The 406,846-nt window shown below is 63.9% G+C and carries 411 protein-coding genes, 7 tRNA genes, 2 pseudogenes and 1 riboswitch; of the genes and pseudogenes, 257 read left to right on the forward strand and 163 right to left on the reverse strand.

Features of this window, described 5'->3' with window-relative positions:
• Positions 1–174: 174 nt before the first annotated feature.
• Positions 175–474 (reverse strand): hypothetical protein, encoded by a 300-nt coding sequence (locus tag NCR39_RS04530; RefSeq protein ID WP_250450959.1) that lies wholly within the window; start codon positions 472–474, stop codon positions 175–177.
• A 301-nt stretch (positions 475–775) separates the two neighbouring features.
• On the opposite strand from NCR39_RS04530, the gene NCR39_RS04535 reads away from it, so the two are divergent.
• Positions 776–1,222: a BCAL1086 family glycoprotein gene (locus NCR39_RS04535; RefSeq protein WP_250450960.1), complete on the forward strand. Its 447-nt coding sequence runs from the start codon at positions 776–778 to the stop codon at positions 1,220–1,222.
• Between the two features lie 110 nt (positions 1,223–1,332).
• Entirely contained in the window at positions 1,333–3,969 is a 2,637-nt protein-coding gene (locus tag NCR39_RS04540) for a mechanosensitive ion channel family protein (protein WP_250450961.1), read from the forward strand.
• Between the two features lie 18 nt (positions 3,970–3,987).
• Here the strand turns inward: NCR39_RS04540 and NCR39_RS04545 are convergent, their stop codons facing one another.
• Entirely contained in the window at positions 3,988–4,566 is a 579-nt protein-coding gene (locus tag NCR39_RS04545; protein ID WP_250450962.1) for a cysteine dioxygenase family protein, read from the reverse strand.
• 117 nt (positions 4,567–4,683) lie between these two features.
• Between NCR39_RS04545 and NCR39_RS04550 the strand changes: the two genes are divergently transcribed.
• A complete protein-coding gene (locus tag NCR39_RS04550; RefSeq protein WP_040048825.1) occupies positions 4,684–5,157 on the forward strand; it encodes an Lrp/AsnC family transcriptional regulator in 474 nt (157 codons plus the stop codon).
• 289 nt (positions 5,158–5,446) lie between these two features.
• Entirely contained in the window at positions 5,447–5,680 is a 234-nt protein-coding gene (locus NCR39_RS04555) for a hypothetical protein (RefSeq protein WP_250450963.1), read from the forward strand.
• A 7-nt stretch (positions 5,681–5,687) separates the two neighbouring features.
• On the opposite strand, the gene NCR39_RS04560 is transcribed toward NCR39_RS04555, so the two are convergent.
• Positions 5,688–8,150 carry an FUSC family protein gene (locus NCR39_RS04560; RefSeq protein WP_250450965.1) on the reverse strand — a complete coding sequence of 821 codons (2,463 nt, stop codon included), beginning with the start codon at positions 8,148–8,150 and terminating at the stop codon, positions 5,688–5,690.
• Between the two features lie 202 nt (positions 8,151–8,352).
• Between NCR39_RS04560 and recC the strand changes: the two genes are divergently transcribed.
• The 4 genes from recC to arfB are packed head-to-tail and all read left to right on the forward strand — an operon-like array spanning position 8,353 to position 18,123.
• The gene (recC, locus tag NCR39_RS04565) at positions 8,353–11,778 is read left to right on the forward strand and encodes an exodeoxyribonuclease V subunit gamma (RefSeq protein ID WP_250450967.1); all 3,426 of its coding nucleotides are present in this window, start codon (positions 8,353–8,355) and stop codon (positions 11,776–11,778) included.
• Positions 11,778–15,491, forward strand: coding sequence for an exodeoxyribonuclease V subunit beta (recB, locus tag NCR39_RS04570; RefSeq protein WP_502800157.1), 3,714 nt, complete (start codon positions 11,778–11,780; stop codon positions 15,489–15,491). The genes recC and recB overlap by 1 nt, the downstream gene beginning before the upstream one ends.
• Positions 15,488–17,698 carry an AAA family ATPase gene (locus tag NCR39_RS04575; protein ID WP_250450969.1) on the forward strand — a complete coding sequence of 737 codons (2,211 nt, stop codon included), beginning with the start codon at positions 15,488–15,490 and terminating at the stop codon, positions 17,696–17,698. The genes recB and NCR39_RS04575 overlap by 4 nt, the downstream gene beginning before the upstream one ends.
• Positions 17,699–17,715: 17 nt before the next feature.
• Positions 17,716–18,123 (forward strand): alternative ribosome rescue aminoacyl-tRNA hydrolase ArfB, encoded by a 408-nt coding sequence (gene arfB, locus NCR39_RS04580; protein ID WP_250450970.1) that lies wholly within the window; start codon positions 17,716–17,718, stop codon positions 18,121–18,123.
• Between the two features lie 121 nt (positions 18,124–18,244).
• Here the strand turns inward: arfB and NCR39_RS04585 are convergent, their stop codons facing one another.
• The 6 genes from NCR39_RS04585 to thiC all read right to left on the reverse strand — a co-directional run bounded on the left by NCR39_RS04585 (position 18,245) and on the right by thiC (position 24,549).
• Complete coding sequence (locus tag NCR39_RS04585; protein WP_250450971.1) at positions 18,245–19,174, reverse strand: DMT family transporter; 930 nt, start codon at positions 19,172–19,174, stop codon at positions 18,245–18,247.
• Positions 19,175–19,278: 104 nt separating this feature from the next.
• Positions 19,279–20,880, reverse strand: coding sequence for an L-lactate permease (locus NCR39_RS04590; protein WP_250450972.1), 1,602 nt, complete (start codon positions 20,878–20,880; stop codon positions 19,279–19,281).
• A 155-nt stretch (positions 20,881–21,035) separates the two neighbouring features.
• Positions 21,036–21,164, reverse strand: coding sequence for a hypothetical protein (locus tag NCR39_RS29615; protein WP_280174554.1), 129 nt, complete (start codon positions 21,162–21,164; stop codon positions 21,036–21,038).
• 280 nt (positions 21,165–21,444) lie between these two features.
• Positions 21,445–21,999, reverse strand: a complete 555-nt coding sequence (locus tag NCR39_RS04595; protein ID WP_250450973.1) for a hypothetical protein — start codon at positions 21,997–21,999, stop codon at positions 21,445–21,447.
• A gap of 187 nt (positions 22,000–22,186) precedes the next feature.
• Positions 22,187–22,399: a YMGG-like glycine zipper-containing protein gene (locus NCR39_RS04600; protein WP_250450975.1), complete on the reverse strand. Its 213-nt coding sequence runs from the start codon at positions 22,397–22,399 to the stop codon at positions 22,187–22,189.
• Between the two features lie 218 nt (positions 22,400–22,617).
• Positions 22,618–24,549 carry a phosphomethylpyrimidine synthase ThiC gene (gene thiC, locus NCR39_RS04605; protein ID WP_250450978.1) on the reverse strand — a complete coding sequence of 644 codons (1,932 nt, stop codon included), beginning with the start codon at positions 24,547–24,549 and terminating at the stop codon, positions 22,618–22,620.
• 124 nt (positions 24,550–24,673) lie between these two features.
• A riboswitch (TPP riboswitch) is annotated at positions 24,674–24,815 on the reverse strand.
• Positions 24,816–25,112: 297 nt separating this feature from the next.
• Between thiC and NCR39_RS04610 the strand changes: the two genes are divergently transcribed.
• Both NCR39_RS04610 and NCR39_RS04615 read left to right on the forward strand, forming a co-directional pair.
• On the forward strand, positions 25,113–26,051 hold the full coding sequence (locus NCR39_RS04610) for an EamA family transporter (protein ID WP_250450980.1): 939 nt from the start codon (positions 25,113–25,115) through the stop codon (positions 26,049–26,051).
• A 264-nt stretch (positions 26,052–26,315) separates the two neighbouring features.
• The gene (locus NCR39_RS04615) at positions 26,316–27,095 is read left to right on the forward strand and encodes a DUF4397 domain-containing protein (RefSeq protein WP_250450983.1); all 780 of its coding nucleotides are present in this window, start codon (positions 26,316–26,318) and stop codon (positions 27,093–27,095) included.
• A gap of 175 nt (positions 27,096–27,270) precedes the next feature.
• On the opposite strand, the gene NCR39_RS04620 is transcribed toward NCR39_RS04615, so the two are convergent.
• A complete protein-coding gene (locus NCR39_RS04620) occupies positions 27,271–27,405 on the reverse strand; it encodes an entericidin A/B family lipoprotein (RefSeq protein WP_040048920.1) in 135 nt (44 codons plus the stop codon).
• A 170-nt stretch (positions 27,406–27,575) separates the two neighbouring features.
• Complete coding sequence (locus NCR39_RS04625) at positions 27,576–29,030, reverse strand: sensor histidine kinase (RefSeq protein WP_250450985.1); 1,455 nt, start codon at positions 29,028–29,030, stop codon at positions 27,576–27,578.
• A gap of 162 nt (positions 29,031–29,192) precedes the next feature.
• Between NCR39_RS04625 and NCR39_RS04630 the strand changes: the two genes are divergently transcribed.
• The 5 genes from NCR39_RS04630 (at position 29,193) to NCR39_RS04650 (ending at position 31,610) form a co-directional block, all read left to right on the forward strand.
• Positions 29,193–29,369, forward strand: a complete 177-nt coding sequence (locus NCR39_RS04630; RefSeq protein ID WP_040048815.1) for a DUF1328 domain-containing protein — start codon at positions 29,193–29,195, stop codon at positions 29,367–29,369.
• Positions 29,370–29,480: 111 nt separating this feature from the next.
• Positions 29,481–29,642 carry a DUF1328 domain-containing protein gene (locus NCR39_RS04635; RefSeq protein WP_040048814.1) on the forward strand — a complete coding sequence of 54 codons (162 nt, stop codon included), beginning with the start codon at positions 29,481–29,483 and terminating at the stop codon, positions 29,640–29,642.
• Positions 29,643–29,797: 155 nt separating this feature from the next.
• The gene (locus NCR39_RS04640) at positions 29,798–30,370 is read left to right on the forward strand and encodes a ferritin-like domain-containing protein (protein WP_250450987.1); all 573 of its coding nucleotides are present in this window, start codon (positions 29,798–29,800) and stop codon (positions 30,368–30,370) included.
• 110 nt (positions 30,371–30,480) lie between these two features.
• On the forward strand, positions 30,481–31,113 hold the full coding sequence (locus tag NCR39_RS04645) for a response regulator (protein ID WP_250450988.1): 633 nt from the start codon (positions 30,481–30,483) through the stop codon (positions 31,111–31,113).
• A 56-nt stretch (positions 31,114–31,169) separates the two neighbouring features.
• On the forward strand, positions 31,170–31,610 hold the full coding sequence (locus tag NCR39_RS04650; RefSeq protein ID WP_250450989.1) for a response regulator: 441 nt from the start codon (positions 31,170–31,172) through the stop codon (positions 31,608–31,610).
• Between the two features lie 209 nt (positions 31,611–31,819).
• On the opposite strand, the gene NCR39_RS04655 is transcribed toward NCR39_RS04650, so the two are convergent.
• Entirely contained in the window at positions 31,820–33,058 is a 1,239-nt protein-coding gene (locus NCR39_RS04655; protein ID WP_250450990.1) for an MFS transporter, read from the reverse strand.
• 161 nt (positions 33,059–33,219) lie between these two features.
• On the opposite strand from NCR39_RS04655, the gene NCR39_RS04660 reads away from it, so the two are divergent.
• Positions 33,220–33,304, forward strand: a tRNA-Leu gene (locus NCR39_RS04660).
• Positions 33,305–33,361: 57 nt separating this feature from the next.
• Here NCR39_RS04660 and NCR39_RS04665 read toward each other — a convergent pair.
• Positions 33,362–33,643: a hypothetical protein gene (locus NCR39_RS04665; RefSeq protein ID WP_250450991.1), complete on the reverse strand. Its 282-nt coding sequence runs from the start codon at positions 33,641–33,643 to the stop codon at positions 33,362–33,364.
• 173 nt (positions 33,644–33,816) lie between these two features.
• Between NCR39_RS04665 and NCR39_RS04670 the strand changes: the two genes are divergently transcribed.
• The 3 genes from NCR39_RS04670 (at position 33,817) to NCR39_RS04680 (ending at position 35,326) form a co-directional block, all read left to right on the forward strand.
• On the forward strand, positions 33,817–34,164 hold the full coding sequence (locus NCR39_RS04670; protein WP_250450992.1) for a hypothetical protein: 348 nt from the start codon (positions 33,817–33,819) through the stop codon (positions 34,162–34,164).
• A 111-nt stretch (positions 34,165–34,275) separates the two neighbouring features.
• Positions 34,276–34,860, forward strand: coding sequence for a TMEM175 family protein (locus NCR39_RS04675; protein ID WP_250450993.1), 585 nt, complete (start codon positions 34,276–34,278; stop codon positions 34,858–34,860).
• Between the two features lie 7 nt (positions 34,861–34,867).
• A complete protein-coding gene (locus NCR39_RS04680) occupies positions 34,868–35,326 on the forward strand; it encodes a metallophosphoesterase family protein (RefSeq protein ID WP_250451466.1) in 459 nt (152 codons plus the stop codon).
• A 60-nt stretch (positions 35,327–35,386) separates the two neighbouring features.
• Here the strand turns inward: NCR39_RS04680 and proP are convergent, their stop codons facing one another.
• From proP to argA, 3 genes are all read right to left on the reverse strand, one after another.
• The gene (gene proP / locus NCR39_RS04685; protein WP_250450994.1) at positions 35,387–36,871 is read right to left on the reverse strand and encodes a glycine betaine/L-proline transporter ProP; all 1,485 of its coding nucleotides are present in this window, start codon (positions 36,869–36,871) and stop codon (positions 35,387–35,389) included.
• 663 nt (positions 36,872–37,534) lie between these two features.
• Positions 37,535–37,807 carry an oxidative damage protection protein gene (locus NCR39_RS04690; protein WP_040048806.1) on the reverse strand — a complete coding sequence of 91 codons (273 nt, stop codon included), beginning with the start codon at positions 37,805–37,807 and terminating at the stop codon, positions 37,535–37,537.
• 64 nt (positions 37,808–37,871) lie between these two features.
• Positions 37,872–39,242: an amino-acid N-acetyltransferase gene (gene argA, locus NCR39_RS04695; RefSeq protein ID WP_502800158.1), complete on the reverse strand. Its 1,371-nt coding sequence runs from the start codon at positions 39,240–39,242 to the stop codon at positions 37,872–37,874.
• A 22-nt stretch (positions 39,243–39,264) separates the two neighbouring features.
• On the opposite strand from argA, the gene hrpA reads away from it, so the two are divergent.
• The 6 genes from hrpA to NCR39_RS04725 all read left to right on the forward strand — a co-directional run bounded on the left by hrpA (position 39,265) and on the right by NCR39_RS04725 (position 48,816).
• Positions 39,265–44,034, forward strand: a complete 4,770-nt coding sequence (gene hrpA / locus NCR39_RS04700) for an ATP-dependent RNA helicase HrpA (protein WP_250450996.1) — start codon at positions 39,265–39,267, stop codon at positions 44,032–44,034.
• A 145-nt stretch (positions 44,035–44,179) separates the two neighbouring features.
• Positions 44,180–45,202, forward strand: a complete 1,023-nt coding sequence (locus tag NCR39_RS04705; RefSeq protein WP_250450997.1) for a YVTN family beta-propeller repeat protein — start codon at positions 44,180–44,182, stop codon at positions 45,200–45,202.
• A gap of 128 nt (positions 45,203–45,330) precedes the next feature.
• Positions 45,331–46,347 carry a sterol desaturase family protein gene (locus tag NCR39_RS04710; protein WP_250450998.1) on the forward strand — a complete coding sequence of 339 codons (1,017 nt, stop codon included), beginning with the start codon at positions 45,331–45,333 and terminating at the stop codon, positions 46,345–46,347.
• A gap of 90 nt (positions 46,348–46,437) precedes the next feature.
• Positions 46,438–47,295 carry an EI24 domain-containing protein gene (locus NCR39_RS04715; RefSeq protein ID WP_250450999.1) on the forward strand — a complete coding sequence of 286 codons (858 nt, stop codon included), beginning with the start codon at positions 46,438–46,440 and terminating at the stop codon, positions 47,293–47,295.
• Positions 47,296–47,305: 10 nt separating this feature from the next.
• Entirely contained in the window at positions 47,306–48,124 is an 819-nt protein-coding gene (locus NCR39_RS04720) for a competence/damage-inducible protein A (protein WP_250451000.1), read from the forward strand.
• Positions 48,121–48,816 carry a copper homeostasis protein CutC gene (locus NCR39_RS04725; RefSeq protein WP_250451001.1) on the forward strand — a complete coding sequence of 232 codons (696 nt, stop codon included), beginning with the start codon at positions 48,121–48,123 and terminating at the stop codon, positions 48,814–48,816. Before NCR39_RS04720 ends, NCR39_RS04725 begins: the two co-directional genes overlap by 4 nt.
• Before the next feature lie 15 nt (positions 48,817–48,831).
• Here the strand turns inward: NCR39_RS04725 and NCR39_RS04730 are convergent, their stop codons facing one another.
• Positions 48,832–49,296, reverse strand: coding sequence for a rhodanese-like domain-containing protein (locus NCR39_RS04730; protein WP_250451002.1), 465 nt, complete (start codon positions 49,294–49,296; stop codon positions 48,832–48,834).
• A gap of 370 nt (positions 49,297–49,666) precedes the next feature.
• Between NCR39_RS04730 and glnA the strand changes: the two genes are divergently transcribed.
• The 3 genes from glnA (at position 49,667) to ntrC (ending at position 54,065) form a co-directional block, all read left to right on the forward strand.
• Positions 49,667–51,082 (forward strand): type I glutamate--ammonia ligase, encoded by a 1,416-nt coding sequence (gene glnA, locus NCR39_RS04735; protein WP_035961014.1) that lies wholly within the window; start codon positions 49,667–49,669, stop codon positions 51,080–51,082.
• Positions 51,083–51,307: 225 nt separating this feature from the next.
• Entirely contained in the window at positions 51,308–52,450 is a 1,143-nt protein-coding gene (gene glnL / locus NCR39_RS04740; protein ID WP_250451003.1) for a nitrogen regulation protein NR(II), read from the forward strand.
• A gap of 130 nt (positions 52,451–52,580) precedes the next feature.
• The gene (gene ntrC / locus NCR39_RS04745) at positions 52,581–54,065 is read left to right on the forward strand and encodes a nitrogen regulation protein NR(I) (RefSeq protein WP_250451005.1); all 1,485 of its coding nucleotides are present in this window, start codon (positions 52,581–52,583) and stop codon (positions 54,063–54,065) included.
• Positions 54,066–54,077: 12 nt separating this feature from the next.
• Here the strand turns inward: ntrC and xth are convergent, their stop codons facing one another.
• Entirely contained in the window at positions 54,078–54,857 is a 780-nt protein-coding gene (xth, locus tag NCR39_RS04750; RefSeq protein WP_250451007.1) for an exodeoxyribonuclease III, read from the reverse strand.
• A 491-nt stretch (positions 54,858–55,348) separates the two neighbouring features.
• Between xth and NCR39_RS04755 the strand changes: the two genes are divergently transcribed.
• From NCR39_RS04755 to NCR39_RS04765, 3 genes are all read left to right on the forward strand, one after another.
• On the forward strand, positions 55,349–56,536 hold the full coding sequence (locus tag NCR39_RS04755; RefSeq protein WP_250451009.1) for a polysaccharide deacetylase family protein: 1,188 nt from the start codon (positions 55,349–55,351) through the stop codon (positions 56,534–56,536).
• The gene (locus tag NCR39_RS04760; protein ID WP_250451010.1) at positions 56,484–57,182 is read left to right on the forward strand and encodes a YidX family protein; all 699 of its coding nucleotides are present in this window, start codon (positions 56,484–56,486) and stop codon (positions 57,180–57,182) included. Before NCR39_RS04755 ends, NCR39_RS04760 begins: the two co-directional genes overlap by 53 nt.
• 71 nt (positions 57,183–57,253) lie before the next feature.
• A complete protein-coding gene (locus NCR39_RS04765) occupies positions 57,254–58,528 on the forward strand; it encodes an amidohydrolase family protein (protein WP_250451012.1) in 1,275 nt (424 codons plus the stop codon).
• Positions 58,529–58,570: 42 nt separating this feature from the next.
• Here the strand turns inward: NCR39_RS04765 and NCR39_RS04770 are convergent, their stop codons facing one another.
• From NCR39_RS04770 to fixL, 6 genes are all read right to left on the reverse strand, one after another.
• Complete coding sequence (locus NCR39_RS04770) at positions 58,571–60,688, reverse strand: M3 family metallopeptidase (protein ID WP_250451013.1); 2,118 nt, start codon at positions 60,686–60,688, stop codon at positions 58,571–58,573.
• 140 nt (positions 60,689–60,828) lie between these two features.
• Positions 60,829–61,698 carry a bifunctional methylenetetrahydrofolate dehydrogenase/methenyltetrahydrofolate cyclohydrolase FolD gene (gene folD / locus NCR39_RS04775; protein ID WP_250451014.1) on the reverse strand — a complete coding sequence of 290 codons (870 nt, stop codon included), beginning with the start codon at positions 61,696–61,698 and terminating at the stop codon, positions 60,829–60,831.
• 159 nt (positions 61,699–61,857) lie between these two features.
• Positions 61,858–62,772, reverse strand: coding sequence for a DUF2950 domain-containing protein (locus tag NCR39_RS04780; RefSeq protein WP_250451015.1), 915 nt, complete (start codon positions 62,770–62,772; stop codon positions 61,858–61,860).
• A 45-nt stretch (positions 62,773–62,817) separates the two neighbouring features.
• Positions 62,818–64,047 carry a DUF3300 domain-containing protein gene (locus NCR39_RS04785; RefSeq protein ID WP_250451467.1) on the reverse strand — a complete coding sequence of 410 codons (1,230 nt, stop codon included), beginning with the start codon at positions 64,045–64,047 and terminating at the stop codon, positions 62,818–62,820.
• 462 nt (positions 64,048–64,509) lie between these two features.
• Positions 64,510–65,148 (reverse strand): oxygen response regulator transcription factor FixJ, encoded by a 639-nt coding sequence (gene fixJ / locus NCR39_RS04790; protein ID WP_035961041.1) that lies wholly within the window; start codon positions 65,146–65,148, stop codon positions 64,510–64,512.
• Positions 65,145–67,688 carry an oxygen sensor histidine kinase FixL gene (gene fixL, locus NCR39_RS04795; protein ID WP_250451016.1) on the reverse strand — a complete coding sequence of 848 codons (2,544 nt, stop codon included), beginning with the start codon at positions 67,686–67,688 and terminating at the stop codon, positions 65,145–65,147. The genes fixJ and fixL overlap by 4 nt, the downstream gene beginning before the upstream one ends.
• Between fixL and NCR39_RS04800 the strand changes: the two genes are divergently transcribed.
• The 4 genes from NCR39_RS04800 to lpdA all read left to right on the forward strand — a co-directional run bounded on the left by NCR39_RS04800 (position 67,687) and on the right by lpdA (position 74,557).
• Positions 67,687–67,830 carry a hypothetical protein gene (locus NCR39_RS04800; protein ID WP_250451017.1) on the forward strand — a complete coding sequence of 48 codons (144 nt, stop codon included), beginning with the start codon at positions 67,687–67,689 and terminating at the stop codon, positions 67,828–67,830. The two genes, fixL and NCR39_RS04800, sit on opposite strands and share 2 nt — an antisense overlap.
• A 147-nt stretch (positions 67,831–67,977) precedes the next feature.
• Positions 67,978–70,671, forward strand: coding sequence for a pyruvate dehydrogenase (acetyl-transferring), homodimeric type (aceE, locus tag NCR39_RS04805; protein ID WP_250451018.1), 2,694 nt, complete (start codon positions 67,978–67,980; stop codon positions 70,669–70,671).
• 80 nt (positions 70,672–70,751) lie between these two features.
• The gene (aceF, locus tag NCR39_RS04810) at positions 70,752–72,419 is read left to right on the forward strand and encodes a dihydrolipoyllysine-residue acetyltransferase (RefSeq protein ID WP_250451019.1); all 1,668 of its coding nucleotides are present in this window, start codon (positions 70,752–70,754) and stop codon (positions 72,417–72,419) included.
• Positions 72,420–72,493: 74 nt separating this feature from the next.
• On the forward strand, positions 72,494–74,557 hold the full coding sequence (lpdA, locus tag NCR39_RS04815) for a dihydrolipoyl dehydrogenase (protein ID WP_250451020.1): 2,064 nt from the start codon (positions 72,494–72,496) through the stop codon (positions 74,555–74,557).
• A gap of 180 nt (positions 74,558–74,737) precedes the next feature.
• Here lpdA and NCR39_RS04820 read toward each other — a convergent pair whose 3' ends face one another.
• Entirely contained in the window at positions 74,738–75,325 is a 588-nt protein-coding gene (locus NCR39_RS04820) for a phasin family protein (RefSeq protein ID WP_250451021.1), read from the reverse strand.
• A 688-nt stretch (positions 75,326–76,013) separates the two neighbouring features.
• Here NCR39_RS04820 and pbpG point away from each other — a divergent pair.
• Positions 76,014–77,198: a D-alanyl-D-alanine endopeptidase gene (gene pbpG, locus NCR39_RS04825; RefSeq protein WP_250451024.1), complete on the forward strand. Its 1,185-nt coding sequence runs from the start codon at positions 76,014–76,016 to the stop codon at positions 77,196–77,198.
• An 89-nt stretch (positions 77,199–77,287) separates the two neighbouring features.
• On the opposite strand, the gene NCR39_RS04830 is transcribed toward pbpG, so the two are convergent.
• A complete protein-coding gene (locus tag NCR39_RS04830) occupies positions 77,288–78,106 on the reverse strand; it encodes an IclR family transcriptional regulator (protein ID WP_040048786.1) in 819 nt (272 codons plus the stop codon).
• Between the two features lie 145 nt (positions 78,107–78,251).
• Here NCR39_RS04830 and NCR39_RS04835 point away from each other — a divergent pair, with 145 nt between their 5' ends.
• Together NCR39_RS04835 and NCR39_RS04840 are read left to right on the forward strand one after the other, a co-directional pair.
• Positions 78,252–78,986, forward strand: a complete 735-nt coding sequence (locus tag NCR39_RS04835; RefSeq protein WP_250451026.1) for a (Fe-S)-binding protein — start codon at positions 78,252–78,254, stop codon at positions 78,984–78,986.
• Between the two features lie 21 nt (positions 78,987–79,007).
• A complete protein-coding gene (locus NCR39_RS04840) occupies positions 79,008–80,420 on the forward strand; it encodes a lactate utilization protein B (RefSeq protein ID WP_250451028.1) in 1,413 nt (470 codons plus the stop codon).
• Between the two features lie 76 nt (positions 80,421–80,496).
• Here the strand turns inward: NCR39_RS04840 and NCR39_RS04845 are convergent, their stop codons facing one another.
• Positions 80,497–80,988 carry a hypothetical protein gene (locus NCR39_RS04845; RefSeq protein WP_250451468.1) on the reverse strand — a complete coding sequence of 164 codons (492 nt, stop codon included), beginning with the start codon at positions 80,986–80,988 and terminating at the stop codon, positions 80,497–80,499.
• A 283-nt stretch (positions 80,989–81,271) separates the two neighbouring features.
• Between NCR39_RS04845 and NCR39_RS04850 the strand changes: the two genes are divergently transcribed.
• Positions 81,272–81,493: a hypothetical protein gene (locus NCR39_RS04850; protein WP_040048782.1), complete on the forward strand. Its 222-nt coding sequence runs from the start codon at positions 81,272–81,274 to the stop codon at positions 81,491–81,493.
• Between the two features lie 98 nt (positions 81,494–81,591).
• On the opposite strand, the gene NCR39_RS04855 is transcribed toward NCR39_RS04850, so the two are convergent.
• Positions 81,592–82,791 carry an amino acid aminotransferase gene (locus NCR39_RS04855; protein ID WP_250451029.1) on the reverse strand — a complete coding sequence of 400 codons (1,200 nt, stop codon included), beginning with the start codon at positions 82,789–82,791 and terminating at the stop codon, positions 81,592–81,594.
• A gap of 417 nt (positions 82,792–83,208) precedes the next feature.
• Here NCR39_RS04855 and uvrB point away from each other — a divergent pair, with 417 nt between their 5' ends.
• From uvrB to NCR39_RS04885, 6 genes are all read left to right on the forward strand, one after another.
• Positions 83,209–85,305: an excinuclease ABC subunit UvrB gene (gene uvrB / locus NCR39_RS04860; protein ID WP_250451030.1), complete on the forward strand. Its 2,097-nt coding sequence runs from the start codon at positions 83,209–83,211 to the stop codon at positions 85,303–85,305.
• A gap of 333 nt (positions 85,306–85,638) precedes the next feature.
• Complete coding sequence (locus tag NCR39_RS04865) at positions 85,639–86,184, forward strand: iron transporter (RefSeq protein WP_502800159.1); 546 nt, start codon at positions 85,639–85,641, stop codon at positions 86,182–86,184.
• 74 nt (positions 86,185–86,258) lie between these two features.
• Entirely contained in the window at positions 86,259–86,606 is a 348-nt protein-coding gene (locus NCR39_RS04870; RefSeq protein ID WP_250451032.1) for a cupredoxin domain-containing protein, read from the forward strand.
• Positions 86,607–86,675: 69 nt separating this feature from the next.
• A complete protein-coding gene (locus NCR39_RS04875) occupies positions 86,676–87,527 on the forward strand; it encodes an FTR1 family iron permease (RefSeq protein ID WP_250451033.1) in 852 nt (283 codons plus the stop codon).
• 8 nt (positions 87,528–87,535) lie between these two features.
• A complete protein-coding gene (locus NCR39_RS04880) occupies positions 87,536–88,939 on the forward strand; it encodes a 4Fe-4S binding protein (protein ID WP_502800176.1) in 1,404 nt (467 codons plus the stop codon).
• A 20-nt stretch (positions 88,940–88,959) separates the two neighbouring features.
• Positions 88,960–89,373, forward strand: coding sequence for a GlcG/HbpS family heme-binding protein (locus NCR39_RS04885; RefSeq protein WP_250451035.1), 414 nt, complete (start codon positions 88,960–88,962; stop codon positions 89,371–89,373).
• A gap of 259 nt (positions 89,374–89,632) precedes the next feature.
• On the opposite strand, the gene hemP is transcribed toward NCR39_RS04885, so the two are convergent.
• The 4 genes from hemP to NCR39_RS04905 form a co-directional block, all read right to left on the reverse strand.
• Positions 89,633–89,863 carry a hemin uptake protein HemP gene (gene hemP / locus NCR39_RS04890; protein ID WP_250451037.1) on the reverse strand — a complete coding sequence of 77 codons (231 nt, stop codon included), beginning with the start codon at positions 89,861–89,863 and terminating at the stop codon, positions 89,633–89,635.
• A 117-nt stretch (positions 89,864–89,980) separates the two neighbouring features.
• Entirely contained in the window at positions 89,981–90,469 is a 489-nt protein-coding gene (locus NCR39_RS04895) for an SRPBCC family protein (RefSeq protein ID WP_040048910.1), read from the reverse strand.
• Between the two features lie 43 nt (positions 90,470–90,512).
• Complete coding sequence (locus tag NCR39_RS04900) at positions 90,513–90,911, reverse strand: OsmC family protein (protein ID WP_250451039.1); 399 nt, start codon at positions 90,909–90,911, stop codon at positions 90,513–90,515.
• Between the two features lie 115 nt (positions 90,912–91,026).
• Positions 91,027–91,893 (reverse strand): pirin family protein, encoded by an 867-nt coding sequence (locus tag NCR39_RS04905; RefSeq protein ID WP_250451041.1) that lies wholly within the window; start codon positions 91,891–91,893, stop codon positions 91,027–91,029.
• A gap of 174 nt (positions 91,894–92,067) precedes the next feature.
• Here NCR39_RS04905 and NCR39_RS04910 point away from each other — a divergent pair, with 174 nt between their 5' ends.
• On the forward strand, positions 92,068–93,030 hold the full coding sequence (locus tag NCR39_RS04910) for a LysR family transcriptional regulator (RefSeq protein WP_250451043.1): 963 nt from the start codon (positions 92,068–92,070) through the stop codon (positions 93,028–93,030).
• 345 nt (positions 93,031–93,375) lie between these two features.
• Here the strand turns inward: NCR39_RS04910 and NCR39_RS04915 are convergent, their stop codons facing one another.
• The 9 genes from NCR39_RS04915 to NCR39_RS04955 all read right to left on the reverse strand — a co-directional run bounded on the left by NCR39_RS04915 (position 93,376) and on the right by NCR39_RS04955 (position 100,845).
• On the reverse strand, positions 93,376–93,798 hold the full coding sequence (locus tag NCR39_RS04915) for an ExbD/TolR family protein (RefSeq protein ID WP_250451045.1): 423 nt from the start codon (positions 93,796–93,798) through the stop codon (positions 93,376–93,378).
• 12 nt (positions 93,799–93,810) lie between these two features.
• The gene (locus tag NCR39_RS04920; RefSeq protein ID WP_250451047.1) at positions 93,811–94,557 is read right to left on the reverse strand and encodes a MotA/TolQ/ExbB proton channel family protein; all 747 of its coding nucleotides are present in this window, start codon (positions 94,555–94,557) and stop codon (positions 93,811–93,813) included.
• Between the two features lie 25 nt (positions 94,558–94,582).
• Entirely contained in the window at positions 94,583–95,311 is a 729-nt protein-coding gene (locus tag NCR39_RS04925; protein WP_250451048.1) for an energy transducer TonB, read from the reverse strand.
• Positions 95,312–95,595: 284 nt separating this feature from the next.
• On the reverse strand, positions 95,596–95,838 hold the full coding sequence (locus NCR39_RS04930; RefSeq protein WP_250451050.1) for a (2Fe-2S)-binding protein: 243 nt from the start codon (positions 95,836–95,838) through the stop codon (positions 95,596–95,598).
• A gap of 176 nt (positions 95,839–96,014) precedes the next feature.
• Positions 96,015–96,902, reverse strand: coding sequence for a glutamate racemase (gene murI, locus NCR39_RS04935; protein WP_250451051.1), 888 nt, complete (start codon positions 96,900–96,902; stop codon positions 96,015–96,017).
• Positions 96,903–96,915: 13 nt separating this feature from the next.
• Complete coding sequence (bfr, locus tag NCR39_RS04940; protein ID WP_040048767.1) at positions 96,916–97,389, reverse strand: bacterioferritin; 474 nt, start codon at positions 97,387–97,389, stop codon at positions 96,916–96,918.
• 204 nt (positions 97,390–97,593) lie between these two features.
• On the reverse strand, positions 97,594–99,117 hold the full coding sequence (locus tag NCR39_RS04945; RefSeq protein ID WP_250451052.1) for a fumarate hydratase: 1,524 nt from the start codon (positions 99,115–99,117) through the stop codon (positions 97,594–97,596).
• A 58-nt stretch (positions 99,118–99,175) separates the two neighbouring features.
• Positions 99,176–99,763: a TIGR00645 family protein gene (locus tag NCR39_RS04950; protein ID WP_250451053.1), complete on the reverse strand. Its 588-nt coding sequence runs from the start codon at positions 99,761–99,763 to the stop codon at positions 99,176–99,178.
• 179 nt (positions 99,764–99,942) lie between these two features.
• Positions 99,943–100,845, reverse strand: coding sequence for a DMT family transporter (locus tag NCR39_RS04955; RefSeq protein ID WP_250451054.1), 903 nt, complete (start codon positions 100,843–100,845; stop codon positions 99,943–99,945).
• Positions 100,846–101,225: 380 nt separating this feature from the next.
• Here NCR39_RS04955 and acs point away from each other — a divergent pair, with 380 nt between their 5' ends.
• The 4 genes from acs (at position 101,226) to NCR39_RS04975 (ending at position 105,803) form a co-directional block, all read left to right on the forward strand.
• Entirely contained in the window at positions 101,226–103,208 is a 1,983-nt protein-coding gene (gene acs, locus NCR39_RS04960) for an acetate--CoA ligase (RefSeq protein WP_250451055.1), read from the forward strand.
• 84 nt (positions 103,209–103,292) lie between these two features.
• Complete coding sequence (locus NCR39_RS04965; RefSeq protein WP_250451056.1) at positions 103,293–103,643, forward strand: DUF4212 domain-containing protein; 351 nt, start codon at positions 103,293–103,295, stop codon at positions 103,641–103,643.
• A gap of 2 nt (positions 103,644–103,645) precedes the next feature.
• The gene (locus tag NCR39_RS04970; protein WP_250451057.1) at positions 103,646–105,670 is read left to right on the forward strand and encodes a sodium:solute symporter family protein; all 2,025 of its coding nucleotides are present in this window, start codon (positions 103,646–103,648) and stop codon (positions 105,668–105,670) included.
• Between the two features lie 43 nt (positions 105,671–105,713).
• A tRNA-Ser gene (locus NCR39_RS04975) sits at positions 105,714–105,803 on the forward strand.
• A gap of 52 nt (positions 105,804–105,855) precedes the next feature.
• On the opposite strand, the gene NCR39_RS04980 is transcribed toward NCR39_RS04975, so the two are convergent.
• The 3 genes from NCR39_RS04980 to NCR39_RS29745 all read right to left on the reverse strand — a co-directional run bounded on the left by NCR39_RS04980 (position 105,856) and on the right by NCR39_RS29745 (position 108,643).
• Positions 105,856–107,052: a tyrosine-type recombinase/integrase gene (locus NCR39_RS04980; protein ID WP_250451058.1), complete on the reverse strand. Its 1,197-nt coding sequence runs from the start codon at positions 107,050–107,052 to the stop codon at positions 105,856–105,858.
• Between the two features lie 217 nt (positions 107,053–107,269).
• Complete coding sequence (locus tag NCR39_RS04985; protein WP_250451060.1) at positions 107,270–107,494, reverse strand: DNA-binding protein; 225 nt, start codon at positions 107,492–107,494, stop codon at positions 107,270–107,272.
• Between the two features lie 741 nt (positions 107,495–108,235).
• On the reverse strand, positions 108,236–108,643 hold the full coding sequence (locus NCR39_RS29745; protein WP_350029652.1) for an HNH endonuclease: 408 nt from the start codon (positions 108,641–108,643) through the stop codon (positions 108,236–108,238).
• A gap of 848 nt (positions 108,644–109,491) precedes the next feature.
• Here NCR39_RS29745 and NCR39_RS04990 point away from each other — a divergent pair.
• The gene (locus NCR39_RS04990; RefSeq protein ID WP_250451469.1) at positions 109,492–109,926 is read left to right on the forward strand and encodes a response regulator; all 435 of its coding nucleotides are present in this window, start codon (positions 109,492–109,494) and stop codon (positions 109,924–109,926) included.
• A 785-nt stretch (positions 109,927–110,711) separates the two neighbouring features.
• Here NCR39_RS04990 and NCR39_RS04995 read toward each other — a convergent pair.
• The 5 genes from NCR39_RS04995 to NCR39_RS05015 form a co-directional block, all read right to left on the reverse strand.
• Positions 110,712–111,026, reverse strand: a complete 315-nt coding sequence (locus NCR39_RS04995) for a hypothetical protein (RefSeq protein ID WP_250451061.1) — start codon at positions 111,024–111,026, stop codon at positions 110,712–110,714.
• Complete coding sequence (locus tag NCR39_RS05000; protein WP_250451062.1) at positions 111,023–111,199, reverse strand: hypothetical protein; 177 nt, start codon at positions 111,197–111,199, stop codon at positions 111,023–111,025. Before NCR39_RS05000 ends, NCR39_RS04995 begins: the two co-directional genes overlap by 4 nt.
• A gap of 51 nt (positions 111,200–111,250) precedes the next feature.
• The gene (locus NCR39_RS05005) at positions 111,251–111,703 is read right to left on the reverse strand and encodes a hypothetical protein (RefSeq protein WP_250451063.1); all 453 of its coding nucleotides are present in this window, start codon (positions 111,701–111,703) and stop codon (positions 111,251–111,253) included.
• A gap of 47 nt (positions 111,704–111,750) precedes the next feature.
• Positions 111,751–113,304 carry an HK97 family phage prohead protease gene (locus NCR39_RS05010; protein ID WP_250451064.1) on the reverse strand — a complete coding sequence of 518 codons (1,554 nt, stop codon included), beginning with the start codon at positions 113,302–113,304 and terminating at the stop codon, positions 111,751–111,753.
• A 1,217-nt stretch (positions 113,305–114,521) separates the two neighbouring features.
• On the reverse strand, positions 114,522–114,746 hold the full coding sequence (locus NCR39_RS05015) for a hypothetical protein (RefSeq protein WP_250451065.1): 225 nt from the start codon (positions 114,744–114,746) through the stop codon (positions 114,522–114,524).
• A 476-nt stretch (positions 114,747–115,222) separates the two neighbouring features.
• On the opposite strand from NCR39_RS05015, the gene NCR39_RS05020 reads away from it, so the two are divergent.
• From NCR39_RS05020 to NCR39_RS05030, 3 genes are all read left to right on the forward strand, one after another.
• Entirely contained in the window at positions 115,223–115,726 is a 504-nt protein-coding gene (locus NCR39_RS05020; protein ID WP_250451066.1) for a ribbon-helix-helix protein, CopG family, read from the forward strand.
• Positions 115,716–116,204, forward strand: coding sequence for a hypothetical protein (locus tag NCR39_RS05025; protein WP_250451068.1), 489 nt, complete (start codon positions 115,716–115,718; stop codon positions 116,202–116,204). The genes NCR39_RS05020 and NCR39_RS05025 overlap by 11 nt, the downstream gene beginning before the upstream one ends.
• A 337-nt stretch (positions 116,205–116,541) precedes the next feature.
• On the forward strand, positions 116,542–116,928 hold the full coding sequence (locus tag NCR39_RS05030; protein WP_250451070.1) for a DUF3597 domain-containing protein: 387 nt from the start codon (positions 116,542–116,544) through the stop codon (positions 116,926–116,928).
• Positions 116,929–117,030: 102 nt separating this feature from the next.
• On the opposite strand, the gene NCR39_RS05035 is transcribed toward NCR39_RS05030, so the two are convergent.
• Together NCR39_RS05035 and NCR39_RS05040 are read right to left on the reverse strand one after the other, a co-directional pair.
• Entirely contained in the window at positions 117,031–117,327 is a 297-nt protein-coding gene (locus NCR39_RS05035; protein ID WP_250451072.1) for a hypothetical protein, read from the reverse strand.
• Positions 117,328–117,723: 396 nt separating this feature from the next.
• Positions 117,724–118,008, reverse strand: a complete 285-nt coding sequence (locus NCR39_RS05040; protein WP_250451073.1) for a hypothetical protein — start codon at positions 118,006–118,008, stop codon at positions 117,724–117,726.
• A 74-nt stretch (positions 118,009–118,082) separates the two neighbouring features.
• Between NCR39_RS05040 and NCR39_RS05045 the strand changes: the two genes are divergently transcribed.
• On the forward strand, positions 118,083–118,796 hold the full coding sequence (locus NCR39_RS05045) for a hypothetical protein (RefSeq protein WP_250451074.1): 714 nt from the start codon (positions 118,083–118,085) through the stop codon (positions 118,794–118,796).
• A 262-nt stretch (positions 118,797–119,058) separates the two neighbouring features.
• Positions 119,059–119,796 (forward strand): DUF2968 domain-containing protein, encoded by a 738-nt coding sequence (locus NCR39_RS05050; protein ID WP_250451075.1) that lies wholly within the window; start codon positions 119,059–119,061, stop codon positions 119,794–119,796.
• Positions 119,797–119,826: 30 nt separating this feature from the next.
• Here the strand turns inward: NCR39_RS05050 and NCR39_RS05055 are convergent, their stop codons facing one another.
• Entirely contained in the window at positions 119,827–120,054 is a 228-nt protein-coding gene (locus NCR39_RS05055) for a hypothetical protein (RefSeq protein WP_250451076.1), read from the reverse strand.
• Positions 120,055–120,192: 138 nt separating this feature from the next.
• On the opposite strand from NCR39_RS05055, the gene NCR39_RS05060 reads away from it, so the two are divergent.
• On the forward strand, positions 120,193–120,438 hold the full coding sequence (locus tag NCR39_RS05060; protein WP_040049303.1) for a hypothetical protein: 246 nt from the start codon (positions 120,193–120,195) through the stop codon (positions 120,436–120,438).
• 43 nt (positions 120,439–120,481) lie between these two features.
• Here NCR39_RS05060 and NCR39_RS05065 read toward each other — a convergent pair whose 3' ends face one another.
• On the reverse strand, positions 120,482–120,991 hold the full coding sequence (locus NCR39_RS05065; RefSeq protein ID WP_250451077.1) for a PRC-barrel domain-containing protein: 510 nt from the start codon (positions 120,989–120,991) through the stop codon (positions 120,482–120,484).
• A 188-nt stretch (positions 120,992–121,179) separates the two neighbouring features.
• On the opposite strand from NCR39_RS05065, the gene NCR39_RS05070 reads away from it, so the two are divergent.
• Positions 121,180–121,857 (forward strand): ribonuclease HI family protein, encoded by a 678-nt coding sequence (locus NCR39_RS05070; protein ID WP_250451078.1) that lies wholly within the window; start codon positions 121,180–121,182, stop codon positions 121,855–121,857.
• Positions 121,858–121,860: 3 nt separating this feature from the next.
• On the opposite strand, the gene NCR39_RS05075 is transcribed toward NCR39_RS05070, so the two are convergent.
• The gene (locus NCR39_RS05075; protein ID WP_250451079.1) at positions 121,861–122,604 is read right to left on the reverse strand and encodes an SDR family oxidoreductase; all 744 of its coding nucleotides are present in this window, start codon (positions 122,602–122,604) and stop codon (positions 121,861–121,863) included.
• A 226-nt stretch (positions 122,605–122,830) separates the two neighbouring features.
• On the opposite strand from NCR39_RS05075, the gene NCR39_RS05080 reads away from it, so the two are divergent.
• The 4 genes from NCR39_RS05080 (at position 122,831) to NCR39_RS05095 (ending at position 126,523) form a co-directional block, all read left to right on the forward strand.
• A complete protein-coding gene (locus tag NCR39_RS05080) occupies positions 122,831–123,988 on the forward strand; it encodes a porin (protein WP_502800160.1) in 1,158 nt (385 codons plus the stop codon).
• 16 nt (positions 123,989–124,004) lie between these two features.
• A complete protein-coding gene (locus tag NCR39_RS05085; RefSeq protein WP_250451080.1) occupies positions 124,005–124,631 on the forward strand; it encodes a LysE family translocator in 627 nt (208 codons plus the stop codon).
• Between the two features lie 232 nt (positions 124,632–124,863).
• Complete coding sequence (locus NCR39_RS05090; RefSeq protein ID WP_502800161.1) at positions 124,864–126,390, forward strand: peptide MFS transporter; 1,527 nt, start codon at positions 124,864–124,866, stop codon at positions 126,388–126,390.
• A 56-nt stretch (positions 126,391–126,446) separates the two neighbouring features.
• Positions 126,447–126,523: transfer RNA gene (locus NCR39_RS05095), tRNA-Met, on the forward strand.
• Positions 126,524–126,858: 335 nt separating this feature from the next.
• On the opposite strand, the gene rpsU is transcribed toward NCR39_RS05095, so the two are convergent.
• The 4 genes from rpsU to NCR39_RS05115 all read right to left on the reverse strand — a co-directional run bounded on the left by rpsU (position 126,859) and on the right by NCR39_RS05115 (position 128,733).
• Complete coding sequence (gene rpsU, locus NCR39_RS05100; protein WP_006999077.1) at positions 126,859–127,071, reverse strand: 30S ribosomal protein S21; 213 nt, start codon at positions 127,069–127,071, stop codon at positions 126,859–126,861.
• Between the two features lie 183 nt (positions 127,072–127,254).
• A complete protein-coding gene (locus tag NCR39_RS05105; protein WP_284507122.1) occupies positions 127,255–127,563 on the reverse strand; it encodes a 2Fe-2S iron-sulfur cluster-binding protein in 309 nt (102 codons plus the stop codon).
• 20 nt (positions 127,564–127,583) lie between these two features.
• Positions 127,584–128,177 carry a YigZ family protein gene (locus NCR39_RS05110; RefSeq protein WP_250451082.1) on the reverse strand — a complete coding sequence of 198 codons (594 nt, stop codon included), beginning with the start codon at positions 128,175–128,177 and terminating at the stop codon, positions 127,584–127,586.
• A gap of 28 nt (positions 128,178–128,205) precedes the next feature.
• A complete protein-coding gene (locus NCR39_RS05115; RefSeq protein ID WP_250451084.1) occupies positions 128,206–128,733 on the reverse strand; it encodes a GNAT family N-acetyltransferase in 528 nt (175 codons plus the stop codon).
• A 343-nt stretch (positions 128,734–129,076) separates the two neighbouring features.
• On the opposite strand from NCR39_RS05115, the gene NCR39_RS05120 reads away from it, so the two are divergent.
• The 13 genes from NCR39_RS05120 (at position 129,077) to NCR39_RS05180 (ending at position 143,000) form a co-directional block, all read left to right on the forward strand.
• Complete coding sequence (locus NCR39_RS05120) at positions 129,077–130,663, forward strand: EAL domain-containing protein (RefSeq protein ID WP_250451086.1); 1,587 nt, start codon at positions 129,077–129,079, stop codon at positions 130,661–130,663.
• A gap of 19 nt (positions 130,664–130,682) precedes the next feature.
• Positions 130,683–131,081 (forward strand): hypothetical protein, encoded by a 399-nt coding sequence (locus tag NCR39_RS05125; protein WP_250451088.1) that lies wholly within the window; start codon positions 130,683–130,685, stop codon positions 131,079–131,081.
• A gap of 228 nt (positions 131,082–131,309) precedes the next feature.
• Entirely contained in the window at positions 131,310–131,999 is a 690-nt protein-coding gene (locus NCR39_RS05130; protein ID WP_250451090.1) for an ABC transporter permease, read from the forward strand.
• 13 nt (positions 132,000–132,012) lie between these two features.
• Positions 132,013–132,726, forward strand: coding sequence for an ABC transporter permease (locus NCR39_RS05135; RefSeq protein WP_250451092.1), 714 nt, complete (start codon positions 132,013–132,015; stop codon positions 132,724–132,726).
• A gap of 33 nt (positions 132,727–132,759) precedes the next feature.
• A complete protein-coding gene (locus NCR39_RS05140; RefSeq protein ID WP_250451094.1) occupies positions 132,760–133,575 on the forward strand; it encodes an ABC transporter ATP-binding protein in 816 nt (271 codons plus the stop codon).
• 70 nt (positions 133,576–133,645) lie between these two features.
• A complete protein-coding gene (locus NCR39_RS05145; protein WP_284507124.1) occupies positions 133,646–134,617 on the forward strand; it encodes a GlxA family transcriptional regulator in 972 nt (323 codons plus the stop codon).
• Positions 134,618–134,736: 119 nt separating this feature from the next.
• Complete coding sequence (locus NCR39_RS05150) at positions 134,737–135,966, forward strand: aspartate aminotransferase family protein (RefSeq protein WP_250451097.1); 1,230 nt, start codon at positions 134,737–134,739, stop codon at positions 135,964–135,966.
• Positions 135,967–136,000: 34 nt separating this feature from the next.
• On the forward strand, positions 136,001–137,047 hold the full coding sequence (gene aruF / locus NCR39_RS05155; RefSeq protein ID WP_250451099.1) for an arginine/ornithine succinyltransferase subunit alpha: 1,047 nt from the start codon (positions 136,001–136,003) through the stop codon (positions 137,045–137,047).
• Complete coding sequence (gene astA, locus NCR39_RS05160; protein ID WP_250451101.1) at positions 137,044–138,069, forward strand: arginine N-succinyltransferase; 1,026 nt, start codon at positions 137,044–137,046, stop codon at positions 138,067–138,069. The genes aruF and astA overlap by 4 nt, the downstream gene beginning before the upstream one ends.
• Before the next feature lie 20 nt (positions 138,070–138,089).
• Positions 138,090–139,562: a succinylglutamate-semialdehyde dehydrogenase gene (gene astD, locus NCR39_RS05165; protein ID WP_250451103.1), complete on the forward strand. Its 1,473-nt coding sequence runs from the start codon at positions 138,090–138,092 to the stop codon at positions 139,560–139,562.
• Positions 139,563–139,577: 15 nt separating this feature from the next.
• A complete protein-coding gene (astB, locus tag NCR39_RS05170; RefSeq protein ID WP_250451104.1) occupies positions 139,578–140,918 on the forward strand; it encodes an N-succinylarginine dihydrolase in 1,341 nt (446 codons plus the stop codon).
• Positions 140,902–141,918, forward strand: coding sequence for a succinylglutamate desuccinylase (gene astE / locus NCR39_RS05175; protein ID WP_250451106.1), 1,017 nt, complete (start codon positions 140,902–140,904; stop codon positions 141,916–141,918). The genes astB and astE overlap by 17 nt, the downstream gene beginning before the upstream one ends.
• A gap of 263 nt (positions 141,919–142,181) precedes the next feature.
• Positions 142,182–143,000: an ABC transporter substrate-binding protein gene (locus tag NCR39_RS05180; RefSeq protein WP_250451108.1), complete on the forward strand. Its 819-nt coding sequence runs from the start codon at positions 142,182–142,184 to the stop codon at positions 142,998–143,000.
• Between the two features lie 57 nt (positions 143,001–143,057).
• On the opposite strand, the gene NCR39_RS05185 is transcribed toward NCR39_RS05180, so the two are convergent.
• From NCR39_RS05185 to NCR39_RS05200, 4 genes are read right to left on the reverse strand one after another with little or no spacing between them, the layout of a single operon-like run.
• Complete coding sequence (locus NCR39_RS05185; protein WP_250451109.1) at positions 143,058–143,921, reverse strand: efflux RND transporter periplasmic adaptor subunit; 864 nt, start codon at positions 143,919–143,921, stop codon at positions 143,058–143,060.
• A gap of 39 nt (positions 143,922–143,960) precedes the next feature.
• Complete coding sequence (locus NCR39_RS05190) at positions 143,961–144,161, reverse strand: DUF1656 domain-containing protein (RefSeq protein WP_040049323.1); 201 nt, start codon at positions 144,159–144,161, stop codon at positions 143,961–143,963.
• Positions 144,151–146,340: an FUSC family protein gene (locus NCR39_RS05195; RefSeq protein ID WP_502800162.1), complete on the reverse strand. Its 2,190-nt coding sequence runs from the start codon at positions 146,338–146,340 to the stop codon at positions 144,151–144,153. The genes NCR39_RS05190 and NCR39_RS05195 overlap by 11 nt, the downstream gene beginning before the upstream one ends.
• Entirely contained in the window at positions 146,337–147,863 is a 1,527-nt protein-coding gene (locus tag NCR39_RS05200; protein ID WP_350029653.1) for an efflux transporter outer membrane subunit, read from the reverse strand. The genes NCR39_RS05195 and NCR39_RS05200 overlap by 4 nt, the downstream gene beginning before the upstream one ends.
• A gap of 168 nt (positions 147,864–148,031) precedes the next feature.
• On the opposite strand from NCR39_RS05200, the gene NCR39_RS05205 reads away from it, so the two are divergent.
• Complete coding sequence (locus NCR39_RS05205; protein ID WP_250451112.1) at positions 148,032–148,970, forward strand: LysR family transcriptional regulator; 939 nt, start codon at positions 148,032–148,034, stop codon at positions 148,968–148,970.
• A 133-nt stretch (positions 148,971–149,103) separates the two neighbouring features.
• Positions 149,104–149,271 carry a hypothetical protein gene (locus tag NCR39_RS05210; RefSeq protein ID WP_159459399.1) on the forward strand — a complete coding sequence of 56 codons (168 nt, stop codon included), beginning with the start codon at positions 149,104–149,106 and terminating at the stop codon, positions 149,269–149,271.
• Here NCR39_RS05210 and NCR39_RS05215 read toward each other — a convergent pair.
• From NCR39_RS05215 to wrbA, 5 genes are all read right to left on the reverse strand, one after another.
• Positions 149,259–149,984, reverse strand: a complete 726-nt coding sequence (locus NCR39_RS05215; protein WP_250451113.1) for an SOS response-associated peptidase — start codon at positions 149,982–149,984, stop codon at positions 149,259–149,261. The two genes, NCR39_RS05210 and NCR39_RS05215, sit on opposite strands and share 13 nt — an antisense overlap.
• 57 nt (positions 149,985–150,041) lie before the next feature.
• On the reverse strand, positions 150,042–150,845 hold the full coding sequence (locus NCR39_RS05220) for a metallophosphoesterase (RefSeq protein WP_250451114.1): 804 nt from the start codon (positions 150,843–150,845) through the stop codon (positions 150,042–150,044).
• Complete coding sequence (locus NCR39_RS05225) at positions 150,842–152,299, reverse strand: FAD-binding oxidoreductase (protein WP_250451115.1); 1,458 nt, start codon at positions 152,297–152,299, stop codon at positions 150,842–150,844. Before NCR39_RS05225 ends, NCR39_RS05220 begins: the two co-directional genes overlap by 4 nt.
• A gap of 127 nt (positions 152,300–152,426) precedes the next feature.
• Positions 152,427–152,825 (reverse strand): DUF2069 domain-containing protein, encoded by a 399-nt coding sequence (locus tag NCR39_RS05230; RefSeq protein ID WP_250451116.1) that lies wholly within the window; start codon positions 152,823–152,825, stop codon positions 152,427–152,429.
• Between the two features lie 7 nt (positions 152,826–152,832).
• A complete protein-coding gene (wrbA, locus tag NCR39_RS05235; RefSeq protein WP_250451117.1) occupies positions 152,833–153,447 on the reverse strand; it encodes an NAD(P)H:quinone oxidoreductase in 615 nt (204 codons plus the stop codon).
• A gap of 133 nt (positions 153,448–153,580) precedes the next feature.
• Between wrbA and NCR39_RS05240 the strand changes: the two genes are divergently transcribed.
• Positions 153,581–154,888 carry a YihY family inner membrane protein gene (locus tag NCR39_RS05240; RefSeq protein ID WP_250451118.1) on the forward strand — a complete coding sequence of 436 codons (1,308 nt, stop codon included), beginning with the start codon at positions 153,581–153,583 and terminating at the stop codon, positions 154,886–154,888.
• 12 nt (positions 154,889–154,900) lie between these two features.
• Here NCR39_RS05240 and NCR39_RS05245 read toward each other — a convergent pair whose 3' ends face one another.
• The 3 genes from NCR39_RS05245 to NCR39_RS05255 all read right to left on the reverse strand — a co-directional run bounded on the left by NCR39_RS05245 (position 154,901) and on the right by NCR39_RS05255 (position 157,469).
• A complete protein-coding gene (locus NCR39_RS05245; RefSeq protein WP_250451119.1) occupies positions 154,901–155,221 on the reverse strand; it encodes an Mpo1-like protein in 321 nt (106 codons plus the stop codon).
• 89 nt (positions 155,222–155,310) lie between these two features.
• Positions 155,311–156,141, reverse strand: a complete 831-nt coding sequence (locus NCR39_RS05250) for an alpha/beta fold hydrolase (protein ID WP_250451120.1) — start codon at positions 156,139–156,141, stop codon at positions 155,311–155,313.
• Entirely contained in the window at positions 156,138–157,469 is a 1,332-nt protein-coding gene (locus tag NCR39_RS05255; RefSeq protein ID WP_250451121.1) for an O-acetylhomoserine aminocarboxypropyltransferase, read from the reverse strand. Before NCR39_RS05255 ends, NCR39_RS05250 begins: the two co-directional genes overlap by 4 nt.
• 227 nt (positions 157,470–157,696) lie before the next feature.
• Between NCR39_RS05255 and NCR39_RS05260 the strand changes: the two genes are divergently transcribed.
• From NCR39_RS05260 to aroC, 3 genes are all read left to right on the forward strand, one after another.
• Complete coding sequence (locus NCR39_RS05260) at positions 157,697–158,149, forward strand: CBS domain-containing protein (RefSeq protein ID WP_040049333.1); 453 nt, start codon at positions 157,697–157,699, stop codon at positions 158,147–158,149.
• A 206-nt stretch (positions 158,150–158,355) separates the two neighbouring features.
• Positions 158,356–160,308: an MFS transporter gene (locus NCR39_RS05265; protein ID WP_250451123.1), complete on the forward strand. Its 1,953-nt coding sequence runs from the start codon at positions 158,356–158,358 to the stop codon at positions 160,306–160,308.
• 58 nt (positions 160,309–160,366) lie between these two features.
• Entirely contained in the window at positions 160,367–161,473 is a 1,107-nt protein-coding gene (gene aroC, locus NCR39_RS05270; RefSeq protein ID WP_250451125.1) for a chorismate synthase, read from the forward strand.
• 67 nt (positions 161,474–161,540) lie between these two features.
• On the opposite strand, the gene NCR39_RS05275 is transcribed toward aroC, so the two are convergent.
• Positions 161,541–163,214 carry an electron transfer flavoprotein-ubiquinone oxidoreductase gene (locus NCR39_RS05275; RefSeq protein WP_250451127.1) on the reverse strand — a complete coding sequence of 558 codons (1,674 nt, stop codon included), beginning with the start codon at positions 163,212–163,214 and terminating at the stop codon, positions 161,541–161,543.
• 213 nt (positions 163,215–163,427) lie between these two features.
• On the opposite strand from NCR39_RS05275, the gene NCR39_RS05280 reads away from it, so the two are divergent.
• Together NCR39_RS05280 and NCR39_RS05285 are read left to right on the forward strand one after the other, a co-directional pair.
• Positions 163,428–164,201, forward strand: a complete 774-nt coding sequence (locus NCR39_RS05280) for an SDR family oxidoreductase (protein WP_035967020.1) — start codon at positions 163,428–163,430, stop codon at positions 164,199–164,201.
• An 81-nt stretch (positions 164,202–164,282) separates the two neighbouring features.
• On the forward strand, positions 164,283–164,741 hold the full coding sequence (locus tag NCR39_RS05285) for an acyl-CoA thioesterase (protein WP_250451129.1): 459 nt from the start codon (positions 164,283–164,285) through the stop codon (positions 164,739–164,741).
• Positions 164,742–164,759: 18 nt separating this feature from the next.
• On the opposite strand, the gene NCR39_RS05290 is transcribed toward NCR39_RS05285, so the two are convergent.
• Entirely contained in the window at positions 164,760–165,305 is a 546-nt protein-coding gene (locus tag NCR39_RS05290; protein ID WP_250451130.1) for a LuxR C-terminal-related transcriptional regulator, read from the reverse strand.
• A gap of 187 nt (positions 165,306–165,492) precedes the next feature.
• Here NCR39_RS05290 and NCR39_RS05295 point away from each other — a divergent pair, with 187 nt between their 5' ends.
• The 14 genes from NCR39_RS05295 (at position 165,493) to NCR39_RS05360 (ending at position 179,045) form a co-directional block, all read left to right on the forward strand.
• A complete protein-coding gene (locus tag NCR39_RS05295) occupies positions 165,493–166,197 on the forward strand; it encodes a CoA transferase subunit A (protein WP_250451131.1) in 705 nt (234 codons plus the stop codon).
• A gap of 2 nt (positions 166,198–166,199) precedes the next feature.
• Positions 166,200–166,841: a CoA transferase subunit B gene (locus NCR39_RS05300; RefSeq protein ID WP_250451132.1), complete on the forward strand. Its 642-nt coding sequence runs from the start codon at positions 166,200–166,202 to the stop codon at positions 166,839–166,841.
• A gap of 178 nt (positions 166,842–167,019) precedes the next feature.
• Positions 167,020–167,940, forward strand: a complete 921-nt coding sequence (locus NCR39_RS05305; protein ID WP_250451133.1) for an alpha/beta fold hydrolase — start codon at positions 167,020–167,022, stop codon at positions 167,938–167,940.
• Between the two features lie 62 nt (positions 167,941–168,002).
• Positions 168,003–168,356, forward strand: coding sequence for a RidA family protein (locus NCR39_RS05310; RefSeq protein WP_035967012.1), 354 nt, complete (start codon positions 168,003–168,005; stop codon positions 168,354–168,356).
• Between the two features lie 36 nt (positions 168,357–168,392).
• Positions 168,393–170,615: a RelA/SpoT family protein gene (locus NCR39_RS05315; protein ID WP_250451134.1), complete on the forward strand. Its 2,223-nt coding sequence runs from the start codon at positions 168,393–168,395 to the stop codon at positions 170,613–170,615.
• Between the two features lie 103 nt (positions 170,616–170,718).
• Positions 170,719–170,795, forward strand: a tRNA-Val gene (locus tag NCR39_RS05320).
• Positions 170,796–171,091: 296 nt separating this feature from the next.
• Positions 171,092–172,999 (forward strand): threonine--tRNA ligase, encoded by a 1,908-nt coding sequence (gene thrS / locus NCR39_RS05325; RefSeq protein WP_250451135.1) that lies wholly within the window; start codon positions 171,092–171,094, stop codon positions 172,997–172,999.
• Between the two features lie 47 nt (positions 173,000–173,046).
• Entirely contained in the window at positions 173,047–173,574 is a 528-nt protein-coding gene (gene infC, locus NCR39_RS05330) for a translation initiation factor IF-3 (protein ID WP_084592761.1), read from the forward strand.
• Between the two features lie 234 nt (positions 173,575–173,808).
• Complete coding sequence (gene rpmI / locus NCR39_RS05335; RefSeq protein WP_004191477.1) at positions 173,809–174,006, forward strand: 50S ribosomal protein L35; 198 nt, start codon at positions 173,809–173,811, stop codon at positions 174,004–174,006.
• 28 nt (positions 174,007–174,034) lie between these two features.
• A complete protein-coding gene (rplT, locus tag NCR39_RS05340; RefSeq protein ID WP_008350196.1) occupies positions 174,035–174,394 on the forward strand; it encodes a 50S ribosomal protein L20 in 360 nt (119 codons plus the stop codon).
• A 195-nt stretch (positions 174,395–174,589) separates the two neighbouring features.
• Complete coding sequence (gene pheS, locus NCR39_RS05345) at positions 174,590–175,603, forward strand: phenylalanine--tRNA ligase subunit alpha (protein WP_250451136.1); 1,014 nt, start codon at positions 174,590–174,592, stop codon at positions 175,601–175,603.
• A 75-nt stretch (positions 175,604–175,678) separates the two neighbouring features.
• Positions 175,679–178,111, forward strand: a complete 2,433-nt coding sequence (gene pheT / locus NCR39_RS05350) for a phenylalanine--tRNA ligase subunit beta (RefSeq protein ID WP_250451137.1) — start codon at positions 175,679–175,681, stop codon at positions 178,109–178,111.
• A 63-nt stretch (positions 178,112–178,174) separates the two neighbouring features.
• Positions 178,175–178,582, forward strand: coding sequence for an integration host factor subunit alpha (locus NCR39_RS05355; RefSeq protein ID WP_250451139.1), 408 nt, complete (start codon positions 178,175–178,177; stop codon positions 178,580–178,582).
• 82 nt (positions 178,583–178,664) lie between these two features.
• Positions 178,665–179,045 (forward strand): MerR family transcriptional regulator, encoded by a 381-nt coding sequence (locus NCR39_RS05360; protein ID WP_250451141.1) that lies wholly within the window; start codon positions 178,665–178,667, stop codon positions 179,043–179,045.
• A 52-nt stretch (positions 179,046–179,097) separates the two neighbouring features.
• Here NCR39_RS05360 and NCR39_RS05365 read toward each other — a convergent pair whose 3' ends face one another.
• The 11 genes and pseudogenes from NCR39_RS05365 to NCR39_RS29620 form a co-directional block, all read right to left on the reverse strand.
• Positions 179,098–179,421 (reverse strand): hypothetical protein, encoded by a 324-nt coding sequence (locus tag NCR39_RS05365; RefSeq protein ID WP_250451143.1) that lies wholly within the window; start codon positions 179,419–179,421, stop codon positions 179,098–179,100.
• A 337-nt stretch (positions 179,422–179,758) separates the two neighbouring features.
• Complete coding sequence (locus NCR39_RS05370) at positions 179,759–180,880, reverse strand: tyrosine-type recombinase/integrase (RefSeq protein WP_250451145.1); 1,122 nt, start codon at positions 180,878–180,880, stop codon at positions 179,759–179,761.
• Positions 180,877–181,095, reverse strand: coding sequence for a DUF4224 domain-containing protein (locus tag NCR39_RS05375; RefSeq protein ID WP_244792739.1), 219 nt, complete (start codon positions 181,093–181,095; stop codon positions 180,877–180,879). The genes NCR39_RS05370 and NCR39_RS05375 overlap by 4 nt, the downstream gene beginning before the upstream one ends.
• 54 nt (positions 181,096–181,149) lie before the next feature.
• Positions 181,150–181,365 carry a hypothetical protein gene (locus NCR39_RS05380; protein ID WP_250451147.1) on the reverse strand — a complete coding sequence of 72 codons (216 nt, stop codon included), beginning with the start codon at positions 181,363–181,365 and terminating at the stop codon, positions 181,150–181,152.
• 16 nt (positions 181,366–181,381) lie between these two features.
• Entirely contained in the window at positions 181,382–181,687 is a 306-nt protein-coding gene (locus tag NCR39_RS05385; RefSeq protein WP_250451149.1) for a hypothetical protein, read from the reverse strand.
• Complete coding sequence (locus NCR39_RS05390; protein ID WP_250451150.1) at positions 181,684–182,301, reverse strand: DUF551 domain-containing protein; 618 nt, start codon at positions 182,299–182,301, stop codon at positions 181,684–181,686. Before NCR39_RS05390 ends, NCR39_RS05385 begins: the two co-directional genes overlap by 4 nt.
• Positions 182,298–182,630 (reverse strand): hypothetical protein, encoded by a 333-nt coding sequence (locus NCR39_RS05395; protein ID WP_250451151.1) that lies wholly within the window; start codon positions 182,628–182,630, stop codon positions 182,298–182,300. The genes NCR39_RS05390 and NCR39_RS05395 overlap by 4 nt, the downstream gene beginning before the upstream one ends.
• A 50-nt stretch (positions 182,631–182,680) precedes the next feature.
• Entirely contained in the window at positions 182,681–183,466 is a 786-nt protein-coding gene (locus tag NCR39_RS05400; protein WP_350029654.1) for a DNA cytosine methyltransferase, read from the reverse strand.
• Between the two features lie 668 nt (positions 183,467–184,134).
• Positions 184,135–184,848: pseudogene (locus tag NCR39_RS29875) on the reverse strand (hypothetical protein).
• Positions 184,845–185,246 carry a hypothetical protein gene (locus NCR39_RS05415; RefSeq protein ID WP_250451155.1) on the reverse strand — a complete coding sequence of 134 codons (402 nt, stop codon included), beginning with the start codon at positions 185,244–185,246 and terminating at the stop codon, positions 184,845–184,847. Before NCR39_RS05415 ends, NCR39_RS29875 begins: the two are co-directional and overlap by 4 nt.
• 110 nt (positions 185,247–185,356) lie before the next feature.
• A complete protein-coding gene (locus NCR39_RS29620; RefSeq protein ID WP_284507087.1) occupies positions 185,357–185,485 on the reverse strand; it encodes a hypothetical protein in 129 nt (42 codons plus the stop codon).
• A gap of 75 nt (positions 185,486–185,560) precedes the next feature.
• On the opposite strand from NCR39_RS29620, the gene NCR39_RS05420 reads away from it, so the two are divergent.
• Complete coding sequence (locus NCR39_RS05420; RefSeq protein WP_250451156.1) at positions 185,561–185,875, forward strand: hypothetical protein; 315 nt, start codon at positions 185,561–185,563, stop codon at positions 185,873–185,875.
• 367 nt (positions 185,876–186,242) lie between these two features.
• Here the strand turns inward: NCR39_RS05420 and NCR39_RS05425 are convergent, their stop codons facing one another.
• On the reverse strand, positions 186,243–187,028 hold the full coding sequence (locus tag NCR39_RS05425) for a hypothetical protein (RefSeq protein WP_250451158.1): 786 nt from the start codon (positions 187,026–187,028) through the stop codon (positions 186,243–186,245).
• 439 nt (positions 187,029–187,467) lie between these two features.
• Between NCR39_RS05425 and NCR39_RS05430 the strand changes: the two genes are divergently transcribed.
• A complete protein-coding gene (locus tag NCR39_RS05430) occupies positions 187,468–187,692 on the forward strand; it encodes a hypothetical protein (protein WP_250451159.1) in 225 nt (74 codons plus the stop codon).
• A 266-nt stretch (positions 187,693–187,958) separates the two neighbouring features.
• Here NCR39_RS05430 and NCR39_RS05435 read toward each other — a convergent pair whose 3' ends face one another.
• The 5 genes from NCR39_RS05435 to NCR39_RS05455 all read right to left on the reverse strand — a co-directional run bounded on the left by NCR39_RS05435 (position 187,959) and on the right by NCR39_RS05455 (position 191,346).
• Positions 187,959–188,789, reverse strand: a complete 831-nt coding sequence (locus tag NCR39_RS05435) for a DUF3037 domain-containing protein (protein ID WP_250451160.1) — start codon at positions 188,787–188,789, stop codon at positions 187,959–187,961.
• Positions 188,786–189,547 (reverse strand): HipA family kinase, encoded by a 762-nt coding sequence (locus NCR39_RS05440; RefSeq protein WP_250451161.1) that lies wholly within the window; start codon positions 189,545–189,547, stop codon positions 188,786–188,788. The genes NCR39_RS05435 and NCR39_RS05440 overlap by 4 nt, the downstream gene beginning before the upstream one ends.
• Before the next feature lie 266 nt (positions 189,548–189,813).
• The gene (locus NCR39_RS05445) at positions 189,814–190,026 is read right to left on the reverse strand and encodes a hypothetical protein (protein WP_250451162.1); all 213 of its coding nucleotides are present in this window, start codon (positions 190,024–190,026) and stop codon (positions 189,814–189,816) included.
• A 187-nt stretch (positions 190,027–190,213) separates the two neighbouring features.
• The gene (locus NCR39_RS05450; RefSeq protein ID WP_250451163.1) at positions 190,214–190,633 is read right to left on the reverse strand and encodes a DUF6232 family protein; all 420 of its coding nucleotides are present in this window, start codon (positions 190,631–190,633) and stop codon (positions 190,214–190,216) included.
• Positions 190,630–191,346, reverse strand: coding sequence for a S24 family peptidase (locus NCR39_RS05455; protein ID WP_250451168.1), 717 nt, complete (start codon positions 191,344–191,346; stop codon positions 190,630–190,632). Before NCR39_RS05455 ends, NCR39_RS05450 begins: the two co-directional genes overlap by 4 nt.
• Before the next feature lie 82 nt (positions 191,347–191,428).
• Between NCR39_RS05455 and NCR39_RS05460 the strand changes: the two genes are divergently transcribed.
• The 46 genes from NCR39_RS05460 to NCR39_RS05685 all read left to right on the forward strand — a co-directional run bounded on the left by NCR39_RS05460 (position 191,429) and on the right by NCR39_RS05685 (position 221,330).
• The gene (locus tag NCR39_RS05460; RefSeq protein WP_250451169.1) at positions 191,429–191,662 is read left to right on the forward strand and encodes a transcriptional regulator; all 234 of its coding nucleotides are present in this window, start codon (positions 191,429–191,431) and stop codon (positions 191,660–191,662) included.
• Positions 191,659–191,832, forward strand: a complete 174-nt coding sequence (locus NCR39_RS05465; protein ID WP_250451170.1) for a hypothetical protein — start codon at positions 191,659–191,661, stop codon at positions 191,830–191,832. Before NCR39_RS05460 ends, NCR39_RS05465 begins: the two co-directional genes overlap by 4 nt.
• 198 nt (positions 191,833–192,030) lie before the next feature.
• A complete protein-coding gene (locus NCR39_RS05470; RefSeq protein WP_250451171.1) occupies positions 192,031–192,471 on the forward strand; it encodes a phage regulatory CII family protein in 441 nt (146 codons plus the stop codon).
• Between the two features lie 2 nt (positions 192,472–192,473).
• Positions 192,474–192,668, forward strand: coding sequence for a hypothetical protein (locus NCR39_RS05475; protein WP_250451172.1), 195 nt, complete (start codon positions 192,474–192,476; stop codon positions 192,666–192,668).
• 38 nt (positions 192,669–192,706) lie between these two features.
• The gene (locus NCR39_RS05480; RefSeq protein WP_250451173.1) at positions 192,707–193,387 is read left to right on the forward strand and encodes a phage antirepressor KilAC domain-containing protein; all 681 of its coding nucleotides are present in this window, start codon (positions 192,707–192,709) and stop codon (positions 193,385–193,387) included.
• Positions 193,388–193,394: 7 nt separating this feature from the next.
• A complete protein-coding gene (locus NCR39_RS05485; RefSeq protein ID WP_250451175.1) occupies positions 193,395–194,363 on the forward strand; it encodes a helix-turn-helix domain-containing protein in 969 nt (322 codons plus the stop codon).
• On the forward strand, positions 194,360–194,521 hold the full coding sequence (locus NCR39_RS05490) for a hypothetical protein (RefSeq protein WP_250451177.1): 162 nt from the start codon (positions 194,360–194,362) through the stop codon (positions 194,519–194,521). Before NCR39_RS05485 ends, NCR39_RS05490 begins: the two co-directional genes overlap by 4 nt.
• Complete coding sequence (locus tag NCR39_RS05495) at positions 194,518–195,054, forward strand: DUF1064 domain-containing protein (protein WP_250451179.1); 537 nt, start codon at positions 194,518–194,520, stop codon at positions 195,052–195,054. Before NCR39_RS05490 ends, NCR39_RS05495 begins: the two co-directional genes overlap by 4 nt.
• Before the next feature lie 71 nt (positions 195,055–195,125).
• Entirely contained in the window at positions 195,126–195,464 is a 339-nt protein-coding gene (locus NCR39_RS05500; protein ID WP_250451181.1) for a hypothetical protein, read from the forward strand.
• Positions 195,461–195,829, forward strand: coding sequence for a DUF4406 domain-containing protein (locus NCR39_RS05505; RefSeq protein ID WP_250451182.1), 369 nt, complete (start codon positions 195,461–195,463; stop codon positions 195,827–195,829). The genes NCR39_RS05500 and NCR39_RS05505 overlap by 4 nt, the downstream gene beginning before the upstream one ends.
• Positions 195,826–196,254 carry a nuclease domain-containing protein gene (locus NCR39_RS05510; RefSeq protein ID WP_250451183.1) on the forward strand — a complete coding sequence of 143 codons (429 nt, stop codon included), beginning with the start codon at positions 195,826–195,828 and terminating at the stop codon, positions 196,252–196,254. Before NCR39_RS05505 ends, NCR39_RS05510 begins: the two co-directional genes overlap by 4 nt.
• Positions 196,242–196,583, forward strand: a complete 342-nt coding sequence (locus NCR39_RS05515; protein ID WP_250451184.1) for a hypothetical protein — start codon at positions 196,242–196,244, stop codon at positions 196,581–196,583. The genes NCR39_RS05510 and NCR39_RS05515 overlap by 13 nt, the downstream gene beginning before the upstream one ends.
• 79 nt (positions 196,584–196,662) lie before the next feature.
• Positions 196,663–196,896, forward strand: a complete 234-nt coding sequence (locus NCR39_RS05520) for a hypothetical protein (RefSeq protein WP_250451185.1) — start codon at positions 196,663–196,665, stop codon at positions 196,894–196,896.
• The gene (locus NCR39_RS05525; RefSeq protein WP_250451186.1) at positions 196,893–197,486 is read left to right on the forward strand and encodes a hypothetical protein; all 594 of its coding nucleotides are present in this window, start codon (positions 196,893–196,895) and stop codon (positions 197,484–197,486) included. Before NCR39_RS05520 ends, NCR39_RS05525 begins: the two co-directional genes overlap by 4 nt.
• Positions 197,487–197,566: 80 nt before the next feature.
• Complete coding sequence (locus NCR39_RS05530) at positions 197,567–197,743, forward strand: type II toxin-antitoxin system HicA family toxin (RefSeq protein WP_250451187.1); 177 nt, start codon at positions 197,567–197,569, stop codon at positions 197,741–197,743.
• A 55-nt stretch (positions 197,744–197,798) separates the two neighbouring features.
• Positions 197,799–198,215 carry a type II toxin-antitoxin system HicB family antitoxin gene (locus NCR39_RS05535; protein WP_250451188.1) on the forward strand — a complete coding sequence of 139 codons (417 nt, stop codon included), beginning with the start codon at positions 197,799–197,801 and terminating at the stop codon, positions 198,213–198,215.
• 456 nt (positions 198,216–198,671) lie between these two features.
• On the forward strand, positions 198,672–199,025 hold the full coding sequence (locus NCR39_RS05540) for an HNH endonuclease (RefSeq protein ID WP_250451189.1): 354 nt from the start codon (positions 198,672–198,674) through the stop codon (positions 199,023–199,025).
• 169 nt (positions 199,026–199,194) lie between these two features.
• On the forward strand, positions 199,195–199,674 hold the full coding sequence (locus NCR39_RS05545; RefSeq protein ID WP_250451190.1) for a phage terminase small subunit P27 family: 480 nt from the start codon (positions 199,195–199,197) through the stop codon (positions 199,672–199,674).
• A 6-nt stretch (positions 199,675–199,680) separates the two neighbouring features.
• Positions 199,681–201,396, forward strand: a complete 1,716-nt coding sequence (locus NCR39_RS05550; RefSeq protein ID WP_250451192.1) for a terminase large subunit — start codon at positions 199,681–199,683, stop codon at positions 201,394–201,396.
• The gene (locus NCR39_RS05555; RefSeq protein ID WP_250451194.1) at positions 201,393–202,685 is read left to right on the forward strand and encodes a phage portal protein; all 1,293 of its coding nucleotides are present in this window, start codon (positions 201,393–201,395) and stop codon (positions 202,683–202,685) included. The genes NCR39_RS05550 and NCR39_RS05555 overlap by 4 nt, the downstream gene beginning before the upstream one ends.
• Positions 202,682–203,380, forward strand: a complete 699-nt coding sequence (locus tag NCR39_RS05560) for an HK97 family phage prohead protease (protein WP_250451196.1) — start codon at positions 202,682–202,684, stop codon at positions 203,378–203,380. Before NCR39_RS05555 ends, NCR39_RS05560 begins: the two co-directional genes overlap by 4 nt.
• Before the next feature lie 8 nt (positions 203,381–203,388).
• Positions 203,389–204,624 carry a phage major capsid protein gene (locus NCR39_RS05565; RefSeq protein ID WP_250451198.1) on the forward strand — a complete coding sequence of 412 codons (1,236 nt, stop codon included), beginning with the start codon at positions 203,389–203,391 and terminating at the stop codon, positions 204,622–204,624.
• Positions 204,625–204,680: 56 nt separating this feature from the next.
• Positions 204,681–204,875: a hypothetical protein gene (locus NCR39_RS05570; protein ID WP_250451200.1), complete on the forward strand. Its 195-nt coding sequence runs from the start codon at positions 204,681–204,683 to the stop codon at positions 204,873–204,875.
• Entirely contained in the window at positions 204,876–205,238 is a 363-nt protein-coding gene (locus tag NCR39_RS05575) for a head-tail connector protein (protein ID WP_250451201.1), read from the forward strand.
• Positions 205,235–205,567 (forward strand): phage head closure protein, encoded by a 333-nt coding sequence (locus NCR39_RS05580; RefSeq protein ID WP_250451202.1) that lies wholly within the window; start codon positions 205,235–205,237, stop codon positions 205,565–205,567. Before NCR39_RS05575 ends, NCR39_RS05580 begins: the two co-directional genes overlap by 4 nt.
• Positions 205,560–205,913, forward strand: a complete 354-nt coding sequence (locus tag NCR39_RS05585) for a DUF3168 domain-containing protein (RefSeq protein ID WP_250451203.1) — start codon at positions 205,560–205,562, stop codon at positions 205,911–205,913. The genes NCR39_RS05580 and NCR39_RS05585 overlap by 8 nt, the downstream gene beginning before the upstream one ends.
• 4 nt (positions 205,914–205,917) lie before the next feature.
• On the forward strand, positions 205,918–206,352 hold the full coding sequence (locus NCR39_RS05590; RefSeq protein WP_250451204.1) for a phage tail tube protein: 435 nt from the start codon (positions 205,918–205,920) through the stop codon (positions 206,350–206,352).
• A 3-nt stretch (positions 206,353–206,355) separates the two neighbouring features.
• Positions 206,356–206,742, forward strand: a complete 387-nt coding sequence (locus tag NCR39_RS05595) for a hypothetical protein (RefSeq protein ID WP_250451205.1) — start codon at positions 206,356–206,358, stop codon at positions 206,740–206,742.
• Between the two features lie 2 nt (positions 206,743–206,744).
• Positions 206,745–207,059 carry a phage tail assembly protein T gene (locus NCR39_RS05600; protein ID WP_250451206.1) on the forward strand — a complete coding sequence of 105 codons (315 nt, stop codon included), beginning with the start codon at positions 206,745–206,747 and terminating at the stop codon, positions 207,057–207,059.
• Positions 207,060–207,099: 40 nt separating this feature from the next.
• A complete protein-coding gene (locus tag NCR39_RS05605) occupies positions 207,100–207,477 on the forward strand; it encodes an HK97-gp10 family putative phage morphogenesis protein (RefSeq protein WP_250451207.1) in 378 nt (125 codons plus the stop codon).
• A 157-nt stretch (positions 207,478–207,634) separates the two neighbouring features.
• Entirely contained in the window at positions 207,635–210,412 is a 2,778-nt protein-coding gene (locus NCR39_RS05610; protein ID WP_250451208.1) for a phage tail tape measure protein, read from the forward strand.
• Positions 210,412–210,753 carry a phage tail protein gene (locus tag NCR39_RS05615; protein ID WP_250451209.1) on the forward strand — a complete coding sequence of 114 codons (342 nt, stop codon included), beginning with the start codon at positions 210,412–210,414 and terminating at the stop codon, positions 210,751–210,753. Before NCR39_RS05610 ends, NCR39_RS05615 begins: the two co-directional genes overlap by 1 nt.
• Positions 210,754–210,759: 6 nt before the next feature.
• Entirely contained in the window at positions 210,760–212,049 is a 1,290-nt protein-coding gene (locus NCR39_RS05620) for a tail fiber domain-containing protein (RefSeq protein ID WP_250451210.1), read from the forward strand.
• Complete coding sequence (locus NCR39_RS05625) at positions 212,046–212,726, forward strand: phage minor tail protein L (protein WP_250451211.1); 681 nt, start codon at positions 212,046–212,048, stop codon at positions 212,724–212,726. Before NCR39_RS05620 ends, NCR39_RS05625 begins: the two co-directional genes overlap by 4 nt.
• Complete coding sequence (locus NCR39_RS05630) at positions 212,726–213,472, forward strand: C40 family peptidase (RefSeq protein WP_250451212.1); 747 nt, start codon at positions 212,726–212,728, stop codon at positions 213,470–213,472. Before NCR39_RS05625 ends, NCR39_RS05630 begins: the two co-directional genes overlap by 1 nt.
• The gene (locus NCR39_RS05635) at positions 213,469–214,035 is read left to right on the forward strand and encodes a tail assembly protein (protein WP_250451213.1); all 567 of its coding nucleotides are present in this window, start codon (positions 213,469–213,471) and stop codon (positions 214,033–214,035) included. Before NCR39_RS05630 ends, NCR39_RS05635 begins: the two co-directional genes overlap by 4 nt.
• Before the next feature lies 1 nt (position 214,036).
• A complete protein-coding gene (locus NCR39_RS05640; RefSeq protein ID WP_250451214.1) occupies positions 214,037–217,444 on the forward strand; it encodes a TipJ family phage tail tip protein in 3,408 nt (1,135 codons plus the stop codon).
• A complete protein-coding gene (locus tag NCR39_RS05645; protein ID WP_250451215.1) occupies positions 217,445–217,759 on the forward strand; it encodes a hypothetical protein in 315 nt (104 codons plus the stop codon).
• Entirely contained in the window at positions 217,759–218,517 is a 759-nt protein-coding gene (locus NCR39_RS05650) for a hypothetical protein (RefSeq protein WP_250451216.1), read from the forward strand. Before NCR39_RS05645 ends, NCR39_RS05650 begins: the two co-directional genes overlap by 1 nt.
• 7 nt (positions 218,518–218,524) lie before the next feature.
• Positions 218,525–218,839: a hypothetical protein gene (locus NCR39_RS05655; RefSeq protein WP_250451218.1), complete on the forward strand. Its 315-nt coding sequence runs from the start codon at positions 218,525–218,527 to the stop codon at positions 218,837–218,839.
• Positions 218,840–219,038: 199 nt separating this feature from the next.
• Positions 219,039–219,419 carry a hypothetical protein gene (locus NCR39_RS05660; protein WP_250451220.1) on the forward strand — a complete coding sequence of 127 codons (381 nt, stop codon included), beginning with the start codon at positions 219,039–219,041 and terminating at the stop codon, positions 219,417–219,419.
• A complete protein-coding gene (locus NCR39_RS05665) occupies positions 219,409–219,972 on the forward strand; it encodes a hypothetical protein (protein ID WP_250451222.1) in 564 nt (187 codons plus the stop codon). Before NCR39_RS05660 ends, NCR39_RS05665 begins: the two co-directional genes overlap by 11 nt.
• Positions 219,973–220,035: 63 nt before the next feature.
• Positions 220,036–220,320 (forward strand): DUF7940 domain-containing protein, encoded by a 285-nt coding sequence (locus NCR39_RS05670; RefSeq protein ID WP_250451223.1) that lies wholly within the window; start codon positions 220,036–220,038, stop codon positions 220,318–220,320.
• Positions 220,307–220,795 carry a glycoside hydrolase family 24 protein gene (locus NCR39_RS05675; protein ID WP_250451225.1) on the forward strand — a complete coding sequence of 163 codons (489 nt, stop codon included), beginning with the start codon at positions 220,307–220,309 and terminating at the stop codon, positions 220,793–220,795. The genes NCR39_RS05670 and NCR39_RS05675 overlap by 14 nt, the downstream gene beginning before the upstream one ends.
• Entirely contained in the window at positions 220,792–221,109 is a 318-nt protein-coding gene (locus NCR39_RS05680; RefSeq protein WP_250451226.1) for a hypothetical protein, read from the forward strand. The genes NCR39_RS05675 and NCR39_RS05680 overlap by 4 nt, the downstream gene beginning before the upstream one ends.
• Positions 221,106–221,330 carry a hypothetical protein gene (locus tag NCR39_RS05685; protein WP_250451227.1) on the forward strand — a complete coding sequence of 75 codons (225 nt, stop codon included), beginning with the start codon at positions 221,106–221,108 and terminating at the stop codon, positions 221,328–221,330. The genes NCR39_RS05680 and NCR39_RS05685 overlap by 4 nt, the downstream gene beginning before the upstream one ends.
• 118 nt (positions 221,331–221,448) lie before the next feature.
• Here the strand turns inward: NCR39_RS05685 and NCR39_RS05690 are convergent.
• The 5 genes from NCR39_RS05690 to NCR39_RS05710 all read right to left on the reverse strand — a co-directional run bounded on the left by NCR39_RS05690 (position 221,449) and on the right by NCR39_RS05710 (position 224,843).
• Positions 221,449–221,525 (reverse strand) — tRNA-Pro (locus NCR39_RS05690).
• A 105-nt stretch (positions 221,526–221,630) separates the two neighbouring features.
• A complete protein-coding gene (locus tag NCR39_RS05695) occupies positions 221,631–222,017 on the reverse strand; it encodes a hypothetical protein (RefSeq protein WP_250451228.1) in 387 nt (128 codons plus the stop codon).
• A gap of 100 nt (positions 222,018–222,117) precedes the next feature.
• Entirely contained in the window at positions 222,118–223,008 is an 891-nt protein-coding gene (locus NCR39_RS05700; protein WP_250451229.1) for a LysR family transcriptional regulator, read from the reverse strand.
• A gap of 56 nt (positions 223,009–223,064) precedes the next feature.
• Positions 223,065–223,988, reverse strand: coding sequence for a LysR family transcriptional regulator (locus NCR39_RS05705; RefSeq protein ID WP_040049347.1), 924 nt, complete (start codon positions 223,986–223,988; stop codon positions 223,065–223,067).
• A gap of 33 nt (positions 223,989–224,021) precedes the next feature.
• A complete protein-coding gene (locus NCR39_RS05710; protein WP_250451230.1) occupies positions 224,022–224,843 on the reverse strand; it encodes an IclR family transcriptional regulator in 822 nt (273 codons plus the stop codon).
• 255 nt (positions 224,844–225,098) lie between these two features.
• On the opposite strand from NCR39_RS05710, the gene NCR39_RS05715 reads away from it, so the two are divergent.
• Genes NCR39_RS05715 through pcaC form a run of 6 tightly spaced genes read left to right on the forward strand, consistent with a single transcriptional unit; the run spans position 225,099 to position 230,307 of the window.
• The gene (locus tag NCR39_RS05715; RefSeq protein ID WP_040049349.1) at positions 225,099–225,791 is read left to right on the forward strand and encodes a 3-oxoacid CoA-transferase subunit A; all 693 of its coding nucleotides are present in this window, start codon (positions 225,099–225,101) and stop codon (positions 225,789–225,791) included.
• Positions 225,792–225,807: 16 nt separating this feature from the next.
• Positions 225,808–226,464, forward strand: coding sequence for a 3-oxoacid CoA-transferase subunit B (locus NCR39_RS05720; RefSeq protein WP_250451231.1), 657 nt, complete (start codon positions 225,808–225,810; stop codon positions 226,462–226,464).
• 40 nt (positions 226,465–226,504) lie between these two features.
• Positions 226,505–227,707, forward strand: coding sequence for a 3-oxoadipyl-CoA thiolase (pcaF, locus tag NCR39_RS05725; RefSeq protein ID WP_250451232.1), 1,203 nt, complete (start codon positions 226,505–226,507; stop codon positions 227,705–227,707).
• 4 nt (positions 227,708–227,711) lie between these two features.
• Positions 227,712–229,070: a 3-carboxy-cis,cis-muconate cycloisomerase gene (locus NCR39_RS05730; protein ID WP_250451234.1), complete on the forward strand. Its 1,359-nt coding sequence runs from the start codon at positions 227,712–227,714 to the stop codon at positions 229,068–229,070.
• Positions 229,071–229,123: 53 nt separating this feature from the next.
• On the forward strand, positions 229,124–229,918 hold the full coding sequence (gene pcaD, locus NCR39_RS05735; protein WP_250451235.1) for a 3-oxoadipate enol-lactonase: 795 nt from the start codon (positions 229,124–229,126) through the stop codon (positions 229,916–229,918).
• Positions 229,915–230,307, forward strand: coding sequence for a 4-carboxymuconolactone decarboxylase (gene pcaC, locus NCR39_RS05740; protein WP_040049354.1), 393 nt, complete (start codon positions 229,915–229,917; stop codon positions 230,305–230,307). The genes pcaD and pcaC overlap by 4 nt, the downstream gene beginning before the upstream one ends.
• A gap of 70 nt (positions 230,308–230,377) precedes the next feature.
• Here pcaC and NCR39_RS05745 read toward each other — a convergent pair whose 3' ends face one another.
• The gene (locus NCR39_RS05745; RefSeq protein WP_502800163.1) at positions 230,378–231,400 is read right to left on the reverse strand and encodes a DUF3443 domain-containing protein; all 1,023 of its coding nucleotides are present in this window, start codon (positions 231,398–231,400) and stop codon (positions 230,378–230,380) included.
• Here NCR39_RS05745 and NCR39_RS29880 point away from each other — a divergent pair.
• Positions 231,381–231,635, forward strand: coding sequence for a hypothetical protein (locus NCR39_RS29880; protein WP_502800164.1), 255 nt, complete (start codon positions 231,381–231,383; stop codon positions 231,633–231,635). The genes NCR39_RS05745 and NCR39_RS29880 overlap by 20 nt on opposite strands.
• Before the next feature lie 69 nt (positions 231,636–231,704).
• On the opposite strand, the gene NCR39_RS05750 is transcribed toward NCR39_RS29880, so the two are convergent.
• Positions 231,705–232,166 (reverse strand): DUF2844 domain-containing protein, encoded by a 462-nt coding sequence (locus NCR39_RS05750; RefSeq protein WP_250451237.1) that lies wholly within the window; start codon positions 232,164–232,166, stop codon positions 231,705–231,707.
• Between the two features lie 440 nt (positions 232,167–232,606).
• On the opposite strand from NCR39_RS05750, the gene bamC reads away from it, so the two are divergent.
• Together bamC and NCR39_RS05760 are read left to right on the forward strand one after the other, a co-directional pair.
• Positions 232,607–233,818, forward strand: a complete 1,212-nt coding sequence (gene bamC, locus NCR39_RS05755) for an NlpB/DapX family lipoprotein (protein WP_250451238.1) — start codon at positions 232,607–232,609, stop codon at positions 233,816–233,818.
• A 491-nt stretch (positions 233,819–234,309) separates the two neighbouring features.
• On the forward strand, positions 234,310–234,600 hold the full coding sequence (locus tag NCR39_RS05760) for a putative quinol monooxygenase (RefSeq protein WP_250451239.1): 291 nt from the start codon (positions 234,310–234,312) through the stop codon (positions 234,598–234,600).
• 34 nt (positions 234,601–234,634) lie between these two features.
• Here NCR39_RS05760 and NCR39_RS05765 read toward each other — a convergent pair whose 3' ends face one another.
• The 3 genes from NCR39_RS05765 to NCR39_RS05775 form a co-directional block, all read right to left on the reverse strand.
• On the reverse strand, positions 234,635–234,895 hold the full coding sequence (locus NCR39_RS05765; protein WP_040049529.1) for a hypothetical protein: 261 nt from the start codon (positions 234,893–234,895) through the stop codon (positions 234,635–234,637).
• Between the two features lie 163 nt (positions 234,896–235,058).
• Positions 235,059–236,669, reverse strand: a complete 1,611-nt coding sequence (gene aceB / locus NCR39_RS05770) for a malate synthase A (RefSeq protein ID WP_250451240.1) — start codon at positions 236,667–236,669, stop codon at positions 235,059–235,061.
• A 66-nt stretch (positions 236,670–236,735) separates the two neighbouring features.
• Positions 236,736–237,482 carry a haloacid dehalogenase type II gene (locus NCR39_RS05775; protein WP_250451241.1) on the reverse strand — a complete coding sequence of 249 codons (747 nt, stop codon included), beginning with the start codon at positions 237,480–237,482 and terminating at the stop codon, positions 236,736–236,738.
• 139 nt (positions 237,483–237,621) lie between these two features.
• Here NCR39_RS05775 and NCR39_RS05780 point away from each other — a divergent pair, with 139 nt between their 5' ends.
• The 3 genes from NCR39_RS05780 (at position 237,622) to NCR39_RS05790 (ending at position 239,926) form a co-directional block, all read left to right on the forward strand.
• Positions 237,622–238,527: a LysR family transcriptional regulator gene (locus NCR39_RS05780; protein ID WP_250451243.1), complete on the forward strand. Its 906-nt coding sequence runs from the start codon at positions 237,622–237,624 to the stop codon at positions 238,525–238,527.
• A 191-nt stretch (positions 238,528–238,718) separates the two neighbouring features.
• Entirely contained in the window at positions 238,719–239,450 is a 732-nt protein-coding gene (locus NCR39_RS05785) for a DUF3800 domain-containing protein (RefSeq protein WP_284507088.1), read from the forward strand.
• 41 nt (positions 239,451–239,491) lie between these two features.
• Entirely contained in the window at positions 239,492–239,926 is a 435-nt protein-coding gene (locus NCR39_RS05790) for a universal stress protein (RefSeq protein WP_250451246.1), read from the forward strand.
• Positions 239,927–240,032: 106 nt separating this feature from the next.
• On the opposite strand, the gene aceA is transcribed toward NCR39_RS05790, so the two are convergent.
• The 3 genes from aceA to NCR39_RS05805 all read right to left on the reverse strand — a co-directional run bounded on the left by aceA (position 240,033) and on the right by NCR39_RS05805 (position 244,113).
• Positions 240,033–241,340, reverse strand: coding sequence for an isocitrate lyase (aceA, locus tag NCR39_RS05795; RefSeq protein ID WP_250451247.1), 1,308 nt, complete (start codon positions 241,338–241,340; stop codon positions 240,033–240,035).
• Between the two features lie 408 nt (positions 241,341–241,748).
• Positions 241,749–243,407, reverse strand: a complete 1,659-nt coding sequence (locus tag NCR39_RS05800; protein WP_250451248.1) for a DEAD/DEAH box helicase — start codon at positions 243,405–243,407, stop codon at positions 241,749–241,751.
• Between the two features lie 436 nt (positions 243,408–243,843).
• Positions 243,844–244,113 (reverse strand): acyl-CoA-binding protein, encoded by a 270-nt coding sequence (locus NCR39_RS05805; protein ID WP_250451249.1) that lies wholly within the window; start codon positions 244,111–244,113, stop codon positions 243,844–243,846.
• Between the two features lie 174 nt (positions 244,114–244,287).
• Here NCR39_RS05805 and tsaB point away from each other — a divergent pair, with 174 nt between their 5' ends.
• Genes tsaB through NCR39_RS05825 form a run of 4 tightly spaced genes read left to right on the forward strand, consistent with a single transcriptional unit; the run spans position 244,288 to position 247,562 of the window.
• On the forward strand, positions 244,288–245,121 hold the full coding sequence (tsaB, locus tag NCR39_RS05810; RefSeq protein WP_250451250.1) for a tRNA (adenosine(37)-N6)-threonylcarbamoyltransferase complex dimerization subunit type 1 TsaB: 834 nt from the start codon (positions 244,288–244,290) through the stop codon (positions 245,119–245,121).
• The gene (rimI, locus tag NCR39_RS05815) at positions 245,118–245,609 is read left to right on the forward strand and encodes a ribosomal protein S18-alanine N-acetyltransferase (RefSeq protein ID WP_250451251.1); all 492 of its coding nucleotides are present in this window, start codon (positions 245,118–245,120) and stop codon (positions 245,607–245,609) included. Before tsaB ends, rimI begins: the two co-directional genes overlap by 4 nt.
• The gene (locus NCR39_RS05820) at positions 245,596–246,609 is read left to right on the forward strand and encodes a uracil-DNA glycosylase (RefSeq protein ID WP_250451252.1); all 1,014 of its coding nucleotides are present in this window, start codon (positions 245,596–245,598) and stop codon (positions 246,607–246,609) included. Before rimI ends, NCR39_RS05820 begins: the two co-directional genes overlap by 14 nt.
• Positions 246,606–247,562 (forward strand): DUF1853 family protein, encoded by a 957-nt coding sequence (locus NCR39_RS05825; protein ID WP_250451254.1) that lies wholly within the window; start codon positions 246,606–246,608, stop codon positions 247,560–247,562. Before NCR39_RS05820 ends, NCR39_RS05825 begins: the two co-directional genes overlap by 4 nt.
• 12 nt (positions 247,563–247,574) lie before the next feature.
• Here NCR39_RS05825 and thiD read toward each other — a convergent pair whose 3' ends face one another.
• From thiD to lplT, 4 genes are read right to left on the reverse strand one after another with little or no spacing between them, the layout of a single operon-like run.
• The gene (thiD, locus tag NCR39_RS05830; protein ID WP_250451256.1) at positions 247,575–248,387 is read right to left on the reverse strand and encodes a bifunctional hydroxymethylpyrimidine kinase/phosphomethylpyrimidine kinase; all 813 of its coding nucleotides are present in this window, start codon (positions 248,385–248,387) and stop codon (positions 247,575–247,577) included.
• Positions 248,388–248,395: 8 nt separating this feature from the next.
• On the reverse strand, positions 248,396–249,043 hold the full coding sequence (thiE, locus tag NCR39_RS05835) for a thiamine phosphate synthase (RefSeq protein WP_250451257.1): 648 nt from the start codon (positions 249,041–249,043) through the stop codon (positions 248,396–248,398).
• 1 nt (position 249,044) lies between these two features.
• A complete protein-coding gene (gene thiM / locus NCR39_RS05840; protein WP_250451258.1) occupies positions 249,045–249,860 on the reverse strand; it encodes a hydroxyethylthiazole kinase in 816 nt (271 codons plus the stop codon).
• 38 nt (positions 249,861–249,898) lie between these two features.
• Positions 249,899–251,206 carry a lysophospholipid transporter LplT gene (gene lplT / locus NCR39_RS05845; RefSeq protein WP_040049370.1) on the reverse strand — a complete coding sequence of 436 codons (1,308 nt, stop codon included), beginning with the start codon at positions 251,204–251,206 and terminating at the stop codon, positions 249,899–249,901.
• 305 nt (positions 251,207–251,511) lie between these two features.
• Between lplT and alr the strand changes: the two genes are divergently transcribed.
• The 3 genes from alr to NCR39_RS05860 all read left to right on the forward strand — a co-directional run bounded on the left by alr (position 251,512) and on the right by NCR39_RS05860 (position 254,440).
• Positions 251,512–252,582, forward strand: a complete 1,071-nt coding sequence (gene alr, locus NCR39_RS05850; protein ID WP_250451259.1) for an alanine racemase — start codon at positions 251,512–251,514, stop codon at positions 252,580–252,582.
• A gap of 48 nt (positions 252,583–252,630) precedes the next feature.
• A complete protein-coding gene (radA, locus tag NCR39_RS05855) occupies positions 252,631–254,016 on the forward strand; it encodes a DNA repair protein RadA (protein WP_250451260.1) in 1,386 nt (461 codons plus the stop codon).
• Positions 254,017–254,194: 178 nt separating this feature from the next.
• Positions 254,195–254,440 carry a DUF2866 domain-containing protein gene (locus NCR39_RS05860; RefSeq protein ID WP_250451473.1) on the forward strand — a complete coding sequence of 82 codons (246 nt, stop codon included), beginning with the start codon at positions 254,195–254,197 and terminating at the stop codon, positions 254,438–254,440.
• Here NCR39_RS05860 and NCR39_RS05865 read toward each other — a convergent pair.
• On the reverse strand, positions 254,437–255,474 hold the full coding sequence (locus tag NCR39_RS05865; protein WP_250451261.1) for a CaiB/BaiF CoA transferase family protein: 1,038 nt from the start codon (positions 255,472–255,474) through the stop codon (positions 254,437–254,439). The genes NCR39_RS05860 and NCR39_RS05865 overlap by 4 nt on opposite strands.
• A 21-nt stretch (positions 255,475–255,495) precedes the next feature.
• Positions 255,496–257,442, reverse strand: a complete 1,947-nt coding sequence (locus NCR39_RS05870) for an ATP-binding cassette domain-containing protein (protein WP_250451263.1) — start codon at positions 257,440–257,442, stop codon at positions 255,496–255,498.
• A 144-nt stretch (positions 257,443–257,586) separates the two neighbouring features.
• Here NCR39_RS05870 and NCR39_RS05875 point away from each other — a divergent pair, with 144 nt between their 5' ends.
• On the forward strand, positions 257,587–258,078 hold the full coding sequence (locus tag NCR39_RS05875) for a glutathione peroxidase (protein WP_250451265.1): 492 nt from the start codon (positions 257,587–257,589) through the stop codon (positions 258,076–258,078).
• A gap of 13 nt (positions 258,079–258,091) precedes the next feature.
• Here NCR39_RS05875 and cls read toward each other — a convergent pair whose 3' ends face one another.
• From cls to dapC, 6 genes are all read right to left on the reverse strand, one after another.
• Positions 258,092–259,585 carry a cardiolipin synthase gene (cls, locus tag NCR39_RS05880; RefSeq protein ID WP_250451474.1) on the reverse strand — a complete coding sequence of 498 codons (1,494 nt, stop codon included), beginning with the start codon at positions 259,583–259,585 and terminating at the stop codon, positions 258,092–258,094.
• A gap of 166 nt (positions 259,586–259,751) precedes the next feature.
• Positions 259,752–260,636: a 50S ribosomal protein L3 N(5)-glutamine methyltransferase gene (gene prmB, locus NCR39_RS05885; RefSeq protein WP_250451267.1), complete on the reverse strand. Its 885-nt coding sequence runs from the start codon at positions 260,634–260,636 to the stop codon at positions 259,752–259,754.
• 29 nt (positions 260,637–260,665) lie between these two features.
• Positions 260,666–261,805, reverse strand: a complete 1,140-nt coding sequence (gene dapE, locus NCR39_RS05890) for a succinyl-diaminopimelate desuccinylase (RefSeq protein ID WP_250451269.1) — start codon at positions 261,803–261,805, stop codon at positions 260,666–260,668.
• Between the two features lie 114 nt (positions 261,806–261,919).
• The gene (locus tag NCR39_RS05895) at positions 261,920–262,291 is read right to left on the reverse strand and encodes an ArsC family reductase (protein WP_250451271.1); all 372 of its coding nucleotides are present in this window, start codon (positions 262,289–262,291) and stop codon (positions 261,920–261,922) included.
• Between the two features lies 1 nt (position 262,292).
• A complete protein-coding gene (gene dapD, locus NCR39_RS05900; protein WP_040049381.1) occupies positions 262,293–263,120 on the reverse strand; it encodes a 2,3,4,5-tetrahydropyridine-2,6-dicarboxylate N-succinyltransferase in 828 nt (275 codons plus the stop codon).
• A gap of 39 nt (positions 263,121–263,159) precedes the next feature.
• The gene (dapC, locus tag NCR39_RS05905; RefSeq protein WP_250451272.1) at positions 263,160–264,386 is read right to left on the reverse strand and encodes a succinyldiaminopimelate transaminase; all 1,227 of its coding nucleotides are present in this window, start codon (positions 264,384–264,386) and stop codon (positions 263,160–263,162) included.
• A gap of 232 nt (positions 264,387–264,618) precedes the next feature.
• On the opposite strand from dapC, the gene NCR39_RS05910 reads away from it, so the two are divergent.
• The 5 genes from NCR39_RS05910 (at position 264,619) to def (ending at position 273,469) form a co-directional block, all read left to right on the forward strand.
• Positions 264,619–265,584: a DMT family transporter gene (locus tag NCR39_RS05910; protein WP_250451273.1), complete on the forward strand. Its 966-nt coding sequence runs from the start codon at positions 264,619–264,621 to the stop codon at positions 265,582–265,584.
• A 121-nt stretch (positions 265,585–265,705) separates the two neighbouring features.
• On the forward strand, positions 265,706–269,221 hold the full coding sequence (gene smc / locus NCR39_RS05915) for a chromosome segregation protein SMC (protein ID WP_250451274.1): 3,516 nt from the start codon (positions 265,706–265,708) through the stop codon (positions 269,219–269,221).
• 174 nt (positions 269,222–269,395) lie between these two features.
• The gene (locus NCR39_RS05920) at positions 269,396–270,664 is read left to right on the forward strand and encodes a cell division protein ZipA C-terminal FtsZ-binding domain-containing protein (protein WP_250451275.1); all 1,269 of its coding nucleotides are present in this window, start codon (positions 269,396–269,398) and stop codon (positions 270,662–270,664) included.
• A 196-nt stretch (positions 270,665–270,860) separates the two neighbouring features.
• The gene (gene ligA, locus NCR39_RS05925; RefSeq protein WP_250451276.1) at positions 270,861–272,939 is read left to right on the forward strand and encodes an NAD-dependent DNA ligase LigA; all 2,079 of its coding nucleotides are present in this window, start codon (positions 270,861–270,863) and stop codon (positions 272,937–272,939) included.
• Positions 272,936–273,469, forward strand: coding sequence for a peptide deformylase (gene def, locus NCR39_RS05930; RefSeq protein WP_040049387.1), 534 nt, complete (start codon positions 272,936–272,938; stop codon positions 273,467–273,469). Before ligA ends, def begins: the two co-directional genes overlap by 4 nt.
• Before the next feature lie 63 nt (positions 273,470–273,532).
• On the opposite strand, the gene NCR39_RS05935 is transcribed toward def, so the two are convergent.
• Positions 273,533–273,769 (reverse strand): hypothetical protein, encoded by a 237-nt coding sequence (locus tag NCR39_RS05935; protein WP_250451278.1) that lies wholly within the window; start codon positions 273,767–273,769, stop codon positions 273,533–273,535.
• A 249-nt stretch (positions 273,770–274,018) separates the two neighbouring features.
• The gene (locus NCR39_RS29750; protein ID WP_350029655.1) at positions 274,019–274,768 is read right to left on the reverse strand and encodes a pseudouridine synthase; all 750 of its coding nucleotides are present in this window, start codon (positions 274,766–274,768) and stop codon (positions 274,019–274,021) included.
• Positions 274,769–274,777: 9 nt separating this feature from the next.
• On the opposite strand from NCR39_RS29750, the gene NCR39_RS29755 reads away from it, so the two are divergent.
• Positions 274,778–275,629 carry a hypothetical protein gene (locus tag NCR39_RS29755; RefSeq protein WP_350029656.1) on the forward strand — a complete coding sequence of 284 codons (852 nt, stop codon included), beginning with the start codon at positions 274,778–274,780 and terminating at the stop codon, positions 275,627–275,629.
• A 510-nt stretch (positions 275,630–276,139) separates the two neighbouring features.
• Here the strand turns inward: NCR39_RS29755 and NCR39_RS05945 are convergent.
• Together NCR39_RS05945 and map are read right to left on the reverse strand one after the other, a co-directional pair.
• On the reverse strand, positions 276,140–278,725 hold the full coding sequence (locus NCR39_RS05945; protein ID WP_250451282.1) for a [protein-PII] uridylyltransferase: 2,586 nt from the start codon (positions 278,723–278,725) through the stop codon (positions 276,140–276,142).
• Positions 278,726–278,779: 54 nt separating this feature from the next.
• On the reverse strand, positions 278,780–279,589 hold the full coding sequence (gene map / locus NCR39_RS05950; protein WP_250451284.1) for a type I methionyl aminopeptidase: 810 nt from the start codon (positions 279,587–279,589) through the stop codon (positions 278,780–278,782).
• Positions 279,590–279,985: 396 nt separating this feature from the next.
• Here map and rpsB point away from each other — a divergent pair, with 396 nt between their 5' ends.
• The 16 genes from rpsB to NCR39_RS06030 all read left to right on the forward strand — a co-directional run bounded on the left by rpsB (position 279,986) and on the right by NCR39_RS06030 (position 295,935).
• The gene (gene rpsB / locus NCR39_RS05955) at positions 279,986–280,738 is read left to right on the forward strand and encodes a 30S ribosomal protein S2 (RefSeq protein ID WP_250451286.1); all 753 of its coding nucleotides are present in this window, start codon (positions 279,986–279,988) and stop codon (positions 280,736–280,738) included.
• 134 nt (positions 280,739–280,872) lie between these two features.
• A complete protein-coding gene (tsf, locus tag NCR39_RS05960) occupies positions 280,873–281,754 on the forward strand; it encodes a translation elongation factor Ts (protein WP_250451287.1) in 882 nt (293 codons plus the stop codon).
• A 251-nt stretch (positions 281,755–282,005) separates the two neighbouring features.
• A complete protein-coding gene (gene pyrH, locus NCR39_RS05965; RefSeq protein ID WP_040049393.1) occupies positions 282,006–282,719 on the forward strand; it encodes a UMP kinase in 714 nt (237 codons plus the stop codon).
• A 105-nt stretch (positions 282,720–282,824) separates the two neighbouring features.
• A complete protein-coding gene (frr, locus tag NCR39_RS05970) occupies positions 282,825–283,385 on the forward strand; it encodes a ribosome recycling factor (protein WP_035969503.1) in 561 nt (186 codons plus the stop codon).
• 83 nt (positions 283,386–283,468) lie between these two features.
• Positions 283,469–284,251 carry a polyprenyl diphosphate synthase gene (gene uppS, locus NCR39_RS05975; protein WP_250451288.1) on the forward strand — a complete coding sequence of 261 codons (783 nt, stop codon included), beginning with the start codon at positions 283,469–283,471 and terminating at the stop codon, positions 284,249–284,251.
• Complete coding sequence (locus NCR39_RS05980) at positions 284,245–285,057, forward strand: phosphatidate cytidylyltransferase (RefSeq protein WP_250451289.1); 813 nt, start codon at positions 284,245–284,247, stop codon at positions 285,055–285,057. Before uppS ends, NCR39_RS05980 begins: the two co-directional genes overlap by 7 nt.
• Positions 285,058–285,075: 18 nt before the next feature.
• A complete protein-coding gene (locus tag NCR39_RS05985) occupies positions 285,076–286,293 on the forward strand; it encodes a 1-deoxy-D-xylulose-5-phosphate reductoisomerase (RefSeq protein ID WP_250451290.1) in 1,218 nt (405 codons plus the stop codon).
• A 7-nt stretch (positions 286,294–286,300) separates the two neighbouring features.
• Positions 286,301–287,683 carry an RIP metalloprotease RseP gene (rseP, locus tag NCR39_RS05990; RefSeq protein WP_250451291.1) on the forward strand — a complete coding sequence of 461 codons (1,383 nt, stop codon included), beginning with the start codon at positions 286,301–286,303 and terminating at the stop codon, positions 287,681–287,683.
• 77 nt (positions 287,684–287,760) lie between these two features.
• Positions 287,761–290,073 carry an outer membrane protein assembly factor BamA gene (bamA, locus tag NCR39_RS05995; RefSeq protein WP_250451292.1) on the forward strand — a complete coding sequence of 771 codons (2,313 nt, stop codon included), beginning with the start codon at positions 287,761–287,763 and terminating at the stop codon, positions 290,071–290,073.
• A gap of 84 nt (positions 290,074–290,157) precedes the next feature.
• On the forward strand, positions 290,158–290,682 hold the full coding sequence (locus NCR39_RS06000) for an OmpH/Skp family outer membrane protein (RefSeq protein ID WP_250451293.1): 525 nt from the start codon (positions 290,158–290,160) through the stop codon (positions 290,680–290,682).
• 30 nt (positions 290,683–290,712) lie between these two features.
• Positions 290,713–291,792: a UDP-3-O-(3-hydroxymyristoyl)glucosamine N-acyltransferase gene (lpxD, locus tag NCR39_RS06005; RefSeq protein ID WP_250451475.1), complete on the forward strand. Its 1,080-nt coding sequence runs from the start codon at positions 290,713–290,715 to the stop codon at positions 291,790–291,792.
• Positions 291,793–291,920: 128 nt separating this feature from the next.
• Positions 291,921–292,385, forward strand: coding sequence for a 3-hydroxyacyl-ACP dehydratase FabZ (gene fabZ / locus NCR39_RS06010; RefSeq protein ID WP_250451294.1), 465 nt, complete (start codon positions 291,921–291,923; stop codon positions 292,383–292,385).
• Positions 292,386–292,449: 64 nt separating this feature from the next.
• Entirely contained in the window at positions 292,450–293,238 is a 789-nt protein-coding gene (gene lpxA, locus NCR39_RS06015) for an acyl-ACP--UDP-N-acetylglucosamine O-acyltransferase (RefSeq protein WP_040049400.1), read from the forward strand.
• 13 nt (positions 293,239–293,251) lie between these two features.
• Positions 293,252–294,418, forward strand: a complete 1,167-nt coding sequence (gene lpxB / locus NCR39_RS06020) for a lipid-A-disaccharide synthase (RefSeq protein WP_250451295.1) — start codon at positions 293,252–293,254, stop codon at positions 294,416–294,418.
• Positions 294,418–295,131, forward strand: coding sequence for a ribonuclease HII (gene rnhB / locus NCR39_RS06025; RefSeq protein ID WP_250451296.1), 714 nt, complete (start codon positions 294,418–294,420; stop codon positions 295,129–295,131). Before lpxB ends, rnhB begins: the two co-directional genes overlap by 1 nt.
• Positions 295,132–295,155: 24 nt before the next feature.
• Entirely contained in the window at positions 295,156–295,935 is a 780-nt protein-coding gene (locus tag NCR39_RS06030) for a TrmH family RNA methyltransferase (protein WP_250451297.1), read from the forward strand.
• A 7-nt stretch (positions 295,936–295,942) separates the two neighbouring features.
• On the opposite strand, the gene ppsR is transcribed toward NCR39_RS06030, so the two are convergent.
• The gene (gene ppsR, locus NCR39_RS06035) at positions 295,943–296,761 is read right to left on the reverse strand and encodes a posphoenolpyruvate synthetase regulatory kinase/phosphorylase PpsR (RefSeq protein ID WP_040049404.1); all 819 of its coding nucleotides are present in this window, start codon (positions 296,759–296,761) and stop codon (positions 295,943–295,945) included.
• Between the two features lie 492 nt (positions 296,762–297,253).
• On the opposite strand from ppsR, the gene ppsA reads away from it, so the two are divergent.
• The 3 genes from ppsA to NCR39_RS06050 all read left to right on the forward strand — a co-directional run bounded on the left by ppsA (position 297,254) and on the right by NCR39_RS06050 (position 301,151).
• Positions 297,254–299,671, forward strand: coding sequence for a phosphoenolpyruvate synthase (ppsA, locus tag NCR39_RS06040; RefSeq protein ID WP_250451298.1), 2,418 nt, complete (start codon positions 297,254–297,256; stop codon positions 299,669–299,671).
• 97 nt (positions 299,672–299,768) lie between these two features.
• Positions 299,769–300,200, forward strand: a complete 432-nt coding sequence (locus tag NCR39_RS06045) for an NfeD family protein (RefSeq protein WP_250451476.1) — start codon at positions 299,769–299,771, stop codon at positions 300,198–300,200.
• A gap of 24 nt (positions 300,201–300,224) precedes the next feature.
• Positions 300,225–301,151, forward strand: a complete 927-nt coding sequence (locus NCR39_RS06050) for an SPFH domain-containing protein (RefSeq protein WP_250451477.1) — start codon at positions 300,225–300,227, stop codon at positions 301,149–301,151.
• Between the two features lie 33 nt (positions 301,152–301,184).
• Here the strand turns inward: NCR39_RS06050 and smpB are convergent, their stop codons facing one another.
• Positions 301,185–301,634 (reverse strand): SsrA-binding protein SmpB, encoded by a 450-nt coding sequence (gene smpB / locus NCR39_RS06055; protein ID WP_250451299.1) that lies wholly within the window; start codon positions 301,632–301,634, stop codon positions 301,185–301,187.
• A gap of 119 nt (positions 301,635–301,753) precedes the next feature.
• Between smpB and NCR39_RS06060 the strand changes: the two genes are divergently transcribed.
• On the forward strand, positions 301,754–302,191 hold the full coding sequence (locus NCR39_RS06060) for a type II toxin-antitoxin system RatA family toxin (RefSeq protein ID WP_250451300.1): 438 nt from the start codon (positions 301,754–301,756) through the stop codon (positions 302,189–302,191).
• Complete coding sequence (locus NCR39_RS06065; protein WP_250451302.1) at positions 302,188–302,517, forward strand: RnfH family protein; 330 nt, start codon at positions 302,188–302,190, stop codon at positions 302,515–302,517. The genes NCR39_RS06060 and NCR39_RS06065 overlap by 4 nt, the downstream gene beginning before the upstream one ends.
• A gap of 23 nt (positions 302,518–302,540) precedes the next feature.
• Here the strand turns inward: NCR39_RS06065 and NCR39_RS06070 are convergent, their stop codons facing one another.
• Entirely contained in the window at positions 302,541–303,527 is a 987-nt protein-coding gene (locus NCR39_RS06070) for a DMT family transporter (protein WP_250451304.1), read from the reverse strand.
• Positions 303,528–303,723: 196 nt separating this feature from the next.
• On the opposite strand from NCR39_RS06070, the gene guaB reads away from it, so the two are divergent.
• The 21 genes from guaB (at position 303,724) to ltaE (ending at position 324,407) form a co-directional block, all read left to right on the forward strand.
• Positions 303,724–305,184, forward strand: coding sequence for an IMP dehydrogenase (gene guaB / locus NCR39_RS06075; protein WP_040049411.1), 1,461 nt, complete (start codon positions 303,724–303,726; stop codon positions 305,182–305,184).
• A gap of 41 nt (positions 305,185–305,225) precedes the next feature.
• Positions 305,226–306,056: a hypothetical protein gene (locus NCR39_RS06080; protein ID WP_250451305.1), complete on the forward strand. Its 831-nt coding sequence runs from the start codon at positions 305,226–305,228 to the stop codon at positions 306,054–306,056.
• Positions 306,057–306,209: 153 nt separating this feature from the next.
• Entirely contained in the window at positions 306,210–307,793 is a 1,584-nt protein-coding gene (gene guaA, locus NCR39_RS06085) for a glutamine-hydrolyzing GMP synthase (protein ID WP_250451306.1), read from the forward strand.
• A gap of 35 nt (positions 307,794–307,828) precedes the next feature.
• Complete coding sequence (gene thpR, locus NCR39_RS06090) at positions 307,829–308,389, forward strand: RNA 2',3'-cyclic phosphodiesterase (protein ID WP_250451307.1); 561 nt, start codon at positions 307,829–307,831, stop codon at positions 308,387–308,389.
• A gap of 116 nt (positions 308,390–308,505) precedes the next feature.
• Entirely contained in the window at positions 308,506–309,069 is a 564-nt protein-coding gene (gene ddpX, locus NCR39_RS06095; protein ID WP_250451308.1) for a D-alanyl-D-alanine dipeptidase, read from the forward strand.
• Between the two features lie 24 nt (positions 309,070–309,093).
• Positions 309,094–310,695 carry an ABC transporter substrate-binding protein gene (locus tag NCR39_RS06100; protein ID WP_502800165.1) on the forward strand — a complete coding sequence of 534 codons (1,602 nt, stop codon included), beginning with the start codon at positions 309,094–309,096 and terminating at the stop codon, positions 310,693–310,695.
• A 23-nt stretch (positions 310,696–310,718) separates the two neighbouring features.
• Positions 310,719–311,759 (forward strand): ABC transporter permease, encoded by a 1,041-nt coding sequence (locus NCR39_RS06105; protein ID WP_250451479.1) that lies wholly within the window; start codon positions 310,719–310,721, stop codon positions 311,757–311,759.
• 18 nt (positions 311,760–311,777) lie between these two features.
• On the forward strand, positions 311,778–312,716 hold the full coding sequence (gene nikC, locus NCR39_RS06110) for a nickel transporter permease (RefSeq protein WP_502800166.1): 939 nt from the start codon (positions 311,778–311,780) through the stop codon (positions 312,714–312,716).
• A gap of 1 nt (position 312,717) precedes the next feature.
• The gene (locus NCR39_RS06115; protein WP_250451309.1) at positions 312,718–313,578 is read left to right on the forward strand and encodes an ABC transporter ATP-binding protein; all 861 of its coding nucleotides are present in this window, start codon (positions 312,718–312,720) and stop codon (positions 313,576–313,578) included.
• Positions 313,575–314,312, forward strand: a complete 738-nt coding sequence (locus NCR39_RS06120; RefSeq protein WP_250451310.1) for an ABC transporter ATP-binding protein — start codon at positions 313,575–313,577, stop codon at positions 314,310–314,312. The genes NCR39_RS06115 and NCR39_RS06120 overlap by 4 nt, the downstream gene beginning before the upstream one ends.
• 223 nt (positions 314,313–314,535) lie before the next feature.
• Positions 314,536–314,934: a DnaJ family domain-containing protein gene (locus tag NCR39_RS06125; RefSeq protein ID WP_250451311.1), complete on the forward strand. Its 399-nt coding sequence runs from the start codon at positions 314,536–314,538 to the stop codon at positions 314,932–314,934.
• A complete protein-coding gene (tadA, locus tag NCR39_RS06130; RefSeq protein ID WP_250451312.1) occupies positions 314,931–315,512 on the forward strand; it encodes a tRNA adenosine(34) deaminase TadA in 582 nt (193 codons plus the stop codon). The genes NCR39_RS06125 and tadA overlap by 4 nt, the downstream gene beginning before the upstream one ends.
• A gap of 5 nt (positions 315,513–315,517) precedes the next feature.
• A complete protein-coding gene (gene ldcA / locus NCR39_RS06135; RefSeq protein WP_250451313.1) occupies positions 315,518–316,438 on the forward strand; it encodes a muramoyltetrapeptide carboxypeptidase in 921 nt (306 codons plus the stop codon).
• A 344-nt stretch (positions 316,439–316,782) separates the two neighbouring features.
• Complete coding sequence (locus NCR39_RS06140; RefSeq protein WP_502800177.1) at positions 316,783–317,490, forward strand: GntR family transcriptional regulator; 708 nt, start codon at positions 316,783–316,785, stop codon at positions 317,488–317,490.
• A gap of 319 nt (positions 317,491–317,809) precedes the next feature.
• A complete protein-coding gene (locus NCR39_RS06145) occupies positions 317,810–319,318 on the forward strand; it encodes an NCS1 family nucleobase:cation symporter-1 (protein ID WP_250451315.1) in 1,509 nt (502 codons plus the stop codon).
• A 92-nt stretch (positions 319,319–319,410) separates the two neighbouring features.
• Positions 319,411–320,145 (forward strand): aspartate/glutamate racemase family protein, encoded by a 735-nt coding sequence (locus NCR39_RS06150; protein WP_250451316.1) that lies wholly within the window; start codon positions 319,411–319,413, stop codon positions 320,143–320,145.
• 97 nt (positions 320,146–320,242) lie between these two features.
• The gene (puuE, locus tag NCR39_RS06155; protein WP_250451317.1) at positions 320,243–321,214 is read left to right on the forward strand and encodes an allantoinase PuuE; all 972 of its coding nucleotides are present in this window, start codon (positions 320,243–320,245) and stop codon (positions 321,212–321,214) included.
• Positions 321,211–321,732, forward strand: a complete 522-nt coding sequence (gene uraD, locus NCR39_RS06160) for a 2-oxo-4-hydroxy-4-carboxy-5-ureidoimidazoline decarboxylase (RefSeq protein WP_250451318.1) — start codon at positions 321,211–321,213, stop codon at positions 321,730–321,732. Before puuE ends, uraD begins: the two co-directional genes overlap by 4 nt.
• A gap of 31 nt (positions 321,733–321,763) precedes the next feature.
• Positions 321,764–322,774 carry an allantoicase gene (gene alc / locus NCR39_RS06165; protein ID WP_250451319.1) on the forward strand — a complete coding sequence of 337 codons (1,011 nt, stop codon included), beginning with the start codon at positions 321,764–321,766 and terminating at the stop codon, positions 322,772–322,774.
• Complete coding sequence (locus NCR39_RS06170) at positions 322,774–323,274, forward strand: ureidoglycolate lyase (RefSeq protein ID WP_040049541.1); 501 nt, start codon at positions 322,774–322,776, stop codon at positions 323,272–323,274. The genes alc and NCR39_RS06170 overlap by 1 nt, the downstream gene beginning before the upstream one ends.
• A 125-nt stretch (positions 323,275–323,399) precedes the next feature.
• Positions 323,400–324,407: a low-specificity L-threonine aldolase gene (ltaE, locus tag NCR39_RS06175; RefSeq protein ID WP_250451320.1), complete on the forward strand. Its 1,008-nt coding sequence runs from the start codon at positions 323,400–323,402 to the stop codon at positions 324,405–324,407.
• Positions 324,408–324,465: 58 nt separating this feature from the next.
• On the opposite strand, the gene NCR39_RS06180 is transcribed toward ltaE, so the two are convergent.
• Complete coding sequence (locus NCR39_RS06180; RefSeq protein WP_250451321.1) at positions 324,466–325,659, reverse strand: urate hydroxylase PuuD; 1,194 nt, start codon at positions 325,657–325,659, stop codon at positions 324,466–324,468.
• Positions 325,660–325,727: 68 nt separating this feature from the next.
• Positions 325,728–326,081 (reverse strand): hydroxyisourate hydrolase, encoded by a 354-nt coding sequence (uraH, locus tag NCR39_RS06185; RefSeq protein ID WP_250451322.1) that lies wholly within the window; start codon positions 326,079–326,081, stop codon positions 325,728–325,730.
• 437 nt (positions 326,082–326,518) lie between these two features.
• Between uraH and NCR39_RS06190 the strand changes: the two genes are divergently transcribed.
• Positions 326,519–327,877, forward strand: coding sequence for an 8-oxoguanine deaminase (locus NCR39_RS06190; protein WP_250451323.1), 1,359 nt, complete (start codon positions 326,519–326,521; stop codon positions 327,875–327,877).
• 12 nt (positions 327,878–327,889) lie between these two features.
• Here the strand turns inward: NCR39_RS06190 and NCR39_RS06195 are convergent, their stop codons facing one another.
• Positions 327,890–328,822, reverse strand: a complete 933-nt coding sequence (locus NCR39_RS06195) for a LysR substrate-binding domain-containing protein (protein ID WP_008349998.1) — start codon at positions 328,820–328,822, stop codon at positions 327,890–327,892.
• A 269-nt stretch (positions 328,823–329,091) separates the two neighbouring features.
• Between NCR39_RS06195 and NCR39_RS06200 the strand changes: the two genes are divergently transcribed.
• The 4 genes from NCR39_RS06200 to NCR39_RS06215 all read left to right on the forward strand — a co-directional run bounded on the left by NCR39_RS06200 (position 329,092) and on the right by NCR39_RS06215 (position 334,002).
• Positions 329,092–330,669: an ABC transporter ATP-binding protein gene (locus NCR39_RS06200; RefSeq protein WP_250451324.1), complete on the forward strand. Its 1,578-nt coding sequence runs from the start codon at positions 329,092–329,094 to the stop codon at positions 330,667–330,669.
• Positions 330,666–331,772, forward strand: coding sequence for an ABC transporter permease (locus NCR39_RS06205; RefSeq protein ID WP_250451325.1), 1,107 nt, complete (start codon positions 330,666–330,668; stop codon positions 331,770–331,772). The genes NCR39_RS06200 and NCR39_RS06205 overlap by 4 nt, the downstream gene beginning before the upstream one ends.
• Before the next feature lie 11 nt (positions 331,773–331,783).
• A complete protein-coding gene (locus NCR39_RS06210) occupies positions 331,784–332,713 on the forward strand; it encodes an ABC transporter permease (protein WP_250451327.1) in 930 nt (309 codons plus the stop codon).
• 203 nt (positions 332,714–332,916) lie between these two features.
• Positions 332,917–334,002 (forward strand): BMP family ABC transporter substrate-binding protein, encoded by a 1,086-nt coding sequence (locus NCR39_RS06215; protein ID WP_250451328.1) that lies wholly within the window; start codon positions 332,917–332,919, stop codon positions 334,000–334,002.
• 86 nt (positions 334,003–334,088) lie between these two features.
• Here the strand turns inward: NCR39_RS06215 and NCR39_RS06220 are convergent, their stop codons facing one another.
• The 4 genes from NCR39_RS06220 to NCR39_RS06235 all read right to left on the reverse strand — a co-directional run bounded on the left by NCR39_RS06220 (position 334,089) and on the right by NCR39_RS06235 (position 337,313).
• Positions 334,089–334,298 carry a dodecin gene (locus NCR39_RS06220; RefSeq protein ID WP_040049434.1) on the reverse strand — a complete coding sequence of 70 codons (210 nt, stop codon included), beginning with the start codon at positions 334,296–334,298 and terminating at the stop codon, positions 334,089–334,091.
• A gap of 149 nt (positions 334,299–334,447) precedes the next feature.
• The gene (locus NCR39_RS06225) at positions 334,448–334,939 is read right to left on the reverse strand and encodes a hypothetical protein (protein WP_250451330.1); all 492 of its coding nucleotides are present in this window, start codon (positions 334,937–334,939) and stop codon (positions 334,448–334,450) included.
• 348 nt (positions 334,940–335,287) lie between these two features.
• Positions 335,288–335,731 (reverse strand): large conductance mechanosensitive channel protein MscL, encoded by a 444-nt coding sequence (gene mscL, locus NCR39_RS06230; protein WP_040049543.1) that lies wholly within the window; start codon positions 335,729–335,731, stop codon positions 335,288–335,290.
• A gap of 202 nt (positions 335,732–335,933) precedes the next feature.
• Positions 335,934–337,313: a DUF2252 domain-containing protein gene (locus tag NCR39_RS06235; RefSeq protein ID WP_250451331.1), complete on the reverse strand. Its 1,380-nt coding sequence runs from the start codon at positions 337,311–337,313 to the stop codon at positions 335,934–335,936.
• A 227-nt stretch (positions 337,314–337,540) separates the two neighbouring features.
• On the opposite strand from NCR39_RS06235, the gene glgX reads away from it, so the two are divergent.
• A complete protein-coding gene (gene glgX, locus NCR39_RS06240) occupies positions 337,541–339,751 on the forward strand; it encodes a glycogen debranching protein GlgX (RefSeq protein ID WP_250451332.1) in 2,211 nt (736 codons plus the stop codon).
• A 305-nt stretch (positions 339,752–340,056) separates the two neighbouring features.
• Here the strand turns inward: glgX and NCR39_RS06245 are convergent, their stop codons facing one another.
• The 3 genes and pseudogenes from NCR39_RS06245 to NCR39_RS06255 form a co-directional block, all read right to left on the reverse strand.
• Positions 340,057–341,349 carry a tetratricopeptide repeat protein gene (locus tag NCR39_RS06245; RefSeq protein ID WP_250451333.1) on the reverse strand — a complete coding sequence of 431 codons (1,293 nt, stop codon included), beginning with the start codon at positions 341,347–341,349 and terminating at the stop codon, positions 340,057–340,059.
• Between the two features lie 126 nt (positions 341,350–341,475).
• On the reverse strand, positions 341,476–342,156 hold the full coding sequence (locus NCR39_RS06250; protein WP_250451334.1) for a PspA/IM30 family protein: 681 nt from the start codon (positions 342,154–342,156) through the stop codon (positions 341,476–341,478).
• 425 nt (positions 342,157–342,581) lie between these two features.
• Positions 342,582–342,809 (reverse strand): annotated as a pseudogene (locus NCR39_RS06255) (plasmid mobilization protein); the annotation flags it as partial.
• Positions 342,810–343,333: 524 nt separating this feature from the next.
• Between NCR39_RS06255 and NCR39_RS06260 the strand changes: the two are divergent.
• Positions 343,334–345,904 carry a penicillin-binding protein 1A gene (locus tag NCR39_RS06260; RefSeq protein WP_250451335.1) on the forward strand — a complete coding sequence of 857 codons (2,571 nt, stop codon included), beginning with the start codon at positions 343,334–343,336 and terminating at the stop codon, positions 345,902–345,904.
• A gap of 89 nt (positions 345,905–345,993) precedes the next feature.
• On the opposite strand, the gene NCR39_RS06265 is transcribed toward NCR39_RS06260, so the two are convergent.
• The 3 genes from NCR39_RS06265 to NCR39_RS06275 all read right to left on the reverse strand — a co-directional run bounded on the left by NCR39_RS06265 (position 345,994) and on the right by NCR39_RS06275 (position 347,250).
• Positions 345,994–346,443, reverse strand: coding sequence for a copper chaperone PCu(A)C (locus tag NCR39_RS06265; RefSeq protein WP_250451336.1), 450 nt, complete (start codon positions 346,441–346,443; stop codon positions 345,994–345,996).
• 7 nt (positions 346,444–346,450) lie between these two features.
• Positions 346,451–346,813, reverse strand: coding sequence for a copper resistance CopC family protein (locus tag NCR39_RS06270; protein WP_250451338.1), 363 nt, complete (start codon positions 346,811–346,813; stop codon positions 346,451–346,453).
• 83 nt (positions 346,814–346,896) lie between these two features.
• Complete coding sequence (locus NCR39_RS06275) at positions 346,897–347,250, reverse strand: DUF2946 domain-containing protein (RefSeq protein ID WP_250451339.1); 354 nt, start codon at positions 347,248–347,250, stop codon at positions 346,897–346,899.
• A 214-nt stretch (positions 347,251–347,464) separates the two neighbouring features.
• Between NCR39_RS06275 and NCR39_RS06280 the strand changes: the two genes are divergently transcribed.
• Positions 347,465–347,541: transfer RNA gene (locus NCR39_RS06280), tRNA-Met, on the forward strand.
• Positions 347,542–347,741: 200 nt separating this feature from the next.
• Positions 347,742–348,239 carry a heme-degrading domain-containing protein gene (locus NCR39_RS06285; RefSeq protein WP_250451340.1) on the forward strand — a complete coding sequence of 166 codons (498 nt, stop codon included), beginning with the start codon at positions 347,742–347,744 and terminating at the stop codon, positions 348,237–348,239.
• Between the two features lie 40 nt (positions 348,240–348,279).
• Here NCR39_RS06285 and NCR39_RS06290 read toward each other — a convergent pair whose 3' ends face one another.
• Positions 348,280–348,645, reverse strand: a complete 366-nt coding sequence (locus tag NCR39_RS06290) for a hypothetical protein (protein WP_250451341.1) — start codon at positions 348,643–348,645, stop codon at positions 348,280–348,282.
• Positions 348,646–348,935: 290 nt separating this feature from the next.
• On the opposite strand from NCR39_RS06290, the gene NCR39_RS06295 reads away from it, so the two are divergent.
• The 6 genes from NCR39_RS06295 (at position 348,936) to NCR39_RS06320 (ending at position 352,199) form a co-directional block, all read left to right on the forward strand.
• Complete coding sequence (locus NCR39_RS06295; RefSeq protein WP_250451342.1) at positions 348,936–349,208, forward strand: hypothetical protein; 273 nt, start codon at positions 348,936–348,938, stop codon at positions 349,206–349,208.
• Positions 349,205–349,561 carry a hypothetical protein gene (locus tag NCR39_RS06300; RefSeq protein ID WP_250451343.1) on the forward strand — a complete coding sequence of 119 codons (357 nt, stop codon included), beginning with the start codon at positions 349,205–349,207 and terminating at the stop codon, positions 349,559–349,561. The genes NCR39_RS06295 and NCR39_RS06300 overlap by 4 nt, the downstream gene beginning before the upstream one ends.
• Positions 349,562–349,683: 122 nt before the next feature.
• Positions 349,684–349,971, forward strand: coding sequence for a DUF1488 family protein (locus tag NCR39_RS06305; RefSeq protein WP_250451344.1), 288 nt, complete (start codon positions 349,684–349,686; stop codon positions 349,969–349,971).
• Positions 349,972–350,196: 225 nt separating this feature from the next.
• Positions 350,197–350,385, forward strand: a complete 189-nt coding sequence (locus NCR39_RS06310; RefSeq protein WP_040049448.1) for a hypothetical protein — start codon at positions 350,197–350,199, stop codon at positions 350,383–350,385.
• 70 nt (positions 350,386–350,455) lie between these two features.
• Positions 350,456–351,058 (forward strand): TetR/AcrR family transcriptional regulator, encoded by a 603-nt coding sequence (locus NCR39_RS06315; RefSeq protein ID WP_350029657.1) that lies wholly within the window; start codon positions 350,456–350,458, stop codon positions 351,056–351,058.
• 28 nt (positions 351,059–351,086) lie between these two features.
• Positions 351,087–352,199 (forward strand): enoyl-CoA hydratase/isomerase family protein, encoded by a 1,113-nt coding sequence (locus NCR39_RS06320; RefSeq protein WP_250451345.1) that lies wholly within the window; start codon positions 351,087–351,089, stop codon positions 352,197–352,199.
• 36 nt (positions 352,200–352,235) lie between these two features.
• Here NCR39_RS06320 and NCR39_RS06325 read toward each other — a convergent pair whose 3' ends face one another.
• A complete protein-coding gene (locus NCR39_RS06325; protein WP_250451346.1) occupies positions 352,236–352,661 on the reverse strand; it encodes a hypothetical protein in 426 nt (141 codons plus the stop codon).
• A gap of 95 nt (positions 352,662–352,756) precedes the next feature.
• Entirely contained in the window at positions 352,757–353,020 is a 264-nt protein-coding gene (locus tag NCR39_RS06330) for a hypothetical protein (protein ID WP_250451347.1), read from the reverse strand.
• 162 nt (positions 353,021–353,182) lie between these two features.
• On the opposite strand from NCR39_RS06330, the gene dusA reads away from it, so the two are divergent.
• The 6 genes from dusA to NCR39_RS06360 all read left to right on the forward strand — a co-directional run bounded on the left by dusA (position 353,183) and on the right by NCR39_RS06360 (position 355,999).
• Positions 353,183–354,187, forward strand: a complete 1,005-nt coding sequence (gene dusA / locus NCR39_RS06335) for a tRNA dihydrouridine(20/20a) synthase DusA (protein WP_250451349.1) — start codon at positions 353,183–353,185, stop codon at positions 354,185–354,187.
• Between the two features lie 134 nt (positions 354,188–354,321).
• A tRNA-His gene (locus tag NCR39_RS06340) sits at positions 354,322–354,397 on the forward strand.
• Positions 354,398–354,545: 148 nt separating this feature from the next.
• Positions 354,546–354,848, forward strand: coding sequence for a thioredoxin domain-containing protein (locus tag NCR39_RS06345; RefSeq protein ID WP_250451351.1), 303 nt, complete (start codon positions 354,546–354,548; stop codon positions 354,846–354,848).
• 35 nt (positions 354,849–354,883) lie between these two features.
• Positions 354,884–355,273 carry a DUF5594 family protein gene (locus tag NCR39_RS06350; RefSeq protein ID WP_250451353.1) on the forward strand — a complete coding sequence of 130 codons (390 nt, stop codon included), beginning with the start codon at positions 354,884–354,886 and terminating at the stop codon, positions 355,271–355,273.
• Between the two features lie 51 nt (positions 355,274–355,324).
• The gene (locus tag NCR39_RS06355) at positions 355,325–355,528 is read left to right on the forward strand and encodes a hypothetical protein (protein WP_040049546.1); all 204 of its coding nucleotides are present in this window, start codon (positions 355,325–355,327) and stop codon (positions 355,526–355,528) included.
• A gap of 87 nt (positions 355,529–355,615) precedes the next feature.
• Positions 355,616–355,999: a hypothetical protein gene (locus NCR39_RS06360; protein WP_250451355.1), complete on the forward strand. Its 384-nt coding sequence runs from the start codon at positions 355,616–355,618 to the stop codon at positions 355,997–355,999.
• 4 nt (positions 356,000–356,003) lie between these two features.
• Here NCR39_RS06360 and NCR39_RS06365 read toward each other — a convergent pair whose 3' ends face one another.
• Together NCR39_RS06365 and NCR39_RS06370 are read right to left on the reverse strand one after the other, a co-directional pair.
• Positions 356,004–356,195 carry a hypothetical protein gene (locus tag NCR39_RS06365; RefSeq protein WP_250451357.1) on the reverse strand — a complete coding sequence of 64 codons (192 nt, stop codon included), beginning with the start codon at positions 356,193–356,195 and terminating at the stop codon, positions 356,004–356,006.
• Positions 356,196–356,232: 37 nt separating this feature from the next.
• Positions 356,233–357,681 carry an MFS transporter gene (locus NCR39_RS06370; RefSeq protein ID WP_250451358.1) on the reverse strand — a complete coding sequence of 483 codons (1,449 nt, stop codon included), beginning with the start codon at positions 357,679–357,681 and terminating at the stop codon, positions 356,233–356,235.
• A 219-nt stretch (positions 357,682–357,900) separates the two neighbouring features.
• On the opposite strand from NCR39_RS06370, the gene NCR39_RS06375 reads away from it, so the two are divergent.
• The 3 genes from NCR39_RS06375 (at position 357,901) to gnd (ending at position 362,336) form a co-directional block, all read left to right on the forward strand.
• Positions 357,901–358,953, forward strand: coding sequence for an NADP(H)-dependent aldo-keto reductase (locus NCR39_RS06375; protein WP_250451359.1), 1,053 nt, complete (start codon positions 357,901–357,903; stop codon positions 358,951–358,953).
• A gap of 301 nt (positions 358,954–359,254) precedes the next feature.
• Entirely contained in the window at positions 359,255–361,348 is a 2,094-nt protein-coding gene (gene tkt, locus NCR39_RS06380) for a transketolase (protein ID WP_250451360.1), read from the forward strand.
• Positions 361,349–361,355: 7 nt separating this feature from the next.
• Positions 361,356–362,336: a phosphogluconate dehydrogenase (NAD(+)-dependent, decarboxylating) gene (gnd, locus tag NCR39_RS06385; protein ID WP_250451361.1), complete on the forward strand. Its 981-nt coding sequence runs from the start codon at positions 361,356–361,358 to the stop codon at positions 362,334–362,336.
• 47 nt (positions 362,337–362,383) lie between these two features.
• Here gnd and NCR39_RS06390 read toward each other — a convergent pair whose 3' ends face one another.
• A complete protein-coding gene (locus NCR39_RS06390; protein WP_284507089.1) occupies positions 362,384–363,229 on the reverse strand; it encodes an ABC transporter permease in 846 nt (281 codons plus the stop codon).
• A gap of 6 nt (positions 363,230–363,235) precedes the next feature.
• Positions 363,236–364,174, reverse strand: a complete 939-nt coding sequence (nodI, locus tag NCR39_RS06395) for a nodulation factor ABC transporter ATP-binding protein NodI (RefSeq protein WP_250451362.1) — start codon at positions 364,172–364,174, stop codon at positions 363,236–363,238.
• Between the two features lie 294 nt (positions 364,175–364,468).
• Here nodI and NCR39_RS06400 point away from each other — a divergent pair, with 294 nt between their 5' ends.
• Positions 364,469–364,978, forward strand: coding sequence for a universal stress protein (locus NCR39_RS06400; RefSeq protein WP_250451363.1), 510 nt, complete (start codon positions 364,469–364,471; stop codon positions 364,976–364,978).
• Positions 364,979–364,994: 16 nt separating this feature from the next.
• Here the strand turns inward: NCR39_RS06400 and NCR39_RS06405 are convergent, their stop codons facing one another.
• The 3 genes from NCR39_RS06405 to lexA form a co-directional block, all read right to left on the reverse strand.
• Positions 364,995–365,591: a DUF2939 domain-containing protein gene (locus tag NCR39_RS06405; protein WP_250451364.1), complete on the reverse strand. Its 597-nt coding sequence runs from the start codon at positions 365,589–365,591 to the stop codon at positions 364,995–364,997.
• Positions 365,592–365,683: 92 nt separating this feature from the next.
• Entirely contained in the window at positions 365,684–366,022 is a 339-nt protein-coding gene (locus NCR39_RS06410) for a hypothetical protein (protein WP_250451365.1), read from the reverse strand.
• Positions 366,023–366,132: 110 nt separating this feature from the next.
• Positions 366,133–366,801, reverse strand: coding sequence for a transcriptional repressor LexA (lexA, locus tag NCR39_RS06415; RefSeq protein WP_250451367.1), 669 nt, complete (start codon positions 366,799–366,801; stop codon positions 366,133–366,135).
• 235 nt (positions 366,802–367,036) lie between these two features.
• Here lexA and NCR39_RS06420 point away from each other — a divergent pair, with 235 nt between their 5' ends.
• The 6 genes from NCR39_RS06420 (at position 367,037) to NCR39_RS06445 (ending at position 373,123) form a co-directional block, all read left to right on the forward strand.
• On the forward strand, positions 367,037–368,083 hold the full coding sequence (locus tag NCR39_RS06420) for a sulfate ABC transporter substrate-binding protein (protein WP_250451369.1): 1,047 nt from the start codon (positions 367,037–367,039) through the stop codon (positions 368,081–368,083).
• Between the two features lie 174 nt (positions 368,084–368,257).
• Entirely contained in the window at positions 368,258–369,142 is an 885-nt protein-coding gene (gene cysT / locus NCR39_RS06425) for a sulfate ABC transporter permease subunit CysT (RefSeq protein WP_040049466.1), read from the forward strand.
• 26 nt (positions 369,143–369,168) lie between these two features.
• Positions 369,169–370,041 carry a sulfate ABC transporter permease subunit CysW gene (gene cysW / locus NCR39_RS06430; protein WP_250451482.1) on the forward strand — a complete coding sequence of 291 codons (873 nt, stop codon included), beginning with the start codon at positions 369,169–369,171 and terminating at the stop codon, positions 370,039–370,041.
• 13 nt (positions 370,042–370,054) lie between these two features.
• On the forward strand, positions 370,055–371,125 hold the full coding sequence (locus tag NCR39_RS06435) for a sulfate/molybdate ABC transporter ATP-binding protein (RefSeq protein ID WP_250451371.1): 1,071 nt from the start codon (positions 370,055–370,057) through the stop codon (positions 371,123–371,125).
• A gap of 40 nt (positions 371,126–371,165) precedes the next feature.
• Entirely contained in the window at positions 371,166–372,092 is a 927-nt protein-coding gene (locus tag NCR39_RS06440; RefSeq protein ID WP_250451372.1) for a CysB family HTH-type transcriptional regulator, read from the forward strand.
• A gap of 29 nt (positions 372,093–372,121) precedes the next feature.
• On the forward strand, positions 372,122–373,123 hold the full coding sequence (locus NCR39_RS06445) for an asparaginase (protein ID WP_250451375.1): 1,002 nt from the start codon (positions 372,122–372,124) through the stop codon (positions 373,121–373,123).
• Between the two features lie 92 nt (positions 373,124–373,215).
• Here NCR39_RS06445 and lysM read toward each other — a convergent pair whose 3' ends face one another.
• From lysM to gcl, 4 genes are all read right to left on the reverse strand, one after another.
• Positions 373,216–373,710, reverse strand: a complete 495-nt coding sequence (gene lysM, locus NCR39_RS06450; protein ID WP_250451377.1) for a peptidoglycan-binding protein LysM — start codon at positions 373,708–373,710, stop codon at positions 373,216–373,218.
• Between the two features lie 304 nt (positions 373,711–374,014).
• The gene (locus NCR39_RS06455; RefSeq protein WP_250451378.1) at positions 374,015–374,920 is read right to left on the reverse strand and encodes a 2-hydroxy-3-oxopropionate reductase; all 906 of its coding nucleotides are present in this window, start codon (positions 374,918–374,920) and stop codon (positions 374,015–374,017) included.
• Between the two features lie 27 nt (positions 374,921–374,947).
• Complete coding sequence (hyi, locus tag NCR39_RS06460) at positions 374,948–375,748, reverse strand: hydroxypyruvate isomerase (protein WP_250451379.1); 801 nt, start codon at positions 375,746–375,748, stop codon at positions 374,948–374,950.
• A gap of 38 nt (positions 375,749–375,786) precedes the next feature.
• The gene (gene gcl, locus NCR39_RS06465; RefSeq protein ID WP_250451380.1) at positions 375,787–377,562 is read right to left on the reverse strand and encodes a glyoxylate carboligase; all 1,776 of its coding nucleotides are present in this window, start codon (positions 377,560–377,562) and stop codon (positions 375,787–375,789) included.
• A 169-nt stretch (positions 377,563–377,731) separates the two neighbouring features.
• On the opposite strand from gcl, the gene NCR39_RS06470 reads away from it, so the two are divergent.
• The 8 genes from NCR39_RS06470 (at position 377,732) to NCR39_RS06505 (ending at position 383,672) form a co-directional block, all read left to right on the forward strand.
• Complete coding sequence (locus tag NCR39_RS06470) at positions 377,732–378,694, forward strand: LysR family transcriptional regulator (RefSeq protein ID WP_250451381.1); 963 nt, start codon at positions 377,732–377,734, stop codon at positions 378,692–378,694.
• A 131-nt stretch (positions 378,695–378,825) separates the two neighbouring features.
• On the forward strand, positions 378,826–379,197 hold the full coding sequence (rpsF, locus tag NCR39_RS06475; RefSeq protein ID WP_040049475.1) for a 30S ribosomal protein S6: 372 nt from the start codon (positions 378,826–378,828) through the stop codon (positions 379,195–379,197).
• Positions 379,198–379,231: 34 nt separating this feature from the next.
• On the forward strand, positions 379,232–379,531 hold the full coding sequence (priB, locus tag NCR39_RS06480; RefSeq protein WP_014191232.1) for a primosomal replication protein N: 300 nt from the start codon (positions 379,232–379,234) through the stop codon (positions 379,529–379,531).
• 2 nt (positions 379,532–379,533) lie between these two features.
• Positions 379,534–379,809 (forward strand): 30S ribosomal protein S18, encoded by a 276-nt coding sequence (gene rpsR, locus NCR39_RS06485; protein WP_007000150.1) that lies wholly within the window; start codon positions 379,534–379,536, stop codon positions 379,807–379,809.
• Between the two features lie 30 nt (positions 379,810–379,839).
• On the forward strand, positions 379,840–380,295 hold the full coding sequence (gene rplI / locus NCR39_RS06490) for a 50S ribosomal protein L9 (protein WP_040049476.1): 456 nt from the start codon (positions 379,840–379,842) through the stop codon (positions 380,293–380,295).
• Between the two features lie 110 nt (positions 380,296–380,405).
• The gene (locus NCR39_RS06495) at positions 380,406–381,794 is read left to right on the forward strand and encodes a replicative DNA helicase (RefSeq protein WP_040049477.1); all 1,389 of its coding nucleotides are present in this window, start codon (positions 380,406–380,408) and stop codon (positions 381,792–381,794) included.
• A gap of 135 nt (positions 381,795–381,929) precedes the next feature.
• On the forward strand, positions 381,930–382,556 hold the full coding sequence (locus NCR39_RS06500; protein WP_250451382.1) for a DUF47 domain-containing protein: 627 nt from the start codon (positions 381,930–381,932) through the stop codon (positions 382,554–382,556).
• A 105-nt stretch (positions 382,557–382,661) separates the two neighbouring features.
• Positions 382,662–383,672 carry an inorganic phosphate transporter gene (locus NCR39_RS06505; RefSeq protein WP_250451383.1) on the forward strand — a complete coding sequence of 337 codons (1,011 nt, stop codon included), beginning with the start codon at positions 382,662–382,664 and terminating at the stop codon, positions 383,670–383,672.
• A gap of 46 nt (positions 383,673–383,718) precedes the next feature.
• Here the strand turns inward: NCR39_RS06505 and NCR39_RS06510 are convergent, their stop codons facing one another.
• From NCR39_RS06510 to NCR39_RS06565, 12 genes are all read right to left on the reverse strand, one after another.
• Positions 383,719–384,525 carry an SDR family oxidoreductase gene (locus tag NCR39_RS06510; RefSeq protein WP_250451384.1) on the reverse strand — a complete coding sequence of 269 codons (807 nt, stop codon included), beginning with the start codon at positions 384,523–384,525 and terminating at the stop codon, positions 383,719–383,721.
• 79 nt (positions 384,526–384,604) lie between these two features.
• Positions 384,605–385,687: an NlpC/P60 family protein gene (locus NCR39_RS06515; RefSeq protein WP_250451385.1), complete on the reverse strand. Its 1,083-nt coding sequence runs from the start codon at positions 385,685–385,687 to the stop codon at positions 384,605–384,607.
• Positions 385,688–385,882: 195 nt separating this feature from the next.
• The gene (locus NCR39_RS06520) at positions 385,883–387,793 is read right to left on the reverse strand and encodes a PhoH family protein (protein WP_250451386.1); all 1,911 of its coding nucleotides are present in this window, start codon (positions 387,791–387,793) and stop codon (positions 385,883–385,885) included.
• A 402-nt stretch (positions 387,794–388,195) separates the two neighbouring features.
• Positions 388,196–388,657, reverse strand: a complete 462-nt coding sequence (locus NCR39_RS06525; RefSeq protein WP_250451388.1) for a peroxiredoxin — start codon at positions 388,655–388,657, stop codon at positions 388,196–388,198.
• A 68-nt stretch (positions 388,658–388,725) separates the two neighbouring features.
• Complete coding sequence (locus NCR39_RS06530) at positions 388,726–389,622, reverse strand: polysaccharide deacetylase family protein (RefSeq protein WP_250451390.1); 897 nt, start codon at positions 389,620–389,622, stop codon at positions 388,726–388,728.
• Between the two features lie 10 nt (positions 389,623–389,632).
• Entirely contained in the window at positions 389,633–390,688 is a 1,056-nt protein-coding gene (locus NCR39_RS06535) for a bifunctional UDP-4-keto-pentose/UDP-xylose synthase (protein ID WP_052449766.1), read from the reverse strand.
• On the reverse strand, positions 390,685–391,671 hold the full coding sequence (locus tag NCR39_RS06540; protein WP_250451392.1) for a formyltransferase: 987 nt from the start codon (positions 391,669–391,671) through the stop codon (positions 390,685–390,687). Before NCR39_RS06540 ends, NCR39_RS06535 begins: the two co-directional genes overlap by 4 nt.
• Positions 391,668–392,717, reverse strand: a complete 1,050-nt coding sequence (locus NCR39_RS06545; protein WP_250451394.1) for a glycosyltransferase — start codon at positions 392,715–392,717, stop codon at positions 391,668–391,670. The genes NCR39_RS06540 and NCR39_RS06545 overlap by 4 nt, the downstream gene beginning before the upstream one ends.
• Before the next feature lie 27 nt (positions 392,718–392,744).
• Complete coding sequence (locus NCR39_RS06550; protein WP_250451396.1) at positions 392,745–393,902, reverse strand: DegT/DnrJ/EryC1/StrS family aminotransferase; 1,158 nt, start codon at positions 393,900–393,902, stop codon at positions 392,745–392,747.
• A gap of 35 nt (positions 393,903–393,937) precedes the next feature.
• Positions 393,938–394,309 (reverse strand): SMR family transporter, encoded by a 372-nt coding sequence (locus tag NCR39_RS06555; protein ID WP_250451397.1) that lies wholly within the window; start codon positions 394,307–394,309, stop codon positions 393,938–393,940.
• Positions 394,310–394,378: 69 nt separating this feature from the next.
• On the reverse strand, positions 394,379–396,052 hold the full coding sequence (locus NCR39_RS06560) for a glycosyltransferase family 39 protein (RefSeq protein ID WP_250451398.1): 1,674 nt from the start codon (positions 396,050–396,052) through the stop codon (positions 394,379–394,381).
• 403 nt (positions 396,053–396,455) lie between these two features.
• Positions 396,456–396,830 carry an Mth938-like domain-containing protein gene (locus NCR39_RS06565; RefSeq protein WP_250451399.1) on the reverse strand — a complete coding sequence of 125 codons (375 nt, stop codon included), beginning with the start codon at positions 396,828–396,830 and terminating at the stop codon, positions 396,456–396,458.
• A gap of 418 nt (positions 396,831–397,248) precedes the next feature.
• On the opposite strand from NCR39_RS06565, the gene NCR39_RS06570 reads away from it, so the two are divergent.
• From NCR39_RS06570 to NCR39_RS06585, 4 genes are all read left to right on the forward strand, one after another.
• Positions 397,249–398,487, forward strand: coding sequence for a pyridoxal phosphate-dependent aminotransferase (locus NCR39_RS06570; RefSeq protein WP_250451400.1), 1,239 nt, complete (start codon positions 397,249–397,251; stop codon positions 398,485–398,487).
• Between the two features lie 24 nt (positions 398,488–398,511).
• Complete coding sequence (locus NCR39_RS06575; RefSeq protein ID WP_250451401.1) at positions 398,512–399,828, forward strand: homoserine dehydrogenase; 1,317 nt, start codon at positions 398,512–398,514, stop codon at positions 399,826–399,828.
• 13 nt (positions 399,829–399,841) lie between these two features.
• The gene (gene thrC, locus NCR39_RS06580) at positions 399,842–401,287 is read left to right on the forward strand and encodes a threonine synthase (RefSeq protein WP_250451402.1); all 1,446 of its coding nucleotides are present in this window, start codon (positions 399,842–399,844) and stop codon (positions 401,285–401,287) included.
• A 182-nt stretch (positions 401,288–401,469) separates the two neighbouring features.
• Positions 401,470–403,062: an ABC-F family ATPase gene (locus NCR39_RS06585; protein WP_250451403.1), complete on the forward strand. Its 1,593-nt coding sequence runs from the start codon at positions 401,470–401,472 to the stop codon at positions 403,060–403,062.
• A 149-nt stretch (positions 403,063–403,211) separates the two neighbouring features.
• On the opposite strand, the gene NCR39_RS06590 is transcribed toward NCR39_RS06585, so the two are convergent.
• From NCR39_RS06590 to NCR39_RS06600, 3 genes are all read right to left on the reverse strand, one after another.
• Complete coding sequence (locus NCR39_RS06590) at positions 403,212–403,415, reverse strand: DUF1289 domain-containing protein (protein ID WP_250451404.1); 204 nt, start codon at positions 403,413–403,415, stop codon at positions 403,212–403,214.
• Positions 403,416–403,442: 27 nt separating this feature from the next.
• Positions 403,443–404,696, reverse strand: coding sequence for a phospholipase A (locus NCR39_RS06595; RefSeq protein ID WP_250451406.1), 1,254 nt, complete (start codon positions 404,694–404,696; stop codon positions 403,443–403,445).
• A gap of 115 nt (positions 404,697–404,811) precedes the next feature.
• On the reverse strand, positions 404,812–406,146 hold the full coding sequence (locus NCR39_RS06600) for an Nramp family divalent metal transporter (protein WP_250451408.1): 1,335 nt from the start codon (positions 406,144–406,146) through the stop codon (positions 404,812–404,814).
• A gap of 89 nt (positions 406,147–406,235) precedes the next feature.
• Here NCR39_RS06600 and NCR39_RS06605 point away from each other — a divergent pair, with 89 nt between their 5' ends.
• Positions 406,236–406,478 (forward strand): hypothetical protein, encoded by a 243-nt coding sequence (locus NCR39_RS06605; protein ID WP_250451410.1) that lies wholly within the window; start codon positions 406,236–406,238, stop codon positions 406,476–406,478.
• Positions 406,479–406,846: the final 368 nt, after the last annotated feature.

A 406,846-nucleotide genomic window follows, 5' to 3' on the forward strand; every position in this document is an offset into this window, starting at 1 on the left:
TCGGCCCCGGGCGTGGCCCTGAATATACGCTGAAAGCGCGCAAAGCGCTTAAATGAGAAGCGCTGGAAGGAGGGGCTGCGGCGGCGAGTCAGGCGGCGACGGGTGCGGCGCAAGCGCGCGATGCGTGGCCGCGTGCCGGGCACGACGCCCGGCCGGACCTGGCGAAACTTCGATTCAGTGGAGCGCGTTGAACACGCGACGCTGCTTGAGCAGCAGCTTTCCGCGCACGAGCCAGTACACGCTCGCCGCGAGCAGCGCGATTGCAATGGCTAACGGGAGAAGCGGATTGATCCGTTCGGGCGCGGGCTGACTGGTTGCCACCAGCAATGCCGCGAAAAAAGCGCCGGCGGCCTGGCAATAGGACCGCTTGGCGAGGATTCGCCGCATGCGAGGCGTGGTGAAGCGGGAGACGGGCGCGCGCGTAAACGGTTCGAACAGCATCAGCCCTGCGACGAGGGCGACGGCGATATTCATGTAAAGCATGGCAGGACTTCGGTAGGAGGGCGGAAACTGCCGGCGAATATATGCCGAGGCGGGATCGCTCAAAACCAGAAGTCTCCTAAATATAGAGGAAAGACTCTATTGCGCCGCGCTTTCACTGGCGCTTTTTGCCTAAGCGCACTTCGCTTTCGATGCAAACTTCGCGGGTCGCACCAAATGGGGTCGCGTATGATGAGCGCGCATTTCGCGCTGGACGGCGCGTACCTCATGCCTATCCTCACCCGCCGCGCATCCGTGCGCCGAATCGCGCACGTTTCAACGTAGGAGCAAGACCATGCAGATGACTCCTTTTACTCGCATCGCGGTGGCGCTGGCGGCGCTCGGCCTCCTCGCCGCTTGCGAAAAACACGACGCCACCGCCGGACAGGCCGCGAGCGCGCTCAACAACTTGGCGAGCCAGACGAACCAGAAGTTCGATCAGGCGGCGAGCTACGTCGGCCAGAAAGTGGATGCCGCGAAGCAGTCGGCACAGCAGAATCTCGACAAGACCGGTTCCATGCCGGATCTGTCCGCGAGCGACGTCGCGGCTTCCGCGCGGGCGAACCTGCAGGGCGCGGCGAGCGCGACGAACGCCGCCATCGCCGATGCCGCCAGCGCGACCGGCGCGGGCCTCCAGTCGGCGGGGCGCAAGCTGCAGCAGTGGTCGGCGAACGACGGCGCCGCGTCCAGCACCAGTCCCGCCGCCGATGCGTCCGGCGCGCGCACGGACATGGACAAGTAGCGCGTCTTCATCGACTTCGGGCGCCGCGCTTAACATTCGGTTACCTCACCGATGCGCGGCGCGTCGAAGTCAGCCGGTAAACTGGCGGGCTTTCGGATATCGAGACCGTTATGAAGCTACGCAAGCTCGCGCATCGCGTCGCGCTGGCGTTCGTCGCGAGATCCCGGATGCCGGTTTTCGCCGCCACGCGCGCGCGGCCGACGCTGACGCTCGCGACACTCCTCTTCGCCGCGCTTTCCTTCCTCGCGATCTCCGCCGCAGAAGCCGCTCCCGCGCTCGATCTGCCTTCGTTCCAGGAACTCATCGCGCCGCCCGCGCCGGCATCGTCGGCGGACGGGCAGGGCGCTGCGTCCGCGCCCACGGTGTCGGATGCCGACGTGTTGCGTTCGCTCGACACCGTCATCGCGACGCTCGACAACGATCGCCAGCGCACGGCGCTCGTCGCGCAACTCAAGCGTCTGCGCGAGGCGAAGCACGCGGCGGCGTCGGCCGCGAGCGCGTCGTCCGGTTCGTCGGGTTCGACCGCTCCATCCGCTTCTTCCGATAAAACGCCGCCCACCGCCGATGCCGCCGCCTCTGCCGCCAGCGCACCCGCGAGCGCGCCGGTGGTGCCGTCGGTGGTGGCGAGCATCGCGCAGAACGCGGGCTTGCTCGGCGCGATCGCCTCGGCGGTCACGAGCCTCGAAGCCGACGTGAAGCGCGGCAAGACGCCGCTCGCGTATTGGGGCGGGCGCTTCAACGCGGCGGGCAACGAGCTTTTCACCATCGTCACGAGCCAGAGCCGCGAGCCGTTCGGCCGCACGTTGCTCAACTATTTCGGGATGCTTGCCGGCTGGGGCGCGTGCGCGTTCGCGCTCGTGTATCTGCAACGGCGCGTGCTGAACCGCTATGGCATCGACAGGTCGCTGCATTCGAATCCGACGACGCGCGAACTGCTGCTTTTCGCGATGCGCCGCGTCGCGCCGTATCTCGTCGCGTTCCTCGCGGCGCTGACGTTCGCGCGCCTGATGCCGCAATCGCTCGGCCGCACGCTCGCGATGGTCACCGCGTACGCCATCGTCGCGGGCGCGGTGTTCTCGGCCATCTGCCTCATCATGTTCTCGCTGTTCGGCTCGGCGCACCGGCGCGTGGCGGTGAACGTGCTGATCATCCACGCGCGGCGTTTGCTGTTCCTGATCGGCACGCTCGGCGCGCTCGGCGATGCCGCCGCCAACTACGACGTCGCGCAGCAGCTCGGCACCAACCTGTCCGCGCTCATTTCGACCTTCGCGAACATGGCGGCCGCCGGGCTCACCGCCTATTTCGCGCTCGCGTTCCAGCGGCCGGTCGCGCATCTGATTCGCAGCCGCACATACGAGCAGCGCTTCACGCGCAAGGCCGCGACCGAAACGTTCGATGTCGTCGCGTCGCTCTGGCAATTGCCGTTGCTGCTGCTCGCGTCGGCGTCGGTGGTGGCGACGCTCGCGGGCATCGGCACATCGGAAAACGTGCTGCAAATGGCGATCGCGACGGCAGGCTTGCTCGTCGTCGCGTTCTTCCTGTCGGCCATCGTGATTCGCATCACGCGGCCCAAGTCGCGCCGGCCGCGCCGCCAATCGGCGTATGTGCGGCGGCTCGTGAAGTTCGTCGGCACGATGATCGTGGTCGGCGTGTGGCTCGCGTTTCTCGAAGTGTCGTCGCGCTTCTGGGGCTTCTCGCTCGCGGACATGGCCGAGCGCAGCGTCGCGGCGCGCGGCATCGCGCACGCGGTCAGCATGATCGTGCTGACGTTCTTCGTCGTATGGCTCGTGTGGATTCTGATCGACACGGGCATTCAGGAAACGCTCAAGCCCGACTCCGCGCGGCGCGGCGGGCGCGGCCCGAGCATGCGCGCGCGCACGATGCTGCCGCTTCTGCGCAACGTCGTGTTCGTCGTGCTGTTGCTGATCGCGGCGATCGTCACGGCGGCGAATCTCGGACTCAACGTGACGCCGCTGCTCGCGGGCGCGGGCGTGATCGGCCTCGCGGTCGGCTTCGGCGCGCAGTCGCTCGTGGCGGATCTGATCACGGGGCTTTTCATCATCATCGAGGACACGATTTCGGTCGGCGATTCGATCGAGGTCGAAGGCGGCCACGCGGGCATCGTCGAAAGCCTGACGATCCGCACCGTGCGCCTGCGCGACGGCCAGGGCGCCATTCACGCCATTCCGTTCTCGCAGATCAAGACGGTGAAGAACCTGTCGCGCGATTTCGCTTACGCGGTGTTCGAAGTGCGTCTGCCGTTTTCCGCCGATGTCGACCAGGCGACCGAAATGATCCGCGAAGTCGGCGCCGAACTGATGGACGATCTGCGCTACCGGCGCGAGATGCTGGGGCCGGTGGAAGTGTGGGGACTGGACCGCTTCGATCCGAACTGGATGGTCGTGAAAGGGCAGATCAAGACGCGGCCGCTACAGCAATGGAGCGTCGCGCGGGCGTTCAATCTGCGCATCAAGCGGAAGATGGACGAAGCCGGCATGGAGATTCCGGTGCCGCAAATGCAGGTGCAGATGTCGCGCGATGCGGGCCATCACGGCGATTCCGGCGATCGCGCGGCGAAGTCGAGGCGCATCTGGATCGACGAGGAAGACGCCGCCGATGCCGCCGAAGCGCCGCGCGCCGTCGCGGTCGATGTATCGCACGAACCGCGGCCCGCGCCGCCCCCGACGGATCATTCGGTGCAGATTCCGCCGCAGATTCCGACGGCGCCGGAGCCCGGCAAGGGCTGATCGTCACGCGTCAGGGCGTCAGCCCGCGAGCAGGTCGTTGACGTGCGTCGCGATGTGCTCGCCCGCGACGCCGTAAATGTGAATCGACACGGCGCGCGTGGCGGCGTCGGCGGGATTGCCGAGTTGATGGATCGCGCCGCGCCCGGCATCGACATACGACACGGCGCCCGCTTCGCGCGGATGACGCCGCGTTTCGACCGCGCGATGCGTGTCCGCGTCCCAGCGATAGAGCGTCTCCGCCAGCGCGCCCTCGATGACCGCGTACCCGCACCACGTCTGATGCGCATGCACGGGGCTCGCTTGCCCCGGCTCCCACACGAGCGCCGCGACGGCGTAACGGTCGAGCGGATCGGCGGCGAGCAGATGTCGGCGATAACCCAGCGGACTGCCGATGCGCTGATCGGGGCCGAGGAGCGCGGGATCGGCGATCGCACGCGTGAGCGCCGCGCGCACGCCCGGCCCGAACGACGCCGGCGGACCGTGCAGCGCTGCATCGATTTCGCTGCAGAGACGGCGCACGGCCGGATTCGCGTTCGCCAAGGCGTTGAAGGCGTCGGCGTGGTGCCGCACCGGGCGGACGATGGATTCGAGATTCATGATGACGTTGCGGTTCGAGTCGGAACGTCATTTATAGCCGCTTGCATCTGGAATTTGTTTTCATATAATTCCGCGGATACTTCGAAAAATAGAAAATTTTCCTATCGGGGATGCAGTATGGGAATGGACCTCATCGACCGCAAGCTGCTCGAACTGTTGCAAAGCGACTCGTCAATGCCTATCGCCGAGCTTGCGCAGCGCGTCAATCTTTCGCAGACGCCGTGCTGGAAGCGCGTGCAGCGGCTCAAGGAGACGGGCGTGATCCGCGCGCAGGTCGCGCTGTGCGATCCGAAGAAGCTCGGCGTCGGCACGACGGTGTTCGTCGCCGTGCGCACCAACCAGCACACGCAGAGCTGGGCCGACGAATTCACGCGCGCCGTGCGCGATATACCGGAAGTGGTCGAGGTGTACCGGATGAGCGGCGAGACGGACTATCTGCTGCGCGTGGTGGTATCGGACATCGACGATTACGACCGCGTCTACAAGCAGCTCATCCGAGCGGTGCCGCTTTACGACGTGAGTTCCAGCTTCGCGATGGAGCAGATCAAGTATTCGACGGCGCTGCCCGTGCGCCCCGCAGCCGACGCCTGACCGCACGGCGAAGGACGGCCGCGAAAAAGAAAGCCGCCCGGGGAGGGCGGCCGAACACGTCCGGTCACAAGGTATCCCGGCCAGCCCCTTTCAACCCTGGCCGGAATCGGACGCGCATGGAACCCGCTGGAGTATGGTCAACGGGGCGGGCATCGTTCAAGCGGCACGGTGCAGCAGAGAATTTCGGCGATGCCGTTCACTTGGCGAAACGCCGGGCGCAATCCAACTGAAAACGAAGCCGGGTACGATGTCGGCTTATCTCGAAAACTCCGACAAGCCGCCGCACCCCATGACCGACGATCCCCGCAACAACCGCCCTAACGACCGCCGCGACGCCCCGCAGAAAAAGAAGAATCCGACGCTCGGGATCAGCGTGTTCATTGTCGTCGTGGTGTTGCTCGTGATCTTCACGCTGCTTTTCAACGCGATTCGCGAGAAGCGCGATTTCGAGGAGCAGAACGCACCGCCCGCCGCCACGAGCGATGCGCGTCCCGCGTTGCCGGCGACGGGCGCATCGCAATAAAACGTTCTCACGACGGCAGATGAATCTGCGCGGCGTCCTTGCGTATCAGCGTGGACGCCGTGAGCATCTGCTTGCACTGATGCGCGAGCAGCTTGAGATCCTGGATCGCATCGGCGGGGAGCGTCTGCGCGCGCTCGGCGGTGGCGACCATCGTGTCGAGATCGCGGCGTAACTTCTTGATCGCATCGTCGCTGGAAACGAGGCTTCCCGCGTCGGAAAGATTGTCCCGGACGATGCCCAGCGTGCGCTGCAGCGGCTCGAACGGCTGCGCGTCGGCCTCGTTGATGGCTTGCAGAAGCGGCGCGGCCGCCGTGATCTGCGACGCGAGCACGTGACTCTGCACGAGCAGGTCGTTCAGTTCGGCGACGTACTTCTGCTGCGGCTTCGGCTCCAGCATCATGCGCTGGAACGCCTGCGCGAGATTCGCGAACGCGACGTGCACGTTCTTGCGCGCGAGCCGATAGCGGAAGTCGCGATCGAGCGCGGTGGCGGCGACCGTCGCGGCAGCGGATGCGCCCTTGCTCGTCGTCGCCGCCGTGCTCTCGCCGATATTCACTGCGGACAGCCGCTCCGCCGTCGCGCTCGCCGCCTTGATGACGGGCGCGTCCTCGGGCTTGATCGCGGCTTTGATTTCAGCGTCGGACTCGACCTCGGCATCCGCTGCCGACACGATTGCGGCACTTGCATTGGCATCGGCGAAAGCGGCGCTCGGCACCGACGCGGGCGCGGGCGCGCGCGAAGCCGCCGTTGCGGCCTTCGCCTTCCACGACCAGCTCGCTTCGAGATAACTTCGCGTCGCGCCGAGCAGATCCTTCACGAGCTTGCCCATCAGCCGGTATTCCCAGTACGGGAAGAGATGGCTCGCGGCGATGGCGATGGTGCAGCCGACGACCGTGTCGATGGCGCGCTCGCCGATCAGCCGCAAGCTGCCCGGCGCGAGCAGATGGAACATGAGCAGCACGTAAGACGACGTGAACACCACGCTGCCCGCGTAGTTGAAGAGCAGCAGGCTGTAGCTCATGACCATCGACGCGAACATCGCGACGAGCAGCACATGCGGGTCTTTCACCACGAGAATCAGCGCGATGGTCACCGCGCAGCCGATCGCCGTGCCGATGATCCGCTGCGTATTGCGCTGCTTGGTGAGCGAATAGCCCGGCTTCAGGATGATGACCGTGGTCATCACGATCCAGTACGCGTTGGTGAGCGGCAAGAGCCGTCCGAGCCAGAAGCCGACGCCGACCGCGATCGTCACGCGCAGCGCATGGCGGAAGCTCGGCGAGGACATCGTGAGATTCGAGAAAATCTGCCTGAACGGCACGCGCCGGCTCGATATGAAACGCGACAGCGCGTGGTCGATCTGCAACTCGGTTTCGTTCAGGCTCGCGTCGTCGTGCGTGCGGCGGCGCATCTTGTCGATGAGACGCGTCGCGCTCCAGAGTCGCCGGAACACGGCCGCCGCCGCCGCGTAGGCTTCGGGATTCTTCTCGGGCAGCGCCTGCTTGCGCATGAGTTCGAGTTCGTATTCGATCGCGCGCAACTCGGCCTTCATGCTGATCTGCTTCGGCGCGGGCCGGTTCTGCAGCACCGCGAGCCCGATTTCGTCGAGATCCTCGCTCGCCTTGCGCATCAGGTCGCGATAGAACACGAGCACGTCGGAGCCGGCGAACGTCTTGCGCACGAGCGGATAGTCCGTGTGCGCGCCGACGAAGAATTCGTGCAAATCCACGATGTTGATGAAGAGATTGAAGAGCCGCGCGCGCCGGGCGTCGAGCTTGCCGCTTTTCACTTTAGGCAGATTGCGCAACACGATTTCGCGCGCGCCTTCCTGCTGCTCGACCGCCGCGATCTGCTTTTCGATCAGCTTTCGATAACACTCGTCGAGGTCGGCGTCGTTGTCGTAGAAATCGGCGCGCGCCTGAAGATACTCCGCGCAACTGAAGATGCTCTGCGCCAGCGCCTGCCGCTCGATGCGGTACACGAGCAGATGCGAGACGAGCGTCGCCCAATACGTGTACCAGAGGCCGCCGAGCAGAATCCACGACGCGTTGATGAGCGCCTGCATCGGCGTGAAATGCTCTTCGAGCGTCACGATCATCATGAAGAGCGTGGCGAAGCTGATCTGCGGCCAGCGGTTGCCGTACACGACGATCAGCGAGAGCACGAACGTGAGCGGCACGACGGTGAGCCAGAGCGTCAGCGGGTTCGCCGTCGCGATGCCGGTGGCGAGCGCCGAGAAGAAGCCGATCACCGTGCACGCGAGCATCTCGTTGTGCTTGTGCTTGAGCGGACCGGGCATGTCGACGACGCATGCGCCGAGCGCGCCCGTGGCGATGGTGAAACCGAGCTCGCGATTGTGGAACACCGTGAGCATCAGCACGGCCGGAAGCGAGATGCCGAGCGCGCTGCGCAAGCCGCCGAAGAAGTACTGGCTGTAAATGAACTTTCTGATTTCGAACGAGTAACGCATCGACTTCCTGACTGGACGATCGAGGGGCGGGCCAAGGGCAAGAGCGAGGTCGAGTCTAACGCACTCGACCCGCCTTCGGACCTCGGCCGAACGGCCAGGTTCTCGCCGCCAGGCCCCTTTGTTATGCTGGCGCTTGATTTGACAAAGCTTTGCATCTGACGCCTTGCCAGGTCGTCCGGCAGCGCACCCAATCCCGCTCTTCATGCTCGAACTCTTTTATTCGAACCGCCACGAAACGCTTGCCGCCGCGCTTTTCGAGGACCTCGACGCATTCGCGATGCGCGAGGGCGATCCTTTCGCGAGCGAATCGGTCATCGTGCCGAGCGCAGCCGTGCGACGCCGGCTCGAACTCGACATGGCCGAGCGCTTCGGCATTTGCGCGAACGTCGAGTTCTGCTATCTCGCGCAGTGGCTGTGGGCGCAGATCGGCCGCGTGCTGCCGGTGCCCGCGCGGTCGCCGTTTTCGCCGGACCGGCTCGCGTGGCGTTGTTATCGCCTGTTCGACGAACCGTCGTTCAGGGAGGCGCCGCGCCTGTCGACTTATCTCGATGCCGCCGACGATTCCATGCGCTACGAACTCGCGCGCCGCATCGCGACGGTCTTCGATCACTACCTGACGTATCGCCCGGAATGGCTCACGCACTGGCAGGCGGGCGGCTCGATTCTCGCGGGCGGTGCGCAGACGGACGCAAGCAGCGACGCACGCGGGCCGCGTCTCGCGGGCGCGAGCGATATCCAGCGCCAGGACGAGCGCTGGCAGTCGGCGCTGTGGCGCGCGTTGCTCGACGATTTGAATATCGATCCCGAAGCCGATACCCGAGCGCCCGCCGCCGATCAGGATCCGACGCCGCCCGCGTATCGCTTTCTCGCCGAAGCGCCGCGTTTCGATCTCGATACCGCGATGCGCGCCGAATGGCCGAGCCGCATCAGCGTGTTCGCGCTGCCGACCATGCCGCCGCTGCATATCGCGTTGCTGCGCGAGCTGTCGCGCTGGATCGACGTGCGCATCTACGCGCTCAATCCGTGCCGCGAATTCTGGTTCGACATCGTGAGCGAGGCGCGCGTCGAACAATTGCAACTGAAGGGCGAGGCCGACTTTCAGGAAGTCGGTCATCCGCTGCTCGCGGAGTGGGGCCGGCAGACGCAGGCGCAGCTTCACATGCTGCACGAACTGACGGAAAGCGCGGCATCGAGCGAGCGCGAATTGTTCGAAGAGAACGCCGGGCCGACGTGGCTCGCGCGCGTGCAGAACGGCATCCTGACGCTCGACGAAGAGTACGCCGGGCCGCAGCCGGACGAGATCGTCGATGCCGGCGTGGAAGTGCATGTCTGCCATAGCCTGTCGCGCCAGCTCGAAGTGCTGCACGACCGCCTGCTCGACTGGTTCGACGAGATCGAAGGGCTGGAGCCGTCCGATGTGCTCGTCGCGTTTCCGGATCTCGCGGTGGCCGGGCCGCTCATCGACGGCATATTCGGCACGGCGCCGGCGGGCGCGAGCAACGAGCGTAGGCGCATTCCGTATCGCATCACCGGCTTGCCGCCGTCGCAGGCGAACCCCGTTGCGCGCGCGATGCTCGACTGGCTCGCGCTCGCCGAACGCGGCGTCGGCGCGCCGGAGCTGATCGAATGGCTGCGCGTCGATGCCATCGCGACGCGCTACGCGATCGATGCCGCATCGCTCGAAACGGCGCAGGAATGGCTCGCGGCGGCGGGAGCGCGTCGCGGATTGCGTCCGACCGAAGCCACCGGCGAGCACGTGCCCGCCGCGCGCCACACCTTCGCCGATGCGCTCACGCGCCTCTATCTCGGCTACGCGCTGCCGGGCGGCGGCGCGCCGGTCGCGGAATGGCTGCCGGTGGAAGGCGCGCAAGGCTCGGAGGCCGAGTTGCTCGGACGCCTGACGCGTTTCATCGACGATATCGACGCCTTCGCCGCGCAGATCGAAACGCCGCGCACGGCGCGCGCCTGGGGCGACTTGCTGCAGAGCACGCTCGCGCGTTTCTTCGATGCGGGCGTCGCGTTCAACGACACCATCGGCGACGTGCGTCACGCCATCGACGCGCTGATCGTCGCGATGGACGAGGGCGCGCGAGACACGGAAGTATCGGCCGCCGTCATCCGCACCGCGCTCACCGACACGCTCGACGATCCCGCGCGCGGCGGCGTGCCGTGGGGCGGCGTGACGTTCTCGTCACTGACGAGCTTGCGCGGGCTGCCGTATCGCGTGGTGTGTCTGCTCGGCATGGACGACGGCATGTTGCCGAGTCTCGCGCGCGCCGACGAATTCGACCTGATGGCGAGCTTCGGCAAACTGGGCGACCGCCAGCGCCGCGACGACGAGCGCAATCTCTTTCTCGACCTGATGCTCGCGGCGCGCGACCGGCTGATGATCGCGTACACCGGGCGCAGCATTCGCGACAACGCCGTGCTGCCGCCCGCCGCGCTCATCGACGAATTGCTCGATCATCTGGCCGAAGCCGTCGCGGGCAAGCACGCCGCGCCGGACGAACTGGCGAAGGCGCGGGCGTTGTTCGTCCACGAGCATCCGCTGCAGCCTTTCGCGCCCGAGTATTTCGCGCCGAACGGCCGGCTCTTCACTTACGAGCCGGAACGCGCGGAACTCGCGCGGGCGCTGGCGGCGGGCCGGGCGCAGCCGAGTGCGCCGTTCTTCGCGTCGCCGTTGCCGGCGGAAGAAGACGCGGGCATCGTCGCGTTCGACGATTTCGTGCGCTTCTGGCGGCATCCGGCGCGCGCGCTGCTGCGCGACAGGCTGGGCATTGCGCTGGTCGATGCCGAAGCCGAACTCGACATCACCGAGCCGTTCGAACTGGGCTTCGCGGGCCGCGATGCGCTCGCCGCGCGCGTGCTGCCGTCGCTGCTCGACGCGGAAGACGAAGCCACGCATCGCGCCCGCGAACGCGCTCGGCATGTGGCGCGCACGAGTCCCGAGATGCCGGGCGGCGCGACGGGCGCCGTGTGGCAGGCGCGCGAGATGCACGCGCTCGCGAATCTCGCGGATCGCATTCGCGTCTCGGTGGCCGAGGGCGCGACGCGCCTGCCGTTCTCGCTCGACATTACGCCGCGCTGGCCGGACACCGGCGGCGTCGCGCTTTTCGGCCCGCATGACGACGCGCTCATCGACGAGCGGCCGCTCACGCTGTCCGGCACGCTCAATCGCCTGACGCCGCAAGGCCAGGTGATTTATCGCTACGACCAGCCGCGCGCCCGCGATTATCTGTCCGCGTGGCTCGCGCATCTTGCCTATTGCGCGGCGCTGCCCGACGGCCCGCGCCGCACGGTCTGGCACGGACGCGGCGCGCAGTCGGCGGATTTCGAGCTGACGCCCGTCGCGAATCCGCACGCGCATCTCGCCGCGCTCGCGGCGTTGTATCGCGCGGGCCGCCGTATGCCGCTGCGTTTCTTTCCGAAGAGCGCGTGGCTCAAGATGACCGAAGGCGATTCGAAGGCGCATGCCGCGTGGGAATCCGACCGCACGCGCGCCGAATCGGACGATCCCGTTTATCGCATCGCGTTTCGCGGCGAATCGCTCGCGCTCGACGACCGCTTCGCCGCGCTCGCGCGCATCGTATTCGAGCCGCTTTCGCAACATCTGCAAAGCGACGCATGATGACGACCGCCATCCAAGCCATGAATCCCGACGCCGTGCAGGAACTCGACGTCTTTTCCTGTCCGCTCGACGGCGTCAACCAGATCGAAGCGTCCGCAGGCACCGGCAAGACCTGGAACATCTGCGCGCTCTACGTGCGGCTGCTGCTGGAAAAGCAGTTGAGCGTCGAACGCATTCTCGTCGTCACGTTCACGAAGGCCGCGACCGCCGAATTGCACGAGCGCATCCGCACGCGTCTCGCGGGCGTCGCGCATGCGATCGAAAACGGCGATCCAGCGGGCGATCCGTTCATCGAACGGCTCTTCGAAACGACGCTCGCGGACATCGATCCTGAAGCGGCGCTGCAACGCATCCGCATCGCGCTGCATACGTTCGATCAGGCCGCGATCCACACGATCCACGCGTTCTGCCAGCGCGCGCTGCAGGAAGCGCCGTTCGCCGCCGCGATGCCGTTCGCGTTCGACATGGAAGCCGACGACAGCGCGTTGCGCTTCGAACTCGCCGCCGATTTCTGGCGCGAGCGCGTGGAGCCGGCGGCGGCGCGCACGCCGTCGTTCGCGTCGTGGCTCGTCGCGAAGGGCGCGGGGCCGGCATCGCTCGATGCGCAACTGGCGCGCCGTCTCAAGAAGCCGCTTGCGACGCTGCGCTGGGGCAAGAGCGAAGCGGAACTCGCCGCCGAAGCTGTCGATGCGCAAGCCTTGTTCGACGAAGCGTGCGCGGTGTGGACCGCCGAGCGCGGCGCGATCGCGAAGCTGCTCTTCGACGCGGAAGCCATGCTGAAGCAGACCTCGCACAAGCGCTCGATGATCGAAGCGGCCCTCGACGCGTGGGCGCGCTATTTCGCCGACGCCGACTGCCACGCCGAACCGCCGAAGGAAGCGCTGAAGATCACGGCGTCCGCGCTCGCGAAGGGCACGAAGGTCAAGCACACGCCGCCCGCGCATGCGTTCTTCGAGCACGCCGAGGCGATCGCCGCGTCCGCCGCCGCAGCGGAGGCCGCGCAGCGCGCGATGTGGCTCGACATCGTGCGCGAATGGCTCGACTACGCGCCCGCGGAACTGTCGGCGAGAAAGCGCGCGCGGCGCGTCGTGTCGTTCGACGACTTGCTCTCGAACCTGCATCACGCGCTCGTCCAACACGCGTGGCTCGCACAGACGTTGCGCGAGCGTTATCCGGCCGCGCTCATCGACGAATTTCAGGACACGGATCCGCTGCAATACGCGATCTTCAACCGCGTGTTCGCGCCGCACGGTCCGCTCTTTCTCGTCGGCGATCCGAAGCAGGCCATCTACAGCTTCCGCGCCGCCGATTTGCACACGTATCTCGCCGCGCGCGAAGGTGCCAGCGCGCGCTACACGCTCGCGGTGAACCAGCGCTCGACGCCGCGCATCATCGAGGCGTGCAACCGCGTGTTCGGCGCGAATTCGTCGGCGTTCATTCTCGACGGGCTCGACTATCAGCCGGTGCGCGCGGGCACGCGTGCGCGCGGTCCGTTCGTCGATGCGACGCCCGCCGCCGCCTATTCCGATATCGCCGATTTCTGCGTCTGGATGCTGCCGCACGGCGACGCCGCGCTGTCCAAGGGCAACGCGCAGCGCGAGGCCGCGCAAGCGTGCGCCGCCGAGATCGCGCGCCTGTTGCGCGGTGCGCAGCGCGGCGAAGTGCGCATCGGCGACAAGGCGCTTTCCGCGGGCGATATCGCCGTGCTCGTGCAGACGCATCGGCAGGGCAGCCTCGTGAAGCGCGTGCTCGCGGCGTGGGGCATCGGCAGCGTGGAACTGGCGCAAGCGTCGGTGTTCGGCTCGCTCGACGCCGAGCAGATCGAGCGCGTGCTCGCCGCCATCGACACGCCCGGCGACCTGCGCCGACTGCGCGCCGCGCTCGCGACCGACTGGTTCGGGTTGGACGCCGCGGCGCTGTGGCGGCTGGAACACGCGGCATCGACGGATGAAAGCGGCGCGAACGACTCGACGAGCTGGGTCGAGCGCTTCTCGCGGTATCGCACGATCTGGCACGAGCGCGGCTTCGCGGTGATGTGGCGCACGCTCGCGCGGGAACTGTCGATTGCCGCGCGCCTCGTTTCGCGCGCCGACGGCGAACGCAGGCTCACCAACGTGAACCATCTGGCGGAATTGCTGCAGGCGCGCTCGGCGGAACAGCCGGGCATCGCGCCGACCTTGCGCTGGCTCGCCGCGCAGCGCGCGCAGCAGGGCGGCGGCGAAGACGCGCAACTGCGCCTGGAATCCGACCGCAATCTCGTGCAGATCGTGACCGTCCACAAGTCGAAGGGGCTGGAGTACGCGGTCGTGTTCTGCCCGTTCCTCAACGACGGCGCGGCGCGGGATGCATCGAAATCCGGCTTGCCCGACGCGAAGGAGTATCACGACGACGCGGGCGAGGCGGTGCTGCACTATGGAATCGACGACGAGGAATCGAAAGAGGTGAGCGCGGCCATCGCGCGCGAACAGGCGGCCGAGCGCGCGCGTCTCGTCTACGTGGCGCTGACGCGGGCGGTGTATCGCTGCTACGTGGTCGCGGGCGTCTACATCTCGAACATGTCGAACAAGTCGACGAAGGAATCGCGCAGAAGCGTGCTGAACTGGCTCGCCGCCGGAGCGGGACGGGACTTCGACGCGTTCTGCGACGAGCCGCCCGACGAAGCCGGCATCGTCGCGGCGTGGCGCGCGCTGGAGGCCGAGGCCGATGGCGCGATCGGCGTGACGCCGCTGCCGGTCATCGATGCGCGCGAGCCGCTTCCCGCCGAGACTTCCGGCACGCACGAGATCGCCGCGCGCACGAACCGGCGTCTGTTGCGCGACCGCTGGCGCATGGCGAGCTTCAGTTCGCTGGTGGCGGCGGGCGCGCGCGACGAGGCGAATCAGCCGCAGCCCGCCGAAGCGCGCCCCGATCACGACGAACTCGCCGATTCGACGCTGCCGCCCGAAGCGCCGTCGCGAGCGGAAACGGCGCTCGCCGACGACGACATTCTCGCGTTCCCGCGCGGCGCGGCGGCGGGCGAGTGCCTGCATCGCATGTACGAGCTGGCGGATTTCACGCAGCCGTCCACGTGGCCCGAGGCCGTCGAGCGCGCGTTGCGCGAGCATCCGATTCCCGCGCCGGAGCCGCTCGCGCAGCGTCTTCGCCCGATGATGCTGCGCCTGCTCGCCGATACGCTCGACAGCGAGATCGCGCCGGGCATGCGGCTGTCGGGCATCGCGATGAAGCGGCGCATGAACGAGCTGGAGTTTCTGTTCCCCGCGCCGTCGCTGGATTTCGCGGCGCTGCGCCGCATTCTGTCGATGCACGGCTATCCGGATGTCGCGCTCGAATCGGGCGCGTTGCGGGGCTTCGTCAAGGGATTCATCGACATGATCGTGCTGCACGGCGGGCGTTACTGGATCATCGACTGGAAATCGAATCATCTGGGCGATGCCGCCGCCGATTACAGCGCCGCGCCGGTCGCCGAAGCGATGGCGCATCACGCGTATCACCTGCAGGCGCTGGTTTATGTGGTGGCGTTGCATCGATACCTGCGCGCGCGGCTCGCCGGTTACGACTACGAAACGCATGTCGGCGGATATCTCTATCTCTTCGTGCGCGGCGTGCGTCCGGATTGGCGCGACGGGGAAAACGCGAGCGGCGTGCATCGCGGACGGCCTTCGCTGGAACTGGTGGAGGCGCTCGACCGGGTGATGGGCGGAGAAGCGGTATGAGCACAGTGGAGAACATCAACGCGGCGGATTCGGCCGCATCCGCCTTCGCCGATGAAAGCGCCGCGCTCGCCGAAGGGTTCGCGCGGCGCATCGGTGAGCTGTCGCGATGGTCGGGCGCGGACGCGCGCGCTATCGCGTGGGCGGAACGCGCGGCGCGCGCCATCAGCCGGGCGACGGCGCTCGGACACGTCTGCATGCCGCTCGCCGCGCTCGCGCGCCGTCACGGAGAAAGCGTGCGCGAAGCCCGCGATGCGCTGCTCGCAAGCGGCGTCGCGACGCTCGCCCGCACAGCGGCGCGCATCGACGCTGCCGATCTGCGGCCGCTCGTCATCGACGAGGACGGTCGGCTCTATCTCGCGCGCTATTTCGATTACGAACGGCGGCTCGCGGTCGCGCTGGTCGAACGGGCGCGGGGCGCGCGGATCGACGTTTCGCCGCGCGAACTCGCGCAAGAGGCGCAGCGTATCGCGCGCTATTTCGGGGAAGTCTCACGCGATGCCGACGACATCGACTGGCAGCGCGTCGCCGCACTGGTCGCGCTGGCGGGGAGGCTCACGATCGTGAGCGGCGGTCCGGGCACCGGCAAGACGACGACCGTCGTCGGCGTGCTCGCGTGCCTGCTCGACGCCGATCCGGGCTTGCGCATCGCGCTCGCCGCGCCGACCGGCAAGGCCGCGCAGCGCATGCAGGAGGCGTTGATCGAGCGCGCGGACAAGCTGCCGCCCGAGCTTGCCGGGCGTCTGCCGCGCACGTCGTTCACGCTGCAGCGGTTGCTGGGCGTGCTGCCGGACGGCGGCTTCCGGCATCATCGCGACAATCCGTTGCCTTACGACGTGATCGTCGTCGACGAGGCTTCCATGATCGACGTCGCGCTCGCGGCGCATTTGCTGGAAGCGGTCGCGCCGTCGAGCCGGCTCGTGATGCTCGGCGACAAGGATCAGTTGTCGGCGGTCGAGGCGGGCGCGGTGTTCGCGGAACTGAGCGCGCAGCCGGCGTTCAGCGAGGGCGGGGCGCGGCGCATCGCGGGGGCGTTGGGCGTGGACTTGGCGCGGTTGCGGGCGGCGTTGCCGTCGGTCAACGCGACGCACACGCGTGCCGGTGATGCACGCGAGCCGGCGCCCGACGCATTCGACGACCTGTTCGCAAGCGAAGACGATCCGGCCGGCCGAGCGGACCCTGCACATCGCCGTAGCGAAGCGCACGACGAAGGCTACGCCGATCTTTTCGCGGACCACGACGCTTACACGAGCGACGAGGCATCGAACGCGGACGACGAAGGCTACGCGGACCTTTTCGCGACCATCGGCGACACGTCGCGCGACGCAGACGACGAACCAAACGACAAGGCCCCGCTCACCGATTGCGTCGTCTGGCTCGCGCGCAACTATCGCTTCGGGCTGGATTCCGCGATCGGGCGCTTGTCGATCGCGATCCGCAACGGCGATGCGAAAGCCGCGCTCAATACGCTCGACGCAACGCCGTCCACGGCATCGGAAGCGCCCGGCGCCGTCCTCTTCGACGACGGCCACGCGACGCTCTCGGACCGCACGCTCGCGCACTTGGCGAAGGGATTCGCACCGTACGCCGACGCGCTCGCGTCGCTGCTGCGAAACGAGCGCGCGCCAGCCGACGAAGCCGCGCTCTTCGACGCGCTCAACCGCTTCCGTGTGCTGTGCGCGACCCGCAAAGGCCCGCGCGGCGTCGATGAAGTGAACGCGCGCATTGCGTCCAAGGTTCGTGAGCAGGCGGGCATTGCGCTTGCCCTCGGAGCACAATGGTTTGCCGGACGCCCAGTGATCGTCACGCGCAACGACTATGCGCTCGGACTTTTCAACGGCGACATCGGCATTGCGCTGCCGGGCGCGAACGGCGCGCTGCGCGTCGCGTTTCGAATGGCGGACGGCTCGCTTCGCTATGTGTCGCCCGCCGCGCTGCCGCCGCACGACACGGCGTTCGCGCTGACCGTCCACAAATCGCAGGGCTCGGAATTCGAACAGGCCGCGCTCGTGTTGCCGGGCAGCTTCGTGCGCGTGCTGTCGCGCGAGCTGGTCTATACGGCGATCACGCGGGCGAAGCGTCGCATCGAAGTCATCGGTTCTGCGGCGATTTTCGCGCAGGCCGTCGATACGCCGACGCGTCGCGATTCCGGTCTCGCCGCGCGAATGGCGCGCCTGGCGCGATTGACCCGCTCGCAGCGGCGGTCCTGAATGGAGGAGTCTGAACCATGTCCGATAGCCTCATGGTGCCGCCCGGCGAAATCGAGCTGACGGCCGTGCGCGCGCAAGGCGCGGGCGGCCAGAACGTCAACAAGGTATCGAGCGCGATTCATTTGCGGTTCGATATCCGAGCCTCGTCGCTGCCGGAGCACATCAAGGCGCGGCTGCTCGCGCTTTCCGATAGCCGCGTCACGCGCGAAGGCGTGATCGTCATCAAGGCGCAGGAGCATCGCACGCAGGACATGAACCGCGCGGCGGCGCTCGCGCGGCTCGACGAGCTGATCCGCAGCGTGAGCGTCACGCGGCGCAAGCGGATCGCGACGAAGCCGACGCGGGCGTCGCAGGTGCGTCGGGTCGAAGGGAAGATCAAGCGGGGAGCGGTCAAGGCGGGGCGCGGGGCGGTGCGGGGGGAATAGCTTGCCGGGCGCTGGGCTGAATGCGCGCGGCGCGGTTTCCGACAACGCGGCCGCGCATGTACACGGCCGCGAGCGGCATCAGCGACAACACGCCTCGCCGCGACGACGAGCCGCCATCACGTCACCGCACCATTCCCCGTCGCGCGAGAAACGGCACCTGCTTCACGATTCCGGTCGCGAGCGCCGTCCCCACGAGCACGACCGCGCATCCTTCCAGCATCGCGACCGACACGTGTTCGCGCAAAAACACCGCGCCCCAAAGGATCCCGAAAAGCGGAATCACGAACGTGACCGTCATCGCGCGCGCCGGTCCCGCAGCGGCCACCAGCCGGAAATACAGGAAATACGCGATGCCCGTGCAGCACACGCCCAGCGCGATCACCGCCGACCACGCGTGCACGGACACCGGCGTCGCTGGCCACGTCAGCAGGGCGATCGGCGCGAGCGTGATCGTCGCGCCGATCATGCTGCCGGCGGCGTTCGTCGCCGCGTCGACGTCCATCAGATACTTCTTCGCGAAATTGCCCGCCACACCGTACAGCGCCGATGCCGCGAGCGCCGCAGCCGCCGCCAGCATGCCCTGAACGGGCAGCCCGCCCGATGCCGGCCCGCCCGTCGCGATCTGGTTCCACACGAGCAGCAGCACGCCCGCGAAACCGATCGCCATGCCGATGGTGCGCATCGTCGTCAGCCGGTCCTTCAGCCACACGTAGGCGACGAGCGCGCCCCAGAGCGGCGTCGTCGCGTTGATGACGGACGTCGCGCCCGCCGATAGCGTCAACTCCGCGAACGCGAAGAGGCAGAACGGCGCGGCCGAATTCAGAATGCCGACGACGAAGAGCGCCAGCGCGCGCTTGCGCATCGTCGCGAGCGAGGCGGCGACGTTGCGGCGTGCGAGCAGCATCGCGACGAGAAACAGCGCGCCGATGCCGACGCGCACCGCCATGAGCGGCGCGACGCCGAACTCCACGACGCCGACACGGATGAACAGGAACGATGCGCCCCACAGCGCGGCGAGGACGATCAATTGCAACAAATTGGCGATGGACATGACGATGCGGACTTCAAGACTGCTGATGAAAAAAGTCCGCGCATGTTAGCACCGCATCGCGCGTGAAAGAACGCGCGTGGAACGAGACCGCAAGAAGCGGGAATTCAGTGCGGCGGAATCATCCACGTCAGCACGTTCTGCTGCAGCCAGACGAGCACGCCGAGAATCACCGTCAGCAGTATCGAATGCTTGAACGTGCGCGCGAAGACGAGACCTTCCTTGCCCTTGAGTTCGGTTGTCGCGACGCCGGTTGAAATATTTTGTGGCGAGATCATCTTGCCCATCACGCCGCCCGACGAATTCGTCGCCGCCATCAGCACCGGATTCAGATTGAGCTGATGCGCCGCGACCACCTGCAGATTGCCGAAGAGCGCGTTGCCCGACGTATCGCTGCCGGACAGGAACACCGCCACCCAGCCGAGGAACGCCGACACGAGCGGGAAGAACGGCCCGACCGACGCCACGCCGAGGCCCAGCGTGTAGTTCATGCCCGAGTAGTTCATCAGGTAGGCGAGTCCGACGATGGTCGCAACCGTGAGAATGGCGATGCGCGTCTGCACCCACGTATCGACGATCGCCGCGCCGTACTCGCGCGCGGGCAGCCGCACGAGCGCCGCCGTGATGATCGACGCAACCAGAATCGCGGTGCCCGTCGCGAGCGGCTGGAAGTCCCAGATCGCGCCGTAGGGCTGGTTGTACAGCGTGATGTAGACGGCCTTGTCGAGACCCGGCCACGCAATCTTCACGTCGCCGATCAGGAAGATCTTCGCGACCGTCCACACGATCACCACCACCGACACCACGATCCACGGCAGCCAGCCCTGGCCGCCCGAAATCGTTCCGCGCGTCTGTCCGAGCCGGTCGACGTTCACGGCGAAACGTTCGTCGGTAACGGGCTTCCAGACGCGCAGGAACGCGATCGTCAAAATGAGCGAGACGAGCGACGACAGCACGTCGGTGAGCGCATAGCTGATGTAGTTCGACGTCACGTACTGCGTGAGCGCGAACGCCCCGCCCGAGACGAGCAGCACCGGCCACACGCGCATCATGTTGCGGAAACCGGCGTAGATGCCGATCACGTAGAACGGCAGGAAGAATGCGAAGAACGGCAACTGGCGGCCGACCATCTTGGCGAGCGCGTCGGTCGGAAGATGCGTCACCGCGCCGAGCACGGTGATCGGCACGCCGAGCGCGCCGAACGCGACCGGCGCGGTATTGAAGATCAGCGTGAACGTGAGCGCTTCGAGCGTCGGAAAGCCGAGCAGGATCAGCAGCGAACTGGTGATGGCGATAGGCGTGCCGAAACCGGAAATGCCTTCCAGCAGCGCGCCGAACGAAAAGCCGATGACGACGAGCACGATACGCCTGTCGTTCGGCAGGTTCTCGACCATCCATACGCGGAACGCCTCGAAGCGGCCGGAGCGTTGCGCGACGTTGTACAGCAGGATGGCGGCGAACACGATCCACATGACCGGCCACAGCGCGAACACGGCGCCGGCCGCGACGGAATCGAGCGCGAGCCCGATCGGAAAATGCCAGGCGGCCACCGCGATGACTAGCGCGACGACCAGCCCGGCGAGCGATGCCTGCCACGCGGGACGCCGCGCCCAACCGAGCAGCGCGAGCACGACGGCGATCGGCAGCGCAGCGACGATGAACGACAGCGCGAGCGAATTCGCGACGGGGGTGAGCAGCTGATGGAACATCGGAGGTCTCCTGTCGACAGGCGTCGCATTCTTATACGCAGGCGGCGTCGAGCCGCGATGCGCGTCGCGAGCCGATGCTTCCGCGGCCTTAAGCGGTTGCCTAACGCGCAGACTAAGAATAGGTGACCGATGGCCTCCGTCAAGCGGAAAAGCGCTCAGCCCTCGACGGCTGCTCCGGGCGCGGGGGCGTCGTTGCCCGATTGCGGCGTTTGCCGGAACACCCAGACGGTCAGGAGCGCGAGGGAAGCGAGCATCCAGAGCAGGAAAAACACAAAGGCCATCATGTCCGATCCCCGAGAACGAAGGTTCGCGACAGCGGGCGTGCCGTCGCGTCGTGCGAATTGCGACGGTGATTAGCCAGAACCGTGCCAATTGTCTGGCGAAATCGGGCGAAGCCTTGTCGGAAAAGGGAGGAGCTTTGTCGTGCGGACGGGAAAGCCGGACGCGAACCGGATCGTTCGACGGATCGCGTCGGAAAATGTTGCAGAAGTGTTACGTCAGATGAATAGGCGGCCGTTTAGCGGGGTTTTGTTTGTATCGCCTGCGAAACATGGTTTACGCGAGTCAGTGACGGCCGCCGTGGCCACCACCGTATCCGCCGCCATATCCGCCGTAGCCGCCGTGCCCGCCCTGCCATGAAGTGCCGCCGCCGTGCCATCCGCCGCCGCCATGCCATCCGCCGCCGTGCCAGCCGTGTCCCCAGCAGCAACCGCCGCCGCCCCAGTATCCGAAGCCAATGGAGATTGCCGGATAGCCCCAGCCGTAATACGGCGGATACGCGGGATAAGCGGCGTAGGCCGGATAAGGCGCGTAGTACGGATAAGCGGGCACGGCGTAATAGTCCGCACTCGGCGATGCGGCCACGTACTGGTATTCGACCTGCGCGGTCGAATACGTGGCGCCCGGCGCGGCAGACGCCGCGGCGCCTGAAGCACCCTGCGGCGGCACGGCAAACTCGCGCTGCGTGTAGGCAGCAGGCACGGTCGGATAGTAATAGGCCGGGTAGTCGGGATAAGCGGGGTAGTAGCATCCGCCGACGATGACGCCCGTGGCGAGCGCCGCGACGATCGCCCGGGTTCCGGAAGCGAGAGAGGTGATGGTGAAGCGGGCGGGGATCATGGTGCTGCTCCTTGCGTGATGCTTGCCGGACTCTTGGCTCGCACCGGTCCGTTCAAGAGGAGCTTACTCGAACGCACTGCGCCGCGCTTCCGAGCTTCTGTGAAAAAGTATTGCGATGCGGCGTCTTGTAACAGTCCTGAAACAGCGGCGCAGGCGATGAACGCCGCGCCGCCTGTGCGTGGTCTCGTTACTTGCCTACCTGATTCCCGATGACTCCCCCGACCGCCGCGCCGCCGAGCGTCGAAAGCGCGCTGCCGCCGATCACCGCGCCGCCCGCTGCGCCGACGCCCGCGCCGATCGCGGTATCGCGTTGACGGGTGTTCATGCTGTCGCAGCCGGTGAGGCCTGCAAAGAGTGCAACGACCATTGCAGCGGCGCCGATTTGTTTGATGCTTTTCATGTCGACTCTCCAATACGATGTTGAGGTGAATCGGCTGCGGCTCGCGTGGAACGGCGCCGCAAAGTCTCGCCGGTTCATGCGACTTACAGCAGGAAAGGTGCCCGATTCCCCGGAACCGCCAGCCAAGCCCGAATGAAAACGGCCCGCCGCACGCACAGTGCGACAGGCCGCCGTCAACATCGAATCAACGCGAAATCAACGCAAAAGCAGCATCAGCGTCAAGTCGGCTGATAAATCTCCGCGCCCTTCTTCACGAACTCGATCGCCTTCGTCTCCATGCCCTTGGCGAGCGCCTCGTTTTCGCTCACGCCTTGCTTCGCCGCGAAATCGCGCACGTCCTGCGTGATTTTCATCGAGCAGAAATGCGGGCCGCACATCGAGCAGAAATGCGCGACCTTGGCGGAATCCTTCGGCAGCGTTTCGTCGTGGAATTCGCGCGCCTTGTCCGGATCGAGGCCGAGGTTGAACTGGTCTTCCCAGCGGAATTCGAAGCGCGCCTTCGACAAGGCGTTGTCCCGCACCTGCGCGCCCGGATGACCCTTCGCCAGATCCGCCGCGTGCGCCGCGAGCTTGTACGTGATGATGCCTTCCTTCACGTCGTCCTTGTTCGGCAGGCCGAGGTGCTCCTTCGGCGTGACGTAGCAGAGCATCGCGGTGCCGAACCAGCCGATCATCGCGGCGCCGATGCCCGACGTGATGTGGTCGTAGCCCGGCGCGATGTCGGTGGTCAGCGGCCCGAGCGTGTAGAAGGGCGCTTCGTCGCACCATTCCAGTTGCAGGTCCATGTTTTCCTTGATGAGCTGCATCGGCACATGGCCGGGGCCTTCGATCATCACCTGCACGTCGTGCTTCCACGCGATCTGCGTCAACTCGCCGAGCGTCTTCAGTTCGCCGAGCTGCGCTTCGTCGTTGGCGTCGTAGATGGAGCCGGGGCGCAGGCCGTCGCCGAGCGAGAACGAGACATCGTATTGCTTCATGATTTCGCAGATGTCTTCGAAGTGCTCGTAAATGAAGCTTTCCTTGTGATGCGCGAGGCACCACTTCGCCATGATCGAGCCGCCGCGCGACACGATGCCGGTCATGCGATTCGCCGTCAGCGGCACGTATTGCAGACGCACGCCCGCGTGGATCGTGAAGTAATCGACGCCTTGCTCCGCCTGCTCGATGAGCGTGTCGCGGAAAATCTCCCACGTCAGGTCTTCGGCCTTGCCGTTGACCTTTTCGAGCGCCTGATAAATCGGCACCGTGCCGATCGGCACCGGCGAATTGCGGATGATCCACTCGCGCGTTTCGTGAATATGCTTGCCCGTCGAGAGATCCATGACCGTGTCGCCGCCCCAGCGGATCGCCCACGTCATCTTGTCGACTTCCTCGCCGATCGACGACGTCACCGCCGAATTGCCGATGTTCGCGTTGATCTTCACGAGGAAGTTGCGTCCGATGATCATCGGCTCGCTTTCCGGGTGATTGATGTTCGCCGGGATGATCGCGCGGCCGCGCGCCACTTCCTCGCGCACGAACTCGGGCGTGATTTCCTTGAGCGCATCCTTGCCGAATGCCGCCGCGCCGAAGGCCTGGCCGGCGTGCTGGCGGCCCATCATCTTCGCGAGCTTTTCGCCGTTCGGGCCGCTCGTGCGCAGGCTTTCGAGGTATTCGGCGCGGCGCTGGTTTTCGCGGATCGCGATGTACTCCATCTCCGGCGTGATGATGCCCTGCCGCGCGTAGTGCATCTGCGAGACGTTCTTGCCATCCAGCGCCCGGCGCGGATGCCGATGCAGTCCGGGAAAGCGCAGCTCGGCGGTCTTCGGATCGGCGGCGCGTTCGCGGCCGAATTCGCTCGACAGGCCGCTCAGTTCCTCGGTGTCTCCGCGCTTGGCGATCCACTCGCCGCGCAAAGCGGGCAGACCGCTGCGAATATCGATGGAAGCGTCCGGATCGGTGTACGGACCCGACGTGTCGTACACGTACACGGGCGGATTCTTCTCGCCGCCGAAGCCGTCGGGCGTGTCGGACTGCGTGATTTCGCGCATCGGCACGCGGATGTCCGGCGTCGATCCGCTCACGTAGACCTTGCGCGAGTTCGGCAGCGGCGCGATGGCGGCTGCATCGACAACGGCGTTTTCGGACAGAAACTTCGGGTTGGCATTCATGTGCTGTATGTCTCCTGCAGGGACGAAATTCCAGCGCGCGCGTAACGCACGGCTGACTCAGGAGCTAAACAGGGAGGAACGAGACGGAAAGGTGCGGGTTCGGAAGAAGTGGTCTGAGGCGAAACCGTCGAACCCGAACGCTTCCCTGCGCTGGCATTATCCAGATCAGGTTCAAAGGGTATTTCTCACCCACGATACACGGGCGATTCAACCGGTCATGCCGGACTCGAATCGCGATGTGCAGCGCAGGACCCCCGCGTTAGCAGCCGCCACCATACACCGCACCGTGGCGTGTTGGCAACCATCGACGATTTGCCCGCTTCACGTTTCGCCGTTCCTGCATAATGGCGAGCGCCGCGTTTTAGGTACTTACCCCAGAGGGACTTACCCCAAAGCGCGGTTTCGCGACTGCCGCCGCCGCACGTTGCCTCTCGATCGCCTTCCATCGCTTCATCATGCCGTCGTGTTTTCTTCGTCCTGCCGCGCTTTGCAGGCGTCGCACCGCCAGCCGTCCGATGTGTCCCGTTCGTGCCGCATGCGGCGCGGCTTTCGCGGAGTGATGCATGTCCGCCTCGCCGCCGCGTCTGCCGTTCTCGCTTCCCGACCGCTTTCCGTTTCGCGCGCCGCGCTCCCGTAAGGGACAGGTCGCGTTCGCGCTCGCCGTCGTGTATGTCGTCTGGGGCTCGACGTATCTCGCCGTGCACCTTTCGCTCGAATCGTTTCCGCCGCTCTTGCTGTCCGGCATGCGCAATCTGTTCGCGGGCATCGGACTCTTCGCGCTCGCCGCGCGCCGCCAGCCCGTCTGGCCGACGATGGCCGAAGTGCGCAACGCCGCGATCGTCGGCACGCTGCTCGTCGGCTTGTCGAGCGGGATGCTCGCGTACGGCATGCGCACGGTCGAAACCGGCACCGCCGCCGTGATGGTCGCGACCGTGCCGCTCTTCGCGACGATCATCGCCGCGCTCACCGGCCGGCGCATCGCGAAAGGGGAGTGGGTGGCGGTCGGCCTTGGGCTCGCCGGCATCGTGCTGCTCAATCACGGCAATCAGGGCTCGGGCGCGACCGCCGGCAGCGTGGCGATTCTCTGCGGCGCAATCTTCTGGTCGGGCGGCGCGCATCTCGCAAGCCGCCTGAAACTGCCGTCGGATCTTTTCGTGTCGACTGCGCTGCAGATCGGCCTGGGCGGTTCCATTTCCACCGGCGTCGCGCTCCTGTCGGGCGAGCGGCTGACGAGCCTCGGCTGGGTGCCGGCGTTCTCGTTCGTCTATCTGATGCTGATCGGCACGATGGCCGCCTACGTCGCGTATGGCTTTCTCATTCGCCACACGAGCCCGATCATCGCGAGCAGCTGCATGTATGTGAATCCGGTCGTCGCGGTGCTGCTCGGCGCGCTGCTGCTCGGCGAGGCGATCACGCGCTGGACGGTCATCGCGACTGTCGTGATTCTGGCGAGCGTCGGGTTGTCGTTCTGGTTCGAGCGCCGCCGGCGCGGGCTCGCCTGATTTTCCTTCCCTTCTTGTAATAAACGAGCCGCCGCGTGGGCGGCTCGCGCTTTTGGCATCGCCGAAAATCGTCCCGAGCGATTCCTCTAATGAATGGCGGAGCCTTGCCCGGCAACGCTTTTCCGCTCATTCGACGCGTTCGCGCACCGTGCCGGGGCATAGGTGTTGCTCATGTCCGGCACCCGCGATTCGCGCATCTTCCGTGCAGTTCGATGCGTCGCCGCGGCCATCCAAAGGTCAACAATCAAAAAAGGAAGGTGGCACATGAAGCTCATCCGTACCGCCACGGCGCTCGCCGCTGTCGCTTCGATCCTGTCCGCTTGCGGCGGATCCGATGATGTCGGCAAGGAACTCGGTCTCACGCAGGCTCAGGTGCATTTCGTCCACGCGCTTCCGAGCGGGCCGAACGTCGACTTCTACGATAACGGCAAGGTGCTGCAACCGAATCTGGCGTACAAGGCCGTGACGAACTTCGCGAATATCGATATCGGCCAGCACAACTTCTCCTACGCCGCCGTCAACACGACCACCCAGCTCGCCACGGACACGACCATCAACAATGCGGCGAAGGGCCACGAATACACCGTGATCGCGCTGCCGGAAGCGGGGCTCGTGCCGTCCATCGCGGTCATCGACGATCCGTTCGACAAGGGCCTGCTTTCGAACAGCGCGCGCGTGCGGGCCTTCAACGCGTCGACGAATGCGCCGAATCTCGACCTCTACCTCGTCGCGCCGGGCGCGGACATCACGGCGGTCAGCCCGACGATGGCGGGCGTCGCGTACAAGAACGCAGTGCCTGCTTCGACGCAGGATTCGCTCTACGTGTCGGGCAGCACGTATCAACTCATCGCGACGCTGCCGGGAACGAAGACGCCGGTGTACAAGTCGGCGTCGTTCAATCTCGGCAACAACTCGGACTGGCTCGTGACGACGCTGCCGGCGGGCGACGCGGCATCGCAGATCGTGCCGGAGAAGATTCGCGTTCTGGTGGCGCAAGGCGGCAATACGCAGCAGCCGGCGATCGATTTGCCGGACACGCAATAAGCGATCGCTGCGCGTTATCCGAGCGATAAAAAACCGCCCGAGTAATCGGGCGGTTTTTTTCCGCAGCGCCGATGCAAAACGCCATTACAAAAGCGCGCGCACAAAAAAATCCCGCCGCGCAAGGCGGCGGGAAAGACAGGGAACTACGCTTAAATCGAGTCGAAGACCGGCTGGCTTACTTGTGCTCTTCCGCCGAGTTCGAGATGGCCTGGCCGCCCTTCGAGAGATCCTGGCCTGCGCCCGAAATGGTGTTGCAGCCCGCGAGCGCGGCCGTGCCGGCGATCAGCAGCAAAGCGATGATTCGAGTCATGTTCATTCCCCTTGAAGTGAATGGCGTGGTTGATCGTGTCTGGATTGGCCGCTGATCGTTCGACGGGCCTCACCGGTGTGAACAATCATAAAAAAAGCGGACAGGGCTCGGCTGTAGGCACGCCTGTGTTTTTTTTGTCGGCCTGATCCGTACTTGGCGTCGGCATCGTCCTACGCGGCGGAGCGCGCCGGCGCGTGATCCGCATCGCCATGAACGCGCTCGCGCGGCATCGACACGCTGATGCTCGTGCCATGCGGTTTCGCGCGCTCGATCTCGAAGCGTCCGCCGCGCGCCGACACGCGCTGCCGCATGCCGACGAGCCCATGCGTCTGCGTGCGCTTCAGATCCTGCGGACGGATGCCGACGCCGTCATCGGCGATATGCAGCGACACGACGGCCGCATCCATCGTCAGCGCGACGCGGATGCGGCTCGCGCGCGCGTACTTCGCCGCGTTCGTGAGCGTTTCCTGCGCGACGCGAAAGAGCGCGATCTCGATCGCCTCGCCGAGCTTCACGTCCTCGCCCGGCAGATCGAATTCGACGGTCCAGTTGTTGCGTTGCGCGGCTTCGTCGACGAGCGAGCGCAGCGCCGTCACCAGGCCGAAGTTGGCGAGCACGGTAGGCCGCATGTCCTCGATGATGCGGCGCTTCAGCGCAATGCCCTGATCCAGATTGACGATGGCGCGCGAGAGTTTCTCGGCCATCGCCGGTTCGCTTTCGCGCAGTTTGCCGCGCACCCACGCGACATCCATCTTGCTCGCGGTGAGGATGGAGCCGAGTTCGTCGTGCAGTTCGCGGGCGAGCTGCGTCTTCTCGTCTTCGCTCACGGACTGCAAGTGCCACGCGAGCGCTTCGAGCTGCCGCGTGCGCTCGAAGACGAGCTGATCGAGTTCTTCCTGCTGCGTGATGAGTTCCTTTTGCACGCGATCCTGCTTGTCCAACTGGATGCCGAGATTCCGGAACAGCAGCAGAAACAGCACGATGTTTAGCGCGCACAACGCGCCGACGCACAGCGTCGAAATGCGCTGATCGGCGCGGCTCGTATCGAGCGCGTGCTGCGCGCGCTGCTCTTCGTTCAGGCGCAGGAGGGAGAGGGCGGCGTCGAGCGTCGAGTTGTCGGAAGCGGAAGGTTCGACTGCATCCGACGATGATCCCGCGAGCCGCGCCGCGCCGCTTTCGATCTCCTCGTTCGCCGCCGCGCTGACCTGCGCGAAGCTGGCGAGCGCGGTGTCGTCGCCGATGCGGCGGTAGTACGCATCGAGCGTCGCGAGCGCGCGGCGCACGTGCGCGGCGGTCGAATCGAACTGCGACTTGTAGGCCGGGTCCGGCTGCAACACGAACGCGCGCCGTTGCGCGGAGAGCGTCGCGATGTCGGCGGCGAGTGCGGAAAGGTCGGCGGTGGCGCTTTTTGCATCGAGCGCGGTCTCGTATTCAGCCGCGATGCGCATGCGCCCCGATTCCAGAATCACGAGCCCGCCGACCGTGATGACGATGGCGACGGTCATCGCCACCAGCCAGCTATAGCGGCGCATCCATTCGTTGATGCGGGCAAGCCCGGCGCGCGGCGGCGCGGGCGGCGGGTCGTGCGCAACGGGCGACAGGATCGCGCGAGGTACGTGGCTCATGGCGTGGTCTCAGGCGTCGCGCGGCGAACGACGGTTCGCTCGCGGAGCCGATTGAAAGCTGATGTCGGTGGATTCTCACAGCAAAAAAGGAGCCAGCCCGAATGCGCATCGGTAAGTGCATCGCTAGGATGGGCTCACCATCCATTCATACGGGGAAAGATCATGCTGAAGTGGGCACTGTTCTTTGCAATCGTGGCCGTGATCGCCGGTCTGCTCGGCTTCACCGGGATCGCGGCGGGCGCGGCGTCGATCGCCAAGTTCCTGTTCATCCTGTTCCTGATTCTTTGCGTCGTGTTTCTCGTGCTCGGGTTCGTCATTACCAAAAAAGCGGTCGATTAGCGGGGTTTTTATCGCATCCTTAATCGACACTGGAACGTGAGAGCGGCGGCATTTCCGAGCAAGGCGCCGCCCGAACGGACTCTGACAAGAACGATCAACGAGGAGGGTTCCATGCTTCACTACGCCGCCGTTTTCTTCGTGATCGCGATCATCGCCGCCGTGTTCGGTTTTACCGGCATCGCGGCGGGCGCTGCGGAAATCGCGAAGATCCTGTTTTATATTTTTCTCGTGGTGTTCGTCGTCACGCTGTTGCTCGGCGTGTTCAGGACATGACGGCCACGCCCTTTTGACGCGCGGTCCCGGCGCGCCGTCCCGAGCGGGCACGGCGCGTGCATCGAAGACGATGATCGGATAGCAGGGCGCTATGAAGTGCACGCGCGGACCTGCATCAACGACCGCCAATCACCCCATCCACAGGAGCCAATCACATGTCCAAATCGTCTGCTGTAAATGCGCCGGGCCAATCCTCGGACGCTTTCGTCCTCGACGTTGAGAAGATCCGGAACGACGCGCGTCAGCACATGGACGAAGGCCCGGTCACGTCGACGTACAGCGCGGACCGCGAGACCGTGTTGAAGCTGCTCAACGACGCGCTCGCGACCGAATGGGTCTGCACGCTGCGTTACAAGCGCCACTATTTCATGGCGAAGGGCATTCATTCGGAAGCCGTCGCAAAGGAATTCGCCGAGCACGCGACCGAAGAGCAGGAGCACGCCGACATGCTCGCGGAGCGCATCGTCCAGTTGGGCGGCGAGCCGAATTTCGCGCCGGACAGCCTCAAGTCGCGCTCGCATTCCGAGTACAAGGAAGGCACGGATCTCATCGACATGATTCGCGAGAACCTGATCGCCGAGCGCATCGCGATCGATACGTACCGCGAGATCGTCCGCTATCTGGGCGACAAGGATGTCACGACGCGCCGCCTCTTCGAAGAGATTCTGGCTGTCGAAGAAGAGCACGCGGACGACATGGCCGACCTGCTCGAAGGCCGCAACGGCTGATTCCGGCGAGCCGTGGGTGCGATGCGCGGGCGAGCGGAACCGCGCATCGCGCATGAACGAAGCATGCGTAAAATGACCGCTCACCTATTTAAGCAGCGCGGACGGCGCGAATGATTCGAGTCTTGATAGCCGACGATCACGCGATCGTGCGCAGCGGGTTCAGGCAGTTCGTCGCCGACGAACCCGACATGGAAGTGGCGGCGGAAGCATCGACCGGCGACGAAACCATCGCGCTCGTGCGCGAGCAGGCATTCGACGTGGTGCTGCTCGACATCGCGATGCCCGACAAGAACGGCGTGGACACCTTACGCGTCATCAAGCAGATCCGGCCGCAGCAGGGCGTGCTCATGTTGTCCGGCTTTCCCGAGAGCCAGTACGCGATCAACCTGCTCAAGGCCGGCGCGAACGGTTATCTGAACAAGGACGCCGCGCCCGACGAGATCGTGCGCGCGATCCGCACGGTGGCGCGCGGGCATCGCTATTTGTCGGAGTTCATCGCCGATGCGCTCGCCGACAAACTCGACAAGCCCGCAGCCGAGCGGCCGCACGAGACGCTTTCCGAGCGCGAGTTCCAGATTTTCTGCAAGCTCGCGGGCGGCCGGATTCCGACGGAGATCGCGCAGGAACTGCATCTGTCGGTGAAGACGGTGAGCACGTATCGCGCGCGCGTGCTGGAGAAGATGCGGCTCGCGAACAACGCCGATCTCACGTATTACGCGATCAAGAACGGGTTGATCGAATAGCACATCACCGAGCGCTTGCCGCCGACGAGGACGCAGTAAAGCGGAGGATGCCCGCCGTGGGCCACATCACCATCGACGATTCGGCAGAACAGCACAGACCGCGCGGCGCGCCGCTCGCGGTGCTGCTGATCGAGGATTCGCCGCTGATCCGCCGCAGTCTCACCGAAGCCATCGACGCGCTCGGACCGTGGCGCGTGACCGCTTTCGCCGATGCACCCGACGAAGCCATCGCGCTGTTGTCGTCGCAGCCGTTCGATGCGGTGATCGTCGATCTGCAACTGAAGCGCGGATCGGGCATCGACGTGCTCGCGTGGCTCAAGAGCGGGCAGGCGCGGGGCGTGGCGAAGGGCGCGTTCGTCGTCGTGCTGACGAATCACGCGCTGCCGGCGTATCGCGAGCGGTGCCTGCAATATGGCGTGCGCCATTTCTTCGACAAGTCGCTGGAGTTCGATCGCGTGCTCGATGCGATGGAGGAGTTCGCGCGGGAGCGGGTTTGAGGGGCGACACGGAACGGTGTTCGCACACTGCGCGTTCGATGTCGGGCGTGAGCGCTTACGGGGTCGCAGGCCCGGTACACGTTTCGCGTTAAGCCGGCAAACTCGACTCCGAGCCGCCCCGCGTGCATCGCACGATGATGTTCGCCCGCCGCACGCTTCTATCCCGCTGTCAGCGCTTCTCGCGGCTCCATCCTCCCGCTATTTCCCACTCACGCGCCGCTTTCCCGCACCGCGCGCGTCTGGCGTCCGCGCCAGTGACTGAAGCCCGCGAGCGCCGTCGCGGCGAGCCCGACGATGCACACGCCCGTCCAGCCCATCGCGTGCCACGCGAGTGACGCGAGCGCCGATCCCGCTGCCCCGCCGACGAAATACGCCACCATGTAGACCGTGTTGACGCGGCTGCGCGCCTCGGGCTTGAGCGCGTAGATGCGCGACTGGTTCGAGATCTGCGCGGCCTGCACGCCGACATCGAGCACGATCACGCCGATGACGAGTCCCGCGATGCTTTTCGCCGACAGCGCGAACACGACGAACGACACCGCCACGAGCACGATCGACAGCGTGATGACCGCGCGCGGCCCGCGCTTGTCCGCGGACTTGCCGGCGAGCGGGGCGGCGAGCGCACCCGCCGCGCCGACGATGCCGAAAAGCCCCGCCGCCTGCGGTCCCATGTGGAACGGCTCGCCCGCGAGCAGAAGCGTCAGGAGCGACCAGAACGCGCTGAAGCCGGCGAAGAGCGCGCCGCCCGTGAGCGCGGCCTCGCGCAGCGCGGGGCTTTCGACGGTCAGATGCCACATCGACGCGAGCAGCTTGCCGTAGGAAAGCGTGGACGTCGGGCGGCTTTTCGGCAGCCGCAGGATCACGACGACGGCGAGCGCGATCGTCGCCGCGACGGACGCCGCGAACACCGCGCGCCAGCCGAAATATTGCGCGACGAAGCCGGACACCGTGCGCGCGAGCAGGATGCCGAGCAGCAGGCCGCTCATCACGGTGCCGACGGCGTGACCGCGCTCGGCGGCGGGCGCGAGTTCGGCGGAGAAGGGCACGGCTTGCTGCGCAATCGTCGATACGACGCCGATCGCGAGGCTCGCCCCGATGAGCACCGCGAGCGTCGGCGCGGTGCTGGCCACGACGAGCGCGACGCCGAGCGCCGCGAGTTGCAGAAGGATCAGCATGCGCCGGTCGAAGCGATCGCCGAGCGGCGCGAGCACGAGCATGCCGAATGCGTAGCCGAGCTGCGTGGCGGCGGGCACGGCGCCGATCAGATAGGCGCTTTCGGGAAACGACGCGCGGAAATCGCCGAGCAGCGGCTGATTGAAATAGATGTTGGCGACGGAGACGCCCGCGATGGTCGCGAGCAGCCAGAGCGTCGCGCGCGAATAGTGCGGATGGCGCTCGGGTGATTGATCGTGAGAAGCGTGCGGCGACTGATGCGATGACGCGGACATGGTTCGTTCCGTCGGACGGGCAGGAGGGCGGCGTGAGGCAAGCCGCCGATCATACTGGAGACGAACAAGGTCTGCTGGTTGGGCGGACGATATGAAGGGACTTCGCGCGCCGTCACGCGGTCCTGACACGGCGCACACGATGGTAGAATCGCGTCCGCCCTGCCGGGGTGATGAAATTGGTAAACATAGCGGACTTAAAATCCGCCGCCTAACGGCTTGCCGGTTCAAGTCCGGTCCCCGGCACCAGGGCGCGAATCACTGCATGGCCGACGAACGGCATCCCTACGCCGAAACCGTCGCGTTTCAAACCGCGTGCCCCAGCACGCGCGCCACGTAATGCCGTCCCCACGCTTCGCCATGCGCGAGCGCCTCTGCGACCGTCTCGAACGGACCGTGATCGCCCATCATTTCGCCCGAGTCGTCGGCGAGCGTCGATCCGTGCACCGGGCGCCGGTCCGCGCGCGTCACACGCACGCGAATCGCGTAGCCTTCGACGGGCGTTTCATCTTTGCCATCGCCCTGCAACGGCCTCGGCACCGCGCTGATAGCCAGCATGTAATCGCCTACTTCGATGTCCTTCTGCATGGCGGCCTCCGCATCGTCGGGCGGGAAACGAATCATCAAACGAGACTTGCGCCGATTGTGCTACCGCGCCCGAGCGTCGAACAAGTGCTTCGCGCGTGTTATAAAGCTTCGCCGCCAACTCACATTTCGCTCCGATGCGCCCGCGCCGCGTCGGGCATCGACCGATTCCTTCGATGAACATCCGCTCCCGCCTGCTTCCGCTTCTCACGATTCCGCTCGCGCTCATGGCCGGCTGCACATCCTATTACCGCAACATCGACGCGTGCAAGGAACGGATGCGCGCCGAATATCCGGATGCCGCGAGCGCGCCGCTGAAAGTCACCGGTTCGGGCGCGGCCATTCACGGCTCGCGCGTCGTCGTGCACGGCACGATCAAAACGCCGGCGACGCCGCCCGCGACCAAGACGACCGACACGCCCGCCGCCGCCGAATGCACCTTCGCCGACAACACGCTGACGGCCTTCCAGTGGCTCGCGCCCGCGAAGCTCGTGCCGAAGCCGCAGGCGGACGACGAACAGTAGGCATCGCCAGACGCGCGTGATTGAAAGCCATTCGACAACCTCGCGCACCTCACGCATAATCGGCGACTGACTTGCCACGGCTCGGTCGAAGCCAACTCGCGAGGACATCCAATGGGCAAGACCCGGCTCGAAGCGTTCAGCGATGGCGTCATCGCGATCATCATCACGATCATGGTGCTGGAACTCAAAGTTCCGCACGGCGACGACTTCGCCGCGCTCGCGCCGCTCGTTCCCGTGCTCGCCGCCTACGTGCTCAGCTTCATCTACGTCGGCATCTACTGGAGCAATCATCACCATCTGCTGCACGCCATCAAGCGCGTGAACGGCTCCGTGCTGTGGGCCAACCTGCATCTGCTCTTCTGGCTCTCGCTCTTTCCCTTCACGACGAACTGGATGGGCGAGAACCATCTCACCGCCGTGCCGACCGCGTGCTACGGCTTCGTGCTCTTCATGACGGCCGTCGCGTATTACATCCTCACGCGCGCGCTCATCTCGATGCATGGCGAAAACTCGCCGCTCGAACGCGCGCTGGGCGCGGATCGCAAGGGCAAGATCTCCGTGCTGCTGTATCTCGCGGCGATCGCGGCGTCGTTCTGGCAGCCGTGGATCGCCGCCGCGATCTATGCGATCGTCGCGGCCGTATGGCTCGTGCCGGACCGGCGCATCGAACGCATGCTGGTGAGCGAGGAGCAATGACGCGGTGATTCGCATCGGCCTCATCTCCGACACGCACAATCTCGTGCGCCCCGAAGCGCTCGACGCATTGCGCGACTGCGCTCACATCATCCACGCGGGCGATATCTGCAGGCGCGAAGTCCTCGACGCGCTGGCGTCGCTCGCACCGCTCACCGTCGTGCGCGGCAACAACGATATCGGCGAGGGCGTCGCGTCGCTGCCGGAACATGCGCGCATCGAACTGGGCGGCGCGACGATCCACGTCGTGCACGATATCGCCGATGTCCCCGCGCCACTCGACGGCGTCGATGTCGTCGTGACCGGGCATTCGCACAAGCCGGTCGTCGCGCGGCGCGACGGCGTGCTGTTCGTGAATCCGGGCAGCGCGGGGCCGCGGCGCTTCAAGTTGCCGATCACGGTCGCATTGCTCGACATCGATGCCGATGGCGAAAAAGTCGATGCGCGCATCGTGACGCTCATCGAATAGCGATAAAAAAAGGGCCGGCGCATGACGCGCCGGCCCTTCTTTCACATCGACCGCATTTGCTTATGCGCGGGCGGCGTTGTCGAACATGGAATCGTCCATTTCCGCAGCCTCGCGATGGCCGCGCAGGATCGCGTGCGCTTCCGAGTGCGACGCCACCGCGGGCGGCGAGCCCTTCAGCGGCTTCTTCGCAGTCTCGTGCAGCGCGAGCACCGACACGATGCCGATCACCGACGCGCCCATCAGATAGTACGCGGGCATCATCAGCATGCCGGTCTTGTCGACGAGCCATGCAGTGACGAGCGGCGTCGTGCCGCCGAACAGCGATACCGACACGTTGAAGCCGATCGCGAGCGCGCCATAGCGGATCTTCGTCGGGAAGAGCGCCGGCAGCGAGGAGGGCATCACGCCCGTGAACGTCGAAAGCAGCGCGCCGAGAATCATCATGCCCGCGAAAACCGACGGCATCGTGCCGACGCGAATCAGCGTGAGCGCGGGAATCGACAGCACCAGCAAGCCGACGCAGCCCGCGAGCATCACCGGCTTGCGGCCGATCGCATCCGACAGACGGCCCGCGAGCAGCGTGAGCGGCACCATCAGCACCATCACCACGAGCACGATGAAGAGGCCATGCGTCTCATTGAACTTGAGCGTCGCGGACAGATAACTCGGCAGATACGACAGCGCCATGTAGTCGGTCACGTTGAAGATCAGCACGAGGCCGACGCATTGCAGAAGCGGCTTCCACTGCTGCACGAGCGTTTCGCGGAACTGCGTCTTCGTGGTTTCGTTCGCGGCCGCTTCCATCTTGTCGGCTTCGCGCTGGAACGCGGGCGTCTCTTCGAGCTTCATGCGGATATACAAGCCGATCAGACCGAGCGGACCCGCCACCAGGAACGGAATGCGCCAGCCCCAGCCGAGCAGCGCATCATGCGACAGCACGCCGGTCAGCACCGCGACCACGCCCGCGCCGAGCACGTAGCCGACGAGCGTGCCGCATTCCAGAAAGCTCGACATGAAGCCGCGCTTCTTGTCCGGCGAGAATTCGGCGATGAACGTCGCCGCGCCGCCGTACTCGCCGCCCGTCGAAAAGCCCTGCACGAGCCGCGCGACGAGCAGCAGCACGGGCGCCATCACGCCGATGCTGTCGTAGCTCGGAATCAGGCCGATACAGAACGTGCCGATGGCCATCATGATCATCGTCATCGCGAGCACGCGCTTGCGGCCGATGCGGTCGCCGAGCGGGCCGAACACCATGCCGCCGAGCGGACGCACGAGGAACGCGGCGGCAAACGTGCCGAAGGTCGCGAGCAGCTGCGCGGTCGGGCTGCTCGACGGGAAGAACACCTTGCCGAGCGTCACGGCGATGTAGCTGTACACGCCGAAGTCGAACCATTCCATCGCGTTGCCGATGGCCATGGCGCCGACGGCGCGCTTGAGAAGTGATTGATCGACGATGGTGATGTCGTCGAGCGTGAGACTGGTCGATGCATTCGATGCCTGGGACGCAGTGCGCTTGCGCCAGAGGCCGTCGTGTAGAGCGGTCATAGGTTGAAGAACTCCGTGTTCAAGTGCCCAGCGCTCGTGCGAAAACGGCCGCGAAAAGCGTCGGGCGCGCCGGCGAGCGGCGCGTATTGCCGGATAGTGCAGTTTCGTGACGGCGCCGCAGCGCATTCGGATCGTCGATGCGAAAGACGATGGCTTCCCGCGCGCCGGACGAGGAGGCCCGACGCGGAAGATCGAATGACAAAGCACGGTGCCGGTGCCTCGCGGCGGAAGTCGCGAAATTGCACTCGGGATGAAACAAACGAATTTGACGGGCGGACGGCGAACTCGGGGAGCTGCCGCGGGTGGAACCGCTACGTCGGCGAAACTACAAGGCTTGGAACGAAAAAGGCCGGCGTGCGCGAAAAACGCTAAATACCGACAAGCCTCTTTGTATGAAAACTGTCACTACCACGCAGTGTTTGATGCAACCGTCTGCGCGTGAATGATGGTGAATTGCTGTTGATAACGAGCGAGATGATAACACGATGACAGACGATGTGCAAACCGGCCCGTCCGCCGGGCACCGCGCGCATCGCTGAATGCCTTATGTGGCCTAGGATTCGGCCTAGTCGTGTCTTAACTTTTTAGTACCTAATTCGGACGCAACGGTCAACAAAAAACCGACCACGGCGGGTCGGTTTTTCGTCGAAGCAAAAGGCCGGATCAGCTTTGCGGCGGCACGTAGCCGGAAGCGGTATCGGCGCCTTCGCCGAAGAAGTACTTCTCGGTCTGCTTGATCAGATACTGGCGCGCGCGCGGATCGGCCATGTTCAGGCGATTCTCGTTGATGAGCATCGTCTGTTGCTTGAGCCAGCCTTGCCACGCTTCCTTCGAGACCGTCTCGTAGATGCGCTTGCCGAGTTCGCCCGGCAGCGGCGGAAAGTCCAGTCCCTCGGCTTCCTTGCCGAGTTTTGCGCATTGAATCATTCGGGCCATCGTGTGTTTCTCCTGTATCGGGTGCGGGACGCGTTTTATGAGTGCGCGCGTCCGGAAATCGTGTTCAAAGCTGTTTCATCAGCACGAGCGACTTGCGCTGCCAGTTGTAGAGGCGGCGGCGGTCTTCGGGCAGATCGTCCACCGTGACTTTCACGAAGCCGCGTTTGAGGAACCAGTGCTCGGTGCGCGTCGTGAGCACGAAGATGCGCGTGAGGCCGCGCGCGCGGGCGCGCTGCTCGATGCGCTTCAGGAGCCGCTCGCCGTCGCCCGAGCCTTGCGCTTCCGGCGCGACCGTCAGGCACGCCATCTCGCCGATGCGCTCCTGCGTGTACGGATAAAGCGCCGCGCAGCCGAAGAGCACGCCGTCGTGCTCGATGACCGAAAAGTGGTCGATATCCCGCTCGATCTGGTGACGCCCGCGCCGCACGAGCGTGCCGTCGGATTCGAGCGGCTCGATCAGCGTGAGAATGCCGCCGACGTCGTCGGGCGTGGCTTCGCGCAGGCTTTCGAGGTTCTCGTACGAAATCATCGTGCCGACGCCGTCGTGCAGGAAGAGTTCGAGCAAGACACTGCCGTCGAGCGCGTACGGAATGATGTGCGCGCGCGCGACGCCGCCTCGGCAGGCGCGGATCGCGTGTTTCAGATAGAACGCGGTGTCGCCCTGAAGCTCGCCGGATTCGTGCAGACGATAGGCGTCGTCGAGCGACATTTCGCGCACGAGTTCGCCTTCCTGATCGACGAGGCCGGGGATTTCGGTGACGAAGATGATCTTGTCGGCGCGCAGCGCGATGGCCGCGGCGGACGCGACGTCTTCCATCGACAGGTTGAACGCCTCGCCCGTCGGCGAAAAGCCGAGCGACGACAGCAGCACGAGCTTGTTGCTCGCGAGCGACTGGCGGATGGAATCGCCGTCGATCTTGCGCACGACGCCCGTGTGCTGGAAATCCACGCCGTCCAGAATGCCGACCGGCCGCGCCGTCACGAAGTTGCCCGACACGACGCTGATGTGCGCGTGAGCCATCGGCGTGTTCGGCAAGCCCTGGCTGATCGCGGCCTCGATGTCGAGGCGCACTTCGCCGGCGGCTTCCTTCGCGGATTCGAGCGCGCGGGCATCCGTTATGCGAAGCCCATGCGAAAACGACGATTCGACCCCGTGCAGGCTCAACTGTTCGTCGAGCTGCGGGCGCGAGCCGTGCACGAGCACGACGTGGATGCCCATGGCGTGCAGCAGGCCGACGTCCTGCACCAGCGCGTTGAGCCGTCCTTCCTGCACCAGTTCTCCGCCGAACGCGACGACGAATGTCTTGTTCCGGAACGCGTGAATATACGGGGCGACGGAGCGCATCCAGTCGACGAACTGGGCGAGGGGATTGGGCGCGTCGGCTTCCATTGCGGCCGGCTGCGACGCGAGGGTGAGGTCGGTTTGGGAATTCATGCCGGGATTATAATGCGACGCTATGCCGAATGTTTTCAAACGCCCCGCGCAGCCGGGCAAGCCGCAATCCGCCGATAAAGCCCTCGATACCCAGGAGCAGTTGAAGAAGCTGCGTGAGAATCTCTTGCGCGAGGCGAAGTCCGGCGCGGAAGAAGAGGGACTCAGCAAGAAGGAACTGGCGGCGCGCCGGTTCGCCGGGGCGGGGGGCGCGCAGAAGGCGCCAACGCAGGGCGCGCGCGGTGCGGAAGTGCCGCAAAAGCAGCCGCGTTCCGGCGACGTGGCCGCACGCGCCGTGAGTCCCGGGACGTCATCATTACGCGATGCGGGCGGCAGCAAATCGTCGATGCGTCCGCAGGGTGCGGTCGGGTCGAAGGCGGATGTGGTTCCCGGCAAGACCGGCGGACGCGCGCAGTCGCGCGAGAATCGCGATTCGCGCACCGATCGCCATGCGCCGCACACGAAAGATTCGACGCAGCGAAGCGCCGAATTATCGAACCGCGATACGCATAACCAGCAGACGCAAGCGAGCGTCGATCGTAAACAGGAAGCGGCGCAACGACGCGACCGCAGTCAACGCCCCGACGACTCCGCGCAGCAGACCGCCCGCGCGCCCAACCGCGATAAGCAATCGTCCGACACGCGACGCACCGAGGCGAGCGTCGATCGCAACGCTAAGGCTGACCGAAGCCCGCGCGCCCCGCGCCCCGACGCCGCCGCGCAGCACACCGCCCGCGCGCCGAATCGCGATACGCGCAGCGCTCAGGCGCATTCGTCCGAAGCGAAACGCCCGAAACCCGACACTGACCGCAGCGAGCGCGCGGAACGCGTCGCAGTTCAGAGCGCGCGCCGTCAGCCACGCCCCGACGACTCCGCGCCGGAAGCCGCCCGCGCATCGAACCGCGATGCGCCCGCCCGCCGCCCCCGCGAGCCGCGCGTCGTCACACCGAATCCGATCCCGCCGATCACGTTCCCCGAAGCGCTGCCCGTCTCGGGCCGACGCGAGGAAATCGCGCGCGCGATCGAAGCGAATCAGGTCGTGATCGTCAGCGGCGAAACCGGCTCGGGCAAAACCACGCAGCTTCCGAAAATCTGCCTCGCGCTCGGACGCGGTCTCGGCGCGGGCGGCCGCGGCCTCATCGGTCACACGCAGCCGCGCCGTATCGCGGCATCGGCGACGGGGCGGCGCATCGCGGAGGAACTCGGCACGCCGTTCGGCGAAGTCGTCGGCTACAAGGTGCGTTTCACGGACAACCTCGCGCCGGGCGCGTCCGTCAAGCTGATGACGGACGGCATCCTGCTCGCGGAAACGCAGACCGATCCGCTGCTGAACGCCTACGACACGATCATCATCGACGAGGCGCACGAGCGCAGCCTCAACATCGACTTTCTGCTCGGCTATCTGAAAGAAATCCTGCCGAAGCGCCCCGACCTGAAGCTGATCGTGACGTCCGCGACTATCGACGCCGAGCGTTTCGCGCGTCATTTCGGCAGCGATGAAAAGCCCGCGCCCGTGATCGAAGTGAGCGGGCGGCTGTATCCGGTTGAAGTGCGTTATCGGCCGATCGAAGAGGAAAGCGAGGCCGTCAAGAACGCGCAAGGCACGGCGCAGAAACGCAACGACCGCAAGACGGATCGCGATCTGATGGAAGGCATCGTCGATGCCGTCGATGAACTCTGCCGCGTCGGCCCCGGCGATGTCCTCGTGTTCCTGCCCGGCGAGCGCGAAATCCGCGACGCGGCGGAAGCGCTGCGCAAGCACCATCCGCCGCACACGGAAATTTTGCCGCTCTTCGCGCGCCTTTCCGCGCAGGAGCAGGAGCGCGTGTTCAGGCCGTCGAACGCGCGGCGGATCGTGCTCGCCACGAACGTCGCGGAAACGTCGCTGACGGTGCCGGGCATTCGCTACGTCGTCGATACGGGCAGCGCGCGCGTGAAGCGCTATTCGTACCGCAACAAGGTCGAGCAGTTGCAGATCGAGCCGGTTTCGCAGGCGGCGGCGAATCAGCGCGCGGGGCGCTGCGGGCGCGTGGCGGACGGCGTGTGCATCCGTCTTTACGACGAAGCCGATTTCCAGGCGCGGCCGCGCTTCACCGATCCGGAAATCCTGCGCTCGTCGCTCGCGGCGGTCATTCTGCGCATGAAGTCGCTGCATCTGACGGCGATCGAAACGTTTCCGTTCATCGAGCCGCCGCCGGGCCGCGCGATCGCGGACGGCTATCAGTTGCTGAACGAACTCGGCGCCGTCGATGACGACAACGCGCTGACCAGTCTTGGCCGCGAACTCGCGCGCCTGCCGCTCGATCCGCGCGTCGGCCGCATGATTCTCGCCGCGCGCGAGCATCACGCGCTGACCGAAGTGCTCGTGATCGCATCGGCGCTGTCGGTGCAGGATCCGCGCGACCGGCCGATCGAGGCGCAGGAGCAGGCGGACCAGGCGCATCGGCAATTCGTCGACGAGCGCTCCGAATTCCTGCAATGGACTCGCATCTGGAAGTGGTTCGAGGAAGCCGTCGCGCACAAGAAGTCGAACAAGCAACTCGCCGATGCCTGCCGCGCGAACTTCCTGTCGCATCTGCGTCTGCGCGAATGGCGCGACGTGCATTCGCAATTGCTGACGGTCGTGCGCGAGCAGGGCTGGCGCCTGAACGAATCGGATGCGACCTTCGAGCAGATTCATCTCTCGCTCCTGACGGGGCTGCTCGGCAATATCGGCCTCAAAGCCGACGACGAACCGCATTACCTCGGCGCGCGCGGCATCAAGTTCCATCTGTGGCCCGGCTCCGCGCTGCTGAAGAAAGCGGGGCGCTGGGTGATGGCGGGCGAACTCGTCGAGACGAGCCGTCTGTATGCGCGGACGATCGCGAAAATCGAGCCGGAATGGTTGGAAACCGTCGGCGGGCATTTGCTGCGCAAGTCGCTGTCGGACGCGCATTGGGAGAAAAAAGCGGCGCAGGTCGTCGCGTTCGAGCGCGCGACGCTCTACGGCCTCACCGTCTACGCGCGGCGGCGCGTGAGCTTCGGCAAGCAGGACGCGAAATACGCGCGCGAGCTGTTCATTCGTGGCGCGCTCGTCGAAGGCGAATTCGACACGCGCCTGCCGTTCTTCGCGCACAACCGCAAGCTGGTCGCGGATATCGAGCAACTGGAGCACAAGTCGCGCCGCCAGGACGTGCTCGTCGACGACGAACTCATCTACGGCTTCTACGATTCGCTGATTCCCGAAGGCATGTGGACGGGCGCGGCGTTCGAACGCTGGTATCGCGACGAGCAGAAGAAAGAGGGCAACGAGAAGCTCCTCTTCCTTTCGCGCGACGACCTGATGCGCCACGAAGCCGCCGGCGTCACGACCGATCTCTTCCCGAAGCGCATGACGATGTCCGGCATCGAAATGACGCTCTCGTATCACTTCGAGCCGGGCGCGCCGCGCGATGGCGTGACGCTCACGGTGCCGCTGTACGGGCTGAATCAGATCGATGCGCGCCGCGTCGAATGGCTCGTGCCCGGCATGATCAAGGAAAAGACGCAGTTGCTGCTGAAGTCGCTGCCGCAAAAGCTGCGCCGCCACGTGGTGCCGTTGCCGGAATATGCGGCGGGTTTCGCGGAACGTCATTCGGGGCCGAAATTCGGCGCGGGCGGACTGGTCGATGCGCTCATCGCCGATATTCGCGAGCAAACGCAAGTCGCCGTGAAAAGCGCGGATTTCAAGCTCGAAACGCTGTCCGCGCATCTTTTCATGAATTTCAAGGTGATCGACGAGCACGGCCGTCAGCTCGCGATGGGCCGCAATCTCGCGCAATTGCGCGCGGAACTCGGCGGACAGGCGCAGCAGCAGTTCCAGAAGCTGACCGCGACGGCCGCGCTCGACGCGCTTTCGAACGAAACGAACGCGCCGCAGACGCAAACGCAGACGCAATCGCCGCAGACCGGCGAAAGCACCGCGCTCTACGAAAACCTGACGACGTGGAATTTCGGCAAGCTGCCGGAGTTGCTCGAGATTCGCCGTCGCGGGCAGACGCTTTTCGGCTATCCGGCGCTCGTGGATCGCGTCACGCATTGCGACGTCGAAGTGTTCGATTCGCCCGAGGAAGCGGCGCGGATTCATCGCGCGGGGCTGCGGCGGCTTTTCGCGCTGCAACTGCGCGAGCCGATCCGCTATCTGGAGCGCAATCTGCCTGGCTTGCGCGAAATGTCGATGCAATACATGGCGCTCGGCACCGCCGATGAATTGCGCGATCAGATCGTCGAGACGGCGCTGGATCGCGCGTGCCTGCAAGACCCGCTGCCCGACGACGACGCCAGCTTCCACGCGCGCCGCGACGCGGCCAAGGGCCGGCTCACGCTGCTCGCGCAGGAAATCGCGCGGCTCGTCGGGACGATCCTCGCGGAATACGCGGCATTGGCGAAGAAGCTCGCGCAGGCGAAGCCGTTCCCCGCCGCGTACGCCGACATGCAGGCGCAGTTGAACGCGCTCATCGGCAAGCGTTTCGTGATCGACACGCCGTACGCGCAGCTCGCGCATTTCCCGCGCTATTTGAAGGGCATCGGCCTGCGTATCGACAAGCTGAAGGCCGATCCGTCCCGCGATGCGCGTCTCTCGGCCGACTTTCTGCCGCTCGCTCAGAATTATCAGCGGGCGATGTCGCAGCGCGGCGGCGTCGCGGATGCGCGGCTCGCCGAATATCGATGGCTGCTCGAAGAACTGCGCGTATCGCTTTTCGCGCAGGAATTGCGCACGCCGATGCCGGTTTCGGTCAAGCGGCTTCACAAGGTCTGGGAATCGTTGCAGCGCTAGCCCGCGCGCCGGATGCGCGAAAGCGCCGCGAAAAGCGGCATTTCTTGCGCCGGCGCATCCCATTGCGCAAAAAGAGCCGCAGAGTCAACGTGTTGCAGCATGCAAACGTTCTACAATGACGCCTGCTTTCCGACGTGAACAATTCATGCGCTCCAATTTCTTCTCCGGCCGCCTGCGCGCGGCCGCCGCACGCGCCACGCGTCTCGTGGTTCCCGTTACCGCAGCGCTTGCCGCCACGGCGGCTTTCGCCAACAACGTCATCGTGCTCAATTCGGCGGAAGCCACGCTGAGCCTCATCGACGAAAACACGCATCAGGTCGTCGGCACCGTGCCGACGGGCAAGGAGCCGCACCATCTGATGCCGACGCCCGATAACTCGTCGCTGATCGTGGCGAATTCGGTGTCGAATAATCTGATGTTCGTCGATCCTAAAACCGGCGGTCTGCAGCGCTGGGTGCAGGACATTGAAGACCCGTATCAGATCGGCTTTTCGCCCGACCGCAAGTGGTTCGTCTCGACCGGGCTGCGGCTCGATCGCCTGGACATTTACCACTTCGACGGCAAGGCGCTGACGCTTGCCAAGCGCCTGCCGCTCGCGACCATGCCGAGCCACATCGCGTTCACGAACGACAGCAAGACGGCGTTCATTTCGCTGCAGGTGTCGGGCGAAATCGCGGCAATCGATCTGCCGACGCAGACGGTGAAATGGAAAATGAAAGTCGGTCCGGTGCCGGCCGGCGTCTGGCTCACGCCGGGCGACAAGAATCTGCTCGTCGGCATGACGGGCGCGGATTACGTCGCGGTGGTGGATCTCGCCACGCAAAAGGTCATCAAGACCATCCCGACCGGCAAGGGCGCGCACAACTTCCGTTCGCTCGTGGATGGCCGGCACGTGCTGATTTCGAATCGCGTGGCGAACACCATCAGCATCATCGATGAAGAGACGCTCACGAACGTCGGCAACATCACCGGTCTCTTGCCCGGACCGGACGACATGGAACTTTCCGCCGACAAGAAGTATCTCTGGGTGACGTTCCGCTTCGCGAAGCATGTCGGCGTGATCGACCTTGCAAATCGCAAGCTGATCGAGACCATCAAGGTCGGACGCTCGCCGCACGGCATTTATTTCTACAATCGCGCGCCGGTGACCTCGCCGAACGGCGCCTGACGCGTCGCGGCGAACGCCACGGCGAATGGGTAGGGCACAGGGCGCTCGCGGGCGCCCTGTACTACGATTGAGCCAAGGGCCGCAGTTTCGACGTTTCACCCGGCCCCGTTTCTGTTCCACGGAGCACCATGTTTCAGTTCATTCTTTCGTCTCTCGACAGTTTCGTCTCCGCGCTGCAGACCACGCTTTACGTGGATGTGGTGCAGCCGCTGCTGTTCAAGCTCGGCATGATGGACTACGACGAGGACACCTACGACGCGCTGTACTGGGTGATCGTCGGCGTGCTGGAAGTAATGGCGATGTACGCCGTCCTGCGTCCGCTCGAAGCGCTGCGGCCCGCCGAAACGTGGACGGATCGCAAGGGCGTGCGCGTGGACGTGCTGTACACGTGGATCGTCAAGCTCGGCATCCTGAACCTGTTTTTCTTCTTCACGTTCCAGCCGCTTTTCGATTCGCTGCAAAGCTGGCTGCGCATTCACAACGTGCCGACGCTGGAAATCGATAATCTCTGGCCCGGCGTCACCACGCAGCCGCTCGTCACGTTCATCATCTACCTCGTGCTGCTGGATCTGGCGGGATACTGGTATCACCGGCTGGAGCATCGCTTCGGCATCTGGTGGGAACTGCACGCGGTGCATCACAGCCAGCAGAAGATGTCGCTCTGGTCCGACGACCGCAACCATCTGCTCGACGACATTCTGCAAGCGGGCTTTTTCGCGACGGTCGCGCTCGTGATCGGCGTGGAGCCGTCGCAGTTCGTCGTGCTCGTGGCGATCACCAATCTCATGCAAAGCGTGCAGCACGCGAACATTCGCCTGCACTTCGGATGGCTCGGCGACCGGCTGATCGTGAGTCCTGCGTTTCATCGCCGGCATCACGCCATCGGCTACGGCCACGAAGGCACCGCGTACGGCTGCAACTTCGGCGTGCTGTTTTCGTTCTGGGACATCCTGTTTCGCTCGGCGTCGTTCGACCGCACTGTCGAGCCGACCGGCATTCGCGACCAAATCGGCGCACCGGGCGTCGCGCCGGTCCACTACGGCGACGGTTTCGTCGAGCAACACTGGCTGGCGTTCAAGCGCATCGGCGCGCGGCTCGCGGCGCGTCGCGCTGCCGCTTCCGGCAAGCGTTCCGCCGCGCTCTGACGTCCGCATCTTCCGCACTTCCGCACTCGCCAGCGCGCATCCCGCGCGCTGGTTTATCCTGTCGTTTCCTCTTTTCTCGACGAATCACGCATGAATGATTTGCTGCGTTCGTTCGTGCGCGCGCTTGCGAACGTGTTTCATCCGCGCATGCTCTGGCTCACGCTGATGCCGTTCGGCGTCGCCACCCTCGTGTGGGGCGCCATCCTCTGGTATTTCTGGCAGACGCTCACCGGCACGGCCAACGGCCTGCTCGACGGCTGGGCGCTTACATCCGCGATGTATCGCCTGTTCGATGCCGTCGGGTTCTCGTCGCTGCACGCGGTCATTGCGCCGTTTCTCGTCGTCATCGTGACGATTCCGCTGATCGTCGTGACCGTGCTGCTGCTGATCGCCACGCTCTCCATGCCCGGCGTCATCAAGCTGCTCACGCGCCGTCCGAAGGGCCATTACGCCACGCTCGAAGCGCGGCACGGCGGCTCCTGGTACGGCAGCCTCGGGCATTCGGTGGTGACGACGATCGTCTGCCTCGTCGCGCTCGTCGTGACGCTGCCGCTTTGGCTCATTCCGCCGTTTTTCGCGCTGATTCCGCCGCTTTTGTGGGGCTGGCTCACATATCGCGTGATGACTTACGACGCGCTTGCGCTGCACGCGAGCGCGGACGAACGGCGCGCGATCGTGCGGAATTTGCGGTGGCCGCTGCTCGCCATCGGCATCGTGAGCGGCCTGCTCAGTTCCGTTCCGACGATGCTCTGGGCGTGGTCGGTCTGGCTGTTGCCGCTATTTCCCGTCGTCGCCGCCGTGACGATCTGGGCGTACGCGTTCATCCTGGTCTTTTCCGCGCTGTGGTTCGCGCATTACTGCCTGCACGCGCTCGAACGGCTGCGCGCGAACGAGGCGCGTTATGACGCGATCACGGTCGAGACCCGCGACGTAACACTGAAGCAATAAAGGGGCATTCATGGGCATTGGCGTCATCATCATCGGCGACGAAATCCTGTCCGGGCGGCGCATGGACAAGCATCTGCCGAAAATCATCGAACTGCTGGGCGCGCGCGGCTTGTCGCTCGACTGGGCGGAATACGTCGGCGACGATCCCGCGCGCATCACCGCGACGCTCGCGCGCACGTTCGCATCGGGCGACATCGTGTTCTCGACCGGCGGCATCGGCGCGACGCCCGACGACCACACGCGCCAGTGCGCGGCGAAAGCGCTCGGCGTGCCGCTCGAACTGCATCCGGAGGCGGCGGAACTGATCCGCGCGCGCATCCGCGACACGGCCGAGCAGGCCGGCAAGCCCGTTGAGCTGGATTCGCCCGAGAATCTGCATCGGCTGAACATGGGCACGTTCCCGAAGGGCGCCGAGATCATTCCGAACAGCTACAACAAGATTCCGGGCTTTTCCGTCGGCGATCATCACTTCGTGCCGGGCTTTCCGGTGATGGCGTGGCCGATGATCGAATGGGTGCTCGACACGAAATACGCGCATCTGCATCACGCGACGCCGTATGTCGAACGCTCGCTGCTGGTGTTTGGGCTGCCGGAATCGCGCATCACGCCGCTGATGGTCGCGATCGAGCGCGATTTCGAAGGCGTGCGCGCGTTCAGCCTGCCGAGCGTCGGCGATGCGGCTCGCGGCGCGCTCTATGCCCGCGCGCATATCGACCTCGGCGTGAAGGGCGATCCGGTGCACGCGAACGCCGCGTTCGACGTTCTGCGCGATGGCGTGATCGCGCTGGGCGGCGAAGTCGTCGAAGTGCCGGCGGAGGACGCGCAGTGATCCTGCTGGAAGTCATCGCATTGACGGCGGCCGACGCGCGCGCCGCCGAGCGCGGCGGGGCGAACCGCATCGAACTCGTCACGGCGATGGGCGAGGGCGGGCTGACGCCGAGCATCGGGCTGATCGAATCCGTCGCGCAAGCGGTGCGGATTCCGGTAAACGTGATCGTGCGGCCTCACAGCCGCTCGTTCGTCTACGACGCCGACGACTATGCGGTCATGCTGCCCGACGTCCGCGCGATCGCCAGGACGGGCGCGAACGCGATCGTCGTGGGCATGCTGACGCCGAACGGCGACATCGATACCGACGGGCTGTCGCGCGTCATCGAAGCCGCCGATGGCTTGCAGGTCACGTTTCACCGCGCATTCGACGAGGCGCGCGACCTCCACGCCGCGTTCGACACGCTGCTCAAGTTCGACGCCGTGACGAACGTGTTGACGTCGGGCGGCAAACCCTCGGTGCTCGAAGCGGCGGATACGATTCGAACGCTCGTCGCACGCTCGGCGGACACGCGTTGCACCGTGCTCGCAGGCGCGGGCTTCACGGTCGATGCCGTCGCGCCGTTCGTCGCTTCGACAGGCGTGCGCGCAGTGCACTTCGGATCGGGCGTGCGCGTGGATGGCAAGTCGCTCGCACCGGTCGATGAAGAGCGCGTTCGCCGCGTGCGCCGCCTTCTGAACGAGGCCGGCTGAGGCGTTAGCGCGGACTCACGCGCCCATCCACGGCAAGCCCCGGAAGCACCATCCCGAAACGGTCTTTCGGTGGCCTTGTCCATCCTTGTCGCCTTCGAAACCTTCCAGCAGATCGTAGGCGTTCTTGAAACCTTCCTTCTGTGCCGCGACAGCCGCGAGCTTGGACCGTGCGGCGCTTCGGCACAGGAAGAGAATGGGCGTATCCGGGGTGGCGATTTGTCGTAATTGTTCGATAAACTCAGCATTCGGCACGGAGCCGGGGTAGCGGATCCATTCGACGTGCGCGTATTGTTCGCCGTTGATGGCCGGGCGGCCGACCCAGTCGAGTTCGGCGCGCGTGCGGACGTCCACGAGGCGCGCGTTCGGTTCGAGTTGCAGCAGTTCGAAGGCTTCGGCGGGCAGCAGCGCGCCAGCGTAAGAGAGGCTGTTTTCGGCGGCCCGGCGGCTTGCCTTGTCGTACAGTTGTTCGAGCGTGCTCATGGTCGATGTCTCCGCGAGGCAGAAATAATTCATTCTAGCTTGGCGGAAGACGGCGCAAACCTATGCCGAATGGCTAACGTGGAGGCACCAAGTTGGTGCTAGGTGTGTCGAGCGCACTAAAATGGCGCGTCCAAAGGAGCGACATGGCGGAGACGCACTATACCGGTGCGAGCGACGCGAGCAGTATGTCACGCACGCAGTTCGAACCGCGCAGGATGCAGCAGAAAAACGCACGCTGCTTCAAGCGCTTAGCGCAAAGTTGGTGCGCTTGGCACGGAAGCTGCTTTTTCATCCTCGATTGAAACGGAAGTGCAGAATTGGTCGAGGCGGCGGAGCGATTCGCCGACTTTTGTTAATCAGGAGATAGGTAATGAGTAAATCCGTGGCCGACGTCATGCAACTCGTCAAGGACGAGGACGTCAAGTTTGTCGATTTCCGCTTCACCGACACGCGCGGCAAAGAACAACACGTTTCCGTGCCGGTATCGGCATTCGACGATGACAAATTTGAAAGCGGCCACGCTTTCGACGGCTCGTCCATCGCCGGCTGGAAGGGCATCGAAGCGTCGGACATGCTGCTCGTCCCGGACGCGGACACCGCCTTCATCGACCCGTTCTACGAAGAATCGACCCTCGTGCTGACCTGCGACGTGGTCGAGCCGGCCGACGGCAAGGGCTACGAGCGCGATCCGCGTTCGCTCGCGAAGCGCGCGGAAGCCTATCTCAAGAGTTCGGGCCTCGGCGACACCGCGTTCTTCGGTCCGGAACCCGAATTCTTCATTTTCGACTCGGTGCAGTGGAACACGGACCAGTCGGGCACGTTCGTGAAGATCGGCTCGGAAGAAGCGCCGTGGTCGTCGGCGAAGGAATTCGAAGGCGGCAACACGGGTCACCGTCCGGGCACGAAGGGCGGCTATTTTCCGGTCGCGCCGGTCGACACGTTCCAGGACATCCGCTCGGAAATGTGCCTGCTGCTCGAACAGATCGGCATTCCGGTCGAAGTGCACCACCACGAAGTGGCGGGCCAGGGCCAGAACGAAATCGGCACCAAGTTCTCGACGCTCGTTCAGCGCGCGGACTGGCTGCAGCAGATGAAGTACATCATCCACAACGTTGCGCACACGTACGGCAAGACGGCGACGTTCATGCCGAAGCCGATCGTCGGCGATAACGGCTCGGGCATGCACGTTCACCAGTCGATCTGGAAGGACGGTCAGAACCTGTTCGCGGGCAACGGCTACGCCGGCCTGTCGGAATTCGCGCTGTTCTACATCGGCGGGATCATCAAGCATGCTCGCGCGCTGAACGCGATCACGAACCCGGGTACGAATTCGTACAAGCGTCTCGTGCCGCACTTCGAAGCGCCCGTGAAACTGGCTTACTCGGCTCGCAACCGTTCGGCATCGATCCGTATTCCGCACGTCTCCAATCCGAAGGGCCGCCGTATCGAAACGCGCTTCCCGGATCCGCTGGCGAACCCGTACCTTTGCTTCTCCGCGCTGATGATGGCGGGTCTCGACGGCGTGCAGAACAAGATTCATCCGGGCGAAGCCGCGGACAAGAATCTGTACGACCTGCCGCCGGAAGAAGACAAGAAGATCCCGACCGTGTGTGCCGGCCTCGACCAGGCGCTGGACGCACTCGACGCGGATCGCGAGTTCCTGACGCGCGGCGGCGTGTTCACGGATTCGATGCTCGACGCTTACATCGAACTGAAGACGAACGAGCTGCAGCGTTATCGTCAGGCGGTGCATCCGATCGAGTTCGAGATGTACTACTCGCTGTAAAGCATGACGGCAGCGCTTCATTCATGGCTGTTCGATGAAGCGCGCGCCGCGATGTGATGCGACAACGAAAAGGGACGGCGCGCCGTCCCTTTTTTAATCGGCGTCGCTTGACTGACGTGTTTCGCTGATTTGCGTCACTCATCTGCGGCACTCATTTGCGTCACGTAAGTAGAACAAGATCGAGTTTCAAGAAGCGACCTCGCTGGCCAACCCTTTTCCTGTTCGATGGTGCTAAAGAATCTGATCAAGGCCCGCAAGGGTCACGCCGATGCGCTCTCCGACGACGCCCAGCTCGCCGCGACCGGTCTCCTGCCCGGGCTCGAAGCGCTGCCGACCGTCGTGCTCGTGCTCGACAAGCGCACGCTCAGGATCGCGTATGCGAACCCGTCGGCGGAATCGATGCTCGAGATGTCGCGCAAGCAATTGACGCAGACGCACTGGCCCGATCTCTTCGCCAACGCCGACGAACTCGCGACGACCATCGCGTCGATCGCGGAGAACCGCTTCAACGCGACGCGGCTCGACGCCGTGCTCGATCGCGCCGGACGCGAATCGGTTCATGTTCACGCGATCGTCGCCTATCTCGAAGCCGCGACCGATTACGTGCTGCTCGAACTCTTCGAGAACGAGCGGCATCTGCGCACCGACCGCGAAGAGCGCATCCACGATCTCACGGCGGTCAACAAGCAACTGATCCGCAACCTCGCGCACGAGATCAAGAATCCGCTCGGCGGCATTCGCGGGGCGGCGCAACTGCTCGAATTCGAACTCGGCGCGCTCGAACGCGACGAGCTGCGCGAATACACGCAGGTCATCATCAAGGAGTCCGACCGGTTGCAGACGCTCGTCGACAGGCTGCTGGAGCCGCACCGGCATCCGCATATCGTCGGCGACGTGAACATCCACGAAGTCTGCGAACGCGTGCGCGCCGTGATTCTCGCGGAGTTTCCGCGCGGCCTCACGATCGAGCGCGATTACGACGTCAGCGTGCCCGACCTGCGCGGCGACAAGGAACAGTTGATCCAGGCGGTACTCAACATCGTGCGCAATGCGGCGGAAGCGCTCAAGGAGCGCATCTCGCAAGGCGACGCGAAGATCGAACTGCGCACGCGCATCGCGCGCAAGGTGACCATCGGCAAGCGGTTGCACAAACTGGCATTGGACTTGCATATCACCGACAACGGTCCCGGCATTCCCAGCGAGATTCGTGACCGCATCTTCTTTCCGCTCGTGTCCGGGCGCGAAGACGGCAGCGGTCTCGGTCTCACGCTCACGCAATCGTTCGTGCAGCAGCACGACGGGCTGATCGAAGTGGAAAGCAGGCCGGGCTGTACCGAGTTCACCATTCTGTTGCCCTTCGGGAACTGAGGGCACTCGCCGACATCGACCGATACCGACCGACAAGGACCATCGACCGCTCACCGCCGCCGCGCAACCAGAAGCCTGACCGTTCCGACGGGCACACACCGAACCACACGAAGACTTCTCGCCGAACGATATGAAGCCGATCTGGATAGTAGACGACGACCAATCCATCCGCTGGGTGCTGGAAAAAGCCCTCGCACGAGAGAACTTCACGACGCGCAGTTTCTCCGGCGTCCGCGACGCGCTCGCCGCGCTCGAAACCGACAGCCCGCAAGTGCTCGTCTCCGATATCCGCATGCCGGGCGGCTCGGGGCTCGAACTGCTGCAAACCGTGCGCGACCGGTTGCCGGGGCTGCCGGTCATCATCATGACGGCGTTCTCCGATCTCGATAGCGCCGTCGCCGCGTTTCAGGGCGGCGCGTTCGAATATCTCGCCAAGCCGTTCGACGTGGACAAGGCGGTCGAGCTGATCCGCCGCGCCGTCGACGAAAGCATGCGCGGCGAAGCCGCTTATGACGAGCGCGTCACCGAGACGCCCGAGATGCTCGGGCAAGCGCCCGCGATGCAGGACATGTTTCGCGCGATCGGCCGTCTGTCGCATTCGGCGGCGACCGTGCTCATCACGGGCGAATCAGGCACCGGAAAGGAGCTTGTCGCGCGCGCGTTGCACCGACATAGCCCACGCGCGAACGGACCGTTCATCGCGCTGAACACGGCGGCGATTCCGAAGGATCTGCTGGAGTCCGAACTGTTCGGCCACGAGCGCGGCGCGTTCACGGGCGCGCAGGCGATGCGTCAGGGCCGCTTCGAGCAGGCGGAGAACGGCACGCTCTTTCTCGATGAAATCGGCGACATGCCGTTCGATCTGCAAACGCGGCTGTTGCGCGTGCTGTCGGACGGGCAGTTTTATCGCGTGGGCGGGCACAATCCGCTGCGCGCGAACGTGCGCGTGATCGCGGCAACGCATCAGAATCTCGAATCGCGCGTGAGACAGGGATTGTTTCGCGAGGACTTGTATCACCGCCTGAACGTGATTCGCCTGCGTCTGCCCGCGCTGCGCGAGCGAAGCGAAGACATTCCGCTGCTCACGCGTCATTTCCTGCAAAAGAGCGCGCGCGATCTGGGCGTCGAGCCGAAGCGCGTATCGGACGATGCGCTCGCGTATCTCGCGTCACTGCCGTTTCCCGGCAACGTGCGGCAGCTTGAGAATCTCTGCAACTGGCTGACGGTGATGGCGCCCGCGCAGGTGATCGAGCAGAAGGACTTGCCGCCGGATCTGACGGCGCGTCAGGAGCATGCGCCGGAGGCGATCGCGGTATCGACCGATGGCGCCGTCGCGGTCAACGGGTCATCGACGTCCGGCGCGACGCCGACGGTAGCCGCGCCCGCGGGCGTGCCGGTGAGCGTGTGGGAAAGCGGACTGCGCACGGAAGTCGCGCGCCTGTTGCGCGAGAATTCCGCCGATGTCATGGATGAACTCGCGCGCCGCTTCGAAGCGGCGGTGATTCGCGAGGCGCTCGACTTCACGCGCGGGCGCAAGGTCGAGGCGGCGGAGCGGCTGGGAATCGGCCGCAATACGATCACGCGCAAGATTCAGGAATTGCATCTCGACGCGTGAACCTGAATGGGATCAGCAGCCGATGTCCGCGATCACCGGCGCGTGGTCGGACGGCTGGTCCCATTTGCGCGGCACTTTGTCGACTTCGCATGACGCGCACAGTTCGGCCAGATCCGCCGACAGCAGGATGTGATCGATGCGCAGCCCCGCGTTGCGCCGGAACGCCATCATCCGGTAATCCCACCACGTGAAGAGCTTCTCGGGCTGCTCGAACTTGCGGAAGGCATCGGTCAGGCCGAGCCCGACGAGTTGCAGAAAATGCGCGCGTTCTTCGGGCGACACGAGATTCTGGCCTTCCCATGCCTTGGGATCGTGCACGTCGCGGTCGTCGGGCGCGATGTTGTAGTCGCCGAGCAGGGCGAGCTTCGGGTACTGCCTCATTTCTTCGCGCAGCCATTCGCGCAGCGCATCCAGCCAGCGCATCTTGTAGGCGAACTTCTCGCTGCCGGGCGCCTGCCCGTTCGGGAAGTAGGCGGACACGATGCGCACGTCGTTCACCGTCGCGGCGATCACGCGCTGCTGCAAATCTTCGAAGCCGGGGATATTGCGCACGACGGTGGCATCGTGCACGTCGATGCCGTCGCGCACCAGAATGCCGACGCCGTTATACGTCTTCTGTCCCGCGAACCAGCTCTTGTAGCCGGCCGCTTCGAGTTCGGCGCGCGGGAATTTCTCGTCGGGCAGCTTCAGTTCCTGAAGACAGAGGACATCGACTTGCGAAACCTGCAGCCAGTCGATGACATGCTGAAGACGGACCTTGAGGGAATTGACGTTCCAAGTTGCGATTTTCATTGGACGGCGGGTGCGTGGTTCGTGAATGCGTGACTTCGCGCGAAGCACGAATGATAACGCCATGAGGCGTTCGGGCTTGCTGTATCGGTCGATATGAAAAATTTTGGCTTGGGCAGAGTGGGCGCAGTAGGGGCGGTGTAAAGTCTCGCGGCGTTCTACGGCGGCCTTGCTCGTCCAGCGTGGAGTGGTTTTTCGGTATCGATCCCGGCTGTGATACATCGGAATCCTAATGGTATCTGGAGCGGGTCGAGCGGTTAATCAAAGCAATAACGAGGTTTAACAACAATGTTTCGTCCCATGATCAAACCGTTCGTGCTTCGGGCGCTTGTATGAGGACGCAGGCCAGTTCGGCGATGCGCTGATCCAATACCGCGCGGCCAAAGCCGCCAAAGCCAACGCCGCATACGATGCCGCCATTGCGCGTGTCAGCGCTCGTCATTAACCATTCGCAGCCTCGGTTCCCGGCCGCGCGCCGGGAACCGTCATTTGCCATGTTCAAGAAAGCCCTCATCACGACGCTACTCGCCGCGGGCGCAGCCTGTTCGCATGCGGCGGGGCCGTCCGCCGTCGCAATTGGCGACCGTGCGACGTGGCCCACGCCGTTAGCTTCCGCCGATGACTTCGATCTTGCCTCACGCGCCGAATTGCTCGCGTTCGGCAAGGCGCTCGCGGACACCGAACGCCTCAGCGACAGCCAATTGCAGGCGCGTCTGAAGGTGAAGTCGTTCGATCACGCGTCGGTGGATCGCATTCGCGCGCGGTATTGGCAGCGACTGACGACGAACTACGTGGCGGCATCGGCGCATTGCGGCAATGGTGCGGCGTTTTGCGAGACGGTGCGCAATCAGGCGGATTTCGTGCGCGCGGCGCGCTCATTCGGCACACCGGCAAACAGCGCCTATCAAGCGTGGTTCTCGCAGGCCTCCACGTTTCATGCGACGTACGTGAACGAATTGCTGCGATTGGCGGCGCTCTTTCCTCGTATCAGCAGCGAGATCGACACCTACTCTTCGCGCGAAATCGACGGCAGCCGCTTGCCCGATCGCACGTTCCTTCTCACGTTCGACGATGGTCCTTCCGCTCGCGACGGTTCCACCGACAAGCTGTCGCAAACGCTGCGTGCATCGCGTTTGAATGGCGTGTTCTTCACGCTCGGCACGCAATTGCAGGCGCGCTTGCAGCAGTCGGGCGCACCGGCGACGAAGGATGCTTATCGCGGGATGTGCGTGGGCTCGCACGGATGGGAACATCGCTCGCATAGCGCGTGGCCTGCATGGCAGGAGTCGGTTGCGCGCAGCATCGGGCTCGTGCGCGCGAATCTGCCGGACAGCTTCGTGCCGCTTTTCCGTCCGCCGTATGGACAGCGCAAGGCCGACAGCGGTGACTTCTTCGCATCGCAGGGCTTGTACGTCGCGCTCTGGAACATCGATTCGCAAGACTGGAACGAGAAGGTCAGCGCCGATGAAGTCAAACAGCGCGTGATGACGCTGATGCTGCTTTGGCGGCACGGAATCATCCTTTTCCATGACATTCACCCGAAGGCGCAAGTGGCGGTGCCGTGGCTGCAAGCGCAGCTTGGCGGCGCGGGCGTTCAGTGGATGGACTGCAAGCGTTTTGTCGCGGCCAATGCCAACAATCCGTATGGAGCAATGCTTAGCGCCGTCCCCTACCATCACTAGAATATCGATGAAAAGAAGAAACTTCCTTCTGGCCGCAGCGGCGGCGCCTTTACTCCTGTCGGGCTGCATAACCGAATCCTTGCGCGATGAAATTCGCGAAGGCGATTACCGGACTTACACGGAATCCATCGACAGCGTGCTGATCTCGGCAGACGGCGCGAAGCTCGTGTTCCTCGGCGCAAAGTATCACTACATTTTCGATGCGCCTGCCCACTTCGCTGAATTGCTCGATTCACCGCTGGATGCGAAGGTGAAGGTGGACATCAGACGATTCAATGCCGATGAGCACGGCAGTGTAAGCGGGACCATCGAAATGGAACTGAACGACGCGACCGCCGACGAGATGGCGCTGGCAGCGCAACTCGGTTTCAGGTCAGACGGTCGATCGTCTGCGTATAGGTCGATCTACCTGACCGGAACGCGATACAGCGCGAAAGGCTTCGATGCGTCGAAGGTCGACAGAAAGCTGCTGCGCAAGACATATGCGGTCGAGATCAACGAACCGAATCCGTTGAACGGAAGAAAGGTGCTGTACTTGCTGACGCCGGTCACGGTAGCGGCCGATGGAGCGTTGTTGCTCCTTGGCTCGCCGCTCATCCTCGTGGTGCTCATCGCCTTCTCGAACTCTCACGTCTGCTGCTTCTAGCGCGCGAAAGACCTCGCGGCTTTTCTGTCTCGCTACAATCACCGAACAGCCACCGTCGGAGGGTTTCGCAGATGGATCTCATCATTCGCCGCGCGGCGCTCGTCCGTTCGGGCGCACTCGTCGATATCGGCATGGAGGCGGGGCGCATCGCCGCAATCGAGCCGCATCTGAACGCGACCGCACGCGAGGAAATCGATGCCGGCGGCTCGCTCGTCACCGCGCCCTTCGTCGACGCGCATTTCCACATGGACGCCACGCTCTCGTACGGCTTGCCGCGCGTGAACGCATCGGGGACGCTGCTGGAAGGCATCGCGCTGTGGGGCGAACTGAAACCGGAGTTGACGCAGGAAGCCATCGTCGAGCGCGCGCTGCAATATTGCGACTGGGCCGTCGCGCGCGGTCTGCTCGCGATCCGCTCTCACGTCGATGTCTGCGATCCGCGTCTGCTCGCGGTCGAAGCGCTCGTCGAAGTGAAGCGGCGCGTGAAGCCGTATCTCGATCTGCAACTGGTCGCGTTCCCGCAGGACGGCGTGCTGCGCAGCGCCGGCGCGTTCGACAACCTGAAGCGGGCGATCGAACTGGGCGTCGATGTCGTCGGCGGCATTCCGCACTTCGAACGCACGATGGCCGACGGCGCGGCATCGGTGAAGCTGCTGTGCGAATTCGCGGCGGAAAAGGGCTTGCGCGTGGACATGCACTGCGACGAATCGGACGATCCGATGTCGCGTCACATCGAAACACTCGCGGCCGAGACGCATCGGCTCGGGCTGCATGGACGCGTGACCGGCTCGCATCTCACGTCCATGCATTCGATGGACAACTACTACGTCAGCAAGCTGATCCCGCTGATGCGCGAAGCGGGCGTCGCGGCGATCGCGAATCCGCTCATCAACATCACGCTGCAAGGGCGTTCGGACACGTACCCGAAGCGGCGCGGCATGACGCGCGTGCCGGAACTGATGGCGGCGGGCATCGACGTCGCGTTCGGCCACGACTGCGCGATGGACCCGTGGTACAGCTTAGGCTCCGGCGACATGCTCGAAGTCGCGCACATGGGGCTGCACGTCGCGCAGATGACCGGCGTCGACGCCATGCGCGCCTGTTTCGACGCGGTGACGATCAATCCCGCGAAGATCCTCGGTCTGGAAGGCTATGGCATCGAAGTGGGATGCAATGCTGATTGCGTGATGCTCGACGCACGCGATCCGATCGAAGCAATCCGCCTGCGCGCGGCGCGCACGGCCGTGATTCGAAGAGGGAAGGTGGTGAGCCGAAGTCCGGCCGTGCGCGCGACGCTCGCGCTCGAAGGCCGGCCTTCGGACGTGGACTTCAGAATCAAACGCTGAACGAAAAACCCCGGCGCGTGGCCGGGGTCGAAACATCGAAGGTCAGTGCAGCGTCTGCCCGGCCATGCCGTTATGACGCAAGAGCGCGTCGATGTTCGGCTCGCGTCCGCGGAACGCCTTGAACGAATCCATCGCGGGACGGCTGCCGCCGACTTCGAGAATTTCCCGGCGATAACGCGTGCCCGTTTCGGCATTCAGCACCGAGCCGCTCGCGGCCTTCGCGGCTTCTTCGAACGCGGCGTAGGCATCGGCGGACAACACTTCGGCCCACTTGTAGCTGTAATAACCCGCCGCATAGCCGCCCGCGAAGATATGGCTGAACGTGTTCGGCCAGCGCGAGAACGGCGTCTGCGGAATGACGTGGAACTTCTCGTTGATCGCGCGCGCGAGGTCGTTCACGTTCTGCGTGGCGTCCGCCGGATCGTAGGACGTGTGCAGCACCATGTCGAACATCGAAAAGACGATCTGGCGCAGCGTGCCGAGACCGCTCTGGAAGTTCTTCGCGGCGAGCATCTTGTCAAAGAGTTCGCGCGGCAGCGGCGCGCCGGTATCGACGTGCGCGGACATGTCGGTCAGCACGTCCCACTCCCAGCAGAAGTTCTCCATGAACTGCGACGGCAATTCGACCGCATCCCACTCGACGCCGTTGATGCCCGACACGCCCAGCTCGTCGACGCGTGTCAGCATGTGATGCAGCCCGTGCCCGAACTCGTGGAACAGCGTGATGACTTCGTCGTGCGTGAAGCATGCGGGCTTGCCGCCGACGGGCGCGGAAAAATTGCACGTGAGATACGCGACCGGCGTCTGCACGCCGCCTTCGCTGCGCTTGTGGCGCGCGCGGGCGTCGTCCATCCATGCGCCGCCGCGCTTGCCTTCGCGCGCGTACAGGTCCAGATAGAACTGCGCGACGAGCGAGCCGTCCTTGTTCTCGACGCGGAAGAAGCGCACATCGGGATTCCACACGGCGGCTTCATCGCGACGGATCGACACGTTGAAAAGCGTTTCGGTGACCTTGAACAAGCCCTTCAGCACGGCCTCCTGCGGGAAGTACTGCTTCACTTCGTTCTCGGAGAACGAATAGCGCTTCTGACGCAGACGTTCGGCCGCGAACGCGACATCCCACGGCTGAAGTTCGGGCATGCCGAGTTCAGTGGCGGCGAACGCGCGCAGTTCCATCCAGTCGTTTTCGGCGTAAGGACGCGCGCGCACGGCGAGGTCTTCCAGGAACGCGATGACCTGCGCCGGCGACTCCGCCATCTTCGGCGCGAGCGACACTTCCGCGAAGTTCTGATGGCCGAGCGTGCGCGCTTCTTCGAGACGCAGCTTCAGATGCTCGACGATGTTCTCCGTGTTGTCCCACTCGGCCTTGCCGTGACCGTACGTTTCGCCGAGTTCCGACGCACGCGTGACGTACGCGCGATACATCGCCTCGCGCATCGGCCGATGCTCCGCGTATTGGAGCACCGGAAAATACGACGGAAAGTGCAGCGTGAACTTCCAGCCTTCCTTGCCGTCACGTTGAGCGGCTTCGCGCGCCGCTTCGATCACGTCGTCGGGCAGGCCGGCGAGGTCGCTTTGCTGCGTGACGATGTACGCATACGCATTGGTCGAATCCAGCACGTGGTCCGAAAACGCCTTCGACAACGCGGCTTGTTCTTCCTGCAATTGCGCGAAACGCGGCTTGCGGTCTTCAGGCAACTCCGCGCCCGACAGACGGAAATCGCGCAGCGAGTTCTCGAGAATCTTCTTGCGTTCCGGCGAGAGACCGGCGAACTCGTCGCTCGCGGCGATGGCTTTGTACTTCTCGTAAAGCGCCAGATTCTGGCCGACGCTCGCGGAGAATTCGGTGACGCGCGGCAGGTTTTCGGCGTGGGCGGCGCGCAGTTCGGGCGTATCGGCAACCGCGTTCAGATGTCCGATGACGCCCCATGCACGCGAGAGCTTTTCCGATTCGCGCTCGACCGTCTCGACGACATCCGTCCATGTGGCGGGCGTCGCGGGCGCGCTCGCGCGATCGACGGCGTCCTTGGCCGCGGCGAGCAGCACGTCGAGCGCCGGGGTGACATGCTCGGGCTTGATGTCGCCGAAGCGCGGCAAGTCGGAAAAATCGAGCAGCGGATTGGATGCTGCGGTCGGCGTGGCTGCGGTGGTATCGCTCATGGCTCTCCCAGTTTCGTGTTCAGTGAAGCGCGGGACGGGCCAGCAATGCCGAGGCCCGCGCCGCTTCGTGTCCCAGTGCCTGTCAGGACATTATTGGGGCGGCGGGGCCAAAATCCAATCGATTGTTTTTAAGGAGATGATTAAGCGGTCGCGCTTAAGGCCGATGCGGCGCGCTCGGCGGCTTCGATCGTGTTGACGAGCAGCATCGTGATGGTCATCGGGCCGACGCCGCCCGGCACCGGCGTGATATAGCCGGCCACTTCCTTCACGCCCGCGAAATCCACGTCGCCGCACAGCTTGCCCGCGTCGTCGCGATTCATGCCGACGTCGATGACCGTCGCGCCCGGCTTCACCATGTCGGCGGTCAGGATGTCGCGGCGGCCGACCGCAGCCACGACGACATCCGCGTCGCGCGTGTGCTTCGCGAGATCGCGCGTCTTGCTGTGACAGATGGTGACGGTCGCGCCGGCTTCGAGCAGCAGGAGCGCCATCGGCTTACCGACGATATTCGAGCGGCCAATGACCACCGCGTTCGCGCCAACTAGATCGATCTTGTGCGCCTCGAACATTTTCATCACGCCATACGGCGTGCACGGCCGAAAGAGCGGCTTGCCGGTCATCAGCGCGCCCGCGTTGGCGACGTGAAAGCCGTCGACGTCCTTCTCCGGCGCGATCGCTTCGATGACCTTGTGGCTGTCGATATGCGCCGGCAGCGGCAGTTGCACGAGAATGCCGTGGATCGCGGGATCGGCGTTGAGCTTGTCGATGTGCGCGAGCAGTTCGCCTTCGGACAGCGACGCGGGAAAGCGGTCCATCACCGAGTGCAGGCCGTTGTCCTGACACGCCTTCACCTTGTTGCGCACATAGACTTCGCTCGCCGGATTGTCGCCGACGAGCACGACCGCGAGGCCCGGCTTGTGTCCGCGAGCGGCGAGGGCGGCGGCGCGCGCGGCGACATCGGTGCGCAGAGTCTTGGAAAGGGCGTTGCCGTCGATGAGTTGGGCAGTCATGGCGAATCAGTGAGGATGGCCGGGTGGCGTGAATTGGCGAGGCCGCGGGCGCAGGGGGCTGCGGGCGGTCATCGTGGGCGCACGGTTGCGCCCTTGGGGAAGGGCGAGATTATACCGCCGGGCGCTTTCCAGTGTCCGGCGGTCGGGAAGTGGCCTGCTTCAGGGCGAAACGGGCTGCCAGGAGGCGTCCGGATCGAACGATTTGATCGATGCCGCGATCCGCGACGTCGCCGCGCCGAGGTTTTTCTCGTAGACCTGACCGTCCTGATTGACGATGAAGCTCATCACGCCGGTTTCGCCCACCTTCGCCGGCCACGCGATCATGCCGAAGCCCTGCGTGAGCGCGCCGCCTTCCACATAGTTCTTCGCGCCGCCCTTCGCCTTCGGGCCCTGCGCGGTGAGGATGCGGTAGTGATAGCCGTAGTAGGCGTCGCCCGGATGCGTTTTGTTTCGCATCGTCGCTGCGAGCGGACCGAGCGGACTTTCCGGTTCGCCCTGCGCGGTGTCCCAGTAGAGGCCGTCGCGCTTGCCGGGCGTACTCACGAAGTGTTCGGCGTAGCGGTTCATCAGCTTGCGATAGTCGTTCTGCGCATCGACGTAGGCGAGCGCGACGTGCATCACCGATCGCTCGTTGCGGCCGATTCGACGCGTCAGCAATTCGTCGCGCGCGGCGGGCATGTCGAAGCGCCAGCCCTTTCCGGTATCGACGAGCGGAATCGGCAGCGTCCAGCCGCTGTCGCCGGTTTCGATGCGCGCGCTTTTACGCCCGTCGATCGGCTTCGCATCCTCGACGATGCGATGTCCCTTGGCCCACGAGCCGAGGTACTGGTAAATGTCGTCCTCGCCGATGTTGCCGGTCGGCACGTAACGCGCGTGGTCCTTGCCGAGCACTGTGGAGAGCGCGGTTTCGTCGTTGGATGCGATGGCGTCGGTCAACGCCTGCGCGGCGGCTTCGGGCGTCGGATAAAGGGCCTGCGCCGGCGTGAGCGAGGCAGTCAGGGAAAGCGCTGCAGCGGCGAGCACCGCGCGCAGCAAAGGCTTCCTGGATGAGGCGAGCGTTCTGTTTTGATTCATCTCGTGCTCCTGAGTCGGGCGTGTTCTGGGAAAGAGGTGAAGGGATCAGCGGCGACGAAATCCGCCGCCACCGCCACCGCCATGAAAGCCGCCTCCCGCACCGCCGCCCTGGAAGCCTCCGCCGCCGTGCTGCACGCCGCCGCCTCCGGCGCCCAGGCCGCCGCCCGCGTTCGGATGCGCGCTTGCGAGCGACTGCCGGCTCGCCTGTCCACGCTGCATGTCCTGCCGCGCGACATTGCCGTCGCCCGCGCCGCGCAGCGCGTTGTCGCGATTGACGTTCTGCGCGCGCTGATGCAGGTCGTTGTTGCCGCCCACGCGGTCGGCGCCGCCCTGGCGCATGTTCTGCACGCGCTGGTTCGCCGATTGATTCATGTTCTGCCCCGTGCGCTGCTGCAGAGTCTGCGCGGCCTGCGCGCGCCCCTGATCGCGCCCGCGGAACTGATCGCGATTCACCCCGCCGAGATTCTGGTTGTTCACGCGGTTCTGCCGGTTCACGGTGTTCCGGTTGAACTGCGGATCGTTGCGGTTCCAGCGCACGTTGTTGTTGTTCGTCGTGATGCGGTTATTGACGTTGATGTTGTTGTAGCGATTCACGTTCACGTTGACGTCGCGATGATTCCAGTCACAGCCGCCCCACAGCGAGTTGGCGACGGCGATGCCCGCGCCGAACGCGAGGCCGGTGGCGAAGCCGGTCGCGATCGCATAGCCGGGCGGCGGCGGCACGTAGACCGGCGGATACGCCGGATAAGGCCACGCGCCGTACACGACGGTCGGGTTATATGTCGGCACGTACACGACTTGCGGATTGGCCGGCACGATCTGAATCGTGCTCTGCTCGACGACGACCTTCTGCTGCTCGGTCGTCTTGAGATTGCCCGCCGTCTGGGCCGCGCGGCGCAGGCGTTGCACGGAATCCATCACGTCGCCCGATTGCGCGATGAACGCGTTGCCGAGCTGCGTCGTCCAGTCGAGCTTGGAGGCCATCGTCGCCAAGGCCTGCGGGAACGCAACGAGCGATTGCACGCTCGGGTCCCACGGCTCGGACTGCACGGCTTTCACGGCGTCGTCGCCCTTGACGTTGGCATTCGCCTTCGACCATTGCGCGGCGGCTTCGATGTCCTGCGGATAAGTCGCAGCCATCAGCACTTGCGCGAGCAGCGCGTCCGGATAGAGCGCGATGGGCGCGACGAGCGCATCGATCTGCTGGTTCGTCAGGCGCTGGCCGGTCGCGGCGTTGTTCGGCGTCTGGGCGGCGGCGGTGGGCGCGTGAAGCATCGCGAGCGGCGCGGCGGCGAGCGTCGCGGCTATCGCAAGCACGCGCGCCGCGCGCAGGCGCTTCGCAAGCGGGAGGGTGGATGTGTTGTTCAAGGCAGAGTCTCCTTTACGTGATGCCTGACGCGCGAAAGCGATAACGGAACACGGGCCGCCGGTCAAGACGAGCCCGCGCAGCGCCAACAGATGAGCCATGGAGACGCGAGGCGCGGCAACGAAGCAGAAACGCATGGCCGACGCTCGCGAGGCCGGCAGCGGCGCTTTGCTGGTGAAACGTTTGCGCGCGACCGGCTCCGTTGTTGGGGCACGATCAACTTACGGGGCGTACTTGGAAGGTGTCAACGCGAAAGACGAAATGTCACGTTTCGCACTTGCGTGGTATCGGAGGGCGGGGAAGAAAACGGGGCAAAGACGAACGTGGCCGGTTGCATCAACCCGCCACGTCGGGGGACAGCGCAGAAAGCGTTACTGCTGGGGCTTGTTCGACAGCGCGAGGCGCAGAAGATCGGCGACGGTATTCACCGACAGCTTCTCCATGATGTTCGCGCGATGCGCTTCCACCGTCTTGATGCTGATGCCGAGGTCGTCGGCGATCTGCTTGTTCAGCCGCCCGGCGATGATCCGCTCGAGCACCTGATGCTCGCGTGCCGTCAGCTTGCCGAGCCGCTCGGCGGCCGCGCGCTGCTGCTGCACGCTGGTGCTTTCGCTGCGTGCCTTTTCCAGCATGCGCTCGACGAGCTTGCGCAGTTCGGCTTCGTCGAACGGCTTCTCGATGAAGTCCATCGCGCCTTTCTTCATCGTGGAGACGGCCATCGGGACATCGCCGTGGCCGGTCACGAAGATGATCGGCAACAGCGAATTCTCGGCGATGAGCTTCTCCTGCAGTTCGAGGCCGGTCATGCCGGCCATGCGCACATCGAGGATCAGGCAGGCGATGGCGCCGGAATGAGCGATCGGCAGGTAGACATCGAGGAACGATTCCGCGCTGGAAAAGCATTGCACGCGATAGCCGTTCGCCTCGAGCAGCCAGCGCAAAGAATCACGCACGGCCTCGTCATCGTCGACGACAAAGACGGTTTCCTGAGTGGTGACTGGACTGCTCATAGTTCTCCCGTAACTGTTTGTTGTCTCGTATTGGTGTGGTCTTCATCTGCATCGTCGCCGGAACCCGATCCGCGCGAGCCGTCCACCTCGCCGATCGGCAGGCTGCAATGGAACGTCGCACCCGTCACGTGGCCGTCCGGATCGACATTGTTGACCACCCACAGGCGGCCCCGATGCGATTCGATGATCGAGCGGCAGATGTTCAGGCCCATGCCCATGCCGTCCGACTTCGTGCTGTAGAACGGCTCGAACAGGCGCTCGGCGGTGGCTTCGTCCACGCCCGGACCCTGATCGACGACGCTGATGCACACCGAACCGCCGTCCGTGCGCAGCACGACCACGCGGATGACCGGATCGACGGCGTTCGGTTTTGCATCATGCATCGCTTCTGCCGCGTTTTTCAACAGGTTGACCAACACTTGTTCGATCAAAACGGGATCGACGTAGATCACCGGCATGCGCGAGCGGATCTCGGTGACGATGCGAATCTTGCGTTTGCGCGCCTCGATCTCCGCGAGACCGACCGCATCCGCGACGATATCGGCCACGCGCGTGGCCTGGCGCTTCGGCTCCGAGCGCTTCACGAACTCGCGGATGCGCTTGATGATCATCCCCGCGCGCACCGCCTGCTGCGCGGTCTTTTCGAGCACCGGCAAGAGCGTTTCCTGCGTCATGCGGCCGGACTTCACGAGCGCGACGCAGCCCGAGCAGTAGTTGTTGATCGCGGCGAGCGGCTGATTCAGCTCGTGCGCGAGCGACGACGCCATTTCGCCCATCGTCATCAGGCGGCTCGTGAACTGGAGCTTCTCTTCCTGCTGATGCGCAAGCTCCTGCGCCTGCTTGCGCTGCGTGATGTCGGTCGCGATCTGCATCTGCGCGAGATGGCCGTCCACCCACTGAATGTACTGGCGGCGCACTTCGAACCACTTCTGGATGCCTTCGACATAGACCTCCTGCGCGTCCGCCGAGCTTTCGGTGAGCGCGGCGGCGGGCAGGCCCGCGTAGGTGTCGATCATGTCGATGGTGTCGGACGAACTGTGGCTGCTGCCGTCGAACGCCGCGCCCGCCAGTTGCAGATGGCCGTCCGGACGAATGCCGAACAGATGCCGGTAATAACGGTTGGCGAAGAGCAGCTCGGCTTCGTCGGCGGCGAGCACGGACACGGCCGCGTCGAGGCTTTCGAGCACGGTGGTGAAGCGCTCGTGCGCGGCGGCGAGTTCTTCGCGCGCGCGCTTGGGCTCGGTGATGTCCGTCATCGACGACATCCAGCCCGTCTGACGCCCGGAACTGTCGATCAGCGGCGAAACGTAGAGCCGCGCGTGGAAGAACGAGCCGTCCTTGCGGCGCACGCGCAGTTCGAAGCCGGACGAGGGCGCCTTCCCGCGCAAGGTCATGTCGAGCTGGCGCTGCATTTCGGGATACGCATCGCGCGGCCAGTACGGGAACGGCGCGTTCTTGCCGACGAGATCGCTTTCGTCCCAGCCCGTCATGCGGCAGAACGCCGGGTTCACGTGCGTGATGCGCCCGTGCATGTCGAGCACGCGCATGCCGATCAGCACGGAGTTTTCCATCGCGCGACGGAAAAACGCTTCGGCATAAAGCGCCTGCTGCGCCTCGAAGCGCTGGCGCGTGTGCTTCCACAGGCTCCAGAGACTCCACAGCACGAAGCACGACAATCCCGCGACGAGCCACACCAATGTGTTATTCGTGAAGTTCGTGAGTTGCGGATACGAGTACACGCGCACCGACAGCCCTTGCCCCGGCGGATCGAGCGGCAGGTCGTAGAACATGTCGCGCGGCAGGCGCGGGCGGCTCGACGTGGTGGCGAGCTCGCGGTTGTTCAGATCGGTGATCGAGATCTTGTACTTCGCCGACAGTTCGCCCGGAATGTCATGCTTGAGAATGCCTTCGATCGAGAAGACGGCGGCGATGGATCCGAGGAATTCGCGGTCGCGGAAAACCGGCGTTTGCAGCGTGATGTAGCCGTTGCCGAGGTCGTCGTAGAGAAGCGGGGAATAGACCTGGCGGCGCGTGCTGCGGGCTTCGTCGAACGCGGCCTGGACGGCTTCGTCCATCTGCGTGTCGTTCGGCTTGGCGAGGCGCGATCCGAGCACGGGCAGCGGCGTGTTGGGCCAGCGCGGCTTGTGCTCGCTCGTATACCAGTTCATGTAGAGGATCTCGGGATGCCCCTGCATGATGTCGGTCGATGCGGTCTGGAAATTCTGCGGGTCGCCGTGGCCGCCCGTGATGTCGCGCGACAAGGCCTGGATTTGTTCTTGCGCAGCGGTCATCGAAAGACGAATCTGCTGCTGTGCCCACGCGACGTTGCGATACAGCGTGTCTTCCTGCTGCTGCTGCTCGCGCCGGTTCAGACTCCAGAGAATCAGACTCATCACGACCAGAAAAACGAGGATCGAAATGAGCGGCGTGAGTAAATAGGAATTCGACCACCACGGTCCGTGGTGCCAGCGGGAGGGCGACGAGTCGGTAGGTTTCTTTACGACGCGCGCCGAGCGTTTGATCAGCCGGTCGGTCAACATGGAAGCGATTGTAACGCAGCACCCGATTGTTAATTGGCGTAAAAAAGCGCTATCAATGACGGATTTGCAGGAAAAGGAGGAGAAACATCTGAGCTTAAAACCTATATCGGACGGTGCAATGCAGCAATTTTCCGCATTATGAGATAGCCTCTCATGATTCGAAAAATTCCTTGCTTCAAGCTCTGGACCCTCTTTAGAATTGCCGGCACGCGGCCAGTGCCCGCTTTTGTGCTTTCGCGCGGGCGTGTGTTGGCGGTTTAAGGAGCGTTCCTCACATCAGGAGACGAGCATGTCCGCTGTACCCGACGAAGTTCTCAAATATGTCGCCAACGCAAAAGACGACGATCCGCAGGAAACCGCCGAATGGCTCGAAGCGCTCGACGGCGTGATTTCCGCGGTCGGCCCTGACCGCGCGCACTACCTGATCGAGAAACAAATCGAATTCGCTCGCGTGCATGGCGAGCATCTGCCGTTCTCGGCGAACACGCCGTACATCAATACCATTCCCGTCGCCGCGCAGTCGAAGATTCCGGGCGACCAGGACATCGAACACCGCATTCGCTCGTACACGCGCTGGAACGCCATCGCGATGGTGCTGCGCGCGGGCAAGGACACCAACGTCGGCGGCCACATCGCATCGTTCGCATCGGCGGCGACGCTGTATGACGTCGGCTTCAACCACTTCTGGCACGCACCGTCGAAAGAACACGGCGGCGATCTCGTGTTCGTGCAGGGCCACTCGTCGCCGGGCGTCTACTCGCGCGCGTTCCTGCTCGGCCGCCTGACCGAGAAGCAACTGAACAACTTCCGTCAGGAAGTGGGCGGCGAGGGCATCTCGTCGTATCCGCATCCGTGGCTGATGCCGGACTTCTGGCAATTCCCGACCGTCTCGATGGGCTTGGGCCCGATCATGGCGATCTATCAGGCGCGTTTCATGAAATACATGGAAGCGCGCGGCATCACGAAGACCGAAGGCCGCAAGGTCTGGGCGTTCTTGGGCGACGGCGAAACGGACGAGCCGGAATCGCTCGGCGCGATCGGCATGGCCGGGCGCGAGCGTCTCGACAACCTCGTGTTCGTCATCAACTGCAATCTGCAGCGTCTGGACGGCCCGGTGCGCGGCAACGGCAAGATCATCCAGGAACTCGAAAGCGAATTCCGCGGCGCGGGCTGGAACGTCATCAAGGTCATCTGGGGCAGCCGCTGGGACGCGCTCTTCGCACGCGACAAGACCGGCGCGCTCATGCGCCGCATGATGGAAGTCGTCGACGGCGAATACCAGACGTACAAGTCGGAGTCGGGCGCGTTCGTGCGCGAGCACTTCTTCAACACGCCGGAACTGAAGGCACTCGTCGCCGACTGGTCCGATGACGACATCTGGAATCTGAATCGCGGCGGCCACGATCCGCACAAGATCTACGCCGCATTCGACGCCGCGACCAAGACGAAGGGCGCGCCGACCGTCATCCTCGCCAAGACCATCAAGGGCTATGGCATGGGCGAGCACGGTCAGGCGATGAACATCACGCACCAGCAGAAGAAGCTGCCGATCGACACGCTGAAGAAATTCCGCGACCAGTTCCGTCTGCCGCTCTCCGACGAGCAGATCGCCGACGTGCCGTATCTGACGTTCGAAGAAGGCTCGAAGGAACTCGAGTACATGCGCCAGAAGCGCATGGACCTGGGCGGCTATCTGCCGTCGCGCCGCGAGAAGGCGGAATCGCTGCCGGTGCCGGCGCTCGCCGCGTTCGAACCGCTCCTGAAGGGCACGGGCGAAGGCCGCGAAATCTCCACGACGATGGCGTTCGTGCGGATCCTGAACATCCTGCTGAAGGACAAGGCGCTCGGCAAGCGCATCGTGCCGATCGTGCCGGACGAATCGCGTACGTTCGGCATGGAAGGTCTCTTCCGCCAGATCGGCATCTGGAATCAGGACGGCCAGAAGTACATTCCGGAAGACTCCGACCAGCTGATGTTCTACAAGGAATCGGAGACCGGTCAGATTCTGCAGGAAGGCATCAACGAAGCGGGTGGCATGTGTGACTGGATCGCGGCCGCGACGTCGTACTCGACGCACGGCGAGATCATGATCCCGTTCTACATTTTCTATTCGATGTTCGGCTTCCAGCGCATCGGCGACTTGGCGTGGGCCGCGGGCGACATGCGTTCGCGCGGCTTCCTGCTGGGCGGCACCGCCGGACGCACGACGCTCAACGGCGAAGGCCTGCAGCACGAAGACGGCCACTCGCTGCTGTGGGCGGCGTCCGTCCCGAACTGCGTGAGCTACGACCCGACGTTCGGCTACGAACTCGCGGTCATCATGCAGGACGGCCTGCGCCGCATGGTCGCGGACCAGGAAGACGTGTACTACTACATCACCGTGATGAACGAGAACTACGAGCATCCGGCCATCCCGCAAGGCGATGCCGTTGCCTCGGACATCATCAAGGGCATGTACGCGTTCAGGAAGGCCGACGCAGCGGGCAAGGCGCACGTCCAACTGATGGGCGCGGGCACGATCTTCAACGAAGTCATCGCCGCCGCCGATCTGCTCAAGAACGACTGGGGCGTTTCCGCCGACTTGTGGAGCGTGCCGAGCTTTACGGAACTGGCCCGCGAAGGTCAGGCCGTCGAGCGTTACAACCTGCTGCATCCGACGGAAGAAAAGCGCGTGCCGCACGTGACGAAGCTGCTCGACGGCGCGAAGGGTCCGGTGATCGCATCGACGGACTACATCCGTGCGCTGACCGATCAGATCCGCGCGTTCGTGCCGCAGAAGTTCGTGGTGCTCGGCACCGACGGCTACGGCCGCTCGGACACGCGCGAGGCGCTGCGCCACTTCTTCGAAGTCGACCGCTATTGGGTGACGCTGGCTGCGCTGAACGCGCTGGCCGACGAAGGCACGATCGAGCGCAAGGTCGTCGCCGAGGCGATCAAGAAGTACAACCTCGACCCGTCCAAACCCAACCCGATGACCGTCTAAAGGCATCGCCCCCGAGCGTTGTGACGCGGCCTCTTTCCGAAGCGGAAGGAGGCCCGCGTGCAACCCAGGAGACACTAATAATGAGTCAAGCGATCGAAGTCAAAGTGCCGGACATCGGCGATTTCAAGGACATCCCCGTGATCGAAGTATTGGTCAAGGTGGGTGATACGGTCGAACCCGAGCAGTCGCTCGTCACGCTCGAGTCCGACAAGGCGACGATGGATGTGCCCAGTTCCGCGGCGGGCACCGTGAAGGAAGTGAAGGTCAAGGTCGGCGACAACGTGTCGGAAGGCACGCTGATCGTCGTGCTGGAAGGCGGCGCGAACGGCGCGGCCTCGTCCGCTGCGCCCGCGAAGCAGGAAGCGCCCGCGCAGACCCAGACGCAAACCCAAGCGCAAGCGCAGCCGGCGCCGGCGTCGGGCGGCGGATCGGTCGAAGTGAAGGTGCCGGATATCGGCGACTTCAAGGACATTCCGGTCATCGAGATCGGCGTGAAGGTCGGCGACAAGGTCGAGAAGGAGCAGTCGCTCGTCACGCTCGAATCCGACAAGGCGACGATGGACGTGCCGAGCCCCGCATCGGGCACGGTCAAGGAACTGAAGGTCAAGGTCGGCGATACGGTCTCCGAAGGATCGCTGATTCTCGTGCTGGAAGGCGGCGACGCCGCGCCCGCAGCGGCTGCGGCGCCGAAGCAGGAAGCCGCGAAGCCGGTCGAAGCGCCGTCGGACGCGCCCGCGAAGCCCGCGCCCGCATCCGCCGCGAAGGAAACGCCGTCCGCGCTCGCGCAGGCGCCCGTGATGCCCGCCGGCGACGGCTCGCGCACGTCGAGCCACGCGTCGCCGTCGGTGCGCAAGTTCGCGCGCGAACTGGGCGTCGATGTCACGCGCGTGAAGGGCACCGGTCCGAAGGGCCGCATCACGCAGGGCGACGTCACCGCGTTCGTGAAGGGCGTGATGACGGGTCAGGGCGCGGCGCCCGCCGCGGCGGCTGCACCGGCTGGCGGTGGCGGCGGCGAGTTGGGTCTGCTGCCGTGGCCGAAGATCGACTTCACGAAGTTCGGTCCGGTCGATCCGAAGCCGCTGTCGCGCATCAAGAAAATCTCGGGCGCGAACCTGCATCGCAACTGGGTGATGATCCCGCACGTCACGAACAACGACGAAGCGGACATCACCGAGCTGGAAGCGTTGCGCGTGAAGCTCAACAAGGAAAACGAGAAGGCCGGCGTGAAGATCACGATGCTGGCGTTCGTCATCAAGGCGGTCGTGTCGGCGCTGAAGAAGTTCCCGACCTTCAATGCGAGCCTCGACGGCGACAACCTCGTCTTCAAGCAGTACTACCACGTCGGTTTCGCGGCCGATACGCCGAACGGCCTCGTCGTTCCGGTCATCCGCGATGCGGACAAGAAGGGCTTGATCGATATCGCGAAGGAGATGGCGGATCTGTCGAAGCTCGCGCGCGAAGGCAAGCTGAAGCCGGATCAGATGCAGGGCGGCTGCTTCTCGATTTCGTCGCTGGGCGGCATCGGCGGAACGAACTTCACGCCGATCATCAACGCGCCCGAAGTGGCGATTCTCGGCCTGTCGCGCGGCCAGATGAAGCCCGTGTGGGACGGCAAGCAGTTCGTGCCGCGCCTCACGCTGCCGCTGTCGCTGTCGTATGACCATCGCGTCATCGACGGCGCCGAGGCCGCGCGCTTCAACGCGTATCTGTCGGGGATTCTGGCGGACTTCCGTCGCGTGATTCTTTGATCTTCTGATCTGGCCGACGGCGGAACCTCGGGCTTTGCCATGAGGTTCCATCCGCACATCTCTTAGGGGACAACATGAGTCTCGTCGAACTAAAAGTACCCGATATCGGCGACTTCTCCGATGTCGATGTCATCGAAGTCAATATCAAGCCCGGCGACGTCATCGAAAAGGAACAGGGCGTCATCACGCTCGAAACCGACAAGGCGACGATGGAAGTGCCCGCCGACGTCGCGGGCACCATCAAGGAAGTGAAGGTCAAGCAGGGCGACAAGGTCAGCCAGGGCTCGGTCATCGCGATGATCGAAACCGAAGGCGCCGCAGCCGCTCCTTCGCCTGCACCGGCACCCGCCGCCGCGCCTGCGCCGGCTGCTGCTTCGGGCGGGGCCGCGCAAGACGTGAAGGTGCCGGATATCGGCGACTTCAAGGACATTCCGGTCATCGAAGTGCACGTGAAGCCGGGCGATACCGTCGAGAAGGAGCAATCGCTCGTCACGCTCGAATCCGACAAGGCGACGATGGACGTGCCGTCGCCCGCCGCGGGCACGGTCAAGGAAGTGAAGATCAAGGTCGGCGACAACGTGTCCGAAGGCACGCTGATCCTCACGCTCGAAGCGCAAGGCGGCGGCACGACGCAAACGCCGACGAAACCGGCCGCCGCGCAGCCGCAGCCTGCGGAAAAGGCGAGCGCCGCGCCCGCGCCGCAGGCGGGCAGCTATTCGGGCAGCGCGGATGTCGAATGCGACATGCTCGTGCTCGGCGCGGGCCCCGGCGGCTATTCCGCCGCGTTCCGTTCCGCCGATCTCGGCATGAACACCGTGCTCGTCGAACGTTATTCGACGCTCGGCGGCGTGTGTCTGAACGTCGGCTGCATTCCGTCGAAGGCGCTGCTGCACACCGCGCTCGTGATGGATGAAACGAAGGAACTCGCGGCGCACGGCATCAGCTTCGGCGAGCCGAAGATCGACCTCGACAAGCTGCGCGGCTTCAAGGAAGGCGTCGTCAAGAAGCTGACCGGCGGTCTCGCGGGCATGGCGAAAGCGCGCAAGGTGCAAGTGGTGACGGGCGTCGGCACGTTCGTCGATCCGCATCACATGGAAGTGCAGGGCGAGGGCGGCAAGAAGGTCGTGAAGTTCAAGCAGGCGATCATCGCGGCGGGCTCGCAGGCGGTGAAGCTGCCGTTCTTCCCGAACGATCCGCGCGTCGTCGATTCCACCGGCGCGCTCGAACTGCGTCAGTTGCCCAAGCGCATGCTGGTGGTGGGCGGCGGGATCATCGGGCTGGAAATGGCGACCGTCTATTCGACGCTCGGCGCGGAGATCGATGTCGTCGAAATGCTCGATGGCCTGATGGTCGGCGCGGACCGCGATCTCGTGAAGGTCTGGGAGAAGTTCAACGCCAAGCGCTTCGCGAACGTCATGCTCAAGACGAAGACCACGAAGGCCGAAGCGAAGGACGACGGCATCTACGTCACGTTCGAAGGCGAGAAGGCGCCGGCCGAGCCGCAACGCTACGACCTCGTGTTGCTGGCCGTCGGCCGCAGCCCGAACGGCGGCAAGATCGGCGCGGACAAGGCGGGCGTCGCGGTGACGGATCGCGGCTTCATCAACGTCGACAAGCAGATGCGCACGAACGTGGAGCACATCTTCGCGATCGGCGATCTCGTCGGCCAGCCGATGCTCGCGCACAAGGCCGTGCACGAAGGCCACGTCGCGGCGGAAGCGGCGCACGGCGAGAAGGCGTACTTCGACGCATTGCAGATTCCGTCGGTGGCTTACACCGATCCGGAAGTGGCGTGGGCCGGCAAGACCGAGGAACAGTGCAAGGCCGAAGGCATCAAGTTCGGCAAGGCAGTATTCCCGTGGGCCGCGTCGGGCCGCGCGATCGCCAATGGCCGCGACGAAGGCTTCACCAAGCTGATCTTCGACGAAGAGACGCATCGTGTGATCGGCGGCGGAATCGTCGGCTTGAATGCGGGCGATCTGATCAGCGAAGTGTGCCTCGCGATCGAGATGGGCGCGGATGCGACGGACATCGGCAAGACGATTCACCCGCACCCGACGCTCGGCGAATCGGTCGGCATGGCGGCCGAGCTGTACGAAGGCGTCTGTACGGATCTGCCGCCGCAGCGCAAGAAGTAATCGCGGCGTCCGGATGCGCAAAAGGCGCGTTCCCGAAAGGGGACGCGCCTTTTTTTCGACTTCACTTCTTATCGCTGCAACTTCTCGCGGCGAAATCACGCGCCAAACGAAAAACCCGGCCGGAGCCGGGTTTCCTGCTTCATCTCTCGCATGCAGCGCCCCAAGGACGCCGGCGAAGACTTAGGCGGCGGTGCGCTTGGCCGAGACCGAAGCGGTGCGGGCAGCTTGCTCGGTCGCTTGCGTGGCAGCCTTCGTCGCGGCCGTGGCGGCGGCGTTGAAGTTGCTTTCCGCGATTTCGACGGCTTGCTTCGTTGCCTTGTGAACCGTTTCGTACGTCGTGTTGGCAGCGGTGATGGCCGACTTCATCACGGCGACGGCCGTTTCCGAACCGGCGGGCGCGTTCTTCGCGACGTTGTCGACGAGCGTCTGAACCTTGCGGTTCTGCTCTTCGTATTGCGCTTCCGCGACGCGGGCGAATTCGGCTTGCGTAGCCGATGCGATTTCATACAGGTGACGGCCGTACGACAGCACCTTTTCCGCGACCGGCTGGGACAGGCTGGCTTGCAGCGCGAGCAGTTCCTGTGCGTCCTTGACGGACAGCGCGCGTTGCGTGTTTTCCTGGCTTTCGGCGAGCGTCGACTTCACGACTTGCAGATTCAGTTCGACCAGCTTTTCGATGCCTTCGAACGCCTTGTTCGTCAGACCGAACAGCGTGTCGAAGTTGGCTTTCTGCGCAGCGGCGATTTGCTCGGGGGTCAACAACGTCATCTCAGGCTCCTGATAACCGACCCATCGATGCGGGTCGTGGTTTGGTGGGTGCAGCAGCTTGCTGCCAGATGGTGCAGCTCCGATTGGTGCGTCGCAACATGGAACCCATTTTAGAGATATTCTTATCGATGTCAAGCGGTTTTTGTGCATTGCACAAATAGTGGAAAACCCTTGTCAAACAAGATGTTAAGTAAGCGCTGACGGGGTGAAGGTTCAAGCAGCTGGCGCCGAGTGCACCGGCGTGGACCGCGACCCTGAAACGGCGCGTGGCGACTACAGATAGGAAAATTCGCGTGATCGTCTTACTTTTCGGACGACGCCGTACACCAAATTGTCAAAGAACCGTTAACATTTCGGCTGACGACTCAACGCTTCTCACAGCACGCGAACGGGCAATAGGGTATTAGTCAATCCAGCCAAGCCCGGCAGCGTCGTTCTTAAAGTTACCTCTCAAGTTCGGGAAAGTTTTGCCGATAACGCAAAGGCGACGAAGTCGAAAGCGCGTTTTTCGCAAAACCGCTTGCGCGGGGCCCGATCGTTTTTTCCGATCGATGCGCGCAATGTTTCAGAATCGAGCAATCGGCGCTTACAAATCGGTTTAACGTGCGTCGATAAGTGCTTAATATTGCTTAAATTTCGCAGCTTCACTACACTTGGCGGTACTCTCCAGCCGCCCTATAGAACACTAATGAAAACCGAAATGTTTTCGTCGCTGAAGGTGGTGCATGGCGTGGCATTGCGCTCCGCATTGTCGATCGCCGTTTCGCTCGCCGTCGCGACATCCTTCGCAGTGGCTCCGGCTGAAGCCCTCGCCAAAACCACCAGCAGCAAAACCGTCAAACACGCCGCCAAACCGGCCGCCGAAAGCAAGACCGCGAAGCCCGCCCGCGTCGCGAAAACGGCCAAGGGTGCGCGCGCAGCCAAGGTCGCGGCCGCCAACGAGGACGACGAGGCGCCCAAGGCATCGCGCAAGCATCGCGTGAATTATCGGATGGACCCGCGTGCGCGCCGCGCCGCCGTGCATTCGGTGGCGTATCAGCCGCGCGCGACGTCGGTCGGACAGGCGTTCGGCCTGCATGACACGCCCGACAGCCTCGCGTTGCGTTCGAGCGTCGCGTATGTGGTCGACCAGGGCACGTCCGAGACGCTCTTCGACAAGAACTCGCGCGCCGTGGTGCCGATCGCGTCCATCACCAAGCTGATGACGGCAATGGTCACGCTCGACGCGCACCTGTCGCTCACCGAGGAAATGACGGTGACCGACGAAGACCGCGACTACGAGAAGTACACGGGCTCGCGGCTCGCGGTGGGATCGGTGCTGAATCGCGAGGACATGCTGCACATCGCGCTGATGGCGTCGGAAAACCGCGCGGCGGCGGCGTTGTCGCGTTATTACCCGGGCGGGCGTCCGGCGTTCATCGCCGCGATGAACGCGAAGGCCAAGACGCTCGGCATGACCGACACGCACTTCGAGAATTCCACCGGCCTCACGAGCCTGAACGTGTCGAGCGCGCGCGATCTCGTGAAGATGGTCAACGCCGCGTATCAATATCCGCTGATCCGCAAGTTCTCGACGGATCGCAGCTACGAAGTCTTCACCGGCAAGCGCACGCTCGCGTACAACAGCACGAATGCGCTGGTGCGCAATGCGTCGTGGGATATCGGCTTGCAGAAGACCGGCTTCATCAACGAAGCGGGCGAATGCCTCGTGATGCAGGCGAACGTGCATGGCCGACCGGTCATCATCGTGCTGCTGGATTCCTACGGCAAGTACTCGCGTTTCGCCGATGCAGGCCGCCTGCGTTCGTATCTCGATACGCTCGGCGAGCCGCGCATCATGAGCGCGGACATGGGCGGCGGCGCGAATCCCTGAGCGGATTTCCGCAAAGCCGCATAGCCGAAAAGAAAGCCGGATGCGTCGCGAGACGCATCCGGCTTTTTCGTTCATGCGCGGGCGGCGATCTAGCGCTGAGCTTCGCGTTGCGCTTCTCGCTGTCCTTGCGCGGACAGTTCCGGGTGATAGCCGAGCGATCGCGAGATTTCGAGCGCGGTATGGCTCAATTGCTTGAGCCACGCGTCCTGCAGACGATCCGCCGGCGCGGAAAGCGAAAGCCCCGCGACGAGCCGCCCGGTATCGTCGTAGATGCCTGCCGCGATGCAGCGCACGCCCAACTCCAGTTCCTCGTTGTCCCGCGCGCACGATTGCTGGCGCACGAACGACAGCTCGCGCTCCAGCTTCGCCAGATCCGTGATGCTGTTCTGCGTGTGCCCGGACAAGCCGGTGCGCATCGCGTAGGCGCGCACGCGGGCGGCTTCGTCGGCGGCGAGAAAGAGCTTGCCGACCGATGTGAGATGCAGCGGCGCACGTCCGCCGATCGCGCGCACGACCTGCATGCCGGATCGCTCCGAATACGCGCGTTCGATATACACGATCTCGTCGCCCTGGCGCACCGAGAGGTTCACCGTCTGTCCAGTCTGCCGATGCAGTTCGCGCATCGGCGGCATCGCGGCTTCGCGCACCGAAAGGCGCGCCTTCACCAGATTGCCGAGTTCGAGCAGACGCATGCCGAGCCGGTACGTGCCGGGATCGGAACGGTCGACGAGCCGGCAGAGCACCATGTCGTTCAGGATGCGGTGCGCGGTGGACGGATGCAGGCCAGTGCTATGCGAGAGTTCCTTCAGGCTGACTGGATCGGTGTGATCGGCGAGCGCGTCGAGCAGGCTCATCATGCGTTCGATCACCTGAATGGATGTCTTGGAGTCCGGGTTCGTATCGCTCATCGTGAAAAATCGGTTGATGCGTCAAACAGCGGAAGGTCGATTGTATCTCATAATGTGAAAAGACACGTCGATGGCGTTCGGCGCCGCCGCGCTTTCGCGGATAATCGACGTGCCCTGCAATACACGAACAACAAGGAACGTCCTCATGCGAGTCGGTTTATTCGTCACGTGTCTGATCGACATGATGCGCCCGGAAATCGGCTTTTCGGTCATCAAGCTGATCGAGCGCGCCGGCTTCGAAGTGACCGTGCCGCCCGCGCAGACGTGCTGCGGCCAGCCGGCCTACAACTCGGGCGATCGCCGGCTCGCGCGCGATCTCGCCGAAAAGACGCTGCGTGAATTCGAGCAATTCGATTATGTGGTCGTGCCGTCCGGCTCGTGCGGCGGCATGATCCGCGCGCATTACGGCGATCTCTTTCGCGACGATCCCGAGCTGATGAACCGCTTCGCGCGCCTGCAGCCGCGTGTCTTCGAACTGACCGATTTTCTCGTCAACGTGGCGAAAGCGCGCATGGAGCCGGGCGTTTTCGACGGCATGGTGACGTATCACGATTCGTGTTCCGGCCTCCGCGAACTCGGCGTGAAGACGCAGCCGCGCGAGCTGCTCGCGCAAGCCGGCGTGCCGGTCACGGAGATGGCCGGCTGCGAGCATTGCTGCGGCTTCGGCGGCACGTTCGCGGTGAAGTACGGCGACATCTCGACGGCGATCGTCGATGAGAAATGCGCGAACGTCAAGGCGAGCGGGGCGGAGGCGGTGGTACTCGGCGATCTCGGCTGCATGCTGAATATCGAAGGCCGCTTGCGCCGCACGGGCGATACCGCGACGCGCGTGCTGCATATCGCGCAAGTGCTGGCCGGCGACGCGCAAAGCCGCGCCTGAGCATCGCGAGGAGAGATCGACATGCAAGTCCAGACGATGCACTTCAAGGCGCGCGCCGGCAGCAAGCTCGCCGACGAAAGGCTGCAGCAAAACCTCACCAAGCTCTCGACCAAGTTCGTGAGCGCGCGGGCGACGGCCGTGCGCGACATCGACTTCGAAGCGACGCGCGCCGCGCTCAAGGAACGCCGCAATCGCGCGCTCGACAACCTCGATGTCTGGCTCGAAACCTTCGAGCGCGAAGCGACGCGGCGCGGAGCCATCGTGCTGTACGCCGAATCGACGCAGGACGCGGCGCGGCTCGTCGCGGAGATTGCGCGCGAACACGGCGTGAAGAAGGTCATCAAGACGAAGTCGATGGTCTCGGAGGAAATGCAGCTGAACCGCGTGCTCGGCGAGATGGGCGTGCAGTCCATCGAGACGGATCTCGGCGAGTACATCCTGCAGATCAACGATAACGAGCCGCCGAGCCACATCATCGCGCCTGTCGTTCACAAGGACAAGGAGCAGATCGCCGACCTCTTCGCGAAGACGCACGGCAAACCGCGTCTGACCGACATTCCCGCGATGACGCGCGAGGCGCGCGAAGTGTTGCGCCCGCATTTCATGTCGGCGGACATGGGCGTGACGGGCGGCAACTTTCTGATCGCGGAGACGGGATCGGTGGCCGTCGTCACGAACGAGGGCAACGAAGGCATGTGCACGGTGATGCCGCGTGTCCATGTGGCGGTGACGGGCATCGAAAAAGTGCTGCCGACGCTCGAAGATCTCGCCACGGCCATGCGCCTCTTGCCGCGTTCGGCGACCGGGCAGACCATCTCGAACTACTTCTCGCTGCTCACGGGCCCGCGCGCGCCGGGCGAGAAGGACGGTCCGGAGCACATGTACTTCGTTCTCGTCGATGGCGGGCGCACCGGGCTTATAGGCGGCGAGTTTCAGGAGATGCTGCGCTGCATTCGCTGCGGCGCGTGCATGAATCACTGCCCGGTGTATCAGAAGATCGGCGGACACGCGTACGGCTGGGTGTATCCCGGCCCGATGGGTTCCGTGCTGACGCCGGCTTACGTCGGCATCGACAAGGCGCTCGACCTGCCGCAAGCCGCCACGCTCTGTGGCGAGTGCAATAGCGTGTGTCCCGTGGGCATTCCGCTCTCCGACTTGCTGCGCAAGCTGCGCGAGAAGCAGATGGAGCGTCGTCTGCGTCCGTGGACGGAGCGTGCGGCACTCGCGGCGTGGGGTTATCTGGCGATGCGTCCGACCGCGTATGCGCTCTTCACCAAACTGGCCGTGCGGGTGATGGAGCGCATCGGCGGCAAGCGGAAGGCGATTTCGCGACTGCCGTTCGGCGCGGGATGGACCGCCACGCGCGATATGCCCGCGCCCGTAGGCCGCACGTTCCGCGAGTTATACAAGGCGCAGCAATCGCATATCGGTTGAAAACGCGTCGCCCAAAAGAGAAAGGCCGCGCCGGATCGCGTGATCCGGCGCGGCCATTTTTCATTGCTGCCGACGATCAGCCGCCGGTCCGCCCGAGAAAGCCGCGGTCATTGCCGCCGTGATTGCTGACGCCGCCACCGCCGCCACCGCCATGCGCCGGAGCCTGCTGCGGTTGAGATTGCGGCTGCGCTTGCGGCGGACGCGGTCGCACGCCGCCGACTGCCTGAGGCATCGGCGCGCCGCCGCCTGCTTGCGGGGGCGGGCCGCCGTGCTGCGGCGGGCCGCCCGCCTGACCGCCATGGCCGGGCTCGCCGTGCGGCCGATTGTTCCATCCGCCAGGCGGCGGGCGGCGATATCCGGGGCTGTCGTCCCAATAGCGCCGGGGCCCGGAGTAATACCCGCCATTGATGACGACGCCCGGCTGCACGACCGGCCCGCCGTAATACGCGGGATAGGCCGGGTAGGCGGCATAGCCCGGGTCTTCGTACGTAGCGGGATAACCGCCGCCGTATACCGGGCCGTCGGGATAGGCCGCGCATCCGCCGAGCAGCAGCGCCGAGGAAACCATCACTAAACCAGCGACTTTCATGACCGTTGAAATAAAGGTTGTGCGTATGAGCATTAGGACACCGGCGCAGGGGCATTGTCCCCAACAACTTTGTAAGCCTTTATGACGGCGTGGCGCGGGCTTTCGTCAGGCAGCGAGACAGGCCAAGAATTTGCTTGTTGCCATTAACGCAACGAACCTTCCCTGTTCGACGACTTTTTCAGTAACGGCCGATTGCGTACCATCCGAAACGTCGACAAGTGGGCGAGCACGCCTGCAACGGCACCGAACTGAAGGCAGTCCCATGAAAAAGACAATATCGACTTACTGGCCTCTCGCCATCCTGTTAATCGCCGTGCTGACCTTCTGCATGCATGCGGAAGAGCGCGAATCGGCGGCGCTTCGCCGTCAGCAAGTGGACGTCGGAAGCGTGAGCGCGGAACTGGCGCGCGCGATTTCCTACGGTCTCGTCGATTCCGACGACGCCACCGCACCCGTCGCGCATCCCGCGCCGCGCACGCTCTGACGAAGGCGCGCGCCGGCCCCGAGGCGGCGCGTGCATCGAGCACAAAAAATGGCGTCCTTCATGCGAAGGACGCCATTTCTGTTTGCAGCGAACGATGCTTAGCGGAGGACGCTGGCGACCGCGTTGGCGACGACATCCAGATTGCGCGTGTTCAGCGCGGCCACGCAGATGCGGCCCGTGCTCACGGCGTAGATGCCGAATTCTTCACGCAGACGATCCACTTGCGCGGCGGTCAGGCCGGAGTAGGAGAACATGCCGCGCTGCGCATCGACGAACGAGAAATCGCGATCGACGCCCGCCGCCTTCAGACGTTGCACGAGGCCGTTGCGCATCGCGCGGATACGGTCGCGCATTTCGCCGAGTTCCTGTTCCCACGTCGCGCGCAGTTCGGGCGACGCCAGCACCGCCGCGACGACCGAGCCGCCGTGCGTCGGCGGGTTCGAGTAGTTCGTGCGGATCACGCGCTTCAGTTGCGACAGCACGCGCGCCGATTCTTCCTTCGCGGCCGTGATGATCGACAGCGCGCCGATGCGCTCGCCATACAGCGAGAACGACTTCGAGAACGACGACGACACGAACACGTTCAGCTCGGACGCGGCGAAGAGGCGCACGGCGGCGGCATCGGCGTCGATGCTTTCGCCGAAACCCTGATACGCGATGTCGAGGAACGGCACGAGGTTGCGCGCCTTCACGACTTCGACCACCTGGCGCCATTGCGCCTCCGTCAGGTCGACGCCCGTGGGGTTATGGCAGCACGCGTGCAGCACGACGATCGTGCCCGGCGCGTAGCCGTTCAGCGCGGCGAGCATGCCCTCGAAGTTCACGCCGTGCGTGGCGGCGTCGTAGTACGGATAGTTGACGACTTCGAAGCCCGCGCCTTCGAAGAGCGCGCGATGGTTTTCCCAGCTCGGATCGCTGATCGCGACCTTCGCGTTCGGGTTGACGCGCTTCAGGAAATCCGCGCCGATCTTCAGCGCGCCGGTGCCGCCCAGCGCCTGCGCCGTGACGACGCGGCCCGCGGCGATCAGCGGCGATTCCTTGCCGAGCAGGAGCGTCTGCACGGCGGCGTCGTAAGCGGCGATGCCCTCGATCGGCAGATAACCGCGCGGCAGCGCGGCGTCGACGCGAGCTTTCTCGGCTTCGCGCACGGCGCGCAGCAGCGGAATCTTGCCTTCTTCGTTGGTGTACACGCCGACGCCCAGATTGACCTTGGTCGGGCGCGGATCGGCGTTGAAGGCTTCGTTGAGGCCCAGAATCGGGTCGCGGGGGGCGAGTTCGACGGCAGAGAAAAGAGACATGGTCTATCGGCAGTGAGGAAAGGACATGCGGCAGGAGTGCGGCCGGCGGAGCTTCTCGACCGCGTCGCGCCTCGATGGCCGGAAAGCTGGCTCGGGGCGCGGGCGTCATCGGCATGAAGAGGCGTGACGAACGCGTCATGCCGGTGAGCGCAGTCGATCATTGTAACGAATCCCGCCGATGTTTCGTCGGTACATGACGCGAATTCGCGTGCTTTTTACCGGTATCGTCGCGGAAGATCGACACATGCTGCCGCGCCGCGCTTGAGATATCGCGGGCGAGCCCAATGTGCCCGAAACGACGCGCGGCACGCCGAAAACTTCCGGATGCCGCGCCATTCCGCCCACCGCCCGGGCGCTGCGCCAGTTTCGCGGCCGCCGTTAAAATGGATGTTTGCCCCGGCGAAGACTCTCGTTCCCATGTCCGATACCCTCATCGAAGCGCCCGACGCACTGGACGAGTCGAAGTTCGTCACGTTCGACGGCTCGCCGTTCCAGCTCTATCAGCCTTATCCGCCCGCCGGCGACCAGCCCGGCGCGATCGCCACGCTCGTCGAAGGCGTGGAAGACGGCTTGTCGTTCCAGACGCTGCTCGGCGTCACCGGCTCGGGCAAGACGTTCACCATGGCGAACGTCATCGCGCGGCTCGGCCGTCCGGCTATCGTGTTCGCGCCGAACAAGACGCTCGCCGCGCAGCTGTACGCCGAGTTCCGCGAGTTCTTTCCGCGCAATGCCGTCGAGTATTTCGTCTCGTACTACGACTATTACCAGCCGGAAGCGTACGTGCCGCAGCGCGATCTCTTCATCGAGAAGGATTCGTCGATCAACGAGCACATCGAACAGATGCGGCTTTCGGCCACCAAGAGCCTGCTGGAGCGGCGCGACGTGGTGATCGTGGCGACCGTGTCGGCGATCTACGGTATCGGCAATCCGTCCGAGTATCACAAGATGATTCTCACGCTGCGCACGGGCGACAAGCTCGGCCAGCGCGACGTCATCGCGCGCCTGATCGCGATGCAGTACACGCGCAACGAAGCCGATTTCCAGCGCGGCACCTTCCGCGTGCGCGGCGACACCATCGATATTTTCCCGGCGGAACACGCCGAAATGGCCGTGCGCGTGGAACTGTTCGACGACGAGATCGAGACGATGCAGCTCTTCGATCCGCTCACCGGCCGCGTGCGCAACAAGATTCCGCGCTTCACCGTGTATCCGTCGTCGCATTACGTGACGCCGCGCGACACGGTCATGCGCGCCATCGAGACGATCAAGGACGAACTGCGCGAGCGGCTCGAGTTCTTTCATCGCGACGGCAAGCTCGTCGAAGCGCAGCGGCTCGAGCAGCGCACGCGTTTCGATCTGGAAATGCTGCAGGAACTCGGGTTTTGCAAGGGCATCGAGAATTACTCGCGGCACTTCTCCGGCGCGGCGCCCGGCGAGCCGCCGCCGACGCTCGTCGACTATCTGCCGCCCGACGCGCTCATGCTGCTCGACGAATCGCACGTGCTGATCGGCCAGTTGAACGGCATGTACAACGGCGACCGCGCACGCAAGGAAAATCTCGTCGATTACGGCTTTCGCATGCCGTCCGCGCTCGACAACCGGCCGCTCAAGTTCAACGAGTTCGAGCGCAAGATGCGTCAGGCGGTCTTCGTTTCCGCGACGCCCGCCGATTACGAAAAAGCGAAGGCGGGGCAGGTCGCCGAGCAGCTCGTGCGTCCGACGGGTCTCGTCGATCCGGAAATCGAAGTGCGGCCCGCGCGCTCGCAGGTGGACGACGTGCTCTCGGAGATCAACGAGCGCGTCGCGGCAGGCGAGCGCGTGCTCGTCACCGTGCTCACCAAGCGCATGGCCGAACAGTTGACCGAATTCCTCGCGGATCACGGCGTGAAGGTGCGCTATCTGCACAGCGATATCGACACGGTCGAGCGCGTCGAAATCATTCGCGACTTGCGGCTCGGCACGTTCGACGTGCTCGTCGGCATCAACTTGCTGCGCGAGGGGTTGGATATTCCGGAAGTGTCGCTCGTCGCCATTCTCGACGCCGACAAGGAAGGCTTCCTGCGCGCCGAGCGCTCGCTGATCCAGACCATCGGCCGGGCGGCGCGCAACGTGAACGGCAAGGCCATTCTCTATGCCGACAACATGACCGACTCGATGACCCGCGCCATCGGCGAAACCGAGCGGCGGCGCGCCAAGCAGATCGCGCATAACGAAAAGATGGGCATCACGCCGCGCGGGGTCGAGAAGCGCATCAAGGACATCATCGACGGCGTCTACAGCGCCGACGACGCGCGCGCCGAACTGAAGGAAGCGCAGGCGCGCGCCAAGTTCGAGGACATGACCGAGAAGCAGATCGCGAAGGAAATCAAGCGGCTCGAAAAGCAGATGATGGATCACGCCAAGAATCTGGAATTCGAGAAGGCCGCGCAAACCCGCGACCAATTGGCGCTCCTGCGCCAGCGCGTCTTCGGCGCGAACGTGGGCGATCACGTGAGCGGCATCGGCGGGAAGTAAGACGGCTGCAGGCGGCGGACGGGCTCCGCCGCCTTCCCATCGCGAGGCCGCGCGTCCTTCGGCGCCCGAAAAGCCTTACTGCGTCTAGGTTGTAAGCTCCCTCAAATTGTTGCGCCCATCGAACGATGCTAAACTGGCAAAAATTGAGAATGGTTCGTATTAACGTTCGCGATGACCGTCCGAGTGGACGTCGCGCACCGGTGCGAAGCGTCTCGACGGGAGGGTGTTCCGGCCTCGCGCGGCGAGTGGCGTCGTTCCGGCCGGGCTGTCCTGTAGCGTGGCCGCGCGGCAGCACTGCGCCGCGAGCCGATCCATAAAAACAAGGAGTATTTGATGGGTTCTACGTTGATGCGCGGCCTGGTCGCCGCAGTTGGCCTCACGGCGATGATGGCGGCTTCCGCTGCCGAATATCCGATCGGCAAGCAGCATATCGAAGGCGGCATGGAAACCGGCGCCGTCTATCTGCAGCCGATCACGATGGCGCCGGAAGGCATGATGCGCAAGGCGTCGGATTCGGACATCCATCTGGAAGCGGACATTCACGCGGTCAAGAACAATCCGACCGGTTTCGCCGAAGGCGACTGGATGCCGTACCTGAACGTCACGTACGAACTGAACAAAGTGGGCACGACGCAGTCGATCAAGGGCGACCTGATGCCGATGGTCGCAAGCGACGGCCCGCACTACGGCGACAACGTCAAGCTCTTCGGGCCGGGCAAGTATCACCTGAAGCTGCATATCTCGCCGCCGTCGGAAACGGGCCACATGGCGTTCGGCCGTCACACCGACAAGGAAACGGGCGTCGGTCCGTGGTTCAAGCCGTTCACGATCGAATACGACTTCCCGTTCGCGGGCATCGGCAAGAAGGGCGGGTATTGAGCGTCAAGCGCCCGCGCGCATGATTCGCGCGCCCGGCAGTCGCGTTGCCGGGCGCGTTCATTCAGGAAGTACCCATGAAATCAATAAGGCAGGTGGTTGCGCTCGCGTTGGTCGCCTACGGCGCATGCGTCGCGGGCGTCGGCACTGCGCAGGCCGCCGATCTGCCGACGTTCAAGCTCGAAATGAACGACGGCAAGCTCAATCCGGCGCGCATCGAAGTGCCGGCGGGGCAGCGCATCAAGATCGAAGTGCATAACGTCGGCAAGGGCGCGGCGGAATTCGAAAGCGTGCAGTTGCGCAAGGAAAAGGTGCTGGCGCCCGGCGCGGATTCGTTCGTCGTCATCGCGCCGCTCGATCCGGGCGAGTACAAGTTCTTCGACGATTTTCATCAGACGGCGCAAGGCGTCATCGTCGCGAAGTGATGTGATGTTCCGGCCGCGCGTGACTTTTCCGCGCGGCCGCAGTGAAGCAGAACTGCAGGAGGTTCGGTAATGGGGCAGGTCCTTTTCATCGTTTGGCGGGAAAGCGTCGAGGCGCTGCTGGTCGTCGGCATCCTGCATGCGTGGCTGAAAAACGGCGACCATCAGGCGCGCCGCGGCCTGCCTTACCTGTGGTTCGGCGTCGCCGCCGGGCTGCTCGCGGCCATCGCGCTGGGTGCGGCGCTCATCGGATTCACCGAAGTGCTGTCGGGCAATGCGCAGGATTACTTCCAGACCGCGATGGTGTTGATCGCCTGCGTGCTGATCGTGCAGATGGTGCTGTGGATGAAACGGCACGGCCGCACGCTCAAGCGCGACATGGAAACTTCGCTCCAGAAAAGCACGCAGGACGGGCACTGGTGGGGCATCGCGCTGCTCGTCGCGCTCGCCATCGCGCGTGAGGGCAGCGAAACGGCGGTGTTCCTCTACGGCGTCGGCTTCGGACAGTCGGGACACGTGCCTGCGTCGCAATATGCGGCGATCATCATCGGCTTCGGGCTCGCGCTGCTGACGTTCTACGTGCTGCAGCTCGGCGGCAAGATCTTCTCGTGGCGCTCGTTCTTCCGCGTCACCGAAATCATGCTGCTGTTCCTCGCGGCGGGCCTTTTCGAAACGGGCGTCGACAAGCTGATCGACATGGAAGTGCTGCCGGTCATCGTCAATCAGGTGTGGAACACGTCCGCGCTGCTCGACGATTCCAGCACGTTCGGCTCGCTCGTCGCGACGCTCACCGGCTATCGCGCGCATCCGGCCGGCATGAATCTCGTCGCTTATGCGGTGTACTGGATCGTCATCTATCTGCTGATGCGCCGCTCCAATAACCAGATGGCGCAAAAGCAGAAGGCGGCCAGCCGCCCAGCATGAGTTCCATGATGCAACAAGGTGTGCAAGCCCCGAGCCGGCTTCAGCAAGCCGGCCAATGGATGCAGCGTCACGGCAGCACGATCCGCGCAATTCAGTGGGTCGTGGTTGCCGTGTATGCATTTCTGATCCTCGTTCCCGCCGTGATGCCGCTGCCCGATGGCTCCGCGCATCTCTGGAACAACCTGACGCTCGCCGCGCAGTTCGTGTTCTGGGGCATCTGGTGGCCGTTCGTGCTGCTGTCGATGGTGATGCTCGGCCGCGTCTGGTGCGGCGTGCTGTGTCCCGAAGGCGCGCTGACCGAGTTCGCGAGCCGCTTCGGCCGCGGCCGCGCGATTCCGCACTGGATGCGCTGGGGCGGCTGGCCGTTCGTCGCGTTCGGCCTGACGACGATCTACGGCCAGATGGTCAGCGTCTATCAATATCCGAAGGCCGTGCTGCTCGTGCTCGGCGGATCGACGGTCGCGGCGATGATCATCGGCGCGCTGTATGGCCGCGAGAAGCGCGTGTGGTGCAAGTACCTGTGTCCGGTGAACGGCGTGTTCTCGCTGCTCGCGCGCCTCGCGCCGTTCCACTACAAGGTCAACGAGGACGCCTGGCGCCGCTCGTACACCAAGGGCGAGCACGGGCATCGCGTGATTCCGATCAACTGCGCGCCGCTCGTGCCGTTGCGCAACATGAAGGGCGCGTCCGACTGCCATATGTGCGGACGATGCAGCGGCCACCGCGATGCCATCGCGCTGTCGTGGCGCTCGCCCGCCGAGGAAGTCGTGAATCTCGGCGACAAGGCGGCGAATCCGTGGGACACCGCGCTCATTTTGTACGGCCTGCTCGGCGTCGCGATCGGCGCGTTCCACTGGACCGTGAGCACGTGGTTCGTCGATCTGAAGCAGATTTTCGCGGGCTGGCTGATCGATCACAACATCCTGTGGCCGCTCGACGCCACCGCGCCGTGGTTCCTGTTCACGCATTATCCGGAGCAGAACGACGTCTTCTCGTGGCTCGACGGCACGATGGTGATCGGCTACATCATCGCGACGGGGCTCGTGTACGGCACGGCGCTCCTCGCGCTGCTCGCGGCGGGCGCGCGCATGCTCGGCGCGTGGAACATGAAGCGGCTGCATCATCTGGCGCTCGCGCTGATTCCCATTGCGGGCGTCGGCGTGTTCCTCGGCCTTTCGGCGACGACGGTTTCGCTGCTGCGCGCGGAGCACGTGCCGCTCGGCTGGGTCACGGGTTTGCGCCTGGGGCTGCTGGCCGGCGCGAACGTGTGGAGCGCATGGCTCGCGTGGCGCGTGACCGGCCGCTATGCGACGAATCTTGGCCCTCGCGCGCTCTCGATGCTATGGTTTCTGGCAGCGCTGGCCGTTGCGGACAGCGCGTGGTACCTGATGTTCTGGGGCTTTTCCCGCTAACCGGACCACGAGCGAGCCAAATGAGAACGAAACCCGTATTGACCGACGATGACGTCAAGGCCATGGCCGCCGCCGCCGAGGCGTTCGCGAAGGAGCATCACTGGAACGTGACGATCGCCATCGTCGATGACGGCGCGCATCTGCTGCATCTGCATCGTCTGGAAGGGGCGGGCGCGAGCACCGTCGAGATGGCCATCGGCAAGGCGCGCACCGCCGCGCTCGGCCGGCGCGAAACGAAGGCGTACGAAGACACGATCAAGCAGGGGCGCACCGCGTTCCTGTCCGCGCCGATGACCGCCATGCTCGAAGGCGGCGTGCCCATTCTCGTGGGCGCGGAGATGGTCGGGGCGGTGGGCGTGTCGGGCGTGAAGTCGGACCAGGATGCGCAGGTCGCGCGCGCGGGCATCGCGGCGCTGGGAATCGAGAACGTTTGAAGCGTCTTTTTCCAAAAAAGAACGGCACGCTTTCGCAATGAAGGCGTGCCGTTTTGCTATCGAGATGATCGTGCGCGTAGGCGCGCATCGCATCGCGCGGGAACCAAAAAAAGCGGCTTCGCTGGCTATCGACGACTGGCTGGTGTTTGCACGAAGGGGTCTAAATTCTCGCGTGCAAGTCGTCCTCGCTGGCTAAGGCCAAACACCTCTTGGCGAGGTGGTCCCCACAATACCCGGTACGTACTGCTGTTCTTTCTCGCTACTTCGTCAGGATCAGCTTGCCCAGACGAGTCGCGCGCAACTGATAGGTCTCCCCGTTATGCACGATGGCGATATGGCTGCGGCCTTGCAGCAGCGCATCGCTGCGAAGCGTGCGCTCGCCGTTGGCCTCGGCCGTGGCGGGCGCTGCGGCCTTCGGGCGGGTGATGGCCGCATCGCGGACAGCCGGGCGGCGCAGCCTGAGCGTGGAGGATCGCAGCGTGTCGGTCATGTCGGTCGGAAAGTGTGTTCGTTGAGTCGATGGATCTATAGTAAATGATAACCATTCCTATTTGCAACCAAGACTTTCCGATGAAAGCGCGACTTCCGATAGCCGCGCTTCATGCATTCAGTGCAGCGGACTTTCGCCGGTGCGCCCGTGCGCGTACTGGCGGATGAGGCGCACGGTATCGATATCCGACTCGCGATACGCCGACTTCACGATCTCGTGCGTCTGCCGTTCGTCCTGCGTCGCGTTGTCGTTTTCCGGCAGCGTCGTGCGGTACGTGAAGCGCAGAAAAAGCTGCAGCGCGTCGGGCTGCTCGATCGCCATCGTCAGCGAGCCGCCGACGTGCTCGGCGGTCGGCAGGATGTCGTAGCGGACGCTGTCGTTGGGAAAAAGCGTCACGCGGTCCCGCACGACGGCCTGCCCGTAGTGCAGCTCGCGCTCCATCACGTCGCCGTCGCGCGAAAGGATGGCGCAGCTATCGAGGCCGAGCACGAAAAGTTGCGGCTGTTCGGCGCGCAACACGAGCCCTTCCCACAACTGTTCGCGCGTGAGCGACGCGACGAGCGGGTTGTGCGGATCGTTGATCTGGATCAGGTGTTCAAAATTCAAGACGACGTTTCCTTGGACGTTCGTGGTTCCGATGCGCGCCGCTTCAGGCGTCTGCCAGCCCGGAGTCGATGCGTATCGCGCCGGACAGCACCTTGTGCATCGGACACGCATTGGCAATTTGCAAGAGCCGTTCCCGCTGCTCGCCGTCGAGCGCGCCCGCCAAGGCGATCCGGCGATCGATGATCGTGCCTTCCGCCGTGCTCGTCATCGACAACTCGACGTTCACCGATTCGAGCGCCCAGCCCTTGCGTTTCGCGTACATGCGCAGCGTGATCGACGTGCATGCGCCCAGGCTCGACAGCAGCAGCGCGGCGGGTTCCGGCGCGGAGTCGGCGCCGCCGAGGCTCGTGGGTTCGTCGGCGAACCAGGTGTGCGTGCCGTCGTTGAGACGGGTTCGAAAATCAGCCTCGCCGATGCTGGCGGTCACAACGGGAACGGACATGCGCTTTTTCCGGAAAGAGTGGCGGACGCGCGAAAGCGGCGCGGGACGAACGGCCATTGTGATGCAATGTGCTCGTTCGTGCCGCGCCGTTTTGCGCATTCGAATCAGTGGACGATCAGTGCGTGATCGCGCCCATCCGGCCGGCTTGATAATCGGCGACGGCCTGGCGGATCTCGTCCTCCGTGTTCATCACGAACGGACCGTAGCGCACGACCGGCTCCTTCAGCGGCACGCCGCCGAACAGCAGCACTTCGACCGGCTCGTCGCCGGCGGCGATCGTGATCGTATCGGCATCGTCCTTGAAGATGACCATCTGTTGCGCGCGCACCGGCTGAGCCTGCGGACCGTGCAGCGCGGTGCCCGACAATCCGTAGGCGAACACGCGGAAGTCGCGCGGCACGCGATGCTCGATCTTCGCGCCGGGTTGCAGCGAGAAGTGCTGATAGAGAATCGGCGTGCGCGTATCGATTGCGGCTTTCACGCCGAGCGCCTCGCCCGCGATGACCTTCACGCGCACCTTGCCGTCATCGCTCGTGGCGACGGGAATGCGCGCCGACGGAATCTCCTGATAGTGCGGCGCGATCATCTTGTCGCGCTGCGGCAGGTTCACCCACAACTGCAGGCCGTGGACGCGCCCGCCGCGCCGCGCAAATTCCTCGCCCGGCATCTCGCTATGCACGACGCCCGCGCCGGCCGTCATCCATTGCACGTCGCCCGCGCGCAGCGTGCCCGCGTGTCCGGCGGAATCCTTGTGGCCGAATTCGCCTTCGAGCATGTACGTGACGGTTTCGAAGCCGCGATGCGGATGATCCGGCGCGCCTTTCGCCTCGCCGGGCGCGTAGTCGATCGGACCCATCTCGTCGAGGAGCAGGAACGGGTCGAAGTCCATCAGAAGCCGCGTCGGAAACGGGCGATGCACGACGAATCCGCCGCCTTCGACGGTCCGGATCGCGGGAATGATGCTGGAAATGGTGCGGCTCATGATGTCCTTGCCTCTCGTCGCCATTAGGGGAATAGCGCTAAATTTGAAACGATGAGGCTATTATATGGTCCGTATTTGCCGGTAAAAGACGCCCGGGCGCAATGCATTGTCCCGCTGCGATAAACAAACGGGCAACGAACCATCCCGCCGACGACAGAGAGCGACGCACGAAACATGAAAGCCGATTCGCACGACCTCAATGATCTGATGTATTTTTCGCACGTCGTCGAGCATGGCGGATTCTCCGCCGCCGAACGCGTGCTCGGGATTTCGAAGTCGCGGCTGTCGCGGCGCGTGTCGGAACTGGAGGCGTCGCTCGGCGTGCGGCTGTTGCAGCGCTCCACGCGCAAGCTCGCGCTCACCGAGGCGGGCCAGCTTTTCTACCAACATTGCCAGGCGATGCTCGCCGAGGCGCAAGCGGCCGTGAACGTCGTGCAAAGCCTGCGTGATTCGCCGCGCGGCACCGTGCGCGTGAGCGTGCCGGTGACTATCGCGCAGACGTTTCTCGCGTCCGTGATGCCGGATTTCATGCACCGCTATCCCGAAGTGCGCGTCGTGCTGCGCGTGACGAACCGCGTCGTGGATCTCTTCGAAGACGCAATCGATGTCGCGCTGCGCGTGCGGTCCGAGGCGCCCGCCAGCTCGAACGTCGTCGCCCGGCCGCTGTGGCGCACGCAGCAGATGCTGGTCGCCGCGCCGTCGCTCCTGAAGCCGAACGCGCCGCCGATGGCCGTCGCCGATCTCGCGCAATACGACACGCTCGACATGCCGTCGTCGGACGGGCGGCACGTGTATCGCCTGATCGCGCCCGACGGCACGCGCCACGAATACGAGCACGAGCCGCGTCTTGTGACGGCGGATCTGTCGATGATCCGCGAAGCCGTGATGCGCGGCGTCGGCATCGCGGCGTTGCCCGAGATGATGTACGGCGCGCCGTTGCGAAGTGGCCAGTTGTCGCCGGTCATGCCGGGCTGGACGTTTCCGACGCCGCAACTCTACGCGGTGTTTCTGTCGCGGCAGGGCATGGTGCCGGCCGTCCGTGCGTTCGTCGATTTTCTCGTGGAGTCGATCGAGGACGGCAAGCGCTTTCCCGGAGAATGTCCTGTCATCGAGCGGCCGGAACGCGAAACGGTTTGATCGATCGGGCGCGCTGCATCGTCTGTGACATTCGGGCGCGCGCTTGCGATGGACAGATTCAATCGCCGCAAATCTTGTCCCGCGAAATCGTCGGCGTTATATTGGGGCTCCTTTCGCTAAGGAGCTTCTTATGCGAAAACTGACGGCTACTCTGATAGTTAGCCTGATAGGGCTGATCGCGCTGTCCGTGTCGAACACGGCTGCTGCATGCGGCGATTCAGCGGGTTCGGATTATTCGAGCCCCAAGTAATTGCCTCGCCCGAATGCGCCGAGTGCGCAATAAAAAAGGCCTTCATCTGGCGATGAAGGCCTTTTACTTTTGGGCTTGCGAAGCGACGCGCGGACTTATTTGCCGCTCTTCGGCTCGGTGACGAAACCGATCTTCGTCAGGCCGCCCGCCTGCGCCGCCGACATGAGATCGGCAACGCGCTCGTACGGCACCTTGCGATCCGCACGCAAGTGCAGTTCCGGCTGCGGCGTCTGCTGCGACGCCTGCGCGATGCGCGCGTCGAGCGTCGCGTCGTCGATCTTCTGGTCGTCCCAGAGAATCGAGCCGTCGGCCTGAATCGCGACGTTCACGTGCGCGGGCTTTTCGTCCTGCGGCTGGCTGCTCGCGTGCGGCAGATCGATCTTCACCGCGTGATGCATCGCGGGAATCGTCACCAGGAAAATGATCAGCAGAACCAGCATGACGTCGACGAGCGGCGTCATGTTGATCTCGCTCATCATGCCGTCGTCTTCGTCGCCGGCGAATGGGCTCATGGCCATGCGAACCTCCGCTTAGCTGGCGCGCGTCGCGAGACGCAGGCTGTCGGCTTGCCCGTTCGCGGCGGGCTTTCTCGACGAGAGCTTCGCGCCCGTCACGAAGAACGCGTGCAGGCCGTGCGCGAAACGGTTCAGCTTGGTCACGATGCTCTTGTTCGCGCGGGTCAGCGCGTTGTAGCCGAGCACCGCCGGAATCGCGACGAAGAGGCCGAACGCGGTCATGATGAGCGATTCGCCGACCGGACCCGCGACCTGATCGATCGACGTCTGGCCGGTCGCGCCGATGGTCAAGAGCGCGTGATAGATGCCCCACACCGTGCCGAAGAGGCCGACGAACGGCGACGTGCTGCCGATGGAGGCGAGAACCGCGAGGCCCGCCTGCATGCGGCCGACGCTTTCGTCCATCACGTCTTTCAGGCAGCGCGTGATCCAGTCCGACACGTCCATGCGGTCGTGCAGATGCGGCTGCGTCTGGGTGTGATGCTCGGCCGCTTCCTGACCGGCGAGGGCGAGCGCGAGGAAGGGATTATCGGCAGCACTCGACGACTGGCTGCCGAGCTTCTTGATGCCGTCGTTGAAGTCGTCGGAGTGCCAGAAGGCCTGCTCGGCGTTCTTCGTCAGACGCTTCAGACGCACGACGTTCCACGCCTTCACGACGATCACCGTCCACGAGAGCACCGACATGATGACGAGTGCGAGCGCGATGCCGCGCGTCACGAAATCGCCTTGCGCCCACACGTGCGCAATTCCGTAGTTTTGCATTTCAGTTCCTGTATCTAAAAAGCGGTCAATCGTTCAAGCTGAAAACGAACGGCACCGTCGCGGTGGCGCGAATGGCTTCGCCGTTTTCCTTGTAGGGCGTGCAGGCGCTCGATCGAACGGCTTCGAGCGCCGCGTCGTCGAGGCGCGAGGAGCCGCTGCTCTTCTGCAATTTCACATCTTCGATCTTGCCGGAAAGCCCGACCGTCAGCTTCACCATCGTCGTGCCCGTCTCACCGCGGCGGCGCGACATCGCCGGATAGTCCGGCTGCGCGATGTTGCACGACAGGCGCGCGACGTTCTTCGGCGCGGCGAGATCCATCGTCGGCTTGCCGATGGCCGGCGCGGCCGGCGGCGGCGGCGCGGGCTGCGGCGGGGCAGGCGGCGTGGGATCGGGCGCGGGCGCGGCGACCCGCGACGGCGCTTCGGTCACCGGCATCGGCGTGGGCTTCGGCTCGACCTTGGGCTTGACCTTCGGTTTGGGCTGCGGCTTCGGAACGGGCTTCGGCGGCGTCGGCGTCGGCGGCGATTCGACCGCGACAGGCTGCGGCGCGGGCTGAGGCGTCTCGCTGATCAACTGCGCGGTGATCGTTTTCGTTTCGACGGGACGCGGCGGCGGTTCGTGGCGCATCGTCAGCGCGACGCCGAGCAGCGCGGCATGGATCGCCAGCACGAGCGCGCAAGCCGCCATCACGCGCGGATTCACGTTCGATGCGGGCGCCGGCGGAAATGCGGCAGTGGAAGTCGGGGACTGCATTCTTATTTGCTGCGTGTGTGGCTGCGGATCACACAGTCATGCGAAACGGATAGGGCGCATGCGGCGCGGAACGAACCGGACGACATCATTTTCGAAAAATAACCAGGGAAATAAACAAGGTAGCCACGAAACCAATCAGCAATTCCATCTTTCCCTCCTCGGGGCAAGCGTTGCGTGGCTGGCTGAACGACCCGGGGAAGCCCCAAGGTACCTGGCTCGCGAAAGGCAGACATGCGGCTGAACGGCGCGGTGCGCGTCCAGCCGCTCGATGATGCTCAGGAGCGTCAGGCAGCTTGGCGCTCGTAGAACGTCAGCGGCACCGCTTGCGGACGCTCCCGCTGAACCACGCCGCAGCGCGACGCACAGACGCCGCTTTCGGCCATGACATCGCGAACACTCTCCTCACACTTGCCGCAGCACATGGCGACGCCGAGTTCGAATTGCAGTTCGTCGAAGGAGTCCATGCCATCGGCGATGGCGGCGCGGATCTTCCGGTCGGACACTGACTTGCAGACACACACGATCATGATTGCTCGCGATAGCTTCCGTTAATGCGAATTATTATCATTCAGTGTGCGCACCTTTGCAAGCGAGGGACTGTGTTTTTTGTAACACGTCACAGAATTTAGCGGACTTGTTGTCCGGAGCCTTGCTGGGCGGGCGGAAAGCGCCTCGCGATGACGCGCACGCCGCAAAGAAACCCTCACGCCAGGTGGGTTTCGGCGAGCGCGGATGCGAGACGGGACGGGATGTCGACGTGCTCGACGGCTGCGTCGAGCTGAAGGAGGGATGCAGCGAGTTGCCGCTGGGATTCGCCGTCTGCGGTCGAGCAGAAGCGGGGCATCGGTTCCAGCGATGCGTCGCTATTTTTGAGCGCGTTCGTGTCCAGAAGGCGCGCGAGCTGGCGCGCGACCGCCACGCTCGTATCGACGATCTGCAGGCGCTCGCCCGCAATCTCGCGAATGGCGCGGTCGAGAAACGGATAGTGCGTGCAGCCGAGCACGAGCGTATCGGCGCCGGCGTCGAGCATCGGCTTCAGATAACTTTCGAGCAGCGCCATGAGTTCGGGCGACGACGTATCGCAGCGTTCCACCGCCTGCACGAGGCCGTGCCCCGGCTGGCAGATGAAGCGGCAATCGCCGGCATAGCGGTCGAGCAGCGACTGAAAGCGCGTGCTTCGAAGCGTGACCTGCGTGGCCAGCACGCCGACGACGCGCGACTTCGATACCGCCGCCGCCGGTTTCACGCCCGGCTCGACGCCGACGAGCGGAATCGCGAGCCGCTCGCGCACGAAGGCGATGGACTGCGCCGTCGCCGTGTTGCACGCGACGACGAGCGCCTTCGCCCCTTGCGAGACCAGCCATTCGCCGATGGCCATCGTGCGCGCGGTGATGAACGCGTCGTCGCGTTCGCCGTAGGGCGCGTGGAGCGAATCGGCGACGTAGATCAGCCGTTCGTGCGGCAACACGGCGCGCACGGCGCGCAGGACTGAGAGACCGCCCAGGCCGGAATCGAAAATGCCGACCGGCGCGCGCGCGTCAGGCACGGCGCGCACGTCAGGCGTAGCGGTGGGACCAGCGACAACGGACATTGCGATCTGCGGATTACTCGTCGCCCATCATGCTTTGCTGGTAATTCTGGATGCCGACCTTGTCGATCAGGTCCAGTTGCGTTTCCAGCCAGTCGATGTGCTCTTCGGTGTCGTTCAGAATCTTGTCGAAGATGTCGCGCGAGACGTAATCGCGCACGGATTCGCAATACGCGATCGCTTCCTTGCAGGTGGACTGCGAAATCTGCTCGAGCTTCAGGTCGCACTCGAGAATTTCCTTCGTTTCCTCGCCGATCAGCAGCTTGTGCAGGTCTTGCAGGTTCGGCAGGCCGTCGAGCATGAACACGCGCTGGATGAGCCAGTCGGCGTGCTTCATCTCGCCGATGGATTCGTCGTATTCGTGCTTGTTCAGCTTTTCCAGGCCCCAGTGCTTGTACATCCGGGCGTGCAGGAAGTATTGATTGATCGCGGTCAGCTCGTTCTTCAACTGCGCGTTCAGATATTCGATGACTTTTGCGTCGCCTTGCATGGTTATTCCTTGTTGGGAGCCTGGAGCGTTTTGTGAAAGATAAGCCTTGAGCGTGTCTCTGCCAAGGTTAGGAAGAAATTTTTTGTTCCAGATGAAACTGAGAACGAATATCTTTACCGGCTGCGCGGCCTTCAATGAAAAAGCCGGGCGGATTGCCCGGCTGTTCGTTTCCGGGCGGCCATGCTGCGCCGCCCCTGCGCGCGCTCAGACCGTCGCGACCGGAATCTTGCCGATCTTCGCCTGCCATTCGGCGGGGCCGGTCTTGTGCACGGACGTGCCATTCGAATCGACGGCCACCGTCACCGGCATGTCCTGAACGTCGAACTCGTAGATCGCTTCCATGCCGAGGTCTTCGAACGCGAGCACCTTCGCCTCGCGGATGGCCTTCGACACGAGATACGCCGCGCCGCCGACCGCCATCAGATAAGCCGCATTGTGCTTCTTGATGGCCTCGATCGCGACCGGGCCGCGCTCGGCCTTGCCGATCATCGAGATGAGGCCGGTTTGCGCGAGCATCATCTCCGTGAACTTGTCCATGCGCGTGGCCGTGGTCGGGCCCGCCGGGCCGACGGCTTCGTCGCGCACCGGATCGACCGGGCCGACGTAATAGATCACGCGGTTCGTGAAATCCACCGGCAGCTTTTCGCCCTTGGCCAGCATGTCCGCGATGCGCTTGTGCGCGGCGTCGCGGCCCGTCAGCATCTTGCCGGAGAGCAGGAGCGTCTGGCCCGGCTTCCACGATGCCACTTCTTCCGGCGTCAGCGTGTTCAGGTCGATGCGCTTGCTCGTCTCCGTGTTCGGCGCCCACGTGACCTTCGGCCAGGCGTCGAGCGACGGCGCGTCGAGCTTCGCGACGCCCGAGCCGTCGAGCGTGAAGTGCGCGTGGCGCGTCGCCGCGCAGTTCGGGATGATCGCGATTGGCTTGCTCGCGGCATGCGTCGGCGCGGCCATGATCTTGACGTCGAGCACGGTCGCGAGGCCGCCGAGACCCTGCGCGCCGATGCCGAGCGCGTTCACCTTCTCGTGCAACTCCACGCGCAGTTCCTCGATCCAGTCCTGCGGACCGCGCGCGATGACGTCCTGAATGTCGATCGGGTCCATCAGCGATTCCTTCGCCATGACCATCGCCTTTTCAGCCGTGCCGCCGATGCCGATGCCGAGCATCCCCGGCGGGCACCAGCCGGCGCCCATCGTCGGGACGGTCTTGAGCACCCAGTCGACGATCGAATCGGACGGGTTCAGCATCGCGAATTTCGATTTGTTCTCGGAGCCGCCGCCCTTGGCCGCAACTTGCACGTCGACCTTGTCGCCCGGCACGATCTCGTAGTGGATGACCGCGGGCGTGTTGTCCTTCGTGTTCTTGCGCGCGCCTTCGGGCGGGCTCACGATCGACGCGCGCAGCACGTTGTCCGGGTTCAGATAACCGCGGCGCACGCCTTCGTTGATCATGTCGGTGACGGACATCGTCGCGCCGTCCCAGCGAACATCCATGCCGACCTTCACGAACACCGTCACGATGCCCGTGTCCTGGCAGATAGGCCGCTTGCCTTCCGCGCACATGCGGCTGTTGGTCAGAATCTGCGCGATCGCGTCCTTCGCGGCGGCGCTTTCCTCGAGTTCATAGGCGCGGCCGAGCGCCTGAATGTAGTCGAGCGGATGGTAGTAGCTGATGTATTGCAGAGAATCGGCGATGCTCTGGATCAGGTCTTCTTGCTTGATGACGGTCATGGCTTGGGCTCTGGGGACGAAAGTCGGCTTGCGTTCTCGCGTGTGGGCTCGGAACGCTTCAGTCGAGTGCGCTTCGTGGTGCGACGGTTTCGCTGTGAAAGTGCTTCGGATGGGTATGCGTGGTCAGCCGGTCGACATACGCCATGATCAGCGCGGACACGAGGAAAGCGATGTGGATCACCACTTGCCACATCACCGTATGAAAGCTGTGTTGATCGGGGTTGATGAACGTTTTCAGCAGATGGATGGACGAGATGCTGATGAGCGCCATCGAGAGCTTCACTTTCAGCACGCCCGCGTTCACGTGATCGAGCCATTCCGGTTCGTCCGGATGGCCTTCCACGCCGAGACGCGACACGAAGGTCTCGTATCCGCCGACGATCACCATGATGAGCAGATTCGAGATCATCACCACGTCGATGAGGCCGAGCACGACGAGCATGATGTTGGTTTCGTCGAGCGCCATCGCGTGCGTGACGAGGTGCCAGACTTCCTTCAGGAACAGCACGACGTAGACGCCTTGCGCGACGATGAGCCCGAGATACAAGGGCACCTGCAGCCACCGGCTCATGAAGATGATTCTCGGCAGCGCCTTCATCGTGCCGGGTTGAACGGGCGAATTCGGAGTGTGCTTGGGAGCGGACATGGGGCGGCTAGTCGGGTCGGGCGGTCGGCAAAGAAGGGCGGCTGGAAAAAAACGATGCAAACGAAGCAACCGCAACGCGCGGCGAATTCACTCGAATTCAAAAAGGCCGTGCGGAAAAGCCCGATATTGTAGCGCGTCGGCGAGCGATGCCGCCCGGATGCCCGTTCCGGCGACGCGGTTCAGACGCCGCTTTCGCGGCTTTCGCGCGGCCGGCGCCTGAGGCTCGCGAGCAGGATTCCCGCCATCACGCACGCGAGCGCGACGCCATGCGCGAGCGTCGGCCGTTCGCCGAGAAACGCCATGCCGTACAGCGCCGCCGCGATCGGCAACACGGCGGAGAACACGCCCGCGAGGCTGCCGGCCACATGGCGGATGCCTTTCATCCAGAGCCAGAAGGAGAACACGCTGGCCGACAGCGCATACCATCCGACGAGCGCCCACGTGCCCCAGTCGACGCCGCTCCAGTCGAACGCGAGCGCGGACGGCAAGCCGAGCGGCAGCATCAGCAGGAAGCCGAGGCCGTGCGTGTACGCGCAGATATCGATGGCGGGCAGCGTCTGCGTCAGCCGTCGCGAGAGGATCACGTAGAGCGATTCGCAGCACACCGCGCCGACGACCATCAGATTGCCCGCGAGCGATCCCGCGCCGCCCGCACGAACGCCGCCGCTCTGCGCGACGTTGACGATCACGACGCCCGCCACCGCGAGCGCGATGGAAGCGAACGCGCGTCCGCCCGGTTTCTCCTTGAGGAAGAGCCACGCGAAGAGCGCGACGACGGCCGGCATCGTGCTCGTGATGACGCCCGCCGCGACCGCGCTCGTGCGCGCGACGCCGTTGAGCATCAGAAGCGTGAAGCCGAACGTGCCGAACAACGCCTGCAGAAAGAGGTTGATCCACTCGGCGCGGGCCACGCGCTTCATCTTCGATGGACGAAAGAGCGGCCAGAGCACCGCGAGCGCGATCACGAAGCGCAGCAGCGCGAAGAGCGGCACGGGCACGCTCGCGACGATCGACTTGCCGATGCCGACGTTGCTTCCGACGAGCAGCATCGACGCGATGAGATAGAGGGCGTAGCGATTCACGCGATGAATTTCCGCGACGCGTGCACGACAAGCGCGCGACGAGTTCAGTTAGGATTGTGGGGACGCATTGTAGAAGCCGCGCCGACTCGGTGTATACCCCGTGCCGCCTAAGGCTGGCGCGTAAGAAGCGGGTAAGTTGGGCGGCATATCTTGAAGCCAATGCGGGATGATATCGGAGCGAATGCTTGGGCGTTCGCTCTCATCGACGGCTTTGCACGTGACGCGGGTAAGGCGCTGACGCGCGAGGTCGTGTCGACAATGGAGACAAGGTTGGAGCAAGCGCCAGGCGCTCGCTTCCCGGCCTCATAACATGCGGCGTGTTCCGCTTCGCACGAGGCGCACGCCGGCGGCTTTTGGAATCATCATCAGAGGGGTTGTCGATGTCTGCGATCGAATCGGTTCTTCAGGAAAAACGTGTGTTCCCGCCGTCAGCCAAGGCATCGTCCGGGGCGGCGATATCGGGCATGGACGCGTACAAGGCGCTCGTCGCCGAAGCCGAACGCGATTACGAAGGCTTCTGGGCGCGGCTCGCGCGCGAGACGCTCGTCTGGCACAAGCCCTTCACGAAAGTGCTGGATGAATCGAAAGCGCCGTTCTACACGTGGTTCGAGGACGGCGAGCTGAACGCGTCGTACAACTGTCTCGACCGTCACGTCGAAGCGGGACGCGGCAACGAGAACGCGATCATCTTCGAAGCGGACGACGGCACCGTCACCAACGTCACCTATCAGGATCTGCTGGAGCGCGTGTGCCGCCTCGCCAACGCGCTCAAGAAGCGCGGCGTGAAGAAGGGCGACCGCGTCGTGATCTATCTGCCGATGTCGGTGGAAGGCGTGGTCGCGATGCAGGCGTGCGTGCGCATCGGCGCGACGCATTCGGTCGTGTTCGGCGGCTTCTCGTCGAAGTCGCTCAATGAACGCCTCGTCGATGTCGGCGCGGTCGCGCTCATCACCGCCGACGAACAGATGCGCGGCGGCAAGGCGCTGCCGTTGAAGAGCATCGCCGACGAAGCGCTCGCGGCGGGCGGCTGCGAGAAGGTGAAGGACGTCATCGTGTATCGGCGCACGGGCGGCAAGGTCGCGTGGACCGAAGGCCGCGACGTGTGGCTGCACGAGATCGTCGAGAACGAACCGGCGACGTGCGAGCCGGAGTGGGTGAGCGCGGAGCATCCGCTTTTCATCCTCTACACGTCCGGCTCGACCGGCAAGCCGAAGGGCGTGCAGCACAGCACGGCCGGCATCCTGCTGTGGGCCGCGCAGACGATGAAGTGGACCTTCGACATGAAGCCCGGCGACATCTTCTGGTGTACCGCGGACATCGGCTGGATCACGGGGCATAGCTATATCGCTTATGGGCCGCTCGCGATCGGTGCGACGCAAGTGATGTTCGAAGGCGTGCCCACGTATCCGCACGCGGGCCGCTTCTGGGAGATGATCGCGCGCCACAAGGTCACCATCTTCTACACGGCGCCCACGGCGATCCGCTCGCTCATCAAGGCGTCGGAAGCGGACGCGAAAGTGCATCCGAAGAGCTTCGACCTGTCGACGCTGCGCATTCTCGGCACCGTCGGCGAGCCGATCAATCCGGAAGCGTGGATGTGGTATCACGAGAACGTCGGCAAGGGTCAATGTCCGATCGTCGATACATGGTGGCAGACCGAAACCGGCGGCCACATGATCACGCCGCTGCCGGGCGCGACGCCGCTCGTGCCGGGCTCGTGCACGCTGCCGCTGCCGGGCATCATGGCCGCGATCGTCGATGAAACCGGTCAGGACGTGCCGAACGGGCAGGGCGGCATTCTCGTGGTGAAGCGTCCGTGGCCGTCGATGCTGCGCAACGTGTGGGGCGACCCGAAGCGCTATCAGACGAGCTACTTCCCCGAGGAACTCGGCGGCAAGCTGTACCTCGCCGGCGACGGCGCGGTGCGCGACAAGGAAACCGGCTACTTCACGATCATGGGCCGCATCGACGACGTGCTCAACGTCTCGGGTCACCGGCTCGGCACGATGGAGATCGAGTCGGCGCTCGTCGCGAATCCGATGGTCGCGGAAGCCGCGGTCGTCGGCCGTCCGGACGATACGACGGGCGAGGCGGTCGTCGCGTTCGTCGTGCTGAAGCGCACGCGTCCGGAAGGCGACGAAGCCAAGCAGATCGCCACCGAACTGCGCAACTGGGTCGCGAAGGAAATCGGGCCGATCGCGAAGCCGAAGGACATCCGCTTCGGCGAGAATCTGCCGAAGACGCGTTCCGGCAAGATCATGCGGCGTCTGTTGCGCTCGCTCGCGAAGGGCGAGGAAATCACGCAGGACGTGTCCACGCTCGAAAATCCCGCGATTCTCGATCAACTGGGCGAGGCGCGCTGACGCGCGCTTGAAAACGGCCGCCGCCCGCCACGGGCAGCGGTCGATCCTTATTGCCGACGCCATGCGGTTTTGTTAAAAAACCGCATGTCCGATTCTTCCAACCCGACGCTCGCTCCGCCGCCGCCCGTTCCGGCGGCGATGGCGCGCGCGCATCGCGCGTACTGGCGCTTCAACGTCGCGCTGATCGCGGTGCTGATGACGATCGGCTTCGTCGTTTCGTTCGGCGTGCCGCTTTACGCGCATCGGCTGCAGCACGCCCGCATCGCGGGATTTCCGCTGCCGTTCTACTTCGGCGCGCAGGGCGCGATCATCGTCTACGTGGCGCTGATCGTCGTGTATATCGTGCTGATGCAACTGGCCGACGCGCGTCTCGCGCGCGCCGTCGCACACGCGGGCGTGGCCGATGCGCCGCCGGACGATGCAGCGCGTACGTGACGATGAAGCTCACCAACCGCCTCATCGTCACTTACGCGCTGTACACGCTCGGCTTCCTGCTGTTCATCTTCGTGATGGAGCGTATCGAGCGCGTGGCGGGCGCGGGCATGTGGGTCGGCTATGTGTTCCTCTTCGTGCCGATCGCCGTGTATGCGGTCATCGGGCTGCTCTCGCGCACGTCCGACCTCGTCGAGTACTACGTCGCGGGGCGGCGCGTGCCGTCCGCGTTCAACGGCATGGCGACGGCGGCGGACTGGCTCTCGGCGGCGTCGTTCATCGGGCTGGCGGGATCGATCTACGCGAGCGGCTACGACGGCCTCGCCTACGTGATGGGCTGGACGGGCGGCTACTGCCTCGTCGCGTTCCTGCTCGCGCCGTACGTGCGCAAGCTCGCGCGCTACACCATTCCCGATTTTCTCGGCACGCGCTTTTCCAGCAACCTCGTGCGCGGGCTCGCGGCGATCGCGGCCATTCTCTGCTCGTTCGTGTATCTGGTCGCGCAGATTCAGGGTATCGGGCTGATCGCGTCGCGGTTCATCGGCATCGAATTTTCGATCGGCATTTTCTGCGGACTCGCGGGCATTCTCGTGTGCTCGTTTCTCGGCGGCATGCGCGCGGTGACGTGGACGCAGGTCGCGCAATACATCATTCTGATCAGCGCGATGCTGATTCCCGTGTCGATGATCGGCCATCGCGACGGCCTCGGCTGGTTTCCGCAACTGAGCTATGGCCGCGTGATGGAACGCGTCGAGACGCTCGAACGCAGCCTGGCCGCGTCGCCCGATGAGGCCGCCGTGCGCGCCGAATACGGGCGTCAGGCGGCGCGCATGCAGCAGCGCATCGACGCGCTGCCGCAGTCTTATTTCGATGAACACGCGCGCCTCGTCGATGAAATCGCGGAACTGCGGCGGCGCAACGGGCCGCTGCGCGAGATCAATGCACGCGAGCGCGAGCTGGCGTCGTTTCCGCGCGATCCCGCCGATGCGCAGGCGCGATGGTCCCGCGAACGCGACGCGCTGAGCGAGCGCGTGGCCGCTCCGGTGCCGATGACCGATGCATTCGCGCGCGCATCCGCCGAAGATGAAAGCCCGCGCGCGCATCAGTTGAACTTTTTGTCGCTGATTCTGTGCCTGTCGATCGGCACCGCGAGCCTGCCGCACATCCTCACGCGCTATAACACGACGACGTCCGTGGCGTCGGCGCGGCGCTCCGTCGGCTGGACGCTGTTCTTCGTCGCGCTGTTCTATGTGACGGTGCCGGTGCTGGCGGTACTGATCAAGCACGAGATATTGACGGGGCTCGTCGGCCATCGATTCGCGGATTTGCCGCAGTGGGTGACGCAATGGCGGCGCGTGGAGCCGTATCTGATCCGCATCAGCGATGTGAATGGCGACGGCATCGTGCGATGGGCCGGCATTCAGATGCAGCCGGACATGGTGGTGCTCGCCGCGCCGGAGATCGCGGGCCTGCCGTACGTGATTTCCGGATTGATCGCGGCGGGCGCGCTGGCGGCGGCGCTTTCGACGGCGGATGGCTTGCTGCTGACCATCGCCAATGCGCTTTCGCACGACGTGTATTACTGCATGGTCGATCGCCGCGCGACCAGTCAGCGGCGCGTGACGATCTCGAAGATTCTGCTGCTGGGCGTGGCGTTGCTGGCGTCGTATGTGGCGTCGCTGAACGCGGGGAATATTCTTTTTCTCGTGGGCGCGGCGTTTTCGCTGGCGGCGTCGAGCCTGTTTCCGGCGCTCGTGCTCGGCGTGTTCTGGAAGCGCACGACGCAGCGGGGCGTCGTCGCGGGGATGATCGCGGGGCTGGTGGTGTGCGTGTACTACATCGTGTCGACGTATGCGTTCTTCACGCATCTGACGGGCTTCGACGGTCCGCGCTGGTTCGGCATCGAGCCGATCAGCTCGGGCGTGTTCGGCGTGCCGGCGGGCTTCGCGGTGGCGATCGCGGTCAGCCTGATGGACCGCAAGCCCGATGAATACACGCGCGCACTCGTCGATTACATTCGTCACCCGTAGGGGCTGGCGCGCTTTGCGGAACTTGGTATAATCGCGGTCTTCCGGAGAGATGGATGAGCGGTTTAAGTCGCACGCCTGGAAAGCGTGTATAGGGTAAAACCTATCGGGGGTTCGAATCCCCCTCTCTCCGCCAGCAAGTCCTTGATTTTAAAGCGTTTCGTTTTTAGTTGTGCCGATTATTTTAGTCAGTTTTCGGCTATTTTCGGCTCAGAATCTACGCTTAATCTACGCATCCCAGCCGCGAATTTTTCTACGGCTTTCCCGCCTGCTTCACAGTCCGCATTAGGCATCCAGCGCGCATAGACGCGGATGGTTGTCGTCTGATTCGAATGGCCCATCTGCCGCGCTACCCACATTGGATGTTCGCCCGCTGAGAGCATCATCGAAGCGAAAGTATGTCGCGTCTGATAGGGCTTGCGGTACTTCACCTTAGCCAGCTTAAGGGCGCGCGTCCAAACCACACGGATAGGCAAGTCCCCGGCCCAGCGCTCACGGGTCCTCGGATTCTGGAACACCTCTTTGCCCGCTAAGTACGTGTGCGCCTTTTGCGCCTGCAGTGCGTCGAGGGCCGGGGCGTTGAGCTTCACATCGCGGCGGCTCGATTTTGTCTTAGTGTCCTCTGGCGCGTCCGCCGTTGTCGTCAGGGCGCGGCGGATAGACACTACGCCCTTGAGCCAATCGACATCCGACCAATCCAGAGCCACAAGCTCCGATGTCCGCAGCCCGGTCCAGAATGCGAACTGAATCATATTAGCGGCTTGGTCGGGTAGGGCGGCGATGATGGCTGCTTGCTCGGTCTGGTCGAACGGGTCTACATCGTCTTCTTCCTTCGGGCCTTCCTTTTTCGCGTACGTCCAGCCGTGCAGCGGGTTCTTCTCAATGAGCGGAGGCTCATCCTGGACAGCATCCTCAAATGCTTTCCGGGCCACACTCTGAATATTCTTGAGCCGCTTGTTACTGCAGTCCATCCCCTCTAGCCACGTGCGGAACTCGGTCCGAGTGACTTCCGCGAGCTTCTTCTTGCCGAACTTCGGGATAAGGTGGTAGCAAATGATCTTTCGATAGCCGTCCACGGTACTGGCCTTAAGGAGCTTCTTCTGGCGCTCCAACCACGCTTCCAGGTAATCGGAGACAAGGTGAGACTCCGCCTTGAACTCCGCAAACTTGGCCGCCCTTGGCGAGTCGGGAAAAGCGCGCTCATAGCTGAACGTTCCCCGAGCAATCGCCAGCAGTATCTCCGACCGGATCAGTTCCGCTTGCTTAAGATTAGGCTTGGTCGGAGGAAGCTGGATACGCTCCCGACACTCTACGCCCTTGTACGTGAAGGAGATAACGATAGTGCTGCTCGAACCCGGCCTAACTCCCCGCCCGTCTCTACCCATTTCTCATATCCTTGGATGTCGATAAGTTGTGTTCCGCCTGCTCGTACAAATACCTCACCCTCTAGCCACACAGCCTTACTAATCTTCGAGCGTATGGCGTGTTCCGTGAATCCCGATAACTCCGAGAACTTCCGGATGGTGACGTACCGCAGGGCCAATTAGCTAGCCTGCACCGGAATGCTGATAATTTGCAAAGTCATAGGTTCTCCCTTAGTGATTAATCATTGCGTGACGCCAATAGCCGGTCTATCGCCTCAATGGGAACTGCCCCCAACGCGTTTATACGTATGCCGTTAGCAATAAGGGTCTTGCTGACGGTCTGCCTGCTGCGCCCAAGCATCGCCGCCGCTTGCGTAATGGTTACGTGCGAGGGTCGCGGATGGCGGGCGGCGTAAAGATCAACAGCTTTTACCGCGATGTCTAAGGCTTCCTGCTCTGTCATTTGGCCGAATCGTTGTTAGGGTAGTTCGAATGTATCGAACTAACCCGTATTCTCCAACGTGTTTTCATCGACCTGCCTAATAAGTAGGCAACGAATGAAACTGTAAGCTGTCCGCTGGTCGGAAACCCTTGCCAGAGCTTGCTCGAAAAATAGGCAACGAAGCAAAGCGGCTCGCAGACCCTTGTCCCGTCTAGGTCCCCTATAAGCTCCCGAAGCAGCCTATAGAATATAATCTCTTTGTAATCTTATATAGCTAATAGGGAATATCCTCCGGTTCGCCATCTAATAGCCCGAAGGTCCTATATCGGGCCAAGGTAGATAGATACTCTACGTACGAGATAACAGGCGGAACATGCCTAGCCCTCGCTTCGCGGGCCAGTCGTTGCTTTAGGGTGTTAATAGCTAACGTCTTAATCTTCCCGAACAGAACGGGATTATCTATTTCCAAAACACTAGCGGTATCGCTTTCATATTGGCTAATCCTAGAGGCTAGGTCCGATTCTTCATCTGTAGGCCTGACATTATCTACTTTCGGATACTGCGCATCCCCATTGAGGACTAACGGCTCTCCGGAGTAATAATAGGGTATAGATGGATACTGCTTACATGCTTCGCCTAATGATACGGCGTGGAACTTAGCTTTAGCCCTTAGCTTTTTATCTTGATCTAGGTCATAGCTGCTCAGACCTTGGGCCTTGCTCGCTACCGCTCGTTGGCCCGGTCTTCTTCTACTATACTGCTTCAATTCCAATGATGGTCTTTACCTATCGGCATACCATCTAAGCCAACAGCAGGCTTGGCCTTATAGCCCATATCCTTCCGGGTCTTGGTTAAATGGCAGTCAGTACATAGCAACTGACAGTTACTATCATCCTCAGTACCGCCATCCTTCAAAGGAATAATGTGGTCAACCTCACCACGCCTTAGAGCAACGCTGCAATGCTTGCACTTAAACCCGTCACGCTCTCTAATCCTATCGTTACGCTTAAGGCGTTCTGATCCGCTGAGGCGTACATCCGCACTACCATAGTCCGGCTTAGTACGTCTCTTATTAGGCTTCGTCTTAGCGCTAGCCTCATTAGCACAATGCGGACAACGCCACTCTAAACCCGCAGGTTGCCATTGTGGATGCTTAATGCATTCGCTCATTGATAATCCTATAAAATTTATAGCTTGGCCGTAACTTTATAAAAACACTCGGCCAAAGCATGAGAAGGGTTCTAGGTTGCTCGATAGTTGAGCGGACCAGATAATCGCAGTGATATTCCAGCCGTGCGCTTAGAGCTATCTATGGACGGCTCGGCCCGTTAAGGATACCGGGGGGTTGTGCTGAATTTAGCGGCAAAAATCCGCGAATCCGACAGGTCAGAACAGAACAATCGCTAAGTCCAAATAAACGGACGGGAATCGGTCTTTTCGTATGGAACCTTAGCGAAAGCGGGCCATAGCCAAGGAATACGGATGAACTACCAGTTGCCTAATACCCAGGGGCTAGACGCGCAACCTTTCGGCCCGTTTCTCTATTGCCCGCACTGCCGTACCACCTTCGCGGATCGCATGAGCTACATGTCTCACTACGAGCGGGATACGAATAAATGCATCCCGTACTACATGCTGCTTATGAAACGGTTCTCTGTCGAGTATCGCCGGTTTGACGGCTTACCCGCGCCCGTCCCGGTCTATAAGTGGTTCCGCTAGCACGATAACAACACCCGCCCGCTTGCCTATTCCCGAAAGGAGTAAGCGCTACAGCGCATCGCGCGGGTTCTTCTAAGTCCGGCCCGCAGATACCCCGAGCAAGCGTCTTAACGCCCCCGGCTAACGTGCTGCGGGTTGGACTCCCTCTCACGCGTGCGTAACGCGCGCATACGCGTAGCCCATATATGGATATAGGAGGTTACATGGCGCGCGTTTGCACTGAAATGAAGCAGCTAAGACCGGCCCATCGATTGCTCACTGTCAAGTTCGAAATCGTCATCGTCGCCGGAGTGACTGCAATGCCTTGGCAAAGTGCAAGAGCACGCATATGGACAGGTCGGAAGATCGCTTCTGCGGAGCCATTTCGAATCCTGGTAGTTGACGATAACAAGAACGCCGCAGACGCTTTGACCTTGTTCCTACAACACGACGGCTATCAGGTGCAGGCGGCCTACGGTGGTAAGGAGGCCATCTTGCGGGCCGGGTCTTGGTTGCCGCATTTGATCGTGCTAGACATATCAATGCCCGAGTGCAATGGATTCGAAGCAGCGCTCCGTATCCGAGCAAATCCGCATACATCGGAGATCGCAATCATTGCTTTCACCGCCCTCGATGAGAGCGACGTTCGGCGACAACTGTCGGACCACGAGTTTGACGCCTACTGCCAGAAGGGGGAGCCGCCCACCAAACTTATTGCGCTACTGAATAGATTGACGGAAGACGGCCTAAGCTAGATATTCTCGTTGTGCGCGCGCGTAACGCGCCCGAGGCTGGGACGAGCCGGAACTACTCCCGGCTACTCGTCTATTCCCTCGGTCATGGCGTGGCCTTCTAGGTGCAAACGGAGAGGCATTCCGAAGGCTTTAGTAACCCACAGGCCGCGCCCATTTCGCTGCATCCCGTCGGCGTGCATCTCCTCGGTGGACTTGCAACGCCGTTGAGCCGGTACGTATCCCCCATCCGGTCCGAGCCGCCCGTACTCTCCGGTCCGGTGCGCATCGAACGCCCGAGAGGAGCGAAACCGCTCCCTACAGGCCGGGCAGATATTGTTATCGTTGGACTGGCGCACGGCTAGCCTCATGCTTGGCCTGATACTCCCGAGCAAGGGCGTAGAACTCGCTTGCCGCTTGCATACGGGCCATGCGGTCCGCGTGAGTCATAGTCCGCATACGAAGGCGGCCTCTATCGTCCCGGAGGATTGCTGTATTCCCTCGGGATACCTGCATCTGCTGCTTGCCTGCCCGGATAAGAGCTTGGGCGGCGGCCAGATTGAAACCGTTGCGCATTTCCAGCGTATCCACCATGCGGCCTAGTTCCTGGTCGAACCGGGCCGCGTCCGTGCCTTGCGTGAGGTCTCCCCAATCCTGCCCGAGACACGCATCGTGGATTTGGATGCGTAGCTCGTTGTTCGAAAGCGGGACCCTGCGCTTTCCGTTGCTGCGAGACACCGGGAGGCCAAGCTCCCGTGTCAGGCGGCCAAGGTGTCGCCGTTGCGCGTTGTAGTCCGTGAGATACGAACTCATGCAGCCCCCTTCAGGCCCACGGCTGCGCCGTCCATATCGAACGCACAGACCAACTCGCCGATACAACTGACCGGCACGCCCACACGCTCCGCGAGGCGCACCAGTTTTGTATAGACGTTCGGATTGACGCCCGCCGTCAGGGTACGGGTAAGTTTCTCGCCCGAAAGTGCGAACTTGGGCGTACTGGCGTTGCCGAGGATGTAAGCCTTACGGCGGAATGCTGCGCTCACGTTCAGGCCCATACGCTGGGCCTCGTCATACAGGCGGGTCATGGCGTTGATGCTGACCGGGAAACGAACGTCCCCGTTCATTCGTCACATGCCTCGATCTGGCGTTGAATCAGGCGGTACTTGGCCTGTCCAATCAGAATGTCATTACGGGCAATCTGCGCGCGGAGGTTAGTGTTACCGGCTTCGGCGGCCTTGATATAGCCGTTGAGTGCCTCGTCCGACATGCTCGCATCCAACACAAATTCATATTCCATCTTAGTATTCCTTATCGAAAATTGGGCGGAGGGGCCGCCCTTTGAGTTTGATTAGGCGAGTTCCGCAAGGATGCGGCTAATCTCGTCCTGTGCTGCGTCCGCACTCTGCCGCTTCTGGAGGCTGGCCGAGAGGTCTTGGACCCGCTGGCCTGCCGTGTGCGACTCCTGCGCCGCCGCCAGTACGTCCGGGTACTCGCACGCCCCGCCGTGGAACTTGCGTTGCATCAGCGTCCACTTCTGGCCTGCTTGCTCTCCGTCTTTACGGGCCGCCTCGATTGAGGCGTGCAGGGTAGCCACGGACGGGAGACCTGTGGCGGCGTCAACCTTGGCCCGCAGTGCCGAAAGTTCCCGCTTTACCCGTTGGAGGGCGTCCGCCAGCGGCATACCTGCAATCTCCGCCTGCCGTTGCTGCGAACGTGCAATGTCACTGCCGAATACAAAACGCAATCCCGCGCCGTCCGGCAGGGATGCAGGGGCCTTGGGCTTGAAAATCTTTCCGAGCATGTCTAATCCTTAGAAGGAGGGACACCGGAAGGCGTCCCTATGCGCCATTAGGCGAGGGTAACGAGTTGCGTTTGATGCAGCGGCATGATGTCCGCGTACTTCGTGATACGCATGGCGACCATGTTTTGCTGAAACAGGTACAACGGCGGCGTACTGGAACCGTCCGGGGCCGTGTCTGGAACAATCGTGCTCTCATCCGTGCGGAGGACCGTTTGCGGGCCATCGAACACGGCGGTACGGGTGGCATCCACGAGGAGGAGTTTTCCTTGCGGAATTGCGAGCGACGGGAGCGCGGGCAGGGTCATGAGGAAACCACCACGCGGGCCAACTTGCGTTTCAGTCGGGCTACGCAGACTTGCAAGCGTCGCGGGCGAGCCAATCCAGCAAGCGGTACGCGCATCAGCCGTAAATGCGTCGAGCGCACCTTGCACGGTCGTGGCCGCCGCCGCGTTTGCCGTGAGTTGGGCGTATGCGAACGCGTCCGTTCCGAGGTTGGCGGCATGCTCAAGCTGTGCCGTAACGTAATCAATGACGTTCTCGTCCGTTCCTTGAGCCTCAAGCATGTCCTTCGTAAAGGTCAGAATGACGCCCCACTTCCGGACACTGCTCAGGCTAAACGCGATGCTACCGGCAGCACAGGGGTAACCGCCGCCCTCCGGAATCTCCGACGCCTCGATAAGCTGCGCCTGAGTCAGTGCGCGGCGGTTCGGGGGCGTCTTGAGCGCTCCGAGATTCGCCAGTGCGGAGACAATCGGCGTAGTCGCCGGAGGCAGGACAATACCGGCTTGCTGCACGGGGTAATACAGGGCGCTCGTGTCGCCGCTCGTCGTGGTGCTGGCAGCCACGGCGGACTTCTCCAGGGCGCTACGTACGGCATCGGCTGCTTTGGTATTACCTTGTTCGATCTGGTCCGCGAACAGGGCTACGCGGACTTGCTCGCGCGGGGAGAGGCTCTTAACGGCCTCTTGAATTTCCAATTCTTCGCGGCGGCCTACGGCCTTAATGATTTGGTCTGCGAGGGCGCTACGGGTCGGGGTTACTTGCTTCGTGGTCATGCTGTCGTGTTCCTTCGTGAATTCGGTAAGTGCTGCAATGCGGGCCGGGGTCGGCGTGGGGATTACTGCGGGCGCTGCGAGGGTGTCCAAGGACTTAAAAGCGGAAATGACCGCCTCGGGGTTGGCCGGGATAGCGACGAGCGAAAGCTCATGGATAGCGGCCTTGGTGAATCGCGTACCGCCATTACTGAGCGGCTTGGATTCCTTCGAGCGGAATCCAATGCTTACCCCTTTGATAATCCCGGACTTGACGCTATGCCATGCTTCGTCTGTACGGGACTTGACCGTACCGTCTTCGTCTACCTTGGCGATAGTCGCTTTGAACGGGAGACCCTTGGCCGTAGGTGCGCCGAATTGAACCGTACCCACGGGTTGCGAGTGGTCGTGATTGAGGAGGAGCGGGACCTCCTTTGCGAACGACAGGCCGAGCGGCTCTACGATGTCGTTAACCCGATCGGATGCCGGGGTGCTTGCCATACCAGTAATCTCGCGGCGTTCGTCGTGGACGGCCTTAATAGTGATGGCCGAGAATGCTTTATTTTGCATGCAGTCCTTATTAAAGGTAACGTTACGATCCGGGAAAATATCGGCTTAAGGCCAAGGGATCAGTTGACGGCCTGCCTACAGGTAAGGCGGCTAGGCCGAGGTCGCTGTGGTGTCGGTCGTGGTCGGCGTGCTGGCAGTGTTAGCTGCAATGGTCCCGTTTGCGAATACATAGCGGTTCCCGTAAGGACTCTCCGCATCGGCGGGCGGGGCCTCAATCAAGCGGGTCTCCGCGTAAGCCTGTATATCTTGGCCCGCTGCCGGTAAGCCCTCAATCGGTATGGTCTGCGTCCAAACGGGCCATTTCCCGGCGGCGTATGCGTCTTGGTCAACGAACGAGGAGACCGTAGCCGTAAGCATGTTGGACCCGCTGAAGTCGATGCCAACCTGCGTTACAACGTGGGCCGTAGCTGATGCGCCGCTGTTCGGCGCGGTGTAGTTCATTAAGATCACATTGTTATCCTCTAGTAGCTACCGTAGTAGACGAATCCGCCCACGTACGTATCGTATTGAGTGGAGTTCTTAGCCGCCCAAGTCCACGAAATGGTCCCGGTAGTGGCGTCTAGCGAAAACGTCGGGTGAATCAAGCCCCCGGACCCGTAACCGATATAGCTATCGGGCTGGACCGAGATAAACGCGCCGTTCTTCATGCGGTCGTCTTGGGCTTGGTCGTTGAGTCCGCCCGTAAGCTGCTTCATACCGATAAAGCGCATAACTCGATGGTCCGCCGCTAGAACGATGTTTCCCGAGGCATCCCACAAGGTGAGGCCCGCCGCCACGGTTAGCTTCCGTACTTCTTAGTGACGAGCGTTTCGGCCTGCTCGCGCATGATTTCCGAAACCGTCCGGAATTCATCGGCGGCCATGTACTTAAGCGAGCGGAGAACACTCACCGGCACTCGGACGGTAAATGTCTTAGTCGGCTCATTGAACACATGGGGCCGCCTACCGACTCCCTTCGTATTTTGCAATCCCATAACTTTTCCTCGAATGTACACAAATAAACCGACCAACCTAGCGCGTATTCCCTCGTGAGAAGAAACACGGCGTAGGCAAGTGCGGGCGGAACTAGGACGATGACTCGCCTAGATTGGAAGGGGGACGAGAGGGCTGCACCTACCTGCGAGGACTTCCACCTCTGGCACTGCGGAGGGCTTCTCTTCGTCCTCTCCTTAACTTGAAGTACTTTTCGTATTGTGAATAGTGTTCCGCACAGCGGAATTAATGGAGCAGGGCGCTTTCGATGTCGCGGAGAGCTTGCGGCTCGTCCTCGGAGCGGCCCGTGAAGGCTGCCAACAGGACGGCGAAGGCGGGTGCATCTCCGCACTGGGAGAGGTGGGCATCACGGACCTGGAACTTGTTGCGGTGGACGACGCGGACGACATCGCGGACGCTTTGATTGGGGGCAAGCTTGATGCTCATGTGACGAAGGACGTAGGTGTGCATGTTGGTCTTCCTCGGTTACTTGGTAACGGCGTCTTGTTGGGTACGGACTGCTTAGATCGGTTTAGCAAGGGGCCTCGCTGGAAGCGCCTTGACGAACCGGAGGTTCGTTACTTCTCTCCGGTCCGTGGCGGCAGCCCGACCGGTCTGCATGGGACGCTTTTAGCCGCCCTTGCAGAATCCGCCCTCTCCCCCATAACTGCGAACCTGACGCGCCTTTTACCTGCTGCGCTTCCAAGCCCATTGCCTGGCCTCTAACCAGGAGGGGAGAACGGTTTAGCCTTCAAGAGCGGTTCCCTTTCTCCCGGTCGCCTTGCCGGAGGGTGCAGTTATCAAGTCACACTACCAAACTGCAGACGCAGTGTAATCGTACTGAGACACTACCAACCATTTGATATTCGCTATCGATGGCGTGCGGCTCATAGCGGTATGTGCATAACAAGTTATCGTGTTACACTACCCAGATTCTCGGAGGGAACATGGCAACAGCACGCAAGCGAATCTCCCGGCGCACGGACAACAAAGGTGGCAAGGTATATACACGGGCCGGGGAGGGTCCAGGGGAAAGCCCGTTTGCGGACGTGCCCGAGAGTAAGAAGCAAGCCATGCTTGCAGACCTTCGCAGGCAGCAGGAGGCGTTTCGCAAGGAGCAGGAGGAGCGGAGTAATAGCGCGGATTACCTCAATCCGATAAGGCATGGCGTGAAGTCGGAACGAGATACGCAACCGGTCCAAGTACGGATGCTTAAGGCGCAACTTAAGGTACTCAAACAGGTAGCAGAGCAGGAGAACCGCTCATCGAGCGATGTCATCCGGGACTTGGTGGACGCATATATTGCGCACTGCCTTGAAACCTGGGAAGAGGGCCCACGGCTTGAGATTCTCCGAGCCACGCTGCGGGCGGAGGAGTACCAGCCCAGATATCCGGCTGATTCGGCGCGCGCCGCAAAGAAAGTAGGCAAAGGGGATTCCGATGCATCTTGAGGATTTCCTCTCACTCCGGTGGTGGGTGAGCATCGGGATTGGCTCCCTGCTACTTTCGCTTTGTTCGGATTTGTTCCGGAAGGGCTTCTACAAGGTACTCGGGCATCTAAGCGGGAAGTGGCGGGCGCGCTCGCAGCGTTCGAGGGCGGCTTTCGCAGAGGAGGTAGACACGGCTGTTTCTAGCCCCGAATACATAGCTGCTCTTGAGAAGCATGAGGTACGTAACATGCTGCGTGCCATCTTCTTGATGGCGTTGGCCGTTACTCTGTTTGTAGTTGTCGGCCTCCTGATGCTCTCGAACGTGGTGTTCCCCAGCGCTGATAAGGTTCGCGTTCTCAAACCCATGAGCGAAATCGGCATCGTCTTCGCGTGGTTCGTGTCTATGGTTGGAATGGCGGAGTTCCTGCGGACTGTGCGCGTACGTAGCGTCCTCCGTGCTGCGACGAAGATTAAACGAGCGGCCGCTCTGTCCGAATAGAAATCTGCACTTTATCTACACATGAGGCCGCAAAGCCTTATGCAGCAAGGGCGAGCGGGGGTTCGAATCCCCCTCTCTCCGCCAGAATTCAAGCCCTTGGTCTTCCAAGGGCTTTTTGTTTTTCTGCAACGGCGCTATAACCAAAGTCGCCCTATCACCGCACCCGCAAAAAACGGGACTACTAACCGTCATCCGCGCAAAAATTCGTTGCAATCCCTTTCGAATCGTTCCGAATGGTCAACTGGTCCTCATAGCCCGCGTTAAGCCGCGGCAGGCTCGCGCGACAACGCGCCAAGCCTGCGCCTTCGCAGCATTTCCAATCGAAAAGGACACAGACATGAGTATCTTCGGTGACATCGTGGGCAAGATCTTCCACAAGGCCAAGCCCGCAGAGCCGGCGCCGGCTGTCGAGCCGGATCCGGCGCCTGCGCCCGCCGTCGTGGCAGCCGCTCCCGCGCCGCTCACGGACATCGACGTCGCGGCCGTGATGGATCAGCTCGCCGATGAAAGCAGCCAGACGCTGAACTGGCGCGTGTCGATCGTCGATATGATGAAGCTGCTGCAAGTCGACAGCAGTCTCGATCATCGCAAGCAGCTCGCGACCGAACTCAAGTATGACGGCGACATGAACGACTCTGCGTCGATGAACATCTGGCTGCACAAGCAACTGATGCAGGCGCTCGCGGCGAACGGCGGCAAGCTGCCGGCCGATCTGATCGGCTAAACGCGCCGGCATTCAAACGAAAAGCCCGCTACCGGCGATACGCCCGGTCGCGGGCTTTTGACATGAGGCGCGAAGAGCAGGGCGGCTGCCGCCCGAAGCGACTCAGCGCAGCGCCGACTTCGTTCGGGGACGCGCGAAGGCCGCGATCGGATCGTCCGCGTACGCAGCGATCGGGTCGAGCGTGAACGGTGAACTGTCGGACATGGATTTCGTGCGATGCCGCGTCGACGTATCGGCACGAGACGCCGCCGCGTGCACGCGACTTTGCGCCGCCGCCTGCGCAGGCGCGACGTTCGCGCTGCCCATCCATTCTTCCGCGTACTTCGCGAAGGACGGCCCGGCGATAGTCATCAGGACAACGGAAATCGTCATCAGGCGCATGGCGTATCGTGCTGGCATAAAGGCTCTTGTCGTTCTTTTACGGGGTTGCGTTGCTGCGCGCAGCGCTCGTGAACATCTTCAACGCGCTTGTCTAAAAACGCGTCGATCACCACGGTATTGAACAACGAAGAGAAGGGTCGCGCGTTCGTTGAAACCATGCGCGCCGAACGAGGCGTGCAATTCCTTCATCGTGATCGATTCATCTAACCGAGTGAAGGAACGCATTTAAGCGGTTGTGTCGGCAAAAATCACCGGGACTTTTCCTATTCGTGCAAACAGCAACGATCCTTTACGAATTCCGTTGTTTAGGCAGGTATATTGATCGACTGAGTGCTGGTCGGCTGCAGACAAAGGCGCCAGCGTCGCCTCGACGATGCCCTACGCGAACCAACGCGCAGAGCATCGTGCAGCGGCTTACTGCTTCATCGTGCCGGTCGCCTTTCCGCCCTGAGCCGGCGCAGGCGATGCCTCCGGCGACATGCCTTGCTGACGCTGTTGCATCAACGTTCCGCTGCCGGACGTTCCGGCGGGCACGCCGCCTTGAGATGCGTCGTTGGAACCGGGAGTCGGCGACGCATTCGTCTGTCCTTGCATTTGCTGCGGACGCTGATTCAGTTGATCGCGCGACATTTCCTGCGCGAAAGTGGCTGTGCTGGCGAGCGCGAGAAGCGCGCCTGCCAATGCTGCGGTCGCTTTCATGACTGTCTCCTGGAATAGGGCGCAACGCGCGCCGCTGAAATCGGTTCAGCATCGACCGTGCCTCGCGGCAATCGGTGTTGTCTGATATTAAAGCGACTAGCATGAGAATTGAGCGATGGCGTTCCAATGCAGATTCATTACAATTCGCGATCCAAACGAACTTGAGCCGCCCGGAAATCTATCCAATAGGCGATATTGCGACGGAGTGTTTCATGTCGATCACACTGAACGAATTATTGGCATGGAGCGAACGCTTGCCGGATCAAACTGCCGAGGAAGCGAAAATGCTTCACGCTTTGATCGAGCGGCAAGAAGCTGAACTGAGAATGCGCATTGCGGATCTCATCGCCACGGTGAGCCAGCGCGAAAACTGGAAATTGCAACGTTGCGCGGCGACGGCGCGGCGCGTCGAACAAATGCCACGCGCGAATTTCGAGGCGGTTCATGAATATTTTCTGAATCGCAACGAAGGGCGGTTGGATATCGAAACGCCGGCGATTCTCGCGGATTTGCTCGGTAATCCGCCAGCCGGTTCCGAGCGCGTGAGCGCGCCGGTGTTGGCAAACGCAAGCGCGCCGGACTCCGATGCTTCGATTGCCGCGCCAGTCGTCGAATTTTATGGATGCCTGAAATCGCTCGAAGCGCGTGTCGCGGAAACGCCCGGCATCGGCTGCGGCGTTCAAGGCATTCGGATCATGCGGATGGTCGCGCTGATGTCGAAGGCGCGTTCGGCGCAACTGGCGAATGTGCGTATCAGCGGGACGCAAGCGGTTTATCGGCATTCGTGATTATTTCGTCTTGCCGGCGAGCGAAACAATATGGCGTATCGACATAACGGCGCGTTTTCAGCCGATGCTGCGCGGCTTTTTAAGGCTGTAATTGCATCCATGAATGACTCGCCTATACTGGAATTCATCAGCCAAAAGCACTGACGCGACGTTATGTGCTATCCATAATAATCGGTCACGCCATTGACCAGTTCGCTGTGCATCATTTCGATTCGTGCGCTTCTGGCTGAGATTGCGTTGGAAAGCCAATCCTGGAGTCATTGTGAAAAGCCTGCTAAGCAGACGTGGCACCTTTCTCGATAACGCGCCGTCGTTTCTCGTGCGGCAAAAGGCGAACGGCGCGGTGAGTTTCGCTGCTCCGCTCAAGTCCGATGACGACGCCATTCCCGACGATCTCCACGCGACGCCCGCTGCCCCGTCCACACGCGTGACGCCGCTGCGTCCGGCCGGCGCGCCGACGCAAGCGAGCACGCAGGCGCTGCAGGCGGCGCAAATCGCGGAAGTGGAATGGCTGGCGCAACAATCCGCGCTCGAGACTTTTCGCACGTTCCGGAGCTTCGCGTTTTCGGCGAGCCTGCTGTTTTATCCGCGCGAGTTGGCTTATTACGCCGTGCTTTATCACGATGACGCCGTCTGGCGCGTGCTGAAGGCCGGCGACGTCAACGCGGCCGATCCCGCGTTCCGTCATTTCGTCGAACAGGCGATTCGCCTTGCCGAGGCCGATATGCGGCGCGTGCATCTTGAAGCGCAAAATGAACAATTCACGCGCCTGATCGCCGATTCGGAAGCGCAATTGGAGCGCGCGCGAGTCGATTTGCAGCGCGGCAGCGCGCAGGATCACGAAGTCGCGATCCGGCAACAGGAAACGCGCAAGGAACTCGCGCAACTGGAAGCGCGCCGTGTCGCCGCGCAGGTTCAGTTGAACAAGCTGCAACGGCAAATGCAGCAGCTTTCGGCGACGAGCAACGAAAGCGTCCCGTTTCTGCCGTCGCGCCGCTGAAGCGGAATGCGGAATGCGGGCGTAGGGCGCTCAACGATCGCTTTTATCGGCATAGGGCACGTGCGACTGCGAAATGTAGCTGCTGAGTCCGCGTCCTGCGCGAGCGTGACGCTTCATCGCTTCGACATGCGCGCGTCCGGGCGTTTCGTAGTCGTACAGGTAAGTCGTGCCGTTGGCGAAGCGAACCCGGATGCCGTCGCTCAGAATCTCGAATGCCGAGACGCCGGAGTTGCCAGCCAGATTCCGATAGGGCTGCATAGGGAATTCCTTTTGCGTCGTGCGCCCACAACAGTGGAGCGCATTCGCGAGCGGCAGGATTTGACGAGCCGGGCTAAAGAACATCTAATCCCGGCCGATATTGTTGTTATGTGTCAGCGACGGGGGCCTCAGGCAGTCATGGAAAAAGACCAATTGCCGTTTCTCGATTCCAACGATCCTCACTTTCAGCACGCGCGCGCGCTGAGCTTGTCCGTGGGCGCGATCCGTCGCGCACAAGGCAAATGTAATCCGAACGACTTTCCGGTCGGTTCGATCGAATGGCACTTCGCGGTCGAGGACTTCGCGGGCGATGTGCTGCGCGCGCTGATGGACGACGGCTCCGAAGCCATCGACGTCCCGCTGCGCGAGCGTCCGCTCGACTAGCGTGGCCGCCGCGCCGGGACGACATCGCCCCGGCGCGCGCGCATCAGAGCTTCACGCCGCCCGCTTCGGGCGCGTCGACGCCTCCGGGCGGGACCGCGCCGGTCGCGGTGACGTCGCTCGATCGCACGTCATCCGACCAATACGGTTCGCGGCCGTAGTGCTGATGGACGGTGCTCGCCCAGACGCGATCGGCCATGGACGGCCAGGCGTCCTTGTCGAAGCCCGGCGAGTTGCGCACCTGATCGGCGGTCGCGGCGAGGCGGAAGCACCGGTTGTCGGTATCGAGCGTGAGCGCGCCCCAAGGCACCGCGAGCAGCTTGTCGCCGATGCCGAGAAAGCCGCCGCTCGACAACACCGCATACGCAATGCGGCCGCTTCTCACGTCCAGCATGATTTCCTTGAGCGACCCCACGTCGTGGCCGTCGCTGCTCAGCACCGAATTGCCGTCCAGCGTGCTCGCCGCCATGACGTCCGGACCGGGTCCGGCAGCGGTCGCCGCGCCTTTGCCGACGATCGTCGCGCCTTCGGAAGATGTCCCCATCGGTTCACTCATGATCCGCTCCTTGCAGGTTGCGGGCCGATGCCCGCGTGGTTGCTGATCGACGCGGTTCCTGTCGTTCTTCTGTTCCGGTCCCTTCCGCTGAGCAACGCACGTTCCCGTTTCGTCACGCCGAAGCGCCGGCGCTTGGCCCGTCACATGCGTCTGCTAAGCTGCGCATTCCGTCTTTCAGTTCGCCGCCCATGGTCGATTTCGAGGAATTGCTAGCCGTCGCCTACAAGAAAGAGCGCGTGCAAAGCCGCAGGCTCGCGAAGCATGCGGCGCTGTCGGAACACGCGGCGCTCGTGAAAACGCTGACGAAAGCGGCGGCTACGCAATCCTTGCGCGATCTCGTCGATGCGCGCCTCGCCGCGCAAGCCAAAGCCGCCGATGCGTTGCGCTTGCGCAAGCGCGAGCGGGCAGAGCGCGCGAATCGACGTATCGCCGTCGATTCGTCGCCCGCGCACGACGAAGCGTGGATCGGCTGGTTCGACGGCTCCGCGCTGCCGAATCCGGGGCGCTTGGGCGTCGGCGGCGTGCTGAAGGGGCCGCAGGGGAAAAGCATCGAAATCAGCGCGGCGGCGGGCATCGGCGACAGCAGCGCGGCGGAATATCTGGCGCTGATCGCGTTGCTGGAGTCGGCGCTGCGGGAAGGCGCCGCGCAATTGGTCATTTATGGCGACAGCCGCGTCGTCATCGACGATATCGCCGCGCCCGAAAACGCCGGCATCCGCTCGCTCGCGCACCACGCGGCGCGGGTGCGCGCGCTGATCGCGCAGATCGGCGACGTGCGCCTGCAATGGATACCGCGCGCCCGCAACGCCGACGCCGACCGCCTGTCGCGGCAGGCGCTGGGGCTCGCGGCGCTGCGGGCCGCGTAGCAATCAGCCGATTTCGCGGATATCGGCCGTCGGCACGCTGCCGAATGCATCGCTCAGCAGGTAATCGACCAGCTTTTGCGCCGACTGCTCCGGCGTCGCGAGCTGGCCGTCGCGCTTGAGCGCGTCGAATCGCTCGCGCATCGGAAAGCGTTCCAGCGCGGTGCCGCGAATTTCCGCCTGCATGTCCGTATCGACGACGCCCGGCGCGACGCTGCAGATCCGCAACCCGTGGTTGTCGTCGAGCGCGACGGCGCGCGCGTGATGGTCGAGCGCCGCCTTCGTCGCGCAGTAGATGCTCCAGCCGGGATACGCGTTGCGTCCCGCGCCGCTCGAAATATGGACGATGCGCCGATCCGCCGCGTCCGTGCGAGCGGCGGCGAACGCGGCGGCGAGCATCAGCGGCGCAGCGACGTTCACGCTGACCGCGCGCGCCACCGCGCCCGCGTCCTGATCCGCGAGCGGTCCGACCGGCGCGAGCATCCCCGCGTTGTTGACGAGCACCACGCGATCCGCGCCCGCCATGAACCGGCCGAGCGCGCCGTCCGCGAGCCAGGCGGTGAGCGCGGGCAGGTCGGCGAGATCGAGTTCGACTTCCTGAATCCGGCCGGAATAGCGCGCGGCGAGATCGGCGTTGCGCTTGCGCGAGATCGCGAGGATGTCGGCGTCGCGCGACAGCAGCGTGTCGGCGAGCGCCGCGCCTAAGCCGCGCGTGTGGCCGGTGAGGATCGCGAGAGTCTTGTTGGGCATCGGGTGGTCCGGTTGCGTGAGGGAAGCTGACGCGTCGATTCTATCGATACGGAGCGCGACGCGCCGGCGCGCTCAATAGCGCCGAATCGGCAGGAAGGGAAGGGGGAGGACAGTCGTTCGTTGGTTACAGGTCACAGCGGACCTTTGCGCGGTTTTTTTACCTGACAAGATGCGTCGGGGGAATCGACAATTCTGAAAAAGACACGAACCGCCTTCGGAGCCTCCCATGCCCATCCGTCCAGCCGACCTTCCCGCCGCCGTCGCGACACCGCGCGCTTCCCACCGCGCACGCTCGCGAGCCGTCATGGCGGCGTGCATCGCGTTCGTCGGCGTGCCGGCCGCGGCCTGGGCGCAAAGCTCCGTGCAGCTCTACGGCGAGCTGGACACCGGCCTCGCCTATGTCAACAACGTCGGCGGCCATGCGCAATATCGGCTGACGACCGGCACCATCGACGGCAGCTACTGGGGCTTGCAAGGCTCCGAGGACCTCGGCGGCGGCGCGCGCGCGATTTTCCGGCTGGAGCGCGGCATCGCGGTATCGACGGGACAGGGCCTCAACGACCATCCGATGTACGTCGGACTCGGCACCGAAGAACTCGGCACGCTGACCTTCGGTCACCAATACGATTCGATCCACGACTATTTCGCGCCCTTCACGCTGACGGGCGGCACGGGCGGCACCGCGTTCGCGCATCTGCTCGACAACGACAACGCCAACAACTCGTTCCTCGCCGCGAACTCGCTGAAATACACGAGCGCGACGTACGGCGGCTTCAGCTTCGGCGGCCTCTACGCGTTCTCGAACCAGGCGGGACAGTTCGCGAACAACCGCGCGTACAGCATCGGCGCGAACTACACGGCCGGATCGTTCAGCGCGGGCGCGGCTTATCTGCACAACAACGGGCGCGGCAACACGGCCGACGGCGCGTACGATTCGCTCGCGCTGCCCGGCTCCGCGCCCGGCGCGGTGGTCAATGCCAACGTCCAGCGGCAGAACACGTTCGGCGTGGGAATGAGCTACGGCATCGGCGATTTTCAACTGGCGGGCACGTTCTCGCGCTCGATCAGCAGCGGCGCCGTCGATGCCGATACCGGCGACGCGCTCGCCTCGCTCGCGCTCAACAACTACGAGCTGAACGGCATCTACAAGCTGACGCCCGCCATTCTGCTCGCGGGCATGTACGTGTACACGAACGGCGGCGGCGCGCACTGGCACGAAGGCGCGCTGCAGGTCGATTATCTGTTGGGCAAGCGCACTGATGTGTATATCGAGACCATCTATCAGCGCGCGTCGTCGCAGGCGCCGGCGATCATCAACACCAACGATCCGTCGAGCGGCCGCAATCAGTTGATGTTCACGACGGGCATCCGTCACCGATTCTGAGCTTCGCGGGTGAATCATGTCGCTCCAGACTTTTTCGTTGTTCGTGCCGGCGTGTTTCGCCATCAACATGGCATTCGGGCCGAACAACATGCTGTCCTTGTCGAACGGCGCGCGAGAAGGCGTGCGCGCTTCCGTGCTCGCGTCGTTCGGGCGGCTCGCGGCGTTCGCCATCATGATCGGGATTGCGGGGCTCGGACTCGGCGCGTTGCTCCTTGCATCGCAGACGCTGTTCACAGCGGTCAAGCTGGCCGGCGCGGCTTATCTCGTGTGGATCGGCGTGAAGCTGATTCGCTCCGGCCCGACGCTCGTTCCGAACGACGATGCGCGCACGTCCACGGGCGTCGCGGCGCTGATGCGGCAGGAGTTTCTCGTCGCGGCAGGCAATCCGAAGGCGATTCTCGTGTTCACCGCGTTCTTCCCGCAATTCGTCGATCGCAGCGCGTATGCAACGAGCTTCGCCATTCTCGGCGCGATATTTCTGCTGCTCGAACTCGTGGCCATCGTCATTTATTCCGCGCTCGGCACGCGATTGAGGTCGCTGTCGCGCGGCGCTCGCGGATTCAAATGGTTCAATCGCGCGAGCGGGGCGCTGATGATCGGCTTCGGTTTGATGCTGGCGTTCGTGCGCCGGCCGGCCGTGTGATTTTCTGAACGACGCAAGTCGTTACGATTCTCCGTGCCGTTTCATGCGAGCGGCTTAAGTCTTGATCGGCAACACGCCATTGCGGAGAATGCGCGCGCCGCGCGTGCGCAATAGGCGATAATCCCCGCTTTTGTCGAAGTCATTCCCCGCTTTAGGACCATTTCTATTTTTTCTCTTACGGCGTTTTCTTGAAACGCCCGCATTGCTTATCTGTTGTTGAAGGAATTTCCCGATGATGAATCAATCGCCCGTCATATCGCAGACGCGCTCGTTTTCGACCGTCTTTCTCATCGAAATGTGGGAGCGTTTCGGCTATTACGGCATGGCGGCGCTGCTCGTGCTGTTCATGATCGACAAAATCGGTTTCGCCGATGATTACGCCAATCTCACGTGGGGCGCATTCACTGCGCTGGTATTTTCGGCGCCGTCGATAGGCGGCTGGATCGGCGACAAGGTGCTCGGCGCGCGCCGCACGATGACGCTCGGCGCAATCGTGCTCGCGGCCGGTTATTTCATGCTTGCGCTGCCGTTCGATGCGCTCGGCTTCGTGTATGCGTCGCTCGGCGTGATCGTTGTCGGCAACGGATTGTTCAAGTCGAACGCGGCGAATCTCGTGCGACGCATTTACGAAGGCGACGACGCGCGCATCGACAGCGCTTTCACCATTTATTACATGGCGGTGAATATCGGCTCGACGGTATCGATGCTCGCGACGCCGTGGATCAAGGACCATTGGGGCTGGCATACGGCCTTCGCGGTGTGCTGTGGCGGCATGGTGCTCGGCCTCGTGAATTACGCGCTGATGCGCCGCACGCTGGCGCGCATCGGCTCCGCACCGGACGATCAGCCGATCCGCTGGCGCGCGTTCGTCGCGGTTGTCGCGGGAAGCGTGGCGCTCGCGGCGGCGACGGTGTTCATCCTGCAGCATCAGACGGTCGCGCGATACTGCGTGTGGGCGGCCGGGTTCGGCATCCTCGCGATCTTCGGCTACATGCTCACGCAATCCGATCGCAGCGAACGGGCGGGCCTCGCCGCCGCGCTCATTCTGACGCTGCAGGTCATTCTCTTCTTCGTGTTCTACCAGCAGATGTCGACGTCGCTCACGCTGTTCGCGCTGCGCAACGTCGATCCGGTGTTCTCGGTCGCGGGCGTCGAATTGTTCACGTGGAGCGCGGCGCAGTTTCAGGCGCTCAATCCGATCTGGATCATGATTCTGAGCCCGATCCTCGCGGTGCTCTACGCGCGGCAGGCGCGGCGCGGTCGCGATATTCCGGTCGCGGGCAAATATGCGCTCGGCTTCGTGGTCGTCGCGGTCGGTTTCTTCGTGTTCGGCCTGAGCGGGCGATACGCGGTGGACGGGCGCGTGTCGTCGTGGTTCATGGTGGCGGGCTACGGGCTTTATTCGCTCGGCGAGTTGCTGGTGTCGGGCTTGGGTCTCGCGATGATCGCGCGCTACGTGCCGGCGCGCATGGGCGGCTTCATGATGGGCGCGTATTTCGTGGCGACGGGCGTGTCGCAGTATCTCGGCAGCGTCGTGGCGAATCTGGCGCGCAGGCCGTCCGGCAATCTCGATCCGTTGCAATCGCTGCCGCTCTACACGCATCTGTTCGTCTGGCTGGGCTGGCTCGCGACGGGCGGGGCGGTGGTCGCCATCGTGCTGTTGCCGCTGCTGGGCAAGCTGTCGCGGGCGCATCATCGCGCGTCGCTGGCGGCAAGCAATGAAGCGGGCGAACGCCTGAATCCGGCTTCGGCATCGTGATTGAAAAGACTGTTTGACTTCGCGAGCCGCTCCGGTCTATAATTTCTTTCTCCAGACGCGGGGTGGAGCAGTCTGGCAGCTCGTCGGGCTCATAACCCGAAGGTCGTAGGTTCAAATCCTACCCCCGCAACCAGATGTCAAGCAAAGAGCCCGGTTCAACCGGGCTCTTTGCTTTTGTGCGTCCGCTTCAGGTATGCACAACCTGGCGTGGCGTGGTGGCGCCGCTCGCTGAATGAACAGACACACTCCTGAAAGCACAAAAAGCCTGCATGAGCGATGAACTCATGCAGGCTTTTTGCCATCCCGCCAGCCGGCTTCGAAAGGGCGCACGCTTACACGTGCGACTCGCGAGCTTTCGCCTGTGGCGTGTTCGCCACGGCTTTGACGAAACCGCGACCCGCTGAACGCCGGCTGTGCTGCTGACCAACATCGACAGGCGAGAGCGATGCGCCCGCGCCCATCAGTCGATCAATAGAATTTCTTCGGCAGTTGCGCGCGACGGATCTGCTTGCGCAGACGAGCGACAGCAGCAGCTTTCTTGCGCTTGCGCTCGGTGGTCGGCTTTTCATATGCCATGCGCGACTTGAGCTCTTGAATCAGGCCCGTGCGCTCGACGGTACGGCGAAAACGACGCATGGCGACGTCGAAAGGCTCGTTCTCTTTCAACAGTACTTTAGTCATTGAAATCTCGGTTGATCTGGCCCTGCCAGAAATTGGGGCAAAGCGCAATTGTACACTTTTTGAGAGCCGCTCTGCATCCTCTTTCCGCGACGATGTCCTTCCGTAGGCTCGGGATTCACATCGTAGGTCGTTGAATCGTGACGACAATCCCGAAATACCCGCGTGCCGGGACACCCGCGTGCATCAGAATCCGCGCGAACGAACCGGGCGATGAGCAGGCGCGCTCACGCTCGCCTCCGGCTGATCGATTGTCACGTCGGAGCGCGCGACCGCGACGCACGGAAGAATCCAGCCATCGGCCTTTTCCTCGGCCGTCAGACCCGGCCAGTCGATGCGATAGCCCACTTCGCCCGCCACGAGCCGGCACATGCACGCGCGACACGTCCCGTTGCGGCACGAACGCGGCAGCGAGACGCCCGCGTGCAGCGCCGCCTCCAGCAGGGAGGCGCCATCCTCCATTTCGACGACATGTCCGCCCGGCGCGATCGTCAGCTTGAAAACACGCGCGCCGCTCACGCATGCACCTCGATGATCGCGCGGCCGTTCGTCAGATCGCGCAATTCGGCGGCTGCGGATTCGCGCGCGGCGGCGGGCATGCGCACGACGAGCCGCACGGTCATCGAATAGGCGCTTTCGACGAGTTCCGCGTCGTGCTGCTCGATCCATCGGCGCACGCGCGCTTCATCGGCGTAATCGATGTCGACGTTCAGCAGCCCGCGCTCGATGCGTTCCACGCGCTCGGCCGACTGCATCGCGGTGGCGATGGCGTCGGTGTAGGCGCGCACGAGGCCGCCCGCGCCCAGCTTGATGCCGCCGTAGTAGCGCACGACCGCCGCGAGCACGCCGTCCACTTCGTGATGCCGCAGCACTTCGAGAATCGGCCGGCCCGCGGTGCCGGAGGGTTCGCCGTCGTCGGACATGCCCGACTGGCCGCCCGCGAGCAGCGCCCAGCAAACGTGCGTCGCGCTCGGATGTTCGGTGCGCAGGCGGTCGAGTTCGCGCATGGCGGCATCGCGATCGGGGACGGGAAGCGCCAGCGCGATGAAGCGGCTTTTCCGCACATCGATTTCGGCGCTGACGGGGGAGGCAAGGGTATAGGTCGGCAAGGCTGGCTACTTCACGAATCGAGGAATCTCACGCCGCCGTGCCGAGCGCGCGCTGCATGAGCACGCTGTCGACCCATCCGCCGAGCTTGTAGCCGACGTTGCGCAGCACGCCGACATGTTCGAAGCCGAGCCGCGCATGCAGCGCGATGGATCCGGCGTTGCCGCTGCTGCCGATGACCGCGACCATCTGCCGCCACGGGCCCGCTTCGCATCGCGCGATCAGCGCCGACAACAGCGCGAGCCCGATGCCGCGTCCGCCGAAGCCATCGGCGACATAGACCGAATCTTCGATCGTATGCCGATACGCCGAGCGCGCGCGGTACGCCGATGCATACGCGTAGCCCGTGACTTCGCCGTTCACTTCAGCGACGAGATAGGGCAGTCCCGCCGCGACGATCGCCGCGTGGCGGGCGCGCATTTCGTCGACGGAAGGCGGAGCTTCCTCGAACGTCGCGAGCGCATGGAGCACGTAGTGCGCGTAGATGCGCGCGATGGCGTCGAAGTCGCCGGGCGCGGCATCGCGGATGACGGGCTGGCGCACGCTGGGTGAAGTCATGACGGTTTCGGATGGCAGGACGGATTCTCAGGACGTGAGGGCGCGCGGGCGTCGCACGGACGTACTTGCAAGGCCGAATTCTCTCACGCCGCGCAAAGGCAAATAAATGGACGGCGGGCCGTGCGCCAGCCCACCAAAATGGCGACTTTTTACCGAATTAAAACGTTGAAGCCGGCAACGCACGCCCTCTACACTAAGTCGCCTGCGCAGCACTTCGCATTGCCGCCTTTCGGTCCGAGCCGGCGCGACCAGAACTTCCGGCCGATGCACGCGGCGTTCGCCTGGACGACGCGCGCGCAACAGCGTGAGAGCCGCACGCATCGCGGCGCGACCATAACACGCAATGAACAACTTTCAACGTGGGGCGCTCGCGGCGCTTCTGATCGTCATCGTCGGGATTGCGGCGCTCGCGCCCGCGGGGATCGGCTTCGTCGTCGCGGCGCGCAGCGAGCGGCAGCAGCGCGTCGAGCGCCTGAGCGTGCTCGCCGATGCCGCGCTCTATCGCGCCGAGGACGTCACGCGGCGTCTGTCGGGCGCGCTCGGCGAAATCGGCAAGGTCAACGAAGCACCGTGCTCGACGTCGTATCTGCACGCGCTCCGCCAAATCACCCTCACGCACGAACAGGTGCGCGACGCCGGCTCCTACGACCGCGACGGCCGCTGGCAATGCTCGTCGCTGCTCGGCGCGGTATCGGCGGGAACGTTCGACGGCCTCAGACTGCCGCCGCCCGACTGGCGCTCGCCCGACGGCCTCAGCGCGTGGTACGGCCTCGCGCGCCTGCCGGGCGGCAAGGAATCGCTCGTGATGGGCCGCGACGGTTTCTACATCACCGCCGATCCCGCGCTGTACGTCGACGGCATCGAAACGGGCATTGCGCCCGAGGACCGCGTCGCCGTCATCAACACCGAAGCGCGGCGGCTGATCGCCGGCACGCCCGCCACCGATGCCGCCGCCGTCCTCGCGGTCTACAGCCAGCCGCCGCAATGGTCCGATTGCGCGGCGATCGCCGTGCGCCAGTCGGCGTCGATGCCGATCGCGGTCATCGTGAGCGCGCCGCGCGAGACATGGCGACGGCGCGTGCGCGCGCTGCCGTGGGGCTGGCTGCTCGGCGGCGTGGCGACGGGCCTCGCGTGCGCGGGCTGGCTGGCGTTCGTCGTGGTGCGCCGCGTGTCGCCGCGCGGACAACTGAGCGACGCGGTGCGGCGGCATCAGTTCATCGTCGCGTATCAGCCTATCGTCGATCTCGAAACGCGACGCTGCGTGGGCGCGGAGGCGCTCGTGCGCTGGAAGCATCACGACCGCATCGTGCGGCCGGACCATTTCATCCCGCTCGCGGAGCACGGCGGATTGATCCAGGCGATCACCGATCAGGTGCTCGACACCGTGCTTCTCGAACTCGGCGATTTTCTGCGGCGCTACGCCGACTACTATGTTTCCGTGAATCTCTCGGTGCCCGACCTGACGACGCGGCGCTTTCTCGACGTGCTCGGCCCCGCGATTGCAAAACAGGGCGTGCGGCCCCAGCAGATTCGCATCGAAGCGACCGAGCGCGCGTTTCTCGACGCCGACGCCGCGAAGGACGTGATCGACGCGTTCCGCCGCGCGGGCCACGCCGTCTATCTCGACGATTTCGGCACCGGCTATTCGAGCCTGTCGCATTTGCAGTCGTTTCGCGTGGACGGGCTGAAGATCGACAAGTCGTTCGTCGACACCATCGGGCAGGACGCGGCGTCGAGCAGCGTGGCGTCGCATATCATCGAGATGGCGGCGACGCTCGACGTGCAGGTGATCGCCGAGGGCATCGAGCGCGAGGAGCAGGCCGCGTATCTGCACGCGCGCGGCGCGCAGTCCGGACAGGGCTGGCTCTTCTCGCCGCCGCTCACCGCCGCCGAATTCATCCGCTACGCGGGACGAACGCGCGCAACGTAACCATCAACGGACACGCTTCATGGACGATCACACCGCAGTCTCCTTTCTTCGCGACGTGCGGCATCCGCTGCTCGCGCTGCATCGCGCGGTGCTCGCGCATCTGCGCACGCGCCACGAGGCCGAGTTCGGGCCGGTGTCGCCGGGCGAATTCCTGCAGATCGTGATCAACGGCAGCGCGTATCGCTGGCTTTCGCCGCTGTCGACATTGATCGCCGCCATCGACGACGTCCTCGACGACGACGAAGCCACGCCCGACGCGCGCATCGAGCATGCGAAGGCGGTCGCCGCGATGTTCCGCGCCGAAACCCGCGATGCCGCGTTCGCCGGCCAGTTCCTGCCGCTGCTGCAGGAGAGCCCGGAGATCGCTGTCGCGAACGGGCATGTGGTGCAGGTCGTGCGCGGTGTCGCGCGAAACTAGCCGCGCGCGCTCTATCGAAAAAGCGACGCAAAAGCGCGAATTTCGCCCGCGCCGTTGATCGGGGTTTGCCCGGCTGGCGTGCGCCGATTGCGTTGTGCAGCGGGCAAACACGGCTTTCGCGCTCGCGCGAGGCCGATTGCTGCATCGCAATAACACCGTACCGCGCCGTTTGAACGACGCATTTCGGCTTGCGACGATCGCCGCCAATCCACGAACAAGGAGGCGCTCGTGTCGCTGTACGGCTTCGGCCCGCTGCTCTGGGCGGGCGCAAAAGAAACGCTCGCGCTCGCGATGCTCTCGCTCGCGGTATCGGTGCTGCTCGGACTCGTCGGCGCGTCGGCGAAACTGTCGCGGCATGGCTTCTTGCGCGGCATCGCGACCGCTTATACGACGTTGATCCGCTCCGTGCCCGATCTCGTGCTGATGCTGCTGCTTTTCTACAGCATCCAGATCGCGGTCAATCACATCACCGATGCGTTCGGCTGGGATCAGTTCGACATCGATCCGTTCACGGCCGGCGTGCTCACGCTCGGTTTCATCTACGGCGCGTATTTCACCGAGACGTTTCGCGGCGCGTTTCTCGCGGTGCCGCGCGGCCAGCTCGAAGCGGGCAGTGCCTACGGCATGAGCGGCCTGCGCGTGTTCGGCCGCATTCTCTTCCCGCAGATGATGCGCTTCGCGCTGCCGGGCATCGGCAACAACTGGCAGGTGCTCGTGAAGGCGACGGCGCTCGTGTCGATCATCGGTCTCGCCGATGTCGTCAAGGCCGCGCAGGACGCGGGCAAGAGCACGTTCAACATGTTCTTCTTCGTGCTCGTCGCCGCGCTCATCTATCTCGCGATCACGACGGCATCGAACGTCGTGCTGATGGCGCTCGAGCGCCGCTATTCCACCGGCGTGCGTCACGCCGAGCTATGACGACGGAGCAGCCATGATCCCGATCCTCGCCGAATACTGGCGCCCGTTCCTGTACTCCGACGGCATGCACGCGTCGGGCCTCGTCGTCACGCTGTGGCTGCTGGCGGCGTCGATCACAATCGGCTTTTGCGCGGCCGTGCCGCTCGCCTGCGCGCGCGTGTCGAAGCGCCGCTGGCTCTCCACGCCCGTGCGCCTCTACACCTACGTGTTTCGCGGCACGCCGCTCTACGTGCAATTGCTGCTGCTCTACACGGGCATGTACAGCCTGGAATTCATCCGCAGCCAGTCGCTCCTCGAAGCGTTCTTTCGCAGCGGCTTCAACTGCGCGGTGCTCGCGTTCGCGCTGAACACGTGCGCCTACACGACGGAAATCTTCGCCGGCGCGATCCGCGCGACCCCGCACGGCGAAGTCGAAGCCGCGCGCGCATACGGCATGGGCACGTTCACGATGTATCGACGCGTCATTCTGCCGTCCGCGCTGCGCCGCGCCTTGCCTTTGTACAGCAATGAAGTGATCCTGATGCTGCATGCGACGACCGTCGCGTTCACGGCGACCGTGCCCGACATACTCAAAGTCGCGCGCGATGCGAATTCGGCCACGTACGAATCGTTCGGCTCGTTCGGCGTCGCGGCGCTCCTGTATCTGGCGGTCTCGTTCGCGCTCGTCGCGGCGTTCAGGCGGGCGGAGCGCCGCTGGCTCGCGTATTTGCGGCCGGTCGCGCATTGACGGGCGGTAAAATCCGCAACCGTGCCGAGATCCATGACATCAACCGAGGAGAAAGCGTTGGAGCCCACAGCCAAAGACGCCGCGACGAAGCTCGCCGCGCAGGACATCCACAAGCGCTACGGCGACAACGAAGTGCTCAAGGGCGTTTCGCTGTCGGCGCGCGCGGGCGATGTCATCAGCATCATCGGCGCGAGCGGCTCGGGCAAGAGCACGTTCCTGCGCTGCATCAATTTCCTGGAGAAGCCGAACGCGGGACAGATCGTCGTGGATGGCGAAGCCGTGCGCACGAAACCCGACCGCAACGGCAATCTCGATGTCGCCGATCATAAACAGCTCCAGCGCGTGCGCACGAAACTCGCGATGGTCTTCCAGCACTTCAACCTGTGGTCGCACATGACGGCCATCGAGAACGTGATGGAAGCGCCCATTCACGTGCTCGGCATCACGAAGAAGGAAGCCGAGGAACGCGCGCGCGAGTATCTGGAGAAAGTGGGGCTGCCGCCGCGCGTCGAGAAGCAATATCCGTCGCACTTGTCGGGCGGGCAGCAGCAGCGCGTCGCGATTGCGCGGGCGCTCGCCATGCATCCCGACGTGATGCTCTTCGACGAACCCACGTCCGCGCTCGATCCGGAACTCGTCGGCGAAGTGCTGAAGGTCATGCAGAAGCTCGCGGAAGAAGGCCGCACGATGATCGTCGTGACGCACGAAATGGGCTTCGCGCGCAACGTGTCGAATCACGTGATGTTCCTGCATCAGGGCCGCACGGAGGAAGAGGGCGCGCCGTCTGACGTGCTCACCGCGCCGAAGAGCGAGCGCCTGAAGCAGTTCCTCTCGGGCAGCCTCAAGTAACGTGGCGAGTTCATCGGGCGCGGCGCGCGGGCCGCTGCAAGTGGCGATCGTCGCGCTGCCGCCCGTCTCGATGAGCGGCATCGGTCCGATCGTCGACAGTCTCGCGCTCGCCAATGAAATCGACGGGCATCGTCTCTACGAATGGCGCGTGTGTTCGTGGGACGGCCGCGCCGTGCCGCTCTCCGGCGGCGCGCAGCTTCCCGCCGATTGCGCATTCAACGACGCCCTTCAGTGCGACTGGCTCATCGTCGTCTCGGAGCGCTATCAGCAGTTCGCGGACTATCGGCTCTTTCTCGCGAGCCTCGCGCGCATCGCGCCGCGCACGCCGCTCGTCTCCGGCATTCATCACGGCGTCTGGTGGCTCGCGATGGCCGGGCAACTCGCGCAATATCGCGTCGCGGTGAACTGGGAAACGTATCAGCAGTTCACCGAGCAGTTCGAGCGCACCATCGTCACGCAGCAGATTTTCGAGATCGATCGCGATCGCGCGACGTGCGCGGGCGGTCAGGCGAGCATCGACTTCATGCTGGCGATGATCGCGCGCGATCACGGCCAGGATCTTGCCGAACGCATCGCGGATTCGCTCGGCATCGGCGTGTTGCGCGCGGGCACGGAGCGCCAGCGCATTCCGTTCGTGACCGCGCCGGGCGAGCGGCATCCGCGCCTGAACGATGCGCTGCAACTGATGGAAGCGAACATCGAAGACCCGCTCGCCACCGATGAAATCGCCACGCTCGTCGGCATCTCGCGCCGGCAACTGGAACGGCTCTTTCGGCAATATCTCGGCGCGATGCCGTCGAAGTATTACCTCAATCTTCGCCTCACCAAGGCGCGCACGCAGTTGCAGCGCACGAGCAAATCCGTCGTGCAGATCAGCCTCGCGTGCGGGTTTTCGTCGGCGGCGCATTTCTCGAATGCGTATCGCGACCGCTTCGGCGTGACGCCGCGCGAGGAACGCCGCAACTGGATCGAAAAGCAGCGCGGCGGCGCGCTCGACGAACCGCGCGGCGGCGCGCTGATCGAGCCGCCCGATCCGCGCTGACCGGGCGCGCGCAAAGCCCATGAAAGCATGTCGCGAACGCGCAAGACGGAACGCGTGCGATTGCTTAATATCGAATGCATTGCAGTGCGGATCAGCACGAACCAGAAGAGGAGTGGCTCATGACCGACATGAATGTGAATCGCGGTACGTTCGATGAAGTGATGGTTCCGGTTTTCGCGCCGGCCAGTTTCGTGCCCGACCGGGGCCGCGGCTCGCGCGTGTGGGACACCGAAGGCCGCGATTATGTCGATTTCGCCGGCGGCATCGCGGTGACGGCGCTCGGGCATGGGCACCCGGAATTGCTGAAAGTGCTGCACGAGCAGGGCGACAAGCTCTGGCATATCGGCAACGGCTACACCAACGAACCCGTATTGCGTCTCGCGAAACGCCTGACCGATCTGACTTTCGCCGATCGCGCGTTCTTCGCGAATTCAGGCGCCGAGGCGAACGAAGCGGCGCTGAAGCTCGCGCGCCGCTATGCCATCGACAAGTTCGGGCCCGAGAAGATCGAGATCATCTCGTTCACGCAGTCTTTCCATGGGCGCACGTTCTTCACCGTGAGCGTCGGCGGCCAGCCGAAGTACGCGGAAGGCTTCGGCCCGCAGCCGCAAGGCATCCGTCATCTGCCGTACAACGATCTGGCGCAGGCAGTCGAAGCGATCAGCGACAAGACGTGCGCGGTGATCGTCGAGCCGGTGCAGGGCGAAGGCGGCGTGCTGCCCGCCGATCCCGCGTTCCTCGAAGGCTTGCGCGAAGCCTGCGACAAACACAACGCGCTGCTGATTTTCGACGAAGTGCAAACCGGCGTCGGCCGCACCGGCACCTTCTACGCGTACATGCAATACGGCGTGACGCCCGACATTCTCACGACCGCGAAGGCGCTCGGCAACGGCTTCCCGATCGGCGCGATGCTCACCACCGATGCCATCGCGCAGCACTTCAAGGTCGGCGTGCACGGCACGACTTACGGCGGCAATCCGCTGGGCGCATCGATTGCGGAGAAGGTCGTCGAACTGATTAGCGATCCGAAGCTTCTCGAAGGCGTCGGCGAGCGCAGCCACGCGATCAAGGCGCATCTCGAACGCATCAACGAGCGCTTCGGCCTCTTCAAGGAGATTCGCGGCCGCGGCCTGTTGATCGGCGCGGAACTGGCGGACGCCTACAAGGACCGCGCGAAGGACGTGCTCAACGCGGCGGCGGCGAACGGCGTCATCATGCTGATCGCGGGGCCGAACGTGATTCGCTTCGCGCCGTCGCTCATCATGCCGATGGCCGATCTCGACGAAGGCTTCGCGCGCATCGAGAAGGCGGTCGAGCAGGTCGCGGGCGCGGTTGCCGTCAGCCGCTGATCGCACGTTGATTCATCGCCATAAGGAAACGACGATGCTATTCGTTCGTCCCGCCAGCGCCTCCGATCTCGACGAGCTCGAACGGATGGCGCGCGCCGCGCACCCCGTGCTGCACTCGCTGCCGCGCGATCGCGAGCAACTCGCCACGCGCGTCGCGCTCTCCGAAGATTCGTTTCGCGCCGAAGTCGACTTTCCGGGCGAGGAGTTCTATCTCTTCGTGCTGGAAGACTCGGACACGGGCAAGCTGCTCGGCACGTCGAGCATCGTCGCGTCGGCGGGTTATTCCGAGCCGTTCTACACGTTTCGCAACGACGCGCTCATCCACGCATCGCGCGAACTCAAGGTGAACCGCAAGATTCACGCGCTCACCATGTCGCACGAACTCACGGGCAAGAGCCGCCTCACGGGCTTTTATATCGATCCGTCGCTGCGCACGCCCGAAGGCGAAGCGGCGGCGCATCTGCTGTCGCGCGCGCGCATGATGTACGTCGTCGCGAACCGCAAGCGCTTTTCGAGCGAAGTCTTTTCGCTGATGCTCGGCGTGACGGACGCCGCCGGCGTATCGCCGTTCTGGGAAGCCGTCGGCCGCAAGTTCTTCGGGCGCGACTTCGAGCAGGTGGAACTCGAATCGGGCGGACGCAGCCGCACGTTCATCGCGGAAGTCATGCCGACGTATCCGATCTACGTGCCGCTCTTGCCCGGCGAAGCGCAGCGCGTGCTCGGCGAGCCGAACGAAAGCACGCTGCTCGCGTACGACATCCATCTGGAAGAAGGCTTCGAGCCGGACCGTTTCGTCGATATCTTCGATGCCGGCCCGGTGCTCACGCTTGCCGTCGACAAGAGCGCGTCGGCGGGTTCGGGCGAATGGCGCCCGGTGCGCGATGGCGCGGTTTCGAACGGCGCGCCGTATCTGGTCGCGGTAGGCGGCACGCACGGCTTTCGCTGCATTCTTGCCGATCTGAACGGAACGCGCGCCGATGGCGCCGCATTGACCGCCGCCGCACGCGATGCGCTCGGCGTGCATGAGAAGGACACGGTGCGTTGCGTGCCGCTGCATCAAGCCTCGGGAGAATTGCAATGATCGTCGTGCGCTGCGTGCAGCCGGGAGATGTCGACGCGCTCGTCGCGCTGGCAAAGGAAACGGGCCCGGGGCTCACCACGTTCAAGCCGGATCGCGATGCGCTCGCCGCGCGCGTCGAACGCGCACGCCGCACGCTCGCCGATGCCGCCGCGCCCTTCGAAGCGGGCTACTTCTTCGTGATGGAAGACACCGCGACGGGCGATGTCGCCGGCGTGTGCGGCATCGAAACGGAAGTCGGGCTGGAGCAGCCGTTCTATAACTATCGCGTGGCGACCGTCGTGCATGCGAGCAAGGATCTCGGCGTGTGGACGCGCATGTCGCTGCTCAACATCTCGCACGACCTCACCGGTTATGCCGAAGTGTGCTCGCTGTTCCTGAGCCCGCGGTATCGCACGGCGGGCGTGGGCGGGCTGCTTTCGCGGTCGCGCTTCATGTTCATCGCGCAATTCAAAGAGCGTTTTCCGCAGCGGCTGTGCGCGGAGTTGCGCGGCCATTTCGACGACAACGGCGAATCGCCGTTCTGGAACGCGGTCGGCTCGCATTTTTATCAGATCGATTTCAACGAAGCCGATTACCTCAGCTCGCACGGCAAGAAGTCGTTTCTCGCGGAGCTGATGCCGCGCTATCCGGTGTATCTCGACCTGCTGCCCGAGGACGCGCAGCGCGCGGTCGGCGTCACGCATCGCGATACGGCGCCCGCGCGCAAGATGCTCGAATCGGAAGGGCTGCGTTACGAGAATCACGTCGATATCTTCGATGCCGGCCCGGTGCTCGAATGCCACACGTCGGACTTGCGCACCGTGCGCGAGAGCGTGCTGGCGACGGTTCGCATCGGCGAGCGCGTCGCGAAAGAGGGCGCGCCGAAGAGCCTCGTGTCGAATACATCGCTCGAAGATTTTCGCTGCGGCGCGACGACGGGCGCGGTCGAGGACGGCGCGTTCCTCCTCACCGCCGACGAAGCCGCCGCATTGCGCGTCCGCGCAGGCGATACCGTGCGCGTGCTGACATCGCAGCCGCGCTGAATCACAAGTTGAGAGACGTCATGGATATCCGGAACGAGTTGTATATCGGCGGTGAATGGCAGGGCGGCATGGGCGCGATGTTCGCGTCGCGCAATCCCGCAAGCGATGAAATCGTGTGGCAAGGCAAGAGCGCATCCGCCGATGACGTCGATCGCGCGGTGTCGTCGGCGCGGCGCGCGTTCGCGTCGTGGTCCGCGATGACGTTCGACGAACGCGTGGGCGTCGCGAAGCGCTTCGCCGCGCTGCTGAACGAGAACAAGGAAGCGCTGGCGCATGCGATCGGCCGCGAAACCGGCAAGCCGCTGTGGGAAGCGCGCACGGAAGTGGCGTCGATGGCCGCGAAGGTCGATATTTCCGTGCAGGCGTACCACGAGCGCACCGGCGAGAAGCGCGCACCGATGGCCGATGGCGTCGCGGTGCTGCGGCATCGGCCGCATGGCGTCGTCGCCGTGTTCGGGCCGTACAACTTTCCGGGGCATCTGCCGAACGGACATATCGTGCCGGCGCTGATCGCGGGCAACGCGGTCGTGTTCAAGCCGTCGGAACTGGCGCCGGGCGTCGCGGCGGCGACCGGCGCGCTGTGGATCGAAGCCGGGCTGCCCGCGGGCGTGCTCAATCTCGTGCAGGGCGAGAAGGACACGGGCGTCGCGCTCGCGAATCATCGGCAGATCGACGGGCTTTTCTTCACCGGCAGTTCGGATACCGGCACGCTCTTGCATCGGCAGTTCGGCGGGCGGCCGGAGATCGTGCTCGCGCTGGAGATGGGCGGCAACAATCCGCTCGTCGTCGCGCAGGTGGACGACATCGACGCCGCCGTGCATCACACGATTCAATCCGCGTTTCTCTCGGCGGGCCAGCGCTGTACGTGCGCGCGGCGTCTTTTCGTTCCCGACGACGCCTTCGGCGAGCGCTTCACGCAGCGGCTCGCGGAGGTGAGCGCGAACATCCGCATCGGCGCCTACGATGAAAATCCGCAGCCGTTCATGGGCGCGGTGATCTCGGCGCGGGCGGCGGCACGGCTCGTGCTCGCCCAGCAGCAATTGATCGATGCAGGCGCGAAGCCGTTGCTCGAAATGCAGCAGCGCGCGGCGAATCTCGGCTTCGTGACGCCCGCGATTCTGGACGTGACGGACGCGCGCGACATCCCCGACGAGGAGCATTTCGGCCCGATGGTGCAACTCACGCGCTACCAAACCTTCGACGAAGCGATCGAGCGCGCGAACGACACCGCCTTCGGCCTGTCCGCGGGCCTGCTCGCCGACGACGAAGCCGCGTGGACGCACTTCCAGCGTACGATCCGCGCGGGCATCGTCAACTGGAACCGGCCGACCAACGGGGCGTCGTCGGCGGCGCCGTTCGGCGGCATCGGGCGCTCGGGCAATCAGCGGCCGAGCGCGTACTACGCGGCGGACTACTGCTCGTATCCGATGGCGTCGGTGGAAAGCGCGCAATTGCAGATGCCGGCGAGCGTATCGCCGGGTCTCACGTTCTAAGCATCGGGATTCGACATGCAGGCATTCGAAGCGAACTTTGACGGGCTGGTCGGCCCGACGCACAACTACGCGGGGCTGTCGTTCGGCAACGTCGCGTCGCGCAGCAACGAGAAATCGGTCGCCAATCCGAAGGCCGCCGCGAAGCAGGGCTTGCGCAAGATGAAGCAGCTCGCGGACCTCGGCTTTCATCAGGGCGTGTTGCCGCCGCTGGAGCGTCCTTCGGTGAAGCTGTTGCGCAGCGTCGGCTTCACGGGTGACGACGCCGCCGTGATCGAGCGCGCCGCCCGCGAAGCGCCCGAACTGCTCGCGGCGGCGAGTTCCGCATCCGCGATGTGGACGGCCAACGCCGCGACCGTCAGCCCGTCCGCCGATACCGCCGATGGCCGCGTCCATTTCACGCCCGCGAATCTCGCAGCGAAGCTGCATCGCGCGATCGAGCATGGCGAAACGCGCCGGTCGCTCGCCGCGATCTTCGCCGATGAATCGCGCTTCCAGATTCATCACGCGCTGCCCGGCACGCCCGCGCTCGGCGACGAAGGCGCAGCCAATCACACGCGCTTCGCCCGCGAATACGGCGAGAAGGGCGTCGAGTTCTTCGTCTACGGCCGCAGCGAGTACGGGCAAGGCCCGCAGCCGCAGCGTTTTCCCGCGCGGCAGACGCTGGAGGCGAGCCGCGCGGTGGCGCGCCTGCACGGCCTCGACGATGCGGCGACGGTGTTCGCGCAGCAATCGCCCGATGTGATCGATGCCGGCGTGTTCCACAACGACGTGATCGCGGTCGGCAATCGCACGACGCTCTTTTGTCACGCGCGCGCGTTCGTCGATCAGCAGAAGGTCTACGACGAACTCGGCGCGCGCTTGCACGCGCAGGGCGCTACGTTCACGGCGCTCGAAGTCGCGGAAAGCGATGTGAGCGTGGCGGACGCGGTGTCGTCGTATCTGTTCAACAGCCAGTTGTTGACGCGCGCGGACGGCAGGCAGGTGCTCGTCGTGCCGCAGGAATGCCGCGAGAACGCGCGCGTCGCGGCTTATCTGGATTCGCTCGGCGCGCGCACGACGCCCATCGACGAAGTGCTCGTCTTCGATCTGCGCGAGAGCATGAAGAACGGCGGCGGTCCGGCGTGTTTGCGGCTGCGCGTCGTGCTGAACGAAGCGGAGCGCGCGGCCGTCAATCCGAACGTGTGGATGAACGACGCGCTCTTCGCACGCCTCGACGCGTGGATCGACATGCATTATCGCGATGCGCTCGCCCCCGGCGATCTCGCCGATCCGCGCTTGCTGGCGGAGTCGCGCGCGGCGCTCGACGAACTGACCACCATTCTCGGACTAGGCGCGGTCTATGACTTCCAGCGTTGACGAATCCTTGTTGAGCGATTTCCTCGCGTTCACGCTCGCGGGCGAGCGGCCCGCGGTCGCATCCGGCGTGGCGTCTTCCGGCGTGCGATGGACGTGGCAAGGCGAGGGCGTGCTGTTGCTCGAATCCGCGCGGACGCCGACGCATAGCGTGCTGGCATCGGCGGGCATTCATGGCGATGAAACCGCGCCGATCGAAATGCTGTCGCGGCTCGTCGCCGATATCGCGAACGGCAACGCGCCGCTCGCCGCGCGCATGCTCGTCGTGCTCGGCAATGCTGCCGCGATGCGCGCGGGCGCGCGTTATGTCGACGACGACCTCAATCGCCTTTTCAGCGGACGTCACGCGAATCTGCCCGCGAGCGCCGAAGCGCCGCGCGCGATCGAACTGGAGCGCATGGCGGCGGCGTTCTTCGAGAACGCGACGCATGCGAAGTGGCATATCGACATGCACACGGCGATCCGCGCGTCCGTGTTCGAACAGTTCGCGCTGCTGCCGCACACCGGCGCGCCGCTCGCCCGCGCGATGTTCGACTGGCTGCGCGATGCGCGTCTCGAAGCGGTGCTTTTGCATCGCGAGAAAGGAGCGACGTTCACGCACTACACGGCCGCGCAATGCGGCGCGCTCGCGTGCACGCTGGAACTCGGCAAGGTGCGTCCGTTCGGCGAGAACGATCTCGCGCGCTTCGCAGCATCGGATGCGGCGTTGCGCCGGCTGATCGCGGGCGAAGCGGCCGCTCAGCCAATGCCGCTGCGCGTGTTCACGGTCGTCGCGCAGATCGACAAGCTAAGCGAGCAGTTCGTGCTGAACGTCGCGAGCGATGTGCCGAATTTCACGCCGTTTCCCGCCGGCACCGAACTCGCGCGCGATGGCGACTACACGTATCGCGTCACGCACGAAGAAGAGCGCATCGTGTTTCCGAATCCCAAGGTGAAGCCGGGCTTGCGCGCGGGCCTGATGGTCATCGACACGACCGACGCCACGCTCGCCTCGCTCGACTGATCGCAGCGCGTCCTTGCGCGAGCGCGACATCCGCTTGCCAATTCCTTTGTGTTTCACATCGACGCGACGATGCGCCGCGTCCGCCCGCGCTCAGGCGGAGCGGGCGCGCGCACGCGCTACAATCGCGGCCCTGTCCTTGATGCGGCGCATCAAAGCGCATCGCGTGGTTTGAGCGTTTTTATCGGCGCCGCGATGCTTGGTTCGCCGGCGTTACGCCGCATCGGACACGAGTGACGAAACATACTGGAAGGAGATGGCAGTACATGAAATCGCATTGGATGAATCGGATCAATCGAATCAATCGCAAGCTCGCCGCGGTCGCGGTGTTCGGAACCCTGGCTGCGTCGATGACCGCGCACGCCGCCGACGACGCGAAGACGCTGCGCTTCGGCGTCGAGGCGTCGTATGCGCCGTTCGAATCGAAGACGGCGAGCGGTGAGTTGACGGGCTTCGATATCGACGTCGGCAACGCGGTCTGCGCGAAGCTGAAGATGAAGTGCGTGTGGGTCGAAAATTCGTTCGACGGACTGATTCCCGCGCTGCAGGCGCGCAAGTTCGACGGCATCAACTCGGACATGACGATCACCGACAAGCGCAAGGTCGCGATCGATTTCACCGATCCGATCTATTCGATCCCGAACCAGCTCATCGCGAAGAAGGGCAGCGGCATCCTGCCGACCGTCGCCGGGCTGAAGGGCAAGCGCGTGGGCGTGCTGCAGGGCTCGATCCAGGAGACGTACGCGAAGGCGAAGTGGGCGCCGGCGGGCATCGACGTGGAGTCGTATCAGGCGCAGGACCAGATTTACGCGGATCTGGCGTCGGGCCGTCTGGATGCGGCGTTCCAGGATGCCGAAGCGGCGTCGAAGGGCTTTTTGAAGCAGCCGCAAGGCGCGGGTTTCGCGTTCGCGGGGCCGGCCGTCGCGGATGACAAGCTGCTCGGCTCGGGCGTGGGCTTCGGCGTGCGCAAGAACGACAAGGCGCTCAAGGATGCGCTGAACCGCGCGTTGAAGGAACTGAAGGACGACGGGTCGATCGACCGGCTCGCGGCCAAGTATTTCGACGTGAAGGTGGTGCTGAAGTAACGCGCTTCGGTGCGAGAAAAGCCCGTCCCGGTGAAGTGCCGGGGCGGGCTTTTTTTGTCACATCGACGGCGTGATCACCACCGTACACGTCGTGCCTGCCGACAGCAGCATCCCGTCCGGCACCGCATCGATCTTCAACCGCACCGGCACGCGCTGCGCGAGCCGCACCCAGTTGAACGTCGGGTTCACATCGGCGAGCAGTTCGCGGCTTTGGGGATTGTCGCGATCGTAAATGCCGCGCGAAATGCTCTCGACGTGCGCCTTCAGCTCGCCGCCGCTCATCAAGCGAATCTGCGCCGAATCGCCGACGCGCACATGCGGCAGCTTCGTTTCCTCGAAGTAGCCGTAGACCCAGAACGAATGACTATCGACGATGGCGAGCTTCGCCGTGCCGACCGTCGCGTAGTCGCCGCGATACACGTTGAGATTCGTCACGTAGCCGTCGACGGGCGAGTACACCTTCGTGCGCGCCAGATTGAGCTTCGCGGCATCGAGCGCGGCCTGCGCCTGCTGCAATTGCGCCGCCGCCGTCGATGCCGTCTGCGACGCGTTCTCGCGCGCTTCCCGCGACACGACGAGACTGTCCATGTCCGCACGACGCGCCGCGTCCGCCCGTCGCATGCGCAATTCGGCCGCGCGCGCCGCGACGTTCGCCTCCGCCTGCTCGACCGCGATCTGATAATGCGACGGATCGATCTCCATCAGCAGGTCGCCTTTCTTCACGTACTGGTTGTCGCGCACGGGCAACTGCACGACCGCGCCCGACACATCCGGCGCGATATTGACGACTTCGGCGCGCACGCGTCCATCGCGCGTCCACGGCTCGTCCATGTAATGCACCCACAGCACGCGGCCGATGAGAAGAGCAGCCGCGAAAATGACGATCGTCATGACGAAGCCGATGATTTTTCTAAGAACCATGATGAGTCTTCTAAACCTTTGAAGTCGAATGCCTGCCGCTCAGCGATACACCGCCAGCCCGAGCGCGCCGCACACGCAGACGAGCAGGCTCGCGCGAAAGAGCGCCGGATGCCAGACCACGCGATAGAGACCGGTCATCGCGAGCGCGCGGTCGATCGCCCACGTGATGAGCGCGCCCGCCACGAACAGCACGAGCAGCGTGGGCACATAGGCTTCGAGGATCGCGGTATCACGCGGCATGCGGCGCTCCTTTGACTGAATCCGATGCGAATGTGGCGAGCGGCGACGCCGGGTCGAGCAGCGCCGTCCGGATGAAATGAAGATGACTGACGATGCGTTGCAGCCGATGCCGCTCCTCGCGCGGCGGATTCGCCGTGGCGACGAGCGCCTGCGCATCCGCGATGGCGCGCGCGGTGCAGTCCAGCGCGGCTTCGAAGCGCGCCGCGCTCGGCCGGTCGAAGAGGCGCGCGACGGCATCGAGCGTTGCGTTCGACGTGCGCCGCCACGGCGTCGATGCCGCGTAATGCGGCGCATCGGGCAGGCCGGCGATTTCGCGCCGCAAATCGATGACCGCGCGGCCAGTCTCCAGCACGCCGAAGAGCCACTGCAGCGCCTCGCGTTGCAACTCCGGCTTGCCGGCGGCGAGCGCGTCGATCTGCGAAAGCAGGTCGCGCGTGCGGCTTTCGAAGTGCGTGGCGACGCGCGCGAGGCGGCCGCGTCGCGCGAGCACGACTTCGCGGCGCAAATCCGCGAGCAAGAGACGGCGCAGCCACGGCGCATCGGTCGGCAGGATCACGGCGAAGGCGATCGCGGACACGATCATCGACAGCACGAGCGCGAGCGCGTCGTTCATGTAGGCGGTCGGATCGTAATGAACGAGGTTGTCCGGCCCCGCGAGAAAGCACAGGAAGATGCAATAGCCGATACCCACGCCCGCCACCGCGCGCCGCGTGCTGATGAACGTGCCGAGCAGCAGCGCCGGCACGAGCGCGACGCACATCAGCACGAAGCCGTCCATGTGCGGAAACGCGCCGAACACGACGATCATCCCGACGACGCTCGCGAGCGCGGTGCCGATGGCCATCTGCATCGACATCAGCGCCGGCCTTGGCGACGACGACGCGAGCGCGCACACCGCCGCCGCGTTGAGCACCATCGTGCCGCCGCTCGGCCACGCGGTCGCGATCCAGAACGCGCTCAGCACGAACATCACGATCGCGCCGCGCAAGCCGGAAATCGCGGCGGCGAGCAGATTGGTCTTCGGCACGTAGCGCGCGACCCAGCGCTCGCGTTCGTGCGACGGCGCCGCGAGCGACGCGTAGGTGTCGGCGTAGGCGAGCATGTCGTCGACGAAGCGGTAGAGCAGTTCCGTCGCGGTATCGAATTCGAGCGGCGCGAAGTCGGCTTCCGATTCGATTCCGGCGCGGGCCGTGCGCACGCGCTTCGGCAGCGCGGCCTTGTAATCGCGCAGTTGCGCGGCGGCGTGCGCGGCGTCGGCGGCGTTGCGCACGGGTTCGCCCGCGTGCAGCAACAGCGGCGGCACTTCGTGGATGAACGGCGTGAGCGCGGCGATCGTCGTCGCGGATGCGCTTTCGCGCAGACGATTCATCAACTGATGCAGCGCGTGAAAGCGCGTCGATGCGCTCATGAATTCGCTGTTGAGCCGCGCGAGCCGTCCGCCGCGCCGCCGCGATTCGGGATGCTCGAACACCGCGACACTGCGCGCCGCCTCGAAGCCGACGATATCCGCGACGAAGCCGAGATTCACGCGCTCGATCTGCGCGCGGTCCATCGTGCCGGACATCGCGCGGCACACGTAATCGACGAACTGCGTGAAGCGCCGCCGGACCGTCGTGCGGATCTGCGCGCCCGCGTGCTGCGGAAACACGAGCGCGCTGACCGCGCCCGCGCAGACGATGCCGAGCGTCACTTCGCCCACGCGCGTCAGCGCCGAGAGAAATGCGCCATCCGGATGCTGCGCCGCCGGAATGCCGATCAGCGCGGCGGTGTATCCCGCGAGCACGAAGCCATACGAGCGGAAATTGCGATTGCGCGCCGCGCCCGCCGTGCAGATGCCGACCCAAAGCGCCGTCGCCGACAAAAACAGCACCGGCTGCTGCGCGAACACGCTGATGAGCGCCAGCATCACGATGAGACCGATCATCGTTCCGCAAAAACGGTAGAAGCTCTTCGCGAGCACCATGCCGCTTTGCGGCTGCATCACGACGAAGACGGTGGTCATCGCGGTGCGCGGCTGCTGCATGTCGAGGCGCATGGCGATCCACAGCGCGAGCAGCGCCGCGAGCACCGCCTTGAAGATGTAGACCCACGCGAGGCCGTCGGTGCGCGCCCAGTCCGCGAAGGACGCGCGCAGCGACTGGCCGGATGCCGTGAGGGAAGTGGGCATGTCCGCGCTCATTCCGCGTGGTTCGAACGGTCCGCGCGGCTGAACGGCCCGATATGCTGCGACGGCGCGAGCCGCGCGTCCTTCGGACCGTTCGCGGGATCGTCGATGCCGCCGCCCAGCGCCGCCGTGAGCGTCGCGTACGCGCCGAGCCGCTCTGCCCGCACACGCGCCTGTGCGTCCTGCGCGCGCAGCAGTTGCGACTGCGCGAGCAGCACGTTGACGTAATCGGTGAGGCCGCGCCGGTAGCCTTCGTTCGCGAGATCGTAGTTCTTGCGCGCGGCGGCGACCGAGCGGGCGGACGCATCGAGTTGCGTATCGAGCGATTTCACACGCACCACCTGATCGGCGATGTCCTTCAGCGCGGCAACGAGCGTCGCGTTGTAGTGATCGACGGCCTGATCGTATTGCGCCGATGCCGCGCCGAGCTGCGCGCGCAGGCGTCCGCCTTCGAAAATCGGCAGCGTGATCGCCGGGCCGAACGTATAGCCGGCCGCCTTGCTCGTGAGAAAGCTCAGGAGCGCGCCACCCGCGAACGCCTGCGTGAGCGACGCCGCGAGATTGATGTTCGGATAGAACTCCGCCTTGGCCACGTCGATGCCGCGCGCCTGAGCCGCGACCATCCATCGCGCGGCGACGATATCGGGCCGATGCCCGACCAGTTCTGCCGGCAACGACGACGGCAACGGCAGCGGCGTCGCCAGCGACATGGCCGGGCGCGCGAGCGCTTCGCCTGCGCCGGGGCCATCGCCGGCAAGCGCGGCAAGCTGATGCCGCGCAAGTTCGATCTCTTCCTTGAAGACATCGACCTGACGCTCGTATTCCGGCAGCGGCGCTTCGGCCTGACTTACTTCGAGTTGCGTGCCGAGGCCGCCTTTCAGACGACGGCGGGCGAGTTCCGCGAGCCGGTCCTGCTGTTCGAGCGTTTCCTGCGCGATATCGAGCTGCGCGAACGCCTGCGAAAAGCCGACGTACGCGCGCACGATGTTCGTTTCGAGTTCGAGTTGCGCCGCGCGGGCATCGGCGGCGCGCACGTGGGCGACATCGAGCGCGCGTTCGGCGGCGTTGTCGTCGCGGCCCCAGAGGTCGAGGTTATAGGAGAGCGAGAGGCCGGCGGTGTTGTCCCAGGTGGTCGCGTCGGCGTAAGGGCCCGGGCCGTAGAACGCGTTGTTCGGCCAGTTCTTGCGCTGCACGCTCATGCTGCCGTCGACGTGCGGCAGCAGCGCCGAACGCGCGACGCCCGCCTGTTCCTGCGCTTCGCGCACGCGGGCCGCGGCCATCGCGAGCGTCGGGCTGCCGGCCGTCGCGCGGGCGATCCATCCGTCGAGTTGCGCGTCGCCGTAAGCACGCCACCATTGCGCATCGGGCCATGCGGCGTCGGCGTTCGCGGCCTTGATCGCGCTGCCGACGTCGAGCGCGGCGGCGTCTTTCATCGAATCCTGCGGAGCGATGTTGCCCGTGCTCGCGCAGCCGGCGATTGTTAATATTGCTGTAAGAACCGCGGCGCACGCAGCGTTTCTGGACCCACGGCCTTGCACGTTCCACTCCCCGAATACATAACGGTCAAGCGCCGATTATATTTTTGCAACGATGCGCGAATAACAGGCCGGCTCGCAAAGCATTCTTACGGAACGCGTGATAATCGCCTTTGCAAGGCATGCAACAATGCGTTCGGATTCCGAGAGAAAAGCGAGTCGAAAGACGCTATGGATACGCTTCAAAACATGCGCGTCTTCGTGCGCGTGGTCGAGGCCGGCAGCTTCACCGGCGCGGCTCAACATCTGAATACGACGACGGCTTACGCATCGCGGGCCGTGTCGGACCTGGAAGCGCATTTGCGCACGCGGCTGCTTAATCGCACGACGCGCCGAATCGCGCTGACCGAAGCGGGCGAGCGCTATCTGCAACGCTGCGAGCAGATTCTGGCTTACGTCGATCAGGCCGAAGCCGAAGCCAGCGACGCCCACGCGCGCCCGGCCGGCAAGCTCAAGGTGCATTCGATGACGAGCTTCGGCCAGCATTACATCGTGCCGATGATCTGCCGTTATCAGCAGCGGCATCCGTCGGTGCAGGTCGATTTGACGCTGGCGCAGCGCGTGCCGGATCTGCTCGACGAAGGCTACGACGTGTCGCTCGTGCTCGCGTCCGATCTCGCCGATTCCGGGCTCGTGTCGGCGCGGCTCGGATCGGTTTTCAGCATCGCGTGCGCGTCGCCGGCGTATATCGAAGAGCACGGCGCGCCGCACGTGCTGTCCGATCTCGTGCGCCATACGTGCCTGCATCTGATGACGCCGGTGTTCCCGCCCGACCGCTGGGTCTTCGACGGCCCGAACGGTCAGGAGACGGTGAGCCTCGGCCCGTCGACGTTCACGGTGAACGTGGCCGAAGCGATGGTCGTCGCGATCCGCGAGGGCATGGGCATCGGCGTGCTGCCGACATCGTCCGCGCTGCCGGGCCTGCGCGCGGGAACGCTGGTGCGCGTGCTGCCGCAATACACGATGCAGGAGTTGAACGTCTACGCGCTGTATCCGTCGCGCCAGTATCTCGATGCGAAAATTCGCACGTGGGTGGAATTTCTGCGCGAGGCGCTGCCGGCGACGCTCGCGGCCGATGCCGAATCGCTGAAAGAATTCGTCGCGAGCTGACGCGCGCTTCCCGCGTTCGCACGCGTTCTTGTTACGAAAATTCAGTGCGGCGCAACACTTGCTTACTCTCATTTCGACCGCAGCTTGTTACCGTTTGCACTCGTCCTAACCGCTCTCCCCGGGAAAACGTCAAATGAGCACGCCACTCTTACTCGCACTCGCCGCGCTTCTCGTCCTCATCGCCGTGCCCGCATCGCGCGATCTCTTCAACGCCATGCGCGCGCAGTCCGAGCGCGAGGCGAAGCAGCGCCTCGTGCCGATTCGTATCGACGACGACCGCCGCGATCGTCATTCGCGCTGATCCTGCGCGATCGACTCCAGCGGCTCGATGAGCCGCGGCTCGTCGTTGACCGTCCGATTCACGTCGCTCGTCACCCGATGCCACACGAAATGCGACGCCGGCACGCCGTCGGTCCTGACGAGCGCGTGAAGGTCGTCGGGCGATGCCGCCGCGTCCAGCCAGCGCTTGGCGGCCGGCGGTGAAAAGACGAGCGGGCGGCGGTCGTGCACGTCGACGAGACCTTCGTCCGCCTTCGATGTCACGATGACAAAGCCCGCGCCCGGAACCGCCGCGTCCTGCTCGCGCACGATGCTCGTGAGCGCGGCGAGAAACATCGGTTCGCCGTCCGCGCGCTGGATGAAGTAGGGCTGCTTAAAGGGCTTGCCGGCGGCGTCGCCGGGACGCGGCTCGACGCGCCACTCGAACCAGCCGTCCGCGGGCACGAGAATACGCGCCTTTTTCCACAAGTCCTTGAAGTACGCACTCGTCGATGCCGTTTCCACGCGCGCGTTGATGGTCAGCGGCAGCTTCTTTCGCATGGCCCACGGCGGACAGTAGCCCCAATGCACGGCGCGGATGGTTTCGTCCGGAAAAATCGCGAGCGGATGTGTGCCGGGCGAAAGGTTATAGCCGGGGCGGCGGTCGGCGGCATCGACGAGCACGAACGGATTCTTGAGATGCAGGCGCTGCGCGTAATGCATCGGCAGTCGGTATTGGCTGATTCGGCCGCACATGAGTTTTCCTCCGCTCGGACTTCAGATCAGACTTTGCATCAGGCGTCGGACTGAACCTCAGATCTCGACGACTTTATCCCACGCGAACTCCGGATTTTCGAGTTGCCCGGTGCGACGGTCGATATACCCGCGCGGATTGCACACCACGCGCGTGCCGTTCACGGTGTAGTCGAACGCGGTGTGCGTATGGCCGTGAATCCACAGCGCGACGGGCGAACGCGCGAGCGTCGGCAGATGATTGATGAAGCCCGCCGACACGATGTCCTCGGCGTAGCGCGGCGCGAGGCTTTCGCGCGTCGGCCCATGATGCGTGACGACGATCGTCTGGCCCGCGAACGGCTTCGCCAGCTCGCTTTCGAGCCACGCGCGCGCCTGAACGTGCAGCGCGATGGAATCGTCGGCCGTGAACGCGCGATGTTCGTCTTCGGGTTCGGGCCACGCAAGCTGGATCAGCCCGCGAAAGTCGAGCATGGCCTTCGTGCAGGCTTCCTTTGCTTTCTCGATTTCGTCCTCGGCCGACCCGAACAGCTCGAAGTCCGTCCAGAGCGTGGTGCCGAGCACGCGCCACGCGCCCCGCCGATCCACCAGCGCCGCGTTGTTCAGATAGTGCACGTTGTCGACGCTGCGCGCGGCGTCGTGCATCGCGGCTTCCATCGCGCCGAATTCGGCGTCGTAATACTCGTGATTGCCGGGCACGTAGACAACAGGCACGTCGTTGCCGAAATTCTCCGCCGCCCAGCGCAGGCCCTCGGCGTGGTTGTGAATATCGCCCGCGAGCACGACGAGATCGGCATCCGCATAGGGAATGGCGAGCGGCTCGTCGCATTCCAGATGCAGGTCGGACAGCACGCGTATCTTCATGCGGCGTTCTCCTTGCCGGCCTGTGCGTTCCAGTGCACGACCTTGCCCGGATTCATCAGGTTGTCGGGATCGAGCGCGGCCTTGATGGTCTGCATGAGGCGCACTTCGACGGGCGACTTGAAGTGCATCGCTTCATCCACTTTCAACTGGCCGAGGCCGTGTTCCGCGCTGATGCTGCCGCGATGCTTATGCACCTGCTCGTAGACGAGCGCGTTGATCGGCGTCTGGAACTCGGTCAGAAACGCCTTCTGATCCACGCCTTCGGGCGCCTGCACGTTGTAGTGCAGATTGCCGTCACCAAGATGGCCGAACGTGACCATGCGTGCGCCGGGCGCGGCTTTGGCGATAATGGCATCGGTTTCGTCGATGAAGCGGCCGATGCTCGAAATCGGCACCGCGATGTCATGCTTGATGTTCAGCCCTTCCTGCGCCTGCGCGAGCGGAATGTGCTCGCGCAAGTCCCAGAACGCCTGCGACTGCGCAAGGTTTTCCGCGACCACCGCATCCTCGACGATGCCTTGCTCCAGCGCTTCTTCCATCATGCGTTCGAAAAGATCGCGGGCGTGATCGTCGCTTTCGCTGTCGGACAATTCGAGCAGCACGGTCTGCGCGTGCGGCTCGCCGAACGGATAGCGCAGTTGCGGAAAATGCCGGCCGACGAGACGCAGCGAGAAATCCGACATCAGCTCGAAGCCGGTCAGAAGCGAGCCGGCGTGGCGCTGGGCCAGCGCGAAAAAGTCGAGCGCGGCGTGCGGCGAGGCAAGCCCCGCGAGCGCCGTGACCTTGGCGACCGGCGCGGGATGCAGCTTCATGACCGCCGCCGTGATGATGCCGAGCGTGCCTTCCGCGCCGATGAAGAGATCGCGCAGATCGTAGCCGGTGTTGTCCTTGCGCAGTCCGCGCAGGCCGTCCCAGATTTCGCCCTGCGGCGTGACGACTTCGAGTCCGAGACACAGTTCGCGCGTGTTGCCATAGCGCAGCACGCCGGTGCCGCCCGCGTTCGTCGACAGATTGCCGCCGATCGTGCAACTGCCTTCTGCGGCGAGGCTCAACGGAAACAGGCGCTGCTCGCTTTCGGCGCGCGCCTGGATTTCGGCGAGCACGACGCCCGCTTCGGCGGTGATGGTGTTGTTGTGCGGATCGATGCCGCGAATGCGGTTCAGCCGCCGCAGGCTCACGACGGCCTGCGCGCCGCTCGCATCGGGCGTCGCGCCGCCGGCCAGGCCGGTGTTGCCGCCTTGCGGGACGATGGCGATGCGGTGCTCGCGCGCCAGCCGCACGACGCCGGCGACTTCCTGCGTGTCGGCGGGCAGCAGGACGGCGCACGCTTCGCCGCGATAGCGCTTGCGCCAGTCGACGGTATACGGCTCGGTGTCGTGAGAATCGGTCAGAACGTGGGATGCACCGAGCAGGCGGATGCAGGCGTCGACGAAAGAAGCGGTGGAAGCGGTCATGGGCAAGGGGCAAATTCCGTTGGAGCGTAGCCGACAGTATCGCGCAGCGAAGCATCGCGCGAGCCTCGTCCGAATGGCATAGGCACGCGCGACGCCCGCCGATTCGTGCTACAAAGCATCACGTTCGCTAGCGGCGCGGCGCACGCGCATGCAGCCTGGCGGCGCGCTTGAACGGCGCGACGTAGGCGAGCGCGCAGACGAAGAACGCAAGCGACAACAGCGTTTCGAGCCAGGCAAGACGCGCGGAAAGACCCGCATCCGTCATGCCGCGCACGATGCCTTCGGCGAAGTAAAGGAGCACGAGCATCGACGCCCATTGCAGCGTATAGACGTTGCGCTTCGCGACGCCCGGCAGCGCGCACGCGAGCGGCAACGCCTTCAGTGCGAGCGCCCATGCGCCGGGACGCAGCGGCGCAAGCCATAGCTCCCACGCGAGCGACAGCGCGACGAGCGCCGCGAGGCTCGCGATTGCGCCGGCAGCACAGGCGCCGCGCGTGGGCGTGTCGGCGGCGGGGCGGGCGTTCATGACGCGTTCAGGCGGCTTGCGCGCCGCGCACGAGGTCGCGCGCGGTGCGGGCAAGCCGTGCGCCGAGCGCGATGGCGAGCGCTTTTTCGTCGGCGGTGATGCCGTGCGGTGCGTCGTCGCCGGTGCGCGCGTGATGCGACGCGCCATAGGGCGTGCCGCCGCTTTGCGTCGTCGTGAGGCGCGATTCGGTGTACGGGATGCCGACGATCATCATGCCGTGATGCAGGAGCGGGAGCATCATCGAGAGAAGGGTGCTTTCCTGGCCGCCGTGCAGGCTGCCGGTCGACGTGAACACGCTCGCGGGCTTGCCGGCGAGCGCGCCGGAGAGCCATTGCGGCGTGGTGCCGTCGAGGAAATATTTGAGCGACGCAGCCATGTTGCCGAAGCGCGTGGGCGAGCCGAGCGCTACGCCCGCGCATTCTTCGAGATCGCGCAATTCGGCGAAGGGCGGGCCGTCGGCGGGAATGTCGGGCTGGGTCGCTTCACAGACGGCGGAGACCGGCGGCACGGTCCGCACGCGCGCTTGCATGCCGGACACGCTGTCGACGCCCTGAGCGATCGCGAGCGCCAGTTCACGCGTCGCGCCGTGGCGGCTGTAGTAAAGCACGAGGATGTCGTTCATAAAGCCTTTTCAGTGAACGGCTATTATAGGTATTGGGTCGGATTTCGTGGCGCGGCGGCCATCCGGGCTCGGGGCGTCGGATCACGGACGCCGAGCGCCAAAGCGCCAACTCCGGCCGACAGGAGAACACGTTTTGCAGCAACCTTCCATCGATCTTGCGGCAGTCAAGCGCCTCGCCGGCTTCGTCGCGCGGCGCATCGGCGAGGATCGCGTCGCGCAAGTCGCCGGCAGTCTCACGTTCACGAGCGTGCTGTCGCTCGTGCCGCTTGCAACCGTCGCCTTCGCGCTCTTCACGGCGTTTCCGATCTTCGCCTCGTTCCAGGCCTCGTTGCAGGACTTTCTCGCGGATCACCTCATGCCCGCGACGATCAACAGCCAGATTTTCAAGTACCTGAACGAGTTCGCGTCGAAAGCGAAGGGGCTCACGACCGTCGGCATGATCATCCTGCTCGTGACCTCCGTCATGACGATGATGACCGTCGAATCCGCGTTCAACGTCATCTGGCGCGTGAAGAAGGCGCGTCCGTTCGCGCAGCGCGTGCTCGTCTACTGGTCGATCATCACGCTCGGGCCGATTCTCTTCGGCTGCAGCCTCTCGATCTCGTCGTATGTCTTCGCGCATTCCGTCGCGTTCGCGGGTTCGCACAACCTGATGCCGCCCGTCGTCGAATGGCTGCTGACGGGCGTTTCGCTGCCGCTCACCGTGTTCGGCTTCACGATCACCTATGTCTACATGCCGAACTGCAAGGTCGAGTGGCGCGATGCCGTCATCGGAGGGCTGATCGCGGCGGTCGCATTCGAAATCGGCAAGCGGTGTTTCGGCTTTTACGTGCGCAGCATCCCGACCTATACCGCCGTGTACGGCGCGTTCGCCGCGCTGCCGGTGTTTCTGCTGTGGGTCTATCTGTGCTGGATGATCGCGCTCGTCGGCGCCATGGTGACGTCCGCGCTGCCCGCCATCCGCATCGGGCAATATCATCGGCGCGAGTTTCCCGGCAGCGATCTGCTCGATGCGCTCGAGATTCTCGCGCGGCTCGTCGAGGCGCGCGACGAAGGCAAGCCCGGCTACACGGCGCTGGAACTGTCGAAGATGGTCCGGTGCGATGTCGACACGTCCACGCGCCTCATCGCTCGGCTCGATTCGCTCGGCTGGATCGGGCGGCTGGAAGACGCGCACATGCCGCGCTATGTGCTGATCGCCAATCCGAATCAGATCACGCTGACGATGCTCTTTCAGCAGTTCGTCGTCGATCGCGCGGAGCTGGGTTATCAGCTGGGGCTCGATGCGACGCAGATCGAGCGCGACGCGCTGCTCAACGCGCTCGAGCACGAGAAGCTCGGGATCACGCTCAACGCGCTGATTGCGACGAAAACGTTGTCGCAGGCGAATGCGCGGCTGCGCGACGCGCATGCCTCGCCGATGCCGCAGCAGCCGGCCTGACCGCGCAGCGCTTCAAAGCGAGATTTTCCCGACGCAGATGTCCTTGAACATGACCCAGTCGCCCATCAGGCTATAGAGCGGGTGGCGAAACGTGGCGGGGCGGTTTTTCTCGAAGAAGAAGTGGCCGATCCACGCGAAGCCGTATCCGCAGACGACGGCCGCCGGCAGCCACAGCCAGTCGCCGGTCGCGAGGGCCATCGCGAGGCAGCCGATCACCCCGAGCGAGCCGATGAAATGCAGGCGGCGTGAAACCGCGTTGCGGTGCTCGTCGAGGTAGTACGGGTAGAACTCGGCGAAATTCGCGAAATGTTCTCCGTGTGCGGTGTGCGCCATGACGGCCTCCGGTGCGACATGATCTGCATGACGCGATATCGTCAGCAAGATTCATTCTGCGGCTGCGCGGGCACGCGTGCAAGCGGCCGTCAGCTCGGCTTCGCGCAGGCGAGCGCGAAGGAAAACAGCGCGTCGAGAACCGCGTCGGGCTGCTCGGTCATGAGCGCGTGGCCGCCGTCCAGTTCCATCGTTTGCACCGGCGCGCCGGCCTTGCGCAACGCATCGACGAGCGCGCGAGAGGCGCGCGGCGGCGTCATCACATCGCGCTTGCCGCTTAGCACGCACACCGGGCAGCGCACGGACGCGGCGCGATCGAGCGCATCGGTGTAAGCGTTGCACGCGCTGAAATCCGTGTGGAAGAGCTGCGCCTGCCCCAATGCGCCGACGCGTTCCATCAGCCGCTGATTCATGCCCTGCAGCCAGAAGCCCGGCGCGGGGCTCGAAGGCTTCGCGGCGATGGTCGAATGCGACCACTGATTCACCATGGCGATGGCTTGCGGCTCGTGTTCGCGGGCGGCGTCGAGCAGGGCGTCCGAGACGGTCATCGGCGCGGCGGTCGCGACGAGCGCAAGGCCCGCGACGCGCTCGGGATGGCGCGCGGCGACATCGAGCGCGACGAGCGAGCCCATGCTGTGGCCGACGGGAATCGCTTTCGGCGCGCCGGCTGCATCGAGCAAGCCGATGATCCAGTCCGCGAGCGCGCCGATATCGCGCCGCGCGGGGCCGTCGCTGCGGCCGTGGCCCGGCAGATCGACCGCCAGCACGCCGAAGCCGTGATGCGCGAAGTACCGCGTCTGCAGCGCCCACACGCTGTGGTCGTGCTGCGCGCCGTGGATGAAGACGATCGCGGGCCGCGCCGCGTCGAAAGGCTTGCCGCCGGTGTAGGCGTAGGCGCGATGGCCGTCGATATCGAGCATCATGCGCGGCTCCCGAGCGGTGCGGCGTTCGCGTCGCCGCTCTCGGCGGCTTTCTGCGCCGCTTTCAGACCGCGTTTCAGGTCGTCGATCAGATCGTCCGGATCTTCCAGCCCGATCGACAGCCGGATCCGCCCCGGCCCGATGCCGGCTGCGGCCAGCGCCGCGGCGTCCATGCGGAAATGCGTCGTCGAGGCGGGATGGATGACGAGCGAGCGCGCATCGCCCACGTTCGCGAGATGCGAAAACAGCGTCAGCGATTCGATGAACCGCCGCGCGGCCGGCACGCCGCCGCGCAAATCGAAGCTGAACACCGCGCCCGCGCCGCGCGGCAAGAGACGCGCGGCCAGCGCGTGATCGCGATGCGTCGGCAATTCGGGATAAGCCACGCCCTCGACTGCCGGCGAGCCGAGCAGAAAGTCGATCACTTTTCGCGTATTCGCGACATGCCGATCCATGCGCAACGGCAAGGTTTCGATGCCCTGAAGCAACTGCCACGCGGCTTGCGGATGCAGGCACGCGCCGAAATCGCGCAAACCCTCGCGGCGGGCGCGCAACAGGAACGGCGCGACCGTGCTTTCCTCGGCGAAAACCATGCCGTGAAAGCCGTCGTAAGGCTCGGTGAATTCGGGAAACCGGCCGCTCGCGGCGAAATCGAACGTGCCGCCGTCCACCAGCACGCCGCCGATGGTCGTGCCGTGACCGCCCAGGAACTTCGTCGCCGAGTGATAGACGAGGTCCGCGCCGTGCTCGAACGGGCGCAGGAGGTACGGCGTCGTGAAGGTCGAATCGACGAGCAGCGGCGCCGCATGCGCGTGCGCGATTTCGGCGACGCCCGCGATATCCAGCACGTCGAGGCCGGGATTGCCGAGCGTCTCGCCGAAAAAGAGCCGCGTGTTCGGCCGCGCCGCCGCGCGCCAGGCGTCGAGATCGTGCGGCGGCACGAACGTCGTCTCGATGCCGAAGCGCCGCAGCGTGTAATGCAGCAGATTGTGCGAGCCGCCATACAGCGCGCTCGACGCGACGACATGCGAGCCCGCGCCCATCAATGTCGCGATGGCCAGATGCAGCGCCGCCTGGCCGCTCGCCGTGCCGATCGCGCCGACGCCGCCTTCCAGCGCCGCGACGCGCTCCTCGAACACGGCCACGGTCGGATTCGAGATGCGCGAATAGACGTGCCCCGAGCGCTCCATGTTGAAGAGCGCGGCGGCGTGGTCCGTGTCGCGGAAGGTGAACGAGGTGGTCTGATAAATCGGCGTGGCGCGCGCGCCGGTGGCGGGATCGGGCGCGGCGCCCGCATGCAGCGCGAGCGTATCGAAACGGTTGGCTGGCATCGTCGGCGGCCGGGGCGCGGGGCCGCCGGCGGAATGTGGGCCGATCATCGTAGCATTGGGACTTGCGCGCGCGAATTAGGGCGAACTCGCGCGCTGGTCGGAACGCCTTGTCCGAACGGCTAACGCGGGCTGCCGTAGCTTTCCTTTTGCGGGCCTTTCCGATAGCATCGACCCATGATTTCACAAACGCTTTGGCATCTGCACAGGCATTTCGCGAGGAGATAGTGATGCGAGTCAGCGACATTCTGAAGGTGAAGGGCAACGCGCTGTTCACCGTTACGCCCGATACGCCGCTCTCCGACGCGATCAACGTCATGGCCGCGCACGACATCGGCTCGCTCGTCGTCATGGAATATGGCGATCTCGTCGGCATGCTGACCTTCCGCGAGATCATCCTGACGTTGCGCGACAACGGCGGCGGCGTCGGCACCACGACCATCCGTAAGGTCATGGACGATCACCCGCTCACGTGCACACCGGAAACGGACGTCAACGAAGTGCGCCGCATGATGCTGGAGCACCATGTTCGCTATCTGCCGGTCATGGAAAATCGCGCGCTGATGGGCGTGATCTCGTTCTATGACGTGGCGCGCGCGGTCGTCGAGGAGCAGGGCTTCGAGAATCGCATGTTGAAAGCGTATATCCGCGACTGGCCGGAAGAGCAGCAGGACGCTCGCTGACGTCAGAGGCGTCGCCCGGTGCGATGCCTCGCCAAGCGCTGCAGAGCGCGCCCGAGCGGCGCGCTTTTTTTCGTCCGCAGTCAAGGCACATAAAGACACAAGTTGCGGCGCGTCTCCTTTCCGCCATCTGTTTTCATTACCATCCGGATTCGTTCGCACGCACGCTCGCGCTCGCGGTCAACCCCGGACCAACCACGTCGACAGTCATGAGTGACAATCCGCTGCACGCCCCCCAAGATCAGGCGGCGCGCGCTTCCCGCCCGGAGCATCCGGAAGGCGAAGGCCAGTTCGGCCTCCTGCGCGAGCGCCGTTTCGCGCCGTTCTTCTGGACGCAATTCCTGGGCGCGATGAACGACAACGTCTTCAAGGTCGGCTTCACGTCGCTCGTGACGTTTCAGGCCGCGCGGTTTTCGGGCGTCGATCCGAAGACGGCCGCGTTTCTCATCTCCGCCATCTTCATCGTGCCGTTCGTGCTGTTTTCGGCAACGTCCGGCCAGATTGCCGACAAGTACGACAAAGCCGTGCTCGCGCGGCTGGTGAAGACGTTCGAGATCGTCGTGATGTTCATCGGCGGCGCGGGTTTCCTGCTGCACAACGCGACGCTGCTCTATCTCTGCACGTTCCTGATGGGCGTCCATTCCACCGTGTTCGGGCCGGTCAAGTACGCGTATCTGCCGCAGCATCTGGCGGCGACGGAACTCGTCGGCGGCAACGGGCTCGTGGAAATGGGAACGTTCGTCGCGATTCTGATCGGCACGATCATCGGCGGGGCGGCGGCGGGCGCGTCGGAGCACGGCGCGCTGCTGCTCGCGGCGGCGTGTCTCGTGCTCGCGGTCGTCGGGCGCGCGGTGTCGTCGTTCGTGCCGAAGTCGGCGGCGTCGCAGCCGGATTTGCGCATCAACTGGAATCCGGTCTCCGAAACGTGGCGCAATCTCAGGCTCGCGAAGTCGGATCGCACGGTTTTCTTAAGCCTGCTCGGCATTTCGTGGCTGTGGTTCGTCGGCGCGACGTTTCTCACGTCGTTCTTCAACTTCGCGAAAGACGTGCTGTCCGCGAATCCGGACGTCGTGACCATTCTGCTCGCGACGTTTTCGCTCGGCATCGGCACCGGATCGCTGCTATGCGAGCGGCTGTCCAAGCGCCGCGTCGAAATCGGGCTCGTGCCGCTCGGGTCCATCGGCATCAGCGTGTTCGCGATCGATCTGTTCTTCGCGAGCCATCGCATCGCGCCGGCGTCGCATCTGCTGGGCGTGAGCGAGTTCTTGCTCGCGATGCCGCACTGGCGCATCCTCGCCGACCTGTTCCTGCTCGCGATGTTCGGCGGCTTCTACAGCGTGCCGCTCTACGCGCTGATCCAGGCGCGCAGTCAGCCGACGCACCGGGCGCGCATCATCGCGGCGAACAACATCCTTAATTCGGCGTTCATGATCGCGTCCGCGCTGCTGGCGCTCGCGCTCACGTCGATGGGCGTCGGCATTCCGGGTCTTTTTCTCGTCACGGCGCTGCTCAATGTGGTCGTTGCCGTGTACATCTATTCGCTCGTGCCGGAATTCCTGCTGCGCTTCATGGCGTGGATTCTCGTGCATACGTTCTATCGCATCCGGCTCGTCGATGCCGCGCGCATTCCTTCGCACGGCGCGGCGGTGCTCGTGTGCAATCACGTCAGTTTCGTCGATGCGGTCGTCATCATGGCCGAAAGCCCGCGTCCGATTCGTTTCGTGATGGATCACCGGATTTTCCGCACGCCGTTCATCGGCTGGCTGTTCCGCCATGTGAAGGCGATACCGATCGCGCCCGCGCACGAAGACGCGCAGATGCTCGAACGCGCGTATCGGTCGTGTCAGCGCGCGCTGGAGGAGGGCGAACTCGTCTGCATCTTCCCGGAAGGCAAGCTCACGCGCACCGGCGACATCAATCCGTTCCGGCACGGCGTTTCCGAAATCCTGCGACGCCATCCCGCGCCCGTCGTGCCGATGGCGCTGCGCGGACTCTGGGGCAGCGTATTTTCGCGTCACGGAGACGCGCGATGGCCGCGCCCGGTCAAGCGCGGCGTGATGACGCGCCTGACACTCGCGGTCGGCGAACCGATTCCGCCCGCCGACGCGACGCCGGAGCATCTGCAGGAACTCGTGTCCGCGCTGCGCGGCGCAAGGCGGTAAAAGCGGCGCGGCTGGCATAATAACGGTCTCCCCGACACTTTTTTTCAGGTCGACGCTCATGTCCGGCAATACCCTTGGCACGCTCTTTACCGTCACGAATTTTGGCGAATCGCACGGACCGGCGATCGGCTGCGTGATCGACGGCTGCCCGCCGGGCATGGCGCTCACCGAAGCCGATATTCAGGTCGAACTGGACCGGCGCCGTCCGGGCACGTCGCGCCACGTGACGCAGCGGCAGGAAGCGGATCAGGTCGAGATTCTCTCGGGCGTGTTCGAAGGCGTGACGACCGGCACGCCCATCGCGCTCCTGATCCGCAATACCGATCAGCGCAGCAAGGACTACGGCAATATCGCCGAGACGTTCCGCCCCGGTCATGCGGACTACACGTACTGGCAGAAGTACGGCGTGCGCGATTATCGCGGCGGCGGGCGGTCCTCCGCGCGTCTGACCGCGCCGACCGTCGCGGCGGGCGCGGTCGCGAAGAAGTGGCTGCGCGAGAAATTTGGCATCGAAACGCGCGGCTACATGAGCGCGCTGGGCGAGATTCCCATTTCGTTCGTCGACTGGCAGCACGTGCGCGAGAATCCTTTCTTCGCGCCGAACGCCGACGTCGTGCCGCAACTCGAAACGTACATGGACGGCCTGCGCCGCGACGGCGATTCCGTCGGCGCGCGCATCGAAGTGGTGGCGAGCGGCGTGCCGGTGGGCCTCGGCGAACCCCTTTACGATCGACTCGACGCCGACATCGCCCACGCGATGATGGGCATCAACGCGGTGAAGGGCGTCGAAATCGGCGCGGGCTTCGCGAGCGTCGCGCAACGCGGCTCGCAGCATGGCGACGAGATGACGCCCGAAGGCTTCGCCACCAACAACGCGGGCGGCATTCTCGGCGGGATTTCGAGCGGGCAGGACATCACCGTGTCCATCGCGATCAAGCCGACGTCGAGCATCCGCACGCCGCGTCAGTCCATCGACAAGGCGGGCGAGAGCGCAACCGTCGAAACCTTCGGCCGCCACGATCCGTGCGTCGGCATTCGCGCGACGCCTATCGCCGAAGCGCTGCTCGCGCTTGTGCTAATGGATCACGCGTTGCGGCATCGCGCGCAATGCGGCGATGTCGTCGTCGGTACGCCGAAAATCGCGGCGCACGCGCCGGGCAAGTAATCGCGTCGACAAAAACGAAGGGCGCCGGTCTGATAAAACCGGCGCCCTTCGTCGTTTACCGCGCGCGTTACATGTTCGGGTAGTTCGGCCCGCCGCCGCCTTCCGGCGTCACCCACACGATGTTTTGCGTCGGGTCCTTGATGTCGCACGTCTTGCAGTGGACGCAGTTCTGCGCGTTGATCTGCAGGCGCTCGCCGCCGTCGTCCGCTTTCACGAACTCGTAGACCGCGGCGGGGCAGTAGCGCGCTTCCGGCCCGGCGTAGGTGCGCAAATTGACGTTGACCGGCACGCTCGGATCTATCAGCGTCAGATGCGCCGGCTGATTCTCCTCGTGATTCGTGTTCGAGATGAACACGGACGAGAGACGGTCGAACGTGAGCTTGCCGTCCGGCTTCGGATAGACAATCGGCTTGCACTGCGACGCGGGCCGCAGCATCTCATGATCGCGATGCTGATGATGCAGCGTCCACGGCACGTTGCCGCCCATCACCTTCTGCTCCAGGCCGACCATGAACGTGCCGAGATACAGGCCCTTGCTCATCCACTGCTTGAAATTGCGCGCGCGATAAAGCTCGGTCTTGAGCCAGGAACTGTCGAAGGCTTCCGGAAAAGCCGTCAGTTCGTCGCCCTGGCGGCCGGCCTGGACCGCTTCGAACGCGGCTTCGGCGGCCATCTTGCCGGACTTGATCGCGCCGTGACTGCCCTTGATGCGCGACGCGTTCAGGAAACCCGCGTCGTCGCCCGCGAGCGCGCCGCCCGGGAACACCAGTTTCGGCAGCGACATCAGTCCGCCCGCCGTGATCGCGCGCGCGCCGTAGGAAATGCGCTTGCCGCCTTCGAGGAATGCGCGGATCGACGGATGCGTCTTGTAGCGCTGGAATTCCTCGAACGGCGACAGATACGGATTCGAATACCCGAGTCCGACGACGAAGCCGACCACCACCTGGTTGTTGTCCATGTGATAGAGGAACGAGCCGCCGTAGGTGTCGGGTTCGAGCGGCCAGCCGGCCGTGTGGATCACGAGTCCCGGCTTGTGCTTGACCGGATCGATTTCCCACAATTCCTTGATGCCGATGCCGTACACCTGCGGATCGGCGTTCTGATTCAGCTTGTACTTCTCCATCAGCTGACGGCCGAGATGGCCGCGCGCGCCTTCGCAGAAGAGGGTGTACTTCGCGTGCAGCTCCATGCCGAGCTGGAAGTTTTCGGTCGGCTCGCCGTCCTTGCCGACGCCCATGTTCCCGGTGATGACGCCTTTCACCGCGCCATCGTCGCCGTACAGCACTTCGGCGGCCGGAAAGCCGGGGAAAATCTCGACGCCGAGCGCTTCCGCCTGTTGTCCCAGCCAGCGCGTGACGTTGCCGAGGCTGATGACGTAGTTGCCGTGATTCTTGAAATTGTCGGGAAGGAGCCAGTTCGGCACCTGCTTCGCGCCGGTCGGCGAGAGAAAGAGGAAGCGGTCTTCGGTCACTTCGACGTCGAGCGGCGCGCCTTTTTCCTTCCAGTCGGGAATCAGTTCGGAGAGACCGCGCGGGTCCATGACGGCGCCGGACAGAATGTGAGCGCCGATCTCCGAGCCTTTCTCCAGCACGCAGACGCCGATTTCCACGCCGCGTTCCTCGGCCAGCTGCTTCAGGCGAATCGCCGCCGACAAGCCGGCTGGCCCGCCGCCGACGATCACGACGTCGTATTCCATCGATTCGCGGGGACCGTATTGCTCGATAAGGCTCGCCGGGGTCATCAATGCTCCTCTCTACCGTTAGAATGGCCTTTTAAGATCGCGTATTGTCAGCGAACGTCCGGCGGGCTGCAACCAAAGCCCAATAAATTGGAGCGATCGTACTATTTCCCGTGATGCCGTGTGATGGGCAGATGCGCCATGTGCGGAACCGGCGTGCATCGCCATGACGACGCATTCGCCAAGGCAGAACCAACCGTACAACAAGGAAGCACAATGGGCCGTTCGATCAACCTGGAAGGCAAGGTCGCGCTGATTACCGGCGCGTCCAGTGGACTTGGAAAGCGTTTCGCGCAGGTGCTCTCGCAGGCGGGGGCGAAGGTGGTGCTCGCCAGCCGCCGCACCGAGCGGTTGAAGGAGCTGCGCGCGGAAATCGAGGCGTCGGGCGGCGCGGCGCATGTCGTCGCGCTCGACGTGACGGACTACCAGAGCGTGAAGTCGGCGGTTGCGCACGCCGAGACGGAAGCCGGTACCATCGACATTCTCGTCAATAATTCGGGCGTTTCGACCACGCAGAAGCTGACCGACGCCACGCCCGCCGACTTCGAATTCGTCTTCGGCACGAACGTGCGCGGCGCGTTTTTCGTCGCGCAGGAAGTGGCCAAGCGCATGATCATGCGCGGCAACGGCGCGGCCAAGCCGGCTTACCGGATCATCAACGTGGCATCGGTGGCGGGGTTGCGCGCGTTTCCGCAGATCGGTCTCTATTCGATGAGCAAGGCCGCCGTCGTTCAGATGACGAAGGCGATGGCGCTCGAATGGGGCCGCCACGGCATCAACGTCAACGCGATCTGCCCGGGTTATATCGATACCGAAATCAACCATCATCACTGGAAGACCGAGCAGGGCCAGCGGCTCGTTTCGATGCTGCCGCGACGGCGCGTCGGTTCGCCCGAGGACTTGGACGGACTCTTGCTGCTGCTCGCGGCGGACGAATCGCAGTTCATGAACGGGTCGGTGATTTCGGCGGACGACGGATTCTCGCTTTGATCGCCGGGGCGCGCGTGCCGGGCGGCATGTGAACCGGCCTGCACGCGACGCCTTCATTCGACACAGGAAACAAGCAAGGTAATGAGCAACACGAACACCCACGCCGGCGACGAAACCGGCTTTCATCCCGTATTCGAAATGTCCATGCCCATTCGCTGGGGCGACATGGACGCCTTCGGCCACGTCAACAACACGGTCTATTTCCGCTACATGGAGCAGGTGCGGATTTCGTGGTTCGAGCGGCTCGGCATCGCGGGCGGCAACGGCGAGGGGCAAGGGCCGGTGATCGTCAATGCGTCGATGGAATTTCTGAAGCAACTGCACTATCCCGGCGACGTGATCGCGCGCATGTCGGTCGGCAAGCCGGGGCGCAGCAGCTTCGACACGCGCTTCGAACTGTATCGCGCGGACGCGCCCGGCGTGCTCTACGCGAGAGGCGCGGCGAAGATCGTGTGGATCGATTACGCGGCGGGCAAATCCGTGCCGATTCCGGATTTGCTGCGTCACACGATCGAGACGGTGGCGCCCGTCGTCCAGTAAACGTGCGCGGCAGCGTGCTCAGTTTCCAAGCAGCCGCTGCAGCAGTTCCGTCGCGTTGCCCGTGTCGTATTTGCGCATGAGGCGCGCGCGGTAGATATCGACGGTGCGCGGGCTGATCTCGAGCACGCGGCCGATCTGCTTGCTGGTCTTGCCCGTCACGAGTTGCGCGGCGATTTCCCGCTCGCGCGGCGTCAATTCGATGGCGACGCGCCGCGTCGCGCTCAAATCCTCGAACGTCCACACGCCCGCTGCATGCGGCGCGGCCCGGTCCAGCGCGCGGCCGGTCACGTGGCACCAGAACAGCTCGCCGTTCGAACGCTTCATGATGCGGTCGTCGCTATACGTGCCGCGATTCGTGATGTGCGCGGCAATGCGCTCGCCGATCCGCGCGAATTCGTCGGGCGTCGGGTACAGCACTTCGAACGATTTGCCGATGAGCGTCTCGCGCTCGAAGCCGAAGATCGCGCAGAGCTGCTCGTTGCAATCTTCGACGATGCGCTCGCGCGAAAGCACGAGCCCGACGGGCGCAAGGTGAAACGCGGTTTGGTAATCCAGTGCACGCATGGGTTATGGGGCGCACGGCGGCTTCAGGAACCAACCGGCGCGGGCAATGACTTATGTATTTTTGCGTATTGTGCCGGATCGACCGCGCAGCGTACTCTTTTCGCCATTCGAAGCGCCGCCGGAGCACATTCGCACGGCGGCAAAAAACCGGTTTTCAGTCGGATTCACACATGGAAGGGACGAACAGATGAACAAGGTCTATCCCAGCGCGAAAGAGGCGCTCGATGACATCGTCAAGGACGGGCAGACGTTCGCCGTCGGCGGATTCGGGTTGTGCGGCATTCCCGAAGCGCTCATCGCCGCGCTGCGCGATTCGGGCGTGAAGGACATCACCTGCATCAGCAACAACGCGGGTGTCGATGGCTTCGGGCTCGGTCTCTTGCTGGAGACGCGGCAGGTCAAGAAGATGATTTCGTCGTATGTGGGCGAAAACAAGGAATTCGAGCGGCAGTATCTCGCCGGCGAACTCGAACTCGAATTCACGCCGCAGGGCACGCTGGCCGAAAAGCTGCGCGCGGGCGGCGCGGGCATTCCGGCGTTCTTCACGAACACGGGCTACGGCACCGTGATCGCGGAAGGCAAGGAAACGCGTCAGTTCGGCGAGAACCATTACGTGCTGGAGCATTCGCTGACGGCGGATGTCGGGCTCGTGAAGGCATGGAAGGCCGACAAGTCAGGCAATCTCATCTATCGCCGCACGGCGCGCAACTTCAATCCGATGTGCGCGATGGCCGGCAAGATCACGGTCGCGGAAGTGGAGGAGATCGTCGAAGTCGGCGAACTCGATCCGGACGCGATCCACACGCCGGGCATTTTCGTGCAACGGCTCGTCCTGAATGCGCATCCGGAAAAGCGCATCGAACAACGCATCGTCCGCGCGAAAGGAGAATGACCATGGCTTGGAATCGTGACCAGATGGCCGCGCGCGCGGCGAAGGAACTGCAGGACGGCTTCTATGTGAACCTGGGCATCGGCTTGCCGACGCTCGTCGCCAATCACGTGCCGGCGGGCGTCGAAGTGTGGCTGCAGTCGGAAAACGGGCTGCTCGGCATCGGGCCGTCGCCGTACGAAGACGAAGTCGACGCCGATCTCATCAACGCCGGCAAGCAGACGGTGACGACGCTGCCGGGCTCGTCGATCTTTTCGTCGGCGGATTCGTTCGCGATGATCCGCGGCGGCCACATCAACCTGGCAATCCTCGGCGCGATGCAGATCAGCAAGACGGGCGATCTCGCCAACTGGATGATCCCCGGCAAGATGATCAAGGGCATGGGCGGCGCGATGGACCTCGTCGCGGGCGTGAAGCGCGTCGTCGTGCTGATGGAGCACGTCGCCAAGGGCGACCAGCACAAGATTCTCGAAGAATGCACGCTGCCGCTGACGGGCGTGGGCGTCGTGGATCGCATCATCACGGACCTCGGCGTGATCGACGTCACCGAGAACGGGCTGAAGCTCGTCGAACTGGCCGATGGCGTGACCGTCGACGAAATTCAGCGCAAGACGGGCGCGCCGCTCGATGTCAGTAGCGTGAGCTGACACGGCTGCGGTCAGGAAGCGAATGAAGCGGGCGAGGCTGAGAGGCTTCGCCCGCTTTGCTTTTGGCGCGCTTCCGGCGTGCTTCTGAATCGTGAAGCATCGTCCGTTCGGCTAACGTACGGCCGGCTTCGCGCCGGGCGCTTTACAATCGTCCCGACACCTTCCACGAGGAAACCTCATGAGCGCATCCATCGTTGCCGAAGCATCGCCTTATAAGCTCGACGAGCCGCGCCAGCGCTTCGTGCAATGCGCGAGCCCGGCGGGACTGCATCGCGTGGCCTACACCGAATGGGGCGATCCGGCCAATCCGCGCGTGCTGCTGTGCGTGCATGGGCTGACGCGTTCGGGGCGCGACTTCGATGCCGTCGCGAGAGCGTTCGCGAGCGAATATCGCGTGGTGTGTCCGGACGTCGCCGGGCGCGGGCTGTCGGACTGGCTCGCGGATTCGCGCTACTACGGCGTCGCGCAGTACGTGGCGGACATGGTCACGCTGATCGCGCGCCTGAACGTGGAAACGGTCGACTGGTTCGGCACGTCGATGGGCGGGCTCATCGGCATGGCGCTGGGCGGCCTGCCGAATACGCCGATCCGCAAGATGCTGCTCAACGATGTCGGTCCGCATATCGAGCCGGTTGCGCTCGAACGCATTCGCAGCTACCTCGGCAAGCCGGCGCGTTTCGCATCGCTCGATGAAGGCGTGCGGCATGCGGCGGCGCTCGCGGCATCGTTCGGCCCGCTCACCGACGACGAATGGGCGAGCATCAACACGCCGCTTTTGCACGAGCGCGACGGCGCGTGGACTTTCCGCTACGACCCCGGCATCGCCGCGCCGTTTTCCGCGAGCACGGAGGAGCAGAACGCGGCGGGCGAGGCCTTCATGTGGCGCTCGATCGCGTCCATCGCGACGCCGGTGCTCGTCGTGCGCGGCGAGCATTCGGACCTGCTGTCGCGCGAGACGGTGCGAAAGATGGTCGAGACGGGGCAGGCCGTATCGAGCGTGGAAGTGCCCGGCGCGGGCCACGCGCCGGCGTTTCTCGCGGACGACCAGATCGCCGTCGCGCGGGCGTTCTTTCTCGAAAAGAATGTCAGCGGGGCATAATATTGGGCTGAGCGCCTGACGCTCTATCCCGTTTTGCACCCTTTAAAAGGATCGATATACACATGGCAGTCACTCGTCATCACGTCGGCGCACGGCTTTCCGAGATCGCGATTCACAACGGCACGGTGTATCTCGCCGGGCAAATCGCCGAGGACACGAATCAGGACATCACGGGTCAGACGCGTGAAGTGCTGGGACACATCGACCGTTTGCTGGAAGAAGCGAACAGCGACAAGTCGCATCTGCTGTCCGTGCAGATCTACGTGTCGGACATGGTCCACTTCGCCGGCATGAACGCGGTGTGGGACGCGTGGGTCGCGCCGGGCAACACGCCGCCGCGCGCCACGGTCGAAGCGAAGCTTGCCAATCCCGATTGCCTCGTCGAAGTCGTCGTCGTGGCCGCGCAGCGCAGCTAAGTCGCCGTTGAACCGATAGCAGTTGGCTTTATCCGCATGACCGAGACCGCCGTCCCCGCCGAAACGCTGCCGGAGCCGTCCATCGACGACGCGCTCGCGTTCGTGCGCGAGCACGCGAAGGACGCGCGGGTCTCGACGGGCGAATTGCTGGCGGACCACGCCGCCGGCACCGCGCGCATCATGCAGACGCTCAACGTCGATCCGCACGCGGTCGCCGCCGCCGCGTTGTTCGTGCTCGCGCCGCATCTCGACGATCCCGACAAGACCATCGGCGAGCGCTTCGGGCCGGAAGTGCAGCGGCTCGTCGGCGATGTGCGCAAGCTCTTGCGCTTAGGCTCGGTCAGTTCGCGCGCGACCCTTGCCGCCTTGCCGGAGAACACGCGCGATGCGCAGGCAGCGCGGCGCGCGCAGGTCGAGGCGCTGCGCAAGATGCTGCTCGCGTTCGCGCAGGATATTCGCGTCGTGCTCATTCGCCTCGCGTCGCGTTTGCAGACGTTGCGGTATCACGCCGCGCACAAGATCGAGCCGTCGCCCGACGTGCCGCGCGAGACGCTCGAAATCTACGCGCCGCTCGCCAATCGTCTCGGCATCTGGCAACTCAAGTGGGAACTCGAGGACCTGTCGTTCCGCTTCGAGGATCCCGCCACGTACAAGCGCATCGCGAAGCTGCTCGACGAGAAGCGCGTCGAGCGGGAATCGTATGTGACCGAGGCCATCGCGCGGCTGCAGAAGGAACTCGACACCGCGCACATCAAGGCCGAAGTGAGCGGCCGGCCCAAGCACATCTACAGCATCTGGAAGAAGATGCGCGGCAAGCATCTGGATTTCTCCGAGCTGAACGACGTGCGCGCGTTCCGGGTGATCGTCGGGGACATCAAGGATTGCTACACGGTGCTCGGCATCGTGCATAACCTGTGGCAGCCGGTGCCGCGCGAATTCGACGACTACATCTCGCGGCCCAAGCCGAACGGCTACAAGTCGCTGCATACGGTCGTCGTCGGCGACGATGGCCGTGCCTTCGAAGTCCAGATTCGCACGCAGGAAATGCATCAGTTCGCCGAATACGGCGTGGCTGCGCACTGGCGTTACAAGGAAGCGGGCGCGCGCGGGTATGCGGGCCAGGTCACGGCGAACGAGAAATACGACGAGAAAATTGCGTGGCTGCGCCAGCTTCTCGCGTGGAAAGACGACGTCGAGGGCGAGCCGCCGGGCTGGCAGCATTTGCGCGACGCCACGCTCGACGACGACCACATCTACGTGCTGACGCCGCAGGCGCGCGTGATCGCGTTGCCGCAGGGCGCGACCGCGGTGGATTTCGCGTATCACCTGCATAGCGAGCTGGGGCATCGCTGCCGGGGCGCACGTGTCGACGGCGCGATGGTCCCGCTCAATACGCCGCTGCAGAACGGGCAGACGGTCGAGATCGTCGCGGTGAAGGAGGGCGGGCCGTCGCGCGATTGGCTCAATCCGCAACTCGGCTATATGCATAGTCCGCGCGCGCGGCAGAAGGTGCGCGCGTGGTTCAACGCGGTCGATGCGGCCGAGAACGTCGCGCAGGGCCGGGCGATCGTCGAAAAGACGCTGCAGCGGGAAGGCAAGACGTCCGTCAATTTGGATCAGCTCGCGGCCAAGCTCGGCTTCAAGGCGCCGGAGGATCTGTACGCCGTCGTCGCGAAGGACGAGTTCAGCGTGCGCAATATCGAGCACGCGCTCTCGGAAGCGCCGCCGCCTGCGCCCGAACCCGAAGCGCCCGCGCAATTCGAAAAGCGCAGCAGCGGGCAGAGCGTGGCGCAGGGCGCATCGACGGGCGTGCTGGTCGTCGGCGTCGATGCGTTGCTGACGCAACTCGCACGCTGTTGCCGCCCCGCGCCGCCCGACCCGATTGCGGGCTTCGTCACGCGCGGCAAGGGCATGTCGATTCATCGAACGGACTGCACGACGTTCCAGCGCATGGCGCAGCGTTCGCCCGAACGCGTGCTGCACACGACATGGTCCGCCGAAGTGATGAACGGGCGCGGATCGTCGGTGTATCCGGTCGATCTTTCGGTCGAATCGGCGGATCGGCAAGGCCTCTTGCGCGACATCTCCGAAGTGTTCGCGCGCGAAAAGATCAACGTGGTCGGCGTGAAGAACCAGAGCCGGCGGAATATCGCGTATATGCAGTTCACGGTCGAGGTGTCGAATTCGGCGCAGATTCAACGTGCCTGCACGTTGCTGGCGGAAGTGCAGGGCGTGATTCGCGCTTCGCGGCGCGCATGAACGGCTTTTCGCGAGAAAGTGAATGGATCAGCGAATCTTTTTCGTTTGATTGCTCAGAACACTTGCCAAGATTCGAAAAGCTCCATATAATCTCACTTCTTTCAGGCTCGTAGCTCAGCTGGTTAGAGCACCACCTTGACATGGTGGGGGTCGTTGGTTCGAGTCCAATCGAGCCTACCAACGAAAACGAAACTTCGGCGAATCCCGGTTCACGAAGTTTCACTCCGCAAAAGCGCTTTGGCGCTAAAGGCGAACAGCGAAATGGCACTTCGAACGTTGACCGAAACAAATTCGGAGCGACGCTAGTCGAGGACCTCTTTCGCCTTCTGCCTTTTTTATTGCGGTATGTGTGAAAAGTGAATGCGGCCCCTCGATAGCGGGGCCGCATTTTTTTTGCCCTTCGTTTCTATCGACGATATCGCGGGGCAGTGCTTAGTCGAACTCGCCAGGCCTCTGCCGGCGTCTTGGAGAACGAAATGGTTTCGGTACGTTTGCCTGATGGGTCGGTCCGCCAATACGACCACCCGGTGACCGTCGCGGAAGTCGCGGCATCGATCGGGGCGGGCTTGGCCAAGGCGGCGCTCGCCGGCAAGCTCAATGGCGAACTCGTCGATACCTCCTATCTCATCGACCGCGATTCGTCGCTCGCCATCGTCACGGACAAGGATCCGGAAGGCGTCGATGTCGTTCGTCACTCCACCGCGCACCTTCTGGCCTACGCGGTCAAAGACCTGTTCCCTGAAGCGCAGGTGACCATCGGTCCGGTCATCGACAACGGCTTCTATTACGATTTCTCGTACAACCGTCCCTTCACGCCCGAAGATCTCGAAAAGATCGAGAAGCGTATGCAGGAACTGGTGCAGAAGAACGAGCCGGTTGCGCGCCGGGTCGTGTCGCGCGATGAGGCGGTCGAGTATTTCAAGAGCATCGGCGAGGCGTACAAGGCCGAAATCATCCAGTCGATTCCCGAAAGCGACGAAATCCGCCTGTACTCGCACGGCAATTTCATCGATTTGTGCCGCGGCCCGCACGTGCCGTCCACCGGCAAGCTGAAGGTCTTCAAGCTGATGAAGGTCGCGGGCGCGTACTGGCGCGGCGATTCGAAGAACGAGCAGCTTCAGCGCATTTACGGCACCGCCTGGACCAAGAAGGAAGACCAGGACGCCTATCTGCACATGCTCGAAGAAGCCGAGAAGCGCGATCACCGCAAGCTCGGCAAGCAGCTCGACCTGTTCCATTTGCAGGACGAAGCGCCGGGCATGGTGTTCTGGCATCCGAAGGGCTGGTCGCTGTGGCAGCAGGTCGAGCAATACATGCGCCGCCGCGTGAACGAGGCCGGCTATCTGGAGATCAAGACTCCGATGGTCATGGACCGTTCGTTGTGGGAAGCCTCGGGCCACTGGCAGAACTATCGTGAGAACATGTTCACGACCGAATCGGAAAAGCGCGACTACGCGATCAAGCCGATGAATTGCCCCGGTCACGTGCAGGTGTTCAATCACGGCCTGCGTTCGTATCGCGACCTGCCGCTGCGTTACGCGGAGTTCGGCTCGTGCCATCGCAACGAGCCGTCGGGCGCGCTGCACGGCCTCATGCGCGTGCGCGGTTTCGTTCAGGACGACGCCCACATCTTCTGTACCGAAGACCAGTTCATTCAGGAGTCGATCGCGTTCAACACGCTCGCGATGAGCGTGTACAAGGACTTCGGCTTCGATCAGATCGCCATCAAGCTGTCGCTGCGGCCCGAGCAACGCGCCGGCACCGACGAAACCTGGGATCGCGCGGAGCAGGGCTTGCGTGAAGCGCTGACCGCTTGCGGACTGGAGTGGGAAGAGCTCGCGGGCGAAGGCGCGTTCTACGGCCCGAAGATCGAATATCACATCAAGGACGCGCTCGGCCGGTCGTGGCAATGCGGCACGCTTCAGCTCGACATGGTGCTGCCGGAGCGCCTTGGCGCCGAGTACGTGGCGGAAGACAACAGCCGCCGCCGTCCGGTCATGCTTCACCGCGCAATCGTCGGCTCGATGGAGCGCTTCCTCGGCATTCTGATCGAGCACCACGCCGGTGCAATGCCGCCCTGGCTCGCGCCGGTGCAGGCAGTCGTGCTCAATATTGCGGAAAGTCAGTCGGAATATGCTGCTTCTTTGGCCCAATCGTTGCAAAAACAAGGGCTTAGAGTTGAGAGCGATTTGCGCAACGAGAAGATTAGCTATAAAATACGCGAGCACACGCTGCAAAAGGTTCCGTATTTGCTGGTTGTCGGGGACAAGGAGCGTGAGGCGCAAACCGTAGCCGTGCGTGCTCGTGGCGGTGTCGATCTGGGTGTCATGCCGGTCGACGCATTCCTCGAACGTCTGCAGCAGGAAGTGCGGGCGTTCAAGTAAGTCACTCGCAGCGCGGCTTGTTTTTTCATTTTTAGAGGAAACGTAACATCGCTACTGATAAGTCGTCACATCGCATCAACGGTGAAATTACGGCACCGGAAGTGCGCTTGGTCGGAGTGGACAACGAGCCGCTCGGAATCGTGAAACTGGCCGAAGCGTTCCGTCAATCGGAACAGCTCGACGTGGATCTCGTCGAAATTGCGCCGCAGGCCTCGCCGCCTGTCTGCCGTTTGATGGATTACGGCAAGTTCAAGTATTCGGAAGCGAAGAAGCAGCACGAGGCGAAGCTCAAGCAGAAGATCGTGCAGGTGAAGGAAGTCAAATTCCGCCCCGGCACGGATGACGGTGACTACAACGTCAAGCTGCGCAACCTCACGCGCTTTCTCGAAGACGGCGACAAGACGAAAATCACGTTGCGTTTCCGCGGTCGCGAAATGGCGCACCAGGAAATCGGCATGCGCATGCTCGAACGTCTGAAGACGGATCTGGATGAAGTCGGCCAGGTCGAGCAGATGCCGAAGATGGAAGGTCGTCAGATGATCATGGTGCTGGCGCCCAAGAAGAAGGGCAAGTAAGCGCAGGTCAGGCAGTGGATCGCGCGCCGTCCTGAGCGGGAACAGGGCGGCCGGCGCGGCATTGCCGATGGTTTCAGGGCGGCGTCATTTCGGTGGCGCCGCTCATGAAAAGCGGCGGTTCTCACGAACCGTTCGCCACAAGTGGAGCGTGGGTTTCGAAGGGCGGAAAGCGGTCTTGGCCAGTACGGAAAGATCAACCGCACACCCATGACCATCTAATAAACTGGAGTAGTTATGCCGAAGATGAAGACCAAGAAGAGCGCTGCAAAGCGCTTCGTGGTGCGTCCGGGCGGTACCGTCAAGCGCGGTCAAGCGTTCAAGCGCCACATTCTTACCAAGAAAACCACCAAGAACAAACGCCATCTGCGTGGCGCCACGGCCGTTCATGATTCCGATCTGAACTCCGTCCGCGCAATGCTGCCGTTCGCCTAACCTCAACTAACACTCCAAGGAGCGCAACATGCCTCGAGTAAAACGTGGGGTTACCGCACGGGCCCGTCACAAGAAAATCATTCGTCTGGCCAAGGGTTACCGCGGCCGTCGCAATAACGTCTATCGCATCGCCAAGCAGGCGGTCATGCGCGCAGGCCAGTACGCCTATCGCGATCGCCGCAACAAGAAGCGTGTGTTCCGCGCACTGTGGATCACGCGTATCAACGCGGCGGTGCGTCAGCACGACATGACCTACAGCGTGTTCATCAACGGCCTGAAGAAGGCTTCGATCGAACTCGACCGCAAGGTGCTGGCTGACATGGCTGTGTTCGACAAGGCTGCTTTTGCTGCGATCGTCAAGCAGGTGAAAGCCGCCGTTGCAGCCTAATTGCGAAATTAGTACTGCGTGGTTTGCCTTCTCGCCGCCGGGTCGTTGACGGCGGCGCTTCAGGCAGAAAACGGGGCTCTCACCGAGCCCCGTTTTCGTTGGACGGACGGTTTTGCGCATGACTTGCGAGCAATCATCAGGGCACGCGCAAAACCGTAATTCAGTTAGACCTTCGACGTTGAAAAGATGGGATCAATGGATCTGGACCAGATTGTCGCCGACGCGAAAAGCGCCTTTGAAAACGCCACCGATGCCGCCACGCTCGAAAACGAGAAGGCCCGCTTTCTCGGCAAGTCCGGCGCGCTGACCGAACTGCTGAAGGGCCTTGGCAAGCTCGATCCGGACGCGAAGAAGACCGAAGGCGCGCGCATCAACGTCGCGAAGCAGCAGGTCGAAGCGGCGCTCAACGCCCGCCGTCAGGCGCTGGCCGACGCGCTCCTGAACCAGCGGCTCGCCGCGGAAGCCATCGACGTCACGCTGCCCGGGCGCGGCGCGGGCGCCGGCACGCTGCATCCGGTGATGCGCACGTGGGAACGCGTCGAGCAGATTTTCGGCTCGATCGGTTTCGATGTCGCCGATGGTCCCGAGATCGAGACCGACTGGTACAACTTCACTGCGCTGAACAGCCCGGAGAACCATCCGGCGCGTTCGATGCAGGACACCTTCTACGTCGACGGCAAGGACGCCGAAGGGCGCCCGCTGCTGCTTCGCACGCATACGAGCCCGATGCAGGTGCGCTACGCGCGCATGAACAAGCCGCCGATCAAGGTGATCGTGCCGGGCCGCACGTACCGCGTGGACAGCGACGCCACCCATTCGCCGATGTTCAACCAGGTCGAAGGCCTGTGGATCGAAGAGAACATCAGCTTTGCGGACCTGAAGGGCGTCTACACCGATTTCCTCAAGAAATTCTTCGAGCGCGACGACATTCTCGTGCGCTTCCGTCCGTCGTATTTCCCGTTCACGGAGCCGTCGGCCGAGATCGACATGATGTTCGAACACGGCAAGAACGCGGGCAAATGGCTGGAGATCTCCGGTTCGGGCCAGGTGCATCCGACCGTCATCCGCAACATGGGTCTCGACCCGGAGCGCTATATCGGCTTTGCGTTCGGCAGCGGCCTCGAGCGTCTGACCATGCTGCGTTACGGCGTGCAGGACCTGCGCCTCTTCTTCGAGAACGACCTGCGTTTCCTGCGCCAGTTCGCCTAAAGACGCCCAGCCCGCGGCGTTCGGCGTCGAATGAAGCCGGACGAGAGACTCCAAACATTTCGAACGTAGACACACATGCAATTCCCCGAATCCTGGCTTCGCAGCTTCGTCGATCCCAAGCTCTCCACCGATGAGCTCGCCCACGCGCTGACCATGGCCGGTCTCGAAGTCGAAGACCTGCGCCCGGTCGCGCCGCCGACCACGAAGATCGTCGTCGGGCAAGTGCTGGAAGTGGCGAAGCATCCGAACGCCGACAAGCTCAACGTCTGCCAGGTCGATGCCGGCACGGGCGAGCAGTTGAATATCGTGTGCGGCGCGCCGAATGTGTCGCCGGGCATCAAGGTGCCGGTCGCGCTGATCGGCGCCGTGCTGCCGCCGACTGACGCGGGCGGCGAGCCGTTCGCCATCAAGCCGACGAAACTGCGCGGCATCGATAGTCAGGGCATGCTGTGCTCGGCGCGCGAGCTGAAGCTGTCGGAAGATCACAGCGGTCTCTTGATCCTTTCCGCCGACGCGAAGGTCGGCCAGGATATCCGCGAAGCGCTCAATCTCGACGACACCGTCTTCGAAATCAAGCTCACGCCGAACAAGGCAGACTGCCTCTCGGTGTTCGGCGTCGCGCGCGAGACCGCCGCCATCACCGGCGCGCCGCTGAAGGCGCTGGAGATGTCGCCCGTCAAGGTGACGCTCGGCGAAAAGCTGCCGGTCAAGGTGCTCGCGCCGGACCTGTGCGGCCGCTTCTCGGGCCGCGTGATTCGCGGCGTGAACGCGCACGCGAAGACGCCGCAATGGATGGTCGAGCGCCTCGAGCGCGCGGGCCAGCGCAGCATTTCCGCGCTCGTCGACATCTCCAATTACGTGATGCTCGAACTCGGCCGTCCGACGCACGTATTCGACCTCGACAAGATTCACGGCGCGATCGAAGTGCGCTGGGGCAAGAAGGGCGAGTCGCTCAAGCTGCTGAATGGCAACACCGTCGAGCTCGATGAAACCGTCGGCGTGATCGCGGATGACCGCCATGTCGAAAGTCTCGCGGGCATCATGGGCGGCGACAGCACGGCCGTTTCGCTCGACACGACCAACATCTATCTCGAAGCCGCGTTCTGGTGGCCGGACGCGATCCGCGGCCGCGCGCGCAAGTACAACTTCTCGACCGATGCGGCGCATCGCTTCGAGCGCGGCGTCGACTATTCGACGACCGTCGAGCATATCGAACGCATCTCGCAATTGATCCTCGACATCTGCGGCGGCGAGGCCGGTCCGGTCGACGATCAGATTCTCAACGTGCCCGAGCGTCGTCCGGTGTCGATGCGTGTCGCGCGCGCGCATCGCATCATCGGCGTGGAGATTGGCGCCGATGAGATCGCGCAGATTTTCACGCGCCTGAACCTCGCGTTCGAGCGCGACGGCGACACCTTCCGCGTCACGCCGCCGCCGTATCGCTTCGATATTGAGATCGAGGAAGATCTGATCGAAGAAGTCGCGCGCATCTACGGCTTCGAGAAGATTCCGGCGCGCCCGCCGGTCGCCGCGAGCGAGATGCGCCGCACGAACGAGACGAAGCGCTCGATTCATGTGCTGCGTCACGCGGTCGCCGCGCGCGATTATTCCGAGACGGTCAACTTCAGTTTCGTCGATGCCGAATGGGAGCAGGACTTCGCCGGCAACGACAATCCGGTGAAGCTGATCAACCCGATCGCGAGCCAGCTCTCGGTCATGCGCACGACCCTGTTCGGTAGCCTGATCGAAGTGCTGCGTCACAACCTGAATCGCCGCGCGGATCGCGTGCGCGGGTTCGAGGCGGGGCGCGTGTTCCTGCGCGATGCATCGGTGAAGGCGGGCGAACTGGCTGTCGAAGGCTTCGCACAGCCGAAGATGATCGGCGGTCTCGCGTACGGCCCGGCGGTCGAAGAGCAGTGGGGCGCGGCATCGCGCAACGTCGATTTCTTCGACGTGAAGGGCGATATCGAAGCGCTCTTCGCGCCTGTCGTGCCGCGCTTCGTGAAGGCGGAACATCCGGCGCTGCATCCGGGACGCAGCGCGCGCATCGAAGTCGCGGGGCGCGCGGTCGGCTGGATCGGGGAATTGCATCCGCGCTGGCTGCAGAAGTACGACCTGCCGCACGCGCCGATTCTCTTCGAAATCGAAGCGGAAGCGTTGATGGAACGCGCGCTGCCGGTGCCGTCGGAAGTATCGAAATTCCCGCCGGTGCGGCGCGATATCGCGATCGTCGTCGACCAGTCGGTGCCGGTGCAGTCGCTCATCGACGAGCTTGAAAACGCCCGTTCCGAGCCCGCCTGCAAGTACGTCACGAGGGTTGCGCTTTTCGACGAATTTCGTCCAAAATCAAATACTTCCGGTGGTTTGGGGGAGCATGAGAAAAGTCTTGCCTTCCGTGTAACGTTGCAAGATACTGGCGGCACGCTACAGGACGAAACGGTCGACACGGCCATGAAAACGCTGGTGGATCGCCTGGCTCGAGTACACGGCGCGCGGTTGCGCGGATAGCCTGCAGTTGGCCCGTCCGTATGGATCGCCAAGTCAAATCATGTTTCGCGCCGTTTTACCGATATGAACCAAATGAACTCGAGTGATTTCGAAGCCCTCCTTTCGGCGCAGCGCAGCGCCATGACCCGAGACAACACCGCTTCGGGCGCGATGTCGAACGACACGCCGACGCTCACGAAGGCTGAACTGGCCGAAATGCTGTTCGATCACGTCGGCCTCAACAAGCGCGAAGCGAAGGACATGGTCGAAGCGTTCTTCGAAGTCATCCGCGACGCGCTCGAAAGCGGCGACAGCGTCAAGCTGTCGGGCTTCGGCAACTTCCAGTTGCGCGACAAGCCGCAGCGCCCGGGGCGCAATCCGAAGACTGGCGAAGCCATTCCGATCGCGGCGCGGCGAGTCGTCACTTTTCATGCAAGCCAGAAACTGAAGGCGCTGGTCGAAACGGGCGCGGAGACGAGCCTGACTCGTTGATGCGTTCATGCGCCGATGGGCGCTTCTTGCAGTCCGACCGCCGCGCTTCAATCAACATCACTCAAACGATGGTTGATCGACGATGGAAAAAGTCGTCTTGCCTCCGATCCCGGCCAAGCGTTATTTCACGATTGGCGAAGTCAGCGAACTGTGCGGTGTCAAGCCGCACGTGCTGCGCTATTGGGAACAGGAGTTCACGCAGCTGAGACCGGTCAAGCGGCGGGGGAATCGCCGGTATTATCAGCACCACGAAGTCTTGCTGATCCGGCGCATTCGCGAGTTGCTGTACGAGCAGGGCTTCACGATCAACGGCGCGCGCAATCGGCTCGATTCGCAGGGGCGCGCCATCGACGACGACGCCATGAACGCCGATACTCGCGCCGCGGCCGAGCAGCAGCAACCGGTTGATGTGGACGCGTTGCGGCGGGAGATCATGCAAGTCATCGACTTGCTGGGCGGGTGACGAGGAAAGCCGCGATATTGCATCGCGGCTTTTTTCATTCTGACGGCAGCCCTTAAGCGGGCGCGACGCGTGCGGTTTGCGAAGGGCCGGCCGCTGACCAATAGACGATGCTCGGGCCGACGCCCCACGGCGGATAAATGCGCCAATCGTCGACACCGTGATGGAAGAAGTAGAGCGCGAAGAATCCACCGCGATGACGGTTGGGCGCGCTCAGGCAGACGTAGCGGCTGCCGCCGGGATAAATACGACCGAAGCGCGTGACGCGCGCAGCACTCGCCGCGCTGAACCATCTTGCGATTTCGGCGCGAAGTGAGGATGGGGGACGATCAGGCAAGGCGCGGCGTGGACGGACCCGGCCGCGAGCTGACGAAGGCATTGCAGTGCCGCTCCTTAAGTGTCACGCGAAGAATAGAGCTTAAGTTGCTGGCGGGCAAGTATTTGTTGCGGTTTTGGCAAGGTGAGGAAGCCGCGGCGTGACTTATTTTGGAAGTCTTCCAAAATGAGCCTTGCATCCGCTGACGTGCCAAAAAGAAAGCCCGCGTAACCTATTGATTACGCGGGCTTATTCTGGTCGGGGCGAGAGGATTTGAACCTCCGACCACCTGCACCCCATGCGGGAATTCACTCGCCGCAACCGCACGTCAGTCAAAGCGCTCGCATCGGCCCGCCTAACAAATGCTTAAATAATAATCGGGCTGCAACCCTTATCCAGCTTAGTTCCCTGTTTCCGTATTAGGCGCATTCCAGGGCAACGCGACGTCCATTTCCGACCGCTCGGCGATGACTTCCTTGATGTAGATTTCGCTCGTCCGGCCGCTCGTATGCGCCAGGCGTGTCTGGATCTGCTTCTTGTCTTTTCCCTGCCGCGCGGCGTCCGTCGCGCCGAGCGCGCGGAGATCCTTGAAGACAACATCGTCGGTTACCTTGGCGCGTGCCTTCGCCCGGCGCCACATCGAATGCAGCCCCGACTTCGTGTACGGCGTGCCTTTCGTCGACGGAAAGAGGTAAGGGCTGATGATCTGATATTTCCGCTTGATCGCCTTCGCTCGCTCGATTACCGCGTCGATCGACGGCGTGATGGCGATGTCCACCATCTTCCCGCTCGACTTCGCCGTCTTCGTCGGTTTGAAGCGGATCGCCCCGCCCTCGATCTGCGCGTCGCGCAGCATCCGCACGTCGATCGCGCGCTGCCAGCACAGATAGGCCATGTCCACGATGCATTGAAACATCGGGCCGGACTCGGTTGGCAGACCGTCGTCGCCGACAAGCGCGGCCGCGCGGATCTTCGCGATGACGTCGTGCGACGGGAGCACGTCGCGGCGCTTCGTCTCATAGTCGGACAAATCCAGCTGGTCGCACGGATTGTCGTCACGCAGGCCCATCTCGCTGATCGCCATCTTGAACATCTTCCGCAGCACGGCCACGTACTTCTGCGCGGTGTTGTGCTTCTCGGCGAAGTACTTCCGAAGGAAGATCGTGATCGTGCGAGCTTTGACGTCCGCCACGGTGAACTCCTCGAGCTTCTCGGCGATGAAGTCGGCCATGCGCTCGTATTCCTTTCGCACGGCCGGCGTGTAGCGCGCGAGCTTGCGCTGCTTCCATTCCTCGCACAAATTCGGCATCGTGCCGCTCGTGAGCTTCTTTTCGCGCATCAAGAAGCCGAGACGCTCATACATCACGGCCTCGCCTTCCTCGAAGGAGCAGAGCCGAATCCAGCGCTGCTCCTTCTGCGTCCAAGGGTTGCGCATCGGCTCCGGCGCGAAGAAGTAATACGCGCCGTGGTTGACGATGACGCGGCGCGGAAGGCCGCGATTGTGTTTTCGTCTGCGGTTCATTTAACGCGTGGCTCGCGCTTTATCGTTGTGGTCGGAAGCTGCGCCGGCGCGATGCAGTGCATGCGCATGACGAGCAGGGAATTGTCCGGCCGGCGCCGCGCGGGGATGCCGAGCGACTTCAGCATCTCCATCTGCTTCGATGGCCGCTTATAGCCGGTGATGCGCTCGAGCTCGTCTTCGGTCAGTTCAAGCGGCGTTTCGAGCACTGCTGCCATTCTTGTTCTCCAGATACGCGCGCGAGACGCGCATGAATTCTTCGATGTTGCTGGTCACTTCTTTCCCTGCTCGACTGCTAGTTTCGCTGCATGCAGGGCGATTCGATGCTGACATGCTGCGCGGTTGATGCGATCTCTCGGTGGCGGTTCGACGTGGACGATGCGTCTCTGGTTTGGGTGCATCAGGTCATATGCTTTTTTGTCAACATCGCGCCACAGACCGGTCAAGCCCGCGACCCGAATCTGGAAGATAGGCTGCTTCGATTTCATCACTCCCTCCCAATATTCATGCTTCCGCAGCGGGCGCACATGGCACGATCGCTCTTGTTCGTCCATCAGGAAGCGGCGCGATCCTGTGAGCGTACGAAACCGGCTCTTCGTTCACGTCGGCGAATTTGCAGATCGGGTAGTTCTGGCGAACCGCTTCGAGATTGAACGCGGCGTTCGGCCGACCGACATACTCGAATACAGCCTTGCGTAGCCGATTCCTGTAGACCCTGACAAGCCCTGTGTTGATCCAGTCGATAACCTGTTCGCCCCACACCGGATCGTTATACGACTGGCAGAAGATCACGTAGCTGGTGCTGCTCACGATGTCGGCTCCTCTTTGCTCGCCACGCTCGACGCCGGTGCTTCGGGCAGGGGCATCCAGTGCGATGCTCTGTAACCGACGCCAGGCGTATTGAATGAAGGCACGTCAGCTAGCATGCAGAACGATCCTCCGAATACCCGGCCGTTGTAGTCAGGGTACTTCGACGCGACAACGAACATGACGGGCTGACCTTCAGCCGGTAGTCGATCCCTTACGCTGATCCACTGCTGCGCTGGCGCGGATGCGAGAGCCTTCTTCACCTCCTGCACGAAGCCACTCACGTTTTCTTGCGTGATGACTTCACCGTGCTCTTTTGAATGAACGGACCACGTATCGAAAATCGCTTGCAGTTCGTGTCCGTTCATCCCTGCTTCTCCTTTCGCGGATTGCTCGATTAGGTCGCGGATATTGTCCGCCGTGACAATCAGTGCGGTGTGCCCGTTTGACGGTCCCCCCGCAAGTAAAGCCGCGTTCTTATCGCAGATTTGCGCCGCCCGCTCCAACGCTTGGCGCTCTGCGGCTTCATACGCTACGCGCATAAGCTCCGGCACGACCAAGCCAAGTTGCTCACGTTTGTCGCCGTATTGTTCGGCGAACCATTGATCGAATGTCATTTCGGCTCCTTCGCGGATTGCGACGCGATGGCGTCGATTGCATCGGATAGCCGGATGAAATCCCCGCTCTCGCTCTGGTACACCCCTCCGCCTTCACCGCAGCTTTCTTCGTATCGTTGAAGGCCGGCCAGCGTTTCAACCACATCATCTTGCGCAGCTTCCTCGCCGCGGCTTTCTGCTTGAGGGGGAGGGGCGGCACGTTCAAGCGCCTCTACGCGCTTGGCGAGATAACTGATCTCATTCGCCGCCTCCGCCATTAGTTCATAGTCATCTGCGGTATATGACGGGGCTTCTAATTTGGAGCAAAGTTCTCTTCGTGCGTCGTTCATTTCGCGTTTCCTCTCGCAATAACAGTCTGTCCAAGGGTCAGGCGGCGGCTTCAATGGTCGAGCAGGGTGAATGCTGCGACTGCCACTCGCGGTACTTGCCCCATTCCAAGGGCTCTAACGCGGTCCACCCGATGGGCCACCCCATCAGCCACTCTTCCCAGTCCGGGTTCAGGTGGCCACCGACGAAAGTCGAGAGAGCCGTTCCACCTTGCGCGTACTTCTCTTTCCTGAAGCCCGTGTCGCTCGCCGTCGGCGTCGGCGCGAGCTTCACCTGGGCGGATAGCTTCGGCTCGCCTCTGCTGTTCCACTTGCCCGCCTTCCGCTCGATCGCGTCGTCTGCTACGGGCGTTTGCCAGAATCCAGATGCGCTCTCGCAAATGGGGAGCGCCGGCGTCGGCCGCAGATAGCACTCCCCATTGCGCATCGAACCCCATCGCGGCCAAGTCTCCGAGAATTCGTCCGAGTCCCCTAGAAGTGAGCATTGGGTCGTTTTCCACTTCGACTTGTCGGGGCTGAGCCTCGCGAATGATCCGAGCCATCTCGGTCCATAGGCTGCTGTGTTCGCCGTCGAGTCCAGCTCCGGTTCCTGCCGCGCTAACATCGTTGCAGGGAAAGCCGCCCGCCACGACATCAGCAATTCCACGCCATGGCCGTCCGTCAAATGTTCGAACGTCATCCCATATCGGGAAGGGCCGAAGGATTCCGTCGTTTTGGCGCGCGACGAGGACTGCTTGTGCGTAGGGATCAATTTCGACGGCGCATACGCATCGATTCCCGCGCAACTGACCTGCAAGGATTCCTCCACCAGCGCCCGCGAAAAGATGAAGCTCATTCAATCGCTACCTCATTCATTTAGAAGCGCCGCGAGGGATGAGCGCGCGGCGCGGATGGTTCATCGCACGGCCCATGGATTTAACGGGCGGGCCGCTCATATAGCGCGTATAGTGGTCCGACATGCCGCTCCTGGTGTGTAGGGAGTCAGCATGGGAAACCAATCGTGTGTGTCGTATCGCGGATACACCATCGACGTGCGCGTCGTTTCTAGCAAGGCTCCGACGCTCAATGGCCAACAGCTCCGGTACGCCGTCTCTTGGTCCGTTCTTTCCTTCGACCCGGGCTGCGCGCCCGTCCTAAGCCTGCCCGAGCAGCTCAATTTCCTTACGTCCGACGCTTGTTTCAGATATGCCGAACGGGAAGCAAAGAGCTTTATCGACGGGTACCTCAACGATGGAAGTGCTGGTGCATCGCCAGCCTGAACAATCTTTCCGGAATCCGCCATGTCGCGTCTATTGAGAATCGGAACGCTGGAGTTCCATGTAGTGGTCGAACCGCTGATGGGCGGCGGATTCACATACGCTTGCGTTGAAGTTGATCGAACGAGGCCGAAGATTGATCAGATCCTCTTCGAAAGCTCGCTTCGATACGAAAGCGAAGAGGCTGCCTACGCTGGCGGTTCGGCTTATGCACGGAAGCAAGGGCGAAGAGTGGCGCAATAGAAGGTTGCTCATGCTTTCTCTCCGGTTGCCTTGATAACCTTGAACTCGACGACCCAGACCCACGCGTTCGAGTCCCACGCGCCGTCGCCGTTAATCGATTCGCAAAGCGACCGATAGGACGCGATCGGGTCCGTGCAGAAGGTGTTTCCGGGTTCGCCGTAAAGTCGAAATCCATGCGGCATGAAAGAGGCTCGCGAGAATTCGATTCCTTCTGCGATGCAATCTTCCGGGCTGATGTCCTGCAGGCGCTCGACGCGCACGCCGGTGACTTCGAGCGTGACGCGCGACGCCCAGCGCGGCATGTGGATCGACGGGCGCCAAGGCTCGCTATCCTTCGCATGTGTCGCCTGGTACTCCACGCGGCGGCAATATTCTTGATCGGGTACATAGCGCGCGACGCCAAGCTCGACTGATTTGCCGGGCGGGTTGATCTCGACGACGCCACGCCATGTCTCGCGCACCCACAGACGATCACCGGGCGCGCCATAGGGGCACGGGATCTGGTGGTTGTCGGTGCTGCCGTCGGTCGCGAGCGTCCACTACTGAGCCGTGTTCAAATCTTCGAAGCCGTAGCAACTAGGATCGTCCTGATCGCCAGCGCCGCCGACGAAGGAGATCGGCCAGCTAGGGCGTGCTTTCACGACGCGGCGCGTCTGCGTTTTACGTCCGTGGAGCAGCGCACGCACCATCGGAGCGCTGAAGAGGATGGGGCGCTCTTTCATGCTGCCTCCTTTTTCTTCGGCAAGCCTCTACACTCGCGCTCGTAGTCGTTGTACGGCGCACCCTTGTAAAGCGGGTGCGGTTTGTACTGCGGCTCGGCGATCACGTTGGCGAGAATCACCTTCCAGTTCTGCCGCGTGTTTAGCAGCGCAGGGCCGTCCGGGCCGTCAAATTGGTCGGCTGGCGTGGTCATCACCATGAGCGGGTCAAGCACATCGCAAGGCACAGCGACGTTGCATCCGCTGTTGTAGTAGCCAAGGTGAGCGAGGACATTCGCCTCTTCGTAGCGCCCCGCGCGCGATGCGCGGAAGCGATACCCCTTGTCGTCGGGCGCCCAAAGCGTGATGTACCGATCGTCGCGGCACGTGTGCTTCAGGCTGATGATGTAGAACTGCTTCACAGTGCTGTCCTCGTTCTTGTTCGAATCTAAGTTGATGGCGCTACACACCGCGCAACGCCATCAACTGAGAGTCCCGGATGGAGCGCCGGTCCGCTTTCTCAGGTTGAAAATCAGTTCGCGACCGGCCACTGGATGCGCTTCTTGCGGTCCTCGATCTCCTTGAGGCGGTCGTCGCCGCCACGCACGAGCAGGTAAGCGATAACGCCGATAAGCAGTACTGAGTAGGTAAGTGCGATCATGGTGAGCATTTCCGGGAGCGCTTAACGAGGGCTGACGGCGATGTACGCGAATTGGCGCGCAACCGTCGACGGGACGTGGAACTTGCCGATCTCGACGCGCGGCTCGGTCAAGCCGAGGGCTTCGCGCTGACGCTGGCGCAGAACTGCGCGGCGTTCTTCGAGCGTGAGTGCGCCGGACGTGTCGACATGGCGCAGATCGGTATTGCGAGCGGGCGTTTGCATCACAGCACCCCTTGGAGCAAAGCACAGATGACTGTCGTGGCTACGCCGACGAGCGACAGCACAGTAACGGCCGCGTTCAGCGCTTTCGCTTGGCTGATCGTGACTTCGGAAATTGCGGAATCCATCATCCACCTCTCGTTTCGGCTCACCGACGCGGTGAGTGCATGAGAGGTATATTACCAACGGGTAATGGATGTGTCAATACTAAATGGTAATTATCTTGGCCAAGATGGTAATGAGACACATCGCGTCTATGTTCTGACGAATGGAAATACTCCGTTATAAGTGTTGACGGTAGTGTTGACGTGTCGCTTTTTCGTCACTCGTCCTGTCTATCGAGTGTCCGGGTTTCGTGAGCGCATACTTTTTGGGCCGTCCGCTACCATTTTTGGTAATGGACCCGTCGCGACACGGAGATGAAAGGCACTTTCAATCCGCTGTTCTGGCGTTTGATGTTGCAGTAGTGCAACGTTTGCGAGCCCGTAGAAAGAAAAACGCCCGCGCGCGGCGGGCGTGTTCTGACGTTCCTGAACGCCTACTTCGACAGTCCGTCCTTGAGGACCGGCGCCATGCGTTCGGCCATATTTTGATTCGCCATGTTGATCAGATAAGCGTCGGGCGTGCGGCAATCGGCGCCCATGTGCCCGGCCGTCACCGTGTCGGTGAACACGCCGTTCGCATCTGAGACGGCGTTGTAGGAGACGCCGCCGACGGCATAACCTGCGGACAGGGACGCCGCAGTTGTAGCTGCCTGAATCACGCCATCTGCTGCGCTCTTCCCGAACGGCTGGTCGCATGTGCGGATCGGCAAGATCACGAATGTCAGCTTGCCGGCGACGTGCGCCCGCTGGATGAACGTGTACAGGTCCTGCTGGAATTGGGCGAGCGCGGCGAGCTGTGCCGGATCGTCGTTTCGCGTCACCATGTCGTCCAGCTGGAAGTTGGCGACGATGAAGCCGCTCGGGTCGGTCTTGAACTGATCCTGCGTCGGCGGCAGGCCATTGTTCTCGCCCATGATGAGCGCGTGCAGCGTCGTGCCGTTCATCACCTGGGGCGTCACGTCGGCCGTCACGCCCTGCGCGGCAAGCGCCTGAGTCAGCGTCTGCACCGTTTGCGTCGCCGCGTCGGAGGCCGGCGCGTCGGACGCAGCGTGCACGACGGCTGCGACTTTCGCCGTAGACTGGGGCGTGGCCGCTTGCTGAAGCGGGTTGCCGTAGAACGAAATCTTCGCGTTCGACGAGGCGGGCGCGCCATCTCCGCCACCGCCACAAGCAGCGAGAACAGCCGCGCAGGCGAGCGCGGCGGCGATTGTCTTCTTCATTTCTTGTCCCTCGGATGCTCGGCTTCTGACGGGGCGAGCTTTCCCTTTCCTTTCCGAAAGGAAAGATAGCATTGTTCAGAGCATTAGGAATCGTTTGCGACGCAGGACAAAAAAGAACCCGCCGAAGCGGGTCAGAAAACGCACACCATGCCCGGACTATGGGGTCGGGCGAAGGTGAGCGCGAGAGATGTTGGTCCCGACCGCTCCCGCGTTCGCCGCAAGCCCTGCTTCACACCGTACGCACAATTTAACGTTTGCGGGAATGAGACGGAATTAGTAACCGTCCCAATATATGGGTAGACAATTAGCAGACAAAAGCTGCATCGGTCCTGCGAAGGAGCCGAAGATCCGAGCACGACGCCCCGCGTGAGGATGAGAAGAAGTAAACCAGACGTGGTGGCTGACACCGCGTAGAGTGGTTCGTTTATGCGGAGTGAAAATGGCCACTACAGAAGACGTCATTGCGGTGTTCGAGCAGATTAACTTCGAAGGGAAGGATCTGCTTCGCCTGGAGGACGCGTGTCTCGGGTTCGCCAAATGGTTGGCGATCGCGTGGGACGACCTGGACGATGAAGACCGGGAGATTCTGATGACGGTCGGAGCGACTGTCTGGAGGGAGTCGAAGCGCGGCAGCGGTAAGAAGGATTGGCGGTCGGCGGCCTAACACCGGAAGAACGCCCAACAACAAGAGACCCGCGCAGGGGCGGGTCAGTCTGCGGCATGCGCAGGATGCAGTTGATCTTCTTGCTTCTCTGGCGTGTGGTTTTTTGCCAGTGCGGTTTGCCCTCAGAGGCGCGACAACTTTACCGCCGTGTGGCGCGCCCCGTCATCGGTGCAACTACGTAATAAGCCCTCACTGAAAAACGCATTCGGCCAGCGAGCAGGCAACAAAAAACCCGCCGAAGCGGGTGTTTCGCGAGGCTTTTCTTTCTACTCAGACGCGAACTCGACTATGGCGTCCTTGTCTTGGTCCTCTACGACCTTGACGCCCGCTCGTTTGATGACCTCCTTGACCTCCGCGTAAGCAGCCATCGTGGGCCCGAAACGCTGCTCAGGAACACGGACCGCGAACAATGCTTCGCCAACGAGTTGACCATCGCGCTCAAGTTTTTTTATCTTGCCTAGCCATTCCCACCCGTGGTCGTAGATCTTGGTTGGGTCTTTGCGATCAAGGTCCAACGGCTTGATGAGCTTTACGGCCTCGTCCTTCTCATTCACGTGAACGAATGGTAAGCGTGCCTGATACTCCGTCCCCAGCACCCGGGCTTGAAACAGATTCTGGAGATCCGCCGCCTTGAGAATATTTCGAACACGTTGCTCAACGACCCTCTCTTGATACACAGGCGTAACGAACGACCGGCCAACGTAGTAGTCGAAAAACTCGTTCAAAGCCTTGTGCGGCTCCTCAACAAGGGCCGCGCGCGGCATATCGGCATAGATGATCGCTTGCTGAGGGATGACCAACTGATCGAATGCGAAGTTCGCAAAATCAGTCGTCGGTCCGTTCACGGCACCAATAAAGGCGCGTTGCGCCATCTCTCCGATGCGGTGCATCTCTTCTTTGAAGACATCACGCGCACGCTTGTATACCTGAGCGTCCAACTCGTCGAAGAATGACGTAATCCGCCCGACGCGGTCCAGCAGCTTGAATCCGAAGTAGCGAGCAGTGGGGCTCATCAAAACGACCCCGACATTAGCGAACTCGCCAGTCTCCGCGTACGGCATGAAGCGCACCAGCGCATACCTGCAAGCGTGTTTCATGTTCTGTTCCAAAAATCGTCACTCTCGACCCGCTGAAGCATGGCTTTCGCATCGTCGGGTTGGAAGGGGCTCGGCAGTCCTGGCCCGATCTCAAGCCACTCATCGGGCATCTTGTCGCATGCGCCTTCGAACTGTCGTAGCGCGGTCTTCAACCTCTCTACATAAGCCGGGCGCGCTAGAAAATCCTGAAACACGCCGTTCCAATCTGCTGCGAAAACGTGTCCACGAAGGAAATTTTCTGCGTCGAAGTCAGCGTCGAACGCCAGATTGTAGTCGATGACTACCAGTTCTCGCTGGACGATGTCCCACAGAAGATTTACGTTTCCTCCGAAAGCAGTCAGTGTTCTGTCGTCGTTGCGAACCCACCAGTCGAAGACGGCTATGTCCCTCCGCAGATTCGGGAGGACGGACTGAACGCTCGAGAACGTCAGATCGACCACGTTTTGCCGGACGACAGATCCGAAGGCATATCCAGCACCTAGATCCGCGAAGTCCGGCAACCGCAGTAACTCCATCTCCTCGGGCACCTCGACGATACGGAAGTCTGCAATCGGCAAACCGAATGCCACGGCCATGCAAGACGCCAGCCACTCGGAGATCAAGCCTTTTCGACCGGCGCCACTGCCCTTGACGTAGTAGAGGCGGTTGTCGTTTCCTCTGCACAGAAACGGATTGGTTCGCCCTTGCACCGATCGCTGAAGGATCTCCGTAATCTGAACCACTTGCGTGTTTATCATATTGCGTGAAAGCGACAACATTCAAGTGGCATCGGCGTTTAGACGAATCGTTTCGACCGTTCGCCAATTCGATAACTCACGGCTTCGCCGGCTAGCGGCATCAATGCAGTCCGAGACAGCTCGCCATTAAAACGATCCCTTCATTCTGCGCATCTACTACTCGCCGCACCAGCGCGGCGTCTGGGACCGCGTTCAGCTCCGTTGCTCTGTCCAGTCGAGCGTCACAGGCGCCGCCTAACCGCAACGGAAAAAACTTGGCTCCGCGCATCGACGGTCAAGGTGGCCGCTCACGGTTCAAGGACTTTCTTTGCTCCTCGATTAGCCGTGTCCAGCGCGTCGAGCAGGCCTGCAAGAAAACGTAGGGTCGTGTCGTCTGTTCCTTCACTTACTGTCTGCACCATGGCGGTAGCACGGACGCTTATGTCGAGGACCGCCCTTTGATAGATGCACAGCGCCTCGTAAAGCTGAACCTTTGTGAGCGGGATTTCGTCGTCTTCCATCGTGAACTCCTACAACCAAGGTACGTCAAGGGTACCAAGGCCTATTCACCGCGGTAGCCATTCGAACGCCGGCGCACAAACACGCCGGAACGCCGTCGCACCGCTTACCTCAGCATCAACCGCGAAAAACGATTGCCTGATTCAGCGCGTCAACGATGCACCGCACCCGCGCGTCTACATCAGCCGGCTACCCGCGATACACGATTGCGTTGTTCAAAGCATGAACAACGCGCCGGACAAGTCCTTTGTCCTGAGACGAGAACGCGGTGACCTCTCCTGACGACGTCATGAGGCTGATCGCGTATTTGGGCTTGCCGCGCGCGAGTAGAACCGCGCCAGGAATGAGGGCGATGGCGGCAAGAGGTACAAAGGACAGTCCGCAAAAAAGCAGGATGGTACCGACCGCGACGAGAATCGCTCCAGCGATCCACGACCGGTCTTTCTCGATATGCTTGACAGAAGTGATCCCGCTCATGGCGAACGTGTTTCCGGGCACCATGAGTCGGGTATTCGTGACCTTGATCGCGCCTTCGTCGAGGAAGACGCGCTCGGCAGCTGCGCTACGCGGCGGCGATGCGCCATATGTAGGCTCGTGGATGTCGCTCACATTGCCCCGCTAACGCCCACCACGCGGGCGATGATCTGAACGTGCCCCGACTCTTCCGCCGAAATGTCGACGTCCGGGTAACGGGTCTTGTCGGGATTGTCCGAGCGGATGCTTAGACCGCCGCCCGGTCGCTTGAACAGCCGCTTCACGTACACCTCATTCTGGTACGCCAGCACATACACCTTGCCATCCACCAACTCGGTCGCCTTGTAGTTCACGACGAGCGAATCCCCGTCGATCACCCGGGGTTCCATGCTGGAACCCTCTGCGACGATTGTGGCTGCATGCTCCGCATCTAGGCCGAGCCGCATAAGCCACGCCTTCCTGAACGCCTGGCGCTGGCCCTTCTCGTCGATGTGCCACACGATCCGGCCATTTCCGGCAGACGCCTTCACTTCGAGCCTCGGAATCAAAACGTACTCTTCGCCTAGTTCTTGGTCGTGATCCCATTCGAGAATGGGACGGATGTTCACGGATGCTCTCCCATCCGTCAGAACATTTTTATCTGAAGTAGGCGCTTCATCAAGCCACCCAGCGGGCAGCTTTAGTTTCTCTTCCAACTTCCTTGCTTTTTTCTCGCCGAAGGACTTGTTCTTCAGAAGGGCGGAAATTTCTCCCTGGTTCTCGCCCGTTTGACGGACGAACTCGGCTTGGGAGCCGTACTGCTCGATGAGTTGCGCCAGGCGCGCGCGGCGGTGGTCGATGACTGTCATGACCAAATTATCGTCCGCCATTACTGGGTGGTAAATCTCCGAATGGTATTGACTTTCCATTACCGTCTGGTAATATATAGGCATGGACAAGCTACGCACATACCTCAATTCGATGACTCCCGAGAAGCAGGAGGAGTTCGCGCGCCGCTGCGGGACGTCGCTCGGTTACTTGCGAAAGGCGATCAGCGCGGACCAGCAGTTCGACGTTCAGCTGTGCATCAACATCGAAGTCGAAAGCAGGGGGGCTGTCCGTTGCGAGAACCTTCGTCCGAAGGTCACGTGGTCGAAGATTCGCGGTACGGCGGTGGCGGCATGAGTGATACGCCGTTGACCGCCGCAGAGCAGAAAGAGGTACGCGCGATGTTGCTGGAGCTTATCGCAAGAGGATTTCCGGATGGAGCGCTCGACGAGGCGCGAAAGAAAGCGGTCCTGCAGTTCCGCAGACTGAAAGCGGAGTCAGCAGGACCAGCCAAAGCAACGAGGTAAGCGGCGCGCGTCCTTCTTCTGCTGTTTTGAGCGTGGGGCTCACACAGTCTGATTGAGGACTACTAATCGCGCGGAGGTCTCTCAGGCACTTGCCGTTTTTCATTTTTGTTTTACCCCGTTTTCTGTGTCGTTCTTTTTACCTACGACGCCACTTTATCCGGGTCAACCATCAGTAAATACGTTTGTTTGGAGCTTGAATTGAACATCCTCGACACCCTGCATGCAGTCGCGCATGGCTACAAAGGCGGCTGCGAATCGCTTGCTCCGCGCCTCGGCATGTCGGCGGCTGTGCTCCGCAGCAAGGTCAATCCGAACACTGAGACGCACCAGGCGACGTTGATGAACGCCGTGCAGATCACGGAGATGGCCGACGACGATCGCGTGCTCGAAGCGTGGGCGCGCGAGCGCGGCTATGCGCTGGTGAAGATGCCGAACGTCGAGAGCTGCACCGATGCGGCGATCGTTGAACTGATGGGCGAAGCGTGGGCAACGCACGGCGCCGTCGGCCAAGAGATCTGCAAGACGCTCGAAGACGGCCGCGTCGAAGAGAGCGAAGTTGACCGCGTCGAGAAGCGCATCTTCAAGCACGCGCAAGTGCTCATGACGATTGCCGCTCGTCTGCGCGGCATGGCGGAGTGACCATGAGCGCCAGCCCGGATTACATCCCCATGTCGTTTCCCGACTTCATCACGACGGGCCGCATGTTCGACGGTCCGCAGACCGCTGAATGGCAAGAGCGCGAACGCGCGAAGCAGCCTCGTAAGACCTGCATCGCGTGCGGCGCGAAGCAAAACGCCGACGGTACGCTGCCGTGCGGTCACGACCACGACCTGTGAGGTCATCCATGAACGAAATCGCCCTCAACGCTCCGACGATGTCTAGCCGAGAAATCGCGGCGCTGCTCGATTCGCGGCACGACAACGTGAAGATCACGATCGATCGCCTTGTTGATCGCGGCGTGATTGTTCGTCCTGCAATGCAGGAGGTACAAGTGACCGATGCGATGGGCCGGTCGCGCACCGTGTCGGAATACCGAATCGGCAAGCGCGATAGCTATGTGATCGTCGCGCAGCTCTCTCCCGAATTCACGGCGCGCCTTGTTGATCTCTGGCAAGCGCTCGAAGAGCAGGTCTCGAAGCCCCAACTGCCCGACTTCACGAACCCGGCCGTCGCCGCTCGTGCATGGGCCGACGAAGTCGACAAGAATCTCGCGCTCCAGCAGCAGGTCGCCGCGGCTGCGCCGAAGGTCGCTGCTCTCGAACGCCTGACGGTTGCCGCGCAGGGCGCGATGTGCATCACCGATGCCGCGAAGAACCTGCAAGAGCAGCCGAGGCGCGTATTCGATTGGATGCAATCGAATGGCTGGATCTACCGCCGACCGGGCAACGCTACGTGGACCGCCTATCAGGACAAGCTCCAGCGCGGCGTGCTCGAACACAAGATCACGACCGTCCATCGCAATGACGGCTCGGAGAAGGTCACGACGCAGGTTCTCGTGACTGCCAAGGGTCTCACCGAGATCGCGCAGAAGATGCGCGGCGCGGATCTGCACTGAGGCCCAGATGAGCACCATGATCATGTCGGCCTGCTGGCCGCTCCAAGGAATGTCCCTCGCGCAGAAGGCCGTGCTGATCTCGCTGGCGGACAACGCGAACGACCAGGGCGTCTGCTGGCCGTCGATCGCGACGATCGCGAAGCGTATCTGCGCATCGGAACGCGCGGTGCAGAACGCCATCAAGTGGCTGGAGTCGGCGGGCATCGTTCTAGCCAACCGGAACAACGGTCGGCACACGAGTTACACCATCACCCCCGCAGCATATGCACCCCCGCAGGAGATTCACCCCCGCACGAAATGCACCGGTGCAGCAGATGCACCAACCCCCGCAGCAGATGCGGGGGACCCCCGCACGCCGTGCGTCGCACCCCCGCACCAGGTGCCGTCTAACCGTAAAGAACCATCAGAAGAACCGTCATTGAACCGTCAACCTGCGCGGCGTGCGCCGCGAGTTTCGTTGCATGACGAACTTCGATCGATGGAACTGCCTGACGGCATCACCCCGGAAGTCTGGGCGATGTGGTGCGAACACCGTGAGGCGAAGGCCAAGGAAGCGCCTTGGACGCGCGGAGCGGCGGCAGTGTCGATCAAGCGCCTCGTGAAGTTGGCTGCTGCAGGCCAGTCGCCGGAAGTGACGATCGAGGAAGCGGTACTGCGTGGCTGGACGGGCCTGTTTCCGGTGAAGGCGGACTCGGCGACTGTGCCGGCGGCAAACGGCGGATCGGCCATCGCTGCGGACTGGTGGAAGACGTCGAGCGGCATCGAAGCGCGCGCCGCGCAACTCAGTGTCGCGAAGAAGGACGGCGAGACCTTCATGCACTTCAAAGTCCGCGTGTTCAAGGCGGCCGGTCCGGGCGAATGGATGGAGGACATGCTGCGCACGGTAGGCCGCGAAAGCGAAGACCGCTACGAAGCCTTGTATGCGTACTTCAACGACATCCCGCGCGACAAGAACGGCAACTCGGAGTCCGCATGAACACCTGCCGCACCTGCCAGAACGCATACGAGAAGCCGGGCCATGAGCGCATGCACCGCCGCGGCTTCCGAAACTGCAAGCACCTGCACGAGAGCCATTACGTGTCGAGCGCGGCGACGTGCCGCTTCTCGCCGATTCGTTGGAGCGCCAAGGCATGACGAAGCGCACCGCACCTTGGCCGCTGTACGTGAAGGAAGGCACGAAGAACGTCGGCACCGCGCGCGTGCGCGACGGCAGCGCGCCGACGATGACGACCGCGCAGCGGCGCATCTACGAAAAGACCGGCGTGCCGCCGCAGACGGCCGCGCTCGACGATCCGCTCGATCCGTTCGCGACGCCTGCGGTCATCACCGGCAAAGCGAAGAAGCCCGCGAAGTACCGCAACACGAAGTGCGAAGCCGAGGGCATCAAGTTCGACAGCCTGCGCGAGCGCGCGCGGTGGTTCGAACTGATCCAGCAACAGGTGCGCGGGGAGATCGCGAAGCTCGAGTTGCAGGTGCCGTTCGTCCTGGCTGAGCCGGTCGTGATCGGCGGCCGGAAGCGTCCGGCGCTGCGCTATGTCGCTGACTTCGTCTACGAGCGCGCAGGCGAGCGGGTCATCGAGGACGTGAAGGGCCGAATCACCGAGGGATACCGAATCAAGCGCCATTTGATGGCCGCGCGGGGACTGACGATTGTGGAGATCAAATAATGCGATGCACCGAGAACTATGCGCGCCAAGACCTGAGCGAACGTGCTCAGCCGAAGCGGACACACAAGGTCATGCCGCTGAGCCAACGGCTTGTCCTCGAATCGTTGCGGCGCCGCCGCGAGGCATCTGTCGGCGCGGTGGCCGATGAACTCGACAAGTCGCGCGACGTGACAAAGCATGTGTTCACGACCCTCATGAACCAAGGCTACGTTGTGCAGACGCGGCAGATGGTCGTGACGGTGGGGCGCGGGCGCGAACCGGCGATGTACAAGTGGACCGGCAAGGCATTTCCGCCTTCTAGCGAGCTTGCGGAGCGCGCGGGCAGTGCCGATCGCGGATTGGCCCCTCAGATCGCGACGCTGGTCGCGGGCATCAACGCGATGTGTCTCGTCGGGAGGGCTGCAGCATGAGGCTTTACATCGCCGGCCCGATGTCGGGCTATCCCGAACTGAACTTCCCTGCATTTCACGCCGAAGCAGCCCGTCTGCGCGCGCTCGGCTACGAGATCGTCAACCCGGCAGAAATCGACGTTGGCCCGAATCCCGACTGGCTGACGGCCATGCGTGCGGACATCAAGCAGCTCGTCGACTGTGACGGCATCGCTCTCTTGATCGGCTGGCAAGCATCGGCCGGCGCGAATATCGAGCACAGCCTTGCGCGCGGACTTGGGCTGCGCGTCTACCAGGCACGGCACATCATCGCCCTAGCGGGCGACACGCCGGTGATCTCGCAAGACGCGGTTACCGAACTGCTCGACGAAGCGGAGGCCGCGTGAAGCGATCGGCACCGCTCGCCCGCAAGACGCCGATGAAACGCTCCGCGTGGCCGCTGGCCGATCGCGCAACGGCGCTACGCCGCACGGAATTGAAGCGCCGCGCGCGCAAGGTGAAGACCGGCGACGACAAACGCATGCGCGACGCATGCCGCGGCGAGCCGTGCTACCTGCGCATCCCCGGCGCGTGCGCGAGCGATCCGACGACGAGCGTCCCGGCACACCGAAACGAAGGAAAGGGCATGGGCCTGAAGACGCCCGACGTCTTCACCGTGCCCGCATGCCCGGCGTGCCATTACGAATACGACCAGGGCAAGCGCTTTCTGCGCGAGCACAAGCGCGCCCTGTGGAACGCGGCATACGAGCGCTGGGAGCCGGCGCGCGCCGCGAAGATTGGTTTGAAGGAGGAAGAGACGTGCGCTGTTTGATTCGCATTCCGCAGAGCACTCGCTGGCATACGCCGCGCGGGCGCAACGGACGTCGGTACGCGGCCGAGCGGTTTCGACTGACGTTCCCGCTCGAAACCACCGTGTACCGCGTCGCGCTACCGAAGATCCAGAGCCGACTGCAGCCGTACGTTGTCGTCGACGCGTGGATTCCCGAAGACAGGCGATCCGGATTTCCGATTCTTGATTCGGGATGGGTAGAGCCGGGCGTGTATCGAACGCACGCGCGCATCGACGAGAACGCAAAAACACTGGCGCCGTTCCTTGCGAGCGGCTTGGAAGAGATGGACGTGAGAGAGGAGGCCGCATGATCCCCGACAACTTCGACCCGCTGTGGGTGGCGCTCGGCATCAAGCGCCGTGACTGGATGCAACCGGCTCCCCGGAAGCAATGACCGCATACGCCTACATCGAGACAGCCGACGTTCCGAGGCCGCTGATGGATAACGCGGCGCGACGCGCTGCAGACGGCGACAAGCTAATCGCCTTCATCGGCTGCCCGCTGACCGGCATCCAGCAGGACGACGGCGAGATCCAGTTCCCGTTCCCGCGCGCGCCGGAGATCCGCGACGAGTTGATCAGTTGGCTGTGCCACTGGGGACTCTCTTTCAGGGTGGAGATGTGATCGCCCGCGCACCACGCGCTTACCGCGATCCGCTCAAGCAGTTGATCGACAAAGAGGGCGACACCTGCAAGGGCTGCCCACACGAACGAACCTTCGAATTCATCGGCTCCATGCAAACCATCTGCGCTATTGGCAAGAACCACGGATACCGCTGCGAACAATACGGAAAGAGGACCCCCATGACGACGAGCGCAATCGCCGCTGACGAGATCGATGCTGTGCTGACCGAGTGGTACGAATGGAGTCAGGCATACGAACCGGCGCTCGGCTATGGCCGCGCGGACGCGACGTGCCGCGACTTCAAGATCAGCAACCAGTGGATGGATTACGACCAACTCAACGACGTCGTCGATCATCAACTGCGCGCGGCAACCGGGCAGGCCGTCGATCCGATCATCCAGAAGCTGTCGCTGCCGCATCGCGTCGCCGTGATGACCGCCGTGCGCAACTTCGTCGCTGGCGCGGTCGTGTTTCAGAACCCGCGCAGTCCGGCTACGCAGGACCACGACTACGCCGCCGCCAAAGCGTTGATGCGCCCGGCGCTGCTGGCGAAGGGGCTTTTGAGTGCACGTGCGCCGCGCAACGGATAAGCAAAAATGCTTAATAAACTCCTTGCGTGTATAAGCAAAAATGTTTAACATGGTTTCATGTTCAACAACACGGAGGGACGGTGAAGCAGAGCGAGTTCAAGAGGTGGCTCGCTGAACAGGGAGCAGTCTTCAAGGAAGGTTCGAACCACACGAAGGTCTACCTGAACGGCAAACAAACCACCCTGCCAAGGCATCCCGGCCACGAAATCGGGGAAGGCTTGAGGCAGAAGATTTTGAAGCAACTCAACCTGAAGTAGAGGGAGCCCCGAAAGGGGCTTTCTCCGCACCGTTTCTCAAGCAATGGAGTGCACTATGTTGCGTTACCCAGCACTGTTCGAACCGGAGGGAACCGGATTCGTTATCTCCTTCCGGGATATTCCGGAGGCTTTGTCGCAAGGCGATTCGCTTGAAGACGCACGCGCGATGGCCGCTGATGCGCTGCTTACGGCGATGGATTTCTACTTCGAAGACAAGCGCCCAGTGCCGTCGCCGTCGAAAGCGAAAAAGGGCGAAGAGATGATCGCTTTGCCGGCCAGCGCGTCGGCAAAGGTCTTGCTGCTGAACGAGATGATCGCCCAAGGTGTCACGCCGTCGGAACTCGCGCGCCGGCTCAACACGCGTCCGCAGGACGTCAACCGCATCATGAACCTAGGGCATGTGACCAAGATCGATACGATCGCCGATGCGTTGTCGGCGCTCGGGAAGCAACTGGAGATCAGCGTCTCATAAAGAAGGGTTGTAAACCCGTTTGTATTGTCGTAGTATTTCGCGCGTGGGGCGTTCGCTCGCCCAAAGAAAAGCCCGCTCGGTTCACGCCGCGCGGGCTTTTTGTTATCCCAAGTTCGAAGTCAGGTAACGCGAGCACTCCTCGCCGAATCCATACCAAGTACCGGAGGGACGGCTAGGCGTCAAGATCAAGAGCCGATCAGACTTTCCGATGTAGTTCAGCAAGTGGTTCATCACTTGGCTCTCGCTGAGGTTCGTATTCAAGAGCCACGTCGAATCCAAGCAGTGCCACCAATGCCCCAGTGATTTGATGGCATCTTCGAGCTTCGTATAATCCATCCCGTCTTTTCGGACGAGGTCGTACCCGATCATGATGGTTGTCATTGTGCTATCTCGATGTTGAAGTTGCGCCGCGTTCCGGCGATGGCCTGCGGCACGTAAATTTCTCGTAAACGCTTAATGCCGACAAGACCAATGCGCCCATGCAAGCATCGCGGGTGCGGCGCTCTCGTGCCTGGCGGCAAGTCGTACTGCGAGCAGCACGCGAGCGAGGACGTGAAGTGGAAGCCTGACGCGGTGCGCGGCAATCGCCACGCGCGCGGCTACGGAAACGCATGGGTCAAGCGGCGCGAGCGCATTCTGCTTCGCGACTGCGGTCTGTGTCAGGTCTGCAAGCGCTCCGGGCGCGTCACCATCGCGACCGAGGTCGATCACCGCGTGCCGAAGTCGCAAGGCGGCACTGATGACGACGACAACCTGCAGTCGATCTGCCGCGCGTGCCACAGGACGAAGACTGGTAGCGAGCGGCGATGAGCGTGGGAGGGGTGGGTCAAATCTCCAGCCGAAATCGGCTTGGGACCGACCGCTCCGTCGAATTTTCACGACCGCGAAATATAAAAATCGGTTTTTGGGCCGCGCGACGTGAGCGCGGGTAAAAGTTACAACGGCAAAATGCCGAAAATGGTTGCAAAACGGAGAGAAAATGGCCGGCGTGAAAGGCCGCTCCGGGCGCCGCGCCAAGCCCACGGCCAAAAAGGAACTGGCCGGCAATCCGGGCAAGCGGGCGCTAAATAAAGACGAACCCGACTACGGTCAGGTCACGAACATCGAGTGCCCGGCGTGGATTTCCGGATACGCGGCCGAGATGTGGGAGCGCGTCGCCCCCTCGCTCTGCAAGCACAAGATCGTGCAGGTCACGGATCTGCACAACCTTGAACTCTTCTGTGAGGCATACGGGCGACACCGGCTCGCGAGCGATGATCTTCGCAATAAGGGCCTGGTCGTGCTGAGCGCGCAAGGCGCGCCGATGAAAAACCCGGCCGCGACGATCCAAAACGAAGCCGCGCGGCAGATGGCGACGTTCGGCGCGCTGCTCGGGCTAGACCCGTCGAGCCGACAGAACATGGTGGGCGGCGGCAACAAGCGCCCCGATAACCCTTTCGGCGCGCTGCTCGGCAGCTAAATCACGATGGCAACAACGTATCCGCGCGTGGAGCAGGGGCTCCAGTTCGCGCGCGACGTCGTGCGCGGCAAGCGCCCGGCCGGTCGCCTCGTCGTGCTCGCGTGTCAGCGGCACCTCGACGATCTCGCGGCGAGCAGGAAGAAGGATTTCAAGTGGAAGTTCGACGCAGCGACGGCAGAGAAGAAGCTGGCGCTGATCGAGTTGATGCCGCACACGAAGGGCGAGTGGGCGTTCAAGCGCCAACTCGTCACGCTCGAGCCGTGGCAGAAATTCGGCCTGATGTGCACGTTCGGCTGGCTAAACAAGCGCACGGGCAAGCGCCGATTCCGCGAGAGTTACTGGGAAGTGCCGCGGAAGAACGGCAAATCGGTCATCGCGGCCGGCGTCGGCATCGGCATGTTCGTGCTCGACGACGAGTTCGGCGCCGAAGTGTATGCCGGCGCGACGACGGAAAAGCAGGCGTGGGAAGTTTTTAGGCCCGCGCGATTGATGGTGAAGCGCTCGCCGCTGCTCATCGAGGCTGCGGGCATCGAGGTGAATGCCTCGAACATGAACAAGCCGGAAGACGGCAGCCGCTTCGAGCCGCTGATCGGCAATCCGGGCGACGGCGCGTCGCCATCGTGCGCGATCGTCGACGAGTATCACGAGCACGACAGTTCGGCGCTGTACGAAACGATGCTGACCGGCATGGGCGCGCGTCGCCAGCCGCTCATGTTCATCATCACGACGGCCGGAGCGAACATCGAAGGGCCGTGCTACGACAAGCGGCGGCAGACGATCGAAATGCTCGAAGGCACGGTGCCCGATGACGAGCTTTTCGGCTGGATCTGGACCATCGACGAAGGCGACGACTGGACAGACCCGCGCGTGCTGGCGAAAGCCAACCCGAATATCGGCATTTCGGTCTATCAGGAGTATCTGGAGAGCCAGCAGCAGCGCGCGATCAAGTCCGCGCGTTTCACGAACACGTTCAAAACGAAGCATCTGAACGTCTGGACGTCGGCGAAAGCAGGCTATTTCAACCTCGAAGACTGGAAGAACTGCGAGGACGCGACGCTCACGCTCGAGCGCTTCGAGGGGCAGGACTGCATTCTGTCGCTCGACTTGGCGCGGAAGCTCGACTTGAACAGCATGGCGCGGCTCTTTTGGCGCGACATCGAGGGCCGGCGGCATTACTACAGTGTCGCGCCTCGCTTCTGGGTGCCGGAAGACACGGTGAAGAACACCGAGAACCGGCGGATGGCGGAGCGATACCAGAAGTGGGTGAACACGGGGCATCTGTTCGAAACGGCTGGTGCGGAGATCGACTATCGCGACATCCAGCACGAAGCGGTCTTGTCGAATCACAGTTGTCCGGTGCAGTGCGTGCCGATGGACCCGCACGGCGCGACGAACCTCGCGCACCAGCTTGAGGACGAGGGGCTGACGCCAGTCACCATCATCCAGAACTACACGAACATGTCCGATCCGATGAAGGAACTGGAGGCCGCGATCACGTCGGGCCGGTTCCATCACGACGGCAACCCGATCATGACCTGGTGCGTGAGCAACGTGGTCGGGAAGAACCTGCCGGGCAACGACGACGTCGTACGCCCGATCAAGCAGGGCAACGACAACAAGATTGACGGCGCTGTGGCGCTGATTATGGCGATCGGCCGGGCCATGCTCGCAGGGCAAACCGGCTCCATCGGCGATTTCCTTTCGAGTCCGATTATCGTATGAAGCAGAGCAAGCAAAAGTCGCCGGGGCGCATCAAGGCGAGCGTCCTGAAGTGGCTTGGCGTGCCTATTTCACTGACGGACGGCTCGTTTTGGTCGGCATGGGGCGGCATGAATTCGTCGAGTGGCGAGTCTGTCACCGTCGATTCGGCACTTCAACTGTCGGCGGCATGGGCTTGCGTGCGTCTCATCGCGGAGACGATCGCGACGCTGCCGATGAATCTCTACAGGAAGGCATCGGACGGCCCGCGCACGCTCGCAACGACGCATCAGCTTTACGACATCCTTCACAGCCAGCCGAACGCGGAGAACACCGCCGTCGAGTTCTGGGAAGTGATCGTCGCGAGCATGCTGCTGTGGGGTAACGGCTATGCGCGCAAACTGCGCTCGGCCGGCGTGATCATCGGCCTTGAGCCGATGCTTCCGCAGCGCACGCAAGTGAAGCGGCTGAGCAACGGCGCGCTGCAGTACACATATCAGGACCTCGACGGCACTACATCGACGCTCTCGGAAGACGACGTGCTGCACTTTCGCGGCTTCAGTCTCGACGGTCTCATGGGCCTGTCAGTGATCTCGTACGCACGCGAGGTGCTCGGCAACGCGACCGCCGCGAACAAGACCAGCAGCAGCGTCTTCCGCAATGGCTTGCGCCCTTCAGGCGTGCTGTCGACTGACCAGATTCTCCAGAAAGAGAAGCGCAACGAGATCCGGGAAAGCTTGACGGAGCAGTTCGGCGGCGCAATGCAGTCCGGAAAGACGATGGTGCTCGAGGCCGGCATGAAATATCAGGCCATCACCATGAATCCGGGCGATGTGCAGCTGCTCGAAACGAAGGCCTTCAACGTCGAGGAGATTTGTCGGTGGTTCCGCGTGCCGCCTTTCATGGTCGGCCACAGCGAGAAATCGACCAGTTGGGGTACCGGGATCGAGCAGCAAATGATCGGTTTTCTGACGTTTTCGCTGCGTCCGTGGCTGACTCGCATCGAACAAACCATCAAGAAGGGATGTTTAAGCCCTGACGAGCGGCTGACGTACTACGCCGAGTTCGCCGTCGAAGGGCTTCTGCGTGCTGACAGCGCCGGACGCGCCTCTTTTTACTCGACGATGACGCAAAACGGCCTCATGACCCGTGACGAGTGCCGCGTAAAAGAGAATCTGCCGCCGATGGGCGGAAATGCTGCCGTTTTGACGGTTCAGTCGGCGCTTCTGCCAATCGACAAGCTCGGCGAGCAGTCGGACGCCGCGACCGCGCAAGACGCACTCAAGAATTGGCTCAGCCAGGAGCAGAAATGAATCGCAAGAGCGGAAAGGGCGGCTACAAGGTCCGCGCATTCGATCTCAACGTCAAATCGGTCGACGACTCGGGCCACTTCTCCGGTTACGGCTCGGTTTTCGGCAACGTCGACAGCTATGGCGAGATCGTCGCGCCCGGCGCGTTCGAAAAGAGCCTCGCCGAACTGAAGTCGAGCGGCCGCGCGCTCCCGATTCTCTGGCAGCACAACACGAATACGCCGATCGGTTCTTGGTCGGGCCTGAAAGAGGACGATTACGGCCTCTTCGGTGACGGCGAACTGTGGCTCGACGATGCCCCGAACGCGAAGATCGCGTACCGCGGCATGAAGGCGAAGGCTATCACCGGTCTGTCGATCGGCTACTACGTCATCAACTCGAGCTACAACGAGAAAACCGGCGAGCGCACGCTCAACGAGCTCGACCTCGTCGAAATCAGCATCGTCACGAATCCGGCGAACCCCGAAGCGCGCATCGAGGCCGTCAAATCGGTCATCGCGCACGGCGGTATCCCGTCCCTTTCCGAGTTCGAGCGGTTCCTGCGCGAGGCAGGCTTCTCGAAATCGCAGGCAGCGGTCATCGCTAACCGCGGCTTGAAGCACCTGCTCCGGAGTGAGTCCGGGGAAGAGAGCGAAACCCCGGCCTTGTCGAGTCTCCTCGACGCATACAAGGCACCTCAACTCCCGTCCTTTAAGTAAGGAAAATCATGCAAAAAATCCAATATCCGCGCGATTTCGCACGAAAGAACGCCGGCGGCGCCGACGACAAGCTCGAAATCAAGGGTCTGCTCGACTCCCTGAAGGAGCGCGACTCCGAAATCAAGTCGTGGTGCGAGAAGGCCACGAACGAGATCAAGGAGACCGGCAAGGTCGCGGGCGAAACGAAGTCCGCGCTCGAGAAGTTGTCGGAAGAAGGCATTAAGGCGAATGCGCGCATCCTCGAGCTGGAGCAAAAGCTCGCGCGTCGCGGCGGCGGCGAAGAAAACGTCGTCAAGTCGATCGGCGAGATGATGACCGAGTCGGACGACTTCAAGGCAATCGCGCAAAAGGGTCGCGGCACTGCCCGTCTGAATATCAAGGCCGTCTCGAACATCACGAGCGCGACCAGCGGCCAAGGCGGCGTCGGCGTTGCAATCGCTCCGGAACGCCAAGCCGGCGTTCAGGGTCCGGCGCTGCGCCAGTTCGTCGTTCGCGACCTGATCATGCCGGGCCGCACGGCGTCGAACGCGATCGAATACGTGCAGGAAAGCGGCTTCACCAACTCGGCGGCGCCGGTGGCCGAAGGTACGCAGAAGCCGCAGTCGGATCTTTCGTTCGAGCTCAAGACCACGACCGTAAAGACGATCGCTCACTGGTTCCGCGCGTCGAAGCAGGTTCTCGCCGACGTCCCGCTGCTGCAAAGCTACATCAACGGCCGCGCGATCTACGGCCTGAAGTATGTCGAAGAGGCACAGCTTCTGTCGGGCGACGGCACGGGCCAGAACATCCTCGGCCTCATCCCGCAGGCGACCGCCTTCGATGACGCGCGCCGCGTGACGGGTGACACCCGTATCGATACGCTGCGCCACGCGATCCTGCAGGTGCGTCTCGCCGAGTATCGCGCGACGGGCATCGTGCTGAACCCGGTCGACTGGGAAGGCATCGAGCTGCAGAAAGATTCGACCGGCCAATACATTTGGGTGAACGTGCAGGACGGCGGCCAGCAGCGCATGTGGAAGCTTCCGGTCGTCGACACGACCGCGATTGCGGAAGGCGAATTCCTCGTCGGCGCGTTCGACCTGGCGGCGCAGGTGTTCGACCGTGAAGACGCCGCCGTCGAAGTGTCGACGGAAGACGCTGACAACTTCACCAAGAACATGGTGACGATCCGCGCTGAAGAGCGTCTGGCGATGGCTGTCTATCGTCCGGAATCGTTCGTGCACGGCACCTTCGCCGCGGCGTAATCGGAGTTGCGCGGGGCGCGCGCGGCGCGCTCCGCCATCAATCTCTGGAGGCTGACATGAAAGTGAAGGCGGAGAAGGCGTTCGAAGGCCAAGAGGGCTATGTGAAACGCGGCGACGTCATCGAGGTTTCGGAGATGCGTGCGCGGGAACTCAAGCGCGTGGGGCTGGTTTCCGAAGTCAGCGAGAAGGCCGCCGCCGCGCCGAGCAACAAGAAGGCGCCCGAGCCCGAAAACAAGGGTAAGGCGAAGTAAATGGCCGATTCGACGCCCATCATCACGACAGCTCAAGCGCTCGCGCATCTGCGCACCGACGCGGGCGTCGAGGATGAAATCATCGCGCTCTATATCAGCGCGGCGATCCAGTCTGCATCCGACTATCTCGACCGCAAGATCTACGCGACGCCCGACGACATGGCAGCCGCCGTGCTCGCAGGCACGGCCGGCGACGATCCGATCGTCATCAACGACGCGGTGCGCGCGGCGATTCTGCTGATCCTCGGCAAGCTCTACGCGTATCGCGAGGATGTCGTCGTCGGCACGGCGTCGAGCGTCATGGAATTGCCGGCAGGCTCGAAGCAGTTGCTGTTTCCGTATCGCACCGGGCTCGGCGTATGACACTGCGCGCGGGCGATCTCAACCGGCGCGTGCGCATCGAGCGCAACGGCGGCGGCGTCGATGATGTCGGGCAGCCGGTCGACGGTTGGACTGAGGTCGCCACCGTCTGGGGCAACGTGCGCATGCTCAGCGGAAAAGAAACGGCCCAGGCGAACGCCGATGTCGGCAGCGCGACGGCGAGCATTCGCATCCGCTATCGGACGGACATCACAAACGGGATGCGCGCGATCGTCGATGGCGTGACTTTCAACATCCTGCAGCCGCTTCCGAATGTCGCCGCGCGCGACTACACGGATCTGGCGTGCAGTACCGGCTCGAACAATGGCTAGCGCGGAATCCATCACCTACGGCGCGCTGAAGGCGCTCGCCGGTGGACGCGTGTATCCGGACGTCGCGCCCGCAAGCCCGACGAAGCCGTACATCGTCTATCAGAGCATCGGCGGCACCGACGAAACGACGTTCGACGGCGCCGACACGCTGCAGAACAGCCGCATGCAGGTTTCGGTCTGGTCCATCAGCCGAAGCGAAGCGGCAACCCTCATTCAACAGGTTCGCGCTGCGCTGACTGCCGAACCTGTGCTCGGCGTGCCGATCGGTGCGCCGGTGAGCGTCTACGAAGACGACACGAAGCTTTACGGCAGTCAGCAAGACTTCTCTTTATGGTTCAAGGAGTGATTCCATGCCCAGCACCGCAATGAGCGCCCAAGGCAGCAAGTTCTATGTGAACACCGCTGCGGACGGCGCTGCTCAACCGACCTGGACGAAGGTCAAGAACGTCAAGTCGTACAGCGGCTTCGACGGCAGCGCGAGCGAAATCGATGTCACGGACCTCGATTCCACCGCGAAGGAAAAGCGCCTCGGTCTCATCGACAACGGCTCGTTCTCGATCGACGTCAACGTCGATATGGCCGATCCGGGTCAGATGGCGCTGAAAGCCGCGCAGAAGGCATCGACGCTCGAATCGTTCAAGCTCGAGTATCCCGACGGCACGGGGTCGACGTTCGACGGCTTCGTGAAGTCGTTCCCGATCGCCGGCGGCACCGATGCGGTGATCACGTCGACCGTCGCGCTCACGATCTCGGGAGCCGTGACCGACGTTCCGGCGGGGGCCTAAGCCATGCTCAATCGCAGCCAGATTTTTGCGACGAACGACCTCAAGAGCGAGGTCGTTGACGTTCCCGAGTGGGGCGGTCAGGTGAAGGTGACCGTGATGAGCGGTCTCGCGCGCGACGCGTACCAGAAGACCATCAGCGAATCGCCGCGTGCGGTGAGCTTCTTCGAGGGAACGCTTCTGGTGGCAACTGTCGTCGGCGACGACGATCAGCCGCTCTTCACGGAAGACGACATTCCCCTCCTGCAACAACGCAACTCGGACGTCGTCTCGCGTATCGCACTGGTCGCCATGCGCCTGAACAAGCTCGGCCCGAAGGCAACGGAGGACGCGGAAAAAAACTCCGAAGCCGCCCCGAGCGGCTCTTCTGGTTCCGACTCGCCCGCGAGCTAAGCATGTCGGTCGCGCGCTGTCAGGCGGAAGTCGACAGCGCGGAATTCACCGAATGGCTCGCCTATTACCAGGTCGAGCCGTTCGGTACGCAGATGGAAGACCTTCGGGCCGGCGTCATTGCCGCGGCGACCTACAACGTGAATCGCAACACGAAGAAGCGGCCCGAGCCCCTCGGTCCGTCGGATGTCATTCCGTGGATCGGTGGATTCACGAAGCCGGAAGAGCCGGCGCCGATTCTCCTCGATGACCCGGTCGCACAGTCAAATCTGATGCGTGCATCAATCTTCGGACGTTCCCGAAATGCCAAAGCTGCTTGAGATCTCGAATCCCGATGGATTCCCGGAGTTGCTTCGCCGCATGGGCGATGCACTCGGGGAGTCCGCTATTCGGACAGCGGGCGCAGCGGCCGCGAGCGTTGTGCTCGAAGAGGCGAAGCGGCGGGTGCCGGTCGGATGGATCGAGCGGCATCAGGGCGCGAAGAAGTTTCCCATCGGCTTCGGTCGTGATTCGCTCCTCGCCGCTTATCTGCCGGAGAAGTCGGTAACGGGCCGGCAGGCGACGTATGTGGTCACGTGGGCGGCGGATGCCTTCTACCTGCGGTTCGTCGAGTATGGGACGTCGAAGATGGCGGCGCAGCCGTTCTTCCGACCCGCGATCGCCGCAACAAAGATGGCGCAGGACTATGCAGTGATCGAAGCACTCGACAAGAAAGTTGCGGAGGCGAAACTTGGCTAATGAAACGCGGTATGAGGTCAGCGTCGGTGCGGACGGTGTCGCATCGGGGCTGCAAAAGGCGCGCGCGAGCTGGAACGCCTATACCGCAACGGTAGAAGACGCCGCCAAGCGTCAGAAGGTCGCCCAGCAAGCAATCGACGAAGCGCGCGACAACGGCGTGAACGTCAACACGCGCATGATGAACGCCACGAAGCGATTCATCGACTCGTTGGCGCAGGAGGCGGCCACCGCCGGAAAGACACGCGCGCAACTGCTTGAACTGAAGGCCGCACAGATGGGCGTCTCGGATGCCGCGGCCGGCTATATCTCGCAGATCAAGGCGGCGTCCGATGCATCGGCCAGCGCCGGCAAGGCGGTCCATGAATTCAGCTTGAACTCTGTTTCGGCGCGCCGCGAGCTCGCAGTGCTGGCGCACGAGGCGGCGACAGGCTCGTGGAACAACTTCGGCGGCTCGCTGCTGGTGCTCGCTGAGCGGACTGACGCTCTTTCGTTGGCGATGAGCCCGCTGGGGATCGGCATCGGTGCGGTCGCGGCGGCGATCGGCGGTTTCATCTATGAGGTCGCGAAGGGTGCGACCTCGATGAGCGCGCTCGCACACGCGTCGCAGATTACCAATGGCTATCTCGGTCTGACCAGCGATGAATTGAGTGCGATGTCGCGGAGCATCGCCGGAACCGGCTCGCAGATCACGACCGTGCAGGCCGCGATGACGGCGTTGGTGTCGAGCGGGCAGATCGCGGCGGATCAACTCGCGCTCGCAACGAAAGTCACGGCCGAATTTGCTGAAGATACCGGCATCGCAGCGGACAAGGCGGCCGAGGAACTGATCAAGTTCGCGAAGGATCCGCAGAAGGCGCTTGAGGATCTGCAGAGCCAATATCACACGTTCTCGGCGGCGCAGGTCGACGTCATTGAGAACTACATCAAGACGGGTGATAGCGCGTCCGCCTACAAAGCCATCCTGCAGGGCATGGATGAGGCGCACGAGCAGTTCAAGAATCACGCGCAAGAGAACATCGGCGTCGTCCAAAAGGCGTGGCAGTTGCTGAAGGCTGACGTGATCGACACCATCAATCACATCAGCCAACTAGGTGCTGCAGCGTCGAACGCAGAAAAGCTGGCCGATGCGACACAGAAGGTTGCAGACGCGCAGGCGAACGTCGCGCGCATGGCCGCGTTCCCGAACAGCTTCGGCGCACAGGCGGCGCAGAAGGGTTTGATCGCAGCGAAAGAGCAACTCGCAGCGCTCCAGAAAATCGCCGATCAAGAAAAGCAAGACGCAGACGCAAAGGCGAAGCGCGCGGTCGGCGGCGATGCTGCGGTAGCGGTCAACAAATATCTGAACAGCACGCAGTACGCTACGCCGCTTGATCAGCGCAATCTCGCGCTGAAGAAAGAGAACGCGGATTTTGCCGCGGCGACGAAGGATCTCGACAAAACCGCGTCGGATTACATCGCGGCCGAGAAGCGCCACGCCAACAATCTCGCGGAGATCGAAAAGCAATATCAGAGCCGCAACGGCTCGAAGTCGGCGGCCAGCGCGGCGGCTGCGGCGGCGCAAAACGCCATCAATGCGCAGCTGGCCGCGCTCGACCAGCAGCAGAAGGACATCGAGACGAAGCTGAAGGCGTCGATCGAACACATCAAGAGCCTTCAGGATCAGGGTGTCATCACGCAAGAAGATGCGCTCCAGCAGATGCACGATGCCCGCGCGAAGGCGCTGCAGGATGAACTCAAGATCGAGCAGCAGCAGGTCGAAATCGCGCAGGGCAAGAAGCAGAAATCGGCGATCGAGAAATATGCCGGCGAGGTGAAGGCCACGCAGGACAAGATCACGGCGAATGATCAGCAGTTCACCGACGATTCGGAAAAGCTGGCGAAGCAACGTCAGCGCGCGGTCCAGGTGTACACGGACGCTTTGCAGCAGCAACTCGCGACGCAGCAAGCGGCGGCTGATTCACAAGTTGCTGGTCTGAGCATGGGCGGCAACGATCGCGCGGACTTTGACCGGTTGCTCGCGATCCGCCAGGACTATGACCGCAAAGTCGCCGATCTCACCAAGCAGCAAACCGAAAAACGCATCGACGATCAGCAGTTCAACGATGAGCTGGCCGCCACGCAGGACTATTACGCGAAGTCCGTTGCGATCGCGCAGAAATCGTCGGCCGATATTCGCGCGGCTAACGCAGATTGGACGACCGGCGCGCGGCGCGCGCTGGCGGATTATGCGGATGACGCAGCGAACGTCGCCGCATCGACGGCTTCAACGTTTCAGGACGCATTCCGAGGAATGGAAGACGCGTTCGCTAGCTTCGTCACAACGGGCAAGCTCGATTTCAAAAGTCTCGCAACGAGCGTCATCGCCGACATCGCGCGCATGCAGGCGCGTGCGGCCATCTCAGGCTTGTTTAATTTCGCCGCTAGCGCAGTCAGCTCGTATTTCGCGCCGAGCACCACGTCGGGGGTCAACACCTATGGCTTCACGACAGGTCTCGAATCGTCGACGGCTGGCGTGGGGAGCAACACCTACGGTTTCCACCTTGCAGGCGGCGGTGCTGTCTCGGGGCCGGGCACGTCGACGTCCGATTCGATCCCGGCATGGCTGTCGGATGGGGAATACGTGCTCAAGGCGGCTGCCGTGCAACGTATCGGCGTGCCGGCGCTCGATGCGGCGAACGAAGGTCGGCACGTGCACAGCATGGCGCGCTTTGCGAGCGGCGGTTATGTCGGGTCTGCGGCAAATTCCTCGCGGGCGGGCGGCGGCGACATCAATGTGTCCGCTCCGGTGACGGTGCAGGGCGGCCCGGACGCGACCGCAAACGCAAACGGTGCCGCCGATCTGCAAAAGAAACTCGAAAAGATGGTTAGAGGCGTCATCAACAACGAGCGCCGCCAGGGCGGTGCGCTGTGGCGCATGCAAAACGGGGTGGCGTAATGGCAGACACGTTCACCTGGTCGCCGACGGTCTCGAACTCGTCCGGCAGCACGACGATGAAGGTCCGGAAGGCGCAATTCGGCGACGGCTACGCCCAGCGCGTCGCCGACGGCCTAAACAGCGCGGCGTCCAGCTTCAGCCTGCAGTTCGTCGGCGATGTCGCGAAGATCAGCGCGATCCTCGCGTTCCTTCGCGCGCACGCCGGCGCGAGCGCTTTCTATTGGACGCCGCTGCTTTGGTCTGCGCCCGCGCTGTTCACTTGCGAATCATTTTCCGAGCCGACGCGTGACGGTGACGTCTACACGATCACCGCGACGTTCGATCAAACCTTCGCACCATAAAACTCGATGGCTACTCTTCAGAAAGTCAACCTCGGCACTCCGCCGACGGCGGTTGACGGTGATACCGCGCGCGGCGCAAACACGAAGGCGAATGCGAACGTCGATGTTTTGAGCACGCAGATCGCGTTAGTCAGCAACGCTGCGACGATTACCAGCGCGCAAGCGCTAACGAATGCGCACGTCGGCAAGCGGGTGAATATCAACCTGGCAACGACCGGAACGATCAATCTACCAGCCGCCTCGACGTGCGCCGTCGACCAAGTGATTCACCTGCGAAACGTCGGTGGAACGCTCGTTACGTTGGCCATTACCGCTGGTTCAGGCGACACGCTGTCTCTTTCGCGACTCAATCCAGGCGAGTCGGCGCTGCTCGATACCGATGGGGTTCATGCCTGGTCGTGTCTATTGCGCGGTCGAACGAATTCCGACAACGAGACCATCACCGGCAGGGTGACGTCGAGCACGGCCTTGATCGGAACGGCGGCATCATCCGATGCGACGACGCCCTTGTTCGTCAGTAACAACCAGGGCAGCGCTGGAATCATCCCGGCGGCCACGTTTTCCAGTGGCGGAGCTGCCACTCCGCGTCTGTCGATTATTCCTAACGCTTCTGCCGCCGCTTTCAATCCGATCGTCTCAGCAGGCGACACGGCCATTATTCCGTCGCTTAACGCCACCGGCAGCGGCAATCTGAGCATTGCGCCGTGGTCAAACAGTCTGTCGGGCATCCGCCTCACGGCCGATGGAAATATCGCTTTCGGCGCGGCGAATATTGCAGGCCTATATGCGGGCACGGCGAGCGCCGACGGCGTCGGGATCGGTTCAGACCACGGGCTATATGTGCAGAGAAAAACAGCCGCCGGACTGTTTGTCTCGAAGAACGGATCGGCTGCGGGAACGTGGAGCGCGGATCTGATTCAGTTCTTCGTGAACGGGTCTAGCATCGGCAGCATTAGCACGCCGGCCGGCACGTCGGTCTCCTACAACACAACGTCGGATTACCGCCTGAAGGCAAGGTATGCGCCGCTGGTCGGGGCTACAGAAGCGGTTCTGCGCATCACGTTTTACGAAGGGGAATTTAAGGATGCACCCGGAGAAAGGGTGCACTACGTGATAGCGCATGAGCTGCAAGCCGTCGTGCCACATGCGGTCACAGGTAAGAAGGATGCTGTCTCGGAAGATGGCGCCATCGTGCCGCAGCAAGTCGATTATTCGAAGCTCGTCCCGCTGCTTGGGTCCGCGCTTCAGGATGCCTTGAAGCGCATCGCGATCCTTGAAGCGAAGGTCGCGGCATGACGATCACCGCTGACATTCAACAACTCGAGCCCGGTCGGCTCGTCGAGTTGTTCGAAGTCGACTGCACGGCGATCGGTGGTGACTTGCTTCGCTTCCAAGGTCATCTGCAAACCACGTCGATCTTCTGGCAGGGCAACGAATACAAGCCATGGCCGATTCAAGCGACGGGCTTCGAACACACATCTGATGCGCAGCAGCCGGAGCCGAAGTTGACCGTCGGGAACGTCGACGGCTCGATTACTGCGCTGTGTGTTTTCCTCGCCGACATGGTGGGGGCGAAGGTGCGTCGTCGACGCACGCTGAGCAAGTATCTCGATGCGGTCAACTTTCCGGGGGGGAATCCGACGGCTGATCCGTCCGAAGAGATGGCGACCGAGATCTGGTACATCGAGCAGAAGAGCAGCGAGACGAACGTTCAAGTCGAGTTCACGCTGTCGAGCGCACTCGACTTCGGCGGCCAGCAACTTCCCGCGCGCCAGATCGTCACGATCTGCCAGTGGCAATACCGCGACGCGAATTGCGGCTACACGGGCACCGCCTATTTCGACGCGAACGACCAGCCTGTGAGCGATCCCGCGCTTGACCGGTGCAGCAAACGAATCAGCGGCTGCGAATGCCGCTTCGGCGTCAACGAGCCGCTCAGTTTCGGCGGCTTTCTCAGCGACACCCTTTCCTAATGAACGAAGAGACGAAGAAAGCGATCGCGGATCACGCGCTCGCGGAATACCCGCGCGAGTGCTGCGGACTCGTCGTCTTGCACGACGGTGCGGAGCGTTACGTGCCGTGCCGCAACGTCGCGGGCGCGCCGGAAGAGCATTTCGTGATGTCGCCCGAAGATTACGCACTCGCCGAAGACATGGGGCCGATCGTCGCCGTCGTGCATTCGCATCCCGGCGCGCCCGCGCGTCCGAGCATGGCCGATAAGGCGATCGCGGAAAAGAGCGGCGTGGACAAGTGGGTGATCATCTCCGTCGGCGTGCAGGGCGACGGATCCGTTGGCGCCGAAGACTGGTGCGAGTTCGGGCCAAGCGGCTATATCGCGCCGCTCGTTGGTCGTGAATGGGCGCACGGAACGCTCGATTGCTACGCCATCGTGCGCGACTGGTATCGGCTCGAGCGCGGCATCGAACTGCCGGACTTCGAGCGCGCGGAGAAGTGGTGGGAAGACGGCAAGTCGAGTCTCTACATGGACAACTTCGCGGCGGCGGGCTTCGTCGACGTCGGGCAAGACGCAGATCTGCAGCCGGGCGACGTTCTGCTGATGCAGATCCGCGCGAAGGTGCCGAATCACGCCGGGATCTATCTCGGCAACAACCAGATGCTGCACCACATGTACGGTCGCCTGTCGGGCCGCACGGTCTGGGGCGGCATGTGGGCGCATGCGCTGCGCGCGGTGCTTCGATACAAGGGAGGCGCAGCGTGAACGACAAACTTCGGACGATCCGGCTGTATGGCGTGCTCGGCACGCGCTTCGGGCGGGTTCATCGTCTCGCCGTCGCGTCGACCGCCGAGGCGGTGCGTGCGCTCGGTGTGCTGCTGCCAGGCTTCCGCAGCTTCATGCTGAACGCGAAGGACAGCGGGTTGACGTTCGCGGTCTTCAACGGCCGACGCAATCTCGCAGAGGACGAGCTTCGGCACCCGGTCGGCGATGAGGAGATTCGCATCGCGCCGATCTTGATCGGCAGCAAGCAAGGTGGGATCTTCCAGACGATCCTCGGCGCGGCTATTGCCGTAGTCGGTGTTGTGTTCGAGAACCCGACGCTGATCGGTTTCGGCGCGTCGATGGCGCTCGGCGGCGTCATGCAGATGCTGAGCCCGCAGACGACCGGTCTCGCGAGCACGAGCGGCGACAACGGCACGTCCTATTACTTCAATGGCCCGGTCAACAGCGCCGCTCAAGGCGACTGCGTGCCGATCGTCTACGGTCGCATGCGCGTCGGCTCGAAGGTGATCAGCGCCGGTATCTACGCGGAAGATCAGGCCTGATATGCGCATTCACGGAGCGAAGGGTGGCGGTTCGGCGAGCACGCCGACTGAGTCGCCGGATAGCCTGCATTCGATCGCTTATGCGAAGGTGCTCGACCTGGTTTCGGAAGGACCGATCGTCGGCCTGGTGAACGGGCTGCAGTCAATCTTCCTCGACGACACGCCGATCCAGAACAGCGACGGCTCGACGAACTTCTCGAACTACTCGTTCGACTCGCGCGTCGGAACGCAGGACCAGGCGTTTATGACGGGTTTCCCCGCCGTCGAGAACGAAGTCGCGGTGAGCGTGGCGCTGACGGCCGAGACGCCGTGGGTGCATCAGCTTCTGAACACGCAGTTGACCGCCGCGCGAATTCGGTTCGGCGTGCCGACGCTTCAGCAATCGAATCAGACGACTGGCGACGTCACCGGCTATCGCGTGGAGTATGCAGTTGACGTCGCGGTCGACGGCGGAGCCTATGCGCAGGTGCTGAGCGGCGCGTTCGACGGCAAGACGACGTCGCTCTACGAGCGCAGCGTGCGCATCGAATTGCCGACGGCGACGACCGGTTGGCTCGTTCGGGTGCGCCGTCTGACGGCGAATGCGCATAGCTCGCTGATCGCCGACACGGTGAACATCGAAGCCATCACCGAGATCATCGACCGGAAGCTGCGCTATCCGATGAGCGCGCTCGTCGGTCTTTCGTTCGACGCACAGTCGTTCAGTTCCGTGCCGACGCGGTCCTACGACATCAAAGGCATGATGATCCGCGTGCCGTCGAATTACGACGCGGACACACGCGCTTATTCTGGCACGTGGGACGGCACCTTCCAGACTGCGTGGACGGACAACCCCGCGTGGATCTTCTACGACATCGTCCTGAACGAACGGTATGGCCTCGGAAAGCTCGTCGACGCATCGATGATCGACAAGTGGAACCTGTACCAGATCGCGCAGTATTGCGACGTCATGGTTTCCGACGGGAAGGGCGGTCAGGAGCCGCGCTTCACGTGCAACGCCGTGATTCAATCGCGCGCCGACGCATACAAGGTGCTGCAGGATCTCGCGACCGTGTTTCGCGGCATCGCGTACTGGGGCCCGGGGCAGGTCGTCGCAAACGCGGACATGCCGCAAGATCCGGAATACGTCTACACGGCTGCGAATGTGGTCGGCGGGCAGTTCGAATATGTCGGCTCGTCGCGGAAGACGCGTTACACGACGGCGCTGATCAGTTGGAACGACCCGGCGAACAGCTATCAGCAAGCCGTCGAATACGTGCCGGACGAAGATGGAATGGCGCGCTATGGCGTGATGAAGGCGGAAATCACCGCGTTTGGAACCACGTCGCAAGGGCAGGCGCATCGACTCGGGCTGTGGACGCTGCTCACGTCGCGCTATGAGACGAACACCGTCTCGTTCAACGTCGGGCTCGACGGCACATTGTGTCCGCCGGGCACGATCATCGCCGTGGCGGACCCGGCCAAGGGCGGCCGGCGCATTGGTGGGCGCCTTCGCGCGTCGAGCGGGCGCGTTGTGACGCTCGATAAGGCGCCGACGGTTTCCGCCGGCGACACGCTGACGGTCGTTCTCCCGTCCGGCCTGGCGCAGAAGCGTACGGTGCAAAGCGTCGCTGGCGACAGCATCACAGTCACCGACGCGTTCACCACGCAGCCGGCGGCGGGCGCGATCTGGATGCTGGAAAGCGCCGATCTCGCCGCGCAGCTCTTCCGCGTGGTCAGCGTTCAGGAGTCGGACGACGATGGCCAGATCACGTACACGATCAACGCCACGCAATACGAGCCCGGCAAATACGCGGCCATCGACAACGGCGCGGCCATTCAGGTGCGCCCGGTCACCGTTATTCCGCCGTCCGTGCAGCCGCCGCCGGCGAACGTCCGGGTGTCGACGTATTCGACGATCGATCAGGGCATCGCGAAAACGACGATGGTCATCGCGTGGGATGCTGCGGACAAGGCCGTGTCGTATCTGCCGGAATGGCGGAAAGACAACGGCGAATGGGTGACGGTCAGCGCGACAGGCGGCTTGCAGGCGGAAGTCGCGGGCATCTATCAGGGAACGTATCTGGCGCGAGTGCGCGCGCAGAACGCTATGGGCGTGACGTCGGTTCCGGCATACAGCACGGACACGACGCTCACGGGCAAGACCAGTCCTCCACCGTCTGTCGCATCGCTGACGACCGCATCCAAGGTCTTCGGGATCGATGTGACGTGGACGTTCCCCGCCGACGGATCAGCAGGCGACACGCAGCGCACGGAACTCTGGTACAGCCGCACGACGGCGCGCGCGGATGCAGTGAAGCAGGCCGACTACGCGTATCCGCAGTCGACTGCCAGTCTGATGGGTTTGGCAGCAGGTCAGGCGTTCTATTTCTGGGCGCGACTCGTCGATACGTCCGGCAACATCGGGCCGTGGTTTCCGGCGGGCGATCCTGGTGTGCACGGTATCAGCAGCACGGATGCCGACGAATACAACGCCTACTTCGCCGGCCTGATCACGAAGACGGCTCTCGGAGAAGATCTGCTGGCCGAGATCGACGCGATTCCCGACCTGCAGCAGAGCGTCACCGAGAATGCGGCCGCTATCACGCAGGAGACGCAATCACGCGTCGACGCCGATGCCGCGATTTCTCAACGCCTCGATGTGGTCAGTGCGCAGGTCGTTGTTCCGCCGCTCGCCGGCAGCACGGACGACTATGCTGGCTCGACGCAGATCTATGCCGGCGTGTGGTCGGAGCAGAGCGCGCGCGCCGAGGCGGATCTCGCAATCGCGCGCAACGTTGAGACGGTGACGGCGCAGATCACGTCGAGCAGCACGCAGCTCATCGCGGCGGTGCAGACCGAGACACAAGCGCGAGTCGATGCAGTCAGCGCACAAGCGTCGCGCATCGACAACGTGCAGGCGCAGGTCACCGCGAACAACAACACGCTCACGGCGGCTGTCCAGACGAACGCGAACTCGTATGCCGATTTGAATGGCCGCGTGGCCGCGTCGTATCAGATCAAGACACAGATCACGTCGAACGGCCGGACGTACATCGCGGGCATCGGCGTAGGCGTCGATAACACGAGCGGCACGGTGGAATCGCAGGTGCTCGTGTCGGCAAGTCGCTTCGCCGTTCTCGATCCGAACGGATCGGCGGTGACGGCGCCGTTCGTCATTCAAGGCGGTCAGGTGTTCATGAGCCAGGCGCTGATCGGCACCGGCTGGATTCAAAACGCCATGATCGGCGACGTCATCCAGGCGACGGCGGTCGGCGCGAACGGTCTGCCGCGCTGGGTGCTCAACAAGAATGGGGCGCTGACGATGAATGGTGCGAACAACGGCGACGGCTACACCGTAATCGACGACAGCGGTGGCCGCACGTATGACGCGAACGGCACGTTGCGCGTCCGATGGGGGAAATGGTAAATGCCGGTCGGGATGCAAATTTGGGATGCGCAGGGGCGGCTAGTCGTCGACTTGACGACGCGGCTTGCGCGTATTGTCGGGTCCGCAGTTATCGACGGAAAACCGAATCAAGTATCGAGCCCTTTCCTTGCCCAGGGTGACATATTCGTGGCGTTTCAGCCGGCGAATCTGTGGAACTTCATTGACATGGACGTGAGCCGACCGATATTCACGATTCCGGGGCGCGGCGGCACGACGATCAGCTGGACATATTCGCCCGGCTTCGGATCGCACAATATGCCCATCGTCGGCAGCATGTTTTACGGAGTGAAGTGATGCCTGCAGGATTTCAGAGCTTTGCTGCCGACGGCACAAATACCATCCAGATAGACAGTGACAGCGGCCTGCCGAACTTCCAACTGCGGCAGAAAATCACGCAGACGATGGCCGTTGGCGCCATTCCTGTGTATTCAGTGGCGAGCGGTCAGCGTTATCAGTCCAGCGGACCAACGACGACGTTCTCGTTCTATGCGATCAGCCCGCTCGTCGTCTTCGAATGCAGCGGCGCTCACATCTGTCCGCATGCATGGACACAGTCGGGCAGCAACTTCTCGGTGACAGTCGTTGGCGATGCATCGGTTCCGGTCACGATCTACGTCTTCGATAAGAACGATTTCAGCGTAACGGCTAATCGCGTCGGGCTTCAGATATTCAACGCGGCGGGCGTGCTCGTCGCCGATGCGGCGGCCGCTTTCGCGAAGCCGGTAGGGTTTGCACAAGGCAATCCGAAGTACGCCTATGGCTCAACCGGCTACACGACGGACAGCGGCACCTGGGCGGTTGACCAGGGCACGAATACATTCTCGGTTGTCGAGCGCGTCGGTGTGGCGTGCATTCAGCCGGCCTGGGCGGTGGGCGGTGCGTCTGGTGGCGCGTCCAACGCGGGCATCTATCTATCGACCTTCCTGACCTCCGGCAACTCGATCAGCACGAACATGACGGGCTTCGGCGACAACCGGAACGTCAACAATTACACCGGCTTCCGCGAAGCGCTTTCGTGGAGTTACATGGCCGTCGACATCTCTTACCTGTGAGGCACGCATGCCAATCGCATCGAATTACACGACGCCCAGTACGTGGGCGGTAGCCGGCTATCACGTCGTCCAGCAGCTCACGTTGGACTTCGTGTCGGGCCAGTGCAATGCAACGGTCGCATCCTTCCTGTCGAAAGAGGCGAAGGACGCGGGTAAGTCTCCCATCTATTCGCAGCAGATCGTGCTCGAAGGGCTGCCCGAGAGTAACGCCGATCCGAAGGCATACGCCGAAGGCTTGCTCGTCGAAGCGCAGCCTGCCGATGTGACGGCACCCCCATACGCAAACAGATACGCCTTCGCTGGCGGGACGATCGTCGAATAACAGCGGAGCGACCGATGCAGCCGCCCTTGGCCGAGGGCGGCTTTTATTGACATCACGAGTCAGGTGGAACAGTCGTTCTTCACCGCATGCGCCGCCCTTCGACGGCGCGCAGATTGCTAGTTGAGCGACAAACCACTGTAAGCAGGCCGCGTCAAGGCGGCTTTTTTATGACCGGAATACCGGCTTACGAGGGTTCGAAATGGCGTTGGATGGAGACTCGATCGGCACGACGGTCACTCTGGGTGGGATTGCCGTCTACGCGCTGAAGCGCGTTGTCGATTGGCTCGGTGAAAAGCGCCAGGACTCTAGCCTGTACAAGAAGGAACTCGAGGCGCACAAGGCGACTCGGGAGCGACTTGAGGCAGAGATTGAGGAAGAGCGCGTTTTGCGAAAGGCGGCCGAAATGGACCTGCGCAATACAGAGAAAGAACACGACGCCGATCGGCGCGCATGGCGGGCCGATCGCGAGGCTGACCGCGTTGTGATGGAAACGTTGCGCAACGAGGTCGCCGCGCTCAACCGGAAAGTCTCAGACCTGACAGCTATCGTCGACCGAAGGAATATAGGCAATGGGGATTAAGGAATTCTGGCATCGAGTGGATGGCCCGATATTCGGTGTCGTTCTGCTCGGTGCGTGCTGCGGCATTACGTATGTGGTGAAGGATCGAATAGACAGCTCGGCGAGCGCCACTTGGGAAAAGGAGCGCGCGCAATACGTAAAGAGATTCCCGGAAGTTCGTGCTGAAGAGCGTGCGTCCTGCACGCGCGAATATGAAGCGAAGCTCACCGGCGTGCAGGCGCTCTCCAAGCAGCAGGCCGACGATGTCGCAGCCATGAAGAAGCAGATCGACAGCACGAATGAGCTTGTCGCGTACACGCTCCGGTTCCTCGGCGATCGCGCGAAGGTTGCTGATCAGAGAAATGCGGCCATGCTGAAACAGACGAAGGTCGCTGCCGCGGCGGCAGTGGACGCCAAGCAGACGGCTGAAAAGGTCGATCAGAAGGTCAACGTCGCTGTTGTGAAGGCGGACGAAGCGGCAAGCGCCGTGAAGTCTGTCGACAAGAAGCTGGACACCGCAACGCACGGCACTGCCGCCGTGCCGCCAACGCCTTGGGCCGGCAATCGCCGCTGACCCCAAACCGATTTCTCACATAAACCCGGCCTTCGCGCCGGGTTTTTTATTTCTGGAGGGCATATGCCTCTGATCCCGTTCACTCGACTTCGGCTGACGCTCGCCGACGGGTGGCAGAAGCTGCACAAGCGCGGCACCGTGATTGCCGGTGCGGTGTTCACTGCGCTCGCCGGCGCGGGCCCGCTCATCGCCCAGGCGTGGGAAGGCATGCCGCGCGAGCTGCGCGACGTGATCCCGCAGAACGTCCAGCAGTGGATCGCGTACACGCTCTTCGGGCTGAGCTTCATCGCGATCCGCTACACGTCCCTGCGTCGCGTGCGGAAGGAGGGCGACGATGGCGCGAATTGACGCTGCCGCCGCCGGTGGCAAGAACCGCGTCGCTTTCCTCGACATGATCGCTGCGAGCGAGATCGGCACAGTCCTGATGGCGAAAACGGACGACGGATACAACGTGCTGGTCGGCGCTACGCCTGCGCGGCCGCTGACGTTCAAGAGCTACGTCGATCATCCGAATGTCTACAACGCGGCGTACAACTCCACCGCGGCGGGGCGCTACCAGATCCTCATCAAGTGGTGGCGCATCTATAAGCAGCAGATGAAGCTGCCCGATTTCTCGCCGCTTTCGCAGGACAAGTACGCGCTTCAGCAGCTGCGCGAGCACGGCGCTCTGCCGCTGATCGACTCAGGGCGGTTTCAGGAAGCAGTGGCGAAGGTCGCCAATGTGTGGGCCAGTTTGCCCGGCGCCGGGTACGGCCAGCACGAAAACCAAATGGCGCATTTGCTGGCGGCATACCAAGCCGCCGGCGGAGGAGTCGCAGCATGATCGAACTCTTGATGAAACTCGGTCCGTGGATCCTGGGCGGGCTTGGCCTGGCAGGCGGAATCCTTTTCGGCTCCTTTCGCCATCAGCAAGCGAAGTCGGCGACTGCCGATGCCGCCGCGGCGAAAGCGGACGCCGCGCGCGCCGTCGCGCAAAAGCAAAGCGAAGTTGATCAGGCGAATGCTGCTGCGGCTGCGGCCGGCCAGCAGGCCGTCGTTAATCGCGCGGCGGCTGATCAAACGGCTGCGTCTACAGCGCGAGAAGACCTCGACGCCGAACTCGACCAGATCGGCGCCCTTCGAAAGGAGCAGCAATGAACACGCGGGCCATGATTATTTGCTGCGCACTGGCAACCGGTGGGTGTGCGACGACGGTGCCGACACCACAACCGCCGCAGACCGTGACCGTGACGAAGGTTGTTGACACGGCGTGCGACTGGGTGAAATCGATCACGGTGAGCAAGGCGGACACCGACCAGACGAAGCGCCAAATCCTCGCGCACGATCTCGCGGTCGCAAAAAACTGCCCTCAGAAGTGAGGACGTGCCCGGATAGTATTAGGCGCGCCTAATATTCTGCCTAAAAAAGCCTGTATTTCCGTACAGCCCGCAGAAAGTAAAAAACCCGCGTCAGCCAATGCCGACGCGGGTTTCTGTCTGGTCGGGGCGAGAGGATTTGAACCTCCGACCACCTGCACCCCATGCAGGTACGCTACCAGGCTGCGCTACGCCCCGAAAGAGCGAAAGTATATCAGAGCGAATCGAATAATAGAACTGCTGCGGCGATTTTTGCTGCAAACCTCGCAGAATCCACTTCCGTCGCGGAGAAAGGAAAGCGGATCAGGACGCCGCCACCGACGATGCATCACCGCGCACTGTCGCTGCGCTATCCGCTCTGACAGGCGAACCCGCGAACCGCTGACGCTTGCGAAACCGAAGCGCCATCACGAGCGACACGGCGCACGGGATCAAATAGACAAGCACGCGCCCGGTCCAGGCGGTCCGCGATGCAACGCTCTCATACTGCATATGGTCATGAAAAATAGCGGATGCGAAGACCATCGTCAGCGTGAAGTCCAGGACCATCGCTAGAAAGCAGAAGACGAAGTAAATCAGCGCGCCGTTCCACAGCAGCTTGCCGTGGCTTGCATTGATCGTGCGGCAAACGAACAGCACGATTGCAAGCAATAAGAAGTTGAAAAGTAACGGAATCCAGGGGAAGTCCATGTGCGTGATGCCTCGTGCGAAGAAGGAAAGCCGGTCCGGAACCGGACGCCGGCGCGATCTTCACACGAGGTCGAGAACGCTTGAATAAGAGTATTCCCAATCAGTTTGGCTGATCCCCCAGCGTCTCGGACAGGAAGTCGATGAACGTGCGGACCTTCGTCGTCATGTATTTGCGGCTCGTGTAGACCGCATAGACCGATGGCGCGAACGCCGCATAGTCCGGCAACAGGCGCACGACCGCGCCGGACGCCACCTCGTGGTCGATCATCCACAGCGGAAAATACGCGAGCCCCATGCCGGCATGGACAAGCTGCAGCGCCATCGAGCTGTCGTTGGTCTTGAGCACGGCGTGATTTTTCGCGATGAACGCGCCGTCCGGACCCGTCAGCGTGACGGATTCGATATTTGTATAAGTCGGCAGAATCAGTCGATGACGCGCCACGTCGTCCGGATGACGCGGCTCGCCGTGGCGATCGAGATATGCGCGCGAACCGACGAGCACGAAAGGCGTCTTGCACAGCGGCCGGACGATCAGCGAAGGCGACGGCTCCGATGTCGCGCGCAACGCCATGTCGTAGCCTTCTTCGACGAGATCGACGAAGCGGTTCTCCAGCCGCAAGTCGACGAGCACATCCGGATAACGCGCCTGATACGCGACGAGCATGTCCGCGAACCGCCGATTGGCGAACCAGCCGGGCGCCGTCACTTTCAGCACGCCTTGCGGCTGCGCGGTCTGCACGCCGACCGCCGCCTCGGCCGCCTTCAGAATGTCGAGCGCCTCGCTGCATTGTTCGTAATAGACGCTGCCCGCTTCGGTGAGGCTCAAGTGGCGCGTCGTCCGGTTGAGCAGGCGCACGCCCAGTTGACGCTCCAGATTGGCGACATGCTTGCTCGTCATCGCGGTCGAAACGTCGAGGCGCTCGGCTGCCTTCACGAAGCTGCCCGCTTCGACGACTTCGCGAAACACGCGCAAGCTGGTCAGAGCATCCATCGGTTATTTCTTCGCGGGAAACAAAACGGCGATGTTAGCGCCATTTCCGCACGCGTTCACTTCGGCCATTCGTCCAGAGCGTCGTTGAAAAGCGAAGCGACGACGCCGCGCAGCCAGCGAATGCGCGAATCGTTATGAAACTTGCGATGCCAGTGCTGCCGCAGATCGAAGCGCGGCAACGGAAGCGGCGGCTCGGCGAGCGTGATCGACGCATGTTCGGCGACATACGCGAAGCCGATCGCATGCGGCACCGTCGCGATGAGATCCGTGCGCGACAGAATGAACGGCAAGCTCATGAAGTGCGGCGTTTCGAGCACGGCGCGGCGCCGCACGCGTTCCTTGTCCAGATAATTCTCAAGCACTTCCTGGCTGCGTCCTTCGGCGCGCACGACGGCGTGTCCGCATTCGACGAAGCGTTCGAGCGTGAGCGGCTCGTTCGCGTAAGGATGATCGCGCCGCATCAGACAAATGAAGCGATGCGAAAAGAGCCGCTGCTGGAAAAAATTGTTGCCGCGCAGGTCGGGAAAGTAGCCGACGGCCAGATCGATTTCACCGGCTTCCAGCCCGCGTTCCACATCGCCGTGCGATGCCGACACCGAGCGCAGATTCGCGCGCGGCGCGTCCTTCGCGAAGGCCTGCAACAGTCGCGGCAAGAACACGATTTCGCCGACATCCGACAGCGCGATGGAAAACGTATCGGTGCTCGACGACGGGTCGAAGTGCTGCGTATCCAGCAGCCCGCGTTCGATTTTCCCGAGCGCGTCGCGCGCCGCGGGCACGAGCGCGAGCGCGCGAGGCGTCGGTTCCATGCCGCGCGACGTGCGCACGAAAAGGGGATCGTTGAAATACTCGCGCAGCCGCCCGAGCGCCGTCGACACGCGCGGCTGGCTCACGCCGAGCCGCTCGGCCGCGCGGCTCACGTTGCGCGTCTCCTCGATCGCGACGAGGTACGGAATCAGGTTGAGGTCGAGATCGTGCATGCGGGTGGCGTCGTCCACGCTATGTGCATTCGTTCAACCGCGCCGCGCGACCATGTCCGACACGCGCTGCGCCGCGTCCTGCAACGGCTCCAGAAACGCCTTCGCCATCTGCTTCGCGTTCTTGCGCTGCGCGTTGCCGCTGATGTTGAGCGCCGCGATGACGCGGCCTTGCCGGTCGCGGATCGGCGCGGACATCGAAATCAGGCCTTCTTCCAGTTCCTGATCGACGATCGCCCAGCCTTGCCGGCGCACCACGGCGATCGCTTCTTTCAGCGCGCCCCGGTCGACGATGGTGTGCGGCGTGCGCGCGGAAATATCGCTTGCATCGAGCACGGCGTCGAGGCGGTCGTCGTCGAGCGCGGAGAGCAGCACGCGGCCCATCGACGTGCAGAACGCAGGCAGGCGGCTACCGATCGACAAGTTCTGCGTGATGATCTTGTGCGTCGGCACGCGCAGCACGTAGACGATTTCCGCGCCGTTGAGCACGGCCGCCGAACAACTCTCGTGCACCTGCTCGACGAGATCCTCCATGACCGGCTCGGCGAGATTCCAGAAGGGCATCGACGTGAGATAGGCGAAGCCCAGGTCCAGAATCTTCGGCGTAAGCTGAAAGAGCCGGCCATCGGCCTCGACATAGCCGAGCGCCTGAAGCGTCAGCAGAATACGCCGCGCGCCCGCACGCGTGAGGCCCGCGGCGGCGGCCACTTCGGTGAGCGTCTGCGCGGGGCGGTTCGCATCGAACGAGCGGATGACCGCGAGCCCGCGCGCGAACGACTGCACATAGGCATCGCCGGGGCGGGAGGGCGCGTCTTGCGCGTCGGACGGCATCGGTTGAGCGGTAGAGGATGTGTTCATGGATCTCGCTTGAAGCAGCAAGCAGTCGCTAGGAGTCGGTACAAACCCGAAAATGGCGCGGGCTTCGTTGACACGACAACGAACGCGGGACTAACATGCGGATGTTCGCTAAACGAATCCATGTTCGCATGCCGAACATTTCGATGCAAGAGGGAGCGGGAGCGGGTATACCCCGGCTTCGGGCGCAGATGCGCTGGCGGTTTCACAAGGCGACGAAAGGCTACGCCGAAGACTCGTCGACAGGAGAGCAACGCAATGATCAACAAGATTTTCGATTCGCTCGCGTCGGCGGTGGCCGACGTCCACGATGGCGCGACCATCATGATCGGCGGTTTCGGCACGGCGGGCATGCCGTCCGAACTGATCGACGCGCTCATCGAGCAGGGCGCGCGCGATCTGACCATCGTCAACAATAACGCCGGCAACGGCGACACGGGTCTCGCCGCGCTGCTGAAGGCAAAGCGCGTGCGCAAGATCATCTGCTCGTTCCCGCGTCAGACGGATTCGCATGTGTTCGACGCGCTGTATCGCGCGGGCGAAATCGAACTCGAACTCGTGCCGCAGGGCAACCTCGCGGAGCGTATCCGCGCGGCGGGCGCGGGCATCGGCGGTTTCTTCACGCCGACCGGCTACGGCACGAAGCTCGCGGAAGGCAAGGAAACGCGCGAGATCGACGGCAAGCATTACGTGCTGGAATCGCCGCTGCACGCGGACTTCGCGCTCGTGAAGGCGTTCAAGGGCGACCGCTGGGGCAATCTGGTCTATCGTAAGACGGCGCGCAACTTCGGGCCGATCATGGCGAGCGCCGCGAAGACCGCCATCGTGCAGGTGTCGAAGGTCGTGCCGCTCGGCGAACTGGACCCTGAAAACATCGTGACGCCGGGCATCTTCGTGCAGCGCGTCGTGGAAGTGCCGCAAGCGGTGCATCAAGCCGAACTCGCTGCTTAAGGAAGGACGGAAAGCCATGAAGAAACTCACTCGTGATGAAATGGCCAAGCGCGTGGCCGCGGACATTCCGGAAGGCGCGTATGTGAACCTCGGCATCGGCGTGCCGACGCTCGTCGCCAATCACCTCGCGGCGGATCGCGAAATCTTCCTCCATAGCGAAAACGGCCTGCTCGGCATGGGCCCCGCGCCCGCGAAAGGCGAGGAAGACGACGAGCTGATCAACGCCGGCAAGCAGCACGTGACGCTGCTGACGGGCGGCGCGTTCTTCCATCACGCGGATTCGTTCGCGATGATGCGCGGCGGCCATCTCGACTTCTGCGTGCTCGGCGCGTTCCAGGTGTCGGCGAAGGGCGATCTCGCCAACTGGCACACCGGCGCACCGGACGCCATTCCCGCCGTCGGCGGCGCGATGGACCTCGCCATCGGCGCGAAGCAGGTCTACGTGATGATGGAATTACTCACGAAGCAGGGCGAAAGCAAGCTGGTCGCCGACTGCTCGTATCCGGTGACGGGCGTGCAATGCGTGGACCGCGTCTACACGGATCTCGCCGTGTTCGACGTGACGCCGGAAGGCTTCGTCGTGCGTGAGATCGTCGACGGCCTGTCGTTCGACGAACTGCAGAAGCTGGCGAACGTGCCGCTGCAATACGCGCCGATTTCCGAAGCAGCCTGAGAGGCAGCCTGAGAGACACAACAGAAAACTGGAGCAACCGATGAAAGAAGCATTCGTATGTGATGCCATCCGCACGCCGATCGGCCGTTACGGCGGCGCGCTCTCGTCCGTGCGCGCCGACGACTTGGGCGCCGTGCCGCTGCGCGCGCTCGTCGAGCGCAACAAGGAAGTGGACTGGGAAGCCGTCGAAGAAGTGATTTACGGCTGCGCGAATCAGGCGGGCGAGGACAATCGCAACGTCGCGCGCATGTCGGCGCTGCTCGCGGGGCTGCCGGTCGGCACGCCGGGCTCCACGGTCAACCGTCTGTGCGGCTCGGGCATGGACGCGGTCGGCATCGCGGCGCGCGCCATCAAGTCGGGCGAAGCGGGATTGCTGATCGCCGGCGGCGTCGAAAGCATGAGCCGCGCGCCTTTCGTCATGGGCAAGGCCGCGACCGCGTTCGCGCGTCAGGCCGAGATTTTCGATACGACCATCGGCTGGCGCTTCGTCAATCCGCTGATGAAGAAGCAGTACGGCGTCGATTCGATGCCCGAGACGGCCGAGAACGTCGCCGACGACTACAAGGTGAGCCGCGCCGATCAGGACGCGTTCGCGCTGCGCTCGCAGCAGAAGGCGTCGCGCGCGCAGAAGGACGGCACGCTCGCGCAGGAAATCACGCCGGTCGCGATCCCGCAAAAGAAGGGCGATGCGATCGTCGTCACGCAGGACGAGCATCCGCGCGACACGACGCTCGAAGCGCTCGCGAAGCTCAAGGGCGTCGTGCGTCCGGACGGCTCGGTGACGGCGGGCAACGCGTCGGGCGTGAACGACGGCGCGGTCGCCATGCTGATCGCCGATGAAGACAGCGCGAAGCGCCACGGTCTCACGCCGCGCGCGCGCATTCTCGGCATGGCGACGGCGGGCGTGCCGCCGCGCGTGATGGGCATCGGTCCGGCGCCGGCGTCGCAAAAGCTGCTCGCGCGCCTCGGCATGACGATCGACCAGATGGATGTGATCGAACTGAACGAAGCGTTCGCGTCGCAAGGGCTCGCGGTGCTGCGCATGCTCGGCGTCGCCGACGACGATGCCCGCGTCAATCCGAACGGCGGCGCGATCGCGCTGGGGCATCCGCTCGGCGCATCCGGCGCGCGGCTCGTGACGGCGGCGACGTATCAGCTGCATCGCACGGGCGGCCGCTACGCGCTTTGCACGATGTGCATCGGCGTGGGACAGGGCATCGCGATGGTCATCGAGCGTGTCTGACCGCATGTTTTCATCGACCGGACGGCTCACCGATCTGATCTGCGGCAACGCCGAAGCCAACGCGGTGTGGTCGCCGCGCGCGACCGTCCAGGCGATGCTCGACGTCGAAGCGGCGCTCGCGCGGGCATCGGCGAAAGCGGGCGTGATTCCGCCGGACGCGGTCGACGCGATCGTCGCCGCGTGCGACGCCGGCAACATCGACGCCGACGCGGTGATGACCGGCGCGGCCGCCGGCGGCAATCTCGCGATTCCGCTCGTCAAGCAACTGACGGCCGTGGTGAAGGCGCGCGACGAGCAAGCCGCGAAGTACGTGCACTGGGGCGCGACGAGCCAGGACATCATCGATACGGGCGTCGTGCTGCAGCTTCGCGCCGCGCTCGATCTGCTCGATGCCGATCTGCGCGCGCTCGCGGGTTCGCTCGCGGCGCAGGCGGACCGCCATCGCGCGACGCCGATGATCGGCCGCACCTGGCTTCAGCAGGCGCTGCCGATCACGCTCGGCCTCAAGTTCGCGCAGTGGCTCGATGCCGTCACGCGGCATCGCGCGCGTCTCGCGGATGCGCGCGCCCGCGCGCTCGTGCTGCAGTTCGGCGGCGCGGCGGGCACGCTCGCGAGTCTGCGCGAGAAGGCGCTGCCCGTCGCGCGGGCGCTCGCCGACGATCTCGGCCTGCAACTGCCCGCGCTGCCGTGGCATACGCAGCGCGACCGGATCGCGGAAGCTGCGTCGTTCTTCGGCATGCTGACGGGCACGCTCGGCAAGATCGCGCGCGATATCTCGCTGATGATGCAGACCGAACTCGGCGAAGTCGCCGAACCGGCGGCGGCGGGCAAGGGCGGTTCATCGACGATGCCGCACAAGCGCAATCCCGTCGGCTGCGCGGCGGTGCTGACCGCGGCGACGCGCGCGCCGAACCTCGTCGCGACGATCTTCGCCGGCATGGTGCAGGAGCACGAACGCGCGCTCGGCGGCTGGCAGGCCGAATGGGAAGCGCTGCCCGATCTCGCGCGGCTCACCGCCGGTGCGCTCGCGAACGTGAAGGGCATCGTGCCGGGGCTGGAGGTCAACGTCGAGCGGCTCGCGGCGAATCTCAACGCGACCAACGGACTCGTGCTCGGCGAAGCGGTGATGCTCGCGCTCGGCGACGCCATCGGCCGGCTGGACGCGCACAAGCTCGTGGAAGGCGCATCGAAGGCGGCGGTCGCGAACGGGCAATCGCTGTACGACGTGCTCGCCGCCGATGAAACCGTCGCGCGCCATCTGTCGCCGGAACAGTTGAAGCCCTTGCTCGATCCGGCCAATTACGTCGGTCAGGCGCAAGCGTTCGTCGATGCGGCGCTCGCGCAGCATCGCGCGACGGCGTGACGACCGGCGTGACCAAGCTCGCGCCCGCACAAACAAACAGGAGCACAACCAACATGCCTCTCGCCGCTGTACACGGAACCCGGATTCACTACCGCATCGACTCGACGGCCGGCGACGACGCGCCGTGGCTCGTGCTGTCGAATTCGCTCGGCGCGGACGTCTCCATGTGGACGCCGCAAATCGAGGCGTTCGCGAAGCATTACCGCGTCGTGCGCTACGACACGCGCGGTCACGGCCACTCGGATGCGCCGCAAGGCCCGTACACCATCGACCAGTTGATCGGCGATGTGATCGGCTTGATGGATCATCTCGGCATCGAACGCGCGAACTACTGCGGACTGTCGATGGGCGGGCTGACCGGCATCGGGCTGGCCGCGCGCCATCCGGAGCGGTTCTCGCGCGTGGTGCTGTCGAACACGGCGGCGCTCATCGGCTCGGACGCGGTATGGACGCCGCGCGCCGCGAAGGCGCGTGAGACGAACGGCATGGCCGCGCTCACGGATGCCGTCATCGCGCGCTGGTTCACGGCGCCGTTCATCGAGCGGGAGCAGCTTGCGCTCGCCAATATCCGCGACGTGTTCCGCCACACGTCGGGCGACGGCTACGCATCGAATTGCGAAGCCATCCGCGACGCCGACCTTCGCGACGAAGCGAAGACCATCGCGCTGCCGGTGCTAGTGATCGCGGGCACGCACGATCTTTCGACGACCGCCGAGCAGGGCCGCGAGCTGGCGGGTTATATCGACGGCGCGCGCTACGTCGAACTGGACGCGGCGCATCTGTCGAACATCGAGAAGCGCGATGAGTACACGCGCGCCGTGCTGGACTTCCTCGGAGAAAAACAATGACTGACGACGAACGTTACGAAGCCGGCATGAAGGTGCGCCGCGCGGTGCTGTCGGACGCGCACGTGGACCGGTCGCTCGCGAATCGGACGGAACTGACGACCGAGTTTCAAAACTTCATCACGCGCTATGCGTGGGGCGAGATCTGGACGCGCGATGGCTTGCCGCGCCACACGCGCAGCCTCATCACGATCGCGATGATGGTCGCGCTGAACCGCAGCGAAGAACTCGCGCTGCATTTGCGCGCGGCGAAGAACAACGGCGTCACGCAGGACGAGATCAAGGAAGTGCTGATGCAGACGGCCGTCTATTGCGGCGTGCCGGCGGCGAATTCGGCGTTCCATCTGGCGCAGAAGATCTTCGACGAGGAAAGCAAGGCGGGCGGGCAGTAAGCGCGCGTTTTCGTTTTTGTTTTCGTATGGAAAGCCGTCGCCCGGGATTCCGGCGACGGCTTTTTCGTGGCTAGAACGCGTAGTACGGTCCGTTGCCCGCGGGCGTGGCGCGCCCTTCCAGCGCGGTGAACACGCGCCTGCCGTAGAAGAACGGCAATCCCCAGTCGAAGAAACCGTTCGCGGGCCCGGCCAGATTGTTGAACGCGTAATTGCCGCTCGCGAATAGCGTCGTCGATTTCGCGACGCTGAACGACACGTCCGCGGTGACGCCGGTCGTCGAGCTGAGCGTCGCGCTCAATGCCTGCGTCGTCGCCGGGCAAAACCACGCGCCGCACGCCGTGAGCGTCGCCGATGGAAAGAACAGGCCGTTCGATCCGCTGTCGATGAAGCTCGATCCGTACTGGCTGCCGGAGAAGCTCGTCGAGACGTAGCCCGTGACCGAGTTCGACTTCAGCACGGTCGCGTCGCCGAGCACGTTGTTTGCCTGCGATCCGATGCCGAAGGTCATCGTTCCCGTCACCGTCGATGCGCCTTCCGGCGGCACCGCCGGCAACTCGATCAGCACGCCGTTGTTGTCGGCTGCGAAGCGCGAGACCGGATTCGTCACCTGCTGCGCGACCGCGAGCGTGCTCGACGAGCAGGCGCCCGGCGTGCAGCTGTAATACCAGCGCGGCATCGCGGAATTCGCGCAACTGGCGCCGCAATCGGCGATGAACGGGCCGACGCCCAGGATGCCGTTGCCGCGCAGCTTCGTGGTGTCGAGCATCGGCAGGCCCGACTGCGCGCAATCGGTGGCCGCGCCGGGCACGGCGGAATCCGCGATCAACTGAACCGATGTCGAACTCGCGACCTGACCGGCGAGGCGGACGTCGGCCTGTCGCACCGCGCCCCACGTGTAGCCCGAGCCGAACACCGAGCACTCGGCCATCGCGGTATTGGTCGCGTTGCCGGCGACGAGCGGCAGCGCCATCGACGGATTCAGCGCCGAAGCGAGAATGCGCAGCCCTTGCGAGCCGGTATCGACCTGAATGTTGTCGATGGTCTGGCACGTGTCGGTGCCGGGAATGCACAGCGTGACGCTCGTTTGCAGCATGTTGCGCGTGCCGCTCGCGATGCCGGCGACGCTGATCGGCTGCACGTTGGGCGTCGTCGACTGCACGACGACGTTGCTGGCCGGCGCGGGAGGGCTCGCGGTGGAACTCGCGGCGGCGGGAGCGCTCGCGGCCGACGGCGTGCTCGCCGCCGCCGGCGCGCTGGTTGCCGCCGGCGCGCTGGCGGGCGCGGCGCTGGCGCTGGTGCTCGAACTGCCGCCGCCGCCGCATCCATGAAGCAGAGTGCACAGCGCGACTGCCGAAAGGGAAAGAAGGGCGCGGATCGTCATGTCTGGTCTCCGGCGCTCACTGGATATCCGCAGCCGTGACGCCCGGCGGCAGCGCCGTTGCGAGCCACGCGCGGCCGCTGAACTCGCGCAGCCGCGTGCGGTTTTCGACGAAGAGGTCGCCATCCGCGATGCGCGCCGTGTGCAGGCCCGCATCGCCCGCGGATGCGTTCGCGCCGTCCCTGAAGCGCTGGAAATACGCGCCGAGCAGCGCCCGCACGTCGGGCATCGCGGGGCCGCGCCATGACACGGCGTAGACGGTGCCGGCCGAATCCACGTACTGCCTCACGACGATGCCGTTCGCATCGGTCGTCTCGCGGTAAGTCGCGAGCCCGCTTTCCGACCGGCGCACGACCGCGCCATCGGATGCATCCGCCGCGCGCGCGGTCGAGCCGAGTTGTGCGTGGCAAAGCGGACTTGCGCCGAGCAGTGCGATCACGGCGGCCCGGGCCAGATGCTGAGGATGTCTTATGTTCTTCACGGCGTTCTCTCCGACTTTATTAGGAGTGTTCCTATTTTTGAGATCGGATTTTAGGACGAATGCGACGCCGGGCGATACGGGGTAAGAGAAGTTGTGAAAAAGGTCGTGAGAAGCGAAGATGTGCCTATAAAACAAGGCGTTGTGCGAACCGGCACGTGGAATTGCTGATTTGCGCAAATGTCATAAATTGTCAAAGTATCTGGAAAGCGGTGTAATCATCGATCGAGCCGCGCGTGTCGATCGTTGCCGAACAATACTGAAGCTGCGGCGAGCCAGTCGCCCGTCGTCGACGATTGATCGTGCGCAGCGTTCAGACGCGAGGCAAAGAATGGAGCGCGCGCCCGCCGATGCCTCTTTTTGCACGGCTGTCCGCCGGACCGGTAAAATGCTGGGCTGATCCACGGACGAACGCCGTGGCGTAGCGGAAGGACTTTCCAGACATGACAGATTTTCGTGTGACCAAGCGGGTGGCTGCGCTCTTCACGGTGGCCGGTATCGTGGCAGGATGCGGCACGTCTTCTCCCACCGCGATCAATTACAAGAGCGACCAGCGCTCGAAGCAGTCGTCGCTCGCCATTCCGCCGAACCTGCTCGACGAAGCGGGCGATCAGCGTTCGCTGCCGCCGCAAAGCGGGCAGGCATCGCTTTCCGATCTCCAGCAGGTCCGGAAAGTCGCGCCCGACGCGCCGACCGTCGTGCCGCCCGTTTCGGGCATGCACATCCAGCGTGACGGCGCGGAACGGTGGCTCGTCATCGACGGCAAGGCGCCGGATCAGGTCTGGCCGCAAATCCGCCGGTTCTGGCAGGAGCAGGGCTTTCTGCTGGTCGTCGATTCGCGCGACAAGGGCGTGATGGAAACGGACTGGAACGAAACGCATCCGCAGATTTCGGACGGCCTCATCCGCGACACGCTCGCCAAGGCCACCGGCAACTCGTATGTCACCGCCGAGCGCAACAAGTACCGCACGCGTCTCGAAGCCGCGCCCAGCGGCGGCACGTACGTGTTCATCAGCCAGAAGGGCATGCGCGAGGCGCTGACCGGCATCAACAACGATACGAGCCAGTGGCAGGCGCGCCCCAACGATCCCGCGCTGGAAAACGAATATCTGAAGCGGCTGATGTCGTCGCTTGCCATGGCGGATACGCGGCAGGCGTCGGGCGTCGCGGGCTCGTCGGACGCGGGCGCGCAGGCGGCGAACGCGAGCGCGCAGCCAGCCAAGAACGGCGATTCGAAAGCGGCCGCCGTGGCTGCGCAAAATGCGGCGAATTCCGGCAACAGCGCGATCAGGAACGAATCGGTGCCGGAGGCGGCATCGGCGCAGTTGACGCTGCCCGAGGCGTATGACCGTGCGTGGCTGCGCGTGGGCATCGCGCTGGATCGCGCGAGCTTCACGGTGGACGATCGCGACCGCGCGCGCGGCGTGTATTACGTGCGCTACGTGGATCCGAACGACAAATCGGCGCGCGAGCAAGGCTTCTGGAGCCAGGTCTTCCACGGACGCAAGGAAATCATCGCGAAGCAGTATCAGGTCAACGTCCGCGCGATCACGGAAGCACAGACGCGCGTTGCTATCGTCAATGACAAGGGCGAAGTCGATTCTTCACCGCAAGCGCGTCAGATCATGGCGCTTCTCGCCGACCAGATCAGCTAAGCCGCTGTTTCTGCAAGCGCAGTTTCATCGCATGCAAACCGCCTCTTCACGAGGCGGTTTTTTTTCGGCTTGTTTTCCTGCTGCGTCAACTTTTTTGCTTTCATTTAAAACGCTCGCCGACGCGCACGATATAAACCGCACACAGATATTGCGCTGACAATAGTTTTTATCGCCGAATGTGCGCAATAGCTTATAAAAATTGGCGCGCGAACAGTACATTGCGTGCATGGCGAGATTTCTACGCCGCACGCAGTTCCGACGATGGCGCAAGCCCGCTTTCACCGTAGTCGACCCAGACAATCAAACAATGGCTCGCCCGCGCGAGCCCCGATGGCCCCGTCGCCTATCCTCGTAGGGCGACGGCTTTTGCCCGCGTTTCCAACGAAACGCGGGCTTTTTCTTTAACGGTCCAAAATGCGTTTCAGGCAGGCTTTGCGGCGCGCGTTTATGCTTCGGTTTTAACGTTTTACTGAAAAGAGGGAGAATCGCTCATGCAGGAAGTCGCCGTCGTCGCCATTTTCTTGGCCAAGCCGGGAAAGGAAGAAGAACTGAGGCAACTGGCGCAAGCCAACGTCGAGCCCACGCGTAAGGAGCGCGGCGCGCTTCAGTACGATCTGCATCAGGATATCAAGGAGCCGCGCCGCTTTATCTTCGTCGAGCGCTGGGAAAGCGAAGCCGCGCTCGCGGAGCACGGCAAGACGGCGCATATTCAGGCGTTTCGCGCGAAGTCGCCCGAGTTCGTCGAGCACGGCGAAGTGCACGTCGCGAGCAAGCTGGTCTGAGCGTGCGGCGCGGGCGGCGCGCCGTTAAGCGCAATCAATGCGTGGCTTGCGGGACGTCGAGAATGAGGATGATGGTCCAGTCCGCCTCGCCGTCATGGTGATACTGCCGTTCCGCGACGATAAACGGCTGCTGCTTGCCATCCGGTCCGAGAAAAAGCACGTCGCCTTCCATCGGCAGACATTCGATCGGCGGCAGCGCCAGGAACGCGTCCTTGTTCGCGTTGCGCGGCATCAGCTTTTCGATCTTGCGCGATGCCGCTTCGGTCCATTCGATATCGAGCTGAATATTGCTCATGCTGTCGTTCGCACGGTGAGTGCGCTCCACGGTTGAATCGTTGAAAAAGACGATGCGCAATGTAGCACACGCCGTGCTCGTTCCGTGGCGCGCGTCGCATGAAAAACGGCCCGCGGGCGTGAACCCGCGGGCCGTTTTTTCGTCACGCGAACGAATTGCGCGATCAGATTTCCTCGTACAGCGGCAGCGTCAGAAATTCGGTGAATTGCTCCGACGTCGACATCGTCTCGAAGATCTTCGCGGCGCGTTCGTAGGGCTTCGTGTCGCTGCCCGAGCCGCCGACGGTCGATTTCACTTTCTCCAGTTCGTCGATGGTGATTTCGCGCACCATCGCCGCCGTGACCTTGCGGCCGTCGTCGAGCTTGCCCTTCGGCGAGCGAATCCATTGCCACACTTGCGAGCGCGAAATTTCGGCGGTCGCGGCGTCTTCCATCAGGTTGTGGATCGGCACGCAGCCGTTGCCCGCGAGCCACGAACCGAGATAGTGGATGCCGACGTTCACGTTGTTGCGCAGGCCCGCTTCGGTGATCGGCGCTTCCGGGCGGAAATCGAGCAGATCGTGCGCGGTCACCAGCACGTCGTCGCGCTGCTTCTCGATCTGATTCGGCTTGTCGCCGAGCACCTTCACGAATTCTTCCATCGCGACCGGCACGAGTCCCGGATGCGCGACCCAGCCGCCGTCGTAGCCGTCGGTGGCGTCGCGGGCCTTGTCGGCGCGCACGCCGCCCATCGCCTTGTCGTTCGCGGCGGGGTCGTTCTTGATCGGAATCAGCGCGGCCATGCCGCCGATCGCCGGCGCATTGCGCTTGTGACACGTCTTCAGCAATTCGAGCGCGTAGGCGCGCATGAAGGGCACGGTCATCGTGATCTGCGAGCGGTCCGCGAGGCAGAAGTCCGGATCGTTCTTGAATTTCTTGATCGCCGAAAAGATGTAATCCCAGCGGCCCGCGTTGAGGCCGGAACTATGCTCGCGCAGTTCGTACAGGATTTCGTCCATCTCGAACGCGGCGAGGATGGTTTCGACGAGCACGGTCGCGCGAATCGTGCCGCGCGCAATGCCGATGCCTTCCTGCGCCGCGACGAAGATATCGTTCCACAGGCGCGCTTCGAGATGGCTTTCCATCTTCGGCAGATAGAAGTACGGGCCGCTGCCGCGCGCGATCAGCTCCTTCGCGTTGTGGAACAGGAACAGCGCGAAATCGAAGATGCCGCCGGAGACGCGCTGGCCATCGACGGTCACGTGCTTTTCGTCCAGATGCCAACCGCGCGGGCGCACGATCAGCGTCGCGACCTTGTCGTTCAGCTTGTACGACTTGCCGTTCTGCTCGAGCGAAATCGTGCGGCGCACGGCTTCCTTGAGATTGATCTGGCCGGTGATCTGGTTCTCCCAGACCGGCGCGTTCGAATCCTCGAAATCCGTCATGTACGAATCCGCGCCGGAGTTGAGCGCGTTGATGATCATCTTGCGCTCGACCGGACCCGTGATCTCCACGCGACGGCATTGCAGGTCCTTCGGCAGCGGCGCGACTTTCCAGTCGCCTTCGCGGATCGATTTCGTTTCTTCGAGAAAACCGGGGCGCTCGCCGGCATCGAGCCGCTTCGTGCGCTCGACGCGCGCGGCGAGCAATGCCTGGCGACGCGGCTCGAATTGACGATGCAGCTTCGCGACGAACGCGAGCGCATCGGGCGTGAGGATCGATTCGAAGCCGGGCTGGATATCGGCCGAGATTGCCATGCCTTCGGGAAGCGTCAGCGGATTCGACGGTTGTGTCATGAGTTTTCTCCTTGGTCGGTCAGACGGTTTTGCTATTGCAGTTGTACTTTCAATGCGATGTGCGCTTCACGCGCCTTCGATGAACGCGACGAGTTCGGTCATGTCGCGTCCGGTTCCATGCGGCGCGACGCCCAGATTTTCGAGAGGCAAAGCCGCGCGATTGATCCAGAACGTCGTGTAGCCGAACCACGTCGCGCCCGCGACGTCCCATCCGTTCGACGACACGAACACGATCTCGCGCGCCGCCGCGCGGGTCGCACCGAAGGCGCGCGTGCCGAGGTCGTACGCGGTCGCGGCGGGCTTGTAGGCGCGCACGGAATCGACCGAAAGAACGTGATCGAAGAGGCCCGACATGCCGGCGCTTTTCACGGCGATATCGAGCATCGGCGGATTGCCGTTCGAGAGAATCGCGAGCGGAAGGCCGAAACGGTCGCGGAGTGTCTTGAGCGCGGGCAGCGCGTCGGGGAACGCGGACAGACACGCGTATTCGTCCATCAGGCGCTTTTCGGCGATGCCCGTCAGCGATGACGCGAGACCGAGCCGCGCGGCCGCGTGGCGCAGCGCGTCGAGGGTGATGTCCCAGAACGGCGCGTAATGACTGCCGGACGGATCGGCGAGCGTGCGCAACTGCGTGTATTCGATCTGCTTCTGACGCCAGAGCTGCGAGAGCGCGTTTCCGTTGCCGGGGAAAAGCTGCTCGGCGGCAGCGATGACCGAATGGACATCGAAGAGCGTGCCGTAAGCGTCGAAGATGACTGCGCGGGGAGATGCGGACGAACCGGACGAAGTTGCGTGTGTCGTTATGGCCGACATAGCCGTGCGCTCCTGGAAGAGGTCAAGGTCGATTCTATTCGTGATCGAACTGATGGAAAAAGCATCGGAGAATCACTTGATCTTTTACTTTTTCATACCTAATCTGTGCGCAGGTCTTTCGTATCGACAAAGAAAACGCATGGATCGGTTCAAACAGATAGAGACGTTCGCGTCCGTCGCGGCCAAGGGCAGCCTCTCGGCGGCGGCGCAGGCGGAAGGCATTGCGCCGGCCGTGATCGGCAGGCGGCTGGATGCGCTGGAGGAGCGGCTCGGCGTCAAACTGCTCGTGCGCACGACGCGCAAGATCACGCTGACGTTCGAAGGCTCGGCGTTTCTCGAAGACTGTCAGCGCATCATCAACGACATGCAGAACGCGGAAGCGAGCGTGTCGGCGGGCGGCGTGAAGGCGAGCGGGCATCTGCGCGTGTCCGCGCCGGCGGGATTCGGGCGGCGTCATGTCGCACCGCTGGTGCCGAAATTCACGACGCTGCATCCGGATGTCTCCGTCAGCCTCGATCTCACCGACCGCATGGTCGATCTCGTCAACGAAGGTTTCGATTGCGCGGTGCGGCTGGGCGAACTGCCGGACTCGTCGCTCGTGTCGCTCAAGCTCGGCGAGAACCGGCGCGTGTGCGTGGCGTCGCCTGACTATCTCGCGAGGCGCGGCAAGCCTGCGGGGCTCGCATCGCTCTCGCATCACAATTGCCTGGCGCTGGGGGCATCGGCGAATCAGCAGCGCGGCTGGGTGTTCCAGCAAGACGGCAAGGTCGTGACGATCAAGGTGTCCGGCACGATGGAATGCTCCGACGGCGCGGTGCTCCACGAATGGTGTCTGGAGGGGCGCGGCCTCGCTTGGCGATCGTGGTGGGAAGTGGGCGCGGACATCCGCGCGGGACGGCTCGTGAGCGTGCTCGACGACTTCGCCGCACCGGCCATCGGCATCCACGCGGTGTTTCCACAGCGGCGGCATTTGCCTTTGCGGGTGCGGCTGTTCCTCGATCTGCTCAAGCATTCGTATCACGCTCCGGAGTATTGGGAAGAGTAGGCCATTCGGCTAGTTGATCGCGTGCGGAGTTCTGGTACACTTTCCTCACGAGTCGGGAGTGTTGACCATCAATCGATGCGCTTGAGCGTTTGTCTCACCTGGCTTGCCTATCTCAGAACGGGCTACCTTCGGGTAGCCCGTTTCTGTATCAGCGACTTTATTATGGATTCCTATGCATCTGCTATATCTCGATGATATCGGGTTCGGCCGCTGATCCTCACCAGCGGTATTTCGTGCTTGCCGGCGTTTGCGCATTCGAGCGCACCACTCACTGGATCGAACAAAAGCTCAATGCCATTGCGGCGCGTTTCGAGCCGGTCAACAGCCATCTGCTCGAACTGCACGGCTCGCCGATGCGTTCGGGCCGCGACGGCTGGAAGCGCTTTCCGCTGCAAGACCGTCTACAGGCGATCAAAGACGCGCTCCACGACTGCATTGCCGCACAGTCGCAGATCAATGTTCGGCTCTTCGGCGCGGTCATCACGAAAGCGTCGCTCGAAAAACAGGAAGCGGTCGAACTCGCGTTCGAGCAGCTTGCGAATCGTTTCGATCTGTTCCTGCTGCGTCGCTATCGGAAACATGGCGATGCCCAGCGCGGCCTCATCCTGTTCGACAAGTCATCGACCGAGCAGCGCGTGCAGACGCTGGCGCGCGAATTCAAGTACATCGGTCATACGTACGGCAAGACGCGCAACTATGCGGAAGTGCCGGTCTTTCTGGATTCGCGCTCGTCCCGCCTGATCCAGCTCGCCGACCTGGTTGCCTTCGCGCTCTTTCGGTTCCACGAATACGACGACCATCAGTTCTACGACATCATCAAGCACCGCTTCGACAGCGAGGGCGGCGTCAAGCATGGGCTCTACCTGTATCCGCCGGTCGAAGCGGCCAATGCATCGGAAGCTGTTGCGGAGTTCGCGGCCTGACTACAATGAAGTGGTGCCCCGACGTTCCGAAGGAGGACGCCATGTTCAAGCACATCCTCGTACCGACTGACGGCTCCGAGTTGTCGCAGAAAGCCATCGACGGCGCCATCGATCTCGCGCAGTCCGTCGGCGCGCGCATCACCGCTTATGCGTGCCTGCCTCAGTATCCATACTCGCCGTTCGCGGATGTCGCCGTCGAGCCGCCCGACGACTTCCACGCCCGTGCCGAACGCGAGGCGCGCGACCATCTGCGCGCCGTCGAACGTGCGGCGGAAGGGGCGGGCGTTCCATGCGCGAGCGTGACGAGCATCGAAGCCGCGCCGTACATCGGCATCATCGACGCGGCGGAGCAGAACGGCTGCGACGTCATCCTGATGGCTTCGCACGGCCGGCGCGGGCTCGGCAGCCTCCTGATCGGCAGCGAAACGCAACGCGTGCTCACGCACACCAAGATTCCCGTCATCGTCTACCGTTGACAAGCCGCATTTGTACAGCAGCGGCCGCGGCGCGCTCCCAACCCGCCGCGCCACGGCCGCCGCTTTCTTCACCGCTCTCCCTGATTCAGCCTGCGGTCACGCGGCTTCACGCCACTTTCTTGTCGAAGAACTGCTCGTCTTCCGTCGATCCGTGCAGCGCGGTCGTCGATGCGTCGCGCTCGACCGTCTGCGTGACCGCGTCGAAATAGCCGGTGCCCACTTCGCGCTGATGCTTCACCGCCGTGAAGCCCTTGTCGGCGGCGGCGAACTCGGCCTGCTGCAACTCGACGAACGCGCTCATCTGCGTGCGGGCGTAGCCGTGCGCGAGGTTGAACATCGAGTAGTTGAGCGCGTGGAAGCCCGCGAGCGTGATGAACTGGAACTTGTAGCCCATTGCGCCGAGTTCGCGCTGGAATTTGGCGATGGTCGCGTCGTCGAGATTTTTCTTCCAGTTGAACGACGGCGAGCAGTTGTACGACAGCAGCTTGCCCGGGAACTCCTTGTGGATCGCTTCGGCGAATTTCTTCGCGTACTCGAGATCCGGCTTGCCCGTTTCGCACCAGACGAGATCCGCGTACGGCGCGTAGGCGAGCCCGCGCGATACGGCCTGCTCCAGGCCCGGGCGCGTGCGATAGAAGCCTTCGACCGTGCGCTCGCCGGTGAGGAACGGCTTGTCGTTGTCGTCGACGTCGGACGTCACGAGGTCCGCGGCTTCGGCGTCGGTGCGCGCGACGAGCAGCGTCGGCGTGCCGCAGACGTCGGCGGCCAAACGCGCGGCCACCAGTTTCGCGACGTTTTCGCGCGTCGGCACGAGCACCTTGCCGCCCATGTGGCCGCACTTCTTGACCGACGCCAGTTGGTCCTCGAAGTGCACGCCTGCCGCGCCGGCTTCGATCATCGCCTTCATCAGTTCGAAGGCGTTGAGCACGCCGCCGAATCCCGCTTCGGCATCGGCGACGATCGGCGCGAAATAATCGACGTAGCCTTCATCGCCCGGATTCTTGCCTTCGGACCATTGAATCTGATCGGCGCGCGTGAACGTGTTGTTGATGCGCTTCACGACGAGCGGCACTGAGTTCGCCGGATACAGCGACTGGTCCGGATACATCTCGCCCGCGATGTTGGCGTCGCCGGCCACTTGCCAGCCGGACAAATAGATGGCCTTCAGGCCGGCCTTGACCTGCTGCATCGCCTGATTGCCGGTCAGCGCGCCGAGCGCGTTCACGAACGGCTCTTCCTGGATCAGCGACCACAGCTTTTCAGCGCCGCGTCGCGCGAGCGTGTGTTCGACAGGCACCGAGCCGCGCAGACGCACGACGTCTTCCGCCGAATATCCGCGTTTGATGCCTTTCCAGCGCGGATCGGTTTCCCATTGTTGATGAAGTTGCTGAGCTTGTTGTTGACGGGAGGTCATGGCGTTTCTCCTTGAAGATTGGCTGTACGACGAAACCTGGATCGCTACATCTCGCGACTTGAGCAGTGATGCGCCGGGTGGGGCGGTCTACGTTTGCTCAACTCTTATATAAGAGTGTAGGCGTGCGGCGAGTTTCGAAACAGCCTTCTCAAGCGAAACCGCGAAGCAATTTACCTTCGCAAAATCAATAACATATGGAATTGATTCCATATAGAGAAACGGCTTTTCCCATCCTGCAACCCGATTGGTTGTGCCTTGCAGCACCGCTTTTGCGACGCAAAAACGCGTTGCACATCGTGAAATCTTGGCGACGGACGAAAAAAAACCGATGCACGAGGCATCGGTTTCTTGTCTGCATCGGCGAGGCGGCGACTTGCACCGCCTCGAAGCTCGCGCTTCTTCGCCTGATCAGTTGCCGCGGCGGGGCGCGCGCGGGCCGTCGTTGCGGCGTGCGCTGTAGCCGTCGCGCTGGCCGCCGTAACCGCCGTCACGATTGCCGCCGCGATAACCGCCTTCACGGTCGCCGCTGCCGCTGCCGCTGCTCGCGCCGCGATAGCCGCCGTCACGATAACCGCCTTCGCGCGATCCGGTGCTCGGCTTGTTGCCGTAGCCGCTTGCGTTGCCCGGACCGTAGCTACGGCCACCGCCATTGCCGCTACCGAAGCGGCGACCGCCGCCATTACCGCCGCCCGGACGGCCGCGACCGCCAAAACCGGTCTTGGGCGGCGACTTGCGCGGCTCGAAACCAGCGACGACGTTGACCGGCAGCGGCGCGCGCACGAAGCGCTCGATACGCTTCAGCGCACCCGTTTCGGCGTGATGCACGAGGCTCACCGCGATGCCGCTGCGTCCCGCGCGACCCGTGCGGCCGATGCGGTGCACGTAGTCTTCCGCGAACTTCGGCAGGTCGTAGTTGAAGACGTGCGTGATGCCGGGAATATCGATACCGCGCGCGGCGACATCGGTTGCGACCAGCACGCGCACGCGACGCTCACGCAGCGCGCGAATCGTACGGTTGCGCGCGCCTTGCGGCAGGTCGCCGTGCAGCGCGGCGGATTCGAAGCCCGCGTCGGCAAGACGATTCGCGATCAGATCGGCGTCGCTCTTCGTCGCGGTGAAAACGATGGCCTGATCGAGATCGTTGTCGCGCAGAAGGTGATCGAGCAGGCGATCCTTGTGATCGCGGTCATCGACGTAATGCACGGTTTGCGCGATGTTGCTGCGCGCTTCGAGCTTCTGCACGATCTCGATGCGCTCCGGGTCCTTCAGGAGACGGCCCGTGAGCGACGAAATCTTGCCGTCGATGGTTGCCGAGAAGAGCAGCGTCTGACGCGTGGCCGGCGTGGCGGCGACGATCGTCTCGATGTCTTCGATGAAGCCCATGTCCAGCATGCGGTCGGCTTCGTCGAGCACGAGCATGTTGAGGTTCGACAGATCGATGCGGCCGCGCTCGAGATGGTCGATCAGACGGCCCGGCGTTGCAACGAGGATTTCAGGGTTCTTCGCGAGCAGCATCAATTGCTGGCCATACGCGACGCCGCCCAGAATGCTCACCGTGCGCAGACGGCGCAGGTGACGGCCGTACGTGGTCGCGGCGGCGGAGACTTGCATCGCGAGTTCGCGCGTCGGCGTGAGCACGAGCAGTTGCGGACGTGCGACCGGCTGCGGACGGCGGCCGGGACGCGCGTTCGGATCACGCGGCTGACGCGGCTGCTGTGCCTGGAGCTTTTCCAGTTGCGCGAATTTTTCGATGGCCGGCAGCATGAACGCCGCGGTCTTGCCGGAGCCGGTCGGGCTCGACACGAGCAAATCGCGGCCGGCGAGCGCGGCGGGAATCGCGCGCTGCTGCACGGGCGTGGGCGACTGATAGCCGGCGGCGGTCAGTGCGGAGACGATGTCGGCGGAAAGGCCGAGCGATTCGAACGTCGGGCCGGCGGGCGCTTCGACGGCCGGGGCGGCGGCGACTGCCACTGCTGCGTCTGCCGTGGTGTCGTCTTTGACGGGGATGATGCCAAGCGTTTGTGCTGCAATATTGTCCAACGGGCTGGGGGTGATACTCGAAGTCATGTCGATCCTTGAAGCGGAAGATAAGGCGTCGGCGCCAATCGGCATACCCAAGTCGTTGGATTCAGCGAGCGAAGAAACAGCGAGCAAATCGAAAAACGGGGGCTACTCGCGCAAACAGACGGCGAGCATTGTTGTTAGAAGCTGTATCGGATACGGCAGGCTCGGGGAGCGCTGACGTCAGCCTGATGCATGATTGGCCGGGAAACAGACAGCGCATGAATCTGCGCTACGGCCTAGCAGGGAAGGGACAGTTTCTAAACTGGATTGGAGCGAAACGCTACGAAGCGTCTTGCCATGCACCGCATGCTTTGAAGCACGCGGCTCACAGTCAACGCTTAAGCGCCAGTATATCGGAATTTGCTGCACCGCGCCACATATTGACGCATTTCCGCGCCACCAAAGGGCATCGGCGGCGCGGGGAACGAGCGTGCGCGCGTCAGTTCGCGTCGCCGCGCTTCAGCGACTCGACGAGTTCGACGTAATGCTGCTTCGCCGTATCGGCGGGCGTGCCTTTCAGCGCGGACCACGCTTCGTATTTGTATTTCCCGGCGATATCGGTGAAACCCGGCTTTTCGCCTTCCACGTCGCCGACGCTCGCCTGCTTGAAGAGCGCATAAAGCCGCAGCAAAGTGAGATTGCCGGGGCGCTCGGGCAACTGCTTCACGTCGTTCTGGGCCTGGGCGAATTGCTGCTCGATGTCGGTCATGCGCGTGTCCTTTGCATCGTGAAGAGATCTGGAAGGGCCGACGATCTTAGCAAGCGGTGCGCGCTTCGCCTGTCGAGGCTCTCCTCGAATCGAGGCGCCGGACGTGGCTTTCGGACCGCATCGACGGTGAACGAGGGGCGAAAGCATCGCAAGTCCCGCATTACAATACCGGCTATGACACGCACCGCACGCACCGTACTGCTCGCCCTCGATACTTCGACGGAATTCTGCTCCGTCGCGCTTCTGCTCGACGATCCCGCCGCGCAGCCACCTTTGCACTCAGCGCCTCATTTCCAAACCGGCGACACGCGCGTGTGGTTTCGCCACGAAGCGACCGGTGCGGTATCGAGCACGCGCCTTCTGCCCGCCGTGCGCGAATTGCTCGATGAAGCCGGCCTCGCGCTCGCCGACTGCAACGCCATCGCGTTCGGCGCCGGGCCGGGCTCGTTCACGGGCCTTCGCACCGCGACGGGTGTCGCGCAAGGGCTTGCATTCGGGCTGAACGTGCCGGTCGTGCCGGTGAGTACGCTGCTCGCCTGCGCCGAGGCTGCGCGTCTTACAGACTCGTCGCTGCCGCCGCGTGTGCTCGCGGCGCTCGATGCGCGCATGGACGAGGTGTACTGGGCCGATTACGAATATCGATCCGATGCCGCCGATGCCGATGCCGATTGGCGCGTCGTGCATCCCGCATCGCTGGATGCGCCCGCCGCGCTGCCGCTTCCCGATGCGCCGTTCGCGCTCGTCGGCAACGCGGCGGCGGCGTTCGGCGATCAATTGCCGGCGCTCGCCGCTGCCGCGCGCGTCGACAGTGAAGCGCTGCCGCATGCATTGCCCGTCGCTCTGCTGGGTCTGCGTGCGTTGCGGGGCGGCCGAGCCGTCGCACCGGAACTGGCCGCGCCCGATTACGTGCGCAACAAGGTCGCGCAGACTACCGCCGAGCGCATGGAAGCGCGCGCCGCCGCAGGCAAGGGCAGCGCGGACGCCGCCCCCGAGGAGGCGCTTCGGTGAGCGGCGTGCTGCTCACGGATCGGTATCTGACGGCGATGACCGAAGCCGATCTCGATGAAGTCGCCGCCGTCGAAAAGCTCGCATACGAGTTTCCGTGGAGTCGCGGCAATTTTCAGGATTCGCTGCGCAATGGCTACTACGGCGTATGCCTGCGTCATGTGACGGGGACGCTCGTCGGCTATTGCGTGCTGATGCCGGTCGTCGACGAAATGCATTTGCTGAACCTGTGCGTCGCGCCGGCCGCCCAGCGCGCGGGCGCGGGACTCACGCTCCTGCGCGAAGCGGTGCGGATTTCGCGCGCCGAGAAGCTCGACGGCATGTTGCTCGAAGTGCGGCCGTCGAATCCGCGCGCCATTCAGCTTTACGAGCGCTTCGGTTTCACGGCGATCGGGCGTCGAAAGAACTATTACCCCGCGCGGCATCGGGCGCGCGAGGACGCAATCGTCATGCGTCTGTCGTTCAAGGAGAGTGCGCATGGCGCTCGATGAATTGCTGGTCGAGGAACTCGGCTTCGGGCCGGTTTGGGTGCGGCGGGGGACTGTCGCTGCGGATGTCGAAGCGCCTGCCACGTCGGCGTCGGCGTCGGCGTTGCGAGACGAATCTGAGTCTTTGCCGACGGTCGCGCGTGCTCCGACGCCATCGCCCGACAAAGCGCCGAGCGTCGTAAGCGCCGCAGCCGACCCGAACGCCGCCGAAACGCCGCAGCCGGTACTGCATCCGCGCGCCGACGACGCATCGGCCGACAAGCGCGAGCCCGCCGCATCGCCGCAGGATTTCGACGCGCCGCCCTTCGAGGCCTATGACGACCTCCCGTGGACCGACGACGCGCCGCATTTCCAGCCGCCCGCCGCGCAGGAACCCGCCGACGACATCCGCACGCTCGACTGGACTTCGCTCGCCGAACGCGTCGCCGGTTGCGAGCGATGCCGCCTCTGCGAGCGTCGCACGAACACGGTCTTCGGCGTCGGCGACCGCGAGGCCGACTGGATGCTGATCGGCGAAGCGCCCGGCGAGAACGAGGACAAGCTGGGCGAGCCGTTCGTCGGGCAGGCGGGCAAGCTGCTCGACAACATGCTGCGTTCGCTTTCGCTGTCGCGCGAATCGAACGTGTTCATCGCCAACGTGATCAAGTGCCGGCCGCCCGGCAACCGCAATCCCGAACCCGAGGAAGTCGCGCGCTGCGAGCCGTATCTGCAGCGTCAGGTCGAACTCGTGAAGCCCAAGGTGATCGTCGCGCTCGGGCGCTTCGCCGCACAGAGCCTGTTGCAGAGCGAGGGAAGCATCGCGTCGCTGCGCGGGCGCGTGCACGAGTATCGCGGCGTGCCGGTCATCGTCACGTATCACCCGGCGTATCTGCTGCGCAGCCTGCCCGACAAGGCGAAAGCCTGGGCCGATCTGTGCCTCGCCCGCAAGACGTATCAGGACGCGCTCGCCGCGCTCGGCGTGGTCAGCGTACAGCCCGGAGCCGGGAAGGGCGCACGGGGATGATCGCGCTGTCGCGTCTCATCGATCGATTCGAGGACGCGACCGTGCGCGATCTGGCGTGGCTGCTCTTCGCGCCCGATCTTCTGCGCGCCGATGATGCCGGCGCGGCGCTCGCGCAGCCGTTCGCATCCGGCGAAGAGCGCGACGCCACGCTCGCCTGGCTGCAGACGCTCGACAGCGCGCCCGATCCGATTCACGTCCGCTCGCGCAATCCCAAGTCCACGCGCCTCGGCATTTATGCCGAAAGCCTGCTCGAATTCTTCCTCGCGCACGGTCCGGCCGCGCGGCTGATCGCGGCGAACGTGCCGTTGCGACGCCAGCGCCGCACCATCGGCGAATGCGATTTTCTGCTGCAAACAGCCGGCGGCGCGCGGCAGCATTGGGAACTGGCCGTGAAGTTCTATCTGCATATCGGCGATGGCGCGTCGCGCGCCGCGCGCCTCTCGGATTATGTCGGCCCGAATCTGCAGGATCGCTTCGATCTGAAGCACGCGCGGCTCCTGACGCATCAGCTCGGGCTGACGTCGCGCGCGGAGTTCGCGGCGCTCGGGCTCGACGGGCCGTGGGACGCGCAATTGTTCATCAAGGGCCGGCTTTTTTATCACGACGATGCCGTTCTGCCCGCGCCCGAAGTCGGCGAGCGGCATTTGCGCGGCTGGTGGCTGACGGCGTCGGAATGGGGCGAGCGCAACGACGCCATCGACGACGCCCGCGCGTGGGTCGTGCAGCCGCGCATGGCGTGGCTCGCGTCGCGCCGCCTGCACGCCGACGACGCCGAATCGCTCGTGGCCGAAGCCGCCGGGATCCACGCGGGCTTGCGCGCGATCGCGCAGCCGACGATGGTCGCGTCCTACGTGCGCGACGACGCAGGCGGCTGGACCGAGGAGTCGCGCGGCTTCATCGTGCCGGACGACTGGCCGGAGCGCGCGCGGGCGTTCGCCGCTGCCGCGCTGTGACGGCCGTCCGAATCACCACCATCGATAAAAATGATGCACCGGCCCGACGCCGTGCCCGACATCGAGCCGCGCGCTGGCTTCGATCGCGCCGGTGAGGTAGCGCTTGGCCTCGGCGGTGGCGCTGGCCAGATCGCTGGTTTGCGGGATCAGCGCCGCGATCGCCGACGACAACGTGCAGCCCGTCCCGTGCGTATTCCTGAGCGCGATGCGCGGGCTCGACAACCTGAGCGCGCCCGCCGTCTCGATAAGCCAGTCCGGACTATCCGGCGATGCGAGATGGCCGCCCTTCATCAGCACCGCGCGCGCGCCCGCGGCGAGCAGCGCTTCGCCCTGGCGCACCATCGCGTCTTCGTCGGGGGCGGCTTCCACGCCGAGCAAAGCCGCCGCTTCCGGCAGATTCGGCGTGACGAGCGTCGCGAGCGGCAGCAGTTCGTCGCGCAGCGCGGCGACCGCTTCGGGCGCGAGCAGCGCGTGATTGCTTTTCGAGATCATCACGGTGTCCAGCACGACATGCGCCGGGCGATGCCGCCGCAACGCATCGGCGACCGCGCGCACGATGCCCGCGTTCGCGAGCATGCCGATCTTCACAGCGTCGATGCGTATGTCGTCGAACACGGCGTCCAACTGCGCCGTGACGAACGCCGGCTCGGGCGCGTGGACCGCCGTGACGCCGCGCGTGTTCTGCGCGGTCAGCGCCGTGATGACGCTCGCGCCGTACGCGCCGAGCGCCGAGAACGCCTTCAGGTCGGCCTGAATGCCCGCGCCGCCGCCGGAATCTGAACCGGCGATCGTGAGCACGTTGGGGATGGGTTTCGTCGATGTCATCGGAAAAATCAGGATTGAGCGCGGATGATCGTCGCGTGCAGCGCCGCCGACGCGTCTCGCGGATTCGCGGCCTTGCAGATCGCGGATACGACCGCCAGGCCCGCCGGTTTCGCGCGCATCACGTCGGCGGCGTTGTGCGCCTGAATGCCGCCGATCGCGACGGTCGGAAAGCGCGCCGCCTGGCACATCGCGGCGAGGCCGTCGATGCCGCAGGGCGCGGACGCGTCGGTCTTGGTGGGCGTCGCGTAGACCGGCCCCGCGCCGAGATAATCGACGACGCCTTGCAGCCGGTTCGCCTCCGCCACTTCCGCGAGATTCGACACCGACAAGCCGATCAGCGCATCCGGTCCCATCAGCCGCCGCGCGACGTCCGCGGGCAGATCGCGCTGGCCGACGTGCACGCCATCGGCGCCGGCGGCGAGCGCAATGTCCACGTGATCGTCGATGACGAGCGGCACGCCGTGCGCGCGCGTGATCGGCAGGAGATCGGCCGCGAGCGCGAGCCACGCGCGCTTGTGCCACTCGGGCGCGCGCAGTTGCACGACGGTCGCGCCGCCTTCCAGCGCCGCCCGCGCGACGGCGAGCGCGGCATCGTGACCGCCGCACTGCACGGGATCGAGCACGAGGTAGAGCGAAAGATCGAATGAATCGCGCATGTCAGGAAAGCGCGACGTCGCGCTGCACGAGCGTGGCTTCGAACGCTTGCGCATCCAGCGACGCGAGCCGGTCCAGATACGCGACCGCGAAGCTGCCGGGCAGCGCGGCGTCGCGGGCGGCGAGTTCGCCGGCCACGGTCGAATAGGCGATGGCGGCGACCGTCGCCAGCCAATGTTCATCGCGAGAACCGGCCACGCCGACGAACGCCGCGACCGTCGCCGACAGCGCGCAGCCGACGCCCGTCACGCGCGTCATCAGCGGCGAGCCGTTCGACAGCGCGATCACGCGGCGGCCGTCGGTGATGTAGTCGGTTTCGCCCGTCACCGCGACGACGGCCTGCGTGTTCAGCGCGAGAATCTGCGCGGCGTCGAGGGCGGCGTCGGTGGCGGCGGTGCTGTCCACGCCGCGCGCGCTCGACGTGCCGCCCGACAGGCTGATGATTTCCGACGCGTTGCCGCGAATCACGGCCGGCTTCGCATCGAGCAATTCGAGCGCGAACTGCGTGCGAAACGCGAGCGGGCCGACGGCGACCGGATCGAGCACCCAGGGCTTGCCCGCGCCGTTGGCGGCGTCGACGGCGGCGCGGATCGCGCGGGACTGCGGCAGGTCCAGCGTGCCGAGGTTGACCGAAAGCGCATTCGCGATCGGCGCGAACTCGGCGACTTCCTCGCGCGCGACGACCATCGCGGGCGCGGCGCCGACAGCGAGCAGCACATTCGCGGTGAAATTGGTGACGACGAGATTCGTCAGGCAGTGCACGAGCGGCGCGGTATCGCGCACGCGCGTGACGAAAGAGTAGAGATCGGCTGATTGCATGATGAGATAAGACTAGCCGATACGGGCGCGAAAAACCGTCAGTGCCGCGCCTCGCCGATCAGCGCGACCGAATCGAATGCGCGCTGATTCGCCTGATGACGGCGCATGACGAAGTACATCATGAGGCACACGAACGAGCCGAACATGACGATGACAAACTGGATCGGCATGTCGAGCCAGACGAGCACGGCATACAGGCACAGCATCACGAGCACCGAGAGATTCTCGTTGAAATTCTGCACGGCGATCGAATGGCCGGCGGACAGCAGCACGTGTCCGCGATGCTGCAAAAGCGCGTTCATCGGCACGACGAAAAACCCGGACAAACCGCCGACGACCATCAGGAAAAGATACGCGACGAGCAGATAGCCGGGGAAATGCATCCGGCCGAAGTAGATGCCCCAGTGCGCGGGAAAGAGGTGCCGCGTGTAGAAGGCCATCAGCATGACGGCGAGGCCCATCATGATGCCCACCGGCAACACCGACAGCGAGCGCTTGAGCGGCACGCGCGCCGCCGCGAGCACCGCGCCCGCCGCGACGCCGACCGCGATCACCGCCTGCAGGATCGCCGCCTGAGAGAGCGTCATGCCGAGCGATACTTCGGCCCACTTCAGCACGATGAACTGCAGCGTCGCGCCCGCGCCCCAGAAGAGCGTCGTGACCGCGAGCGAAATCTGGCCGAGCTTGTCGCGCCAGAGCGTGAGGAAGCAATCGGCGAAATCGGTGATGAGCTTGATCGGCCGCGTTTCCTGCTTCGGATAACGCGCGCCGGTATCGGGAATGCGCAGATTGAAGATCGCGGCGATCACGTACATCAGCATGATGACGAGCATCGCGGCTTCGGCGGGCGTCGAAATGCGGGGAATGTGCAGGCTCAGCAGATGACTCGCGATATGCGGGCTGATGAGCGCGCCGCCCATGACCGTGCCGAGGATGATCGAGCCGACCGTGGTGCCTTCGATCCATCCATTCGCCGCGACGAGCCGGTCGGGCGGCAGAAGCTCGGTGAGGATGCCGTACTTCGCGGGAGAATACGCCGCCGCGCCGAAGCCGACGATGCCGTACGCGAGCAGCGGATGCGCGCCGAACAGCATCGTGATGCAGCCGACGACCTTGATGGAATTGGTCACGAACATCACATGACCTTTGGGCCGCGAATCGGCGAAAGCGCCGACGAAAGCCGCGAGAATCACGTAGGAGAGCACGAAGAACAGCTTCAGCAGCGGCGTCATCCAGTTCGGCGCGTGAAGGTCTTTCAGCAATGCGATGGCAGCGATCAGTAGTGCGTTATCGGCCAGCGATGAGAAAAACTGCGCGGCCATGATGGTGTAAAAACCTTTTTTCATCTGATCCGAAGCTTTCCTCACTGCGGGTGATCCGCCCCGGACGCTGGTCGTGCTTGCTGTCATGCGTTCGGGCTTATGCCGTTCGAAATGGGTTGTGCGCAGGGCTTTATAACACGAAAATAGGCGCATTCTGACTAGCACTAATCTCGATCGGGCAGCAAACGCCTGCACCGCAGCCGCGCCCGCGCACCGGTTTCTTCATAAGGTACTGATTCGCAAGGCGTCTTGACCGGCGATGCGGCCGCTCGCACCGCTGGCGTATGCTGGTGTCTTTCCGCCCGAACCGACATTCCTTCGAAACGCTCATGCCGCGCCCCCTTTCCGCAACCATTCACACGCCCGCACTCGCCAATAACCTCGCCATTGCGCGCAAATACGCGCCGAAATCCAAGATCTGGGCTGTCGTCAAGGCCAATGCGTATGGCCACGGACTCGCGCGAGCGTTCCCCGGACTTCGCGCGACGGACGGCTTCGGACTTCTGGACCTCGAAGAAGCGGCGAAGTTGCGTGAGCTCGGCTGGGCCGGTCCCATTCTTCTGCTGGAAGGCTTTTTCCGGCCGACGGATATCGACGTGATCGACCGTTACAGCCTGACCACGGCCGTCCATTGCGACGAGCAGTTGCGCATGATCGAGATGGCGCGGCTGTCGAAGCCGGTCAACATCCAGTTGAAGATGAATAGCGGCATGAACCGGCTCGGCTACACGCCCGAGCGCTTTCGTGCGGCGTGGGAGCGGGCGCGCGCGTGCCAGGGCGTCGGACAGATCACGCTCATGACCCATTTTTCCGATGCCGACAGCGAACGCGGCATCGCGCATCAACTGGAGGCGTTCGAGCGCGGCGCGGAAGGCATCGCGGGGGCGCGCAGCCTGTCGAATTCGGCGGCGGTGCTCTGGCATCCGTCCGCGCATTTCGACTGGGTGCGGCCCGGCATCATGCTGTACGGCGCGTCGCCGTCGGGCGTGACCTCAGATATCGCCGATATCGGCCTCAAACCCGCGATGACGCTTTCGTCCGAACTGATCGGCGTGCAGACGGTGCAGCCGGGACACAGCATCGGGTACGGTTCGACGTATCGCGCGGGGCAGGCCATGCGCATCGGCGTGGTCGCGTGCGGCTATGCGGACGGCTATCCGCGCGTCGCGCCGGAAGGCACGCCCGTGATCGTCGATGGCGTGATGACGAAGCTCGTCGGCCGCGTGTCGATGGACATGCTCACCGTCGATCTGACGCCGTGCCCGAACGCGGGTATCGGCTCGCGCGTGGAATTGTGGGGCACGAACCTGCCGATCGACGACGTCGCCGGCGCGTGCGGCACCATCGGCTACGAGCTGATGTGCGCCATCGCGCAGCGCGTGCCGGTGCGGGCGGAGTGAGCGCGGGCCGTCGGCGCGGGATCGAATCGAATTCTTATAAGGCAATACGTGGCAAAAGCAAAGGCGAAGACGCTCTATATCTGTAGCGAATGCGGCGGGCAGGCGCCGAAGTGGACGGGGCAGTGCGCGGCGTGCGGGGCGTGGAACACGCTGGTGGAATCGGTGGAGCAGGCGCCGGCGGCGCATCGCTTTCAGGCGCTGGCGAAGAGTTCGGCGGTGCAGCGGCTGGCCGAAATCGAAGCGTCGGACGTGCCGCGCTTCACGACGGGCGTCGGCGAGTTCGATCGCGTGCTCGGCGGCGGGCTCGTGCCGGGCGGCGTGGTGCTGATCGGCGGCGATCCGGGCATCGGCAAATCGACGCTGCTGTTGCAATCGCTCGCCGAGATCGCGCGTGATCGGCCCGCGCTCTATGTGAGCGGCGAGGAATCCGGCGCGCAGATCGCGCTGCGGGCGCAGCGGCTCGGGCTGATCGGCGGCAAGGAAAGCGCCGCCGCCGATCTTTCATTGCTCGCGGAAATCCAGCTCGAAAAGATTCAGGCGACGATCGACGAACAGCGCCCGGAAGTCGCGGTCATCGACTCCATCCAGACGATTTATTCCGAAGCGTTGACGTCCGCGCCCGGCTCCGTCGCGCAGGTGCGGGAGTGCGCGGCGCAACTGACGCGCATCGCGAAGCAGACGGGCACGTCGATCATCATGGTCGGCCACGTGACGAAAGAGGGCAGTCTCGCGGGGCCGCGCGTGCTGGAACATATCGTCGATACCGTGCTGTACTTCGAAGGCGATACGCACTCGTCGTTCCGGCTCGTGCGCGCGTTCAAGAACCGCTTCGGCGCGGTCAACGAACTCGGCGTGTTCGCGATGACGGAGAAGGGACTGCGCGGCGTCGCGAATCCGTCGGCGCTGTTTCTGTCGCAGCACGAGCAGAGCGTCGCCGGTTCGTGCGTGCTCGTCACGCAGGAAGGATCACGGCCGCTGCTGGTCGAAGTGCAGGCGCTCGTCGATACCGCGCACGTGCCGAATCCGCGGCGGCTCGCGGTGGGACTCGAACAGAACCGGCTCGCGTTGTTGCTGGCGGTGCTGCATCGGCACGCGGGCATCGCATGTTTCGATCAGGACGTGTTCCTCAACGCAGTGGGCGGCGTGAAAATCACCGAGCCCGCTGCCGACCTGGCCGTTTTGCTCGCGATCCATTCGTCGCTGCGCAACAAGCCGCTGCCGAAGGGACTCATCACGTTCGGCGAAGTGGGTCTCGCCGGTGAAATCCGGCCTTCGCCGCGCGGACAAGACCGGCTGAAGGAAGCGGCCAAGCTCGGCTTCTCCGTCGCGCTGATTCCGAAGGCGAACGCGCCGAAACAGGCGATCGACGGCCTCAAGGTCATCGCGGTGGATCGCATCGAGGAAGCGATCGATCGCGTGCGCGATCTCGAATGACGCAATCGACGCTGCTTGCGGGATTGGACCCTGCGTAACGTCCCGTAAAAATGTCGTCGTTGCCTGTAACCCAAGGCGCGGGTGATTTCCCTATGCTCCCGAGGCAATCGCCGGTCGGCTTCGTTTCTGAAGCGGCCGGCAGCATCGAGAGGACCACGCTTTGAAACACGCCAAATCAATGCGCGCGAAGCCCGCGTTCCATCTGCGCGGATGTCGCGTGTCGGCGCCCTTGCAGCAGCCGTGGGGCAGCGGGTGCCGGATCGTCGAGTGGATCGACGGCGAAGGGCAGATCTCGCGGCGCGTCGTGGCCGCGGATGTCACCGAGGACGAAGTCGTCGCCACCATCCGCCGTCACGTGACGGGCCGCAAACACGTGCTCGTCGACGACGAACGCCAGCCGCGTCAGACCTTGCCGCGACGCTAGACATCACGCTCCGACGCCGCGAAGAGCGGATGCGCCGCCGCTTCCGCCGGCGTGAGCACCGGCGCGACGCAACAGTCGAGCGGTTCCAGAAGCGCGATCCATTCGTCGCGCGTGCGCGCTCGAAAGCACGCGGCGACGTCGGCGGACAATTGCTTCGCATCCGCGCCGCCGATGGCTTGCCCGAGACTCCAGTGCCGCGCGGCCCATTCCTCATGGCCGAGCGCCCGGCACAACGCCTGCCAGAATTTCAGTTCCAGCGCGCCCACCGCGACGAAGCGGTCGTCCCGCGTGCGATACACGTCGTAGCACGGCACGCCGCCGTTCAGGAGGCCGGCGCCCGCGCACGTGCTCGCCTCGTCGCCACGCTCGAGTGCGACGTGCGCCATGACGTTGTGCGCGTGAACCGCATGCGTCATCGAGACATCGAGGCGGCGTCCGTCGCCGCCGCGCGCGACATGCCACAGCGCCGCGAGCATCTCCGTGACGGCCGAGAGCGCGCCGCCGAGCAGATCCGCCAGTTGGAAATTCGGCGCGATGGGCGCGCCATCACGCGCGGCGAGTTGATGCAGCACGCCCGCATAAGCGATGTAGTTCAGGTCGTGCCCCGCCTTGTCCGCGAACGGGCCGTCGCTGCCGAAGCCGGTGATCGCGCAATAGACGAGCTTCGGATTCGCCGCGCGCAACACGTCGTAGCCGACGCCGAGCCGCGCCATCACCGATGGTCTGAAGCTCTCGACGAGCACGTCGGCATGGCGCGCGAGATCGATCAACGTGGCGCGGCCGTCGTCCGTCTTGAGGTCCAGCGTCATCGTCCGCTTGCCGCGATTGACGATGCGATAGAACGCGCTCGGCGTCCCGCTTTGGCGCTCGGCGTCGGTCTGCAGCATCGTGCGGGTGTAGTCGCCTTCGCCCGGCGGTTCGATCTTAAGCACGTCCGCGCCCAGTTCCGCGAGCCGCAGCGTGGCGACAGGACCGGGCAGCAGCCGCGTCAGATCCAGTACATGGAGGCCGGCGAGGGCGGGGGAAGTTGTCAAGTCGTCGGTCTCCGGTGACGGTTATGAACCGATCTGTTCTAGTTCCTCGTGGGCTTCGAGCCACTCCATTTCGAGCGTTTCGAGCCGCGAGTTGACTTCGCCCTGGCGACGGATCGTTTCCGTGAGCTTCGCCTTGAGCGCCGCGTCGTAGCTGGCGGGATCGGCGACGAATGCATCGAGCGTTGATTTTTCCGCGTTGAGCGCGTCCATTTCCTTCTCGATCTTCGCGATCCGCGATTGCAACGGCTTCTTGAGATGCGACAGCTTTTGCCGCTCCTGCGCTTCCTGCTTGCGCTGCTCCTTGCGATTCACCGCGCTGTCCGCCGCGTCACCCGCCGCCGATGCCGCGCCGCTCGCTTCCTTCGCCGCCGCGCGCGTTTCGGCGGCGTGCTGCAAGAGCCAGTCGCGGTAGTCGTCGAGATCGCCGTCGAACGGACTCAGGCGATGTTTCGCGACGAGCATGAACGTATCGGTCGTTGCGCGCAGCAAATGCCGGTCGTGCGACACGAGAATCAGCGTGCCTTCGAACTGCGCGAGCGCCATGGTCAGCGCGTGGCGCGTTTCGAGATCGAGGTGGTTCGTCGGTTCGTCGAGCAGCAGCAGATTCGGCTTCTGCCAGATGATGAGCGCCAGCGCGAGCCGCGCCTTCTCGCCGCCGGAGAAGGGCGCGATCTTCGCGGTCGCCATGTCGCCGGAGAAGTTGAAGCTGCCGAGGAAATCGCGCAATTCCTGCTCGCGCGTGTCGGGCGCGAGGCGTGCGAGATGCTGAATTGCGGAATCGTCGGGACGCAGCGTTTCGAGCTGATGCTGCGCGAAGTAGCCGATCTGCAGGCCCTTGCCCTGACGCACGTGGCCGGACAGCGGTTCGAGCGTGTCGGCGAGCGTCTTGATGAGCGTCGATTTACCCTGGCCGTTCGCGCCCAGCAAGCCGATGCGCTGGCCGCTCTGAATCGACAGCGTGACGTCGTCGACGATCGGAATCTCCGCGCCGTCCTCGCCGTGATAGCCGCAGCGCACGTCTTCCATGACCATCATCGGATTCGGCGCGGCGTCGGGCGTGCGGAACTCGAACGTGAACGGCGAACTCGCATGCGCCGGCGCGATCAGTTCCATTTTTTCCAGCGCCTTCACGCGGCTTTGCGCCTGTTTCGCCTTGGTCGCCTTCGCCTTGAAGCGGTCGATGAAGCTCTGCAGGTGCTGCACCGTCTTCTGCTGCTTCTCGTAAGCGCTTTGCTGCAACGCGAGTTGTTGCGCGCGCAGGATTTCGAACTGGCTGTAATTGCCGCCGTATCGCTTGACCTGGCGGTTTTCCAGATGCAGCGTGACGTTGCACACGGAGTCCAGAAACTCGCGATCGTGCGATATCACGACGAGCGTGCCCGGGTAACGCGCGAGCCAGTCTTCGAGCCAGACGATGGCGTCGAGGTCCAGGTGGTTGGTCGGTTCGTCGAGCAACAGAAGGTCGGACGGACACATCAGCGCTTGCGCGAGATTCAGGCGCATGCGCCAGCCGCCCGAGAAGCTCGACACCGGCTCGCGTGTCTGCGCGAGCGTGAAGCCCAGGCCCAGCAGCAGCGTTTCGGCGCGCGCGGGCGCGGTGTAGCCGTCGGCATCGGCGAACGCAGCGTGCGCATCGGCTTCGGCGGCGCCGTCATGGGCGGCGGACGCGGACGCGATGCGCGCTTCGATCGCCCGCAAGTGCGTGTCGCCGTCGAGCGTGTAGTCGAGCGCGGTGCGATCCACCGCGGGCGTTTCCTGAGCGACGTGCGCGATGCGCCACGACGGCGGCATCGAAAAATCGCCGCCGTCCGCGTGCAATTCGCCGCGCAGCACGGAAAAGAGCGTGGACTTGCCTGCGCCGTTCGCGCCGACGAGACCGGCTTTCTCGCCCGGATTGAGCGTGAAGCTCGTCTCTTCGAAAAGCGGCTTGGTGCCGCGGGACAGGCTGAACTGGTTGAAGCGGATCACGTCGGAATGGCGGCGGGCTTTGAAGGAAAGCGCTATTTTAGACCGGGCGCGCCACGCCGAAGGGATCGTCCGTTCGGCTAATGGCAGACGGGCGCGCACGGTAGTAGCATCGCCTGACTTTCAATTTTTCGCGGGGAACATGTCATGAGCTCAACCACCGACAGCATCTATGGCTTCACGGCCGAGACACTCGACGGCGCAACCGTCGGTCTCGACAAGTACCGCGACAAGGTGCTGCTGATCGTCAACACGGCGAGCGAATGCGGGTTCACGCCGCAATACAAGGGGCTGCAAGACCTGTACACGCGGCTGTCGGCGCGCGGCTTCGAAGTGCTCGGCTTTCCGTGCAACCAGTTCGGCAAGCAGGAACCGGGCGATGCCGCGCAAATCGGCAGCTTCTGCGAGAAGAACTACGGCGTGACGTTCCCGATGTTCGCGAAGATCGACGTGAACGGCGCGAACGCTCATCCGCTCTACAAGTATCTGACGGAAAAGGAGCCGGGCGTGCTCGGGCTCGAAGCGATCAAGTGGAATTTCACCAAGTTTCTCGTCGATCGCAACGGAAATATCGTGAAGCGTTACGCGCCGCTCACGAAGCCCGAGGCGATCGTCGGCGATATCGAGAAGCTCTTGTAAAGCCGCGCCGGCCTCAAAGAATCGGCGAGAAGAGCCGTGCGACATGCATCGCCATGCGCCGCCAGAACGCGTTGCCGAGATAATCGTTTCCGTCGATTTCATACGCATGCGCGAAGTCGATGAGCAGCATGCTTTCGACCTGTCTCGCGAAGGTGTGATCGACGGTCAGCACGGTGATCTCGAAGTTGAGCCTGAACGAACGGTTGTCGAGGTTCGCGCTGCCGACCGACGCGGCGATGTCGTCCACGAGCACGACTTTCTGATGCAGGAAACCCGGCTTGTAGCGGAAGATGCGCACGCCGGCCTGCACGAGATCGTATGCATAAAGACGCGAGGCCGCGAACACCACGCGATGATCGCGCCGGCTCGGAATGAGGATTCGCACGTCGACGCCGCGCATCACGGCCAGGCGCAGCGCCGAAAACACGGCTTCGTCGGGGATCAGGTACGGCGACGTGATCCAGATGCGCTCGCGCGCCGCGTTGATCGCCTCGACGAAGAACAGCGAGCAGGTCTCCTGTTTGTCGGCGGGGCCGCTGGAGAGCACCATGCAATGCATGTTCCCGTCGGCGTGCGGCGCGGGGCCAAGTTCGGGCAGGCGTTGCGTCGCCCAGTACCAGTCTTCGGTGAAGACGAACTGAATGCTGGCAATGGCCGGGCCGCGCACTTCGACGTGCGTATCGCGCCAGGGCGAAAGCCGCGGATTGCCGCCGAGATACTCGACGCCCACGTTGTGCCCGCCGACGAACGCGCGCTTGCCGTCCACGACGACGATCTTCCGATGATTGCGGAAGTTGATCTGAAACCGATGCACGAACTTGCGATTGGCCGCGAACGGATGCGCCTCGACGCCGCCCGCGCGCAACGCCTGCACGTAGCGATGCGGCAAGTCGAAGCTGCCGATGCTGTCGTAGAGAAAGTAGACGCGTACGCCCGCTTTTGCTTTCGCGATGAGCGCATCGCGCAGCATGTCGCCGAGCGCGTCGGCGCGCACGATGAAGAACTGCACGACGATATAGCTTTGCGCGGCTTCGATCGCTTCGAGGATCGCGGCGAACGTCGCGTCGCCATTGACGAGCACGCGCACCGAATTGCCGCGCAGAAACGGCATGCCCGAAAGCCGCTGCAACGTGCGGATGGTCGGATTGCCGAGATATTCCGCCGGCCCCGGCGCGACTTCGCCGCGCACGCTGGCGGTATCGAGCAGAGCGGGATCGGTGGGAGGCACGTCGCTGCGCTCCTTCGATTCCCATTCGGCGGGTTTCGTGCGATTGCGAAGGATTTCTATTTCGAGACGCCGCTCGTCGATATAACCGGCGAACTTGCTGCGGCCGAGGAAAAGGTAAGGGATGAGCGTGAAATACGGCATCGCGACGAGCGACACCGCCCACGCCACCGCGCCTTGCGACGTGCGTGTATGGATGACCGCGTGCACGGCGGCGATCACGCCGAGCACATGCGCGGCCATCACGAGCGTGCCGAGGTGAAGCCAGTCTGCTGCTTGCATAGTCATGCGTACGGTTCGATGCGTCCCGCGCGTGCGCCGCGCGGACCCGGATGACGAACGCCGCGAAAACGGCGATGCGTCATCTTACCGAACCTTGCCCGCTCGAAGCCCGCCGGAACGGGCGGCGCGAGGCATCAAGTGATTGGACGATCAGACGATCGGACGATCAGGCGGGCAGGTCGGCTGCCTGGATGAGGAACACGTTGTCGTCGCCGGCGCTCGTCGAAAGCCAGACGAGGTCGAGGCCGCCGAGCGCCGCTTCCACGTTCGCGCGTTCGTTGCCGATCTCGACGACGAGCACGCCGTCTTCGGTCAGCCACTTGCCGGCTTCGCGCACGATGCGCCGCACGACGTCCATGCCGTCCGCGCCGCCCGCGAGCGCGAGTTCCGGCTCGTGGCGATATTCGGCGGGCAGCGACTGCATCGCGTTGGCGTTCACGTACGGCGGATTCGTGATGATGACCTCGTAGCGCGCGGCCGGCAGCGGCGCGTACAGGTCGCCTTCGTACAGCGTCACGCGATCTTCGAGCTGATAGTCGGCGACATTGCGGTGCGCGACGGCGAGCGCATCGGCGGAAATGTCGACGGCGTCGATGTCGGCATTCTCGAACGCTTGCGCCGCGAGAATCGCGAGGCAGCCGGAGCCGGTGCACAGTTCGAGCACGCGCGTGACATGATCGGGATCGGCCACATACGGCTGCAAGCCGTCCTGCAGCAACTCGCCGATGAACGAACGCGGCACGATCACGCGCTCATCGACATAAAAGCGATGACCGTGCATCCACGCTTCCTGCGTGATGTACGCGGCGGGCACGCGGTCTTTCGCGCGGCGCTCGATGACCTGCATCACGGCGTCGATCTCGGTGTCGAGCAGGCGCGCGTCGAGGAACGGTTCGAGCGTGTCGAGCGGCAGATGCAGCGTATGCAGGATCAGATACGCGGCTTCGTCGTAGGCGTTGGTCGAGCCGTGACCGAACGAAAGGCCCGCTTCGGTGAAACGCGAGACGCCGAAACGCAGCAGGTCGCGCACGGTGGAGAAGGGTAGCGCCATCGATGGCTCCTTGTTATTTTCGGGTGAATTCAGGCGATCAGTTCTTCGAGCACGCGGCGGTACACGTTCTTGAGCGGCTCGATGAATCGCACTTCGACATGTTCGTCGATCTTGTGGATGGTGCCGTTCGGCGGGCCGAATTCCACGACCTGCTCGCAGATGCGCGCGATGAAGCGGCCATCGGACGTGCCGCCCGTCGTCGACAGTTCGGGCTGCACGCCGGTTTCCTCGCGGATCGCCTTGTCGAGCGCATTGGAGAGCGCGCCGCGCGGCGTGAGAAACGGCAGGCCGCTCACGATCCACGTGAGATCGTAGTCGAGCGCGTGCTTGTCGAGGATCGCGTGGACGCGGCTTTGCAGGCCTTCGACCGTGCTCGCCGTCGAAAAGCGGAAGTTGAACATCAGCTCGGCGTGGCCGGGAATGACGTTCGTCGCGCCCGTGCCGGAATGCAGGTTCGACACTTGCCAGGTGGTCGGCGGGAAATATTCGTTGCCGTCGTCCCAGCGCTCGGCGACCAGCTCCGCGAGCGCGGGCGCGAGCAGATGAATCGGATTCTTCGCGAGATGCGGATACGCGATATGCCCCTGCACGCCCTTCACGACGAGCTTGCCCGTCATCGAGCCGCGACGCCCGTTCTTGACCATGTCGCCTAGCGTTTCGTTCGAAGTCGGCTCGCCGACGATGCAGTAATCGAGCCGTTCGCCGCGCGCCTTGAGCGCCTCGACGACCTTGACGGTGCCGTCGGTCGCGGGGCCTTCTTCGTCGCTCGTGATGAGGAGCGCGAGCGACCCGCGATGCTCCGGATGCTTCGCGACGAACTCCTCGCTCGACACGACGAACGCCGCGAGCGACGCCTTCATGTCGGCGGCGCCGCGTCCGTAGAGCTTGCCGTCGCGATGCGTCGGCGTGAAGGGCGGCGAAGTCCATTGCTCGACGGGGCCGGTCGGCACGACGTCGGTGTGTCCGGCGAACGCGAGCAGCTTGCCCGATGCGCCGTCCGTGCCGCGCTTGACGGCCCACAGGTTCGTGACGCCGCCCGAGGCGATCGTTTCGCACACGAAGCCGGCGGCGGACAAGCGTTCGATCATCAGCGACTGGCAATCGCGGTCTTCGGGCGTGACCGACGCGCGCGCGATCAGGGCTTCGGTAAGGGAGAGAGTGCCGGACATGGTTTCGGGCCTGCTTCTGGACAGCGATAAAAAATGCCGGCGCGGCGGCCGGCAAGCGATTGAGCGTTCATGCGACGACACCGGGCTTCGAAACACCGGAGTCATCGCGCCGCATCACGCGAAGAGCGTTTCGTACTGCTCGGCGGAAAAGCCGAGCGACTTCACGCGTCCGTTCACGACGACGACCGGCCGCTTGATGATCGACGGCTTGTGGATCATCAGCGCGATCGCGCCGGCGGTCGTGTCGGCTTCGGCCTTGTGGACCTCGGACAGGCCGCGCCACGTCGTGCCGCGCTTGTTGATGAGCTGGTCGAGCGGCACGTCCTTCAGCCAGTCCTGCACGAGCTTCTCGTTCACGCCGGCCTTCTTGAAGTCGTGAAATTCGAACGGCACGCCGTGCTCTTCGAGCCACACGCGCGCCTTCTTCACCGAGTCGCAGTTCGGAATGCCGTAGACGACGGTCGTCGGGGTGGATCCGCGTGCCAAATCAGTCGCCTCGCAGCAGTTCGTTCAGGCCGACCTTCGCGCGCGTCTTGGCGTCCACCTTCTTCACGATGACCGCGCAGTACAGGCTGTGCGAGCCGTCTTTCGAGGGCAGGTTGCCCGCGACGACGACCGAGCCCGCCGGAATGCGGCCGTAGCTGACTTCGCCGGTTTCGCGGTCGTAGATCTTGGTCGACTGGCCGAGATAGACGCCCATCGAAATGACGGAGTTTTCTTCGACGATCACGCCTTCCACCACTTCCGAGCGCGCGCCGATGAAGCAGTTGTCCTCGATGATGACCGGGTTCGCCTGCAGCGGCTCCAGCACGCCGCCGATGCCCACGCCGCCCGACAAGTGCACGTTCTTGCCGATCTGCGCGCACGAGCCGACGGTGGCCCACGTGTCGACCATCGTGCCTTCATCGACGTAAGCGCCGATGTTCGTGTACGACGGCATCAAAACGACGTTCTTCGCGATGAACGAGCCGCGGCGCGCGATGGCCGGCGGCACCACGCGGAAGCCGCCCGCCGCGAAGTCTTCGGCGGTGTAGTTCGCGAACTTGGAGGGCACCTTGTCGTAGAACTGCGAATAGCCGCCCGCGGCCATCGGCGCGTTGTCTTCGAGGCGGAACGAAAGCAGCACCGCCTTCTTCAGCCATTGATTGACCACCCAGTCGCCGTCGCGTTTCTCGGCGACACGCAACGCGCCCTTGTCGAGCTGTTCGATGGCATGCGCGACGGCGTCGCGGACCTCGGCCGGCGCGGCTTTCGGCGAAAGCTCGGCGCGGTTTTCCCAAGCGTTGTCGATGATGCTCTGCAGTTGTTGCGACATAGTGATTTCAAGGATGGAGAGTTGGACCGGCTGCGCTCGTCAGGACTTGAGCGTGCGGCAGAATTCGACGATGCGGCGGGCGCCTTCGACACATTCCTCGGTCCCGGCGACGAGCGCGATGCGAACGAAGCCCTCGCCGGGATTCGTGCCATGCGCGGGACGAGCGAGATAGGAGCCCGGCAGAACCGTCACATTATAGTCGGCGTAGAGACGCGCCGCGAACTCGGTGTCGGAGAGTCCGGTGCGCGAAACGTTGGCCCAGAGATAGAACGCGGCATCGGGCAAACGCACGTCCAGCACGTCGGCGAGCATGGGCGTGACCGTGTCGAACTTCTTCACGTACTTCGCGCGGTTGTCGCGCACGTGCGCCTCGTCCTGCCATGCGGCGATGCTCGCGCGCTGGAACAGGGTCGAAAGCGCCGCGCCGTGATATGTGCGATACAGCAGGAACTGCTTGAGGATGGCCGCGTCGCCCGCGACGAAGCCCGAGCGCATGCCCGGCACGTTCGATCGTTTCGAGAGGCTCGACAGCATCACGAGGCGCTCGAAGCCGCGATTCAGCAAGCGCGCGGCTTCGAGGCCGCCGAGCGGCGGATGCGCCTCGTCGAAGTAGATCTCGGAATAGCATTCGTCCGATGCGATCACGAAGCCGTGCTTGTCCGACAGCGCGAAAAGCTCGCGCCAGTTGTCGAGCGTGAGCACCGCGCCGGTCGGGTTGCCCGGCGAGCAGACGTAGAGCAGTTGCGTGCGCGCCCAGATGTCGTCGGGAACGGCGGAGTAATCGCACGCAAAGTTGCGCGCCGGATCGCTGTTGACGAAATACGGCTGCCCGCCCGCGAGCAGCGCCGCGCCTTCGTAGATTTGATAGAACGGGTTCGGACAGAGTACGATCGGCGGTTTCGCGCCGGAGAGTTCGGGCGTGCTGCGGCTGTCGATGACCGTCTGCGCGAGCGCGAACAGCGCCTCGCGGGAGCCGGACACGGGCAGCACTTCGGTGGCCGCATCGAGCGATGCCAGACCGTAGCGCGCCTTCGCCCACGTGGCGATGGCTTCGCGCAGCGGCTCGGTGCCGAGCGTCGGCGGGTAGGAGGCGAGGCCGTCGAGCGCATTGACGACGGCATCGCGGATGAGCGCGGGCGTCGGATGTTTCGGCTCGCCGATGCCGAAGCTGATCGGCGTGAATCCGGCGCGCGGCTCGATGCCTTTGAAGAGCGCGCGGAGCTTTTCGAACGGATACGGCTGGAGTTTCTTGAGAAGTGGATTCACGGCGTGACCGGTAAGCGATGAGCGACGAACGTTCAGGCGGCTACGAAGCCATTCATGCCGACGCGAACGGAGCTTTGAAAGACCCGCTGAAACCCGCGGCGGCGGCACGACAAAGACATCGGCGAAGCGGACGATTATACCCCGCGCCCCTGCAGCAAAGGGCCGCAGGCCAACGACGACACAGCATGACAACCCTCAATCGATTCAAGCAGGCGGGCGCGGGAGCGCAACGATGACCCGCCGTTTCCACGACGCCTTGCCGACGCTCGCGATCATGCTCGGCGCATCCGTCTGGGGACTCGTCTGGTATCCGATGCGCATGCTCGCGTCGATGGGCATGACCGGCACCGTCGCCAGCGCGACGACGAGCGGGGCGGCGTGTCTCTTCGTGCTGCTGCTCAAGCGCCGCTCCGTCCGCACGATTCGCTGGCACTGGCTGCTCGTCGCGCTGGGCGCGGCGGCGGGCACGACGAGCGTCGGTTTCGTGTGGGGCGCGATCCACGGCCAGGTCATGCGCGTGCTGTTGCTCTTCTATCTGACGCCCGCATGGACCGCCGTGTTCGCGCATTTCATCCTCGAGGACCGCCTCACGCGGGCCGACGCCGCGCTCTCCCTGCTGTCGCTCGCCGGCGCGGTCACCATGCTCTGGTCGCCCGCGCTCGGCTTTCCGCTGCCCGCGAATCTCGCGGAATGGGCGGGCCTGATGGGCGGCATGGGCTTCGCGATGAGCAACGTGCTCGTCGTCAAGCTCACGCGGACGATGCCCGGCATGAAGCCCGAAATGCGCACGGCGGTGATCTTCGGCGGCGCGGCGATCGTCGCGACGCTCGTGAGCTTTTTCGAGCCGATGCCCGCGCCGCCCGCCGCATCGCAGATGGGCATGGTCGCGTTCATCGTGATCGGGCTGGGCGTGGTGCTCGCGGCGAACAACGTGATCGTGCAGATCGGCTTGGCGCGCGTGCCGGCCAATCGCGCGTCGATCATCATGCTGTTCGAGCTCGTCGTGACCGCGCTGTCGTCGTGGCTCTTCGCGGGCGAAGCGCCGGGGCCGCGCGAATGGGCGGGCGGCGCATGCATCGTGGCTGCGTGCGTGCTGTCGGCGTGGGTGCATCGACAGAAGCGCGCGGGCGGCGAGGCATCGTCGGCGCCGCATCAGCAGGGCGCAAGCGAAAAGAAATCGACACGCGCGATGGTATGATGGTGTCCGCTCGCGACCGGCCCGCGAGGCCTTCGCGCACGAGACTCTCACCCGCGACGGGCCGCGCTGCCGCCTGTCTGCCATTCATCTTCCGTCACTCACTTCAAACAGCGATATCGCCGTGCGTCTGACTTCGATCAAACTCGCTGGTTTCAAGTCCTTCGTCGATCCCACGCATTTCCAGGTACCCGGCCAGCTCGTCGGCGTCGTCGGGCCGAATGGCTGCGGTAAGTCGAATATCATCGACGCCGTGCGCTGGGTGCTCGGCGAATCGCGCGCATCGGAATTGCGCGGCGAGTCGATGCAGGACGTCATCTTCAACGGATCGACGGCGCGCAAGCCGGGCAGCCGCGCGAGCGTCGAACTGATCTTCGACAACGCCGATGGGCGCGCCGCCGGCCAATGGAGCGCGTATGGCGAGATCGCCGTGAAGCGCGTGCTCACGCGCGACGGCACCTCCAGCTACTACATCAACAACCTGCCCGCGCGACGCCGCGACATTCAGGACATCTTCCTCGGCACGGGCCTCGGGCCGCGCGCCTACGCGATCATCGGGCAGGGCATGATCGCGCGCATCATCGAAGCGAAGCCGGAAGAACTGCGCGTGTTTCTCGAAGAAGCCGCGGGCGTGTCGAAGTACAAGGAACGCCGCCGCGAGACGGAAAATCGTCTGCACGACACGCGCGAGAACCTGACGCGCGTCGAGGACATCGTCCGCGAACTGACGACGAATCTCGAAAAGCTCGAAGGCCAGGCGATCGTCGCGACCAAATACAAGCAATTGCAGGCCGAGGGCGAGGAAAAGCAGCGCCTCCTGTGGCTCTTGCGCAAGAACGAAGCGGGCAACGAGGCCGAGCGCCAGCAGCGCGCCATCCGCGAGGCGCAAGTCGAGCTCGAAGCGCAAACGGCGCGTCTGCGCGAAGTCGAAGCGCAACTGGAGACGCTGCGCGTCGCGCACTACAGCGCGAGCGACGCGATGCAGGGCGCTCAAGGCGCGCTCTACGAAGCCAACGCCGAAGTCAGCCGGCTCGAAGCGGAGATCAAGTTCATCGTCGAGTCGCGTAATCGCGTGCAGGCGCAGATTGCCGCGCTCGCCGCTCAGCGCGAGCAATGGCTCATGCAGGCGCAAAAGGCGCGCGACGAGATCGAGACCGCATCGGAAGCGCTCGCCGAGGGCGAGGAAAAAGCCGCCATCGCGCAGGAGAATGCTGCGGCGAAGCAGGATGCGCTGCCCGAACTCGAAGCCCGCTGGCGCGATGCGCAGGCGCAGCTCAACGAAGAGCGCGCGGGCATCGCGCGGGCGGAGCAGGCGCTGAAGCTCGAAGCGGCGCATCAGCGCAACGCGGATCAGCAGCTTCAGCAATTGCAGCAGCGTCAGGAACGTCTGAAGAACGAAGCAAGCGGACTCGACGCGCCGGACGAAGCGCAGCTCGAAGAACTGCGCATGCAGCTTGCCGAAAATGAAGAGATTCTCGCCGAGGCACAAGCGCGTCTCGCCGATGCGCAGGAAACCGTGCCGCGTCTCGACGCCGAGCGCCGTGCCGCTCAGGAGCGCGTGCAGGCGGAAAGCGCGCAGATTCACCAGTTGGAGGCGCGTCTTGCCGCGTTGAAGCAGCTTCAGGAAAGCGTGCAGACGGAAGGCAAGATCCAGCCGTGGCTCGACAAGCACGAACTCGGCGCGCTGCCGCGTCTGTGGAAGAAGCTGCATGTCGAAGCCGGCTGGGAAGCGGCGCTCGAAGCCGTGCTGCGCGAGCGGCTCGCGGCGCTGGAAGTATCGAATCTCGACTGGGTGAAGGCGTTCGCCACCGATGCGCCGCCCGCCAAACTCGCGTTCTATTCGCCGCCGGTCGCGGGCAAGCCGCTCGACGCGCCGCAGGGCTTGCGGCCGTTGCTGTCGCTCGTGCGCATCGACGATCCGGGCTTGCGCGCCGTGCTCAACGAATGGCTCGGCACGACCTTCATCGCGGACGACATCGCGCAGGCGCTCGCCATGCGCAGCCAGTTGCCGGAAGGCGGCGCGTTCGTCGTGAAGGCGGGGCACACGGTGACGCGCGTCGGCGTGCAGCTTTATGCATCCGATTCCGAGCAGTCCGGCATGCTCGCGCGGGCGCAGGAAATCGAAAATCTCACGCGGCAGGTGCGCGCCCAGGCGCTGCTCGCCGACGAAGCGAAGAGCAACGCCGTTCGCGCCGATGCCGCGCACACGCAGGCATCGCAAACACTCGCCGATGCGCGCGCCGCCGCCGAACGCGCCACGCAACGCGTCCACGCGCTGCAGATGGACGCGCTGAAGCTCGCGCAGGCGCATGAGCGCTACACGCAGCGCAGCACGCAGATCGGCGAGGAACTGGGCGAAATCGCCGCGCAAATTGAGGAGCAGCGCGCGCTGCGGGCCGAATCCGAAGCGGCGTTCGAGCAGCACGACGCCGACATCGCGCAGTTGCAGGCGCGCTTCGAGGACAACCAGCTCGCGTTCGAATCGCTCGACGAAACGCTCACGAGCGCACGCCACGAACTGCGCGAACTCGAACGCGCCGCGAGCGACGCCAGCTTCGCCGTGCGCGGGCTGGCCGCGAAGATCGCGGAGTACGAGCGCAATATCGGCACGGCGGAAGAACAGAGCGAGCGCGTCGCGGGCGCGCTGGAAGACGCGCGCGCCGAACTCGAAACCATCAACGAGCAGACGGCGCAAACCGGCCTTCAGGATGCGCTCGAAGTGCGCGCGGCGCGCGAGGAATCGCTGTACGCGGCGCGCATCGAACTGGACGATTTGACCGCGCGTCTGCGTCAGTCCGACGAGCAGCGCCTCTTCGCCGAGCGCTCGCTGCAGCCGCTGCGCGACCGGATCAACGAGTTGCAGTTGAAGGAGCAGGCGGCGCGTATCAGCGGCGAGCAGTTCGTCGAGCAATTGCAGGCGGCGGGCGTCGATGAAGCCGAACTCCAGTCGAAGCTCACGCCCGACATGAAGCCTTCGTATCTGCAAGGCGAAGTCACGCGCCTGAACAACGCGATCGTCGCGCTTGGGCCCGTCAACATGGCCGCGCTCGAAGAACTCGCGGCGGCCACGGAGCGCAAGCATTTCCTCGACGCACAATCCGCCGATCTGAACGACGCCATCGGCACGCTCGAAGACGCGATCCAGAAAATCGACCAGGAAACGCGCGCGCTGCTGCAAGGCACGTTCGACGAGGTGAATCGTCACTTCGGCGAACTGTTCCCGCGGCTTTTCGGCGGCGGTCAGGCAAAGCTCATCATGACCGGCGACGAAATCCTCGACGCCGGCGTGCAGGTGATGGCGCAGCCGCCCGGCAAGAAGAATTCGACGATTCACCTGCTTTCGGGCGGCGAAAAGGCGCTCACCGCGACGGCGCTCGTCTTCGCGATGTTCCAGCTGAATCCCGCGCCGTTCTGTCTGCTCGACGAAGTGGACGCGCCGCTCGACGACGCCAACACCGAGCGTTTCGCGAATCTCGTGCGCGCGATGTCGGCCAAGACGCAGTTCCTGTTCATCTCGCACAACAAGATTGCGATGGAGATGGCGCAGCAACTGATCGGCGTGACGATGCAGGAGCAGGGCGTATCGCGCATCGTCGCGGTGGACATGGAATCCGCCGCGGGCTTTGCGCAGAATGGCTGACGCCTTTGCGTCATGCGAACTTGAATGAATGAACGGACGGCCGGGCGTTGACCCGGCCAGGCGCGCAGGCGCGGAGTGGTGCGCATCGGCCAGGCGGCGGCAGACAATGCCGGAACGCGGCGGATGCGCGCGACAGATCGCGCGGCGCTTCGTAACCCAAAATGTGGAGCGTGCATGGACGAGTTGACACTCGGTTTGATCGGAGCAGGAGCCGTGGTGGTAGGCGGTGTGGTGGTGTACAACGCGTGGCAGGGCGCGAAAGTGCGGCGCAAGATGCCGCGTCCGATGCCGGATGAAGCCGCCGATGCGCTCGCGCGCCAGGAAGCCGACGACGAGCATCCGTTCATCGAGCCGGTGCGCCCGGCGCGGCGCGAGCCGGTTGCGGGCGATGCCGCCGACGAAGCCCCGCGCGATGTCCGCGTCGAGCCGAGCTTCGGCGCGGCGGCGGAATCGGGCGAAGCGCACGTTGCCGTGACGCCGCCGGTCGCCCCGGCGGATACGCCCGTCGATCTGCAGGCCGAGGCGACATCGGCGAATGGCGTGGCCGACGAATCCGCGATCATCGACGAAGACGAGCGCAACGAGCCGGTGCTGCCCGCCGCGACGACCATTTCGTCGACGCCGCCCGCTGTCGTGGACCGGCGCATCGACTGCGTGGTGCCGATTCGCCTTGCCGCGCCGATTCCCGGCGACCGCGTGATTCCGCTCGCGCAGCGGCTGCGTCGCGCGGGGACGAAGCCGGTGACGATCGAAGGCAAGCCGGAAGGCGAGGACGCGTGGGAGTTGTTGCGCCACGGCGTGCGCTACGAAGAATTGCGCGCGGCGGCGCAACTCGCGAACCGCAACGGCCCGCTCAACGAACTCGAGTTCTCGGAATTCGTGACGGGCGTGCAGCGCCTTGCCGACGCCGTCGACGGCGCGCCCGAATTCCCCGACATGATGGAAACCGTCGGCATGGCGCGCGAGCTCGACGCGTTCGCCGCGCAATGCGACGCGCAACTGTCCATCAATATTCTTTCTGACGGCGCGCCGTGGTCCGCGAACTACGTGCAGGCGGTGGCTTCGCAGGACGGCTTGCTGCTGTCGCGCGACGGCACGCGCTTCGTCAAGCTCGACGCGAAGCAGAATCCGGTGTTCATGCTCCAGTTCGGCGATACGAACTTCCTGCGCGACGACCTCACGTACAAGGGCGGCCAGATGATCACGCTCGTGCTCGACGTGCCCGTCGCGGACGAAGACATTCTCCCGTTCCGTCTGATGTGCGATTACGCGAAGTCGCTGTCCGAGCGCATCGGCGCGCGCGTGGTCGACGACCAGCGCCGGCCGCTGCCGGAATCGGCGCTGCTCGCCATCGAAAAGCAATTGATGACGCTCTACGCGAAGCTGGAGCAGGCGGGCATTCCGGCCGGCTCGGCCGCGACGCGCCGGCTCTTCAGCCAGTAGGCGCCGTTGTTTGCGCGCTGCATCGGCGCGCGCGTGTCGCCCAGGATTGCGCCCCTTCGCCGGGGCGCTTTCCGTTGGTGCGCGCGAGTGCATATCCGTACGGCCTATGCCATCCGGCCGATGCCACGTTTTCCGATCTTCTGAGACAATCGACCGGTCGATCGACTGATTTACCTCTTTCATCAAAAAAAGCCGCATGTCCGCAAAAACCAAAGCCGAAGCCGCCGCCACCGCGAAGTCCCAGGCCGTCGTGCCCAGCGCCGACCGGCCGGCGGAGCGCGCCGCGTGGCTGCGCACGGAACTGGAACGCGCGAACTACGCGTATTACGTGCTGGATCAGCCCGAGCTGCCCGACGCCGAATACGACACGCTGTTCAAGGAGTTGCAGGGCATCGAGGCCGCGAATCCCGACCTCGTCACGCCGGATTCGCCCACTCAGCGCGTAGGCGGTCAGGTCGCCGAAGGTTTTGCGCCGGTCGTCCATGACGTGCCGATGCTCTCGCTCAACAACGGCTTCGCGGACGAGGACATCGCCGCGTTCGACAAACGCGTGTCGGACGCGCTGGGCGCCGCGCCGGTGAAATACGCGTGCGAGCTGAAATTCGACGGTCTCGCCATCTCGCTGCGTTACGACGACGGCCGCTTCGTGCAGGCATCGACGCGCGGCGACGGCGCCACCGGCGAGGACGTCACGGCGAACGTGCGCACCATCCGCTCGATTCCGCTGACGCTCAAGGGCAAGCACGTGCCGAAGCGCCTCGATGTGCGCGGCGAAGTGCTGATGTTCAAGCGCGACTTCGATCGCCTGAACGCGCGCCAGCGCGACGCCGGACAGCGCGAGTTCGCGAATCCGCGCAACGCGGCGGCGGGCAGCCTGCGTCAGCTCGACCCGAAGATGACGGCGCAGCGGCCGCTGTCGTTCTTTGCGTACGGCATCGGCGTGCTGGAAGGCGCGGACATGCCCGGCACGCATTCGGGGCTGCTCGACTGGTACAAGGAAATGGGACTGCCGGTGAATGCGGAACGCGCCGTCGTCGAGGGCGCGGACGGCTTGCTGGGCTTCTTCCGCAAAACAGGCGAGAAGCGCGAAAAGCTGCCGTATGACATCGATGGCGTCGTCTACAAGGTCAACCGCCGCGACGAGCAGGAAAAGCTCGGCTTCGTCTCCCGCGCGCCGCGTTTCGCGCTCGCGCACAAGTTTCCGGCGCAGGAAGCGCTTACGCAGTTGCTCGCGATCGACGTGCAGGTCGGCCGCACGGGCGCGATCACACCGGTCGCGCGCCTCGCGCCTATTTTCGTCGGCGGCGCGACGGTCACGAACGCCACGCTGCACAACGAGGACGAAGTGCGCCGCAAGGACATCCGCATCGGCGATACGGTCATCGTGCGGCGCGCGGGCGACGTGATTCCGGAAGTCGTTGGCGCGATTCTGGACCGGCGTCCCGACGACGCCCGCGAATTCGTGATGCCGACGGAGTGCCCGGTTTGCGGTTCGAAAATCGAACGGCTGCCGGACGAAGCCATCGCGCGCTGCACGGGCGGCCTGTTCTGTCCGGCGCAGCGCAAACAGGCGCTGTGGCACTTCGCGCAGCGGCGCGCGCTGGATATCGACGGACTCGGCGAGAAGATCATCGATCAGTTGGTCGAACAGAACCTCGTGCGCACGCCCGCCGATCTCTTCAACCTCGGTTTCTCGACGCTCGCGGCGCTCGACCGCTTCGCCGACAAGTCCGCGCAAAATCTGCTCGACTCGCTCGACAAGGCGCGGCACACGACGCTCGCGCGCTTCATCTACGCGTTGGGCATCCGGCACGTGGGCGAATCGACGGCGAAGGATCTGGCAAAGCACTTCGGCTCGCTCGATCCGATCATTGCGGCATCCGTCGAACAATTGCTGGAAGTCAATGACGTCGGCCCGGTGGTGGCCGAAGCCATACACAATTTCTTCAGCGAAGAGCACAACCAGCACGTGATCGAGCAATTGCGTGTCAAAGTGTCGTGGCCGGAGGGACCGCCCGCGCCGCGCGCGCCGCAAGGCGTGCTCGCGGGCAAGACGGTCGTGCTGACGGGTACGCTGCCCACGCTCTCGCGCGAGGAAGCGAAGGAAATGCTGGAAACGGCCGGCGCGAAAGTGGCCGGTTCGGTATCGAAAAAGACCGACTACGTCGTGGCGGGCGCGGAAGCGGGCAGCAAGCTCGCGAAAGCTGAGGAACTCGGGGTTCCCGTTCTCGACGAAGACGGCATGAAGAAGCTACTGGAAGGAGTCACTCCATGATCCGAGAAATCCTGAAGATGGGCGATCCGCGGCTGTTGCGCATCGCTCAGCCCGTCGAACATTTCGACACGCCCGAACTCCACACGCTCGTGCAGGACATGTTCGACACGATGCGCGACGCGAACGGCGCGGGGCTTGCCGCGCCGCAGATCGGCGTCGATCTGCAGGTGGTCATTTTCGGCTTCGGGCACAACGAGCGTTATCCGGACGCGCCGCCGGTGCCGGAGACGGTGCTCATCAATCCGATCATCACGCCCAACGGGCACGACATGGAAGAGGGCTGGGAAGGATGCCTGTCCGTGCCGGGGCTGCGCGGCGCGGTGCAGCGCTATTCGATGATCCGCTATCAGGGCTTCGATCAGTACGGCAAGGCCATCGAGCGGCTCGCGGAGGGTTTCCACGCGCGCGTCGTGCAGCACGAGTGCGACCATCTGATCGGCAAGCTGTATCCCATGCGCATCACCGACTTCTCGAAGTTCGGCTTCACCGACGTGCTGTTTCCGGGCCTCGATTCGACGCGCGACGACTGAGCTTCGGATCGGCTTGGCAGTTGGATGAAGCGATGAAACCCGCTCTTTGCGAGCGGGTTTTTCTTAGGCGAACGTTGCCGGACTGCCGCTGGTGTCGGGCCGGCGAAAGAGCGCGACGTGTTCGGGATTGGCGGAGCCTTGCAGACGCCCGTCAGGCAGGCGGGCAATCACCATTTCACCGATGCCCGGACTCATGACGACCACTTCGTCCTGCAGGGCGAGCAGAGCCTGGAGGCGTCGTCGGCCGCCGACGATTTCGAGCCCGGTATCCGTTTCACGAACGATGATCTCAACTGCCATGGCGATCCTCCTTGATGCCTTTCAATTCCGTATGCCTTCGCTCCCGCGATGCGTCGTCCGCCAGAGCGCCGCGCTCGCCGGACTCGAGACGTCCTTTCGCGCGTACCTGCCTAACGGACCGATGAGCCATTTTCTTTAGCCAAAAAGCGGAAAAAATTAACGGCGCGACCGGATGACCGATCGCGCCGTTTTTATGCGCCGGATGTCGCGTTTTTGCGACGCGTCATGCCGCAGAAGCGTGACGCGGACTCAGAAGCTCTCGTTCGGCGCGAGATAGCGCCACTGTCCGGGCGGCAGCGCGCCGAGCGTCACGTGCCCCATGCGAATGCGCTTCAGCCCGACCACTTCGAGCCCGACCAGTTCGCACATGCGGCGAATCTGGCGCTTCTTGCCTTCGCGCAGCACGAAGCGAAGCTGTTCGCCATTCTGCCAACTGACTTGCGCAGTTTTGAGCGGCACGCCATCGAGTTCGAGGCCGTGCCGCAGGAGCGCGAGCTTGTCCTCGGGGAAACGCCGGTCGATGTCGACGGTGTGCTCGCCGTACTGCACGCGCACGAGGTACTCCTTGTCGACTTCGGAATGGCCGCCGATCAGTTGCTTCGCGATACGGCCGTCCTGCGTCAGAACCAGCAAGCCGGTCGAATCGATGTCGAGACGGCCGGCCGGCGCGAGCGTGCGCAGATGACCCGGCGTGAAGCGGATGCCCGAGCGGTCTTCGTCCCAATGATTCGCCGGATTGACGAGCGTGACGGCCGGCTCGTAGCCGTCCTCAGCCTGACCGGATACATAGCCGACCGGCTTGTGCAGCAGGATCGTGACGAGTTGCGACTGCGCGGAATGCGCGGCCGGCAGGACCTCGATGTTCTGGCCGGGACGGATGCGCGTGCCGAGCGTGTCCATGACTTCGCCATCGACGAGCACCCAGCCTTTCTCGATCCATTCGTCGGCTTCGCGACGCGAGCACAGGCCGAGTTCCGACATGACTTTCGACAGGCGCACGAGGCCGTCGTGATGCGGGCGGGATTTGGCTTCGGGTTCGGCCGTTGGCGCGGCGCGGTGGGTTTCGTCGCTGCGGGGTTTGGCGGGGCGGTGATCGTCGCCGCGGGCCTGGAGCGGGCGCTTTTCATCGCTGCGTGGGGCGTGACCGCCTGCGCGCGAGTCGGCATCGCGCGGCTTGAAAGGGCGACGGTCGTCGGTGCGTGGGGCGCGCTCGCCGCGCGAATCGTCGTCACGCGGCTTGAACGAACGTCGGTCGTCGCCACGCGGACCACGGTCGCCGAAAGACGGGCGCGAATCGTCGCCGCGCGGTTTGAACGGGCGTCGGTCGTCGCTGCGCGGACCGCGATCGCCGAAAGACGGGCGCGAGTCATCGCCACGCGGTTTGAACGGGCGTCGGTCGTCGCCACGCGGACCGCGATCCCCAAACGACGGGCGCGAATCTTCACCGCGTGGCTTGAACGAACGTCGGTCATCGCTGCGCGGGGCGCGATCGCCAAAAGACGGGCGCGAGTCATCGCCACGCGGTTTGAACGGGCGACGATCATCGCCCCGCGGACCGTGATCGCCGAAAGACGGGCGCGAGTCGTCGCCGCGCGGTTTGAACGGGCGTCGGTCATCGCTGCGCGGGGCGCGGTCGCCAAAAGACGGGCGCGAGTCATCGCCACGCGGTTTGAACGGGCGACGATCATCGCCCCGCGGACCGCGATCCCCAAACGACGGACGCGAATCGTCGCCGCGTGGCTTGAACGGGCGTCGGTCATCGCTGCGCGGGGCGCGGTCGCCAAAAGACGGGCGCGAGTCATCGCCACGCGGCTTGAACGGGCGTCGGTCGTCGCCACGCGGACCGCGATCGCCAAATGACGGACGCGAATCGTCGCCACTCGGTTTGAACGGGCGTCGGTCGTCGCCACGCGGACCGCGATCCCCAAACGACGGGCGCGAATCGTCGCCGCGCGGTTTGAACGAACGCCGTTCCTCCCCACGCGGACCGCGATCGCCGAAAGACGGACGCGAATCGTCACCACGCGGTTTAAACGAGCGTCGATCATCCCCGCGCGGGCCGCGATCGCCGCGCGAATCATCCCCATGCGGTTTAAACGAGCGTCGTTCCTCCCCACGCGCACCACGATCCCCAAACGAAGACCGCGACTCATCCCCCCGCGGCTGGAGCGAGCGCCTATCCCCCGGCGCATCCGCGCGCTTCGGCGACGCCGCCCGCGCTTGCTCAGGCTTGCCGCGCTTGACCAGCGCCTCCTCCGGCGCCTTGTCGCGCACGGGCTTGCGGCTGGTGGAACTGCCGGAACGCACCGGCGAACGCGTCGTCGATGTCGGACGCGGATGTTTGGCTGTCAGTTTGACGCGCATAAAGTCTCAGGCTGCGATCGCGCGCAGCAGTTCGGTTTCGACCTGGATTTGCGTTCGGTTCGACGACAGGCTCTTGCCGTCGAGCAAAAACACGTCTTCGACGCGTTCGCCGAGCGTATTGATGCGCGCTGCCTGCACGCCGATCCGGTGTTGCGCCAGAACGCGCGCGATCGAATAAAGAAGGCCCTGCCGGTCGTTCGCAGACACGGACAGGATGTAGTACTGGCCACGCTCGTCCGGGCGCAAATCCACGCGCGGCGTGACCGGAAAAGTGCGCACGAGCCGCGACACGCGGCCCTTCGACGGCTCCGGCAAGATGCTTTCGTCCGTCAGCCGCCCACTCAATTGCTGTTCGACGAGATTCGCGATATCGCGATAACTCCCGTCATGATCCGGATGCGCGACGAGAAAATTATCGAGCGCATAGCCGTGGCGCGTCGTGGTGATGCGCGCATCGAGCACGGACAGGCCGTTTCTGTCGAAATACGCGCAGATGCCGGCGAAGAGATCCGGCCGGTCCTTCACGTACACGAGCACTTGCAGCGCCGCGCCGATCGGCGAGGGGCGCGCGCGCACGATCGGCGCGTCGCTCTCCACGTGCCGATACAGCACGCGCGTCTGCCAGGCGATATCGGCGGGATCGTGGCGCAGAAAATAGCCGACGTCGAGCTGTTCCCACAGCCGCCGCTGCGCACCCTCCGGCACCGTCTCCAGGCGCAGCAGCGCGAGCGCCGATTCCTGCCGCGACTTGAGTTCCGAATGCGCGTCCGGCTGCGCGCCGCCGAGCACGGCCAGCGTCGCGCGGAAAAGGTCCTCGAGCAGCTTGCCTTTCCAGTTGTTCCAGACCTTCGGACTCGTGCCGCGAATGTCCGCGACGGTCAGAAGATACAGCGCCGTCAGCCGCCGCTCCGTCTTCACGATCGACGCGAACTGCTTGATGACTTCCGGATCGCTCGTGTCCTGCTTTTGCGCGACGTGACTCATCGTCAGATGCTGCTGGACGAGCCACACGACGAGTTCCGTATCGTCCTGTCCGATCTCGTGCTCGCGGCAGAAGCGGCGGGCGTCGACCATGCCGAGCGTCGAATGATCGCCGCCGCGCCCCTTCGCGATGTCGTGAAACAGCGCGGCGACATAGAGCACCCACGGGCGCTCGAAATTGCCCATCAACTGGCTGCAGAACGGATACTCGTGCGCGTGCTCGGCAATGGCGAAGCGGCGCAGGTTGCGCAGCACCATCAGGATGTGCTGATCGACCGTGTAGACGTGGTAAAGGTCGTGCTGCATCTGTCCGACGATGCGCCGGAAGTTGATCAGATAGCGCCCGAGCACGCTCGTCTGGTTCATGAGCCTGAGCGCGTGCGTGATGCCTTCGGGCTGCTTCAGGATCTCCATGAAGAGACGCCGGTTTTCGGGATCGCGCCGCCAGTTGCGGTCCATCAGCTCGCGCGCGTTGTAGATCGCGCGCAGCGTGCGCGCCGACAGGCCTTTGACGCCGCGCGTCTGCTCGTACAGCAGGAACGCTTCGAGGATGGCGTGCGGCTCGCGCTCGAAGACATCGTCGCGGGCGATTTCCAGCATGCCTTGCTTCTCGACGAAACGTCCGGAAAGGACGCGCGTGATGCCCGACGTCGACGGGAAAAGCTGCGCTTCCACGTTCTGGATGAGGATGGTCGCGAGCTGCGTGACCGCTTTGGCGGCCCAGTAGTAGCGGCGCATCATCTGCTCGCTCGCGCGCTTGGCGGCGGTCGCCTTGAAGCCGAAGCTCTCGGCGAGCGGCGTTTGCAGATCGAAAACGAGGATGTCCTGACGGCGCTTCGCGACGACATGCAGCCGCGCGCGCAACAGCTTGAGAAAGCCCTCGTTGCGGCGCAGTTCGCGCGCTTCGCGTTCGGTGATGAGACCGCGCGCGTCGAGTTCGCGCCAGCTCGATCCGAATCCCGCCGCGCGCGTGATCCAGAGAATCAGTTGCAGGTCGCGCAGTCCGCCCGGGCTTTCCTTGATGTTCGGCTCAAGGCTATAAGGCGTGTCCTGAAACTTGGCGTGACGCTGACGCATTTCCAGCACCTTCGCCTGGAAGAACGCGCGCGGATCGAGCGTCTCCTTGTAGCGCTCCGAAAAGCGCTGGAAAAGCTGCGCGTCACCGCAGATGCGCCGCGCTTCCAGGAGCGACGTGAGCACGGTGACGTCGTTGCTCGCCTCGCCGATGCACTGCTCGACCGAGCGCACGCTGCTGCCGATATCGAGCCCGAGATCCCACGCCATGCCGATGAATTGCTCGACGCGCGCGTTCAGCGCGGCGTCGTCGGCTTGCGCGGCGGCGTCGGGAAGGAGCACGAGGATATCGACGTCGGAGTAGGGCGCGAGCTCGCCGCGTCCGTAGCCGCCGACCGCCACGAGCGCCGCGTCCGCCGGCATCTCGCACGCGGACCAGGCGCCTTTGAGGGCGTCGTCGGTGGCGCGGGCGAGCGCGTGCATCAGCGGCTCGACGGTCGTGGCCGTCTTGAAGCGTTCGATGAGCGCCGCCTTCGCCGTCTTATAGGCGTTGCGCAGCGTTTCGCAGGGCGTGGCGACGGCGACGGTGACGCTCATGAGTCGATATTCAGGACGTGAGGGAAAGAAGCGGCGGAGCCGGCGAAAGCGCGGTCAGGCGGTCGCCGCGATGAGTTGCGACGGCGCCTGCGTTCCCGCCGATACCGTCAGCACTTCATAGCCGGTCGGCGTGACGAGCACCGTGTGCTCCCATTGCGCTGAAAGGCTGCGGTCGCGCGTCTTGACGGTCCACTGGTCGGGCATCGTGCGGATATCGCGGCGGCCGGCGTTGATCATCGGCTCGACGGTGAAGATCATGCCCGCCTGCAATTCGATGCCCGTGCCCGGACGCCCGTAATGCAGCACTTGCGGCTCCTCGTGGAACACCTGGCCGATGCCGTGGCCGCAGTATTCCCGCACCACGCTGTAGCCTTGCGCCTCGGCGTGCTTCTGGATGGCGTGGCCGATGTCGCCGAGATGCGCGCCCGGGCGCACCTGATCGATGCCGAGCCACATGCAGTCAAAGGTCGTCTGCACGAGGCGTTTCGCGAGAATCGACCCTTCGCCGACGATGAACATGCGGCTCGTGTCGCCGAAATAGCCGTTCTTGATGACGGTGATGTCGATATTGAGCGCATCGCCGTTTTTCAGCACCTTGTCGCTCGGAATGCCGTGGCAGATCACGTCGTTCACCGAGATGCACGTGGCCTTCGGATACGGCGGATAGCCCGGCGGCTGATAGTTGAGCGGTGCGGGAACCGTGCCCTGTTCCTTCACCATGAAATCGTGGCAAAGGCGGTCGAGTTCCTCGGTGGTCACGCCCGGAACGATATGCGGCGTGATGAAATCGAGCACTTCGCTGGCGAGCCGGCAGGCGACGCGCATCTGCGCGATATCGTGATCGTTTTTCAGCGTAATGGACATGGATTGGCTCGGAAGTGCGCGGATAGCGGGAGGCGGGCGAGCGCCGCCAAAGCGGCATTATCGCACCTCGGACAACGCGCCGCAGCGCGATATGGCCGGCGCCGCGGCTATCGCGGCAGATGGCGCCGTAGCAGGCGGCAACCGAGCGGCTTGAGCGGCGTAATCCTCACATGCTATACTCACGGGCTAAGTCTCGGTTCGCCTTGTTCTCTTGCCTGTAAGCAATGAATGAGCAATGAGAAGGGGCAATGAATGACGGAACCGAAGACTTGGAAGCGTAGTCTTATCGACGCTTTTTTCGAAACTCAAGCCGGCGCACCCAGGGTGTCCCACGCGTAGTCAAACAATCGCGGGATGCGGCAGCCGGCTTAAGACCCAACCCTCGCGGAGAATTTCATGGCAGTCACGATGCGTCAAATGCTGGAAGCCGGTGTCCACTTCGGTCACCAAACGCGCTTCTGGAACCCGAAGATGGCCCCGTACATTTTCGGTCATCGCAACAAGATTCACATCATCAACCTCGAAAAGACGCTGCCGCTCTACAACGACGCGCTGAAGTACGTGCGCCAGTTGGCAGCGAACCGCGGCACGATCCTTTTCGTCGGCACGAAGCGCCAGTCGCGCGACACCATCGCGCAGGAAGCAGCGCGCGCCGGCATGCCGTTCGTCAACGCCCGCTGGCTCGGCGGCATGCTGACCAACTTCAAGACGCTGAAGGTTTCGATCAAGCGCCTGAAGGACATGGAAGCAGCCCTCGAATCCGGCGAAACCGAGCGCATGAGCAAGAAGGAAGCGCTCCTGTTCGAACGCGAAATCGCCAAGCTGCAAAAGTCGATCGGCGGCGTGAAGGACATGGGCGGCATTCCTGATGCAATCTTCGTGATCGACGTCGGCTACCACAAGATCGCCGTCACCGAAGCGAAGAAGCTCGGCATTCCGGTCATCGCCGTGGTCGACACGAACCACTCGCCGGAAGGCATCGACTACGTGATCCCGGGTAACGACGACGCGTCGAAGGCCGTCGCGCTGTACGCGGAAGGCGTCGCGGACGCGATCCTCGAAGGCCGCGCCAACGCGGTGAACGACGTGGTCCACGCCGTGCGCAACGGCGAAGGCGACGAGTTCGTCGAGGTCAACGCAGAGGCGTAATCGAGCCCTGTGGCCGGCACAAAAGGGGGCTTTGCGAAAGGCCCCTTTTTTTTAAGCCGGCGCGATTCCGAAACACTTCAGCCGTGGGCGCTTACTGCCGGCGGCACGTATCAAACAGACTCAAGGAGCGAATGATGGCGGCAATTACCGCAAGCATGGTGGCAGAACTGCGCGCGAAGACCGATGCGCCGATGATGGAATGCAAGAAGGCGCTGACGGAAGCCGACGGCGACATGGCGCGCGCCGAAGAGCTGCTGCGCGTGAAGCTCGGCAACAAGGCGAGCAAGGCGGCATCGCGCGTGACGGCGGAAGGCATCGTCGTGGCGCACGTCGAAGGCGGCGTGGGCGCGCTCGTCGAACTGAACTGCGAAACCGACTTCGTCGCGAAGAACGACGACTTCATGGCATTCGCCAAGGGCGTCGCGGCACTGGTCGCGAAGAGCAACCCGGCCGACGTGGCCGCGCTGTCGGCGCTGCCGCTGGAAAGCACGACGGTCGACGCCGTGCGTCTCGCGCTCGTCGGCAAGATCGGTGAAAACCTGTCGATCCGCCGCTTCGTCCGCTTCGAAACCGCGAACAAGCTGGCTGCGTACCTGCACGGCACGCGCATCGGCGTGCTCGTCGAGTTCACGGGTGCGGACGAGCAAGTCGGCAAGGACGTCGCGATGCACGTCGCCGCGATGAAACCGGTCTCGCTGTCGTCGGACGAAGTGCCGGCCGAGCTGATCGCCAAGGAGCGCAGCATCGCCGAGCAGAAGGCAGCCGAATCGGGCAAGCCGGCCGAAATCGTCGCCAAGATGGTCGACGGTTCGATCCAGAAGTACCTGAAGGAAGTGTCGCTGCTGAACCAGCCGTTCGTGAAGAACGACAAGCAGACGATCGAGCAGATGCTGAAGGCAGCCAACGCGTCGGTGCAGAAGTTCGCGCTGTTCGTGGTGGGCGAGGGCATCGAAAAGCGTCAGGACGACTTCGCGGCCGAAGTGGCGGCGCAAGTCGCGGCGGCCAAGCAGGGCTAAGTTCGCAGCCCGTGGCGCGCGTGGCCCAACGGCGGCGCGCGCCTTGCATCACCTGCAGTTGCGACGGCGGCCTGTCGTCGCAGCAAGGAATAGCGATCCGGTTCGCATCGAGCGGCGGGCGCGGCAAATTCGGGTTTTCCCGTATGCGCCGCGCCCGTCGTCCCGATGCGGGCCGCTTGCGGTAAGTAATGTTTCACCCCTACAGTTCTACGTTGTTGCAAAACCCTCCTCGGCGCGAACGGAAACCTCATATGCCCACAGCCTACAAACGCGTACTCCTCAAACTCTCCGGCGAAGCCCTCATGGGCGACGATGCCTTCGGCATCAATCGCGCAACGATCGAAAGGATGGTGGCGGACGTCGCTGAAGTGGTGCGGATGGGAACACAACTGGCCGTCGTGATCGGCGGCGGCAATATTTTCCGCGGCGTCGCGGGCGGCGCGGCCGGCATGGACCGCGCAACCGCCGACTACATGGGCATGCTCGCCACGATGATGAACGCGCTCGCGCTGCAGGACGCCATGCGTCACGCGGGCATCGAGGCGCGCGTGCAATCGGCGCTGCGCATGGATCAGGTGGTCGAGCCGTACATTCGCCCGCGCGCCATTCGCCAGCTCGAGGAAGGCAAGGTCGTGATTTTCGCGGCCGGCACGGGCAACCCGTTTTTCACGACGGATACCGCCGCCGCGCTGCGCGGCTCGGAAATCGGCGCCGAAGTGGTGTTGAAGGCGACGAAGGTCGATGGCGTATACTCCGCCGACCCGAAGAAGGATCCGAGCGCCACGCGCTACAGCACGATCAGCTTCGACGAGGCGATCGGCCGCAATCTGCAGGTCATGGACGCAACCGCGTTCGCGCTGTGCCGCGATCAGAAGCTGCCGATCCGCGTCTTCTCCATTACGAAGGCGGGCGCGCTGAAGCGCATCGTGCAAGGCGACGACGAAGGTACGCTCGTCCACGTGTAAACTCTCGCGTATTCGGGCGCCGCGCGCACCCGGCGTGAATCGCGCCGGAAGAATCGCGAAAAGAGGCGCCTGCATCGCCAGTAAACCAAGGTTTTGGAGGTTCAAATGAGTGTGGCTGACATTAAAAAGGGCGTCGACCAGAAGATGCAGCGGTCGATCGAAGCATTCAAGGCCGATCTCGCCAAGATCCGCACGGGCCGTGCGCACACCGGCCTGCTCGATCACATCCAGGTCGACTACTACGGCTCGAACGTGCCCATCTCGCAAGTCGCGAACATGACGCTCGTCGATGCCCGCACGATCGGCGTGCAGCCGTGGGAAAAGAAGATGGTGCCGGTCGTCGAGAAGGCGATCCGCGAATCGGATCTCGGTCTGAACCCGGCGACGCAGGGCGACCTCATCCGCGTGCCGATGCCCGCGCTGACCGAAGAGCGCCGCCGCGAGCTGACAAAAGTCGTGAAGAGCGAAGGCGAATCCGCGAAGATCGCCGTGCGCAACCTGCGCCGCGACGCGAACGAGCAACTGAAGAAACTGGTGAAGGACAAGGAAATCTCGGAAGACGACGAACGCCGCGCAAGCGATGACGTTCAGAAGTTCACCGACAAGTTCGTCGCCGAAATCGACAAGCTCGTTCAGACGAAAGAAGCCGAAATCATGACGGTGTGAGGCCGTAAGCGGTCTTGCCAGCTTTGGCTTTCACGACCCAGGGCTGGCGTTTCACATCCTGTCGATAACAAGATTCAGCGGCCATGACCTATACCAGCTCTACCGTTACCGTGCCCGATGTCGCGGCTGTCCCGCGCCACGTCGCGATCATCATGGACGGCAATGGCCGTTGGGCGACCGAGCGGCGTTTGCCGCGCGTCGCCGGTCATACGCGCGGCGTCGATGCGGTGCGCGCCACCGTCGAAAGCTGTGCGCGGCGCGGCGTCCAGTTTGTCACGCTGTTCGCGTTCAGTTCGGAAAATTGGCGCCGTCCGACCGACGAAGTGTCGTTCCTCATGCGCCTGTTCGTGACCGCGCTGGAGCGCGAGATCGGCAAGCTGCACGCGAACGGCATCCGCCTGCGCGTCGTCGGCGACGTGTCCATGTTCGACGACCGCATCCGCGCGCTCATCCAGCGCGCCGAAACCAAGACCGCGCGCAACACGCGCCTGACGCTGACCATCGCCGCCAATTACGGCGGGCGCTGGGACATCATGCAGGCGACGAAGAAGCTCATCGCGCAATCGCTCGAACAGGGCGCGCCGGTGCGCGTCGACGACGAATCGTTCGCCGAGCATCTCGCGATGGCGTACGCGCCCGAGCCGGATCTCTTCATCCGCACGGGCGGCGAGCAGCGCATCAGCAATTTCCTGCTGTGGCAGCTCGCGTACACCGAGTTCTATTTCACCGATATCTACTGGCCCGATTTCGACGCCGACGCGCTCGATCGCGCGATCGCATCGTATGGCCACCGCGAACGCCGCTTCGGACGCACGAGCGCGCAACTCGCTTCCCAATCGCAGAAGGCCGACACCCTTTCATGCTAAAGACCCGTGTCATCACGGCAATTGTCCTGCTCGCGGTCCTCGTGCCCGTCACGCTGTTCGCGCCCGTCGGGGCGTTCGGAGCGCTGATCGGTTTCGTCGTCGTGTTCGCTGCCTGGGAGTGGGGGCGGCTGCTCAAGCTCAACGGCGCGGGGCCGGTCGCGTATGCCCTGGTCGCGGGACTCGCGCTCATCTTCAGCACGTTTCTGGGCGTCGCGCCGAAGCCGCTCTTTCAGATGGCCGGGATTTTCTGGCTGCTGGCGGGGCCGTACGCGCTCATCCGCAAGCCGGTGCTGGCGGGCGGCGCGTGGCGCGCGTTTCTGCTGTTCGCCGGGATCGTCGTGTTCGTCGCGTGCTGGCACGCGGTCGTCGCGGCGCGCGCGCAGGGCGTGGCGTTCGTGCTATCGCTTCTCCTAGTCGTCTGGCTGGCTGACATAGGCGCATACTTCGCCGGAAAAGCGCTCGGCCGTCACAAGCTCGCGCCGTCGATCAGTCCCGGAAAAACCTGGGAAGGCGCACTCGGCGGCTGGGTCGCCGTCATGGTGATCGGGTCGATCGCCGCCGCCACCGGCGTCTACGCGCCGACCGTGTTCACCGCTTTCGTCGGACATCTCGGCTGGGACCGCGCGCTCGTCGCGCTGACCGTGCTGGTCGCGTTCAGCGTGATCGGCGACCTGTTCGAATCGCTGATGAAGCGTCAGGCCGGTGTCAAGGATTCGAGCGGCCTGCTGCCGGGTCACGGCGGCGTCCTCGATCGCATCGACGCATTGTTGCCTGTATTGCCGATTGCCTTGCTGATGCTCGGCTGATCGGCCAGAGAAGATTTCATGCAAAAACGTCTTACATTGCTCGGCTCGACGGGCTCGATCGGCGACAGCACGCTCGACGTCGTTGCGCGGCATCCGGACCGGTTCTCGGTCTACGCGCTCACCGCTCACCGCAACGGCGACAAGCTCGTCGCGCAATGCCTGCGCTTCGCGCCCGAAGTGGCCGTCGTCGGCGATGCCGAAACCGCCGCGCGCGTGGCCGCCGCGTTGCGCGCCGCCGGCAGCAAGACCGAGGTGATGCACGGCCCGGACGCGCTCGTCGACGTGGCCCGCGCGGCCCAGTGCGATACGGTCGTCGCGGCGATCGTCGGCGCGGCGGGACTCGCGCCCACGCTGGCCGCCGCGCGCGCCGGCAAGCGTATCCTGCTCGCGAACAAGGAAGCGCTCGTCATGTCGGGCCAGATTTTCATGGACGCGGTCCGCGACAACGGCGCGATCCTGCTGCCGGTCGACAGCGAGCACAACGCCGTGTTCCAGTGCCTGCCGGTCTGCTCGGACAACGAGGCGCAACTGCACGGCGGCGTATCGAAGATCATTCTGACCGCGTCGGGCGGGCCGTTCCGCACGCGCGAACCGGCGACGCTCGTCGACGTCACGCCCGACGAAGCCTGCAAGCACCCGAACTGGGCGATGGGCCGCAAGATTTCCGTCGATTCCGCCACGATGATGAACAAGGGCCTCGAAGTGATCGAGGCGCATTGGCTCTTCAATCTGCCGGGCTCGCGTATCGAAGTGCTGATCCATCCGCAAAGCGTGATCCATTCGATGGTCTCCTACGCGGACGGCTCCGTGCTCGCCCAGCTCGGCAATCCGGACATGCGCACGCCGATCGCGCATGCGCTCGCGTATCCGGAGCGGGTCGATTCCGGCGTCGCGCCGCTCGATCTCGCGCAGATTGCATCGCTCACGTTCGAGAAGCCGGATTTCGCGCGCTTTCCGTGTCTCGCGCTCGCCATCGAGGCGCTCGAAGCGGGCGGCATCGCGAGCGCGGCGTTGAATGCGGCGAACGAAATCGCCGTGGAAGCGTTCCTCGCGCGCCGCATCGGCTTCATGGCGATCGGCGGCGTGGTGGAGCGCGTGCTGAACGCCTTGCCGAACGCCAGCGCCGCGTCGCTCGACGACGTGCTCGCCGCCGACGCGAACGCGCGCCGTCTCGCGTCCGGTTTCGTTGCAGCGCTCACCGCGAGCGCGCCAGGCGCCGAACCCATCGCCCATTGAGGCCGTCATGAACTTCCTGACCGAAATCGTCGCCTTCGTCGTCGCGATAGGCGTGCTCGTCGTCGTCCACGAATTCGGTCATTACAGCGTCGCGCGAATGTGCGGCGTCAAGGTGCTGCGCTTCTCGGTCGGCTTCGGCAAGCCGCTCGTGCGCTGGGTCAGCAAGAAAACCGGCGTGGAATGGACGATCTCCGCGCTGCCGCTCGGCGGCTACGTCAAGATGCTCGACGAGCGCGAGACCGAAGGCACGATTCCCTCCGAAGACCTGCCGCGCGCGTTCAACCGGCAGCCGGTGCTGAAGCGCATTGCGATCGTCGCGGCGGGACCGGTCGCCAATTTCCTGCTGGCGATCGCGCTGTTCGCGGCGGTGTTCGCAGGGGGCGTCACGGAGCCGCAGGCCATCGTTTCGACGCCGGCGCCCGAAAGCGCCGCTGCCCACGCAGGCTTCGAAGGCGGCGAGCAGATCGTCTCGATGCGCGACTCGCAAGGCGGCGACACGCACGCCATCCGCTCCTGGTCGGATCTGCGCTGGAAGCTGCTGGATGCATCGTTCGATCATCGGCGCATCGTGCTGACGGCGAAAACGCATGACGGCACGTTCGATTTCCCGTTGACGGTCGCGGGCATCACGGACGCCGACGCCGAGCAGGACTTCATGGACAAGCTCGGTTTCACGCCGGGCGGCGGCACGCTGACGGTCGCGGGCGTGGAAGCGGGCAGCGCCGCGCAGAAGAGCGGCTTGATCGCGGGCGACAGGCTGCGCGCCATCGACGGCCGCCCGATCGACAACGCGACGCGCTTCATCGACTACGTGAAATCGCATGCCGGCAAGCCGGTGACGCTCGTCATCGAACGGGGCGAAGGCAATCAGGCAAAGCGCGATACCGTGCAGATCGTGCCGGACGTGAAGCGCGATGCATCGACAGGCAAGGACATCGGGCGGATTGGTGCCGCGCTCGCCAATCAACTGCCGACCGTCGACGTGCGCTATGGTCCGCTCGAGAGCCTGCACCTCGGCGTGAACCGGACGTGGGACATCAGTCTCTATTCGCTGCGCATGTTCGGGCGGATGATCGTCGGCGAAGCGTCGCTGAAGAACCTCTCGGGGCCGGTGACCATCGCGGATTACGCAGGCAAGAGCGCGCGCCTCGGCGTGGCGGCCTTCGTTTCCTTTTTGGCGCTCGTCAGTATCAGCCTTGGTGTGTTGAACTTGTTACCGATTCCGGTTTTGGACGGTGGGCATCTGTTATATTATTTGGTTGAAGCCGTTACCGGCAAGGCGGTGTCCGATCGCTGGCAGCTGGTTCTGCAACGGGCGGGCCTCGTGTGCATCGTCGCTCTGTCGATGATCGCGCTGTTCAACGACCTGACTCGCCTGATCCGTTTTTGATCCATTTTGATAATTTCTGGCGGCGCGACACGAGCGACCGCCGGAACGAATGCAGCTTTAAATACTGGGGAAGCACGTTGTTCAAACCTCATCGCTTTGTTCCTAAGTCGGCTGTGGCCGCGGCGCTCGCCGCAACGGGCATGGCGGCACACGCCACCACGCCGTTCGTCGTGCAGGATATCCGGATCGAAGGTCTCCAACGCATCGAGCCGGGCTCCGTATTCAACTACCTGCCGATCAAGCAAGGCGACACGTTCTCCGACGACAAGGCCTCCGAAGCGATTCGCGCGCTGTACGCAACGGGCTTCTTCAACGACGTGCAGATCGCCACCGAGGGCAACGTGGTGGTCGTGCAGGTGCAGGAACGCCCGGCCATCTCGAACATCGAGTTCACCGGCCTGCATGAGTTCGACAAGGACACCATCACGAAGGCGCTGCGCTCGGTCGGTCTGTCGCAAGGCCGCTCGTACGACAAGTCGCTGCTGGACAAAGCGGAGCAGGAACTCAAGCGCCAGTATCTGACGCGCGGTTACTACGCGGCGGAAGTCACGACCACGGTCACGCCGGTCGACCGCAATCGCGTATCCATTCTGTTTTCGGTCGCCGAAGGCCCGAGCGCGAAGATTCGCCAGATCAACTTCGTCGGCAATCACGCGGTCAGTTCCGGCACGCTGCTCGGCGAAATGCAGCTGTCCACGCCGAACTGGTTCTCCTGGTACACGAAGAGCGACCTCTACGCGAAGGAAAAGCTGACCGGCGACCTCGAGAACGTCCGCTCGTACTACCTGAACCACGGCTATCTCGAATTCAGCATCGATTCGACGCAGGTGTCGATTTCGCCGGACAAGAAGGACATGTACCTGACGGTCGCCGTGCACGAAGGCGAGCCGTACAAGGTCAGCAGCGTGAAGCTGTCGGGCAATCTGCTCGACCGTGAGGCGGAACTCAACAAGCTGATCACGGTGAAGCCGGGCCAGTTGTTCTCCGCTGAGAAGCTGCAAGCCACCACGAAGGCGATCGTCGACAAGCTCGGCGAGTACGGTTACGCGTTCGCGCAGGTCAACGCGCAGCCGGAGATCGATCAGACGCATCACACTGTCGCGCTCACGCTGAACGTCGAGCCGAGCCGCCGCGTGTACGTGCGGCGCGTGAACATCGTCGGCAATACGCGCACCCGCGACGAAGTGGTGCGCCGCGAAATGCGCCAGCTCGAAAGCTCGTGGTTCGATTCGAGCCGCCTCGCGCTGTCGAAGGATCGCGTGAATCGTCTCGGCTACTTCACGGATGTGGACGTCACCACGACGCCGGTGGAAGGCACGAACGACCAGGTCGATGTGGACGTCAAGGTGGCCGAAAAGCCGACCGGCGCGATCACGCTGGGCGCGGGCTTCTCGTCGACGGACAAGGTGGTGCTATCGGCGGGCGTGTCGCAGGACAACGTGTTCGGCTCGGGCACGAGCCTTTCGGTGAACGTCAACACCGCGAAAACGTACCGCACGCTGACCGTCACGCAGGTCGATCCGTACTTCACCATCGACGGCATCAAGCGCATTACCGACGCGTACTACCGCACGTATCAGCCGCTGTATTACTCGACGGATTCGAGCTTCAAGATCATCACGATGGGTGCGGACACGAAGTTCGGCATCCCGTTCTCGGAGCAGGACACGGTGTTCTTCGGCGTCGGCGCCGAACAGAACACGATGGACGTGGATTCGACCACGCCGCAGTCGTACAAGAACTACGTCAAGGAATTCGGGCGCGTGGTGAACAACTACCCGCTGACGGTCGGCTGGTCGCGCGACAATCGCGACAGCGCGCTCGTGCCGAGCCGTGGTTACTACCTGCAGTCCAACGCGGAATACGGCACGCCGCTCGGCAACACGACGTACGCCAAGTTCGACGCGCAGTTCCAGTATTACTACTCGTTCGCGCGCGGCTTCGTGCTCGGTTTCAACTTGCAGGGCGGCTACGGCAAGGGCCTGCAAGGTCAGACGTACCCGATCTTCAAGAACTACTACGCGGGCGGTATCGGTTCGGTGCGTGGCTACTCGCCGAGCTCGCTGGGTCCGCGCGACGCGACCACGAACGATCCGATCGGCGGTTCGCGCATGGCAGTCGGCAATATCGAATTGACGTTCCCGCTGCCGGGCACCGGCTACGACCGCACACTGCGCGTGTTCACGTTCCTCGATGCCGGTAACGTCTGGGGCGATCCGGGCCAGGGCGGCACGACCAACGGCGCGAACGGCCTGCGCTACGGCTACGGTGTGGGTCTTGCGTGGATTTCGCCGATCGGCCCGCTCAAGCTCTCGCTCGGCTTCCCGCTGCAGAAGCACGAGGGCGACCAGTATCAGAAGTTCCAGTTCCAGATCGGTACGGCGTTCTAAGCGCGCAACCTCTCGGGAACAGGACTTCATTCATTTCGACGTAACGTGAGGAACACTTTGCGAACCGGTAAGCTTTCGAAACACATGGCGCTGACGCTTGCGTTGTCGATGTTTCTCGGCCTCGGTGCGGTCGCGCAAGCGGACGCTCAGGAGGCGCGCATTGCAGCCGTGAATTCGGATCGCATCCTGCGCGAGTCGTCGGCTGCGAAGGCGGCCCAGTCGAAGCTGGAGCAGGAGTTCTCCAAGCGCGACAAGGCTCTGCAGGACATGGCGCAACGGCTCAAGTCGATGTCCGACAATATCGACAAGAACGGCCCGTCGATGGCGCCCACCGACCGCGCCGCGCGCCAGCGCGATCTCGCACAGCTCGACGCGGACTTTCAGCGCAAGCAGCGCGAATTCCGTGAAGACCTGAACCAGCGCCGCAACGAGGAACTCGCGGCGGTGCTGGATCGCGCGAACAAGGTTATCAAGCAGATCGCAGAACAGCAGCACTACGACCTGATCGTGCAGGAGGCGGTGTACGTGAGCCCGCGCATCGACATTACGGATCAGGTGCTGAAGGCGCTCGCCGCCACGAGCCAGACCGGCGGCGCGAGCCCGAACTGACGAGGAGTCTTCATACGCATGGCATCAGGCATGGCGATCACGCTCGACGAACTGGTCAAGCGCTTTGGCGGCGAAGTGGTGGGTCACGGCGCGCATCGCGTCGAAGGCCTTGCGCCGCTGGACAAGGCCGGCCCGGCGCAACTCGCGTTTCTCGCGAACCAGAAGTATCTGCCGCAGGTCGAGACGACTCGCGCGGGCGCAGTGCTGATTTCGCGGGCTGACCTCGACAAGCTCGGGACGTCGCGCGAGGGCAGCAACTTCATCGTGACGCCGAATCCTTACGCTTACTTCGCCCGCGTGGCGCAGGCGTTCATCGAACTGTCCGCGCCGAAGGCGCAGCCGGGCGTTCATCCGAGCGCGTATATCGATCCGGCCGCCAAGGTCGCGGCGAGCGCGGTGATCGGCCCGCACGTGACGGTGGAGGCGGGTACGGTCGTCGGCGAGCGCGTGAAGCTGGACGCGGGCGTGTCCGTTGGCCGTGGCGTGAAGCTCGGCGACGACGTTCATCTTTATCCCCACGTCACCGTCTATCATGGCTGCAAGCTCGGCGCGCGCGTGATCGTGCATGCCGGCGCGGTGATCGGCGCGGACGGCTTCGGTTTTGCGCCGGACTTCGTCGGCGAGGGCGATGCCCGGACCGGAAGCTGGGTGAAGATTCCGCAGGTCGGCGCCGTGGATGTCGGCGACGATGTGGAGATCGGCGCGAACACGACGATCGATCGCGGCGCCATGGCGGACACCGTCATCGAAGAATGCGTGAAGATCGACAATCTCGTGCAGATCGGCCATAACTGCCGCATCGGCGCGTACACGGTCATTGCCGGCTGCGCGGGCATCGCGGGCAGCACGAACATCGGCAAGCATTGCATGATCGGCGGGGCCGTGGGCATCGCGGGTCACGTGACGCTGGCGGACTATGTCATCGTCACGGCGCAGTCGGGCGTGTCGAAGTCGCTCAACAAGCCCGGCATGTACACGAGCGCGTTCCCGGCCGTGAACCATGCGGACTGGAACAAGAGCGCCGCGCTGGTCCGCAATCTGGACAAGCTGCGCGATCGCATCAAGGCGCTGGAAGCGGCGCTGACCGAGAAAAAGACCGACGAAGCCTGACCGCCCGCCAGCACGCGCATCCGGCGTGCGGGCCGGTTGAAGCCACACGGCACAGCATCGTAGATTTCAAGCGGGCGTTGCGCGCCCGCGATCCATTTCCGCGCACGAGACGCGCGAGCAGAACGACCATGAGCACAGAAAAAATCAACCTCGACATCCACAAGATCCTCACGCTGCTGCCGCATCGGTATCCGATCCTGCTCGTGGACCGCGTGCTCGAACTCGAGCCGCACAAGAGCATCAAAGCGTTGAAGAACGTGACGATCAACGAGCCGTTTTTTCAGGGACATTTCCCGACGCGGCCCGTGATGCCCGGCGTGCTGATTCTCGAGGCACTCGCGCAAACCGCCGCGCTTTTGACCTTCGCCGAAGAGCCGCACGATCCGACGACGACGCTGTACTACTTCGTCGGCATCGATGGCGCGCGCTTCAAGCGCGTGGTCGAACCGGGCGATCAACTGATCCTCAACGTCACCTTCGAGCGGTACATGCGAGGCATCTGGAAGTTCAAGGCGCGCGCCGAAGTGGATGGCGTGACCGCCGCCGAAGCCGAGCTCATGTGTACCGTGAAGAACACGGACGCCAGCGCGTGATCGTAGCGAACGAAGAGCGTACGACAACCAGCGTGGCGAAACACAGCATTCAGAGGCGAGGCGCATGACCATCATTCACCCCACCGCGATCATCGAGCCGGGCGCTCAGATCGACGGTTCCGTCGAGATCGGACCGTATGCGATCGTCGGTGCGAACGTCGTCATCGGCGCGGGCACGACCATCGGCTCGCATAGCGTGATCGAAGGGCATACGACGATCGGCCGCGATAACCGCATCGGCCATTACGCGTCCGTCGGCGGCCGGCCGCAGGACATGAAGTACAAGGACGAGCCGACGCGTCTCGAAATCGGCGACCGCAACACCATCCGCGAATTCACGACGCTGCATACCGGCACGGTGCAGGATCAGGGCCTGACTTCCATCGGCGACGATTGCTGGATCATGGCTTACGTGCACGTCGGCCACGACTGCCGGCTCGGCAACAACGTCATCATGTCGAGCAACGCGCAGCTCGCGGGGCACGTCACGGTCGGCGATCACGCGATCGTCGGCGGCATGTCGGGCGTGCATCAATTTGTGCGCATCGGCGCGCATTCCATGCTGGGCGGCGCTTCCGCGCTCGTGCAAGACGTGCCGCCGTTCGTGATCGCCGCCGGCAACAAGGCGGAGCCGCACGGCATCAACGTCGAAGGCTTGCGCCGCCGCGGCTTCACGCCCGACGCCATTTCGGCGCTGCGCTCGGCGTATCGCATCGTCTACAAGAGCGGACTGTCGCTCGAAGAGGCGAAGGCGCAACTGCGCGAACTGAGCGTGGCGGGCGGCGAGGGCGATGTGCCCGTCAAGGCTTTCACCGACTTCATCGCGGCGTCGCAGCGCGGCATCATCCGCTGAACGCGCTTTTTCGATGACGCTGATCACCACTGCCCCGCGCATCGCGATGGTCGCGGGCGAGCCCTCCGGCGACTTGCTCGCGGCGTCGCTGCTGAACGGCCTGCAGGCGCTGTTGCCCGCCGGCACGCGGTATAGCGGCATCGGCGGACCGCGCATGACATCGGCGGGCTTCGAAGCGCACTGGCCGATGGACAAGCTCACCGTGCGCGGTTACGTCGAAGCGCTGCGGCACATTCCCGAAATCCTCGGCATTCGCAACGAACTCAAGCGGCAGTTGCTGGCGGAGCCGCCGTCGGTGTTCGTCGGCGTCGATGCGCCCGACTTCAACTTCGGGTTGGAGCAGCCGCTGCGCGAGGCGGGCATTCCGACCGTGCATTTCGTGTGTCCGTCCATCTGGGCGTGGCGCGGCGGGCGAATCAAGAAGATCGTGAAGGCCGTCGATCATATGCTGTGCGTGTTTCCGTTCGAGACCGCGCTGATGCAGAAAGCGGGCGTGGCGTCGACGTATGTCGGCCATCCGCTCGCCGATGAAATTCCGCTCGAACCGGACGTGGCCAGCGCGCGGCGCGAACTGGGCATCGCGGAAGGCGGTCCGGTGATCGCCGTGCTGCCGGGCAGCCGGCGCTCGGAGATCGCGCTGATCGGCCCGACGTTCTTCGACGCGATGGAGCTGATGCAGCTTCGCGAGCCGGGCGTGCGCTTCCTGATGCCCGCCGCCAACCCGGCGCTGCGCGAACTGCTGCAGCCGCTCGTGGACGCGCATCCGCATTTGTCGCTCACGATCACCGATGGCCGCGCGCAAACCGCAATGACCGCCGCCGACGCGATTCTTGTGAAAAGCGGAACAGTGACGCTCGAAGCCGCGCTGCTCAAGAAGCCGATGGTCATCTCGTACAAGGTGCCCTGGCTCACGGGCCAGATCATGAAGCGGCAGGGTTATCTGCCTTACGTCGGCTTGCCGAACATTCTCGCGGGGCGTTTCGTCGTGCCGGAAATTCTCCAGCATTTCGCGACGCCCGAAGCGCTCGCCGACGCCACGCTGAAACAGTTGAACGACGACGCCAACCGCCGTACGCTGACAGAAATTTTCACGGACATGCACATCGCGCTGCGGCAGAACACGTCGCAGCGGGCGGCCGAGGCGGTCGCGCGAGTGCTGGAAACACGAGGGGCGCGGTAATGGCGCGTCAGGCCAGTCAGCAAAAAACGCAGGGCTGGCTGGATTTCAGTTCGCCGTTCGACATCATCTGCGGTGTCGATGAAGCCGGGCGCGGTCCGCTCGCCGGGCCGGTCGTGGCCGCAGCCGTCATCTTCGATCCGGCCAAACCCCGGATCAACGGCCTCGACGACTCCAAGGCGCTGACCGCCAAGCGGCGCGAAGAGCTTTACGAGAAGATCGTCGATCGCGCGCTGGCGTTCTGCATTGCGTCGGCGAGCGTCGAAGAGATCGACACCATCAACATCCTGCACGCGACCATGCTCGCGATGAAGCGCGCGGTCGAGGGTCTCGGCGTGGCGCCGACGCTCGTCAAGGTCGACGGCAACCGCTGCCCGACGCTGTCGATTCGCAGCGAAGCCGTGATCGGCGGCGACGCGCTCGTCAAGCAGATTTCGGCGGCATCGATTCTCGCGAAGGTCACGCGCGACCGCATGCTGGTCGAGTTGCACGAGACATTTCCCGTCTACGGTTTCGCGACGCATTCGGGATACGGCACGCCGCAGCATCTGAAGGCGTTGCGCGAGCACGGACCGTGTGAGCATCATCGCCGGTCGTTCGCGCCGGTGCGCGAGGCGCATGCGCTCTTCTTCGGTTCGGTGCTGCCGGAGATCGCGCCGGAAGTGCTGCACGCCGCCGAGACGCTCGACGGCGATTCCGACGCGCTCGCGTTCTGACGTTCCGACCGCGGCTCAATCAACGTGAAATCCATCACATCGCGGGACAATCCGCTCTATAAGCGCCTGAAGGCGCTCGCCGGCTCCACCGCGCAGCAGCGCCGAAGCGGCCATGCTTTGCTCGAAGGTCTGCATCTGGCGTCCGCTTTTCTCGATACGGCCGGCCAGCCGGAAACGTGCGTCGTCACCGAAGGCGCGCTCACGCACGCGGAAGCGCGCGAAATCGTGGCGCGTATCGAGGAAAAGCGGGTGGTCGTTCTGCCGGATGCGCTCTTCGGCCAGCTTTCAAGCGTCGTGCATGGCGTCGGCATGTTGCTGCTGGTCGAGAAGATCGACGCCGCTTTGCCTGAGCGCGTGCGCGAAACCTGCGTGATTCTCGACGGCCTTCAGGACGCGGGCAATGTCGGTTCCATTCTGCGCAGCGCCGCCGCCGCCGGCATCACGCGTGTGTTCTGCGCGCCGGGGACGGCGTACGCGTGGTCGTCGAAGGTGCTGCGCTCGGGCATGGGCGCGCACTTCCTGCTGGAAATTTTCGAGGAGGCCGAGCCGGCCGATCTCATCGCGCGGCTCGACGTGCCGGTCACCATCACGGATTCGCACGGCGCCGTGGCCATCTACGATTGCGATCTCGCGTCGCCGCTCGCGTGGGTCTTCGGCAACGAAGGCGCGGGCGTGTCGCCGGTGTGGCGCGATGCCGTGACGCATCGCGTGACCATTCCGCAGCCGGGCGGCATGGAGTCGCTGAACGTGGCGGCTGCGGCGGCGATCTGTCTTTTCGAGCAATGCCGCCAGCAGCGCGGTTGACGCTTCGTCAATAGTACGACGGACGCTCCGGCTTGATTTCCTGCAGGATCGTCGTGGCGATTTCCTCGATCGACTTGTGCGTCGACGAGAGCCACTTGATGCCTTCGCGCTTCATCATGCTTTCCGCTTCGTTGATCTCGTAGCGGCAATTCTCCAGCGCGGCGTACTTGCTGCCGGGCCGCCGTTCGTTGCGGATTTCCGCGAGCCGCTGCGGATCGATGGACAGCCCGAACATCTTCTCGCGATGATCCAGAAGCGGCGTCGGCAGCTTGCCGCGCTCGAAGTCTTCGGGAATCAGCGGATAGTTCGCCGCCTTCACACCGTATTGCATCGCCAGATAGAGGCTCGTCGGCGTCTTGCCGCTGCGCGATACGCCGACCAGAATCACATCCGCTTCGGTGAGGTTGCGGTTCGACTGGCCGTCGTCGTGCGCGAGCGAGAAGTTGATCGCTTCGATGCGGTTCTTGTACTCCTCGGTATCGGCGTTCTGGTGGACGCGGCCCATCGCGTGCGTCGACTTGATCTCGAATTCGTGTTCTAGCGGCTCGATGAACGTCTGGAACATGTCGAGCACGAGCGCATTGCAGCGCTTGACGATCTCGTTCGATTCGCTGTCGACGAGCGTCGTGAAGACGATCGGCCGCCGCCCGTCGAGCGAGACGGCTTCGTTGATCTTCTCGACGGTGGCGTGCGCCTTGTCGATGGAATCGACAAACGGCACGCGCACGAGCCGGAATTTTTGGTCGAACTGGGCGAGGATCGAATGCGCGAAGGTTTCGGCAGTGATCCCGGTACCGTCGGAAACGATGAATACGGAAGGCGGCATCGGCGGGTGATCAGAAGGGAACGAGTTGCATGGAGGGCGCTCGAACGGTGACGCCAGCGACACGGCGTTCCTGCGAGACCCTGTGTTACATTGGTCGGCCCGTGCGTGTGCGTTCATGTGCGCGGGCGAACCCTGAGGCGTCAAACACCTCGATTTTGCCGTGGAATTACTGTCCCTGCCGAGACAAATTTGATAATCGGCACGGTAGAATAGCGGCAACCTGTTCGATAAGCAATTGCGGACAATTTGAACCGGATTTTCGTCGAATCGCCGGTATTTCGTGGATTTTGCGGTAGGAAACCCATGATTTCGAGCACATTCGGCCGGCCGCTTCATTCGTTTCTTTTGCTTCGCGCGGCAATCGCGCGGGCGCATGACTTCCGCGAAGGCTTATCAAACAGGTTGTACGAGATGCGGCGGCGCTTCCAATGAGCGCCGCCGCATGCGAGCCCACTCGTGCGATCGTGAATTCCATCCACCTTAGGGGCTTGTATGACTAACGCAGTCAATGTTGCGAACGATGTCGCAAAGGATCAGGCGTATGTAGTTCCATTCGAGCAGTTGCGAATGACCGACGTGGAAATCGTCGGTGGCAAGAATGCGTCGCTCGGCGAAATGATCAGCCAGCTTTCCGAAGCCGGCGTCAGCGTGCCGACGGGTTTTGCCACGACCGCGCTCGCATTCCGCGACTTCCTGCAGCATAACGACCTGACCGACCGCATCGCCAAACGTCTCGAAACGCTCGACGTCGACGACGTGAAGGCGCTTGCCGAGTGCGGCAAGGAAATCCGCCAGTGGATCGTCGACGCGCCGCTGCAGCCGCGTCTCGAAGACGAAATCCGCCGTCAATTCGAAGTCCTGCAAAAGGGCTCGCCCGAAGAGCTTTCGTTCGCCGTGCGTTCGTCCGCGACCGCCGAGGACTTGCCCGACGCATCGTTCGCGGGCCAGCAGGAAAGCTATCTGAACGTGATCGGCATCGAGGACGTCCTCGATCGCATGAAACACGTGTTCGCGTCGCTCTATAACGACCGCGCTATCTCTTATCGCGTCCACAAGGGCTTCACTCACGCTGAAGTCGCGCTGTCGGCGGGCGTGCAGCGCATGGTCCGCTCGGACGTCGGCGCGGCCGGCGTGATGTTCACCATCGACACCGAATCGGGCTTCAAGGAAACCGTGTTCATCACGTCGAGCTACGGCCTGGGTGAAACGGTCGTGCAGGGCGCGGTGAATCCGGACGAATTCCACGTTTTCAAGACCACGCTCGCGCAGAACAAGTATCCGATCATCCGCCGCTCCATCGGCTCGAAGCTCATCAAAATGGAGTTCACGCAGCCGGGCGAGCCGGGCCGCGTCAAGACCGTCGACGTCCCGCACGAGCAGCGCAACCGCTTCTCGATCTCGGACGAAGACGTGATCGAGCTGGCGAAGTACGCGGTGATCATCGAGAAGCATTATCAGCGTCCGATGGACATCGAGTGGGGCAAGGACGGCCGCGACGGCAAGCTGTTCATCCTGCAGGCGCGTCCGGAGACCGTGAAGAGCCAGGCAGCCGGCAAGGCCGAGATGCGCTTCAAGCTCAAGGGCCAGTCGAACGTCATCGCAACCGGCCGCGCGATCGGCCAGAAGATCGGCGCGGGTCCGGTGCGCGTCATTCACGATCCGTCGGAGATGGAGCGCGTGCAGCCGGGCGACGTGCTGGTCGCCGACATGACCGACCCGAACTGGGAGCCGGTCATGAAGCGCGCATCGGCAATCGTGACGAATCGCGGCGGGCGCACCTGCCACGCGGCAATCATCGCGCGTGAGCTGGGCGTGCCGGCGGTGGTCGGCTGCGGCGACGCAACGGACGTGCTGAAGGACGGCGCGCTCGTCACCGTGTCGTGCGCGGAAGGCGACGAAGGCAAGATCTACGACGGCCTGCTCGAAACCGAAGTGACCGAAGTCCAGCGCGGCGAACTGCCGAAGATTCCGGTCAAGATCATGATGAACGTCGGCAACCCGCAACTCGCGTTCGACTTCGCGCAGTTGCCGAACGCGGGCGTGGGTCTCGCGCGGCTCGAGTTCATCATCAACAACAACATCGGCGTGCATCCGAAGGCGATTCTGGAGTACCCGAACGTCGATGCGGACCTCAAGAAGGCGGTCGAGAGCGTCGCGCGCGGTCATGCATCGCCGCGAGCGTTCTACGTCGACAAGCTGACGGAAGGCATCGCGACCATCGCGGCGGCGTTCTATCCGAAGCCCGTCATCGTGCGTCTGTCGGACTTCAAGTCGAACGAGTACAAGAAGCTGATCGGCGGTTCGCGCTACGAGCCGGACGAAGAGAACCCGATGCTCGGTTTCCGCGGCGCATCGCGTTATATCGCGGAAGACTTCGCCGAGGCGTTCCATATGGAATGCATCGCGCTGAAGAAGGTGCGCGAGGAGATGGGTCTCGACAACGTGCAGATCATGGTGCCGTTCGTGCGCACGCTGAAGCAGGCGGATCGCGTGGTCGAACTGTTGAAGAAGTTCGGTTTGGAGCGCGGCGTCAACGACCTCAAGCTCGTGATGATGTGCGAAGTGCCGTCCAACGCCATTCTCGCCGAGCAGTTCCTGGAGCGCTTCGACGGCTTCTCGATCGGCTCGAACGACCTGACGCAGTTGACGCTCGGCCTCGACCGCGACTCCGGCATGGAACTGCTCGCCGCCGACTTCGACGAGCGCGACGAAGCGGTGCAGTTCATGCTGAAGCGCGCCATCGAAACGTGTTTGCGCCTGAACAAGTACGTGGGCATTTGCGGGCAGGGGCCGTCGGATCATCCGGACCTCGCCGAGTGGCTGGCGAAGGAAGGCATCGAATCGATGTCGCTGAACCCGGACACGATCATCGACACGTGGCAGCAACTCGCGAAGACCTTGTCAAAATGAGTGGTAATCGCGCCTTTCCGCTTGCTTACGCATAAGCGCGGCATGCTATAAAAAACACCCCGGACTGGTCCGGGGTGTTTTCGTTTGGAGACCCATGATGCTAACGGGCGGCTTGTTCTGGTGGGTCGCGGCGGGCGCCTTGATCGTCGCCGAGCTGTTCACCGGCACGTTTTATCTGCTGATGATCGCGCTCGGCATGATCGCGGGCGGGATCGCGTTCGTGGCCGGTGCGCTGCCGCATGTGCAGATGGGCGCGGCGGCGGTCATCGCGCTGATCGCGGTCGTGGTGCTGCGGCGTTCGCGCTTCGGCAACTGGAAGCGGCGCAGCGATGCTTCGCATGATGCCGCCGTCAACCTCGATATCGGCGCGACCGTCGAAGTCGATCAATGGCGCGACCGTCGCGCGCGGACGATGTATCGCGGCGCGCAATGGGACGTCGAACTCGCACCGGGCGAATCGGAAGGGGCGCGGCTCTATCGCATCACGGCGCTCGACGGGAATCGCCTCATCGTGGCCGCCAAACGCTAGCTTGATAAGGAGAAAAAGATGTCAATGTACTTCGCGCTGATCGTGCTCGTCATCGCGGTCGTGATCGTGTCGAAAACGGTGAAGATCGTTCCGCAGCAGCACGCATGGGTGCTCGAGCGGCTCGGTCGCTATCACGCCACGCTCACGCCGGGGCTCAACATCGTGCTGCCGTTCGTGGATCGAATCGCCTACAAACACGTGCTCAAGGAGATTCCGCTCGACGTGCCGAGTCAGGTCTGCATCACGCGCGACAACACGCAACTGCAGGTGGACGGCGTGCTGTATTTTCAGGTCACGGATCCGATGAAGGCGTCGTATGGATCGAGCAACTTCGTGATCGCCATCACGCAGCTTTCGCAGACGACACTGCGCTCGGTCATCGGCAAACTGGAACTGGACAAGACGTTCGAGGAGCGCGAGTACATCAATCACAGCATCGTCAATGCGCTCGATGAAGCCGCGTCGAACTGGGGCGTGAAGGTGCTGCGCTACGAAATCAAGGATTTGACGCCGCCGAAGGAAATTCTTCACGCGATGCAGGCGCAGATCACGGCCGAGCGCGAGAAGCGCGCGCTCATTGCAGCATCGGAAGGGCGCAAGCAGGAGCAGATCAATCTGGCGTCGGGCGCGCGCGAGGCCGCAATCCAGAAGTCCGAAGGCGAGCGTCAGGCGGCGATCAATCAGGCGCAGGGCGAAGCAGCGGCCATTCTCGCGGTGGCTGAAGCGAATGCGCAGGCCATCGAGAAGATTGGGGCGGCAATCCAGACGACGGGCGGCATGGAAGCCGTCAATCTGAAGGTCGCGGAGCAGTATGTCGGCGCGTTCGGCAACATCGCGAAGACGGGCAACACGCTGATCGTGCCGGGCAACTTGTCGGATATGAGTTCGATGATCGCGTCGGCGCTCGCAATCGTGAAAGGCGAGGGCGGCGGAGTCATTCGGAAGAGCTAAAACAAAACGGGGCGCTCATGAGCGCCCCGTTTTTTATCGCGTTGCCGTACGCATCAGACGGCCGCGTTCGCGTTCCCAGTCGCGCTTCTTTTCCGTCTCGCGCTTGTCGTGCAGCTTCTTGCCCTTCGCAAGCCCGATCTCGCACTTCACGCGCCCTTCCTTGTAGTGAAAGTTGAGCGGCACGAGCGTATGACCGCGTTGCTCCACCTTGCCGATGAGCTTGTCGATCTGCTCGCGATGCAACAGCAGCTTGCGCGTGCGTACCGGATCGAGATTCGCGAACTTCGATGCCTCGGGCAGCGGGCTGATGTGCGTGCCGATCAGAAAAAGCTCGCCGTTCTTGATGACGACATAACCTTCCTTGATCTGCGCGCGGCCTGCGCGCAGCGCCTTGACTTCCCAGCCTTCGAGCACGAGACCGGCCTCGTAGCGTTCCTCGACGAAGTAATCGAAGAATGCTTTTCTGTTGTCAATGATGCTCATGAATGGAAAGTGCCCAACTCGTTTAAAATCACGATTTTAGCAGCGCGCCGCCTGACAGACGAAGCCGTCTTCGCGGGCCGCACGCGCCGCCACCTTCTCAAGCCACCCGCTGCGCCCTTATGGCCGACGTCCAGAAAACCGTGTTGATCCGTCATTCGGCGGAAGAAATGTTCGACCTCGTCACCGATGTCGCCGATTACCCGAACTTCCTGCCGTGGTGCGGCGGCGTCGAGATCGGACGTCATGACGAAAACGGCATGGAAGCGAAGATCGACATCAGTTTCAAGGGCATCAAGCAGCACTTCGCGACGCGCAATGTGCACAAGCGTCCGACGCATATCGACATGGAGTTTCTGAGCGGCCCCTTCAAGAAGTTCACGGGGTCGTGGCGATTCACGCCGTTGCGCGCCGATGCCTGCAAGATCGAATTCGCGCTGCACTACGAGTTCGCCAACCTGATCCTCGAGAAGATCATCGGGCCGGTGTTCAGCCATATCGCGAACACCTTCGTCGATTCCTTCGTGAAGCGCGCCGACCAGCGCTACGGCAAGAAATGAACCTGCATGTCGATGTTTGCTATGGCCTGCCCGGCGGCGACAGTTTCTATGCGCACGTCGATCTCGGCGACGGCGCGACCGTGCGCGAAGCGATCGAGGCGAGCGGCGTGCTGAACGCACACCCGGAGATCGATCTGGCGACGCAGAAAGTCGGCGTGTTCGGCAAGCTGAAGACGCTGGACGCGACGCTGACGAACCTGGATCGCGTCGAGATTTACCGGCCGCTCAAGGTCGATCCGAAGATGGCGCGTCAGAGACGCGTCGACAAGGCGCGCAAGGCGGGATCGATCGAAGGCCGCAAGTGGCAGTCGAAGGATTCGCGCTGACACGGCGCTGAATCGGCGTCGATTCAATGCGCCGGCGCTTCCTTCGCCGTCGCAGCCGGCTCGACCGCGTGCTGCCGCACCGACCAGCTCACGCCCGCGAGCAGCAGCACGATAGCCAGCACTTCCGGCACGCGCGGCCATCGGCCGTCGTAGACGAAAGCGTAGAGCAGCGCGAAAAGCGTTTCGAACGCGATCATCTGACCGGACAGCGTGAGCGGCAACCGCTTCGACGCCGCGTTCCACAGCATGTTGCCGAGCCACGATCCGCCCGTGGCGAGCGCCGCGCACACGATCCAGAACACGTGCCAGCGCGTGTCCGGCACGGCCGCCTGCACCGTCCCGGCGGGCAACATCCAGACGATCGCACCGAGCGCCGCGCCGAGCACGCCCGTCACGATGCCCCACAACACGGACCACTCGTTGCCGTCGAAGTGGTGATTCGCCTGCAGATAGCGCGCGTTGACGACCGCGTACCACGTCCACGACGCCAGCGCGCCGACGGCGCACGCCAGCCCGGCGACGCGCGTGAGCACGCTCGTGGCGGGCGCATCGCCTGGATGCGGGGTGACGCCGCCGAGCACGTCGCGGAACACGTCGAAATTGATGCACGCGATGCCCGCGAGCACGAGGAAGAGCGGCGCGGCGAGGCGCTTCAGTTCGACCGCGCCGTGATCGCGTCGGCCGGCGAGCGTGACCGTCACCGGCAGAATGCCGACGATCAGCGACGACGGCGCCACGCCCACGAGCTGCACCGCGCTCGCAAGCAGCATGTAGTAGAGCAGGTTGCCGACGAGCGCGAGCTTCACGAGCGCGACGAGATCCGCACGGGTCAACTTGGCAAGGAGCCTGCGCGCGAACGGCAACGCGACGGCCACCGATACCGCGCCGTACATCAGATAACGCCCGATGCTCAGCATCAGCGGGGAAAAATCCGGCAGAAGGCGCGGCGCGAGAAAGATGAAACCCCAGATGGCGCCCGCCAGCATTCCGTACATCACACCGCGCTGCATTGCCCGACTCCTGCCTTGATCCGATCGACGGCGGAGGTTACACGCGCCACCGGGCGGGCGTCTTGTCGAAACCTGCACCGCGAGCGGGCGGAAAACTGGCCCGATCTTTGCACGGAGATGGCGTAAGCTGCTGTCCAGACAGTGAAAACCCGGGGAACTATCGGTATAATCTGCTTTTGCGCCCATAGGATTTGCCATGCGTCTGATCCAGAAAGCACTCACGTTCGATGACGTGCTCCTCGTGCCCGCGTTCTCCAGCGTTCTCCCGCGCGACACCAGCCTGAAATCCCAGCTGACTCGCAACATCTCCCTGAACATGCCCCTCGTGTCCGCCGCCATGGACACGGTCACCGAAGGCCGGCTCGCCATCGCCATGGCGCAGATGGGCGGCATCGGCATCGTCCACAAGAATCTCACCGCGAAAGAACAGGCGCGCGAAGTCGCGAAGGTCAAGCGCTTCGAATCGGGCGTGGTGCGTGATCCGATTACCGTGCCGCCGCAAATGCGCGTGCGCGACGTGATCGCATTGACGCAGCAGCACGGCATTTCCGGTTTTCCGGTGGTGGAAGGCGCGCAACTCATCGGTATCGTGACGAACCGCGATCTTCGTTTCGAAGAGCGTCTGGACGAGCCGGTGCGCAACATCATGACGCCGCGCGAGCGTCTCGTGACGGTCAAGGAAGGCACGTCGCTCGCCGAAGCGAAGGCGCTGATGCATAGCCATCGTCTGGAACGCGTGCTCGTGGTCAACGACGCGTTCGAACTGCGCGGCCTGATGACCGTGAAGGACATCACGAAGCAGACCGAGAACCCGGACGCGTGCAAGGACGAAGACGGCAAGCTGCGCGTGGGCGCGGCGGTGGGCGTGGGTCCGGACAACGAAGAGCGCGTCGATCTGCTCGCGCAGGCAGGCGTCGACGTGATCGTGGTCGACACGGCGCACGGCCACAGCCAGGGCGTGCTGGAGCGCGTGCGCTGGGTCAAGCAGAACTATCCGCGGGTGCAGGTCATCGGCGGCAATATCGCGACGGCGGCGGCCGCGAAAGCGCTCGTCGAATACGGCGCGGACGCGGTGAAGGTCGGCATCGGCCCCGGCTCCATCTGCACGACGCGGATCGTCGCGGGCGTGGGCGTGCCGCAGATCACCGCGATCGCCAACGTGTCGGAAGCGCTGCGCGGCAGCGGCGTGCCGTGTATCGCGGACGGCGGCGTGCGCTTCTCGGGCGATGTCGCGAAAGCGCTCGCGGCGGGCGCGAACGTCGTCATGATGGGCAGCATGCTCGCGGGCACCGAAGAGTCGCCGGGCGACGTGTTCCTGTTCCAGGGCCGCCAGTACAAGGCGTATCGCGGCATGGGCTCGGTCGGCGCGATGAAGGACGGCGCGGCGGACCGCTACTTCCAGGACAATTCGGCGAACATCGACAAGCTCGTGCCGGAAGGCATCGAAGGCCGCGTGGCCTATAAGGGCTCGGTCAACGCCATCCTGTTCCAGGTCGTCGGCGGCGTGCGCGCGAGCATGGGCTATTGCGGCTGCCGCACCATCGCCGAACTGCACGAGAAGGCGGAGTTCGTGCAGATCACGGCGGCCGGCATGCGTGAATCGCACGTGCATGACGTGCAGATCACGAAGGAAGCGCCGAACTATCACGTCGATTGAAACGCGTCGAATAATGCATCGATAACCCCGGTGGAACCATCATGAAACCGTTGCTGCGCGTCGTGCTGGTCGTCAATGCCCTGATTTTCGTGGTGTTCGGCGTGCTGTTCCTGCTGACGCCCTGGGCCGGGCTGTACGACGCGCTGCAAATCGGCGCGATGCGCATCGCGCCTGCGTTCGCGGGGCAGTTGCTCGGCATCGCGCTGATCGGGTTCTCGTGGATTTCGCTGCACGCGGCCATCGACGGCGCGCTGACTGCGGCGGCCGCGAAAGCGTCGGGTCACGTGCAGTGGCTGTCGGGCATCGTCGTGCTGGTCTGGCTGCTCGGACTGCGCACGCCGGAAGTCGACGGCTTCGGGCAGGTGAGCGCCGCGCTCATCGGCATCGTGCTGTTGGTGCTGGGCTTGGGCAGCGTGCGGCTCGCATCGGCGGTGCGGCGGCGCGAGCGCGCGGCGGCGGTGGGGGCGGCATCGGCGGAACGCGCGGAGAAGAAGGCCGCGCGAACGCGTGACGCGACGCGTCCGCCCGTCGTGACCGTGCCGACGCCGCCGGATACCGCGGTTCGTCCGACGGCGCGCGCGCCCGACGTCACGGGCATCGATCCGATTACCGGCCGCGCGGTCGATCCGGCGGGTCGCCCGGTGGACGGCGCCACGCCCGCACCGGCGTCGCGCGTGCGAAGCGAAGCCGGCATGGTCGATCCGGTCACCGGCCGCACGCTCGATCCGCAAACAGGCCGCGAAATCGATCCGGTCACCGGCAAGCGCATCGATCCGGTGATCAGCGGCGATATCGATCCGGCGACGGGCCGGCGTGTCGATCCGCTGACGGGGCGCGTCGTTCCCGATCCGGCCAGCGGAGCGCCACGCTGAACGCGCGCACGCAGCAGCAAAAGCCGCACGCAAGCGGCAAGCACAAACACGGTCGGCCTTCGCGCCGGCCGTCGATTTATCTGGCGAAGAGTCGCGCACACGCACGTTCTTCGGCCGACACCTCATTCGTTCACTTAGCCTTTGCCCGCAGCCATGCACGACAAAATCCTGATTCTCGATTTCGGCTCCCAAGTCACCCAACTGATCGCGCGGCGCATCCGCGAGTCGCACGTCTACTCGGAAATCCATCCGTATGACGTCGACGAGGCGTTCATCCGCGAATTCGCGCCGAAGGGCATCATCCTGTCGGGCGGGCCGAACTCGGTCACCGAGGCGAAGTCGCCGCGCGCGCCGCAAATCGTCTTCGATCTGGGCGTGCCGGTGCTCGGCATCTGCTACGGCATGCAGACGATGGCCGACCAGCTCGGCGGCAAGGTCGAGCTCGGCAAGGTGCGCGAATTCGGCTATGCGGAAGTGCAGGCGCTGAATCACACCGGCTTTCTGGAAGGCATCGAGGATTTCCGCGACGCCAAAGGCGAGGCGATGCTCAAGGTCTGGATGAGCCACGGCGACAAGGTCGCGGACCTGCCGGCCGGTTTCAAGCTGATGGCCTCGACGCCCGCGTGCCCGATCGCCGCGATGGCCGACGACGATCGCCGCTTCTACGGCGTGCAATGGCATCCGGAAGTCACGCACACGGTGCAGGGCCGCGCGATGCTCGACCGCTTCGTGCTCGAACTCTGCGGCGCGAAGGCGGATTGGGAGATGGGGCATTACATCGACGAAGCCGTCGAGAAGATCCGCGCGCAAGTCGGCGACGAGCACGTGATCCTGGGCCTGTCGGGCGGCGTGGATTCGTCGGTGGCGGCGGCGCTGTTGCATCGCGCGATCGGCGATCAACTGACGTGCGTGTTCGTCGATCACGGCCTCTTGCGTCAGAACGAAGCCGAGCAGGTGATGTCCACGTTCGCGGATCATCTGGGCGTGAAGGTCATTCACGTCGATGCGAGCGAAGCGTTCCTGTCGAAGCTCGCGGGCGTGACGGATCCGGAAGCGAAGCGCAAGATCATCGGCGCCGAGTTCGTGGAAGTGTTCGACGCCGAGTCCAACAAGCTCACGGACGCGAAGTGGCTCGCCCAAGGCACGATCTACCCGGACGTGATCGAGTCGGCGGGCAAGGGCAAGAAGGGCGCGCATACCATCAAGAGTCACCACAATGTCGGGGGCCTGCCCGAGACGCTCAATCTGAAGCTGCTCGAACCGCTGCGCGAACTGTTCAAGGACGAAGTGCGCGAACTGGGCGTGAAGCTCGGCTTGCCGCCCGCGATGGTGTATCGCCATCCGTTCCCCGGTCCGGGCCTCGGCGTGCGAATTCTCGGCGAAGTGAAGCGTGAGTTCGCGGACCTGTTGCGCAAGGCCGATGCGATCTTCATCGAGACGCTGCGCGAGACCATCGATCCGGCAACGGGCAAGTCGTGGTACGACCTGACGAGCCAGGCGTTCGCGGTGTTCCTGCCGGTGAAGAGCGTCGGCGTGATGGGCGATGGCCGCACGTATGAATACGTCGTCGCCCTGCGGGCGGTGCAGACGCTGGACTTCATGACGGCGCACTGGGCGCATCTGCCGCATGAGCTGCTGGGGCATGTGAGCAATCGCATCATCAATGAAGTGCGCGGCGTGAATCGCGTGGTGTACGACATTTCGGGCAAGCCGCCGGCGACGATCGAGTGGGAATGAACTAGCCCACGGCCCAATCCAAGCGAGTCATTGCGATGAGCGCTCCCAAGCCCGCCCGTCCCACCGACTCGCTTTTCCTCGCCGTCTACCCCGACCAATCCGCCGCTTCCCGCATCCGCGACGAGGCGGCGCGCATCCGCATCGAGCACGGCCTTTGGGCGACGCCGATCGCAGCCGATCGCCTGCACATCACGCTGCATTACCTCGGCGCGTTCGCGGGCCTGCCTGCCGATGCCATCGAACAGGCGCGCGCGGCGGCATCGGCCATCGCGATGCCGCCGTTTCACGTCACGCTCGACCGCATCGAGAGCTTCGCGTCGCGCCGGCCGAAGCGTCCGCTCGTCATCGCGGGCGATCCGGACGAAGCGTTCACCGCCTTCGTCGATACGCTCGGCGAGGCGCTGCAAACCGCCGGCATCTTCGTCAAATCCCATCCCCGTTTCATCCCGCATGTGACCGTGCTTTACGATGAGCATCGCGTCGCGCGCCGATCCATCGCGCCGATCGAATGGACCGTGCGCGAGTTCGCGCTCGTGCGCAGCCTGCTCGGGCGATCGCAGCACGAAGTCCTCTTTCGCTGGCCGCTCGCGTCGTAGCGGACTCACCGGATCGGACAAAACAGTTTCGCGGATTTATCGTCCGGGTTATGGTTAGCGTTATCGACACCGATCGATGCGACAAAGACGTAAGAAAACGCCAGGATTCCGATTACATGACTCGATCCCGTCTGCTGCACGTCACACCGGAAACGCATCACGTCCAGATCGACCTCGTCTACGCGACCGATCGCAATTTCACCGGCAAGCCCATCTACAAGGCGCAGCACTGCCTGCTGCTCGAACCCGCCGAAGCCGCGCTCAGAAAGGCGGTCGACACCGCGCGGAGCTTCGGCATGACGCTTCGGATCTTCGACGCCTACCGCCCGCCGCAAGCGCAAAAAGTGCTGTGGGACTTTCTTCCCGATCCCAATTTCATCGCCGAACTCGGACGCGGCTCCAACCATAGCCGCGGCACGGCGGTGGACCTGACGCTCATCGACGAAAACGGCGAGGCGCTCGACATGGGCACCGGCTTCGACGCGATGGTCGCCGAGTCCGCGCACTTCTACCCCGGCTTGCCGGCGCACGTGCAACGCAACCGCACACTGCTGCTCGGCGTGATGCACGGCGCGGGCTTCACGCATATCGCGAGCGAGTGGTGGCATTACGAGTTGCCCGGCTCGCGCGATCTCGCGCTCATCGACAACGAAGAAAGCGGCCCGTTGCGGCTGATGTAATCCCCAATCCCGACAGGAGACGAGATGACGCACGGCGCGCGAAAAGTATTGGCGATGGCGGCGCTCGCGGCGGCGCTGACGGCCACGTACACGCTTCCCACGCAGGCAGCCACGCCGAAGGACATGTTCGTGATGGCGACGCTGCTCGACGAATTCACGACGCTCGATCCCGGCGAAATCTACGAACTCGTGCCCGAAGAGTACGTGGCGAACACATATGACCGTCTGGTGCGCGTCGATCTGAAAGATCCGTCGAAGTTCAACGGCGATGTCGCGCAGTCGTGGACCGTCAGCCCCGACGGACTCACGTTCACGTTCAAGCTTCGCTCCGGCCTCAAGTTCCATTCGGGCAATGCGCTCACGGCCGACGACGTCGCATGGTCCATCCAGCGCACCGCGTTGCTGGACAAGGGCGCGGCGGCGGTGCTCGCGGGCATCGGCATCACGAAAGCGAACGCGCTGCAGAACGTGAAGAAGATTGACGATACGACCGTCGCCATCACCACCGATCAACGCTACGCGCCGACCTTCGTGCTCAACGTGCTCGGCTCGTGGCCCGCGTCGGTGGTGGATCGCAAGCTGGCGGAATCGCATCAGAAGGGCAACGACTACGGCAACGAATGGCTCAAGACGAACGAAGCCGGATCGGGCGCGTACAAGCTCGTGAAGTGGACCGCGAACGACAGCATCGTGCTGCAACGGTTCGACGGCTATCGTCTGCCGCTCGCGATGAAGCGCATCGTGCTTCGGCACGTGACCGAAGCCGCGAGCCAGCGCCTGATGATCCAGAACGGCGACATCGACGTGGCGCGCGATCTCAGCCCGGACGATCTCGACACGCTCTCGAAGAACGGCGTCATCAAGGCGACGGCCGTGCCGCAAGCCACGCTCATGTATCTCGGCCTCAACAACAAAAATCCGAATCTCGCGAAGCCGGAAGTCTGGGAAGCGATGAAGTGGCTGATCGACTATCAGGGCATCCAGAAGAACGTGATCCGCACGACGTACAAGGTCCACGAGACGTTCCTGCCCGAAGGTTTCCTCGGCGCGCTGAACGAGAATCCGTATCACCAGGACGTCGCGAAGGCAAAGGCGCTGCTCGCGAAAGCGGGTCTCGCGAACGGCTTCACCGTGAAGATGGACGTGCGCAACGATTATCCGTACAGCGAAATTGCGCAGGCGGTGCAGGCGAATCTCGCGCTCGCGAACATCAAGGTGCAGCTCGTTCCGAGCGACAACAAGCAGACGCTCGGCCGATACCGCGCGCGGGCGCATGACATTTATATCGGCGAGTGGTCGGCGGATTACATCGATCCGCACAGCAACGCGCAAGGTTTCGCGTGGAATCCGGATAACTCGGATGCATCGAGCTTCAAGATGCTCGCGTGGCGCAACGCGTGGAATATTCCCGACCTGACGAAGGAAACCAACGCGGCGCTCGCCGAAAGCTCGACGGCCAAACGCGCGCAACTTTACGAAAAGATGCAGCGCGAGATGCTCGCGAAGTCGCCGTTCGTCATCATGTTTCAGAAGGTGTCGCAGGTGGCGGCGCGGCCGGACGTGAGCGGATTGGAGGTCGGGCCGATCAACGATCTCGTGTCGTATCGCGATCTGAAGAAGCAGTGAGCGCATTGCCGTTCATCGAGCGCATGAGAGCCGCGAACGCGCATCGCGGCGGCGTGCGGGCCGCGCTTGCGCTGATGCGCTGGATCGCGATGCTCGCCGTCACGTTCACCGGCCTGCTCGCGATCACATTCTTCATCGGCCGCAAGATTCCGATCGATCCCGTGCTCGCGATTCTCGGCGATCGCGCATCGGCGGCGGCGTATGCGGCGGCGCGCGTGCAGCTCGGCCTCGACAAGCCGCTCGTCGATCAATTCCTCATCTACGCGCGCGATGTGCTGCACGGGCATCTGGGCGTGTCGCTATTGACGGCGAATCCGGTCGTCGACGACATCCGCCGCGTGTTTCCCGCGACGCTCGAACTCGCGACGCTCTCGACGTTCATCGGCGTGACGATAGGCGTGCCGCTCGGCGTGATCGCGGCGGTGCGGCATAACCGTATCGTCGATCACGTCGCGCGCGTGATCGGCCTCGCGGGCAGTTCCGTGCCGGTGTTCTGGCTCGCGCTGATGGGCCTGCTGCTGTTCTACGCGCGGCTGCATTGGGTGTCGGGGCCGGGGCGCATCGATCCGCTCTACGACGGCATGGTCGATACGCGCACCGGCAGCCTGCTGATCGATTCCCTCATCGCGCGCGAGTGGGACGTGTTCGCCAACGCGTTCTCGCATATCGCGCTGCCGGCGGGCGTGCTCGCGTTCTATTCCATCGCTTATCTTTCGCGAATGACGCGCTCGTTCATGCTCGAACAATTGAGCCAGGAATACGTGACGACCGCGCGCGCCAAGGGCCTGCCCGAGCGCCGCGTGATCTGGCGTCATGCGTTCGGCAATATCGCGGTGCCGCTTCTGACGGTGATCGCGCTTGCTTATAGCTATTTGCTGGAGGGATCGGTGCTGACGGAAATCGTGTTCGCGTGGCCGGGTATCGGCTCATATTTGACGGGCGCGCTGCTCAACGGCGACATGAACGCGGTGCTCGGCAGCACGCTCGTGATCGGCGCGACGTTCATCGCGCTGAATCTCTTGACGGATGCGCTGTACCGCGTATTCGATCCGCGCGCACGCTGACATGGAGGACGCCGTCGCATGCAAACGCCCGCCGGTCGCACGCCGATGAAACCATCGCGAACGCCATGGCGCGCATGGCTTCTGACCGACACGCCCGCGTCCCCGCGGCAAGCCGCGCTCGGCCGCGCGTATCGACGGTGGCGGCGCTTCGCGTCGAATCCGCTCAGCATGCTGGGACTCGCGATTCTGCTGCTACTCGTCGTGGTCGCGGCGGTCGGGCCGCTCTTCGTCACGCAGGATCCGCTGCGCCAGGTGCTCGCTGAACGTCTCACGCCGCCGGGCGCCGCGCACTGGTTCGGCACGGATCAACTCGGGCGCGACATCCTGTCGAGGCTCGTGCACGGTTCGCGCCTCACGCTCGCCATCGCGATGCTCGTCGTCGTGCTCGTGGTGCCGGTGGGCCTTTTGATCGGCACGGTGGCGGGCTATTGCGGCGGTTTCGTCGATACCGTGCTCATGCGCGTCACCGATGTCGCGCTCGCGTTCCCGAAGATCGTGCTCGCGCTGGCCTTCGCGGCGGCGCTCGGGCCGGGCGTGCTGAACGCGGTCATCGCGCTGTCCATTACCGCGTGGCCGCCTTATGCGCGGCTCGCGCGCGCGGAATCGCTCAGGCTCACGGGCGCGGACTTCATCCACGCGGCGCGGCTCGCGGGCGCATCGCATACGCGGATTTTGCTGCGGTATATCGTGCCGCTGTGCTCGTCGTCGGTGATCGTGCGCGCGACGCTCGACATGGCCGGCATCATTCTCGCCGTCGCGGGGCTCGGCTTCCTGGGGCTGGGCGCGCAACCGCCGAGCCCGGAATGGGGCTATATGGTCGCGTCGGGACGCAACGTGCTGCTGGATGCTTGGTGGGTCGCGACCATCCCCGGCCTCGCGATTCTCGCCGTGAGCCTCGCGTTCAATCTGCTCGGCGACGGCCTGCGCGACGTCTTCGATCCGCGCCAGGGTGGCTGACATGGACGACACGCCGCTCGCGGAGATCGATGGCCTGCAAGTCGCCTTTGCCGGCCACGACGGCGCGCTCACGCCCGCCGTGCGCGGCGTCTCGCTGACGCTGCGGCGCGGCGAGCGCCTCGGCATCGTCGGGGAATCGGGTTCGGGGAAATCGCTGACGGGGCGCGCGCTGCTCGGTCTTTTGCCGCCCGAAGCGAAGTGGTCGGCGAACGCGTTGCGCTTCGACGGCCACGATCTGCTCGCGATGAAGCCGAACGAGCGCCGGCGCCTCTGCGGCACGCAAATGAGCATGATTCTGCAGGACCCGAAATACTCGCTGAACCCGGTGATGACGGTCGCGCAGCAGATGCGCGAGACCATCGCGCGGCAGGGCGAGCGGCTCGGCCGGCGGGCGATGCGCGCGCGCATCGTCGATTTGCTCGCGGCCGTGCATATCCGCGATCCCGAGCGCGTGGCGGATGCGTATCCGCACGAACTGTCGGGCGGCATGGGCCAGCGCGTGATGATCGCGATGATGGTCAGCAGCGGCCCGCGCCTTCTGATCGCCGACGAGCCGACGAGCGCGCTCGACGTCCTCGTGTCGATGCAGGTGCTCACCGTGCTCGACGAAATGATCGAGCGCCATCGCACCGGCCTCATCTTCATCAGCCACGACTTGCCGCTCGTGATGTCGTTCTGCGACCGCGTCGCGGTCATGTACGGCGGGCGCGTCGTCGAAACGTGCGCGGCGCGCGATCTGGGCGAAGCGCGTCACCCGTACACGCGCGGGCTGCTCGCCGCGAACCCGCCGCTCGCGAATCCGCCCGCCGAACTGCCGACCTTGCGGCGCGATCCGTCATGGCTCACGGAGATCACGCGATGATCGACATCGACCGCGCGCATATCCGCTTCCGAACCAGAACCGGCCACGTCGACGCGGTGCGCGACGTGTCGCTGCGCATCGAGGAGGGCGAAGTGTTCGCGCTCGTCGGCGAATCGGGCAGCGGCAAGTCGACGCTCCTGCGCGCGCTCGCGGGCCTCGTGCCGCTCGCGGACGGCGCGATGCGCATCGGCGGGCAAGACGCGGCGCGGCGTCCGGCACGCGACGTGCAGATGGTGTTTCAGGACCCGTATGGCTCGCTGCATCCTCGCTTCACGGTCGATAAGACGCTGCGCGAGCCGCTCGCGATCAACGGCATCGGCGATCAGGACACGCGCATTCTCGCGGCGCTCGCCGAAGTCGGCCTAGGCGCGGCGTTCCGGTTTCGGTATCCGCATCAGTTGTCGGGCGGGCAGCGGCAGCGCGTGTCGATCGCGCGTGGGCTGATCGTCGAGCCGCGCGTGCTGCTGCTCGACGAGCCGACTTCCGCGCTCGACGTATCGGTGCAGGCGGAAATCCTCAACTTGCTGCGGCGTCTGCACGGCGAACGCAAGCTCACGATGATCGTCGTGAGCCATAACCTCGCGGTGGTCGGTTTTCTGTGCGAGCGCGTCGCGGTGATGCGCAACGGCGAAGTGGTGGAAGAGGCGGGCATCGAAGCGGTGAGGGCGCACGATGTGAAGCACGACTACACGCGCCGCCTTCTGCACGCGACGCAAGGCTATACGCGCACCTGAGCGCCTCTGGCAAGCGCCGTGTTGCGAAAACTCCGCAGACGACGAACGGCCGTGCGCGAGTCCGAAGCGCAACCGCGCCCGCTGATAGAATACGAGATGGATTGTCGAGATGTGCCGAACAACGCGCGAGCGCGTCATTCCGGCTGCCGTCCGACTTCAGGCTAACCCATGCAAATCGTGACAGACCGCGCCCGTTCAGGGTGAAAGCCGGTCGTAATCCCCGATGAAATTGCTAGATGCTCTAGTCGAACAGCGGATCAACGAAGCCGCCGCCCGCGGCGAGTTCAATGACTTGCCGGGCGCAGGCGCTCCGCAGCAGCTCGACGACGATCTCCTCGTCCCCGAGGAAGTGCGCGTCGCCAATCGTATTCTCAAGAACGCGGGCTTCGTCCCGCCGGCCGTCGAACAGCTCCGCGCGCTGCGCGGCCTACAGGAAGAGCTGGACAAGGTCACCGACCCCGCCGCGCGCTGCCGCATCCAGGTGAAGATGCTCGCGCTCGACATGGCGATCGAATCGCTGCGCGGCGGCGGCTGCGTGCCGCACGAATATCGCCGGCGCATCGCGGAGCGGCTGTCGGAGCGCGCCGCCGCACAGGGCGACACGGAGTCGAAGGAATCTTGAGCCTCGTCACGACGCCCGACGCGGCGCCCCCATCGCCCGACGCCGACGCCGATCCCGCCAGCGCGCGCGATCGCCGCTTCATGGCGCTCGCGCAACTCGCCGCCGACGAAGCGCGGCGCGCGGGCGAAGTGCCGGTCGGCGCGGTCGTCGTGCTCGGCGATGAAGTCATCGCCACGGGGTTCAATCATCCGATTCGCGGCCACGATCCGTCCGCGCACGCCGAAATGGCCGCGCTGCGCGCCGCGTCGCAGGCGCTCGAAAACTACCGGCTGCCGGGCTGCGAACTGTACGTGACGCTCGAACCGTGTCTCATGTGCGCCGGCGCGATCATGCACGCACGCATCGCGCGCGTGGTGTTCGGCGCGGCGGACCCGAAGACGGGCGCGTGCGGCAGTGTCGTCGACATGTTCGCGAACGCGCAGCTCAATCATCACACGGCCGTGACGGGCGGCGTGCTCGCCGACGAATGCGGCCACGCGCTCAAGAATTTCTTCGCCGAACGCAGGCGGCTCGCGCGCGAAGAACGCGCCGCACGCCAGGCGCGCGAGGCCCACGCTTTCCTGACCAAAACGAACTGAATACCGTGAAATCACGCACCATCGATCTCGTCGCGCCTTCTGGTTATCCCCAAGATCCGGCAGCCGTGGAACGGGGCATCGGGCGATTGCGGGCGCAGGGGCATCGCGTGCAGAACGTCGAAGCGACGCGGCGGCGCTTTCAGCGCTTCGGCGGCACCGACAGCGAGCGCGCCGCCGACCTCAACCGCCTCGCGGACCCGTCGAGCCGGCTGCCGGATATCGTGCTCGCCGTGCGCGGCGGATACGGCGCATCGCGCATCCTGCACGGCCTCGATTACGACGGCTTGCGGCGGCTCGCGGATGAACCGGTCGTGCTCGTCGGCCACAGCGATTTCACGGCGATCCAGTGCGCGCTCTACGCACGCGCCGCCGTCAAAACCTTTGGCGGCCCGATGTTTTCCAGCGATTTCGGCGCGGAGCACGTCAGCACGTTCACGATGCACAACTTCTGGAACGCCATCTCGCACCCGAGCTTCACCGTGAAGAGCCAGACGCCGCAGCGCCAGTCGGTCGATGTCACCGGCATGCTGTGGGGCGGCAATCTCGCGATGCTCGCGGCAATGGTCGGCACGCCGTATCTGCCGCCCGTCGAGGGCGGCATTCTCTTCATCGAAGATGTGAACGAGCACCCGTTTCGCATCGAACGGATGATTTATCAGTTGCATCAGGCGGGCGTGCTCGGACGGCAGCAGGCGGTCGTGATGGGCGAATTCTCCGGCGGCCGTCTTTCGGAGTACGACAACGGCTACACCTTCGACGCGATGGTCGAGCAGATGAGAGCGGCGACGGGCGTTCCGTTCGTGACCGGCCTGCAGTTCGGCCACGTGGAGAACCTGCTGACGCTGCCTTTTGGTGCAACGGCGCATCTCGTGGCAGACGAGGGCGGCTTCACGCTCACGATGAGCGACTACCCGCATCTGGCTTGACGCGGCAGAAGGGCGCTCTCGAATGAGCGCCTTTTTAATGACCTAGCTACGCAACTAACCGTCTTTATTTAAACTTTCCACGTCACAAGACGGTGCATAACCGAGTGCAAGATTGTCAACAAAATGGTGCGGACAATGCTGACAAAAAATGCTGGAATCTTCCTGGAGGCTCGTCATAAAAGGCTCGCAGGCCGGTCGAGACCGGGCGAGATCCTTCCCGCGCCCGCGAATTTAAATTGAATTGTTGACAATCTTTATGTCGATTCTAAGATGCCTAACATGCAAGCGAGCACATCATGTCCGACGCTAAACCGAGTGCTGCACCGAACGCTTCAGCCGCCCCGATGAACGGCGCCGCCGCAGCGAATGCCGAGTCGATCGCCGAGAACATCCGCGCCGCGATCCTCGAACATCGCCTGGCGCCCGGCGCGAAGCTGACCGAAGCGCAGTTGTGCGAAGTATTCGACGTAAAGCGCGGTCCTGTCCGTCAGGCGCTCGCGCAACTGGCGAACGAACGGCTCGTCGATCTCGAGCCGAATCGCGGCGCGTTCGTCGCGAGTCCGTCGCTGCAGGAAGTGCATGAAGTGTTCGAGATGCGCCGGATCATCGAACTGGCGGTTGTCGAGCGGATCGGGAAAGGGCACGGCACGCGCCGGCTCAAGTCGATCAGCACGACCATCGGACGTGAACGGCGCGCATTCGAAAGCCACGACTTTTCCGCGTGGATCCGGCTGTCGGGCGAGTTTCACACCGAACTCGCCGCGCTCACCGGCAACACGGTGCTGTGCGATTGCCTGTCCGGGCTCGTCGCGCGTTCGACGCTGATATCGGCGCTGTATGAATCGCTCGGCAAGAGTTCGTGTTCGTTTGAAGATCACGAAGCCATTCTCGCCGCGCTCGATGCAGGCGATGCCGCGAAAGCCGCGGACCTCATGGCGCAGCATCTGCGCGATGTCGAATTGAAGATGCTCGAACGGCCCGCGCGCGGCGCCGTCGATCTGAAGGAAGTGTTTTCGCGCCCCGGCGAACGCGAGAAAGCGTTCGGCGCATGACGCGACAAAGCAGGACATAAAAGACTGGAGACCGCGCCCGCCCCAAAGGGCGCGTGAATCGACGCATGCGCGAACACGCAGCATGCGCGGCACTGAACGAAACGCTTGCAAGAGCGTGCAATGAAAGAAGGCCCATCGGCGGGCGAACAGGCACGAGGCCGTTCGCTCTCGGCATCACGCCGTGGGCCCGAGCAAATCCGAAGAGTATCGCGCGCGACCCGGCTCATAGGCCGGGCGCGCGAAGGTATCCGATCGACGCTTGTCACCCCGAGCATTTGCCGCCTTTTCATTTTGCAAGCCGCCCATCGAAGGAGATGTCATGGCCCAGTTCAGTGCAACGCCCGGCAGTTCCGCGCTGCCGCCGTATGAGAACCAGTACGACGGACAATCCTCCGCGCAGGAGACCGGCTTGCCAGCCGGTTACAGCGATCGCCTCTACAACGAAGACCTCGCGCCGCTGAAGAACCAGACCTGGGGCGCGTACAACATCTTCGCGTTCTGGATGTCGGACGTGCATAGCGTCGGCGGCTACGTATTCGCGGGCAGTCTCTTCGCGCTCGGCCTCACGAGCTGGCAAGTGCTCGTGTCGCTGCTGATCGGCATCGGGCTCGTGAACGTGCTGTGCAATCTCATCGCGAAGCCGAGCCAGGTGGCGGGCGTGCCGTATCCGGTCGCGTGCCGCGCGACTTTCGGCGTGCTCGGCGCGAACATTCCCGCTGTCATTCGCGGGCTGATCGCGGTGGCGTGGTACGGCATCCAGACGTATCTGGCGTCGAGCGCGCTCGTGATCGTCGTGCTGAAGTTCGTGCCGTCGCTCATGCCTTACGCCGATGTTCACCGCTACGGCTTCGTCGGGCTTTCCGCGCTCGGCTGGGCGGGCTTCATGCTGCTGTGGGTGCTGCAGGCCGTGGTGTTCTGGCGCGGCATGGAGATGATCAAGAAGTTCATCGACTTCGCCGGTCCGGCCGTGTATGTCGTGATGTTCCTTCTCGCCGGCTATATGGTGTGGCGCGCGGGCATCCACAATATCGGATTGAATCTCGGCGGCGTGAAGTATCACGGCATGGAAGTGGTGCCGGTGATGATCACCGCGATCTCGCTCGTCGTGTCCTATTTCTCCGGCCCGATGCTCAACTTCGGCGACTTCTCGCGCTACGGCAAGAGCTTTCGCAGCGTGAAGCGCGGCAACTTCTGGGGCCTGCCGGTCAACTTCCTGGCGTTCTCGCTCGTGACCGTCATCACGACTGCCGCGACCTTGCCCGTGTTCGGCCAGCTCATCACCGATCCGGTGGAAACGGTGGGGCGCATCGATCATCCGACCGCCGTGATTCTCGGCGCGCTGACGTTCACCATCGCGACCATCGGCATCAATATCGTGGCCAACTTCGTGTCGCCGGCTTTCGACTTCTCGAACGTCGCGCCGCGTCTCATCAGCTGGCGCATGGGCGGGATGCTGGCCGCGACCGCGTCGATCTTCATCACGCCGTGGAACCTGTTCAACAATCCGGCCGTGATTCACTACACGCTCGATATTCTCGGCAGCTTCATCGGACCTTTGTATGGTGTCCTGATCATCGATTTTTATCTGGTCAAGCGCGGCAAGCTCGCGGTGGACGATCTCTACACCACGTCGGAAGCCGGCAAGTACTGGTACACGAAGGGCGTGAATCGCCGCGCGGTGATGGCGCTCCTGCCCGCCGCCGTGATCGCGATTCTCTGCGTGATGCTGCCGTCGCTCGAAGCCTCCGCGAACTTCTCGTGGTTCATCGGCGCGGGACTGGGCGCGTTGTTCTACTGGATGCTGGCGGACCGCAAGCGCGCCGTCTGAGCGCGAAGAGAACCTGAGAGACGATGAACAGAACCGCCGACAGGACGCTCGACGAAGCGCCGCGGCGGATGGCAGGAAGAAAGGAGACAGCAATGCGCATCAAACTCATCAATCCGAACACGACGCAGCGCATGACCGATTCGATGGCCCGCTGCGCCCGCGATATCGCCGCGCCGGGCACCGAGATCATCGCGGTCAGCCCGACGATGGGCCCGCCGTCCATCGAAGGCTATTACGACGAAGCGATCGCGTCGCTCGGTCTGCTCGCTGAAGTGGAAGCGGGCGAGCGGCAGGGCGTCGATGCCTACGTGATCGCGTGTTTCGGCGATCCCGCGCTGTACGCGGCCCGCGAACTGGCGCGCGGCCCGGTGATCGGCATCGCGGAAGCGGCGATGCATGCGGCGAGCGTCATCGCGCCGGGCTTCTCCGTCGTGACGACGCTCTCGCGCACGTGCGGCATGGCGTGGCATCTCGCGGAGCGCTACGGCATGTCGCGCTTCTGCAAGAACGTGCGTGCGACGGATGTCGCCGTGCTCGAACTCGACGAACCGGGATCGGCGGCGCGGGAAACGATCATCGACGAATGCCGGCGCGCGCTCGACGAAGACGGCTCGGACGCGATCGTGCTCGGCTGCGCGGGCATGGCGGAGTTTTGCCGCGAAGTGGAGGACGCGATCGGCGCGCCGGTCGTCGAAGGCGTGACGGCGGCGGTCAAATGGGCGGAGGCGCTCGTCGCGCTCAAGCTGCACACGGCGAAACGGGGCGATTTCGCGCGGCCGCTCGCCAAACGCTACGACGGCGTGCTCGCCGATTTCAGCCCGCGCTGATCGCGGATATCTGCGCCGCTGTATGGGCGCGCCGGAGCGTTTTCGCTACACTGAATCGTCGACAATCCGATCTTCAACGCCCAGTCCCGACCCAGCCATGTCTTTAGATCCGAACTATCCGCGCGACCTGATCGGCTACGGCCGCCACCCCGTGCAGGCGAACTGGCCGGAACGCGCGCGCGTCGCCGTGCAATTCGTGCTCAATTACGAAGAAGGCGGCGAAAACTGCGTGCTGCACGGCGATCCCGGCTCCGAGCAGTTTCTGTCCGAGATCGTCGGCGCGGCGGCGTATCCGTCGCGTCACATGAGCATGGAATCGATCTACGAGTACGGATCGCGCGCGGGCGTGTGGCGCATCCTGCGCGAGTTCGAAAAGCGCGGCTTGCCGCTCACGGTGTTCGGCGTCGGCATGGCGATGGAACGGCATCCGGAACTGTCTCAGGCGTTCGTCGAACTGGGACATGAAATCGCGTGTCACGGCTATCGGTGGATTCACTATCAGGACATGTCGCCGGAACGCGAAGCGGAGCACATGCGGCTCGGCATGGAAGCCATCGAGCGTATTACCGGCGTGCGGCCGCTCGGCTGGTACACCGGGCGCGACAGCCCGAACACGCATCGGCTGGTGGCGGAACACGGCGGCTTTCTCTACGACTCGGACTACTACGGCGACGACCTCCCGTTCTGGATGGACGTCGAAGTGACGGGCGGCAAGAGCACGCCGCAACTGATCGTGCCGTACACGCTCGATACCAACGACATGCGCTTCGCCACGCCGCAGGGCTTCAACACGGGCGATCACTTCTTCACCTATCTGCGCGATGCCTTCGACGTGCTCTACGAAGAAGGCGACGAAGCGCCGAAGATGCTTTCCATCGGCATGCATTGCCGGCTGCTCGGGCGTCCGGGGCGCTTCCGCGGACTGCAGAAGTTCCTCGATCACATCGAAAAGCACGATCGCGTCTGGGTGACGCGGCGCGTGGATATCGCGCGCCACTGGCGCGAGCATCATCCGTATCAGACGAAGAGTGAAACCAAGCGCGAAACCAACAACGGGACGGCGGCATGAAAGCGATGCAAACCACACTCGATCAACTCAACGCCATGCCCGCCGATGCCTTCGTGACCGTGCTCGCGGGCATCTTCGAACACTCGCCGTGGGTCGCGGAAATCGCGGCGACGCAACGCCCGTTCGCGAGCATCGACTCGCTGCATGCGGCGATGTCGAAAGCCGTCGAAACAGCCGGCGGCGAAAAGCAGCTCGCGCTCATCAACGCGCACCCGGAACTCGCGGGCAAGGCGGCGGTGCGCGGCGAACTGACGGCCGAATCGACGCGCGAGCAAAGCGGCGCCGGCCTCGACCTCTGCACGCAGGAAGAATTCGACAAGCTGCAATCGCTGAACGCGCGGTATCGCGAGAAATTCGGCTTTCCGTTCATTCTCGCCGTGCGCGGCTATGACCGTCACGGCATCATCGCGAACTTCGAAAAGCGCGTGAATCACGACCGCGCCGAAGAGCTTCGCACGAGCCTCGATCAGATTTACCGGATCGCCCGCTTCAGGTTGGACGACCTCATCGCGGCCTGATCCTTTCACCCGTTTAACAAGGACGAAGACAATGGCAATTCCGACACTCGATCCCAACGCGCCCGACTTCACGCGCCGTTATGTGAATCTCGCGGACCCGCGTCTCGGCGCGCAGGCACTCGAGGCGAGCGACGATTTCTTCGCGCCGAAGGAACGCATGCTGAACCCCGAGCCGGCCGTGTTCATTCCCGGCAAATTCGACGATCACGGCAAGTGGATGGACGGTTGGGAAACGCGCCGCAAGCGCACGACGGGCTACGACTGGTGCGTCGTCAAGCTGGCGCGGCCGGGCGTGATCAAGGGCATCGATCTCGATACGAGCCACTTCACGGGCAATTTCCCGCCGGCGGCGTCGATCGAAGGCGCGCATGTCGCCGATGGCTCGCCGAATCAGTCCACGCAATGGACCGAAATCGTGCCGTCGATGACGCTGCAGGGCAACAGCCACCACTATCTCGACGTCAGCGCGGAACAGCCGTTCACGCACCTGCGCGTGAACATCTATCCGGACGGCGGCATCGCGCGTCTGCGTGTTTATGGCCAGCCGCAGCTCGACTGGCGCAACGCGGACCGCAGCCAGCTCGTCGATCTCGGCGCGATGGAAAACGGCGCGTACATGGTCGGCACGAACAACCAGCACTTCGGGCTCGCCTCGACGCTTCTGATGCCGGGCCGCGGCGTCAACATGGGCGACGGCTGGGAAACGCGCCGTCGTCGCGAACCGGGCAACGACTGGTGTATCGTCGCGCTGGCGCAGCCGGGCATCATCAAGAAAGTCGAAGTGGACACCGCGCACTTCAAGGGCAATTTCCCGGACCGCTGCTCGCTGCAGGCCGCGTACGTCACGGGCGGCACGGACAGCTCGCTCGTCACGCAGGCGATGTTCTGGCCGGTGCTGCTCGGCGAGCAGAAGCTGCAGATGGACAAGCAGCATTTCTACGAATCGGAACTGGCGGCGCTCGGGCCGGTGACGCACGTGCGCTTCAATATCTACCCGGACGGCGGCGTCTCGCGCCTGCGTCTTTTCGGAACGCTCGCATGATGAAGAAGCTGGCCATCGAACCGCTGACGCGCGCTGCGTTCGAGCCTTTCGGCGACGTGATCGAACTGGAAGGCGCGAAGCAGATTCCGATCAACCTCGGCACGACGATCCGCTTCCACGATCTCTGCAACGTGGATGTGACCGACGAAGGCGGCCGCGCGATCGTCAATCTGTTTCGCGGACAGCCGCGCACGCTGCCGTTCGAATGCAAGATGATGGAGCGGCATCCGCTCGGCAGCCAGGCGTTCGTGCCGCTCGATGACCGGCCGTATCTCGTCGTGGTCGCCCCGGCGGGCGATCTCGACGAATCGAAGATCCGCGCGTTCGTCACGCGCGGCTGGCAAGGCGTCAATTATGCGAAGGGCGTCTGGCATCATCCGTTGCTCGCGCTCGGCAAGGTGAGCGATTTCATCGTCGTCGATCGCGGCGGAGAGGGGCACAACCTCAACGAGCAGGACCTGAGAGAATCGGTATGGCTCACGGAAGACGCGTTGCGATAACGTTGCTTCCTCAAAGCTGACCCGAAAGACCGGCGCGCGAAACGCCGGTCTTTTTCTTTGCGGCGCGCGAAACGGCTACCATAGACGGTTCCTTTCCGACGAGCGATTCCACGATGCCCGCACGCATGATCGACCTACGCAGCGATACCGTCACCCGCCCGAGCCAGGCGATGCTCGCGGCCATGTCCGCAGCCGAAGTCGGCGACGACGTCTGGGGCGACGATCCCACCGTCATCCGGCTCCAGTCCACGCTTGCCGAACGCGCCGGCAAGGAAGCGGGCCTGTTCTTTCCGAGCGGCACGCAAAGCAACCTCGCCGCGCTGATGGCGCATTGCGCGCGCGGCGACGAATACATCGTCGGCCAGGCGGCGCATACGTACAAATACGAGGGCGGCGGCGCGGCGGTGCTCGGCAGCATCCAGCCGCAGCCGATCGAAAACGCGCCCGACGGCTCGCTGCCGCTCGATAAGATCGCGGCGGCCATCAAGCCCATCGACAATCACTTCGCGCGCTCGAAGCTGCTCGCGCTGGAGAACACCATCGGCGGGAAAGTGCTGCCGGCTTCGTATGTGACGGAAGCGACGAAGCTCGCGCGCGATCGCGGACTCTCGACGCATCTCGACGGCGCGCGCGTGTTCAATGCGGCCGTCGCGTCGGCACGCCCGGTGAGCGAGCTGTGCGCGCCGTTCGACACGGTGTCCATCTGCTTTTCGAAGGGAATGGGCGCGCCGGTGGGATCGGTGCTGGTCGGAAGCCGCGCGCTGGTCGATGTCGCGGCGCGCTGGCGCAAGGTGCTCGGCGGCGGCATGCGGCAAGCCGGCCTGCTCGCGGCGGCGTGTCTGTATGCGCTGGATCATCACGTCGATGGACTCGCGCAGGATCACGACAACGCCGCGCGTCTCGCAGCAGGGCTCGCGCAGATCGACGGCATCTCGATTCAATCGCAGGCGACCAACATGGTCTTCGCGCAGATTCCGCAGGCGCATTGCGAGCGGCTCGAAGCGTGGCTGAAAGAGCGCGGCATCCTCACGCAGATGCTGTATGCGTCGCGGTTCGTCACGCATCGCGATGTGTTGCCCGAGGATATCGATACCGTGATCGACGCCGTGAAGGCGTACTTCGCGGCCCGCTGAACGCAAATGGCCCGACCGGCGTGAAACCGGTCGGGCCATTTTGCTTGGGCGCGAAGTCTTACTGCACCGCGCCTCCATCGAACCACGCGGCGATCTTCTGACGTTCCGCGTCCGTCATCTGCGTGACATTGCCGAGCGGCATCGCCTTCAGCGTCACCGCCTGCTGATGCAGACGCTGCGCGTTCTGCTTGATCTCGGCGGGCGTATCGAGCACGACGCCGGCGGGCGCGCTGCCCATCATCGACGGATGCGCCGAGTGGCACGTCGCGCAACGCTGCTGGATGATCGGCTGAATATCGGCGACCTTGAGCGTCGGCGCGCCGGCGGCCTGCGCGACCGGCATGCTGGGCGCGGGCATCGTCCATGCAAAGGCGCCGAGCACCAGCACGAGACCCGCGACGGGCATGTACCACAGCACCTGCCCGCGATGCCGCATCACGAAGAACTGGCGAATCAGCGCGCCGGCCAGCATGATCAGCACGAGGATCAGCCAGTTGTACTTGTGCGTGTAGGTCATCGCGTAGTGATTCGACAGCATCGCGAAAACGACGGGCAGCGTGAAGTACGTGTTGTGCACGGAGCGCTGCTTGCCGCGCTTGCCGTAGATGGCGTTCGGCGTTTCGCCCTTGAGCATCGACGCGACCATCTTGCGCTGCCCCGGAATGATGACGAAGAACACGTTCGCCGACATGATCGTCGCGAGCATCGCACCGGTGATCAGATACGCCGCGCGGCCCGAGAACACGTGACACGCGACGAACGCCGCGATCAGCACGTAGATGCCGACGCAAATGCCGAGCAGCTTGTCCTTGGTGCCGAGCAGACGGCACAGCGAGTCATACACGATCCAGCCCGCGAGCAGAAAGCCGATCGCCGACGCCACGGCCACCACCGGCCCCATGTCGAGCACGTTCTTGTCGATGAGATACGTGCTCGGCGAGAGCAGATACAGCACGAGGAAGAGGCCGAAGCCGGACATCCACGTCGTGTACGACGGCCAGAACGACCAGTGCAGATTCTCGGGCATGTCCTGCGGCGCGACCGAATACTTCTGCATGTGATAGAACCCGCCGCCGTGCACGTGCCAGAAGTCGCCGAACACGCCGCGACGGCGCGCGTTCGGGTCCTGCGGCGGTTTCAGGCTGTTGTCGAGCGCGACGAAGTAAAACGATTCGCCGATCCACGCGATCGCCACGATCACGTGCAGACAGCGCAAGGCCAGATTGAGCCAGTCGGTGATAAAGCCTTCCATGAACTCCTCCACTACCGATTCGTTATGCGCACGTTGTGCTGGTGTATGTGTATATGCGTGTTCGCAACTCAACTGCCGCGATACGTGCTGTACGCCCACGGCGAGACGAGCAGCGGCACGTGATAGTGCGACGCCGCATCCGCGATGCCGAAGCGCAACACCACGCGATCCACGAAACGCGGCTCGGGCACCTTCACGCCGAGCGCGGCGAAATAATCGCCCGCGTGGAAGACGAGTTCGTACTCGCCGGTTTCGAGTTCCGCGCCTTCGAGCAGCGGGGAATCGCAACGGCCGTCGTCGTTGGTGAGGGTGGTCTTGATCGCGCGCCGGGTGTCGCCGGTGAGCGCGAACAGCTCGACTTTGATGTTCGCGCCGGGGCGGCCGTGCGCGGTGTCGAGGACGTGGGTGGTGAGCTTGCCCATTCGCATGTTCCTTGTGTTGTGCGATGTCCGGCTCGCGCATCGATCCGAAATCCGCACGGGGGAGTGTGCGGCGGCGGCGGATCGAGGCTCCACGTCAGTGGCTACATACCCGTCGGCGTTTCAGATGCGCGCCGTGTACAGCATTTTAGAAATTTGCGGCGCGCCGTGCGCCCGCGATAGGAAAGATAATGCCGGGCGCATGAGGGCGTACCCTGATCGTCGCGGCGCAAGCGGCCTCTTTTCCGGCGATGCTACCCGCGCCAAAATTCGCGCATATATCGAGGGCGTGAAGACGACTATGACGCCCGGCTGATTGCGGCGATGTTTTTGGCTGCGGACAGTGCGAGTGCGGCAACCAAGCCGCGTCCCGAAGACGGCGATCGACGCTGGGTAACCGGGGTTCTCATGCCATTCATCGAACCGTCGACGGAGAAACGATGTCCACACTGCTAGTCAAGAACGCCCACATGCTCGTCACGATGGACGCGCAACGCCGCGAAATCGCCGATGGCGCGCTGTATATCGAAGACAACCGCATCGTCGCGGCCGGCCCGACGAGCGAACTGCCGCAAACCGCCGACGACGTGCTCGACATGCGCGGGCATCTCGTCATTCCGGGCCTCGTCAACACGCATCACCACATGTATCAGAGCCTGACGCGCGCGATTCCCGCCGCGCAGAACGCCGAGCTGTTCGGCTGGCTCACGAATCTCTACAAGATCTGGGCGCATCTCACGCCCGAGATGATCCACGTCTCGACGACGACCGCGATGGCCGAACTGCTGCTCTCGGGCTGCACGACGTCGAGCGATCACCTCTATATCTATCCGAACGGCAGCCGGCTCGACGACAGCATCGCGGCGGCGCGCGAAATCGGCATGCGCTTTCACGCGGCGCGCGGCAGCATGAGCGTCGGGCAGAAGGATGGCGGTCTGCCGCCGGATTCGGTCGTCGAAAAGGAAGACGCGATTCTGAAGGACTCGCAGCGCCTCATCGAGACCTATCACGACGAAGGCCGTTACGCGATGCTGCGCGTGGTCGTCGCGCCGTGCTCGCCGTTCTCGGTGAGCCGCGAGCTGATGCGCGACAGTGCGGCGCTCGCGCGCGAATACGGCGTGTCGCTGCACACGCATCTGGCCGAAAACGTGAACGATGTCGCGTATAGCCGCGAGAAGTTCGGCATGACGCCCGCCGAGTACGCGGAAGACCTCGGCTGGGTCGGCCACGACGTGTGGCACGCGCATTGTGTCCAGCTCGACGAGCCGGGCATCGCGCTGTTCGCGCGCACGGGAACCGGCGTCGCGCATTGTCCGTGCTCGAACATGCGGCTCGCGTCGGGCATCGCGCCGATCCGTGCGATGCGCGATGCGGGCGTGCCGGTCGGCCTGGGCGTGGACGGCTCCGCGTCCAACGATGGCGCGCAGATGGTCGCGGAAGTGCGGCAGGCGTTGCTGCTGCAGCGCGTCGGCTTCGGTCCCGATGCGATGACGGCGCGCGAAGCCCTCGAAATCGCGACGCTCGGCGGCGCGAAAGTGCTCAACCGCGATGACATCGGCGCGCTCGCGCCCGGCATGGCGGCGGACTTCGTGTCGTTCGACCTGTCGCAGCCGGCGTTCGCGGGCGCGTTGCACGATCCGGTCGCGGCGCTCGTGTTCTGCGCGCCGTCGCAAGTGGCGACGAGCGTCATCGACGGAAAAGTGGTCGTGAAGGAAGGGCGGCTGACGACGGTGGATGTGCGCGCGGTCGTCGAGCGGCATAACGCGCTCGCACGCGATCTCGCGGACCGCGCGCGATAGCGCCGCGAAACGTCAGGGCTGGTCGATCAGCGAGCGCGTCGCTTCGGCGACGAGCCCGCGCAGCCAGCGGACTTCATCGGAGTAATGGCAGCGCTCGTGCCAAAGCTGGTAATACTGCATCGGCGGAAAATCGAGCGGCGCGGGCACGACCGCGAGCGGCAGGAACCGCGCGTAGTGATCGGCGAAGAGGCGCGTGGTCGTGAACACGAGATCGGACTTGATCAGCACGTAAGGCGCAAGATTGAAGTACGGCAGCGTGACGACGACATGGCGCTTCAGACGCTCGCGCGCGAGGTGCACGTCGATTGCGCCGCGCTGTCCAACGGAATAGGGCGTCGGCGCGAGATGCGGCGCGTTGAGATATTGATCGAGCGTGAGCCCGCCGCGCTTCGCGAACGGATGCGTGTTGCTCACGAGGCAGACGATCTTGTCGACGAAAAGATTCGACAGATGCAGTTGCTCGGGCGGCTCCGGCCAGTTGCCGACGACGATATCGAGCTTGCCGTCTTCCAGCGCGAGTTCGTAGTCGAACGCCGGCCCGAGCGAATGAAACTCGAGCGTGGCGTTCGGCGCGGCCTGACGAAACCGCTCGACGACGGTCGGCACGAAGAGCACGTTCAGATAGTCGGGACAGCCGATGCGATAGCACCGCACGGACGTCGACGGATCGAAGTTGTGTTGCTGGACCTTGATGCGCTCGATTTCGCGCAAGGCGTTCTGCGTCGGTTCGAGCAGGCGCAGGCCGTATTCGGTCGGCACCATGCCGGACTTGCCGCGCACGAGAAGCGGGTCGCCGGTGATGTCGCGAAGGCGGCGCAGCGCGGCGCTGATGGCGGGTTGGGACTGATTGAGCTTGACGGCCGCGCGCGTGACGCTGCGCTCCATCAGCAGGGTATGCAAGACGCGCAATAAGTACGTATCGATCGCCTCGCGTTGCTGACTCATGTTATCTCCACTATATGTTCTGGCTGATCGATGCGGGGTGACTACATATCATTTTTAATATGACACAAGAATTGCGTCAAGGTGTGGCTTACCCGCAAACAGGCGCTGTGCGAGAAGCGACAGAGAATTTTGAGTTATCGACTTAGGGGCGCGAATTCTGTAAATTCTGCCCGCGGCATGAATATGCGCGACGCTCGGGTGTCGTTCGCTGTCGCGGTAACTTTTCCCAGTCCGGCCTGCTCGGTGGCCGGGCGCAATCTCTGAGCTCAATGAGCGACGCCATTTCGAATTCGACAACGCCTCCGCGCCTGGCGTTGTCCGGCATCAGCAAGCAGTATCCGTCCGTCAAGGCCAACGACGGAGTGAATCTCGTCGTGATGCCGGGCGAGATTCACGCCGTGCTCGGCGAAAACGGCGCGGGCAAATCCACGCTGATGAAGATCATCTACGGCGCCGTGCGGCCGGATGAAGGCGAGATCCGCTGGCAGGGCGAACCGGTTGAAATCGGCAGTCCGGCGGCGGCCCGCAAGCTCGGCATCGGCATGGTGTTTCAGCATTTCTCGCTGTTCGAGACGCTGACGGTCGCTGAAAACATCGCGCTCGCGCTCGACGATAAATTCGACATGAAGGCGCTGTCGAAGCGCATCCGCGAGGTATCGGCGGACTACGGCCTCGATGTCGATCCGCAGCGGCACGTTCATAGCCTGACGGTGGGCGAGCGGCAGCGCGTCGAGATCGTGCGATGCCTGCTGCAGAATCCGCGTCTGCTCATCATGGACGAACCGACTTCGGTGCTGACGCCGCAAGCGGTTCAGAAGCTCTTCAAGGTCTTGCGCCGGCTCGCGGCGGAAGGCTGCAGCATTCTCTATATCAGCCACAAGCTCGACGAAATCCAGTCGCTTTGCGAGAACGCCACCGTGATGCGGGGCGGCCGCGTGACCGGCAACGTCGATCCGCGCAAGGAAACGCATGCGTCGCTCGCGCAATTGATGGTCGGCCACAGTCTGCCGGACTACACGCGGCGCGCGCATACGCCCGGCGATGTGCTGCTCGCGGTGAAGGATCTTTCCGTGGCGAGTCCCGATCCGTTCGGCACGTCGCTCGAAAACGTGTCCTTCGGCGTGCGCGCGGGCGAAATCTTCGGCATCGCGGGCGTGTCGGGCAACGGCCAGGCGGAGTTGCTCGCGGCGCTGTCCGGCGAAATCCGCGATCGTCAGGCCGCGCCCGATGCCGTCTCGATCTGCGGCACGCCCGCCGCGCGTCTCACGGCAGGCGCGCGCCGGCGGCTCGGCTTCGCGTTCGTGCCCGAAGAGCGGCTCGGACGCGGCGCGGTCCCGGCGATGTCGCTTGCCGACAACGGTTTGCTCACCGCGCATCGGCAGAAGCTGGTGCAGGGCGGCTGGATCAAATCCGGCGCGATGAAAGCGTTCGCCGACCGCTGCATCGAAGCGTTCGACGTGCGTTGCGGCGGCAGCGGCGCGCTCGCGCAGAGTCTCTCGGGCGGCAACTTGCAGAAGTTCATCGTCGGACGCGAGATATTGCAGGCGCCGAAGGTGCTCGTCGTCGCGCAGCCGACCTGGGGCGTCGATGTCGGCGCGGCGGGTTTCATCCGCCAGCAATTGCTCGATCTCGCGGCGCGCGGCGTCGCCATCCTCGTGATTTCCGAGGAACTGGAAGAACTCTTCGACATCTGCGACCGACTCGCCGTGCTCGCGCGCGGCAAGCTCTCGCCGGTGCGCGCGACGGGCGAGACCAACGCCGAGGAAATCGGCCTCTTCATGGCGGGCCTCTTCGACGGCAAGCGCACGTCCGCCGCCGAACTCGACTCCTTGAGCCACAAAGCATGATCTTTCCCTATCGACTCGAAGCGCGCCCGACGCCGTCGCGCGTCATGCAGCTCGCCGTGCCGGTCGTCGCCGCTGTCGCGACGCTCGTCATCGGCTTCCTGATTTTCAGCATCGTCGGGCAAGACCCGCTGCGCGCGATGCACGCGTTCTTCATCGAGCCGCTTTCGAACATCAACGGCTGGTCGGAACTCGTGCTGAAGGCGTCGCCGCTGTGCCTCATCGGGCTCGGGCTCGCGGTCGGATACCGCGCGAACGTGTGGAACATCGGCGCGGAAGGGCAGATGCTGCTGGGCGGCATCGTCGCGGGCGGCATCGCCATTCATGCGGGCGACGCGTCCGGCTGGTGGACGCTGCCGCTGATGATGGCGGGCGGCGTCGCGGGCGGCATGGCGTGGGCCGCGATTCCCGCGCTGCTCAAGAGCCGCTTCAACACGAACGAGATTCTCACGAGCCTCATGCTCACGTACGTCGCGACGCAGTTGCTCATCTATCTGGTGAGCGGCCCGTGGCGCGATCCGGAGGGCATGAACTTCCCGATTTCCGCGATGTTCGTCGACGATGCGCTGTTCCCGCGTCTCTACGGCGACTGGCACTGGACGTGGCTCAAGGGCACGCGCATCAACGCGTCGGTGTTTCTGACGGCGATCGCGGTGCCGCTCGTGTGGCTCTTCATGCGCAAGAGTTTCGCGGGCTTCCGGATGAACGTCGGCGGTCTCGCGCCGCTGGCCGCGCGCTACGCGGGCTTCTCCGACAAGAAGACGATCTGGACGTCGCTGCTCCTTTCGGGCGGTCTCGCGGGACTCGCCGGCATGGGCGAAGTGGCCGGTCCCATCGGGCAGCTTCAGGCGAGCTGGTCGCCGGGCTACGGCTTCACGGCGATCATCGTCGTGTTCGTCGGGCGGCTGCATCCGATCGGCATCGTGCTCGCGAGTCTGTTGATGGCGCTCCTGTATCTCGGCGGCGAAGCGGTGCAAACGTCGCTGCAACTGCCTCAGGCGCTCGCGGGCGTGTTTCAGGGTTTGCTGCTGTTCTGTCTGCTCGGCTGCGATCTTTTCGTCAATTACCGCATCCGGCGTCGCACGCCGGTGCACCACGCCGCTTAAGAGAGACACAGATGGACATCAATCAAGCCAGCAATCTCGCATCGAGCGCGGTCGTCGCGGCCATTCCGCTGATGTTCGCGGGCGCGGGCGAACTCGTCGCCGAAAAGTCGGGCGTGCTCAACCTCGGCGTCGAAGGCATGATGCTGATGGGCGCGGTCACCGGATACGCGGTCACCGCGATCACCGGCAGCCCGTGGCTCGGCGTCGTCGCGTCGGTGTTCGCGGGTCTCGCGATGGCGCTGCTCTTCGGCTTTCTCACCATCACGATGCTCGCGAATCAGGTCGCCACCGGCCTCTCGCTCACGATCTTCGGCATCGGCTTCTCGGCGTACGTCGGCAAGCCGTACACGTCGGCGGCGGTGCGCGCGAGCATCGACGTGATGCCGATTCCCGCTCTTTCCAGCATTCCGGTGCTCGGCCCGGCCATCTTCTCGCTGACGCCGCTCGGCTACCTCGCATTCGCGATGTTCGCGCTGATCGGCTGGTTTCTGTACAAGACGCGCGCGGGGCTCGTGCTGCGCTCGGTCGGCGAATCGCCGGCGGTCGCGCATTCGGTCGGCTTTCCGGTCGTCGGCGTTCGCTACGGCGCGACGCTTTTCGGCGGCGCGATGGCGGGCATCGCGGGCGGCTATTACTCGATCGTCTATCTGCACGTCTGGCAAGAACAACTGACCTCGGGGCGCGGGTGGATCGCGCTTGCGCTCGTCGTGTTCGCGACGTGGCGTCCGGGCCGCCTGCTGATCGGCGCGCTGCTCTTCGGCGCGGTGATGGCGTTGCAGTTCTATGCGCAGGCCATCGGCGTACCGGTGCCGACGCAGTTCCTCGCGATGCTGCCGTATCTCGCGACCATCGTCGTGCTGGTGCTGATCTCGCGCAATCCGAACACGATCAAGCTGAACGCGCCGGCATCGCTCGGCAAGCCGTTTTTCGCCGCGAGCTGATGCACGCGTGTTCTGGTTTTTTGCATGCATCGCGTTGCATGCAAAGTGCCGCATTCAAAATGCCGCGCGATGCGATCACCGACGCGTCTGTTGCTGTCTTGCCGCACCGCGCGCGCCCGGGTTCCGCCGGCTTTTTTGGCCGATGAAACTTCAGGCGAACCGCTTTCCGTTTTGCATACAACATCCAAAAGGAGAATCACGCAATGAATAAAGCAGGGCTGAAGGCGATCGCGGCCACGGTCGCACTGTCGGCGACGCTCGCCGCTGCAAGCGCGCAAGCCGCGGATGCACCGGGCGTCGCGTTCGTTTATCTCGGCAATCCGGGCGATGCGGGCTGGACCTTCGCGCACGACGCCGGATCGAAGGAAGCCGAAGCGAAGTACGGCAACAAGATCAAGATCACGCGCGTGGAGAACGTGCCGGAATCCGCCGACTCGGAACGCGTGTTCCGCGATCTCGCGAACAAGGGCAACAAGATCATCTTCGCGACGAGCTTCGGCTATCAGGACTTCGCGCTGAAGGTGGCGAAGGACTTCCCCGACACGGTTTTCCTGTCGGCAACGGGCTTCAAGAAAGCGAAGAACTTCGGCACGTACGACGTGCGCATGTATCAGGGCGCCTATCTCGCGGGCGTCGCCGCCGGCTACGTGACGAAGACGAACACGCTCGGCTTCGTGGCGTCGGTGCCGATTCCGGAAGTGGTGCGCAACATCAACGCGTACACGCTGGGCGCGCGCTCGGTGAATCCGAAGATCCACACGAAGGTCATCTGGATCAACAGCTGGTTCGATCCGGGCAAGGAAAAGCAGGCGGCTGAAACGCTGATCGGGCAGGGCGCGGACGTGCTGCTGCAGAACACCGATTCGAACGCGACGCTCAACACCGCGAACGAAAAGCACGTCTATGCGTTCGGCTGGGATTCGAACATGAAGAAGTTCGGCCCCAACGCGCATCTGGGCTCGGTCGTCGCGCACTGGGGCGTGTACTACAACGACGTGATCCAGAAGGTCATGGACGGCAAGTGGAAGAACGATCCGGTGTGGCTCGGCATTCCGCAGAAGGCGGTGGACCTTGAAGACCTGAACAGCGGCGTGATTCCCGCGAAGGCGATGCAGGCCGTCGCCGCCCAGCGCGAGGAACTGCATAGCGGCAAGCGCGACGTGTTCACGGGTCCGATCAAGGATCAGTCGGGCGCGGAGAAGGTGCCGGCCGGCAAGACGCTGACGGATCCGGAACTGCAGCGCATCAACTGGTACGTGGAAGGCGTGGACGGCTCGCTGCCGAAGTAACGCGTTCCGCTGCATCGTCGCGATGAAAAAACCGCGCTTTCGAGGCGCGGTTTTTTTTGCAGCGTCGAACGGCGAAAGGCGCGCGTTCAGTCCTCGATGCGCAAGCCGACCTTGATCGTCACCTGCCAGTGCAGAATCTGGCCGTTCTCGATGTGACCGCGCGTTTCCGTCACTTCGAACCAGTGCATGTTGCGCAACGTCTTCGATGCCTTCGCCAGCGCGACGCGCACGGCGTCATCGCTCGACTGCGTGGACGATCCGGTGAGTTCGATCTGCTTATAGACGTGTTCCGACATGATGTTCTCCTTGTGATGTGTCCGAAGCCGCATTGCAGCAAGACATGCGCCACGCCGGGCAATCCGGACCGCCCGGACGCGCCGCTGCCGCGCCCGGATTCACGAGGCGCATCGGCAACGAACAACAGGGAAATCGATTCGACCGGCGATCAACGCAACGGGCGCGAGGCCGCATCGCCCGCATCCTGACGGCGCGTGCCGCGACGCGCGCGCGTCGTTGCCGTCGCACCGAACTCGCTCAGAATCTGCGTGCGGGCGCGGCTCGCGAACACGAGGAAGCCGAACCCGTTCGCTTCGTACCAGTAGCCGCCGTTCTCCAGTCCGTCGAGCGGCTGCTCCAATGCGTTCGTGATGGATTCGACACATCGCCTGTGCAGCTCGTCGATGGCCGGATAGGGCGGTTGCGCGCCGCGCACGCTGCACAGAAGGACATCGAGTCCCGGCAGCACGTGTGCGTAGAGCACCGGTTCATCCTGCGCGCGAGCGCGTGCAATCTTGGTATCGAGCTGGCCAAACGGCTTGAAATGCCGCAGCACGGCGAGAAACGATTCGTCGCCATCAGCCTTCACGCGTCCACGCTTTTTCGGGAAGGACATAAAAATTCGCCTGAAAAAGAATTGCAAGAAACGCAGCGTCCTCATGCGGCCACTCCCGTCTTGCGTGCCGCACGTCGATCTTTTATAGCGCATCGATGTGTTCAGGTCACGGTGAATCGGGCCGTCCGGACGTTCGACCGGCTGGTTGCCGATACGCACGTGAGGCGCACGAATCGTGCCGATGACCTTGGCGGCCCGCTGGTATCCCCTCGGCATTCCCCTGGATGTCTATCTGACTTCTATCCCAATAATAGTCCTGCTACTAGCCGTGCGAATAGCCTTCGCGAAGAAAAAAGCGGTCGTGCGAACGAAGCGGCGCGTGCCTTTCGTGCACGCGCCGCATGGGAGAAGCGAGTTGGCCCGCCTGAAGCGGGAAGGCGCGGGAATATCCGTCTAGACGCGCGGCGTTTTCTTCAGTTCATCGCGGATTTCGCGCAGCAGCAGCACGTCTTCCGGCGTCGGCGCGTTCGGTGCTTCTTCGTGCGGCTTGCGCAGATTGTTGATGAACTTGACCATCAGAAAGATGATGAACGCGAGAATGATGAAGTTGATCAGCACGGTGATGAACGAGCCGTAGCCGAACACCGCGACGCCCGCGGTTTGCAGGTCCTTGTAGGAATCGGGATTGCCTTTGAAAGTCGGCGGTATGTGACCGAGGCGGACGAAGAGATTCGAGAAATCGAGGCCGCCCGTGGCGAGACCAACCACCGGCATGATCAGGTCCTTGACGACGGAGTTCACGATCGTCGAGAACGCGCCGCCGATGATCACCCCGACCGCGAGGTCCATGACGTTGCCCTTGAGGGCGAAGTTCTTGAATTCCTGCATCATGCTCATGCGCGGCTTCCTCCTTTTTGAGTTCGAACGGTTTTTCCTTAAGCGACACCGCAGCGACCCAGCGGCGACGCGCGGCAGCAATGGCGATGCCATCGATGCGAACGGTCAGGCGTGACATCGCCATGATAGTCAATTGAACCGCGAATCGCCGCATTCGTGCCGGTTCACGTGCGAACGGCGCTGCGAACGGACGGCTTTGCGATCAGGCGGCTTTCACGCGGCCTACGCTGATCGCCGCGCAAAATGCCGCGTGATCGGCCACGGTCTGCGCGCCGTAGCGTTCGGCCCACATCGCGTAGGCGGCGTCGAGCTTGTCGGAGTTGCCGCAATAGCCTGCGATGAGCGCGGCGTCGCCGGTGCGGGCGTGCGCGCGGGCGAGCAGCAACCCGAGGCACCACGCGTAGAAGTCGAAGGTCGCGCCGTGCAGCCAGTCGACCGGAATGGAGCCGCGAATCTGCTTCATCTGGCGCACGTAGAAATCGCGTCCGGCGATGGTCGTCCAGCCGAGCAGGGCGTCGGATGAGCTTTGCATCAGCCGTTGTCCATGCACCACGCGCCTGCCCTGATGCCGATACGGCTCCTCGAGCGGCGGCACGAACGGCGCGGCGGCCGGCACGATGCCTTCCTTCACCTGGATGAACAGCGGATCGCCGAGCGCGCGGCCGAGCATCAGCACGAGATACGCGCGCGTGCCGACGCTGCCCACGCCGACGACGCGATGCGCCACATCCACGACATCGTAGCGTTCGAGCATCATGCGCCACTCGCCCGCGATGGTTTGCAGATACGCCTTGATGCCGTCGGTGACGTGATTCTTCTCGGCGGCGTCGAGCTTCGTGAGAATCGGCGGATCGACGATGAAGCGCCAGCTCTTGCCCACCGGCTCCGCGACTTTCGCGAGCATGGTCGCGTGCGAGCGTTTCATCGCGCGCTCGACGGTCTTTTGAACGGTCGCTTTCTCGTCGTCGGTGAGTGCCGTGGGCGCGTCCACATGCAGCGCGCTCGCGTACGAACGCATGTTCCAGAGATCGTAGGGACTCACGCGCCAGAGCTTTTCCATCGTCGTGCGATACGCCGCGCACGCGGAACGCACCGCACGCTCGCGGCCCTGCACGTCGACGCCGTTTTCGCGCGCCGCGACGTTGATGCTCGCGGTCAGGCGCTTCAAATCCCATTCCCAGGGACCGACGAGGGTTTCGTCGAAATCGTTCAGATCGAACACGACGTCCTGACGCGGCGTGCGAAAGAGGCCGAAATTATTGATGTGCGCGTCGCCGTCGATGATCACGTTGTGCCCGATCGACGGCGACTTCGCGAGATCCCACGCCATGACGGTCGCGGAGCCGCGCAGGAAAGCGAACGGCGATTCGGCCATGCGCGCCATGCGCAGCGGCAAGAGGCGCTCCTGGCGACCCGCGTTGCCGGCGAGCACGCGCTCGACGGGATCGGGGCGGTCGGGTTCCGGCTGCCACGCGCCGTGCGCTTCGAACGGAATGGCGTCGCGAAGCGAGCGGCCGGTCGCGCGGCTTTGGTCGGCCGTGCCGGTGGAGGTCGTCGAGATGGAGGTAGGGCGCGTGGACAAGCGTGTTCTCCTTCGGCGAGCGGGACGATTTCAGGCGCGATGTAACGCACGGTTTGCAGCAGCGCAGCATGTATCGCGCCAGAGATGGCGGACGGCCCGCGCGCGGCGGGCCGGGTATGCGACTTGCTCTTAGCTGATCCGATCAGCCGCGATCCGATTATGCCCTGCCATGCGGCACACCATCTTTCCCGACGCCGCACGCGTCATCTCTTATCGAAACATCATTCATGCCGAACGAATATCGCATTGCCGAAGGCTCCCCGTTTCCGCTCGGCGCGACGTGGGACGGGAAGGGCGTGAATTTCGCCCTGTTCTCCGCGAACGCGACCAAGGTCGAACTCTGTCTCTTCGACGACAAGGGCGAAAAGGAACTGCAGCGCATCGAACTTCCCGAATACACCGACGAAGTGTGGCACGTCTACGTGAATGGCCTCGCGCCGGGCGCGGTGTACGGCTATCGCGTGCACGGGCCGTATGAGCCGGAAGCCGGCCATCGTTTCAATCCGAACAAGCTGCTGCTCGACCCCTACGCGAAGGCGCACGTCGGCGAACTGAAGTGGGACCCGGCCGTGTTCGGCTACACGCTGAACGCGGAAGGCGACGATCTCACGTTCGACGAACGCGACAGCGCGCCGTTCATGCAGAAGTGCCAGGTCGTCGATCAGAGCTTCACGTGGACGCACGCCACGCGCGTGCGCGTGCCCTGGGAGCACACGATCTTCTACGAAACGCACGTGCGCGGCTACACGAAGCGGCATCCGGCGATTCCGGAGCACATGCGCGGCACGTTCGAAGGGCTCGGACAGAAGGAAGTGGTCGACTACATCAAGAGCCTCGGCGTGACGTCCGTCGAACTGTTGCCGATCCAGGCGTTCGTCAACGACAGCTATCTGCTCGACAAGGGCCTCACGAACTACTGGGGCTACAACACGATCGGTTTCTTCGCCGCCGATCCGCGCTTTTTCGCGCGCGGCGCGGGCGTGGTCGCCGAGTTCAAGGAGATGGTCGACCGCCTGCACGAAGCCGGCCTCGAAGTGATCCTCGACGTGGTCTACAACCACACCGCCGAAGGCAACGAGCGCGGGCCGACGCTGTCGTTCCGCGGCATCGACAACGCGTCGTACTATCGGCTGATGCCGGAGCAGGCGCGCTACTACATCAACGATACCGGTACCGGCAACACGCTGAATCTCTCGCATCCGCGCGTCCTGCAGATGGTCACCGACAGCCTGCGCTACTGGGTGACGGAGATGAACGTCGACGGTTTCCGTTTCGATCTCGCGACGATTCTCGGCCGCGAGCCGTACGGCTTCGACGAAGGCGGCGGCTTTCTCGACAGTTGCCGGCAAGATCCGATTCTCTCGAGCGTCAAGCTCATCGCGGAGCCGTGGGATTGCGGTCCCGGCGGCTATCAGGTCGGCGGCTTCCCGCCGGGCTGGGCCGAGTGGAACGACCGTTATCGCGACACCGTGCGCGGCTTCTGGAAGGGCGGCGAGGGCGAAGCGGCGGAGCTTGCGAAGCGCATCACCGCATCGGGCGACAAGTTCAACAAGCGCGGGCGTCGTCCGTGGGCGAGCGTGAACTTCATCACCGCGCACGACGGCTTCACGCTCAACGATCTCGTCTCCTACAACGACAAGCACAACGAGGCGAACGGCGAAGACAACAAGGACGGCCATTCGGACAACAAGTCGTGGAATTGCGGCGCGGAAGGCCCGACCGACGATCCGGAAATCCGCACGCTGCGCGAGCGCCAGAAGCGCAACATGCTCGCGACGCTCTTGTTCTCGCAAGGCACGCCGATGATCCTCGCGGGCGACGAATTCGGCCGCACGCAGGAGGGCAACAACAACGCGTATTGTCAGGACAACGAGATCAGTTGGGTCAACTGGGATTTCGACGACGACGGCCGCGCGCTGACCGATTTCGTGCGCAAGCTGACGACGCTGCGCCACACGCTGCCGGTGCTGCGGCGTCAGCGCTTCCTGACGGGCGAGTATCGCGACGACATGGACGTCGCCGATGTGAAGTGGCTGAGCCCGAGCGGCGACACGCTCACGCCGGAACAGTGGGACGATCCGGGCATGCACTGCTTCGGGCTCGTCATCGACGGCCGCGCGCAGGCGACGGGCATCCGCAAGCCCGCGTCGGACGCGACGCTGCTGCTGATCGTGAACGCGTATCACGATGTCGTCGATTTCACGTTGCCGGATATTCCCGGGCCGGATCAGTGGAGCTGTCTGATCGATACGAACGCGCCGATCCGCGAGGAGCTGCCGCAATTCGATTCCGGCGACGTCTACCAGGTGACGGGCCGCTCGCTGCTGCTCTTCGCGCTTCAGGCGCGCGGCGCGACGCAGCGGATCATCGAAGGACTGGAAGACGCGCTGACGGATGAAGTTCCGCCCGCGCAGAACGACGAGAAATCGGGCGGCTGACGCGGCTCGCTGTCGTCAGGTTGTTATCATGCGATCTTTGCAATCGCAGCAGGGCGGCGAAAGCCGCCCTTGTCTTTTCACGATGTCTTTTCGAAGCACAGCCGCATGATCGTCCGGACGTTGCTCAGCACGGCGAACTGGGATCAACTGGAGCGCATCTGGGCGTTCATCGTCGGCTTCTTCAAGTTCCTGTGGGCGCTGTTGAAGCTGCTCGGCGGCGGCTGACGCGCTTCAAGCATCGCGCGCGCATGTAAAAAGCCCCGCGAAAGCGGGGCTTGGGCTTGGATGCGACGATGTTTTTGCGATCAGGAATCGCGCCAGTTGTCGTCGTTGCTGCCGAGGTCGATGCCGCCGCCGTTGTCGTTCCAGTCGTTCGAGCCGCTGCCGAAATCGAGGCCGCCCCCGCCGCCATTGTCGCCTAAGCCGTCCTTGCCGAAGTCGAAACCGCCGGCGCCGCCATCGTCGTTGCGACGCTCGACAGGCACGTCGCGCTCGATCACGCGATCGCGTCCATGCGAGAGCGCTTCGCCGAGCAGCACGCCGGTCAGCAGTCCGCCCATGCCGCCGCCGAACCCGCCGCCGCCTTGCTGAATGATGACGGGCGGCTGTTGCCCTTGTTGCGGATACGGCGCTTGCTGCGGATACGGCTGTTGCGGATTGCGCCCGAAGCGCTCGGCTTCCTGCGCGTACGGCGATTGACCCTGCATACCGGCTTGCGCCGCGTTCGCCGCATTGGGATCGGGCCGGCCTTCGGCGCGCGCCTTCAGGCTTTCAACCTGATTCTCGATGTCTTCGATGGCGTACGGCGGCACCGGATTCTTCGAATTCGACAGCGCCTCGACCATCTCGCGCAACTGCGTTTCCGTGCCTTCGACATCGCGCAGCAGCGCTTCGTGACCGGGCGCGGTGGACAGCTTTACATCGAGCTTGAGCGTGCGGATGTCGTTCAGCAACTCGGTCGCGCGCTTCATTTGCGCACGGCGATCGTCGTCGGCGCGGCCATCGTCGCGTGCACGGGCGCGCCTCAGGCCCCAGCGCAGCACGAGCGCGATCGCCGCGATCAGCACCGCGAGTCCGATCCACATGCCCATCGACGGGCCATGCGAGCGCGGCTCGGCCACTTGTCCCTGGTTGAACGGATTCTGCGCGACGGAGCCATTCGAACTGCGGTTCATCGACGAATTGCTCGACGAATTGCTCGACGAATTGCTCGACGAATTGCTCGACGAATTGGTCGACGGATTCGCCGTGGTGCTGGCGCGGCTCGCGTCGTTCCGGATGCGCGCTTCGGTCGATGCGAACCGCGTCGAGTCCGTGAAACTGAGCGACGGATCGATCGATTTGGCTTGCTGCAAATGCGAAAGCGCGTCGCTGTAGCGGCCTTCGCGATCCAGCACCTGCGCGTAGAGATAATGCGCGTGCGCGTTCTTCGGATGCGCTTCGAGCACTTCGTTCAACTGCGCATCGGCTTGCCGCCAGTTGCCCTGCGTCATCGATTGCTCGACCTGCTGCGCCGTCGGCACCGCGAACGCGAGCGGCGATGCGACGGACAGCGCGATCGACATCGATAAGGCAAGAGCCGTCAGAGTTTTTTTCATGAGCGGGCCGGACGCGATAAACGCCCGTCTCCTTTGTGGACCGGAACGGTCTGATCCGGTCCCATGCGGTTCATCGATTACCGTACCGACGCAAGACGGATACCCGCCGCGCCGGTCATCGCCCAATTACTGCGCGGGCGTGTTCATCTGCTTCTTCAGCGCTTCGAGCCGGTCTTCCACCGACGGACCGCGATTGAGCGCCGCCAGCTTGTCGTCGAGCGCCTTGCCGGATTTCTGATCGGCGGAATTCAGGCGCGCGTCCGAGCGGGCGTTGGAGAGCTGCACCTTGTCCTCGAGCTTCTGGAAGTCCTCGGACAGATTCTTTCCGCCGATGCCGCCGAGCGCCGTCGCCGCCGTGTCCTTGGCCTGCGCGATCTGCTGCTTCGCCTGAAGGATGTTCGAGCGCGCGTTGAGGTCGTTGCGGCGCTGGCGCATGTCGGCGATCTGCTGCTTCAAGTGGTCGACCGAAGGCACGAGGGTCAGCAGTTCGGCCGCGAGCGCGTCGCGCTCCGTTTCGGCGTTCGCTTGCGCCGCAAGCGCTTCGCGGGCGAGGCTTTCGTCGCCGGACTGCAGCGCGCGCTTTGCGCCGTCTTCGTACTTCTTCGCCTTGTCGGCGGCGGCGTCGCGCTTGCTTTGCTGCGTGGCGACCTGCGCCTCGATTTCGATCAGCGAGTTCTCCGCCTTGCCGATGCTGTCATCGAGTTCGCGCACGATCTGGCGCGCGTCGCGCGAAGGGTCCTGCATCGTGTCGGCGGCATCGTTCAACAGACCTTTGACGGTGCGCGAGATGGAATCGAAAAGCGACATGTATTTCTCCTTGATGAAACCGCTGCGTGCGTGACGCGGACGAACGCGCGTCACGCGTGATGCGTGGATGCGCGCGTCGAATGTGAGGCGCATCGAGCGGTATTGCAAGCCTGATGCGAGTCACGTTCGTGCGCGGGTTTACCCCGTCTATTAGAGCACGACGCGACTTAACTTGGACTTAAGCAAGGTTAAGGAGTGTAACGGCGCATGACCGCCTGCCGCGAAGGAAAGCAGCGCTGGAAAGCGCGCCGTTTTCAGCGGCCGTTGCGTTCGTCTCCGGTCAGCGATGTGTCTTCGCCGGCGCTCTCGGCGTCTTCGGCATCGACGGGATGCACGGGCTCAACGACGGTCGATACGGTCGGCGTTCGCATCGCGCGCTTGCTCGCATTGGCGGCGTCGCGCGCTTCACGTGCCGCGGCCTTGGCGGCGACGCTTCGCAGGGCGACATCGAGCGGATCGGGTGTCTTGGGCGCGCGAAGACGATCGACGATGCCGGCAACCTTGATCTGCTCGCTCGTCGCGTTGAAATTGAGCACCGCGCGGCGCATCAGCTCGCTCACGCTGATGCCGAGTTCGTCCGCGGTTCTGCTGATGGCGAGCTTCTGCGCGGGAGTCACGAATACAACGATGCGTTCTGTAGGCTTGGTCGTCATGAGCGGCTCGCAGACAGTAAGGCGATTGCAAACAACGCAAGCGCGGTCCTGATTATCGAAACGGCGTCACTTCTTTACGGCGGTCGTGCGAAGCAAAACGGCAGGCAAGACGTGCATCCATCATATCGGTTCGCGGGACCGCTGTGCGCGCTCGCCACCCCGTATTCCCATGCATATTACGGCGGGCTGGACAGTCCGTGCGCTCGATACGAAAAACACGTGCGATCAAGGAGTTGGCTATTTTCTCATAGGGTTGTCCACAAGGCTCTCAACACTTTCTGTGGGTAACCGCACGTTTTCCCTCAGCGGCCCGCGCGGGGCGCGCGGCGGCACTTACTTACAAAAAAATCCGCCACGTTTGGCAGCGACGTTTCTGAATTCTTTAAAATGCGCTGTTACCCTCGGTCGAAGCCGGTCCGCTTATCCGCTCGTCTCGTCTTTGCCGCGTTCGCATTCACGCTTCGGTCCGCGCATCGGTTAAGCGACGCACTGCGCGCTTTCAGGCGCGCTGAACCATCCCAGTCATGCCTATCATCAAACGTCCCGACTCTTCGAATTCATCGCGATACGATCGCGAGCCACGCTGGAACGACTCACGCAACGATTCGGGCGGAAACCGCGACGGCGGCGGCCGCAACGGCGGAAACGGCGGCAATGACCGCAACGACCGCAACGACCGCAACAATCGCGGCGGACGCAATGGCCGTGGCGGACGCGGCGGACGCTCGGTGTTCGGGCGCGTCGCGCTGTGGTTCGCGAGCCTCGCGGCGATCGCCGCCGTGGTCGGCGCGCTGATCGTCGGCTACGCGCTCGTCGTGATGGAGCCGAATCTGCCGTCGCTGAACGCGCTCATCGATTATCGGCCGAAGGTGCCGCTGCGCGTCTACACGGCCGATCACGTGCTGATCGGCGAATTCGGCGAGGAGCGCCGCAGCCTCGTGCGCTTTCAGGACATTCCCGATCAGATGAAAAAGGCGGTGCTCGCGATCGAGGACTATCGCTTTTACGATCACGGCGGCGTCGATTTCGTCGGCATTCTGCGCGCGGGCGTGACGGATCTGATGCACGGCGGCGCATCGCAGGGCGCGAGCACGATCACCATGCAGGTCGCGCGCAACTTCTTCCTCTCCAGCGAAAAGACTTACACGCGCAAGATCTACGAGATGCTGCTCGCGTACAAGATCGAGCGCGCGCTGACCAAGGACCAGATTCTCGAGTTGTACATGAACCAGATTTATCTGGGCGAGCGGGCGTACGGCTTTTCCGCTGCTGCGCGCGTGTATTTCGGCAAGGATCTGAAGGACATCACGCTCGCCGAAGCCGCGATGCTCGCGGGCCTGCCGAAAGCGCCGTCCGCGTATAACCCGGTGGTGAATCCGAAGCGCGCGAAGGTGCGTCAGCAGTACATCCTGAAGCGCATGATGGACCTCAACTTCATCACGCGCGATCAGTACGATCAGGCCATCGCCGAGGAGCTTCACACGAAGTCTTCGGGCACGGAATACGGCGTGCATGCCGAGTACGTCGCGGAAATGGTCCGGCAGATGATGTACGCGCAGTACAAGGAAGAAACCTACACGCGCGGCCTGACCGTCACGACGACGATCGATTCCGCCGATCAGGACGCCGCCTACCGCGCCGTGCGCAAGGGCGTGATGGACTACGAGCGACGCCACGGGTATCGCGGGCCGGAAGGGCATATCGATCTGCCGTCGGCATCAGATGACCGCGCCGAAGCCATCGAAGACGCGCTCGTCGATCATCCCGACAACGGCGATCTCGTCGCGGCCGTGGTGACGTCCGTGACGCCCAAGCAGGTGACGGCGCAGTTCGTCGGCGGCGAGACCGCGGCCATTTCCGGCGACGCATTGCGCTTCGTCGCGGCGGCGCTGCGCGGCAACGCATCGAAGGCGCTCGCGATCAAGCCGGGTTCCATCGTCCGCCTGACGAAGGACGCGAAGAACAACTGGCAGATCACGCAACTGCCGCAGGTGGAAGGCGCGCTCGTCTCGATGACGCCGCAGGACGGCGCGATCCGCGCGCTCATCGGCGGCTTCGACTTCAACAAGAACAAGTTCAATCACGTGACGCAGGCCTGGCGTCAGCCGGGGTCGAGCTTCAAGCCGTTCATCTATTCGGCGGCGCTCGACAAGGGGCTCGGACCGGCGACGATCATCAACGATGCGCCGCTGTACTTCCCCGCGCCGGCGGGCGGCGAGCCGTGGGAGCCGAAGGACGACGATCAGCCCGACGGCCCGATGTCGATGCGCGCCGGCCTGCAGAAGTCGAAGAACCTGGTGTCGATCCGCATTCTGTCGTACATCGGCACGAACTACGCGCAGGACTTCGTCACGCAGAAGTTCGGCTTCGACAAGGACAAGACGCCGCCGTATCTGCCGCTCGCGCTCGGCGCCGGGCTCGTGACGCCGCTGCAACTGAGCGGCGCGTATTCGGTGTTCGCGAACGGCGGCTATCGCATCAATCCGTATCTGATCGCGCAGGTCGCCGATGCGCGCGGCACCGTCATTTCGCAAGCCGATCCGCTCACGGCGGGCAGCAACGCGCCGCAGACGCTCGATCCGCGCAACGCATATGTGATGAACAGTCTGCTGCATACGGTGGCCACGTCCGGCACCGGCGCGGGCACCAATGTGCTGAAGCGCAACGACCTGCAGGGCAAGACCGGCACGACCAACGACGCGAAGGACGGCTGGTTCGCCGGCTATCAACGTCAGCTCGTGGCGGTCGCGTGGATGGGCTACGACCAGCCGAAGTCGCTCGGCAGCAAGGAATTCGGCGCGCAGCTCGCGTTGCCGATCTGGGTCGAGTACATGGGACGCGCGTTGCGCGGCATTCCGCAACAGCAGATGCCGATGCCCGACGGCATCACGACCGTCGACGGCGAGCTGTTCTACGCGGACCATACGCCGGGCGCGGGCTTCGTCGCGAGCATCGGCCTCGACAACAGCAATCCGATGGCCGGCGATTCGACCACGACAGGCGGCGTAGGTCCGGCGGGCATGCAGGCGCCGCCGGTGCCGCAAGTGACCAACGACGAGCGCCGCCAGATCATGGACATGTTCAACAAGCCGTGACGTGACCGAAGCATCGAGCGCATGAAAAAAAGCGCGCCGGGCGTCTTTCGACCCCGGCGCGCTTTGCTTGATGGCGATGCGTGCTCGCGTTACTTGCCGAGCGTCGCTGCCGATTTCACCGCGCAATCCACCTTGACCGTGCTCTTGTCGGCGAAGGTGAGCGTGAGCGGAATCGTCGAGCCGACTTTCACGGACGTGCCCGGCTCCTCGAGCATCAGGTGATAGCCCTTCGGCGCGAAGGCGAGCGTGCCGTGCGCGGGGACATCGACGCTATCGACGGCGGACATCGTCGCCGTGCCGCCCTTGTTTTCCGACTTGTGCATCATCGCCATGTTGAAGGCGGGCGTGTCGGCGGCGGTGAGCGTCGCGGGTTTGTCGCCGTTGTTGGCGACCACGAAGTAGCCCGACGACGGCAGATTCGGCGGCATCGCGCGAACCCAGCAGTCGCGCGCTTCGAGCGTGGCCGCGTGGGCGGCGCAGACGTACGGCAGAACAGACGCGCACGCGAGCGCGCCTGCGATGACAGCGGTTTTTTTCATTGCGGCCTCACTTGACCGTGAAGTTGTAGTGACCTTGCGTGCGATGGCCGTCGGCGGCAACCGCCGTCCACTGCACTTTATAGAGGCCCGGCGCAAGCATGCCGAGCGCGACGCTCATGTGCTTCTTGTCGTTCGTATCGACGACGGATTTCTCGGTGTTGACCTGCGTGCCGTGGGCGTCGGTGACGAGCATCGAGCTGAACGTGGGTTCGAGCGCTTCGCCGAATACGATCGACGCTTCGTGCGGCGCGCTGACCGTCGCGCCGGGGCCGGGCTGCTGCATTTTGGGCAGCGCGTGAGCGAACGCGAGTTGCGCGGACGCGATGAGCCCGAACGCGAGCGCGCCGCGCAATGCGGATTTGAACGTCATGGTGTGTCCTTTCGTGATGCGTGATGACGCAGCGCTTCAACGTCGTTCTATGCGACGTATCGGCGTGCGGAGCGTGAAGCGGATCAGGCGAGGGCGGGCGGCGCGCGAGGCTGCGCGTCGTCGAAGCGGATGCGATGCTCGGCGCTGGCGGCATCGATCGCGCTGAACGATGCGCGCCGCATGTGTATCGACGCGAACGCCTGCGGGAAGATGGGCGGCGTGGGCGCGTGCGCCAAGAGATCGCAATAGCCGCAGGCCGCGAGATGGGGCAACGCGTGGTCATCGGCATGCGATGACGGCGCGGTCCGTTCGATGCCCGATGCGCATACCGAAGCGAGGGCATCGATGCGCTTGGCGTTCAGCCATTGCGACGCGGCGGGCGCGAGCGAGAGCATGAGCATCGCGCACAGGGCGACGATCCCGCTCACTCTACTCATGATTCCCCGCTGCAGACGCTGCATGCCGCGCTCTTGATGCCGATGATGATTGTTGGTCCCGCCGATTATGCCACGCGCCCTATAGCGCTTTCGCGATGGAGCGCATGAGCGAGCGAGACGCTCCGACGCAGTACGTTGCGCTGGCTCATGCAGAAAGATTCAACTAATCGTTGCGCATGTCTGCCCGATGTCCTATAATCTTTTCTTCGACGGACGCGGGGTGGAGCAGTCTGGCAGCTCGTCGGGCTCATAACCCGAAGGTCGTAGGTTCAAATCCTACCCCCGCAACCAAGCATTCAAGGGGTTACAGGTTCTTGCCTGTAACCCCTTTCTGTTTTCCGGCGTCGGAACGCAAAGCAAAGTAAGCAAAGCACTGAAAAACGATTAGCGATCCTATTAAAAAATTGGATCAGCCACAGTGCTTCCCGCCCGTGTCAAAATCTCCCATCGCCTTCAACCGATTCCAAGCCACGCAAACGGAGCCGCCCCCGATGGACATTCCGCACGACCTTCAGGCTATCGCGCATCAGGAAAACACGCTCGTGTTCCCGCAGTTCCACGCCGAACACGCATGGCAACTCGGGTCGCAATTGCGCGAAATGGCGCTGGCACGCAGCGCCGCCATCGCGGTCGACGTTCGCACGTTCGGGCAGCGGCTTTTCTTCGCCGCGCTCGACGGCGCCACGCCCGACAACGCGCGCTGGGCCGAACGCAAGTCGAAGACGGTCGAGCACTTCCGCCGCAGCTCGTATGCCGTCGGCCTCACGCTGCAACAGTCGGGCGCGACGCTCGCCGACAAGTTCGGTCTCGATCCCGCCCAGTACGCCGCACACGGCGGGGCGTTCCCGATTCGCGTCGCGAATGCGGGCGTGATCGGCTCGGTCGCGGTGTCGGGGCTGCCGCAGCGCAGCGATCACGAAATGGTCGTCGAAGCGCTGTGCGCCGTCCTCGGCCAGAGCTTCGCCGCGCTCGCGCTCGACCGTCACTGATCCGCGCGAGCGACGCCTCGCTCACCGAGCAAAGCGTCGCTTACTTGCAGCGAATGATCATCGAGCGATTCTTCACGTTCGCCGATATCACATTGCTGATGCCGCCGCCCGTGGGGCCGCCTTCCTCGTTGTCCTTCGACACGATGTCGTAGCCCGTCGCGCCGCACGCCTTGCCGGCGAGCACGTAGCAGCTCGCCCAGCTCGATCCCGCGTCGGCGCCGCTGCAGTTCACCGCGTAGCCCGTCTGTCCATCGGGCAGATTGATGAGCGATGCATCGTTCGACGATGCACACGCGCCAAGTCCCGACACGACAACCGCAGCCGCGCCCAGCATGACCGCGCGCGCGCCGTGAAACGCATTCAAAAGAGCGGAAGGTCGGCGCGCGCGCCGATCGGATTGCTTCATCTTTACCTCGTGATGTCTGACTGTGCGATGCGACGACACTCGAAACGAAAGCCGGTCGTCGGCACGCATTTTTGAGATGCGCATTGTCCCATACGCGGCACGCACGGCGCGGGCGCGCCCCTTGCGAGAAGCCGTGCAGGACGCGAGAGAGCCGTCCGGCAGACCGGAAGGCATCCCTATGCGATGAACTATTTGCCGAATCAAACGCCTTAATCGATTCGAGATCGGTTTGAATTGCACTCGCGCCGCAGTCACGCACGACATGACCCAACGCAAAGGAGGCAAGAACAATGGCGGAAAGAGTCACGGGGCCGTATCGAGGCTATTACATCAGCGCATCGGCGCGGCTCGTTCAGACGCACGACGCCGAAGGCGACCAACCCGGCGCAGGCATCTATGTCGGTTCGGTGAGCCTCGGGCAGGACGGACCGGACAATGCGCGCCACTTCGAGGCGCTCGTCGACCTGGGCCCCGCGCGACGCTTCGCCACCGAGCAGGAAGCGCTCGCGCACGTCGAGCGGGCGGCGCGCGATTACATCGACCGATTGCTGCAATCGACATGATGCGAGCCATCCATCTGCGCCACGCCGTGCTCTACGACATTGCGAACTGTCTCGTCGATCTCTTTCCGAGCGGCGCGGACATCGCCGAGATCGGCGGCGACCCGACGCCCGCGCTCTTCGTGAGCTGGCGCACGGGCGGCGTGGCGAATCATGCGGGCAATATCGCGTGGGGCGTTCATTACCGCTTCGATGCCCGCGTGCTGCGGGACTATCCGCATCTGTCCAACGATGCGCGCGAACGCGTCTGCCAGCGTGTGCGCGAATTGAGCCGTTACCTCGACTTCAACTATGCCGATCCGCGTGCAAGCTCGCTGCTCGTCGTGGACGTGGAAGAAGACGTGCTCGACGCATGACGCACGCTGGACCCGGCGGCGCATGCGCGAGTACCATGGTCGCCCGGATCGGTTCGTGCGTGCGCTGACGAGCCTTCTTTCGCAGTTATCGAGCGAAAAAGATGCCGAGCAACGAGACAATCATGGACATTCGTTTTCTTCCCGACGCGCCGGATTATCGCGATTCCAATCTGACGGTCGAATTCGCCGCGCTCGTCGATGGCCGGCGCGTGCCGTGCGCCATTTCCGTCGAGGCGCTCGAAGACCACTTCGGCGCGCAAACCTACGACAGCGCCGGCTGGATCGACGCGTTCGATGCCGGCCGCACGCGCATCGAAGCAGTGGCGCGAGAGCATCTGCAAGTGACGAACGGCATGCCCGTGCTTCTGAAAAGCGGGCACTTTCCGCCTGGCCGCGTCACTGTCGAATAAGAGGCGCGCCTTTCCTCTTATTCCGTCTTACAAGCAAGCGATGTAAGTCCTTCAACGCTGGCATGCGACGTCACGCGCGCCTGTGAATTGCGTCCTTTCGCCCGCCCGCGCCTCGGAGTAACATCATCACATTCTGCCGCACGCGATGCGATTCGCTCGGCATATAACTTGCTCCCGCCGAAAGGCTATAGAGAGCAATCCATTATAAAAATCGCGCGGGGTCGTATGCTTCAATCCTTTCTTCACTCGCTCGTCGAGTCCAACGCACTTTGGCTCATCTGGGCGGCCGTCGGCGTCCTGATTCTTGGCTTCTGCATTCTGTTCGCTTCGGTCGTGCTGGGCGACTCGGACGAGCCGCTTTATCACGCGGGCCCGGCCTCGCGCAGGGATGACGACGGATCGATGATCGTCTGAGCGGCGTCGCTGATCGCGGCATCGCCGCCGCCCGATTTCAAAATTGACTTGCAAAGTGGCGGTGCCGACAATGCCTCGCATGGGTCTCGATGAAGAGCGGACACGCCGATTGCGCCTGCATACGCAGCAGCAGCGCGACGCGTTGCGTGAGCGCATACTCGAAGTCTCGCGTGGCATCGTGAGGAACGAGGGCATCGCGTCGCTTTCCATGCGCAAGCTGGCCGACGCGATCGACTACTCGCCCGCGGCGCTCTATCTTCATTTCAGAAGCCGTGGGGAAATTGCGCGAGCGTTGCGCGAAGAAGGACATGCGCAACTGCGCGCGTCTTTCGTGCCGCACGCGCGCATCGCGGATGCCGCCGCGCGCCTGAAAGCGCTGGGCCGCGCGTATGTGGCGTTCGGCCTCGGCGAGCCGGAGATGTATCGGCTAATGTTCATGGAGACGGCCGATGCAACCGGCTGCCGCGATGACGCAAGCATGCTTTCGGTGTTCGCCGATACGTTCGCCGCGTTGCGCGCGGCCGATCCGGCTGCGTGCGCGCAGGCGTTATGGGCGAACTTGCACGGCATCGTCGCGCTCGAACTGAGCGGCGCGGCGCCGCCGGGCGCGCCGGTCGCGGCGCTCGTCGAGTTGTCGCTCGATGCGTGGCTCGCCGCTGGCTCAGGTGATTGACCGACAGAACGTTCCGACTCTCAACACGATGACCACTGAAGACATCCGTATCGACACCGCCAACGGCATCGGCTTCATTGCGCTCGACCGTCCGAAGGCGCTCAACGCGCTGACGCCGCCGATGCTGCGCGCGATCAGCGAAGCGTTGCGGGCATGGCGTCACGACCAGGCGATCCGCGCCGTCGTGATCTACAGCCCGCACGCGCGCGCGTTCTGCGCGGGCGGCGATATCCGCTTTCTGTACGACGCGGCGACCGCGGGCGACCGCGACGCCATCGACGCATTCTTCACCGACGAATACAAGCTCAACCACGCCATCTTCACGTTCCCGAAGCCGTACGTCGCGGTGGTGAACGGCGTCGTGATGGGCGGCGGCATGGGCATATCGCAGGGCGCGCATCACACGGGCGGGCTGCGCATCGTCACGCAGTCCACGAAGATGGCCATGCCGGAGACGCGCATCGGGCTCTTTCCGGATGTCGGCGTGAGCTGGTTTCTCGCGCGCGCACCGGGCGCGATCGGCCGCTATCTGGCGGCGACGGGCGCGAGCATGGGCGCCGCCGATGCGCTCTACGCCCGCATGGCCGACGCCTATCTCGACGACGGCGCGCTGCCCGGGCTGATCGAATCGCTGCGGCATCAGCGCTTTCTGGATGGCGTGGACATCATGCGCTTCGTCGAAAACGAGACGACGAAGTACAAGGTGTCGCCGATCCCCGACGCCAGCGCGCTCGCCGAAGCGCGCACGTTCATCGACAAGCATTTCGCGGCGGGTAACGGCGCGGCGATCCTGGCCTCGCTCGATCGCGAAGCGGATGCGTCCGGCAACGACTGGGCGCGCGCCACGGCGGCGGAGTTGCGCGAACGCTCGCCGCTTTCCGTCGATGTATCGCTTCAGCAGGTGGATCGCGCGCGCTTCTCGACGATGGCCGAAACGCTGCGCCGCGATCTCGATCTCACGCGCTCGGCGTTTGCGCGCGGCGACGTGGTGGAGGGCATCCGGGCGCGCATCGTCGACAAGGACAATCAGCCGGCCTGGAGAATCGCGCGGGCGGAAGATGTCGAGACGAACGAGGTCGAGCGAATGTTCGACAGCGCGTGGACGCCGGCGACGCATCCGCTGCGGCTGCTGAAAGACTGACGCGCGGCGCGGGCCGGCGCCCGCGTAGTCGATGCGTTAGCGCGCTTCGCCGCGCGCCATGAACGCGCGCATGAAGACGAGCGCGCCCCAGCCCCAGATGGCGTTCGCGATGAAGTTCGGCGCGAGGCGCGGCAGCATGTTGCCGGCCGGCCAGATGCCGCGCGCGGGATCGATCACGAACGCGCTCACCGCCGTCAGCACGATGCCGCCGAACACGAGCGCGCCGATCCACGGTGCGCGGTTCTCGGGCGCGACGCGCAGCAGCCAGGCCATCAGAATGGCGATGACGGCGCTCCAAAGCGCATTGGCGATGAATTCGGGGATGCCGAGCGGCAGGAACGGCGCGGTGGAGAAGCCGGCCGTATCGATGAGGCCGGCTGCGTGCAGAAGCGCGTACGTCGATTCACGAAAGAACAGCGCGGCGAGAAATCCGGAAACTAACGGCAGTATGAGTTTTTGCATGGGCTGGACCGCGTGCGGGCGGGACCGCGGCTCGCTCGGTTATCGTGACGAGCGCCATTATAGGGGCGCGCGTGGGCCAGCCGGTGCCGTTGCCTTTACTTCGCGATGGCGTCGCTCGCGGGACTGTTGTGCAGCATGCGGTCGCTGTTCGGCGGCGGATTCGGGCGCTTGACCGGCATGTTGTCCGGATTTTGCGGACGCGTCGCGCTCGCGGCGGGCGAACCTGGCGCGCCGGGCGGCTTGACCATCGATGCGTTATCGTCGGGGCGCGCGGCCTGCGTGCCTTGGGCCTGCGCGACGAAAGCGGCGCAGAAAAAGGCGCAGAAGAGGGCGCTTGCCGCGATCAGTCGTTTCGTCATGGTCAGTCTCCTCGGACACCGTCGATGCTCGGTGACGTAAGTGTGACAAGCGTTTGCATCGAAGATTCGCTCATCACCGCAATGGATGCGCCCGCCGACCGATTCGCGCCGCTGCGGTAAAATGGTCGATTCGTCGCCGCCCGCTCAATCCGCCCAAAAGCCATGTCAGCCGTGCCCAAGATCAGCCCCCGCCGCGTGTCCGTCGCCCCGATGATGGACTGGACGGATCGTCATTGCCGTTCGCTGCATCGGCTGGTGTCGCGCAATGCGTGGCTTTACACCGAAATGGTGACGACGGGCGCGCTGCTTTACGGCGACGTCGCGCGGCATCTCGCGTTCACGCCCGACGAAGCGCCGGTCGCGCTGCAACTCGGCGGCAGCGAGCCCGAGGATCTGGCGAAGAGCGCGAAGCTCGGCGAGCAATGGGGCTACGACGAGATCAACCTGAATTGCGGATGCCCGTCCGAGCGCGTGCAGCGCGGCGCGTTCGGCGCGTGCCTGATGAAGGAACCGAAGCTCGTCGCGGACTGCGTGAAGGCCATGCGCGATGCAGTGTCGATTCCGGTGACGGTCAAGCATCGCATCGGCGTCGATGCGGTCGAAGATTATGCGTTCGTGCGCGATTTCGTCGGCACGGTGGCGGACGCCGGGTGCGAGGTGTTCATCGTCCATGCCCGCAACGCCATTCTGAAGGGCCTGAGCCCGAAGGAAAATCGCGAAATTCCGCCGCTCAAGTACGAGTACGCGTATCAACTCAAGCGCGATTTTCCGCACCTGGAAATCTCGATCAACGGCGGCATCAAGACGCTCGATGAAGTGGAAGAGCATCTGAAGCACGTCGATGCCGTGATGCTCGGGCGCGAGGCGTATCACAATCCTTACGTGCTCGCGGGCGTGGACACGCGCTTCTATGGCGCGACGACGCCGGTTCCGACGCGCGAGGAAATCGAGGCGGAATTGATCGAGTATGCGCGGGCGGAAATCGCGCGCGGAACGTATCTCGGCGCGGTGACGCGGCATGCGCTGGGGCTGTATCGCGGTGTCGCGGGTGCGCGGGGATGGCGGCGGGTGCTGTCCGATAGCAAGCGGCTCGCGAAGGGCGATCTCGGCATCTTCGACGAGGCGCGCAGTCATTTGCGCGATGGCGTGGAGGCGGTCGAGGCTTGAGCGGCGCGGGGAACGCGGACCGCAAAAAAATGCTCGAAAGGGCTAGGCAAGCGGAAACTCAGTTCGTATAATCTCGCTTCTCGATCGGCAGGCAATTTCGCTGAACCGAGAACGCAGTAAAACAGATGTCAGTGGTGGCTGTAGCTCAGTTGGTAGAGTCCAGGATTGTGATTCCTGTCGTCGTGGGTTCGAGTCCCATCAGCCACCCCAAGAATTCATGCAAAAAGCCCAGTCTCGGACTGGGCTTTTTGCTTTTCTGCGGCGCAAAAAGAAGCGCATCACGCAAGCGCGCCGCAGCACGGCGGACGTGCTAGCATCGTCAGACCACCACCCCACAACGACGACCATGGAGGCAGCTATGGCTACTTTGGCGATCGACGGCGTGCGCTGGGTCAACGACCGCGTGACCAACGTGCGCTGGGGCAGTTTCGATTCCGCCAGAAACGAATGGGCGGCTCCCACCAGCATCGTGGATGTCCGGCAAGTCGTGGACGCCATCAAGAGCGGCAAGGAAGTCCGCACGCTCTTCACCCTCGGCGGACGAACGTTTCTCGGACCCAAAGTCAGCGCCTTGCCTTACGCGAACGGCCACGTCGGCATCGAGGCGCGCGTGCAGGACGGGCAAATCGAAAAATCGCTCGAAGATTTGCCGCCCGTCTGACCGGCAACACTTGGGCGAGCTGCGGAGAAAATGCGTTGAATCGGGAACAGGCGCTCAGGTTCGAAACCGAATTCGTGCCGCGCATCGCCGAAAGCGTCACGCGGCAGATCGGTCGCGGGTTGCGCATCGACATCGTGCCGAACGAACATCCGCGCGCGCCCACGCGACTGCACATCACTGCGGCGCCGCATGACAACGCCGAGCGGGCGCGTCAATATCCGTTCGATCTGAACGTGTTCCTCACCTGGGACGACGACGAAATCGTGCGCCTGCTACTCCCCGACGGCGAGGCGCGCTTTCAGCGATATCTGGATTCGCTCGCCGCGAAGTTCGCCGCATGGGAAGGCGCGCGCGAGGTGGATTTCGTCACGCGCTCGCAGGCGGAGGCGTCCGTGCTGTTCGGCGGTCTCGACTTCGAGCCTTGAGCGTCGGGACGCGTCGCCGGCTTCGAAGGCATCACGAACTGGGAGATGAAGATGGCATCGTCGAATGAAGGCAAGCTGCGCGCGTTCGTGCAGACGGCGGAACAGGCGGGCGGCTTCGTGTGGGTCCTCACGCTCGTCGATTTCGCGGCGCAGGAAGTGAAGCGCGCGATGGTCTCGGAAGAAAACTTCGCCACCGCCGATGCCGCCCGCGACGCCGGCAACGACCGTCTCAAGGCGATGTCGAACGACCGCTGACGTCCTTCTCTCCGATTCCGGCTGAATGCCCGCGCACGGCTTCGCGCCGCGCGTGGAGCGTCATGCGCGCGACGCGCATCCACGACGATGACCGACAACGACAATAACGAGCACCATCCGCGCGCCGCACGAGAAGCCCGCTTTCGCCGCTACGAAGCCGCGGGCGAAGCATCGATCCGCGCCGATCTCGACGAAGCCCCCGAAGCCGATTCCGCCGATTCCGCCGATCCCGAAACTGCGTCCAAGCGCGCCTGGCTGCGCACGAAGGACGCCGCGCGGCAGGACGAACAGTTCCGGGCGATGTTCGCATCGGTGTCGTCGGCGAACGATGCGGCGCAATTGGCCCGCGATTCCGCGCAGGCATCGCGCCGCTCGGCGTTCTGGACCATGATCGCGGCGCTCGCGGCGACGGCCGGCGTCATCCTCAACGCGGCGATCGCGCTCGGATGGCTCGACTGGCTCAGGCGCTAAAGCGTTAGAACGACCACCACGCGCGCACGCTCGGCTCGCCTTCGAGCGCGCGCAGGAAGTCGTCGGCGAAGGCGTCGCTCGCGGCTTTCCATTCGGGCGTGCCGTTGGGCAGATCGTTGGGATTCTTGAGTCCGCGCGCATGGCGGATGACGGCGACCGCTTCGCTCATCGCGGCGATCGACTCCAGATTTTGCATGTTCATACCGTGTCTTACGGCACGAAACGCGCAAGGTTTAGCGCCGTGAATCGCTTTCCTTGCGATGCCCCGACACCAGCGCGCCCGCATCTTTCGGCAGCCCGATCAGATCGATCACGCCGATCAGCCCCACGAATCCGACGATCAGGAACGCGACGCCGAAGTCTTCCGGCGCGATTGAATGGGCGTCGTGTCCGTGCAGCCATTCGCCGATACGCAGCGCAATCGCGCCGACCGCGACGCCGACGCCCATCGTCATCTGAAACAGCGTGCTGGAGAGCGCCGACGCGCCGCTCATCTGCGCTTTCGGGACATCGGCGAAACTGAGCGTGTTGAGCGCCGTGAACTGCAGCGAGCGCGAGAGGCCGCTCGCGAACAGCACGGCGACGATCACGAGCTTGGGCGTCGATGGCGCGAGCAGGCTCATCGCGGCCAGGGAGAGCGCCGCGATCACGCCGTTGACGATCAGCACCGACCGGAACCCGAATCGCCGCATGACGGGCGTGGTGACGACTTTCATCGACAGATTGCCCGCGAAAACGGCGAGCGTGAGCAGGCCCGAATCGAACGCGTTCATGCCGAAGCCGACCTGGAACATCAGCGGCAGCAGAAACGGCGCCGCGCTGATCGCGATTCGAAAGAGCGAGCCGCCGCCCATCGCCACGGCGAAGGTCTTCACCTCGAGCGCGGAAAGTTCGACGACCGGCTGCGTCGCGCGCCGCAAATGCCGCCACGACGCGACGCCCGCCGCCACGCCCACCGCGACGAGCCCGCCCACGAGCGGCCACGACGCGTCGTTGCGGCCGACGAGTTCCATCGCGTAGAGCAGCGTCACGCACGCGACGCCGCACAGCATGAAGCCGACGAAATCGAAGCGGCGTTTCGCGTCCTCGCGCACGTTGTCGACATAGCGCAGCGTGAGCAACAGGCCGATGAGACCGAGCGGCACGTTGAGATAGAAGATCCATCGCCAGGACGAATACGTCGTGATGAATCCGCCGAGCGGCGGCCCGATGACCGGCGCGACGAGTCCCGGCCACGTGATGATCGCGATTGCGCGCATGAGGCCGTCCTTCGGCGTCGCGCGCAGCACGGCGAGGCGTCCGACCGGCACCATCATCGCGCCGCCGATGCCCTGCAGCACGCGCGCCGCCGCGAACGCGGGCAATGTCGATGTCGTCGCGCACAGCACGGACGCCGCCGTGAACACGGCAATGGCGCTGCCGAACACGGTGCGCAGGCCGAAGCGGTCGGCGGCCCATCCGCTGATCGGGATGAACACCGCGAGCGTGAGCAGATACGCCGTGATGCCGAGGCTCATGTCGGCCGGATGCACGCCGAACGAGCGCGCCATCTGCGGCAGCGCGGTCGCGATGATGGTGCCGTCGAGGTTCTCCATGAAGAACGTCGCGGCGACGAGCATGACGATGATCGAGGAACCGCGTTTCGCGCGCTCGGGTTCGCTGGAAGCAGTAGATGAAGACATCGGTCTGATCGCGTGAGACGCGTGAGCGTCAAGGTATCCGAAAGCCTGGCAGCCGTTGCTGCGCGGCTCGTCGAAGCGAAAGCGCAAGGCGAGGCACGCCATTCTATCCGCGGGAGCAGACCTTGCACGCCTATGGTAGTTTCTGCCGTTGGTCGGCAATGTCTGCCGCGGACAGTTCGCCAGAAGGCGTCAATACAAGTCAATACAAGGAACGGAACGATGAAGTATCGGAAACTGGGCGATTCGGGCGTCGACGTGAGTCTGATCGGGCTCGGCACCATGACCTGGGGCGAGCAGAACACCGAGCGCGAAGCGCACGAACAGATCGACTACGCGCTCGCGCAAGGCGTCAATCTGATCGATGCCGCCGAAATGTACCCGGTGCCGCCGCGCCCCGAAACGCAGGGCCGCACGGAAGAACACATCGGCACGTGGCTCGCGAAAAACGCGGGCAAGCGCGGCGATATCGTGCTGGCGACGAAGATCGCCGGACCCGCGCGCCAGCCGCACAATCCGCGTCACATTCGCGGCGCGGGCAATCAGTTCGACCGCAAGAACATCAACGAGGCGATCGACAGCAGCCTGAAGCGCCTGCAGACGGATTACGTCGATCTGTATCAACTGCACTGGCCCGATCGCAGCACGATGACGTTCGGCCGCCCGGCGTATCCGTATGTCGACGACGAATACACGGTGCCGATCGAAGAAACGCTCGCCGCGCTCGGCGACCTCGTGAAGGCGGGGAAGATCCGCTATGTGGGCGTGTCGAACGAAACGCCGTGGGGAGTCGCGCAATTCCTGCGCGCGGCGGAAAAGGCGGGGCTGCCGCGCATCGTCAGCATTCAGAATCCGTATAGCCTCGTGAATCGCACGTTCGAAACCGGGCTGTCCGAATTCACGCACAAGGAAGGCGTCGGGCTGCTCGCGTATTCGCCGCTCGCGTTCGGCTGGCTCTCGGGCAAGTACGAAGGCGGCGCACGTCCGGCGGGCGCGCGCATCACGCTGTTCGAGCGATTCCAGCGCTACAGCAAGCCGCAGGCGATCGCCGCGATCACGTCCTACGTCGAACTCGCGAAGCGCCACGGCCTCACGCCGACGCAGCTCGCGCTCGCGTTCGTCAACACGCGGCCGTTCACGACGAGCACGCTGATCGGCGCGACGTCGATGGCGCAGTTGCAGGAGAATATCGCGAGCGTGGACATCGAACTGTCCGATGAAATACTCGCCGAAATCGATGCGCTGCACGAGCGTCAGCCGAATCCCGCGCCGTGAATCGGCTGGCGCGTGCGCGATTCGGGTGACCGCGCCGCGAATGTGTCAGCATGGAAGGGTTGCCGGGCGATGCGTCGCGACGACATCGCCCGGCGGTATAACCGGAACGCGCAAACATCGCGCGCGCCGTTTCGTTCCAGTCTGCCGAACCCGAAAGCCGCCGCTTATGACGCGCTTTCCGTCTGATTCGCGTGCGATGCCGCCGAAAGGCGTGTAAGGCACCGCACTTGCTCGATGGTCCTGGTTGCCCGCTGCGGCGCCTCTCGCCACAGCGCGCTCTTCGCAAAAGGAGTCGTCGCTCATGTCTCAAGCAACGCCGCAATCCCAAGATCTGGATCGCCTGACGATCGACACGATCCGCACGCTCTCGATGGACGCCGTGCAGAAGGCCAATTCCGGCCACCCCGGCACGCCGATGGCGCTCGCGCCCGTCGCGTTCCATCTCTGGCAGAACCATCTTCGCTACGATCCCGACGCGCCGCTGTGGCCCAATCGCGACCGCTTCGTGCTGTCGGTCGGGCATGCGTCGATGCTGCTGTATTCGCTGCTGCATCTCGCGGGCGTGAAGGAAGTCGACGAGGACGGCAAGCCGACCGGAAAGCCCGCCGTGTCGATCGACGACATCAAGCAGTTCCGCCAGCTCGACAGCAAGACGCCCGGTCACCCCGAATATCGCATGACGACGGGCGTGGAAACCACGACCGGCCCGCTCGGGCAAGGTCTCGGCAACAGCGTCGGCATGGCGATGGCCGCGCGCTGGAAGGAAGCGCACTTCAACAAGCCGGACGCGGCGCTCTTCGATTACCGCGTGTACGCGCTCTGCGGCGACGGCGACATGATGGAAGGCATTTCGCACGAGGCGGCGTCGATGGCGGGGCATCTGAAGCTGTCGAATCTCATCTGGATCTACGACAGCAACCGCGTGACGATCGAAGGCCACACGGATCTCGCTTATAGCGACGACGTCGAATCGCGCTTTCGCGGCTACAACTGGAACACGCTGCATGTCGACGACGCCAACGACGCCGCCGCGCTCGAAGCCGCGATCAACGAAGCGAAGGCCACGACCGACAGGCCGACGCTGATCGTGGTGAAGAGCATCATCGGCTGGGGCGCGCCGAACAAGCAGGACACGGCGGGCGCGCACGGCGAGCCGCTCGGCGACGAGGAAATCAAGCTCGCGAAGAAGTTCTACGGCTGGCCGGAAGACGCGCAATTCCTCGTCCCCGACGGCGTGATGCAGCATTTCGCCGACGGCATGGGCGCGCGCGGCAAGGCGGTGCACGCGGAGTGGAAGCAGCGTTTCGACACGTACGAGAAAGCCAATCCGGAACTCGCGAAAGAAGCGTGGCTGATGCTCGAAAACAAGCTGCCCGACGGCTGGGACGCGGACATTCCCACGTTCGACGCGGACGAAAAGGGCATCGCGACGCGCGAATCGTCGGGCAAGGTGCTGAACGCGATCGCGCAGCGCGTTCCGTGGATGCTCGGCGGCGCGGCGGACCTCTCGCCATCGACGAAAACGAATCTCAAGTTCGAAGGCGCGGGCAGCTTCGAGCACGACAACTACGGCGGGCGCAATCTGCATTTCGGCATCCGCGAGCACGGCATGGGCGCGATCGCGAACGGCCTCGCGCTGTCGGGCTTGCGGCCTTTTGCATCGACGTTCCTGATTTTCAGCGACTACATGAAGCCGCCGATCCGCCTCTCGGCCATCATGGAAGTGCCGGTGATCTACGTGTTCACGCACGATTCGATCGGCGTCGGCGAAGACGGTCCGACGCATCAGCCGATCGAGCAGCTCGCGTCGCTGCGCGGCGTGCCCGGCCTGACGACGCTGCGCCCCGCCGATGCCAACGAAGTGAGCGAAGCGTGGCGCGTGGCGCTGTCGCATTCGAAGGAGCCGTCGTGCATCGTCGTGACGCGCCAGCCGCTGCCGACGTTCGACCGCACGAAGTACGCGTCGGCGGAAGGCGTGCGGCGCGGCGCGTACGTGCTCGCCGATGCCCCCGACGGCAAGCAGCCCGAAGTGCTGCTGCTCGCGACGGGCAGCGAAGTGTCGCTGTGCGTCGAGGCGTACGAAAAGCTGAAGAGCGAAGGCATCGCGGCGCGCGTGGTGTCGATGCCGTCGTGGGACATCTTCGAGAAGCAGGACGAGGCGTACAAGGAATCCGTGCTGCCGACCGGCGTGCACGCGCGCGTGGCCGTCGAACAGGCGGCGACGCTCGGCTGGGACCGCTACACCGGGCGTCTCGGCGCGCAGATCGTGATGCATACCTTCGGCGCGTCGGCTCCGCTCAAGGCGCTCAAGACCAAGTTCGGCTTCACGCTGGAAGGCGTCTACGAAGCCGCGAAGAAGCAGATCGAGCGCGTCAAGGCCAACGGCAAGGAGTGAGCACACCATGCAGATCGGCATCGTTGGACTGGGGCGCATGGGCGGCAACATCGGCCGGCGTTTGATGCGCGGCGGGCACGAATGCGTCGTCTACGACCACAACCCGCAGGCGACCGACGCGCTTGCAGCCGAAGGCGCGACCGGCTCGCAGAATCTGGGCGATCTCGTATCGAAGCTGGCCGCGCCGCGCGTGATCTGGCTGATGTTGCCGGCCGGCAAGATCACCGAGGACACGCTGAACGATCTCCACCCAATCCTGCAGGCGGACGACGTGGTGATCGACGGCGGCAACAGCTTCTACAAGGACGATATCCGCCGCGCCGCGCGGTTTCGCGAGCAGGGCGTGCATTACGTCGATGTCGGCACGTCGGGCGGCATCTGGGGACTGGAGCGCGGCTATTGCATGATGATCGGCGGCGACGAAGCGGTCGTGCGACGGATCGATCCGATTCTCGCGACGCTCGCGCCCGGACGCGGCGACATTCCCGAAACGCCGGGCCGCGAAGGACGCGATCCGCGCGTCGAGAACGGCTACATGCATTGCGGCGCGGTCGGGTCGGGGCACTTCGTGAAGATGGTGCACAACGGCATCGAATACGGGCTGATGCAGGCGTATGCGGAGGGCTTTCATATCCTCAGGCACAAGGAGTCGGCGGAACTGCCGGAGAACGAGCGCTATACGCTCGATCTCGCGGATATCGCGGAAGTGTGGCGGCGGGGCAGCGTCGTGTCGTCGTGGCTGCTGGACCTGACGGCGGGGGCGCTCGCCAGCGACGCGGGCCTCGAACGATTCTCCACGGAGGTGGCCGACAGCGGCGAAGGGCGCTGGACGATCGAAGCGGCCATCGAGGAAGCGGTGCCGGCGCAAGTGCTGTCGGCGGCGCTTTACACGCGCTTCCGCTCGCGCGACGCCGACATGTTCCCCGAGCGGATGCTGTCCGCTATGCGCTTCGGATTCGGCGGGCACAAGGAGTTTCCGGTGAAGTAAGCGCGTGCGTTTGACGACGAACGGCGATGAAGGCCCATCGCCGTTATTCATTTCATGATGCGCCGCCTGAAAAGCCACGCGCACGCGAAAAACGGCAGCACCGTATAGGCGATCAGCACGCCCAGATGCAGCGCAATGCCATCGGGCGCGCGGCCGAGCATCGCCGGTCGAATCAGCTCGACCGCGTGAAAGAGCGGCAGCGCCTGCGTCGCGTGCAATGCGAGCGCGGGCAGTTGCGTCACCGGAAAGAACACGCCGGAGAGCAGAAGCATCGGCGTGAGCGCGAGCGTCTGATAGAACATGAAGAAGTCATAGCTCGGCGCGATGGCGGTGACGATCATCGCCGTGCTCGCGAACGCCAGCCCCGTCAGCACGATGACCGGCAGCGCGAGCAGCATCGACGGAAAACTCGCGTAGCCGAGCGCGCCCGCGACCAGCATGATCGCCGCGCCCGAAAGCACCGACTTGCTCGCGGCCCACACGATTTCGCCCAGCACGATATCGCCGAGCGTGAGCGGCGTGTGCATGATCGCTTCCCACGTGCGCTGCACCTGCATGCGCGAAAAGCCGGAGTACATCGCCTCGAAGCTCGCGGACATCATCACGCTCGACGCCACCGTGCCCGCCGCGAGAAACGCGATATACGAGACGCCGTCGACGTGCCCGACCATCAGCCCGAGACCGAGGCCCAGGCCGAAGAGGTAGATCATCGGATCGGCGAGATTGCCGATCATCGACGCTACCGCGAGCTTCTTCCACACGAGATAGTTGCGCCGCCAGACCGACATCCAGTGCGTGGCGTTGGCGGGCAGGGCGGTCGCGAACGGCGCGAGGTTGTCCGCCTTGCCGCGAGGCTTGTTTGCCCGGACGCCCGATTGGTCGAAAGTTTCCATCGTTTTTCAATCCACCATTTCGCGCCCGGTCAGGCGCAGGAACACGTCTTCCAGATTCGCCGGACGATGCAGATAGCGCACGTCCGCGCGGCCCTTCACGCGCGCATGCACCGGCTGCGGATCGTCGACATAGCAAAAAAGCGTCTCGCCGCTCACTTCGATACGCTCCACGAGCGGCGCCAGCTCGGCCGCGAGCGCGCGCGTGTCCGGTCCGTAAATCTCGATGACATCCGAGCCGATCACCGACGCGATCAGACCGTGCGGCCGGCCCTCCGCGATCTTGCGTCCTTCCTCGATCACGCACAGGCGGTCGCACAGGCGCTCGGCTTCTTCCATGAAATGCGTCGTGAGCAGGATGGTCTTGCCGCGCGCAAGCAATGAACGCAGACGCTCCCAGATCAGATGCCGCGCTTGCGGATCGAGGCCGGTGGTCGGCTCGTCCATCACGAGCACGTCGGGATCGTTGACGAGCGCGCGCGCGAGCGTCAGCCGCCGCTTCATGCCGCCCGACAATTCGCCGACGCGCGCATCCGCCTTGTTTTCGAGCCGCGCGAACTCCAGCAGCGACGGCACCAGCGCGTCCATCCGCGCGCCCGTCAGCCCGAAATAGCGGCCGAAAACCAGCAGGTTTTCGCGCACGGTGAAATCGGGATCCAGATTGTCGAACTGCGGCACGACGCCGACGCGCTGCCGGGCAAAGCGCGCGCGGGACGGCACCGGTTCGCCGACGAGCCGGATCGTCCCACTATCCGGCGACGTGATGCCGAGCAGCATCTTGAGCGTCGTCGTCTTGCCCGCGCCGTTCGGCCCGAGCAGCCCGAAACATTCGCCTGGGCGCACGTCGAACGAGAGTCCGTCGACGACGTTCTTCGCGCCGTAGTGTTTTCTGACTTCGCTGAATTCGATCGCGGGCGCGGCTTGATCTTCGATTGCGAGGGTTGTCATGCATGAAGCCTGGAAGAGGAATCCAGCGGGCTAGTGTAATGCAATGCACCAGCGCGGCGCTTTGCGTGCAACGGCATGCGGCGCGCGCGAGTCAAACGAGTGCCGGCGAGCGGACGCGTGATCCGGGCGAATCCGGGGAAGCCTTGTGCGCCGGGCCGCGGCGGTATCTGGCACGGTGAAAGCTAATGCGTGCTCTCGTTGCCGAGGGTTAGCGTTTTCCATCGTTGCGACGTCTGTCGCGGCACAGGATCATCAAGTTACGCCGCGGCCATGGGGATGCGGCAGGGAGGCATGATGACAAGCTACAGAAAGATTCTGCTTTGCTACGACGGCTCCAGAGAGGGCCGCAAGGCGCTGCGCCAGGGCGCGAACCTCGCGCTCGATCTCAACGCGGAAACGCACGTGCTCGCCGTGGTGGACATGCGGTCGAGCATCGCGCAAAGCGCCGGATTGCTGACCGACGTGGCCTGCGGACGGTTCGAGGATGCGGCGCGCGACATTCTGCAAGAGGGCGTCGAATGGCTGCGGGAGCGCGGACTGCCGGCGCAGGGGCATTTCGCGTTCGGGCATCCGATCGACGAAATCGCGGCGCTCGCCGATCAACTGAAGGTGGATCTCGTCGTGGTGGGGCATCGATGCCGCAGCGGCCTCGCGCGCTGGTGGATGGGCGCGGGCAACACGCCGCTCCTCGATCGCGTGTCGTGCAGCATTCTGGTGGCGGTCTGTCAGGCGGGCGAATCCGCCGAAGCGGAAGACGCCGCCGCGTATGCCGCCAAGCCGGTAAAGGCCGAAGCGGGCGCGTGAGTTGGCCGGAGGCGCGTCAGCCGTTGAGATCGACGGCGACGAGCTTCCACGACACGAGACCGCTACGGTGGAAGATGGCGGAATAGCGGGCATCGCCGGCGCCGTGCTGATACGTCACGACGAATGTGTTGATGCCGCGATATCCGGCTGTCGTCTGCGGCGGCTGGGGCGGCTGCGGCGCTTGTGTCACGGCACCGGACGCGGCAGCGCCTGCGCTCGTGCTTGCCTGTGATGGCGCGGGCGGCGGCCGTTCCCCAGGAACGCCGCGTGGCGGAATGCCGTTCAGGATCGCGGCGACGCCTTCCGGTGTCGCATAGGAATCCACCAGCGGCCCGACGAGCGCCGCGCCGATCATTGCTCCGATGATCGCGAGCGGATTGCCGCTCTTTTGCACATCGACGCGGCGCGTGAGCAGCGCGGCGACCTGCTCCTTCAGACTGCTGCGCAGCGCGGGGAAATCGACGTATTCGTTGACGGTCTGCGCATCGCGGGCGTCGGCGGCGCGCTTCACGCGATCCAGCGCGATATACGGCGATGCATACACGAAGCCCAGCGCCGCGCCGATCAGAACGACAGCGAGCGTGGCGACGACAAAGCGGGTAGTGCGGGACATGCGGCGGCTAAGCCTCTCAAACGTGAATCGACTTCAGATTGACCATGCCGACGCTCGATTGATTCCCGCCTTCTCCCCGGTCCCGGCGACGCTCACGCCAGAATGCCGCCGGTCGCGCCCGCGCGTTCCTCGTCGATGCAGCGGTCGATCATGCGCGACACTTCGCTGATCTTGCCCACCATGATGACTCGCGATTCGCTGCGATACACCCGCACCGGCGCGCGCTGTGCCGCTTCCGCGTGAACATTGTGCGCGAGGGATACGCGCGCAAACGCGGGCTGGCGCGACGGCAGCGCAGGCATTTCATCGAAGAGATCGGGCGCGGCCTCGGCATGCGGACGGGCCGCGACGCCGCAGGAAATCAACGCACGCAGATGACGCAGGCGGCCAAACTGGCGGAAGGGCAACAAACGGGCGAAACGACGTTCCATGATGACTCTCCAGACGATAGGACGCACCGCGGCGAGCCGCGAACGGCTGCCGTCATGCTTTGATGTGTTTGAAACGCGCCGCGTCGTGCGTGGCGTGAGAGAAGAGAGCGCTAGAACTCGCCCGAGCGGATGAGACCGACCGCGATGCCTTCGAGCGCGAACTCACCGCTGCCCTGGCGCACGAAGATGTTCTCGTAATCGGGGTTCTCGGCGATCAGTTCGACGCCGTCCGCGTGCCGTTTCCAGCGCTTCACGGTGACGTCGTCGCCCAGACGCGCGACCACGATCTGACCGTCCTTCGCCTCCGTGCGCTTCTGCACCGCGAGCAGGTCGCCGTCGAGAATGCCGGCGTCTCGCATGGACAGCCCGCGCACCTTCAGCAAGTAGTCGGGCTTGCTCAAGAAGAGCGCCGGATCGCACGCGTAGTGCTGCGAGATGTGCTCTTGAGCGAGGATCGGACTACCCGCAGCCACGCGGCCGACGAGCGGCAACGACAACTGCATGATGCTCGGATGCGGCAGCGTGAACTGATGCGGAAGCTCGTCCGACCGCGCGATGTCGCCGATCAGCCGGATACCGCGCGACGACCCCGCCGCCAGTTCGATCACGCCCTTGCGCGCCAGCGCCCGCAGATGTTCTTCGGCCGAATTGGCGGAGCTAAAGCCAAGCTCGGCGGCGATCTCGGCGCGCGTGGGCGGAAAGCCTGTGCGCTCGATCGCACGCTGGAGCAGCTCGAAAACCTGCTGTTGCCGCGCGGTAAGTTTTGAGGTTCTAGTCACTGGCTTGGCCCCTGCTGCGCTGTATGGATGAACAGATGCCTGTATTTTTATACAGTATTTCGCGCTTTTCAAGCTTTACTTTAAGTTCGTGTCGCGAGTGTCTGTTGCCACGCACAAGCCATCGACCAGAGCCGTTAGCAGCTTTCCGTATAAAAAGATGAAAAACGATTATTTCTAATCATATAGCGGCGTCGATAGACTGATTCCGTCAATTGGATAAGACGGAGAACGGGGAATGCAAAGCACGAAAGCGGGATTGGGGACCGGCGCAAGGAGGCTGCTGACGGCGTTGGCGCTCACGGTGGCGGGCGTCGGCGCGACGGTGGGCATGAGTGTCGAGGCGCACGCGCAGACGTCGTTTCTGAACGTGTCGTACGACCCGACTCGCGAGCTTTATCAGGACTTCAATCAGGCGTTCGCGAAGAAGTGGAAAGCGGATACCGGCGAGACCGTCACGTTCAAGCAGTCGCACGGCGGCTCGGGCGGCCAGGCGCGCGCCGTCCTCGATGGACTGCAAGCCGACGTCGTGACGCTCGCGCTCGCGTACGACATCGACGCGCTCGCGGGCAAGGGCCTCGTCAACGCGGACTGGCAGAAGCGCCTGCCGGACAACGCCTCTCCGTACACATCGACGATCGTGTTTCTCGTGCGCAAGGGCAACCCGAAGCACATCAAGGACTGGGACGATCTGGCGAAGCCGGGCGTGTCCATCGTCACGCCGAATCCGAAGACCTCAGGCGGCGCGCGCTGGAACTATCTCGCTGCGTGGGCGTATGCGCAGCACAAGCCGGGCGGCAACGAGCAGACGGCGAAGGACTTCGTCTCGAAGCTCTACAAGAACGCCGGCGTGCTCGATTCCGGCGCGCGCGGCGCGACGACGAGCTTCGTGCAGCGCGGCCAGGGCGACGTGCTGATCGCGTGGGAGAACGAGGCGTTTCTGTCGCTGAAGGAGTTCGGTCCGGAGAAGTTCGAGATCGTCGTGCCGTCGGTGAGCATTCTCGCGGAGCCGCCGGTCGCGGTGGTGGACAAGGTCGTCGACAAGCACGGCACGCGCAAGCTCGCCGAGGCGTATCTGAAGTACCTCTATAGCGACGAAGGCCAGCAGATCGCCGCGCGCAATTTCTATCGTCCGCGTTCGGACAAGGTGCCGGCCGAACTGACGAAGCAGTTTCCGAAGCTGAAGCTGTACACCATCGACGATACGTTCGGCGGCTGGACGAAAGCGCAAAAGACGCATTTCGCGGACGGCGGCGTGTTCGATTCGATCTATCAACCGCAATAACGGCACGAGAAGGCACGAGAAGGCACGAGAAACGCAGCAGGCAAGATCCGGCCGGTCCGATGATGGAGCATCGGACCGGACCGGCCAACCGACAAGCGGCGCGCCATGACGCCGCTATCAGCACATGCGGCAACGAGCGCCCGCCCCGGCGCACTGGAACAGGATGACCCAAGCATGACCACTTTCAACCTGCGCAAGCCGAGCGCGCTGCCGGGCTTCGGCTTGACGCTCGGCATCACGCTCGCGTATCTCAGCCTCATCGTGCTGATACCGCTCGCGGCCACGTTCGCCAAGACAGCGACGCTCGACTGGGCGCAATTCGTGCGCGCGGTGACGTCGCCGCGCGTGTTGGCGTCGTATCGGCTGACGTTTTTCGCGGCGCTCGGCGGTGCGCTCATCAACGCCGTGTTCGGCTTTCTCGTCGCGTGGGTGCTGGTGCGCTACACGTTCCCGTTCAAGCGTCTCGTCGATGCCATCGTCGATCTGCCGTTCGCGCTGCCCACTTCCGTCGCGGGCATTTCGCTCGCCGCCGTCTATGCGGGCAACGGCTGGATCGGGCAGTTTCTCGCGCCGCTCGGCATCAAGGTGGCGTTCACGCCGCTCGGCGTGCTCGTCGCGCTGACGTTCATCGGCTTGCCGTTCGTCGTGCGCACGGTGCAGCCCGTGCTCGAAGAGTTCGAGCGCGAGCAGGAAGAAGCCGCCGCATGCCTCGGCGCGACGCGCTGGCTGACGTTTCGCCGCGTCGTGCTGCCGTCGCTGTTTCCCGCGCTGCTGACGGGCTTCGCGCTGGCGTTCGCGCGTGCGCTCGGCGAATACGGCTCGGTCATCTTCATCGCGGGCAACGTGCCGATGAAGTCCGAGATCACGTCGCTGCTCATCATCACGAAGCTCGAACAGTACGACTATGCCGGCGCGACGGCGCTCGCCGTCGTGATGCTGTGCGTGTCGTTCGTGATGCTGCTCTTCATCAACACGCTGCAATGGTTCCTGCAAAGGCGCACGAGCAGGACGGTCGCGCCGCCGGCCTCGACGCTGCATGTGCAAGGAGGTCAGGCATGAGCACGCCCGATGGCCGCAGCATCGCGATGAACACGGCCGCGCGGCGCGATGTCCACACGCTCAATCCCGTGACCGAGCCGCGCGCGATACGCTGGCTGCTCACGGCCATCGCGCTCGTGTTTCTCGCGCTCTTTCTCGTCGTGCCGCTCGTCGCGGTGTTCGCGCAGGCGTTCGCGAAGGGCATCGATTACTACTTCGAGTCGCTGAAAGACCCGGACGCGTGGTCCGCGATCAAGCTCACGCTGATGACCGCCGCCATCGCGGTGCCGCTGAATCTCGTGTTCGGGCTGGCGGCGTCGTGGGCTATCGCGAAGTTCGACTTTCGCGGCAAGGCGCTGCTGACGACGCTCATCGACTTGCCGTTCTCGGTATCGCCCGTCATCTCCGGCCTCATCTACGTGCTGATGTTCGGCGCGCAAGGCTGGTTCGGTCCGTGGCTCGCCGCGCATGACGTGCAGATCATCTTCGCGGTGCCGGGCATCGTGCTCGCGACGATCTTCGTCACGTTTCCCTTCGTCGCGCGCGAACTGATTCCGCTGATGCAGGCGCAAGGCAACGACGAGGAAGAGGCCGCGCATGTGCTCGGCGCATCGGGCTGGCAGATCTTTCGCCGCGTGACGCTGCCGAACGTGAAGTGGGGCCTGCTCTACGGCGTGATTCTCTGCAATGCGCGGGCGATGGGCGAATTCGGCGCGGTATCGGTGGTGTCGGGTCATATTCGCGGCCAGACCGACACGATGCCGCTGCACGTCGAAATCCTCTACAACGAATACAACTTCTCGGCCGCGTTCGCGGTGGCGTCGCTGCTCGCGTTGCTCGCGCTTGTCACGCTCGGGCTGAAGCTCATCGCGGAGCGGCACATGTCGCAATCGCTCGACGATGCAAAGAACCAAGGCTAAGGAACACTTCATCATGAGCATCATCGTTCGCAATTTGCAGAAGCGCTTCGGCGATTTCACCGCGCTCGACAACGTCACGCTCGACTTTCCCGCAGGTGAGCTCGTCGCGCTGCTCGGGCCGTCGGGATGCGGCAAGACCACGCTCCTGCGCGTGATCGCGGGCCTCGAACATGCCGATGCAGGCCAGGTCGTGCTGAATGGCGAAGACGTGGCGAACGTCGGCGCGCGCGATCGGCAAGTGGGCTTCGTGTTCCAGCATTACGCGCTTTTCAGGCACATGACGGTATTCGAGAACGTCGCGTTCGGGCTGCGCGTGAAGCCGCGCCGCGAGCGTCCGAGCGAATCCGCGATCCGCGAAAAAGTGCATGAGCTGCTCAAGCTCGTGCAGCTCGACTGGCTCGCGCAACGCTTCCCGTCGGAACTGTCGGGCGGGCAGCGGCAGCGTATCGCGCTCGCGCGTGCGCTCGCCGTCGAACCCAAAGTGCTGCTGCTCGACGAGCCGTTCGGCGCGCTCGACGCCAAGGTGCGCAAGGAACTGCGTAGCTGGCTGCGCCGTCTGCACGACGATCTGCATATCTCCACGCTCTTCGTCACGCACGATCAGGAAGAGGCGCTCGAAGTGGCGGACCGCATTGTCGTGATGAATCATGGACACGTGGAGCAAGTGGGAAGTCCGCAAGATGTGTACGATCATCCGCAGACATCGTTCGTCTATGAATTCCTCGGCGCGGCCAACCGTCTGCAAGGCAGCGTCGATGCCAACGGCTTCGTCGCCGATGGCGCCGCGAAAGCCATCACCGCACAGGCGCATTTCAGCGGCCGCGCGCTCGCTTATGTGCGTCCGCACGATCTCGCGCTCTATCGCGCCGACGATGCCGAAGGCTTCGCGCATCCCGATGGCATCGTGGTCGGCGTGCGGCGCGTGGTGACGCTGGGCGGCTCGGTGCGCGTCGAACTGGAAGGCGATGCAGGCGGCGTGCTCGAAGCCGAACTGGATCGCGAAACATGGCGCGCGCTGAAGCTCGATATCGGCGATGGCGTGCGCGCCGTGCCGCGCGCGCTGCGCGTGTTTCCTGCGCAATGACTACGCATAGAAAAACGACAGCAGACAAGAGAGGCAGAGAATGAACTTCCAGCAACTGCGCTTCGTGCGCGAGGCGGTGCGTCAGAACATGAATCTGACGGAAGTCGCCAACGTGCTCTATACGTCGCAATCCGGCGTATCGAAACAGATCAAGGACCTCGAAGACGAACTCGGCGTCGATATCTTCATTCGACGCGGCAAGCGTCTGACGGGCCTGACCGAGCCGGGCAAGCAGGTGCATCAGCTGATCGAGCGCATGTTGCTCGATGCCGAGAACCTGCGGCGCGTGGCGCGTCAGTTCGCGGATCAGGACAACGGGCACCTCGTCGTGGCGACGACGCACACGCAGGCCCGTTACGCGCTGCCGAAGGTGATCCGTCAGTTCACCGAAATATTTCCGAAGGTGCATCTCGCGCTCAGGCAGGGCAGCCCGCAGCAGATCGCGCAGATGATTGTCAATGGCGAAGCGGATATCGGCATTTCGACCGAAGCGCTCGACCGTTATCCGGACATCGTCACGTTTCCGTGCTATTCGTGGCATCACACGGTGGTCGTGCCGAAGGATCATCCGCTCGTCGGACGCGAGAACATCACGCTCGAGCAGATCGCGGAATATCCGATCGTCACTTACGACAACGATTTCACCGGCCGTTCGCACGTCGATCAGGCGTTCGCGAGCGCCGGCGCGATGCCCGATATCGTGCTGACCGCGATCGATGCGGACGTCATCAAGACGTATGTGGAACTGGGCATGGGCATCGGCATCGTGGCGGCGATGGCGTATGACGCGAAGCGCGACACCGAACTCGTCGCGCTCGATACGCAGCATCTTTTCGAGGCCAGCACGACGCGCGTCGGCCTGCGCAGAGGCGCGTTTCTGCGCGCGTATGCGTACCGGCTGATCGAAATGTTCGCGCCGCAACTCGACGAAACGCAGATCGCCGCGCAACTGCGCGAGACGGCGTGAGCGCTGCCGGCTGATTTACAATCGCCGGCATGAAAACCGACTCTCTTCCTCTCATCGCCGTCCTCGCGACGGGCGGCACCATCGCCGGACGCGCAGGCGATGCATCATCGACAGCGGGCTACAAGGCAGGCGTCGTCGGCGTGAACGATCTGCTCGACGCCGTGCCTGCGCTCGGCAACGTCGCGCGCATTCAGGCGGAACAGATCGCGAGCATCGACAGCAAGGACATGAGCCACGCGCTCTGGACCAAGCTCGCGAAGCGCATCGACGAACTCGCCGCGCAAGACGACATAAGCGGCATCGTCGTGACACACGGCACCGATACGCTCGAAGAAACGGCGTACCTGCTGCATCTGACGGTGAAGACTGCGAAGCCCGTCGTGCTGACGGCCGCGATGCGTCCATCGAGCGCGCTTTCCGCCGATGGTCCGCTCAACCTGCTCAACGCCGTCACGGTCGCGGCATGCGAACGCGCGAAGGGGCAGGGCGTGCTCGTCGCGTTCAACAATCAGATTCATACCGCGCGCGATGTGACGAAGACGAGCACCTACGCCGTCGATGCGTTCCGTTCGCCGGAGACCGGCGTGCTCGGTTTCGTGCAGGACGGCCGCGTGGAGTTCCAGCGCGCGGTCACGAAGCCGCATACGCTCGCAAGCGAGTTCGCGATTAGCGATAAATGGCCGATGGTCGAGATCGTCGCAAGCTACGCGGGCGCGTCGCGCGTGGCGGTCGATGCGCTCGTCGCGGCTGGCGTGAAGGGCATCGTGGTGGCGGGAACGGGCAACGGGTCGGTGCACGCGAGCATCACGCAAGCGCTCGTCGATGCGGTGAAGGCGGGCGTCGCGGTGGTGCGGGCGTCGCGCGTGGGATCGGGCCATGTGATGCGAAACGGCGCCGCATCCGACGATGCGCTCGGCAGCGTCAGCGCGGGCACGCTGAATCCGTACAAGGCGCGCGTGCTGCTGATGCTGGCGCTGGCGGCGGGCGTGAAGGATGCGAGCGGGCTGCAGCGTGTGTTCGATAGGTATTGAGAGCAGTGCCCGGCACGTCATCCCACTAGCAAAAAAAAGCGCGAACCGAAATTCGCGCTTTTTTCATCCACAAGCGGCGTGAGCAATAGCAATCAGTTTGCCGGCGGAATGCGCAGCACCTGACCCGGATAGATCTTGTCCGGGCTCTTCAGCATCGGCTTGTTCGCTTCGAAGACCAGCTCGTTCTTCGCGCCGCTGCCGTAGTACTTCTCCGCGATCTTCCACAGATTGTCGCCCGACGCGACCGTGTGATACTGCGATTCAGGCGCCGCATTCGGCACGGTCAACTGATCGTCGACCTTATCGACATGCTGCACGTTGCCTGCCGCGACGAGAATCTTTTCCTTCGTGGCCTGATCGGGCGCCTGGCCCGACACGGTGACGGTATGAGAAGCGCCGTCGTACTTGACCTGAAGGTTGTCGGCATCGAGCCCTTGCGAGCGAATATACGTGGCGATGGCTTCGCCCGCTTTCTGATTGAGCGTGGCGACATCGACGGGCGCGCTCGCCGGCGCGGCCTGAGCGGACGGCGTGGTTGCGCCGAACAGTTTTTCGCCTGCTTCCTTGATGAAACTGAGGATTCCCATTGTTCAACTCCTTGAATCAACCATGGTGGTGCCGCTTGCGAAGTCTAGGCACATTAGGCGCGCTCGCCACCAGATAGTTCTGAGTTTCGACAAGGGATTTCGCCGCGCGGCGCGCACGGCATCGATCAAGCATCGCTCGCAGCAATCCGACGCGGACACCCGACGGCAAACCGTCTGACCGACCAAGGCTTACCCGGCGCGCCGCCGGATGCCGCTCTCGGACCATACTTGCCGCCCTCAGCCCAGAGCGGCATTTGTCCCGCGTGCCCATACGCGGGACGCCCCACGGTTCAGGTGCGAAGCCTCATGCAGCCTTGGCTTGCTGCGGTTCTTCCGCCACCTGGAAGTTCGACATGATCTCGAGCGCGCGCACGAGCGCCGAGTGATCCCACGCCTTGCCGCCGTTCGCGGCGCACACGCTGAACAACTGCTGCGCGCTTGCCGTGTGGGGCAGGGCGAGGCCCATCTTGCGGGCGCCGTCGAGTGCGAGATTCAGATCCTTTTGATGCAACTCGATCCTGAAGCCCGGATTGAACGCGCGCTTCGTCATGCGTTCGCCGTGCAGTTCGAGAATGCGCGATGCCGCGAAGCCGCCCATCAGCGCCTTGCGCACGCGTTCCGGATCGGCGCCCGAGCGCGATGCGAACAGCAGCGCTTCCGCGACCGCTTCGATATTCAGCGCAACGATGATCTGATTGGCGACCTTGGTCGTCTGACCCGCGCCGTTGTCGCCGATGAGCGAGATGTTCTTGCCCATCAGATCGAACAGCGGCTTCGCGATGTCGAACGACTTCTGCGGGCCGCCGACCATGATCGTCAGCGTGGCTTCGCGTGCGCCGACTTCGCCGCCGGATACGGGCGCGTCGAGATAATCGCAGCCGAGCGCGTTGATCTTCTTCGCGAACTCCTGCGTATCGAGCGGATTGATCGAGCTCATGTCGATCACGAGCTTGCCGCTCGTCAGACCCTTGGCGACGCCGTCATCGGCGAACAGCACGTTCGCGACATCCGGCGTGTCGGGCACCATCGTGATGACGATCTCGCTTGCTTGCGCGACGGCCGTCGAATCATCGACGACTTTCGTTTGCGCGCGGATGTCGTCGGGCACCGGATACTTGCCGTTCACGACGAGCGAATGACCGCCCTTGATGAGATTGCGCGCCATGTGCGCGCCCATGATGCCGAGTCCGATGAAACCGATCGTTGCCATACTTCTAGCTCCTCCTGTATGTCTGGTTTAAGCGATTGCGCCTTGCTTCACGCCGCCGATCGACTGAAGCCAGCCGAGACCCGCTTCGGTGCCATTCAGCGGCTTGTACTCGCAGCCGATCCATCCGTCATAGCCGATCGAATCGAGCAGTTCGAACAGGAACGGGTAGTTGATTTCGCCCGTGCCCGGCTCGTTGCGTCCGGGGTTGTCGGCAAGCTGAATGTGCGCAATCGACGGCAGGTTCTTCTTGATGGTCGCGGCGAGTTCGCCTTCCATCCGCTGCATGTGATAGATGTCGTACTGCAAGAACAGATTGTCCGATCCGACCGCGCGAATGACATCGAGTCCTTCGCCCGAACGGTTCAGCGCGAAGCCGGGAATGTCGTATGAATTGCACGGCTCGACGAGCAGCTTGATGCCTTCTTTCTTCAGCGCATCGGCGGCGAAGCGCAGGTTCTCGATGATCGTCGCGCGCGCCTGATCCGCCGACACGCCCGCCGTCGGAATGCCGACGAGACAGTTCAGTTGCGGCACCTTCAGCGCCTTCGCATATTCGATCGCGCGGGGCACGCCGTCACGAAACTCGGCGACGCGATCGGGCAGGCACGCGATGCCGCGCTCGCCCGCATCCCAGTTTCCGGCGGGCAGGTTATGCAGCACGATCTGAAGATCGTTGTCCTTCAGGCGCGTCTCGATGTCGCCGATCGAGAACGCGTAGGGAAACAGGAACTCGACCGCCTTGAAGCCCGCATTCGCGGCCGCGGCGAAGCGGTCGAGGAACGGGACTTCGTTGAACAGCATCGTCAGATTCGCGGCAAATTTCGGCATGTGTTGGTCCTGATGGTCGGTCAGTGGATGTGCGTGATTCAGTCGAGCGGCGTCACGGCGGTCGGGGCGTCGGCCTTGCTTTCGGCCAGTTCTTCGAACTCGTTGATCGCATCGATCTCCGTGCCCATCGCTATGTTCGTCACGCGCTCCAGAATCATCTCGACGACGACCGGCACCTGATGTTCCGCCGCCATCGCCTGCGCCTTCTGAAGCGCGCCCCCGATGTCTTCCGGCTTGAACACGCGCAGCGCCTTGCAGCCGAGACCTTCGGCGACCGCGACGTGATCCACGCCATAGCCTTCGAGTTCAGGCGCGTTGATGTTGTCGAACGCGAGTTGCACGCAGTAGTCCATGTCGAAGCCGCGCTGCGCCTGACGGATGAGACCGAGATACGAGTTGTTCACGACCACGTGCACGTACGGCAGCTTGAACTGCGCGCCGACTGCAAGCTCTTCGATCATGAACTGGAAGTCGTAGTCGCCCGACAGCGCGACGATCTTGCGTTGCGGGTCCGCCGCACGCACGCCGAGCGCGGCGGGAATCGTCCAGCCGAGCGGGCCGGCCTGGCCGCAGTTGATCCAGTTGCGCGCCTTGAACACGTGCAGGAACTGCGCGCCCGCGATTTGCGACAGACCGATCGTCGTCACGAAGCAGGTGTCGCGATCGAACGCGAGATTCATCTCTTCGTAGACGCGCTGCGGCTTCATCGGCACGTTGTCGAAGTGCGTCTTGCGCAGCATGGTGCGCTTGCGCTGCTGGCAGTCCGCCACCCACGCGCCGCGATCTTTCAGCTTGCCGGCGGCCTTCCATTCCTTCGCCACTTCGACAAAGAGTTCGAGCGCGGCCTTCGCATCCGACACGATGCCGAGGTCGGGTCCGAACACGCGGCCGATCTGCGTCGGCTCGATATCCACGTGCACGAACTTACGGCCCTTGGTGTAAACCTCGACGCTGCCCGTATGACGGTTCGCCCAGCGATTGCCGATGCCGAGCACGAAGTCCGACGCGAGCATCGTCGCGTTGCCATAGCGATGCGACGTCTGCAAGCCGACCATGCCGGCCATCAGCGGGTGATCGTCGGGGATCGCGCCCCACGACATCAGCGTCGGAATCACGGGCACGCCGAGCGTTTCCGCGAATTGCACGAGCAGATCTTCCGCCGCCGCGTTCAGCACGCCGCCGCCGGAGACGATCAACGGCTTCTCGGCGTCGTTGAGCATCGCGAGCGCCTTTTCGATCTGCGCGCGCGTCGCTTTCGGCTTGTAGACCGGCAGCGGCTCGTACGTGTCGATGTCGAATTCGATCTCGGCGAGTTGCACGTCGATCGGCAAGTCGACCAGCACCGGACCCGGACGGCCCGAGCGCATCAGATGGAATGCCTGCTGGAACACGCGCGGCACGAGCGCGGGCTCGCGCACGGTGACGGCCCACTTCGTGACGGGCTTCGCGATCGATTCGATATCGACGGCCTGGAAGTCTTCCTTGTACAGACGCGCGCGCGGCGCCTGGCCGGTGATCGCGAGAATGGGGATCGAATCCGCCTGGGCCGAATAGAGGCCGGTGATCATGTCCGTGCCCGCCGGACCCGACGTGCCGATGCAAACGCCGATGTTGCCGGGCGCGGCGCGGGTATAACCTTCGGCCATGTGCGATGCGCCTTCGACGTGGCGCGCCAGCACGTGGCTGATGCCGCCCGACTTCTTCATCGCGGAGTAGAACGGGTTGATCGCTGCGCCCGGCACGCCGAACGCGGTATCGATACCTTCTTTTTCCAGCACGAGAACGGCTGCGTCGACGGCTCTCATCTTGGCCATGAATGTCTCCTTCGTGTGTCTCAATCCGTGAATGCTGTCTGCATCGAAGCAGGGTTCCATTGCACTTTAGGATCGTGAAAAAGGTTTGATAAGATCATCGCGAGTCGCTTTTTCCCAAACTAAAAGTATCGAATGCAGATGCTGCGCGGCTCACAACGGAGACACGGACATGGACCGCTTCAAGCAGATCGAGACTTTCGTGCGCGTGGCCGAAGCTGGCAGCCTCGCGGCGGCGGCACTGGAAGAGGGCGTATCGCCGGTGATCCTCGGACGGCGCATCGACGCGCTGGAAAAACGGCTCGGCGTCAAGCTGATGTATCGCTCGACACGGCGGCTCGTGGTCAGCGAAGAGGGTGCGGCGTTTCTCGATCGCTGCAAGAACCTGCTCGCGGAGTGGGACCAGGCGGAGAACGAACTGGCGGCGGGGCGTCGCGCGGTGGGCGGGCATCTGATCGTGTCGGCGCCGGCGGCGTTCGGGCGCATGCACGTCGCGCCGCACGCGCCCGCGTTCGTCGCCGACAAGCCCGAATTGCAGATGTCGTTCAATCTGACCGACCGCGTCGTCGATCTGGTGCGCGAGGGTTATGACTTGTCGATTCGCATCGGCGGGGCGGTGGACCCGAATTTCGTCGCGGTGAAGCTGGCGAGCAATCGGCGCGTGGTGTGCGGCACGCCCGCGTATTTCAGGAAGCACGGAAAGCCGAAGGCGCTCGACGACCTGCCGAATCACAACTGTCTCGCGTTCAATCTGCAGGGCGGGCAGAACCGCGGCTGGTATTTCCAGCGCAACGGCAAGCTGGCGACGGTGCGCGTCACCGGCAACCTCGATTGCAACGACGGCGAATTGCTGCATCGCTGGGTATCGGAAGGGCTCGGGCTCGGCTGGCGATCGACGTGGGAAATCCAGCGGCAACTGGAGGCGGGCGAACTGGAAACCGTGCTCGACGAATTCGAACTGCCGGCCTACGACATCCTCGCCGTCTACCCGCAGCAGCGCTACATTCCGGCTCGCGTACGCTACTTCATTGATTATCTGAAGGAAATTTACGCGCAGCCGGGCTACTGGAGCCGGCGGCTCACGCTGCCGGGCGAACTGGCGGGAGCGCCCGCGGCCGCCGCGCACGTCCGCTAACTGCTTGAAAACGCGCCCGAAATTCAATTTGCGCGAGCGCAGACAAAAAGCTATACTCTTTGGCTTCTCACTTGCCGCACCGGTCCGACGCCCGGGCGGCTTCTATCCATAAGTCAGCACAAGGAGTGAATATGCGTCATTACGAAATCGTCTTTATCGTGCACCCCGATCAGAGCGAGCAAGTGCCCGCCATGATCGAGCGCTACAAGACCACGATCACGTCGCACGGTGGCCAGATCCACCGCATCGAGGACTGGGGCCGCCGCCAACTGGCCTACATGATCGAGAAACTCGCGAAGGCTCACTACGTCTGCATGAACATCGAGTGCGACCAGGCGACGCTCGAAGAACTGGAACACGCGTTCAAGTTCAACGACGCCGTTCTGCGCCATCTGATCGTCAAGATGAAGAAGGCCGAAACCGGCCCGTCGCCGATGATGAAGGAAGTGCAGCGCGAAGAAGCCAAGAAGGCGGCTGCCCAGCCGACCGAAGCGCAGGCTTAAGGCGAATTCATTCGTCACAGCCACCAAGGTTTAAGTGAACCGGCTGCAACTGACAGCAAGCGTCGTGGAACGCGAACCGGTGCGGTACACGCCCGCCGGCATCCCGATCGCAAGCTGCACATTGCAACACGCCGCGGAAGTCGTCGAAGCGGGCATCGTCCGCAAGATCGAACTGACCCTGCAGGCGGTCGCGGCCGGAGAGGCGAGCGGCAAGCTGGAAAGCTGTCCGATGGGCGTAGAAACACGCTTCACCGGCTTTCTGGCGAAACGAAGCCGTAACGCGCGAACCCTGGTGTTTCACATCACAGAATTGCAGGACATTGGAAAGGACTGAACATGCCCCGCCCGACTGGTAAGAAATTCGACAAGCGTCGTCAGCAACAAAACCCGCTCTTCAAGCGCAAGAAGTTCTGCCGTTTCACGGCAGCCGGTGTCGAGTACATCGACTACAAGGACACGGAAACGCTGAAGGACTTCATCGGCGAAAACGGCAAGATCACGCCGGCTCGTCTGACTGGCACGAAGGCGCACTATCAGCGCCAGCTCGACACGGCAATCAAGCGCGCGCGTTTCCTCGCGCTCCTGCCGTACACCGACCTGCACAAGGCCTAATTCAGACGACGCACTAAGGACAAGCCAAAAATGCAAATCATTCTTTTGGAAAAGGTCGTCAATCTGGGTAACCTGGGCGACATCGTCAAGGTCAAGGACGGCTACGCACGCAACTTCCTGATCCCCGGCAAGAAGGCTCGCCGCGCGACCAAGGACGCAATCGCCGAATTCGAAGTTCGCCGCGCCGAACTCGAAAAGGTCGCCGCAGAAAAGCTGACCGCTGCGCAAAAGCAAGGCGAAAAGCTGAACGGCTTCACGGTTCAGATCTCGCAGAAGGCTGGCGTCGACGGCCGTCTGTTCGGTTCGGTCACGAACGCGGACATCGCGGAAGCGCTCAAGTCGCAAGGCTTCGCTGAAGTGGAAAAGGCGCAAGTGCGCCTGCCGCAAGGCCCGCTGAAGATGGTCGGCGACCATCCGGTTCAAGTGGCGCTGCACACGGACGTCCTCGTCGACGTGACCGTGTCGGTGCTCGGCGAGCACGCGTAAGTCACAGCGAGGCCGCGTGCCTCGCGAGCAGGAAAAGAAGGGCAGGAACCTCCATCGGTTCCTGCCTTTTTTATTGTCCACGCCGCGCCATTCATCGATAATTCCACCCCATGAACGCACCGTCCAAAGATCCGCAACTCGACGCGCTGAAGGTCCCGCCGCACTCGATCGAAGCCGAGCAATCGGTGATCGGCGGTCTCCTGCTGGACAACGCGGCGTGGGACCGCATCGCCGACGTGATGGCGCAGAGCGACTTCTATCGCTACGACCATCGCATCATTTACGAGCACATCGGCAAGCTGATCGCGGCGACGCGCCCGGCCGACGTGATCACCGTCTACGAAGCCCTCAACATGGCCGGCAAGGCCGAGGAAGTGGGCGGGCTCGCGTACCTGAACGCGCTGGCGCAGAACACGCCGAGCGCGGCGAACATCCGCCGTTACGCCGAAATCGTGCGCGACCGCGCGGTGCTGCGCCGCCTGGTTTCCGTCGCCGATGAAATTTCCGCCGACGCGTTCAATCCGCAAGGCAAGGAAGTGCGCCAGATTCTGGACGAGGCGGAATCGCGCGTGTTTTCCATCGCGGAAGACGGGGCGCGCGGCACGCAGGGTTTTCTCGAAATCGGGCCGCTGCTGACGCAGGTCGTCGAGCGTATCGACACGCTTTACCACACCGCCAATCCGAGCGACGTGACCGGCACGCCGACCGGTTTCGTCGATCTCGACCGCATGACGTCGGGCATGCACGGCGGCGAACTGATCATCGTGGCGGGGCGGCCGTCGATGGGTAAAACCGCTTTCTCGATGAACATCGGCGAATACGTCGCGGTGGAATACGGGCTGCCGGTCGCCGTGTTTTCGATGGAAATGCCGGGCACGCAGTTGACCATGCGTATGCTCGGCTCGGTCGGACGGCTGGATCAGCATCGCATGCGCACGGGCCGCCTGACCGACGAAGATTGGCCGAAGCTCACGCATGCCGTGCAGAAAATGAGCGAGGCGCAGCTTTTCATCGACGAAACCGGCGGTCTCAATCCGATGGAACTGCGTTCGCGCGCCCGGCGTCTGTCGCGGCAGTGCGGCAAGCTCGGGCTCATCATCGTCGACTATCTGCAACTGATGTCCGGCTCGGGCGGCGGCGAGAACCGCGCCACCGAAATCTCCGAGATTTCGCGTTCGCTCAAGAGCCTCGCGAAGGAACTCGACGTGCCGGTCATCGCGCTGTCGCAGCTGAACCGCGGTCTCGAACAGCGCCCGAACAAGCGCCCGATCATGTCGGACCTGCGCGAATCCGGCGCTATCGAACAGGACGCGGACGTGATCCTCTTCATCTACCGCGACGAAGTCTACAACCCCGACAGCCCGGACAAAGGGACGGCGGAAATCATCATCGGCAAGCAGCGTAACGGCCCGATCGGTCCGGTGCGCCTCACCTTCCACGGGCAGTACACGAAGTTCGACAACTTCGCGGGCGTCCAGAGCTTCTACGGCGGCGAATAAGCGCCGCGCTCAAACTGTCATACCGTTGCGACACTCGTGTTCACGCGTCTGGATGGCGCGGTGCGCGGGGGTCAGCGCGCAGGTACAATACGTCAGTTTGATGACAGCCTCATTGACCCATTTAGCGGGAATTTCATGTTCGGTCGTTTCATGCCCACCGAGGGCAAATTTTTCGAGATCTTCAACGCGCATGCGAAATGCATGGTCGATGCAAGCCGCGAACTCGAACTGCTGATAGACAACCTCGAGGAAGCCGAGGTCCACAAGCAGAACGTGCAGGCCAACGAAAAGCGCGCTGACAAGCTCACGCACGAAACCATCGATCTGCTGCACAAGACTTTCATCACGCCGCTCGATCGCGACGAAATTCACAAGCTGATTACGACGATGGACGACATCCTCGATCTCATGGAGGACGTCGCCACGGCCATTTCGCTGTACGACGTGCGCGCCGTGACGTCCGAGGCGAGCCAGCTCGCGCACATCTGCACGGCCACGTGCCTGCGCGTGCAGAACGCCGTCAGCCTGCTGGAAGACATGAAACGCGCGAGCGAAATCCTCAAGATTTGCGAGGAAATCGACCGTCTGGAGTCGGACGCGGACCGCGTCCTGCGCTCGGCCATGTCGAAGCTGTTCCGCGAGGAAGACGACGTGAAGACGCTCATCAAGCTCAAGGCCATCTACGAGCTTCTGGAGACGATCACCGACAAGTGCGAGGACGTCGCCAACATCATCGAAGGCATCGTGCTGGAAAACGCCTGATCATGCCGGCCGAGCCCGCGCTCGCGCAGCATTGGATCGCGCGCGGCGGGTGCTGACGACACAGACGGGGCCGCATTCCTGGCCCGGTCAAAACAACACCAACTGATGCATTCGATTCAACTCGCCCTCTGGGCCGTCGCCACGCTCGTCATAGTCGCACTCGTGTTCGACTTCATGAACGGCTTCCACGACGCTGCCAACTCCATCGCCACGGTCGTTTCGACCGGCGTGCTCAAGCCGCAGCAAGCCGTCGCGTTCGCGGCCGCGTTCAACGTCATTGCGTATTTCATCTTTCACCTGAAGGTGGCCGCCACGGTCGGCAAGGGGACGATCGATCCCGAAATCGTCGATCACTACGTCATCTTCGGCGCGCTCGTCGGGGCGATCGGCTGGAACATCGTGACGTGGGTGTACGGCATTCCGTCGAGTTCGTCGCATGCGCTGATCGGCGGGCTCGTCGGCGCGGCGCTCGCGAAGTCGGGCTGGGGATCGCTGAACTGGGACGGGCTCTTGAAAACTGTCGCGTTCATCTTCATCTCGCCGCTGCTCGGCTTCGTGCTCGGCTCGTTTTTCATGCTGCTCGTGTCGTGGATGTATTTCCGCACGCCGCCGTCGAAGGTGGACCGGCGTTTCCGCCGCCTGCAGCTCGTGTCCGCGGGTCTGTATTCGCTCGGTCACGGCGGCAACGACGCGCAGAAAACCATCGGTATCATCTGGATGCTGCTGATCGCCACCGGCTACGCCTCGTCCACCGCCGACGCGCCGCCCATCTGGGTGATCGCGCTGTGCTATCTGTCGATGGGTCTCGGCACGCTGTTCGGCGGCTGGCGTATCGTCCGCACAATGGGGCAGAAGATCACGAAGCTCAAGCCCGTCGGCGGCTTCTGCGCGGAGACGGGCGGGGCGATCACGCTGTTCATCGCGTCGATGCTCGGCATTCCCGTCTCCACGACGCACACCATCACCGGCGCGATCGTCGGCGTCGGCGCGACGCAGAAGTTCAGCGCGGTGCGCTGGGGCGTCGCGGGCAATATCGTGTGGGCGTGGGTGTTGACGATTCCCGCATCGGCGGCGCTCGCCGCCGCGGGCTGGTGGATCGGCCACCGCATTTTCTAGGCGTTCTGCTTCGCCTGCGGCCCGCCGATGCGCGGGCCGCAGCGCTTCAAATGATCGGCGACGATACCCCGTCCATCGGGATGATCGCGCCCGACACGTAACTCGCGCGGCGGCTCGCCAGGAAGAGCGCGACGTCGGCGATTTCCTCCGGTTTCGCATAACGGCCGAGCGGCACTTTGGCCTGACTGTCGGCGAGCACCTGATCGCGCGTGACGCCTTGCCGCTGCGCCTCCAGTTCGAGCGCTTCCTCGACGCGCTCGGTCAGCGTCGCGCCGGGGTTGATCGCGTTGATGCGAATGCCGAGCTTCGCGTAATGATGCGCGAGCCCGACCGTATTGAGCATCAGCGCCGCATTCGCCGCGCCGCCCGCGATGTGAATGTCCGTCGCGATTTTCCCGCCCATCCCGACGATATTGACGATCGCGCCCGGTTCCGCGTCCGGCTCGTTGCGCCGGCGTTCGGCCATGCGCTCCAGCACGACTTGCTGCGGGTAGACGTAGGAGAAATATTTCGCGTCCATCGCGGCTTTGTAGGCGGCGGCGTCGAGCGAATCGGGGTCGTAGCGGCGGGCGGCGCCTGCGCTGTTGATCAGAATGTCGATGGCGCCGAGCGCCGCGCTCGCTTCCTCGACGACGTCCTCGGCGCTGTGCGCTTCGTGCAGGTCGGCGCGGGCGAGGTGAACGTGGTGGCCGTCGGCCGCAAGCTGTTCTCGCGCCCGCGCGAGATTGGCGGCGTCGCGCGAGACGATCGCGACTTTCGCGCCTTCACGCGCGAACGCTTTCGCGCAGGCAAAGCCGATGCCCTTGCTGCCGCCCGTGATCAGGACGACCTTGCCGGCAAGACCCAGGTCCATGGTGGTTCGCTCCTATCGGTTCTTTGGTGCCGCTGTTGAGGATGAATCGGAACACGATAGCAGAGAGGCGCGGCAGGCGTCAGTTGCTGCCGGTGGCGAAGCGGGCGATGGGATCGTCGGTCGATGCCGGACGAGGCGCGGTCAGCGAACCGGTGGAGGCGCGCATGATGTGCACGGGCGGCTCGGCGGGCTCTTCAGGCGCGGTGGCCTTTGCCGCCTGAGCCTGAGTGCGTGCCGCGCGCCACGTGGGCGGCGGCGGCTCGAAGGCATCGGCGGCGGCCTGGATCGGATCGGGCGCGGCGTTGCTGGCGGCAGCCGATTGCGCCTGGCGCTGCGCGGCGCTCAGCGATGCAGGCGGCGGTTCGAAGGCATCGGCGGTGGCGGGTTGACGCGCGGCGGACGACTGCCGCTGCGCCGCGCTCATCGATGCAGGCGGCGGTTCGAACGCGTCGGCGTTTCCAGATTGACGTGCGTAAGCCGAAGCCTGCCGCTGCGCCACGCTAGCCGCAGAAGGCGCTTCCGCCGCTACAGGCGCTTGCGGTCTCGAAGCGGCAACCTGCGCCGCCGTCACCGATTGCGCTCCCGACGCCAGATAAGTCGGCCCATCGAACGGCGTCGGCGCGGCCTTCGCCGGCGCGACGCGCCGAATCCCGTCGAAACGCTTCGCCCAGTACGGATTCGTCAGGTAGTCGAGCCGCACGGTGCCGCCCGTCGACGGCGCGTTGACGAAGCGCAGCTTTCCCACGTAGATGCCGACATGCGAATGCGCCCGGCCCGTCGTATTGAAGAAAACGAGGTCGCCGGTCGCGATTTCATCCGGTTCGATCGACTCGCCGCGCCCGCTCATCTCGGCGGTCGTGCGCGGCAGATTCACGGACGCAGCGCGATCGACGACATAACGCACGAGTCCGCTGCAATCGAAGCCCGCGTCGGGCGTGTTGCCGCCCCAGCGATACGGCACGCCGACGAGCGACATCGCCTGAATGGAGATTTCCTCGCGCCCGACGCTGTGATCGACGAAATTCGGGAAGCCCGACGACGGCGCATACGCGCGCGGGACGGTGCTCGCGGAAACGGCCGGCTTGCGCGCCGCCTGCTGCGGCGCGGTTCCACACGCGGCGAGCAGAAGGGTGACAACGAGCGGCAGCCAGATTCGACGCATTTCGGGCAGGCGGCGAGCGGCGCTCGCCAGAACGGATCATTCCGCCGATAGTAGCCGTCGCACGGCCGTGCGGCAAGAAATCGTGATATTTCACTTTAAGTTTGTGCCATAACTGTCACACCAGCAGAACGTTCGGACGAAAAAAAGCCCGGCGGATCGCTCCGCCGGGCCTTTCAGGAAAACGCGACCGCAGTCTTAGAGAATGTCCGATGCGTAATCCGCCAGACGCGAGCGCTCGCCGCGCGCGAGCGTCACGTGGCCGCTGTGGGACCACCCCTTGAACCGGTCCACGACGTAAGTCAGACCCGAACTGCCCTCGGTCAGATACGGTGTGTCGATCTGCGCGATGTTGCCCAGACACACGATCTTCGTCCCCGGACCCGCGCGCGTGACGAGCGTTTTCATCTGCTTCGGCGTCAGATTCTGCGCTTCGTCGATGATCACGTACTTGTCCACGAACGTGCGTCCGCGCATGAAATTCATGCTCTTCACCTTCAGGCGCGAGCGGATGAGTTCCTGCGTCGCGGCGCGGCCCCATTCGCCGGCGGCGTCGTCAGTCTTCTGCAGGACTTCGAGGTTATCGTCGAATGCGCCCATCCACGGCTGCATCTTCTCTTCCTCGGTGCCCGGCAGAAAGCCGATGTCCTCGCCGACCGGCACCGTCGCGCGCGTCACGATGATCTCGTTGTAGCGCTTGTCGTCGAGCACTTGCGCGAGGCCGGCGGCGAGCGCCATCAGCGTCTTGCCGGTGCCCGCCTGACCGAGCAGCGTGACGAAGTCCACTTCCGGGTTCATCAGCAAGTTGAGCGCGAAATTCTGCTCGCGATTGCGCGCCGTGATGCCCCAAACGTTGTTCTTGTGGTGCCCGTAGTCGCGCAGCGTCTGCAGCAGCGCCGTCTTGCCGTTCAGCTCGCGCACGACCGCGTGGAACGACGGCTCGCCGTTTTGCGGTTCCAGATAGACGAACTCGTTGACGAGCATCGACGGGCAGAGCGGTCCGGTCACGCGATAGTACGTGGTGCCAGTTTTCGTGTCCTGCCAGCTTTCCATGCCCTTCGCGTGCTTCGTCCAGAAGTCCTGCGGCAGCGCGCGCACGCCGGAATAGAGCAGGTCCTTGTCTTCCAGAACCTGATCGTTGAAGTAGTCCTCGGCGGGCAGGCCGAGCGCGTGCGCCTTGATCCGCATGTTGATGTCTTTCGACACCAGCACGACCTGCCGATCCGGCCGCTCCTTCTGCAACGCGCGCACGACGCCGAGAATCTGGTTGTCCGCCTTGCCGACGGGCAGCCCTTCGACCGGTTCGATATCCGTGAGCGTCGTCTGGAAGTAGAGGCGGCCGAGCGCATCGCGATTGCCTTGCGCCGCGAGCGCGATGCCTTCCGACATCTGCCCGCCATTGGCGACGAGCGCGTCGAGCGTGCGGCTCACCTGACGCGCATTGCGCGCCACTTCCGACATGCCCTTCTTGTGGTTGTCCAGTTCCTCGAGCGTCATCATCGGCAGATAGACGTCGTGTTCCTCGAAGCGGAAGAGGGAACTCGGATCGTGCATCAGCACGTTGGTGTCCAGCACGAAGAGCTTGCGCAACTCGTCTTCGACCGCACCGCGCTGACGGCGTTTCTGTTGGGTGCGCGCGTCTTTCGCGGGCGCGGCGGCCGGAGCGCCGGGCGTCGTCGCGGGCGCTTCGGTGCGTGCTTCGCGTTTCGCGGGGCGTGCTTCCTCGCGGCTCTGCGGCTGCGTTCCGGTCCGCGCTTCGGTCTGCACTTCGGCCGGCGCTTCGTCGGGTTTCGCGCGCGCGCTCGGCACGGGCTGCAAGAGCGCGGCCGTTTGTTTGCTGCGACGGCCGCGCGGCGCGGGAGCGGGCACGGCCGATTCCGCCGGCGCTTCCAGCGGCACTTGCGTCAGCACGTCGCTCGCGATGGCGCGCAGCGTGTGCGCGGCATTCGAAGCCTGCGGACGCTCGGCGGCGACGGTTTCGACGGAGCCGCTGGCGTCGTCATCGCTCGTTGCAGTCTTTTTCGACTGCTTCGATGGCCGGGCTTTGGCCTTGTACTCTTCGGCCGGAAGGAGATGGCCGAGCTTGGCCGGGGCGGTAGGCAAAGGCATGGTGTTCCCTCAGAAGGAATCGGGTCATGTGTCGTGCGCCGCCTGTCGCATCCTGCTCGTTTGCCCATACAGCGTTAAGCGCTAGGTATCCCGCAGTTTGCGCCGGGTGGCGCGCTTCGTTGTCGAAAACGCCGGTTCGCCTAGGTTTCGATCTGCTCCTCGATGCGTGGCTCACGACGCGCCTTTCGGCCGATCACACTGGCCGTCCGCGCGACGCAAATAAAAAAGCCGCCGTCCGGGCTACCGGAACCAGCGGCTGACTTCTCTTTCAGAGCGCCTGCGCCGTGCCCGTCCCACGTAGCCCGGGTCCATGCCGACCGCACCGAAAGGCGCACGGCGGCTCGCGCGAAGGCAAAGGGAATGGGGTGGACAGGCGCTCATTGCGAACCAATATAACGTGCCTCAAATCGCTTGTACAGCCTCGACGATGGCCTCAACGTGTCCCGGCACCTTGATGCCGCGAAACTCGCGGCGCAGCACGCCGTCGGCGTCCAGCAGGAACGTCGAACGTTCGATGCCGCGCACTTCCTTGCCGTACATTTTCTTCATCTTGACGACATCGAAGAGCGAGCAGATGGCTTCGTCCGAATCGGAAACGAGGGTGTACGGCAGTTCGAGCTTCGCCTTGAAGTTGTCGTGCGACTTCACGCTGTCGCGCGAGATGCCGACGATTTCCGCACCGGCCGCCTTGAACTGCTCGTAGTGGTCGCGAAAGCCGAGGCTTTCCGTCGTGCAGCCGGGCGTGTTGTCCTTCGGATAGAAGAACAGCACGACCTTCTGGCCGCGCAGGCTCGAAAGCGTGAACTCGCCGCCCGTCGCGGGCGCGGTGAAGTCGGGAACGGGCTGGTCGACGGCGACTGGCACGTAGTTTTCTCCTGTTGTCGTTGATCTTGGTGGAAGGCAAGCGCGCGCGGCGCTCCGTTTAAGTCTGCTCAGCCCGGCTGAACGATCAGTTCACCCGCGCGGCCCGGAATCTCGCCCCACGTCACCGGATACGAGGGCAGCGTGGAACGGTCGAGCGTCGCATGATAGTCGCCCATCGTGGCGAAGCTGTGTCCCTGCGCGCGCCAGCCGGCGAGCAATTGCTCGAACACCGGCGCGAGCTTCTGGCCTTCCAGTTCCGCGTGCAGCGTGAACACCTGATCGTGCGGATTGTTCATCGTATGACGCAGCAGATGCGCCGCGACGTTGCTTTCATCGACGCCGTCCACGCCGAGAATCTCGTCGATCGTCGGCAGCGTGGTCGGCATCTGGATGTGACCGAGCGTGCGGCCGTCGAGGACGGGAATGTACGGCGTGTGTCCGCGTCCATCGGACGCATACCGCATGCCCCAGGCGTCGATCTGTTCGAACGCGTAGCCGTTCATTTGCCAGCCCGCCGCGCCGTGCGTGACGGGCGGCGCCCCGAATATCTCGATGAACCGCGCATGGCTTTGCTGCATCTGCGCGACGGTCCACGCGCGGTCGCGCGAGCGCACGTTGTCCTGCCAGTACACGTGATCCCACGTGTGGATGCCGCATTCGAAGCCGGACTCGTGGATCGCGCGCATTTCCGACACCGCCTGCCTCCCGATGTCCGGCCCCGGCAGCAGCACGCCGTACATGAGCGTCTTGATGCCGTAATGCTCGACCACCGACGTGCGCGACACCTTCTGCAGGAAGCCCGGCCGGAACACGCGGCGCAGCGCCCAGCCGGTGTGATCCGGGCCGAGGCTGAAAAGAAACGTCGCGCGGGCGCTGTACTTGTCGAGCAGACGCCCGAGGTTCGGCACGCCTTCGCGCGTGCCGCGCAGCGTATCGACGTCGATCTTCAGGACGATGCGAGCCACCCGTCGTCCCTCAGTCCTGATCGGCCTGTTCGACGAGCTTGCGCGCCTCGCCCACGATTCCGCGATACGCCTCGAAAATCTTGCGCAGCGCGTCGTCCATGGTGGCTTGCGGCGCCCAGCCGAGTTCCTGCATCGTGTTGTCGATCTTCGGCACGCGGTTCTGCACGTCCTGATAGCCCGCGCCGTAGTACGCGCCCGACGACGTCTCGACGAGCTGCACCTGCTTCGCCGTTTCCGCGTATTCCGGGAACTCGTTGGCGAGCGCCAGCATCTTGCCGGCCAGCTCGCGCACCGAGAAGTTGTTCTTCGGATTGCCGATGTTATAAATCTTGCCCGTCGCGACGCCGCCCTTGTTCTCGATGATCTTCATCAGCGCGCCGATGCCGTCGTCGATGTCCGTGAACGCACGCTTTTGCGCGCCGCCGTCGACGAGACTGATGTTCTCGCCGCGCACGATATGCCCGAGGAACTGCGTGACCACGCGCGACGAACCTTCCTTCGGCGTGTAGATGGAGTCGAGGCCCGGGCCGATCCAGTTGAACGGGCGGAACAGCGTGAAATTCAGGCCTTCCATGCCGTAGCCCCAGATCACGCGGTCCATCAGCTGCTTCGAGCACGCGTAGATCCAGCGCGGCTTGTTGATGGGGCCGTAGGACAGCGTGGAGTTTTCCGGGTCGAACTGCTCGTCGGTGCACATGCCGTAGACCTCGGAGGTCGACGGAAACACCAGATGCTTGCCGTATTTCACGGCGGAACGGACGATCGGCAGGTTCGCCTCGAAGTCCAGCTCGAACACGCGCAGCGGCTGCTTCACGTACGTGGCGGGCGTGGCGATGGCGACGAGCGGCAGGATCACGTCGCACTTCTTGACGTGATACTCGACCCATTCCTTGTTGATCGTGATGTCGCCTTCGAAGAAGTGCATCCGCTCGTGATTCGCGAGCTCGCCCAGGCGATCGGTTTGCATGTCCATCCCGAAGACTTCCCAGTCGGTGGTTTCGAGGATGCGCTTGGACAGGTGATGGCCGATGAAGCCATTGACACCGAGGATCAGAACTTTTTTCATGAATGACGAGTGGATTGAATGAGTCGGCCGAATTCGGCGGGATCGACGGCGCGTTCTTCGCCGAAAGCGTGCGACGCGGCGTCCAGCAGCCGATGGCGCAGTTCGTGCACGGCGATGACGCGGCCGTCGCCGCAGACGCCAAACAGCGCATTATCCGTCACCCTTAGGCCCGGCGGCAAACTCCGCAGCGCCGCGAGCGTCTGCGGCGTTGCGCCCGGCGCGCCGGTTTCGGGCACGAGCCGCGCGCGGGCGACGATGAAGCGGTGCTCGCCGATGTCGGTGAACGCGCCCGGATAAGGCGGTGCGACGGCGCGAACGAGGTTGTAGACGCGCTGTGCCGGCTGCGTCCAGTCGATGCGGCCGTCTTCCGGCTTGCGCCCGCCGTAATAGCTGCCGGCGGCGAGATCGTTCGGCAGATGCGGCGCTTCGCCCGCCAGCAGCGCGGGCAGCACGCGCCAGAGCGTCTGCTCGGCGGCGACCACGGTTTTGTCGAAGACTTGCGCGGCGGTATCGTCGGGGAGAATCGGCACGGGCGTTTGCGCGACGATCGCGCCCGCGTCCGGCTTCGCCGCCATTTCGTGCAGCGTCGCGCCGGTTTCCGTTTCGCCGTTGATCACCGCCCAGTTGGTCGGCACGCGGCCGCGATACTTCGGCAGCAGCGATCCGTGCATGTTGTAAGCGCCGCGTCTGGCGAGCGCGAGCAGCGCGACCGGCAGCATGTGCCGGTAATAGAACGAGAAGATGAAATCCGGCGCGGCTTTGGCGACGGCGTCGTGCACGTCGGGCGATGTCGGATCGGCGGGCGTGATGACGTCGATGCCATGTTCCGCCGCGACCTGCGCGACGCTGCCGAACCAGATGTTCTCGCTCGCGCTGTCCTCGTGCGTGACGACGAGCGCGACATCGACGCCGCGCGCGAGCAGCACTTGCAGGCAGCGCACGCCGACGTTGTGATAGGCGAATACGACGGCGCGCGGCTTCATCGGCCGTTGTCCTCGCGGCTCACGACCGCAGTCGCCGGTTGCATCGGCTGAATCACTTCAGGTGCCTGTTGCGCGGCAATAGGCAGGCCGTCGCGCTGTTCGAGAATCGTCTGCACGAGGTAGCGCGGGCGGGCGCGCACTTGCTGATAAATGCGTCCGATGTACTCGCCGAGCAGCCCGAGCGCGAAGATGATGACGCCGAGCATGAAGAACGTGATGGCGAACAGCGTGAACACACCCTGGACTTCCGCGCCGAACATGAAGCGGCGAATCAACAGCAGCAGGAAGAGGCCGGCCGATCCGACCGAAAGAATCACGCCGATGAACGACAGCCACTGCAGCGGCACCACCGAAAAACCGGTGACGAGGTCGAAGTTGAGGCGAATGAGGCTATAGAGCGAATACTTCGATTCGCCCGCGAAGCGCTCTTCGTGCGCGACGTCCACTTCGATCGGATTCTGCGCGAAGGTGTACGCGAGCGCGGGAATGAACGTGTTGATTTCGCCGCACCGGTTGATCGTGTCGATGATGTGCCGGCTGTATGCGCGCAGCATGCAGCCCTGATCCGTCATCTTGATCTTGGTGATGCGCTCGCGCAGGCGGTTCATCGCGCGCGACGCCTTCTTGCGCCACAGACTGTCCTGGCGCTGCTGACGGATCGTGCCGACGTAGTCGTAGCCTTCGCGCATCTTCTCGACGAGCTTGCCGATTTCTTCCGGCGGATTCTGCAGGTCGGCGTCGAGCGTGACGACGATCTCGCCGCGCGACTGTTCGAAGCCCGCGAGAATCGCCATGTGCTGGCCGTAATTGCCGTTGAGAAGAATCACGCGCGTGGTGTCCGGGCGCACGTGGAATTGCTGCGCGAGCAGCGCCGCCGACTTGTCGCGGCTGCCGTCGTTGATGAAGATCACTTCATACGACGCACCGAGCGCATCGAGCGCCGGATAAAGCCGCTCGAAGAGGGCGGCAAGACCCTCCGCCTCGTTGTACACCGGGATGATGATCGAGACTTCGGGCGAACGCGCCGGAAAATCCGTAGGACTCATGTGGCTGTGCATTTCCTGAGCATGTCGTTAGCGGTTGGGGCCAAATTGCTCGCAGATTTCGTCGACCGCGGCGACGACGCGCGCGACATCGTCCGCGGTCATCAGCGTGAAGAGCGGCAGCGTGACCGTCGATGCGCCGTAGCGTTCGGCGTGCGGGAACATGCCTTCCGCGAACCCGCGCGCGCGATACAGCGAAAACAGATGCAGCGCCGGATAGTGCACGCCGGAACCGATGCCGCGCTCCTTCAACTGCTCCATGAACTGCGCGCGCGTCGTCTGCAGCGTGTCGAGCGGCAGCGCGATCTGGAACATGTGCCAGTTGCTGTCGGTGAAATTGCGCGGCGGCAGCCCGACGCCGAGCCGCACGGCCGCGCCGCCGTCGAACGCATCGAAATAGGCGCGCGCCAGCTCGCGGCGCTTCTCCGTGAAGCGTTCGACCTGCCGCAACTGCCCGAGACCGACGCGCGCCGCGACATCGGTCAGATTGTATTTGCCGCCGAGCACGTCGCAGTCCATGCCGTCGAAGCCCGTGCGCGTGATGCCCTGCAGCCGGTACTTGCGCGCCAGCTCCGCTTCGTCCTCGTCGTTCATGACGAGCGCGCCGCCTTCTATCGACGTCACGTTCTTGTTCGCGTGGAAGCTGATCGAGACCAGATCGCCGAACGAGCCGATGCGCTTGCCGTTCCACGTCGAGCCGAACGCCTGCGCGGCGTCCTCGATCACGCGCAGCTTGTGTGCGCGCGCGATCTCGTAGAGCCGGTCCATGTCGACGGGCAGCCCCGCGAGATACACCGGCATGACCGCCTTGGTGCGCGGCGTGATGGCCTTTTCAAGCAAGTTCAGGTCCATGTTGCGCGTGGCCGGATCGATATCGACGAAAACCGGCGTCGCGCCCACTTCCAGGATGACGTTCGCGGTCGACACCCAGGTCATCGGCGTGGTGATGACTTCGTCGCCCGCGCCGACGCCCGCGATGCGCAGGGCGATTTCCATCGTGCAGGTGCCGGAATTGAACGCGCGCACCGGACGGCCGCCGAAGTACGCCGACAACTCCGCTTCGAACTGCTGATTCTGCGGGCCGGTGGTGATCCAGCCGGAGCGCAGCACGTCGACGACGCCCTGAATGGTTTCCTCGTCGATCTCTGGCTTGACGAAGGGCAGGAACGGCCGCGATGTCTGAGTCATGGAATGATTGCTTAACAAAAGGGAGTGGACCGGGATCAGCCGCGCGCGAGCACGGCCACGCCGACGAGAATGATGCCGATGCCGACGAGCCGCTGCACCGACAGCACTTCGCCGAACAAATACCATGCCGCAAATGCGTTGACGACGTAGCCGAGGGACAGCATCGGATAGGCGACCGACACGTCGACGCGCGACAGCCCGACGATCCACACGACCACGCTCACCACGTAGCACGCGAGCCCGCCGATGATCGGCCATTGGGTGGCTATCTTGATGCCGACGGGCAGAATGTTCGCCGGGGTCATATCGAAATGGCCGACGGCGTTCACGCCCGCTTTGAGCAGCAGTTGGGCGCACGCGTTCAACAATACGCCGATGATGATGCAAGTGAAGGAAATCGGATTCATCGGTTGGGAAACAAGGATACTCGGTTCACCGGCGCACGCCCGCATGAGCGATGTGCGCCGTCTCGGCGGTCACGGCTGCGGCTTTTCGACGATCACGCGCCGCGCGTCCCGTGCGATGACCTTCATCGGCACGCCGCGCGCGAGCATTTCGTCATAGCGCGAGGGCGGCAGGAGCGCCAGCGCGTAGCGGTCGGCGTTCCAGCGCTTCACCCAGTCGTCGATGGTCGGCAGCCATTTCTGCGGCTCGGTCGCGACGCCGAACCTCAGTTCGTCGGCTTCCTGCACCATGATCATCGTGTGGCCGAGGTAGAAGGGCATCGTGTGATCGAGCTTCGCGATCGAATAGAACGGCGTGTCGGGCGGCAGCTTGGCCATCGCCGCCTTCACCGCGGGCACGAGCTTCACGCCCGAGCTTTCGACGCCGAAGACGTCGTGGCCGGTGCCCGCGATCGTGCCGAGCAGCAGCCACGCCGCGCCCAGTCCCGCCGCACCCGCGAGCACGCCGCGCCGGTTGAGCCAGAGCGCGAGGATCGTCACGACGAATGCCACCGCGAGCGCCGCATAGACCCAGACCTGAAACTCGCGATACAGCGCGTTCGGCGTATTCGCGCTTCCCGCCCGGCCGATGAAGATCGCGCCGAACGCCGCCGCGATCAGAAACACCGCATAGCCGATCAGATGCATCCGATACTGGCTTTTCGTGAGCGACGGCAGATACAGGCCGATCACGAGCGCGATGGCCGGCGCGATCGGCAGCACGTACGAGAGCAGCTTCGAATGCGACGCGCTGAAGAACAGGAAGATGAACGCCGACCAGACGAGCAGCATGGTCACGGGCGCGAAGCCGTTGGGCTGACGCGGCGTCTTGACGGCGTGGCGCACGCTCTGGAACGCGACCGACAGCCACGGCAGGAACCCGACGATCAGCACCGGCACGAAGTAATAGACCGGCCCCGGGCGATTCTGCTCGGGCGTCAGATAGCGCTTGAACTGCTGGACGATGAAGAAGAAGTTGAAGAACTCGGGGTTCTTCATCTGCACCAGCACGAACCACGGCCCGGCGACGATCAGAAAGACGATCAGCCCGCTGCCGATGTAAAGCCGCTTCCACAGCGCCCAGTCGCGCGAAACGAGCGAATAGATGACGAGCACCGCGCCCGGCAGAATCAGCCCGACGAGTCCTTTGGAGAGCACGGCGGCGGCCATCGCGGCCCAGCAGAGCCACATCCACAGGCGCACCTGACGCGCGGGCAGACCGGGACGCTGCGCGAGCAGGAGGGCGCACAGCGTGAGTTCCATCCAGAACGCGAGGCCAGTGTCCAGCACGTTGAAGTGTCCGAGCAGGTTCCAGTACGGGCACGTCGCGAGGATGACGGCCGCGGCGAAGCCGGTCATCGCGTTGAAGACACGCTTGCCGGTGAAGCCGATCAGCAGCACGCCGGCGAAGCCCGTCAGCGCGGTATAGAGCCGCGCCTGCCATTCGCCGATGCCGAACCACGCGAAGGTGAGCGCGTTGGCCCAGGTCTGCAGCGGCGGCTTCTCGAAGTACTTGTAGCCGTTGTAGCGCGGCGTGATCCAGTCGCCGGTGAGGAACATTTCACGCGCCATTTCCGCGTAACGGCCTTCGTCGCTCGGGACCAGATGGCGCAGTCCGAGCGGCGCGAACCAGACGATCGCGAGCGCGATGATGAGAAGCGTGAGCGAAAGACGTGTGAGCGGTAGCCGCGAAGGCGTATCGTTCATGAAGTCGACCTGTCCGATGCCGCGATGCGGCGCTAGTGAATCGAAATGGGCTTTTGGCGGCGTCGTGGCGCGCGGGAGGCGCGGCGAGCGTGTCCGCATCCTCGCAACCTGGTTCAGGCACCAAAATGCGGCGCAAGTTCTCGCGCGGGGCGCCAGGACGGAAAAACGCAACGGAAAGCCCGGTGAAAGCGGCTTCGCGCCGCTGCATCCGCCGGCCGCTCGCGCGAGGCGTGACGGACGCCGGGCGGGAGTGTATCGCACGCGTCGCCGGATTCGGCATTTTGGCGCGCCGGCCGCGTGCGGCTGCCTCCGGGCATCCTTCCGCCGCGACGCGCGAGTGTCGCCGATTTCGCCTTAACGGACGCTTAGCGAACGCCTGGCCGACGACGCCCGGGCGCGCGGCTCACGCCTCGATCAGCAGCGCAGCGGCGACGCGCCGGCCTTCGGACATCAGAATGTTGTAGGTGCGGCAGGCCGCGCCGAAATCCATGGTTTCCACGCCGATGCGATGCTTCGCCAGTTGCGCGACGAGGCGCGGATGCGGAAAGCGCAGCTTCGTTCCGCTGCCGAAGATCACGACCTCGGGCGCGGCTTGCACGAGGGCGTCGAAATGCTCGGGCGTGAGCGCGTCGAACGACGAGACCGGCCAGCTTTCGACGGGCGTATCGGGCATCACGATGACGCTGCCTTCGTGCCGTTGCAGATTGATCGCGACGAAGTCGTCTCCGTAGCTCGTGATCGTATTGAGTGCGCCGCTCGATTCCTGATGAAGTTTCAAAACGAAGATCCGGCAAGAGAGGAAGGGCAGACACGGCCCCGACTGGACGCCGCCGCGGCGGATTTCGCGCCGCGCTTTGGTGCATTGCGGAACCGGGCCATAATCGGTAAATTATAACTTTCCGGCCGCCGGTCTTGCTTGCGCGGCAACCGTTGCGCTCGCGTGCCGCCACAAGCCGCCATCGACACGCAATCCGGCCGGCAACGCCCGCGCCCTATCTGGCGAAGCGTCACCCGCGGCGCCGGAAGGCGCGAACCCCAAGCCGTGTCGGCTCCGCACAACCCCGTAACATCCGTTTTCGTCGATACTTCCGAGCGGTGCGCCGGTTGTCGCAGCCGCATCCGGCCGCCTGCATCGGTCGTCCCGAGCAACGTCGCAAGAACCACATCGCATCCGTCCATCACCAGAGCCGCCCGCCGTGAAACCGATCCTCAAATCCAATAAGCTGCAAAACGTCTGTTACGACATTCGCGGACCCGTGCTCGAACACGCGAAGCGCCTCGAGGAAGAAGGGCATCGCATCATCAAGCTGAATATCGGCAATCTCGCGCCGTTCGGTTTCGACGCGCCGGACGAGATCATTCAGGACATGATCCGCAATCTGCCGAGTTCGTCGGGCTATTCGGATTCGAAGGGCGTGTTCGCGGCGCGCAAGGCGATCATGCATTACACGCAGCAAAAGGGCGTGGCGGGCGTCGAACTGGACGACATTTTCATCGGCAATGGCGCGTCCGAGCTGATTGTGATGGCCATGCAGGCGCTGCTCAACGACGGCGACGAAGTGTTGCTGCCCGCGCCGGATTATCCGCTCTGGACGGCGGCCGTGAGCCTCTCGGCGGGCACGCCGCGCCACTACATGTGCGACGAAGGCAACGGCTGGATGCCCGATCTCGACGACATCCGCGCGAAGATCACGCCGAACACGAAGGCGCTCGTCGTCATCAACCCGAACAATCCGACCGGCGCGCTGTATTCGGACGAACTGCTGAAGGAGCTGATCGGCCTTGCGCGCGAGCACGGGCTCATCATCTTCGCCGACGAGGTCTACGACAAGATCGTCTACGACGGCAAGACGCACACGTCGATGGCCGCGCTTTCCGAAGACGTCATCACGGTCACGTTCAACAGCCTGTCGAAGAGCTATCGCTCGTGCGGGTATCGCGCGGGCTGGATGGCGATTTCCGGTCTGATCGAAGAAAACCGCCGCCGCGCGAAGGATTATCTCGAAGGGCTCGGCATTCTCGCGTCGATGCGCCTGTGCCCGAACGTCCCCGGCCAGTACGCCATTCAGACGGCGCTCGGCGGCTATCAGAGCATCAACGACCTGATCGTGCCGGGCGGACGCCTCTTCAAGCAGCGCGACCTCGCGTATGAGATGCTCACGGCCATTCCGGGCGTCACGTGCGTGAAGCCGCAGGCCGCGCTCTACATGTTCCCGAAGCTCGACCCGAAGATGTACCCGATCGCCGACGACCAGCAGTTCATCACCGACCTGCTGCTCGAAGAGCGCGTGCTGCTCGTGCAAGGCACCGGGTTCAACTGGCCGACGCCGGACCACTTCCGCGTGGTCTTCCTGCCGAACATCGACGATCTCGCCGATTCGATCAACCGCATCGCGCGCTTCCTCGACGGCTATCGCAAACGGCACTCCGCTTAATCTCTCTCTAAAGACTCGCGCAGTATGGAACCGATCAAAGTAGGACTCTTGGGCTTCGGCACGGTGGGCAGCGGCACTTTCACGGTGCTGCGGCGCAACCAGGAAGAAATCAAACGACGCGCGGGGCGCGGCATCGAAATCGCGCGCGTTGCCGTGCGCACGCCGGCGAAGGCGCAGGCCGCGGAAGGCGTCGCGATCACGGATGACTTCCACGCCGTCGTCGACGATCCTTCCATCGACATCGTGTGCGAGATGATCGGCGGCACGGGCTTCGCGCGCGAACTGGTGTTGCGCGCGATCGCCAACGGCAAGCACGTGGTGACGGCCAACAAGGCGCTGCTCGCGGTCCACGGCACCGAAATCTTCGAAGCGGCCCGCGCGAAGGGCGTGATGGTCGCGTTCGAAGCGGCCGTCGCGGGCGGCATTCCGATCATCAAGGCGCTGCGCGAAGGGCTGACCGCGAATCGCATCGAGGCCATCGCGGGCATCATCAACGGCACGACGAACTACATTCTCTCGGAGATGCGCGATCGCGGCATCGACTTCGCGACCGCGCTCAAGGGCGCGCAGGAACTCGGCTACGCGGAAGCGGATCCGACCTTCGACATCGAAGGCGTCGACGCCGCGCACAAGGTCACGATCATGAGCGCGATCGCGTTCGGCGTGCCGGTGCAGTTCGATCGCGCGTACGTGGAAGGCATCAGCAAGCTCGCGGCCATCGACATTCGCTACGCCGGTGAACTCGGCTATCGCATCAAGCTGCTCGGCATCGCGCGCCGCACGGAGAAGGGCATCGAATTGCGCACGCATCCGACGCTCGTGCCGGAAAAGCGCCTGCTCGCCAACGTGGAAGGCGCGATGAACGCGGTCGTCGTTCAGGGCGATGCGGTCGGCACCACGCTTTACTACGGCAAGGGCGCGGGCGCGGAGCCGACGGCCTCCGCCGTGGTCGCCGATCTCGTCGATGTCACGCGCCTGCATACCGCGGATCCGGAGCATCGCGTGCCGCATCTCGCGTTCCAGCCGGACAGCCTCTCCAACACGCCGATCCTGCCCATCGACGAAATCACGAGCGGCTATTACCTGCGCCTGCGCGTGGCGGACGTGACGGGCGTGCTCGCCAACATCACGCGCATTCTCGCGGACAAGGGCATTTCCATCGACGCGTTGCTGCAGAAGGAATCGGAGCAGGTCGACGGCGGCAACAAGGGCGAGACGGACATCATCCTCATCACGCACGAAACGGTGGAGAAGAACGCAAACGCGGCGATCGCGGAGATCGAAGCGCTTTCCACGGTCGTTTCCAAGGTGACGAAGCTGCGCATGGCAGTGCTGAACTAAACCAGGGCGTGACATGAACTACATTTCGACGCGCGGCGCCGGCACGAACGAGCGCCACACGTTTTCCGACATTTTGCTGGGCGGTCTCGCGAAGGACGGCGGTTTATATCTTCCCGCCGAGTATCCGCGCGTATCCGCCGATGAACTCGCGCGCTGGCGCACGCTTTCGTACGCGGATCTCGCGTTCGAAGTGTTGTCGAAGTTCAGCGACGACATTCCCGCCGACGACCTGCGCTCGCTCACGCGCAAGACCTACACCGCGCAGGTCTACAGCAACGTGCGCCACGAAGAGAGCGCGGTGCAGATCACGCCGCTGAAGACGCTCGGCGTGGAGAACGGCACGCCGCTGTCGCTTTTGGAACTGTCGAACGGGCCGACGCTCGCCTTCAAGGACATGGCGATGCAACTGCTCGGCAATCTGTTCGAATACGCGCTGGCCAAACACGGCGAGACGCTGAACATTCTCGGCGCGACATCGGGCGATACGGGCAGCGCCGCCGAATACGCAATGCGCGGCAAGACCGGCGTGCGAGTCTTCATGCTCTCGCCGCACAAGAAAATGAGCGCGTTCCAGACCGCGCAGATGTTCTCGCTGCAGGATCCGAACATCTTCAATCTCGCGGTTGAAGGCAATTTCGACAACTGCCAGGACATCGTGAAGGCCGTCTCGAACGATCACGCGTACAAGGCTGCGCACAAGATCGGCACGGTCAATTCGATCAACTGGGCGCGCGTGGTCGCGCAGGTCGTCTACTACTTCAAGGGCTATTTCGCCGCGACGCAGAGCAACGACGAACGCGTGTCGTTCACGGTGCCGTCGGGCAACTTCGGCAATGTGTGTGCGGGGCATATCGCGCGCATGATGGGCTTGCCGATCGATCAGCTCGTCGTCGCGACCAACGAAAACGACGTGCTCGACGAGTTCTTCAAGACGGGCGTGTATCGCGTGCGCGGCGCGGCGGAGACGTATCACACGACGTCGCCGAGCATGGACATTTCGAAGGCATCGAACTTCGAGCGCTTCGTGTACGACCTACTCGGCCGCGATCCGGCGCGCGTCATGCAGCTTTTCCGCGATGTCGAAGAGAAGGGCGGCTTCGATCTCGCCGCGAGCGGCGATTTCGCGCGCGTGAAGGAGTTCGGCTTCGTGTCGGGCAAGAGCAGCCACGACGATCGCGTGGACACCATCCGCGACGTGTTCGAACGTTACGACACGATGATCGACACGCACACCGCCGACGGCGTGAAGGTCGCGCGCGAAAATCTGAAGCCGGGCGTGCCGATGATCGTGCTGGAAACCGCGCAGCCCATCAAATTCGGCGAGACGATCCGCGAGGCGCTGCATCGCGAGCCGGAGCGTCCGGCAGCGTTCGTCGGACTTGAAAAACTGCCACAAAGGTTCGATATCGTTCCGGCAGATGCAGCCGTGGTCAAGGCGTTCATCGCCGAGCGAACCTGATTTTCGGGGTTCGCGGATGCAGAGCGCGGGGCGCGGCCTGATCGAGGGCCGCGCCCCGCGCCGCTTTGGATCGCGCGTGCGGGCCGTTCCGGCCGGCGCTGCCCGCATCGCCGCAGGAAATCCCGGCTAAAAGCTGCTAAAATCTCAGGTTTTTCGTCGTACATCATTCAAAAGGACGCGCCGTGCTGTCTACCGCCAATATCACCATGCAATTCGGGCCGAAGCCTCTCTTCGAGAACATTTCGGTCAAGTTCGGCGAAGGAAACCGATATGGACTGATCGGGGCGAACGGCTGCGGCAAGTCGACCTTCATGAAGATTCTCGGCGGCGATCTGGAGCCGAGTTCCGGCAACGTCATGCTCGAGCCGAACGTGCGCCTGGGCAAGCTGCGCCAGGACCAGTTCGCGTACGAAGACATGCGCGTGCTCGACGTCGTCATGATGGGCCACACCGAAATGTGGGCCGCGATGACCGAGCGCGACGCGATCTACGCGAACCCGGACGCCACCGACGACGACTACATGCGCGCCGCCGAACTCGAAGCGAAGTTCGCGGAATACGATGGCTACACGGCCGAATCGCGCGCGGGCGAGTTGCTGCTCGGCATCGGCATCAACATCGCGGATCACACTGGGCCGATGAGCAACATCGCGCCGGGCTGGAAGCTGCGCGTGCTGCTCGCGCAGGCGCTGTTCTCGAAGCCCGACGTGCTGCTGCTCGACGAGCCGACCAACAACCTCGACATCAACTCGATCCGTTGGCTGGAAGACGTGCTCAACCAGTACAACTCGACGATGATCATCATCTCGCACGATCGACACTTCCTGAACCAGGTCTGCACGCACATGGCGGACATGGATTACGGCACGCTGAAGGTCTATCCGGGCAATTACGACGACTACATGCTCGCAAGCACGCAGGCGCGCGAACGCCAGCAGGCCGCGAACGCGAAGGCGAAGGAGCGCGTGGCCGACCTGCAGGACTTCGTGCGCCGCTTCTCGGCGAACAAGTCGAAGGCGCGTCAGGCAACCAGCCGTCTCAAGATGATCGACAAGATCAAGATCGAGGAATTCAAGCCGTCGTCGCGGCAGAATCCGTTTATCCGCTTCGACTTCGAGAAGAAGCTGCATAACATCGCGGTCGTGGCCGAAAGCATCACGAAGAAGTACGACCGGACCATCTTCCAGAACTTCAGCCTGAGCGTGCAGCCGGGCGAGCGTATCGCGATCATCGGCGAGAACGGCGCGGGCAAGACCACGCTGCTGAAGTCGCTGAAGGGCGCGCTGCAACTGGACGGCGGCTCGATCAAGTGGGCGGAGAACGCGAACGTCGGCTACATGCCGCAGGACACGTACGAAGAGTTTCCTAAGGACGAGACGCTCACCGAATGGGTCGATCAATATCGTCAGGAAGGCGACGACGACCAGATGGTGCGCGGCACGCTCGGGCGTCTGCTCTTCAACGCGGACGACATCAGGAAGAACGTGAAGGTGCTGTCGGGCGGCGAGAAGGGCCGCATGATCTGGGGCAAGCTGATGCTCGGCCGCCACAACGTGCTGCTGATGGACGAGCCGACCAATCACATGGACATGGAGTCCATCGAATCGCTGCAGATCGCGCTGGAGAAGTACGAAGGCACGCTGGTTTTCGTGTCGCACGACCGCGAGTTCGTGAGCGGGCTGGCGAATCGCATCATCGAAGTGCGTACGGACGGCACGCTGCGCGACTTCGGCGGGAATTACGAGGATTTCCTGGCGAGCCAGGGGATTCAGTAAGCGCGCCGTTTCAGCCGCACAATGGAAAAAGCCGCTTTCGCGGCTTTTTTCTTTTGCTGCGCCGGGTTGGTTGTACCGGAACGTCAGTACATGCCGATCTTCGCCTCGACGCCTTTACTCACGGCGCCGTGCGATCGATCGGCCAGCGCTTACAGTTTGTCGTTCCGGAACCGCATTGCCGTGCCTTCGCGCGTGATCCGCTCCCAGATCGCGCGTTTCTCTTCATCGTTCAGAAATACCCAGTTCGATACTTCACCCGCCGTGCGGCCGCAGCCTTTGCACACTTCGTCGAAGAGGGTGGAGCACACGCCGATGCAAGGGCTGTCGGGAAGGTCGTGGAGAATCGAGGACATGAGCGGGATAGTCGGAGAAAAAAAGAATCAGCGGGCAATACTGTAGCCTATCCGCGCGATCCAGTGATGCCGCTGGTTGTAATCCAGAATGTCCTCGCCGTAGCCGTTGAAATAGCTCACGAACACGTATCCGCCCCACGCGCTGCCGAAGAGTTTCGCGAGCAGATAAGTCAGGTTCGAGTCCACGCTGCCGTACCAGTGCTTCGTGCCTTTGCGCAGCGTCGTCGCGAGTTGCCAGCCATCGGGGCTGCCGTATTTGACGAGAAAATCGACATAGCCGCGATAATCCGCGATGTCCTCGTTGCCGCTCTTCGACAGGTAGTAGTAGAACTTCGGCGACAGCGTCAGGTGATTGCTGGCGAGATCGCCGAACTCCCACGTCGGGCGCACGAACGCGATGTTGATCGCGCGCGAGTCGTCACCGCTCTTGCCATTCGATTCATGCCCGATGCCCGCCGCCACGCCCATGCGCGTGAAGAGCGGGCTTTTCCAGCCGGTGTCCTGCACGTAGTAGAAAAACTGCGGCTGATAGCTCGTGTCGCGGAACGGCGCGGACGGCGCGGACAGATTCCAGATGGATGTCTGCGTGTACGCGAAATACAGGTTGTCGAGGAAGCCGCGCGAGCGCGGATCGTCCGGCAGATGCAGCCGGTACTTGAAACTGAACTGGAACTTGGCGAGGTTGTCGCCGTTCTTGCCGTCGGCGAAATAGATCGGCTCGAAGGTGCTGAAGCGGCCGGAGAGCATCGTCGGGACGGTCGTCGGCGACGCATCGGCTTCGGCGGCGGCGCTCGCGAGCTGCGCGGGCGTGGCCGCCTGCGTTTCGCGCTTCTCGGCGGCGACGACCTCCGTCTGGTTCTCGCCGCGATTGAGCGTGACGAGCATCGGCGATGCATCGAAACCGACCGGATCGATCTTGATCGTGCCGCGCGCCGACTCGGGCCACGGCGCGGCATAGCGCACCCGGCGATACTGCCCCGGCGCGAGCCGCAGACGATCGGGCGTCGCCGGATCGCGATTCAGCACGAGCGGCGCCGGCGGCAAATCGCCATTGGTCAATTGCACGGTGAGTTGTTTCGGCACGTCGACGGCGAGGGGCTTTTTATCGTCGTCGGTGTAGAGCAGCGTGAGTTCGAGCGGCTGGGCCGCGGCGGCTTCGCGCGGCGGTTGCAGCACCGCGACCGTCGCATGCGCGCCCGTCGCGAACGAGAGAAGCGCGAGCGCCAGACCCGCGCGATTGCGCTCACGCGCGAACGAGACCATTCGTGAAGCTAGAGCCATCAGGCGGACATCCTTTTCGGGGGAGCGGCGTTACGCGACGAGGCTCTGTCGCCTGTCGAGGAAGGCGTCATCGTAACCGCGCGGGACGAAACACGCGCGGTTTCGACATCGCCCGTCACTGCCCGAAGATCGATTGCCACAGCATCGCGCCATTCAGCACCACGATCAGCCCGGCGCACGTCCATGCGAGCGAAAGCGGGACGCGCGCGACGCGCCAGCGTCCCATGAGCCCGGCATCGGAGGCGAAGCGCACGAGCGGAATCACCGCGAGCGGCAATTGCAGGCTCAGCACCACTTGCGTCGCGACGAGCAGCGCGTTCGACCCGTGCTGGCCGAAGCTCGCGACGGCGGCGAGCGCCGGGCCGATCGCCAGCCCGCGCGTGAGCAGCGCCCGCGCCCAGCGCGCCATCTTCAATTGCAGGAAGCCTTCCATCACCGCCTGGCCCGCGAGCGTCCCGGTGACGGTCGCGTTCAGTCCGCACGCGAGCAGCGCCGTCGCGAACGCGATCCCCGCCCAATGGCTGCCGACGAGCGGCGCGATGAGCCGGTGCGCATCGGCGAGATCATCGACGTCCGTGTGACCGGCCGCATGAAACACCGCCGCCGCCACGATCAAAAGCGACGCATTCACGATGAACGCGAGCCCGAGCGACGCGAACGTGTCGATGTTCACGCCCTTGAGCGCGTCGCCGATGGTTTCATCGTCGCGTTGCGGCGCGTGGTCCTTCACCAGCGACGAATGCAGATAGAGGTTGTGCGGCATCACGGTCGCGCCGAGCACGCCGGCCGCGAGCCACAGCATGCCGGCATCGCGCAGCAACGCGGGCGAGGGCGCGAGGCCCGTCAGCGCTTCGCGCCACGCCGGATGCGCGAGCGCCAACTGAACCACGAAGCAGAAGCTCACGAAGAGAATCAGCGCGGTCACGGCGCGTTGAAGGGGCCGCTTGCCGCCGCGTTGCAGCGCGAGCATCGCGAACGTGCCGATCGCGGAGCACAGCACGCCTGCCGTCAACGACAGCCCGAAGAGCATCTGCAACGCGACCGCGCTTCCGACGACTTCGGCCACATCGCACGCGATGATCGCGATTTCGCATGCGAGCCACAACAAAATGGTCGTGCGCCGGCTATATCGCTCGCGGCAAAGCTGCGCGAGATCGCGCCCGGTGACCACGCCCACGCGCGATGCGACCCATTGCAGGAGCATGCCCATCAGGCTCGCGAGCAGCACGACGAAGAGCAGCCGATAGCCGTAGCGCGCGCCGCTCGACAGCGCCGTCGCCCAGTTGCCGGGGTCCATGTAACCGACCGCGACCAGCGCGCCCGCGCCCGCGAACGAATACCAGCGGCCACGAGGCGGACGGGGACGTTCGTCGCGCTTCGCCGGTAAAGACGACGGCGAGCCGGATCTTCTGCCGGAAAGCTCGGCAAGCGCGGACGGATTGGTGTTCATGCGGACATTGGCCTCGAATAGCGGTGCAACGGCGCACGCGGGCACGGCTTTCGAAGCCGTGCCACGGCAGCGTGCGTTGCGGATGCAGAATGGCGACGCTTCTCGCGACGCACGTCGAATTGGCTAGCAACGACTGTTCCGCTGGCTATTCGTCAGGCTGGCGCGTTCGCTTTCCGGCGCGCGCGTCTTTCGTGTCGGCGATGCCGTCGAAGGGGCGCGGCGCAGTACGAACGGCCGTCACGAATAATGACATCGACCTGCGCGAAAACCGCAACGTTCCACTGGAGCGAGTGTGGTTTTATGAGGTGTCGCCGGGCCGAATTAAGGGCTAAAATGCGCGCACTTTCCGGGCGGCGGAACGTGCCGCGCGCTAGGTCGCGACATCGAAAGCCGCGTGACAGGCGCCTCGCCCGTGTGCTTTGCGCGACAGGCCGCGCATTATTTTTTGTCGCACTTCGGTTTAATGGTAGTTTTCGGGTTTTTAAGGGAACCGCGGGCCGCACGCGCACGACCGAAACGCGCGGCGACGTCGTCGAGAAGTCGGAACAAGGGAGAATCGAGATGAACGGAAAACTGGCGGCTTGGGGGGGGCCGCCCCCCCCCCCCCTGGCGCAAATCGCGGGCGCGCGCGCCCGCACCGCGCCCCTGCTGCCCCTCCCGGCCTCGGCGACACACAACCACCACAACCAGGTCCACATGT

Source organism: Caballeronia sp. ATUFL_M2_KS44 (genome assembly GCF_023630965.1).
Classification (GTDB): Bacteria; Pseudomonadota; Gammaproteobacteria; order Burkholderiales; family Burkholderiaceae; genus Caballeronia; species Caballeronia concitans.

What these genes read in the sequence shown, in the direction of transcription:
- thpR (WP_250451307.1), top strand. Translation starts at nt 307,829, where the DNA reads ATGAGCGCTCCCAAGCCCGCCCGTCCCACCGACTCGCTTTTCCTCGCC.
- pcaD (WP_250451235.1), top strand. Translation starts at nt 229,124, where the DNA reads ATGCCTCTCGCCGCTGTACACGGAACCCGGATTCACTACCGCATCGAC.
- NCR39_RS05185 (WP_250451109.1), bottom strand. Translation starts at nt 143,921, where the DNA reads ATGGTTCTTAGAAAAATCATCGGCTTCGTCATGACGATCGTCATTTTC.
- NCR39_RS05785 (WP_284507088.1), top strand. Translation starts at nt 238,719, where the DNA reads ATGATATCGGGTTCGGCCGCTGATCCTCACCAGCGGTATTTCGTGCTT.
- NCR39_RS04880 (WP_502800176.1), top strand. Translation starts at nt 87,536, where the DNA reads ATGCAACAAGGTGTGCAAGCCCCGAGCCGGCTTCAGCAAGCCGGCCAA.
- NCR39_RS05245 (WP_250451119.1), bottom strand. Translation starts at nt 155,221, where the DNA reads ATGGCGCACACCGCACACGGAGAACATTTCGCGAATTTCGCCGAGTTC.
- NCR39_RS06180 (WP_250451321.1), bottom strand. Translation starts at nt 325,659, where the DNA reads ATGGAAGGCTTTATCACCGACTGGCTCAATCTGGCCTTGCGCTGTCTG.
- NCR39_RS04575 (WP_250450969.1), top strand. Translation starts at nt 15,488, where the DNA reads ATGAGCACAGTGGAGAACATCAACGCGGCGGATTCGGCCGCATCCGCC.
- gcl (WP_250451380.1), bottom strand. Translation starts at nt 377,562, where the DNA reads ATGGCCAAGATGAGAGCCGTCGACGCAGCCGTTCTCGTGCTGGAAAAA.
- NCR39_RS04820 (WP_250451021.1), bottom strand. Translation starts at nt 75,325, where the DNA reads ATGACGTTGTTGACCCCCGAGCAAATCGCCGCTGCGCAGAAAGCCAAC.
- NCR39_RS06070 (WP_250451304.1), bottom strand. Translation starts at nt 303,527, where the DNA reads ATGCAGCGCGGTGTGATGTACGGAATGCTGGCGGGCGCCATCTGGGGT.
- NCR39_RS04845 (WP_250451468.1), bottom strand. Translation starts at nt 80,988, where the DNA reads ATGGTTTCCTCGGCGCTGCTGCTCGGCGGATGCGCGGCCTATCCCGAC.
- NCR39_RS05790 (WP_250451246.1), top strand. Translation starts at nt 239,492, where the DNA reads ATGTTCAAGCACATCCTCGTACCGACTGACGGCTCCGAGTTGTCGCAG.
- NCR39_RS04620 (WP_040048920.1), bottom strand. Translation starts at nt 27,405, where the DNA reads ATGACTCGAATCATCGCTTTGCTGCTGATCGCCGGCACGGCCGCGCTC.
- ltaE (WP_250451320.1), top strand. Translation starts at nt 323,400, where the DNA reads ATGATCGACCTACGCAGCGATACCGTCACCCGCCCGAGCCAGGCGATG.
- gnd (WP_250451361.1), top strand. Translation starts at nt 361,356, where the DNA reads ATGCAGATCGGCATCGTTGGACTGGGGCGCATGGGCGGCAACATCGGC.
- NCR39_RS05495 (WP_250451179.1), top strand. Translation starts at nt 194,518, where the DNA reads ATGACGAAGCGCACCGCACCTTGGCCGCTGTACGTGAAGGAAGGCACG.
- NCR39_RS04780 (WP_250451015.1), bottom strand. Translation starts at nt 62,772, where the DNA reads ATGAATCAAAACAGAACGCTCGCCTCATCCAGGAAGCCTTTGCTGCGC.
- NCR39_RS05545 (WP_250451190.1), top strand. Translation starts at nt 199,195, where the DNA reads ATGGCCGGCGTGAAAGGCCGCTCCGGGCGCCGCGCCAAGCCCACGGCC.
- NCR39_RS05700 (WP_250451229.1), bottom strand. Translation starts at nt 223,008, where the DNA reads ATGGATGCTCTGACCAGCTTGCGCGTGTTTCGCGAAGTCGTCGAAGCG.
- NCR39_RS04785 (WP_250451467.1), bottom strand. Translation starts at nt 64,047, where the DNA reads ATGCTTCACGCGCCCACCGCCGCCGCCCAGACGCCGAACAACGCCGCG.
- NCR39_RS05000 (WP_250451062.1), bottom strand. Translation starts at nt 111,199, where the DNA reads ATGGAATATGAATTTGTGTTGGATGCGAGCATGTCGGACGAGGCACTC.
- NCR39_RS05275 (WP_250451127.1), bottom strand. Translation starts at nt 163,214, where the DNA reads ATGACCCCGGCGAGCCTTATCGAGCAATACGGTCCCCGCGAATCGATG.
- NCR39_RS05425 (WP_250451158.1), bottom strand. Translation starts at nt 187,028, where the DNA reads ATGAAGAAGACAATCGCCGCCGCGCTCGCCTGCGCGGCTGTTCTCGCT.
- NCR39_RS06270 (WP_250451338.1), bottom strand. Translation starts at nt 346,813, where the DNA reads ATGACGTTCAAATCCGCATTGCGCGGCGCGCTCGCGTTCGGGCTCATC.
- wrbA (WP_250451117.1), bottom strand. Translation starts at nt 153,447, where the DNA reads ATGAACGACATCCTCGTGCTTTACTACAGCCGCCACGGCGCGACGCGT.
- uppS (WP_250451288.1), top strand. Translation starts at nt 283,469, where the DNA reads ATGACCTATACCAGCTCTACCGTTACCGTGCCCGATGTCGCGGCTGTC.
- NCR39_RS06065 (WP_250451302.1), top strand. Translation starts at nt 302,188, where the DNA reads ATGAACCTGCATGTCGATGTTTGCTATGGCCTGCCCGGCGGCGACAGT.
- NCR39_RS04670 (WP_250450992.1), top strand. Translation starts at nt 33,817, where the DNA reads ATGAACATCCGCTCCCGCCTGCTTCCGCTTCTCACGATTCCGCTCGCG.
- NCR39_RS05090 (WP_502800161.1), top strand. Translation starts at nt 124,864, where the DNA reads ATGATGAATCAATCGCCCGTCATATCGCAGACGCGCTCGTTTTCGACC.
- lplT (WP_040049370.1), bottom strand. Translation starts at nt 251,206, where the DNA reads ATGAAAAAAGGTTTTTACACCATCATGGCCGCGCAGTTTTTCTCATCG.
- guaB (WP_040049411.1), top strand. Translation starts at nt 303,724, where the DNA reads ATGCGTCTGATCCAGAAAGCACTCACGTTCGATGACGTGCTCCTCGTG.
- NCR39_RS06260 (WP_250451335.1), top strand. Translation starts at nt 343,334, where the DNA reads ATGCCTATCATCAAACGTCCCGACTCTTCGAATTCATCGCGATACGAT.
- NCR39_RS04615 (WP_250450983.1), top strand. Translation starts at nt 26,316, where the DNA reads ATGAAGCTCATCCGTACCGCCACGGCGCTCGCCGCTGTCGCTTCGATC.
- NCR39_RS05040 (WP_250451073.1), bottom strand. Translation starts at nt 118,008, where the DNA reads ATGAAAGCGACCGCAGCATTGGCAGGCGCGCTTCTCGCGCTCGCCAGC.
- NCR39_RS06100 (WP_502800165.1), top strand. Translation starts at nt 309,094, where the DNA reads ATGACGCACGGCGCGCGAAAAGTATTGGCGATGGCGGCGCTCGCGGCG.
- NCR39_RS05505 (WP_250451182.1), top strand. Translation starts at nt 195,461, where the DNA reads ATGAGGCTTTACATCGCCGGCCCGATGTCGGGCTATCCCGAACTGAAC.
- NCR39_RS05605 (WP_250451207.1), top strand. Translation starts at nt 207,100, where the DNA reads ATGGGCGATGCACTCGGGGAGTCCGCTATTCGGACAGCGGGCGCAGCG.
- NCR39_RS05015 (WP_250451065.1), bottom strand. Translation starts at nt 114,746, where the DNA reads ATGCACACCTACGTCCTTCGTCACATGAGCATCAAGCTTGCCCCCAAT.
- NCR39_RS05555 (WP_250451194.1), top strand. Translation starts at nt 201,393, where the DNA reads ATGAAGCAGAGCAAGCAAAAGTCGCCGGGGCGCATCAAGGCGAGCGTC.
- acs (WP_250451055.1), top strand. Translation starts at nt 101,226, where the DNA reads ATGTCTGCGATCGAATCGGTTCTTCAGGAAAAACGTGTGTTCCCGCCG.
- NCR39_RS04535 (WP_250450960.1), top strand. Translation starts at nt 776, where the DNA reads ATGCAGATGACTCCTTTTACTCGCATCGCGGTGGCGCTGGCGGCGCTC.
- NCR39_RS04905 (WP_250451041.1), bottom strand. Translation starts at nt 91,893, where the DNA reads ATGAGCCGCACCATTTCCAGCATCATTCCCGCGATCCGGACCGTCGAA.
- NCR39_RS06215 (WP_250451328.1), top strand. Translation starts at nt 332,917, where the DNA reads ATGAATAAAGCAGGGCTGAAGGCGATCGCGGCCACGGTCGCACTGTCG.
- NCR39_RS05520 (WP_250451185.1), top strand. Translation starts at nt 196,663, where the DNA reads ATGACCGCATACGCCTACATCGAGACAGCCGACGTTCCGAGGCCGCTG.
- fabZ (WP_250451294.1), top strand. Translation starts at nt 291,921, where the DNA reads ATGAGCACAGAAAAAATCAACCTCGACATCCACAAGATCCTCACGCTG.
- uraH (WP_250451322.1), bottom strand. Translation starts at nt 326,081, where the DNA reads ATGGGCAAGCTCACCACCCACGTCCTCGACACCGCGCACGGCCGCCCC.
- thrC (WP_250451402.1), top strand. Translation starts at nt 399,842, where the DNA reads ATGAACTACATTTCGACGCGCGGCGCCGGCACGAACGAGCGCCACACG.
- recC (WP_250450967.1), top strand. Translation starts at nt 8,353, where the DNA reads ATGCTCGAACTCTTTTATTCGAACCGCCACGAAACGCTTGCCGCCGCG.
- NCR39_RS05685 (WP_250451227.1), top strand. Translation starts at nt 221,106, where the DNA reads ATGAACACGCGGGCCATGATTATTTGCTGCGCACTGGCAACCGGTGGG.
- NCR39_RS06170 (WP_040049541.1), top strand. Translation starts at nt 322,774, where the DNA reads ATGAAGAAGCTGGCCATCGAACCGCTGACGCGCGCTGCGTTCGAGCCT.
- NCR39_RS05390 (WP_250451150.1), bottom strand. Translation starts at nt 182,301, where the DNA reads ATGACATTCGATCAATGGTTCGCCGAACAATACGGCGACAAACGTGAG.
- NCR39_RS04760 (WP_250451010.1), top strand. Translation starts at nt 56,484, where the DNA reads ATGCCAACAATCCGTATGGAGCAATGCTTAGCGCCGTCCCCTACCATC.
- alr (WP_250451259.1), top strand. Translation starts at nt 251,512, where the DNA reads ATGCCGCGCCCCCTTTCCGCAACCATTCACACGCCCGCACTCGCCAAT.
- NCR39_RS04830 (WP_040048786.1), bottom strand. Translation starts at nt 78,106, where the DNA reads ATGAGCGATACGAACCCGGACTCCAAGACATCCATTCAGGTGATCGAA.
- NCR39_RS06300 (WP_250451343.1), top strand. Translation starts at nt 349,205, where the DNA reads ATGATGCGAGCCATCCATCTGCGCCACGCCGTGCTCTACGACATTGCG.
- NCR39_RS05315 (WP_250451134.1), top strand. Translation starts at nt 168,393, where the DNA reads ATGACCGAGACCGCCGTCCCCGCCGAAACGCTGCCGGAGCCGTCCATC.
- astA (WP_250451101.1), top strand. Translation starts at nt 137,044, where the DNA reads ATGATCGTCGTGCGCTGCGTGCAGCCGGGAGATGTCGACGCGCTCGTC.
- NCR39_RS04970 (WP_250451057.1), top strand. Translation starts at nt 103,646, where the DNA reads ATGAAGCTCACCAACCGCCTCATCGTCACTTACGCGCTGTACACGCTC.
- NCR39_RS04655 (WP_250450990.1), bottom strand. Translation starts at nt 33,058, where the DNA reads ATGTCCGCGTCATCGCATCAGTCGCCGCACGCTTCTCACGATCAATCA.
- NCR39_RS05490 (WP_250451177.1), top strand. Translation starts at nt 194,360, where the DNA reads ATGAACACCTGCCGCACCTGCCAGAACGCATACGAGAAGCCGGGCCAT.
- hyi (WP_250451379.1), bottom strand. Translation starts at nt 375,748, where the DNA reads ATGCCGAAATTTGCCGCGAATCTGACGATGCTGTTCAACGAAGTCCCG.
- aruF (WP_250451099.1), top strand. Translation starts at nt 136,001, where the DNA reads ATGCTATTCGTTCGTCCCGCCAGCGCCTCCGATCTCGACGAGCTCGAA.
- cysW (WP_250451482.1), top strand. Translation starts at nt 369,169, where the DNA reads ATGAACACGGCCGCGCGGCGCGATGTCCACACGCTCAATCCCGTGACC.
- NCR39_RS05660 (WP_250451220.1), top strand. Translation starts at nt 219,039, where the DNA reads ATGGCGTTGGATGGAGACTCGATCGGCACGACGGTCACTCTGGGTGGG.
- NCR39_RS06440 (WP_250451372.1), top strand. Translation starts at nt 371,166, where the DNA reads ATGAACTTCCAGCAACTGCGCTTCGTGCGCGAGGCGGTGCGTCAGAAC.
- NCR39_RS05195 (WP_502800162.1), bottom strand. Translation starts at nt 146,340, where the DNA reads ATGAGCGCGGACATGCCCACTTCCCTCACGGCATCCGGCCAGTCGCTG.
- tkt (WP_250451360.1), top strand. Translation starts at nt 359,255, where the DNA reads ATGTCTCAAGCAACGCCGCAATCCCAAGATCTGGATCGCCTGACGATC.
- NCR39_RS04715 (WP_250450999.1), top strand. Translation starts at nt 46,438, where the DNA reads ATGAATGATTTGCTGCGTTCGTTCGTGCGCGCGCTTGCGAACGTGTTT.
- NCR39_RS05500 (WP_250451181.1), top strand. Translation starts at nt 195,126, where the DNA reads ATGCCGCTGAGCCAACGGCTTGTCCTCGAATCGTTGCGGCGCCGCCGC.
- NCR39_RS05655 (WP_250451218.1), top strand. Translation starts at nt 218,525, where the DNA reads ATGCCAATCGCATCGAATTACACGACGCCCAGTACGTGGGCGGTAGCC.
- NCR39_RS05910 (WP_250451273.1), top strand. Translation starts at nt 264,619, where the DNA reads ATGACCCGCCGTTTCCACGACGCCTTGCCGACGCTCGCGATCATGCTC.
- pcaF (WP_250451232.1), top strand. Translation starts at nt 226,505, where the DNA reads ATGAAAGAAGCATTCGTATGTGATGCCATCCGCACGCCGATCGGCCGT.
- ligA (WP_250451276.1), top strand. Translation starts at nt 270,861, where the DNA reads ATGTCCGCAAAAACCAAAGCCGAAGCCGCCGCCACCGCGAAGTCCCAG.
- NCR39_RS04555 (WP_250450963.1), top strand. Translation starts at nt 5,447, where the DNA reads ATGACCGACGATCCCCGCAACAACCGCCCTAACGACCGCCGCGACGCC.
- NCR39_RS05480 (WP_250451173.1), top strand. Translation starts at nt 192,707, where the DNA reads ATGTCTAGCCGAGAAATCGCGGCGCTGCTCGATTCGCGGCACGACAAC.
- rpsB (WP_250451286.1), top strand. Translation starts at nt 279,986, where the DNA reads ATGGCAGTCACGATGCGTCAAATGCTGGAAGCCGGTGTCCACTTCGGT.
- NCR39_RS06105 (WP_250451479.1), top strand. Translation starts at nt 310,719, where the DNA reads ATGAGAGCCGCGAACGCGCATCGCGGCGGCGTGCGGGCCGCGCTTGCG.
- NCR39_RS29615 (WP_280174554.1), bottom strand. Translation starts at nt 21,164, where the DNA reads ATGATGGCCTTTGTGTTTTTCCTGCTCTGGATGCTCGCTTCCCTCGCG.
- NCR39_RS05135 (WP_250451092.1), top strand. Translation starts at nt 132,013, where the DNA reads ATGATCCCGATCCTCGCCGAATACTGGCGCCCGTTCCTGTACTCCGAC.
- NCR39_RS04840 (WP_250451028.1), top strand. Translation starts at nt 79,008, where the DNA reads ATGCAAGTCCAGACGATGCACTTCAAGGCGCGCGCCGGCAGCAAGCTC.
- NCR39_RS04645 (WP_250450988.1), top strand. Translation starts at nt 30,481, where the DNA reads ATGATTCGAGTCTTGATAGCCGACGATCACGCGATCGTGCGCAGCGGG.
- NCR39_RS04540 (WP_250450961.1), top strand. Translation starts at nt 1,333, where the DNA reads ATGAAGCTACGCAAGCTCGCGCATCGCGTCGCGCTGGCGTTCGTCGCG.
- fixL (WP_250451016.1), bottom strand. Translation starts at nt 67,688, where the DNA reads ATGTTGACCGACCGGCTGATCAAACGCTCGGCGCGCGTCGTAAAGAAA.
- argA (WP_502800158.1), bottom strand. Translation starts at nt 39,242, where the DNA reads ATGAATTCCCAAACCGACCTCACCCTCGCGTCGCAGCCGGCCGCAATG.
- NCR39_RS05365 (WP_250451143.1), bottom strand. Translation starts at nt 179,421, where the DNA reads ATGCCTTCGTCAGCTCGCGGCCGGGTCCGTCCACGCCGCGCCTTGCCT.
- NCR39_RS05800 (WP_250451248.1), bottom strand. Translation starts at nt 243,407, where the DNA reads ATGACTTCGAGTATCACCCCCAGCCCGTTGGACAATATTGCAGCACAA.
- NCR39_RS04665 (WP_250450991.1), bottom strand. Translation starts at nt 33,643, where the DNA reads ATGCAGAAGGACATCGAAGTAGGCGATTACATGCTGGCTATCAGCGCG.
- NCR39_RS06470 (WP_250451381.1), top strand. Translation starts at nt 377,732, where the DNA reads ATGGACCGCTTCAAGCAGATCGAGACTTTCGTGCGCGTGGCCGAAGCT.
- NCR39_RS05190 (WP_040049323.1), bottom strand. Translation starts at nt 144,161, where the DNA reads ATGCCGCGTGATACCGCGATCCTCGAAGCCTATGTGCCCACGCTGCTC.
- NCR39_RS04920 (WP_250451047.1), bottom strand. Translation starts at nt 94,557, where the DNA reads ATGCAAAACTACGGAATTGCGCACGTGTGGGCGCAAGGCGATTTCGTG.
- nikC (WP_502800166.1), top strand. Translation starts at nt 311,778, where the DNA reads ATGCAAACGCCCGCCGGTCGCACGCCGATGAAACCATCGCGAACGCCA.
- dapD (WP_040049381.1), bottom strand. Translation starts at nt 263,120, where the DNA reads ATGTCGCAACAACTGCAGAGCATCATCGACAACGCTTGGGAAAACCGC.
- NCR39_RS06410 (WP_250451365.1), bottom strand. Translation starts at nt 366,022, where the DNA reads ATGGAACGTCGTTTCGCCCGTTTGTTGCCCTTCCGCCAGTTTGGCCGC.
- NCR39_RS04560 (WP_250450965.1), bottom strand. Translation starts at nt 8,150, where the DNA reads ATGCGTTACTCGTTCGAAATCAGAAAGTTCATTTACAGCCAGTACTTC.
- NCR39_RS05675 (WP_250451225.1), top strand. Translation starts at nt 220,307, where the DNA reads ATGGCGCGAATTGACGCTGCCGCCGCCGGTGGCAAGAACCGCGTCGCT.
- NCR39_RS06540 (WP_250451392.1), bottom strand. Translation starts at nt 391,671, where the DNA reads ATGAAGCCGCGCGCCGTCGTATTCGCCTATCACAACGTCGGCGTGCGC.
- proP (WP_250450994.1), bottom strand. Translation starts at nt 36,871, where the DNA reads ATGACCGCTCTACACGACGGCCTCTGGCGCAAGCGCACTGCGTCCCAG.
- NCR39_RS05030 (WP_250451070.1), top strand. Translation starts at nt 116,542, where the DNA reads ATGAGTATCTTCGGTGACATCGTGGGCAAGATCTTCCACAAGGCCAAG.
- NCR39_RS05680 (WP_250451226.1), top strand. Translation starts at nt 220,792, where the DNA reads ATGATCGAACTCTTGATGAAACTCGGTCCGTGGATCCTGGGCGGGCTT.
- NCR39_RS05255 (WP_250451121.1), bottom strand. Translation starts at nt 157,469, where the DNA reads ATGCCAGCCAACCGTTTCGATACGCTCGCGCTGCATGCGGGCGCCGCG.
- NCR39_RS05025 (WP_250451068.1), top strand. Translation starts at nt 115,716, where the DNA reads ATGCATCTTGAGGATTTCCTCTCACTCCGGTGGTGGGTGAGCATCGGG.
- aroC (WP_250451125.1), top strand. Translation starts at nt 160,367, where the DNA reads ATGTCCGGCAATACCCTTGGCACGCTCTTTACCGTCACGAATTTTGGC.
- NCR39_RS06275 (WP_250451339.1), bottom strand. Translation starts at nt 347,250, where the DNA reads ATGAGTAGAGTGAGCGGGATCGTCGCCCTGTGCGCGATGCTCATGCTC.
- NCR39_RS04980 (WP_250451058.1), bottom strand. Translation starts at nt 107,052, where the DNA reads ATGGGTAGAGACGGGCGGGGAGTTAGGCCGGGTTCGAGCAGCACTATC.
- NCR39_RS05705 (WP_040049347.1), bottom strand. Translation starts at nt 223,988, where the DNA reads ATGCACGATCTCGACCTCAACCTGATTCCGTACCTCGTCGCGATCGAG.
- NCR39_RS06390 (WP_284507089.1), bottom strand. Translation starts at nt 363,229, where the DNA reads ATGGAAACTTTCGACCAATCGGGCGTCCGGGCAAACAAGCCTCGCGGC.
- NCR39_RS04990 (WP_250451469.1), top strand. Translation starts at nt 109,492, where the DNA reads ATGCCTTGGCAAAGTGCAAGAGCACGCATATGGACAGGTCGGAAGATC.
- rseP (WP_250451291.1), top strand. Translation starts at nt 286,301, where the DNA reads ATGAACTTCCTGACCGAAATCGTCGCCTTCGTCGTCGCGATAGGCGTG.
- NCR39_RS05085 (WP_250451080.1), top strand. Translation starts at nt 124,005, where the DNA reads ATGTCGCTCCAGACTTTTTCGTTGTTCGTGCCGGCGTGTTTCGCCATC.
- NCR39_RS06355 (WP_040049546.1), top strand. Translation starts at nt 355,325, where the DNA reads ATGGCATCGTCGAATGAAGGCAAGCTGCGCGCGTTCGTGCAGACGGCG.
- NCR39_RS05220 (WP_250451114.1), bottom strand. Translation starts at nt 150,845, where the DNA reads ATGAAGATACGCGTGCTGTCCGACCTGCATCTGGAATGCGACGAGCCG.
- NCR39_RS05225 (WP_250451115.1), bottom strand. Translation starts at nt 152,299, where the DNA reads ATGACCGCTTCCACCGCTTCTTTCGTCGACGCCTGCATCCGCCTGCTC.
- NCR39_RS04985 (WP_250451060.1), bottom strand. Translation starts at nt 107,494, where the DNA reads ATGACAGAGCAGGAAGCCTTAGACATCGCGGTAAAAGCTGTTGATCTT.
- NCR39_RS06365 (WP_250451357.1), bottom strand. Translation starts at nt 356,195, where the DNA reads ATGCAAAATCTGGAGTCGATCGCCGCGATGAGCGAAGCGGTCGCCGTC.
- NCR39_RS05060 (WP_040049303.1), top strand. Translation starts at nt 120,193, where the DNA reads ATGGAAAAAGACCAATTGCCGTTTCTCGATTCCAACGATCCTCACTTT.
- NCR39_RS05285 (WP_250451129.1), top strand. Translation starts at nt 164,283, where the DNA reads ATGAGCAACACGAACACCCACGCCGGCGACGAAACCGGCTTTCATCCC.
- NCR39_RS06590 (WP_250451404.1), bottom strand. Translation starts at nt 403,415, where the DNA reads ATGTCCTCGATTCTCCACGACCTTCCCGACAGCCCTTGCATCGGCGTG.
- NCR39_RS06195 (WP_008349998.1), bottom strand. Translation starts at nt 328,822, where the DNA reads ATGAGTCAGCAACGCGAGGCGATCGATACGTACTTATTGCGCGTCTTG.
- NCR39_RS05580 (WP_250451202.1), top strand. Translation starts at nt 205,235, where the DNA reads ATGACACTGCGCGCGGGCGATCTCAACCGGCGCGTGCGCATCGAGCGC.
- NCR39_RS05625 (WP_250451211.1), top strand. Translation starts at nt 212,046, where the DNA reads ATGACGATCACCGCTGACATTCAACAACTCGAGCCCGGTCGGCTCGTC.
- NCR39_RS05665 (WP_250451222.1), top strand. Translation starts at nt 219,409, where the DNA reads ATGGGGATTAAGGAATTCTGGCATCGAGTGGATGGCCCGATATTCGGT.
- NCR39_RS05300 (WP_250451132.1), top strand. Translation starts at nt 166,200, where the DNA reads ATGGCTTGGAATCGTGACCAGATGGCCGCGCGCGCGGCGAAGGAACTG.
- lpxA (WP_040049400.1), top strand. Translation starts at nt 292,450, where the DNA reads ATGACCATCATTCACCCCACCGCGATCATCGAGCCGGGCGCTCAGATC.
- NCR39_RS06210 (WP_250451327.1), top strand. Translation starts at nt 331,784, where the DNA reads ATGGACATCAATCAAGCCAGCAATCTCGCATCGAGCGCGGTCGTCGCG.
- NCR39_RS06115 (WP_250451309.1), top strand. Translation starts at nt 312,718, where the DNA reads ATGGACGACACGCCGCTCGCGGAGATCGATGGCCTGCAAGTCGCCTTT.
- hrpA (WP_250450996.1), top strand. Translation starts at nt 39,265, where the DNA reads ATGCCGAATGTTTTCAAACGCCCCGCGCAGCCGGGCAAGCCGCAATCC.
- NCR39_RS05550 (WP_250451192.1), top strand. Translation starts at nt 199,681, where the DNA reads ATGGCAACAACGTATCCGCGCGTGGAGCAGGGGCTCCAGTTCGCGCGC.
- glnL (WP_250451003.1), top strand. Translation starts at nt 51,308, where the DNA reads ATGGTGCTAAAGAATCTGATCAAGGCCCGCAAGGGTCACGCCGATGCG.
- smpB (WP_250451299.1), bottom strand. Translation starts at nt 301,634, where the DNA reads ATGAGCATCATTGACAACAGAAAAGCATTCTTCGATTACTTCGTCGAG.
- NCR39_RS06285 (WP_250451340.1), top strand. Translation starts at nt 347,742, where the DNA reads ATGGACATTCCGCACGACCTTCAGGCTATCGCGCATCAGGAAAACACG.
- NCR39_RS05075 (WP_250451079.1), bottom strand. Translation starts at nt 122,604, where the DNA reads ATGCCCAACAAGACTCTCGCGATCCTCACCGGCCACACGCGCGGCTTA.
- hemP (WP_250451037.1), bottom strand. Translation starts at nt 89,863, where the DNA reads ATGACCGACACGCTGCGATCCTCCACGCTCAGGCTGCGCCGCCCGGCT.
- NCR39_RS06125 (WP_250451311.1), top strand. Translation starts at nt 314,536, where the DNA reads ATGAAATTGCTAGATGCTCTAGTCGAACAGCGGATCAACGAAGCCGCC.
- NCR39_RS05460 (WP_250451169.1), top strand. Translation starts at nt 191,429, where the DNA reads ATGGACAAGCTACGCACATACCTCAATTCGATGACTCCCGAGAAGCAG.
- rplI (WP_040049476.1), top strand. Translation starts at nt 379,840, where the DNA reads ATGCAAATCATTCTTTTGGAAAAGGTCGTCAATCTGGGTAACCTGGGC.
- guaA (WP_250451306.1), top strand. Translation starts at nt 306,210, where the DNA reads ATGCACGACAAAATCCTGATTCTCGATTTCGGCTCCCAAGTCACCCAA.
- NCR39_RS06560 (WP_250451398.1), bottom strand. Translation starts at nt 396,052, where the DNA reads ATGAACGATACGCCTTCGCGGCTACCGCTCACACGTCTTTCGCTCACG.
- dapE (WP_250451269.1), bottom strand. Translation starts at nt 261,805, where the DNA reads ATGTCCGGCACTCTCTCCCTTACCGAAGCCCTGATCGCGCGCGCGTCG.
- cls (WP_250451474.1), bottom strand. Translation starts at nt 259,585, where the DNA reads ATGCAAGCAGCAGACTGGCTTCACCTCGGCACGCTCGTGATGGCCGCG.
- NCR39_RS05065 (WP_250451077.1), bottom strand. Translation starts at nt 120,991, where the DNA reads ATGAGTGAACCGATGGGGACATCTTCCGAAGGCGCGACGATCGTCGGC.
- NCR39_RS06400 (WP_250451363.1), top strand. Translation starts at nt 364,469, where the DNA reads ATGACAAGCTACAGAAAGATTCTGCTTTGCTACGACGGCTCCAGAGAG.
- NCR39_RS05250 (WP_250451120.1), bottom strand. Translation starts at nt 156,141, where the DNA reads ATGATGCTCGATATCGACGGCCATCGCGCCTACGCCTACACCGGCGGC.
- NCR39_RS06550 (WP_250451396.1), bottom strand. Translation starts at nt 393,902, where the DNA reads ATGACTCAGACATCGCGGCCGTTCCTGCCCTTCGTCAAGCCAGAGATC.
- NCR39_RS06510 (WP_250451384.1), bottom strand. Translation starts at nt 384,525, where the DNA reads ATGGACCTGGGTCTTGCCGGCAAGGTCGTCCTGATCACGGGCGGCAGC.
- thiC (WP_250450978.1), bottom strand. Translation starts at nt 24,549, where the DNA reads ATGAATGCCAACCCGAAGTTTCTGTCCGAAAACGCCGTTGTCGATGCA.
- NCR39_RS05375 (WP_244792739.1), bottom strand. Translation starts at nt 181,095, where the DNA reads ATGGCAGCAGTGCTCGAAACGCCGCTTGAACTGACCGAAGACGAGCTC.
- NCR39_RS04945 (WP_250451052.1), bottom strand. Translation starts at nt 99,117, where the DNA reads ATGACCGTCATCAAGCAAGAAGACCTGATCCAGAGCATCGCCGATTCT.
- NCR39_RS05070 (WP_250451078.1), top strand. Translation starts at nt 121,180, where the DNA reads ATGGTCGATTTCGAGGAATTGCTAGCCGTCGCCTACAAGAAAGAGCGC.
- NCR39_RS29745 (WP_350029652.1), bottom strand. Translation starts at nt 108,643, where the DNA reads ATGAGCGAATGCATTAAGCATCCACAATGGCAACCTGCGGGTTTAGAG.
- NCR39_RS05280 (WP_035967020.1), top strand. Translation starts at nt 163,428, where the DNA reads ATGGGCCGTTCGATCAACCTGGAAGGCAAGGTCGCGCTGATTACCGGC.
- NCR39_RS05935 (WP_250451278.1), bottom strand. Translation starts at nt 273,769, where the DNA reads ATGGCAGTTGAGATCATCGTTCGTGAAACGGATACCGGGCTCGAAATC.
- NCR39_RS06435 (WP_250451371.1), top strand. Translation starts at nt 370,055, where the DNA reads ATGAGCATCATCGTTCGCAATTTGCAGAAGCGCTTCGGCGATTTCACC.
- NCR39_RS06330 (WP_250451347.1), bottom strand. Translation starts at nt 353,020, where the DNA reads ATGACGAAACGACTGATCGCGGCAAGCGCCCTCTTCTGCGCCTTTTTC.
- rpsR (WP_007000150.1), top strand. Translation starts at nt 379,534, where the DNA reads ATGCCCCGCCCGACTGGTAAGAAATTCGACAAGCGTCGTCAGCAACAA.
- pcaC (WP_040049354.1), top strand. Translation starts at nt 229,915, where the DNA reads ATGACTGACGACGAACGTTACGAAGCCGGCATGAAGGTGCGCCGCGCG.
- xth (WP_250451007.1), bottom strand. Translation starts at nt 54,857, where the DNA reads ATGAAAATCGCAACTTGGAACGTCAATTCCCTCAAGGTCCGTCTTCAG.
- NCR39_RS05295 (WP_250451131.1), top strand. Translation starts at nt 165,493, where the DNA reads ATGAACAAGGTCTATCCCAGCGCGAAAGAGGCGCTCGATGACATCGTC.
- NCR39_RS06505 (WP_250451383.1), top strand. Translation starts at nt 382,662, where the DNA reads ATGCATTCGATTCAACTCGCCCTCTGGGCCGTCGCCACGCTCGTCATA.
- NCR39_RS06520 (WP_250451386.1), bottom strand. Translation starts at nt 387,793, where the DNA reads ATGCCTTTGCCTACCGCCCCGGCCAAGCTCGGCCATCTCCTTCCGGCC.
- dusA (WP_250451349.1), top strand. Translation starts at nt 353,183, where the DNA reads ATGTCAGCCGTGCCCAAGATCAGCCCCCGCCGCGTGTCCGTCGCCCCG.
- NCR39_RS05020 (WP_250451066.1), top strand. Translation starts at nt 115,223, where the DNA reads ATGGCAACAGCACGCAAGCGAATCTCCCGGCGCACGGACAACAAAGGT.
- NCR39_RS29620 (WP_284507087.1), bottom strand. Translation starts at nt 185,485, where the DNA reads ATGATCGCACTTACCTACTCAGTACTGCTTATCGGCGTTATCGCTTAC.
- aceF (WP_250451019.1), top strand. Translation starts at nt 70,752, where the DNA reads ATGAGTCAAGCGATCGAAGTCAAAGTGCCGGACATCGGCGATTTCAAG.
- NCR39_RS05595 (WP_250451205.1), top strand. Translation starts at nt 206,356, where the DNA reads ATGCTCAATCGCAGCCAGATTTTTGCGACGAACGACCTCAAGAGCGAG.
- NCR39_RS06370 (WP_250451358.1), bottom strand. Translation starts at nt 357,681, where the DNA reads ATGTCTTCATCTACTGCTTCCAGCGAACCCGAGCGCGCGAAACGCGGT.
- NCR39_RS05615 (WP_250451209.1), top strand. Translation starts at nt 210,412, where the DNA reads ATGGCAGACACGTTCACCTGGTCGCCGACGGTCTCGAACTCGTCCGGC.
- tsaB (WP_250451250.1), top strand. Translation starts at nt 244,288, where the DNA reads ATGACACGCACCGCACGCACCGTACTGCTCGCCCTCGATACTTCGACG.
- puuE (WP_250451317.1), top strand. Translation starts at nt 320,243, where the DNA reads ATGTCTTTAGATCCGAACTATCCGCGCGACCTGATCGGCTACGGCCGC.
- prmB (WP_250451267.1), bottom strand. Translation starts at nt 260,636, where the DNA reads ATGGCGCTACCCTTCTCCACCGTGCGCGACCTGCTGCGTTTCGGCGTC.
- NCR39_RS06535 (WP_052449766.1), bottom strand. Translation starts at nt 390,688, where the DNA reads ATGAAAAAAGTTCTGATCCTCGGTGTCAATGGCTTCATCGGCCATCAC.
- NCR39_RS06600 (WP_250451408.1), bottom strand. Translation starts at nt 406,146, where the DNA reads ATGAACACCAATCCGTCCGCGCTTGCCGAGCTTTCCGGCAGAAGATCC.
- pbpG (WP_250451024.1), top strand. Translation starts at nt 76,014, where the DNA reads ATGAAAACCGAAATGTTTTCGTCGCTGAAGGTGGTGCATGGCGTGGCA.
- NCR39_RS04730 (WP_250451002.1), bottom strand. Translation starts at nt 49,296, where the DNA reads ATGAGCACGCTCGAACAACTGTACGACAAGGCAAGCCGCCGGGCCGCC.
- NCR39_RS05645 (WP_250451215.1), top strand. Translation starts at nt 217,445, where the DNA reads ATGCCGGTCGGGATGCAAATTTGGGATGCGCAGGGGCGGCTAGTCGTC.
- NCR39_RS04675 (WP_250450993.1), top strand. Translation starts at nt 34,276, where the DNA reads ATGGGCAAGACCCGGCTCGAAGCGTTCAGCGATGGCGTCATCGCGATC.
- NCR39_RS05145 (WP_284507124.1), top strand. Translation starts at nt 133,646, where the DNA reads ATGAGCGGCATCGGTCCGATCGTCGACAGTCTCGCGCTCGCCAATGAA.
- NCR39_RS04610 (WP_250450980.1), top strand. Translation starts at nt 25,113, where the DNA reads ATGTCCGCCTCGCCGCCGCGTCTGCCGTTCTCGCTTCCCGACCGCTTT.
- NCR39_RS06220 (WP_040049434.1), bottom strand. Translation starts at nt 334,298, where the DNA reads ATGTCGGAACACGTCTATAAGCAGATCGAACTCACCGGATCGTCCACG.
- nodI (WP_250451362.1), bottom strand. Translation starts at nt 364,174, where the DNA reads ATGACAACCCTCGCAATCGAAGATCAAGCCGCGCCCGCGATCGAATTC.
- frr (WP_035969503.1), top strand. Translation starts at nt 282,825, where the DNA reads ATGAGTGTGGCTGACATTAAAAAGGGCGTCGACCAGAAGATGCAGCGG.
- NCR39_RS05355 (WP_250451139.1), top strand. Translation starts at nt 178,175, where the DNA reads ATGAACCAAATGAACTCGAGTGATTTCGAAGCCCTCCTTTCGGCGCAG.
- ppsR (WP_040049404.1), bottom strand. Translation starts at nt 296,761, where the DNA reads ATGCCGCCTTCCGTATTCATCGTTTCCGACGGTACCGGGATCACTGCC.
- lpxB (WP_250451295.1), top strand. Translation starts at nt 293,252, where the DNA reads ATGACGCTGATCACCACTGCCCCGCGCATCGCGATGGTCGCGGGCGAG.
- NCR39_RS04755 (WP_250451009.1), top strand. Translation starts at nt 55,349, where the DNA reads ATGTTCAAGAAAGCCCTCATCACGACGCTACTCGCCGCGGGCGCAGCC.
- NCR39_RS05380 (WP_250451147.1), bottom strand. Translation starts at nt 181,365, where the DNA reads ATGAAATCGAAGCAGCCTATCTTCCAGATTCGGGTCGCGGGCTTGACC.
- NCR39_RS04865 (WP_502800159.1), top strand. Translation starts at nt 85,639, where the DNA reads ATGGGTTCTACGTTGATGCGCGGCCTGGTCGCCGCAGTTGGCCTCACG.
- NCR39_RS05120 (WP_250451086.1), top strand. Translation starts at nt 129,077, where the DNA reads ATGAACAACTTTCAACGTGGGGCGCTCGCGGCGCTTCTGATCGTCATC.
- NCR39_RS04600 (WP_250450975.1), bottom strand. Translation starts at nt 22,399, where the DNA reads ATGAAAAGCATCAAACAAATCGGCGCCGCTGCAATGGTCGTTGCACTC.
- NCR39_RS05360 (WP_250451141.1), top strand. Translation starts at nt 178,665, where the DNA reads ATGGAAAAAGTCGTCTTGCCTCCGATCCCGGCCAAGCGTTATTTCACG.
- aceA (WP_250451247.1), bottom strand. Translation starts at nt 241,340, where the DNA reads ATGACCTCCCGTCAACAACAAGCTCAGCAACTTCATCAACAATGGGAA.
- NCR39_RS06295 (WP_250451342.1), top strand. Translation starts at nt 348,936, where the DNA reads ATGGCGGAAAGAGTCACGGGGCCGTATCGAGGCTATTACATCAGCGCA.
- alc (WP_250451319.1), top strand. Translation starts at nt 321,764, where the DNA reads ATGGCAATTCCGACACTCGATCCCAACGCGCCCGACTTCACGCGCCGT.
- NCR39_RS05805 (WP_250451249.1), bottom strand. Translation starts at nt 244,113, where the DNA reads ATGACCGACATCGAGCAGCAATTCGCCCAGGCCCAGAACGACGTGAAG.
- NCR39_RS05670 (WP_250451223.1), top strand. Translation starts at nt 220,036, where the DNA reads ATGCCTCTGATCCCGTTCACTCGACTTCGGCTGACGCTCGCCGACGGG.
- glnA (WP_035961014.1), top strand. Translation starts at nt 49,667, where the DNA reads ATGAGTAAATCCGTGGCCGACGTCATGCAACTCGTCAAGGACGAGGAC.
- NCR39_RS05720 (WP_250451231.1), top strand. Translation starts at nt 225,808, where the DNA reads ATGAAGAAACTCACTCGTGATGAAATGGCCAAGCGCGTGGCCGCGGAC.
- NCR39_RS06190 (WP_250451323.1), top strand. Translation starts at nt 326,519, where the DNA reads ATGTCCACACTGCTAGTCAAGAACGCCCACATGCTCGTCACGATGGAC.
- thiD (WP_250451256.1), bottom strand. Translation starts at nt 248,387, where the DNA reads ATGACATCGACGAAACCCATCCCCAACGTGCTCACGATCGCCGGTTCA.
- NCR39_RS06325 (WP_250451346.1), bottom strand. Translation starts at nt 352,661, where the DNA reads ATGCAAAAACTCATACTGCCGTTAGTTTCCGGATTTCTCGCCGCGCTG.
- NCR39_RS04765 (WP_250451012.1), top strand. Translation starts at nt 57,254, where the DNA reads ATGGATCTCATCATTCGCCGCGCGGCGCTCGTCCGTTCGGGCGCACTC.
- rpmI (WP_004191477.1), top strand. Translation starts at nt 173,809, where the DNA reads ATGCCGAAGATGAAGACCAAGAAGAGCGCTGCAAAGCGCTTCGTGGTG.
- NCR39_RS06060 (WP_250451300.1), top strand. Translation starts at nt 301,754, where the DNA reads ATGGCCGACGTCCAGAAAACCGTGTTGATCCGTCATTCGGCGGAAGAA.
- NCR39_RS05475 (WP_250451172.1), top strand. Translation starts at nt 192,474, where the DNA reads ATGAGCGCCAGCCCGGATTACATCCCCATGTCGTTTCCCGACTTCATC.
- NCR39_RS06045 (WP_250451476.1), top strand. Translation starts at nt 299,769, where the DNA reads ATGCTAACGGGCGGCTTGTTCTGGTGGGTCGCGGCGGGCGCCTTGATC.
- NCR39_RS06555 (WP_250451397.1), bottom strand. Translation starts at nt 394,309, where the DNA reads ATGAATCCGATTTCCTTCACTTGCATCATCATCGGCGTATTGTTGAAC.
- lysM (WP_250451377.1), bottom strand. Translation starts at nt 373,710, where the DNA reads ATGGGAATCCTCAGTTTCATCAAGGAAGCAGGCGAAAAACTGTTCGGC.
- NCR39_RS05620 (WP_250451210.1), top strand. Translation starts at nt 210,760, where the DNA reads ATGGCTACTCTTCAGAAAGTCAACCTCGGCACTCCGCCGACGGCGGTT.
- NCR39_RS04720 (WP_250451000.1), top strand. Translation starts at nt 47,306, where the DNA reads ATGGGCATTGGCGTCATCATCATCGGCGACGAAATCCTGTCCGGGCGG.
- NCR39_RS05765 (WP_040049529.1), bottom strand. Translation starts at nt 234,895, where the DNA reads ATGAGCAATATTCAGCTCGATATCGAATGGACCGAAGCGGCATCGCGC.
- NCR39_RS05485 (WP_250451175.1), top strand. Translation starts at nt 193,395, where the DNA reads ATGAGCACCATGATCATGTCGGCCTGCTGGCCGCTCCAAGGAATGTCC.
- NCR39_RS05860 (WP_250451473.1), top strand. Translation starts at nt 254,195, where the DNA reads ATGCGCGCGAAGCCCGCGTTCCATCTGCGCGGATGTCGCGTGTCGGCG.
- NCR39_RS06405 (WP_250451364.1), bottom strand. Translation starts at nt 365,591, where the DNA reads ATGTCCCGCACTACCCGCTTTGTCGTCGCCACGCTCGCTGTCGTTCTG.
- NCR39_RS04625 (WP_250450985.1), bottom strand. Translation starts at nt 29,030, where the DNA reads ATGAGCCACGTACCTCGCGCGATCCTGTCGCCCGTTGCGCACGACCCG.
- NCR39_RS05710 (WP_250451230.1), bottom strand. Translation starts at nt 224,843, where the DNA reads ATGAACACATCCTCTACCGCTCAACCGATGCCGTCCGACGCGCAAGAC.
- NCR39_RS06315 (WP_350029657.1), top strand. Translation starts at nt 350,456, where the DNA reads ATGCCTCGCATGGGTCTCGATGAAGAGCGGACACGCCGATTGCGCCTG.
- NCR39_RS06375 (WP_250451359.1), top strand. Translation starts at nt 357,901, where the DNA reads ATGAAGTATCGGAAACTGGGCGATTCGGGCGTCGACGTGAGTCTGATC.
- astD (WP_250451103.1), top strand. Translation starts at nt 138,090, where the DNA reads ATGGATATCCGGAACGAGTTGTATATCGGCGGTGAATGGCAGGGCGGC.
- NCR39_RS06360 (WP_250451355.1), top strand. Translation starts at nt 355,616, where the DNA reads ATGACCGACAACGACAATAACGAGCACCATCCGCGCGCCGCACGAGAA.
- NCR39_RS06595 (WP_250451406.1), bottom strand. Translation starts at nt 404,696, where the DNA reads ATGGCTCTAGCTTCACGAATGGTCTCGTTCGCGCGTGAGCGCAATCGC.
- thiE (WP_250451257.1), bottom strand. Translation starts at nt 249,043, where the DNA reads ATGCGCGATTCATTCGATCTTTCGCTCTACCTCGTGCTCGATCCCGTG.
- thrS (WP_250451135.1), top strand. Translation starts at nt 171,092, where the DNA reads ATGGTTTCGGTACGTTTGCCTGATGGGTCGGTCCGCCAATACGACCAC.
- NCR39_RS05005 (WP_250451063.1), bottom strand. Translation starts at nt 111,703, where the DNA reads ATGCTCGGAAAGATTTTCAAGCCCAAGGCCCCTGCATCCCTGCCGGAC.
- NCR39_RS06080 (WP_250451305.1), top strand. Translation starts at nt 305,226, where the DNA reads ATGAAACCGTTGCTGCGCGTCGTGCTGGTCGTCAATGCCCTGATTTTC.
- NCR39_RS05370 (WP_250451145.1), bottom strand. Translation starts at nt 180,880, where the DNA reads ATGAACCGCAGACGAAAACACAATCGCGGCCTTCCGCGCCGCGTCATC.
- NCR39_RS06455 (WP_250451378.1), bottom strand. Translation starts at nt 374,920, where the DNA reads ATGGCAACGATCGGTTTCATCGGACTCGGCATCATGGGCGCGCACATG.
- NCR39_RS04630 (WP_040048815.1), top strand. Translation starts at nt 29,193, where the DNA reads ATGCTGAAGTGGGCACTGTTCTTTGCAATCGTGGCCGTGATCGCCGGT.
- NCR39_RS05715 (WP_040049349.1), top strand. Translation starts at nt 225,099, where the DNA reads ATGATCAACAAGATTTTCGATTCGCTCGCGTCGGCGGTGGCCGACGTC.
- NCR39_RS05115 (WP_250451084.1), bottom strand. Translation starts at nt 128,733, where the DNA reads ATGACTTCACCCAGCGTGCGCCAGCCCGTCATCCGCGATGCCGCGCCC.
- NCR39_RS05780 (WP_250451243.1), top strand. Translation starts at nt 237,622, where the DNA reads ATGGATCGGTTCAAACAGATAGAGACGTTCGCGTCCGTCGCGGCCAAG.
- NCR39_RS05215 (WP_250451113.1), bottom strand. Translation starts at nt 149,984, where the DNA reads ATGTGCGGCCGAATCAGCCAATACCGACTGCCGATGCATTACGCGCAG.
- NCR39_RS05820 (WP_250451252.1), top strand. Translation starts at nt 245,596, where the DNA reads ATGGCGCTCGATGAATTGCTGGTCGAGGAACTCGGCTTCGGGCCGGTT.
- folD (WP_250451014.1), bottom strand. Translation starts at nt 61,698, where the DNA reads ATGACTGCCCAACTCATCGACGGCAACGCCCTTTCCAAGACTCTGCGC.
- NCR39_RS06245 (WP_250451333.1), bottom strand. Translation starts at nt 341,349, where the DNA reads ATGAAAAAAACTCTGACGGCTCTTGCCTTATCGATGTCGATCGCGCTG.
- ppsA (WP_250451298.1), top strand. Translation starts at nt 297,254, where the DNA reads ATGACTAACGCAGTCAATGTTGCGAACGATGTCGCAAAGGATCAGGCG.
- NCR39_RS05445 (WP_250451162.1), bottom strand. Translation starts at nt 190,026, where the DNA reads ATGGAAGACGACGAAATCCCGCTCACAAAGGTTCAGCTTTACGAGGCG.
- NCR39_RS06420 (WP_250451369.1), top strand. Translation starts at nt 367,037, where the DNA reads ATGCAAAGCACGAAAGCGGGATTGGGGACCGGCGCAAGGAGGCTGCTG.
- NCR39_RS05010 (WP_250451064.1), bottom strand. Translation starts at nt 113,304, where the DNA reads ATGCAAAATAAAGCATTCTCGGCCATCACTATTAAGGCCGTCCACGAC.
- NCR39_RS05640 (WP_250451214.1), top strand. Translation starts at nt 214,037, where the DNA reads ATGCGCATTCACGGAGCGAAGGGTGGCGGTTCGGCGAGCACGCCGACT.
- rplT (WP_008350196.1), top strand. Translation starts at nt 174,035, where the DNA reads ATGCCTCGAGTAAAACGTGGGGTTACCGCACGGGCCCGTCACAAGAAA.
- NCR39_RS05980 (WP_250451289.1), top strand. Translation starts at nt 284,245, where the DNA reads ATGCTAAAGACCCGTGTCATCACGGCAATTGTCCTGCTCGCGGTCCTC.
- NCR39_RS05570 (WP_250451200.1), top strand. Translation starts at nt 204,681, where the DNA reads ATGAAAGTGAAGGCGGAGAAGGCGTTCGAAGGCCAAGAGGGCTATGTG.
- NCR39_RS05395 (WP_250451151.1), bottom strand. Translation starts at nt 182,630, where the DNA reads ATGAACGACGCACGAAGAGAACTTTGCTCCAAATTAGAAGCCCCGTCA.
- NCR39_RS04855 (WP_250451029.1), bottom strand. Translation starts at nt 82,791, where the DNA reads ATGTCTCTTTTCTCTGCCGTCGAACTCGCCCCCCGCGACCCGATTCTG.
- pyrH (WP_040049393.1), top strand. Translation starts at nt 282,006, where the DNA reads ATGCCCACAGCCTACAAACGCGTACTCCTCAAACTCTCCGGCGAAGCC.
- NCR39_RS05985 (WP_250451290.1), top strand. Translation starts at nt 285,076, where the DNA reads ATGCAAAAACGTCTTACATTGCTCGGCTCGACGGGCTCGATCGGCGAC.
- NCR39_RS04950 (WP_250451053.1), bottom strand. Translation starts at nt 99,763, where the DNA reads ATGTCCGCTCCCAAGCACACTCCGAATTCGCCCGTTCAACCCGGCACG.
- NCR39_RS06265 (WP_250451336.1), bottom strand. Translation starts at nt 346,443, where the DNA reads ATGAAAAAAACCGCTGTCATCGCAGGCGCGCTCGCGTGCGCGTCTGTT.
- NCR39_RS06500 (WP_250451382.1), top strand. Translation starts at nt 381,930, where the DNA reads ATGTTCGGTCGTTTCATGCCCACCGAGGGCAAATTTTTCGAGATCTTC.
- astE (WP_250451106.1), top strand. Translation starts at nt 140,902, where the DNA reads ATGACTTCCAGCGTTGACGAATCCTTGTTGAGCGATTTCCTCGCGTTC.
- NCR39_RS05210 (WP_159459399.1), top strand. Translation starts at nt 149,104, where the DNA reads ATGAGCACGCCACTCTTACTCGCACTCGCCGCGCTTCTCGTCCTCATC.
- tsf (WP_250451287.1), top strand. Translation starts at nt 280,873, where the DNA reads ATGGCGGCAATTACCGCAAGCATGGTGGCAGAACTGCGCGCGAAGACC.
- NCR39_RS05760 (WP_250451239.1), top strand. Translation starts at nt 234,310, where the DNA reads ATGCAGGAAGTCGCCGTCGTCGCCATTTTCTTGGCCAAGCCGGGAAAG.
- NCR39_RS04640 (WP_250450987.1), top strand. Translation starts at nt 29,798, where the DNA reads ATGTCCAAATCGTCTGCTGTAAATGCGCCGGGCCAATCCTCGGACGCT.
- NCR39_RS06225 (WP_250451330.1), bottom strand. Translation starts at nt 334,939, where the DNA reads ATGAGGACGCTGCGTTTCTTGCAATTCTTTTTCAGGCGAATTTTTATG.
- NCR39_RS05775 (WP_250451241.1), bottom strand. Translation starts at nt 237,482, where the DNA reads ATGTCGGCCATAACGACACACGCAACTTCGTCCGGTTCGTCCGCATCT.
- NCR39_RS05920 (WP_250451275.1), top strand. Translation starts at nt 269,396, where the DNA reads ATGGACGAGTTGACACTCGGTTTGATCGGAGCAGGAGCCGTGGTGGTA.
- NCR39_RS05745 (WP_502800163.1), bottom strand. Translation starts at nt 231,400, where the DNA reads ATGCTGCAAACGAGCGTCACGCTGTGCATTCCCGGCACCGACACGTGC.
- NCR39_RS05590 (WP_250451204.1), top strand. Translation starts at nt 205,918, where the DNA reads ATGCCCAGCACCGCAATGAGCGCCCAAGGCAGCAAGTTCTATGTGAAC.
- NCR39_RS05150 (WP_250451097.1), top strand. Translation starts at nt 134,737, where the DNA reads ATGACCGACATGAATGTGAATCGCGGTACGTTCGATGAAGTGATGGTT.
- thiM (WP_250451258.1), bottom strand. Translation starts at nt 249,860, where the DNA reads ATGCAATCAGCCGATCTCTACTCTTTCGTCACGCGCGTGCGCGATACC.
- lpxD (WP_250451475.1), top strand. Translation starts at nt 290,713, where the DNA reads ATGGCGATCACGCTCGACGAACTGGTCAAGCGCTTTGGCGGCGAAGTG.
- uvrB (WP_250451030.1), top strand. Translation starts at nt 83,209, where the DNA reads ATGTCCGATACCCTCATCGAAGCGCCCGACGCACTGGACGAGTCGAAG.
- NCR39_RS05825 (WP_250451254.1), top strand. Translation starts at nt 246,606, where the DNA reads ATGATCGCGCTGTCGCGTCTCATCGATCGATTCGAGGACGCGACCGTG.
- NCR39_RS04875 (WP_250451033.1), top strand. Translation starts at nt 86,676, where the DNA reads ATGGGGCAGGTCCTTTTCATCGTTTGGCGGGAAAGCGTCGAGGCGCTG.
- NCR39_RS04995 (WP_250451061.1), bottom strand. Translation starts at nt 111,026, where the DNA reads ATGAACGGGGACGTTCGTTTCCCGGTCAGCATCAACGCCATGACCCGC.
- NCR39_RS04770 (WP_250451013.1), bottom strand. Translation starts at nt 60,688, where the DNA reads ATGAGCGATACCACCGCAGCCACGCCGACCGCAGCATCCAATCCGCTG.
- NCR39_RS06515 (WP_250451385.1), bottom strand. Translation starts at nt 385,687, where the DNA reads ATGCGTCGAATCTGGCTGCCGCTCGTTGTCACCCTTCTGCTCGCCGCG.
- NCR39_RS06605 (WP_250451410.1), top strand. Translation starts at nt 406,236, where the DNA reads ATGGCGACGCTTCTCGCGACGCACGTCGAATTGGCTAGCAACGACTGT.
- aceB (WP_250451240.1), bottom strand. Translation starts at nt 236,669, where the DNA reads ATGACACAACCGTCGAATCCGCTGACGCTTCCCGAAGGCATGGCAATC.
- astB (WP_250451104.1), top strand. Translation starts at nt 139,578, where the DNA reads ATGCAGGCATTCGAAGCGAACTTTGACGGGCTGGTCGGCCCGACGCAC.
- NCR39_RS05455 (WP_250451168.1), bottom strand. Translation starts at nt 191,346, where the DNA reads ATGACAGTCATCGACCACCGCCGCGCGCGCCTGGCGCAACTCATCGAG.
- NCR39_RS04690 (WP_040048806.1), bottom strand. Translation starts at nt 37,807, where the DNA reads ATGGCCCGAATGATTCAATGCGCAAAACTCGGCAAGGAAGCCGAGGGA.
- NCR39_RS05650 (WP_250451216.1), top strand. Translation starts at nt 217,759, where the DNA reads ATGCCTGCAGGATTTCAGAGCTTTGCTGCCGACGGCACAAATACCATC.
- NCR39_RS06545 (WP_250451394.1), bottom strand. Translation starts at nt 392,717, where the DNA reads ATGAGTCCTACGGATTTTCCGGCGCGTTCGCCCGAAGTCTCGATCATC.
- NCR39_RS05560 (WP_250451196.1), top strand. Translation starts at nt 202,682, where the DNA reads ATGAATCGCAAGAGCGGAAAGGGCGGCTACAAGGTCCGCGCATTCGAT.
- rnhB (WP_250451296.1), top strand. Translation starts at nt 294,418, where the DNA reads ATGGCGCGTCAGGCCAGTCAGCAAAAAACGCAGGGCTGGCTGGATTTC.
- murI (WP_250451051.1), bottom strand. Translation starts at nt 96,902, where the DNA reads ATGTCCGTTGTCGCTGGTCCCACCGCTACGCCTGACGTGCGCGCCGTG.
- NCR39_RS04915 (WP_250451045.1), bottom strand. Translation starts at nt 93,798, where the DNA reads ATGGCCATGAGCCCATTCGCCGGCGACGAAGACGACGGCATGATGAGC.
- NCR39_RS05585 (WP_250451203.1), top strand. Translation starts at nt 205,560, where the DNA reads ATGGCTAGCGCGGAATCCATCACCTACGGCGCGCTGAAGGCGCTCGCC.
- NCR39_RS06345 (WP_250451351.1), top strand. Translation starts at nt 354,546, where the DNA reads ATGGCTACTTTGGCGATCGACGGCGTGCGCTGGGTCAACGACCGCGTG.
- NCR39_RS04930 (WP_250451050.1), bottom strand. Translation starts at nt 95,838, where the DNA reads ATGATCGTGTGTGTCTGCAAGTCAGTGTCCGACCGGAAGATCCGCGCC.
- uraD (WP_250451318.1), top strand. Translation starts at nt 321,211, where the DNA reads ATGAAAGCGATGCAAACCACACTCGATCAACTCAACGCCATGCCCGCC.
- NCR39_RS04635 (WP_040048814.1), top strand. Translation starts at nt 29,481, where the DNA reads ATGCTTCACTACGCCGCCGTTTTCTTCGTGATCGCGATCATCGCCGCC.
- NCR39_RS06145 (WP_250451315.1), top strand. Translation starts at nt 317,810, where the DNA reads ATGGCCCAGTTCAGTGCAACGCCCGGCAGTTCCGCGCTGCCGCCGTAT.
- bfr (WP_040048767.1), bottom strand. Translation starts at nt 97,389, where the DNA reads ATGCAAGGCGACGCAAAAGTCATCGAATATCTGAACGCGCAGTTGAAG.
- NCR39_RS06310 (WP_040049448.1), top strand. Translation starts at nt 350,197, where the DNA reads ATGCTTCAATCCTTTCTTCACTCGCTCGTCGAGTCCAACGCACTTTGG.
- NCR39_RS05140 (WP_250451094.1), top strand. Translation starts at nt 132,760, where the DNA reads ATGACATCAACCGAGGAGAAAGCGTTGGAGCCCACAGCCAAAGACGCC.
- NCR39_RS05290 (WP_250451130.1), bottom strand. Translation starts at nt 165,305, where the DNA reads ATGCGTGCACTGGATTACCAAACCGCGTTTCACCTTGCGCCCGTCGGG.
- NCR39_RS05230 (WP_250451116.1), bottom strand. Translation starts at nt 152,825, where the DNA reads ATGAACGCCCGCCCCGCCGCCGACACGCCCACGCGCGGCGCCTGTGCT.
- NCR39_RS06000 (WP_250451293.1), top strand. Translation starts at nt 290,158, where the DNA reads ATGGCGCTGACGCTTGCGTTGTCGATGTTTCTCGGCCTCGGTGCGGTC.
- NCR39_RS04705 (WP_250450997.1), top strand. Translation starts at nt 44,180, where the DNA reads ATGCGCTCCAATTTCTTCTCCGGCCGCCTGCGCGCGGCCGCCGCACGC.
- NCR39_RS05600 (WP_250451206.1), top strand. Translation starts at nt 206,745, where the DNA reads ATGTCGGTCGCGCGCTGTCAGGCGGAAGTCGACAGCGCGGAATTCACC.
- NCR39_RS05435 (WP_250451160.1), bottom strand. Translation starts at nt 188,789, where the DNA reads ATGAAACACGCTTGCAGGTATGCGCTGGTGCGCTTCATGCCGTACGCG.
- arfB (WP_250450970.1), top strand. Translation starts at nt 17,716, where the DNA reads ATGTCCGATAGCCTCATGGTGCCGCCCGGCGAAATCGAGCTGACGGCC.
- mscL (WP_040049543.1), bottom strand. Translation starts at nt 335,731, where the DNA reads ATGAGCATGATGCAGGAATTCAAGAACTTCGCCCTCAAGGGCAACGTC.
- pheT (WP_250451137.1), top strand. Translation starts at nt 175,679, where the DNA reads ATGCAATTCCCCGAATCCTGGCTTCGCAGCTTCGTCGATCCCAAGCTC.
- NCR39_RS04585 (WP_250450971.1), bottom strand. Translation starts at nt 19,174, where the DNA reads ATGTCCATCGCCAATTTGTTGCAATTGATCGTCCTCGCCGCGCTGTGG.
- NCR39_RS06120 (WP_250451310.1), top strand. Translation starts at nt 313,575, where the DNA reads ATGATCGACATCGACCGCGCGCATATCCGCTTCCGAACCAGAACCGGC.
- NCR39_RS05535 (WP_250451188.1), top strand. Translation starts at nt 197,799, where the DNA reads ATGTTGCGTTACCCAGCACTGTTCGAACCGGAGGGAACCGGATTCGTT.
- NCR39_RS05260 (WP_040049333.1), top strand. Translation starts at nt 157,697, where the DNA reads ATGCGAGTCAGCGACATTCTGAAGGTGAAGGGCAACGCGCTGTTCACC.
- NCR39_RS05730 (WP_250451234.1), top strand. Translation starts at nt 227,712, where the DNA reads ATGTTTTCATCGACCGGACGGCTCACCGATCTGATCTGCGGCAACGCC.
- map (WP_250451284.1), bottom strand. Translation starts at nt 279,589, where the DNA reads ATGTCCATTACGCTGAAAAACGATCACGATATCGCGCAGATGCGCGTC.
- NCR39_RS04835 (WP_250451026.1), top strand. Translation starts at nt 78,252, where the DNA reads ATGCGAGTCGGTTTATTCGTCACGTGTCTGATCGACATGATGCGCCCG.
- NCR39_RS06575 (WP_250451401.1), top strand. Translation starts at nt 398,512, where the DNA reads ATGGAACCGATCAAAGTAGGACTCTTGGGCTTCGGCACGGTGGGCAGC.
- NCR39_RS05875 (WP_250451265.1), top strand. Translation starts at nt 257,587, where the DNA reads ATGAGCTCAACCACCGACAGCATCTATGGCTTCACGGCCGAGACACTC.
- NCR39_RS05465 (WP_250451170.1), top strand. Translation starts at nt 191,659, where the DNA reads ATGAGTGATACGCCGTTGACCGCCGCAGAGCAGAAAGAGGTACGCGCG.
- NCR39_RS06290 (WP_250451341.1), bottom strand. Translation starts at nt 348,645, where the DNA reads ATGAAGCAATCCGATCGGCGCGCGCGCCGACCTTCCGCTCTTTTGAAT.
- NCR39_RS06205 (WP_250451325.1), top strand. Translation starts at nt 330,666, where the DNA reads ATGATCTTTCCCTATCGACTCGAAGCGCGCCCGACGCCGTCGCGCGTC.
- NCR39_RS05575 (WP_250451201.1), top strand. Translation starts at nt 204,876, where the DNA reads ATGGCCGATTCGACGCCCATCATCACGACAGCTCAAGCGCTCGCGCAT.
- NCR39_RS05125 (WP_250451088.1), top strand. Translation starts at nt 130,683, where the DNA reads ATGGACGATCACACCGCAGTCTCCTTTCTTCGCGACGTGCGGCATCCG.
- NCR39_RS06495 (WP_040049477.1), top strand. Translation starts at nt 380,406, where the DNA reads ATGAACGCACCGTCCAAAGATCCGCAACTCGACGCGCTGAAGGTCCCG.
- NCR39_RS04910 (WP_250451043.1), top strand. Translation starts at nt 92,068, where the DNA reads ATGAAAGCCGATTCGCACGACCTCAATGATCTGATGTATTTTTCGCAC.
- NCR39_RS05945 (WP_250451282.1), bottom strand. Translation starts at nt 278,725, where the DNA reads ATGAGCGTCACCGTCGCCGTCGCCACGCCCTGCGAAACGCTGCGCAAC.
- NCR39_RS05540 (WP_250451189.1), top strand. Translation starts at nt 198,672, where the DNA reads ATGCCGACAAGACCAATGCGCCCATGCAAGCATCGCGGGTGCGGCGCT.
- NCR39_RS04965 (WP_250451056.1), top strand. Translation starts at nt 103,293, where the DNA reads ATGTCCGATTCTTCCAACCCGACGCTCGCTCCGCCGCCGCCCGTTCCG.
- pheS (WP_250451136.1), top strand. Translation starts at nt 174,590, where the DNA reads ATGGATCTGGACCAGATTGTCGCCGACGCGAAAAGCGCCTTTGAAAAC.
- NCR39_RS04550 (WP_040048825.1), top strand. Translation starts at nt 4,684, where the DNA reads ATGGGAATGGACCTCATCGACCGCAAGCTGCTCGAACTGTTGCAAAGC.
- NCR39_RS05055 (WP_250451076.1), bottom strand. Translation starts at nt 120,054, where the DNA reads ATGCAGCCCTATCGGAATCTGGCTGGCAACTCCGGCGTCTCGGCATTC.
- NCR39_RS05440 (WP_250451161.1), bottom strand. Translation starts at nt 189,547, where the DNA reads ATGTTGTCGCTTTCACGCAATATGATAAACACGCAAGTGGTTCAGATT.
- NCR39_RS04850 (WP_040048782.1), top strand. Translation starts at nt 81,272, where the DNA reads ATGAAAAAGACAATATCGACTTACTGGCCTCTCGCCATCCTGTTAATC.
- NCR39_RS04885 (WP_250451035.1), top strand. Translation starts at nt 88,960, where the DNA reads ATGAGAACGAAACCCGTATTGACCGACGATGACGTCAAGGCCATGGCC.
- NCR39_RS05205 (WP_250451112.1), top strand. Translation starts at nt 148,032, where the DNA reads ATGGATACGCTTCAAAACATGCGCGTCTTCGTGCGCGTGGTCGAGGCC.
- NCR39_RS06050 (WP_250451477.1), top strand. Translation starts at nt 300,225, where the DNA reads ATGTACTTCGCGCTGATCGTGCTCGTCATCGCGGTCGTGATCGTGTCG.
- rpsF (WP_040049475.1), top strand. Translation starts at nt 378,826, where the DNA reads ATGCGTCATTACGAAATCGTCTTTATCGTGCACCCCGATCAGAGCGAG.
- NCR39_RS04870 (WP_250451032.1), top strand. Translation starts at nt 86,259, where the DNA reads ATGAAATCAATAAGGCAGGTGGTTGCGCTCGCGTTGGTCGCCTACGGC.
- NCR39_RS04925 (WP_250451048.1), bottom strand. Translation starts at nt 95,311, where the DNA reads ATGCAGTCCCCGACTTCCACTGCCGCATTTCCGCCGGCGCCCGCATCG.
- rpsU (WP_006999077.1), bottom strand. Translation starts at nt 127,071, where the DNA reads ATGACTAAAGTACTGTTGAAAGAGAACGAGCCTTTCGACGTCGCCATG.
- NCR39_RS04900 (WP_250451039.1), bottom strand. Translation starts at nt 90,911, where the DNA reads ATGTCCGTTCCCGTTGTGACCGCCAGCATCGGCGAGGCTGATTTTCGA.
- lpdA (WP_250451020.1), top strand. Translation starts at nt 72,494, where the DNA reads ATGAGTCTCGTCGAACTAAAAGTACCCGATATCGGCGACTTCTCCGAT.
- NCR39_RS05265 (WP_250451123.1), top strand. Translation starts at nt 158,356, where the DNA reads ATGAGTGACAATCCGCTGCACGCCCCCCAAGATCAGGCGGCGCGCGCT.
- NCR39_RS06150 (WP_250451316.1), top strand. Translation starts at nt 319,411, where the DNA reads ATGCGCATCAAACTCATCAATCCGAACACGACGCAGCGCATGACCGAT.
- NCR39_RS06250 (WP_250451334.1), bottom strand. Translation starts at nt 342,156, where the DNA reads ATGTCGCTTTTCGATTCCATCTCGCGCACCGTCAAAGGTCTGTTGAAC.
- NCR39_RS06140 (WP_502800177.1), top strand. Translation starts at nt 316,783, where the DNA reads ATGAACGGCGCCGCCGCAGCGAATGCCGAGTCGATCGCCGAGAACATC.
- def (WP_040049387.1), top strand. Translation starts at nt 272,936, where the DNA reads ATGATCCGAGAAATCCTGAAGATGGGCGATCCGCGGCTGTTGCGCATC.
- NCR39_RS04800 (WP_250451017.1), top strand. Translation starts at nt 67,687, where the DNA reads ATGGAAGCGATTGTAACGCAGCACCCGATTGTTAATTGGCGTAAAAAA.
- NCR39_RS05305 (WP_250451133.1), top strand. Translation starts at nt 167,020, where the DNA reads ATGAGCGCATCCATCGTTGCCGAAGCATCGCCTTATAAGCTCGACGAG.
- bamC (WP_250451238.1), top strand. Translation starts at nt 232,607, where the DNA reads ATGACAGATTTTCGTGTGACCAAGCGGGTGGCTGCGCTCTTCACGGTG.
- NCR39_RS05180 (WP_250451108.1), top strand. Translation starts at nt 142,182, where the DNA reads ATGAAATCGCATTGGATGAATCGGATCAATCGAATCAATCGCAAGCTC.
- cysT (WP_040049466.1), top strand. Translation starts at nt 368,258, where the DNA reads ATGACCACTTTCAACCTGCGCAAGCCGAGCGCGCTGCCGGGCTTCGGC.
- aceE (WP_250451018.1), top strand. Translation starts at nt 67,978, where the DNA reads ATGTCCGCTGTACCCGACGAAGTTCTCAAATATGTCGCCAACGCAAAA.
- NCR39_RS05630 (WP_250451212.1), top strand. Translation starts at nt 212,726, where the DNA reads ATGAACGAAGAGACGAAGAAAGCGATCGCGGATCACGCGCTCGCGGAA.
- NCR39_RS04530 (WP_250450959.1), bottom strand. Translation starts at nt 474, where the DNA reads ATGAATATCGCCGTCGCCCTCGTCGCAGGGCTGATGCTGTTCGAACCG.
- recB (WP_502800157.1), top strand. Translation starts at nt 11,778, where the DNA reads ATGACGACCGCCATCCAAGCCATGAATCCCGACGCCGTGCAGGAACTC.
- NCR39_RS05035 (WP_250451072.1), bottom strand. Translation starts at nt 117,327, where the DNA reads ATGCCAGCACGATACGCCATGCGCCTGATGACGATTTCCGTTGTCCTG.
- NCR39_RS05565 (WP_250451198.1), top strand. Translation starts at nt 203,389, where the DNA reads ATGCAAAAAATCCAATATCCGCGCGATTTCGCACGAAAGAACGCCGGC.
- fixJ (WP_035961041.1), bottom strand. Translation starts at nt 65,148, where the DNA reads ATGAGCAGTCCAGTCACCACTCAGGAAACCGTCTTTGTCGTCGACGAT.
- NCR39_RS06445 (WP_250451375.1), top strand. Translation starts at nt 372,122, where the DNA reads ATGAAAACCGACTCTCTTCCTCTCATCGCCGTCCTCGCGACGGGCGGC.
- NCR39_RS05310 (WP_035967012.1), top strand. Translation starts at nt 168,003, where the DNA reads ATGGCAGTCACTCGTCATCACGTCGGCGCACGGCTTTCCGAGATCGCG.
- NCR39_RS04595 (WP_250450973.1), bottom strand. Translation starts at nt 21,999, where the DNA reads ATGATCCCCGCCCGCTTCACCATCACCTCTCTCGCTTCCGGAACCCGG.
- glgX (WP_250451332.1), top strand. Translation starts at nt 337,541, where the DNA reads ATGCCGAACGAATATCGCATTGCCGAAGGCTCCCCGTTTCCGCTCGGC.
- NCR39_RS04590 (WP_250450972.1), bottom strand. Translation starts at nt 20,880, where the DNA reads ATGTTCCATCAGCTGCTCACCCCCGTCGCGAATTCGCTCGCGCTGTCG.
- NCR39_RS06200 (WP_250451324.1), top strand. Translation starts at nt 329,092, where the DNA reads ATGAGCGACGCCATTTCGAATTCGACAACGCCTCCGCGCCTGGCGTTG.
- NCR39_RS06320 (WP_250451345.1), top strand. Translation starts at nt 351,087, where the DNA reads ATGACCACTGAAGACATCCGTATCGACACCGCCAACGGCATCGGCTTC.
- ddpX (WP_250451308.1), top strand. Translation starts at nt 308,506, where the DNA reads ATGACTCGATCCCGTCTGCTGCACGTCACACCGGAAACGCATCACGTC.
- NCR39_RS04545 (WP_250450962.1), bottom strand. Translation starts at nt 4,566, where the DNA reads ATGAATCTCGAATCCATCGTCCGCCCGGTGCGGCACCACGCCGACGCC.
- NCR39_RS05080 (WP_502800160.1), top strand. Translation starts at nt 122,831, where the DNA reads ATGCCCATCCGTCCAGCCGACCTTCCCGCCGCCGTCGCGACACCGCGC.
- NCR39_RS06305 (WP_250451344.1), top strand. Translation starts at nt 349,684, where the DNA reads ATGGACATTCGTTTTCTTCCCGACGCGCCGGATTATCGCGATTCCAAT.
- NCR39_RS05695 (WP_250451228.1), bottom strand. Translation starts at nt 222,017, where the DNA reads ATGGACTTCCCCTGGATTCCGTTACTTTTCAACTTCTTATTGCTTGCA.
- NCR39_RS05430 (WP_250451159.1), top strand. Translation starts at nt 187,468, where the DNA reads ATGGCCACTACAGAAGACGTCATTGCGGTGTTCGAGCAGATTAACTTC.
- NCR39_RS04710 (WP_250450998.1), top strand. Translation starts at nt 45,331, where the DNA reads ATGTTTCAGTTCATTCTTTCGTCTCTCGACAGTTTCGTCTCCGCGCTG.
- ntrC (WP_250451005.1), top strand. Translation starts at nt 52,581, where the DNA reads ATGAAGCCGATCTGGATAGTAGACGACGACCAATCCATCCGCTGGGTG.